At 44.4% G+C, this 368,211-nt stretch carries 372 protein-coding genes, 21 tRNA genes, 2 rRNA genes, 3 pseudogenes, 2 riboswitches and 1 other annotated feature (1 of these 401 only partly in view); of the genes and pseudogenes, 327 read left to right on the top strand and 71 right to left on the bottom strand.

The genetic code is table 11. The features are described 5' to 3' along the window. The 22 genes from M3191_RS06910 to M3191_RS06805 all read left to right on the top strand — a co-directional run. Window positions 1-126, top strand: a 23S ribosomal RNA gene (locus tag M3191_RS06910); the annotation flags it as partial. 162 nt (window positions 127-288) lie between these two features. After that, a 5S ribosomal RNA gene (gene rrf / locus M3191_RS06905) occupies window positions 289-404 on the top strand. Between the two features lie 154 nt (window positions 405-558). After that, window positions 559-634, top strand: a tRNA-Val gene (locus tag M3191_RS06900). Between the two features lie 21 nt (window positions 635-655). Next, window positions 656-731 (top strand) — tRNA-Thr (locus tag M3191_RS06895). Window positions 732-737: 6 nt separating this feature from the next. Continuing rightward, window positions 738-813: transfer RNA gene (locus M3191_RS06890), tRNA-Lys, on the top strand. A gap of 28 nt (window positions 814-841) precedes the next feature. Beyond that, window positions 842-923 (top strand) — tRNA-Leu (locus tag M3191_RS06885). An 8-nt stretch (window positions 924-931) separates the two neighbouring features. Then, window positions 932-1,006, top strand: a tRNA-Gly gene (locus M3191_RS06880). Window positions 1,007-1,014: 8 nt separating this feature from the next. Beyond that, a tRNA-Leu gene (locus M3191_RS06875) sits at window positions 1,015-1,103 on the top strand. A gap of 16 nt (window positions 1,104-1,119) precedes the next feature. Beyond that, a tRNA-Arg gene (locus tag M3191_RS06870) sits at window positions 1,120-1,196 on the top strand. A gap of 15 nt (window positions 1,197-1,211) precedes the next feature. Next, window positions 1,212-1,288, top strand: a tRNA-Pro gene (locus tag M3191_RS06865). Window positions 1,289-1,296: 8 nt separating this feature from the next. Further along, a tRNA-Ala gene (locus M3191_RS06860) sits at window positions 1,297-1,372 on the top strand. Window positions 1,373-1,393: 21 nt separating this feature from the next. Beyond that, window positions 1,394-1,467: transfer RNA gene (locus M3191_RS06855), tRNA-Met, on the top strand. A gap of 7 nt (window positions 1,468-1,474) precedes the next feature. Further along, a tRNA-Ile gene (locus M3191_RS06850) sits at window positions 1,475-1,551 on the top strand. 19 nt (window positions 1,552-1,570) lie between these two features. Further along, a tRNA-Ser gene (locus tag M3191_RS06845) sits at window positions 1,571-1,663 on the top strand. A gap of 75 nt (window positions 1,664-1,738) precedes the next feature. After that, window positions 1,739-1,813 (top strand) — tRNA-Met (locus tag M3191_RS06840). Between the two features lie 3 nt (window positions 1,814-1,816). Next, window positions 1,817-1,892, top strand: a tRNA-Asp gene (locus M3191_RS06835). Between the two features lie 88 nt (window positions 1,893-1,980). After that, window positions 1,981-2,056 (top strand) — tRNA-Phe (locus tag M3191_RS06830). A gap of 6 nt (window positions 2,057-2,062) precedes the next feature. Beyond that, a tRNA-Gly gene (locus M3191_RS06825) sits at window positions 2,063-2,136 on the top strand. 1 nt (window position 2,137) lies between these two features. Further along, window positions 2,138-2,211 (top strand) — tRNA-Ile (locus M3191_RS06820). 6 nt (window positions 2,212-2,217) lie between these two features. Then, window positions 2,218-2,292: transfer RNA gene (locus M3191_RS06815), tRNA-Asn, on the top strand. 9 nt (window positions 2,293-2,301) lie between these two features. Beyond that, a tRNA-Ser gene (locus tag M3191_RS06810) sits at window positions 2,302-2,392 on the top strand. An 8-nt stretch (window positions 2,393-2,400) separates the two neighbouring features. Continuing rightward, window positions 2,401-2,472 (top strand) — tRNA-Glu (locus M3191_RS06805). Between the two features lie 479 nt (window positions 2,473-2,951). Here the strand turns inward: M3191_RS06805 and M3191_RS06800 are convergent. Both M3191_RS06800 and M3191_RS06795 read right to left on the bottom strand, forming a co-directional pair. After that, a complete protein-coding gene (locus tag M3191_RS06800) occupies window positions 2,952-3,701 on the bottom strand; it encodes a TraR/DksA C4-type zinc finger protein (RefSeq protein WP_251699270.1) in 750 nt (249 codons plus the stop codon). Between the two features lie 173 nt (window positions 3,702-3,874). Continuing rightward, a complete protein-coding gene (locus M3191_RS06795) occupies window positions 3,875-4,807 on the bottom strand; it encodes a 1,4-dihydroxy-2-naphthoate polyprenyltransferase (RefSeq protein ID WP_435368144.1) in 933 nt (310 codons plus the stop codon). A gap of 172 nt (window positions 4,808-4,979) precedes the next feature. On the opposite strand from M3191_RS06795, the gene M3191_RS06790 reads away from it, so the two are divergent. From M3191_RS06790 to M3191_RS06770, 5 genes are all read left to right on the top strand, one after another. Beyond that, the gene (locus tag M3191_RS06790) at window positions 4,980-6,365 is read left to right on the top strand and encodes an isochorismate synthase (protein ID WP_251699266.1); all 1,386 of its coding nucleotides are present in this window, start codon (window positions 4,980-4,982) and stop codon (window positions 6,363-6,365) included. After that, window positions 6,358-8,070, top strand: a complete 1,713-nt coding sequence (gene menD / locus M3191_RS06785) for a 2-succinyl-5-enolpyruvyl-6-hydroxy-3-cyclohexene-1-carboxylic-acid synthase (RefSeq protein WP_251699264.1) — start codon at window positions 6,358-6,360, stop codon at window positions 8,068-8,070. The genes M3191_RS06790 and menD overlap by 8 nt, the downstream gene beginning before the upstream one ends. Then, window positions 8,063-8,938, top strand: a complete 876-nt coding sequence (gene menH, locus M3191_RS06780; RefSeq protein WP_251699262.1) for a 2-succinyl-6-hydroxy-2,4-cyclohexadiene-1-carboxylate synthase — start codon at window positions 8,063-8,065, stop codon at window positions 8,936-8,938. Before menD ends, menH begins: the two co-directional genes overlap by 8 nt. Beyond that, window positions 8,904-9,722: a 1,4-dihydroxy-2-naphthoyl-CoA synthase gene (gene menB / locus M3191_RS06775; protein ID WP_251623560.1), complete on the top strand. Its 819-nt coding sequence runs from the start codon at window positions 8,904-8,906 to the stop codon at window positions 9,720-9,722. Before menH ends, menB begins: the two co-directional genes overlap by 35 nt. A 74-nt stretch (window positions 9,723-9,796) precedes the next feature. Then, the gene (locus tag M3191_RS06770) at window positions 9,797-11,242 is read left to right on the top strand and encodes an o-succinylbenzoate--CoA ligase (protein ID WP_251699260.1); all 1,446 of its coding nucleotides are present in this window, start codon (window positions 9,797-9,799) and stop codon (window positions 11,240-11,242) included. A gap of 47 nt (window positions 11,243-11,289) precedes the next feature. On the opposite strand, the gene M3191_RS06765 is transcribed toward M3191_RS06770, so the two are convergent. Both M3191_RS06765 and yidD read right to left on the bottom strand, forming a co-directional pair. After that, a complete protein-coding gene (locus tag M3191_RS06765; RefSeq protein WP_251699258.1) occupies window positions 11,290-12,261 on the bottom strand; it encodes a metal ABC transporter solute-binding protein, Zn/Mn family in 972 nt (323 codons plus the stop codon). 120 nt (window positions 12,262-12,381) lie between these two features. Then, window positions 12,382-12,612: a membrane protein insertion efficiency factor YidD gene (gene yidD, locus M3191_RS06760; protein ID WP_251699256.1), complete on the bottom strand. Its 231-nt coding sequence runs from the start codon at window positions 12,610-12,612 to the stop codon at window positions 12,382-12,384. 100 nt (window positions 12,613-12,712) lie between these two features. On the opposite strand from yidD, the gene M3191_RS06755 reads away from it, so the two are divergent. From M3191_RS06755 to M3191_RS06730, 6 genes are all read left to right on the top strand, one after another. After that, window positions 12,713-13,162, top strand: a complete 450-nt coding sequence (locus M3191_RS06755) for a Dps family protein (RefSeq protein ID WP_251699254.1) — start codon at window positions 12,713-12,715, stop codon at window positions 13,160-13,162. 62 nt (window positions 13,163-13,224) lie between these two features. Continuing rightward, on the top strand, window positions 13,225-13,404 hold the full coding sequence (locus M3191_RS06750; RefSeq protein WP_251699252.1) for a putative motility protein: 180 nt from the start codon (window positions 13,225-13,227) through the stop codon (window positions 13,402-13,404). Window positions 13,405-13,523: 119 nt separating this feature from the next. Beyond that, window positions 13,524-14,849 carry an NAD-dependent malic enzyme gene (locus tag M3191_RS06745; RefSeq protein ID WP_251699250.1) on the top strand — a complete coding sequence of 442 codons (1,326 nt, stop codon included), beginning with the start codon at window positions 13,524-13,526 and terminating at the stop codon, window positions 14,847-14,849. Between the two features lie 58 nt (window positions 14,850-14,907). Continuing rightward, on the top strand, window positions 14,908-15,267 hold the full coding sequence (locus M3191_RS06740; RefSeq protein ID WP_251699248.1) for a transposase: 360 nt from the start codon (window positions 14,908-14,910) through the stop codon (window positions 15,265-15,267). Window positions 15,268-15,358: 91 nt separating this feature from the next. Next, the gene (locus M3191_RS06735) at window positions 15,359-15,754 is read left to right on the top strand and encodes an NUDIX hydrolase (protein ID WP_251699247.1); all 396 of its coding nucleotides are present in this window, start codon (window positions 15,359-15,361) and stop codon (window positions 15,752-15,754) included. Next, window positions 15,744-16,538: an alpha/beta hydrolase family protein gene (locus M3191_RS06730; protein ID WP_251699245.1), complete on the top strand. Its 795-nt coding sequence runs from the start codon at window positions 15,744-15,746 to the stop codon at window positions 16,536-16,538. Before M3191_RS06735 ends, M3191_RS06730 begins: the two co-directional genes overlap by 11 nt. Window positions 16,539-17,230: 692 nt before the next feature. Here M3191_RS06730 and M3191_RS06725 read toward each other — a convergent pair. Then, entirely contained in the window at window positions 17,231-18,613 is a 1,383-nt protein-coding gene (locus M3191_RS06725; RefSeq protein ID WP_251699243.1) for an MFS transporter, read from the bottom strand. A 169-nt stretch (window positions 18,614-18,782) separates the two neighbouring features. Continuing rightward, window positions 18,783-20,369, bottom strand: coding sequence for a phosphoenolpyruvate carboxykinase (ATP) (gene pckA, locus M3191_RS06720; protein ID WP_251699241.1), 1,587 nt, complete (start codon window positions 20,367-20,369; stop codon window positions 18,783-18,785). A 172-nt stretch (window positions 20,370-20,541) separates the two neighbouring features. Then, a riboswitch (SAM riboswitch) is annotated at window positions 20,542-20,661 on the top strand. 188 nt (window positions 20,662-20,849) lie between these two features. Between pckA and metK the strand changes: the two genes are divergently transcribed. Continuing rightward, window positions 20,850-22,052 carry a methionine adenosyltransferase gene (metK, locus tag M3191_RS06715; RefSeq protein ID WP_251699239.1) on the top strand — a complete coding sequence of 401 codons (1,203 nt, stop codon included), beginning with the start codon at window positions 20,850-20,852 and terminating at the stop codon, window positions 22,050-22,052. Between the two features lie 382 nt (window positions 22,053-22,434). Here the strand turns inward: metK and M3191_RS06710 are convergent, their stop codons facing one another. Further along, a complete protein-coding gene (locus M3191_RS06710) occupies window positions 22,435-22,947 on the bottom strand; it encodes a gamma carbonic anhydrase (protein WP_251699237.1) in 513 nt (170 codons plus the stop codon). A gap of 81 nt (window positions 22,948-23,028) precedes the next feature. Between M3191_RS06710 and M3191_RS06705 the strand changes: the two genes are divergently transcribed. From M3191_RS06705 to nhaC, 9 genes and pseudogenes are all read left to right on the top strand, one after another. Further along, window positions 23,029-23,817 carry an alpha/beta hydrolase gene (locus M3191_RS06705; RefSeq protein WP_251695074.1) on the top strand — a complete coding sequence of 263 codons (789 nt, stop codon included), beginning with the start codon at window positions 23,029-23,031 and terminating at the stop codon, window positions 23,815-23,817. An 82-nt stretch (window positions 23,818-23,899) separates the two neighbouring features. Further along, a pseudogene (locus M3191_RS06700) lies at window positions 23,900-24,436 on the top strand (histidine phosphatase family protein); the annotation flags it as partial. Between the two features lie 93 nt (window positions 24,437-24,529). Beyond that, window positions 24,530-25,057, top strand: a complete 528-nt coding sequence (lepB, locus tag M3191_RS06695; protein ID WP_251623583.1) for a signal peptidase I — start codon at window positions 24,530-24,532, stop codon at window positions 25,055-25,057. Window positions 25,058-25,123: 66 nt separating this feature from the next. After that, window positions 25,124-25,309, top strand: a complete 186-nt coding sequence (locus M3191_RS06690) for a hypothetical protein (RefSeq protein WP_251699235.1) — start codon at window positions 25,124-25,126, stop codon at window positions 25,307-25,309. A gap of 114 nt (window positions 25,310-25,423) precedes the next feature. Further along, entirely contained in the window at window positions 25,424-27,574 is a 2,151-nt protein-coding gene (locus tag M3191_RS06685; RefSeq protein WP_251699233.1) for an ATP-dependent helicase, read from the top strand. Beyond that, window positions 27,571-27,948 (top strand): fluoride efflux transporter FluC, encoded by a 378-nt coding sequence (locus M3191_RS06680; protein WP_251699231.1) that lies wholly within the window; start codon window positions 27,571-27,573, stop codon window positions 27,946-27,948. Before M3191_RS06685 ends, M3191_RS06680 begins: the two co-directional genes overlap by 4 nt. Then, on the top strand, window positions 27,945-28,304 hold the full coding sequence (crcB, locus tag M3191_RS06675; RefSeq protein WP_251699229.1) for a fluoride efflux transporter CrcB: 360 nt from the start codon (window positions 27,945-27,947) through the stop codon (window positions 28,302-28,304). The genes M3191_RS06680 and crcB overlap by 4 nt, the downstream gene beginning before the upstream one ends. 73 nt (window positions 28,305-28,377) lie before the next feature. Next, window positions 28,378-30,444: a catalase gene (locus M3191_RS06670; RefSeq protein WP_251699227.1), complete on the top strand. Its 2,067-nt coding sequence runs from the start codon at window positions 28,378-28,380 to the stop codon at window positions 30,442-30,444. A gap of 380 nt (window positions 30,445-30,824) precedes the next feature. Next, window positions 30,825-32,204 (top strand): Na+/H+ antiporter NhaC, encoded by a 1,380-nt coding sequence (gene nhaC, locus M3191_RS06665; protein ID WP_251699225.1) that lies wholly within the window; start codon window positions 30,825-30,827, stop codon window positions 32,202-32,204. A 38-nt stretch (window positions 32,205-32,242) separates the two neighbouring features. Here nhaC and M3191_RS06660 read toward each other — a convergent pair whose 3' ends face one another. The 5 genes from M3191_RS06660 to M3191_RS06640 all read right to left on the bottom strand — a co-directional run bounded on the left by M3191_RS06660 (window position 32,243) and on the right by M3191_RS06640 (window position 36,132). Beyond that, a complete protein-coding gene (locus M3191_RS06660) occupies window positions 32,243-32,776 on the bottom strand; it encodes an isoprenylcysteine carboxyl methyltransferase family protein (protein WP_251699223.1) in 534 nt (177 codons plus the stop codon). Window positions 32,777-32,786: 10 nt separating this feature from the next. Continuing rightward, window positions 32,787-33,866 (bottom strand): type III polyketide synthase, encoded by a 1,080-nt coding sequence (locus M3191_RS06655; protein WP_251699220.1) that lies wholly within the window; start codon window positions 33,864-33,866, stop codon window positions 32,787-32,789. Window positions 33,867-34,016: 150 nt separating this feature from the next. Further along, entirely contained in the window at window positions 34,017-34,469 is a 453-nt protein-coding gene (locus M3191_RS06650; RefSeq protein ID WP_251627099.1) for a YaiI/YqxD family protein, read from the bottom strand. A 315-nt stretch (window positions 34,470-34,784) separates the two neighbouring features. Further along, window positions 34,785-35,816 carry a DUF4097 family beta strand repeat-containing protein gene (locus tag M3191_RS06645; RefSeq protein WP_251699218.1) on the bottom strand — a complete coding sequence of 344 codons (1,032 nt, stop codon included), beginning with the start codon at window positions 35,814-35,816 and terminating at the stop codon, window positions 34,785-34,787. Next, entirely contained in the window at window positions 35,809-36,132 is a 324-nt protein-coding gene (locus M3191_RS06640) for a PadR family transcriptional regulator (protein WP_251699216.1), read from the bottom strand. The genes M3191_RS06645 and M3191_RS06640 overlap by 8 nt, the downstream gene beginning before the upstream one ends. Window positions 36,133-36,308: 176 nt before the next feature. On the opposite strand from M3191_RS06640, the gene M3191_RS06635 reads away from it, so the two are divergent. The 3 genes from M3191_RS06635 (at window position 36,309) to M3191_RS06625 (ending at window position 38,381) form a co-directional block, all read left to right on the top strand. Continuing rightward, a complete protein-coding gene (locus M3191_RS06635) occupies window positions 36,309-36,764 on the top strand; it encodes a hypothetical protein (RefSeq protein WP_251699214.1) in 456 nt (151 codons plus the stop codon). Window positions 36,765-36,776: 12 nt separating this feature from the next. Further along, window positions 36,777-36,932: a hypothetical protein gene (locus M3191_RS06630; protein ID WP_251623609.1), complete on the top strand. Its 156-nt coding sequence runs from the start codon at window positions 36,777-36,779 to the stop codon at window positions 36,930-36,932. 72 nt (window positions 36,933-37,004) lie between these two features. Then, window positions 37,005-38,381, top strand: coding sequence for a leucyl aminopeptidase family protein (locus M3191_RS06625; RefSeq protein WP_251699212.1), 1,377 nt, complete (start codon window positions 37,005-37,007; stop codon window positions 38,379-38,381). Window positions 38,382-38,440: 59 nt separating this feature from the next. Here M3191_RS06625 and M3191_RS06620 read toward each other — a convergent pair whose 3' ends face one another. After that, on the bottom strand, window positions 38,441-38,650 hold the full coding sequence (locus M3191_RS06620; protein ID WP_251699209.1) for a hypothetical protein: 210 nt from the start codon (window positions 38,648-38,650) through the stop codon (window positions 38,441-38,443). 147 nt (window positions 38,651-38,797) lie between these two features. Between M3191_RS06620 and M3191_RS06615 the strand changes: the two genes are divergently transcribed. The 9 genes from M3191_RS06615 (at window position 38,798) to M3191_RS06575 (ending at window position 44,806) form a co-directional block, all read left to right on the top strand. Then, window positions 38,798-39,751, top strand: coding sequence for a phosphotransferase enzyme family protein (locus tag M3191_RS06615; RefSeq protein ID WP_435368143.1), 954 nt, complete (start codon window positions 38,798-38,800; stop codon window positions 39,749-39,751). Between the two features lie 41 nt (window positions 39,752-39,792). Beyond that, window positions 39,793-40,224, top strand: coding sequence for an NUDIX hydrolase (locus M3191_RS06610; RefSeq protein ID WP_251699207.1), 432 nt, complete (start codon window positions 39,793-39,795; stop codon window positions 40,222-40,224). Between the two features lie 126 nt (window positions 40,225-40,350). Continuing rightward, window positions 40,351-41,616 (top strand): serine hydrolase domain-containing protein, encoded by a 1,266-nt coding sequence (locus M3191_RS06605; protein ID WP_251699205.1) that lies wholly within the window; start codon window positions 40,351-40,353, stop codon window positions 41,614-41,616. Window positions 41,617-41,665: 49 nt separating this feature from the next. Continuing rightward, window positions 41,666-42,181 carry a GrpB family protein gene (locus M3191_RS06600; RefSeq protein ID WP_251699203.1) on the top strand — a complete coding sequence of 172 codons (516 nt, stop codon included), beginning with the start codon at window positions 41,666-41,668 and terminating at the stop codon, window positions 42,179-42,181. Window positions 42,182-42,218: 37 nt separating this feature from the next. After that, window positions 42,219-42,758, top strand: coding sequence for a GNAT family N-acetyltransferase (locus M3191_RS06595; protein WP_251699201.1), 540 nt, complete (start codon window positions 42,219-42,221; stop codon window positions 42,756-42,758). Window positions 42,759-42,816: 58 nt separating this feature from the next. After that, window positions 42,817-43,308: a GyrI-like domain-containing protein gene (locus M3191_RS06590; RefSeq protein WP_251699199.1), complete on the top strand. Its 492-nt coding sequence runs from the start codon at window positions 42,817-42,819 to the stop codon at window positions 43,306-43,308. Window positions 43,309-43,444: 136 nt separating this feature from the next. Continuing rightward, window positions 43,445-43,861, top strand: a complete 417-nt coding sequence (locus M3191_RS06585; protein ID WP_251699197.1) for a hypothetical protein — start codon at window positions 43,445-43,447, stop codon at window positions 43,859-43,861. A gap of 119 nt (window positions 43,862-43,980) precedes the next feature. Continuing rightward, window positions 43,981-44,448, top strand: coding sequence for a hypothetical protein (locus tag M3191_RS06580; RefSeq protein ID WP_251699196.1), 468 nt, complete (start codon window positions 43,981-43,983; stop codon window positions 44,446-44,448). Window positions 44,449-44,470: 22 nt separating this feature from the next. Next, a complete protein-coding gene (locus M3191_RS06575) occupies window positions 44,471-44,806 on the top strand; it encodes a MazG nucleotide pyrophosphohydrolase domain-containing protein (protein ID WP_251699195.1) in 336 nt (111 codons plus the stop codon). 72 nt (window positions 44,807-44,878) lie between these two features. Here the strand turns inward: M3191_RS06575 and M3191_RS06570 are convergent, their stop codons facing one another. From M3191_RS06570 to M3191_RS06555, 4 genes are read right to left on the bottom strand one after another with little or no spacing between them, the layout of a single operon-like run. Then, complete coding sequence (locus M3191_RS06570; protein ID WP_251699193.1) at window positions 44,879-45,445, bottom strand: SurA N-terminal domain-containing protein; 567 nt, start codon at window positions 45,443-45,445, stop codon at window positions 44,879-44,881. Window positions 45,446-45,481: 36 nt separating this feature from the next. Beyond that, a complete protein-coding gene (locus M3191_RS06565) occupies window positions 45,482-46,438 on the bottom strand; it encodes a TRM11 family SAM-dependent methyltransferase (RefSeq protein WP_251699191.1) in 957 nt (318 codons plus the stop codon). Next, window positions 46,435-46,998: a branched-chain amino acid aminotransferase gene (locus M3191_RS06560; protein WP_251699189.1), complete on the bottom strand. Its 564-nt coding sequence runs from the start codon at window positions 46,996-46,998 to the stop codon at window positions 46,435-46,437. The genes M3191_RS06565 and M3191_RS06560 overlap by 4 nt, the downstream gene beginning before the upstream one ends. 56 nt (window positions 46,999-47,054) lie before the next feature. Continuing rightward, on the bottom strand, window positions 47,055-47,957 hold the full coding sequence (locus tag M3191_RS06555; protein WP_251699188.1) for a cation diffusion facilitator family transporter: 903 nt from the start codon (window positions 47,955-47,957) through the stop codon (window positions 47,055-47,057). Window positions 47,958-48,235: 278 nt separating this feature from the next. Here M3191_RS06555 and argH point away from each other — a divergent pair, with 278 nt between their 5' ends. Then, window positions 48,236-49,564 carry an argininosuccinate lyase gene (gene argH / locus M3191_RS06550; protein ID WP_251699186.1) on the top strand — a complete coding sequence of 443 codons (1,329 nt, stop codon included), beginning with the start codon at window positions 48,236-48,238 and terminating at the stop codon, window positions 49,562-49,564. Between the two features lie 212 nt (window positions 49,565-49,776). On the opposite strand, the gene M3191_RS06545 is transcribed toward argH, so the two are convergent. The 4 genes from M3191_RS06545 to M3191_RS06530 form a co-directional block, all read right to left on the bottom strand. Then, on the bottom strand, window positions 49,777-51,339 hold the full coding sequence (locus tag M3191_RS06545) for a YndJ family protein (protein ID WP_251699184.1): 1,563 nt from the start codon (window positions 51,337-51,339) through the stop codon (window positions 49,777-49,779). Next, window positions 51,332-51,940 carry a DUF4166 domain-containing protein gene (locus M3191_RS06540; RefSeq protein ID WP_251699182.1) on the bottom strand — a complete coding sequence of 203 codons (609 nt, stop codon included), beginning with the start codon at window positions 51,938-51,940 and terminating at the stop codon, window positions 51,332-51,334. The genes M3191_RS06545 and M3191_RS06540 overlap by 8 nt, the downstream gene beginning before the upstream one ends. 8 nt (window positions 51,941-51,948) lie before the next feature. Continuing rightward, a complete protein-coding gene (locus M3191_RS06535; RefSeq protein WP_251699180.1) occupies window positions 51,949-52,851 on the bottom strand; it encodes a DoxX-like family protein in 903 nt (300 codons plus the stop codon). A gap of 174 nt (window positions 52,852-53,025) precedes the next feature. Next, a complete protein-coding gene (locus M3191_RS06530) occupies window positions 53,026-53,805 on the bottom strand; it encodes an enoyl-ACP reductase FabI (RefSeq protein ID WP_251699178.1) in 780 nt (259 codons plus the stop codon). A 199-nt stretch (window positions 53,806-54,004) separates the two neighbouring features. Between M3191_RS06530 and argC the strand changes: the two genes are divergently transcribed. The 7 genes from argC (at window position 54,005) to M3191_RS06495 (ending at window position 61,054) form a co-directional block, all read left to right on the top strand. After that, entirely contained in the window at window positions 54,005-55,039 is a 1,035-nt protein-coding gene (gene argC / locus M3191_RS06525; protein WP_251699176.1) for an N-acetyl-gamma-glutamyl-phosphate reductase, read from the top strand. A gap of 15 nt (window positions 55,040-55,054) precedes the next feature. Then, a complete protein-coding gene (gene argJ / locus M3191_RS06520) occupies window positions 55,055-56,281 on the top strand; it encodes a bifunctional ornithine acetyltransferase/N-acetylglutamate synthase (RefSeq protein ID WP_251699174.1) in 1,227 nt (408 codons plus the stop codon). Then, window positions 56,244-57,023: an acetylglutamate kinase gene (gene argB / locus M3191_RS06515; RefSeq protein ID WP_251699172.1), complete on the top strand. Its 780-nt coding sequence runs from the start codon at window positions 56,244-56,246 to the stop codon at window positions 57,021-57,023. The genes argJ and argB overlap by 38 nt, the downstream gene beginning before the upstream one ends. Then, window positions 57,020-58,165 carry an acetylornithine transaminase gene (locus M3191_RS06510; RefSeq protein WP_251699170.1) on the top strand — a complete coding sequence of 382 codons (1,146 nt, stop codon included), beginning with the start codon at window positions 57,020-57,022 and terminating at the stop codon, window positions 58,163-58,165. Before argB ends, M3191_RS06510 begins: the two co-directional genes overlap by 4 nt. Window positions 58,166-58,354: 189 nt before the next feature. Beyond that, window positions 58,355-59,578: a CynX/NimT family MFS transporter gene (locus tag M3191_RS06505; RefSeq protein WP_251699168.1), complete on the top strand. Its 1,224-nt coding sequence runs from the start codon at window positions 58,355-58,357 to the stop codon at window positions 59,576-59,578. Between the two features lie 63 nt (window positions 59,579-59,641). Next, the gene (locus tag M3191_RS06500) at window positions 59,642-60,604 is read left to right on the top strand and encodes a stalk domain-containing protein (RefSeq protein WP_251699166.1); all 963 of its coding nucleotides are present in this window, start codon (window positions 59,642-59,644) and stop codon (window positions 60,602-60,604) included. A gap of 159 nt (window positions 60,605-60,763) precedes the next feature. Further along, window positions 60,764-61,054, top strand: coding sequence for a hypothetical protein (locus M3191_RS06495; RefSeq protein WP_251695039.1), 291 nt, complete (start codon window positions 60,764-60,766; stop codon window positions 61,052-61,054). A 225-nt stretch (window positions 61,055-61,279) separates the two neighbouring features. Here the strand turns inward: M3191_RS06495 and nspC are convergent, their stop codons facing one another. The 6 genes from nspC to speD are packed head-to-tail and all read right to left on the bottom strand — an operon-like array spanning window position 61,280 to window position 67,632. Further along, on the bottom strand, window positions 61,280-62,416 hold the full coding sequence (gene nspC / locus M3191_RS06490; protein ID WP_435368146.1) for a carboxynorspermidine decarboxylase: 1,137 nt from the start codon (window positions 62,414-62,416) through the stop codon (window positions 61,280-61,282). 23 nt (window positions 62,417-62,439) lie between these two features. After that, a complete protein-coding gene (locus M3191_RS06485) occupies window positions 62,440-63,639 on the bottom strand; it encodes a saccharopine dehydrogenase family protein (RefSeq protein ID WP_251699162.1) in 1,200 nt (399 codons plus the stop codon). Window positions 63,640-63,653: 14 nt separating this feature from the next. Beyond that, window positions 63,654-64,511, bottom strand: coding sequence for an agmatinase (gene speB, locus M3191_RS06480; RefSeq protein ID WP_251699160.1), 858 nt, complete (start codon window positions 64,509-64,511; stop codon window positions 63,654-63,656). Continuing rightward, window positions 64,501-65,352: a polyamine aminopropyltransferase gene (gene speE, locus M3191_RS06475; protein ID WP_251699158.1), complete on the bottom strand. Its 852-nt coding sequence runs from the start codon at window positions 65,350-65,352 to the stop codon at window positions 64,501-64,503. Before speE ends, speB begins: the two co-directional genes overlap by 11 nt. Then, the gene (locus M3191_RS06470; RefSeq protein ID WP_251699157.1) at window positions 65,349-66,830 is read right to left on the bottom strand and encodes an aminotransferase class I/II-fold pyridoxal phosphate-dependent enzyme; all 1,482 of its coding nucleotides are present in this window, start codon (window positions 66,828-66,830) and stop codon (window positions 65,349-65,351) included. Before M3191_RS06470 ends, speE begins: the two co-directional genes overlap by 4 nt. Beyond that, window positions 66,820-67,632, bottom strand: a complete 813-nt coding sequence (gene speD / locus M3191_RS06465; RefSeq protein ID WP_251695032.1) for an adenosylmethionine decarboxylase — start codon at window positions 67,630-67,632, stop codon at window positions 66,820-66,822. The genes M3191_RS06470 and speD overlap by 11 nt, the downstream gene beginning before the upstream one ends. 344 nt (window positions 67,633-67,976) lie before the next feature. Here speD and M3191_RS06460 point away from each other — a divergent pair, with 344 nt between their 5' ends. The 12 genes from M3191_RS06460 (at window position 67,977) to nadX (ending at window position 81,260) form a co-directional block, all read left to right on the top strand. After that, window positions 67,977-68,399, top strand: coding sequence for a DUF1801 domain-containing protein (locus M3191_RS06460; protein ID WP_251699155.1), 423 nt, complete (start codon window positions 67,977-67,979; stop codon window positions 68,397-68,399). A gap of 111 nt (window positions 68,400-68,510) precedes the next feature. Continuing rightward, window positions 68,511-70,406: a PrkA family serine protein kinase gene (locus tag M3191_RS06455; RefSeq protein ID WP_251699153.1), complete on the top strand. Its 1,896-nt coding sequence runs from the start codon at window positions 68,511-68,513 to the stop codon at window positions 70,404-70,406. A 77-nt stretch (window positions 70,407-70,483) separates the two neighbouring features. Continuing rightward, window positions 70,484-71,641: a sporulation protein YhbH gene (gene yhbH / locus M3191_RS06450; RefSeq protein ID WP_251699151.1), complete on the top strand. Its 1,158-nt coding sequence runs from the start codon at window positions 70,484-70,486 to the stop codon at window positions 71,639-71,641. Next, on the top strand, window positions 71,638-73,041 hold the full coding sequence (locus M3191_RS06445; RefSeq protein WP_285853213.1) for a SpoVR family protein: 1,404 nt from the start codon (window positions 71,638-71,640) through the stop codon (window positions 73,039-73,041). The genes yhbH and M3191_RS06445 overlap by 4 nt, the downstream gene beginning before the upstream one ends. Before the next feature lie 298 nt (window positions 73,042-73,339). Beyond that, entirely contained in the window at window positions 73,340-73,849 is a 510-nt protein-coding gene (locus tag M3191_RS06440; protein ID WP_251699149.1) for a GNAT family N-acetyltransferase, read from the top strand. Window positions 73,850-74,020: 171 nt separating this feature from the next. Continuing rightward, entirely contained in the window at window positions 74,021-74,935 is a 915-nt protein-coding gene (locus tag M3191_RS06435) for an aminoglycoside phosphotransferase family protein (RefSeq protein WP_251699147.1), read from the top strand. A 55-nt stretch (window positions 74,936-74,990) separates the two neighbouring features. Then, window positions 74,991-75,209 carry a spore coat associated protein CotJA gene (locus M3191_RS06430; RefSeq protein WP_251699145.1) on the top strand — a complete coding sequence of 73 codons (219 nt, stop codon included), beginning with the start codon at window positions 74,991-74,993 and terminating at the stop codon, window positions 75,207-75,209. A 26-nt stretch (window positions 75,210-75,235) separates the two neighbouring features. Continuing rightward, complete coding sequence (locus tag M3191_RS06425) at window positions 75,236-75,472, top strand: spore coat protein CotJB (RefSeq protein WP_251699342.1); 237 nt, start codon at window positions 75,236-75,238, stop codon at window positions 75,470-75,472. A gap of 14 nt (window positions 75,473-75,486) precedes the next feature. Beyond that, on the top strand, window positions 75,487-76,056 hold the full coding sequence (locus tag M3191_RS06420; RefSeq protein WP_251699143.1) for a manganese catalase family protein: 570 nt from the start codon (window positions 75,487-75,489) through the stop codon (window positions 76,054-76,056). 147 nt (window positions 76,057-76,203) lie between these two features. Continuing rightward, a complete protein-coding gene (locus tag M3191_RS06415) occupies window positions 76,204-77,208 on the top strand; it encodes a YcjF family protein (protein ID WP_251699141.1) in 1,005 nt (334 codons plus the stop codon). 325 nt (window positions 77,209-77,533) lie between these two features. Continuing rightward, on the top strand, window positions 77,534-80,386 hold the full coding sequence (locus M3191_RS06410; protein ID WP_251699139.1) for an S-layer homology domain-containing protein: 2,853 nt from the start codon (window positions 77,534-77,536) through the stop codon (window positions 80,384-80,386). A gap of 22 nt (window positions 80,387-80,408) precedes the next feature. Continuing rightward, window positions 80,409-81,260 (top strand): aspartate dehydrogenase, encoded by an 852-nt coding sequence (gene nadX / locus M3191_RS06405; RefSeq protein ID WP_251699137.1) that lies wholly within the window; start codon window positions 80,409-80,411, stop codon window positions 81,258-81,260. 7 nt (window positions 81,261-81,267) lie between these two features. Here the strand turns inward: nadX and M3191_RS06400 are convergent, their stop codons facing one another. Further along, window positions 81,268-82,077 (bottom strand): DUF2935 domain-containing protein, encoded by an 810-nt coding sequence (locus M3191_RS06400; RefSeq protein WP_251699135.1) that lies wholly within the window; start codon window positions 82,075-82,077, stop codon window positions 81,268-81,270. Window positions 82,078-82,253: 176 nt separating this feature from the next. On the opposite strand from M3191_RS06400, the gene M3191_RS06395 reads away from it, so the two are divergent. Then, a complete protein-coding gene (locus tag M3191_RS06395) occupies window positions 82,254-83,165 on the top strand; it encodes a methyl-accepting chemotaxis protein (protein ID WP_251699133.1) in 912 nt (303 codons plus the stop codon). A gap of 129 nt (window positions 83,166-83,294) precedes the next feature. On the opposite strand, the gene ypfJ is transcribed toward M3191_RS06395, so the two are convergent. Further along, window positions 83,295-84,131 carry a KPN_02809 family neutral zinc metallopeptidase gene (gene ypfJ, locus M3191_RS06390; protein ID WP_251699131.1) on the bottom strand — a complete coding sequence of 279 codons (837 nt, stop codon included), beginning with the start codon at window positions 84,129-84,131 and terminating at the stop codon, window positions 83,295-83,297. A gap of 128 nt (window positions 84,132-84,259) precedes the next feature. Next, complete coding sequence (locus M3191_RS06385) at window positions 84,260-84,682, bottom strand: YusW family protein (RefSeq protein ID WP_251699129.1); 423 nt, start codon at window positions 84,680-84,682, stop codon at window positions 84,260-84,262. Window positions 84,683-84,806: 124 nt separating this feature from the next. Here M3191_RS06385 and M3191_RS06380 point away from each other — a divergent pair, with 124 nt between their 5' ends. The 25 genes and pseudogenes from M3191_RS06380 to M3191_RS06260 all read left to right on the top strand — a co-directional run bounded on the left by M3191_RS06380 (window position 84,807) and on the right by M3191_RS06260 (window position 100,600). Next, window positions 84,807-85,040 (top strand): hypothetical protein, encoded by a 234-nt coding sequence (locus tag M3191_RS06380; RefSeq protein WP_251699127.1) that lies wholly within the window; start codon window positions 84,807-84,809, stop codon window positions 85,038-85,040. Between the two features lie 172 nt (window positions 85,041-85,212). Continuing rightward, on the top strand, window positions 85,213-86,145 hold the full coding sequence (cyoE, locus tag M3191_RS06375) for a heme o synthase (RefSeq protein ID WP_251699124.1): 933 nt from the start codon (window positions 85,213-85,215) through the stop codon (window positions 86,143-86,145). Window positions 86,146-86,320: 175 nt separating this feature from the next. Continuing rightward, window positions 86,321-87,118, top strand: a complete 798-nt coding sequence (locus M3191_RS06370) for a basic amino acid ABC transporter substrate-binding protein (RefSeq protein WP_251699121.1) — start codon at window positions 86,321-86,323, stop codon at window positions 87,116-87,118. A 46-nt stretch (window positions 87,119-87,164) separates the two neighbouring features. Then, the gene (locus M3191_RS06365) at window positions 87,165-87,896 is read left to right on the top strand and encodes an amino acid ABC transporter permease (protein ID WP_251699118.1); all 732 of its coding nucleotides are present in this window, start codon (window positions 87,165-87,167) and stop codon (window positions 87,894-87,896) included. Beyond that, window positions 87,893-88,615, top strand: coding sequence for an amino acid ABC transporter ATP-binding protein (locus M3191_RS06360; RefSeq protein ID WP_251699116.1), 723 nt, complete (start codon window positions 87,893-87,895; stop codon window positions 88,613-88,615). The genes M3191_RS06365 and M3191_RS06360 overlap by 4 nt, the downstream gene beginning before the upstream one ends. A 79-nt stretch (window positions 88,616-88,694) precedes the next feature. After that, window positions 88,695-89,345 (top strand): SIMPL domain-containing protein, encoded by a 651-nt coding sequence (locus M3191_RS06355; protein ID WP_251699114.1) that lies wholly within the window; start codon window positions 88,695-88,697, stop codon window positions 89,343-89,345. A 111-nt stretch (window positions 89,346-89,456) separates the two neighbouring features. After that, window positions 89,457-89,906 (top strand): GNAT family N-acetyltransferase, encoded by a 450-nt coding sequence (locus tag M3191_RS06350; protein WP_251699112.1) that lies wholly within the window; start codon window positions 89,457-89,459, stop codon window positions 89,904-89,906. Between the two features lie 12 nt (window positions 89,907-89,918). After that, the gene (locus tag M3191_RS06345; RefSeq protein WP_251699110.1) at window positions 89,919-90,683 is read left to right on the top strand and encodes an alpha/beta fold hydrolase; all 765 of its coding nucleotides are present in this window, start codon (window positions 89,919-89,921) and stop codon (window positions 90,681-90,683) included. Between the two features lie 14 nt (window positions 90,684-90,697). Continuing rightward, the gene (locus M3191_RS06340; protein WP_251699108.1) at window positions 90,698-91,255 is read left to right on the top strand and encodes an NUDIX hydrolase; all 558 of its coding nucleotides are present in this window, start codon (window positions 90,698-90,700) and stop codon (window positions 91,253-91,255) included. Further along, window positions 91,252-91,794 (top strand): short-chain dehydrogenase, encoded by a 543-nt coding sequence (locus M3191_RS06335; protein ID WP_251699106.1) that lies wholly within the window; start codon window positions 91,252-91,254, stop codon window positions 91,792-91,794. The genes M3191_RS06340 and M3191_RS06335 overlap by 4 nt, the downstream gene beginning before the upstream one ends. A gap of 17 nt (window positions 91,795-91,811) precedes the next feature. Continuing rightward, window positions 91,812-92,366, top strand: a complete 555-nt coding sequence (locus M3191_RS06330; protein ID WP_251699104.1) for a DUF402 domain-containing protein — start codon at window positions 91,812-91,814, stop codon at window positions 92,364-92,366. 3 nt (window positions 92,367-92,369) lie between these two features. Then, a complete protein-coding gene (locus M3191_RS06325; RefSeq protein ID WP_251699102.1) occupies window positions 92,370-92,738 on the top strand; it encodes a hypothetical protein in 369 nt (122 codons plus the stop codon). A gap of 15 nt (window positions 92,739-92,753) precedes the next feature. Beyond that, window positions 92,754-93,233 (top strand): tetratricopeptide repeat protein, encoded by a 480-nt coding sequence (locus tag M3191_RS06320; RefSeq protein ID WP_251699099.1) that lies wholly within the window; start codon window positions 92,754-92,756, stop codon window positions 93,231-93,233. 28 nt (window positions 93,234-93,261) lie between these two features. Beyond that, window positions 93,262-93,567, top strand: a complete 306-nt coding sequence (locus tag M3191_RS06315) for a DUF2087 domain-containing protein (RefSeq protein WP_251699097.1) — start codon at window positions 93,262-93,264, stop codon at window positions 93,565-93,567. Further along, the gene (locus tag M3191_RS06310) at window positions 93,545-94,423 is read left to right on the top strand and encodes a hypothetical protein (protein ID WP_251699095.1); all 879 of its coding nucleotides are present in this window, start codon (window positions 93,545-93,547) and stop codon (window positions 94,421-94,423) included. The genes M3191_RS06315 and M3191_RS06310 overlap by 23 nt, the downstream gene beginning before the upstream one ends. 12 nt (window positions 94,424-94,435) lie before the next feature. After that, on the top strand, window positions 94,436-95,329 hold the full coding sequence (locus tag M3191_RS06305; RefSeq protein ID WP_251699093.1) for a GNAT family N-acetyltransferase: 894 nt from the start codon (window positions 94,436-94,438) through the stop codon (window positions 95,327-95,329). Continuing rightward, window positions 95,326-95,865, top strand: a complete 540-nt coding sequence (locus M3191_RS06300) for a nucleotidyltransferase family protein (RefSeq protein WP_251699091.1) — start codon at window positions 95,326-95,328, stop codon at window positions 95,863-95,865. The genes M3191_RS06305 and M3191_RS06300 overlap by 4 nt, the downstream gene beginning before the upstream one ends. A 48-nt stretch (window positions 95,866-95,913) precedes the next feature. Continuing rightward, entirely contained in the window at window positions 95,914-97,044 is a 1,131-nt protein-coding gene (dnaN, locus tag M3191_RS06295; protein WP_251699083.1) for a DNA polymerase III subunit beta, read from the top strand. A gap of 16 nt (window positions 97,045-97,060) precedes the next feature. Further along, window positions 97,061-97,537: an NUDIX hydrolase gene (locus tag M3191_RS06290; RefSeq protein WP_251699074.1), complete on the top strand. Its 477-nt coding sequence runs from the start codon at window positions 97,061-97,063 to the stop codon at window positions 97,535-97,537. Window positions 97,538-97,557: 20 nt separating this feature from the next. Next, a complete protein-coding gene (locus tag M3191_RS06285) occupies window positions 97,558-98,013 on the top strand; it encodes an SRPBCC family protein (protein WP_251699072.1) in 456 nt (151 codons plus the stop codon). Next, window positions 98,013-98,453 (top strand): annotated as a pseudogene (locus M3191_RS06280) (ASCH domain-containing protein); the annotation flags it as partial. The gene M3191_RS06285 and the pseudogene M3191_RS06280, both read left to right, overlap by 1 nt. 9 nt (window positions 98,454-98,462) lie before the next feature. Beyond that, entirely contained in the window at window positions 98,463-98,858 is a 396-nt protein-coding gene (locus M3191_RS06275) for a VOC family protein (RefSeq protein ID WP_251699340.1), read from the top strand. Between the two features lie 17 nt (window positions 98,859-98,875). Further along, complete coding sequence (locus tag M3191_RS06270) at window positions 98,876-99,334, top strand: NUDIX hydrolase (RefSeq protein ID WP_251699070.1); 459 nt, start codon at window positions 98,876-98,878, stop codon at window positions 99,332-99,334. Window positions 99,335-99,366: 32 nt separating this feature from the next. Further along, window positions 99,367-99,816, top strand: coding sequence for an HIT family protein (locus M3191_RS06265; RefSeq protein WP_251699068.1), 450 nt, complete (start codon window positions 99,367-99,369; stop codon window positions 99,814-99,816). Further along, a complete protein-coding gene (locus tag M3191_RS06260) occupies window positions 99,806-100,600 on the top strand; it encodes a protein phosphatase 2C domain-containing protein (protein ID WP_251699066.1) in 795 nt (264 codons plus the stop codon). Before M3191_RS06265 ends, M3191_RS06260 begins: the two co-directional genes overlap by 11 nt. Before the next feature lie 68 nt (window positions 100,601-100,668). On the opposite strand, the gene M3191_RS06255 is transcribed toward M3191_RS06260, so the two are convergent. Next, entirely contained in the window at window positions 100,669-100,983 is a 315-nt protein-coding gene (locus tag M3191_RS06255; RefSeq protein WP_251699064.1) for a DMT family transporter, read from the bottom strand. Then, window positions 100,983-101,324 (bottom strand): DMT family transporter, encoded by a 342-nt coding sequence (locus M3191_RS06250; protein WP_251699063.1) that lies wholly within the window; start codon window positions 101,322-101,324, stop codon window positions 100,983-100,985. Before M3191_RS06250 ends, M3191_RS06255 begins: the two co-directional genes overlap by 1 nt. A 72-nt stretch (window positions 101,325-101,396) precedes the next feature. After that, window positions 101,397-101,493, bottom strand: a riboswitch (guanidine-I (ykkC/yxkD leader). Window positions 101,494-101,742: 249 nt separating this feature from the next. Here M3191_RS06250 and M3191_RS06245 point away from each other — a divergent pair. Beyond that, window positions 101,743-104,913 (top strand): ATP-binding cassette domain-containing protein, encoded by a 3,171-nt coding sequence (locus M3191_RS06245; RefSeq protein WP_251699061.1) that lies wholly within the window; start codon window positions 101,743-101,745, stop codon window positions 104,911-104,913. A gap of 68 nt (window positions 104,914-104,981) precedes the next feature. Here M3191_RS06245 and M3191_RS06240 read toward each other — a convergent pair whose 3' ends face one another. After that, window positions 104,982-105,158 carry a YfhD family protein gene (locus M3191_RS06240; RefSeq protein ID WP_251699059.1) on the bottom strand — a complete coding sequence of 59 codons (177 nt, stop codon included), beginning with the start codon at window positions 105,156-105,158 and terminating at the stop codon, window positions 104,982-104,984. Window positions 105,159-105,274: 116 nt separating this feature from the next. On the opposite strand from M3191_RS06240, the gene M3191_RS06235 reads away from it, so the two are divergent. The 4 genes from M3191_RS06235 to M3191_RS06220 all read left to right on the top strand — a co-directional run bounded on the left by M3191_RS06235 (window position 105,275) and on the right by M3191_RS06220 (window position 107,736). Further along, the gene (locus M3191_RS06235; protein ID WP_251694999.1) at window positions 105,275-105,520 is read left to right on the top strand and encodes a PepSY domain-containing protein; all 246 of its coding nucleotides are present in this window, start codon (window positions 105,275-105,277) and stop codon (window positions 105,518-105,520) included. A gap of 91 nt (window positions 105,521-105,611) precedes the next feature. Continuing rightward, window positions 105,612-106,406: a VLRF1 family aeRF1-type release factor gene (locus M3191_RS06230; RefSeq protein ID WP_251699057.1), complete on the top strand. Its 795-nt coding sequence runs from the start codon at window positions 105,612-105,614 to the stop codon at window positions 106,404-106,406. Window positions 106,407-106,506: 100 nt separating this feature from the next. After that, window positions 106,507-107,217, top strand: coding sequence for a hypothetical protein (locus M3191_RS06225; protein ID WP_251699054.1), 711 nt, complete (start codon window positions 106,507-106,509; stop codon window positions 107,215-107,217). Between the two features lie 114 nt (window positions 107,218-107,331). Further along, on the top strand, window positions 107,332-107,736 hold the full coding sequence (locus M3191_RS06220) for a DUF4870 domain-containing protein (RefSeq protein ID WP_251699052.1): 405 nt from the start codon (window positions 107,332-107,334) through the stop codon (window positions 107,734-107,736). 50 nt (window positions 107,737-107,786) lie between these two features. Here M3191_RS06220 and M3191_RS06215 read toward each other — a convergent pair whose 3' ends face one another. After that, window positions 107,787-108,044: a DUF4190 domain-containing protein gene (locus tag M3191_RS06215; protein WP_251699050.1), complete on the bottom strand. Its 258-nt coding sequence runs from the start codon at window positions 108,042-108,044 to the stop codon at window positions 107,787-107,789. A gap of 161 nt (window positions 108,045-108,205) precedes the next feature. Here M3191_RS06215 and M3191_RS06210 point away from each other — a divergent pair, with 161 nt between their 5' ends. Then, window positions 108,206-109,996: a S9 family peptidase gene (locus tag M3191_RS06210; RefSeq protein WP_251699048.1), complete on the top strand. Its 1,791-nt coding sequence runs from the start codon at window positions 108,206-108,208 to the stop codon at window positions 109,994-109,996. A 193-nt stretch (window positions 109,997-110,189) separates the two neighbouring features. Here M3191_RS06210 and M3191_RS06205 read toward each other — a convergent pair whose 3' ends face one another. Both M3191_RS06205 and M3191_RS06200 read right to left on the bottom strand, forming a co-directional pair. Next, window positions 110,190-110,747, bottom strand: a complete 558-nt coding sequence (locus M3191_RS06205; RefSeq protein ID WP_251699046.1) for an SLOG family protein — start codon at window positions 110,745-110,747, stop codon at window positions 110,190-110,192. Further along, a complete protein-coding gene (locus tag M3191_RS06200; protein ID WP_251699044.1) occupies window positions 110,744-111,904 on the bottom strand; it encodes an acyl-CoA dehydrogenase family protein in 1,161 nt (386 codons plus the stop codon). The genes M3191_RS06205 and M3191_RS06200 overlap by 4 nt, the downstream gene beginning before the upstream one ends. A gap of 157 nt (window positions 111,905-112,061) precedes the next feature. Between M3191_RS06200 and M3191_RS06195 the strand changes: the two genes are divergently transcribed. The 9 genes from M3191_RS06195 to qoxD all read left to right on the top strand — a co-directional run bounded on the left by M3191_RS06195 (window position 112,062) and on the right by qoxD (window position 120,965). After that, window positions 112,062-112,475, top strand: coding sequence for a pyridoxamine 5'-phosphate oxidase family protein (locus M3191_RS06195; RefSeq protein ID WP_251699042.1), 414 nt, complete (start codon window positions 112,062-112,064; stop codon window positions 112,473-112,475). Window positions 112,476-112,861: 386 nt separating this feature from the next. Then, a complete protein-coding gene (locus M3191_RS06190) occupies window positions 112,862-114,181 on the top strand; it encodes a sodium-dependent transporter (RefSeq protein WP_251699040.1) in 1,320 nt (439 codons plus the stop codon). A gap of 315 nt (window positions 114,182-114,496) precedes the next feature. After that, window positions 114,497-114,844, top strand: coding sequence for an ArsR/SmtB family transcription factor (locus M3191_RS06185; RefSeq protein WP_251699038.1), 348 nt, complete (start codon window positions 114,497-114,499; stop codon window positions 114,842-114,844). A 12-nt stretch (window positions 114,845-114,856) separates the two neighbouring features. Next, window positions 114,857-116,152, top strand: a complete 1,296-nt coding sequence (locus tag M3191_RS06180) for an arsenic transporter (RefSeq protein ID WP_251699036.1) — start codon at window positions 114,857-114,859, stop codon at window positions 116,150-116,152. A gap of 24 nt (window positions 116,153-116,176) precedes the next feature. After that, a complete protein-coding gene (gene arsC, locus M3191_RS06175; protein WP_251699034.1) occupies window positions 116,177-116,596 on the top strand; it encodes an arsenate reductase (thioredoxin) in 420 nt (139 codons plus the stop codon). Between the two features lie 563 nt (window positions 116,597-117,159). Next, the gene (gene qoxA, locus M3191_RS06170; protein WP_251699033.1) at window positions 117,160-118,074 is read left to right on the top strand and encodes a cytochrome aa3 quinol oxidase subunit II; all 915 of its coding nucleotides are present in this window, start codon (window positions 117,160-117,162) and stop codon (window positions 118,072-118,074) included. A gap of 66 nt (window positions 118,075-118,140) precedes the next feature. After that, complete coding sequence (gene qoxB, locus M3191_RS06165) at window positions 118,141-120,099, top strand: cytochrome aa3 quinol oxidase subunit I (RefSeq protein WP_251699031.1); 1,959 nt, start codon at window positions 118,141-118,143, stop codon at window positions 120,097-120,099. Beyond that, window positions 120,086-120,682: a cytochrome aa3 quinol oxidase subunit III gene (gene qoxC / locus M3191_RS06160; protein WP_251699029.1), complete on the top strand. Its 597-nt coding sequence runs from the start codon at window positions 120,086-120,088 to the stop codon at window positions 120,680-120,682. Before qoxB ends, qoxC begins: the two co-directional genes overlap by 14 nt. Window position 120,683: 1 nt before the next feature. Further along, on the top strand, window positions 120,684-120,965 hold the full coding sequence (qoxD, locus tag M3191_RS06155; RefSeq protein WP_251623711.1) for a cytochrome aa3 quinol oxidase subunit IV: 282 nt from the start codon (window positions 120,684-120,686) through the stop codon (window positions 120,963-120,965). Between the two features lie 165 nt (window positions 120,966-121,130). On the opposite strand, the gene M3191_RS06150 is transcribed toward qoxD, so the two are convergent. From M3191_RS06150 to M3191_RS06135, 4 genes are all read right to left on the bottom strand, one after another. Further along, the gene (locus M3191_RS06150; RefSeq protein ID WP_251699027.1) at window positions 121,131-121,364 is read right to left on the bottom strand and encodes a hypothetical protein; all 234 of its coding nucleotides are present in this window, start codon (window positions 121,362-121,364) and stop codon (window positions 121,131-121,133) included. Between the two features lie 164 nt (window positions 121,365-121,528). Then, complete coding sequence (locus tag M3191_RS06145) at window positions 121,529-122,392, bottom strand: manganese catalase family protein (protein ID WP_251699025.1); 864 nt, start codon at window positions 122,390-122,392, stop codon at window positions 121,529-121,531. Window positions 122,393-122,585: 193 nt separating this feature from the next. Then, window positions 122,586-122,696: a YjcZ family sporulation protein gene (locus tag M3191_RS06140; RefSeq protein WP_251699023.1), complete on the bottom strand. Its 111-nt coding sequence runs from the start codon at window positions 122,694-122,696 to the stop codon at window positions 122,586-122,588. 400 nt (window positions 122,697-123,096) lie between these two features. Next, a tRNA-Val gene (locus tag M3191_RS06135) sits at window positions 123,097-123,169 on the bottom strand. A gap of 130 nt (window positions 123,170-123,299) precedes the next feature. Here M3191_RS06135 and M3191_RS06130 point away from each other — a divergent pair. After that, entirely contained in the window at window positions 123,300-124,145 is an 846-nt protein-coding gene (locus M3191_RS06130; protein WP_251699021.1) for a DNA-3-methyladenine glycosylase family protein, read from the top strand. A gap of 76 nt (window positions 124,146-124,221) precedes the next feature. On the opposite strand, the gene M3191_RS06125 is transcribed toward M3191_RS06130, so the two are convergent. Beyond that, complete coding sequence (locus M3191_RS06125; RefSeq protein ID WP_251694979.1) at window positions 124,222-124,380, bottom strand: hypothetical protein; 159 nt, start codon at window positions 124,378-124,380, stop codon at window positions 124,222-124,224. Window positions 124,381-124,697: 317 nt separating this feature from the next. On the opposite strand from M3191_RS06125, the gene M3191_RS06120 reads away from it, so the two are divergent. Then, entirely contained in the window at window positions 124,698-126,083 is a 1,386-nt protein-coding gene (locus M3191_RS06120; protein WP_251699019.1) for an aldehyde dehydrogenase, read from the top strand. 75 nt (window positions 126,084-126,158) lie between these two features. Here the strand turns inward: M3191_RS06120 and M3191_RS06115 are convergent, their stop codons facing one another. After that, window positions 126,159-127,769 carry a two-component system sensor histidine kinase NtrB gene (locus M3191_RS06115; protein ID WP_251699017.1) on the bottom strand — a complete coding sequence of 537 codons (1,611 nt, stop codon included), beginning with the start codon at window positions 127,767-127,769 and terminating at the stop codon, window positions 126,159-126,161. A 96-nt stretch (window positions 127,770-127,865) separates the two neighbouring features. Between M3191_RS06115 and M3191_RS06110 the strand changes: the two genes are divergently transcribed. The 6 genes from M3191_RS06110 to M3191_RS06085 all read left to right on the top strand — a co-directional run bounded on the left by M3191_RS06110 (window position 127,866) and on the right by M3191_RS06085 (window position 138,036). Continuing rightward, window positions 127,866-128,915: a M42 family metallopeptidase gene (locus tag M3191_RS06110; RefSeq protein WP_251699014.1), complete on the top strand. Its 1,050-nt coding sequence runs from the start codon at window positions 127,866-127,868 to the stop codon at window positions 128,913-128,915. A 24-nt stretch (window positions 128,916-128,939) separates the two neighbouring features. Further along, the gene (locus tag M3191_RS06105) at window positions 128,940-130,430 is read left to right on the top strand and encodes a UDP-N-acetylmuramoyl-L-alanyl-D-glutamate--2,6-diaminopimelate ligase (protein WP_251699012.1); all 1,491 of its coding nucleotides are present in this window, start codon (window positions 128,940-128,942) and stop codon (window positions 130,428-130,430) included. 135 nt (window positions 130,431-130,565) lie between these two features. Next, entirely contained in the window at window positions 130,566-132,140 is a 1,575-nt protein-coding gene (locus M3191_RS06100) for a peptide chain release factor 3 (RefSeq protein ID WP_251699010.1), read from the top strand. Between the two features lie 305 nt (window positions 132,141-132,445). After that, the gene (locus M3191_RS06095; protein WP_251699008.1) at window positions 132,446-135,511 is read left to right on the top strand and encodes an efflux RND transporter permease subunit; all 3,066 of its coding nucleotides are present in this window, start codon (window positions 132,446-132,448) and stop codon (window positions 135,509-135,511) included. 296 nt (window positions 135,512-135,807) lie between these two features. After that, a complete protein-coding gene (locus M3191_RS06090; protein ID WP_251699006.1) occupies window positions 135,808-136,560 on the top strand; it encodes a TerC family protein in 753 nt (250 codons plus the stop codon). Window positions 136,561-136,686: 126 nt separating this feature from the next. Further along, window positions 136,687-138,036 carry a TrkH family potassium uptake protein gene (locus tag M3191_RS06085; protein ID WP_251699004.1) on the top strand — a complete coding sequence of 450 codons (1,350 nt, stop codon included), beginning with the start codon at window positions 136,687-136,689 and terminating at the stop codon, window positions 138,034-138,036. A gap of 49 nt (window positions 138,037-138,085) precedes the next feature. On the opposite strand, the gene M3191_RS06080 is transcribed toward M3191_RS06085, so the two are convergent. Further along, on the bottom strand, window positions 138,086-139,843 hold the full coding sequence (locus tag M3191_RS06080) for a B12-binding domain-containing radical SAM protein (RefSeq protein ID WP_251699002.1): 1,758 nt from the start codon (window positions 139,841-139,843) through the stop codon (window positions 138,086-138,088). A gap of 203 nt (window positions 139,844-140,046) precedes the next feature. Here M3191_RS06080 and M3191_RS06075 point away from each other — a divergent pair, with 203 nt between their 5' ends. Then, entirely contained in the window at window positions 140,047-141,477 is a 1,431-nt protein-coding gene (locus M3191_RS06075; RefSeq protein ID WP_251698999.1) for an ATP-binding protein, read from the top strand. Window positions 141,478-141,561: 84 nt separating this feature from the next. Next, window positions 141,562-142,002: a MarR family winged helix-turn-helix transcriptional regulator gene (locus M3191_RS06070; protein WP_251698997.1), complete on the top strand. Its 441-nt coding sequence runs from the start codon at window positions 141,562-141,564 to the stop codon at window positions 142,000-142,002. Between the two features lie 63 nt (window positions 142,003-142,065). On the opposite strand, the gene M3191_RS06065 is transcribed toward M3191_RS06070, so the two are convergent. After that, complete coding sequence (locus M3191_RS06065) at window positions 142,066-142,704, bottom strand: hypothetical protein (RefSeq protein WP_251698995.1); 639 nt, start codon at window positions 142,702-142,704, stop codon at window positions 142,066-142,068. Window positions 142,705-142,753: 49 nt separating this feature from the next. Next, complete coding sequence (locus M3191_RS06060) at window positions 142,754-142,942, bottom strand: YkvS family protein (protein WP_251623739.1); 189 nt, start codon at window positions 142,940-142,942, stop codon at window positions 142,754-142,756. A 237-nt stretch (window positions 142,943-143,179) separates the two neighbouring features. On the opposite strand from M3191_RS06060, the gene M3191_RS06055 reads away from it, so the two are divergent. From M3191_RS06055 to M3191_RS06035, 5 genes are all read left to right on the top strand, one after another. Further along, on the top strand, window positions 143,180-143,359 hold the full coding sequence (locus M3191_RS06055) for an aspartyl-phosphate phosphatase Spo0E family protein (protein WP_251698993.1): 180 nt from the start codon (window positions 143,180-143,182) through the stop codon (window positions 143,357-143,359). Window positions 143,360-143,375: 16 nt separating this feature from the next. Beyond that, complete coding sequence (locus M3191_RS06050; RefSeq protein WP_251698991.1) at window positions 143,376-144,311, top strand: AAA family ATPase; 936 nt, start codon at window positions 143,376-143,378, stop codon at window positions 144,309-144,311. Continuing rightward, on the top strand, window positions 144,311-145,519 hold the full coding sequence (locus M3191_RS06045) for a DUF58 domain-containing protein (RefSeq protein ID WP_251698990.1): 1,209 nt from the start codon (window positions 144,311-144,313) through the stop codon (window positions 145,517-145,519). The genes M3191_RS06050 and M3191_RS06045 overlap by 1 nt, the downstream gene beginning before the upstream one ends. Next, window positions 145,462-146,706 (top strand): hypothetical protein, encoded by a 1,245-nt coding sequence (locus tag M3191_RS06040; protein WP_251698988.1) that lies wholly within the window; start codon window positions 145,462-145,464, stop codon window positions 146,704-146,706. Before M3191_RS06045 ends, M3191_RS06040 begins: the two co-directional genes overlap by 58 nt. 147 nt (window positions 146,707-146,853) lie before the next feature. Continuing rightward, window positions 146,854-147,726, top strand: a complete 873-nt coding sequence (locus tag M3191_RS06035) for an NAD(P)-dependent oxidoreductase (RefSeq protein ID WP_251698986.1) — start codon at window positions 146,854-146,856, stop codon at window positions 147,724-147,726. Window positions 147,727-147,810: 84 nt separating this feature from the next. Here M3191_RS06035 and M3191_RS06030 read toward each other — a convergent pair whose 3' ends face one another. Then, window positions 147,811-148,272, bottom strand: a complete 462-nt coding sequence (locus M3191_RS06030) for a YkyB family protein (protein ID WP_251698984.1) — start codon at window positions 148,270-148,272, stop codon at window positions 147,811-147,813. Window positions 148,273-148,491: 219 nt separating this feature from the next. Here M3191_RS06030 and M3191_RS06025 point away from each other — a divergent pair, with 219 nt between their 5' ends. The 14 genes from M3191_RS06025 (at window position 148,492) to M3191_RS05960 (ending at window position 166,435) form a co-directional block, all read left to right on the top strand. Further along, window positions 148,492-150,198 carry a putative bifunctional diguanylate cyclase/phosphodiesterase gene (locus M3191_RS06025; protein ID WP_251698983.1) on the top strand — a complete coding sequence of 569 codons (1,707 nt, stop codon included), beginning with the start codon at window positions 148,492-148,494 and terminating at the stop codon, window positions 150,196-150,198. 135 nt (window positions 150,199-150,333) lie between these two features. Next, the gene (fadH, locus tag M3191_RS06020; RefSeq protein WP_251698981.1) at window positions 150,334-151,092 is read left to right on the top strand and encodes a 2,4-dienoyl-CoA reductase; all 759 of its coding nucleotides are present in this window, start codon (window positions 150,334-150,336) and stop codon (window positions 151,090-151,092) included. A gap of 92 nt (window positions 151,093-151,184) precedes the next feature. Beyond that, the gene (locus M3191_RS06015) at window positions 151,185-151,421 is read left to right on the top strand and encodes a hypothetical protein (RefSeq protein WP_251698979.1); all 237 of its coding nucleotides are present in this window, start codon (window positions 151,185-151,187) and stop codon (window positions 151,419-151,421) included. A 117-nt stretch (window positions 151,422-151,538) separates the two neighbouring features. Then, a complete protein-coding gene (gene cbpB / locus M3191_RS06010) occupies window positions 151,539-151,976 on the top strand; it encodes a cyclic-di-AMP-binding protein CbpB (protein WP_251698977.1) in 438 nt (145 codons plus the stop codon). An 87-nt stretch (window positions 151,977-152,063) separates the two neighbouring features. Beyond that, window positions 152,064-153,551 carry an MDR family MFS transporter gene (locus M3191_RS06005; protein ID WP_251698975.1) on the top strand — a complete coding sequence of 496 codons (1,488 nt, stop codon included), beginning with the start codon at window positions 152,064-152,066 and terminating at the stop codon, window positions 153,549-153,551. After that, the gene (locus M3191_RS06000; protein WP_251698973.1) at window positions 153,538-154,428 is read left to right on the top strand and encodes a LysR family transcriptional regulator; all 891 of its coding nucleotides are present in this window, start codon (window positions 153,538-153,540) and stop codon (window positions 154,426-154,428) included. The genes M3191_RS06005 and M3191_RS06000 overlap by 14 nt, the downstream gene beginning before the upstream one ends. Window positions 154,429-154,508: 80 nt before the next feature. After that, window positions 154,509-156,926 carry a hypothetical protein gene (locus M3191_RS05995; RefSeq protein WP_251698971.1) on the top strand — a complete coding sequence of 806 codons (2,418 nt, stop codon included), beginning with the start codon at window positions 154,509-154,511 and terminating at the stop codon, window positions 156,924-156,926. Then, entirely contained in the window at window positions 156,923-157,852 is a 930-nt protein-coding gene (locus tag M3191_RS05990) for an ABC transporter ATP-binding protein (protein WP_251698969.1), read from the top strand. Before M3191_RS05995 ends, M3191_RS05990 begins: the two co-directional genes overlap by 4 nt. Next, window positions 157,849-158,700 (top strand): ABC transporter permease, encoded by an 852-nt coding sequence (locus M3191_RS05985; RefSeq protein WP_251699338.1) that lies wholly within the window; start codon window positions 157,849-157,851, stop codon window positions 158,698-158,700. Before M3191_RS05990 ends, M3191_RS05985 begins: the two co-directional genes overlap by 4 nt. 13 nt (window positions 158,701-158,713) lie before the next feature. Further along, on the top strand, window positions 158,714-160,186 hold the full coding sequence (locus M3191_RS05980; protein WP_251698967.1) for a hypothetical protein: 1,473 nt from the start codon (window positions 158,714-158,716) through the stop codon (window positions 160,184-160,186). 22 nt (window positions 160,187-160,208) lie between these two features. Beyond that, the gene (locus tag M3191_RS05975; RefSeq protein WP_251698965.1) at window positions 160,209-161,201 is read left to right on the top strand and encodes an AAA family ATPase; all 993 of its coding nucleotides are present in this window, start codon (window positions 160,209-160,211) and stop codon (window positions 161,199-161,201) included. Next, entirely contained in the window at window positions 161,201-162,073 is an 873-nt protein-coding gene (locus tag M3191_RS05970) for a DUF58 domain-containing protein (RefSeq protein WP_251698963.1), read from the top strand. The genes M3191_RS05975 and M3191_RS05970 overlap by 1 nt, the downstream gene beginning before the upstream one ends. Window positions 162,074-162,087: 14 nt before the next feature. Beyond that, window positions 162,088-163,854 (top strand): vWA domain-containing protein, encoded by a 1,767-nt coding sequence (locus M3191_RS05965; RefSeq protein ID WP_251698961.1) that lies wholly within the window; start codon window positions 162,088-162,090, stop codon window positions 163,852-163,854. Then, entirely contained in the window at window positions 163,838-166,435 is a 2,598-nt protein-coding gene (locus M3191_RS05960; RefSeq protein WP_251698959.1) for a VWA domain-containing protein, read from the top strand. Before M3191_RS05965 ends, M3191_RS05960 begins: the two co-directional genes overlap by 17 nt. A 328-nt stretch (window positions 166,436-166,763) precedes the next feature. Here M3191_RS05960 and M3191_RS05955 read toward each other — a convergent pair. The 8 genes and pseudogenes from M3191_RS05955 to M3191_RS05920 all read right to left on the bottom strand — a co-directional run. Continuing rightward, window positions 166,764-166,970, bottom strand: a pseudogene (locus M3191_RS05955) (transposase); the annotation flags it as partial. A 378-nt stretch (window positions 166,971-167,348) separates the two neighbouring features. Next, window positions 167,349-168,548, bottom strand: coding sequence for an MFS transporter (locus M3191_RS05950; protein ID WP_285853210.1), 1,200 nt, complete (start codon window positions 168,546-168,548; stop codon window positions 167,349-167,351). Between the two features lie 137 nt (window positions 168,549-168,685). Next, window positions 168,686-169,756, bottom strand: a complete 1,071-nt coding sequence (locus M3191_RS05945) for an ABC transporter substrate-binding protein (protein WP_251698957.1) — start codon at window positions 169,754-169,756, stop codon at window positions 168,686-168,688. Next, the gene (locus M3191_RS05940) at window positions 169,753-170,553 is read right to left on the bottom strand and encodes an ABC transporter permease (RefSeq protein WP_251698955.1); all 801 of its coding nucleotides are present in this window, start codon (window positions 170,551-170,553) and stop codon (window positions 169,753-169,755) included. Before M3191_RS05940 ends, M3191_RS05945 begins: the two co-directional genes overlap by 4 nt. After that, complete coding sequence (locus tag M3191_RS05935; RefSeq protein ID WP_251698953.1) at window positions 170,537-171,361, bottom strand: ABC transporter permease; 825 nt, start codon at window positions 171,359-171,361, stop codon at window positions 170,537-170,539. The genes M3191_RS05940 and M3191_RS05935 overlap by 17 nt, the downstream gene beginning before the upstream one ends. Next, window positions 171,354-172,457, bottom strand: coding sequence for an ABC transporter ATP-binding protein (locus M3191_RS05930; RefSeq protein WP_251698951.1), 1,104 nt, complete (start codon window positions 172,455-172,457; stop codon window positions 171,354-171,356). Before M3191_RS05930 ends, M3191_RS05935 begins: the two co-directional genes overlap by 8 nt. A 16-nt stretch (window positions 172,458-172,473) precedes the next feature. Beyond that, window positions 172,474-173,016, bottom strand: coding sequence for a helix-turn-helix domain-containing protein (locus M3191_RS05925; protein WP_251698950.1), 543 nt, complete (start codon window positions 173,014-173,016; stop codon window positions 172,474-172,476). Between the two features lie 154 nt (window positions 173,017-173,170). Then, window positions 173,171-174,631, bottom strand: coding sequence for a hypothetical protein (locus M3191_RS05920; protein WP_251698948.1), 1,461 nt, complete (start codon window positions 174,629-174,631; stop codon window positions 173,171-173,173). A 147-nt stretch (window positions 174,632-174,778) separates the two neighbouring features. Here M3191_RS05920 and M3191_RS05915 point away from each other — a divergent pair, with 147 nt between their 5' ends. After that, window positions 174,779-175,228, top strand: coding sequence for a TlpA family protein disulfide reductase (locus M3191_RS05915; protein WP_251698946.1), 450 nt, complete (start codon window positions 174,779-174,781; stop codon window positions 175,226-175,228). A 91-nt stretch (window positions 175,229-175,319) separates the two neighbouring features. Beyond that, window positions 175,320-175,979: a potassium channel family protein gene (locus M3191_RS05910; RefSeq protein ID WP_251698944.1), complete on the top strand. Its 660-nt coding sequence runs from the start codon at window positions 175,320-175,322 to the stop codon at window positions 175,977-175,979. Window positions 175,980-176,045: 66 nt separating this feature from the next. On the opposite strand, the gene rnjA is transcribed toward M3191_RS05910, so the two are convergent. The 3 genes from rnjA to def (M3191_RS05895) all read right to left on the bottom strand — a co-directional run bounded on the left by rnjA (window position 176,046) and on the right by def (M3191_RS05895) (window position 178,768). Continuing rightward, window positions 176,046-177,713, bottom strand: coding sequence for a ribonuclease J1 (gene rnjA / locus M3191_RS05905; protein ID WP_251698942.1), 1,668 nt, complete (start codon window positions 177,711-177,713; stop codon window positions 176,046-176,048). 5 nt (window positions 177,714-177,718) lie between these two features. Further along, on the bottom strand, window positions 177,719-177,928 hold the full coding sequence (locus M3191_RS05900; protein WP_251698940.1) for a DNA-dependent RNA polymerase subunit epsilon: 210 nt from the start codon (window positions 177,926-177,928) through the stop codon (window positions 177,719-177,721). A gap of 282 nt (window positions 177,929-178,210) precedes the next feature. After that, window positions 178,211-178,768: a peptide deformylase gene (gene def, locus M3191_RS05895; RefSeq protein WP_251698937.1), complete on the bottom strand. Its 558-nt coding sequence runs from the start codon at window positions 178,766-178,768 to the stop codon at window positions 178,211-178,213. A gap of 136 nt (window positions 178,769-178,904) precedes the next feature. Here def (M3191_RS05895) and M3191_RS05890 point away from each other — a divergent pair, with 136 nt between their 5' ends. The 8 genes from M3191_RS05890 (at window position 178,905) to M3191_RS05855 (ending at window position 186,949) form a co-directional block, all read left to right on the top strand. Continuing rightward, the gene (locus tag M3191_RS05890; RefSeq protein ID WP_251698935.1) at window positions 178,905-179,546 is read left to right on the top strand and encodes a YkyA family protein; all 642 of its coding nucleotides are present in this window, start codon (window positions 178,905-178,907) and stop codon (window positions 179,544-179,546) included. Window positions 179,547-179,796: 250 nt separating this feature from the next. Further along, window positions 179,797-180,912, top strand: a complete 1,116-nt coding sequence (gene pdhA, locus M3191_RS05885) for a pyruvate dehydrogenase (acetyl-transferring) E1 component subunit alpha (protein WP_251698933.1) — start codon at window positions 179,797-179,799, stop codon at window positions 180,910-180,912. A gap of 3 nt (window positions 180,913-180,915) precedes the next feature. Continuing rightward, window positions 180,916-181,893, top strand: coding sequence for an alpha-ketoacid dehydrogenase subunit beta (locus M3191_RS05880; RefSeq protein ID WP_251698931.1), 978 nt, complete (start codon window positions 180,916-180,918; stop codon window positions 181,891-181,893). Window positions 181,894-181,932: 39 nt separating this feature from the next. Further along, complete coding sequence (locus tag M3191_RS05875; RefSeq protein ID WP_251698929.1) at window positions 181,933-183,279, top strand: dihydrolipoamide acetyltransferase family protein; 1,347 nt, start codon at window positions 181,933-181,935, stop codon at window positions 183,277-183,279. A 4-nt stretch (window positions 183,280-183,283) separates the two neighbouring features. Beyond that, window positions 183,284-184,696, top strand: a complete 1,413-nt coding sequence (lpdA, locus tag M3191_RS05870; RefSeq protein WP_251698927.1) for a dihydrolipoyl dehydrogenase — start codon at window positions 183,284-183,286, stop codon at window positions 184,694-184,696. 135 nt (window positions 184,697-184,831) lie between these two features. Continuing rightward, complete coding sequence (locus M3191_RS05865; RefSeq protein WP_251698925.1) at window positions 184,832-185,686, top strand: polysaccharide deacetylase family protein; 855 nt, start codon at window positions 184,832-184,834, stop codon at window positions 185,684-185,686. Window positions 185,687-185,702: 16 nt separating this feature from the next. Continuing rightward, window positions 185,703-186,659, top strand: coding sequence for an NAD(P)H-dependent flavin oxidoreductase (locus tag M3191_RS05860; protein ID WP_251698923.1), 957 nt, complete (start codon window positions 185,703-185,705; stop codon window positions 186,657-186,659). 17 nt (window positions 186,660-186,676) lie between these two features. After that, entirely contained in the window at window positions 186,677-186,949 is a 273-nt protein-coding gene (locus tag M3191_RS05855) for a UPF0223 family protein (RefSeq protein WP_251698920.1), read from the top strand. A gap of 37 nt (window positions 186,950-186,986) precedes the next feature. On the opposite strand, the gene M3191_RS05850 is transcribed toward M3191_RS05855, so the two are convergent. Beyond that, window positions 186,987-187,613 carry a YktB family protein gene (locus tag M3191_RS05850; RefSeq protein ID WP_251698918.1) on the bottom strand — a complete coding sequence of 209 codons (627 nt, stop codon included), beginning with the start codon at window positions 187,611-187,613 and terminating at the stop codon, window positions 186,987-186,989. Between the two features lie 159 nt (window positions 187,614-187,772). On the opposite strand from M3191_RS05850, the gene M3191_RS05845 reads away from it, so the two are divergent. Next, window positions 187,773-187,970: a hypothetical protein gene (locus M3191_RS05845; protein WP_060205169.1), complete on the top strand. Its 198-nt coding sequence runs from the start codon at window positions 187,773-187,775 to the stop codon at window positions 187,968-187,970. A 138-nt stretch (window positions 187,971-188,108) separates the two neighbouring features. Next, window positions 188,109-188,900, top strand: a complete 792-nt coding sequence (locus M3191_RS05840; protein ID WP_251698917.1) for an inositol monophosphatase family protein — start codon at window positions 188,109-188,111, stop codon at window positions 188,898-188,900. Between the two features lie 40 nt (window positions 188,901-188,940). Here the strand turns inward: M3191_RS05840 and M3191_RS05835 are convergent, their stop codons facing one another. Next, entirely contained in the window at window positions 188,941-189,126 is a 186-nt protein-coding gene (locus M3191_RS05835) for a YlaF family protein (RefSeq protein ID WP_251699333.1), read from the bottom strand. A 97-nt stretch (window positions 189,127-189,223) separates the two neighbouring features. Between M3191_RS05835 and typA the strand changes: the two genes are divergently transcribed. Continuing rightward, entirely contained in the window at window positions 189,224-191,065 is a 1,842-nt protein-coding gene (gene typA, locus M3191_RS05830) for a translational GTPase TypA (protein WP_251694927.1), read from the top strand. Between the two features lie 67 nt (window positions 191,066-191,132). Continuing rightward, a complete protein-coding gene (locus M3191_RS05825) occupies window positions 191,133-191,465 on the top strand; it encodes a YlaH-like family protein (RefSeq protein ID WP_251698916.1) in 333 nt (110 codons plus the stop codon). Between the two features lie 175 nt (window positions 191,466-191,640). Here M3191_RS05825 and M3191_RS05820 read toward each other — a convergent pair whose 3' ends face one another. Together M3191_RS05820 and M3191_RS05815 are read right to left on the bottom strand one after the other, a co-directional pair. Continuing rightward, a complete protein-coding gene (locus M3191_RS05820) occupies window positions 191,641-191,844 on the bottom strand; it encodes a YlaI family protein (protein WP_251623814.1) in 204 nt (67 codons plus the stop codon). Between the two features lie 32 nt (window positions 191,845-191,876). Further along, window positions 191,877-192,377: a peptidyl-prolyl cis-trans isomerase gene (locus M3191_RS05815; RefSeq protein WP_251698913.1), complete on the bottom strand. Its 501-nt coding sequence runs from the start codon at window positions 192,375-192,377 to the stop codon at window positions 191,877-191,879. A 191-nt stretch (window positions 192,378-192,568) separates the two neighbouring features. Here M3191_RS05815 and M3191_RS05810 point away from each other — a divergent pair, with 191 nt between their 5' ends. The 3 genes from M3191_RS05810 to pyc are packed head-to-tail and all read left to right on the top strand — an operon-like array spanning window position 192,569 to window position 197,538. Continuing rightward, on the top strand, window positions 192,569-192,850 hold the full coding sequence (locus M3191_RS05810) for a YlaN family protein (RefSeq protein WP_251698911.1): 282 nt from the start codon (window positions 192,569-192,571) through the stop codon (window positions 192,848-192,850). A 58-nt stretch (window positions 192,851-192,908) separates the two neighbouring features. Further along, window positions 192,909-194,075, top strand: a complete 1,167-nt coding sequence (locus M3191_RS05805; RefSeq protein WP_251698909.1) for an FtsW/RodA/SpoVE family cell cycle protein — start codon at window positions 192,909-192,911, stop codon at window positions 194,073-194,075. A gap of 25 nt (window positions 194,076-194,100) precedes the next feature. Continuing rightward, window positions 194,101-197,538, top strand: a complete 3,438-nt coding sequence (pyc, locus tag M3191_RS05800) for a pyruvate carboxylase (RefSeq protein ID WP_251699331.1) — start codon at window positions 194,101-194,103, stop codon at window positions 197,536-197,538. A 52-nt stretch (window positions 197,539-197,590) separates the two neighbouring features. Here the strand turns inward: pyc and M3191_RS05795 are convergent, their stop codons facing one another. Continuing rightward, a complete protein-coding gene (locus tag M3191_RS05795) occupies window positions 197,591-198,496 on the bottom strand; it encodes a COX15/CtaA family protein (RefSeq protein ID WP_285853207.1) in 906 nt (301 codons plus the stop codon). 323 nt (window positions 198,497-198,819) lie between these two features. On the opposite strand from M3191_RS05795, the gene cyoE (M3191_RS05790) reads away from it, so the two are divergent. From cyoE (M3191_RS05790) to ctaG, 6 genes are all read left to right on the top strand, one after another. Next, window positions 198,820-199,737, top strand: a complete 918-nt coding sequence (gene cyoE / locus M3191_RS05790) for a heme o synthase (protein WP_251698907.1) — start codon at window positions 198,820-198,822, stop codon at window positions 199,735-199,737. Window positions 199,738-199,835: 98 nt separating this feature from the next. Next, window positions 199,836-200,900 carry a cytochrome c oxidase subunit II gene (coxB, locus tag M3191_RS05785; RefSeq protein ID WP_251698905.1) on the top strand — a complete coding sequence of 355 codons (1,065 nt, stop codon included), beginning with the start codon at window positions 199,836-199,838 and terminating at the stop codon, window positions 200,898-200,900. A 33-nt stretch (window positions 200,901-200,933) separates the two neighbouring features. Continuing rightward, window positions 200,934-202,808 (top strand): cytochrome c oxidase subunit I, encoded by a 1,875-nt coding sequence (locus M3191_RS05780; protein ID WP_251698903.1) that lies wholly within the window; start codon window positions 200,934-200,936, stop codon window positions 202,806-202,808. Next, window positions 202,808-203,434 (top strand): cytochrome (ubi)quinol oxidase subunit III, encoded by a 627-nt coding sequence (locus tag M3191_RS05775; RefSeq protein ID WP_251694919.1) that lies wholly within the window; start codon window positions 202,808-202,810, stop codon window positions 203,432-203,434. Before M3191_RS05780 ends, M3191_RS05775 begins: the two co-directional genes overlap by 1 nt. A 1-nt stretch (window position 203,435) precedes the next feature. After that, window positions 203,436-203,783 carry a cytochrome C oxidase subunit IV family protein gene (locus M3191_RS05770; protein ID WP_251694918.1) on the top strand — a complete coding sequence of 116 codons (348 nt, stop codon included), beginning with the start codon at window positions 203,436-203,438 and terminating at the stop codon, window positions 203,781-203,783. A gap of 177 nt (window positions 203,784-203,960) precedes the next feature. Further along, complete coding sequence (ctaG, locus tag M3191_RS05765) at window positions 203,961-204,875, top strand: cytochrome c oxidase assembly factor CtaG (protein WP_251699327.1); 915 nt, start codon at window positions 203,961-203,963, stop codon at window positions 204,873-204,875. A 59-nt stretch (window positions 204,876-204,934) separates the two neighbouring features. Here the strand turns inward: ctaG and ytvI are convergent, their stop codons facing one another. Continuing rightward, window positions 204,935-205,993, bottom strand: coding sequence for a sporulation integral membrane protein YtvI (gene ytvI / locus M3191_RS05760; protein ID WP_251698894.1), 1,059 nt, complete (start codon window positions 205,991-205,993; stop codon window positions 204,935-204,937). 112 nt (window positions 205,994-206,105) lie between these two features. Then, window positions 206,106-206,471 (bottom strand): YugN family protein, encoded by a 366-nt coding sequence (locus M3191_RS05755; RefSeq protein ID WP_251694915.1) that lies wholly within the window; start codon window positions 206,469-206,471, stop codon window positions 206,106-206,108. A 280-nt stretch (window positions 206,472-206,751) separates the two neighbouring features. Between M3191_RS05755 and M3191_RS05750 the strand changes: the two genes are divergently transcribed. Then, window positions 206,752-207,837 (top strand): CAP domain-containing protein, encoded by a 1,086-nt coding sequence (locus M3191_RS05750; protein ID WP_251698893.1) that lies wholly within the window; start codon window positions 206,752-206,754, stop codon window positions 207,835-207,837. Between the two features lies 1 nt (window position 207,838). Here M3191_RS05750 and M3191_RS05745 read toward each other — a convergent pair whose 3' ends face one another. Continuing rightward, on the bottom strand, window positions 207,839-208,570 hold the full coding sequence (locus M3191_RS05745; protein WP_285853206.1) for an aspartate kinase: 732 nt from the start codon (window positions 208,568-208,570) through the stop codon (window positions 207,839-207,841). A 151-nt stretch (window positions 208,571-208,721) separates the two neighbouring features. On the opposite strand from M3191_RS05745, the gene M3191_RS05740 reads away from it, so the two are divergent. Next, the gene (locus tag M3191_RS05740) at window positions 208,722-210,095 is read left to right on the top strand and encodes a Mur ligase family protein (protein ID WP_251698889.1); all 1,374 of its coding nucleotides are present in this window, start codon (window positions 208,722-208,724) and stop codon (window positions 210,093-210,095) included. 72 nt (window positions 210,096-210,167) lie between these two features. Then, complete coding sequence (locus M3191_RS05735) at window positions 210,168-210,611, top strand: YlbF family regulator (RefSeq protein ID WP_251698887.1); 444 nt, start codon at window positions 210,168-210,170, stop codon at window positions 210,609-210,611. A 169-nt stretch (window positions 210,612-210,780) separates the two neighbouring features. On the opposite strand, the gene M3191_RS05730 is transcribed toward M3191_RS05735, so the two are convergent. Beyond that, complete coding sequence (locus M3191_RS05730) at window positions 210,781-211,686, bottom strand: glycerophosphodiester phosphodiesterase family protein (RefSeq protein ID WP_251698885.1); 906 nt, start codon at window positions 211,684-211,686, stop codon at window positions 210,781-210,783. Window positions 211,687-211,988: 302 nt separating this feature from the next. Here M3191_RS05730 and M3191_RS05725 point away from each other — a divergent pair, with 302 nt between their 5' ends. Beyond that, entirely contained in the window at window positions 211,989-212,261 is a 273-nt protein-coding gene (locus M3191_RS05725; RefSeq protein WP_251698883.1) for a YlbG family protein, read from the top strand. Window positions 212,262-212,277: 16 nt separating this feature from the next. On the opposite strand, the gene M3191_RS05720 is transcribed toward M3191_RS05725, so the two are convergent. Beyond that, window positions 212,278-212,670 (bottom strand): DUF7147 family protein, encoded by a 393-nt coding sequence (locus M3191_RS05720; protein ID WP_251698881.1) that lies wholly within the window; start codon window positions 212,668-212,670, stop codon window positions 212,278-212,280. 89 nt (window positions 212,671-212,759) lie between these two features. Here M3191_RS05720 and M3191_RS05715 point away from each other — a divergent pair, with 89 nt between their 5' ends. The 3 genes from M3191_RS05715 to coaD are packed head-to-tail and all read left to right on the top strand — an operon-like array spanning window position 212,760 to window position 215,213. Then, window positions 212,760-214,178 (top strand): hypothetical protein, encoded by a 1,419-nt coding sequence (locus tag M3191_RS05715; RefSeq protein ID WP_251698879.1) that lies wholly within the window; start codon window positions 212,760-212,762, stop codon window positions 214,176-214,178. Further along, complete coding sequence (gene rsmD, locus M3191_RS05710) at window positions 214,175-214,720, top strand: 16S rRNA (guanine(966)-N(2))-methyltransferase RsmD (RefSeq protein WP_251698876.1); 546 nt, start codon at window positions 214,175-214,177, stop codon at window positions 214,718-214,720. Before M3191_RS05715 ends, rsmD begins: the two co-directional genes overlap by 4 nt. A gap of 10 nt (window positions 214,721-214,730) precedes the next feature. Next, entirely contained in the window at window positions 214,731-215,213 is a 483-nt protein-coding gene (coaD, locus tag M3191_RS05705; RefSeq protein WP_251698873.1) for a pantetheine-phosphate adenylyltransferase, read from the top strand. 47 nt (window positions 215,214-215,260) lie between these two features. Here the strand turns inward: coaD and M3191_RS05700 are convergent, their stop codons facing one another. Further along, entirely contained in the window at window positions 215,261-216,193 is a 933-nt protein-coding gene (locus tag M3191_RS05700; RefSeq protein ID WP_251698871.1) for a hypothetical protein, read from the bottom strand. Between the two features lie 199 nt (window positions 216,194-216,392). Here M3191_RS05700 and M3191_RS05695 point away from each other — a divergent pair, with 199 nt between their 5' ends. Next, the gene (locus M3191_RS05695; RefSeq protein WP_251698869.1) at window positions 216,393-217,439 is read left to right on the top strand and encodes a SepM family pheromone-processing serine protease; all 1,047 of its coding nucleotides are present in this window, start codon (window positions 216,393-216,395) and stop codon (window positions 217,437-217,439) included. On the opposite strand, the gene M3191_RS05690 is transcribed toward M3191_RS05695, so the two are convergent. Next, a complete protein-coding gene (locus M3191_RS05690) occupies window positions 217,412-218,656 on the bottom strand; it encodes a nucleotidyltransferase (RefSeq protein WP_251698867.1) in 1,245 nt (414 codons plus the stop codon). The two genes, M3191_RS05695 and M3191_RS05690, sit on opposite strands and share 28 nt — an antisense overlap. A 127-nt stretch (window positions 218,657-218,783) precedes the next feature. Here M3191_RS05690 and M3191_RS05685 point away from each other — a divergent pair, with 127 nt between their 5' ends. The 43 genes from M3191_RS05685 (at window position 218,784) to pyrE (ending at window position 260,768) form a co-directional block, all read left to right on the top strand. Then, window positions 218,784-219,314 (top strand): YceD family protein, encoded by a 531-nt coding sequence (locus M3191_RS05685; RefSeq protein ID WP_251698865.1) that lies wholly within the window; start codon window positions 218,784-218,786, stop codon window positions 219,312-219,314. 23 nt (window positions 219,315-219,337) lie between these two features. Further along, on the top strand, window positions 219,338-219,511 hold the full coding sequence (gene rpmF, locus M3191_RS05680; protein WP_251698863.1) for a 50S ribosomal protein L32: 174 nt from the start codon (window positions 219,338-219,340) through the stop codon (window positions 219,509-219,511). Between the two features lie 369 nt (window positions 219,512-219,880). Continuing rightward, entirely contained in the window at window positions 219,881-220,639 is a 759-nt protein-coding gene (locus M3191_RS05675; protein WP_251698861.1) for an enoyl-CoA hydratase/isomerase family protein, read from the top strand. 279 nt (window positions 220,640-220,918) lie between these two features. Next, on the top strand, window positions 220,919-222,280 hold the full coding sequence (locus tag M3191_RS05670; protein WP_251698859.1) for an acetyl-CoA carboxylase biotin carboxylase subunit: 1,362 nt from the start codon (window positions 220,919-220,921) through the stop codon (window positions 222,278-222,280). Beyond that, window positions 222,277-222,492 (top strand): biotin/lipoyl-binding carrier protein, encoded by a 216-nt coding sequence (locus M3191_RS05665; protein ID WP_251698857.1) that lies wholly within the window; start codon window positions 222,277-222,279, stop codon window positions 222,490-222,492. The genes M3191_RS05670 and M3191_RS05665 overlap by 4 nt, the downstream gene beginning before the upstream one ends. 70 nt (window positions 222,493-222,562) lie before the next feature. Further along, the gene (locus M3191_RS05660) at window positions 222,563-224,104 is read left to right on the top strand and encodes an acyl-CoA carboxylase subunit beta (protein ID WP_251699325.1); all 1,542 of its coding nucleotides are present in this window, start codon (window positions 222,563-222,565) and stop codon (window positions 224,102-224,104) included. 65 nt (window positions 224,105-224,169) lie between these two features. Next, on the top strand, window positions 224,170-225,060 hold the full coding sequence (locus M3191_RS05655; protein WP_251698855.1) for a 2-dehydropantoate 2-reductase: 891 nt from the start codon (window positions 224,170-224,172) through the stop codon (window positions 225,058-225,060). Window positions 225,061-225,066: 6 nt separating this feature from the next. Beyond that, a complete protein-coding gene (locus M3191_RS05650; protein ID WP_251698853.1) occupies window positions 225,067-225,459 on the top strand; it encodes a DUF3397 family protein in 393 nt (130 codons plus the stop codon). A 93-nt stretch (window positions 225,460-225,552) separates the two neighbouring features. After that, on the top strand, window positions 225,553-227,160 hold the full coding sequence (gene bshC / locus M3191_RS05645; protein WP_251698851.1) for a bacillithiol biosynthesis cysteine-adding enzyme BshC: 1,608 nt from the start codon (window positions 225,553-225,555) through the stop codon (window positions 227,158-227,160). Between the two features lie 202 nt (window positions 227,161-227,362). After that, the gene (gene mraZ, locus M3191_RS05640; protein WP_251698849.1) at window positions 227,363-227,794 is read left to right on the top strand and encodes a division/cell wall cluster transcriptional repressor MraZ; all 432 of its coding nucleotides are present in this window, start codon (window positions 227,363-227,365) and stop codon (window positions 227,792-227,794) included. Between the two features lie 69 nt (window positions 227,795-227,863). After that, window positions 227,864-228,796, top strand: coding sequence for a 16S rRNA (cytosine(1402)-N(4))-methyltransferase RsmH (gene rsmH / locus M3191_RS05635; RefSeq protein WP_251698847.1), 933 nt, complete (start codon window positions 227,864-227,866; stop codon window positions 228,794-228,796). Between the two features lie 15 nt (window positions 228,797-228,811). Further along, entirely contained in the window at window positions 228,812-229,192 is a 381-nt protein-coding gene (gene ftsL, locus M3191_RS05630) for a cell division protein FtsL (protein ID WP_251698845.1), read from the top strand. 35 nt (window positions 229,193-229,227) lie between these two features. Next, window positions 229,228-231,429 (top strand): penicillin-binding protein, encoded by a 2,202-nt coding sequence (locus tag M3191_RS05625; RefSeq protein ID WP_251698843.1) that lies wholly within the window; start codon window positions 229,228-229,230, stop codon window positions 231,427-231,429. A 74-nt stretch (window positions 231,430-231,503) separates the two neighbouring features. After that, complete coding sequence (locus tag M3191_RS05620) at window positions 231,504-233,402, top strand: peptidoglycan D,D-transpeptidase FtsI family protein (RefSeq protein ID WP_435368142.1); 1,899 nt, start codon at window positions 231,504-231,506, stop codon at window positions 233,400-233,402. Between the two features lie 80 nt (window positions 233,403-233,482). After that, window positions 233,483-234,457 (top strand): phospho-N-acetylmuramoyl-pentapeptide-transferase, encoded by a 975-nt coding sequence (gene mraY, locus M3191_RS05615; protein WP_251698841.1) that lies wholly within the window; start codon window positions 233,483-233,485, stop codon window positions 234,455-234,457. Continuing rightward, complete coding sequence (gene murD, locus M3191_RS05610) at window positions 234,458-235,807, top strand: UDP-N-acetylmuramoyl-L-alanine--D-glutamate ligase (protein ID WP_251698839.1); 1,350 nt, start codon at window positions 234,458-234,460, stop codon at window positions 235,805-235,807. It abuts the gene before it with no gap. A 36-nt stretch (window positions 235,808-235,843) separates the two neighbouring features. Then, window positions 235,844-236,935 carry a putative lipid II flippase FtsW gene (gene ftsW / locus M3191_RS05605; RefSeq protein WP_251698837.1) on the top strand — a complete coding sequence of 364 codons (1,092 nt, stop codon included), beginning with the start codon at window positions 235,844-235,846 and terminating at the stop codon, window positions 236,933-236,935. A 14-nt stretch (window positions 236,936-236,949) separates the two neighbouring features. After that, window positions 236,950-237,744, top strand: coding sequence for a cell division protein FtsQ/DivIB (locus M3191_RS05600; RefSeq protein WP_251698835.1), 795 nt, complete (start codon window positions 236,950-236,952; stop codon window positions 237,742-237,744). Next, on the top strand, window positions 237,719-238,444 hold the full coding sequence (locus M3191_RS05595; RefSeq protein ID WP_251698833.1) for a DUF881 domain-containing protein: 726 nt from the start codon (window positions 237,719-237,721) through the stop codon (window positions 238,442-238,444). Before M3191_RS05600 ends, M3191_RS05595 begins: the two co-directional genes overlap by 26 nt. A 26-nt stretch (window positions 238,445-238,470) precedes the next feature. Further along, on the top strand, window positions 238,471-239,190 hold the full coding sequence (locus M3191_RS05590; RefSeq protein ID WP_251698831.1) for a DUF881 domain-containing protein: 720 nt from the start codon (window positions 238,471-238,473) through the stop codon (window positions 239,188-239,190). Window positions 239,191-239,192: 2 nt separating this feature from the next. Further along, a complete protein-coding gene (locus M3191_RS05585; RefSeq protein WP_251694883.1) occupies window positions 239,193-239,564 on the top strand; it encodes a small basic family protein in 372 nt (123 codons plus the stop codon). A 94-nt stretch (window positions 239,565-239,658) separates the two neighbouring features. Then, window positions 239,659-240,942, top strand: a complete 1,284-nt coding sequence (gene ftsA / locus M3191_RS05580; protein WP_251698829.1) for a cell division protein FtsA — start codon at window positions 239,659-239,661, stop codon at window positions 240,940-240,942. A gap of 41 nt (window positions 240,943-240,983) precedes the next feature. After that, window positions 240,984-242,150, top strand: coding sequence for a cell division protein FtsZ (ftsZ, locus tag M3191_RS05575; protein ID WP_251698827.1), 1,167 nt, complete (start codon window positions 240,984-240,986; stop codon window positions 242,148-242,150). Window positions 242,151-242,342: 192 nt separating this feature from the next. Then, entirely contained in the window at window positions 242,343-243,203 is an 861-nt protein-coding gene (locus M3191_RS05570; RefSeq protein WP_251698825.1) for a sigma-E processing peptidase SpoIIGA, read from the top strand. Beyond that, window positions 243,187-243,900 carry an RNA polymerase sporulation sigma factor SigE gene (sigE, locus tag M3191_RS05565; RefSeq protein WP_251698823.1) on the top strand — a complete coding sequence of 238 codons (714 nt, stop codon included), beginning with the start codon at window positions 243,187-243,189 and terminating at the stop codon, window positions 243,898-243,900. Before M3191_RS05570 ends, sigE begins: the two co-directional genes overlap by 17 nt. Before the next feature lie 93 nt (window positions 243,901-243,993). Then, window positions 243,994-244,776, top strand: coding sequence for an RNA polymerase sporulation sigma factor SigG (gene sigG / locus M3191_RS05560; protein WP_251698821.1), 783 nt, complete (start codon window positions 243,994-243,996; stop codon window positions 244,774-244,776). 743 nt (window positions 244,777-245,519) lie between these two features. Next, window positions 245,520-245,762, top strand: coding sequence for a PRC-barrel domain-containing protein (locus tag M3191_RS05555; protein WP_251698819.1), 243 nt, complete (start codon window positions 245,520-245,522; stop codon window positions 245,760-245,762). Between the two features lie 71 nt (window positions 245,763-245,833). Next, the gene (locus M3191_RS05550; protein WP_251699321.1) at window positions 245,834-246,529 is read left to right on the top strand and encodes a YggS family pyridoxal phosphate-dependent enzyme; all 696 of its coding nucleotides are present in this window, start codon (window positions 245,834-245,836) and stop codon (window positions 246,527-246,529) included. Further along, on the top strand, window positions 246,526-246,978 hold the full coding sequence (locus tag M3191_RS05545; RefSeq protein ID WP_251698817.1) for a cell division protein SepF: 453 nt from the start codon (window positions 246,526-246,528) through the stop codon (window positions 246,976-246,978). The genes M3191_RS05550 and M3191_RS05545 overlap by 4 nt, the downstream gene beginning before the upstream one ends. Window positions 246,979-246,997: 19 nt before the next feature. Continuing rightward, window positions 246,998-247,294, top strand: a complete 297-nt coding sequence (locus M3191_RS05540; protein WP_251698815.1) for a YggT family protein — start codon at window positions 246,998-247,000, stop codon at window positions 247,292-247,294. A 37-nt stretch (window positions 247,295-247,331) separates the two neighbouring features. After that, a complete protein-coding gene (locus tag M3191_RS05535) occupies window positions 247,332-248,108 on the top strand; it encodes an RNA-binding protein (RefSeq protein ID WP_251698813.1) in 777 nt (258 codons plus the stop codon). Window positions 248,109-248,202: 94 nt separating this feature from the next. Further along, on the top strand, window positions 248,203-248,709 hold the full coding sequence (locus M3191_RS05530) for a DivIVA domain-containing protein (RefSeq protein ID WP_251698811.1): 507 nt from the start codon (window positions 248,203-248,205) through the stop codon (window positions 248,707-248,709). A 56-nt stretch (window positions 248,710-248,765) separates the two neighbouring features. Next, window positions 248,766-248,980 (top strand) — a binding site (T-box leader). 39 nt (window positions 248,981-249,019) lie between these two features. After that, window positions 249,020-251,782 (top strand): isoleucine--tRNA ligase, encoded by a 2,763-nt coding sequence (ileS, locus tag M3191_RS05525; RefSeq protein ID WP_251698809.1) that lies wholly within the window; start codon window positions 249,020-249,022, stop codon window positions 251,780-251,782. A gap of 144 nt (window positions 251,783-251,926) precedes the next feature. Continuing rightward, the gene (gene lspA / locus M3191_RS05520) at window positions 251,927-252,403 is read left to right on the top strand and encodes a signal peptidase II (RefSeq protein ID WP_285853203.1); all 477 of its coding nucleotides are present in this window, start codon (window positions 251,927-251,929) and stop codon (window positions 252,401-252,403) included. Further along, window positions 252,403-253,317, top strand: coding sequence for an RluA family pseudouridine synthase (locus tag M3191_RS05515; protein WP_251698806.1), 915 nt, complete (start codon window positions 252,403-252,405; stop codon window positions 253,315-253,317). The genes lspA and M3191_RS05515 overlap by 1 nt, the downstream gene beginning before the upstream one ends. A gap of 225 nt (window positions 253,318-253,542) precedes the next feature. Then, window positions 253,543-254,085 (top strand): bifunctional pyr operon transcriptional regulator/uracil phosphoribosyltransferase PyrR, encoded by a 543-nt coding sequence (gene pyrR / locus M3191_RS05510; RefSeq protein ID WP_251698804.1) that lies wholly within the window; start codon window positions 253,543-253,545, stop codon window positions 254,083-254,085. A gap of 29 nt (window positions 254,086-254,114) precedes the next feature. Next, complete coding sequence (locus M3191_RS05505) at window positions 254,115-255,410, top strand: solute carrier family 23 protein (RefSeq protein WP_435368141.1); 1,296 nt, start codon at window positions 254,115-254,117, stop codon at window positions 255,408-255,410. A gap of 150 nt (window positions 255,411-255,560) precedes the next feature. Further along, window positions 255,561-256,475 carry an aspartate carbamoyltransferase catalytic subunit gene (locus tag M3191_RS05500; RefSeq protein ID WP_251698799.1) on the top strand — a complete coding sequence of 305 codons (915 nt, stop codon included), beginning with the start codon at window positions 255,561-255,563 and terminating at the stop codon, window positions 256,473-256,475. Then, on the top strand, window positions 256,442-257,749 hold the full coding sequence (locus M3191_RS05495; protein ID WP_251698797.1) for a dihydroorotase: 1,308 nt from the start codon (window positions 256,442-256,444) through the stop codon (window positions 257,747-257,749). Before M3191_RS05500 ends, M3191_RS05495 begins: the two co-directional genes overlap by 34 nt. After that, the gene (locus M3191_RS05490; protein WP_251698794.1) at window positions 257,746-258,522 is read left to right on the top strand and encodes a dihydroorotate dehydrogenase electron transfer subunit; all 777 of its coding nucleotides are present in this window, start codon (window positions 257,746-257,748) and stop codon (window positions 258,520-258,522) included. Before M3191_RS05495 ends, M3191_RS05490 begins: the two co-directional genes overlap by 4 nt. After that, window positions 258,519-259,433 carry a dihydroorotate dehydrogenase gene (locus M3191_RS05485; protein WP_251698792.1) on the top strand — a complete coding sequence of 305 codons (915 nt, stop codon included), beginning with the start codon at window positions 258,519-258,521 and terminating at the stop codon, window positions 259,431-259,433. Before M3191_RS05490 ends, M3191_RS05485 begins: the two co-directional genes overlap by 4 nt. Beyond that, complete coding sequence (pyrF, locus tag M3191_RS05480) at window positions 259,430-260,149, top strand: orotidine-5'-phosphate decarboxylase (protein WP_251698790.1); 720 nt, start codon at window positions 259,430-259,432, stop codon at window positions 260,147-260,149. The genes M3191_RS05485 and pyrF overlap by 4 nt, the downstream gene beginning before the upstream one ends. Next, the gene (gene pyrE, locus M3191_RS05475) at window positions 260,142-260,768 is read left to right on the top strand and encodes an orotate phosphoribosyltransferase (RefSeq protein ID WP_251698788.1); all 627 of its coding nucleotides are present in this window, start codon (window positions 260,142-260,144) and stop codon (window positions 260,766-260,768) included. The genes pyrF and pyrE overlap by 8 nt, the downstream gene beginning before the upstream one ends. A gap of 131 nt (window positions 260,769-260,899) precedes the next feature. On the opposite strand, the gene M3191_RS05470 is transcribed toward pyrE, so the two are convergent. Continuing rightward, window positions 260,900-262,591, bottom strand: coding sequence for an Rqc2 family fibronectin-binding protein (locus tag M3191_RS05470; RefSeq protein WP_251698786.1), 1,692 nt, complete (start codon window positions 262,589-262,591; stop codon window positions 260,900-260,902). 131 nt (window positions 262,592-262,722) lie between these two features. Here M3191_RS05470 and gmk point away from each other — a divergent pair, with 131 nt between their 5' ends. The 13 genes from gmk to spoVM all read left to right on the top strand — a co-directional run bounded on the left by gmk (window position 262,723) and on the right by spoVM (window position 275,352). Continuing rightward, complete coding sequence (gene gmk / locus M3191_RS05465) at window positions 262,723-263,340, top strand: guanylate kinase (protein WP_251698784.1); 618 nt, start codon at window positions 262,723-262,725, stop codon at window positions 263,338-263,340. 3 nt (window positions 263,341-263,343) lie between these two features. After that, the gene (gene rpoZ / locus M3191_RS05460) at window positions 263,344-263,568 is read left to right on the top strand and encodes a DNA-directed RNA polymerase subunit omega (RefSeq protein ID WP_251698782.1); all 225 of its coding nucleotides are present in this window, start codon (window positions 263,344-263,346) and stop codon (window positions 263,566-263,568) included. 159 nt (window positions 263,569-263,727) lie between these two features. Next, window positions 263,728-264,945 (top strand): bifunctional phosphopantothenoylcysteine decarboxylase/phosphopantothenate--cysteine ligase CoaBC, encoded by a 1,218-nt coding sequence (gene coaBC, locus M3191_RS05455; RefSeq protein ID WP_251699317.1) that lies wholly within the window; start codon window positions 263,728-263,730, stop codon window positions 264,943-264,945. Next, window positions 264,935-267,346: a primosomal protein N' gene (gene priA / locus M3191_RS05450; protein WP_251698779.1), complete on the top strand. Its 2,412-nt coding sequence runs from the start codon at window positions 264,935-264,937 to the stop codon at window positions 267,344-267,346. The genes coaBC and priA overlap by 11 nt, the downstream gene beginning before the upstream one ends. Before the next feature lie 33 nt (window positions 267,347-267,379). Beyond that, entirely contained in the window at window positions 267,380-267,877 is a 498-nt protein-coding gene (gene def / locus M3191_RS05445) for a peptide deformylase (protein WP_251698777.1), read from the top strand. After that, a complete protein-coding gene (gene fmt, locus M3191_RS05440) occupies window positions 267,874-268,815 on the top strand; it encodes a methionyl-tRNA formyltransferase (protein ID WP_251698775.1) in 942 nt (313 codons plus the stop codon). The genes def (M3191_RS05445) and fmt overlap by 4 nt, the downstream gene beginning before the upstream one ends. Beyond that, on the top strand, window positions 268,812-270,167 hold the full coding sequence (gene rsmB, locus M3191_RS05435) for a 16S rRNA (cytosine(967)-C(5))-methyltransferase RsmB (RefSeq protein ID WP_251698773.1): 1,356 nt from the start codon (window positions 268,812-268,814) through the stop codon (window positions 270,165-270,167). The genes fmt and rsmB overlap by 4 nt, the downstream gene beginning before the upstream one ends. Window positions 270,168-270,237: 70 nt before the next feature. Further along, complete coding sequence (locus M3191_RS05430; RefSeq protein ID WP_251698771.1) at window positions 270,238-270,999, top strand: Stp1/IreP family PP2C-type Ser/Thr phosphatase; 762 nt, start codon at window positions 270,238-270,240, stop codon at window positions 270,997-270,999. Beyond that, window positions 270,996-272,969 carry a Stk1 family PASTA domain-containing Ser/Thr kinase gene (gene pknB, locus M3191_RS05425; RefSeq protein ID WP_251698769.1) on the top strand — a complete coding sequence of 658 codons (1,974 nt, stop codon included), beginning with the start codon at window positions 270,996-270,998 and terminating at the stop codon, window positions 272,967-272,969. The genes M3191_RS05430 and pknB overlap by 4 nt, the downstream gene beginning before the upstream one ends. Before the next feature lie 14 nt (window positions 272,970-272,983). Then, a complete protein-coding gene (gene rsgA, locus M3191_RS05420) occupies window positions 272,984-273,868 on the top strand; it encodes a ribosome small subunit-dependent GTPase A (protein ID WP_251698767.1) in 885 nt (294 codons plus the stop codon). A 2-nt stretch (window positions 273,869-273,870) separates the two neighbouring features. Next, on the top strand, window positions 273,871-274,536 hold the full coding sequence (gene rpe / locus M3191_RS05415; protein ID WP_251698765.1) for a ribulose-phosphate 3-epimerase: 666 nt from the start codon (window positions 273,871-273,873) through the stop codon (window positions 274,534-274,536). Further along, the gene (locus tag M3191_RS05410; RefSeq protein WP_251698763.1) at window positions 274,536-275,189 is read left to right on the top strand and encodes a thiamine diphosphokinase; all 654 of its coding nucleotides are present in this window, start codon (window positions 274,536-274,538) and stop codon (window positions 275,187-275,189) included. Before rpe ends, M3191_RS05410 begins: the two co-directional genes overlap by 1 nt. A 13-nt stretch (window positions 275,190-275,202) precedes the next feature. Further along, window positions 275,203-275,352: a stage V sporulation protein SpoVM gene (spoVM, locus tag M3191_RS18660; RefSeq protein WP_353056510.1), complete on the top strand. Its 150-nt coding sequence runs from the start codon at window positions 275,203-275,205 to the stop codon at window positions 275,350-275,352. A gap of 62 nt (window positions 275,353-275,414) precedes the next feature. Here the strand turns inward: spoVM and rpmB are convergent, their stop codons facing one another. Next, window positions 275,415-275,603 (bottom strand): 50S ribosomal protein L28, encoded by a 189-nt coding sequence (gene rpmB / locus M3191_RS05405; RefSeq protein ID WP_251623931.1) that lies wholly within the window; start codon window positions 275,601-275,603, stop codon window positions 275,415-275,417. A 207-nt stretch (window positions 275,604-275,810) separates the two neighbouring features. On the opposite strand from rpmB, the gene M3191_RS05400 reads away from it, so the two are divergent. From M3191_RS05400 to M3191_RS04930, 95 genes are all read left to right on the top strand, one after another. After that, on the top strand, window positions 275,811-276,170 hold the full coding sequence (locus tag M3191_RS05400; RefSeq protein ID WP_251627161.1) for an Asp23/Gls24 family envelope stress response protein: 360 nt from the start codon (window positions 275,811-275,813) through the stop codon (window positions 276,168-276,170). A gap of 21 nt (window positions 276,171-276,191) precedes the next feature. Beyond that, complete coding sequence (locus tag M3191_RS05395; RefSeq protein ID WP_251698761.1) at window positions 276,192-277,850, top strand: DAK2 domain-containing protein; 1,659 nt, start codon at window positions 276,192-276,194, stop codon at window positions 277,848-277,850. A gap of 114 nt (window positions 277,851-277,964) precedes the next feature. Then, window positions 277,965-278,627, top strand: coding sequence for an L-serine ammonia-lyase, iron-sulfur-dependent subunit beta (sdaAB, locus tag M3191_RS05390; protein WP_251698759.1), 663 nt, complete (start codon window positions 277,965-277,967; stop codon window positions 278,625-278,627). Between the two features lie 14 nt (window positions 278,628-278,641). After that, on the top strand, window positions 278,642-279,550 hold the full coding sequence (gene sdaAA, locus M3191_RS05385; protein WP_251698757.1) for an L-serine ammonia-lyase, iron-sulfur-dependent, subunit alpha: 909 nt from the start codon (window positions 278,642-278,644) through the stop codon (window positions 279,548-279,550). Next, the gene (gene recG / locus M3191_RS05380; RefSeq protein WP_251698755.1) at window positions 279,531-281,579 is read left to right on the top strand and encodes an ATP-dependent DNA helicase RecG; all 2,049 of its coding nucleotides are present in this window, start codon (window positions 279,531-279,533) and stop codon (window positions 281,577-281,579) included. The genes sdaAA and recG overlap by 20 nt, the downstream gene beginning before the upstream one ends. 150 nt (window positions 281,580-281,729) lie before the next feature. Beyond that, window positions 281,730-282,311, top strand: a complete 582-nt coding sequence (fapR, locus tag M3191_RS05375; protein WP_251698753.1) for a transcription factor FapR — start codon at window positions 281,730-281,732, stop codon at window positions 282,309-282,311. Beyond that, window positions 282,311-283,303: a phosphate acyltransferase PlsX gene (gene plsX, locus M3191_RS05370; RefSeq protein ID WP_251698751.1), complete on the top strand. Its 993-nt coding sequence runs from the start codon at window positions 282,311-282,313 to the stop codon at window positions 283,301-283,303. The genes fapR and plsX overlap by 1 nt, the downstream gene beginning before the upstream one ends. After that, entirely contained in the window at window positions 283,300-284,235 is a 936-nt protein-coding gene (gene fabD, locus M3191_RS05365) for an ACP S-malonyltransferase (RefSeq protein WP_251698749.1), read from the top strand. The genes plsX and fabD overlap by 4 nt, the downstream gene beginning before the upstream one ends. Beyond that, the gene (gene fabG, locus M3191_RS05360) at window positions 284,235-284,981 is read left to right on the top strand and encodes a 3-oxoacyl-[acyl-carrier-protein] reductase (RefSeq protein WP_251698747.1); all 747 of its coding nucleotides are present in this window, start codon (window positions 284,235-284,237) and stop codon (window positions 284,979-284,981) included. The genes fabD and fabG overlap by 1 nt, the downstream gene beginning before the upstream one ends. A gap of 155 nt (window positions 284,982-285,136) precedes the next feature. Continuing rightward, window positions 285,137-285,373: an acyl carrier protein gene (locus M3191_RS05355; RefSeq protein ID WP_251699315.1), complete on the top strand. Its 237-nt coding sequence runs from the start codon at window positions 285,137-285,139 to the stop codon at window positions 285,371-285,373. Between the two features lie 170 nt (window positions 285,374-285,543). Beyond that, complete coding sequence (rnc, locus tag M3191_RS05350; RefSeq protein WP_251698745.1) at window positions 285,544-286,311, top strand: ribonuclease III; 768 nt, start codon at window positions 285,544-285,546, stop codon at window positions 286,309-286,311. A gap of 2 nt (window positions 286,312-286,313) precedes the next feature. After that, window positions 286,314-289,871 carry a chromosome segregation protein SMC gene (gene smc / locus M3191_RS05345; RefSeq protein ID WP_251698743.1) on the top strand — a complete coding sequence of 1,186 codons (3,558 nt, stop codon included), beginning with the start codon at window positions 286,314-286,316 and terminating at the stop codon, window positions 289,869-289,871. A 34-nt stretch (window positions 289,872-289,905) separates the two neighbouring features. Then, window positions 289,906-290,895, top strand: coding sequence for a signal recognition particle-docking protein FtsY (ftsY, locus tag M3191_RS05340; RefSeq protein WP_251698741.1), 990 nt, complete (start codon window positions 289,906-289,908; stop codon window positions 290,893-290,895). Window positions 290,896-291,098: 203 nt separating this feature from the next. After that, on the top strand, window positions 291,099-291,431 hold the full coding sequence (locus M3191_RS05335; RefSeq protein WP_251698739.1) for a putative DNA-binding protein: 333 nt from the start codon (window positions 291,099-291,101) through the stop codon (window positions 291,429-291,431). Between the two features lie 12 nt (window positions 291,432-291,443). Beyond that, window positions 291,444-292,799 carry a signal recognition particle protein gene (gene ffh / locus M3191_RS05330; RefSeq protein WP_251698738.1) on the top strand — a complete coding sequence of 452 codons (1,356 nt, stop codon included), beginning with the start codon at window positions 291,444-291,446 and terminating at the stop codon, window positions 292,797-292,799. Window positions 292,800-292,911: 112 nt separating this feature from the next. Beyond that, window positions 292,912-293,184 (top strand): 30S ribosomal protein S16, encoded by a 273-nt coding sequence (gene rpsP / locus M3191_RS05325; RefSeq protein WP_060209070.1) that lies wholly within the window; start codon window positions 292,912-292,914, stop codon window positions 293,182-293,184. Between the two features lie 15 nt (window positions 293,185-293,199). Continuing rightward, entirely contained in the window at window positions 293,200-293,433 is a 234-nt protein-coding gene (locus M3191_RS05320) for a KH domain-containing protein (RefSeq protein ID WP_251623949.1), read from the top strand. A 156-nt stretch (window positions 293,434-293,589) separates the two neighbouring features. Continuing rightward, complete coding sequence (gene rimM / locus M3191_RS05315) at window positions 293,590-294,105, top strand: ribosome maturation factor RimM (RefSeq protein WP_251698736.1); 516 nt, start codon at window positions 293,590-293,592, stop codon at window positions 294,103-294,105. Beyond that, window positions 294,105-294,845, top strand: a complete 741-nt coding sequence (trmD, locus tag M3191_RS05310; RefSeq protein WP_251699313.1) for a tRNA (guanosine(37)-N1)-methyltransferase TrmD — start codon at window positions 294,105-294,107, stop codon at window positions 294,843-294,845. Before rimM ends, trmD begins: the two co-directional genes overlap by 1 nt. Window positions 294,846-294,973: 128 nt before the next feature. Further along, a complete protein-coding gene (gene rplS / locus M3191_RS05305; protein WP_251623953.1) occupies window positions 294,974-295,318 on the top strand; it encodes a 50S ribosomal protein L19 in 345 nt (114 codons plus the stop codon). A gap of 133 nt (window positions 295,319-295,451) precedes the next feature. Continuing rightward, window positions 295,452-296,009, top strand: coding sequence for a signal peptidase I (gene lepB, locus M3191_RS05300; RefSeq protein WP_251698733.1), 558 nt, complete (start codon window positions 295,452-295,454; stop codon window positions 296,007-296,009). A 17-nt stretch (window positions 296,010-296,026) separates the two neighbouring features. Next, complete coding sequence (gene ylqF, locus M3191_RS05295) at window positions 296,027-296,905, top strand: ribosome biogenesis GTPase YlqF (RefSeq protein WP_251698731.1); 879 nt, start codon at window positions 296,027-296,029, stop codon at window positions 296,903-296,905. A gap of 251 nt (window positions 296,906-297,156) precedes the next feature. Further along, entirely contained in the window at window positions 297,157-297,927 is a 771-nt protein-coding gene (locus tag M3191_RS05290; protein WP_251698729.1) for a ribonuclease HII, read from the top strand. 6 nt (window positions 297,928-297,933) lie between these two features. Next, window positions 297,934-299,724, top strand: a complete 1,791-nt coding sequence (locus M3191_RS05285; protein ID WP_251698727.1) for a hypothetical protein — start codon at window positions 297,934-297,936, stop codon at window positions 299,722-299,724. Further along, the gene (locus tag M3191_RS05280; RefSeq protein WP_251698725.1) at window positions 299,721-300,020 is read left to right on the top strand and encodes an EscU/YscU/HrcU family type III secretion system export apparatus switch protein; all 300 of its coding nucleotides are present in this window, start codon (window positions 299,721-299,723) and stop codon (window positions 300,018-300,020) included. Before M3191_RS05285 ends, M3191_RS05280 begins: the two co-directional genes overlap by 4 nt. A gap of 127 nt (window positions 300,021-300,147) precedes the next feature. Next, window positions 300,148-301,308 carry an ADP-forming succinate--CoA ligase subunit beta gene (gene sucC, locus M3191_RS05275; RefSeq protein ID WP_251698723.1) on the top strand — a complete coding sequence of 387 codons (1,161 nt, stop codon included), beginning with the start codon at window positions 300,148-300,150 and terminating at the stop codon, window positions 301,306-301,308. 18 nt (window positions 301,309-301,326) lie between these two features. Further along, window positions 301,327-302,229, top strand: coding sequence for a succinate--CoA ligase subunit alpha (gene sucD / locus M3191_RS05270; protein WP_251698721.1), 903 nt, complete (start codon window positions 301,327-301,329; stop codon window positions 302,227-302,229). A 70-nt stretch (window positions 302,230-302,299) separates the two neighbouring features. Beyond that, the gene (gene dprA / locus M3191_RS05265; RefSeq protein ID WP_251698719.1) at window positions 302,300-303,184 is read left to right on the top strand and encodes a DNA-processing protein DprA; all 885 of its coding nucleotides are present in this window, start codon (window positions 302,300-302,302) and stop codon (window positions 303,182-303,184) included. A gap of 171 nt (window positions 303,185-303,355) precedes the next feature. Beyond that, the gene (gene topA / locus M3191_RS05260) at window positions 303,356-305,431 is read left to right on the top strand and encodes a type I DNA topoisomerase (RefSeq protein WP_251698718.1); all 2,076 of its coding nucleotides are present in this window, start codon (window positions 303,356-303,358) and stop codon (window positions 305,429-305,431) included. A gap of 311 nt (window positions 305,432-305,742) precedes the next feature. Then, on the top strand, window positions 305,743-306,660 hold the full coding sequence (gene xerC / locus M3191_RS05255) for a tyrosine recombinase XerC (RefSeq protein WP_435368140.1): 918 nt from the start codon (window positions 305,743-305,745) through the stop codon (window positions 306,658-306,660). A gap of 12 nt (window positions 306,661-306,672) precedes the next feature. Next, a complete protein-coding gene (hslV, locus tag M3191_RS05250) occupies window positions 306,673-307,215 on the top strand; it encodes an ATP-dependent protease subunit HslV (RefSeq protein ID WP_251698713.1) in 543 nt (180 codons plus the stop codon). Then, window positions 307,212-308,615, top strand: coding sequence for an ATP-dependent protease ATPase subunit HslU (hslU, locus tag M3191_RS05245; RefSeq protein WP_251698711.1), 1,404 nt, complete (start codon window positions 307,212-307,214; stop codon window positions 308,613-308,615). The genes hslV and hslU overlap by 4 nt, the downstream gene beginning before the upstream one ends. 83 nt (window positions 308,616-308,698) lie before the next feature. Further along, window positions 308,699-309,475 carry a GTP-sensing pleiotropic transcriptional regulator CodY gene (codY, locus tag M3191_RS05240; RefSeq protein WP_251698709.1) on the top strand — a complete coding sequence of 259 codons (777 nt, stop codon included), beginning with the start codon at window positions 308,699-308,701 and terminating at the stop codon, window positions 309,473-309,475. Between the two features lie 297 nt (window positions 309,476-309,772). Next, window positions 309,773-310,165 (top strand): flagellar basal body rod protein FlgB, encoded by a 393-nt coding sequence (gene flgB / locus M3191_RS05235; protein WP_251698707.1) that lies wholly within the window; start codon window positions 309,773-309,775, stop codon window positions 310,163-310,165. Window positions 310,166-310,167: 2 nt separating this feature from the next. Beyond that, window positions 310,168-310,629 (top strand): flagellar basal body rod protein FlgC, encoded by a 462-nt coding sequence (gene flgC, locus M3191_RS05230; RefSeq protein ID WP_251698705.1) that lies wholly within the window; start codon window positions 310,168-310,170, stop codon window positions 310,627-310,629. A gap of 25 nt (window positions 310,630-310,654) precedes the next feature. After that, window positions 310,655-310,963 (top strand): flagellar hook-basal body complex protein FliE, encoded by a 309-nt coding sequence (gene fliE / locus M3191_RS05225; protein ID WP_435368139.1) that lies wholly within the window; start codon window positions 310,655-310,657, stop codon window positions 310,961-310,963. Window positions 310,964-311,011: 48 nt separating this feature from the next. After that, entirely contained in the window at window positions 311,012-312,589 is a 1,578-nt protein-coding gene (gene fliF, locus M3191_RS05220) for a flagellar basal-body MS-ring/collar protein FliF (RefSeq protein ID WP_251698703.1), read from the top strand. Between the two features lie 15 nt (window positions 312,590-312,604). Then, window positions 312,605-313,618, top strand: coding sequence for a flagellar motor switch protein FliG (fliG, locus tag M3191_RS05215; RefSeq protein ID WP_251698702.1), 1,014 nt, complete (start codon window positions 312,605-312,607; stop codon window positions 313,616-313,618). Further along, window positions 313,602-314,381: a flagellar assembly protein FliH gene (fliH, locus tag M3191_RS05210; RefSeq protein ID WP_251698700.1), complete on the top strand. Its 780-nt coding sequence runs from the start codon at window positions 313,602-313,604 to the stop codon at window positions 314,379-314,381. The genes fliG and fliH overlap by 17 nt, the downstream gene beginning before the upstream one ends. A 2-nt stretch (window positions 314,382-314,383) precedes the next feature. Beyond that, window positions 314,384-315,715: a flagellar protein export ATPase FliI gene (gene fliI, locus M3191_RS05205; RefSeq protein WP_251698699.1), complete on the top strand. Its 1,332-nt coding sequence runs from the start codon at window positions 314,384-314,386 to the stop codon at window positions 315,713-315,715. Then, complete coding sequence (gene fliJ / locus M3191_RS05200) at window positions 315,712-316,164, top strand: flagellar export protein FliJ (protein WP_251698697.1); 453 nt, start codon at window positions 315,712-315,714, stop codon at window positions 316,162-316,164. Before fliI ends, fliJ begins: the two co-directional genes overlap by 4 nt. A gap of 1 nt (window position 316,165) precedes the next feature. Continuing rightward, window positions 316,166-316,771, top strand: a complete 606-nt coding sequence (locus M3191_RS05195) for a MotE family protein (RefSeq protein WP_251698695.1) — start codon at window positions 316,166-316,168, stop codon at window positions 316,769-316,771. A 44-nt stretch (window positions 316,772-316,815) separates the two neighbouring features. Further along, window positions 316,816-318,066, top strand: coding sequence for a flagellar hook-length control protein FliK (locus M3191_RS18655; protein WP_251698693.1), 1,251 nt, complete (start codon window positions 316,816-316,818; stop codon window positions 318,064-318,066). A 3-nt stretch (window positions 318,067-318,069) separates the two neighbouring features. Next, window positions 318,070-318,717, top strand: a complete 648-nt coding sequence (gene flgD, locus M3191_RS05185; RefSeq protein WP_251698691.1) for a flagellar hook assembly protein FlgD — start codon at window positions 318,070-318,072, stop codon at window positions 318,715-318,717. 18 nt (window positions 318,718-318,735) lie between these two features. Further along, window positions 318,736-319,116, top strand: a complete 381-nt coding sequence (locus M3191_RS05180) for a TIGR02530 family flagellar biosynthesis protein (protein ID WP_251698689.1) — start codon at window positions 318,736-318,738, stop codon at window positions 319,114-319,116. 88 nt (window positions 319,117-319,204) lie between these two features. After that, window positions 319,205-320,113, top strand: a complete 909-nt coding sequence (gene flgG, locus M3191_RS05175; RefSeq protein ID WP_251698687.1) for a flagellar basal body rod protein FlgG — start codon at window positions 319,205-319,207, stop codon at window positions 320,111-320,113. A 379-nt stretch (window positions 320,114-320,492) separates the two neighbouring features. Next, window positions 320,493-320,714, top strand: a complete 222-nt coding sequence (locus M3191_RS05170; protein ID WP_251699309.1) for a flagellar FlbD family protein — start codon at window positions 320,493-320,495, stop codon at window positions 320,712-320,714. Beyond that, window positions 320,704-321,129, top strand: coding sequence for a flagellar basal body-associated protein FliL (fliL, locus tag M3191_RS05165; protein WP_251698685.1), 426 nt, complete (start codon window positions 320,704-320,706; stop codon window positions 321,127-321,129). Before M3191_RS05170 ends, fliL begins: the two co-directional genes overlap by 11 nt. Window positions 321,130-321,167: 38 nt before the next feature. After that, window positions 321,168-322,166, top strand: a complete 999-nt coding sequence (gene fliM / locus M3191_RS05160) for a flagellar motor switch protein FliM (RefSeq protein WP_251698683.1) — start codon at window positions 321,168-321,170, stop codon at window positions 322,164-322,166. Further along, window positions 322,159-323,388, top strand: a complete 1,230-nt coding sequence (gene fliY / locus M3191_RS05155; RefSeq protein ID WP_251698681.1) for a flagellar motor switch phosphatase FliY — start codon at window positions 322,159-322,161, stop codon at window positions 323,386-323,388. The genes fliM and fliY overlap by 8 nt, the downstream gene beginning before the upstream one ends. Window positions 323,389-323,407: 19 nt before the next feature. Then, complete coding sequence (locus M3191_RS05150) at window positions 323,408-323,770, top strand: response regulator (protein WP_251623996.1); 363 nt, start codon at window positions 323,408-323,410, stop codon at window positions 323,768-323,770. Between the two features lie 3 nt (window positions 323,771-323,773). After that, window positions 323,774-324,469 carry a flagellar biosynthetic protein FliO gene (locus tag M3191_RS05145; RefSeq protein WP_251698679.1) on the top strand — a complete coding sequence of 232 codons (696 nt, stop codon included), beginning with the start codon at window positions 323,774-323,776 and terminating at the stop codon, window positions 324,467-324,469. Continuing rightward, the gene (gene fliP, locus M3191_RS05140; RefSeq protein WP_251694808.1) at window positions 324,462-325,127 is read left to right on the top strand and encodes a flagellar type III secretion system pore protein FliP; all 666 of its coding nucleotides are present in this window, start codon (window positions 324,462-324,464) and stop codon (window positions 325,125-325,127) included. The genes M3191_RS05145 and fliP overlap by 8 nt, the downstream gene beginning before the upstream one ends. Window positions 325,128-325,201: 74 nt before the next feature. Beyond that, entirely contained in the window at window positions 325,202-325,471 is a 270-nt protein-coding gene (gene fliQ / locus M3191_RS05135; protein WP_251698677.1) for a flagellar biosynthesis protein FliQ, read from the top strand. 4 nt (window positions 325,472-325,475) lie between these two features. After that, window positions 325,476-326,252, top strand: a complete 777-nt coding sequence (gene fliR, locus M3191_RS05130) for a flagellar biosynthetic protein FliR (protein WP_251698674.1) — start codon at window positions 325,476-325,478, stop codon at window positions 326,250-326,252. Window positions 326,253-326,255: 3 nt separating this feature from the next. Further along, complete coding sequence (gene flhB, locus M3191_RS05125; RefSeq protein WP_251698672.1) at window positions 326,256-327,335, top strand: flagellar biosynthesis protein FlhB; 1,080 nt, start codon at window positions 326,256-326,258, stop codon at window positions 327,333-327,335. A gap of 68 nt (window positions 327,336-327,403) precedes the next feature. Beyond that, the gene (gene flhA / locus M3191_RS05120) at window positions 327,404-329,434 is read left to right on the top strand and encodes a flagellar biosynthesis protein FlhA (protein WP_251698670.1); all 2,031 of its coding nucleotides are present in this window, start codon (window positions 327,404-327,406) and stop codon (window positions 329,432-329,434) included. Then, window positions 329,434-330,546 carry a flagellar biosynthesis protein FlhF gene (gene flhF, locus M3191_RS05115; RefSeq protein WP_251698668.1) on the top strand — a complete coding sequence of 371 codons (1,113 nt, stop codon included), beginning with the start codon at window positions 329,434-329,436 and terminating at the stop codon, window positions 330,544-330,546. Before flhA ends, flhF begins: the two co-directional genes overlap by 1 nt. Then, window positions 330,539-331,402: a MinD/ParA family protein gene (locus M3191_RS05110; RefSeq protein ID WP_251698666.1), complete on the top strand. Its 864-nt coding sequence runs from the start codon at window positions 330,539-330,541 to the stop codon at window positions 331,400-331,402. Before flhF ends, M3191_RS05110 begins: the two co-directional genes overlap by 8 nt. Beyond that, window positions 331,395-332,537: a protein-glutamate methylesterase/protein-glutamine glutaminase gene (locus tag M3191_RS05105; RefSeq protein ID WP_353056508.1), complete on the top strand. Its 1,143-nt coding sequence runs from the start codon at window positions 331,395-331,397 to the stop codon at window positions 332,535-332,537. Before M3191_RS05110 ends, M3191_RS05105 begins: the two co-directional genes overlap by 8 nt. Window positions 332,538-332,549: 12 nt before the next feature. After that, window positions 332,550-334,595, top strand: a complete 2,046-nt coding sequence (locus M3191_RS05100; RefSeq protein WP_251698664.1) for a chemotaxis protein CheA — start codon at window positions 332,550-332,552, stop codon at window positions 334,593-334,595. Window positions 334,596-334,620: 25 nt separating this feature from the next. Beyond that, a complete protein-coding gene (locus M3191_RS05095) occupies window positions 334,621-335,082 on the top strand; it encodes a chemotaxis protein CheW (protein WP_251699305.1) in 462 nt (153 codons plus the stop codon). Further along, window positions 335,072-335,704: a chemotaxis protein CheC gene (locus tag M3191_RS05090; RefSeq protein WP_251698663.1), complete on the top strand. Its 633-nt coding sequence runs from the start codon at window positions 335,072-335,074 to the stop codon at window positions 335,702-335,704. Before M3191_RS05095 ends, M3191_RS05090 begins: the two co-directional genes overlap by 11 nt. 1 nt (window position 335,705) lies before the next feature. Next, on the top strand, window positions 335,706-336,200 hold the full coding sequence (locus M3191_RS05085; RefSeq protein ID WP_251698661.1) for a chemotaxis protein CheD: 495 nt from the start codon (window positions 335,706-335,708) through the stop codon (window positions 336,198-336,200). A 134-nt stretch (window positions 336,201-336,334) separates the two neighbouring features. After that, window positions 336,335-337,117, top strand: a complete 783-nt coding sequence (locus M3191_RS05080; RefSeq protein WP_251698659.1) for a FliA/WhiG family RNA polymerase sigma factor — start codon at window positions 336,335-336,337, stop codon at window positions 337,115-337,117. Continuing rightward, complete coding sequence (locus M3191_RS05075; RefSeq protein WP_251698657.1) at window positions 337,114-337,416, top strand: RNA polymerase subunit sigma; 303 nt, start codon at window positions 337,114-337,116, stop codon at window positions 337,414-337,416. The genes M3191_RS05080 and M3191_RS05075 overlap by 4 nt, the downstream gene beginning before the upstream one ends. A 5-nt stretch (window positions 337,417-337,421) precedes the next feature. Further along, window positions 337,422-337,940 carry a hypothetical protein gene (locus M3191_RS05070; protein WP_251698655.1) on the top strand — a complete coding sequence of 173 codons (519 nt, stop codon included), beginning with the start codon at window positions 337,422-337,424 and terminating at the stop codon, window positions 337,938-337,940. Between the two features lie 139 nt (window positions 337,941-338,079). Continuing rightward, the gene (gene rpsB, locus M3191_RS05065) at window positions 338,080-338,811 is read left to right on the top strand and encodes a 30S ribosomal protein S2 (protein ID WP_251624024.1); all 732 of its coding nucleotides are present in this window, start codon (window positions 338,080-338,082) and stop codon (window positions 338,809-338,811) included. A 91-nt stretch (window positions 338,812-338,902) separates the two neighbouring features. After that, window positions 338,903-339,787 carry a translation elongation factor Ts gene (gene tsf / locus M3191_RS05060; RefSeq protein ID WP_251698653.1) on the top strand — a complete coding sequence of 295 codons (885 nt, stop codon included), beginning with the start codon at window positions 338,903-338,905 and terminating at the stop codon, window positions 339,785-339,787. Between the two features lie 77 nt (window positions 339,788-339,864). Next, window positions 339,865-340,590 (top strand): UMP kinase, encoded by a 726-nt coding sequence (pyrH, locus tag M3191_RS05055; RefSeq protein ID WP_251624027.1) that lies wholly within the window; start codon window positions 339,865-339,867, stop codon window positions 340,588-340,590. Further along, the gene (gene frr / locus M3191_RS05050) at window positions 340,591-341,148 is read left to right on the top strand and encodes a ribosome recycling factor (RefSeq protein ID WP_251698650.1); all 558 of its coding nucleotides are present in this window, start codon (window positions 340,591-340,593) and stop codon (window positions 341,146-341,148) included. A 222-nt stretch (window positions 341,149-341,370) separates the two neighbouring features. Next, window positions 341,371-342,165 (top strand): isoprenyl transferase, encoded by a 795-nt coding sequence (locus tag M3191_RS05045; protein ID WP_251698648.1) that lies wholly within the window; start codon window positions 341,371-341,373, stop codon window positions 342,163-342,165. Next, window positions 342,162-342,956, top strand: coding sequence for a phosphatidate cytidylyltransferase (locus M3191_RS05040; RefSeq protein WP_251698646.1), 795 nt, complete (start codon window positions 342,162-342,164; stop codon window positions 342,954-342,956). Before M3191_RS05045 ends, M3191_RS05040 begins: the two co-directional genes overlap by 4 nt. Window positions 342,957-342,978: 22 nt before the next feature. Continuing rightward, window positions 342,979-344,127, top strand: a complete 1,149-nt coding sequence (locus M3191_RS05035; protein ID WP_251698644.1) for a 1-deoxy-D-xylulose-5-phosphate reductoisomerase — start codon at window positions 342,979-342,981, stop codon at window positions 344,125-344,127. Window positions 344,128-344,171: 44 nt separating this feature from the next. Beyond that, complete coding sequence (gene rseP, locus M3191_RS05030) at window positions 344,172-345,431, top strand: RIP metalloprotease RseP (RefSeq protein WP_251698643.1); 1,260 nt, start codon at window positions 344,172-344,174, stop codon at window positions 345,429-345,431. A 37-nt stretch (window positions 345,432-345,468) separates the two neighbouring features. Continuing rightward, complete coding sequence (locus M3191_RS05025) at window positions 345,469-347,169, top strand: proline--tRNA ligase (protein ID WP_251698640.1); 1,701 nt, start codon at window positions 345,469-345,471, stop codon at window positions 347,167-347,169. Window positions 347,170-347,244: 75 nt separating this feature from the next. Then, the gene (locus M3191_RS05020; protein ID WP_251698638.1) at window positions 347,245-351,561 is read left to right on the top strand and encodes a PolC-type DNA polymerase III; all 4,317 of its coding nucleotides are present in this window, start codon (window positions 347,245-347,247) and stop codon (window positions 351,559-351,561) included. Between the two features lie 305 nt (window positions 351,562-351,866). Next, on the top strand, window positions 351,867-352,343 hold the full coding sequence (gene rimP, locus M3191_RS05015) for a ribosome maturation factor RimP (RefSeq protein ID WP_251698636.1): 477 nt from the start codon (window positions 351,867-351,869) through the stop codon (window positions 352,341-352,343). A gap of 22 nt (window positions 352,344-352,365) precedes the next feature. Continuing rightward, the gene (nusA, locus tag M3191_RS05010) at window positions 352,366-353,577 is read left to right on the top strand and encodes a transcription termination factor NusA (protein ID WP_251698634.1); all 1,212 of its coding nucleotides are present in this window, start codon (window positions 352,366-352,368) and stop codon (window positions 353,575-353,577) included. Between the two features lie 28 nt (window positions 353,578-353,605). After that, window positions 353,606-353,884 (top strand): RNase P modulator RnpM, encoded by a 279-nt coding sequence (rnpM, locus tag M3191_RS05005; protein WP_251698632.1) that lies wholly within the window; start codon window positions 353,606-353,608, stop codon window positions 353,882-353,884. Further along, on the top strand, window positions 353,881-354,255 hold the full coding sequence (locus M3191_RS05000; RefSeq protein WP_251624043.1) for a YlxQ family RNA-binding protein: 375 nt from the start codon (window positions 353,881-353,883) through the stop codon (window positions 354,253-354,255). The genes rnpM and M3191_RS05000 overlap by 4 nt, the downstream gene beginning before the upstream one ends. Then, complete coding sequence (infB, locus tag M3191_RS04995; RefSeq protein WP_251698629.1) at window positions 354,203-356,818, top strand: translation initiation factor IF-2; 2,616 nt, start codon at window positions 354,203-354,205, stop codon at window positions 356,816-356,818. Before M3191_RS05000 ends, infB begins: the two co-directional genes overlap by 53 nt. Beyond that, window positions 356,815-357,093, top strand: a complete 279-nt coding sequence (locus tag M3191_RS04990) for a DUF503 domain-containing protein (RefSeq protein ID WP_251694781.1) — start codon at window positions 356,815-356,817, stop codon at window positions 357,091-357,093. The genes infB and M3191_RS04990 overlap by 4 nt, the downstream gene beginning before the upstream one ends. 23 nt (window positions 357,094-357,116) lie before the next feature. Then, window positions 357,117-357,464: a 30S ribosome-binding factor RbfA gene (rbfA, locus tag M3191_RS04985; protein WP_251698627.1), complete on the top strand. Its 348-nt coding sequence runs from the start codon at window positions 357,117-357,119 to the stop codon at window positions 357,462-357,464. An 82-nt stretch (window positions 357,465-357,546) separates the two neighbouring features. Continuing rightward, window positions 357,547-358,458 carry a tRNA pseudouridine(55) synthase TruB gene (truB, locus tag M3191_RS04980; protein WP_251698625.1) on the top strand — a complete coding sequence of 304 codons (912 nt, stop codon included), beginning with the start codon at window positions 357,547-357,549 and terminating at the stop codon, window positions 358,456-358,458. Between the two features lie 11 nt (window positions 358,459-358,469). Then, entirely contained in the window at window positions 358,470-359,417 is a 948-nt protein-coding gene (locus M3191_RS04975) for a bifunctional riboflavin kinase/FAD synthetase (protein WP_251698623.1), read from the top strand. Between the two features lie 290 nt (window positions 359,418-359,707). Next, window positions 359,708-359,977 (top strand): 30S ribosomal protein S15, encoded by a 270-nt coding sequence (rpsO, locus tag M3191_RS04970; protein WP_251624051.1) that lies wholly within the window; start codon window positions 359,708-359,710, stop codon window positions 359,975-359,977. A 142-nt stretch (window positions 359,978-360,119) separates the two neighbouring features. Beyond that, window positions 360,120-362,243: a polyribonucleotide nucleotidyltransferase gene (pnp, locus tag M3191_RS04965; RefSeq protein ID WP_251698621.1), complete on the top strand. Its 2,124-nt coding sequence runs from the start codon at window positions 360,120-360,122 to the stop codon at window positions 362,241-362,243. A gap of 85 nt (window positions 362,244-362,328) precedes the next feature. Continuing rightward, window positions 362,329-363,558 (top strand): M16 family metallopeptidase, encoded by a 1,230-nt coding sequence (locus M3191_RS04960; RefSeq protein ID WP_251698619.1) that lies wholly within the window; start codon window positions 362,329-362,331, stop codon window positions 363,556-363,558. Between the two features lie 81 nt (window positions 363,559-363,639). Beyond that, window positions 363,640-363,915, top strand: coding sequence for a YlmC/YmxH family sporulation protein (locus M3191_RS04955; RefSeq protein ID WP_251698617.1), 276 nt, complete (start codon window positions 363,640-363,642; stop codon window positions 363,913-363,915). After that, the gene (locus M3191_RS04950; RefSeq protein ID WP_251698615.1) at window positions 363,902-364,681 is read left to right on the top strand and encodes a hypothetical protein; all 780 of its coding nucleotides are present in this window, start codon (window positions 363,902-363,904) and stop codon (window positions 364,679-364,681) included. The genes M3191_RS04955 and M3191_RS04950 overlap by 14 nt, the downstream gene beginning before the upstream one ends. Before the next feature lie 12 nt (window positions 364,682-364,693). Beyond that, the gene (locus M3191_RS04945) at window positions 364,694-365,278 is read left to right on the top strand and encodes a dipicolinate synthase subunit B (RefSeq protein ID WP_251698613.1); all 585 of its coding nucleotides are present in this window, start codon (window positions 364,694-364,696) and stop codon (window positions 365,276-365,278) included. 174 nt (window positions 365,279-365,452) lie between these two features. Further along, entirely contained in the window at window positions 365,453-366,487 is a 1,035-nt protein-coding gene (locus M3191_RS04940) for an aspartate-semialdehyde dehydrogenase (RefSeq protein WP_251698612.1), read from the top strand. 85 nt (window positions 366,488-366,572) lie between these two features. Then, the gene (dapA, locus tag M3191_RS04935; protein WP_251698602.1) at window positions 366,573-367,463 is read left to right on the top strand and encodes a 4-hydroxy-tetrahydrodipicolinate synthase; all 891 of its coding nucleotides are present in this window, start codon (window positions 366,573-366,575) and stop codon (window positions 367,461-367,463) included. A 245-nt stretch (window positions 367,464-367,708) separates the two neighbouring features. Then, on the top strand, window positions 367,709-368,211 hold the start of the coding sequence (locus tag M3191_RS04930) for a ribonuclease J (RefSeq protein WP_251698600.1). Its footprint extends 1,165 nt past the window's final position; only the first 503 of its 1,668 coding nucleotides appear in the window; the start codon lies at window positions 367,709-367,711; its stop codon lies off the right edge, out of view.

The raw sequence follows: 368,211 nt of genomic DNA, 5'->3' as shown, positions 1-368,211 counted from the left end.
CAAGATGAGATTTCCCATTACGCAAGTAAGTAAGATCCCTCAAAGAAGATGAGGTGGATAGGTCCGGGGTGGAAGCGTGGCGACACGTGCAGCTGACGGATACTAATCGATCGAGGACTTAACCTTATAGTTACTTAAGTACGGTTGAACTTGAAGTTCAGCAATAATGTCTGTTTTATCCGGTTTTGAACGAATAAGCATCGTTCAAATAAGTTTCTTTAAAAAAAGACTTGTAAATATCATCAGAGTTGGTATAATCAATATTGTCTTCATTGACAGGCGATATAGTCTGGTGACGATGGCGAAGAGGTCACACCCGTTCCCATACCGAACACGGAAGTTAAGCTCTTCAGCGCCGATGGTAGTAGGGGGCTTCCCCCTGTGAGAGTAGGACGTCGCCGGGCCAACCAAATCATTACATAGTAAGCAGACAACGATAAAAATGTACAAGCTACATAATCGGTCGAGTGAAGCTGACGTAGTAGTGAGAAGTTTATTGCAGATCTTGGTATAAAGCGAGAGAAGCAAGAAGGTTGCAGAATAACCCGATTCAAAAACGGAGGATTAGCTCAGCTGGGAGAGCACCTGCCTTACAAGCAGGGGGTCGGCGGTTCGAACCCGTCATCCTCCACCATATATACAAAAATAATGAATTGCCGGTGTAGCTCAGTTGGTAGAGCAACTGACTTGTAATCAGTAGGTCGTGGGTTCGACTCCTATCGCCGGCACCACTTTTTGAGCCATTAGCTCAGTTGGTAGAGCATCTGACTTTTAATCAGAGGGTCGCAGGTTCGAATCCTGCATGGCTCACCATTTCTTGACTCTGTCTTGATCTGAATATGCGGGTGTGGTGGAACTGGCAGACACGCTAGACTTAGGATCTAGTGCCGTAAGGCGTGGGGGTTCGACTCCCTTCACCCGCACTTTCAATGCGGAAGTAGTTCAGTGGTAGAATACGACCTTGCCAAGGTCGGGGTCGCGGGTTCGAATCCCGTCTTCCGCTCCATATCTTTTGCCGGGGTGGCGGAACTGGCAGACGCACAGGACTTAAAATCCTGCGGTAGGTGACTACCGTACCGGTTCGATTCCGGTTCTCGGCACCAAACAAATATATATATTGCGCCCGTAGCTCAATTGGATAGAGCGTCTGACTACGGATCAGAAGGTTGTGGATTCGAATTCTTCCGGGCGCGCCATTACTTTACAAATATCGGGAAGTAGCTCAGCTTGGTAGAGCACTTGGTTTGGGACCAAGGGGTCGCAGGTTCGAATCCTGTCTTCCCGACCACTTCTTATGGGGCCTTAGCTCAGCTGGGAGAGCGCCTGCCTTGCACGCAGGAGGTCAGCGGTTCGATCCCGCTAGGCTCCACCAATTTACTTTAATACTTTTCCTGGCGGCGTAGCTCAGCTGGCTAGAGCGTACGGTTCATACCCGTAAGGTCGGGGGTTCGATCCCCTCTGCCGCCATCCTAAAGGACCTTTAGCTCAGTTGGTTAGAGCAGACGGCTCATAACCGTCCGGTCGCAGGTTCGAGTCCTGCAAGGTCCACCACTATTTGAATAGTCATTACGGAGGAATACCCAAGCCTGGCTGAAGGGATCGGTCTTGAAAACCGACAGGGGTGTTAAAGCCCGCGGGGGTTCGAATCCCTCTTCCTCCGCCATATCTTTAAAACAGCAATAGTGGTACCTAGGACAACTGAATATGTAGGATTTGAATTTCCTACAACTATTATTATCGCGGGGTGGAGCAGTGGCAGCTCGTCGGGCTCATAACCCGAAGGTCGCAGGTTCAAATCCTGCCCCCGCAACCAAATGGTCCCGTGGTGTAGCGGTTAACATGCCTGCCTGTCACGCAGGAGATCGCCGGTTCGATCCCGGTCGGGACCGCCATTTTCTTTGATTACATATTAGTTACGATTTGATGATTGCGAATTTCTAAGTGATTCAACAGAAATTATCAGCTATCCAAGTCAAATGTGGCTCAGTAGCTCAGTCGGTAGAGCAAAGGACTGAAAATCCTTGTGTCGGCGGTTCGATTCCGTCCTGAGCCACCATTCTTTGCGGGTGTAGTTTAGTGGTAAAACCTCAGCCTTCCAAGCTGATGATGAGGGTTCGATTCCCTTCACCCGCTCCATGGGCCTATAGCTCAGCTGGTTAGAGCGCACGCCTGATAAGCGTGAGGTCGGTGGTTCGAGTCCACTTAGGCCCATCATATTCCGCAGTAGCTCAGTGGTAGAGCAATCGGCTGTTAACCGATCGGTCGTAGGTTCGAGTCCTACCTGCGGAGCCAATTTTATACGGGGAAGTACTCAAGTGGCTCAAGAGGCGCCCCTGCTAAGGGCGTAGATCGCGAAAGCGGTGCGAGGGTTCGAATCCCTCCTTCTCCGCCATATTCTTTGGCCCCTTGGTCAAGCGGTTAAGACACCGCCCTTTCACGGCGGTAACACGGGTTCGAATCCCGTAGGGGTCATACTAGTAAGCAAGTGTAGAAGAGAATTATTTTCTTCTACACTTGCTTTTTATTTTGATTAGAGAACCCTTGCTGTATAGGATTAGAAGCGCATAAATGTTAAGAGCTGCGCATAAATGCAGTTAAAAATCCATAAACGGCAAGTTTGACGCATATTAGCAGTTATAGACGCATATTAGCAGTAATAGACGCATAAACTTCAGTTAAGACGCATAATCACCAGTAAACACGTATAACTCCGTAAAAGCACGTGTAAAATGCTTTATGCGTGCTTCTTTGGATTTATGCGCCGTTAACTAGATTTATGCGTATGTAATATGATTTATGCTCACTTTCACGACTTTATGCGTTATTCTAAGCGTTTATGCGTGAATATAAGAATTTATGAGCATTTCCCAATGTAAAAGCAGAAAATTTTTAAAAAGGACTGTTGCAGGAAGTCGATGATCGTCGACATCCTGTAACAGCCCTCGTTTTCTTTATTTATCGCCTGTATAGCTGTCCCTCAGATGATACGGGATGTCCCCGAGTGGAGATTCCAACCCTTCATCATCTAATTTATCTTCATATTCCTCTGATATCTCCGATCTTACAAATCCTCTTGTTTCGCCTGTGATATCTGTACTGATGAATTCCTCCACTTCTTCCACCGCGCCGTCCAATATTTTATCATCATAAAGAGTATTATAGTCATCATGATCTCCTATAAAATCGGAAGGTGTTTCCGAAGTCCCCGATTTAGCGATTTCTTGAAAGCTGTCTTCACTGTCTCTCTCATTGCTTTCCCTTCCAGTGCGATCTCTTCTATCCGCGAAGGTGTTAGGATTGGCCATAATTAGAATATCCTCTTCCGATGGTCGATCGTTCGGAATATCCCTCTCAGGCGTATGATCTATACAGTAAGTCGTATAGGGAAGTGCCTCCAGCCTTTCAAAGGGAATTTCTGTTTTACATACTTCACAATATCCATATGTTCCATTTGTTAAAGCATTCAAAGCATGCTCGACTTTATCTGATTCGTCTCCTGCATGGACATGCAGGGCTAGGTCCTTTTCTCTTTCAAAAAGTTCAGTTCCCATGTCTCCCGGGTGATTATCATAAGTTGATAACTCTCCGACTTCTTCCCGGGCAGAATCTCTAATGTCGGTTGTACTTTCCGTTTTCTGCAATTGTGATTTCATTTCAAGCAAACTTTCTTTTAGTTCTGCTTTTTGTTCATTCGTTAACATGATCAGCACATCCTTTTATGTTAGTTGCATTAGTATGGTCATAGCCCGATGACTTCATAGCAATGAAAGCATTGTACCTTTCAATTCCTTTTGAATCGATGAACTAAACATGGAAGACAAATACAGACAAAAAAATGGACTTGCCAATTAACTGTGCAAGTCCATCAAAGTAATTATAGATAATGTCCAATCAGGATGCCGATCCCTAATAATAAACCGAATAACGTATTTGTGACTGCTGTGTTCTTCATGGCAGGCATAACCTGCAATGGCAGCAGATATGTGCGGAAGGTGGCAATCGCATTTATCGGTTTACGAACACTAAGAAATACGAGCAATGCCCACGGGGTGAGATAACCTAACGCAATAAGTATGATTATCCAGCAATAAGAAATGATAAAGAATGATGCAAGGATGTTAATTGCATTGGATCTTCCGACTAGAATGGCTAACGTCTTCCTGCCGCCTTCTTTATCACCTTCCAGGTCGCGAATGTTGTTTGCCATCATGATAGCGGCAACGAGAAGCATGCTTGGAATGGAAATGAGCACTGCATCTGTCGTTACTGCGCCCGTTTGAATATAGAAGGCAATCAGAATCAACAGCATTCCCATGACCACACCTGAAACCAGCTCTCCAAAAGGTGTGTAGGCGATCGGCAACGGTCCGCCGGTATACAAATAACCGATCAGCATCGAGATTCCACCAACCAGGGCTAGCATCCAGGAAGTCTCCATGCAGATATAAATCCCGATGAGAACTGAAACTGCATATAACGCTAGAGCAATGAGCAATACCGTTATCGGCTGTACGCCATTCCGCACGATTGTCCCGCCGATGCCAACTGAGTTTTCATTGTCCAATCCGCGTTTGAAATCGTAATATTCATTGAACATATTGGTAGCCATCTGAATGAAGAGGCTTGCAATCAGCATGGCGAAAAATAACGGGAAATGTAGTTTTCCGTGAGTTAAAGCAATCATCGTCCCTAGAAAAACCGGAGCGAAAGCCGCAGTCAGAGTATGTGGTCTCGTAAGCTGCCACCATATTCGCCATCCGGAATCAGCTTTAATAGTATGTTGCAATGTATTCTCTCCTATCCTCATGTTTCCGATATCCATTGTACTCCAAAACGGCTGAAAGAGGTATCCTTGTTTGCATTATCTATGCGAGGATGACGATATTCCGGTATAATGGAAGTAAGGAATTCATTCTTCGATAAAAAATAATAAGTGTTTCATTGTAAGATAATGGTTTGAAGATAAAGGAGAGAAAATGATGGGTCACAAGATGACGGATGTTCGTGAAATGCAAAAAGTGATGATATCTCCGAGTACTCGCTTCTTCACGGAAACTGTCGAAGTCGGAAGGATATCACCTTTGTCTTTTTTTGAAGCAGGCGCTTCACAATACAAAGACAGTCGGTTCTATTGGCAAAACGCTGATAAGACTTTAACGATTGTCGGGATTGGACAAGCTTATACGTTGGCAACCGGGAAAACCAGCGGCCGTTATAAAGACATATCAGAGCAATGGAAACAGCTTTGCTCCATTCTTATAAAAGAGGAAAAAGATATTGATCCAGTCCTCTTTGGAGGATTTTCATTTGATGAGGAAAACAGAAAGGAATCGGAGTGGGATGATTTCCCGTCCGGTTATTTCGTTGTGCCTTCTTTCCAATTGAAAATCGAGGAAGGAAAGACTCTCGTTTCCATCAATATGATTACGAATCGTAAAGAAGCCGCCTTGGACTTTGAAAGGCTTCGGGAAGAGCGTGACAAACTGATCCATATCGCACAGGTCGAGGAGTTTGACTTTGCCAATCAAAATAAGGTCATCGCAACGACAGAGCGGGGCAAGGAGCAGTATTTGAAAGCCGTAGACAATGCCACCGAATCAATACAGAAAGGCAAGGCGGACAAAGTTGTCATCGCCCGGGCACTTGAACTTCAATTTGAGCAGGAAGTAAATAGCGTCAAGGCATTGCATGCGATTACGAATGAACAGCAGGAGAGCTATCATTTCGGCCTTCAGATAGGGAAGTCGCTATTCTTTGGTGCGACGCCTGAACGTCTAATTGAAATTAAGAAAGGGAAAGCCTATTCGGCATGTGTAGCCGGATCGATCCGTCGCGGAAAATCGGCACAGGAAGACCGGGAACTTGGTGAAGCGCTATTGGGTGATCGAAAGAACCGTGAAGAGCATCAGCATGTCGTCAGCATGATCTCGAACATCTTTAATAAATACTGCAGCGAAGTGCACATTCCGAAAACGCCAAAATTAATGAAGATCAGGGATATCCAACATCTGTATACATCTGTTGAAGGGTCTCTCGGAGAGGAGAACGATATCTTCTCATTCGTAGAAGCATTGCACCCAACGCCGGCATTGGGAGGAGTCCCAACAGATGTCGCATTGGAAATCATTCGGCTCGAGGAAGAAATGGATAGAGGGTATTATGCTGCACCAATCGGTTGGACAGATGCTGCAGGCAACGGAGAATTTGCAGTTGCCATCCGTTCCGGTTTACTCAATTCGGATCGGGCGTATTTGTACGCGGGCGGAGGAATCGTTGCGGATTCCGTTCCCGAACTGGAATATGACGAGACGTGGGTGAAATTCAGACCGGTATTGCGGGCGCTAGGGGGAAAGTTGAATGGATGAACAACGAGTGTTGACAGACCATGTTTTACGAATGACAGATACGTTGCTGCAGGCTGGCGTGAAAGAGGCGGTAATAAGTCCGGGTTCCCGTTCAACGCCTCTCGCTTATGCTTTTGCTGCATCAGATAAATTGGAGACATTTATGCAAGTGGATGAAAGGTCAGCAGCGTATTTTGCACTCGGCTTAGCGAAGGCATCCGGCAGACCCGTTGTCCTTCTATGCACATCGGGAACGGCAGCGTCAAACTACCACCCTGCAATCACTGAGGCATTCTACGCCCGCATCCCGCTCATAGTCCTAACGGCAGATCGGCCGCATGAACTGAGGGGGGTAGGCGCGCCACAAGCGATCGATCAATTGAATATGTACGGCAAGCATGTGAAATTCAGTGTCGACCTTCCACTCGCGGAGGACAGTGAAGAGCTGGATTGGTTTTTGGAAAGGCATGTCAATCGTGCCGTTTCTGTTGCGATGACCAAACCGATGGGACCGATCCATTTGAACATTCCATTGCGGGAGCCTTTACTGATCGATTTCGACAGAAAACCGAAGGCATCGACTTTCGCTGAAAGGATCCATGGCGATATTGCCCTTTCAAGTACCCAGAAACAATCGCTGGCCGCTCTTTTTTCGAAGACTGAAAAAGGACTGATCATCGCTGGGGAGTTGCCTATTGGATTTGATAAGGAAGCATTCTGGAATTTTGCACGGCGATTGCAGTGGCCTGTGTTATGTGATCCTTTATCCAATTTGAGATCTGAAGTGCCTGAAGACTGCAGGCCACTATGTATCGCTCATTATGACGCCCTGTTGAAAAGTGAAACATTCCAGTCGGAGGCGGTGCCTGACACGGTCATCCGTTTCGGCGCACAGCCGGTTTCGAAGCCATTGTCTTTATTTTTGAAAAAACATCGGCCGGAAGTATTCGCAGCTGTGGATGAATCACCGGAATTCCGGGATTCGCTCGGTGTAGTTACGCATCACCTGCAGTCATCTCCAGAGGCGGTTTATGACGTGCCAGGACAGCAGGAAACGACCGTCTACAGTGAGACTTGGGCTTCAGCGGATGAATTCGCCGAGACGGCTACGAGACGGTATGAAGGCATTGCAGGAGATGAAGGTGTCATTGTGAAAACTTTATTCGACATGCTTCCGGATGGCAGTGATGTAATAAGCGGCAGCAGCATGCCAATCCGTGATGTGGACACATTTTTCTGCAAGACTGAGAAAGATATAACCGTTTTATCCAATAGGGGAACAAACGGCATTGATGGCGTTGTCTCTACGGCGTTCGGCATCGAAGCGGCACGGAAACGACCTACGTATCTGCTAATTGGCGATTTGTCCTTTTTACACGATGTAAATGGATTGATCGTATCGAGGTTCCATAAGACGAATTTAACGATCATCATTTTGAATAACGACGGCGGAGGCATTTTTTCTTATCTTCCCCAAGCAGGCGTAGCCAACCATTTTGAAGAATTATTCGGGACACCTACAGGTTTGACATTCGAACATATCGGCGCCATGTATGACACGCAATACGCAGCCATACATACAGTTGAAGAGTTCAAGGCTGAAATGCAAAAAGAAAAGACGAAAGACGTCCGAATCATTGAAGTGTTCACAAGCAGGCCGGTGAATGTAAAGGCCCATCGAGCTTATTGGGCAGACATCATTGAAGGGCTTGAAGGAAATGATTGACCTTCAAGTCCCGGTGCGTGGGCTTTCAATCCATGTCGAGATGGAAGGGGATCCTCATTTGCCCGCTATCGTCTTTCTACACGGTTTTACAGGAACTGCCTCCACTTGGAATGAAGTTCGTAGAGAATTCAAAGGGAAGTATCGGACGATTGCCATAGATTTGACAGGGCACGGAAAAACTAGCATCCCGGATAAACCCAAGCGCTATTCAATGGAGGAGCAGGTTGAAGATCTGGAAGCCCTATTTGAGTATTTGAAATTGGATTCCGTTTATTTGGTAGGCTACTCGATGGGCGGACGCATTTCACTGGCGTACACAATCAATTACCCCGAACGGGTGAAGGCTTTGATCCTTGAAAGCTCGTCTCCGGGCTTGTGGGAAGAACAAGACAGAGCCGCACGGAAGGCGGCGGACAAGTTGCTGGCAAGTAAGATAATTGAGGAAGGCATAACTTCTTTTGTCGATAAATGGGAGAACATCCCCCTGTTTGATTCCCAAAAAAGTCTTCCTGCAGAAAAAAGGAAAGCGATTAGGAAGGAAAGACTACAGCAAAACGAAATCGGATTGGCCAACAGTCTGTTAGGGATCGGAACGGGCAGCCAGGAATCCTATTGGAAAGCCCTTCATTCGATGCCAAATCTTGTTTTTCTTATAACAGGTGAATTGGATGCGAAATTTGTAGCAATTGCCCGGGAAATGAACTTACTTTCTCCTACTTGGCGACATGCTGTCGTTCCGGGGGCGGGACATGCAATTCACGTGGAAAAACCACGATTGTTTGCTACAATGGTTATGGAGTATTTGCAAGATCTATATTTGGAGGAGGAAGAAAATGACACGTCAATGGGAAACGATCCGTACATATGAAGATATCAAATATGAGAAGTACAACGGCATTGCAAAAGTGACGATCAACCGTCCGGAAGTGCGCAATGCATTCCGCCCTAAAACTGTAATGGAGCTGATCGATGCGTTTTCTCGTGCGCGAGATGACGAAAGTATCGGCGTCATCATTTTGACAGGAGAAGGCGAGAAAGCATTTTGTTCAGGCGGTGACCAATCCGTACGCGGTCATGGAGGATATGTCGGGGATGACGAAATTCCACGCTTGAATGTCCTTGACCTGCAAAGATTGATACGTGTCATTCCGAAGCCAGTAGTCGCAATGGTTGCAGGATATGCAATCGGCGGCGGGCATGTATTGCATGTCGTATGTGATTTGACGATTGCAGCAGATAATGCTCGTTTCGGACAAACAGGACCGAAAGTCGGTTCATTTGACGCTGGATATGGATCGGGTTATTTGGCTCGTATCATCGGTCATAAGAAAGCAAGGGAAATATGGTATCTATGTCGCCAATACGATGCACAACAAGCATTGGATATGGGCCTCGTCAATACAGTTGTCCCTTATGAGCAATTGGAAGACGAAACAGTTCAATGGTGTGAAGAGATGCTCGCAATGAGCCCTACTGCGCTCCGTTTCATCAAAGCGGCAATGAATGCCGATACGGACGGACTAGCTGGTCTTCAACAATTGGCTGGAGATGCAACATTGCTTTACTACACAACGGAAGAAGCGAAAGAGGGACGCGACGCATTCAAAGAGAAGCGTAAGCCTGACTTCGGACAATTCCCACGTTTCCCTTAATATTGTTAGCATAGTAAATTATCCAAGCTGCCTGTTCACGTAGGCAGCTTTTCTATTCGAGAGATGGTGAGTATATGATTCCGAATTGGTTATTGCAAAGGGCGTATTTGACACCCGATAGGATGGCTCTCTCCTTTGGGGAGAAACAGTGGACATTCAGGCAACTCTCGGAAAAGGCGGCTACTATTGCCAGGAAATTACGTTGGAATGGTCTTAACGAAGGGGACCGGATTGCCTTGTTGGGCCGATCGACACCCGAGATGGTTTTTGTCATCCATGGATGTCTGTTGGCGGGACTCGAAATCGTCATGATGAACAGCAGGCTATCCTCAAAAGAAATTTCATGGCAATTGAAAGATTGCGGTGCTTCGACTTTGATAGCCGATGATGAATTTATTGATCATATCAGAGAGGTCAGCACTTCTAAGCTCTTATTTTCCGCAATTAAAATAAGTGAGGCGAAACCTGTCACGTTTACGGAAATGTGGGAACCGTCAAGGACGATTACAATCATGTATACGTCAGGGACGACAGGCTTTCCGAAAGGTGTCCGACAGACGGCTGGCAACCATACGTCGAGTGCATTATCCTCCGTATTGAATTTAGGATTGTCGGAGGATGACATTTGGCTTTGTACGATGCCTTTGTTCCATATTAGCGGGTTCTCCATACTGGCAAGATCCGTCATCTACGGAATGGGCGTACGGTTGTATGAAAAATTCGACGCTGAATCGATTGTAGAGGAAATTGAAAAGGGGACTGCTACAAGAATCTCCGTTGTGGCGACAGGGCTGCATAGGATTCTGGATGAATTTGAGAAAAATGGGTCGGTTGCTCATCCTTCATTTCAGTCGATGTTAGCCGGCGGTGGTCCAGTTCCGGATGAATACTTGCGTCGAGCCGCGCATTATAATTTGCCTGTTCTGCAAACATATGGAATGACGGAAACGAGTTCCCAAACTGCAACACTTTCATCTGAGGATGCCTTACGGAAGTCCGGCTCTGCAGGCAAGCCTTTATTCTTCAATCGAATCACGATCAGAGATGCCGAACAACCTGGAGAGTTTGGCGAGGTGCTCGTTATGGGGCCTCACGTTACACCGGGGTATATCGGGCATGCATCCGACAGGGAGCCGTTGGAAGACGGCTGGCTGCCGACGGGGGATATCGGCTATATCGATGAAGAAGGCTATTTATTCATTGTCGATAGACGATCAGATCTGATCATTTCCGGTGGTGAAAATATATATCCTGCTGAAATTGAAAATGTACTTATGTCGCATCCAGAAGTAAAAGAAGCAGGTGTATGCGGAGTAGATCACCCTGAATGGGGCAGCGTGCCAGTCGCTTTCATTGTAGGCGACGAACATCTGACAGAGCTGAATTTGGAAAGGTATTGTAACCAACAGCTTGGCAGATATAAAGTTCCAAGAGCATTCCACTTTGTAGACGAGCTGCCGCGCAATGCATCTAACAAATTGCTTCGCCGTGAACTTAGAGAATGGGCTTTGGGCAAATAAAAAAGTAGGATTGAGATTCCTCCTGGGATTCCAATCCTACTTTTGCATTAGTTACTAAGCGCTTTTTCAAGCACTTTGAGGTTTCGTTCCATCAACGTAAAGTATGTTTCATTATTTTTAATATCCTCTTGTGTGAGGACTCCTAAATTATGAATCATCAAAGATTCTGCGCCAATTTCCCTTCTGATGACTTCAGTCAACTTCGATGAAACATTTTGTTCGAACAAAATATAGTTCACATTTTTCTCTTTTGCCTCTTCGACAATCGTAGCAAGCTGCTTTTGGGACGGTTCGCTTTGTGAATTCAATCCGGCAATCGCCACTTGATGTAAACCATATTCATCCGCAATGTAGCCGAACGCAGCATGTGATACGAAGAAGGTCTTTGCACTGGAGTTTTTCGCCATTTCCTTAAATCGCTCATCCAATTCCATTAAATCATCTTCCAAAAGATCGAAATTCTTTTCGAATGCTTCTTGCTGATCGGGCATATTTGAAATGAGCGCTTCTTTTATAGAGGTAGCGAGTTCGATGCTTAACTTTGGAGAAATCCACACATGGGGGTCGAATTGGCCATGGTCATGCCCGTCATGTCCTTCTTCGTCATTCTCATCAAGTCCCTCTTCATCATGCCCTGCTTCCAGTTGATCTTCCGAAATGGCTTCCCCAGTAGCTACGAATTCCACTTGTTCGTTCTTCAATGTCTTTTGGGCATTTTCCACGAACCCTTCAAGCCCAAGTCCTATGTAAAAGAACAGGTCCGCATCGGAGAGCGCAATCATGTCCTTCTGTGTCGGATCGAATGAATGCTCATCCGCTCCTGCAGGGTAGATGGACGTAACATTAACAAAATCCCCGCCGATCCGCTCCGTAAAATATTGTAGGGGATATACCGTCGTAAAGACGGTCAACTTCCCATCATTGCCGGTCTCTGTCTTGCTTTTATCATTCTTGTTCCCACAAGCACTAATGATTAACATCATGATGAGTGCGAGAAGAACGAGTGACTTCTTTTTCATAAGTAAATCCTCCGCTAACTTAATAGTAATGATTACGATTTGAATGCTTTTTAATAATACAAGATATGAACAGTTTCCGCAACTTACAAGTAAAAAAAACCGGCCTAGGCCGGGAAAAGTTCATTTTTTTATATCGTTTTTATCAGGAACCGGATCAAAGCCACCTTCATGGAAAGGATGGCATTTAGAAATTCGGCGAATTGTTAGCCACGTCCCTTTTAGTGCGCCATGTTTTTGTAGCGCCTCAACTCCGTAATGCGAGCATGTAGGGTAAAACCGGCATGATGGCGGGGTGAGTGGAGAGATGATTTTTTGATATATCTTTATAATACCGATCAGTATAGATTTCAATGTAAGAACTCCTTGCTTCCTCTTATATGTTTAGTTTATTGGTTCCAGTGGTAAATTAACAGAGAGAAGCATTATAAAAAAGTTGAAGAGGGGTTTTTTTATGTCCAAGGAATTAATGGAAGAACTGAATGTACAAGTATCCACATGGTCAGTCATGTATGCGAAATTGCATAATTATCATTGGTATGTAAAAGGGAAGCAGTTTTTCACGCTCCATGCGAAATTTGAAGAGCTTTACAATGAAGCGACAGCACATATGGATGAAATCGCCGAAAGAATCTTGACGCTTGGAGGAAATCCGACGGCGACATTAAAAGAGCATTTGGAGCAATCAGTCGTAAAAGAGGCAAAAGGTGATGAAAAAGCCGAGGATATGGTTAAGACAATAGCCGATGATTTCGATAAAATTATGAAGTCCTTGAAAAAAGGAATGGAAGCTGCCGCTGAAGACGGCGATGATATGACGGAAGATATATTGAATGCGACGTATCAAAGTATCGAAAAGCACCAATGGATGTTGAACGCATTCCTTGGTGAAGACAATAAATGATGACTTGTTCTTGAATCATCGGTTTTTATTCCGATAATAGCATTGTAAAGGAGGAATGGTTTATGGACATGAACTCCATTATGGCAAGTCAATTGAGAAGTTTGCAATCTACTGTTCAATTGAGTGTCATGAACAAGGCATTATCGGTGAATGCAAATGCAGTGACGGATATGCTGCAAAGTATGCAGGACCAACCAGCAGCCCATCCTTATAAAGGCTCCGCTGTCGATATGAAAGCATGAAGAATTGAGTGTGGATTTCCTGTTGTCCTAGGAAATCCGCACTTTATTTTTGTTGACTCCTCTTATTATGTGTAAAATGGGGTACGGGAAGTATAGGGATCATAATAGGAGGCGACATCATGTCACATATCCAATTCATACGGAATTTAATTATTGAAACGCCATCGAAACCTGGAAATTTTGCAAAGGTGGCTTTAGCCATCGGTGAATTGAAGGGTGATATTGGAGATATCCAAACAATCAAAGTTGGCACGTTATCGACAATAAGGGATGTTTCCGTTCAGTGCACGAGCGAGGAGCAGTTGGAGCAAATTGTAGAAGCCATCAATGCAATCGGAGACGGAATTCAAGTACATGCTGTAACAGATGATGTTTTGCACGCACATGAAGGCGGCAAGATTGCGATGAAGAGCAGGGTGGAAGTCCGTTCCTTGGGAGATCTCCGTAGAATTTATACGCCAGGAGTCGCTAATGTATGTAAAGTGATTCAAAACGATCCGGTGCAGGCAGATTATTTCACTGGCATTTCAAACACGGTCGCCATTGTGACGGACGGGACGGCAATTTTAGGTCTTGGAAATATTGGTCCTGTCGCAGGAATGCCTGTCATGGAAGGAAAGGCGGTCCTGTTCGATCAATTCGCAGGTATCAGCGGAATTCCGATATTACTTAACACGAGCGATCCTGATGAGGTTGTGGAAACCGTCAAGCATATCCACCAAAGCTTCGGAGGGATTCTATTGGAGGATATCGGGTCGCCGCATTGTTTCGAAATTGAAGAGCGTCTAAAAGCGGAACTACCTATTCCGGTCATGCATGACGACCAACACGGAACAGCTGTCGTCACGCTTGCTTCAGCACTTTCGGCATGCCGACAATCGGGAGTGGAATTGTCTCAATCCGTCGTCGGCCAAATTGGATTGGGTGCGGCGGGCCTTGCAATTAGCAGGATGTTCATGGCATATGGTGTGAAGGAAATGCGCGGAGTTGATCCGAATCCTGAAGCCATTGAAAGACTGAAACAGCATGGCGGAACCGCTTTGGAATCAGTCGAAGAGATTATGCAAACTTGTGATATTGTTATTGCAACGACTGGCGTGCAAGGGTTGATCAAACCCGAAATGGTCCGTAAAGGTCAAATTATTTTGGCGCTGTCCAATCCGAATTCGGAAATTGATCCAGAAGCTGCGCTAGAAGCAGGAGCTGCATTTGCCGCGGATGGCAGGCAAGTGAATAATATACTAGGTTTTCCTGGAATTTTCAGAGGGGCTTTAAATGCGCATGCGGAAGAGATCACATATCCGATGCTCATCGCTGCTGCGCTCGCAATTCTGGATAGTACGAAACCGGGTGACCTCGTTCCACATCCACTGGATCCAGCAGTGCATGAAAATGTTGCGAACGCTGTGGAACGCGTCGCAAATGAAAAGGTAAGTTCTATCTGAAATGCTGTATCGTTTGTCCAAAGTGATCCATACTACGACAAAAAAGGATGGGTCACTTATGGAAAACGACAAAGTCAGAATGTACGTATCAATCGCCAATCAACAAATCTACCCACATAAATATGCTTCACCTTGGGAATACGAGTTGGAGATGAGCCGGGAGTTTCTGCCGGTTTTCCAACAACTTTTCAGTCAGATGGATCGACTGGAATTCCGCAACTTCCTGCGATCCCATTTGCCATACATCCCTTATCATTATGATCGGGACAATCATGATGTCGATCGCAGGACGATGATGCTCTATGCATTGATCCATGAATTTACGGATGTTGAAACGAAGAAGTTCATTGAACAGCTGCCGTATTTTGCAAAAGGCAGGCCATTGATCACCTCGGCTCCCGTTCAACCATCCAATTGAGCGAGAAAGGACGTGAAGTCAAATAGCAACTACATTTATGGATTTACGAGGAGCACAAGTTGAGCTGACTTTCGGGGAGAATCGCATAGGCATGGAAGCTAGACATGTGCTCGTTGTATTGAAGCATGAAGGGAGATGGCTCGTTACTCGCCACTCCATCCGCGGTATCGAATTCCCCGGCGGCAAGGCGGAAAACGGCGAAACGATTTCCGAAGCCGCAATTCGAGAAACGATTGAAGAAACAGGCGTGACAATTACGGATCTTGTCAAATTTGCCGAGTACGTCGTCATGAGCAATGTGACTTTTTGCAAGGCTGTATTTACAGGGAAAGTTTCCAGCATTGATGAAAATCCAGAGTTATTCGAAACGGAAGGCGCATTGTGGATGACCGATGAAGAATTGGCAAATTGCAATGAGCTGAGTTTCCATATGAAAGATGCCGGAATGGTAAAAATCCGAAAGTGGGTGGATGCATATGTTTCCTAACGGGGCGATTTTCCACCGGAGAGCGTATCCATCGCCGAATCCAAGTATCCGTCTTGAAGAAATAACGTATTGGTCGGATGGGCTGAAGGTGAAGGGTTTGCTTGCTGAACCGATAAGTGGAGGCAACTATGAAGGGATCATCTATTTGCGCGGAGGCATGCAGCATATCGGCATGGTCCGTCCTGCCCGGATTGCCCAGTTCGCTTCCCAAGGTTTTGTCGTATTTGCTCCTTATTACCGTGGCAACAGGGGCGGTGAAGGGCGTGATGAGTTCGCAGGGGACGATCGCCAAGATGCGGTCTATGCAGTTGAAGTGTTGAAGCAGAGTCCGAAGTTGAACAAGGATCGGATCCATCTTTATGCTTTCTCCCGTGGCGGCATCATGGCACTATGGACAGCGATTTTACGCGAGGATATCACGTCTGTTGTGACTTGGGCTGGTGTCTCGGATGTCATCTTTACATATAATGAACGCGAGGATATGCGCCGTATGATGAAGCGTGTCATCGGCGGCACTCCGAATAACATGCCTGAAGCATATCGTGAACGGACGGCATTATTCAGAGTGGATGAAATCAATGCGCCTGTTTTGATTATCCACGGCATGAAGGATGAAAATGTTTCGTTTGAACAGGCGATATTGCTTGAGGATGCATTGCGTGAGAAGGAGAAGCAGTACGAAACCTGGTATTTCCCCGACTATACCCATTACTTCCCGACCGCGCATAATGCGCAGATTGTACGGGATTTATGTGATTGGATGAGACGGCAAGGGAATGAATAAAATCAATAAAAAAACAACCGTAAATGGTTGTTTCAGACTGTAGACAAACACCAGAGATTTTAGGGTTTGCCTACAGTCTTTTTCGTTTTAATATTGTGTTAAAACTAGAAAAGTTGATTTCCGCTGCGGTCGGACGCTTTCCGCGGGCACGGCTTCAATCTCCTCGTCACTTCGTGTCTGCGGGGCTTTCAGCTCGCGCTGTTCCCGCCGGAGTCGCCGACCTCCGCTCCAATCAATGGTATTTCCTTAGCGTGTCTACAAAGTTTCGTAACAGGATAATTTCACTAGAGCACATATGGCCTTGCGGAAATAACAAATATCCGTCAGGTCTATTTGTCATACTCACTTCTCTAATATAGTGGCACCTGTTGCTTGTAGTGCAGGCGCCGACTCCTGCGGGAATAGCATGAGCCTTGAGACCCCGCAGGGCGCATGCCTTTCGCGACCGAGGAGGCTCAAGCCATGCCCCGCGGAAAGCGTGCGCCGGAACGGAAAGCAACAGCCTGTTGACATGAATAGCATCTCAAATTAAAGAAATCAGTAAAACACTTGACTACAGGTAAGAAAGCGTCCGCCCTTAACGGAAATCAACGTCGTGTAGTCTAACGTTTGTTCATTAATGCGTCTAATAAGACAAAAGGGATTAAAATCAATTTGATTTCAATCCCTTTTAGAAGCAACCGTAATGGTTGTTAAGCTTTGCGTTTACTGGCATCATTTGGAACAAGGAAGATAATTGATAACAATGCAATCACTGCGAAAATGACGTTGGCAATGATACCTCCGGTTGCTGCTGCATGTACCCCGCTATTTTCTGAAATCACCGCATATACAGTAGCTGAAATTGCGACTCCAAAAGCTCCACCGAGTGAACTTGCCATTTTATAAATTCCTGAAGCGGCACCTATTTTTTCATCCGGTGCATTCGAGACGGCAGTGTCGGTGGAAGGGGTCGCATAAATTCCTAACCCAAATCCGAACACAGCAAAACCTAAAAATACTACGACAGTATAGGCGAGATCCGGTAAAAACGTGAGACCCATCACACCAACACCGATGAGTGTAAATATAGTACCCCAAACCATTGGTTTTTTCGCACCGACTTTTTGAAGAATCTTTTCACCGACGCGAATCATGGAAAGTACGACAACCAGATAACCGATGGAAAGCATACCCGATTGGAAGGATGTAAATCCTCGTCCTTGTTGTACATACGTATTTGCAACGACAAGCGTTCCAGCCACAGCATTGAGCAAGAAGTTTGAAATAGTTGCCCCTGTATAAGGCATGTTTTTAAATAATTTAAAATCGATTAATGCGTTCTCCTTGCCATTCTCAACTTTAATGAAAGCAAATGCGCCAATAACTGCAACGGCTAACAAAACAATCGTAATCCAGTTAGTCCAACCAAGTTCATCACCTTGTGTAATGAAAATATTCAAAGCTAACATTGTGATGATAAATACAATCAGGCCGCTAACATCAAACTTGGAGTTACCGGTTTGTTTTGCTTTACTCTCAGGAGTGTCTTTAAGTAACCACAAGGCAAGAATTGCAAAAATGATGGAGAAAATGAAAATCCATTTCCATCCCAAATATGTTGCAACAGCTCCGCCAAATAATGAACAGACACCAGAACCACCCCAAGAACCGATTGACCAGTAACTTAGTGCCCGTTGACGTTCTGCCCCTTCAAAATAATCTTTCATCAAGGCAATCGTTGAAGGCATAATACACGCAGCTGATAAACCTTGAATGATCCGGCCAATAATGAGTAAGAATGCCCCATTTGCAAGAACTAGACAAAGGGAACCAATGATACTTAGAATAAGACCTAAGTTTGTTATTTTCTTCCGCCCGACTTTATCAGCAAGACCACCTGCCGCCACAATGAAAATTCCTGAAAAAAGTGCAGTTAAACTAATTGCAATGTTTACGGTCCCGGAGGAAATGCCTAAATCGTTCTGAACTGCAGGAACAACGTTCACCATTGATTGTGCAAATAACCAGAATGTCAATACACCAAATACTATTCCTATAATCAACTTATTTGTACCTTTATAAGCAGTTGTCATATTTTACTCTCCCTTTTTAAAATCACTCAATTTATTGTCTGCAGAATTAGTGTTTCTATGCGAAATTATATTTGAGCAAACTTTATGGGAGAAAATGAATTGCATGCCGAAAGATAAAAACGATCCAGGTGCAAAAATAGCACCTGGATCGTTACTTTTTCTATAATGATTAGGCAATTGGTCCGCCTTTTTGAGTGATTTCTTCAGAAACATGACCGAATTTCGTGAAGTTCTCACGGAATAGATCAGCCAATTCTTTCGCTTTTTGATCATAAGCCGCTGGATCGCTCCATGCATTGCGAGGGTTCAATACTTCAGTCGGTACACCGGCAATGACTTTAGGCATTGCTAGACCGAAAACTGCATTCATCTCGAATTCTGTATTGTTCAATTCGCCAGCAAGCGCTGCGCGGACCATAGTGCGGGTATGCTTCAATGCCATACGCTGACCTACACCGTAAACTCCGCCAGTCCAACCTGTGTTGACGAGGAATACTTGAGCATCATGTTCGTCGATTTTCTTCCCTAGCATTTCTGCGTAGACCGTTGCAGGCAACGGAAGGAAAGGGGCGCCAAAGCATGTAGAGAATGTTGCTTCCGGTGAAGTGACGCCGCGCTCAGTTCCTGCAAGTTTCGACGTGAAACCGCTCAGGAAGTGATACATTGCTTGTTCCTTCGTCAATTTAGAGATTGGAGGCAAAACACCGAATGCATCTGCAGTCAAGAAGATGATCGTCTTAGGGTGTCCCGCAGCAGATGGCACTGCAATATTATCAATATAATTGATTGGGTACGCTGCACGCGTATTTTCAGTCAATGAATTATCGTCATAATCCGGCTTGCGCGTCTTTTCATTCAAGACGACGTTTTCCAAAACGGAACCGAAACGAATCGCTCCGTAAATTTCAGGCTCCTTCTCTTGTGACAGATTAATCGTTTTTGCATAGCAGCCGCCTTCGATATTGAAGACGCCAGTTTCGGACCAGCCGTGCTCATCATCACCGATCAGCTTGCGGTCAGCATCTGCGGAAAGCGTCGTTTTTCCTGTGCCGGAAAGGCCGAAGAACAAAGCGACATCCCCTTCTTCGCCAACGTTAGCTGAGCAGTGCATTGGAAGGATGCCTCGCTCAGGAAGCAAGTAGTTCATGACGGAGAAAATGGATTTTTTCATTTCTCCCGCATATTCCGTACCGCCGATCAACACAATGCGCTTTTCAAGTGATACAATGATGAAGGTTTCGGATTTCGTTCCGTCAACTGTAGGATCCGCTTTGAACGTTGGAGCAGCAATAACTGTGAATTGTGCTTCATGGGTTTTCAACTCTTCTGCAGTAGGGCGGATGAAGAGATTATGGACAAATAGGTTTTGCCATGCAAATTCGTTAATGACTTGAATGGATAGCTGAGATGCTTTATCAGCCCCTGCAAAGCCTTTGAATACGAAGAGTTCTTCCTTCGCTTTCAAGTGTTTAAGAACTTTCTTATATAATGAATCAAAGATTTCAGATGAGATTGGGCGGTTCACTTTGCCCCAGTCGATTTTGTCTTTTGAAGAGTCTTCTTCGACAATATATTTGTCCTGAGGGGAACGACCTGTATACTTTCCTGTCTCGGCAGTAAGGGCGCCGTCTGCGGAAAGTTTCGCTTCTCCACGGGAAGTAGCTTTTTCAACCAGTTCCGCCACTGAAGGCTGTATGTTTACGTTGTTGCCTGAAAGTAACTCGTGTAATCCGTTTTCAATTTTAGCTGAAATCATTTTTTGGTACCGTCCTTTGCATGTAATCCCATTAGATGGGTATCATCACATTTCGTAAATAGTATAACACATTTAGAATAATAATCTATACTAATGAAAAACTCAAGTACATATGTCTAAAAATGTTTGACAAAGTGCAGACTTTTTCGTAGGATTGTTTATTGAACGGATACTCTTATCCCGAGCTGGCGGAGGGACAGGCCCTATGAAGCCCGGCAACCTGCGTGGACCATTAGTGGCCGCGAGAAGGTGCCAAACCTGGAGCAAGGTTGAATTCCTTGGACGATAAGAGTGAAAGGTGCTGCTATTGAAATTATGCCTTTCCTCATGTGTATTTACGTGAGAGAAGGGCTTTTTTATTGATTTTCTATAAAGCCCTTAATCCTTGTGTATGTTGACGTCGACTCTCTAGGCGCTGAACTTACTGGGACAATTAGAGTACCGTATCAATATTTGCAAGACGTTAAGGAGGAAACCACAATGACAAATCGCCGATTATTCACTTCTGAGTCGGTAACAGAAGGACATCCGGACAAAATGTGCGATCAGATTTCTGATGCCATTTTGGACGCTATCTTAGAGGAAGACCCGAATGCACGCGTAGCCTGTGAAACTACGATTACTACAGGACTCGTACTCGTCATCGGGGAAATCACGACAACAACGTATGTAGACATCCCGAAAGTTGTACGGGACACAGTTAAGGAGATCGGCTATACTCGAGCGAAATTCGGTTTCGACTGGGAGACATCATCTGTATTGACTTCCATCGATGAGCAATCTTCTGATATTGCTGCGAGCGTTGACCAGGCACTGGAAGCACGTGAAGGGACAATGAGTGATGAAGAGCTTGAAGCGATCGGAGCGGGTGACCAAGGGCTGATGTTCGGTTACGCTTGTAATGAAACGCCTGAGCTAATGCCGATGCCAATCAGTTTATCCCACAAGCTTTCACGCAGACTTGCGCAAGTGAGAAAAGATGACACACTTGATTATTTGCGTCCTGACGGAAAAACACAAGTGACGGTGGAATATGATGAGGATAATAAACCGATGCGGATTGACACAATTGTCATTTCCACTCAACACCACCCTGATATCACTTTGGAACAAATTCAAAATGACATTAAGGAACACGTTATTTATCCAGTCGTCCCTTCCGAGCTTTTGGATGGAGAGACAAAATACTTCATCAACCCATCTGGACGTTTTGTTATCGGCGGACCACAAGGGGATGCCGGATTGACGGGTAGGAAGATCATCGTTGATACATATGGCGGCTATGCGCGTCATGGCGGTGGTGCATTCTCCGGAAAAGATGCGACAAAAGTCGACCGTTCAGCATCCTATGCTGCACGTTATGTAGCGAAGAACATCGTTGCTGCTGGTCTCGCAGATCGTTGTGAAGTCCAACTTGCATATGCAATCGGTGTTGCAAAACCGGTTTCGATTTCCATCGATACATTCGGCACAGGCAAAGTCGAGGAAAGCAAGCTTGTGGAAATCGTGCGCGAGCTGTTCGATCTACGCCCGGCAGGCATTATTAAAATGCTCGACCTGCGCCGTCCAATTTATAAGCAGACTGCGGCATACGGACATTTCGGACGTACCGACGTTGAACTTCCTTGGGAGCAGACGGACAAAGCGGCTGAATTGCTTGAGAAAGCTGGACTGACTGTTTGATGTAAAAGTGTGGAAGCAAAGGAGAAATCCTGGCTTCCTTTTTTTATTGTGGAATGAGAAGTTTTTGGGGAGAACGAGAACTATTTACCGTGGACTGAGAAGTTATTGGCGGAAAACGAGAACTCTTTCGCGAAGAACGAGAAGTTACCGGGGAAAAACGAGAACTCAGAGAATGGTGGATACAAAGGGAACCTAACCAGATTCATAGCGTTTATAATATAACAAGAAAAGTGAGGCAGGCGATTCCAAAATGGCGTTCAGCTTATTATTAATTGTGGCTCTCATAGGGATAGTGGCTTTTGTTGCGTTAGTGAGTATCATCATCTTAGTAGTGTCTAAAAATAAATAAAGGTGCCGCTCGACATCGAGCAGCACCCGCTTTTTATTTCTGCATCTCCTTGTAAATCCGTCCTTTTTCAACATAGCTGTTCAAGATGCGTTCCATATCTGCACGGTCATCGTCATTCAATTCGCGGACCACTTTTGCGGGTGAACCGAGAGCGAGGCAGCCAGGCGGAACTTTCTTGCCGGGCGGGACAAGGCTGCCCGCGCCGATGAACGCTCCCTCACCGATTTCCGCACCATCCAAAATGATCGAGCCCATTCCGATAAGCGCACCTTTACGTACGACACAACTATGTAAGAGTGCCTTATGGCCAACTGTCACGTCGTCCTCAATTACTAACGTCTTACCAGGGCTTTGATGCAAACAGCTTAAATCTTGGATGCTGACCCGTTCACCGATTATCGTCGGGGCGACATCTCCCCTAATGACGGTATTGAACCAGATGGAACTGTCTGCCCCGATTGTTACATCGCCCGTAATTGTCACATAATCCGCGATATAGACAGATGGATCGATTTGCGGCGTCTTTCCGTTGTATGAATAAATCATGAAACGTCTCCTCTTTTCTTAAAATCATGTATAATTTATCGTAACATAAAATTTTCATTTACATAAAGGGGAGGTGAGTCCATGTGGAAATGGGAAGCGGAAGGACAGCCGAAAGCAGTGATTGTGATTGTCCATAATGCTTACGAACATCATCGCAGGTATGCGTGGCTCATTCAAAAGCTGCGGAACGGCGGTTTCCATGTCGTAACAAGCGACTTGCCGGGGCATGGTTCTGAAAGCGGAAGAAGAACCCATGATGAACCGTTCGAGTCGTATGTGGACCATGTGAAGAAAATGATCGACATTGCGCTAGAGGATAATTTGCCGTTATTCGTGCTTGGCCACGGACTTGGCGCCACGATTGTCATGCATATCCTGCAACGTGAAAAGCTGGAGTGCGCAGGCTTTGTGTTCAGCTCCCCTTGGCTCTCCTTGAAGCACCAGCCCTCCAAGTTTTCAGGAGTGCTGACGAAGCTTTCAAGTTCCATGAAATTGAATCATGACATTACAATTGAATTACTGACGCAGAACTATGACATGTACATAGAGTTCCAGAACGATCGGGATTATAGCTCCGCGATCGTCGCGTCTTGGTATCGTGAGCTGCATGCTATGATGAAATCGATCATATATCATGAAGAAAGTATTTTCGATACACCTGTCCTGATTCACACGGGAGAACATGATAAAATCACTGATACTTCATTTGCAAAAAGATGGCTGTTGAACCAGCATCTATCGGAATTTCAATACAAGGAATGGAAAAGACTGTACCATGATCTTTATCAAGAACCTGAGAGAGAGGAAGTATATTTGTACATTGAATCATTCATGAACAATGTCCTTCGCTCACTCGGTTATATTGTTTGAATCACAAACACTTAGGGGAGTGGTTATTTTGACGGTTATCGGGTTTGTCAGGCACGGCGTTACGGCGTAGAATAAGGAAGGAAGAGCGCAAGGCAATTCGGACGTGCCTTTGGACGATGAAGGAATCGAAATGGCGAAGAGTGTGGCCGAAAGATTGTCCAAGGAGCAGTGGGATGTCATTTACACAAGCCATTTAATCAGAGCAAAGAAGACGGCAGAAATTATTGCGGAACAAATGCCTGATGTTGAGCTTGTGGAGGATGCCCGATTACGTGAATTCAGCGGTGGGCTAATTGAGGGGACGACCGAGGCGGAGCGCATCGAGAAGTGGGGGAAGGATTGGAAAGAACAGGACATGGGCTTTGAACCGCATGAATCCATCGTTTCCCGCGGAATGGAATCCATTGCGGACATCAAAAACAAGCATGCAGGCCAACGGGTATTGGTCGTCAGCCATGGTGGATTAATCAAAAGGCTTTTAAATGAGCTGATTACGGATACGAAATATGAAACGCATCTGGACAACACCTCACTGACAATCGTCGAACTGAATGACGACAAAAATCTTTGCCAACTATTCAACTGCACTGCCCATTTGCAACAGAAGGTTGAGTCTTAATCAAAGCACATCAGGTTCTTTGAAAATAAACCATTCATACCTTCACTGGTCTATACTATATACTATATAAATAGTGAAATCGGGGGCTTTCATATGAAAAAAGAAACCACTACTGAAATCTTGTCTTGGATAAAAGCCATTGTAGTCGCTTGCGTACTCGTATTCGCGATCAGGCACTTCCTATTTTCACCGGTCATTGTATCCGGTCAATCGATGGAGCCGACATTCGAATCGGAAAACCGAGTCATCATTTCAAAAATCCACAAGCTTGATCATTTTGATTTGGTCGTCTTCCATGCACCGGGTTCGCAGGAGGATTATATTAAACGGGTGATCGGCTTGCCGGGTGACACGGTTGTCATGAAGGACGACAAGCTCTTCATCAACGGAAAAGAGTATGAAGAAAACTATATTCAAGAGAATAAGGAAAGACTTTTCGAGGATCAAAAATTAACGGAGGACTTTGAAGTTACCGTCCCGGATGGGCAGCTTTTTGTATTGGGTGATAATCGCAGGAACAGCACCGATAGCCGCATAATTGGCTGTATCGATCAAGATTCTGTTGTCGGCAAGGTCGGCTTCAGATTTTATCCACTCAACTCAATCGGCATTCCAAAGTAAATGATGAGTAACACTCCTTCTTTCGGGTATTCCTATATATAGACTACCTATAAAGGAGCGATGACAATGTCCAAAGAAAATATGAAAAAAGAAACCGGCAACAAAGAACATACGAACAGGGCCCAATTGGCGGGAACCGAGTATACTGATGAACAACGGCATACGAACGAAGTCGCCTCCACAGCTTATCAAGGCAGCAAGAAGGAAAAAGTGGATATTCAAAACGATAAACTAGAATCAGGCGGCTTTTAGTCAACAACCTCTGCGAAAATGCAGAGGTTGTTTCTTTTTCAAGGACATCGGCTCTACAAAAAAGCGCTCGTATGGTAAATTAAGTTCATCGTAAGAAGAAGGAGTACGTATGCAATGACTGATTTTTTTACAAGAAAAAAGAATGAACTACAAATAGAATTAAACGAAATACAAAAAAATGCCGTTTTGCAGACGGAAGGTCCGCTGCTGTTATTAGCATGTCCCGGATCGGGGAAAACAACAACAATGATCATGCGGATCGGCTATCTGATCGAGGAGAAAAATGTTAACCCGAATCGCATCAAAGCAATCACATTCAGCCGGGCATCAGCACGGGATATGACAGAGCGCTTTCAACGTTTTTTCCCGCAGTATCCTCCAGTCGATTTCTCGACCATTCATAGCCTCGCATTCACAATCACACGCATGTACTTGCAAAAGACAGGCGTCGCATTCGAATTGATTGAAGGCGGCGGGAAAGGGAAACAGGTGCTCACAAAAACGGCTTTGCTAAAACGCCTCTACAAAGAAGCGCTTCGGGAAGACGGCACGGAAGAGGAAATGGCCTCGTTATCAACATTCATCAGTTATTTGAAAAACAGGATGATTCCTTTCAACGAGTGGGATCAGGTAGAGGCACCGTTTGAGAAGGCGGGCAACATCGCATTGAGCTATGAACAATTCAAATCGAAGACGGAAGGGCATCTCCTCCTCGATTTTGATGATATGTTGTCCATCGCGGAACAGGCGCTGCGTATGGATGAACAACTTGCCGAACAGTTCCGCTCGCGATACGACTATATTTTGACAGATGAGAGCCAGGACACATCGCTCGTTCAACATCGGATAGTCGAACATCTCGTTGCACACCACGGCAATCTTTGCGTCGTGGCGGATGACGATCAATCCATCTACACATGGCGCGGAGCGGATCCCGCTTATTTACTGAACTTCAAACTAGTATACCCGGATGCAAAATTGCTCAGGATGGAACAGAATTACCGCTCCTCCAAAGAGATAGTTGATACGGCCGCCCAATTCATTACTCGCAATAAGCAAAGATATATAAAAGAGATGCGGACGGAAAATAAAGAGTCGGGACCGATTGTCATAAAACAATTCGAAGACCCGAAACGGCTTCTGGAGTATGTCACATATGAATTATTGGATGAGCAGAATCTTGAGGAAGTCGCTATTTTATTCAGGAACAATTCTTCTTCCACTATGTATGTCAACGAACTGCATAGAAGAGGGATCCCTTTCTATATGAAAGATGCGGATGATCGATTCTTTTCCCATTGGGTTGTAGAAGATATTTTAAATTTCATGCGCCTCAGCTTCAATACGGAACGAAAGGATATCTTCGCGAAAGTCGCCATGAAAATGAAACTGTTCATTTCACGCGATATGTTGTCGAAGTTCATGAATCAAACGACATCTGGAAATGTTTTTGAGGCATTTGTCCAAACTGTCCAATTGAAAGGCAGTCAAATCGAAAAATTGGATACTTGCATTGATGTCTATAAACGGATCCCTGACATGCGTCCAGTCCAAATAATCCGAATGATCCGATATGAGCTCGAATATGAAGAAGCTTTAAAAAGCCGGGCAGCAAAATTCGGGTACCGGATCGATCATCTTCTCGGCATCCTTGACACACTCGAAGGCATCGCCTCCCAAGTGCGAACGATGGTCGAATTTGCGAATCGTTTGAAGGATTTGGAACAAGCTGTCCAACAGGCAAGATTCAATCCCCCTGAAAATGCCTTGACATTGTCTACATTTCATAGTGCCAAAGGATTGGAATTCAGGCGCGTGTTTATGATCGATTTAGTGAAAGGCATCATTCCTTCCGAAGAGGATGAATTGGACCCACTGATGCTGGAAGAGGCAAGACGATTGTTTTATGTCGGAATGACACGGGCAAAAGAACGATTGGAATTGCTCTCTTACCGGGAGGCGAATGGGAAGACCAAAGAGGATTCGAGATTTCTGAATGAAGTGCGGGGAATCTTGATGAAACCCGAAGAACGGAAATCGGAGAAATTGAAGAAAGCCGATTTGTCGACACTGCCAGATCCAGATGGCATTAGTGATAGAACTGTATTATCTGTAGGGATGCACGTCATGCACCGCGTGTTTGGAAGAGGGGTCATCAAAGGAATCGGCGAGGAGAATATCCGAATTCAATTCGGAGAGACTGAAAAGCAGCTATTGCTTGAGACTATTTTATCTCGCCGTTTATTGAAAGAGGTTGAGTTATGAAACAAGCCCTTTTTGTCGGCATTGCAGGAGCGATCGGAGCGATTTGCCGAATAGGGATCGGACGGCTGCTCGAAGGGTCATCGGAATTTCCAATTGGGACATTGACTGCCAATCTGCTAGGGACATTCATTCTTTGTCTTCTCGGGGCGGGGGTCATTCACCGGCTGACTGCTGATCAGAAACTTCAGACTGCGATAACGACTGGATTTTTAGGTTCCTTTACAACATTTTCCGCGTTCAGCATGGAAACGGTCAGTCTTTTTCAAAATGGACAATTGGTGCTATCCATCATGTATTTCAGCAGCAGCATTATAGGAGGACTTGTCGTAGGAATCATCGGCTTACGGATTGGGAACAGGATGGTGAGCGAATGACAGCAGCTGAAGCGTTTGCCGTCGGGGCAGGGGGATTCATCGGAGCAGTTCTGCGGTATTTCATTTCGACACGGATGAACAAAGAGAAAAGAATTCCGATGGGGACATTTGCTGTCAATTTGGTTGGCTCTTTGCTGATCGGTCTTATTTTCGGCTTTGAATTGCCAAAGCTTTGGACAGTCTTTCTTGTATCTGGCTTGGTCGGTGCCCTTACGACTTTTTCAACGCTCATGAAAGAATTGATTCAGTTATGGAGGAGCGGTCAAAGAAAAGAAGCGATTTTCTATAGTATTTGGACATTCGGGTTCGGGACCCTTCTAGCTTATGTGGGATTTGTAATTGGACAATTGTGCTAATTTGCTGTTTGTTTGGGGAAGCTCTTGACGGGAATAGAGTAGGAGACTACTAAAACCGAATGGAGGAAATGAAATGGATAGAAACCATTCAGTAGACGCCAACAGCAAGGACAAACAATTGGAACATTATCGATCACTCGACAAAGGGAAGAAAATGACGACGAATCAAGGGTTGAAAATCTCGGAGGATGAACATTCATTAAAAGCCGGATACCGGGGACCGACCCTTATGGAAGACTTCCATTTCCGTGAGAAGATGACTCATTTCGACCATGAGAGAATTCCCGAGCGGGTCGTCCATGCAAGAGGTTATGCAGCCCATGGGGAGTTCGAATTATATGAGTCGATGAAAAAATATACGAAAGCAGCTTTCTTACAGGAACCAGGTTCGAAGACTCCCGTTTTCACACGGTTTTCAACAGTTGCAGGAAGCCGCGGATCCGGTGAGACGGTGCGGGATGTCCGTGGATTCGCCGTAAAGTTTTATACGGAAGAAGGGAATTATGACCTCGTCGGAAATAACATCCCCGTGTTTTTCATCCAGGACGCGATTAAATTCCCGGACCTTATTCACGCTGTCAAGCCTGAGCCGCATAATGAAATGCCGCAAGCCGCTTCCGCGCACGACACGTTTTGGGACTTCGTTGCAAACAATCAGGAATCAGCACATATGATCATGTGGCATATGTCCGACCGAACGATTCCGAGAAGCTTCAGGATGATGGAAGGCTTCGGAGTGCATACGTTCCGTTTCGTCAATGAAGAGGGAATTGCGCATTTTGTGAAATTCCACTGGAAGCCGAAACTCGGTGTGCATTCTTTAGTTTGGGATGAGGCCCAGAAGATCAACGGTAAAGATCCCGACTTCCATCGGAGAGACTTATGGGAAGCGATTGAAAGAGGAGATTTCGTCGAGTTTGAATTGGGCGTTCAGCTTATCGAAGAGAAAGATGAATTCATGTTCGACTTCGATATTTTAGATCCGACGAAGATATGGCCAGAAGAGCAAGTGCCCGTCAAAATCATCGGTAAGATGACATTGAACCGGAATGTGGATAATGTGTTTGCGGAAACCGAGCAAGTGGCGTTTCATCCAGGGAATGTCGTGCCGGGCATCGACTTCACGAACGACCCATTATTGCAAGGGCGATTATTTTCGTATACAGATACACAGCTGATCAGATTGGGAGGACCGAATTTCCACGAGCTCCCGATCAATCGTCCGGTATGTCCATTCCATAATAACCAACGTGATGGATATGGCAGGCAGACGATCAATGTCGGCCAAGTGAGTTACCATAAAAATTCATTGGCGGACAATACGCCTTCAGTATCTTCAGAAGAGGAAGGCGGCTATGCCCATTATCAAGAAAAAGTCGAGGGACGAAAAATACAGGCGCGCAGTGAATCTTTCAAGGATCATTTTTCACAGGCGAAGCTTTTCTGGAACAGTATGTCACTTACCGAGAAAAAGCATATCGTGGATGCCTTCAGCTTCGAAGTCGGCAAGGTGAAGAGCATGAGTGTCAGACAGCAAGTCGTCGATATGTTTGCGAATGTGGATGTCGGGTTGGCAACGGCAGTAGCTGAAGCTGTTGGAGCGAAATTCCCGACAGATGCTAAAGAATCACCTGTCACGGAATCTTCTCCTGCATTAAGTCAAATGACGACAACTAAGCTGCCGAACACCCGCAAAGTGGCAATCCTGATCGGAAGCGGGTTCGATGGGGATGAAGTCGAATCGCTCGTCTCATCGTGCTTGAAGGCGGGAATGAATGTCGACCTTGTCGGAGAGAAATTCGGAGTCCTATACGGTGAAGATGAGTTGGCGGTCGATATTGATGAAACGTTCTTGACTGTCCATCCGACATTATATGATGCGATTTATGTCGTTGGTGGCGAAGCGGATAATATGAAGAAATTCACAATGGATATTGCTGATTTCATCAATGAGGCTTATAAGCATTACAAGACGATCGGCATTGCTTCCACAGGAAAATTATTTTTCGAGGCGTCAAATGCGGAAGTGGGACCGGGCATCATTATAAACGAGGATACCGGTGCATTTGGGGATGAATTTGTCAATGCCGTCGCCGCACATCGCCATTGGAACCGTAAAGTGTACGGCTGGGAAGAATAGGATTGTTGAGTTGCCATACCTGTCTATACAACGGGTATGGCAACTTTTTTGATGATAATATGAAAATCGGACTGATGGACTGTTGACTTATCCGGCAAGCCTGGTAATATACTAACATAATCATTCATTTGAACCGAATAATAACGGAGAGTCGACATAGTAATCCTGTTGTGGGCAGTAAAGAGAGACTGAATGGATAGTGCAAATTCAGGCAGCAGCAGGCATGAAGTACAACGACAGTTTTTCTCCGATTGAAATGAAGTGGACGGCGGGTTTTCCTGTCGTCAATCAGGGTGGTATCGCGGAGAACTCCTTCGTCCCTTATCCAAGGGATGGAAGGGGTTTTTTGTGTTTATGCTAGATACTAGGAGGAGTTCAATATGTTTCATATAAAAGCGATCCATTCGCCAAAAATTTGGGAATCGGCCCTGCTCGTTTTCGGCATCGTGGCGATGATCAGTGTCAGTATAATAATATTTGATTCCGTTCCTCATTTACCGATCCTATTTTCGATTTTATTATTAATCGGATACGGACTTTTGAGAGGGATCTCTTTCCGTAAACTTGAGAAGGGATTGGTGGAAGGGGCTGGAGCCGGCATGGGTGCGGTCTTCCTCTTTTTCTTCATCGGCATTCTCATCAGCAGCTGGATGATGAGCGGGACGATTCCTTCGTTGATTTACGCAGGGTTCCATTTAATAACCCCTACATTCTTTTTTGCGATCGTCTTCGCCGTCACAGCCATCGTCGGCATCTCGGTTGGCAGCTCCCTGACAACAGTGGCGACGGTCGGCGTAGCGTTCATCGGAATGGCGAGTGTACTTGAACTGTCGCTGCCGATTGCGGCGGGCGCCATCGTTTCAGGGGCGTTCTTCGGTGATAAAATGTCGCCGTTGTCTGACACGACGAACCTCGCGTCATCAATCGTAGGAGTCGATCTGTTCGAGCATATCCGCAACATGGGATGGACGACGGTGCCCGCATTCATCTTGTCATTTGTCTTGTTTGGAGTGATATCACCGGACGTGACGACAGGGGAGTTTGATAAAATTACAATGTTCCAGGAAACGTTGCTGGAAACCGGGATGATCCATTGGTATACAGTCATTCCGCTAGTCGCTTTATTTATTTTGACGATGTTGAAGGTGCCTGCATTCCTAACATTGGCGATCAGTTCCGCAGTAGCAGTCGTTCTATCGTTTCTCCATCAAAGCATCGGATTTTCCCAAGTGCTTGGGGTCCTGTTTAGCGGATACGTCTCTACAACGGGAGTCGAGGACGTTGATGCATTGCTGACGCGAGGCGGCATGGAGAGCATGATGTTCACAGTCGCTTTAGTGTTATTGGCGTTAAGCATGGGAGGTTTGCTGTTCACGTTAGGGATTGTCCAAAGTTTGTTGGCGCAGGTTGAAATGTTGTTGAAAAAAGCGTCTTCAGTCATCATGGCTTCCGCAATGACAGCGATCGGCATCAATGTATTGATCGGCGAACAGTATTTATCTATTTTATTGACAGGGCAGGCGTTCCGGACCCAATACGAGAAGGTCGGCCTTGCAAATAAAAACTTGAGTCGCGTCATGGAAGATGCGGGGACGGTTGTCAATCCGCTCGTTCCGTGGAGCGTATGCGGCATCTTCATAACGAAAGTGTTAGGCGTTTCGACAGTCGACTATTTACCTTTCGCATTCTTCTGCCTGTTATCGCCGATATTGACGATTCTCTTCGGGTATATGGGAAAGACGTTGACACGCACGACATGATAAAAAGAAACACCGAGGGCGCAATCCTCGGTGTTTTGTCATTTATTCAACTGAAATTCCTCGGTGTAATTCGTCGCTTTCCGAAGCGCTTGTTCTTCCGCCGGAATCCGGACAGACATCATCCAAATATTGAGGAGTGAGAAGACGACCGCGGTAATAAATGCATTGAATAATAACGGCAATACTAGCAGCTCCGTGGCGACGATAATGTAATTCGGATGACGGAGCCATTTATAAGGTCCTTTCCGCACAACCTTCGCATTCGGAAGGACAATGATTTTTGTGTTCCAGTACTTTCCTAATGAAGCGAGGCACCAAATCCTCAATAGTTGCACCGTCGAAAATACTGTCAACCATATCGGCCATATTGCGGAAATCTGGCGTTGGAAATAGAAAACCTCCGATATGAGTGCGATAAAAAAGAATACGTGCATGGCTACCATAAATGGATAATGGGATGCGCCCGCTTCGAAGGCCCCTTGGTCTTTCATCCATTTTTCGTTTCGCTTCGCAATGAACAATTCAATGATCCTCTGCAAGATGATGATAGATAGGACAATACCGGTAATCATTCGCGACACCTCACTCCCATTTCAACAATAGCAATTCACCGCAAAATCCTGGGCCTAGCGCAGCCATCAATCCATAATCGCCTGCCGCCGGTTCAGATTCCATGAATTGCTTGAGTACGTAGAGGACTGTAGGAGAGGACATATTGCCGTGATTCCTTAGAACGTCCCTTGAAATATCGGTTTTCGAACTGTCGAATCCCAACGAATCCTCGTATGCCGTCAACACTTTTTTGCCGCCAGGATGCGCGACGAAATGGGTGATATCATTTTTACTAAGGTTGTTTGAATCGAGGAGTTCATGCACGAACGGCCCAAGCCAATTGGTAATGATGGATGGAATGCTTTTCGAGAAGATGACATATAAGCCATTGTTTTTAATGTCCCACCCCATGACATCTTCGGAATCGGGCATCCACTTTGAAGTGGTGCCGATGATGGAGGGCACCGGAATGTTCGCAGCAATTTCGGATTGATTCCCCGAAATGAGTGCGCATGCGACGCCATCAGAGAACAAGGACACCCCGACTAGATTGCTCTTCGAATAGTCGTCCTTTTGAAACGTCAAACTGCAGAGCTCGATGGACAGGACCAATACGTTCGCTTTCGGGAAGGCTTTGCAATATTCGAACGCGCGGCTCACACCCGCCGCCCCGCCAGCGCAGCCTAATCCCCAAATCGGGATCCGCTTTACATCGTCGCGGAAAGGCAGCCTGTTCATAATGCGGGCATCTATGCTCGGCGTAGCGATACCAGTGCTTGAAATGAAGAAAATGGCGTCGATTTCCGAAATGTCGACGGCTCTACTCAACGTACTGGATTCCTGGAGACACGCTTGTACAGCCTGGACGCCGAAATCGATAGCGTGGCGGATGTATAAATCATTACGCTCTTCAAAATCATGGGCTTGGCCATACCACTCTAGTGGCATGCAAACGTCCCGCCTCTCGATATCGCCGTTTTGAAAGACTTTCAAGAGCCGTTCTATGTCCTTGAATTCACGGCTGAATAGAGAGCGGGTCAACTCAACAGCTTCCTCCTGCTTCACCTCATGGGGAGGGAGGATGGTGCTGACAGACAGAATTTTTGGCATGTATAGACCTCCAATATTCTTTATCAATCTGTTACCTAGAAAGTTAGTTACTAAACATTGTCACTGTTGATAGATGGAAAATGGAATAGCATTTACAGTAGTTTATGAAGGTGGGGAAACGAATATGAAAGCCCGGCTTACGTGCGGGCTTCAATCGGTCGGAGAAAGTAGTAGTTTGCACAAACTGCGGAAGTTCAATTTGAATTTTTCATTGCTTTCTTTCGATCGCTTCTTAGGGCCGCGAAGGCGTCCTCCCGCCATCCTGATTTTCTGTGCAGCATGTCGGGCGTATAATAGCTGATCGATATTTTCATTTGTATACAATCTGCCATTCTGATCAATCGGATGACCTTGCTTCGCCAACACCATGGCGGCTAATCCATAATCCTGGGTAACGACAATATCCCCTTTTTGAACTTTATTGACTAGAACGAAGTCGACAGCGTCCGCCCCTTTGGAAACGATAATCGTCTCCGCCCCTTCACGATGCATTTCATGCGCTGTATCACAAATAAGTGTGCAAGGCAGATTGAATTGCTTTGCAATAGAGATTGTTTCATTGATTACTGGACAGCCATCTGCATCCACAAAAATCATCATGATTGTCTTGACCTCTTTTCAATTGGTATGTAAGCGATTTTTATTATCATACTATATATGAATAGATGCCTCACTATATCATATTCATTCGTTTTCTTTTCATTCAATAAGGTATGTGAATGGAAATAGAGGGCGAAAGATCGCCCTCTGTATTTGTTTTTGATTAGTTTTCGGTTGGATTCGAATCGTTATCTATTGAATATGGAAAGTTATCTATTGAATAACCTGAGTTATCTATTGGATAGAGAAGGTTATCTATTGAATCGCCGGAGTTATCTATCGAATCCGTTTAATTATCACCAAAAAGGGACTAAGGAATCATCTAACAGTTATTCTACCGTTATCCGATTTCAGTCGGATCTGGTGCAATTCCTCGCCGAAGCGGCTGCGTGAATTCCGCTCGCCGTAAATATCGATTCGTCCGTGCCCGGTTTTCGCTAGGATGGTCGCATTCGTCGCCTTGTGCGTCGTCGCAATTTCAATGCTTCCATTATCGGTCTGGAAATCGATGTTGCGATCTAAATTTTCACCCGCAAGAACGATTCGGCCATTGTCCGTAATTGCTGTCAGCTCTCCATCGACTTGGTCGAACTCTATGCGTCCATTATCAGATTCGGCATAGATCGATTCTGCTTCGACATGTCTCATCGTCACCCGGCCGTTATCGGTTTTTGCCTTCAAGCGGTCTGCTTGCACTTTCGAAATTTCAATGCGACCGTTATCTGTCTCCGCTTCGAGCGATGTCGCTGCTAGTTCTGCCAATTCAATGCGTCCGTTATCTGTGCGGCACTCGATTTGTTTCCCAATCAGTTTTTCGGCTTGGATCTTTCCGTTATCCGATTTCATGGAGATGGATTGATACAACTTCTTTGGAATGAACACGTTCAATGCCACACCCTTCGTATTGAAATTGAATAAGAATAACCAGTGCGCTTTGTTTTTCAATTTGATCCTAAGTGTATCTCCGAGAACTTCCGCGGTCAGCTCCAGTTTTTCTTTCGGCCCTGTCAGCTCGATTCTCGATTCTGCCGTGTCAGAAGGGAGGACGGTAAGGGAGCCATGCTGGACTTCGATATCCACCTTTGTAAAACTATCATCCTGGATCGTGATCACTTCACTCGTTGGACTTGCATTACTATCAGCTGCTTCTGCAAATGGATAGGCTTCCAACAGCTCAGCTGCGATCTTTGCGGGCGAGCCAAGGGATGCTGCAATTTCCTCTTCCACTTTCCCATCATCGCGTCCATTCAAGAAGTATTCACGGATATCCTGGAGAATATCGTTTCTTTCTTCTGCAGGCAAACGTTTCAAAGCTTGTTCCAGCTCACTAATAAATCGGTTTTCAGTCATGGCGAACGCCCTCCTCAATCAAAGTATTAACCCCTTCAGTAAAACTGCGCCATTCATCCAATTGTTCGTGCAAATAGTCCCGCCCTACATCTGTCAGTTTGTAATACTTGCGGGGAGGTCCTTCCGTCGATTCCTGAAGGTAAGTCGTGAAATAACCTTCTTTCGTCAGGCGCCGCAACAACGGATAGACAGAGCCTTCGGAAATGGAAATCTGGTCCGAAATCTTCTGGACAAGTTCATAGCCGTATCGATCCTGTTTATCCAAAAGAACGAGGACACATAAATTCAAAACACCTTTTTTGAATTGGATATTCATACATCATTCTCCCTTACGGTATTGTTCATTGAGCAATACTGATTTATCAAACATACTGATTGGGTATAATATAGCACACGGTATTATTCATTGCAAGGTACTGTGGAAAAATAATTTTATCCGAAACTTTTTCATTGACCGCACGTATAAGAGGTATGAAGTAGGAGGTGCACAACATGTTCGGAAGAAAAAAGTCGAAAACAGAAGAAGCAAGGACAACTTATTTCAGCGTCGGCATCATTTCGGTCAATGAACTGGACGACGACCTGTATGAAACGTGGACAGACGAATTGATGGATGCAGCTGAGAATGTAGGATCTACGACTTCTTTATTGCAGGCCGATTGGGATGAAGAGCAATTAAAGATTCTTACTAACCGATTTCCGGAAGTGGAAATGAACGAAACATTTTTTATGATAAATGAAATCATCCATGAAGATATTGAAAAGGAAATCAAATTGCTCGAGCAAAAGCATAAATGGAAGAAGTTCTTTAATACGATTCCGCTGACGGATTATATTGATGCGGAGGATCGTGTAGTGTTGGACGTTAGCAAAACGCTATTCTGTACAAATGATGTTCAGGAGGCAGCGGGATTTCTTAAAAATCAGGCTGGACAGGTAGTCAATTAAGGAGGAAACGTAATGGAAGGAAGTTATTTCGTTGGATGGGGAACGCTTGCCTTGATTAATGCGGGGATTGCACAAGGGAAAAATAGGAGCGGGCTGAATTGGTTTTTCCTATCATTGCTGTTAGGTCCGTTTGCAACATTCTGCCTCGTCATTGCTGATAAGAGATAACTTTTTCAAAAATGCTGACGTATGGTAAACTATTTCTGTACTCGAAATAAATAGGTGTAGGGGGAATTGGTAATGGCAGAAGTGAAGATCATCTTTGCAAAGGATGAATTGATTAGCGGGAACGAAGCGCGAAAAAATTTCGTGGAGCAGCAAAAGGCAGGCCATTGTTCAGTCTTGTTCGACGACACGCAGTATGTTGTCATCAAGGAAGCCAAAAAGGCGAATTTAGAAAAGGTACGTTCAACAGCAGGGAACATTGCACGTGACTTGGCAGCGCAGAAAGTGGAAAAGGCGACTGTGCAAGAAGGCGTCTTAGGGAATGTTTTCTCTGGCTTGGACAAAGAGGAAGTCTACACAGCATTCGCGGAAGGGTGGGATCTCGGTTCCTATCAATTCTTGCCTTATAAATCAGAGACAGAGAGTTTCAATACAGAACTTCAAGTCGATGGAAACGACATGCAAGCAGCTGTTCAATCAGGACAAATCCGTGCAGCAGCAACCGCTTTTTCACGTGACTTGATGAATGAATTATCGGACGTCCTGAACCCTGAAACGTATCCTGAAGTATTGAAGCAAAAGTTCAAAGGGAAAGACGTCGAAGTAACTGTTCACGGCAAAGAGCAGCTTGAAGAAATGGAAATGAATGGCCTTCTGACAGTTTGCCGAGGCAGTAAATACAACCCATCATTTGTGGAAATCCGCTATGAAGGGGATTCTTCAAAACCACTAGTAGCCCTTGTAGGGAAAGGGGTTACATTCGATACAGGCGGAATCAGTTTGAAAAGCGGCAAGGATTTGAGCGATATGCGTATGGATATGGGCGGTTCTGCGGCAGTCGCAGGAGCAATGCAGCTGCTCGTCGATTCGCAAGCGAAAGTGAATGTCGTCGCTTTGATTCCAATGGTTGAAAACACACCGGATGCAAATTCCGTATTCCCTGGTGAAGTGATCCGTTATAAAAACGGCAAAACAGTCCAAGTGGGGAATACTGACGCGGAAGGTCGTCTAATCTTGGCAGACGCTTTAATTCGTGCAGGTGAATTAAATGCAGAATACATCGTTGATATCGCAACGTTGACTGGTGCAATCGTTAATGCACTTGGCTCTGAAATCGGCGGAGTTTTTGGCGATGAAGAATTATCTTTTATTATGAAAAAAGTAGGGGATCAAAACGGCGATTTCGTCTGGCCGATGCCATTGGTTGAAGCATACGACAAGTCCTTGGCAAGCGATTATGCAGATATGAACAATATCAGTTCATTGAACTTTGCGGGCTCAATCACTGCCGGTCTTTTCCTACGCCGCTTCGTGCCGGAAAACAGCAAATGGCTGCACGTCGACATGGCGGGCATGATGAGCAAATCAAGCGCCAAAGGCTATTATGCTAAATCGGCAACAGGCTACGGTGCTAGGCTATTGGCTGACTACACGGTGGAAATTTCGAAGTAAAATAGAAGAATGAAGAGGGAGTTATCCAGAATATCGTCTTGATAGCTCTCTTTTTTGATTCAGAAGGTTCTAGCGCCCAAAACGGTGCATCGCGCGTCCAAAGCAAGCTGTCCCTCGTCCAAAGTAAGGCATCGCGCGTCCAAAGCAAGCTGTCCCGCGTCCAAAGAGAGGCATGGCGCGTCCAAAGCAAGCTGTCCCTCGTCCAAAGTGAGGCATGGCGCGTCCAAAGCAAGCTGTCCCGCGTCCAAAGCAAGGTGTTGTGCGCCCAAAGCCGGCCATTCTACAGCTTTATTCTTTTGTCAGTCCGATCTGATTAGTATGTTTGTTATAAAATTTTGACTTTAAATTTAAATTATAGTGTAATGTGTTAAGAGTATAAGGAAATATCTGTTTTTTTAAGGGAGCTGATCTTTCAAATGATGAACAATGGGGATTCGACACAATTACTTAAAATACTCAACGAATTATACCCAGTAGAGTTACTAACAGCTCAACCAGTAACAAATGAGATGTTTCGATGTACTGCCAAACAAGGCGTTTACTTTGCCAGAATTACCAATTACAAGTCTTATGATGAACAGCTTGAAGAAGTTATGTATACAAACTTCCTGAATAAAGAAGGGTTGGCGGTATCGCCAGCAATTTTTTCACTGAGACGGAACTTAGTAGAAAAAATAACACTTGGCAACAAAGAATTGCTATCCGTTCTATACAGAGCAACGTCTGGTATCCATTTACCTAGAGAACAGTGGAATGCCGATGTATTAAAAGAATTAGGTCGGCAAATCGGCAGACTGCATCGTTTTTCGAAGAAATTTGAAGAAATCCATCCGGTTACGTATATCAATGATTGGCATGACAATGAGGAATACGCTTTTCTCAAATATATCCCTGAAGAAGAAAGTGCAATTAGAGAGACTGCACAAGATGTCCTATCGACGATTCGAAGGTTGCCAAAAAATCGCTCGAACTACGGGTTGTTACACGGAGATTTGTGGTTAGAAAACGTATTGGTTGATGAAAATTCGAAATTGTCACTGGTTGATTTTCAGGACTGTGAAAAAAACTTTTACATTTTTGATTTAGCAGTTCCAATCTACAGCGCAATCGAGTATTCGTTTGTGGGGGGCGGCAACATAGTCGATTATGGACGAGACGTCGCAAAAGCGGTTATTGACGGATACCAAGAGGAGAATGACCTTCCTGCTGAAATGCTTGAACACCTTCCATTGTTCATTAAACTAAAGGAAGTTTTCGAATACAGCATGATGCATATGTACTGGAATAAAGAAAAGCTAACAGAAGAGCAGATTCGAATCATGAACCATTATAGGATGAGGATTGAACGAAATCATTCGCTTCTAGATTAACATGACTGGAAAGCTAGCTTACAAAATAGGGGGAAAAGACTTTGGGACAAAACACAACAAATGTTTACACACCACCTAAACATTTTATTTCTGCTGCAACGATTGTACTCAATGATCAAAATGAAATCCTTTTAATTAAAGGTCCTCAGAGAGGCTGGGAAATGCCAGGAGGAATCGTTGAGGAAGGCGAGTCTTTGAAAGATGCTGCAATTAGAGAAACCAAAGAGGAGTCAGGTATGGATATTGAAGTTATTAAATTCTGCGGAATATTTCAGAATGTAAACAAGTCAATTTGTAATACACTGTTTTTGGCAAAGCCGATAGGAGGCAAATTAACAACTTCCTCAGAAAGTTTAGAAGTAGGGTTCTTTCCAATCGAACAAGCCCTTGAGATAGTAACTGTGGGGAACTTCAGGCAACGAATAGAGTACTGTCTTGATAACAGTATTCATCCATTTTATGTGGAATTTTAATTCTGCTAAAATATCGTTACTGGAAGGCGCTATACATTGGGTTTTATCCAAACGAATTAGAGATATTAAATTGAACTGGTGGAATCAGCTAGATATGTCTATTACTTTTTTATGGAGTGTGACCCTATGCAAGAACTACAATCCAGACTAGAAACTTATATTAATAAATATCTAGACTGGTGGGATTTTTACGGTGTTATTCAAGTGACCAATAAAGGGGAAGTACTATTTAAAAATGCATATGGCTTTGCAAATATCGAGTTTGACATAAAAAATGATATGAACTCGCGCTTCTCCATCGCCTCTATGTCAAAACAGTTTACGGCCTTTGCAATTATGCTTCTCTATGATGAAAAAATGCTGGATATCGATAAACCCGCAAATTCCTACCTCCCTTATGATATGCAGACTGATGAGTCAATTACTGTTCATCATTTATTGACGCACACCTCAGGATTACATAATTTCACGAACTTTGAAGAAGATTTTTTTGGCGGTTATAACAGAATGAATTACTCAATAGACTATTTTTTCCGGAATTATATTAATAAAAAGCCTACAACTCCGGCAGGTACAGGATTTAATTATAATAACTCCAACTATAATTTGCTTGCGTGGATTATTGAAAATGTTTCAGGAGAATCATACGTTGAATTTCTTAGAAACCACCTATTTCTGCCTTTACAAATGATGAATAGTGATGTTGATGATGGCTGTAAACCTATTAAAAACCGCTCATCAAATTACGTAAAAGATTTTAATAAAACCGTAAAATGCCCGTATTTTAACGAGAAATTCAGTATCGGCGCAGGTGCTATCGTTTCAAACTGTGAGGATCTGTATAAGTGGTATACATGTTTGCGAGATCGGAAACTACTTTCCGAGGAAGCGTATGCAAGATTCTTTAGCGTGAACCAAAATAATTACTGTTATGGCCTGGAGCATCATCATGTTTACGGCACAGACAAGTATTCCCATGGAGGGGATCACCTGGGGATCAGTACATATATGCAGAACTTTTTCGATGAGGATATTTGCATCATCATTCTTTCCAATAATGAAGCGATAAATCAGTACAAACTTGGAAATTCTATATCAGATATTCTCCATCATGTTGATGTAGCTGCCCCGACAAAACACCAAGAGATTCAAATCAAAGAAAGTCAGCTTGAAAAGTATTGTGGAACATACCTGAAAGATAAGATTGAAGTAGAGTTCATTAATGGAAGATTATACTTTACGAGATTTGCCGGAAATCTACACATTGAAATCTACCCAGTGGGTGAAGGGAAATTTGTTCGAAGATATTATGATCAAATCGCCCCCTATAGAATTGCGGAGAATGAAAACGGCAAGATATCGTTTTTCGGATATTTTAAAGAATCTTTCTGAAGCAGGGTTTTGACATACTGAAATTAGGAGTTTGAGAGGAGGAATGATTTTGAAAATCAAGCTGGCGGAGTACGATGAAAATTGGATTCAGATGTTCAATGATGAAGTCCTATTGTTGAGAGGCATATTCGGGGAGGAAATAATCAAATTTGAACATTTTGGCAGTACCGCTGTTCCAGGTATGAAGGCAAAGCCAGTCATAGATATGATGTGTCTCGTGAAAGACATTAAGAAAATCGATACGTTTAATGATCAGATACATTCGCTTGGATATGACGTTGCTGGTGAATGGGGGATTGAAGGGCGTCGGTTATTTCGCAAGGGCGGAGATAATAGATCCCATCACATTCATGTTTATCAGCATGACAACTTCCATATTCAACGACATCTGATATTGCGAGATTATTTAAGAGCTCACCCTGACGAAGCAGCACGATATACTTCCTTAAAAGAAGAGTTAGCTCAAAGATATGATGATACAGCTTTATACAGCAAAGCTAAAAAGCCTTATGTAGAGGAACTGGAACTGCGTGCATTGAATTGGTTTGAAAGTCTAGGACCATAACGATTTCGGCGATATATAGTCAACGGGGGAAATTTTAATGAAGAATAACCTAAGAAGTGAAAGAGTCATTTTAAGAGAGATGGAAGAAAACGATTGGATAGATGTTCACAAATATGCTTCGCAAGAAAAGGTTTGTCAATATCAGCCTTGGGGACCCAACTCAGAGCAAGAATCCAAGGATTTTGTTAAGCAAGTTCTCAGAGATGCAAGGAAGGAACCGAGAAGCCGATTTGTCTTTGCAGTAATTGTTAAGGAAAGCAGGGAAATGGTTGGTGCGGGAGAGATAAATATTAGAGACTTTAGCAATAGAGTTGGCGAGATAGCATACATAATGAATCCTCAATACTGGGGGAAGGGATTAGCGACAGAAGTAGCGAAACTATTAATTGCACATGGTTTTAGTGATTTACATCTCCATCGTATTTTTGCAACTTGTGACCCGAGAAATATTGGTTCATTAAAAGTCTTAGAAAAGGTGGGAATGTTAAAGGAAGGTAAACTGCGTGAGGATTTATTAATAAAAGACGGTTGGCGTGATTCGTTATTATACAGCATATTAGAGCAAGAGTGGGATTAGTTTTTTGTGAATTCAAATTAAAAGAGAAAGAGAAAATATATTACAAAGGAGATTTATGATGAAAAACTTCGATTATGAAATAGTAGAGATCCCTGCGTATCGGGGAATCGGACTAAAATGGGATGGTCCATACACAGAAGTTAATACTTTAAAAGAACTTATTGTTAGCATGAGCAGTAGAGTAGGAGTGTTAGACTATGTAATCAATCCAAAAGTCCAATTAGGGCTGTCCTATCACCTAAGGCCTGATGGGTTTGTACATTATTCTATATATGAAGTTAGCGTAGAACAACAACTCCCCGATGGCATGGTCGAATTAAATGTACCAGCGATGACTTACTTAATTACACATCATAAAAAAGATCAAGATATCGGCCAAACTTATGACAATATCTATCAATGGCTGAAGGAAAGTGACTATGAGCCATTTAGGGAGCCTGATGTGGAATATTTCGATCGTTTACCGATAAAACACGAAAGATACCCGAATGATCGCGATGTCAAAAATCCACATTTTGATATCTTAATTCCCATCAGCAAAAGAACATAAATTCATTAATCTGTTGTTCAATAATTGGGTGCTGTGACAGGATGGAAATAAGGCCTCTCCAGAACAATAGGCCATATTAAGGAATAAAAAGACTTCTGATATAGGAGAATACGAAAGTATAAGGGGGAGTATATAGATGATTAAGCTAAGATTATTTTTGATGTTATCTTTCGCAATTTTCCTAACCTTCCTAACCGGATGTAGCGGGGAAAATAATACAGCTAGAGAACCGAGTAGTCCCCTAAATACTACTTCCTTAATGAAACAATATGCACTCCAAGATAATTATAAACAGTTTGAAACCTTAATGCTGGATGGATACGATGAGAAAAGTATAACTGAACTGTACGAAACTGTGAGGCAAGCAGCAACAAAGAGTGCAGATATAAAGAGCTTTACGTTAGTCACATTTGATAATGGCAAAACGTTGCTTGTATATCTAACACCTATAGCCTCCGAGAATGGAGAAGTGTTAATTCAAGACGTTATTGAAATTCCAACCAATATTGCAGCGTATATTGAGGAAGAGTTAAATAGAAAGTATGAAGAGTAAAATGTAATTCATTAATAATGTTCAGAGGAAAGTGTATCCGTAATAGAAAAAGGATTATTATAATTAACCAAAATGCAGTAAGCTTTTTGGAAAGCTGAAGTGAAAAGAGTGGTGATTAGGTGAAGAGGGTAGGGCTAGCAGTTTTTGTTATTTCATTGTTTATAGTTTCAATAGAATTTGTATCGACGGTTTTTGGTTCAGATAAAACTGAAGCAGAAACACTAATTCAAAAGTCTATCGACTATACGAAATCTCATAAATGGGATGAATATGTGGGGCTCTTCAATTTTGACCCTGAAGTTAGTGAGCATTTATTATCGTTTTTAAAAGACGGTGAGGATCAGAGAAAGCAGGACGGAATTCATGGTATTCAAGATATAAAAGTAGTGAGTATGGAATTGACAAGTGACCCGGAGTTTATCTCAAAAGGTGACTATGTGTATGATGTGCTGTTAGATATGAAAGTTCTAAATCCTTCAGAATTTCATATAAACGGAGTTTCCCGTCATATTTATGTTCTGAATAGGATAGGCGATGACCTGAAAATAGAGACTGTATATTTGGGTACAATGTATGAGCATAAATAATAAAGTATTGTGAGGACTACTTATGGATCAATTAACATTTCAAGCATACCAAAGTTATCTAACATTAAAATACAAAGAAGGTCGGACTTCATCAGGATTATTTATGAAATTAGTTGAAGAAATAGGGGAAGTAGCAGAGGTTTTAAACCAGATAGAGGGTCGAAAATCAGTTTCATCAGATACTTCCCTGGAACGTGAGTTAGTTGATGTAATACACTACGCGCTAGCTATCGCAAGTATAAATCAAATTGATTTGTCAATAGCAATTTTAGAAAAAGACAAGCAAGCCGCAGTTAAATATAATCAAACCCCCAATTTGGAAGAGTTTTTAGCCCAGCAAAATGCTCCGATTAAATGATATCCCAAAAGAAAAACTGAAAGGCAATGATTCCATATTGCCTTTCAGTAGATTGCTAAAGAGATTACAGTACTACTTAATAAACTTCTCGATCTCATCCTTATGCTCTTTCACTAACTCATCCAATGCCGCATTTGCTTTTTTATTAAAGTCTTCCATATCAAAGTCTTTATCATCCACCGTCGGTTCGCCTAATACACTATCGACGTAGGCTTGCAGATATACACCTGTTTCCTGATTTGCTGCGGCATGCTTTTTAAAAAACTCTTTTGGCTCCATTCCGAGTTTTTTAGCTTGCGACTCATAAAATCTACGGGTATCCTTTGCAGTTTTAGAATTATCATCTTCCGGGGGATAAAAATATTCAATTGAGTCAATGGACGCCTGAATTTCCTGAAGTTTTTCAGACACATCAAGATTCATTCTTTTCACTTCTTGTTCCGCTAATTTTGCCTTAATGGTTCCATCCAAATAGTCGGAGACTTTATCATCCGAGTATAAAAACCGCAGTTCACCGACTGTAATTTCTTCCCCTCTTACAATGGCTGCCACATCTTCATCATCATACTTAGAAATAGAATTACAACCGGCTAGCATTATCAAACAACTAAGAAACATAACACTCGCAAATCTTTTCATTCATCCCACCCCTTTGTTTACATGAACACTCCTCATTCATTCACAAACAACAATTTGCCGCTCGAACGTCCCCTTTTTCGCAACACAGCGATCAACAATCGTGAAGCCTGCTTCAGTAATCATATGATCCATTGGTTCAATCGTGACAACAACCAGTCTCGAAGTAATTCGTCTAGCGTCTTTTAAAATTTCCTGTTGTCCTTCAGCGGTGATGTGCGTGAAGAGATTATACGGCATGTCAATAATCGCAGCATCATATGTATCCGTCACATCGGAAATAGGGCCGATGACAACTTCCCCCTCCAACCCGAAGTGGGCGAGGTTCTTCCTGGAGCCGAGACAGACGAGAGGGTTGATGTCCCTGCCGACAATGTCAATGCCCATGGAGCGCGCTTCGACCAAGACAGTGCCGATTCCGCAGCAAGGATCGATCGCCCGGATCCCTTCCGGATGCGGTACGGCGATGTTTGCGACAGCCCGGGCAACGCGTGTACTCAGCGCAGTGGAATACATATGAGGCTTTTGCATATGAAACCGCCAGATCGGCTCGCTTTCCACTAAAATGCCGAAATACCATACCTCATCCAGTGAGACGATTCCGAAATTGACCTTCGGCTCCAGTAAATCCGCCTCCCCTTGGATCACTTCACCGATCTTCCGCTCAATACTGCGCCGCTCCGGATGATGGAGTTTTACAGTTGTATCAAGGGTAATCGAATTAAGGCAAGTCACTTTGAATGTCTTATGGGTGACAAATTCAGATGCCTGCTCGATTAGTTCGTCCAAGTTGTTACCGGAGAATAGTACTTCAAGTCGCTCCTTCATGAAAGGGCTCCTGCTCGGATCAATCTTTACACTGCTCTTAATAACATTCGATGGCCCGTCAAAACCAAAAAAGGCCCTCATTTCCAACCGGCATAAATCATGTTCGTCTGTTTGCCTTACATATGTGTAGATAAATTCCTTGTTTTCAACTTCAAATGCATGTTTCAATTTGCCGCCTCGATCCCTTCAAGCAAATTGAAGATGAATCGATAGGCGAGGTCCATTGCATCTTTTATTGCCATATCCTTTTGGAATCCGTCCAGTTGGTCGAGAGGAATATTTACATCCCAAAGACCGTCCTTGTCTGAGAACATTGCGCTATACGTTTTCAAGCCGACATTTGCATCCAAATAGTCCTTTAAGAAACCGCCCCATTTTTTCTGGACTTTCAAACCGAACAGGACAGTGAACGTCCTGAAGACATCATCCATTTCAATAGCGATACCATCGATACCGATCGTTTCGAATGCATCTGATTCAACATACAAGAATTCCTCGGCATTTTTGAAGAAATAAGAGACAGGCTCTTGCATGAATGAATCCTGTTCTTCTTTGAGCACATCTTCTGTCTCTTTCAAGCATCTTTCAATGACTGGAAAGCTCCATTCTTTATTTTCAACATCACTGTTTTCAGTAAGTAAACCTTGTTTAACAGCGTACTCTCTTTCAATCGGGAACAATGAAGTTCCGTCTTGAGCGACTAATTTAGCGATTTTATCTTTCAACATGGAAGACACTCCTTTTCATTCACAAGTATACATCACTTCATAACTCTTATGCCGGGTTATTCATCCGGATACCAAGGATTCAAATGGATGAGCACTTCATCCACATCCTCATGTTCATTGATGATTAAATTTCGAATTGTACTCGAAATGTCATGGCCTTCCTGGATCGTCAGCGTTCCGGAAATGCCGATCCGTAAATCGACAAGTACATAATGCCCGTGCTCGCGCGCACGTAGTCTGTCAATTCTTCTCACTTCAGGGACCGTACGGATCAACGCTGCAAATTCCCTGAGCCGCTCTTCGGACACGTTTTTTTCCATCAGGATGTCCATCGAATCTTTCCCTATCTCATAAGCAAGTCTGAGAACAAGCACAGAGACGATTACCCCTGCAAAAGGGTCTCCGTATAACAGGAAAGGGATATGATAAGCGTCGCCGATCAATGCCAAGCCGATACCGACAACAGCTGCGAGCGATGCATAGACATCTGCCAAATGGTCATACGCCGTAGCAATCAATCCTTTACTGTTCACTTTCTTGCCAATGCGCATCGTGTAGATATAGAGGGCCTGCTTCCAGATTAGGGATATGATAGCTGTGAGTAAGGCGATGACACTCGCTTTCGCCGGCTCCTCAAAAAAAGCTTTGACAGCTTCGTATCCGATATAAATGGCTGCAATTCCTAAAATGATCGCAACAATGCCAGACCCAATGACTTCAGCTTTCCCATGTCCATATGGATGGTCATCATCCGCCGGTCGCTGCGAGAAACGCATGGACGTCAATGCGGCAGCTGATGCGACCACGTCTCCTGCATTATGGAAGCCGTCCGCCAGCAATACGGGACTGTTGAACAGGACCCCAACGAGAATTTTCAAGACCGTTAAAACAATATTACTCATCAAGCTGATCCAAATCGCAAATACGGAAGCGACGGAATGGTTCTGGTTAGTTGTCATTAATCTGGCCTCCAAGCATATTTTCCCTGGGGAAACAAAAACCCTTGACATATTGTTGTCAAGGGTTGGGCAAAATATAATCTATTGTTGCTTTATCTATAAGTACCATGGTCATCACTCTTTTTTTGTCAGTGAACCAAGCATAGCACTAACCAGTGATGCGGGCAAGGAATGGGACATAGGTTGGTCGACCTGTATAGGATTTCATTGCAATTGCTAGATTGGTTTATTATAATACAATAAAATGAATAAAAATACATATGAGAGGTTGATACGATATGAAACTTTGGGGAGGCCGTTTCACAAGCCGCGCTGATGAAATTATGGAGCAGTTCAATACTTCATTGCCAGTAGACTATAGATTGTATAAAGAAGATATTACAGGGAGTCTCGCGCATGTCACGATGCTCGTCCATACTGATCTGTTGACACCCGAAGAAGGGGATTTGCTCGTTCAAGGCCTGGAATCCATCTTGCATGATATCGACAACGGCGAACTTCTCATCGAAGGCGATTACGAAGATATCCATTCATTCGTGGAGATGCAGTTAACGGAAAGGATCGGTGAAACAGGAAAGAAACTGCATACAGCACGCAGCAGGAACGACCAAGTGGCGGTCGATATGCGCCTGTATGCAAAAAATAAAGCGGTTGAAGTGATGGATGGCTTGCAGACTCTCATCGATTCCTTGCATGCGAAAGCTGCAGCAAATAACGTCATCATGCCTGGATATACACATTTGCAGCGAGCACAAGTCGTCACATTCGGCCATCATTTAGGAGCCTATGAGCAAATGTTCAAGCGTGATAAAAAACGTGTCGGCAATGCGCTGGACCTATTGGATGAAAACCCGTTAGGCTGCGGGGCGCTTGCCGGGACGACCCATAATATCGACAGAAACGTAACGACGACACTATTAGGCTTTTCGAAGCCGGTCGATAATTTTCTCGACGGTGTGAGCGACCGGGATTATATGCTGGAACTCATGTCAGACTTCTCCATTATCATGATGCACTTGAGCCGTTTAAGCGAAGAGCTGATTTTATGGAGCAGCCAGGAATTTAAATTTATCTCGATGGCGGATGCGTACTCCACTGGCAGCAGCATCATGCCGCAGAAAAAGAATCCTGACGCTGCGGAGTTGATTCGTGGTAAAACCGGAAGAGTATACGGATCCTTATTCGCTTTATTAACGACATTGAAAGGATTGCCGCTGACGTATAACAAAGACATGCAGGAGGATAAAGAGCAATTTTTCGACGCGTTGGATACAGTCCTTGATTGCATGGAAATCATGTCTAAGATGATCGACACATTGACGGTGAATGCAGACAATATGAAAGCGGCCATCAAAGCCGGCTTCCTGAATGCAACGGAAGTGGCTGATTACTTGGTAGCGAAAGGAACTCCTTTCCGCGACGCCCATGAAATCGTTGGGAAAATCATCATTTATTGCGAAGCGGAGAAGAAAGCGATTGAAGATTTGACTGTGCAGGAGCTTGCTAAGTTCAGTGAGAAAATCGAAGATGACATTTACGACTATATCGACTATGAAAATATTTTGACGAAGGGGAATAAGGGGATAATGAGGGAAGTCGGCGAGTAAGCGAATACGCCGGGAAAGCCGTTCGCTCATAAAAGTGGGTTTCGCGCTCATGAATCTAGTTTGACGCTCATAAATTCCATTCCGCGCTCATAAACAATGGCCGCGCGCTCATAAATCCGAATCCGCGCTCATAATCAGCCATCCTGCGCTCAACAACAGCAGTTCCGCGCTCATAACAACCGAAAGCCAGAGGGGATTTCCTCTGGCTTTTCTCATTCCTTGTGAATTCTATAATGAATCGTCAAAAACGGTATCGAAAAAATCCACATTTCATGCCTAGCGGTCAGCGAGCCGTCTCCTTCTTCGCGGACAACGAAATCTTCCTCTAGCGGCAGACTAAAATACTTTCCTAATTTCGTTGTCAAATAAATACCCGCGTCTGAATCAGGACAAGTTTTCCTGCTCGTCAGTTGCAAGTCATCTCCATGTTCGATCATCTCCAAGACGCCTGTCATCGTGGAACAAGGGAGCGGCAATGCGATATTCATGAAATTCCGTCCTTCATTCGTTTGATGAGAGGAATATAGAGCAACGAATGCATATTGTTCATCCACCTTCCGAATCCAAGCGCGGACATCCTTCCGTCCATCGATGCCATCATATATCGTTAGAATATCGCCTGTCATTTCAACCTCATTCCGATGGAGCGGCAAATTGATCTGCTCCGTTCTCCGGCTTATGAATGAATAAAGAAAGGCAAACGGCTTAAACCAGGCATGCCAATGGACAGTGGAGAACAGGCGGTAATCGATCGTGTTTTCGTAAAAATCCAGGATACGAGGCGAAACCTTGTTTATTCCATAAAGATTCATGTTATCAACAAGTCCTCGATGCTTACCGGGATCACCAAGATGTTCGATACGCTGTTTTCCTTTTACTCTACTAATCGGGAAATTTGGTTCTTCATAAACGGAAGAGGGAACGCACAACGCCCATCCAACAATGCCGAATAGCGCAAAGACAATGCAATTCAAGACGCCATGGAAGCGAAGCATGAAGTCAATCGTAATGGAAGTGAGACCGAAACCATTTCCTAGTACGTAAAGGAGCGAGAACACTATTGTGAGACCGAGCGACGTGAATGAAGTGACGATGAGCCATTTTTGCATACGGGTCGGAAAGCGCGTACGCCATGCAATTGCGATTAATCCAGCCAATCCGACGATGTAAAGGAGTACAGAAAACAACTCAATCCATCTTGAAAAGGTAATGCCGATTGCGACGACCATCGGTGCTGCCAATAATAGTCCTGTAAAAAACGAATAGAAATTCGGCTTATACAGCCTTCCCAGAAGTCCAATGAAAATAGGCAATAATAATGCGGAGTAATGGAAATGAATGCCGGTCAGCCAAGTTAATAATGGGGTAAAGCCCGTGTCAATATCCGCTATATAGGCAAAATACCAACCGCCGCCGAGTGCTATGTACATCATCCCTAGATCAATTGAAAACTCCTCGATATTTGTGAATCCGCGGCGCAAAAACCGGGTCAGTCCATACAATGCAATGATAACTGTGAACGCCAAATAGATGATGGCAGGAATCGCGGACCATTCAGGTGAAAATAGTTGGATGATGGCAATCGATATATAGGCTGGAATCGCAAAATAAGAATAGAAACTCGAAAACCAATCCCCACGCTTCATTACAAAACGAAGAGCTATCGGTACATAAACGATTTGCGCAACTGTCAGCAATAAAAATGGCCACGGCTCCTTACTGAAAACAGCGATGATCATAAATAATAGAAAGTGGATAAGCACGAATTTACGCATCTTGCACAAACTCCCCTTCATAGGAAAAGACATGACCAATCAGCGGATTCCGTACGTTTACGTTTATACGATAAACCGCGGCCGCTTCATCATAACATTCCGTCACCGTCGCTAAACCTTGCAAGGACTTTGGCAAAGGCAACTCTACTTTGCCGAGGACGAGGCGTTGATTCAAAGAATGGATCGTCAGCGAACCATCATCCGAAACGTCGAACGCCAAATCGGAATAGACTAGTGGCGGCTCCCCGAGATAATCTTTTATGACAAGGCGTTTTTCATCCAAGCTCATCAACGCATTGAAATAGCGCTTTGTCGAACCGAAATGAAAGATGCGCTCCCAATGGATTTGACTTTCGCCATTGGAGCCAGGAAAGGCTGTGTTTTTAATTGAAAATGGAACGTTTTTTCCTCGTTCCAGGAATAGCAGTTTCCAGTTGACACCAATCTTAAAAAGGGGATATAGCCACTTCGGACCGCCTTTGATTTCTCTCATTGTGCCTGAAGCTTCAAAAACACTGCCATCGGGAAGGTCATATCGCTTTTGCAGCATCGGATGCAGCAGTTTGAAATTTTCTCCGAGAACCGATCTATAAATCGACACTTGTACATTCACCTTTTCCTTTTGCAACTTTTTGCTGTAGGGACGTCCTCACTCGTACAATAACCGATAAGAGATAGAACAAACAATGACAGATTGAATGTCACCGGGTTGAAGGGGTGCATAGCCGCATCAGGCGCAGCAATGAGCGCTGCAACGGTGAGTAAAGGAAAGACTGCTAGCTGCAAGGCGAATAAGTGCTTTCTCTTTTGATAAATGAGCCAAAGAATACCTAACAGCACCTCAGCGACGCCAATGCCGATCATCATTGCAGTTAGTTTTGATTCCTCTAAGGGTAATGCGCTTGCCAACATCCGTCTCTCCTCAGGATGGTTTCCGATGATTTTTGGAAGTATTCCATGATAAATCCATATGAAAGAAAACAGTATGGCAAGTCCATATGTCGAGAAAAAGCGGAAGTATTGGGAACGGGGAGCTTCCCCTTTCTCAAGCCATCTTTTCAACACATCGAAACTGAGGGCGGTGCCCCATCCGATGATTGGGTGGAAGATGAATGCATCAAACGCTTTGCCGAATGAACCGAAATTTGGATCATAATCATATTGCGTCAAAAACGTTGTCCCTTCTTGCCGGGGCTCATATTTCCAGTATCCTTTTCCTTCTTTGATTGGCGAAAGCCATTGATCAGTTCCGAAATGAAGAGAGGAAGACCGCGTGCCATCTCCTTTATTGAAAGTCCCTATACTTTTCCCCCAGCCTGCAACGGTGAATAGGGGAGTGACGCTCCGTTTATACGTGAACTTCTGCGGCTCGCCATCTTTTTTTGGCAAATAGGTGATGGAGGAGAACCTCAGATCCCACTGCGAATGCAAGTCCGGATCTTGAGAAGCATTCCATACATTATCTATATTTGAATCAATCTCTATTTCAACGTAAATAGGCTTTTTTTTCATACAATTTCACCTCATAGCCATGACGATTTTAGAAAAGATAGGTTGCTGAACTGGAGTACGAAAAGTTATCGATCATTTCCCGGAAGTTATTGTCATTTTAGGACTAATGGCCCGCCAGTTTCCAACGCTTCCAACCTCACAACACAAAAAAAAGGAGCCGCTAAGCTCCTTTTCTCATCCCATAATATTGTAGCCACCATCGACGTAAATGATTTCGCCGGTTACACCGCTTGAAAGATCGCTTAACATCGCAATCGACATCTTCGCGACTTCCTCATTTGTAATATTGCGTCTCAACGGAGCTTTTTCTTCGATTTGCCCCAAAATCGTGTTGAAGGAAGGAACGCCTTTCGCGGAAAGGGTACGTACAGCGCCTGCTGAAATCGCATTGACGCGGATCGCTTCTTTCCCCAAATCATTAGCCAAATATTTGACGGATGCTTCAAGCGCCGCTTTTGCTACACCCATGACATTATATCCGTCAAGGACCCGTTCTGCACCTAAATAGCTCATTGTGATGATCGAGCCGCCTTCCGTCATGAATCGACGGGCTTCCCTTGCCGTGGCGACGAGGGAATAAGCGCTTGAATCTTGTGCGAATGCATAGCCGCTCCTTGATGTTTCGACAAAATCATTGCGTAAATCTTCTGCATGAGCAAATGCGATCGAGTGGACAATTCCGTGGATTGTTCCGAGAGTTTCACCGATCAATGTAAATGCATGTTGAATACTTTCATCTTCATTCACATCACATTGAACAATCATCTTCGGTTCCAGTCCATTGCTTTCCAATGCTTTTTCGAGCTTGGCAAGGGAACGTTCTTTACGGTACGTGAAAATAACATTCGCCCCAACTTCAAAAAGGGACTTCGCTACACCCCATGCAATGCTTCGCTCGTTTGCAACACCCATAACGACAATATTCTTTCCTTTAAGCTTCAATAAATCTTCCATAGTGGCCTCCTCAATCGGTAGAAAACTATCACCTAATATTAGTACCTGATAATAACAATAGTATAGCATATTCTCCTTTAATTCAAAACTCCAATGATAAAGCCGGGAATAAAAAATTAGTACAAAATTTATAATAATACAGTTGACTTTATATTTATGCATACGTATACTAATCCTAATGATAAAAGGGGTGGGGAACATGAAGATAGGAATCATCGGAGCTACCGGGTATGGCGGGCTTGAATTGATTAGATTGCTGCACAATCATCCGGAAGTGGAACAAATCGATTTATTCACGTCATCTGATGAAGGGACATCGTTTTCCGCCAAATTTCCACACGTCACGAACTTGTATGATCAGCCTCTTCTGAAAATCGATCATGCACAATTGAAGAATTATGATGTCCTGTTTGCGAGTACACCGGCGGGAGTGACGAGCCATTTACTGCCACCGCTCATCGGAAATGGACCTAAATTGATAGATTTGTCCGGAGACTTCCGTTTGAAAGATACAGCGGAGTATGAGCAATGGTATAAGAAAACTCCTGCACCAGCTGAAGCGGTCGAGCTAAGCGCCTACGGATTGACGGAATGGAATTACGGAATGATTAAAAACGCACAGCTCATTGCGAACCCGGGCTGCTATCCGACTGCAGTGCTACTTTCTTTACTGCCGTTACTTAAAGAGAGACTGATAGATCCCTCGGCACTTATCATCGATGCGAAAAGTGGCGTGTCAGGAGCCGGGAATACACCGGGGCCGATGACGCATTTCAGTGAAACAAATGAAAACTTTTCGATCTATAAAATACATGAGCACCAGCATATTCCCGAAATTGAACAAGGGATTGCCCAGTTTAGTAATCAAAAAGTTCCAGTGACGTTCACAACACATCTCGTTCCGATGACGAGGGGGATAATGGCTACGAGCTATGCACCCGTGAATGCGGGCGTCACGGAAGAACAGCTTGTCAACTGTTTGAAAGATACTTATGAGGGCCGGCCCTTTGTGAGGATCATGAATGAATCGAAGAAATTTTGTACGAAGCAAGTGGCCGGTTCAAACTTCTGTGATATTCACGTGAAAGTGGATCCGAGGACGAACAGGGCAACAATCGTCTCGGTCATCGACAACTTGGTGAAAGGCGCTGCCGGGCAGGCAGTGCAAAATATGAATGTGCAATTCGGTTTGGATGAAACGGCAGGATTGACACAAGTTCCATTATTCATTTAAAGAGGAGGAATTGGTATGGTGGTAGCTGTTCAACAATTGAAACCCGTATCAGGCAAAAATATAGCAACACCTAAAGGGTTTAAAGCGGTCGGCATCCATTGCGGACTGAAGCATAAGAAATATGATTTGGCGGTATTGCTCAGCGACGTCCCAGCGAGTGTGGCGGGTGTTTTTACAACGAACGCCATCCAGGCAGCCCCTCTAGTAGTGACGAAGGAAGTTGTGCACAAAAACGGAAAGATGCAGGCGGTCATCGTCAATTCTGGCAATGCGAATGCATGCACCGGGAAACAGGGCATGATCGATGCGCTCATGATGCAGGAGAAGACGGCCGAGCAATTCGGCATCGCTCCGGACTTGGTAGGAGTGGCATCAACAGGCGTCATCGGCGAGAAATTGAATATGGAACCTTTGTTGAAAGGGATCGAACAGCTGAAGCCGACAAACACGCTTGAAGGATCCATTCAGTTTTCTCAAGCGATCTTGACGACGGATACGGTCACGAAGAACACTGCTTATCGAACAGAAGTGGATGGCAAAGAAGTCATCATTGCGGGAACAGCGAAAGGTTCAGGGATGATTGAACCGAATATGGCAACGATGCTCGGCTTCATTACGACGGATGCGAAAATTGACTCTGTCCATTTACAGGAAGCATTGAAGTCTGTAACTGATGTGACATTCAATTCGATTACGGTCGATGGGGATACTTCAACGAACGATATGGTCCTTGTTCTGGCGAATGGCATGGCGGAAAATCAACCATTATCTCCTGCCCATCCTGACTGGGACTCCTTCATCCAAACGTTGCATGCAGTCGCACAAGACCTTGCAAAAATGATTGCAAAGGATGGGGAAGGGGCGACAAAACTCATCGAAGTGGAAGTGGAAGGAGCTGTGACAGACGCAGAAGCGAGGAAAATCGCGAAGACGGTCGTTGGGTCTCCTCTCGTTAAAACAGCAGTGTTCGGTTGCGACGCGAACTGGGGAAGGGTCATTGCAGCGGTCGGGTATAGCGGTGCGTCCGTCGATCCTCTAGGAATTACAATCAAGATTGGTGACACGCCAGTCGTGAAGGACGGCGAACCGGTCATCTTCTCGGAAGAGCAGCTGCTACATTACTTAAAACAGCCTGAAGTGAAGATCTACGTCGGGTTGAATAAAGGAAATGGCCACGGAATAGCATGGGGGTGCGATTTGACATATGACTACGTCCAAATCAATGCTTCTTACCGATCGTAAACGGATTGTCATTAAGCTCGGAGGCAGTATGCTCGAAGGGTTGCAAAGCGGTTTTTTTACTAAATTCCACGAAATGAAAAGTGCGGGCTACGAAATTGTCATCGTCCATGGAGGCGGGCCTTCCATTAATACAGCGTTACAGAAGAATGCGATTGCGTCGAACATCGACAATGGCATTCGGGTCACGTGCGATCAATCCATCGCCATCGTGAGAGATGTCTTGATCGGTGAAGTGAATCCATCACTCGTCCATCAGTTGAATCGTGAAGGCATCGATGCGATCGGACTGAGCGGATTTGACGGGAAACTCTTGACGTGTACATTGCTCAATAAAGAACGATATGGCTTTGTCGGTGACATACAGCATGTGAATGACCGTCTGCTAGAAAAATTACTAGCCGCTGGAATTGTCCCGGTCGTCTCTTGTATCGGTGCGACGGAATGCGGTAAACCGCTCAATATAAATGCGGATACAGTTGCTAGCAAAGTTGCGTTAGCGATCGGCGCGGCAAGCCTCCTGTTTGTGACGGATACACCTGGAATAAAGATCGGAAATGAAATTCAATCAACCGTCTCCCCAAGTGATATCGCGAACTGGATTGAGGCTGGGGATATATACGGCGGAATGATCCCGAAAGTGAATGCTGCAATCGATTGCTTGGATGCCGGCGTGCCATCCGTCCAAATTGCAGATCAGCATTTGGCAGGCACAACAATCGGAGTTGAGGAGGTCTTCATTTGAGTACGTTATTCAATAATTATGCACGGCGACCGGTGCATCTTGTAAAAGGCGAGGGAACTGTCGTGGAAGATGCAGACGGAAAAAAATACCTTGATTTTACTAGCGGCATAGCTGTCGTCTCACTTGGCCATGCCCACCCTGCAATCGTCAATGCGATTCAAGTTCAAAGTGAAAAGCTGTGGCATGTATCGAATTTATTCGAAAGCCCGGAGCAGGAAAAGCTCGCTGCTTCGTTAATAAAAGACACACACTTCGCTCATGCTTTCTTCTGCAATAGCGGAGCGGAGGCGAATGAAGCGGCCATCAAGCTAGCAAGGAAGCATACGGGGAAATCGACGATTATCACTTTCGACCAATCGTTCCATGGTCGTACATTCGGAGCAATGGCGGCGACGGGCCAGGATAAAATCAAGCAAGGGTTCGGCCCGATGCTAGATACGTTCAAGACGGTGCCGTTCAATGACCCGGGAGCTTTGGAAGCGGTTATCGGTGATGATGTGGCGGCGATTATGCTTGAAGTGATTCAAGGGGAAGGTGGAATCCACGCAGTAACTCCCGAGTTCGCTACTGTTATTTCTGACATTTGCAAGTCGAAGGGGATTTTATGCATTGTCGATGAAGTACAGACCGGCATCGGAAGAACTGGCACACGCTACGCCTACGAGCAGTCAGGTTTAAAACCCGACATTATGACACTAGCCAAAGGATTGGGCGGAGGCTTCCCAATCGGGGCGATGCTCGGCACAGCTGAACTATTCGATTCATTCGGACCGGGGACGCATGGCACCACATTCGGAGGGAACCCGCTCGCTGTCGCAGTTGCGCAGACAGTAGTGGATCACGTTTTCGAGGAAGGATTTTTGAAGGAAGTCAATGAAAAGTCAAATGCCTTGATTCGGAAATTGAAGGTGAGCCTGTCGCCTGATCAATATGACATTCGGGGGCAAGGTTTGCTTATCGGCATCGATTGCAAGGAAGACGTTGCCCCTTTCATCCGCCAAGCGGAAGAAGCAGGACTGCTCGTCGTGCAAGCAGGTACGGATGTAATTCGCTTGCTGCCTCCATTGACTGTGACTGAAGAGGAAATCGATCAGGCAGTCGACGTATTGACATCAATATTGCTCGTGCCGACAACAATATAAAAAATACAAACGGATCTCATGGATAAGGGAGATCCGTTTTTACATGTGAATTTATGTGAATTGCATACTCCTAAAATGAGCAAAACTCACCATAACTCGCGGAAAACCTTTCCCCAACACCTTCTCTTTAGAAAGATCTCCCATTATGATATGCTCGAATGGCATTTATAACGAAAGGAAGGCGACGAAATGAAGCTTGAAGGAAATCAAGCCTACACTAAGAAACTAAGCTTTGAGAAGAAAACATTGTTATTGATTATCGGCATCATTTTCATTGCTTCAACGTTACGTTCACCTTTGACGTCCGTTGGCCCAATTATCGGTCCGATACGGGATGGGCTGGGAATGTCGAATGTACTGGCGGGCTTAGTGACGACAATCCCTCTTTTGGCGTTCGCCTTCATATCGCCAATAGCTCCTAAACTATCGAAGAGATTCGGTATGGAGTTGACTCTATTCATCTCTCTATGTTTATTGACGGTCGGCATTTTAATCCGATCGGCTGGATCCATATTGTTTTTAGTCGCTGGGACATTCCTTATCGGTGTCGCTATCGCATTCGGGAATGTATTGTTGCCTGCCTTGTTGAAATTAAGCTTTCCATTACATATTGGGTTAATGACGGGAATCTACTCGGTCGCCATGAACATATCAGCGACAACGGCTTCGGGCATCAGCGCACCGATTGTACTCAATACACAATTCGGTTGGCAAGGTGCATTAGGGATATGGGCTGCCTTGTCCGCGCTAGCGTTGCTATTATGGATACCTCAGCTGAAAAACAGAGTATCCTTACAAACGCAAACTGAAAAAGCATCTATAGAGAAGTCACCTATCTTATGGCGCTCACCGATTGCTTGGGCGGTAACGTTTTTCATGGGGCTGCAGTCGTTGCTATTTTATTGTACAGCTGCATGGCTGCCTGAAATACTCATATCTGAGGGCATGACGGCCGAGAAAGCGGGCTGGATGTTTTCCCTTTTACAATTATCACAGTTGCCAATGACATTCATTATACCGATACTCGCAGGCAGATTGAAGGATCAGCGGATGATCGTAGTCGCCGTAGCGGCTTTATATTTGATTGGCTATGGCGGCGTTCTCGCAGGGGGATTATCGTTGACTCCATTATGGATGATTGCAATCGGGATTGCCGGCGGTGCTTCCTTTGGACTCGCGATGATGTTTTTCACACTGCGGACGGAGACCCATACAGAGGCCGCGGAATTATCGGGCATGGCCCAATCTTCAGGCTATCTGCTTGCAGCTATCGGACCTGTGCTATTTGGGTTTCTTCATGATGCGACTGGTTCTTGGAAAAGTCCGTTGTTGATTTTTATGATAGCATCACTGCTCTTCCTCATTTTTGGATTGAAAGCCGGACGAGATGAAAAGGTGACTGTATTAAAGTAATGTAACTTTTACCAATACACTCCGTCTGATTCATTGAATAACCGAATTAAGGAGAGAGAAATTATGAAAAAAATTGGAGCAGTTGCATTAACCGCATTATTGGCAGGAAGCGCGTGGACACCCTTTGCAGTTAAGGCGAACGAGGACGTGATTCAAATGGATAAAGAAGAAGTGAAGGATGCTTCGGAGTATGTGAGAGCGACAGGGGTTATTACGAATATCGAGGACAGGGATAACGATCTGATGGTAACTGTCGAAAATGAACAAGATCTTATCACGATTTTCCGCATTCAAGACAAAACGCTTCTATTCAATAGCGGTACAACTAATGAAATGAAATCTACCGACTTGAAAAAGGAAATGAAAGTGGAAGCGTATTACGATAAAAACAAGCCGATGATATTGATTTATCCAGCACAAATCACTCCTGAACTATTTATCGTCATGGATGAAACAAAACCGGGCAGCGTCAAAGTCGGTAAATTCGATGCAGATTTCCTCAGCTTGGATAAAGAATTGAAGCTGAACATTGGGAAAGAAACGACTATCCTTAACCAACAAGGCGAAAAAGTTAGTAAGGCTGAGTTGAAAGGCAAGGAATTGGTCGTGTTTTATTCAATTACGACAAGAAGCTTGCCGCCACAAACGCCTCCTACTAAAATTATTGCACTTGACCCATTGACCGATGAGGGCACGGGCGAAGGAGTCGAGGAAACTTCTGAAACTCCGGAGATTCCAGAATCCGTAAGTGACATAATTGAAAGCGACCATTACATGAAAGACGGCGTGAAGATGATTCCGTTGCGCAAAGTTGCGGAAGAGCTCGGTTATTATGTGCTCTCCCAGTCAAAAATCAATGGAGCACTTCTCACAAAAGGGAATGTCTCTTTAACCATCACTCGCGGTGAGAAAATGTACGGCTACAATAAAAGCCTCCAACAATTCGCCATTGCGCCTGAGTTGATCGGCGGCAATAAAACATACGTGTCTGAAGACATTCTTGAATTGTTGCTTAGCAACGATTAATAACGACATAGCCCGGAGCTGCTTACGATAGCGGAATTCCGGGCTGTTTTTTGTTCAAACGAGAGGGTGACCTATAAGTGTACACACTTCTTTGACAGTCTTCTCATACAATGAGATAGGATGGGGAATGTCACTCACACTTAGAAGGAAGTGTTTGAGTTGTATAAAAAAAATAATAATGGAAATCAAAATCCTGCGTATACACTAAATGATTTATTAAAAGGGAAAGACTTAGAAATCATTGCAGCATCACTTCTATTATTAGGCAAGCTAAGAGTGGATTCTGTCATACTTTTCCGTAATAGCCCAACTGTTACGGTGACATTACTCGGTGCTTTCCAAGATGAAGCGAAAAATGGTAATAAAATGGCTGATTTCTTAAGTGAAAATGGAGATATTACAATCGATGAGATTTTTGAAGGCATTCAAAGTCGTATGAATAGAGGATAGGGGAGATAAGAATGGTCGGCAACACGACAGGTAACAATACGACCGGTTTTTCAGGGACTTCATTCATAAACATAGTCATTCTAATTATTTTATTGTTATTAGTCATCTTTGGTTCTGCTGATTTAAGCAAACTCACTGGTGCACCTTAATGGTGAAAAAACGAGTATCAACAGCATAGTAAAAGGGCTGCCAGACTTAATTTCAAGTCATGGGCAACCCTTTATTTTATGACAAACGTTCTTTGAAATCCTCATAACCAAATTCCTTGATGACTTTCGGACCGTCTGCAACTGTATTCAATACGATGGCAGGCAATTCCATGCCATTGAATGTGTTGTTCTTCACCATGGAATAGTGGGCCATGTCACAGAAGACAAGCCTATCGCCGGCCGTTAAAGGCTTATCGAATGAGTAATCTCCGATGACATCCCCCGCGAGGCAGGTAGGTCCGCCAAACCGGTACGTGATCGTTTTCTCATTCGGCAGTCCCGCACCGACAATCTCAGGACGGTATGGCATTTCCAGAACGTCCGGCATATGGCAGGAAGCCGAAGTATCCAAAATGGCAAGCGGCATTCCGTTATGCAACGTATCCAACACAGTCGTAACGAGGAAGCCTGTGTTCAATGCGATAGCTTCGCCGGGTTCCAAATACACATCTAGTCCATATTTCTCCTTCATGAAAAGAATCGATTCGACTAGTGTCTCAATGTCGTAATCAGGACGGGTAATATGATGACCGCCGCCGAAATTGATCCATTTCATATCTTTCAAATACTCGCCGAACTTTTCATCAACGACTTGAATCGTACGGGCAAGCGTGTCGGAATTCTGTTCGCACATCGTATGGAAATGCAAGCCACTGATCCCTTCCAACTCATCCGGTTCAAAATTTTCTAGCGTTACGCCGAATCGGGAGAAAGTGAAGCATGGATTATACATATCCACATCAATTTCCGAGTACTCGGGATTGATCCGAATGCCGCATTCGATCGGTTTTGGATAGTTTTTCACTTGATCCCTGAAGCGTCTCCATTGGTCAAACGAGTTGAACACAAGATGATCGGAGTACGATAGGATCTCCTCGAAATCAGATTCTGTGAATGCAGGGGAGTACGTATGGACTTCTTTCCCCATCTCTTCATATCCTAATTTTGCTTCCAATAAGCCGCTTGACGTCACGCCATTCAAATACTGGCCGATGAGCGGATAGACGGAGAACATTGAAAACCCTTTTTGGGCCAATAGAATTTTGCAGCCTGTCCGGTCAATGATCGACTTTAGCAGTTCCAAGTTTTTAATTAGTAGCCCTTCATCGACTACATACGACGGGGAGGGGACTGCGTGTGGATCGAAATTCAACTTCATTTGTTGCTTGCCTCCTATCAATCGATCAGCTCTGGGTTGAAATCTTCCTGCCAAGGCAGACCGTATTCGTTCAATGCTTCCATAAATGGATCCGGATTGAACTCTTCGACATTATAAACGCCAGGTTTTTTCCATTCGCCTTTCAGCAATAGCATCGCGCCAATCATCGCTGGAACGCCCGTTGTGTAAGAAACAGCTTGGGAACCTACTTCGCGGTAGCACTCCTCGTGGTCGGATACGTTATAGACGTAATACGTCTTCTCTTCGCCATCTTTCGTTCCTTGGAAAATACAGCCGATATTCGTTTTACCTTTTGTGCGGGGTCCTAGGGAAGCAGGGTCAGGAAGAACCGCCTTCAGGAATTGTAAAGGCACGATTTGCTGACCTTCGAATTCGATTGGTTCAATCGATGTCATGCCGACATTTTCAAGCACTTTCAAATGCGTCAAGTATTTTTCAGAGAATGTCATCCAGAAACGGATTTTCTTGATGCCTTTAATGTTTTGTGCAAGTGACTCCAACTCTTCGTGATAGAGAAGGTATACATCTTTCGGACCGATTTCAGGCAGATCGTATACGCGTTTTTCGGATAGTGGCGGAGTTTCGATGAACTCGCCGTTTTCCCAGTAGCGGCCGTTAGCTGTGATTTCACGGATGTTAATTTCCGGATTGAAGTTCGTTGCGAATGGATAGCCGTGGTCTCCGGCATTTGCATCCACAATATCGATCGTGTGGATTTCGTCGAAATAATGCTTTTGCGCATAAGCGGAGAAAACGCCTGTGACGCCTGGATCGAAGCCGCAGCCTAGGATTGCAGTTAGGCCTGCTTGTTCGAACCTCTCGCGATAAGCCCATTGCCATTTATATTCGAATTTCGCCGTATCGAGAGGCTCATAGTTCGCTGTATCCAAGTAGTGGACGCCCGTTGCTAGGCACGCATCCATGATTGTCAAGTCTTGGTATGGCAATGCGACGTTGATGACGATGTCCGGTTTGAAGCTGTTGATCAGTTCAACCAATTCTTCGACATTGTCCGCGTCTACTTGAGCTGTCTGGATTTTTGTGCGACCGCCGTCTAGTTTTTCCTTCAACGCATCACATTTCGATTTTGTACGGCTCGCGATGCAAATTTCTTCAAACACGTCAGGTACTTGTACACATTTATGCACAACAACACTTGCTACTCCACCTGCTCCGATGATTAACGCTTTACCCAATCAAAACACCCCTTTTAATTTTGTTTAGTTACTGCCAATAAAAGTTCGCGCAGCACTTTACAAGCTACTGCAGTAGAAACACCACTTTGATCATAAATCGGCGATAGCTCATTGACATCGCAGCCTACAATATTGAGGTCGCTCACTGTCAAAATGGCTTGTAATAATTCCATGAAACTGACTCCGCCAGCTTCGGGAGTTCCAGTACCAGGGAAGACGGAAGGATCTAACACATCTAAATCGATCGTCAAATATACCGGTTTCCCTTGTAATCTATTAACGATATCTTCCAGTCCATTAAAATTGAACTTATTTGTGAAGACATGGTCCTTGCCCCATTGGAACTCGCTGCGGTCTCCGGAGCGGATGCCGAATTGGAAGATCCGATCATCACCGACGATATCCCATACACGGTGGATAACCGTCGCATGCGATAGTTTCTCGTCGAGGTAATGGTCACGCAAATCCGCATGGGCATCGAATTGGATAATATGCAAATCAGGGTATTGTTCCGCGACGGCACGGACCGATCCGAGCGTCACTAAATGTTCCCCACCGATCATGCAAGGGATTTTGCCATCTTGCACGACTTTCCGTGTGTATTCTTCGATTTGGCCTAACGCTCTTTCTGTATTCCCGAAGCTTAACTCAAGGTCTCCGCCGTCATAAACGGGGATATCTTCCAAATCTTTATCCTGATAAGGACTATATGTCTCGATTCCGAATGATTCACCGCGCATCACCTTGCTTGCGAATCTTGTACCCGGGCGGAATGACGTTGTCGAATCAAAAGGGGCGCCGAATACGACGATGCCTGATTCGTCATATTCATTGTCACATCCAATGAATGTTTCAATATTTTTATTCAACATCTTTCAATTGCTCCTTTACGTAGTTCGGCAAGGCAAATGAGCCGACGTGGATATCGGTGTTGTAATACTTTGTTTCCAAGCCGAGCTGATTCCAAGCATCTGCATCCAAATCTTTGATCGGATCATATTTTTTGGAGGCGAAACCGAACAGCCAATGACCCGAAGGATATGTCGGAATATGCAATTGGTACACTTCGCATACGGGGAAGAACCCGATGATCCGCTTATGTGCCCGCTGCATGCCTAACGCGTCTTCTTCATAGAAAGGGCTTTCGTGTTGATTGACAAGAATGCCTTCATCGTTCAATGCCTTATAGCAGTTGCCGTAAAATTCCCTTGTGAACAAGCCTTCTCCCGGTCCGAATGGATCCGTCGAGTCGACGATGATCAAATCATATTCATCATTTCGGGAACGGACAAATTTCAAGCCGTCTTCGAAATGAAGATGAACGCGGGGATCATCGAGTTTGCTAGCGGTTTGGGGGATGAATTCCCGGCATACGTCAACGACCATTTCGTCGATTTCAACCATGTCAATATGCTCGATCGAATCATACTTCGTCAGTTCCCGGATTGTGCCGCCATCTCCGGCTCCGATGACGAGCACTTTCTTAATGCCGGGATTCGTTGCCATCGGAACGTGGGTGATCATGTCGTGATAAATGAATTCATCCTTCTCAGTTACCATGACGTAGCCGTCCAATGTGAGAACTCGGCCGAATTCAGCTGTTTCAAAAACATCGATTTTCTGGAACTCGCTTTTCCCGGTATATAGGTGCTCAATGACTCTCATCGAAAATTGGACGTCCGGCGAATGGTTTTCCCTATACCATAAATTCATTGCTCAGCCTCCTTCAAAACGTTGATATGCTCGATTTTGCTATCTTCCGTACCTGTCATGAAGCTGCCCTTGTCCTTGCAATATTGGATGTATTGCAAAATCTCGGGAGTGATCCGTTCACCCGGAGCCAAAATCGGTATGCCGGGCGGGTAGGCCATGACGAATTCGCTAGCAATGCGGCCGGCGCTGTCGTTTATAGGAAGCGTCTCCTTCGGTGCGTAAAACGCTTTTTGAGGCGTATAGACGACTTGAGGAGTTATATATTCATGATCGAACAAGCCGCCTTTGTCCTTGCTGTAGCGTCTCTTGATTTCAGCGAGTGCCGAGACGAGCCGTTCGAGATCCAATCGGCGGTCTCCGACTGATATGTACGCCAAGATGTTGCCGATGTCCCCGAACTCGATTTGGATGTCATATTCATCCCGCAGAATGTCATACACTTCGACACCTGCCAATCCTAGCTCAAGTGTATGGACGGAAAGCTTTGTTGTGTCGAAATCAAAAATTGTATCGCCGTTCTTCAACTCATCCGAAAAAGCGTAGTAACCGCTAATCTTATTGATTTCCTCGCGGGTATACTGTGCCATTTCTCCGACTTTCCGGAAGATCTCCTGCCCATTCAAAGCGAGATTTTTCCGTGAAATGTCAAGGGAGGAGAGGAGCAGATACGAGCCGCTCGTCGTTTGCGTTAGATTGATAATTTGTCTTGTGTATCCTTCGCTCACTTCATTATTAATCAACAACAATGAGCTTTGGGTCAATGAACCGCCCGATTTATGCATGCTCACTGAAGCCATATCGGCGCCCACAGACATCGCGGAAGCAGGCAGGTCGTCACTGAAATAAAAATGCGTTCCATGCGCCTCGTCAACGAGAACGAGCATTCCGTGGCGATGGGCAAGATCAGTAATCGCCTGCATATTCGAACAGATACCGTAATACGTCGGGTTGTTTATAAGGATCGCTTTAGCATCAGGATGCTCGAGGATCGCCCTCTCCACATCCTTCACCGCCATTCCCAAAGGAATTCCGAGTTCATTGTTCACGCCCGGATTGACATAGACAGGAATGGCACCGCTCAGGATGAGTGCATTGATGGCGCTGCGGTGCACATTTCGGGGCATGATGATCTTTTCGCCCGCCTTGCATGCCGTCATGACCATCGCTTGTACAGCGGAAGTCGTCCCGTTCACCATGAAAAAGGCGTGCTTCGCTCCGAAAGCTTCTGCTGCAAGCTCCTCAGCTTCCCGGATGACGGAAACGGGGTGAATCAGATTATCCAACGGCTTCATAGAATTGACATCCACCGTCATGCAATTTTCACCTAAAAAAGCGGTCAGCTCCTCGTTTCCTCTGCCACGTTTATGGCCGGGGACATCGAAAGGAACGACCCGCATCTTTTTGTAATTGTTTAGAGCCTCCATAATTGGGGCTTTCTGTTGTGAAAGAATGTCCAACACCGTCCTCTCACTCTTCATATATATTGGAACCGCTGAAAATTTCAATCATCTCTTTACGTAGGTTGTTTGTGATATTCAGCCTTTCTTTCGGAGGTATTTCATACACATCCGTATTGAAAAGGTAATTTTGTAAATTGATGTCCTTGATCAGCAGCTTTGTATGAAAGATATTTGATTGATATACATTAACATCGATGGCGTCATACTTCTGCAACGTCTCACTGTCGATATAATCCTGGATCGACGTCATTTTATGGTCCATAAATAATTTCTTCCCTTTATCATCACGGGTAAAACCGCGTACGCGATAATCCGTCGTGATAATATCAGAGTCGAAGCTGCCAATCAGATAATCCAGTGCGTTCAAAGGGGAAATTTCACCACAAGTCGATACTTCGATATCGACACGGAACGTGGCGATCGAATTATCCGGGTGATATTCAGGATACGTATGGACGGTGACATGGCTTTTATCCAAATGGCCAACAACCGAATCCCGGGTCTTCAAAATATCGATTTCTCCGCGGTTGCACGATTCATCGATCACAGCGACAGGGAGTGTCTCCTCCGTAATAAGGATGGTGACACTTGCACCTTGTGGATCATAGTCCTGTTTACTAACGTTCAATACATGGGCTCCAACGATCTCGGTCACATCATAAAGAATGTTCGTCAACCGTTCCGAATTGTATTGCTCATCGATGTAGGCAATATAATCTTTTTGTTCCCGCTCACTTTTTGCATAGCTCACATCATAGATGTTGAAGCTAAGTGTTTTGGTGAGGTTGTTAAAGCCGTATAACTTCAGCTTATTTTCCAACCCGAATATCCCTCCTTTATTCGACAAAATCGACAAAATCCAGCTCCGGGCGCTAGCCACTCGGGTCATAAGTCAAAGCGGCTATGTGGCAAAAAGCGCCACTTCGCCTCTTCGTCTTATGCCTGTCGCGGCTGAGCAAGCGCCCTCCGCTTTATAGAAAATCATTTTAATTATAGAGTAAAAAACTTCCTAGTCAAGACAATTTATTTCCGCTTTGCTCTCCGTTTAAACAACCTATATAGTAGTAGGTAAATGAAGGGATTGCTATGCTTTTAACGTTAGTCTATGTTCGGTGTAATATCAAGCATTTGAATCATTCAGACTTATGGGAGGGGGATAAAACAATGTACGAGCTGAAAACGAAGGAAACGGACGCCAGTGTCATTGAATTCATCGAAGCGGTGGATAGTCCGAAAAAGCGGGAGGACGCCTATCGATTATTGGACATCTTCACGGAGACGGCGGGCTATGAGGCAAAGATGTGGGGACCGAGCATCATTGGCTTCGGGTCGTATCATTATGTCTATAATACGGGCCATGAAGGGGATGCGCCGCTCGTCGGCTTTTCACCTCGCAAAGCGAAGACCAGCCTCTATTTCGCTCCAGGTGATTCGGAACGTGAAGCGCTGTTAGCCAAATTCGGGAAGCATACATCAGGTAAAGCATGTGTGTACATTAATAAAGTGGACGATATCGACATCGAAGTTTTACAGCAGCTCATCAAACAATCCATTGCATTTCTAAGAAAAACATATCCGGAAAACTGACGCAAGCGGCTAAACGAGCATATTCGTTTAGCCGCTTGTTTTATATGTCTCATTTTACTGAGCCTCCTCGCATACAATGATTGAAACCAGGCCCTGAATGGAGGGAAATGAATGGATATTTTACGTAAGCTAGAACATTTCCGTGTAGAAGAAAGCAAGCTTAAGTGGGAAGGCACCTTTGCCGATTATTTAGGCATCTTACAGGAACGTAAAGAAGTTGCACAAACGGCACATTCGAGAGTGTATGAAATGATCAAAAGCCATGGCCAAACGAAAGAACACGGGTATACAAAATTCCGCTTTTTCGAAAATGAGATTTTCGGTCTCGAAGATACGGTCGAGCGGCTAGTCAATGAATATTTCCATCCTGCAGCAAAACGGCTCGATGTGCGAAAAAGGATCTTATTGCTTATGGGTCCCGTCAGCGGAGGGAAATCCACTCTCGTCACCTTGTTGAAACGTGGATTGGAACAATATTCGAGGACGGATGAAGGTGCGGTATATGCTATTAAGGGATGTCCGATGCATGAAGACCCATTGCATTTGATTCCGGAATATTTACGAGATGATTTCTATGAGGAGTTTGGAATCCGGATTGAAGGAAGCCTGTCCCCGTTGAATACGATGCGCCTTGAAACTGAATACGGCGGGCGGATTGAAGATGTACTCGTTGAACGAATCTTCTTTTCGGAAGACAAACGGGTGGGCATCGGAACATTCACCCCATCCGACCCAAAATCCCAGGATATCGCCGATTTGACCGGGAGCATCGACTTTTCGACAATTGCCCAATACGGCTCCGAATCAGATCCCCGCGCTTATCGTTTTGACGGGGAGTTGAACAAGGCAAACCGCGGAATGATGGAATTTCAGGAGATGCTCAAGCTCGATGAAAAATTCCTCTGGCACCTTTTGTCGCTGACGCAAGAAGGGAACTTCAAAGCAGGCAGATTTGCATTGATCAGTGCGGATGAATTGATCGTCGCCCATACGAATGAAACCGAATATCGGGCTTTCATTTCCAATAAGAAGAATGAAGCGCTGCATTCCCGGATCATTGTCATGCCGATCCCTTATAACTTGAAAGTGAGTCAGGAAGAAAAAATCTACGAAAAGATGATAAGCGAAAGTGATATGGCCCATGTGCATATTGCTCCACATGCCCTTAGGGTTGCTGCTATCTTCTCCGTCCTCACGCGTTTGAAAATATCGAAAAAACAAGGAATCGATATTGTGAAGAAGATGCGATTGTATGACGGTGAAAATGTGGAAGGATTTAACTCAGTGGATCTGGAAGAGCTGAAAAAAGAGTTTCCGAATGAAGGCATGGACGGCATCGACCCGAGATATGTCATTAACCGGATCTCGTCGGCAATCATCCGAAAAGAAGTGGATGCCATCAATGCACTCGATGTGCTGCGTTCCTTAAAAGAAGGATTGGATCAGCATGCATCCATTTCAAAGGACGACAAAGAGGAATATTTGAATTATATATCGATTGCCCGCAAGGAATTTGATGAAATTGCGAAGAAAGAAGTGCAGAAGGCATTCGTCTATTCGTACGAAGAATCTGCACGGACGTTGATGGATAACTATTTGGATAACGTTGAAGCCTATTGCAATAAGCACAAAATGAAAGATCCCCTCACCGGCGAAGAGATGAATCCGGATGAAAAGCTTATGCGTTCCATTGAAGAGCAAATCGGAATCTCAGAGAATGCGAAAAGGGCTTTCCGAGAAGAAATCCTCATCCGGATTTCCGCATACGCAAGGAAAGGCAAGCGATTTGATTACAAATCCCACGAAAGGCTGCGGGAGGCGATTCAGAAGAAGCTGTTCGCGGACTTGAAGGATGTTGTCAAAATCACAACTTCATCGGCGACTCCTGACGAAAATCATTTGAAGAAAATCAATGAGGTCGTAGCAAGGCTTATTGATGAATATGGATATAATTCAATCTCTGCCAATGAATTGCTACGGTACGTCGGCAGCCTGTTGAACCGATAAGAAAATCCTCCCATATCAAAAACCGCCATTCGTTGCATATACTAAAAAAATGAGTGGACTGGAGTAGGTGAATAGAAATGCATGAAGAGCAGAGCGAATCATTTGTCGTCTCCCAGGAAAACTGGTCGCTTCACCGAAAAGGATATCAGGATCAGAAACGACATTCGGATAAAGTGAAGAAAGCAATCCACAGTAATCTGCCCGAATTGATCAGTGAAGAAAGCATCGTCATGTCGGATGGCAGGGACGTCATTAAAATACCGATCCGTTCTTTGGATGAATACAAAATCCGTTATAACCATAATAAATCCAAGCATGTCGGCCAAGGCGGCGGAGATAGTCAAGTGGGAGACGTAGTTGCAAGCGATGGCAGTCAGAGTGCAGGAAAAGGCAAACAGGCGGGCGATCAGCCAGGCCAGGATTATTATGAAGCGGAAGTGTCGCTCGCCGAAATCGAAGAGACATTATTCAAAGAGCTTGAATTGCCGAATCTCGAAAAAAGGGAACAAGCGGAAATTACAGAAGAAGACATTCAGTTCAATGACATCAGGAAGAAAGGGCTCATCGGGAACATTGATAAAAAGCGGACGATCATCGCAGCGTTCAAACGTAATGCCATGGAAGGCCATGCTGAAATTATGCCGATCTACAATGATGATCTCCGTTTCAAGACGTGGGATGAAGTCGTTAAGCCTCAATCGAAGGCAGTCGTGCTCATGATGATGGATACGAGCGCTTCTATGGGAAGTTTTGAGAAATACATGGCGAGAAGCTTTTATTTCTGGATGACAAAATTCTTACGGACAAAATACGAAAAAGTGGATATAGAATTCATCGCCCATCATACGATTGCGAAAGTCGTTTCGGAAATGGATTTTTTCTCGAAAGGGGAGAGCGGAGGCACGATTTGTTCGACAGCCTATGAAAAAGCGCTCGATCTCATAGCCAAGAAGTATCATCCTTCCCGCTATAATATCTACCCCTTCCATTTTTCAGATGGAGAAAATATGTCATCGGATAACGGAAAATGCTTTTCATTAGTAGAGGAACTCATGGCAGTTTCGAATATGTTCGGCTACGGGGAAGTGAATGCACATAGCCGATATTCAACTTTGATGAATACGTATCAAAAAATCGAAGATCCGAAATTCCGGCATTATGTACTAAAGGAAAACAAGGATGTGTACTATGCTTTGAAAAAGTTCTTCCATAAACGCCTGGAGGGATCCGTATGACGGAGCACAAGGCGCTCCAATTTGCAGTAGAAGAAATTACGGAGATTGCGAAAGGGTTCGGGTTGGATTTTTATCCGATGCGCTATGAAATCTGTCCAGCGGATATCATTTATACATTTGGCGCTTATGGAATGCCGACACGTTTCTCACATTGGAGCTTCGGTAAACAGTTCCATAAGATGAAGCTTCAATATGATTTAGGGCTCAGTCAAATATACGAACTCGTCATCAACTCCAATCCTTGTTACGCTTTTCTATTGGAAACCAATACGTTGATACAGAACAAATTGATCATTGCCCACGTTCTGGCACATTGCGATTTCTTCAAAAACAACTCCCGCTTTTCGAATACGAGGCGGGACATGGTCGAAAGCATGACGGCAACCGCCGAACGGATTGCCGAATATGAAAAGGTTTATGGGAATGAAGAGGTAGAACGTTTCTTGGACGCGGTGCTCGCCATCCAGGAGCATGTCGACCCCTCCCTTGTCCGATGGCGTCATGGAAATGAAGAGGTGGAGCAGGTAGAAGATGTGCCTTTTATCCGGAAAACGGTTTATGATGATTTATGGGAAATGGATCATAAGAAGCTGAAGCCGCCAGCGGAAACAAAGCGGAAAAAGACGCCTGCATCCCCGGAGAAGGATTTATTGTTGTTCCTCTTGGAAAATAGTCGGGAATTGGAAGAATGGCAACGAGATATATTGACAATGATCCGTGAAGAAATGCTTTACTTCTGGCCGCAAATGGAAACGAAGATCATGAATGAAGGATGGGCGACATATTGGCATCAGCGGATTTTACGGGAGATGGATCTGACGGCCGACGAAACGATTGAGTTTGCAAAGTTGAATGCGAATGTCATCCAGCCGTCCAGAACGTCCATCAATCCGTATTATTTAGGCTTGAAAATCTTTGAAGACATCGAACGGCGATATGATCATCCAACGGAAGAGATGATTGAGTTAGGGGTGAAGCCCGGGTCAGGCCGGGAGAAAATGTTTGAAGTGAGAGAGATGGACTCCGACATTTCCTTCATCCGCAACTATTTAACGAAAGAACTCGTACAAAAAGAAGATTTATATATCTTCGAGAAAAAAGGAAGCCATTATAAAATTTCAGATAAGGAATATCGAAGCGTGCAAGACCGTCTCATTGCACAGCGGGTGAACGGGGGCTTTCCTTACCTAGTCGTCCATGACGGGGATTACGTTCGCAACGGAGAGCTCTACTTAGTGCATAAATACGAAGAAACCGAGCTGGATGTACCGTATTTGGAACACGTCCTCCCGTATATCCACCAACTATGGGGACGCATCGTGCATTTGGAGACGTATGTGGATAATAAACAAGTCGTGTTTTCATACGATGGAAAGAAAGTACACAGGAGATTTGCCTAGGAAATGACGTGCCGCCGCATTGCGATGTGGCGGTTTTTTGGTTTGTTCGTGGTGGGCCTAAGGTCACAAAATGACAATAAAACTCGGGAAATGAACGATATATGTTGGGAAATGATCGATAAGTGCCTCTCATTGATCGATAACTATCGGGAAATGATTGATATCTCACGGGAAATGATCGATAAATTTTTTACGGGCAATGAAAAAAGTCGAATCTGCATTTCTTTTCTGAAAATCAATTCTATTATTTCGCTATTTACTGTAAACTTGAAAGAAAGAATAGAGTGGGGGAATGAATATGAGAATTAGAGAAGCCGTGCCAGGCGATGAGGATGGTATAGCACGAGTTCATGTGGACAGCTGGAGGACAACTTACAAGGGTATTGTTTCCGATTCCGTTCTTCGGGATTTATCATACGAGCAGCGTGCCGAAAATTGGCGTAGGGGAATTGGGAAAAGCGCTTTATTTGTTGCTGAGGATGAAAGCGGTAAGATAGTCGGCTTCGCAACGGGGGGCAAAGAACGAACAGGTAACTATGATGTAGATGGGGAGTTATATGCAATTTATTTATTGCAAGAAGTGCAAGGACAGGGGATTGGTAAGAAGTTGACGCATACAATTGTACAAAATCTGAAAGAACAAGGATTTTACTCCATGCTTGTATGGGTGCTTGAACGTAATCCATCAAAAGCATTCTATGAATCACTTGGCGGACAAGCTATAGATCATGCAATGATTGACATTGGGGGAGAAGAATTCAAGGAGATTGCATATTACTGGGGAAATATCGAAACGATTGAGGGATAAGGCCATGGTTCTTCATACAAAGGTTATCTCGTTTTTAAGCAAAGAGAAGGTACGTGTTTCTAATGAATACTAGACAAGTTCAAAGCACAGATGCAAGCCAGCTAGTTCAGCTCGTCAACGGTCAATATGCAGATGAATATTATATGGCTAAATTAATTTAGGGGAAATTGTATGGACATACCTATTTCATTCCAAGAGAAAATCAGGAACAGTTTCGGGAAACCAGGGAAAGAATGGCTTCAATCACTAGAGGTCAATGTTAATCACATGGCGGAAGTCTGGGGATTAACACTGGAAAGCCCGGTCACGAATCTTTCTTATAACTACGTCATTCACGTAATCGACGAAAACAATAACCCGTACATCTTAAAAATGGGCTTGCCAGGCTTTGATTTTGAGAATGAAATCCGCACATTGCAGCTCTACAGTGGCAAAGGATGTGCGAAACTGTTGAAAGCCGACGTCGAACGAGGAGCCATGCTGCTCGAAAGCCTTCAACCCGGGACGATGCTTTGTACGGAAACAGATGAAACAGTCGTCATTCAACAGTTCTGCCGCGTTTGGAAACAGATCCGTAAACCATTGCCGAAAGACACCGACTTTCCAACTATCCTTCACTGGGCAAGCGCCTTCTCGAAATATCAAAGTAATTACCCTAAGAACGATGGGCCAATTCCAAATGAATGGGTTGCGATGTCGGCTAAGTTTCTAGAGGAAATACAGCAGACCACAATGGAAATCGGACTGCTGCATGGCGATTTGCATCATGAAAACATCTTGTTTTCGAACGAGAGAGGTTGGCTTGCGATTGATCCGAAAGGCGTTGCCGGTGACCCCTACTTCGACGCAGTTTCCTTCATGGTTAATCATCTCTTCACAAAGCCTAATCCGGAAAATTTGTTGAGGCTAAGAGTCAATCTGATAAGTGAACTTTTGCAAATGAATTGCGAAAAGCTTTTGAAAGCTGCAATTTCAATGTCCACTTTATATGCTTGCTGGGCGGTGGAAGATCATGATCCCTATTGGAAAGAAACCTATCAATGCGCGAAATGGTTCAATAAGTTTTTAATTGAAAATGATATGTAGGCAATAGAATCATTTCTCATCCTCTCGCATAACATAGCGTGAGGAGTGATGAGATTTGGAACGACCGTCATATCGGGGAAGCTTCGAACCATACATTTCCCCACTTGACCCGTGTCCGCCCATTAGGGTGAAGAAGTTTGTATTGCCACCTCAACTGTTCATGGATTTCCAACCGCCAGGACTTCCGCAGTACACACCTGAGCAGGCGCTCCGCCAAGGAACTCTTTGGCCGATCCTTGCCGATGGATTCTCTCGCGAGGAGGGTATTTCGTGAATCCTTTCGAAGAAGAGCGTCAACTGATGCAGCTCGTGCAGGAAGCTGATTTTGTTGTAGTTGAACTGACACTATACACGAATACACACCCAAACGATGAAGATGCATTGGACCAATGGAGGGTAGCCATTAAAGAAGCTGCCCGACTTAGGCGCCAATATGAAAGTAGATACGGACCCCTTTCGCTCCACTCCATTCCTTCTGAGGAGGCAATAGAAGCAGGCTGGCGTTGGAATCAACCACCATGGCCATGGCAACGGTGAAAGGGGGAGGCTGAATGTGGGTCTATGAGAAAAAGCTTTTATATCCTGTTGAAGTGACTACATGCAATCCGAAATTGGCGAGATATCTTATGGAGCAATACGGAGGAGCTGACGGCGAGCTGGCTGCTGCTTTGCGCTATATGAATCAGCGGTATACTGTTCCTGACAAAGTGATCGGTGTTTTGAATGATATTGCCACTGAAGAGTTCTCGCACCTGGAAATGTTGGCAACAATGATTTATAAGTTGACGAAGGATGCGACGCCTCAACAATTGGAAGAAGCGGGTTTAGGACCGCATTTCGCAAATCACGGCCATGCGCTATTCTATGAAAATGCGAATGGCGTCCCATTTACAACGACATACATCCAAGCAAAAGGCGATCCGATCGCCGATTTATATGAAGATATCGCCGCAGAAGAAAAAGCGCGTGCCACATATCAATGGCTCATTGACCTTTCAGATGATCCGGGGTTGAACGATGCACTGAAATTCCTACGGGAAAGGGAAAATGTCCATTCCTTGCGTTTCCGGGAATCTGTCCAGATTTTAATGGATGAAAGAGATCGGAAAAAAATATTCTAGAAATAAAACCTGTACCTCCAACGAGGTGCAGGTTTTTGCATGCTAATTAAACGGATAGGGTAATGATTAAGAAACTGAATCCTATTCCAATACTATCCGTATGAATAGGAAGAGGCCATTACTAAATGAAAGAAGAAGGTGATTAAGATGAATCAACAATGGATGTCAGACGAGGAATTCGACAAAATATTTGAAGAAAAGTCATCGGAAATCAATGAGCAATTGGAAAGTGAAATCCTGATTGCCATGATCGGTGATGTGAATGCCGGGAAATCATCGACTATCAATCGTCTCATGGGAGATGACGTAGCGCAGGTAGGTGCGAAACCGGGTGAAACCCAGGAAATCAAGAAGTTTTCATATAAGGATAAAATCATCTTTGTCGACACTCCTGGTCTGGATGACATTTACAGTGAACATTCAGAGGAAACGATGAAGTTTTATAAGCAGGCGGATCTAATTTTGTTTTTCCTGAATGCAGCGGGGACGGTTTTATCCGAAACGGAACTCAAATCATTAAAAAGAATTGCCAAGGTGAATAACGATCTGATCCTCGTGTTGAATAAAATCGATGCAGCCGAAGACATACCAAGCCTCGTAAAATATGTCCAGGATCATACCGGCTATGAATATCCGGTCACGCCGATTTCTTCTCGGACAGGGGAAAATATCGGGATGCTGCAGAAAGAAGTTCTTTCATTATTAGAAGTCAAAAAAAAAGACATTCTAATGGCAGCAAACATGGCCGATAAGTCTGCCATTGCAAATCGTTGGATTTTAGCAGCAGGAGCTTCCGCCGCAACAATCGGTGCCATTCCGATTCCGGGATCGGACTTCGTTCCTTTGACCGCCTTGCAAGTCAGTCTCATGCTAAAGCTTTCAACATTGTATGGGAAACCGATAACGAAGGACAATGCAAAAGAATTGATCATCGCAACAATTGTCGGAAATATAGGTAAGACGGTTTTCAGGCAAATTGTGAAATTTGTTCCCGGTGCTGGTATGGTGGCCGGTGCAAGTGTCGCAGGCGGAATGACCATCGCATTAGGACATGCCATCAAGTATGCGCATGAAAATGATATAGAACTGACGCCTAAGGCATTAAAGCCGATTTATCAAATGTTTTTGAAAAAAACGACCAGAAAACAATGAAGACAATAATAACTAAAGCAACAATTATAACTTATTGAAAACATTTTTAATCTAGCAGTAAATCAGAGAGGATAAAGCAGGGAAAAATGGATTGGGAAACCCAACCAACTGTATATAAGTACGGCATTCTTGCCTTTCTAAAAAAAAATTTAGTTGGGTAAAACCCCTATAAATCAAGCGTTAGAATGCTAATCTGGTACTATACCCAATTAATACCTCTATCATTTTATAAAAATATGATTAATAATGTTAGTCGAGGGTATACATATATGGGATGCAATGCTCTCAAAAGTATTAGAAACATCTCAGAGGAGGAAATATATTTATGGGTAACAACCAACCAAAAAAATATCGTAATTTCATGATCGGTGCAGCTTCAGCAGCATTGGTCGCAACAGCAGTCGCACCAGTGGCTAGCGCGGCAGATTTTTCCGACGTGAAAGGGAATACGCATGAACCAGCTATCAAAGCATTGGTAGAAGCAGGAGTCATCAACGGCTATCCCGACGGTACATTCCAACCAAATAAAACATTGACTCGTTCTGATGTTGTAAAAATGATGGGTAAATGGCTAGTATCACTAGACTATAAAGTTCCAGCAGATTACAAGACAAACCCACGTTTCAAAGATCTTACATCTAAATCGAATGACGAACTCCTTAAATACGCTGCACTAGTAAAAGACCATGGCGTATTTAACGGTTATGCGGATGGCACACTTGGCGCAGGACTGGACATCACACGTGAAAACATGGCGATCGTTCTTGTCAGAGCTTATGACGCTATTCATAAAACAGATCTAGTAACTCTAGTAAAAGAAACAGAATTCAACAAAGATGTAACGGACCTTGCGAAAGCAAAAGCAGAAGCTCGTCCATACATCGATGTACTAGACTACTTCGATATCACGAACCCGGTTGCACCGCAATTCAACCCTAAAAACACAACAACACGCGGTCAATTCGCTTCATTCCTCTACAAAACTTCTAACGTAAACGTAGAAGATGTAGAAGACACAGAAGCACCAAAACTAGTTTACACTGGCGAAAAAACTCTTAACGTTGAATACGGTAAAGAATTTACAGCTCCAGTTGTAACTGCTACTGACAACGTTGACGAAGAAATCGAAGTCACTTCAGTTATCACTAACGAAGCTGGCGAAAGACTAACTGCTATCGACACTAAAGTTCCTGGAACTTACAAAGTGACGTACAGCGCAGTTGACGCAGCTGGTAATAGTGCTGAGGATGTTGTTGTTACTGTTGTAGTTGCAAAACCAGCTACTCCAGCAGTTGAAGCAGTAACTGCATTGAATGCTACACAAGTTCAAGTGAAATTCAATACAGAAGTCGATAAAACTGAAGCTCAAAAAGTTGAGAATTACAAAATCAATTCTACTACACCAGATACTGCTGTTTTGGCTTCAGACAACAAGACTGTACTATTAACATTCACGCAAGCATCTGCAGTACAAGTGGATAATGGAGTTATCACAGTTGAACCTATTTCAACGCTTGCTGATAAAAAAGTTAAAACAACTAAATTGGCACAAGTATTTTCATATAAAGATGAGGTTGCTCCACTAATTGATTCTGTTGAAGCAATTACTAGCGGCAATACTGCATCTACAGTGACAATTAAAGCTTCTGAACCACTAAAAGCTACAATTGGTCTTGTAAAAGTGAATGGTCAATACGTAACCGCTAACTTCAATAACACGGATACAGCAGTAGTTTCCGGATTGGCACTTGAGGTAGGCAAGACTCATACCGTTGAATTAATCAATATTGAAGATTTGGCGGGTAACAAAACGGTAACTACTTCTAAGGATTTCACTGTGAATGTTGATGCTGAAGCTCCTGCTGTCAGCCTATCTGCTAAAAGTGAAAAAGAGATTCTCGTTACATTCAGCAAGAAAATGGATGCAAAGTCAGTAGTAGATTCCTTAGTAAATGGTTCAGTTAAAAATGAAGCATTAGCTGATGTTACAACAGGCAAGGTTTCAATTGTAGAAGGTAGTAACAATACTCAATTTGTTATTCCAGTAAACGAAACTATTTTTGGTAGCAATGCTAGCAGGACATTTACAGTAGTAATTCCAGAAACTATTAAAGATTCGCTTGGGAATAAGATTACAGCTTCGACACCAAAAGTTACTCTTGTAAAAGATACTGTCAAGCCAGTAGCAACTGGTTACAAAGTTGTGAAAGATGACAAAGGCTTGGTATCTGCAATTGAGGTAAATTTCAATGAGGGTCTCAAAGCGGCAGGAGAGGGATCTATCTCAGCACCTTCCATTGTTAGCGAAAATGGTGTATTGGCTAACGATCTATTAGGCGGATTTACATCTCAAAAAGTTGAAGCTGGTGATACAAAGGTTGTTTTCAAAGCGAAAACACCTGCAGTAGTTACTGGAAAATACAACTTTACAATTGCTCAGGGCAGTGCATTCGATTTGGCTGAGACAGCAAACAGCTCCGATGCTATTACTTATACTATCGACTTCGGTCAAGTGGAAGTTAAACCGACATTTGACGTTGCATCAGCTGAAGGAAAAGACAACGTTATTACAGTTACATTTAATGAGCAAGTTAAAGGTGGCGCGGTTGCAAACTCTGCAACTGATGTGAATAATTACACATTAGGTGGAAAACCACTTCCTGCTAATACAACTATTACATTAGACTCCGCACAAAAAGTCGCCACAATTACATTGCCAGTGGATTCAGTAAAAGAAGCTGATAAAGCAGCTGTTTTCACAGTAGCTAATATCGCTTCAACAGATGGCAAAACATTGAACACTTATAAAGGCACTGTAGAAATTATAGACAATACTGCGCCAGTTTTACAAAGTGCTAGAGTCATTAACAATAAAACTATTGAATTGACATATAGCGAAGCTGTTACGGTTTCAACAGAGGATGTATTTGATGCATTTGAAGTTATTGAAGGAACTACAGCAAAAACACTTGCTGCTGGCGAATTGAAGGCTAATTCTGTTTCTGGATTTGATAATAAAGTAACTATTACACTTGTAAAAAAATCTGGAGAAGTTGAAGAGACGTTCGATATTTCTAAAGTATTGACTGTTAAGACGAATAAATCAACAAATATTGTCGATAAAGCTGTGAAACCTAATGCTCAAAAAGCGGGTATTTCTGTTACTGTAGCAAAATAAAAAATGATTTTACTGGAACCCCTTGGCCCACGCCAAGGGGTTTTCCTGTATACTAACCATCAAAGCGAAAGGACTGATTCCAATCAAAATAGGTCTAATCGGTAAAGGAAACCTAGGTACATACCTTCTCAAAACAATAAACAAAGAACAACTCCTACCAAACGCCAAGATCACCGCAATTTTGGATGAACGAGAGAAAGCTAGAAATGAGCTGCCTTCATTAGCCGCGGAATACGGATGCAAAGCATTCCATGACATCCACTCATTCCTGCAATCCGACATCGATATCGTAGTCGAATGTTCCACCATTGAATCAGCCAAAAAATATGCGCTCGAAACGGTTAAACAGAAAGATCTACTGTTAATCAGCATCGGAGCTTTCGCTGACCCTTCCTTTGGCAATCTAGTAGAGCAGGTAGCTAAATCTAGTGGACGCCGAATCTACTTGCCGTCCGGTGCGATTGGCGGCTTGGATTTAATAAAGGCTGCCAAATTAGATGGACTATTGGATTCCGTCACTCTGACGACCCGAAAGCCTGCCCATTCGTTAACAGCTGACCGAATTACTGCGGAGCAAACGTTGTTTGAAGGCCCTGCCCGTGACGCGATTCAACAATTCCCTAAAAATGCGAATGTCGCAATCGTGTTGTCGTTGGCGGGCATTGGTGTCGAGAAGACACGTGTACGAATTATTGCCGATCCGAATGTAACGCAAAACATTCACCATATCCATGCAAGTGGGGCTTTCGGCGAGTTCGATATGACAATTAAAAATAACCCGTCTCCGGACAATCCGAAGACGAGCCATATTACGGGAGCGAGTATTTTAGCCGCGCTTGCGGACATTGATAGTGCAGTAGTAGTGGGTTCATAGTGGCTTACTACCCCTGCACTCTTTCCTTTGCGGGATTGCAATTTGGGTCGGGAGTACCTGCCGACTCTGCGAGTTTCATTAAATAATAGCATTCCTCGCGCGCCATATGGTCTGCCATGAGAGGAGTAAGAACGCCTAGCGTCTCTTTTTTCAGACCCATCTCTTCAAGTTCACCTAAAAACGTTTTAAAAATCGCCATTTCCAAGTACACGTCGTTATGGAATTTATCAAGGGCAGGGAATTTCGCAACATTTGTCCGTAAAAACCCTGTCATTTCAATGGCCTTCAAATAAAATGCTTCCCAATCCTTCATGAACTTCCTGCTTTTCTTCTTTAATTGTTTTTCCACGCGGTCCAAATTCGCGTCAATCGCTCCGGCATGACCGGCTGCATCAAGCAACCATAGCAAATCATGGTGTAGCGGGTGAACGGTAGGAGGGGACTCGCCTTTTTCCAAATAAGAAAAAATACGAATCGCTTCTTCAACTTCGTTAACCATATGATTGACGAAAGGAGGGGGCAATGTAATTTTAATGTTGCCGACCAATTGTTCCTTAATAATGGCCAATTTCAATTCCCGTATCGCTTCACTTTCCGTTTTTGAAAGGCTTACTAACGACAACAATTCATCCTCACTCAACGTTTGCTTCGAGCGGTCCAATAGTTTATCGAACCGTTCTATGAAAGCTGCGGCAGTGTCAATCCAATCAGTTTGCCCTGGGGCTAGTGAATCGTGAATAAAGCGGCTATGGTCCCCTAAAATTTGAAGCCAAAACTGTAATTCATTCGATGCCTGTTGCTGAAAAGAATTATCCAAAACTTCACCTCCTGGTATACTACTTACCATTCTATGAAGGAAAAATTATTATAGAATGCCATGATTACAATTATCCAGGGTATTCCACTTTATCGCCAACTATGGTTAAATAGTAATAGGTTCTGATTTTCCGAATTATAGAGAAGAGTCAGTTTGTTGAGTTGGAGGGGGATAAAATGGTGAAACAGGTGGTTGAACTAGTAACGGACGATCATGTCGTGAAGGCTCTTGAGAAGAATCTTGCGATTATCCGATATGATTTGGACCATAAAATTGCGTACGTGAACGATATTTTTGCAAATGCAATGGGGTATTCGAAAGATGAAATGATCGGTGTCCGCCATGACGATCTTTGTTTTGATGAGTATGTGAGGAGTGCTGCGTATGCCAAGTTCTGGCGGGAGTTGCTGCGTGGCATCAGTCAACATGGGAAAATTGAAATGAAGGATAAGAGTGGCGATAAAGTATGGCTTGAAGCAACGTATATGCCGGTATTCAGCCACGACGGCAGGAGGGTCATCAGCATCTCCAAAGTTGCATCTAATATTACGAAACGGCAAACTTCCATCACGTCTGTTGTCGAAGAGCTGAGACAGATGGCGGAAGGACTGACAGAACGAGCAGATATCGGGATGGAGCGGAGCAAGGAGTTATTAGTGATCATCGAAGATATCGCAGCGCTCTCCCATGATAATACGAAAACACTTGGAAATTTGCAGTTGCATGCCGAAAGCATCCAACACATTGTAAAGACGATTCGGGAAATTGCAGCTCAAACGAATTTGCTCGCTTTGAATGCGGCAATTGAAGCAGCGCGGGCGGGGGAGCATGGAAGAGGCTTCGATGTCGTTGCGAAAGAGGTTCGTAAATTGTCCGCTAATGTGGAGAAATCGATTGTAGAAGTCCGTGAAGGTGTGGAAGCGATCACGACGGAAATCAAGAACATTTCCAAGGGGACGGCTTTGGCACAGGAAAACGTGGACCGTTGTCAGCAGCGGATTGAAGTTGCGATGGACGATTTCCTGGCGATTGCTTCGTCTGCGGCTGAATTGGACAATCAGTCGAGGAAAGTCTCGAGTATCGTGTGAGGCAAAAATAACAGGTGAGGGAGAATCACTCCTTCACCTGTTATTTCGTTTATTCACATAAGGGCTCATTTAACGCTGAAAGGGCTCATTCTTTTCGCTCCAAGGTCCATTCTTTCGAACAACTTCGTATCAAAGATTCCCAGCGCCAAATGTATCTCCCTCTTTCAAATTGCCCGCCTCAAATCCTCGATAAAACCAGTTCTTCCGCTGTTCGGAAGTTCCGTGTGTGAAGCTTTCCGGCACTACATAGCCGCGGGCACGTTTCTGGATCGTATCATCCCCGACTGCACTTGCCGCGTTCAGAGCTTCCTCCAGATCACCTTTCTCGAGGACGCCCATTCCTTGTGCATGGTGCGCCCAGACACCTGCGAGATAATCCGCTTGTAGTTCCAACCGTACGGAGTATTTATTGTACTCTTCCTCGCTGACTTGACTGCGTATTCTCGCCATTTCGTCGGTGATGCCCAACAGCTTTTGGACGTGATGCCCGACTTCATGTGCCACAACATAGGCCATCGCGAAATCACCGGGTGCTTTGAACTGTGTCTGTAGGTCGTCATAAAAACTCAGATCGATATACAATTTCTCGTCAGCCGGACAATAGAATGGTCCGACAGCTGCGCCGGCCATTCCGCATGCCGACTGGACACTTCCTGAATAGAGCACAAGAATCGGTTCACGATAAACCATCCCTTCCTTCTCAAATACCTCTGTCCACACATCTTCCGTATCCGCCAAAACGACTGAAACGAATTCAGCCAGTTCCTTATCCTGTTCTGTTTCAACATATTCGGTATTCGAAGGGGATGTCGTCATGTTGTTAAGGATATCACCAGGGTCGCCGCCTAGGAACATGACGATGAGCAACATAACAATGCCGCCGATACCGCCGCCGACGAGCGTTTTTCCTCCCATCCCTCTCCGGTCTTCCACATTTCTGCTGCCTCTTCTACCTTTCCATTCCATTTAAATTGCCTCCTTGAAAAACGTCGATGAAAATGCAAGTGGTTACCATATGCTTTACCCCATTTCATTGACTTATAGGCCGACATAAAAAAGATATCGAAAGCCTTTCGGGATCCGATATCCTTACGTTATTTGGAGAACATGATCTCTTTGCTGTCATATCCTTTGAATTTCACTTCCAACCGTATCATTTTATACTCTTTGAATCCGAAAGCTTCCGCAGCGCTTTTGATTATTTCCGTCTCTTCAGATTCAGGGTCAGGTTGCATTTTTTCGAACGCTTCCATTATTTTTTTCAACGCCTTTTTGCCATGCAAAGCGACTTCTTCTTTTTTATTAGTGTATTCTGCTTCGGATCTTTCCTTTTTTTCACTAAAACTTGCGGTCAGCGCCTCTTGCTCTTCATTCGTATCGATGGTAACAGTAAATGAGGTGATGCCATATGTATCGACGACGTCGCTCGCTTCAGTCTTTGGAACAAGATTTTGATTGCTGCATCCACTCATTACAATGAAACAACATGCCAAAATAATAGAAGTCAATTTCTTCATATCCGATCATTCATCCTTTCGCTTCCACTATTTCTAACATAACCGGCAATCCAGCCAGATATACTATGGTAGGATGGAATGGAACCAATATTGCTATATAGAGAACATAAGTGGAGTGAGACGTATGGAGACAGAAAAACAGATGTCATTGAAAGATTGGATTTTAACGTTGGTACTTGTATGTTTGCCGATTGTCGGGCTTGTCATGCTCATTATATGGGCGACGGATAAGCAAGATCCACGGAATACATTTTCAATAGCATACTTAATTGTTATGGGAAGTATCTTTGCTCTCATCCTATTAATGTATATTTTCATTTTCATTTTTATATTATTCATTGGCATTATGGCTTCCTAACCGGGGGCCTCTTTTTAATTCGCCGGCAGTTTTGAATAAATTGTGTCAAACTATAAAGGAATTCTTTGAAATTCCAAAGAAAAAACCGTAAACCTTTAATTTATTGCAAATGAAATGATATGATGGAAGGGATGAAACTTTGCAGAAATACCTCTGAGGAGCGTATATAGATATGACTAAAGATATTGAAATTACTTATACTGAAAACGGCACGATCATAGATGAAGAAAGATCGAGCACTATAATTGCGGACTTGAAATCGCTTTTTAAAGCGCCTGTTTTGCTTGCCAATGCACTGCCCGTGTTTGTCGGCTTTTGGCTTGCCCTTCATTTCACGGGAGATTCCCTGCTTGCGAACAGCAAATTGTTTTGGCTGACAATTATCGGGAGCACGATATTAATGGGTGGGGCGCTTGTCCTGAACAACTGGTATGACGTAGATATCGACACAGTTATGAAAAGGACTCAAAAACGTCCGACTGTAACGGGAAACATCTCCTTGAAGACCGTGTTGGGAATCGGCTTATCCTTGTCGGCGATAGGAATGGTCATGCTGATGTTTACAACGATGGAGGCGGCGATTTACGCATTCATCGGCTGGTTCACCTACGTGGTTATGTACACGATGTGGACAAAGCGTAAATACACTTTGAATACAGTCATTGGAAGCATTTCGGGCGCAGTGACGCCGATGATCGGATGGGCCGCAATTGCACCATCATGGCATATCGTTCCGATCTTGCTTTTCATCATTTTATTCATCTGGCAAATGCCTCATACATTTGCAATCGCGATGAGGAAGTACAATGAATACAAAGCGGCCAACGTAGCAATGCTTCCGGTCGTTCGCGGGTTCAAAATGACGAAGCGTCAAATGTTTGTATACATTGCCTGCTTGCTTCCGTTGCCGTTTTACCTAGGATCACTTGGAATGGTATTTATCGTGCTAGCTACGATATTGAATGTTGGTTTCTTGATTGTCTCCATACGTGGATTTTTTACGAAAGACGATGATAGATGGGCATATGTTATGTTCATGTACTCCGTCAATTATATTGCGATTTTATTTTTACTAATGGTAGCTGTCACGCTGCCTAGTTTCTAAATAGGAAACTGCTCCGTTTGTCGAAAGTTGACAAACGGGGCAGTTTTTTGTTTTGTCTATTCAGTCTAGATAACCAATTGGAAATATTCAGTTGTGAATGAAAGCGTCATCGTTTATAATCAAGTAAAGTATCAATTAATTCTGCAAATTAATAGAAACTATAGGGGGAGTCATTATGGGGAAATCAGTTAAACGTTTGATGATAGGCATCGCATTAGTGTGCACGTCCATTTTTCTAATCGGATGCGGTGCGGAATCTTCTAAAACGAGCGGATCAGGCGGGGATGATACAAGTGGAAAACGGAAATTGGTCGTCGGAACGGACGCAACGTATGCACCGATGGAGTTTATGGATGAAAAGGGAAATATCGTCGGAATTGATATCGATATTGTAAATGCCATCGCAGAAGCTGCCGGTTTTGAAGTTGAATATAAAAACTACGGCTGGGATCCATTGTTTCCTGCAGTAGATAATGGTGAAGTGGATTTTGCAGTGTCTTCCATTACGATTACTGAGGAGAGAGAAAAGTCCTTTGACTTCTCCGATCCATATTTCGTTGCCAATCAATTGATTCTAGTACCTGAAGATTCGGATGTCGAGTCATTTGATGATTTAGCCGATAAGCGGGTTTCGGTACAAATCAGTACGACTGGTCATAAAGTTGTTCAAGATCTATTAGGGAAAACTAGTTCGAAAATCGTTGCTGCTGAAACAATGCCACTTGCGATCACTGAAATGGTCAATGGCAATGCAGATGCATCAGTTGGCGATAATGCAGTAATCATTGAATATCAAACACAAAACCCGAATGTTAAATTAAAAACGGTTGAAGATGACAGCTTTGAAAAAGAGTATTACGGACTTATGGTAAAAAAAGGAAACCAAGAAATCCTTGATTTATTGAATGATGGAATTGAAAAAATCAAAGCAAATGGGAAGTTGAAAGAAATTACTGACCAAGATGTGGAATAATTGATTGCTTAACGCAACAACTATACCCATCTTGGAGGTGATGAACATGGAGTTTTTAGGTTTACGTATTGATATGTTTGAAAGCATTTGGAGTTACCGGGAGCTTTTTATACGGGGGCTTTGGGTAACTCTCGCCTTGACTGCTGTAGGTTATATAGGAGGATTCCTATTAGGATTGGCTGTAGGCATAGGGAAATTATCGAAACGGAAGTGGATTTACTATCCTGCGAAAATATATGTTGATTTTTTCCGTGGAACTCCATTATTAGTTCAAATACTATTGATCCATACTGCACTAATTCCTAGTATATTTGGGCATTCCTTAGGATTTTTTGTGTCAGGGTCGGTAGCACTTATGCTTAACAGTGCTGCGTATAACGCAGAAATCATCCGTGCTGGAATCCAATCGCTCGACAAAGGGCAGATGGAGGCAGCTCGTTCGCTAGGCATGCCACATAACACTGCTATGAAATTAATCATACTTCCACAAGCGTTCAGAAGGATGATTCCACCGCTCGGCAACGAACTGATTGCTCTGCTGAAAGATTCTTCTCTTGTTACCGTCATTGCAGCGACTGATTTGCTATATGCAGGTAAAGTAGTTGCAGGGGCAAATCTCAGATTTTGGGAGCCCTATTTAACTGTTGCTATACTTTATCTTATTTTGACATTCATCTGTGGAAGACTCATCACATACGTCGAAAACCGGTTCAGCAATAGCTATGTCCCATCCCCAAGAAAAATGAAGCGTTTGGCAGCGGGAGGGAGAACTCGATGATTAAAGTACGGAATTTGCATAAGTCGTTCGGACAATTGGAAGTACTTAGGGGCATTGACTACGACATTAAAGAAAAGGAAGTCATCTGTGTCATTGGACCGAGTGGTTCAGGAAAAAGTACATTTTTGAGGTGCATCAACCTTCTTGAGGAGATTACTGCGGGCGAAGTGTATATAGATGGTGTGAAAATCAATGACCCGGCAACGGATATTAATGATATACGGCGGGAAGTCGGAATGGTCTTCCAGCAATTTAACCTTTTTCCTCATATGCGTGTCATCGATAATATAACGATTTCACCGATTAAGATTCGAAAAATGAGCCAACAAGATGCGGAAGCCTTAGCCCGGCAACTTCTGGAAAAGGTAGGGCTTTCCGATAAAGCAAACGCCTACCCCGAACAATTATCAGGCGGGCAAATGCAACGTGTAGCCATCGCAAGGGCGCTTGCGATGAAGCCGAAGGTTATGTTGTTCGATGAGCCAACTTCTGCACTGGATCCTGAAATGGTGAAGGAAGTTCTGGATGTCATGAAACGGCTTGCCATGGAAGGGATGACGATGGTCGTTGTCACTCATGAAATGGGTTTTGCGAAAGAAATGGGAGATCGGGTGTTGTTCCTAGATCAAGGCTTGCTAGTCGAAGAAGGTACGCCCGATGAAATCTTTTCGAATCCAAAACATGAAAGGACAAGAGCATTCTTTAGTAAAATTTTATAAATTGCAGGCATCTATGGCTCGGTATGTCATAGATGCCTTTTTGCATACAATTAACAGAAGAGAAGGGAGGAGGGAACCAATGATCTATCCGTATATGCATCACCAAGTGAATCGCGCTTCGAGGAAAATTATTGTGATTGGCAATGGGGAAGTTGCAGTTGAACCAGACATAGCCACGGTCCAATTGGAAGTCGTCACGGAGAATGAACAATTAAGTGCAGCGCAACAGGAAAATGCCACTGCTATGAATAACGTCATTCAATCTCTTTTACGCTTAGGTGTTCCTCGAGAAAATATCCAAACAGTTTCATACACGATTTTTCCGAAATACGATTATGTGAATGGCGAACAGGTCTTCAGAGGATATGAAGTTACCAATGCAATCTCCATAAAGATTACTGAGATTCAACAAGTGGGAAGTATTATTGATACAGCAGTGGAAAACGGGGCGAATCGGGTTTCGAACATACAATTCAGTGTGGAGGACACCGAACGCTATAAGCAGGAAGCGATCGTCCGAGCTCTACGGAATGCACAAATGAAAGCCCGGACAATTGCAACCGCTTTGCAATTGCCAGTTGAGCCACAACCGGTAAAAATAGTTGAAGAACAACAGGCCGGACAGCCGGTTCCGTTTCAAACGTTTGCGAAATCCGAACAAACGACTACCCCGATACAGAGCGGACAAATTATTATTAGCTCAACGGTAAGAGTTGAGTTTCAATATTGACGGAAAAGCCGAATCCGGTGAAGGGATTTCGGCTATTCTTTTAAGTTTGCAGGTATTTCTAACATTTTGTTGAATTTACTATATATAACGAAAATTAAGGGGGAGAAGCAAATGGAATACTTGGTAGAACGGGTAGAAGACTTGGATTCATTGGATATTACAGAACTTGTACAAGAAAGTGAAACGGAAGGCTATCGTTTCGTCACCCGCCTTCTGAATGAATTTGAGGATGGTATCAATACTTTCAATAAGCCAGGGGAAGTGTTGTATTGTGTTAAAAACAATGCAGGCTCCGTAGTTGCCATTGGCGGCATCAATCAATCACCTTTTTCACGAGATATCGATGAAGGACGTTTACGAAGATTTTACGTACTTAATGAAGTACGACGGAATGGCGTCGGTACGTTATTGCTGCAATCCATCATTGATCATGCGAAACAACATTTCAAAGAAATTACGGTTCGTACAGATTCAGCGAAGGCTGATGCATTCTATCGTGCGGGCGGTTTTTCATTCGACGACTCCGCTTCTGAAACGACGCATATTTTACGGTTCAGTTAGGAGGTAATCGAATTGCATGAAGATTATATGGAACATGGCAATAAAGAAGGTCCGCTCCTCGTGTTCATTCACGGGGGCGGTGTAGGGGGATGGGTTTGGGATAAGCAAATTGCGTATTTCAGAGAGTACCATTGTTTAGTTCCCACATTGCAAGGACATGGGAGTAGGAGTAAAGAAATCTCCTTTTCTATTCTTGAAAATGCGCTCGAAATAATTCAGTTAATCGAACAGAAGAAAGGTAAGAAAGATGTACATATTATCGGTTTTTCAATAGGGGCTCAAATCTGTTTGGAAATCGTCAGTCTTGCACCAACTCTAATTAGTTCCGCAATGATTAACAGTGCGGTTGTCATTCCAATGAAGTACATGATCCCCTTCCTTGCCCCAACGATAAAAATGACTTTTCCATTGATTAAAAACATGACGTTTGCAAAAGCTCAAGCGAAACAACTGTATTTGGATGGCGAGTATTTCGAGAAATATTATGAAGAAAGCCTGCAAATGAAGTCCTCCACGCTTATTAATATTCTCAAGGAAAATATGTCGTACTCACTTCCTGCCCACTTTTCGAAAAGCACTGCCCGAGTATTAGTAACTGCCGGAGAAAAAGAGAAAGGACTTGTGAAAAAGTCCGTTTGGGAAATCGTTATGGGGAATGAACATTTTGAATATTTATTCGTCCAAGATATTGGGCACGGTTTTCCGGTAGCTAAACCGGAATTGTTCAATCAGATATTGGAAGAATGGATTGTGTGTCAAAAAGTACATAAGTTGTAGTGGAGGGAAAACAGTTGGGGAAATGGAAAGTATTGAACAGCGAATATAAATATAAATCGCCGTTCGGAAATTTGAGGAACGACACTTGTCAAATGCATGACGGAACGGTTATTGAAAATTATTACGTGAATGAGTATGCCGATTGGGTGAACGCAATCGTATTGACGGAAGATGAAGAAATCGTTCTTGTACAGCAATATCGCCATCCTGGAAACGATTTTTATTTAGAAATACCTGCAGGGAAAGTTGAGGAAGGCGAAACGCATGAGGATGCGGTTCGACGTGAAGTACGTGAAGAGACTGGATATGTTTCGGAGCAAGAGCTGATTCCTTTAGGGGAGTTCATGGTCAATCCCGCCACACAGACGAATAAGGTCATAACTTTTTTAATACTGGGCGCAAAACGAACACATGAACAAGAATTGGATGCGACAGAAGTTCTGGAAGTAAAACATTTCCCTTTCGATAGAATGGGAGAAAAGATCCGGGACAAGGAGATCACTCAGTTGTTTACAGTCGCAGCTTACCATTTGGCTAAAGAATTCATTAGAAATGGAAGATATGTAGATTGAATGAGAAACATAATCACGCACTCGTCATTGGTGGAACAGGTATGCTCGCGGGTGTATCCATCTTCTTAGCAAAGGAAGGGTATTCAGTTTCTGTCATTGGTCGAACAGATACAAAGTTTAAACGATTGAAAGCAGATAGTCCTCCTGATTCGATTTTTCCAATCCAAGTTGACTATCACTCAGATGATCTATACACAGAAGTCGAAGAAGCGATTGCCGAACGAGGACCATTTGATTTGATTGTAAGCTGGACACCTAATTACCGAGCGCTTGAACAGATATGCGAAATGAATGATCAAGCGACATCGTTCCGCCTCATTCATGTAAAAGGAAGTCGGCGCTATTTTGAAGATGAGGAAATCCATACCACTACAAATTGCACATATGAAAAAGTGTTCTTAGGCTTTGTTATCGAAGGGGAAACATCCAGATGGCTGACAAATGATGAAATTTCAAACGGTGTCATTCAACAAATAATGAGTATGGGTGATAAAAGAATTGTCGGCCAGCTCATACCCTATAGCGCAAGGCCCAGGTAGAACGGAGAGTGTAGCAAATGCTAAAACGTAAATATGGCAGTCGGTATGATTGGAAGCGGATTGTGGAGAGGAGGTACGCAGAAAAATATCTTGCTACGTCACAATTCACTGGATATGTAACTCTGCTTGAAATGAATAATGTAGCTGCGCCTCTCTATAAGACATATAAGGGAAGGGAAATCTGCATCGCGGATAAGGGGTACAGTTGGCTGCAGCATTTTCCGGATGGAAAGCATTTTTCCGTGACGACGGTTTTTGATTCAAACAGACAAGTTGTCCAATGGTATATCGATATTTGCAGAGAGAATGGCTATTGTCTCACGAATGGTCCATGGATGGATGATTTGTTTTTGGATCTGATCGTACTGCCAACTGGGGAAATAATAGAGAAAGATATTGACGAATTAGAAGAAGCGCTCAACAGCGAAGTCATATCAGAGGCTGGATTTGCACTTGCGTGGACTGAGTTTGATCGGATTAAAAAGTTGGTAGCTGAAAACAGCTTCTATCTTCTTGAAATATCAAAAGTTCACTTCGATGATATTTCTACTAGCAATGCATTGGAGGGCTAAGTATTGAACCGACTTTTGCTCATAACCATTTTTGTATTTCTTAGCCTAACTGGCTGCTCCAGCATACAAGAGGCCTACAAGGGAAATCCGACACCGAAGGATTTTCTATCTCATGACAATGCCGATATTTTTATGTATGAAGGAATTGTTTATTCCAATGTTGAAGGAGTCGAATGGGTGCTCGAGTTGGATTATACAATTGGTGAGCAGGTACTGGAGATAAAAAAACAGAAAAAGAAGGCTTACGGCTTCCGAAATGGAACTGCAAATAAGCTTCCTATTGGTACCGTTATCTATGAGACAAATACACCAGTCTATATTGTAATTATTAATGGTGAGGAAATTCCTTATTTAGCAATGATTGAAGGATAAGAAAGGGAATGAAAGATGGAGAAACTTAACAAAGCTATTTTAATGAGAAATGAAGGAAAACTCACTGAATCGAATGAAATTCTCACGGCAATGGCAAAAGATGATCCGAAAAGTGCCGAAATCAACTACCAATGTGCATGGAGTTTTGACATTCTAGGAAAGGAAGCGAAAGCTGTCCCTTATTATGAAAAAGCGCTTCAATTAGGATTAAATGATGAAGATGCTTTAGGTGCAACTATTGGACTTGGAAGTTCATACCGAACATTGGGGAAATTTATAAAGTCAAAGGTTGTCTTCGAAAGCGGACTTTCGCGCTTTCCCGAAAACAATGCATTGAAAACGTTCTATGCAATGACCTTATATAACGTAGGAGAACATGTAAAAGCAATGGAGATTCTGCTCACTTGCCTTGTCCAAACTTCAAACGATCCTGACATCAAGTCTTATGAAAGAGCGATTGGTTTCTATGCGGACAAGCTTGATAAGACATGGTAGAGATATTCAAATAAAAGGAATGATTACATTGGAAGAGAGATTTCAAGTTACAGAGATAGAACGAGAAAAAGTGTTGAGAAATTATTTTAGAAAAGGATTGGATGGTCCGCTCGATACATTTCCAAGCAAAAACAAAAGAAAGTACATCATTGCCCAAGAAATAATTAATCGATTTGAAGTTGGAATAGTTTATTTGGAAAAAGAAATAAACGCGATTCTTAAAGAGATTCATCCTGATTTTGCGACCATTCGACGTTTTTTCATCGACTATGGCTTCATGAATCGTAGCGATGATGGGAAGGAGTATTGGATTGGAAATAAGGAAGCTAGATAAAAGTAATCAGGACGTATTGAACAAACTTAACACATTCATCGACAAAGTATTTTTGGATAATAATGATTTGAAGGCACTGTTGAAGAGTAGCATTACCGCCAAACTCCATATAGATATTTATTCTGTACAAAAAGACGAAGAAATACTTGCTGCAGCTTCTACCCATAAATCTTATTGGCACCCAAATTGTATATATGTCCAACTTGTTTATAACCTGGATGGAGTAGATGAACTAGCTCTTCAATCCATGATTACTGAACTGGAAAATAAATATGAACAACCTTTGTTTTTCCTTCTGGACGACAGATTTTCACAGGTAAAGGAACTATTAACCCGAAATCAGTTTAGGATGATTAGAAAAACGGAGATTATACATATCGAGCCGACTTTACCAAAAGGTAAAACAGTGCAGGATGAACGAATTCTATCGATTAGAGAAATACGTAAGAATGAAGCAAGAATTGCTAGTTTTGTTCAGTTATGTAAAAAGACGTATACAGAAACACATACCGACAACCCTGTTGCGAACTTGCCGATTGAGAGCTGGAGGCATGCTGCTATGGATGGTTTGAAGGAAGAGCATAGCTATGTCATGGTAGACGAATTAAAAGTAACCGGCTTCTGTCTTATGTATGAGTACGATGAGAAAGTTTGGGAGTTGGGGTGGATAGGTGTGGATGATCTTTCACGAATCGCCGATTTGGATAAGTTGATTCATAAACAAATTGAGGATGCCGTAAAGCTCGGTATTTCATTCATCGAAAAAGAAGTGGATTCCACTTGTCCATACTCGCTCCATGTTTGTAAGTCTGTTGAGTATGGAGTGGCGGAAACATTATATGCCTATTTGAAATGAGGGGAAAACAGGATGAACATCGTAATAGAATCACCAAGAAATAGTAAAGATCTGGCCGCGTTCCTTGCGGAAATGAATACACAAAAGAGCCAACATATCGGTTATTGCGGGGATTCAAAAGAGGAAATATATGATACGATCACTAGCGATTTCTCGGACTTGGAATTGGCAAAATCTTTTATGGTCGCTTACGAGAAGGAAGACATTGTAGGTGCTATCGGACTGGATACCGATTTGGAAGACAGGACTGCGGAAGTATGGGGCCCTTTTGTAAGTGAGGCATTTATACAAACTAATCTTGTCAATGAACTGTGGGAGAAAGTGATTGCCCTCTCAGCGTCGCAAGTGGATCAGTATAACTTTTTCTTGAACCGTGAAAACGTGCATGCAACAGAATTCTCCATTTTACAAGGGGGAAAATCGACAGGGCAACATACAGTTCTTGTCGCCAAGAAGAGTGAAAGAGTACGAGTCGTTGAGGAAGGAGTAATAGGATACAATTCCGCTTATGAAGAAAGCTTTGCAGAATTACATGGACAAGCTTTTCCTTCGACATATTATAGCGCACAAACAATTCTCGGACGATTAAGTAAACAAAATCAATTGTTCATCGCGACTAGTGAGGACCAATTGACTGGCTATGTCTACATTGAAGCTGATCCTCGCCATGGCGAAGGCTATATCGAATACATTGCTGTTTCGGATCGATTCCGTAGACAAGGGATTGGTAAAAAGCTGTTGAGTTTTGCGTTGGATCAACTGTTTAGATATGAGGAAATTGAGGATATTTCATTATGTGTTGAAAACGGAAACGAGAAAGCAATAAAACTTTATCAAGCTGTCGGATTCAGAGTGAAATATGAATTGATTCATGTAAAAATCGACAAAGAGGCAGTCGTATTATGATTTATGCCGAGAAGGATGTCCTCCGCTGGGTTTCTGAAGACGAGTGGATGATGGGTATTTTACGGAGTGCACAGTCTTTGAATTTACCCGATTGGTGGGTATGTGCGGGTTTCGTTCGATCGAAAATCTGGGACGTGCTTCATGAATTCAATGAAAGAACACTTTTGCCAGATATTGATGTAATTTATTTTGATGAATCAAATGTAAATGAAGCAATAGAAAAACACTATGAAAATAGATTAAAACAGCGTCATCCTGGTATTCCATGGTCTGTGAAAAACCAAGCCAGAATGCATACTGTGAACAATGATTTTCCCTATTCGTCATCCACCGAAGCAATAGCCAAGTTCCCTGAAACAGCCACTGCAATAGGCGTGAAACTCGATGAAGACGAAAGGGTAGTGCTGACTGCACCGCATGGAATTGAAGATGTCGTCAACTTCCACATAAGGCCAACGCCATACTTTAGTGAAACAGAAGAGCAGATGGAATATTATCATCACCGAGTTCGAAAGAAGAATTGGCAGTCGGTATAGCATAAGGTTGAACTATTACAAATGGAAAAGTAGTAAGGGGAGTATTCCATGAAATTCACTATAAAGAATTCATTGTTTACAGCAATCGTGTCAGAGCTACATAAAATATGTTCGAGTAAAAGTCTGCTTCCAATCCTGTCTGGAATTAAAATCGAAGCAACGCTAGACGGGATAGTGCTAACAGGTGGCAATTCGGAATTATTCATTGAAAAGAAAATCCCGTATCACATAAATGAGGAAACAGTCGTTGAAGTTCATGAAGTAGGAAGTGTAGTCGTATTGTCCAAGCACTTTTTGAACCTCTTAAAGAAAATGCCAGACGACATCGAGATATCGTCTAGCAATATGGAATCAATACTCATCAGGTCCGGTGATATTGTAACGAGACTGAATGGATTACCTGCAGCCGATTATCCAAAACTGCCGGAGATCAAAATCCTTCACTATGGTGATGTTGCTATTACTTCATTAAAAGAAGTGATCAAGCAGACGATATTTGCTGTCTCTAAAAGTGAAACGAAGCCGGTGCTTACAGGTGTTGAGATGAGGTTTGAAAAGAACAAACTTATTTGCACCGCAACTGACTCCCACCGCCTATCGCGAAAAGAGATACCAATCACTTTTACCGAAGGAGTTCATTCAATCGTTGTTCCAAGTAAAAGCTTGATTGAAATTCTACAGTTGAAAGAATCCAGCCTTGCCACAGTACATATTTCGATAGCGAATAATATGATTGTGTTTTCCACAGAAAACACGGTTTTGTATTCCGTATTAATTGAAGGGAACTATCCGAACACCCAATCATTAATCCCGACAGATTTTGTGACACAGATCACGATGAAAACGAAAACATTGATAGCAGGGATAGACCGTGCTTGCGTTTTCTCCGAAGAATGGAAGCATAACAATGTACACTTGGCTCTGATCGACAATGGTATTTTAAAAATATCAACAAACTCGGCAGGAATCGGAGTGATTGAAGAGCAACAAAGAATTAGCAATTTGGATGGAGTACCGACTATTGATATGACTTTCGACGGTCGGTTTTTTCTTGAAGCCATAAAAGGGATACAGGAAGAACAGGTGACAATCAGTTTTTGTGGAGTGATGAAACCGGCGGTCATTCAGCCGGAAAAAGATGCATCATATATGCAATTGATTTCACCGCTGCGAACATAATACAGGGGGCTTGGACATGGGCTATATTGAAGAATTGCGGAAGTTAGTTGGACACCGGCCATTGATATTCGTCGGTTCGGTTGTAATTGTTATTGATGAAGAGGGTCGGTTATTGCTGCAACAGCGGAAGTTTCCGGAGGGAGCTTGGGGAATTCCAGGCGGGCTAATGGAATTAGGTGAGTCTACGGAGGACGTGGCGAGGCGTGAACTTTTTGAGGAGACTAGACTGCAAGTGGATGAACTGAAATTGATCAATGTTTACTCTGGCCCTGAACATTTTATTCGAGCAGCAAACGGGGATGAATTTTATGTCGTGACAACCGCTTATTATGCAGAAAATGCAATAGGGGATTTAGTGGTCGATCAGGTTGAGTCCATTACATTTAACTATTTTCATCCTCATGAGTTGCCCCACACCATCGTTACAAGTCATAAGGACATATTGGATGAATTTTTATCAAAGCATTATTCATTTATGACTGCAGTTAACTAAAGTATAAAGGAGATGTATGAATGAAGCAGTGGACGAAGGAAATTGTGATTAATGCGCCGATTGATCATGTTTGGAAGTACCTTGACGGCTCGCTGGAAAACATGCAAAAGATTATGCCGCAAGTTGTTTCGAATGAACCCGTCACCGTTACTGAAGGAATGGTTGGGAGTATTTATTTGCAGAAATACAAAGAAGGTAAGCGAGTCATGGAGTATGAAGTCGAAACACTCGATTATTTAGATACGCCAAATGAAAAAAAGATGAAAGTCGGCTTTACTCTTGGTGGGATGTTTGAAATAACGGCGGGATATGAGCTGGTAAAGTTGGATGATGATAAAACTAGATTTATTTACACAACATCCAACAGGCCGCTGAAATGGTTTGTAAAGTTGCTTTTGCTATTTGGCAATGATAAAGTCGTTGTCGATTTTGTTGAACGAGTGAAAAATGTTGCTGAAAATGAGGAGGGTAAGTAATGAACCAAGCTGCAACGGAATATTGGAATCATTTTTGGGGAGATAAAGAACGTCCTGCATTAGTCAGTGCATGGAAGTTCGGCGAAGCGGCGGATGAGCTAGCCCAATCGGTAATTGAAGGAAAGAAGACGGCGACTTGTTCAGCGCATGTATTATATGCACTGGAGAATGAACCAATGCCGGTAATTGAGGAATACAGTATTATCCTGAATAGCCGAGAAGAGCCTGTCGCAATTATTAAAACGATAGATGTATCCGTCATGCCGATGAATGAAGTGACGGAAGAGTTTGCTTTGGCGGAAGGTGATGGGTCGTACCGGAATTGGAGGGAGATCCATGAACGCTACTTCAAAAGAGAACTGGACAAAGTTGGACTGGAGTTCACCGATGATTTACTGCTTGTCTGTGAACGATTTGAGTTAGTAGACGTAAATGATAAGAGCGGACGAATGAATAGTAGACTACTAAGGGTTGGGACCTCGTATATTCCTGTGTCTAATGTTGAACGGGCTGCTGAGTGGTATGTAGACAAGCTGGATGCTGAATTAACTTATCAGGACGAAGACAAGGTGATCATGAATTTGGCTAATCAAAGTTTCTTTCTCGTTATGGCGAAAGAAAATGAGACGGCCAACTTTTTAGATGCATATGGGAATGAGCGGTTTTCTCTAACATTTGAAGTTGATGGGGAAGAGTCTTTAAAAATGCTGCATGAAGAATTACTGGGACGTGATGTGAAGGTCGGAGAAATTGAAAAACGGGGACATGCAGGTATCAATTTTGTGTTTTCGGATGTAGACGGGAATCAATTTGATGTGTGGAGTGAATTGAGTCCAACTTATTAAAGGAATAGATAGCGGCTATGGGGTATATTAGCGAATTGCGAGAACTAGTCGGATCTCGACCACTCATAATGGTAGGGGCGAATGTAATAGTAGTTAATTCAGAGAATCAAATCCTTTTACAACTACGGACGGATAATAACTGTTGGGGGTTGCCGGGGGGCTCAATGGATCTTGGAGAATCCTTGGAAGACGTGGCAAAGCGAGAGCTCTATGAGGAAACGAATCTAATTGCAAACGAGCTATCATTTTTCAATGTCTATTCCGGTAAGGAGTTTTATTATCATTATCCACATGGCGATGAAGTATATAACGTTGTAGCCACATATATTTGTGATAAATATAATGGTGAATTAATGGCGGAGAAAAATGAAGTATCGTTTTTGCAATTCTTTTCGATATATGATTTACCTAGTAATATAAGCCCGCCCGATTTGCCGATTCTCACTGAATATATTCAGATCCAGAGGGTGCAATAGAGTGCTTAGTTATGATAATGGGGGATAAGAAAATGGAATGTTTCATTTGCAAAAAACACCTGGGAGAATTACAAACGGATGGTATCACAATCTATGAAGATGATTTCGTATTCGTTGGCCATATTGATAATAATGGAGAACCCGGTTATTTGGGACATCTACTAATTGATCTGAAAAGGCATGTCCCGACACTTGGTGATATGACGGAAGAGGAAGCAGTTGTCTTTGGGCGTATGATGGCACGAGTAAGCAAGGCACTTATGGTGACTGAAGGGGCGGAGCACATTTACTCTCTCGTCTCCGGAAATTCTGTCCCTCACTTGCATATGCATATCGTTCCACGCTATCCAGGCACTCCTGAGCAATATTGGGGCCCGATGTCGGTCCGGGACTGGTCCGATGCACCAATAGGGGGGAATCATGAAATAATCGCGCTGTGTGAACGGGTGCGCTCGTGCTTGGAGAAAACCAATGCGCAATAGGTTTTCTTGGGTTGGTAGTGAAAAGGATTTTATCGACGAGAAAAATGTTTGCTCGATTGATCGTGTGGCGGTCGGACGGTTTGGTGGAAATTCTTCCGCTGGACAGTATAAGAACGAAGATGGCTGCATTGTTTGGGTAGGAGAGAACTGGGAATTTGCAGCGATTTTAGATGCGCATTACAGTGCTGAGAGTGCCGAACTGATCATCCGTACATTGGATGAGTTTCAACATGAGCTTATAAGATTGATAGCTAAGCCGGGATTTCACGATTTGCAAGAAAAACTTCTATCCATCTTCCAAAGTGACAAATTTCTTGATCAATGCAAGAAGGTTAAAGGAGAGACGGCTTGTCTGATCTGTATTCGAAAAGATAACTATCTATGGTGGTTTTCTGTCGGAGATTGCGTAGTGTACGTTTTTCATCCTGATTTCATTGCGCTCAACCAATTTCAATTGAATCAGAGGCAGTTCTATGAGTGGATTGGTCAAGTGAATACGTTCGATAAAGCCGTGCCATGCTTCTCTTCAGGAATTCGGGAATTAAGGAAAGGTGTAAATCGCATCTTCATGACGACGGATGGCTTACTTGAATGTCCGGGGGAGCCCTTTTTGAATCCAATTGATTTAGTCAAGAAATTGGATGGGGAACAACTTGAAGACGCCTTTTCTTTAATTCTGACTAAAATTGAAAAGAATAATGTAAGAGACAGCACGACTATGATTGGTTGGACAGTTAATATCTCGCAGCAAGGTAGCATTCCAAGCGATGGTGTTGAAAATTAATAAGCTATATAATAAAAGCCGAATTTCTTTAGTACCTAAGAAATTAGGCTTTTATTGGATATTTTGCTCTATGATACAAGTTTAAGACCAACGGCTGCACCTAACACCATGCCTATAAAAACAAGTCGTTTCCAGTCTCTTGCTTCCCCGAAAAATATCATTCCTAAAATCGCTCCACCAGATGCGCCAATTCCTGTCCAAATTGCGTAAGCTGTACCCATCGGAAGTGTTTTCATTGAATAGGCTAGAAAGATAAAACTTGCTCCAAACCCGGCAATCAATAGAGCCAATGTTTGCCAACTCCGGTCCTTATGCAATTTATTTATCATGACAACACCAAACATTTCAAACAAGCCCGCCAGGATTAATGAAATCCATGCCATTATGATTCATCTCCTTCCTGAACATTGTCCACTGTAACCAGTTTTAAGCCTATGACGCCTGCTAATAAAACTACGATCAATAATACTTTTTCTACCTTAAATGGTTCCCCGAAAATAAGAATTTCGGAAAACACAGTTCCTGCTGTACCGAGACCAACAAAAATGGCATATACCGTTCCAACGGGGAGCTTCCGACCTGCCATGATCATAAGATAGAAGCTAATCAAAATGGCGATAGCTGTTCCTACCCAAGTCCAAAAGTCATTTGCGTGTTTTAAACCGATCACCCAAAAAACTTCAAAGAAAGCGGCAATATAAACTTTTATCCATTCTTTATTCATTTAAAAGAACCTCCAGTATAATAATTGTTACCAAAAGCAAAAAAAAAGCCTGGGAGATAACTGATAAACAGTTTCTCCCAGGCTTTTATCCTTCCGTGACACAGCTGAGCTGTGAGTTTTCTCTCGGACCAGGCCAACATCTAGTTGCGGAACCCTAGAAAACATTTTATTTATACTTTTCCTTAAGATTATACGTAAAATATTGAAATAGTCAAGGTTCCAACTCTGGGCAGGTAGCAACAAAAATATGAATCAATCAATACGGCGGACTGCTTGTTTTAATTGTAAACATAGATTTTCAGAGCTGGATATAGTATGGCACATAGTATCAGATTCGGTTATGCTTGGTTTACAAGTTTTGTATTGAAGTCTAAAACAGTTGGCAATAGTAAAGGTAATGAATGGAAAGGGTGGCAAGATGAAAATAAATCAATTAATCGCGAATAATATTAAACGATTAGATGCAGATCTTCCGGAAGATAAATCGTTAGGCATTGCAGGATTATCCGGATCTGGAAAAACAACGTTCAGTCAAACAATTGGAGAAGAATCGAAGAAGCGACTTGTCTCCTTATTGCCAAAGGCCGAATATCAGTATTTATTCCCAAATATTATGGAAACGAATTTCAGTGCAATCAAAATGGAAGAGATGCCTCTAGTGCTGTTTCTCGGAAGATCATCCATTTCTTCAAATCCACGTTCAACGATCGGTACACATACTGGCGTTTTTACGGAAATCCGTTCCTGTCTTGCTGATAAATTTAATCTTTCACCGGAAACATTTTCATTCAATAATGAATTAGGCTGGTGTCCCAAATGTAAAGGACGCGGAAGTACGAGTAATGTCGAATGTAAAACATGTGGCGGCAAACGGTATAATAAAGAAGTTGAGCAATATACAATTGAATTATTTAATCAACCACATACAATATCAGATATTAATAACTTGAGCGTTGAAAACATTCTCTCTCTAGCCGAGGAATTACATATTAGTGAAGCGAAACAACTGATCCTCGAAAACATTATCAATATGAATATTGGATACTTAACGATAAATCGGATTATGGGTACATTGTCTGGCGGTGAATTAACACGTCTATACTTGGCTGAGTTCATGGCAGCAAGCGAAAATACCGTTATTATCATTGACGAAATATCAGTCGGTCTTGACCGCCAAACGCTAGTGAAAATCTTAGAACAGATTAAGAAATTGGGCTATAAAAATCAAATTTGGCTCATCGATCATTCTGACACTGTGCTCGATATAACGGATGATCAATTATTCTTTGGACCGGGCAGTGGTAAATATGGCGGAAAAATTGTAGAAGAATCACCTCGTCCACAACCTGTTTTTCAGGAGTTGAATGAGGAAAAACCTACGGAAACTTATGTATTTAAAGATCTTTACTGCCGTAATATTCAAATGGCTGAATTTGAGATTCCGAAAAATAGACTAGTGACGGTCACTGGTGAGTCTGGCTGCGGTAAATCTACACTTATTAATGAATGTGTAGCGAAAGATTTTGTAAAGCGATATCCGAAAGATAAATTGGTCGTGGTAGGGCAAGACAGGAACCAATCGATTACGAGCAGGTCGACTGTTGCAACGTTTCTTGATATTAAACAGAAACTCAACAAGTACAGTGACGAAATTGATGATATTTTCGAACGGTCGATTGAAGATATTATTGATGAACTGCCAAATGAAGACATCGCGCATAAACGTTTGAGCTTATTGATCAAACTCGGACTCGGTTATTTGACGTTGGAAAGAAAGACACAGACGTTATCGACTGGTGAGTTTCAATGTGTTCACTTAGTTTCGGAGCTGTTTGCCAACTCAAGAAAACCGCATACGCTATTTATCTTTGACGAGCCATCAAAAGGTTTATCCCAAAACATTTTAAACCAATTCATTGATAGCATTAGACTGATTCTGCAAGATGAAACCGTTTCAATCATCATGATTGAACATAATGAATATATGATGGAAAGCTCGGATTACATCGTGGATTTTGGGAAGAGAAAGAGTGAGCCTGTTACGCATTTAGATGTTGTTAGTCATAATGACCATTACAAGAATAAAAACAAGGAAGATATTGAGCTGCCGTCGCATATTTCATCTACTCTTAAACAGCAAAAGGGCATCTCTTATTTAACAGAAAATAATATCGCCTATTTTAAAAACGCAGAGAACATCTATAAAGGCGGCATTCTAAAAAGCTTGTCATCAATGGCTCGGTTGATTTACGGTGAATATGAATCAGAACAAATCGCACCTGTCATAGCCATTGATCTTGAAAGACATTTATATAGCCAATATAGTTTTCTCTATGAGTTGGGCGGTCTCATCAATCATATCGTGGCTACGCATCCGACGAATAAAGATACGAGAAGCTTCGACTTCTATAATAAAGACAATCATTGTCCATCATGTTCGGGGCGCTTGCAGATTGAAGTATTTGATAAAGATCTTGTCATACAAGACAAACACGTTCCATTCTGGGATGGTTTACTCCATCCGGATGTAATGGAAGTGCTAAAGTTTTATAAATACGAAAAGCTGGAATTTCTGTTTGAGGAAATTAAGAATGAGTTAGGTCATGACCTGACGAAGAGCTACAATGAGATGTCAGATAAAGAAAAGCATACATTTTGGTACGGATATTTTGAGAAGTCGTTTTATGATAGGGAAGGCAAGACACGGCGAACCTGGGTTGGCTTTAATACGATTCTTGGGATGTATATGGTCGTATCAAAATCTGAGATTAAAGAGCAACTGAAGGCTTCAAAAGAAATGATTACATGTCCAATATGTGAAGGGACAGTATTAAATCATCATAAACCGCTTACATTTGGAGGCATGGATATTCGTGAAATAATTAGACATCCGATCAAGGAAGTATTGAAAGTTGTAGGAGAGTTGCCTGTCCTCATCAAATTGAAGTCGATTGTAGGCGGCGACATGATTTTGACTGAAGATGTCTCCTTGCTGCCACGAGAAACCCAAGTCGCTCTGAAAATTTTCGAATTGGAACAGGCAAGCTTTACTGGTTATGAAATGGTATTGCAAAATGTATTGCCATTTTGGGAAACAATCAAAGGCAATATCGAATCGATCAGCAGCAATAACAAAGTGACAATCTGTGATTTCCCAAATGTGAAGGAAACAAGAGAAACGATCATCGATAAGTATTTCACAAATGGTAAATATAAAAGACTGACCTATATCTATGAAGCGTTCGGTTACAAAAAGTTAATTACCCAAATAAATAAAATCAGGAAGGCGAATCCATGTCCTTTCTGTAAAGGTAAAAAAGTGATTTCAGAAGATAATCTGCACGATGGCGTTTTTAAATTAACGATTCCTTGTGTAAGCTGCCATGCAACTGGCATCAATGAGGAAGGTCTTAGTGAAGTCGTCGAGGGAACAGACGTACAAACATGGCTTTTAGGCAAGGTAAGTGATGTATTGGATGAAAGCCTATATACAGAAGCTGTTGCAGACATCCCCATTTTTAATCGTATCCGCGAGTTAGATAAACGGGATATGATGGCGGTTTATGAATGCCTGGAACAAAATAATTAATTTTACTTCGATCAATAAAAATGACGCCCCTACACCAGACTATCTGGTGTAGGGGTATTCTGTTACGATCACAATTTTTTCTTCTTTTTAGCCTTTCGCAGCTCTGCGAATTCCTTGGCAATCTCCTCAGTCATATCACCGGGTTTAATTTTCTGGTTTTTAGGTGTCTGAGGTAAGGAACTGGTATTATTTCCACCTGTCTTATTATTATGGTTATCTCTTCCCACAATGATCGCTCCTTTCAATTTGACATCCTATATACTATGGCTTTCCGACTTTGTTTTATGCCGGAAAGGGCACATTTTACATCCCATTGAATATGCTGAACATGATCGCCAATAATGACTTGGAGGCAAGATGAATGAATAACATGACTAATGGTTATTGGGAAGGACATTGGCAAAATCCTAGGTATCGCAGCATTTCATTGGATCAAGCAATTGATATCGCTTTAAAACGTGTGCCGGGTGAGGTCGTCAAGGCTGAATTGGATTTCGATGATGGAGTATTGCTCTATGAAATCGACATCCGTACAAATCAAGGACTCAAATACGAAGTGAAAGTAGATGCAGTATCTGGGCAGGTCCTGAGGGTGAAATTGGATTAATTCAAGCTGATGTATTACCGAACCTCCCGTTTTAGATCGGAATGGATAGGGTATGTTAAATAACAGCATACTAGGAGGAGGTTCGGGATATATGTCACTTAGTGAAGAACTGCAAAAACTGAAGGAATTTAAATGTGATTCCCGTTGTGTGTTGAGTGTGTACTTGAATACGAACCCTGCAGATCCGGAACAGCAAAATGGAGCATGGAAAATCCATCTGAAAAACGGTTTGAAGCGAATTCTCGAGTATTTGGAAGCTTCCCAAGATGAAAAAGAGATCAAAGCGTTTAAAAAACTGAAAGAAAAAGTGACGAAGGAAATTGAAAATAATCAAAACGACTTGAATAAAGGGGTCGTTATTTTTGCGTCTCTAGATCCGGAATTATGGTCCGTCCATTATGTGCAAGTGCAAGTGAAGACGAGCTTCCACTGGGAAGACCATCCTGTAGTTGAAGAAATGGAGTATATGTTAAAGGCCTATCCTGAGGCAGGCATCGTCTTGACGAGCTTTGGAGATGTGCGAATTTTAGATACAGCGATGGGCTTTGTTAATGACGAGAAAACGTATGAATTCGACTCGGGTCTTGAAGTGTGGAAAGAACAACAAAGCGTGCGCTCATCTTTGCAACGCGGGTCTGGAGGAGGCCAAAGCGATGGCCTTGATGATCGTCTAAGAGAAAACCTTGAACGCTTTTACAAAGAACTTGGCGTAACTGTTGAAAAGATGAGGAAAGAGCGTAACTGGAAGGAATTATACGTAGTCGGCGAAGCGGAACTGGCAAACTCATTTGCGAAAACGCTACGAACCAAGCCGAACAATTGTATTTATAAAAACCTGAACAACGTCGAATCGAAAAAAGTGCTCCATCAAGTATTTGAAAAATAATATCATTCTCAAGCCGTTCCTTTCAGAGGGACGGTTTTTTTCGTACAGTTACATATGAATGAACATATCATAGAGAAAACGATTGATGGGAGGTTGAACTATGGGTTTGTTTTTTAATAAAAAGAGCCATTCAGATCTATATAAAGGCGATAATATTGCCGAACGGAACCAGTCCATTTATCGAACTGACTCCTTATCAGAGGCGATGATAGAACAGAAGAGATCATTCGACATGATGAATGAAAAATACGGCGAAATGGAAAAGCAACTACAGAAACAAAGAAGGGTCCAATCCGATCGATGGAAAACGACAGGAATCCGGTTCGAAGAAATACTGGATCATCAATCGCAGCAACGCCAGTTTGAACAGGAAGCGATTGGGACATTGGAACGTTTGGATCGAAAACATATAGAGCTTCAAAAACTGCTCGAAAGCAAGAGGAAGATGAATGAAGATCTCGTTGAACAAATCAATATGCTGTCCCATTCTAACGCGGAAATTGCAGAACGGTTAGAGAAATTTGATATCGATCAAGAGAAGCTTCTAACAAAAATGGATGCACAACTTGAAAAACAAGATCAATTCTCCCACTCATTGGAAGAGCAACAGGCATTACAGACTCAATTGGCGGAGCGGATTGAACAGCATGAAGGGTTGATTGATAAAATGATAAGGCAAATGGATTTTCTTAAATCGGTCATTTTTGAGCGGACGCATTTCATTGCGGAGAAAATCGACAAAAGCTACCAGCTCACGACAACCTATATAAGTAATTTGAAAGGAAAATCCAATCATACTGAATCGAACTGAATTAACTAAATTCCTCTTTCCCCTTGCGGCAGTTTGTATGAATAAAGGGCCTGCCTACAACAGGCATCATTCTAACACCTGTTCAATATAATAAAGGGGAGAGGGGGACGGAAAATGAATGAAAAAGACAAGGAAAGACTAGCTGCAAATGAGCAAGCATCGGAAGAGGCCAAGCTGCAAGTTAAAGCGGAAGGAGATAAAACATCAATCGGACTAACAGAGAATGTGGGAGGGCTTCTCTGTTACATCTTTATTATTGGCCTTATTTTTCTTTTCATGGAAAAAGAAAACCGGTACATCCGATTCCATGCCTTGCAATCCGTTTTTACGGCGATTGCCATCTTCCTGATTAGCATCATATTGGGATTCATTCCAGTATTCGGAGCTATTGCAAGCCTGCTGTTAAGCCCGCTCGCATTCGCACTGATGATCTTTATGATGTATCAAGCTTATCAAGGGAACTATTATAAGCTTCCGTTCATTGGGGATTTGGTAGAGAATCAATTGGAAAAGCCATGATTAAAAAGCCGCTCCGAAAAAGTTACCCGGCGCGGCATTTTTGCATTCACTTAATAGCCCGACCCACCCAAAAGAATGATGAATATCCAAAAGAAGACTTTCATTCCCAGTGTGATGCACCCTAATACGATGCCCGCAACCGCCATCCCTTTGCCATTTTGCATTTTATTCCCCGAGACGCCGAAGATGATAGCTAGGATGCCCAATAGATAAGGAATGATAGGAATCAGGTTTAACACGACTCCCAAAATCCCCAAAACAAGTGCGCTGATTGCCATGCCATTTTGTTGCTGGTGTTCATTTTCCATCATTTTCACCCCCACTAAGACAGCGTATGCAATAGGGGATGCAGATTTGAAGTAATTAGAGAAATATTCAAAGAAGAGTGTGAAATGACATTCTTTCATAAGTCTAGAAATGTTATACTGTAATGTAGGTGGTAAGAGAATAGTAGTCTAGGAGGAGAAACATGATACCTTTTGCAAAACCGACAGTGGAGCAATTTTTCCGGACGTATACGATTACGAATTTCGCTGTGAACAACGATGAAACGAAGCTCATTTTCAATTCGAATCTGAATGGCAAGATGAATTTATGGGCAATGGATTTGCCAGGCACGTACCCTTATTTATTCGCCCATCGGGATGAATCATGCAATTTCATTAAATTCGATTCGGACAACCGGTACGTTCTAACGGGATATGATAATGATGGGGATGAAAACTATCAAATCTATTCGGTGCCATTTGAAGGGGGCTTGCCGCAACCGTTAATTACTGGAGAATCGAATGAGAAGTTCTACTTCAGTCATTTAAGCGATGACGGGAAACGGCTTTATTATGTGACGTCCATGGATAATCCGATGTACTTGAATACACATATGCGGAACTTGGAAACTGGCATAGACACGTTATTGCATCTGGGAGAGACTTCGACCACGGAGCTTGCCGCGGTTTCGGATGATGAAAAGGCATTCGTCTATTCACAGGCCTTCGCAAACACATATGTCGTCAGCTTTGTAAAAATTGGTGAGGACACATTCAATTTAACGCCGGATGCTTCAAAAGTGCATGTCGCGGGTGATCCAGTGTTCACAGATGACAACACGATTTATTTTGTGACAGATTATGAAAGTGACTTTACCTACATTGCCAAGTTTGATTTGACTACAAAATCCTTTTCGAAAGTGTTGGAAGTGGAAGGGGAAAGCGTACAGACAATCAAATTCAATAAGGAAAATGGGGAATTTTATTTCATCACTTCTAAAGGTGTTGAAGATAAATTATATAGATACCATCTTAAGAATGGAAAGCTTGAAGAGAGCACATTGCCTGTCGATGTAATTGAACAGGTTCGATTTGCCAAGTCAGGAAATCTGTATATCTTAGGTCGCAGTGCGACAGTTCCTCATAACATTTTCAAATCAACTGACGGACAAGCGTGGGATCAGTTGACGGATAATAGGGTGTTAGGTGTCAGCCAGGAGGGGATGGTGGAACCTGATATCGTTTCATATGTATCATTCGACGGTTTGGAAATTGAGGCCCTTTTATTTAAGGCAAAAGAGGAGAATGCAAATGGCTACACGATCTTCTGGCCGCATGGAGGTCCTCAGTCGTCCGAACGCAAAATGTTCCGTTCGATGTTCCAATGCTTCTTAAATAGGGGCTATAACATTTTTGCGCCGAACTTCCGGGGAAGTACAGGATATGGTTCGGAGTTCACGAAAATGGTTGAACAGGACTGGGGAGAGGGACCACGCCTCGACTGTCTTGCAGGAATCGAGTGGCTCTTCGATAATGGCATCACAGATCGTGACCGTCTATTCCTTGTCGGGGGCAGCTATGGTGGCTATATGGCATTGCTGCTGCACGGAAGACATGCCGAGTTCTTCAAAGCGGTTGTGGACATTTTTGGCGTATCCGATTTATTCACATTCGTCAATTCCGTTCCGCCTCACTGGAAGCCGATCATGGAGCGCTGGTTAGGAGATCCGGAGCGTGATAAGGAGCGGTTCATCAAAGATTCACCTGTCACGTATCTGGACGGAATGGTAAAGCCGATGTTGGTCATTCAAGGCGCGAAGGACCCGCGCGTAGTGAAAGAGGAATCCGACCAGATCGTTGCGAAGTTGACAGAGCTTGGCCGCGATGTCGAATATCTCGTGTTGGATGATGAAGGACATGGCTTCTCGAAGAAGGAAAATGAAATTAAAGTATACAGCCAGATGCTGGAGTTTTTGGAGAAACATCAGAAGTGATTTACAGAAAAGCTGTCCGCAGTCGGTTGACTGACGGACAGCTTTTACTATGGAGAGGGAAGTGTAGAATTAAAATAACCTAATATACGAGTGATCATAAATCACTGCAAGTGATCATAAATCGCTGCGAGTGATCATAAAGCGTTGCAAGTGATCATAAAGCGTTGCAAGTGAACATAAACCAGAAAAGTGTTTAATCCCAATCCCTTCTCTGCAAATCCTCAGCGACAAGCTGTAAATCATCAGCAGATATCGTCAGCACTTCATAATCGCTCGTTTCCGCAAATTTCAACGCCATCTTCTTCATGAATTTCGGTGAGCCATCATTCTCCTCATCGTATACGATTAAGATCCCATCCGAATTCCGAAGTAAGAACTTATCCCTTTCGATGAATTGCCAAGGCGCTTCGTAAGGGCGTTTCGTTAAACTGACGGAGTAATCCGCATGAGCAAGGATGAATTGATACGCTTCCTTTTTCGCCTCGTTCCAATTCTTCTCCTGTTCCTGAAAGGGAGTAATAATCGCGAACTTCAAGTCCGGATACGTGTCTTGTAAGTCGATCACCGTTTCAGCAGCCCATGTCTCAACTCCTGGCTGTCCGCTGACGATTATCCATTCCAGGCCACTATCAAGTAGGGGAGTCAATCGGTTTTTCAACGCCTTTTTTATGATGCCAATGCCCGGATGCTTATCATTGAAGATACCTAACTCATGTGCTTTATAGCCTGTAATGACAAGTCTTTTGATCATTTATTCATACCTTCAATCGCGGATTGCGCCAACTTTGAAATGACCATATCATCCATTGGTGGATTATGTAATCCAGCGCGGACATCCCGATAATAGCGTTGCAATGGATTGGACAGCTCCAAGCTTTTCGCACCGACGAGACGCATCGCTTGATCGACAATACTAATGGCCGCATTAGTCACGATGTGCTTCGCTGCGCCTAATTCCTGATTCATTGACTTGCGCCGTTCCGGGTTATCGTATGCGGCTGCTACACTGTATAAAAAATGCCTCGCTTTCATCAAATCCAAATCGATCTGTCCGATATGACTTTGTACATTGGGCAATTCCGAAATCGTCCCTGCAATGCTATTCGGACTATATTCGACAGCAAACTTCACTGCATAATCACGTGCTGCCTGCGCGATTCCTAAATAGCAGGCAGGTATATGAAGAAGCCAGCCGTTCAATTTGTCTCCGCGTCGACCTTTACTGAACTCAACGAAATCCTCCTCATTGACTCTTACATTATCCAAAACGAGATCATGACTTTCCGTACCACGCATCCCAACCATATTCCAGGTCTCTTTGATGGATACGCCTTCACATGATTGATCTACGAGGAAAAAGCCGATTCCTTCACGTTCTTCTACCCAGGCAGAAACGAGGGAATGCGTGAGAACAGGCGACATGGAAGTGAAGTTTTTCTGACCGTTAATGACCCAATGCCCATCCTTCTTGACTGCCTTCGTTTGGGGTCGACCACCGCGAGTCGGGCTGCCGGTTTGCGCTTCACTTGCCGCACGGTTCACTAGAGCTCCGTTCAAAACTTCCTTTGCAAACCGTTCCAAATTCTTCTTCTCCCATAGCTCATTCGCATAAAGGTCGCCGACAACGCCTTGATGCCAACCGATGGATAAACCGGTTGCTCCATCAAAGGAAGCGATCGTCTCCTGCATCAATATCATGTCGGTCACGGTCATTCCACCTCCGCCATATTCCTTAGGAAGTGCGAGGGTTGTATAGCCCATTCCAACAAGCGATTGTATATTTTCTTTAGGGAATTTAGCAAGTCGGTCCGTCTGTTCAGCCGAGTTTCGAAATTGTTGTTCAAGTTTACTTAATTTATCCATCCAATCCCTTTGCAAATCCGTTGTGATGAAAAGCTCCTTTGCCATTTAGACACATCCTTTATTGACATTGTCATTAATGTCTATTATACGTGACACATGATAGTTTGTTGGGAAAATTGATTTGATAGGTTTATGGCCGAATGTTTAGTTTCTCCTCGTTTTAGGAACAGTTAAGAGAGACAATAAATGAGGAGTGATTGAAATGGATGCGAAAAAAACCGCTCGTAAAATCCTGGATGAAAGCTATGTCGGAACGATGGCGACTGTCCAACAGGGCAAGCCTTTCAGCAGGTATATGACATTTTTCACCGAGGATTTTACGCTCTATACGGCAACTTCAAAAAAGACCGATAAAGTGGATGAACTTGAGCAGAATCCGAATACGCATATTTTGATCGGCTATGATGGGGAAGGTTTTGGGGACGAGTACCTTGAAATTATGGGAACCGTAACGATTTCCGACGAGGAAAGCATGAAAAAGAAAGTCTGGAATGAGCATATGGAGCCATATTTCACTGGACCTGAAGATCCGGACCTTGTCATCTTGAAAGTAACCCCTGATTCCATGCGTCTCATGAATAAAAAGGGAGAAGACCCCCAAGATATTCAATTTTAAAAAGATGAATCCCTTGCCAATATTCGGCAAGGGTTTTGTCTTCAATCATTCAATTTCCAGATTGCATAATTCAACAGGTAATTAAGACCGATTTGCAATTCAGAAATGGGCATTGCCTTTGTAACCTCATAGCTAAGCTCCTTTTTCTTCTCTCCCCGGTACTTTGCGAGTCCCATCAAACCGTTTTATGATCCATCTGGCTAATTACTATAAAAAGTTCCATTATACCACTTCCTGTTACAGTACATAGTTCCCTTTGCCTATATAATAAAACAAAATAACAGACGGCAGTATGCGGAATAATAAAAAAAGTATTGATTGTATTCATGATACGGTATAATGATACAAAATTCAGTGGTGACACTAGGAACGAAGTGAGTGATTGAATGAAACAACGTGAGCAATGGACATCGAAAATCGGATTTGTATTGGCGGCGGCCGGAAGCGCAATCGGACTGGGCGCTATTTGGAAGTTTCCTTATATGGCAGGCACGAACGGCGGAAGTGTTTTTGTATTGCTATTCATTATTTGTACACTGGCGATCGGATTGCCAATATTGTTGGCTGAATTTGTAATCGGGAGAAGGGGACAGAAAGATGCTGTCACTTCATTAAAGAAGCTGGCACCAGGTAAGCCGTGGTTTTTAATTGGATGGATGGGGTTACTCAGTTCTTTCATCCTGTTATCATTTTACAGCGTAGTAGGTGGGTGGATCCTATCCTATTTGGCAAGAGCATTATTGTTTAATCTTGATGTTGCCGATTATGGAGGACTCTTTAATACGATTATAGCGAATCCTGGTGAAGTGCTCATTGCACAGGCAGTGTTCATGATTTTGACTATATGGATTGTCCAGAGTGGAATTAAGGGCGGAATAGAGCGTGCGAGCCGGTGGATGATGCCTTTGCTTTTCATTTTCTTCATCATCTTGGCGATTCGTTCTTTGACATTAGAAGGGGCAATGGAAGGCGTCCGTTTTCTATTCGTGCCGGATTGGTCGTATTTGACCGGAAAAACATTATTGCTTGCACTTGGACAGGCATTCTTTTCGTTAAGCGTGGGAGTTACAGCGATGATGACGTACGCGTCCTATTTGCCGAAAGAGGAGCGTCTTGGCCAATCCGCTTTCAATGTGTCGATTTTGAATATTTTCATCTCGCTGCTCGCGGGCATTGTCATTTTTCCGGCCGTATTTGCACTCGGGCAATCTCCGGCAGAAGGGCCAGGATTGATCTTTGTCGTATTGCCGGCAATCTTCAATGAAATCCCGTTTGGTGGATTCTTCTTGATTTTGTTCTTTATTTTATTATTATTCGCGACGTTGACATCATCCATCTCCATGTTGGAAATTGTTGTTTCAACGGGGATAAGAGAGAATCTTGAACGAAGACGGACGGCGGCTTGGGTATTTGGATTATTGATATTCATCGTCGGAATTCCAAGCGCGTTATCTTTCGGTGTATTATCCGATGTAAAACTGCCCGGGGGAACTTTCTTCGACTTTGCAGATATCCTAACAAGCCGAATTGGATTACCGATAGGAGCCTTTCTCATTTCCTACTTTGCCGGCCATGTGTTGACAACGATGGAAACCAATGATGAGCTGCGAATGAACCCTTTCATGAATCATGCATGGAAGTTTATCGTACGCTTCATCGCACCGCTTGCCATCATCATTATTTTTATCGCATCATTTATAGGATAAAACCCTTAAAAGCATCTCTTCGTACTGGAGAATGCTTTTTTCTTTTGGGGAGAATTATTCTTTTGGTGTAAATAGTATAAAAGTAAACAGGTGATGGGGAAAGCTTATGGGGGAGAATGGATATAAGCCGAAATTGTATGACCGATCGTTTCCTATTGAGGTATTCTACCTCGAAGAAAATGCAGAGGAAGAAGTCGTAGAAATTCTAATACCAATGCAATGATTACAAAACCGGCTATCTTTTAAGGTTGCCGGTTTTTTACACTTGTATATATAAGCATATAATTATATGATACTGACGAGGAGTGATGATAAATGAAAACAACAGAGTCGATTGATTTACAAAAAGCATCGCAAATATTTAAGCTTCTCGGGGATAAAACGAGGCTGACGATGATGAAATTGCTTGAATCACATGATTGCTGTGTGTGTGAATTTGTCGCAATCTTTAAGATGAGTCAGCCGGCGATAAGTCAACATCTACGTAAATTAAGGGATATCGAATTGGTGAAAGAAGAACGTAGGGGACAGTGGATCTTTTATTCAATCAATCAGGAACACGAAGATTATCCATTGATTTCTAGCGTCCTTAAACACTTGCCAGATCAAGGAAGTTCCATTGAAAAGTTGGAGGCGCAAGGATTACGTATTTGTTGTGAATAAGGAGGAAGTCATTTGTATTTAGTAATAACTGCGTCACTGATTTTTATCTTTACGCTCATTTTTGTTATTTGGCAGCCTCGAAACCTTTCGATTGGATGGTCTGCATGTGCTGGGGCAATTATTGCATTGCTGTTTGGTGTTGTTGACTTCGGGGATGTGCTCGATGTTACGGGCATTGTTTGGAATGCAACACTCGCTTTCATTGCAATCATCATCATCTCTTTAATACTCGATGAAATCGGATTTTTTGAATGGTCTGCCTTACATATGGCTCGGCTAGCCAAGGGGAGCGGGCTGTGCATGTTCATTTATGTCAGCCTTCTTGGTGCAATTGTAGCGGCTTTGTTTGCGAACGATGGTGCGGCACTCATCTTGACGCCGATAGTTTTAGCGATGGTTCGGAATTTGAAGTTCAGCGATAAAATGATATTCCCATTTATCATTGCAAGCGGATTTATCGCAGATACGACATCATTACCTTTAGTTGTGAGCAACTTGGTCAATATTGTTTCAGCCGACTTTTTCGGCATCGGTTTTGCCGAATATGCTTCAAGGATGATTGTTCCGAACTTATTTTCATTAGTCGCGAGCATTCTTGTCTTGTATTTGTTTTTCAGAAAGAGTATTCCTGGAAAGTATGATGTCGCCGAATTGAAAGAGCCGAAACAAGCAATCAAAGACCACAGGATGTTCCGGCTTTCTTGGGGAGTCCTCGGCATATTACTCGTCGGTTACTTCTCAAGTGAATTCATTGGACTTCCGGTGTCTTTTATCGCAGGAATAGTAGCCATCTTCTTCTTAGTCATGGCAAAGAGAAGCCCAGCAGTTCACACGAAACAAGTGTTGAAAGGGGCACCTTGGGCGATCGTTTTCTTCTCAATCGGCATGTATGTTGTTGTCTACGGGTTGAAAAATGCCGGTTTGACAAGTGTCTTGGCGAATGTCATTCAACTGGCCGCTGACCAAGGTCTCTTTGCCGCTACGATAACAATGGGCTTCATAGCAGCATTTTTATCATCCATCATGAACAATATGCCGACAGTCATGATTGATGCACTCGCAATAGCTGAAACGAATACGACAGGAACGATTCGGGAAGCGCTTATCTACGCGAACGTCATCGGGTCGGATTTAGGCCCTAAAATTACGCCGATCGGTTCACTCGCAACGTTGCTATGGCTGCATGTCCTTTCACAAAAAGGAGTAAAAATCGGGTGGGGGACTTATTTTAAAGTCGGAATCATTCTGACGATCCCTACACTTTTCATCACCCTAGTCGGATTGTACGTATGGTTATTGATTATCTAATATTGGAAAAGGAAGTGTGTAAACATGGAGAAAAAAACTATTTACTTCCTTTGTACCGGCAACTCTTGTCGTAGCCAGATGGCTGAAGGATGGGGAAAAAAGATCCTCGGTGAGGAATGGGATGTTATTAGCGCCGGGATTGAAGCGCACGGTGTCAATCCGAACGCCATAAAAGCGATGAATGAAGTAGGAATCGACATTTCGGGTCAAACGTCAGATCTTATTGATATGCACATACTGAACAATGCTGATTTCATCGTCACGCTATGCGGTGATGCCGATGACAATTGCCCTGTGACGCCTCCTCAGACAAAACGTGCTCACTGGGGGTTCGAAGATCCGGCAAAAGCGACGGGAACGGAAGAGGAAAAATGGGCATTCTTCCAGCGGGTACGGGATGAAATCGGACAGAGAATTGAACAATTTAACGAAACAGATGAATGAATATGTTTGGTTTATTTTTCAAATAAATTCAGTTTTTATCAGCACATGATAACCTTTCCACTAGAAAGTCATCTATTATTTTTACCATCTTAAAACTTCACAAAAACTGTATAAACATAGGAAGAACATTTGCCCTAATTGGGCAAGGTTCTTCCTATTTTTGTTATAAAATGCTTGATGAAGAAAAGGTGTGAAAATCTGTTCGTCCCTTTTATCGATAGGGAAATGACAAGTTGGAAAGCTCCAATCAAATTACTATGAAAATAATAACATCTTAAGTTGGTAATAAAATGCAATAAGCTTATTTCAATAGTGTATTTTAATATTTATTAATAAAATATGTCCAAACGATATTAAGAGTGTGACAGTTATATAGATGTTTATTGAAAGGTTTGTGACAGTATTCTTCTTTTTTTAGTGAAGTTTTTGTGAAGTGTACACCTGCTGATTGTTTTTGGCGATTTATTATATTAAGATAAGCACCTAGCTCAAAGAACTGCTAAATTACTATAATTTCAAATGCTGTTTCTATAGCTTATAGAACACAAGAAAGGGGTACTTCCATGAAAAGGAAATTGACGCTTTTAAGTCTGGTTATCGGTATTCTTGCCGTGTTGGCAGGTTGTGAACCGGTAATGGTCCTGGATCCGAAAGGACCTCAAGCTGAAACAATATCCAATGTTATTTGGATTTCGATTGCGACGATGGCGATTGTTGTCATTGCTGTTTTCGCTCTGTTGGTGTATGTGATTGTGAAATATAGAGCTTCGAAACAAGATGAGGATTATGAACCTCCGCATATCGAAGGCAATCCGATTGTTGAGTCGATAATTGTCGGGATACCGATAATTATCATCATCTTCCTATCTATCGTCACAGTAAGGTCCACTTATGAAGTGGAGGCGACACCAAAAGGATATGAAGATCAGAAACCATTGGTCGTTTACGCTTCTTCCTCTGACTGGAAATGGCATTTCAGTTATCCGGAAGAAAATATTGAGACGGTGAATTATCTATATATCCCGACCGACCGAGCATTGGAATTTAGACTTTACTCATACGGTCCGATTACTAGCTTCTGGATTCCGCAGCTTGGCGGACAGAAGTATGCAATGTCGGATATGATCACCACATTACATTTAGCAGCTGATGTTCCTGGAGAATATATGGGGAGAAATGCAAACTTCAGCGGGAAAGGCTTCGCCGAAAACATCTTCCATGTAGAGGCAATGCCAGCAGACGAGTTCGATAAATGGGTCGAGGAAGTGAGAGCGACTGCCGAGCCTTTAACAGAAGACAAGTTTGCTGAGTTGCTGGAACCGGGTCATCTTGGTCAAATGACGTTCAGTGGAACTCATTTGGAATTCTTGCCACCGCCTGAAGGTCACAATCATGGAACAAAGCACTCCCATGAGGGAGAACATGACACAGATGACGCACACGGCGATGTAGATACGGATCATTCGGCACACAAATAAATCTACTAGAATTCTCTTTATAGTTAATTTGCCACGAAATAAATTTTCGGAAGGAGTACAACAAGTATGGATTACTTTGATCGATTCGCCATACCTCATCCTAGCCCTGCAATTTACGCATCTATGGTTGCCATCGGTCTAACCGTTATTGCGATTTTAATAGGCTTAACATATTTTAAAAAATGGAGTTATTTATGGCGCGAGTGGTTGACAACTGTTGATCATAAGCGTATCGGCATCATGTATATCATTGCTGCATTGCTCATGCTATTCCGGGGCGGTGTTGATGCGTTGATGATGCGGGCGCAAACTGCCGTGCCTGACAACAAATTGTTGGATGCACAACATTACAATGAAGTATTTACGACCCATGGAGTAGTAATGATTATCTTCATGGCGATGCCATTCATTTATGCGCTAATGAACTTCGTTGTACCTTTACAAATCGGGGCGCGCGATGTAGCGTTTCCACGTTTGAATGCACTTAGTTTCTGGTTGTTCTTTATGGGTGCAATGTTATTCAATATCTCATTCGTTATCGGGGGTTCTCCTGATGCTGGTTGGACTTCGTATTTCCCGCTTGCAGGGAATGACTTCAGTCAATCCGTCGGAACGAATTATTATTTGATGTCGATTCAAATAGCCGGTATTGGTACATTGATCTCGGGTATTAACTTCGTTACGACAATCTTTAAGATGAGAGCACCTGGTATGAAATTGATGAAAATGCCAATGTTCACTTGGACTGCTTTAATCACGAACGCGATTGTAGTTTTCGCATTCCCAGTCCTTACAGTTACACTTTTGTTGGGAACGATGGACCGTCTATTCGGCACCCATATCTTCTCGATGACTAATGGCGGAATGGATATGCTTTGGGCGAACCTGTTCTGGGTTTGGGGACATCCGGAAGTATATATCCTCATTTTGCCGGCATTCGGTATATATAGTGAAATCATTTCCACGTTTTCACGCCGTAATCTTTACGGGTATACATCGATGGTCGCTTCAATTGTGATTATTTCCTTCTTCTCATTCTTAGTCTGGACTCACCACTTCTATACAATGGGGCAAGGACCTCTAACCAATAGTATCTTCTCCATTACAACAATGGCGATTGCGATTCCAACGGGAATTAAGATATTCAACTGGCTGTTGACAATGCGGAAAGGGAAAATTGAATTTACAGTTCCGATGTTGTATTCAGTAGGGTTCATCCCGATCTTCACAATCGGCGGGGTGACAGGAGTCATGCTCGGTATGGCGAGTGCCGATTATCAATACCATAATACGATGTTCTTGGTTGCGCATTTCCATTACACAATCATTCCGGGTGTCGTATTCGCGATGCTGGCCGGTCTTACGTACTGGTGGCCGAAAATGTTCGGCTTCATGCTCAATGAACGAATCGGAAAATGGGCATTCTGGTTTATCGCAATCGGCTTTAACGTCACATTCTTCCCAATGTTCTTCACTGGATTGGATGGGCAAGCGCGCCGGATGTACACGTACTCTGAAGCATCTGGATATGGTCCATTGAACATGCTTTCCTTTGTGGGAGCAGTTGGTCTGGCGATCGGCTTTGCATTAATCGTCTATAACGTCTATTACAGCACGCGGCATTCTTCACGAAATATCGGTTCAGATCCGTGGGATGCCCGTACACTTGAATGGGCGACACAGACTCCTGTTCAATCGTACAACTTTGCTCGGACACCGCATGTCGATTCCATCGAAGCATTCTGGGATTATAAGAAAAAAGGTCAGCCTTTATTCAAAGGAAGCATTGAAAAGATTCATATGCCGAATAACAGCGGAGTGCCATTTATCATGAGTTGCATCTTCTTTGTTTGGGGCTTCTCATTCATATTCAGTATGTGGATTCCGGCGATTATTACGACCATTGCAATCTTTGCATGCATGGCTCACCGATCATTTGAAAAAGACGACGGTTATTACATTCCTGTCGAAGAAATAGAAGCAACAGAAAAAGATAGCGAGGTGTTAGCTGATGAAAACCGATAACTCGCTTCCGCTCGAATATGGTACAGAACAGAATAAGTTGAACATATTAGGTTTCTGGATTTTCCTGGGGGCTGAAGTGATGTTGTTTGCGACGCTTTTTGCAACCTATTTTACATTGGAACATCGTACGGGAAGCGGACCGGCTGGCGCAGAGATTTTCGAAATAACGCCGGTGCTCATTGAAACGATTTTACTGTTAACAAGTAGTTTTACAATCGGTCTTGGCGTTCATGCCATGCGGCTCGGTAGAAAAAATGCAATGATGACGTTCTTTGCCGTCACATTACTCCTCGGACTGGCATTCTTGGGCGTCGAAATTTATGAGTTCACACATTATGTCCATGTTGGCGCAGGCCTTCAAGTGAGTGCATTCACAGGCATCCTTTTGACGACATTAGGGACGCACGGTGCGCACGTGACAGTCGGTCTCTTCTGGGGACTATTCATTATCATGCAAGTGAAAAAACGTGGGTTGACGCCAGAGACGGCCAATAAATCATTCATCTTCTCACTATACTGGCATTTCTTAGATGTTGTCTGGATCTTCATCTTCAGCTTCATCTACTTGAAAGGAATGATGTAACATGAGCGAATTATTCCCGCGTAAACAAGTTATGGGATTTGTCTTTTCGTTAGTTCTGACTGCTGCAGCTTTAACGGTCTACTTCTTGGATGTGTCATTTGCGGTAGGGATGACGATTCTTTTGGCTACGGCCTTCATTCAGGCTGCCGTTCAACTTGTCGGCTTTATGCATGCAGGCGAGTCGGAAGACAAAGTGGCGATTTACGCAAATATTTATTACGGAATCGCTATCGCGCTCGTCACCATCTTCGGAACGTTGTTAATATTGGTATGGGATATGTAATAGAACAAAAGCGAAGGGTGCCTGCTTAGATGCGATAGGCATAAGACAACCCTGCGAAGAGGCGTTCTTTGCCTCGCAGCAGGGATGGCTTATGACCCGAGCATCTGGCGCCCGGAGTCTAGACGTAAAATGAAAGGAGCGCCTCTATGGGCGCTCCTTTCATTTTTATTGAATGCTGCGCATCCCTTTTTCCGTCTTTTCGAGCATTTCTTCCGTTGCGACAAAGAAGACCCCCATCAGGAAAATGAAAATAGCTCCCATCACAGTTCCAATTCCGATGCCGGTGATTGCGCTGTAATCGCTTACAAAGAAACCGTATAAGAAAATGGAGATTCCGATTGCTAGCACTGTAAGACCTACAATCTTAACGGCATTTAACATCTTAAATTTGGATTCCATTACCAACACCCCTTTTCTATATTATTTACCTTGTTCACAAAGTTGTCAAACTTTTTTCGGATATTGTTTTTTAATCAAGGTGAGTGGCTATAGGTGTGCTAAGTTCTGAACCTGGCACACCCATTACATCGGACTTTTTTGTAAGCTCAAGCAGTAAGGATTAGTTAACAGATGTTTGGAGGTCCCAAATGCATGCCTCTATCCATGATGACGGAGGGAGGAGTGTCATGTATATACGGTGGGGCTGGGCGAAGGGTTGGTATCTTTCCGAATGGTACTGGATTTTCAATGTATTGAAAGACTCCCTCGCCGTCTATGCTTGGTCCGTGTGCCCAACGACCTTCGGCGCTTTCATTCCCCCGCGAAAAGTTGAATAGAGTATAAGAAACTTGCCGCTTCTCCAATTCTTTCGGGAATGTGCTTGGTACGACTACGTTCTCTTTTGCTTCTAATTCATGTATAGCCGCAAGCCATTGGTTTTGGTGCATCGTATCCCTGGCGATCAGCCAAGAAAGCATGTCTTTGACCCCTCGGTCATTGGTTGCCTCGTATAGCCTGACAGCTTGTAGTCGCCCTTGCGACTCGGCATTGAGGTTTGCCCTGAAATCAGCAAGAAGATTACCGCTAGCGATGATATAGTCAGCCGTCCATCTGTTTCCGACACTGTCAGCCGGCATGGCGCCTAAGCCTGAAACGATTGCATGCTGCGGATTCATTCCTCCTAAAATCGCGCCGATAATTGGATCCTTCGCGGCGGCTTCTAAATCCCCGACAGGCGCGCCGTCTAAAAGTCTGGCAATCATCGTGGCCAACATTTCGATATGAGCCAATTCTTCCGTTCCGGTATCCATCAATAAATCTTTGTATTTCCCATTGCCCCGAACACTCCACCCTTGGAACAAATATTGCAATGCAACGGATATCTCTCCAAATTGTCCTCCTAAAATCTCCTGCAGCTGCTTCGCAAACAAAGGATCCGGCCTTTCTGGCTTGGAACGGAATTGCAATTCCTTTATATGATAGAACACATCCATACCTCCTGTTTTTCTGCCTACTCTTCTTCAAGTTAGTGTATTAATCTGTCAGTGACTTTGACACAATTAAACAAGTGACAGGCCGCGGAAGAGAGAATAAAAAAACAGACCCTCGGCTCAAGCCGAGGGTCTGTATTGTGAGGTAGTTTTCTTGTTGAAGGGCAGAGGCTTGAGTCGAATGCTGAACTTAATATCCGCCACCGTAGAAGGCGGCACCTACAATAATTAAGAGAATGAACAGAACGACGATTAACGCAAAGCTGCTGCCATATCCATACCCACCTGTACCTGAACCCATAGAACCACCTCCCTCGTGAATTGTAATACAGTATATGAAGTGGTTTTGCGGTGAATTGGACAGATATCAGGTGACGGGATGAATTAGGGATGGAAAAAAACGATTTCTGGGGATTGTTGAAAGGAGTTCGGAATAGCGCATGTCAGAGATGGAAAGCGCTTGTGGAAAGTATTCGTTAGAGAGGGGGGTTATCAAAGAGCATTTTAATATTGTAGTAAAAGAAGAAACGTCAGATTAACCACTGATATTTTTTTGTTGATAATCAGGAAGCTAGTCGTGTACTTAAGTCGTTAGGAATAGTAGTAGTAAAAAAACAGACCCTAGGCATCCGGCCTAATAGGTCTGTTTATACGGGATCAACCGTTGTTCCGACGGTTGTCCCAATAGGTTTGGCACCTAATGATTCCGACTGGGCTCGAACCAGCGACCTCTACCCTGTCAAGGTAGCGCTCTCCCAGCTGAGCTACGGAATCGGGAGAAAGTGTTGCTTGCTTACTGCACATTTATTATTATAGCTTGTTTTCCATAGAAGTCAACACTTTTTCTAAAAGTTTTTTTAAAGCACGAAAAAAAGGTAGAATATGAAGAAAAGAGGTGATGATCATGGATGCACAATTTTCGATTCCGTTCGCATACGACTTTGATAGAGCACTGGAACGACTAGCGGGGGATCCTGTGAACGCTGTGGACCTTACGAAACGCGAAATCCGCATTCCGATGGAGGAAGGGAATATCGTCAGCCTATATGGCTTAGGTTCGATAGAGTCTCCATCCTTCCTATTGAAAAATGCGATGAATACAAAGCAGGTTGATCAGCTTATGTCCGTATTTCATTTTGACCGTCCGTTGGATGAAATTGCAGATCATTTTATCGATACGGATCTTGAAAAGCTCTTCAAGGATCATGCTGGTACGCCTCTCATCCAAAGTTTTTCACTTTATGGTACGTTAATGAAAAACATCATTCACCAGCAGTTGAATTTGGCTTTTTCTCATGTGTTAACAATGCGATTTGTAGAATCTTTTGGTTCTTACCAGGATGGAGTGTGGAGATATCCGAATCCAGAAACAATTGCTGCGCTCGATGTGGAGGATTTGCGAAAGCTTCAATTCAGTGGCCGGAAAGCGGAATATGTAATCGGATTGTCTAGATCGATAGTGGATGGCAAGTTGGATTTATCGAAGTTTACTCGGATGGATGATGATGAAGTGATTAAAGAGATGGTCAAGCATCGCGGAGTTGGTCCGTGGACTGCCCAAAACTTCCTCATGTTCGGGCTAGGGCGGCCGAATTTGTTTCCTGTCGCTGACATCGGTCTACAAAATGCATTACAACACTTATGGAATCTAGACCGTAAGTCGACTGTTGATGAAATGCTTGTCCATTTTCCGTCGTGGTCACCATATTTAAGTTATGCTGCGTTATATTTGTGGAGAAGCATAGAATAACAAGGAGCATAAACTTACCTGGAGCAGGGCATAAAAAAGCTTCCCGTCAATCGGGAAGCATGTCAATTAGTGTTAATTAATGTGTATGGTTTTGGTTAGTATCATGATCCATTTCATGTTTTGGGTCAAAGTAGAGGAAAGTTTCATTATCCAGGTCTGTGACGCGCTCCTTGTTGAGACCTAATGAAAGATTCCCCTCAAAAATTGTTTCCCACCAAGTTTCTGTTGTTGTCATGTTCATTTCCTCCGTTTCATTCAGTATTGGTTTGTGGCTATGTGATATGTCTTTACCCGTGAATGAGAGGGACTGAAACGCGTACTACCGAAAAGGAATCATTAGACCTATTGCTTGCCAATCGGATAAACAAGCCTTTTTTCATTGGCGATATAGGTTGTTACACTCAAATTCCGGGTGCAAATTAATGAATTAAGTAATCATAGTATATGTTGGCGTTCAATTCCCCAAACTGCGTAATTGGTCGGAATTTGACGAAGTGAATTCAGTTCTTTTGCTATATTGACAATATGATTTGTTGAAGGAGCGGGGTATTTGTGGAATTTTCTCGAGATATCGAATCGAAAATCGCATTTCAGCGAAACTTTTATGATTCCGGAGCTACAAAAAATGTGGAATTCAGGTTAGGCATGTTGGGTCGTTTACAAAAAGCGATCGTTCAAAAGGAAGAAGAGATTTTTGAAGCGTTGCAGAAAGACTTAGGGAAAAGCCAGTTTGAATCGTATGTGACGGAAGTTGGATTCGTATTATCTAGCATTTCATTCATGATGAAACATTTGAAGGAATGGATGGAGCCTGAGTCTGTGAAGACGCCAGTACATCTGCAACCGGCAAAAAGTTTTATCGTTCGGGAACCATATGGATCCGTGTTGATTATTGGACCTTTCAACTACCCTTTTCAGTTAATCATGGATCCGTTAGTGGGTGCTATTGCTGCAGGAAACTGTGCGGTCGTCAAACCATCTGAAGCGACTATCCATACAGCTAACATCATAAATGACATCTTGACGGGAATTTTTCCTCAAGACTATGTACAAGTCGTCGAAGGCGGTATCGAGGAAACTTCCGCACTGATCCATGCACCTTTTGATTATATATTTTTCACCGGCAGTGCTGCTGTCGGGAAGATTGTCATGAAGGCAGCGGCGGAACGTTTGACGCCGGTCACGTTGGAGTTGGGAGGGAAAAGTCCTGTTATCGTTGATCAGACTGCTAACTTGAAGAGGGCTGCGGAACGGATTGTGTGGGGCAAATTCGTGAATAACGGACAAACTTGTGTAGCCCCTGACTATGTTCTCGTCCATGAAACGGTGAAGATGAAACTAGTAGAGGAACTCATTAACTGCATACACGACTTCTATGGAGAAGACAGCGCGAAAAGTAAGGATTATGGAAGGATCGTCAATGCAAAGCATTTTGATCGACTAGCCGAAATAATCAATAAGGAAAAGAGCCATGTCGTCATTGGTGGAAAATTTGACCGAGATGACCTATATGTGAGTCCGACTCTATTGGATGGAGTTTCATGGGACGGGCCAGCGATGGAGGATGAAATATTTGGTCCTGTTCTTCCAATATTGTCCTATCGGAATTTAGGGGAGGCTATTCAACGTATCCGCCAACTACCCAAACCTTTAGCAGCCTATCTTTTCTCTGAGAACGAACAGGCGCAGGATTATTTCTTGGAACAACTTCCGTTTGGCGGAGGCTGCATTAACGATACCATTTCCCACGTCGGCAATATCCATCTGCCTTTTGGTGGAGTCGGTGCATCCGGCATGAATGCCTATCATGGAAAGGCAAGCTATGACCTATTCACTCATTCGAAATCCATATTGAAGAAAAGTACAAAAGTGTCGGTACGACTTGGATATCCGCCATATGGAAAAAAACTAGCGATTGTAAAGTCTCTACTCCGCTAATACTAGAAAGCAACGTGCGAAGGAATGTACAGGCTTTTCCTTCGCACGTTTTCAGTATGGTGAAAATACGGGTTATTACTCCGCAAGCGTAGCAAGCCCTATACTTTTATTAAGTGAATAAATGGGAAAAGTCACGGTCAATTCAGTGCCCTTTTTTCGAAGTTCATTGAAATCAATTTTCCCGCCATGATCCAACACTATTTTTTTCGTAATAACGAGCCCAAGTCCCGTAGCTCCGTCCTTCGTCGTAAAGAACGGTATAAACAATTGTTTGAACGTCTCCTGATCCATCCCATGGCCGTTATCGGTCAATGTAATGGAAATAGTATGATTAACAATTGAATTATAAAATGAGATGGTACCACCATCCTGTACTGCCTCCAGAGAATTTTTCATGAGATTGATGAATACCTGTTTTAAACTTTCTTCATTCCCGAAAACAGTTGACGGATACTCCGCTAAAAACAGCGAGCAATTAATTTGGCGCATTTTCAGCTCCTCTGCAAAAAGGTCAATCACTCCTATAATCGCATTTTCTACGTCAATTTCCTTCCGTTGCTTAATATTAGGTTTGGATAAAATCAAGAATTCATTCGCGATTAAATTGATCCTTTCAATTTCATTTTCCATTATTTCCGTATACGTTCGATAAGGATTATCGGGATCTTCATTCATCAATTGGACAAATCCATTTACTGAAGTCATCGGGTTCCGTACTTCATGGGCGACAGTCGCAGCAATTTCACCAATTGCATTCAGTTTAATCGCTTCAATCTTCAGGCGCTCTGCTTGAATTTTTTCCGTTATATCACGAGTGATCAGGGATAATGCTACGATTTCCTTATTTTTATCATAGATTGGTGCCATGGTCGTTTCTGCTTCAAATACAGTTCCGTTCTTGCGAAGCTCTTTTGACCGGATGTTTGTAAAGCTCCTTCCTTGCAGTAGATATCGCTGGCGCTCTGCCTTTCCTACGAATTCCGATGGGGGTGTCAACTGAATGGACTTGCCGATGCACTCCTCTCTTTTCCACCCGTATACCTCTTCAAATGCGGGATTGACGGCAAGCAGCTTTTGATCAAGACTGAACACTGCAATCGCATCTTGCGCATGTTCGAAAAACAAATCCAAGTAACCGTCCTTCGAGGAAAGAGTCATACTCATCACTTCTTTTTCAATGAGCAGCTTTTTCATTTGCGGACCGATTTTCACTGTAATGAAGAAGAGTAGCACCATGACGAGAATGAATAAGAAACTGAAGTGGATTATTATTTTTGCATCTCTAACTGGGTAGAAGTATGGGCCTAGAATCCTCAATAATACGATTAATTCGACAGCAGTTAAAACCAGCATGGCGATGAGTAAGTATTTGTCGCTAAAGATGAGAGATATAATAATAGGGAAAAACAAAAAGAACAGATAGGGAAAGTCTGCGTTGACAAACAGCAAGGAAAGAATGTAAAAATTGCTTCCGACAATGATTAGCCAACTAATTATTTTTTGGTTCGGATTTCCAAAATGCAGAAAACCAAAAAGGCTGAGGTTGAATAGAGCACAAGCTGCAATAGGCAATACATATAACGGTTGGTCAAAAAAAGGTGATGCGATTAGTTGAAGGAGAACGATTAAACCGAAAGAAATGATGAGACATTTATTTTTAGATTGAAGGGAGTGACCGTTTTCCATTGATGCACCTCGGAAAGTAGTAGTATTATAAGTATCATACAACATTTGTTTTATATTGGAAACAGAAGTTTCAGAAAAAGAAATGAGGGATGAGAGATGCATCAATTTAATGAGTCAAGAACAATTGAGTTATTGAAAAGACTGGTGGAAACACCAAGTCCGTCTGGCTTCACTGAAAGAGTAATGCAAGTCATCATTGACGAACTTGGGGAGATCGGAGTCCCGTTTACACGGACGAATAAAGGGGCTGTTATCGCAACTTTGGAAGGGAAGGACGATTCACGCCACCGGCTGTTGACCGCCCATACGGATACGCTTGGAGCGATGGTGAAGGAAATCAAAAGCAATGGCAGGCTGAAATTGACTATGATTGGCGGGTTTAACTGGAATGCGGTGGAAGGTGAGTATTGCCATATACATACTGCCTCCGGCAAAGAAGTCCGCGGGACGATTTTGATGCGTCAGACGACAGTCCATGTCTACCGTAATTCAGGAAGTGCAGAAAGAAATGCCGACAATATCGAAGTGCGGATCGATGAGAAAGTGACGAATGCCGCCGAAACGAGGGCGCTTGGCATTGAAGTGGGAGATTTTGTTTCATTCGATCCGAGATTTGAAGTGACGCCAACCGGTTTTGTCAAATCAAGACATCTCGATGATAAAGCAAGTACTGCACTTCTGTTGGAATTGATTCGTTCATTGAAGGAAAACGGAACGGAACTTCCGAATACGACTCACTTCTACATTTCGAACAATGAAGAAATTGGTTATGGCGGGAATTCAAATATCCCGAACGAAACCGTGGAGTATATTGCTGTCGATATGGGAGCGATCGGAGATGGACAAACTTCCGATGAGTACACTGTTTCGATATGTGCGAAAGATTCAAGCGGGCCTTACCATTATGCGCTGACGAGGCACTTGACGACTCTTTGTGAAAAAGGGAGTGTCCCGTATAAGCTTGATATTTACCCTTATTATGGATCGGATGCATCTGCTGCAATCCGAGCGGGCTTCGATGTTAGACATGCACTGTTCGGTCCGGGAATTGAATCTTCCCATGCGCTGGAGAGGACTCATGTCGACTCCTTGAAAGCGACAGCACAATTATTGCATGCTTATGTAGTATCCGAAATGATGAACTAATAATTGTTGGAAGGTGGACTCGGTATGGAGACCCATTATTTATTTTCAAGTTTGCCGATCAAGAGAGTAGAAGGGGTTTTACCCGATATAGTAACGGATATTGCAGTCGATTCACGTTCCGTCAATGCGGGGGGTGTATTTGTCTGTATAAAAGGGTTCACTGTGGATGGACATGCATTCGTTCACAAAGCGATTGACAATGGGGCAAGAGTGGTCGTGGCGTCCAGTCCTGTCGAAGCCGATTTGGACAAAGTGGCAGTCGTCTATGTGGAAGACACGTCAAGAGCGATCTCTTTGCTTGCACCCCGCTTCTTGAACTATCCTTCCAAGCGGATGACGATGGTCGGCGTGACGGGAACGAACGGCAAAACGAGCATCGGCAATATGCTCCATTCCGTATTGCAATATGCTGGTGAAAAATCTGCAGTAACAGGTACAATCGGCTTCAATTTGGACGGTATTTTATTTGAAACTGAAAATACGACAGCGGATGTGCTGACGACACAGCAAATGATCAAGCAAGCGGCTGATGCAGGATGTTCCACGATGACGATGGAAGTTTCGTCTCATGGACTTGTCGAAGGAAGACTGGCGGGCACCGAATTTGATATTGCGATTTTCACAAATTTATCGCATGACCATTTGGATTTCCATGGAACGATGGAGAATTACGGAAATGCAAAAGGGCTTTTATTTGCGCAGCTTGGACAAGATCTTGCGCAGTCGAAGTGTGGCGTTGTCAATGTGGATGACCCTTGGGGAGAGCGAATGAAGGAAATGACCTCATTCCCCGTATTTACGTACGGACTTTACAATGATGCGGATTTCCGTGCAACGGACGTCAAGATGACAGTCGACAGCACTTCATTCCACTTGGATTCGCCGGTTGGAGGCTTCGACGTCACGATGGCGCTCATTGGAGAATTCAATGTTTATAATGCTCTAGCAGTTATTGCAGCCTTATATGCAAAGGGCCTTGAGATGGATGTGATCCTCGAAGGGCTTGCAGTTATTCCTTCTGCAAAAGGCAGGATGGAGAAAGTCGATACGGAGTTGCCGTTGACCATTTATGTCGATTACGCACACTCCCCCGATGCAATCGAGAAGGCGATTCAAGCAGTGCTTCCTTATAAAGATGCTGGGAGCAAATTGATATTCGTCATCGGGACAGGCGGCAACAGGGATCGGATTAAACGTCCGATCATGGCTGAGAAGGCATCGATCGCTGACTATGTCGTGCTGACAACGGATGATCCGCGTGATGAAGCTTATGAAACAATCTTGTCAGAGCTAGAAGCGGGCATGCAACACGATCAATACGCGTGCATCGGCGATCGTGAGGAAGCAGTCAGGCATGCTATCTCGGTCGCTGAAAAAGGGGATATTATCATCTTTGCCGGAAAAGGGCATGAGGACTATCAAATTGTCGGCAGAGAAAAACTTCCCCATTCCGATGCAGAGATCGCATTGGATGAGGCGGAGAAGAAGTTCGGCAGAGGTTATATAGAGAAATAGGAAGATGAAGAGCTGTCAATTGAGATAGCTCTTTTCCTTTTAGTAAAAGACTTTGCGCTATGGAGAAAAAATTGTTGAAAATGACTTGCAATCTGTCTATGCTTAGAAAAGTGGAAAAGAAGGAGTTCAGACAAAATGGAAAAACCTATACATGAAGAGATTGCATCACGGCGCACGTTTGCAATCATTTCCCACCCGGATGCCGGGAAAACGACGATGACGGAAAAACTGCTCTATTTCGGCGGTGCCATCCGTGACGCAGGTACCGTAAAAGGAAAGAAAACAGGAAAATATGCAACATCAGACTGGATGGAAATTGAAAAGCAACGTGGAATTTCAGTAACTTCTTCCGTGCTGCAATTCGATTACGACGGCAAGCGTGTCAATATTCTCGATACACCTGGACACGAAGACTTTAGTGAAGACACATACCGAACATTAATGGCGGTCGATGCCGCTGTCATGATGGTCGATTCGGCAAAAGGAATCGAACCTCAGACGATTAAACTGTTTAAAGTATGCCGGATGAGAGGCATTCCAATCTTCACGTTCATGAACAAAATGGACCGCCAAGGGAAAGAGCCTCTCGAACTGATGGAAGAGTTGGAAGAGGTACTCGAAATCGAATCATACGCGATGAATTACCCGATCGGCATGGGCAAGGAGTTTATCGGTGTTTATGACCGATACAACAATCGTATAGAGCAGGCACGTGTCGAAGGGGATAGCCATTTCCTTCCTTTGAATGAAGAAGGGGAGCTGGCAGTCGAGCATCCGATGACGGAAACTTCTTATTACAAGCAGGCGCTTGAAGACGTTCTGCTTTTGAATGAAGCCGGCAATGAGTTCGACGTGGAAAGGGTCGCCAAGGGGGAGTTAACACCCGTGTTTTTCGGAAGTGCCTTGACGAATTTCGGAGTGCAGACATTTTTGGAGACATTCCTTCAGTTTGCACCACCTCCTCAGCCGAGGAAAACGAAGGACGACCAGCTTATCGATCCGAATTCAGAGGAGTTCTCAGGGTTCATTTTTAAAATCCAGGCGAATATGAATCCAGCTCACCGTGACCGCATCGCTTTTGTCCGGATTGTATCGGGCGGATTCGAAAGGGGAATGTCGGTCACAGTCCCACGAATTTCAAAAACGATTAAATTATCACAGACAACACAATTTCTGGCTGATGACCGCGAAACGGTGAATGAGGCGGTTGCAGGCGACATCATCGGCTTGTATGATACGGGGAATTACCAAATCGGCGACACTGTTGTCGGAGGGAAGTCGAATTTCCTGTTCGAAGCGCTGCCGCAGTTCACGCCTGAGCTGTTCGTTCGTGTCACAGCGAAAAACGTCATGAAGTCGAAGCATTTCCATAAGGGAATCCTTCAGTTGGTCCAAGAAGGCGCAATCCAATATTACAAAACATTGCATACAGAAGAAGTTTTATTGGGCGCCGTCGGTCAACTTCAATTCGAAGTATTCGAGCATCGTATGAAAAACGAATACAATGTTGATGTCCACATGGAGCATATCGGCTCCAAGGTCGCTCGCTGGATTGAAAATGAAAGCGATGTGAAAGAGTCGATGACGGGGCAACGTTCCATGCTCGTGAAGGATCGTTATGATAATTTGGTCTTCTTATTTGAAAATGAATTTGCACTTCGTTGGTTCGGTGATAAATTCCCGGACATCCGACTGTACAGTTTGCTATAATTTATTAGTTAAGCCGGGGGACTTGGTCTCTCCGGTTTTTCTATTGTTCGATGCACTGTTTTTGAGCGGGTCAAAGGTCACGAAATGACGATAAAACTTGGGAAATGATCGATAACTTCCGGGAAATGATCGATATCTCCTCCGAAATGATCGATATATCCCCGGAATTGATCGATAACTCCCCGGAAATGATCGATAAAATTTCCGATTATGTTTACCCGCGGATTATTTAGTTCACGATTGATGTTACTGTCATCTTTCAATATGATAGTAGTAAGCGCTTTGCAGACGAAAGGGATGTGCAAATGAAAATCAGTAACTTTTCCATAAAACGGCCTGTCTTTACGATTGTGACAATGTTTTTAGTCATCATCCTAGGGGCAGTTTCCTTTTTCAAAATTCCAGTGACACTCATTCCCGAGTTGAACCCACCGGTAGCAGTCGTTGTCACCAATTATCCGGGTGCCTCTTCCACGGAAGTGAGTGAGAAACTGACAAAACCCCTTGAGGCAAGCTTGTCGACTGCCCCCGGCTTGAAATCAATGCAGTCGTCGTCACAGGAAGGTGCAAACTTCATTCTGCTCATGTTTGACTGGGCTACAAAAATCGACGATGTGCAACTGGACATTATGCAACGAATCGACCAAGTGCCAGTACCTGAAGGCGCCAATGCCCCAAGGTTCATGAAATTTGACCCTGCACAATTTCCGGTCCTCCAGTTATCGCTTCGAACGAACTCAGAAGAAGCGGATATACGGGATATCGCCGAGCGTCTGGAAACGGAGCTGCGCAGGACGAAAGGGGTCGCCAGCGTAACCGTTACAGGTAAATTGGTGGAAGAGGTCCAAGTCATTCTGGATCAGAAAAAACTTGAGAATTTTGGACTTGTCCAATCAGACATAGTACAAGCAATCCAGGCGAACAATGTATCGATGCCAGGGGAGCCGATTGAAACGAATGGCGGAAAGCAACTGACGACAAGAATCATCAGTTCATTGACGACCATCACCGATATTAGAGAAGTCACGGTAGGCATTAATCCGATGACCGGAGGAAAGGTGAAAGTGAAAGACATTGCGGATGTTGCAATGTTAGAAGCGAAAGCAACTTCCGAAACGAGGGCGAATGATCAGCAGGCTGTCCTCATGTCGGTGCTGCAGGAATCAGGTGCAAATACGGCAACGGTGTCTACAGCTTTCAAGAATGCGTTGGATCGTTTGCTTGCCCAAGAGGAATACAAAGGTGTCGAGGCGGATGTTCTGTTCGACCAAGGTGATTATGTGAAACTTGCCGTCGGAAATATCGGCCAATCGCTTTTGCTTGGCGGACTATTTGCGATGATCGTTCTGTTTTTATTCCTTAGGGGAATTAAAAGCCCGATCATTATCGGCATTGCTATCCCTTATTCTGTCATCGTTACATTCGTACTCATGTTTTTCGCTGACTTCTCGCTCAACATTATGACGCTTGGCGCCTTGGCGCTTGGAATCGGGATGTTAGTAGATAATTCGATTGTTGTCATCGAAAATATCGAACGCCATATTGCGATGGGGAAAGACCGTACAGAAGCTGCAAGGGATGGTGCGAAGGAAATCAGCGGAGCGATTACAGCATCAACGTTGACAACGCTCGCCGTCTTTGTGCCCGTCATTTTCATCAGTGGCTTGATCGGGCAAATCTTCACGGAATTCGCGTTGACGATTTCATTTAGCCTGTTTGCGTCCCTTGTCGTCGCATTGACGGTCGTACCGATGTTGGCGAGTCGGATGCTTACTAAGCCCAAGAAGAATATCGAAGCGAGAAGGCGCCGTTCGAAGACGTTGAACAGGTTTGAACGATCTGTCAAATGGTCGCTTCGCCATCGCACCCTCGTTTTAATTATGACGCTCGCCCTGCTAGTAGTTAGCGGCTTCGGCTTATTCAAGGTCGGCACGGAATTCCTGCCACCAACGGATGAGGGGTTCTTCAGCATATCCATTAAGATGCCGAATGGAGCATCACTGTCATCTACAAATGATGTAGTGAGAAAGATTGAGACTAGGTTGAAAGAGGAAAAAGATATTGCTGTTTACGTCAGCCTTATCGGAGGGACGCAGCAAAGCATGGCGCAAGGAGGCTCTGAATCGGATCGAGCGGAAATGTACGTCAAACTCGCACCTCTAGAGGAGAGGAATCGTTCGGTATTCGAGTTTGTCGATGATGTTCAACCCGATGTGCTTGATCTCATAGGTGAAGATGCAAACGTCAGCTTTGAAATGCAGACGGCAGCTGGATCGAGTCCGAATACATTATCCTTTACGTTGAAAGATACGAATGAAGCGAGATTGAACGAAGCGGTAGCTAAGCTTGATGAAGAGCTGCGGAAAATGGATTCGGTACTGGAAATATCCAATAATCTTCAAGATACAGTCGAGGAAATCCATATTGAAGTAGACCGTGAAAAGGCATCCGACCTTGGATTGGCCCCTTATCAAATAGCTCAAACCGTAAACTCGATTACACGCGGTCAAGCTGCTTCACAATTTGTCGATAAAAAAGAAAATGTTGTCTCGGTCATCGTCCAATATGATGAAAAGTATCGGAATAGCATTGATAAATTGAAGCAAATCAAGTTGAGGGCTCCATCGGGAGCTTTCATCCCGCTGAAGGATGTCGCATCGATTTCCATTGCAGAGGGACCGGTTTCCATCCAACGGGTTGACCAAGCTCACTCCGTCTCCTTCAATGTAAAGTATGAGTCGTCATTGTCTTTAGGGGATATGACCGATAAAGTGAATGGAATTGTGAAAGAAATCGATCTGCCGGAAGAGACGGAAATGTCTTATGGGGGGGATCGGGAACTGTTCGAGAGTGCGATTGATGATATGCTAATGGCTATCGTTCTCGCCGTAGTTCTAGTCTATATCGTCATGGCTGCTCAATTCGAGTCATTCAAGTACCCATTCGTCATCATGTTCTCTGTGCCGCTGATGGTGATTGGGGTGGCGTTGGGATTATTCGCCACCAATACGCCAATCAGTGTGACTGCAGTCATCGGCATTCTCGTCCTCGTCGGTATAGTCGTCAACAACGGAATTGTTCTCGTCGACTATATCAACCAACGGAAAGAGGCTGGAATGTCTTCCTATGACGCCATCAACGCCTCGGTAAGGGACCGTGTACGGCCTATCCTGATGACCGCCTTAACGACAATCCTAGGGTTGTTGCCATTGGCGCTCGGCATCGGCGAAGGGACGGAAATGAACCAGCCGATGGGGATCGCTGTCATCGGAGGGTTGATCAGCTCTACATTCCTTACGCTGTATATTGTTCCAATCATCTATAGTTTGTTCGACCGGCAAACGCGAAAACGTGCGGTTGAGATTGAATAGATGTAAATATCCGGAGATGCATTTCTCCGGATTTTTTATTTATTCTTCGCGAATAAATTGTGTCCAGATATCTTTGATGGTATAATTTCTTAGTAAACACTCAACAACCAAATATTTCTTTTGACAGTTGTCAAAGGGGAGTAGCTATAGGGCAACCTATTTCATAGTCGTCAATACATGGCAAGTGCCATCGGTTATGATAGCAGATATTCAGTTAAAAATTTCTGACTTAGCGAGACCTTTGCCTTTTATTAGGTGAGGGTTTTTTTATTTGGAGAAATAAGGAGGAAATCAAATTGGAAGCAATTTTATTGGAATACGCATGGGTACTTGTTGTATTGATTGCACTTGAAGGGTTACTGGCAGCTGATAATGCTGTGGTAATGGCTGTCATGGTGAAGCATCTTCCGAAAGTGCAACAGAAAAAGGCATTGTTCTATGGCTTGCTTGGAGCATTTGTCTTCCGTTTTGCTGCATTGTTCATGATTACGTTTTTAGTGAACATTTGGCAAATACAGGCGCTCGGAGCTGCATATCTCTTATTCATAGCTATCAAAAGCTTAGTAGATAGAGGGAAAGATGACCATGATGATTCGAAAAAACAGCGTAAGCAATCCGGTTTTTGGATGACGGTTTTCAAGGTCGAGCTAGCAGATATTGCATTTGCCCTTGACTCGATGCTTGCTGCAGTCGCACTGGCGGTCACTTTGCCGGAGCTTGGTGATTTTCATGTTGGTGGAATTAACGGTGGCCAATTCGTCGTAATGCTTCTAGGTGGAATCATCGGCTTGGTTATTATCCGTTTTGCCGCTAGACAGTTCGTCGTGCTATTGGAGAAATTTCCTTCCCTTGAAACAGCCGCGTTCCTTATTGTCGGCTGGGTGGGAGTCAAATTGGTCGTAATGACATTGTCACATCCTAAGCTGCAAATTATTGATGAGGCATTCCCGCATTCGACAATCTGGAAATCGATTTTCTGGGGTGTACTTTTAGCAATTGCTGTTGGTGGTTATTTGACAGCGATGGCTAGAAATCGAAAAAAAGTATAATTGAAGCGGCCGGTACATGGTAGAATGTACCGGCCGAATATTTTTTGTAGCGGTTTTCTTTCCTTTTCAGCAGAAGTTCACTAAAATGAAAAGACGATTCCCTCTTTTTAGAAAGGTTCTGATGGCATGAAACTCACAAGGGAAAGTCTGCATAGATTCACACCCGCTCAAGTTATCGTCTTTTATTATTTCTTGGCGATCGGATTTTCCTTCCTGTTGTTGAATTTGCCAGGCGTTTATTTGCCAGGCGTTGAAGTCAGCTTCATAGATAGTTTATTCACTGCGGTAAGTGCTGTGAGTGTGACAGGCTTAACGCCGATTAGCATAGGAGGCACCTATTCCGTCTTCGGGTTATGCATGCTTATGCTCGTCCTGCAATTAGGTGGAATCGGCATCATGTCGATCGGTACATTTTTCTGGCTATTGGTCAAAAAGCGAATCGGCTTGCGTGAACGTCAACTCATCATGGCCGACCATAACCAATACTCCCTAGCCGGAGTCGTCGGACTCATTAATCAGATTGTCCGGATCATTTTTTTGATTGAGATTACAGGCGGCATCATTTTGACATTGTATATTAAGCGGTATTACGACACGTTCAGCGAAGCTTTGCTGAATGGGATGTTCATGTCGGTTTCAGCGACGACCAATGCCGGTTTTGATATTACTGGATCATCGTTGCATCCTTATTTCGGTGATTACTTCGTACAAACAGTCACGATGATTCTCATAATCCTCGGTGCAATCGGTTTTCCGGTACTCATAGAAGTGAAAAGCTTTTTCTCGAAGAAAGTGCCGAATTTCCGTTTTTCGCTCTTTACAAAAATTACAACCGTTACGTTCGGGCTATTGCTCGTATGGGGGGCGTTGCTCATTTATATTTTGGAGTCCTTCCACTCCTTTAAAGGGCTCGCATGGCATGAAAAGATATTTGCCTCATTGTTTCACTCTGTGTCTTCGCGTTCAGCAGGATTGACAACATATGACATTACACAATTCAGTGAAGCAACGGATATTTTCATTTCATCACTTATGTTCATAGGGGCTTCCCCCAGTTCGGTAGGTGGGGGAATCCGGACGACGACATTCGCCATCGCGCTTCTATTTCTGATCAATTTTGCACGCGGCAATAACGTCATTAACATTTTCCGACGGGAAATCAAACTTATAGACGTCTACCGTTCTTATGCAGTTATCCTGCTCGCCGCAATGATGGTTATGACGGCGTTGCTAATTTTGCTAATTACCGAAAAGGATATTCCTGTCGTCGCACTCCTCTTTGAAATCACTTCTGCATTTGGTACGTGCGGCATGTCGCTCGGAATTACATCCGACCTGTCGGTGATTGGTAAATTAATTATCATGGTCCTCATGTTCATTGGACGGGTAGGTCTCATTTCGTTCCTGTATACATTAGGTGGAAAGACGAATAAAAAACCGTACTCATATCCAAAAGAACGCGTCATCATCGGATGAAAATAGCATCTTTCCTCGCAGTATAGAAGAGGAAAGATGCTTTTTATGTTTAGAGAACTGTTTTCTCTGTTGTTTTCTCAATAAAATGAAATTGCGGATTTTGTCCTTTACAGAAAAACGTGACAAGATAGCCTTCTTCTTTCGCAGAACCTTCTTCATATGCCTCTGACGGCCGGATGGAGACAGGAGTGATGAATGTATGCTTCCGGATATTCCTTTCGGTAAGCCGTGTAGGCGTTGAAACAGTGCTCAGCAGGACTTTATCATTCAGCACCGATCGTTCGATTGCTGTCAGTGTTTCAGGCTCCATCTCTTCACGCCACCAAATGTGTCGTGGTTGGAAAGTATGATGCGCCAAATAATCGATTTTCATTAAACTAGTAACGATGCTCATGTCCACATGTCCATACTCAAGGAGGAACTCCTCCAATCTTGTGTACAAGTCCTGCAGCTGATGGCCAATCCTTGACCAGCCCTTCGTTTCCCAAAACGTACCGAATTGCTGGAAGAAGTCGAACGGCGTTTCAAACACTTCCGATACGAGATACTCAACCGTACGCGGCATGCGATTGTCATTCCAATACTTTTCAAGTACATCCTCGGTCTGTTTAATCCGTAAGATATCATCAAATGTCAGGACGTTATTGGATAAGATTTCATAGGGAGCTTCGTCGATATACGTATAACCGAATTGTTCCGCCTGGATACGCAAGCCAGTCCCTCTTAATAGCTTGAGGAAACCTAGTTGGAGTTCTTCAGGACGCATGGCAAATACATCGTTGAATGTATCTCTGAATGAATCATAATCCTCTTCCGGCAACCCGGCGATTAAATCGAGATGCTGCGCAATCTTTCCGCCATCTTTCACCATAGTGACAGTTCTGGACAGCTTTTCAAAGTTTTGTCTTCGTTGTACTAGTTCATTCGTCAAATCATTTGTCGACTGCACTCCGATTTCAAAGCGGAAGAGCCCGGCAGGAGCATTCTCGTTCAAGAAGTTGATGACTTCCGGTCGCATAATGTCGCCGGTTATTTCAAACTGGAAAACTGTGCCCGGCAAATGTTCATCAATAAGGAATTGAAACATTTCCATGGCATAGCTCCGGCTGATATTAAACGTTCGGTCTACGAATTTGATTGTCTTGGCGCCATTTTTCATCAAATATCGGATGTCGTTCTTCACTGAATCCCGATTGAAATAACGGACGCCGACTTCGATGGATGATAAACAGAATTGGCAAGAGAACGGGCAGCCCCTGCTCGTCTCAATATATGTCACCCGGTTGCCCAGATGAGGAATATCTTCAGGGAATCTGAAAGGGGAGGGCAGCTCTCGTAAGTCCAGTTTCGGTCCGGGAGCGGAAGATTTCAGCTTTCCGTCCTCTAAATAAGCGACTCCTGGCACTTCTTTGAGACTGATTTTCCCCGCATGGTAATCGAGCAGCTGTTTAAAACTCCTTTCACCTTCGCCAAGGACGATAAAATCGATTTCAGGGACCTCTTCCAACCATTTGTCGAAGTCATACGTCACTTCAGGCCCCCCGGCTACAATGACTAGCTCCGGATTTGTTTTTTTGAGAATCCGGATTACCTTGATCGACTCCTCAATATTCCATATGTACAAACTGAATCCGACAATAGTTGGTTTTTTTTGATAAATGTCTGATACAATATTTAAAACGGGATCTTTTATTGTATATTCCGCCAATATAGGTTCGTATTCCGGCATTGCGTATGATTTCAAATACCGGATAGCGAGATTTGTGTGAATATATTTTGCATTTAATGTTGTGAGAACTATGTTCATATGCTTGCTCCTTTGATATAATTCTAATTACCGATAGATTAGACACCTATTTTAGTCATTAACTACTATTTTATTACGATAGACAATATGAAATAATCAGAATTAAAGATACTTTACTTAACTGAAGTTCTAAAATATGCTTCTATTCGCATGAAATCTTGTCGTTTCACATACTGTTTGGTAATAGGCACAGGAGGTATCAAATGAGTGATTTCGATAGTACTTTAAAAAGCTTGTCATTCCTGTTGGATGACAGTTTTCGACCGAGCTTGGTTTTACATGTAAATGGGGATATTTACTATGAAAATGAGCCATTTAAAATGCACTTCGACATAACGGGCAAAAGGAATATCAGTGAAATCATAGATTCGACATCTCTGTGTGAATGGACAGGATTTTCAGAAAGGGCAAGTACATCCGAACAGATATTGATGGAAAAATTGTCTGTTACATTATGTTTCGATGAAATCGTACCGAGTGAATTGCAATTATTCTATATTCCTGACATGAAAAAAATCATTGCAAAGTTTGATTTCCAGGAACCTTGCAAAATTCCTTCTTTAAAAACGTATTTCAACGCGTTCAGACAATCATCCGATTTTTTGCTATTGGTCGATCAAGACGGAAAAATCCGTGATGTGAATGAAGTACACAGCGTGTTTATCAATCAAACACGTAAAGAGTTGGTTGGTCAAAGTATTGGCAACGTCCTTTCCATAATAGATCCTGAAAATGATGAGTCCGTTCATGATCTTCTTGAAAAGGTGAAAGTTCAAGGCTTTGTCGAGTCAATTAAAACGTACCAAAGGTCAGCAGAAGATACAAGATACTATCATATTACAACCTACTACGATAAAGAAACAAATATATTTATTTTCCAAATGTCAGATTCCACGGAAAAAGAGAATCTGCAGGTGCAGTTGGCCCATTCAGGATCATTATCCGCCGTCGGACAAATCGCTGCAAGCATTGCTCATGAAATAAGGAATCCGATCACTACTTTGAAAGGATTCACACAGTTGCTGAAAGTATCGGCTACAGACGATTCCATCCGCTATATTTCCGTAATCGAAGATGAAATAGAAAGAATGGAAACCATTCTTGGGGAGATGCTCGTCTTGTCAAAGCCGTCTGAAAAGAAGAAAGCCGTCTTCTCTTTGGAAGTATTGGTCGGAGATATGGTTTCAATACTGTTGCCTAAAGCGGTCATGGATGGAATCGAAGTTGCCCAGTCGGCGGAACTTAGCAGCAACCCACACATTTTCGGCGATCCGGATAAGATGAAGCAGGTTCTTTTAAATTTATTTAAAAATGCTCTGGAGTCGATGCAGGTCGGGGGGAAGCTTGCCGTTCACCTCTCGGAATCCGACGGAAAACTGATCCTCTCCATAACGGATACGGGAAAAGGGATGACTCGCCATCAAGTGAGCCAAGTGTTCATGCCTTTCTTCAGCTCTAAGCCGGGCGGAACAGGCTTAGGACTGCCTTTTGTTCTCAAAACAGTCGAAGATCACGGTGGGACGATTGCCGTCGATAGTCAAATCGATGTAGGTACAAAATTCATATTGACCTTCCCTAAGGCAAAAGAAGGTGCTTCGTATCCTTTGAACAGCAAGCAGTCCATCGTCTCTTGAATCGATTCGTTTTGACACAATCGTCTATTTGTCGATATAATAGTGTCGAGACGCTGACAGGAAAACAAAAGGTGGATCCGAACTATGTCAAATGATACAGAACGTGCATTGAAATTATTCATCGTCCTTTCCAGGGCAAGCAAGGTTGTCTTGGAAGAGGCGAATAAACTGATAGAAACCTATAAGCTGAATCCAACAGAGTTTGCCGTCCTGGAACTTTTATACCACAAAGGAAGGCAGCCCATTCAAAAGATCGGACAGAAAATCCTGCTTAGCAGTGGATCCATGACGTATGTCGTAGATAAGCTTGAAAAGAAAGGGCTTATTGAACGTGTGTATTGCACCGAAGACAAACGGATTACGTATATGTCCATTACAGCTGCAGGCAAGGAATTGATCGAAGAGATTTTTCCGTCCCATGAAGAGAAGATCAATGAATTGATGTCCGCACTTTCGAAAACGGAGCAGGACACCGCAATCGAACTCCTGAGAAAACTAGGCTTATCCATTAAGAACCTTTCATGATTTCATGCATAGAATACGCCGAACAGGCATAACCTGTTCGGCGTTTGTCATTCTACTATCAAATTATTGTATTGTCTGTCCCATATTCAAGAAATCAGTTTTGTATTCTTCATCTGGATTATCGAATAGAGTAAGTCTCACGACCATATCATCCTTTTCAAAAACGACTCCCGTGACAGGTCCCGTTTCTGTATCCACTTTGAATGCTTTTGCATTCTTGATGCCCTTATCCTCTACATCCGTATAAACGTCCGTCAATTCTTCAGGCTCTGCTCCATTGCTCGCGGCTTTCAATACCTCTTGCATATTTTCCGTGAAGTAATCATATGCTCCCTCTTCGGCAGGTTGAGTTTCAATGCGCATAAAAGCTTCTGGATTCTCATCTGCAAACAAGCTATCCCGTCCAGGTTCTTCACTAGTTAACGTATAGCCGGGCAATACTTCCATGGCATATGATTGGGCATCGCTTTCAGTAAGCACAGCATCGGCCATATTAGCAGCGGATTCCCCAGCACTATTATTTGTGGAACCAGATCCGGCATCGGTTGACGTTCCATCTGTCGAGCTGCCGTTTGTCTCATCTACCACTTGTCCCGGTTCATCCGTTTGGGCTTCATTTTGATCCGCATTATCAGTGCCGCAAGCTGTAAGGAGAATCGCGGCTGCAAATCCTGTGCATACTATTTTCCAATTGAATTTCATTGAAGATCACTCCTATTCATTTATTGGACGTCGTACAACGTAAAATGTTTCATTCATCACTGCCGTGGATGATTGTATAGCGTTTATGATTAACAACAGTTTTTTCCTCCATTTGCAGTTCATCGAAATTTTCCATATATGTCAAATCGACGATTACGGAGTTCTCATTCACTTTCTCCACAATTCCTTGCAAGCCATCTTTAAACTCTATAATATTTCCCACTTCTGCGATTTTCATAATCAAACAGCTCCTTAAACAGATTATCTTTTATAGTTTGCCTTAAAAAGTCCGTGACGTAAAGTATTTCATTCAAAAAATGTGTTTTCATTTATTGTGCAGAAACTATGGGTAGTAGAACTTCGTGTTAATTGAAGTTTCATTCTATTGTAAAATATCGCAAATTGAGTTACCTGTTTTCTGTAAAATCGTGTATAATTGGTAGTTAGGTATATCTACACTCGGGAGGTATTGCGCATGAAACATTTATTGGAAGCTCAAATTGAGACGACGCGCAAGGAATTGATTACTGTAGCGGGCAAAGAAGGCTTATCTTCAATAGAAACATTACTGATTAGCGAAATGCTCGATAGGTTGATCAATGAGTATAATTCCCTGGAAGAGATGCCTGGACTAATAGAATGGATAGAACAATAGAAAGGGTGGGATATTAATGGTAACAATTAAGGACTTCCGAAATGAACTGAACCAAGCGGTAATTGGCAGAGAGAAAGAATTTGATCTAATGCTTATCGCACTTTTGCAACAGGGACATGTTTTGCTTGAGAGTGTTCCGGGTTCTGGAAAAACAATGATGGCCAAAAGCTTTGCTAACGCTTTTAAAGGGGATTTTAAGCGTGTGCAATTTACTCCGGATGTATTGCCATCGGATGTGACTGGCATCCGCTATTTTAATCCCCAGTCGCAGGAATTTATCCTGAAGGCCGGCCCGGTCTCGACAAACATATTATTGGCGGATGAAATAAATAGGGCGACCCCCCGGACACAATCAAGCCTTTTAGAGTCGATGGAAGAAAGGCAAGTGACAATTGACGGTGAAACGCTTTCCTTGCCGACGCCGTTCATGGTCATTGCGACACAGAATCCAATTGAATCGCAGCAAGGGACATTTCCTTTGCCGGCGGCCCAACTGGATCGATTTTTATTCAAGTTGAACATCGATTATCCATCGTTTGAAGAGGAGCACGATATACTGCGGCAATACGGCAAGAACCCTGGACAGATCAGGACGAATGCTATCATCGATGCGGGGACGGTCAGAACATGGTCTGCTGATGCCGCAGAAGTGACAGTCCATACAGATGTCGAAAAGTATATATTGAAAATCGTACGTGCAACGAGAGAGCATCCTTTCCTGGAGCTTGGCTTAAGTTCCCGTGCGGCTCTTGCAATTCTTCAGGCTGCCAGGACGAAAGCATATATAGAAGGCAGGGATTACGTCACTCCGGATGATGTCAAATACATCCTTCCACCAGCCGCATTACACCGGATGGAACTTTCGACGGAAGGGGTATTGACAAAGACGATCGAAGAAGTGCTTCAAGAAATCATGAATTCCATTACAGCACCACTTGAGGCGACAGTCTAATGAAGTGGATACGCTATGAACATGGGTTCAGATCGATTCACCAAGGGATGGCGATCACTGGAGTTTTCTTCATTTTTGCCTTCATTTATTTGCAAATTTGGCTTGCCGCATGTTTTGCAGCAGTATTTGCAATGCTCGCCTTCCAGAATATTTATTTTTCGAAGGTTGGACAGCACCTCTCAGTTACATTTAGAGCAAAGCAGAAACGGATTCTGATTGGCGAAAGGGAAGAGCTCGTCTTAGAGTTCGAAAATGGAACAGTACCAATTTGGAATGGGACGTTGACTATTTCCTTGGAAGACGCGGTTGCGCCAAGTTCGGATAACAAGAGACACTACAGCGGAATATATGATTTAACAGTCCCTTTTGCAATAGGCGGGAATAAAAAAGTGGAAATCCGTATCCCCCTGGAAGGAAAAAAGAGGGGCTTGTCTAGAGTGACAAGGGTTATGTTGGAAATCCCGCATTTATTCGGAGACGGATTTGTCCATATGGAACTAAATGAACCGATATATTATCAAAGTTTAGTGTACCCTAGGGTGACATCGCTTGGCAGGGAATTAAAATCATCACCTTATAAACCGGGCGAAACCGAACAGAAGCAATCACTATTCCAGGATGAATTCCAACCGATCGGCACAAGGGATTACATTCCGACAGATCGTTTTGATCAGATCCATTGGACAGCAAGTGCCCGGATGCAGAAGCTGCAAACAAAGGAATTTCTGCCTGTCAGCTCGCAAAGTGTCGTTTTAATGATGAACGCGATTGAAAAGGAAAGAGGCTTTTTGGACTTTGAAAAAAAGGTGGAGCGCCTCGTTTCGTATGCGGATTACTGCATGAAGAATGATATTCCTTATTCAGTAGCGATTAATATTCGAAGTTTTGGAGCAAAACCTTATTTGCTGCTGCCAAGTGGATCGGGTAAAGTTCAATTCCAAAAAGTGATGGTCATGCTTGCGAAAATATCGGATAAACATGCAAAACTGCCTTTCGAAGAAATGCTTCGGCATATGGAAAGTCATGGGCAGCTTCCGCAGACCGTCGTTTTGATCACTCATGAAAATGACCGTGTCAAAGCTCTTGCAAAACAATGGATTAAACGCTATGAAGTCATCTTGGACAATTCTCATGAAAGGAATGAAAGGATTTGGGACAATCAACATATGAAAAAGACCGGAACCGATTCAACTTATCTGAACGCCTAATTGTCGAAATGTTCCTCCTATCCTATCTATTCATTTTCTTTTTAGGGGAAACCGGTTCCATCATGCCTTATGTATGGCTGTTCATATCAATCATCGGAGGAATCATTTCCTTTTTCCTGTTTTATAATCGGGACTATTCGCTTGGATACGGCGCAGGTTTGGCACTGGTTGTTACGGCCCCGATTCTTCTTTTCAATGCGCCGCTGATGAATATGCTAATTTTCTTTGTTTATGTATTGTGGAGAATCCAAGCGAATTTCAATGGATCCAGAATTCAAGGGTGGCCATTTTTAACTGTAAACACACTTGTTTTTGTCTTTCTGTTTTTCCTGGCACGATTGCTTTTCGCCTATTATAGTCCTGAAGTTCTAATGAGACAACAGATTATCCTGTTCCTCGTTACCTCCTTCCTTTATTTTTTCATACGGATGATTTCAGTTACCGTTAACAGCAGGCAATTAGGCAATTTCAAGGTGAGGGAAGCGGGCAGGGTTTTCGGTTATATTATCGCATTGGGGTCACTTGTATATGTTGTCGTCTTATTTGCTTTAGACCCTGTGAGAAGAGGTATGATTAGTGTAGCAGGCTTTCTCTTCGGAGGAGTGCTGACCCTTTTCGGAAAATCGATGGAGCCTATCATTGAGTATTTCAAATCAGGCGGAGAAAAGTTCATCGAAGAAAATTTGGTGGAACCCGAGAGCGGATTCATTGACTTTGAATTGCAGGGGGAATTGGAGACTTATGGTGCCTCATCTTCCATATTCGAATACACTTCATTGGCAGTAGCATTTCTCATTCTCATTATTATCGCTATTCTTCTCATGAAGCGAAAAGGGAAGAAACGTGATGTGGAAAAACTTGAAAATTACTCCTTCTCCTTTAAAGGTAGAAAAGTAAAACCTGAAGAGCAACGTCAGTTGTTGTATGACTACTCATCTGCACGGGATGAAGTGCGGGAGTCCTTCCTCCAATTCGAGAAAGAAGCGCAAAAAAACAATTTCAGCCGCATGCATGGGGAAACAGTGAAAGAGTGGTTCTCAAGGATGGGTTGGAAGCAGAATGATTTGATTTTATCGATTTATAATGATGTCCGTTACGGTTCACGCACCCCTTCGGAAACGGAGCATTCAACATTCATCCAAGAGATTGAACACATTAAAAAAACTTTTTTTGAAAAAGATGTTTAAGAAGTTTTGAAACGGGGGACATTATAATTGAACACAGCAACATTCTCATTTCCCCCTTTTGAGGACAGACCCTTTACAGGATCTGTCCTCCTTTTTTTGTCCTAAACGCTTATAATGAATATTGTGAACAAAAATGGAGGGGTAAACATGGGGAAAAAGAAGATTGCATTTATCGGAACAGGGGTCATGGGCAGCAGCATCGTTAAGCATTTATTGAATGCAGACTACGAAGTGACAGTATTCACCCGCACAAAGGAAAAAGCGGAAGCGCTCATTGGGCATGGCGCACAATGGGCTGAAACTGCGGGACAAGCGACTGCAACCGCTGATGTCGTTTTGACGATGGTCGGCTATCCATCCGATGTAGAGGAGGTCTATTATTCTGCGGATGGGATAATAGCGAATGCCAGAGAAGGAATGGTTCTCATCGACATGACGACATCCAGTCCTGCATTAGCAAAACGGATTGCTGCTGAAGCTGAAGAGAAAGGGATATCTTCAATTGACGCACCAGTTTCCGGTGGGGATGTCGGCGCACAAAACGGGACACTCTCCATTATGTGCGGAGGGACTGAACAGACGTTCAAAGAAGTTCTTCCTCTCTTGCAAGTGTTCGGAAAGGAGATTGTCTATCAAGGGGAAGCTGGCGCCGGCCAACATACGAAAATGTGCAACCAGATCGCCATTGCGACTAATATGATCGGCGTATGCGAAGCGCTTGTATATGGAAAGGAAGCTGGACTCGACGCTGAGACGGTCCTTCAATCGATTTCATCAGGCGCTGCTGGATCATGGTCACTTTCGAACTTGGCGCCACGGATGATTAAAGGGGATTTCGAACCGGGTTTTTACGTAAAGCATTTCCTGAAGGACATCGATATCGCCTTGGCGGAAGCGGAACAGATGAACTTGCCTTTACCAGGACTGCAATTGGCGAAGGAAATGTACAGAGAGCTTTTGGAAGAAGGATATGGTGAAAAAGGAACGCAGGTTTTATACAAACAATATAGTCGCGTGTGAACGCATGTTGTCTTACGTGCTTAGCAAGTAAAAAAGGGCTGTTCCAGCAAATCAAACTTACTGATTGCTGAAGCGGCCCGTTTTTTATTTTCCATCCAAATAGGATGATCTGAACGATTGTGTATTGGATACTTTAGGACGTTTCGGAATGAACGTTTTTTTCTTGGCATTCGTCGGTGCTTTTTGCTCCCCGAGAAAATCGATCAATAATTCCTTAGCAGTTTTTAAATTCATTCGCTCTTGTGGATTACGGAAAGTTTGGTCTTGTGCGCCTAAATGGGGAAGGGACGTGAAATCGTCTTTTTCCGGTAAGGTATGAAAGAGGAAATCGCTGCACTTTACGAGCACAGTGGAGCTTTGCTGGCTAAGCTGAGGATTGTCGACAAAATGCAAGCCGATTTTTTTTGCGTCGCCCGACTGCAACAGCCGTTGAATCGCTTTGTTTTTTAATGAATAAAGTTCACGATTGTTCGTTGCTGTTTTCGCATGCCTGTTTACAGTATAAATGGCAATGGCGAGTTGACGCACCGTTTCTTCTTTTTTCAATTGATTCCCCCTCTTTACGATATAATTCCATTCAACCTTATCATACTGCTTCTCAAAACTTTTTCAAAGCAATTTGAATAAGAAAACCGAAATTTTCGCGAACGGCTATTTTTTTGTCGAATATAAAGGTATACTTGTAAAATATAGTAGAAAAATCTGTTTCGGCGTCTATAAACAACATTATTGTACATAGGAGCAGCGACATGCATGGAGGCATTCATGGACAGTAACAGACTGCAAGATGAATTGATGTTGGAACGCAACTCAAGATTGGAATTTGAACATAAGTACAAATCTGTCATCGATCATAACTTGGACCCGATTATTACTATTAATTTAAGTGGACGTATTTCATACGCGAATATCGCTGTCCATAAAGCGTTCGGCTACCGATTAAAAGAATTGACGGGTCGTGCAATCATCGATTTGATCGGCGAAGAGAAGAACAATGAGTTTAACGACTTTCTATCACGTGCGTTTTCCGGTGAGTCAATTGAAATGGAAGGAATCAAGTTCTTTCATAAGCGGGGCAAATATCTATCGGCATACGTCAAGACGATCCCAGTTGCTATACGCGGGGATATAAAGGAAATCCATTTAATTTTGAGGGATACTTCCTTTCATCTAAAAAACAATGAGAGATTATTATTCCTTTCCTATCATGATCAATTGACGGGTTTATGGAACAGGCGTGCATTGAAAGAACACTTCGATGCTGACGCTGATTATGCCTTTCGATGTGATGAACAGCTCTCCTTAATCCAATTGGATTTGGATCGCTTCAATACAATCAATGATTCAATCGGTAGAAACGGTGCTGACGAAATCCTGAAGATGATTGCTGACCGCATTAAACTAGTTATTCCTAAGGCGGGAAAGCTATATAGAAATGGTGGGGATGAATATATCATCCTCCTACAAAACCACTCCATCGAAAAAACGGAGAAACTTACACAGAAGATCATGAGTGATTTCACGAAACCATTCTATTTTAATCGACAGGAATATTTCATTTCGTCCTCAATCGGCATTTCGGTTTATCCTGAAGATGGAACGGAGCTGGAGGAGCTGCTTCAGAAAGCCGAGCAAGCTGTTCGGTTCGTTAAAGAGCGGGGTCGTTCCCATTATCGTTTTTACCGTGAAGAGATGAATACGGCTTTCACTGATACGGCATTGATGGAAGCTCATTTGCGCCGAGCAATCGAGTTCAATGAGCTGGAACTCCACTATCAGCCGCAAGTGAATTTGAAGACGGGTGAAATTGACAGCTTCGAAGCGCTGTTAAGATGGAATAATCGGAAGTTCGGTTTCGTTTCACCGGCCGAATTCATTCCGTTGGCAGAGGAATCGGGTCTGATCCATTCAATCGGTGATTGGGTGTTGGAAGTTGTATGTGCCCAGTTGAAGGAATGGCAAGATAAGCAGTTCCGACCTGTCCGAATTGCGGTCAATATATCACCTAAGCAATTTCAAATCGGTGCATTTGCTGAGAAAGCAAAACAAATCATTGAGAAGCATGGGATCCATCCCTCTTCATTCGAAGTGGAAATTACTGAGTCTGCCCTGATGAATATGAAAGATACGCTTTCAACCTTGCAGAAATTGAAGGAAATCGGTGTGACCATTTCAGTCGATGACTTCGGGACAGGCTACTCTTCACTTAGCTATTTAAAGCAATATCCAATTGATATTATAAAAATCGATCGCTCGTTTATCAAAGACATTGAATTGGATGAAAAGAACGAGGCGATTGCCAAAACAATCATTAATCTCGCCCACAACCTAGGCATGCAAGTCATTGCAGAAGGTGTAGAGAAGGATTTGCAGGCGGAAATTTTAAAAGAGGCAGATTGCCATAAGGCACAAGGATATTTATTCAGCAAAGCGGTCCCGGCCTCGGAAATCGCGGAAAGGTATTTTGCGTAAGGTGAGAGAAGACTTTCTTCTGACAAAGGCATTCGCCTGTCAGAAGAAAGTCTTTTTTATATGTAGTAGTCGGCCGATAGAAAGCTATGTTACAATTATGAGTGAATATTCATTCATAGGAAGTGGGGGATTTACATGTTTACTGACAAAGTGATTATCGTAACAGGCGGATCAAGCGGTATGGGGAAATATATGGCGAAGAAATTTGCCGATGAAGGCGCTCACGTCATCATCACAGGACGGGATGAAGACAGATTGGATGAAGCGCGGAAAGAAATCGGGGAACGTGCACACACTTATCAAATGGACGTGCGCAATATTGAAAACGTACAAGGCATGGTGGAGTTTGCGGACGGAAAGTTTGGGAGAATCGATGGGCTCGTTAACAATGCTGCTGGAAACTTTCTCGTTCATGCCGAAGAACTTTCACCTAATGGCTGGAAAGCCGTCATTGACATCGTGTTGAACGGAACCTTCTATTGTACAAGTGCAGTCGGCAATTATTGGATCAAAAAAGGGCAAAAAGGGGCTATTTTGAACATGCTTGCAACATATGCATGGGATGCGGGTCCGGGAGTCGTCCATTCGGCTGCTGCAAAGGCTGGCGTCATGTCATTGACTCGCACTCTAGCTGTAGAATGGGGACGGAAATTCGGATTCAGGGTGAATGGGATTGCTCCAGGACCGATTGAGCGCACAGGTGGAGCGGAACGCTTATTCCAATCCGAGGATGCGGTGAAACGAACGATCAATTCAGTCCCATTAGGACGTGTAGGCAAACCGGAAGAAATTGCGGAACTAGCCGCTTTCATCATGTCCGACAAAGCCTCCTACATGAACGGCGAAATCGTCACACTCGATGGAGGACAGTGGTTGAATCAATATCCTTTCTAAATTAGAAAGCATCCATCAATATTCTTCAGTATCATTCTCCCTAACTTGCACAACCTAATTCCAATTCGTGCATAGGGAGGGAACTATCGATTATGGCTATATGGATTATTCCGTTAGGGATTGTCTTTGTTATTATCGGCGTCATCGGATGGAAAGCCGTCAGTAAATGGGATGCAATAGCTGCAACTTCGTTTGATCCGCAGGACCATAGAATAGAGGAAGCGGTGGAAGACCATCCGTTCTCATTAAACCCGATCATCTGGGTCATCGGAGTGGCAGCGCTCTTCATACTGTTTGTCATTTTCTTTTACTGGGCCTCTTCCATATAGGAAGAGGTTTTCTAATGGAACAATTTTCATAATTCGATGGGATGTTCACTGACTCTTATGGTATGATAGGGTTGTAGAATTGTTATGAAAGCTTATGATCAGAAGGAGCGATTTTTAATGATTTCTGTAAATAACAGGGATTTTCTTCAGGTGCCGATTGCCGATTATTTGATTCCTGCTGAAAAAGTGGCATGCGTGCAAGTCGGCAACAATGCTGAACACGCCCTTCTCGTCCTGACGAAAACCGGTTATTCTGCAATACCTGTCATTGATGTAAAGAGCCATCTAAAGGGACTTCTAGGGATTGGGATGATCACAGACTCAATATTGGGATTGGAACGGATCGAATATGAAAAGCTGGCAGATCTGAAAGTAGATCAGATTATGCAAACTGACATCCCAGCTATTAAAACAACTGATAAATTCCAAAAAGGATTGGATTTACTCATTAATCACACATTCCTATGTGTCACTGAAGAAGACGGCACATTTGCGGGTATACTTACAAGAAGAGTCATGTTGAAAGAATTCAAAAAATATCTTTACATGAAGTAATTTTCCCAAGGATTTTTCCTTGAATAGAAGGCTCCAATAGGGGCCTTTTCTTATTTATCGGCTTTTTTGGTGGAAAGGGGATTGTAAATGAAATTACATAAAAAGACCAATCGTCCGCTCGTCCTCATATCTGTTATGTTGGCGATGTTTGTCGGTGCTGTTGAGGCGACGATCGTTTCAACGGCGATGCCTGCCATTGCAGGCGAGCTTGGAGGCTTCTCGAGATATAGTTGGATTTTTTCCGCCTATTTGCTTATGAGTACCGTTACCGTCCTTATTTATGGAAAGTTAGCCGATCTATTCGGTCGAAAACCGATATTCTTCGTAGGTTTATCGATTTTCCTATTCGGTTCCATTCTTTGCGGATTCGCCACATCGATGGAAATGCTCATTATTTTCAGATTGATCCAAGGCTTGGGAGCAGGGGCTGTTATGCCGATAGCGACAACCATCGTCGGGGATATATATTCCACTGAGGAACGGGCTAAAATCCAAGGGTATTTATCGAGTGTGTGGGGCATATCGGCAGTGTCAGGCCCGGTAATTGGAGGTTTGATTGTCCAATACTGGGATTGGAAATATGTTTTTTGGGTCAATGTACCGCTAGGTTTATTGGCAATGGTGGGAATTTACTTCTTCCTTCAAGAACCGGCTACCGAGAGAAAAGTGGCAATTGATATAAAGGGAGCCGCGTTATTGACGACTTCACTATCGATCATCCTATTTTGGCTTGTTGAAGGCGGACAATCCTTTGGAAGGTCATCGTCGACAAGCCTTCTCCTTATTATTTTAGGCGCCGGGCTCTTTACATTGTTCATTTGGACCGAAAGGAAGGCAGAAGATCCGATGATGCCTTTTGCCATTTGGAAGAACCCCGTTATTCTGTATGCCAATCTTGTTTCATTGACTACGGGTGTAATTCTGATTGGTGTGTCCTCGTACCTGCCCACCTACGTAACTGGCGTCATGGAACAGTCTGCTATGATTGCAGGGTTCACATTGACCGCCATGTCGATTGGTTGGCCAATTGCATCTTCCATTGCTGGCCATTTGTTGATCAAGTTCGGCACGTTCAATGTTTCCTTTGCGGGTGGCATCTCACTTGTAATAGGTTCACTCATGTTTGTTTGGATGACGGGCGAATCGGGTCCTTTATGGGCAGCATGTTCAAGCTTTTTCGTAGGTATCGGAATGGGCTTGACGAGCACATCCTTCATCGTAACGATCCAAGGGGCTGTCAGCCGTGAACAAAGGGGATCGGCAACTGCGGCGAATATGTTTATGCGGAATTTCGGAAATACGATTGGCGCGGCTATTTTTGGCGCAGTATTGAATGGATCATTGATGTCGACGTTCCGAGGGAAAAATCTCGATTATGAAGTGAATGATATTAATCTTTTATTGACTGAAGAGTCAAGGTCGACAGTATCCGCTTCAAAGATGAATATTTTACAGCAAGCGCTGGATGGGTCTTTGCAATGGGTGTATGTGGCTGTACTTGTTTTTGCTGTTATTAGCCTGCTGCTCATATTGCGGATACCGAGGGGAAAGGTGGTTCTTCATGACGACAACTGAGCTGGAAATCATTAAAGCCTTGGCGGAAGAAGGCAATATGCGCAAGGCGGCTGAACGGCTTTTTCTATCTCAGCCAGCCTTGTCCCAACGCCTGCAGACGATAGAGAAAGATTGGGGAACGATGCTGTTTATCCGTTCTCAAAAAGGGTTGGAGCCGACTCCGGCAGGTGAGCTTGTAATTGCTTTCGCAAAGGAGACGATCCAGAAAAAAGAGGAAACCGCGGAGATGATCGCATCTTTGGCGGATAAAGTACACGGTACCCTTAAAATCGCCTGCGCTTCCATCGTTGGGCAAACATGGCTGCCACAAGTGTTGAAAGAATTTGTCAGCATGTATCCGGATGCGAAAATTTCCTTGATGACGGGCTGGAGCTCGGAAATTGTGAAAGCACTCTATGAAGGGGAAGCCCATGTCGGGATCGTGCGAGGACAGGTGGATTGGAAAAGTAGGAAGACCTATTTGTTCAGGGACCGCCTCTATTTGGTTGATCAAGAGATTACATCGATTAATGAATTGGTAGAAACAAAGCGGCCGTTCATTCAGTTTAAAAGCGACTCCAATTATTACATGGAAATTCAACGGTGGTGGCAGCGTCATTTTTCACAGTATCCGAGAAGGCAAATTACCGTCGATCAGATTGAAACATGCAAGCAGTTGGCATTGAATGGAATCGGTTATGCAATTTTGCCTTCCATCACGCTGACGGGAGACGAAACAGTGAATAAAATCCCTTTACTGAATAGCGAGGAAGAATTTGAATTGACGAGGGATACTTGGTTGATCGGCTATGATTCCACTTTTGAACTGAAGCAAGTGAGCGCCTTTATGGAAGTCCTTGATGCACATGCCGAAAAGTTAAGAAAAGAATTGAAGTAAAAGGAACTTTCCTAATTTTGCTACGTACTAATTAAAGAAGGTATACAGAATATTGGCGGTGTCCAATTGGGGGTTGCAATATGTGGAAGAAACAGTGGGGAATCATACTCGCCATAATAGTTTTTTGCTTATTTGTGCCGGAAATCCATGCATCCGCTGCACCTGAACTAAAAGTTAAGGTGACTGCGGGATTTGATGGAAAAGCGAAATACGGCAAAGGTGCTCCGATTACGGTCGAAATCGAAAATAACGGAGCAACCGCATTCACCGGCGATATGGTCATAGATACACAGCAGTCATATGAATCCGGCGTCGGTGAAGTATTTCCACTGGATATCCAGGCGGGAGAAACGAAAACCGTTACATTCATCAATCAAAAAATGTTCGATTTCAATATGTATGGAATGAATGCGAAATCCATCTACTTTTACGAAGGTGGATGGAAAAAAGGCAAGGAGATCGACCATAAAGGAAGCCAGCAAATCACAGTTGCGATGTATCACGACGATACGAAAATCATGACTGCTTTCACCGACAACATCGACCGTTTGTCCGCTTTGAAGGGGATGCGCTTAACCAACTTTCCTAACACTCAAATGATTGATGCTTCTAAAATCGCAGCGTTGAAGCTGCCGGAAGAAGCGGCTGGATGGGGACCGACGGATATGATTATCGTGGACGAATATCCCATAGCAGACATGTCAGCAGTTGAGCAGGAAGCGATTCTAAACTGGGTCCGCTCGGGCGGCATCATCATTTTCGGCGGTTCAGATCATCTTGCGGCGGAGTCTGGTATATTTGCAGAGCATTTGCCATTGACGCTCAACGGAAAGAAGACAATCGACCCGGAAGCTTTCAATGAATGGACGTCCAGAGAAGATTTTGATAAGGAAATCACTATAGCTTCAGCCACTTTAAATCCTGATTCGAAAGTTGTTTTTTCCAAAGAAGCGGACATTCTGGCCGCTTCAAAACCCCTTGGCAAAGGGCTTGTTATGCAAACGGCGTTTTCTATAGGGGATGAGCCTTTTTCAAAAATGCATGGAGCTGCAGCAGTGTGGAAAACTTTGCTCGATACGGCAAGTCAAGCAGCGACTGCAGGCGGCATGATGCCGTATTATAACGATCCGATGGAATCATTGCGGTGGACTATAGGGAATTCGAATGAACTATTTCCATCCTTTAAAGTTTCTGCACCATTTCTTTTCGGTGTGATCATCTTCTATATTATTATCATCATTCCGGTCTTGTATATCGTTTTAAAGAGGAAAGACAAGCGAGAACATGCCTGGTGGATTATTCCGGCGATATCCGTTGGCGTCTCCGTTTTCATTTTCGCGTATGGGGCGCGTGATCGGATCGGGCAGGCACAACTCCAGCAAACTTCCATATTCGATGTGGAGCAGGACGGAAGATTGACCGGCTATTTCGTTGAATCGATCTTGACGAACAAAGCAGACGATTTTATTTTTTCAGCACCGAAAGAAACGGCAATGTCTACCTACACTCCCTACTCCATGGGGCTGTTCGGACCTTCTTCAATGGGGGCCAATTCGCATAAGCGGGCGATTCTTGAGAGGAATGCTTCCGGTTCGAATTTGCATCTTCGTGGAATCGGCTATTGGGATGTTGCGACAGTTTACGGGCAAACAGTATTAGAAGAAGTCGGAAATTTCGATATTAATTTGACGGTGAAAGACAAACAGCTGACAGGTGAAATTACAAACAATTTCCCGTTTCCAGTGAACGACATTGCTATTTGGTCTGGAACGAGTAGAATAAAAATTGGTGATCTGGGTCCTGGCGAAACAATGAAGGTTAATGAAACGTTGAAGACCTCGACATTGGTTCGAAAACGTTCTTCCAACTCGATGCATATGGGGCAAATGCCTGCATCGACCGATGATCTGACGAAAATGAGAAAAGACAGTCTAATAACATTCTCAGGTGAGTTCATGAGCAATAATCCGAAGCCGGCGCTCATTGGCTATACGGACACAAAACTCGTACCAATTGAACTCGTAAAAACAAAGGCGGCGACTGATTCGTTAACATTGCTATCGCAGTCGTTCGCACCGAAAGTCGAGTTTAGCGGAAGCTTTACAGTAGACCCTGAAATGATGACGATGAATCTCATTTCTGAGGCAAATAACATACAGGCCCATCCTGTCGGGTATGCGGCGAATACGTATTATTTTGATGAAGATACGTATATCCAAACGTGGCAAGTGCCCGAGGATCTAGTGCAAAAAGTATCTGTCTGGAAATCAATGGACATTTCGAAAATACAAAGGCAGTTATACACTTTACAAATCTGGAATGTCAAAACACAAACGTATGATGCACTTGAATCCGAAAGGAAATTGACATTGGATTCAATTGATGACTATATAACGGCGAATGGAAAAGTGACATTCAGGATGGAGTTCATTAATAAGCAACACGGCAATGAAGGGCAACCGCCTACTATCCAGTTGCATGGCGAGGTGAAGAAATGATTGAGATTAAAGGTTTGACGAAGAAATATGGTCAATTCACTGCCCTTGATGATTTGAATTTAACATTAGACGAAGGAACTGTCTTCGGATTTGTCGGTGCCAATGGCGCCGGAAAATCCACGACATTCCTCATCGTTTCCACGTTGTTGCAGCCGACTTCAGGCGATGTGATTATTAACGGGGTAAGCGTGCGGGAAAAACCTGCTGACATTCGTAAACTGATCGGCTATATGCCCGATTTTTTTGGGGTGTATGATCAGTTGAAGGCTGATGAATACCTTGATTTTTATGGCGCCAGCTACGGAATTCCGGAAGAAGATAGGAAGAAACTTATTCCGCAGTTGTTGGAATTAGTGAATCTTTCACATAAAAGAGATTCATATGTCGACCTACTATCCCGGGGGATGAAGCAAAGATTATGTTTGGCCAGATGCCTCATCCACGATCCGAAAGTGCTCATTTTGGATGAACCGGCATCTGGGTTGGATCCACGGGCACGAATTGAAATGCGCGACATTTTAAAAACGTTAAAAGGCATGGGGAAGACGATTTTAATATCTTCGCATATTTTGCCTGAATTGGCGGAGATGTGTGATGAAATCGGTGTCATTGACAATGGCAAACTGATAGCCCATGGTTCTGTTGCAGAAATACAGAAAAAGCTGCAAGGCGAAAAAATGATAACCGTCCGTTTGGCGGCGCAATCCGCGGAAGCTATCTCATTTTTTGAAGAACAGCCTTTTGTCACTTCAATTGAAAAACTCGAAGGAGATGAAGGAGTTTCCTTCATCTATAGAGGTGAGGAAGCGGAGCAGATTGATATGCTGAAACAGGCAATTCTCAACGATCTGCCGATTCTCTCCTTCATGGAGCATGTTACGAACTTGGAAGATGTCTTTATGGAAATAACGAAAGGGGCCGACTGAAGATGAATTTTACTAATCCGGTTCTTTTTAAAGAGTTGAAGCTCAGATTCCGGTCATTCAAAGGTTTCAATGGGATTCTCTTCTTTCTGTTGGCAATGTGCATCTTTGTCTTCGGTTATATTTTTCTGACGGTCAATTTGACGGGAACTTCCTATTTCAAGCCAAGTCAAAGCTTTGTCTTATTCGCCTTTCTCTCCTATATCCAGCTGGGGCTTGTATTGTTTACAGCCCCTGGATTGACGGCTGGTTCAATCAGTTCGGAAAGGGAGAAACAGACGTTGCCCATTTTATTGACGACATCGCAAAGCTCTTTTCAGATCATTTCCGGTAAGATGCTTTCTTCGGTGGCTTTTCTACTGATGCTCATTGTAGCAGGACTTCCGGTTTACAGTTTGGTCTTCTTATTTGGTGGAATCTCACCAGGGGATTTCGTGAAGATCTTCCTGTTCCTATTTGTTACATTACTTGCTATTGGCAGCATTGGCGTCATGTTCTCAACTTTAATTCGAAGAACAGTTGTTTCCATGATTGCAACTTACGGTATGATGCTTTTCTTGTCAGTAGTGACAGGTTTTCTATTCATTATCGTTATTCAAATGAAAGCATTTAACCATATGGGGACCCCGGTGACATCGCCTTCTTACCTAGGACAGTTTTTAGCTTCCATTAATCCGGCGGTATTATTCGCGACATTCCTATCGCCTGAATTAAATCGGTCGATCACCGAAATGACAAAGATCAATTTTCCGATCTGGGCAGGCTATTTGATTTTTTACGGAATCGTTACTGCATTAGCTCTGTTTATCGCTGTGAAAAAACTACGTGTTAATATGAAACGATTAAAATGATGGGGTGAAGCAGATGGAAGGGAAAACAGCATTACATCGGTATGTCGGAAAAGCTCTCGCATCATTGCGCCTCGAGCGATCTGTCCATATGCTGCAAACAGGGCTGTTCATGACCGCTTTGTTGTTCACATTGTTCCTTGCCGCTTCCCGATTGTTCATATTGCCTCATTATGAATGGATTGCCTTTTGGATCGCCGTCATTGCTCTAAGTGCATCGCTCGTCGTATTATTTCTGAAAAACGTGCGCCGAGACGAGGCAGTTTGGAAGCTGGACCAATATGTACCGGATAATTTACTCGTCACCGCTTTAGATGATCGCGTTCAGCATTCAGACTATGCGCAAGCGATTGTGCAGCGGGCGGAAAGCGCGATGGGGATTGCTTATCCGCAATTTACGAAACGTAATAAAAGATATCTGAATGGAAAAATGCTGACAGGATTTCTAATTATGCTCACATGTTCCTTCCTCTTACTCATTTTTCCTTCCGAGGCACAACAAGAAGCGAAAGCGGTTGCCAAGGAAAAGGAAATTATCGAGGAACTGAAGAAGGAAGTAACGGATTTGATGAAGAAGGAAAAAGATCCTGAACAGAAAAAAGAGTTAGCAGAACTTGCGGAGAAACTGGAAGAGACAAAAACGGCCGAAGATATATTAAGAGAATTGGTTAAGAAGCAAAAAGAGTTTAAGTTGAAAGAACAAAGATTGACCGACAAGAAGAATGCTTCTAAAGACAGTTTGAGTGAGTCCGAGGAAAAGGAACTCGAAGAACTTAAATCGATTGTTGACCAACTCGCACAGCAAGCAGGGAAAGCACAAAGTGCATTGAATAAAATCGGCAAAGCCCCTTCGTTGCCGGCTTTGGCTAGTGCCGGGAATCCCCCAGCAACTAGCAATGGTCAAGTTGGTTCTAACGCAAAGCCCGGTACTGGTCAGTCCCAAGGCGGCGGAGGCAGCCAAGGCCAAGGTCAAGGTGAGGGCGAAGGTCAAGGCCAGGGCGAAGGTCAAGGCCAGGGCGAAGGTCAAGGTCAGGGTGAAGGTCAAGGCCAGGGCCAGGGCGAAGGTCAAGGCCAGGGCCAGGGCGAAGGTCAAGGCCAGGGCGAAGGTCAAGGCCAGGGTGAAGGTCAAGGTCAGGGCGAAGGTCAAGGTCAGGGCGAAGGTCAAGGTCAAGGTCAAGGCCAAGGTCAGGGCCAAGGCCAAGGACAAGGGTCAGGAGCAGGAACTGGCAAAGGTGGACGCGACCTACTTTCAATTCCGTCCGATAGAATGGGAAATTCCAATGATCCATCTATTGTAGGCGGTAAGCTTGGAGAAGGAGAGTTCATCGAAGAAAATGAACGCGATGGCCTTGTTGAAAGAGGAACATTACGGCCGTATCAAGAAGTAATCGGAAGCTATAAAGACGCCTATTTAAAAGGCTCGGATAAAATGAACCTCCCTGCCGATTTACAGCGGGTCCTTTCCGATTACTTTTCATCAATCGAATGACTAATGGATGGGAGTTGTACAAATGTCGTTTTCACCAGAACAATTTGAAGAAATGAGCACACGGCTTGCAGAAGTACGGGAGGAAATCGGGAAATTCATTGTAGGACAACACGAAGCAGTCGAATTCTCGATCTATTCCATTTTAGCGGATGGGCATGCCTTGTTGGAGGGGCTGCCCGGCTTAGGAAAGACGATGCTGATCCGGACGATATCGGAAGTTTTGGATCTGTCTTTTTCCCGTATTCAATTTACACCGGATCTCATGCCGGCCGATATTACAGGGACGAGCATTTTGGAACGGAATCCGGAAGGGGTTCAACGTTTTGTCTTCAAAGAAGGACCGATATTCAGCCAGATGGTATTGGCGGATGAGATCAACCGTGCCACGCCGAAGACACAAAGTGCTTTACTCGAAGCGATGGGTGAAAAAACCGTGACTGTCCTTGGCGAAACCCGGAAGATGTCAAGGCCATTCTTCGTCCTAGCCACGCAGAATCCGATTGAGATGGAAGGGACATATCCGCTGCCGGAAGCGCAAATGGACCGATTTTTATGCAAGATTCTTCTTCCTTATCCCGCAAAGGAAGAATTGAAGGAAATTATGCTGAGGACAACCGGGCCGAAAACAGTAGCCATCAAAAAAGTGATGGATACAGAGACAATTATTCTAGCACAAGAAATGGCGAAATCGGTTGTCATCGCTGACGAAATGATGGATTATGCGGTCGATCTAGTATCAGCGACGCATCATCGAACGGATGCCGAAGATGATTGGAATCAATATGTCCAATATGGAAGCGGTCCTCGTGGGCTGCAATCCATTATCCGTCTGGCTAAGGCAAGGGCACTTATGGCGGGACGTTTCCATGTATCGATTGCGGATATAAAAACAGTTGCCAAACCGGCGTTGAGACACCGTATCCTCATCAATTATGAAGGGGAAGCGGAAGGGATCGATGTTGATAAGCTTATCGATCGTTTACTGGAGGACATTCGTCAAGGAGCGCAAGTCTGATGAGAGAGGACCTCTTCCCCGACCGATTGTCCAAACGATTAGGTGCGTTATCCATAATCTCCAGATCAAGACGGTTGGGACATCATAAAGGGACACATCGTTCCAGTAAGACGGGAACATCATTGGATTTTTCGGATTTCAGGGAATATCACCCGGGAGATGATTTGCGCCATATTGACTGGAATGTGTTTGCTCGTACCGATAAACCGTTCATCAAGCAATTTTTGGATGAACAAGAAATGCGGGTACATATACTACTCGATTCCACCAAATCAATGGGCACTGATGGAAAGTGGGATTTTGCAAGGCAATTGGCAATCGGATTAGGGCACATCGCGCTAAAGAGCGGAGACACCGTTTCATTTTCCTCATGGTCTACCAACCGGAATTATTTCTTCCGGAAAAAAGGTGCATTGCATAGGGCTTCATTCTCAAAATACGTATCACAATTGCAAGATCCGGTTACCGAAGGAGATTTTGCCGATCAAGTGGTGAAGCACGTCCCGAAAGCGATGACTGTCCTCTTCATAATTACTGATGGATTAGAGCGGTTGGATAAATGGGAGCGGCTGTTCAGAAGATTACCCGGTGTTTGCAAGGACATCCGGATACTTACAGTCCACTCACCGGTGGAGGAGCTTCCCGCTTATGAAGGGGATGTCCGCTTTGTTGATGTGGAAAACGGATCCGTCATCGAAGTGTCGATGAATCAAAGGATTGTCAAAGAGTATAAAGAGAAGAAAATGAAACATGAAGCAGAGCTGACCGCATTGGCGAGAAAATATGGAATCCAGATTTTACGCACGGAAGTGTCGGAAGGCGTCATGGATAGTTTTACAAAAAAGATGAGGCATGCCGGATGGTTGCGATGAAAGGGGGCGGCTAAGTGGGGTTCGATCAAATCAGTAATTTATGGACAGCCATTTTTCCGTTGGCCGTCCTGCTTTATTATTTTTTCCGAAAAAAGTACGTAACGACGACGATTTCGTCCACTTTGTTTTGGGAAAGATCCATGAGGGAGACAAAGGTTTCTCCATACTTGAAAAATTTACAACGGAATGCCTTATTTTATTTGCAGATGGCGGCATTATTGCTATTGCTGTTCATCTTGCTCCGTCCCTTTTTGCCGAAGGAAACTGTCATAGATGGTCATACGGTGTTTGTCGTTGACACTTCCGCGACCATGGCTGCCGTTGACGGTGACCGTTCCTTATTGGAAAAGAGTAAAGTAAAGATGCGTGCCATTGCCGAAGAGCGTAAGGGTGAATTATTCTCCATTATTACAACGGGGAAGGAACCTTCCCTATTGCTGCGGGAGGAGAATGATGAACGCAACGTCCTGGACGCGATTGACGGGATCGAGGTGGCTTATGAATATGAGCAGCTGGGACGATCCCTTGAATTTGTTAGATCCATCGCCCAACAAGCTGGAGCGGATGTCCATATTTTCACCGATTATCTCGACCGTTCACTCTTCATGGATAGTGAAAGCAGCATTACATGGACAATCCATAATAATGAAAATCGAATAAACAATATTGCCATCGGTAAATTCGGTGCGATACATACATCAGATGGGACAGAGGCCATTGTCAAGCTGTTAAATCAAACAGAGTCTAAACAGACCGGCAAGGTGTTTGTTAATGATGGGTTGACGGGCGCTAGATTGGCTGAACAGGATTTTTCCGTTGAAAAAGAGGCGGACACCCTTCTTTCATTCAAAGAGTTGCCAATGTTGCAAGCGTTCCATGTTCATATGGAAGTGGAAGACGACTATGCCGTTGATAATGATGCATTTATCGTCATCGGCAGTGAATCCTCGGAAGTGATTGTCGACAATCAATTGCATGAATTGGTCAAAAAAGCGTTTGAAGCGATTGGGCTCACAGTCAGTTCAGGATCCATCAATGAAATGACATCGGCAAGAGACCATTCAATGATTGTTACGAACGAGACTTCTTTTTTGGAGGAAGGGTCAGAGCCGATCTTGTTGATTGGCAGGAATGATGCAACGACAGAACCGGTTTCAGGCGTGGTAGAGTCGTCCAATGATGCATTGTTCTCAATCGCTCCGATTGACGATGTGTATGTAAGTGCGCTTTACCCTCCATTCGAAGGGTTTTCGACGTTAGCTGCCATCGATGGCAAACCGTTCATCCAGCGATCACCAAGAGGCGATATTATTATCTTGACGGATATCGGTTTGACCGATTGGCCGCTGCACCCATCATTCCCGCTGTTCTTTTGGAGTTCGATGGAAATGCTTCGATCTGGAAGTGATATTGCCGGAACATTCACCCCGAATGAAAGAAAAGCTTTATTGACCGGAAGTGGATCGGAAGGGATAGAGGTTTTTACAATCAATGATAAGTATGTTGCAACATATCCGGCAGGTGGAAACTTTGTAGCCCCAGCAAAACCAGGAATTTATAAACTGATGGAAAGTGGGGCTGAGCGGTACTTATCCGTACAGTTGGAGCCGGATGAGAAATCGGTTGCCTTCGGATCCAGTTATAAACTTGGTGCCGGTCCTGCAGGTGATGGAGATAGAGAAGAAGGTAAACAAATGATCGGGTGGCTATTCCTTATACCAGTCCTCCTTCTTTTAGTAATAGAGTGGGAGGTGCAGAGACGTCGTGGATATCCGAATTGAGGAGCCATTATGGCTTTTGTTGCTTGTACCGATAACCATTTACATGGCGTATGCTTGGAAGTCTTCAAATATGCGTTTCGCTCAGAAGGGGACAATCCTATATGCTTTAAGAAGCCTAGTAATCCTCTGCATCGTATTCGCCCTCACTGTTCCTTACGTACTGTTGCCAGATGACGAGGAGCAGATCATATTCGTTGTCGATCGATCCGTTTCGGTGGAAGAGGCAGGTCAAGCTGCCGAACAATGGATTTCGGAAAGTTTGAAGGAGAGAAAAGCGAATCAATCCGTTGGTATTTATTCATTTGCAGGAACGTTTCGGACGGACAGCCGGTTAACAGCTGCTGAATTGGAAATGCCGAAGTTGGATCCGATTGATTCGAATGGTGCAACGAATATTGCAAACGCGGTTGACTTATCCGCTGCAGTGGCTAAAGCGGGCTTAGCGACGAGAATCGTTCTATTGTCCGATGGGTTAGAAACGGAAGGGGCAATCGAGGAACTGTTGCCGAAATATGAGAATAGCCATGTTCAAATCGACACGGTCGTGTTAAGGCGATCGAATGACGCAGATGCTTCCATCTCATTATTCGAGACTCCACGAACTGCTTTTGAGGGCGAGAGGCAATTGTTGCGCATAGAGGTTGAGTCATCCACCGAGACGGTTGGCCAGTTGTTGGTCTATTTAAATGACGAAGAAATCATTAGTGAAACGGTAACCCTGGATGAAGGAGCGAACCAATTTGCATTTCATCATGAAGCGAGGGGGACAGGCCTGCTTAAGTATGAGGCAAAGCTGATTGTACCTGAGGATGGACTTCTTGAAAATAATCGGATGCTTTCTGTCACAATGCTTCAGCAATCTCCAAGAGTGCTTGTCGTGGATACTGAGAGGAGCCCTTCCGTCATACCGTCGCTTCTTGATCGGAACGCGATGGACGTTGACGTAATGGATGCTGAAAAATTACCGGAATCATTGTCCGGTTATTTAGGATACAGTGCAATCATTTTTGATAATGTACCTGGTCATCTCGTCGGGGAACATAAGATGACTGTCATCGAGCAGGCCGTCAAAAGCTTCGGGACAGGATTCATGATGGTCGGAGGCGATGAAAGCTATGGGTTGGGCGGCTATTTCAAGTCGCCGATCGAGCGTTTATTGCCTGTGGAAATGGAAGTGAAAGGGAAGGAGCAGCTTCCGTCACTTGGACTTGTCATTGCGATGGACCGTTCCGGAAGTATGTCAGGATCGAAAATCGTCATCGCGAGGGAGGCGGCGGCGAGGGCGGTGGAGCTGCTTCGGAATGATGATACGTTCGGCTTCACGGCGTTTGACCATGAGCTCTGGGAAGTCATTCCGGTGGGTCCTTTACGGGATAAGCAAGAAGCGATGGACCAGATCTTGTCCATTCCTGCAGCCGGTGGTACAGATATTTTCCCTTCAGTCGCAAAAGCCTATGAAGATTTGTCCGATCTGAAGCTTCAACGGAAGCATATCATCCTGTTGACGGATGGCCAATCATCCATGCCCCCTGACTATGAGGACATTATTGCGGAAGGCAAAAAAACGAATGTCACGTTATCGACCGTGGCAATCGGAACCGACGCTGACAGTGTGCTGCTCGAAGAATTGGCTGAACTCGGCGGAGGCCGATTTTACAACGCAGTGGATGAGTCAACGGTTCCAGCAATATTGACACGGGAAACATCCATGCTGACGAGGACGTATATCGAGGATGATCCATTCTATGTTTCGCTTAGCAATGTCCCGGAATGGACATCCATCTTTGCGGAAGGCGTCCCGCAGATGAACGCCTATATCGCGACGACTCCGAAGGGAACTGCGACAATTGTTGCAGAAAGCCCGAAGGAGGATCCCGTTATTGCGGAATGGATGTACGGATTGGGTCGCACGGTTGCGTTCACATCCGATTCCACGGGGAAGTGGTCAGGTGACTTGGCAAGATGGGAAGGCTATTCGGGCTTCTGGAACACTGCTGTCGCTCGATTGCTGCCATCCTATGAAGAAGTACCATATCTGATCACCCATGACCGGGGCGGCACGTATACAATCACCGACAGTTCACGGAAGTCGGCGTTTTTAGACGTCGTAATTGTGGATGAGCAGGGGATAGAAGTGCCTTTCCAGTCGGAACCTTTGGCACCTGGGAAAGTCAGGGTTACACTGGACGCTGAACCCGGCCTTGTGTTCTTCGGCATTTCTGATGATAAGGGTGGATTGTTCGAAGCGGGAGTTTCAGTCCCGTACAGTGCGGAATACAAACCATCAGAACCAAATATTGCATTACTCGAGAAAATCGCCGACCGGACTGGCGGGGAACACTACGAAGATCCAACGCAAGTGTTCCGCCCACATCCGTTTAAGAGCGGAGATCGGAAACCGATTGCAGATTGGCTCATTCTGACGGCAATGATTTTGTTTTTCATTGACATTACACTGCGCCGTTTCGGAATGTTTTCCGGTTTGCTTGACCGGAAAGAGAAGTTTGAAGTGAATGAGGCTCCTCCAGTTAAACAAGAAGACCACGTGACGGAATTATTAAAAGCGAAAAAGAAGCGTTAAAAAACCTAATCTTCCATTTGGAAGCAAAGGTGCAGAATATAGACAAAAGGGATGGAAATAGAATTGATTCCCATCCCTTTTGTCTTTTTAGAAGCATTGATGCAAAAACGTTAGACTGACGCGACGTCGATTTCCGTTCCGGGCGGACGCTTTCCGGGGGGCTTGCCCTCAGCCTCCTCGTCGCTTTGCTCCTGCGGGGTCTTCACGCTGCGCTGATCCCCCAGGAGTCGCCGCCCTGCACTCCAATCAACTGGATGTCCTTGAGGGTATCGGAATCATTCAAGCAACGCTATCAGTCGGCATCCTTCCATGTCCAACTGGCAAGCTTCTAAAGATTGATGCCAGCAAAATTCAGCATCGCCTGCATGGATATTTTTTTAATTCCCCTGAGTGTTGTCCAACACATGCCATACTTTTCTTTTGCATTGGCAAAGACGCGTTCGGTCGTTTCTTTGCGTTTACTGTATATTTCTATGATTTCATGGCAGTGACGCAAGTTCTCAGCTACATTCAAGTAATCTTGCCAGATTTGACGTTAAATCTTCCTTTGGTAATCATTTTACAAGATTGGACGGATTTTTTGTATATTTATAGCTTGTGTTTACTAGTTGCTTGAAGTGAAAGGCGCCGACTCCTGGGGGATTAGCGAACGCCGTTACGAAGAACGGCGTTTGCGAGCACAAGCACAGCGTTGCGAGCAGAAAGTCCGGGATGCCTTAATTTCTGCAAAAGGCGCAGAAATACGGCAAATCGAACCCTTCGCTGTTCGATTGGCTCACCGCCCGCCCCCCGGAAAGCGTGCGCCTGGAACGGAAAGCAACGTTTCAAGGGACATCTCAAATTATTCAACTACAGAAAAGGGGCTATCACAGAAAGTCAGTTTTCACCGACTTTCTGGAAAGCCCCTTTTCGTTTATGTTCTCGTCGAAGCGAGGAGAAGTGTGTTCTTTCTGGACCAGACAGTCGCAATTCCGAAACAGATGAGGAGGATGGCGGTGCCGAGGAAATAAGGGAATGTAATATTGATATCAAAAATGGATCCGGCAAGCGCGGGGCCGACCATATTCCCTAAACTCATATAAGCATTCATCATCCCTGCCGCATACCCTTGCTCCTCACCGGCAAGCTTCGATACGAGTGTATTGACCGCTGGCCGAAGCAGGGAAGTTGCCGTCGAGAAGATCGTTGCGACAAAAAGGATTGTCCAAAATAAATCGACGAATAGAATGGCCATCATTGAAACAGCTGCTACGACCAAGTTGAAAAGAATCACACGCATTTCCCCGAATCTTTTAAACAGCGGATTGATGACGAAAGTCTGCACAATAACACCTACAAAACCTCCGACCGTAATCAATACCGCAATTTGAGAAGGGGTATATCCATACTTATGGTCGACATACAAGGAAATCGTCGATTGGAAATTCGCGAGCCCGAAGGAAAAGACGAACATGACAATCAACATGACGAAATAAGGCGTTGTTGTCGACTTTTTCAATTGTTTAAAGAGATTTTCCTGCTTCACTGCTACCTTGTCGGCTGAAACGACTGGCGCGGGATTAGGTAAAATGAAAATCGAAAGAATGGCTGCAAATATTGCAGCCCCCGCTGCGAAATAAAACGGGAAAAACAGACTGATCTTCGATAGGAATCCACCGATCCCAGGTCCGATCATGAAGCCGAGTGACATGGAAGCTCCTAGCAATCCCATACCCCTGCCTCGTCCTTCCAATGTAGTGATATCCGCAACAAACGCCATCATCGGTGGGATGATGAACGCTGCTCCCATACCGGAAAAGAACCGGGCTGCAAATAGCATCCATAGTTCAGTCGATAAACTGAACGCAAATTGGGCTGAACCATAAATGAACAAACCAAGTATGATGATTTTCTTTCTTCCATGCCGGTCTGATAAATCCCCTGATATCGGTGAAAAGATGAATTGCGCGAATGAAAAGATTGCGATCAGGAATCCGAGCACTTTTCCGGCAACGCCGAATGTGCCTAAAAACTCAGGCATGATTGGGATAATAAGACCGATGCCCGCCATAGCTATGAACATATTAAACATCAAAATGTATAACGCCAAATTATTTGTTTGCTTCTCAACCAAAGGCAACCAGCCCCTCTATCTATTTCGTGTTATTGAAACATCTTACCATAAAAACACAATAACACTTAATGGAAAGGCCTACTCACGTAAACGGATAACGCCCTTAAACAATATTGCAGTTTAAGGGCGTTACCGAATCACTTCATATCCATTTTGAATTCTAAGAAAAGCTCATTATAAACACCTAATAATTCAAGTCCTAAATTTTTATACACTTCCAAGTGGGATCTCGTCTCTACGTCAGGATAAAAACGTTCATCTTCGACAACTTCCGGATCCATCAAGTCAAGCGCAGATAAATTTGGCGTAGAGTAGCCAACATAATCGGCATTTTGAGCTGCAACTTCAGGGTCTAACATGAAGTTGATGAAAGCATGCGCTCCGTCAATGTTTTTTGCGGTTTTCGGAATGACGATATTGTCGAACCATAAATTCGATCCTTCCTCTGGAACAACATAATCGATATCCTCATTTTCATACATCATATCAGCTGCCTGTCCTGACCATGTCAATGAGACGGCAGCTTCACTATTGACCATAAGCTGAGTGACTTCATCACCGATGACCGCTTTTACATTCGGGCTTAACATCTTCAGTTTATCCGTGGCTTCCCGAAGCTCTCCTAGGTCGGTCGAGTTTAGGGAGTAGCCCAATGAATTCAGTCCCATGCCGATTGTTTCTCTAGCACTATCGACAAGTATGACGCGTTGCTTCAAGGAAGGGTCCCATAGGTCATCCCAGCTTTCGAACGTTTGCCCCTCGAGTAACGTCGGATTATAGGCGATTCCTACTGTTCCCCAGAAGTAAGGGACCGAAAACTGGTTGCCCGGATCGAAAGGCAGATCCAGGAAATATGGATCGATATGTTTGATATTCGGGATTTTACTGTAGTCGATCGGAAGCAGAAGATTCTTTTCCTTCATCATCTCAATCATATATTCAGATGGAACGGAAATATCGTATGCCGTGCCGCCTTGTTCGATCTTACTCATCATCCCTTCATTCGAATCGAATGTTTCATAAATGACTTTTATGCCTGTCTCCTCTTCGAATTGCTTGATAAGATCCGGATCGATATATTCTCCCCAATTATAAACAGTTATCGTGCCTGTGCCCGATTTGCTCCCTTTGTTCAACTCGGCATTGATGAATAGCAATATGCCGGATACGATAAGAATCAGGATTGCTGATTGGATAATCGATTTCATTTCTTCACCCCCGTGAGAGGCATCTTCGTTTTGCGGTTAATTGCATAGTAACCGATGACTAAAGCGACTGTAACGATAAAGATGAGTCCTGATAGGGCATTGATCGTCAAACTGATGCCTGTTCTTGCCATTGAGTAAATTTCAACAGACAATGTAGAGAATCCATTGCCCGTTACGAAAAACGTTACAGCAAAGTCATCAAGCGAATACGTCAAAGCGAGGAAGAATCCAGCAAAGATCCCCGGTTTTATGAATGGAAGGATGACCCTTGTCATAACATCCTTCCTGGACGCACCAAGATCGAGTGCTGCATCTATCAATGAAGTATTCATCTCGGATAGCTTTGGCAATACCATAATGACAACAATTGGAATACTGAAGGCAATATGGGAAATCAGTACAGAAGCAAATCCGAGCTTCACACCGATCATCGTAAATAGAATCAGGAATGATGCGCCGATGATGACGTCAGGGCTTACCATCAAAATATTATTCAAGGAAAGCACTGCATTTCTCATTTTTTTATTTCGCATGAAATAAATTGCCAATGCACCAATCACGCCGATTGTCGTCGATAATAACGCGGACAGCAGGGCGATGATGATTGTATTGAGGACGATGATAATCAACCGTTTATCCTCAAATACTGCCGCATAATGCTCCCATGTGAATTCTTCGAAATTGGACATGCCGCCGCCCGAGTTGAAGGAGTAGAAAATCAGATAGAAGATCGGGGCATACAGGATAATGAAGACAATCGCTAAATACAGTTTAGGAAGTTTACCTAGCCTTTCCATTGTCCGACGCCCCCTTTTCTTTACCTTTTGTGACGAGCATGATGATGAACATGAAGACGATGAGGAATACGGCGATCGTCGAGCCCATTCCCCAGTTTTGCGTCACTAGGAATTGCTGTTCAATGGCTGTTCCTAACGTGATGATTTTATTTCCAGCAATAAGCCTTGTAATCATGAACAATGACAAGGCAGGAATGAAGACGACTTGAATGCCTGATTTCACTCCATTTGTTGTCAATGGCCATATGACTCTTCTGAAGGTTGTCCAAGAGTCAGCACCGAGATCGCGTGACGCATCGATCAATGCAGGATTCAATTTATCGAGTGCATTGAATATCGGCAAAATCATGAACGGAATGAAAATGTAGACCGATACGAATACGAAGCTGAAGTCGGTGAACAGGATTTGCTGCTTGCCAATACCGACAGCTTCCAAAAATGCATTCAACGGTCCGTATAGCCCCATCAAACCGATGAAGGCGTAAGTCTTCAGTAAAAGGTTGATCCACGAAGGGATGATGATGAGCAGAAGCCAGAGCTGCTTATGCTTCGTCTTCGTGATCAAGTACGCCGTCGGATAGGCGATCAGCAATGAAAAGAGCGTAATGAGGAATGCATACCAAAACGAGCTGATCGTCAATTTTAGATAAACGGAAGTGAAGAAGTTACGGTAATTTGCCAGCGTGAAGTTGCCCGCCAAGTCGAAAAACGAATAATAGACGATCAATGCAATCGGTGCCAAGACGAACAATAGGATCCACGCTGTATAAGGGATCGAGTAAATTGAGCGCAGGCGGGACTTATTCATCGGCGTTCACTCCGTAGGATTCAAGCCTTGCATCGTAATCTTCCTCAGATTCGTTCAACCGCATGACGTGAATGTCTTCAGGGTCGAAATCAAGACCGATTTTCTCGCCGACTTCCGCTTTCTTCGTGGAATGGACAAGCCATTCATTGCCGTCCTGATCGTATGTCGAAAGTTCATAATGCACTCCTCGGAACAATTGTGTATCTACTGTCACATTCAATTTCCCTTTATCGACAGTCGTGATTTCCAAATCTTCCGGGCGAAGGACGATGTCGACTTTCTCATTGGGCTGAAGCCCCGCATCCGCACAGTTGAATCGTTTTCCTGTAAACTCGACGACGTAATCCTCAATCATCATCCCGGGAACAATATTCGATTCACCAATGAAGTCTGCGACGAAGCGGTTGATCGGTTCATCATAGATGTCGAGAGGGGTGCCGGATTGTTGGATAGCACCCATATTCATGACGAAGATTTCATCGGACATGGCGAGCGCTTCCTCCTGATCGTGCGTAACGAAGACAAATGTCTTGCCGAGACGCTGCTGCAGCTCCCTTAGTTCGTACTGCATTTCAGACCGAAGCTTCAAATCGAGAGCGGATAGTGGCTCATCGAGCAGAATCACTTCGGGGTCATTGACGATGGCACGTGCAATCGCAACCCTTTGCCGTTGCCCACCGGACATTTCCGTAATTTCTCGATTTTCGTAGCCTGCCAAGTTGACGAATTTCAATGCTTCTTTCACCCTTGTATCGATTTCGTCCTTTTTCACTTTTTTGATGCGTAACCCGAATGCGATATTTTCATAGACATTCAAGTGGGGGAATAGGGCATAGTCCTGAAAGACTGTATTTACTTGACGTTCATTTGCCGGGACATTGTTGATCTTTTTTCCATTAAAATGAATGGAGCCTGCCGTCGGCTCGATAAAACCTGCTATCAAGCGAAGAATTGTCGTCTTCCCACAACCGGAAGGGCCTAATAGTGTATAAAATTTTCCACGTTCTAATTCAAATGAGACCTTATCCAGTACTGTTGTCCCGTCGCCGTATTTTTTCACGACATTATCAAAACGAATAATTGGCTGATTTGTCATTTTGGTATTTCCCCCTTCATAAATAAGATTCAGTCGCTACAAGGAGCAACTCACTCGGGCCATCGTTGGCATTCGATATTCGATGATGATCAGACGCTTCATAATAGACCGAATCTCCCTCTACAGCTGTGAAAGTCCTGCTACCTAGCTCGATTTCCACTTTACCCAAAAGGACATAGATGAATGTTTCGGCAAGTGAGGGTTCAAAACGTTTGAATTCTCCATTCCTCGAGAATGTGATAAAGATCGGTTCCATTTCGTTTTCATTCGAACGTGGAACGAGCCAGCGGATGCTATACTTTAATTCATCATTGACGTAAGTGGTTTGATCGGCTGGCGAGAAGACGACTTTCATGTTTTTCTTCGGTTCATCAAAAAATTCCTTCGGTGTTGTGCCTAGCACTTCCAAGAGGGAAAATAGCGTTTCGATGGAAGGGGAGGTGAGTTCCCGCTCCAATTGAGAGATGTACCCTTTCGTCAGGTCGGTTCTCTCTCCCAATTCCTCCTGGGTAAGCCCTTTTTTTAAGCGAAGACTTTTAATTTTACTCCCGATATGCATGAACGTCAATTCCTTCCTTGGATCATGGAGTTTAGTATTACTGTACTTTCTGTTTACTAGAAACCTACTTCATTATACAAAATACTAGTTGGAAATCAAGATGTTTAGTAAAAATGCCGAAATCCATTTTCAGGATTCCGGCAAGGTACTGTATCTATTGGTCAAGCATGTCAAGTTTATTCCGGCGCCGCCTTCGCAAATACATTTTGCCGAAAGTGGAAATGATCAAATAAGCCGACAATCCGATGCCAGTAACGGCAGTAATTAACGAAATCCATTCGAAGACCGTGTAGGAGGGATATTCCTTCCAACCAGAAGGAGCCTCCCAGTCAGGAATGACAAGGTTCATACCATAAATTCCAGATATGACTGTAAATATCGTCAACACGAATAGAAGCATATTTAATCGACCGGCTTGGTTATTTTCCTGGCTCTTATATAATTCCTGCAAAGTATTGCTCACTTCATTGAAAAGGGGATCGATGAGAAAGGTTTTTCTGAACATCTCCGCCAATTCCTTGCCTTCCGACCGGGTGCTGATTTCTTTGAAGTAATAGGACGATGAAAATACACTGATGAGCTGAATGAGCGACCTGACGTAATACTCGTCCTTCTTCCAGTCGATTTCACTGTATTCAAATGAGACGCGTAATAGCATGATTTTATAGAAGTAATGAAGCAGCAAATTATAATAGTGAGTTCCCATGAATTGGGATAATTCATTCATCAATTCATCTGCCGGCCGATTGGTTACGACAGAATAGCCATGCTCAGTCGCTATCATATACATGTGTGGAGCCCAACGGTCATGCAGCGAATGCGATAAGGAACGCCGGATGTAGTCAGGGTTCGTTGCTGAAATGAAAGGAACTCCGTCGGGTCTTCTGCCATTCAAGTTGCCTATTCGATACAGTTGATCTTCTGAGATGGATGCACCAGTTTCCGCGATGAGGAAAGATGAAACAAACATCCTTTCATCCTCAAAATAGGGAAGTGAGCCAAAATGACCTTTCAATTTCTTATCGTGTAACACTGCCTTTTCCATAAAAGGGCATAAATATCCGAATAAGTAATCACGGATGGTGAACGTTTGTCTTGTTTCAGGGATGATGATCATTGCACCCTTGCTTTCCTTCAGATTCGGTTCAATTGCCCGAAAATGTTGAATGAAATCAAGGACGTCGCTTAAGTCCGCGGGTATATCCTGCATATTAACACGCAACGCTAGGAACGCGATTCCGAACGGACCGAGAATGACATCGATGCTCCTTATTTGAAACTCATGCCGTTCATCCCTTATCTGCATGATATGATCTATTTTGATAACTGAAGTGTACCGGTGGAATCCTTTTTTATCAGGCGACCCGGGGAAAAGTTTATGTTCGATATATGGATAGAAGTATTGTTCGAGTTCTTTGCCAACAACTTCAATTCCATAGCCATACATTTCGGTCTCATGGTCGGCATCTTCATCAATATGAAAATAAGTGTATCCATTCGATTCCAAGCTATCGATTGTTTCCTGTCTTTTCAGCTGATCAAATCCAAATGGTAGAAGGAATGACATATGGGAGCGAATTATATTCAGTTTTTCCACATTCTGTTGTATTGGCATTGCATTGCCTACCTTCAGTCGTTTTTGATAACAAGTCACTTACTATAGCATTTCCTTAGTCAATGCGGGACTAAACATTTCATTCCGGATTCGAATCTTTCGGCATAGAATAAGCTGTGAGATTTTTTATCCGGAGGAGGATAAGTAATGAAATTGCATGAGCAGATGCCTGAGTTGTATGGTGCAACGACTTGGCTGAATGGGCGGTGTGAAAGAGAGGACCTCATTGGTGAAAAACCGACACTCATCCATTTTTGGTCCATCAGCTGTCGTGCATGCAAAGAAGATATGCCATATTTAACCGGTCTTCAAAACCGATATAAAGATCGGCTGAATATGATCGCTGTGCATATGCCTCGATCGGAAGAAGATAGGAACTTGCAACAAATCAAAAAAGTTGCAGCGCAGCACGGTATGACTCAATCGATTTTTGTTGACGATAATTTAAAGTTGACCGAGGCGTTCGGCAATCAATTTGTCCCAGCTTATTATATTTTTGATAAAGTGGGGCGTCTGCGCCATTTCCAAACAGATAGAAGTGGAATGAACATGCTGAAAAAACGCATTGACCGGTTATTGAATGAAATGAGGAGATGAGGCGGCCGACAGTAAGGTCGTCTTTTCTTTTTCCTGTGAAAATTATGTGATACACTAATTTCATCCATGAATCGGATTGGAGCGGGATCGTATGAAAAAGGAATTTGTCGTCATTGGACTGGGACGATTTGGGGGAAGCATCGTTAATGAGCTAGTGGAATTGGATGCAGATGTCATGGCGATCGATATTTCGCCTGATCGGGTCGATGAGTTTGCACAGATTGCGACAACAGCAGTGGCGGCCGATACGACTGATGAATCTGCACTCAGGTCACTCGGGATCCGGAATTTTGAGCATGTCGTCGTAGCGATCGGGGAAAATATTCAAGCGAGCATTTTGACAACGCTCATCCTGAAAGAGATTGGCGTTAAAAGAATCACTGTTAAGGCGCAGAATGATTACCATGCGAAGGTTCTTCGAAAAATCGGCGCAGATCAAGTCGTACACCCGGAACGGGATATGGGGAAGCGGATTGCGAACAATTTGGTTTCCAATAATATTTTAGATTACTTAGAGCTGTCCGATGAATATTCGATTGCTGAGATTCGCGCGAATGAGAAACTAGCCGGTTCTACGCTGATCGATCTCGATATCCGGGCAAAGTACGGTGTTAACATTGTTGCGATTAAGCGTGATGCACAAATCTTAGTATCGCCGCAAGCGATTGAAGAAATTCAGTTGAATGACATTTTGATTGTTATTGGATCCGATTTGGATATCCATAGATTTGAAAAGAAGGCCCTTCATTGATGAAGGGTATTTTTTTGCAAAAAAATACCCTCAAGTCTATTGAATACTTGAGGGGCGTTATTACAATCACACTTCCATGACAACCGGGAGTACCATCGGTCTGCGTTTTGTCTGATCATATAAGTAAGGTGATAGTATATCAATGATATCGCTTTTCAATGAACCTGCATCTGCAGAAGAGTTTGCGAGTTTCTTATTCAATTCCTTTGAAAGGAGATGCTGCGCTTCGCTGATCATCATTCCGGATTCTCTCATATACACAAATCCGCGTGAGATGATATCAGGTCCCGAAACGACTTTGTTGCGCTTTTTGTCGACAGTCGCAACAACGATAACCAATCCGTCTTCCGACAGGATTTTACGGTCTCGCAATACGACACTTCCGATATCGCCGATGCCGCTGCCGTCGATGTACACGTCTCCTGAAGGGACTTTTCCGGCAATGCGTGCTGTATCTTCCGTCAAAGCGAGCACATCACCGTTGCTCATGATGAAGACGTTGTCCGGTTCGACGTCGCAACCGATGGCAAGCTCTTTGTGCATCTTCAACATGCGGTATTCGCCGTGGATCGGCATAAAATATTTCGGTTTAATTAAGCGGAGCATTAGTTTCTGCTCTTCTTGTGAGCCGTGGCCCGATGTATGGATGTTATTCAGTGCGCCGTGAATGACTTCTGCGCCGGCACGGAACAAAGCATTGATCGTTTTATTGACACTCAACGTATTACCAGGAATCGGCGAAGACGAAAAGATGACCGTATCGCCTGGTTGGATCTGCACTTGACGGTGTGTTCCGTTTGCGATGCGGGATAGTGCAGCCATCGGTTCTCCTTGGCTTCCCGTACAAAGGATCATCACTTCGCTGGCAGGCAGCCGATTGAGGGACTGGGTGTCTACGAATAACTCTTTTGGTGCGTTAATATACCCAAGTTCACGTCCAATCGTGATGGCATTATCCATGCTTCGGCCGAATACAGCAATTTTCCGGCCATATCGTACAGCCGCTTCAATTACTTGCTGCAGCCTATGAATATTGGAGGCGAATGTCGCAAAAATGATCCTTCCATCGACTTTCCGGAAGATTTCATTTAAGCTATCGCCGACTTTCCTCTCTGACATCGTGAAGTTCGGAACTTCCGCATTTGTACTGTCGGATAGGAGACAAAGTACTCCATCGCTACCGAATTTAGCCATCTTCGCAAGGTTTGCGGGTTCGCCGACTGGTGTGAAATCAAATTTGAAGTCACCGGTATGGACGATGTTGCCTGATGGCGTTTTGACGACGACACCGAAAGCATCGGGAATACTATGGGTTGTCCTGAAGAAGGAGACAGATGTCTTCCTGAATTTGAATACGTCTTCTTCCTTGAACTCAATCATTTTCGTCGTTCTGAGAAGGCCGTGTTCGTCAAGCTTGTTACGGAGCAGCCCGAGAGCCAATTTACTACCATAGACCGGGATGTTAATTTTGCGAAGCAAATAGGGAATCCCGCCGATATGGTCCTCGTGACCGTGCGTAATGAATAGGCCTTTTATTTTTTCGATATTCCGTTCCAAATAGGTATAGTCCGGAATGACATAATCAATTCCAAGTAAATCGTCCTCAGGGAATTTGATGCCTGCATCGATGAGGATGAGTTCATCCTGAAATTGTACACAATATGTGTTTTTACCGATTTCTCCAAGTCCGCCTAGGGCGAAAACGGCAGTTTCATTATTCTTTATTAGTTTCATATTTCTCAGACCTGCTCTAGCTCAAAATGAGGAGATGATTGCTCATATTTGAGGTGTTGGCCTTCCAGCAGCTGAATTAGTTCAATATTGTACTCCCGGTTCTTTAACTTTTCGCGGACGGATTTTTCAGAATCGGCTTCAATGTACAGTTGTTTTGTGTTTTCACGTATTGGCACTTGTGTTGCTTTTTCTTGGTAATAGACTTTGTAAATCATGATAAACTCTCCTTTTTACGTTCATTTGAATCTTTCTCTTCATCTTAGCATGTCAGTTGTTTAAAATAAACTATGATGATCTTCTTCATCTATATGTGACAGCAAATCAGATGAAAAGAAAAGCCCGCCAATTGTGTTGGCGGGCGTATGTCTATGCGATCGTCTTTTTGCCGAGTATGCCATTGAGCCGTTTTAACAGTTGACGTTTGAGGCGCTTGTACATGGGCATATCACTCCTTAAGGACATTATACAGGAGTTCGAAATTTCTGTCAAGTTTCGAATTATTCTCTTTCAAAAGGAGTGGCGTCCGGGATTACTCTGAATGGGGCCGAAGGATCGATATGATCGTAGAACATGACGCCATTCAAATGATCCAGTTCGTGTTGGAAGGCTATGGAGGGAAGTCCTTTAAGCCTCATTTTGAATTCCTTGCCTTCCGGATCGAATGCTTTCACAGTTATCCTCGCATACCTAGGAACGAAACCGGCGACATCACGGTCCACAGAAAGACAGCCTTCACCAGATGTCAAATAAGTTCTTTCTACTGAATGGCTGACGATTTTAGGATTGACAGCGACTATACTGAGCGGTTTCTTTCCATCCTCTTCGATATGCAAAGCGAAGATCCTTTTTGAAGCATTCACTTGCGGGGCTGCAAGGCCAATTCCTGGACGCAGGCCGTAGCGTTCACAAATTTCATCGTCTTGACTGTTTATGACATATTCGAGTAAATCGTTACAAAGTTTTTTTTCATCCGCCGCCAAAGGAAATGTCAGTTCCTCAGCAACTTTACGGAGTGCCGGATGGCCTTCGCGAATAATATCTTCCATTAATATCATTACGTATTCTTCCTTTCAATAAACCATGCTGTATTCCTATTATAAGCCAACGGGGAAAATAGGGTAAAGGTTTTTGTGCAAGCTTGAAAAGCATTATGGATACAGTTATAGTGAAACTCAGATTGGAGGAAATTCGATGAATAAAAAACTTGTAAGCTTAGTTGCTATGGGCATATTAGTATTATCCGGCTGCAGTATCGGGCAGTCGACTGAAGAGCAGCTTTCTGAAACTTTGTCGAAAATGAATGAATCCGAAACTGAATACCGTGACACACAAAGCAAATTGACCGAACTTGAAAAAACTGAACAGAAGACTTTTGCCGAAACGATGGAGTTGACGAAAGAAGACCTAGACAAACTGCGTTCCAAAATTGATGAATTGGAAAGTCTGTTAGATGATCGTCTTGCCCATCTTGATAAAGAGGAGACAGCCATAAAAAAAGCGGAAGAATATGTCGGAGAACTTGACGCGATCGCAGATAAGGCATCCGATTCCGAAAGTGTTCAAATTTTGAAATTGAAAGAAGCCGCATTGAAGCGATACGCTCTTCATTCTAATTTTATCGATGAATATAGAAAGCTTGCTTCTATTCAAAGAGAATTTTATGGCATGCTCTCTTCTGAGGATGTTAAATTGGAAGACTTGAAACTGAAGGTGGAAGAGGTGAACGGACAAAACGGAATCGTTCAAAATGCCATCTCGGAATTCAATGAAGCGACGAAAGAAGTTAATTCTCTAAAAGAAGATGTGTTTTCAAGTTTAGAACAAGAACAATAAAGGAAATGGGTAAAGTGGAGACGAATGCGACTCCACTTTTTATTATTGTTCGTCTATTATAATACAGGTAGTATATTGTAGTAGTACAGTATCTGTATTTGCTATAATTCGGAATACGCAATCTTTCCGTAACGCTAAGGACAACAGTGATTGACCTACTAGTCCTCTTTAAGTATACTGATTAGTGAAGACGGTTGTATCATTATTAGAAACACTTAAAAATAATACAGATATAAAGGAGAGGTGCCGCATGGCTGCAAAACAAGCAAAGCAGTTCGACCCGGTGAAAACGCTTCATTCGATTGAAGAACAGTTTGAAATGTTCCAGATCTTGAACGAAGAAGGCGAGATTGTGAATAAAGACGCGGATCCGAATTTGTCTGATGACCAATTGACAGAATTGATGACGCGGATGGTTTATACAAGAATTTTGGATCAGCGTTCTATTTCCTTGAACCGCCAAGGAAGGCTTGGATTCTATGCACCGACAGCAGGTCAGGAAGCATCACAACTCGCATCCCACTTTGCGCTTGAAAAGGAAGATTTCATTTTGCCGGGCTATCGTGATGTCCCGCAACTCATATTCCACGGTTTACCATTACATATGGCGTTCTTATGGTCCCGAGGACATTATTTAGGAAGCGCGTTTCCTGAAGGGTTGAATGTGTTATTTCCGCAAATCATCATCGGCGCACAATATATTCAAGCTGCAGGTGTCGCTCTCGGCTTCCAAAAACGTGGAATTAAAGCAGTGGCAATGACGTATACGGGTGACGGCGGTACTTCACAAGGTGATTTCTATGAAGGGATCAACTTTGCAGGAGCATATCGTTCGCCTGCGATTTTCGTTATTCAAAACAACCAATATGCGATTTCCACTCCTCGTGAAATGCAGACAGCTGCGAAAACGCTTGCTCAAAAAGGTATTGCGGCTGGGATTCCGAGCATTCTTGTTGATGGAATGGATGCGCTTGCTGTATACGCCGCGACGCGCGATGCAAGGGAACGTGCCGTTAATGGAGAAGGTCCAACACTGATTGAAACAATGTGCTACCGCTACGGTCCACATACGATGGCAGGAGATGATCCTACCCGTTACCGTACATCTGACACAGATACCGAATGGGAAAAACGTGATCCTCTCATCCGATTCCGTAAATACCTTGAAGGTAAAGGCATTTGGAATGAAGAGAAGGAAAACGAAGTAATCGAGCGTGCGAAAGAGGATATTAAAGAGGCCATTAAAAAGGCGGATGCTGCACCAAAACAAAAAGTGACCGATTTTATGAAAATAATGTACAAAGGCGATATGCCATCCAATTTGCAAGAGCAATTTGAACTGTATACAGAGAAGGAGTCGAAGTAACCGATGGCACAAATGACGATGATTCAAGCGATTACCGATGCAATGCGTTCGGAGCTTAAAAATGATGAAAACGTCCTCGTCTTCGGTGAAGACGTTGGGGTGAACGGCGGTGTTTTCCGCGCAACTGAAGGTTTGCAAAAAGAATTTGGAGAAGAACGCGTTTTTGATACGCCTTTGGCGGAATCGGGGATTGGCGGTCTAGCGGTCGGTTTGACGCTTACGGGCTTCCGTCCGGTTATGGAAATCCAGTTTTTCGGGTTCCTCTTTGAAGTAATTGACTCTATCAGCGGCCAGTTGGCACGTCAATCTTTCCGTACAGGCGGAAGATTTAACGCACCTGTAACGATACGTTCTCCATTCGGCGGCGGTGTTGCAACACCTGAAATGCATGCAGACAGCTTTGAAGGAATCGTTGCATCTCAACCAGGTTTGACTGTAGTCATCCCTTCTACACCATATGACGCAAAAGGGCTTTTAATCTCAGCGATCCGCGATGAGAACCCGGTCGTATTCTTGGAGCATATGAAGCTTTACCGTTCATTCAGGCAGGAAGTTCCTGAAGAAGCATATACGATTCCTTTAGGAAAAGCTGATGTGAAGCGTGAAGGAACAGACCTTTCGATTATTACGTATGGTGCAATGGTGCACGAAAGTTTGAAAGCTGCGGAAGCGCTTGAAAAAGAAGGCCATTCAGTAGAAGTTGTCGACTTGCGTACAGTTCAACCGTTGGACATTGAGACAATCATTGCTTCGGTTGAAAAGACTAATCGGGCAATCGTCGTTCAGGAAGCACAAAAGCAAGCGGGAATCGCTGCAAATGTAGTTTCCGAAATAACGGAACGGGCAATCTTGAGCCTGGAAGCACCAGTTTTGCGTGTAACAGCTCCTGATACGGTTTATCCGTTTGCTCAAGGTGAAAACGCTTGGCTGCCGGACGCGAAAGATATTATTGAAACAGCTAAGAAAGTATTAACATTCTGATTCGGAGCCTGGCTCTGATACTAAGAAAGGGTGAATCTTGTGGCATATGAATTCCGTTTACCTGATATCGGGGAAGGGATCCACGAAGGTGAAGTCGTAAAGTGGTTTGTCGCGAAAGGCGATAAAATCAACGAAGATGACACTCTTCTAGAAATCCAAAACGATAAAGCGGTGGTGGAAATCCCATCCCCTGTAACGGGTACAGTTGAAGATATTCTCGTTAAAGAAGGAAAAGTCGCTGTAGTCGGTGACGTCTTAATCCGTTTTGACGCTCCAGGATATGAAAGCCAAAGCGCAGAGGAAGAAGGCACAGAAGAGACTGAAGCTCAAGTCCAGGCGACTGCGGAAGCAGGACAGGAAATTGATAAAAAAGAACAGCAGAAAGACCAGCCTGAACCGAGCCAAGCTGCACCTGCCGCACAAGGGCAAACAGGCGATGCGCCTTCCCAACGTGTCATTGCCATGCCATCTGTCCGCAAGTTCGCAAGGGAGCAGGAAGTTGATATCCGTCAAGTGCAAGGGTCAGGAAAAAATGGCCGTGTCTTGAAAGACGATATAGAAGCATTCTTAAGCGGCGGTCAACAGCAGACAGCTGAAGTTGCTGAAGAGACTCAGACAGCCGTTGTTGAGCAAGCGCAAGAAAAAGCAGCGAAACCTGCAACTCCTATCGCATTGGAAGGGGACTTCCCTGAAACGCGAGAGAAAATGTCGGGAATCCGGAAGGCGATTGCCAAGGCGATGGTAAATTCCAAGCATACAGCACCACATGTGACGCTCTTAGATGAAATCGACGTTACTGAACTTGTTGCGCATCGCAAGAAATTCAAAGAGATCGCAGCTGAAAAAGATATTAAGCTCACGTACCTTCCATATGTCGTGAAGGCGCTTGTATCCACATTGCGTGAATTCCCTCAATTGAACACATCTCTTGATGATGAAAAAGAGGAAATCGTTCAAAAGCATTACTATAACATCGGTATTGCTGCAGATACGGACCGTGGATTACTTGTTCCAGTCATCAAGCATGCAGATCGCAAATCGATTTTTGCTATTTCCGGGGAAATCAGCCAACTCGCTGAAAAAGCGCGGGATGGCAAATTAAGCCCTGCTGAAATGAAGGGCGCATCTTGCTCGATCACAAACATCGGCTCGGCAGGTGGACAATGGTTCACACCGATCATCAACCATCCGGAAGTTGCAATTCTCGGAATCGGCCGCATTTCTGAAAAGCCGATAGTAAAAAATGGTGAAATTGTTGCCGCACCTATGTTAGCATTATCTTTGGTATTCGATCATCGGGTGATTGATGGTGTTACAGGACAGCAGGCTCTGAACCACATTAAGAAATTGCTCGGTAATCCAGAACTTTTATTAATGGAGGCGTAAGCATATGGTAGTAGGAGACTTTCCAATCGAAGTGGATACACTTGTTGTAGGATCAGGTCCCGGAGGATATGTTGCGGCAATCCGCGCAGCTCAGTTAGGACAGAAAGTCACGATCGTCGAGAAGGGGGATCTTGGCGGAGTATGCCTGAACGTAGGTTGCATTCCTTCAAAAGCCCTTATTTCAGTAGGGCATCGTTACGCATCCGCAAAGAATTCTGATGACATGGGAATCACTGCGACTGATGTTAAGCTTGATTTTTCAAAAGCGCAAGCATTCAAAAACGGCGTTGTCAAAAAATTGACAGGCGGCGTTGAAGGATTGCTAAAAGGAAATAAAGTGGAAGTGGTCAAAGGCGAAGCGTACTTCGTTGATGCGAACACGGCGAAAGTGATGGATGAGACATCTTCCCAGACGTATAAGTTTAAAAACGCAATAATCGCGACTGGTTCACGTCCGGTTGAAATCCCTTCATTCAAGTATACGAAACGTGTCATCAATTCTACAGGGGCGCTTAACTTGGATGAAGTTCCTGGGCACTTAGTCGTCATCGGCGGCGGTTACATCGGAACGGAACTTGGTTCAGCGTATGCTAACCTCGGTTCCAAAGTGACGATTATCGAAGGAGCCGATGACATACTTGCCGGCTTCGAAAAACAAATGACGCAAATCGTTAAAAAAGGCTTGAAGAAAAAAGGCGTTGAAATCGTGGTGAAAGCATCTGCTAAAGGTGTTGAAGAATCCGACACAGGCGTTGTTGTTACGTATGAAGCAAAAGGTGAAGAGAAAAAGGTCGAAGCGGACTATGTTCTTGTAACTGTCGGTCGCCGTCCGAACACAGATGAAATCGGTCTTGAAGAAATGGGCGTTAAATTCCTTGAGCGCGGTCTGATCGATGTGGACAAGCAGTGCCGTACAAGTGTTCCAAACATCTATGCAATCGGTGACATCGTTTCCGGACCACAACTTGCGCATAAAGCTTCATATGAAGCGAAAGTTGCTGCGGAAGCGATTTCTGGCGAGAAATCAGAAGTCGACTATATGGCAATCCCTGCTGTCTGCTTCACTGATCCTGAACTTGCAACTGTCGGATTGAATGAACAACAAGCAAAAGACGAAGGGTATGAAGTTGTTGCAGGCAAATTCCCGTTTGCTGCAAATGGTCGGGCGCTTGCGCTTAACGCAACTGACGGATTCGTCAAACTTGTATCACGCAAAGAAGACGGTCTTCTACTAGGCGCGCAAATCGTCGGTGAAAATGCATCCGACATGATCGCGGAGCTTGGTCTTGCAATCGAGGCAGGTATGACGTTGGAAGATATTGCAATGACAATCCACGCACACCCGACACTCGGTGAGATTTCCATGGAAGCTGCGGAAGTGGCTCTAGGTAAACCGATTCATATGATTACTAAATAAGTATTGATAGAGTGATAGCGTCTGAGGGCAGGAAAAGCCTCTCAGACGCTTTTCCAATTCTCGCATCGTTTGAAGGTGCATTCCAAATCGTGATAGGATGAAAACAATCAATTGGAGGATAAGGGGGAGGATACGATGAAGAAGAGTTTGCTATACATATCGATTTTCTTCATGTTGCTATTGGCATCATGCAACGAAGAAGCAAAACCGGAAAACAGGAAACAGGATGAACAATCAGCACAAGTGAAAGGGAATGCAGAAGAGGTCAAATCGGATGAAGAACAACTAAAAATAGATGTGGATGCCGAATCGGAAGAGGAAGCTCAACCGGTTGAACAAATCCCGCAATACGAACTGAATCCGAAAACATTCTCCATTCAGCCTATCGGAGATGCGAATCCGAGAGTTGTACTTCTGACAATCGATGATGCACCCGACAAAAGGGCGCTTGACATGGCAAAAACTTTAAAAAAACTAGACGCTCCCGCCATCTTCTTTATCAATGGCCACTTTATCGCAACGGATGATAAGAAAGTGATCTTAAAAGAAATTCATGATATGGGATTCACTATTGGAAATCATACGAAGACACATGCGAATTTGAAAACGTTATCCGAGGAAGAGCAAAGGGAAGAAATCATTTCTGTCAATGACCTGGTCGAAGAAGTTACTGGTGAACGTCCGCGGTTTTTCCGAGCTCCGTTCGGCGCGAATACTGATTTCAGCAACACTCTTGCTTTAGATGAAGGGATGCTAGTAATGAACTGGACATATGGCTACGATTTTGAGAGAGAGTATATGACGAAGGAGAAAATTGCGGATATTATGGTGAATACGGAACTTCTCCGTCACGGCTCCAACTTGCTCATGCATGATAGGGATTGGACTGCTGATGCATTGGAGGAAATCGTAAACGGTTTAAGGGGGAAAGGCTACGAATTTGTCGATCCGAATCTCATTAAAGGGTTGGATGATGAACAACAGGGATAGTAAGGGGGAGAACATCATGGAATGGAATACAAGAGTCACGGAATTGTTGGGGATTAAATATCCGATCATTCAAGGGGGATTGGCCTATCTTGCCTATGCGGAGCTGGCTGCAGCAGTTTCAGAAGCAGGAGGACTTGGTCAGATTACAGCAATGAGCTTGGATTCGCCGGAAGCTTTGCGCTCAGAAATCAGAAAGGTAAGGGAGCTGACAGCAAAGCCTTTCGGTGTGAATTTTGCAATCGGCCAACACGGACGGCCATATGAGTATATGCTGGACGTCGCTTTGGAAGAGAAGGTAAAGGTCCTCTCGGTAACAGGCGGAAATCCGTCGCCTTTCTTTGATTATATCGGAGGTGCAGATGTGAAGAAGCTCGTATTGGTCGCCGCCAAAAGACAAGCGGTCAAGGCCGAGTCGCTCGGTGCGGATGCAGTAATGGTTGTCGGGCAGGAGGGAGGCGGCCATTTGGGTCGTGATGATATCGGCACCATGGTGTTAGTTCCCCAAGTTGTCGATGCAGTGAATATTCCTGTTATTGCTTCCGGCGGCATTGGAGATGGAAGAGGCTGGATGGCGGCGCATGCATTGGGAGCAGAAGGGATTGAAATGGGTACACGATTCATAGCGACAAATGAATGTGTCCATGCTTCAATAGAGTACAAACAAGCCCTCCTTCAAACAGAGGAAACGGGTACCGTCGTCATTAAACGTTCACTTGGCGCACCGGCAAGAGCGCTCGCGGGAAGCTGGACAGAAAAGATTTTACGTATGGAAGCGGAAAATGCTGATTATGATAAGCTGAAGGACTATATTAGCGGTGGCGCCAATCGTCGATTCATCCACAACGGAGATGAGCAAAGTGGCTTCGGGTGGGCCGGACAGGTTGCTGGCATGATTGATGATATTCCTACTGTAGCGGACTTGATCGGCCGCATGGTAGAGCAGGCTGAAGATATTAGGAGTAAATGGTCATAAGGAAGGGTGCGATAGGATTGGATTATAATTATCCTCTCAGTCATCATTGGTCGACTGAAGAAATCATTGACGTAGTAGCGTTTTTTCAAGCAGTGGAAAAAGCGTACGAAAAGCAAATTGCGAGGGGGGAATTCATGGATGCCTATAAGGCGTTCAAGAAAGTAGTCCCTTCAATGGCGGAAGAAAAGACGATCTTCAAGGAGTTCGAAGAAGCGAGCGGCTTTAACAGCTACCGTATTGTTAAAAAGGCAAAAGAAGGCCGTGACGGGGATTCCTTAACAGGTAAATGACAGGTGGCGGATGCATAACTATGCATCCACCCTCTTCTTACTTTCCAATGACAATGTCGTAAATAGGAAAAAGCTGATCAATTGTTTCTTCCGCAAGATCGAAGAACTCCTCTTGCGAAAGTTCTGTCGCTGTGTTGCGAGAAAGATGCCTACCTATGATAAATTCCGCTTTTTTAACAGTTTGCAGCCTATCCAACAAGTTTTCAATGCCTTTCATCCCGATTTCCTCCACATTGAAGGCTTCTGGCTTCATATGATCGCCTGAAATGACAAAGTCATCCGGCAGAGAAGTAATCATAGAAGCATTCTTGCTAAGTCTTTCCGCAATTCCCTTTTTATCGGGATTTTCGTAAATGACTGCTAAAATGATGAAAAGATGGGTTTTCCATAACCCAATCTGGAAGTGGGGCAGCGCCTTATATCCACGCTTCGCAGGTGCAAATGCGACCCAACTGTCGTTCGGCGGATTGACAGTTCTCCTCGCATGCCTTGCAACATGCGGGTAGAACTCGCCCGTCCCGCGGGAAGACAAATATGTAGAAATTTGTTCGCCGATCACTTCAAACTTCGGTTGAATCTTAGTTTGAAGCGCCTGCATTCTATGTTCCAATCCCTCGATGGAAAAGACATTAAAATCATCCGTTGTCCAAAAACCTTGCGTCAATTTAATCCCTCCATTTCAATATCCACGTTTATCGTAACAGAAAATGGGGAACAATCTTATACAAGAAGGCTTATAACTAACCAAAGCAACTCGGACAGCATAAGTTAGAAGTAAGTAAATGCATCGTTGAAGAAAATTACATTCAAAGGGGTGTTAGTAATGAAACAAGTTGTCCACATTATCCGTAAAGCCGAAATCGAAAAGGAGTATGTTAAGCTTCTGCATCTTGAATTGGATTATGAACTGGCCACACTATATGATGCAGTGCAAGAGAATGACTCCAAGCAAGTCGAGAAAAGCAAAACGAGACTCACTGAAATACATGGTGAGCTGGAGACTTTCAATGCTTTTGCATAACAAAAAGTCAGTGAACCGAATTAGGCACCTGCACTGAAACTCTTCATCCTGGGGAGACAGTGTATAGGTGCCTTTTTGTTTGGGAATAGGCAGTATGCTATAATAAACTAACATGCATGTAGATGATGAGGTGTTGACATGAATTGGGGAGCTATTGACCGGTATGCAAAATCGTTAATGAAAGAAGCTGGGCATAAAATAAGGATTTCGTTTTTTAGTACGATCGATGTCGACTCGAAAGCAGAAGCGAATGACCTTGTGACCAATATTGACCGCGAAATAGAACAGTTTTTCATAAACCGGATTAAAAAGGATTTCCCTGATCACAGGATTTTAGGGGAAGAGGGCTTTGGTGACGAAATCGAGTCGTTGGAAGGAATCATCTGGATGCTTGATCCGATTGACGGCACAACAAATTTCATCCACCAGAAAAGGAATTTTGCGATTTCCCTTGGTATTTATGCCGATGGTATCGGAATGCTCGGCTATGTGTATGATGTGATGAATGACGATTTTTATCACGCAGTTAAAGACGAAGGTGCGTACTTCAACGATGAAAGGCTTCCGGTGCTAGAGAACACACTGCTTGCTGAAGCGGTCATCGGTGTGAATGCAAGCTGGGTTGCACCGAACCGGAAAATTGAAAATGGACCGATTGTGGAAATGGTGCAAAATTGCAGGGGGACGAGGTCGTATGGCTCGGCAGCTATTGAACTTGCCTATGTTTCATCAGGCAGGATCGATGCGTATCTGTCTTTGCGACTATCTCCATGGGACATTGCTGGAGGCATGATCATTGCTCAGGAAGTTGGGGCGGTCACGACGAATTTAAAAGGTGAACAACCGCATTTGCTCGGGCAAGACACGTTCATTGTTGCAAGGCCGGGTCTGCACGATGAAATACTAAGGAATTATATTAAACTTAAATAAAAAAAAGGGCTGCCCTATTGCAGTCCCTCTCATTATTTACTCAAAGTATGCCTTGTTCCCGCATTCTTTTCTTTGTTTTGAAACCATTACCCATGATGAAAATAAGAGCGATTGCGGCGACTATAGCAACGGGGATACTACGCATACCGATTGCAATGCCGATACCGCTCATTGCTGCGACCGCGGCAAGGGAATATAAGACGAAAACCCATTTAATATCCTTCAACATGAAACATCTCCCGAATAAAAATGTTTTTTAATATTGTTCTTATGTGCTATAATAACACAGTTAATCATCTGATAATAGATAACGGAGTGAAAACATGACAAATCATCGTAATGATTTACGTAATATAGCGATTATTGCCCACGTAGACCACGGAAAAACAACGTTAGTCGATCAACTTTTGAAGCAATCCGGAATTTTTCGGTCGAATGAACATGTAGAAGAGCGTGCCATGGACTCGGGTGACATTGAACGTGAACGTGGTATTACCATCCTGGCAAAAAACACAGCAATTGAATATAAAGACACGAAAATCAATATTCTTGATACACCTGGACATGCTGATTTTGGAGGGGAAGTTGAGCGGATCCTTAAGATGGTTGATGGTGTCGTGCTAGTCGTCGACTCCTATGAGGGATGTATGCCGCAAACCCGATTCGTATTGAAAAAAGCATTGGAATCGAATTTGAAACCAATTGTTGTTGTTAATAAAATTGACCGTGATTTTGCGCGTCCCGAAGAAGTAGTCGATGAAGTGCTCGAATTATTTATAGAATTGGATGCAAATGATGAACAACTTGAATTCCCGGTTGTCTATGCTTCTGGTTTCAATGGAACAGCAAGTCTTTCACCGGACCCTGCCGAACAGGAAGATACATTGCGCGTGCTATATGACGCGATTGTTGAACAAATTCCTGCCCCTGTCGATAACCGTGAAGAACCGTTACAGTTCCAAGTATCATTACTCGATTACAGTGATTATGTAGGTCGTATTGGTATTGGACGAGTGTTTAGAGGTACGATGAAAGTAGGCCAGCAAGTAACGGTCATAAAACGTGACGGATCAACAAAAAATTTCCGTGTGACGAAGATGTATGGATTCCTTGGGTTGAAGAGAATTGAAATCCAAGAAGCTTATGCAGGAGATTTGATAGCTGTTTCTGGGATGGAAGATATTGATGTCGGTGAAACAGTTTGCCCGATTGATCATCCTGAGGCGTTGCCGGCAATTCATATCGATGAGCCGACACTGCAAATGACATTCCTAGTCAATAATAGTCCTTTTGCCGGAAAAGAAGGCAAGTGGGTGACAGCGAGAAAAGTTGAAGAGCGACTTGAACAGCAATTGCAGACTGACGTTTCATTACGTGTTGAACCGACGGATTCTCCGGATGCGTGGGTCGTATCGGGACGTGGGGAGCTTCATCTTTCAATCTTGATTGAAAATATGCGTCGTGAAGGATTCGAACTTCAAGTATCGAAACCTGCAGTTATTATCAGGACGATTGATGGTGTACGTTCAGAGCCCGTCGAACGCGTACAGATTGATGTTCCGGAAGAATATACAGGTTCAATAATAGAATCGATCGGTGAGCGTAAAGGCGAAATGCAAGATATGATCAATAACGGAAATGGACAAGTCCGTTTGATTTTCTTAGTACCTGCACGTGGTTTGATCGGCTATTCGACAGAATTCCTTTCACTTACACGAGGGTACGGAATCATTAACCATACGTTTGATTCCTACAAACCTGTAGCGCAAGGCAGAGTCGGCGGCCGTCGACATGGAGTGCTTGTATCGATGGAAACGGGAACAGTGACCGGTTATAGTATAATGCAGTTGGAAGATCGCGGTGTCATGTTTGTCGAAGCAGGTACGGAAATTTACGCAGGTATGGTAGTCGGTGAAAACAACCGGGATACGGACTTGACAATCAATCTGACGAAAGCCAAACAAGCGACGAATGTCCGATCTGCGACGAAAGATCAGACAGTGACATCGAAAAAACCGCGGATACTTTCATTGGAAGAAGCTTTGCAATATGTCGGCGATGATGAGTATTGTGAAGTGACTCCACAGTCAATTCGTCTACGGAAGAAAATTCTTGATAAAAATGAACGTGAACGTGCACAAAAGAAGAAAAAACTCGGTGAGTGATTTTTACTGACTAAAAGTAGTGAAAAAGAATGCGTACAATCGCTTTGTTTAGAAGGGAATGTGCTACATGAATGGTACTATCGGGGATGCAGATACAATTGAAGCCATGTCTCCAGTCGTTCGGATGATTTATGAGCTGACATCGTCCTCAGTAACTGGGATTTTGTTGTTCGCAGTTGTTTTCATCCTTTCCGCCATTGTTTACAAGTTAGGTTTTGCTCGGAAAATCAAATTTTGGCAAAATGTAGTTGTTTACAGTTTCCTCTTTTTAGGATGTATCATCTTGACATTTTTCGCCATATTCCTTCCAATTGTGGAAGGCCTTATCGTTGCGGCACTCATTTTGATCATCTATAGGCTCCGTAGAATGAATGAACATAAAGAAAACTCCACCGTTTGACGGGTGGAGTTTTCTTATTGTCGTCTAGTCTCCGGGCGCTAGCTGCTCGGGTCATAAGGCAAAGCTACTGCGTGGCAAAGACCATTGCTCCCAACGCTTCGCTTTTGCTCGCAAAAGCCGTTCTACGTGACGGCTTTGCCTGTCGCAGCTGAGCAAGCGCCCTTCGCTTTTGTTGTTAGAAATTCTCTTCTGCGGAATGTGAGCTGCGGTGGAAAATGAATTTTCCGGTGGAGAGTCTAACGTTTGTTTGCTCTGTAATCCGCTCGCTGCACTTTTCACACATATACGTATTGATCGGATGATTCCTCAATTTCTTCGCGAGAGGGGCATCATCTATAAGCTGTCCGATTTCATCGCAAAGGACACATTTGACTCGCATAACCTCAGCTCCTTTGAATAAGGTCCAATGTGTCAGTCGATAACGATGGCAGTGACTTTTCGTAAAGGCCGTTCGATATTCGAACCATCCTTCAACAGCAGATGGGCTGGCCCGTCTACCGTCAATGGCTTACCATCCTGGCTGAATTTAAATAGGAAATTGCCAATTTCTGATACAGGATAAGTTTCTTCAGTTCCATCTAATGTCAAAAAAGTGATAGTTTTTGCGTTTGTAGAAGGGACCGCATTTTTAACAAAATGATCGAGTGAAATGCCGAATGTACCAGTCACCATCTTCTGTCTGTCGAACTTCTTTTCAGTTTTCAATGTTGGCGGGAAAGTGGCACCTTCCATGATTTCACGGGACCAATGCTTGCCCATGCTTCTCTTATACTCTTCTTCTTCATCTCTTTCGATAAACTCTTCCGTGAAAAAAGTAGTTAAGTCGACTTTACGATCATCGAAGATCCAAACTGTCGGATCGAGGGTGATCACATGTTTTACATTGCCTTTTATTGTAATGATCGATTCCAAATGAATAGCCTCCTACAACACTAAATGAGCGTTTACATATAGTTCATAGTATAACGCTTCTGATTGAAAGTGGAAAGCCATTGAATTTAGACATCTTGTCCATAAGGGAAACACTTGCAATTTACCTTCTTGAAAGATACAATTTATTCATAATCACCACGCAGGGATAATAGGTGAATGGGGGCGTCCTCATGGATATTGAATTACAGGAAACCTATCAGGAAAAAGCTTTGAAACAGCTCCAAGCTGATGCGGATAAAATTGCACAACTCATAAAAGTACAGATGGATCATTTGACGATGCCTCAGTGCCCACTATACGAGGAAGTGTTGGACACACAAATGTACGGCCTATCCAAGGAGATAGACTTCGCTGTCAGACTTGGCTTGATTGAACGTGAGAAAGGGAAGGAAATCCTTTCGGTGCTTGAAAAAGAGATGAATGTCTTGCACGAGTTATATACAAAAAAATAAACGAAAGACTCAAACTCATCATAGGTTTGAGTTTTTTATTTAAGATGAGGGAAATCTGATGGGAAAATACTTTAAAAAAATGATACGGAACTTCGATTATCCATTGTTCACTGTATATCTCGTACTCTGTCTATTTGGACTCGTGATGATCTACAGCTCGAGCATGGTCTGGGCGGTCAACCGATATGGTTATGAACCCGATCACTATTACAAAAGACAATTGTTGAATTTGGCAATTGCAATTCCTGCTTTCCTACTTGCCTCTTTCTTTCCTTTTCAAAATTATAAGCGAAAAAAAATAATGATCTTTTCGACCGGCTTCATGTTCCTCCTTCTTATTCTTGTCCATTTTATTGGTTACGGAGGAGATGTCGGTTCTCAAAGTTGGATCAAATTACCCAAATTCGGCAGTATTCAGCCTTCTGAAGTTGCGAAGCTTGTCATTATTGTCTATTTTGCTAGTGTATTTGCAAAAAAATATGAATCGGGCACACTTGATTCCATTAATAAATCAATATTGCCGCCGGTTGTTATACTAATTTTAGCGATCGGCTCGATCATGATGGAAACCGATATTGGGACGTCTTTCATTATTATTTTAACTGCTATTTCTGTCATTGCTGCGAGCGGGATAAAATTGAGGGCGTTCTCGAAACTAAGCGGCGTTTTATTTCTTGCCATGATTCCTGTTGCAGGTATACTGTACTTGTTTCGGGATACGATCTTTACGGATGGTCGGAAGGGGCGGATTCTAGCCTTTTTGAATCCGTTTGATTATCTGCAAGGATCAGGCTATCAAATTGCAAATGGATATATAGCAATCGGAACCGGAGGGGTCAAAGGTCTCGGTCTAGGAAACTCCATTCAAAAAATGGGCTATTTGCCGGAACCACAAACGGATGTAATCATGGCTGTCATTTCGGAAGAGACCGGAATTTTCGGTACGATAATTGTCATCGGAGGGTTAGGGTTCATCGTATTGCGAGCTCTATACATTGCGATGCATACGAAAGATCCACAAGCGCGTATGCTTGCAGCGGGAATCGGAAGTGTCATCGGAATCCAAACATTCGTCAATATAGGTGGTTTAACTGGACTAATTCCACTTACCGGAGTCCCACTGCCTTTTATTAGTTATGGCGGAACTTCAATGATTCTGTTATCTTTGACTTTAGGAATATTGATGAATGTGTCAATGTTCGTGAAATATCAAAAGAACAAATAGAAAAGGAAGTGCTTTCATGGTGGAAATGGGTCAGATTAAGAAAATCCTCGTAGCAAACCGTGGTGAGATCGCTATTCGTATTTTTCGTGCGTGCACCGAGCTGGAGATACCGACTGTCGGGATTTATTCGGCAGAAGATCGGGGATCTTTCCACCGTTACAAAGCAGATGAGTCCTATTTAGTCGGGGAAGGCAAGAAGCCCATCGACGCATATTTGGATATCGAAGGCATCATCAAGATTGCCAAATCATCTGGTGCGAATGCTATCCATCCTGGATACGGCTTCCTAGCAGAAAACGAGGAGTTTGCCCGCAGGCTTGAAGAAGAGGGCATCATCTTCATCGGACCTACGTCTAAGCATCTAGATATGTTCGGAGATAAGGTGAAGGCGAGGGAACAAGCCATCAAGGCGGGAATTCCTGTTATTCCCGGATCGGATGGACCTGTCTCCACAGTTGCTGAAGTTTCTTCATTTGGCGATGAATACGGGTATCCGATCATCATCAAAGCCTCGTTAGGCGGCGGCGGCAGGGGAATGCGGATTGTAAATTCCGCAGATGAGGTGTTTGAGGCATTTGAACGCGCGAGATCTGAAGCAAAATCGGCGTTTGGATCGGATGAAGTGTACGTAGAAAAATATATTAAGAAGCCAAAACATATTGAAGTTCAAATCTTGGGTGATACATACGGTAATGTCGTGCATCTGTATGAGCGGGATTGCTCGATTCAACGCCGTCACCAGAAAGTTGTAGAGATTGCACCGTCGATTTCCCTTGATGACGAACTGCGCATTGAAATTTGTGAAGCCGCTGTCAAGCTGGCGAAGAACATTTCGTATATCAACGCGGGGACAGTTGAATTCCTCGTAGCAGATGGAAGTTTTTATTTTATCGAAGTGAATCCGCGCATTCAAGTGGAGCATACAATTACCGAAATGGTGACAGGAATCGATATCGTCCATACGCAGATCCATATTGCGAATGGCGGGAATCTCCATGAAGGGGAAGCAGCGATACCCCATCAGGAAGACATTCCGTTGTTCGGTTTCGCAATCCAATCTAGGGTGACGACGGAAGATCCGTTAAATGACTTCATGCCTGACACTGGCAAGCTGATGGTTTACCGGTCGGGAGGGGGCTTCGGTGTCCGCCTCGATGCAGGGAACGGCTTCCAGGGGGCTGTTATCACGCCTTACTATGATTCCCTGCTCGTCAAAGTTTCGACATGGGGAACATCTTTCAGGGATGCAGCTGCAAAAATGGATCGGAACTTGCAGGAATTTCGGATCAGGGGAATCAAAACAAATATCCCATTCCTTGAGAACGTCGTTCGTCATGAAAGCTTCCTGACAGGCAATTATGATACGAGCTTCATCGATACGACACCTGAATTATTCGAATTTCCGGTTAGGAAAGACCGCGGTACAAAAATCTTGAACTACTTAGGAAATGTAACCGTCAACGGGTTTCCAGGAATAGAAAAACAGTCGAAACCGTTATTCCATTCGCCAAGAAAACCTGCTGTAGACCTTCTTGCACCTCCTGCTGCAGGTACGAAGCAGATACTGAATGAAAGAGGACCTGAAGGACTGATTCAATGGATAAAGGATCAGGATAACGTCCTGCTTACAGATACGACGTTCCGTGATGCTCACCAATCATTGCTTGCAACCCGCGTCCGGACTTCGGATATTACAAACATCGCGGCTGAATCAGCAAGGTTGCTGCCGGATCTGTTCTCGTTCGAGATGTGGGGAGGGGCAACTTTTGACGTTGCGTACCGGTTCCTGAAAGAAGATCCATGGGAACGTCTCATGAAGCTACGCGAGCAAATTCCGAACGTGTTATTCCAAATGCTTTTCCGTGGGGCAAATGCGGTCGGATATTCGAATTATCCTGATAATGTCATTCGGGAATTTGTCAAAACAGCAGCCGAATCAGGCATTGACGTATTCCGGATATTCGACAGTCTGAACTGGATTAAAGGAATGGAAGTGGCAATCGACGAGACCCGACAGGCAGGGAAAGTGGCGGAGGCTGCGCTTTGCTACACAGGGGACATCCTGGATGATTCCAGAGCGAAATATACAGTCGCATACTACAAGGAAATGGCGAAGGAGCTGGAAGCGGCGGGCGCACATATTCTCGCTTTGAAGGATATGGCTGGTCTCTTGAAGCCTGAAGCTGCATATCGTCTTATTTCCGAATTGAAGGCGACTGTTGATATACCTATTCATCTGCATTCCCATGATACGAGCGGTAATGGCATCTATATGTACGCAAAAGCGGTTGAAGCCGGAGTGGACATCGTCGATACGGCACTCGGCTCAATGGCCGGCTTGACGTCACAACCATCTGCAAGCTCCTTATACTATGCATTGCAATATGGAAAACGTCAGGTGAAGGCGGATGTCAGTGCCTTGGAATCGTTATCCTACTACTGGGAAGATGTCAGGAAGTATTACCAGAACTTCGAAAGCGGCATGGTTAGCCCGCATTCCGAGGTATATGTACATGAGATGCCGGGCGGCCAATATTCTAACTTGCAGCAGCAGGCCAAGGCGGTCGGTCTCGGAGAAAGATGGGAAGAAGTCAAAGAGATGTATTCGCGCGTCAATATGCTTTTCGGAGACGTCGTAAAAGTGACCCCATCCTCCAAGGTAGTAGGAGATATGGCATTATTCATGGTGCAAAACGAATTGAATGAAGAAACCGTCATCTCACGCGGACAATCCATCGACTTCCCGGAATCGGTTATCGAGTTTTTCGAAGGCTATATCGGCCAGCCATATGGTGGATTTCCGAAAGAATTGCAGCAGGTCGTTCTGAAGGGGAGAGCGCCGATCACTGTTCGTCCAGGGGAACTTCTGGAGGATGTGGATTTTGAAGCGCTCCTGTTGAAGACTGAAGAGCTTCTAGGACACCCTTCCACGATGAAAGATGCTCTCGCTTATGCACTCTATCCAAAAGTGTTCGAAGAATATTCCGTAATGAAAAAGGAATTCGGGAACATTTCCGTCATCAATACACCGGAATTCCTTTACGGGATGAGGCTAGGCCAGGAAATTGAAGTGGAAATCGAAAGAGGGAAGACACTTATCATCAAGCTTGTTTCTATCGGTGAACCACAGACGGATGGCACGCGCATCATTTACTTCGAGTTGAACGGCCAGCCAAGGGAAGTCATCATACAAGACATCAATGTGGAATCGGATGTCGCCCGCAAACAAAAAGCGGATCCTTCAAATGACTCACATATTGCGGCAACTATGCCGGGAACTGTCTTGAAAGTGGCGGTTTCAAAAGGAGCCAAAGTCCGAAGAGGAGAACATCTGCTTATTACAGAAGCAATGAAGATGGAAACGACAATCCAAGCTCCATTTGATGGAACTGTCAAAGAGATCCTTGTCTCCCCAGGCGACGCCATCTCAACGGGCGACCTCCTGCTAGAGCTAGAACATTAATGAATGAAAAAAGCACCCGCTTGGAGTTACAGGCGGGTGCTTTATTTATTTTCTACTGCCTGCTTCTCGAAACAAGAAGCACCATATAAGTTAATAAGCCGAACAGGAGAATCACGAACAACGAGTGGGCCAAAGCTAAATAGAGATTCAGTCGTGTCAAAATGACAGCTCCACCCGCCAACACCTGCAATGACACCAGAGTGAATGCGGTGATCCATCCCCAATAAATGACTCGCTGATTCTTATAATGGCGGATTGCATGGAACGCAATAATCCCAAGCCAGATGAAAATCACGGCGGCAGCAGTCCGATGACTCATCTGGACCCATTCCCAAAAGTTGCCCGGCAAGGAGAAGTCCCCATTCCTGCACATCGGCCAATCCGTACAACTCAATTCGGATTCGGTATGACGCACAAGCGCTCCGGTGTAAACGACAATATAGGAATAGATGGTAACACCGATCGTATGGAATCTGAGCGTCTTCCCAATTGCCAGCTTGTCCGCGTCAAATTTCTGATCAACTTCAAAGACTAGCAATGTTAGAAGTAAAACAGATGCAAAGGAAATGAGCGAGATGCCGAAATGAAGTGCAAGGATGAAATCTCCTTGTCCCCAAAGAACTTGTGCCGCTCCAATCAATGCCTGCAAAATAAGGAAGAAAATCGCCAAAAAGGACAGCAGTTTTGTCTCCCTTTTATGTCCGATAGCTTTCCACGACCAAATCGCCAAGATGACGATCAATATACCGACCGATCCAGTAACGACGCGATGCGAAAATTCAATCAGGACTTCCGGTGTAATTTCATCCGGAATCAATTGACCGTTACACCCTGGCCAATGCCTCCCACATCCCATTCCGCTGTCTGTCTTCGTAACAAGAGCCCCGCCCAGCAGAATTAAAAGCATTCCGATTGTGGACGCGACTCCGAACCATTTTAAATATCTATTAAATCGCAAACAAGACACCTTCTTTAAGAAATGATGACCATTATGAAAAGAGGCCCCGTTTGTTGATGATAGCGAAAAACAGGTCAAAAAACAACGCATAATGGTCAAATAGGTCCTCGACTAGCCCTATTTCACAAATTGTTCATAAAATAGACCCTTTAACTTCACAAAAGGTATACGGAAATGATTTACTATAGATAGGGCAAAACAATTATAACGACAGTATACTTCCTATATTGGGGCAATTTCGGGTTATGTATAGAAATTATTGCCGGAATTCGATATAGTTAAGTATAGTGGTCCTTGCCGATATCTATGAAAGGAGGATACATATGTCAAACGGTCGAGCGATTTCTTCATCCGTTACGCCGGATATCGAATCGACTTCCATATTGAAGGATTTTTTAGCACTTATTAAAATTGGTATCGTAAATTCAAACTTGATTACTGCTTTTACTGGTTTGTTTCTCGCATTCCAATTTACAGGAAAAAGTTTCATCAGCAATCTTGATTTGTTACTGTATGGACTTTTCGGTACCGGATTGATTATCGCAGGCTCGGCGGCTTTGAACAATCTCATTGATCGGGATATCGATCCCATAATGACAAGGACAAAGTCTCGTCCAACGGTCACCGGTAGATTTAAAGCACCGGCTGTCTTGGCACTGGCGTTCACTTTCATTGCATTGGGCGAAGTGATGTTATTCGCTGCGTCACCGGCGGCAGGACTATGGGGACTTGCAGGTGTGTTCAGCTATGTTGTACTCTATTCAATGTGGTCGAAAAGAAAGCATGTCAGCAATACGGTTGTAGGCAGCATCTCTGGAGCCATACCGCCATTAATCGGTTGGGCCGCGGTCGAACCGACACTAGGCATGGGTGCATGGGCGCTGTTCTTAATCATGTTTGCATGGCAACCGCCGCATTTTTATGCGTTGGCGATGCGCAGGACGGAAGAATACCGGGCAGCCGGAATTCCGATGCTTCCAGTCGTAAAAGGCTTTGAACGGACGAAGAAGTCGATTTTAGGGTGGGTTCTTCTTTTGTTCCCATTGCCGTTCCTTCTTATGGAACTTGGAATCGGATTCATTGTGCTGGCAACAGCCCTGAATATAGGGTGGTTGTATTTTTCGATTAAAGGATTCAAAGCGAAGGATGATTTGAAGTGGGCGACATCCATGTTCATCTTCTCCTTGAACTACATGACTATCCTTTTTGTCGCAATGATCATTTTTTCGATATTCATCTAACCGTTGGAATTCTTTCTTTTGACAGGAATTCATTATAGAGAGGTCAACAGTCCTCATTGAAGAAAATATTTTTTTAGAAAGAGAGGTATTAGTTAACGATGATGAAAGGACTCAAAAAGTGGCGTCTCTTTTCTCTCTTGGCTGTACTGACAGTTTTCCTTGCAGGGTGTGGACAAGAAGAACTCTCAACTCTACTGCCTGCTGGACAAGTCGGTCAAGACCAGTTCAACTTGCTATTATTGTCGTCAGCAATCATGTTGTTCGTCATTCTCGTTGTTGTAGTAATTTACTTAATTGCGATAGTGCGTTTCAGACGTTCTAAATTAGGTGAAGACCATATTCCTGAACAAGTTGAAGGCAGTCATAAGCTTGAGCTTGTATGGACGATCATCCCGATTCTATTGGTCTTGCTACTAGCTGTCCCTACTGTATACTACACATACAAACTTGGGGATGTTTCTGCGATGGGCGCTGTGGATGACGATGGAAATCCTGAAAACCTAGTCGTTGATGTAACTGCGAAACTTTACTGGTGGGAGTTTGAATATCCTGACCTTGGTATTGTAACTGCACAGGAACTGGTAGTACCGATGGATGAAAAGGTTTACTTCAACTTGCTTGCTGCAGATGTGAAACACTCCTTCTGGATTCCGGCAGTAGGTGGGAAACTTGATACGAACGTAGAAAACGTCAACAAATTCTATCTGGTGTTCGAAAAAGACTCCAAGAATTTGAAGGATGGCGTATTCTATGGTAAATGTGCTGAGCTGTGCGGTCCTTCCCATGCTTTGATGGATTTCAAAGTGAAAACGATGCCTCGTGCAGAATTTGATCAATGGGTAACGGCAATGCAAGCGACAGGTGAAAATCAAGTAGTTGCCAACCCGGCTGGTGAAGAAATATTCCAGCAAAGCTGTATTGGATGTCATGCGACTTCCGGTGTTGGTGAGACGGGAGCAGTTGGACCGAACTTGGCAACATTTGGCGATCGTAACCGAGTAGCTGGTTTCATGGATCATACAAAAGAAGATCTTATCGATTGGATCAAATATCCACAGAAACATAAACCGGGCAATAAGATGCCAGGGTTCGACGGTCAGCTTTCCGATTCGGAATTGGATGACTTGGCAGAATACTTAATGGGATTATCTGTTGAAAAATAATCTTTTTGTGATTTTGAAGAGGAGGTAAACAAAGTGAGTTCAGTTGCTCAAAAAAAGGGTTTTGGCGCAACGCTATGGGACTGGCTGACAACAGTCGACCATAAGAAGATCGGAATCCTTTACTTCCTTGGTGGCGGATTCTTCTTCGTAGTCGGCGGTATTGAAGCGATGCTGATTCGATGGCAGCTTCATAAGCCGAACAACGATTTCGTCAGTGCGGGACTGTTCAATGATTTGATCACGATGCACGGAACGACGATGATTTTCCTAGCGGCCATGCCTATATTATTCGGATTTATGAACGCAATAGTACCTCTGCAAATCGGGGCACGTGACGTTGCGTTCCCATTCATTAACTCCTTAGGGTTCTGGATGTTCTTCTTCGGGGGGCTATTCCTGAATCTTTCATGGTTCTTCCAGCAAGTTCCTGATGCAGGATGGACATCGTATGCATCTCTATCCATTGCATCAGAAGGCCATGGCGTTGATTTTTATGCGATCGGTTTGCAAATTGCCGGAGGCGGTACGCTGATGGCAGGGATTAACTTCCTTGTCACCATCATCAACATGCGTGCGCCAGGTATGACGTACATGCGTATGCCGTTGTTCACATGGACAACATTCGTGGCGTCTGCAATGATCCTATTCGCATTCCCTCCATTGACTGTCGGTCTATTCTTCCTGACATTTGACCGCATGTTCGGTGGGAACTTCTTCGATCATACAATGGGTGGTAACACAATTATCTGGGAGCATATTTTCTGGATTTTTGGTCACCCTGAAGTTTACATTCTTATTTTGCCTGCTTTCGGTATTTTCTCTGAGATCTTCTCGACATTCTCACGGAAGCGACTCTTCGGATACCCATCAATGGTCTTCGCGACTGTGTTGATCGGATTCCTTGGATTCATGGTTTGGGCCCACCATATGTTTACAGTTGGTCTTGGACCGACAGCGAACGCAATCTTTGCTGTAGCAACGATGGCAATCGCTGTTCCGACAGGGGTTAAAATCTTTAACTGGCTCTTGACGATGTGGGGCGGAAGCATCAGGGTTACGACACCTATGCTATACGCGCTCGGTTTCATCCCTTCTTTCGTAATGGGTGGGGTGACGGGTGTCATGCAAGGTGCGGCTCCGCTTGACTATCAATTGCACGATTCCTATTTCATCGTAGCTCACTTCCACTACGTAATCGTAGGTGGGGTTGTTCTTGGAATATTGGCTGCAACACATTATTGGTGGCCAAAAATGTTCGGTACACTGCTTGATGAAGCACTTGGAAAAGTAACATTCTGGTTCTTCTTCATTGGTTTCCATATGACATTCCTTATCCAGCACTGGCTCGGATTCTGGGGAATGCCACGCCGTGTTTGGACATTTATGGACGGTCAAGGATGGAACTCAGCGAACTTGATCAGTACGATTGGTGCTTTCTTAATGGCGATTGGTGTAATCGTACTTGTATATAACGTCATCATCACCTCTGTTAAGAATGTTAAAGTTGCAAACGATCCTTGGGGAGACGGCCGTACGCTTGAATGGGCAATCGAATCTCCGCCGATCTATTATAACTTCCCAGCAACTCCGCTTGTCCGTGGTCTTGATACTGTATGGATCGAGAAGATGGAAGGGAACGAAACAGGTCTTACACCAGCCGAACCGATTAAAGACATTCATATGCCTAACGGTTCGATCATCCCAATTCTTATGTCATTCGGTCTATTCATCGCCGGATTCGGAGCAATGTTCCGTACTGAAGAATCATGGGGGCTGCCTGTCCTTATATTCGGTCTACTATGGACGTTCGTTGCAATGGCAGCACGTTCGTTGCAAGATGACACGGGCTACTATGTTAAAAAAGATGAGATTCTCCGTGATTTAAAACGCAAAGGGGGTCAAAAATAATGGATTTGAATAAAAAATTCACTCCTGAAACTTGGCCCGACCATCCGGAAAGAGCGACACTTGAAGCGAAAAACAAATTTGTCGGCTTCTGGTTGTTCCTTGGAGGAGAGACAATCCTCTTCGCTACGTTGTTCGCCACATACATTGCGTTGAAGAACTCCGGGCCAAGCGGTTTTGGTTTCTCGACTCAAGAGCTTTATGAATTACCACTTGTTTTTGTCATGACGATGCTATTATTGACATCTTCATTGACGAGTGTGTTCGCCATGTACCATCTGCGTAACTACAATTTCAAGAAAATGCAGCTTTGGCTTGCTATTACTGCATTTTTAGGACTTGGGTTCCTCATGCTTGAAGTATATGAGTTCACGCACTATGTTAAGCTTGGCTTCACATACAACAACAGTGCTTTCAGTTCCGCTTTCTATACGCTAGTCGGAACGCACGGTTTCCACGTGGCTGTTGGCCTTGTGTGGATTACATTGTTGATTTTCCGTAATGCGAAACGCGGTCTGAATCTTTACAACGCAACGAAGTACTATACGTTCTCATTGTACTGGCACTTCATCGACGTCGTTTGGGTATTCATCTTCACTGTAGTCTACTTGATGGGAGTGATAGGTTAAGATGGCAGACGTTCAAGTTTATAAACGTACACCTGCAGAGCAACAGCTCGCACAACGTCGTTCTAAAAAAGCCATGCGAGATCAAGTAATGATGTTTTCGCTTATGATCTTCCTGACACTTGTCTCGTTTTCCATGGTTGTTGCATATGAAGCTGGCGTTGCAGGATTCTCGAAGTATTTAATCATTCCGATGGTTATGCTGTTTGCAGCTGTCCAAGTCGGATTGCAACTGTACTATTTCATGCATATGAGTGAAAAAGGACATGGCATTCCTCAAATGTTCATGTACACAGGAGCTCTTTTAGGCTTCCTCATCCCTTTAACATTCGTAACAATTGTTTGGTGGTAATTAATAAGAAAGAGCCTGTGGATTCATTCCACAGGCTCTTTTATATATAATGCTGGTTTTGTGTCCATTCGACACATTCCCTCCAAAAATGTGGGAATGTCAAAGTTCGTTCATTGTGTTCAGGCCCTGTTCGTTTTATAATAGAACAAGACATATTTAAAGGAGCGATGGCAAATGATGCCTTTAAGCATATTCGGATTTCGCGCATTATGGAGTCCTTATTTTTTCTTATCGATCGTACTACTCATTGTAGTATATTTTCTGTTGACCAAAAAGTGGAGGCATTGGTTCGAGGGGAGTGAACCCGTAACCAAAAGGGAGATCAGCTATTTTCTCGCTTCGATGATCTTGCTATATATCTTGAAAGGCTCACCACTCGATCTTCTTGGTCATATACTGTTCTCTGTCCATATGACGCAAATGGCGCTTCTATTATTGGTGGTAGCTCCTTTTTTAATCATCGGTATCCCGCACTTCATTTGGAAAAAAGTCCTTAGCATTAAAGTTATCGATAAAATCGTTAGACTCTTCACGAAACCGGTGATGAGCCTAATGGTGTTCACGGTCATGTTCTCATTAAATCACTATCCGATGGTACTGGATTTCATTAAATTGGATGTATATTTACACGCCATTTTCTCGATTACTTTATTCATATCGGCAATTTTCCTGTGGTGGCCGCTCCTGAACACGTTGGAAGATCATCCGCAACTTCATGGATTGAAGAAGATCGGTTATGTCATATTGAGCGCTATATTGATTACGCCGGCCTGTTCGTTGATTATCTTTGTTGATGTACCCGTCTACAATACGTACAGCAGCGGAGAAGCTTGGCTGCAAGCGATGGCCCTTTGTGTTCCTGCGGGTACGCTTGCAGGCCTATCCATCTCAGGACCCGAGTTATTTACAAATATGCCGACATTGTATGATCAGCAATTGGGCGGCATTATTATGAAAGTTATCCAAGAGATTATCTACGTTGTCGTTATCGGTAAGATTTTTATTAAATGGTACCGTGAAGAACAGTTAAACGCAGATGAGATTACGAAGAAGGATCTGTTGGAAAGACAGAGCATGACAATGCATGGCTGATCCTAATCGATTACTAATGAAAAACCGGCGAGGAAATTAATCCTTGCCGGTTTTTATGTTCATATTTTGAAATTCAGCTTAATGATTCCTGCTTCGCGAGCTGTGTTGAATAGAATTACAATCATTGGACCGATAAAGAAACCGAGTACACCGAAAAGTTTCAAGCCGATAAACATGCCGATCAACGTCGGGAGGGGGGATAAGCCGATCTGATTTCCCATCACCTTTGGTTCAACAGTCCTTCGGATAATCAATAGAATCGCAGCCAAAACGGCCAACTTTGTCCCCATACCAATATCTCCGCTTACGAATTGATATAATGACCAAGGAGCGAGTATGATAATAGAACCTAAAATCGGGATGACATCAATGACCCAAATGACAATGGACATGATCAATGCATATTTCGGTGCAATGATCAGCAGTCCGATGAATGCCACAGCAAGTATGATGAAGCTGACGAGCAATTGTGCTTTCATAAAGCCGAAAATGACCGAATTCAATTTAACTGTCATGTAACGGACTTTTTTTGCTGTCTCGTCTGTAAGATGTTTGAACACCATTTTTTTTAAATCGGGCAATTCAAGCATGAAAAGGAATAGCGCAATCATATAAACGATTAAGCTCACTAAGAAATTCGGAATTTCAGATGCCAGTGCAACGATTTTATCGGAATTGAACAGCTCCAATAGCGACTTCCGGAAGGAATCCAAAATATCATTGAACCCGTCTTGCGCTGATCTGACGACATCATCAGGAAGTCCCGAAGTATACACAAATAGTTTACTTTGAAAATCAATCCACACTCCTGAAAGCTTATTTAAATAATCGGGAGCATCTTTCGTGAATTGTATAAGTCTACCTATCAATGAAGTAACCGTATAATAGATACTGATTGCAAGAATTGCCAAAATGAAAATGAAGACGGATATGACGGATACTTTGCGTTTCCATTTAAACTTTGTTTCGGTCAGTTTAACTAATGGCTCGAAGAGGAGAGCCGTTAGAAGGGCTAAAATAATCGGTATGGAAATAGGGAGAATAAAAATAAAAAGCAATATGCTAATGATAAGCAACGCGAATAACATAATATTCCTTTTTGTAAGCCAACGGGACAACGGTCATTCCTCCAAATTGTTCATTGCTCTCAGTATAACCAAAATTCTGATGAATGAATAGGTAAAAAAAAGCCGCAGAACGATAAGTTCCCCGACTTTCACTACGATTTGCTTATTTTGTTATAATATATGGTTTCAAATCTTCAAGGACTGCTTTTAGAGTTGTTTCACAATCTTTCACAAGTCCTGCAGGGAAATGCTCGCCCTCGCCATATTCTACACCATGTGGATAATAATGCTTGCCAATTACAGGCTTTTTCAGATGCATGATGGCATCACGAGTGTCAACGTCTCCGTCAGGAGTGAATCCGAATACACGCAAGTAGTAAGTGCCTTCCTTGATTACGTATTTCTTATCATATGTCACACGCTCATAATCCCATTGTCCAGCTCGTACAAGATCGTGTTTCAGCATGATTTCGTCTAGTAGTGACAATTCGGCAACAATGCCTTCAATCCCTGTATTTTCAATATACATCGTTCAAGTCCTCCTTCATGATCATCCAGTCGAATGCCTATACTTATTTATCATAGAACAAATCCAAGTTAGTTGCAATGACAACATTGTGTCATAAAAGCTTCACTCAAAACCTTTTGCAGTTTTTCATCTTAGCAATGGAAAGGTAAATTCATTCGAAGTGGAGGATTCCTTTTGCACTTGAAATCCGCTGTAGTTGACTTATACTCAATTTAATAGTATTAATCAAGAATTGAAGATTTTCTTGAGTTTTATTTATTTTGAAAGGTGGCGAGAAGACTTGAAAGTATTATGGAAGATTGTATTATTACTAGTTGTCCTTCTCGCGCTATTTTATTTGATGGGGAGCAGGGTTCAGGAAAATGAACCATTGGAGTCTCCAGTTAAACATGGGACTGCAATTCCGGCTCCCGATAAGGAATTTGTTGAAATGACTGCTGGTCCGAAGCGACCTGAAACGGGGCTGTCCACATTTGTCGGAAAACCTTCGGAAAAACTGGTTAAAGAAATGGGCGAACCCGATAGGATTGAACCTTCCGCTTACGGTTATGATTGGTGGATCTATTCCAATGATGTTCGAATGATGGCAGGAGTTGGTGAGGGAATTGTCAATCAGGTTTTCAGTGCGGATACTGGTTCAGATCTATCGCCAATCGTGGTTGGGCAGAATATTAATGAAGTGTTCCGCTTTTCGATCATTGAGTCTGAAGTTAATGTGATATTGAATGAAAATATTTATACGTTCACATTGAATAGTCAGGATTTGAAGGACAGAATCCTGCTTAAATATGAGAACTTATATGCGCAGGTATATGTAGATGCCGAAGACGAGATTATTGAAAGTGTCCGATTCATCGATCCGAAGACGCTCGTCATCCATCAGCCGTATGACATGGAATTCATGGGCGAACTGGTTACAGCCAACAGACCGTCCTCGACTGTTCAAATGGAAGTTGACCGTTCGATGGAAAGGCAAATATTTGAATTGACGAATATCTATCGTGAGCGTCATGGTGTGGGCTTGCTGAATAATGATTATTGGCTTTCATTACTTGCCCAGAACCATAGCAAGGATATGGCGATTGAAAATTACTTTTCGCATGAGTCACCGTCTGCAGGAAACTTGTCGGAGCGATTGAAGAGTTTTGAAATTGAACATAAAAAAGCCGGGGAGAATATCGCCGCCAATTACGTGGATGCTATCGAAGCTGTCCATGGTTGGCTGAATTCTCCCGCGCATCGTAGTGTATTGCTTGATTCGGAGGCAACTGATATAGGCACTGGGGCATACGGAAAGTATTACACGCAAGTTCTCGTGAAATCCGACAAGAAAGAAAACCTGAAACCGGGTTATATGCAAAAGTGATTTACGGTATGATCCAAGTCCCTTTTTCATCGGAAGCGATGCCTCTTACATAAAGAGGTATCGCTTTTTTCATTGCGTAAATGGCCGCACGTTTTTGAATAACTGGATGATCTGTTTCCAAGAGCGGCAACAATTGATGGATGCTCATATCATCCAATTTTTTGGCGTTTTTCCCGAATCGTGGATCACTCGTCATGACTCCGGGGACATCTTTGAAAAACTCAACATGTGATGCTCGCAATGCACCGCCTAGCGCAATCGCAGTCAAATCGCTGCCCCCTCTGCCGATTGTCATCACTTGGCCAAATTCATTGATTCCTTGAAAACCCGGGATGATGACACAACCGGATTCCCGTAAGCTGTCAACGATCATTGTAGGATCGATATCGCTGATCGTTCCATCCCCAAAATCGCCGGACGTCCAAATTCCTGCCTGAATTCCATGTAATATCCTGTTCGGGATGCCCGCCTCTTCGAGTTCGGCTGACATGATAGCGGATGCGATCAGCTCTCCGCAGGAAGCAGCAAGATCACTCGCCGCTTTTGAATAACTGAATGCGTCAGTAAGTCGTAATAACCGATCTGTGGAGTATGGTTCATCTCCTCTTCCAATTGCTGAAACGACCACAACGACATTTTGATGGTTTTCTAATCCGGATTTTATGTGGCCGATGCAAATTTTTCGTGTTTGTTTGTCTTTCATGGCCACTCCGCCAAATTTTTGAACTATCATTCAAGCTCCCAACTTTCTTCGTGTCGTTCGTTGCATTTCCTTCATACGATAAAGTATGGTTCGCTCTCAATATATTCGCTATTCATGAAAATTGTTCGGGAAGGGGAGGGGGCTTCTGTTACTATCTGAGATTCTGAAAGACTGGCCCTGTATGGTTTCGGGAAGTGTCGGTGTGCCGGTTTGCGGCATTACAGAGAGGTCTGGAAATGTGAAGGAAGGATTCATTTTCGTCGCGAGGAAAGGTGCTCGAGATGATGGGGTTTTACACGTCCAAGAAGCGATTGAACGGGGTGCTGTAGCAATCGTCTTAGATCGCAATGAAAAAACGACTTACGGTGACATCGAGGAAATCACGCTAATCACAGTTCCGGATGGGCGAAAGTTCATATCGCATGCCAGTGCCAAACTTGCTGGGAATCCGTCCGAATCACTGAAGATTATTGCGGTGACAGGGACGAATGGTAAGACGACGGTTACGCATTTCATCGGCCAATTATTGACGATGCTCGGTGAGCAAACAGCAGTCATCGGGACGACCGGAATCTACATGAACGGTAGGAAAGTCATTCTTGATGTTCCGGAAATGACAACATTACAAGCGGAGTTTCTTCATCCACTGTTGAAGAGATGCTTGGAAGCGGGCATGAAATATATAGTTATGGAAGCTTCTTCCCTAGGGCTATCCACATTTAGATTGGATCATTGCAAGATTGATATCGGAGTCTTCCTGAATATTGGGGTTGATCATTATGAAGAGCATGGCAGCAAGGAAGCCTATCTAGCTGCAAAAAGACGACTTGCGACGATGGCAAGGAATCTTGTTGTCAATGGAGATGATCAGCAATGTATAAGGCTAGTTGAAAACGCAGACAGGCCGGTCCATTTTTTCAATGAGCTGATGGTCGCGGGAAGGATGATTCCTTGCAACTTATATCCAACCAGTTTGCCGGGTAAGCATAATCGATTGAATGCCCTAGCCGCTGTTACTGTCATGCACATACTCGACTGGGACCCTTCTGAGACATTACCGCTTTGTGACAAGCTTGTATTACCGGAGGGGCGGTTGCAATGCCTGCGGGAAAGGGAAGTGAATGTCTACATCGATTATGCACACACGCCAGATGCCCTTCAAACTGTATTAACTTCCCTCAACGAGGAGTCTACAGGCGAATTGATCACCGTTTTCGGCTGCGGAGGGAATCGTGATCGAGGAAAGCGGCCACTAATGGGGAAAGTAGCTACAAGATATTCAACGAAGGTTTTTATTACTACAGATAATCCGAGGAATGAAGAACCGTCTTTCATAATAGAAGAGATTCTGGCTGGAATTAGCTGTGAAGAGGAAAAAGTCATTGTCGAGATTGATCGGAGAGCGGCAATCGAAAAAGCGATACGGTATGCCAAAGCGGGAGATGTCGTTTTGATTGCTGGGAAAGGACATGAGAGAACCCAACAGATCGGGCAGGAACTTCTCACATTTTCGGATTATGAAGTCGCGGAGGCTGCACTGCGTAAGAAGAATTAATAAAACAGGTCAGAATGCATGCACAAGGTACGCTTTTTTTGGTATGATTAGTTGGAATGGAGGGATAGCACTATGATTATGACAGATGAATGGATGTCAATCATTGAGCAATCAGAAACACTCTCCGACATGTTGCTTTCTTCTGAAATCGTCGAAGAATACAGAAGAGCGAATCATGCCGTTTATTCCGACAAAACGTTGGCAAAAACGATCTATGATTTTACCAATATGAAGGAGCGTTACGAAGAAGTGCAGCGTTTCGGCAGATACCATCCTGACTATAAGACAGTCATGAAAGATATACGTATTCAAAAAAGGGAATTAGATATGAATGAGCAAGTCGCCGCTTTGCGTCTTGCGGAGAATGATGTGCAAAGACTGTTGAATGAAGTCAGTGCAATCATTGCAGGAGCGGTATCCGATTCCATCAAAGTGCCGGCCGGGGATAGTTTTTTTGTAGATACATCTTGCGGGGGCGGATGCGGCACGGGAGGAAGTTGTTCTTGCTCAGCGTGACTTAAGGAAATCAATTTAGGTTGCCTTAATTTCTGCAAAGTACGCAGAAATACGGCAAATCGAACCCTTCGCTGTTCGATTGGCAGCTGTTCCTGCTCAGCTTAGGCAGACAGTTCATGCATCAATAAAATAAAAACGGTTGTCTGTCATGAACAGGCAACCGTTTTTATTATGAATTTTGTTGGATGACTTCCATTGCAAGCGCCGGCTTATCAGTAATGAAGCCAGCAGCTCCGGCGACAAGGAGTTTTGCAATTGTCTCCTTGTCACTGACATTAGTATAGTAAACTGCAACATTCAAATTAGATAGAAAACTGATGAAGCTTTCTGTATTCATTGGAAATGGACCCATTTTTTCAGTAATGCAGAACAGGTCGGCACGTGGATTGTATAAATGTCCGAATTTGCTTGAAAAGGATGCATATGCTTTTTTCACTTCATCATTTCCCGCTCCGATGGCCACTTTATTTTGCGCATAAAGATTGAATCGGTCCGTCTGCTCGTCAAACGCGCTCATGACAATCACGCGCTCCTCTGATCCAGTTTCCTCTAAAAGGCGCCATAGCTTGGAAGGCATGAGACTGCCTTCGTATGTATCCGGCGAGTCCTTCAGATTAATAGCTATCAGCATATGAGGATAGGCAGTCAGCAGTTCGCGTAAACTGATGACCTTCTCTCCTCTGCCACGAAAAGGAAATTGGCCGTCCTCATCTTCGAACATATAGCCTGCATCAGCTTTTTTCAATTCATCTATTGTATAATCGGAAATCTTGCCGGAAAAATCGGTTGTCCGATCTGCAGTTTCATCATGGAAGAGTACGATTTCTTCGTCTTTAGTCAGTCGGATGTCGACAGCGAATCCGTGGACTCCGAGCTCTGCTGAATTTGAAAACGCTGCCATCGTATGCTCAGGAGTACTTGTCATTCCTCCGCGATGCGAAAGGACGACAGGATCCTTGAACTCAAGTGCTTCCTTCCGGGGGCGGGGTTGGGGCTTGGCAACTACTTTGGATGCAGCCCAAGCGGCTACTCCGGCAGCTCCTACTGTGAGAGCCACTTTCGTTTTTCTTCCCATTTTAGTATCCTCCTCTTCTCTCAATCAATTACGCCTCGGCGTAATTGCGTCCAGATTTTGAATTGCGCTTGAGGGCGACAGGATGTCGGTCATGCAGTCGTTGCGACAGGACGTCGCGCACTTAGACTGCCTTCCATAACTCCCTTCAAAATCTGTGACATCCGCCGGAGGCTGACTTGCGAAAGCAAGTATTCTTGTCCTTTCCTCATTATAATGGAAAAAACGGAAGATGTCAGCAATGTTCGGTTGCAGCCCATTTCTCTACTATGGTATTGTATGGGGTAGGAAAAGAGGGGAAAACCATGATAGATCGACAAGGGATAATTGTATATCTCCATCATTTGAAACAGGCCAAATCGTTACGCAAGTTCGGCCATGTCCGTTACATTTCCAGAAAAATGAAATACGTAGTCATATATTGTGATCAAGTGGACGTTGATGATACAATCCGTAAACTTGAGCGCCTTCCGTCTGTTAAGAAGGTATTGCCATCCTATCGTCCATTCGTTAAAACGGAATATGAAAACGCAAAACCAGACAAGGCGAAGGAATACGATTATAAAATAGGCCTTTAATCATAACGGACTTCGCTTATTGTAAAGGCGGGACGAGATGATTAAGACGCAGTATTCCTGTTATATACTGATAGAACAATCTGGTGTCGGCAAATTCGGAAGAATGCTTCAGTCCGATGAAGATCGGTTCCTGTCCTTGCTGCAAGGAAGTATCCTCGAAGAGTAGCCGTCTCTTTGATTTGGAATCATCTTTTTCCGAAATGCCTTCCCTGCATATGTATATCGGCATGAAATTACTGTTCCGGGCTGGGCGGAATGCTGCTGCCAAGGAAATCGCCTGTCCGTCCTTGGTTTTTGAAGAGAAAATGAAGGTTCTAAGAAGCCGGCGTTGATTCGTCTCCATCAGTTCCATCAGTTCGTAGACGTCTCCATACCCTTCACCTAATTCAATAAAATACTGTTGTAACATGAACGACACTACCTTTCTCCACTCGGAATATAGTTCATCTTATCATTTTTCACTCGCTTTAAACATCCCTTGCAATTGAGGTGCAGCAATTGAAGATCATACTCCGCATAGTCGGCCTATTAGTCATAATGAATTCCGTTTTACTCTATATGCATTATAGTCAATTGACAGATGCAAGCGGGACGCCGGCTCAGGATTCACGGTACATCCAGGAAATAGAAGTGATCAACAGGACGGACGCTCTTTTCGTCAGGCATCATTTTCATAACTTAGACGGTGGACGTCATGAGATCATTTTGCCGGCGGAAAGCCGGAACGCTTCCTGTTATTTGGAAGTTGAAACTTCTTGTGCGAGAATCAATGAAAACGCAACTGCGGTCTTGGAAGGGAAGGAGAGCCGGCAATCCATTTCCTACGAAATCCCGAAGGCCGAAAAAATGGGAAGTAGAAAGCTTTTCAGAGAACCATTCGCCTCTTTACGAAATGCGAGACCGGATTCTACTATTCTACATGTTACAGATGAGAGTGGAATCGGCGGCATGTGGGTCAGCGGACTGGAATTGATCGGATCTGAAAAAATGGTCATGGTCGATTATTCATTGTTCAAAGGAAATGGCAAGGTCACTGATCTTTATTGGCAACAGAAGGAATTGCCCCAAACATACGATGGAGCACGGCTTTCTATTTTCGGCGACTCCATCGATACTGCTATAGCGGATCAATTAAATAGCGCTTTAGTGGATATGAATGCCGGACATTTGGCCGTCTTGTTGGATCCGAAAGGGAAACCCCTTCAAACGTCAAGGTTTTTAATTACACAGCTAGAGCCGACGGAACTATCCGACTTGGTTTTGGACAAGGGTATACGTTCGCAGTTCGCCATTTCTGACAAGGAGCAACTCGTAGCCGGATTAGCCGCATCTATAGCCATTGATGCACCGGCTGGTACAAGAGGGGCCAAAAAGGCATTCGAGGTACTGAAGCATTCTTTGTCAGCAGGTCAATATGAACGATTGAAGTCCCGTTTGGCGGAGAAGCAAGGTGAGCGCTTGGATGCAGCCGAGTTGGATAAATTGATCGGCGAAGTTTGCGGATGGAAAACCTCTTTCGTACAAAAGAACACGATGGGAGACTACCCGTTCATTTTGGAAGATACACGGATGATTACGATGAACGGAGAAGCCCAAGAAGACATTCATGCCGTAATTATGGACAAGAAGACGTTGTATCCGGCAAATAAGGTTTTGACAAGGAACGGCTATTCACTATCGGCGAATGAAAGTTCCATCTATGTTGAAAGTGCAACGGAGAATTTCAGATTCTCGTTACGGGATCCTTTCTATGTCTTGAACGGAAAAAGATATGAAATGCGTGAGAAGCCTTTTGTACTCATCGATACTGAGTATTATTTTGAGGAAGATGCATTAAGGCGTCTATTCCATCTATCTATACAAAAAAACGAAGAGACAATCATCGTCAAGTCTATGACAGGAGGGGAATCGAAATGAGGGTCGTATCCGGATCCAGAAAAGGGACACCATTAAAATCATTGCCTGGCAATTTGACGAGACCGACTTCCGATAAGGTGAAAGAATCCCTTTTCAATATAATCGGTCCTTATTTTGACGGAGGAATCGCTGTGGAGCTATTTGGAGGCAGTGGCTCCCTTTCCATCGAATCATTGTCCAGAGGAGCAGACCAAGCTTACATTTTCGAAAAAAATCCAAAGGCCTGCTCCATCATCCGTGACAACGTGGAAAAATGCAGATTCACCGACCAAGTACATATTAGTAGAAATGATGCAAGAAATGCTATTCGGGCATTGCCGGCCGATATTCAAATTGATTTGCTGTTTATTGACCCGCCGTATGCCGAAACAAAATTCTATGATTTGGCGGAGAGAATCGCACAGGCTGGCATGTTATCCGAAAGGGCCATAATCATTTGCGAACATGAGAAGCAATTGACGCTGCCGGATGCCTATCAGGAGTTTCAAAAGACGAAAAATCCGATCTACGGAAACAGCGCGATTTCCATCTATATGAAATGAGGGAGCATAAATGACAAAAATAGCAGTTGTGCCTGGCAGCTTCGATCCGATTACGAATGGACATCTGGATATTATCGAGCGTGCGGCCAAAGTGTTTCCAGAAGTGAGAGTGGCTGTCATGAATAATTCATCCAAAAATCCTTTATTCACAGTGGATGAAAGGATAGATCTAATCAGTGCCGTCACATCTAAATTCCCGAATGTCATCATCGAGTCTTCATCAGGTCTTCTTATCGATTATGCCCGTAAGGCGGGGGCTTCCGTCATCGTTCGTGGGTTGCGTGCGATATCCGATTTCGAATATGAAATGCAGATCACATCCATGAATCGAATGTTGGATGAAAGCATTGAAACATTTTTCGTCATGACGAAAAATCAATATTCATTTCTCAGTTCGAGTATTGTTAAAGAGGTTGCTCGGTATGGAGGAGATATATCAGCCCTCGTACCCTCCGTTGTTGAAAAGGCATTGCGTGAAAAGTACATAGATTAATAAGGTTATGGAAGGGTTATGACATATATTTTTGTCATAACCATTTTTCATAATATGATATATAAAATGATGGGCACAGTAATGACACTCCATATTCTACTGAGGAAATATGGGATTAGGGGAATATCAGCAGTTTTCGCAATGACGAATACTTGCATGTGGATACTTAAGCCATTCAGTGAAATGATTGCGGCGATTAAAAAAGGGAATACTGGATTCGTAAAAAAATGATCGGTTGCAGATTGGACACCTGAAGTCATTTCAAATAACGCCAGCAGGAATGTTTTTGTTATTCCCAAATCGATAGTGAAGGCCTTCGATATGGCAGTCGTCAATACATTTCCAAGGGCGGAAAAAAAGATTACGGTAGTGGCGACAAGAATGATGACCGTAGAGCTTTCTTTTATCGACTCCAAAAAAGGAGAACCTGCACGTTTTTTCGGCAATGGCAGTTGTGAAGAATCCACTTCTTGCCGCCCCTTTTTCATGGCTGCGAGCGTAAATAATAAAAAAAGGATATTGGCAATATGAATAGCAGCTAAAAGTTTCCATCCAGATGTTGTATTGCCAAACAGCTCAGTTCCTACAAAACCGAGTATGAACATGGGGCCAGGTGCATGACAGGCGGCTAGCAAGTAGCCACTTTCACGTCTGCTCAACTCCCCGATTTTGACCATCTCCGTGACAGTAACCGCTCCGACTGGAAATCCACCGAATGAACCGAGGACATACGCCTTCATATACCGTTTCCAATTTTTCTTTGACGGATTTTTTACTGGAACTTTCAATAGCCACTGCGTCAAAATGATATAGGGCAGCAAATAAGGCAGCAACGCATGTACAAATAATTGTGCACCGGCTTCGGCCCCGTCATGTGCGATGCCGGGCTGTAAAATGAAGAGGATGATTAATCCCCAAATGACCCCGATGCTGATCATATCTTTATTTGTTGCAGTGTATCTGAGACGTAATTCATTCATGTGCCTCCTTCAGCGATTGTAGATGCAAAACGTTGTCGTTTTTTCTTTATACTGGATATTTTCGGTGGTACACTAGTAACCAGCCGACTTTTCTTGTCTAGTTTCGGACGCTAGCTGCTCAACTATGTGCAAACGTCCTTAGCTTTTCTTGTTATATATATGTCCCATCTGTACAGGCTATTAATGGAGGTGTGTGGGTATGAAGATGAAAAGGGTTGGATTGTATGCCGTCGCATTGCTTTTTCTTTTGTTTTTATTCATTTATCCTCTAGATGCATACATATCGAAACCGGGTGGAGCTTATGATTTGGAGCCAATTGTAGAAGTCGAGGGCGGTGACAAGGATGATGTGGGTACATTCAGCCTAATGACCATTTCGATAGGGAAAGCGACCCCTTTTTCCTACGTTGCCTCAAAATTTTCCGACCGGATGAAGGTATTGCCCATCAACAAAGTGAGAAGGGAAGGGGAGAATGACAAGGAATATAACATACGTCAGAAAAAACTTATGTCAGATTCCCAATTCAACGCGATTACGGTCGCATTCAGCAAAGCCGATATTCCAGTCGACATTACGTATGATGGTGTATTTGTCGTATCGGTCCTGAAAGGCGGCGCGGCCGATGGCAAGCTTCAAACGGGAGATAAAATTCGATTTGTCGATGGCAGGCAGTTAAGTGAGTCCGGACAATTCGCATCATCGATTTCCAGAAAAAGCGAAGGCGATAAAGTGATGGTCACCATCGAACGGGATGAGAAGATGATGGATGTTGAAATCTTTCTACGTGAGATCCCGAAATCCGAAGGCCGAATCGGTTTAGGTATCGAATTCCAGGAAGACCGTGAACTGTCAACTGATCCTAAAGTGGATATCCACACAGCCGATATTGGCGGACCGTCCGCAGGGCTTATGTTCACTTTGGAAATTATGAATCAGTTGCTGGATGAGGATTTAACGAAAGGGTACAACATCGCTGGTACCGGTGAGATGTTATCCGATGGCACTGTCGGTCGGATAGGCGGTGCCGATTTCAAGATCATGGCGGCTGACCGTGAGGGAGTGGAAATCTTCTTTGCGCCAAACGATTATTTGCCGGATGAAGTTCGGGAGAAGAATCGAGGCATCATGACCAACTATGAGGAAGCCGTTAAAACGGCAGAAAAAATAGGTACGAAAATGAAGATCGTACCTGTAACCACGATAGATGACGCCTTGGATTATTTGAAAAACTTGAAAGAGAAGTGATCTTCCATAATCGGAGATATTTGATAATCCAAGCCGATTGTGGAAACAACACCCGTCCCTTTTCCTAGAGCTAAAGCATAAATATTGGATGCGTTGATGTCCATGTCCAATGAAGGATCGGAGAATGATGCGACTTTGCTTATAAGGGGCAAAAGGAGTTCCTTTTTCCGTTCGTTTAAGTAGGACCGTCCTTCATTGGTCATCCCTAGCAACCGCAAATAAGTAGGCTTTTCCATTTCAGCACGACTTATTTTCGTGAAGCCGGTCAGTATATGTGTCAGCATCCGTTGTATCCTTGTCCACGTATAGCGCTTTGACTTCACTGCATCCATGAATGATTGAAATGAATCCTGTGATTGTGCCGCGCGGAAGATGAGATTTTCGATTCCTTCCGAAACATCGGCAATAGTACGTAGCCGGGAAGGTCCCTCCCGTAAAATCACGAAACGAAGGAATGGGTAAAAGCTCTCCCAGTTACCGAATACCATTCTTTCCGACTGCCATTCATGCAACAGTTGTTTTGTGACAGTCGGAATGAAATCAGAAACTTCATCAAGCTTTTCCGAGCCGAAGAACGATTTCCGGATGCCAGTCGCACTTGCGATTTTTTGACTTTCCAATGAATCATCATGATAGCCGGCTCCCATCCGTCTGATCGTCACGGCTTTCATTGATGACCCGATTGACTCTGCGGCTTCCATATAATGAAACCCTAAAATATTATTCGGCATAGACAAGTCGGCAACAGGAAGTGAAGGTTGTCCTGCAATAATTGTCTCGTACGCTTGATTCAACGCCATCGGATAGCTAACACCTTCAGCAATCGCTTTTTTTACAGCTGTTTCATATTCATCGGTATGACGGTCAATCAGCTGTAAGCTATTGTGGAAAGGCTCTATAGTGCCATCTTCACTTCCGAAACAAAAAGCGCTGCATCCAACCGCGTCAAGCAGCTCGATGGCCCCTTGCGCAAATACAGGGGCGTTTCCTGTTGCAAATCGGTAAGGAAGCTCGAATACGATGTCAACACCGGATGCGAGCGCCATCTTCGTACGCGTCCATTTATCGACAAAAGCCGGTTCACCCCTTTGCAGGAAATTGCCGCTCATGACTGCAATGATGACATCCGCGCCCGTTTCCAATTTGGCTTGCTGTGCATGGTAGACATGTCCATTATGCAAAGGATTATATTCAACGACGATGCCTGTAGCTTTCAATATGTCCACCCCTTCGGTATAATCTAATTGAATTATACGTTGTCGAGATTTAGGTGACAAGAAAATATCTTGACATCCCTTTTTATCCATTATATAATCAACAGTGTTGTCTTGAGGTGATATAGACGTGAAATGGTCAATTCATCAACTACAGAAATACAGACAAGGAGCATTGCCGCTTGACGAAGCGGTCAACCTTGACTCCGTCAAAAAACGGAATCCGGAGATCCGGGATATTAAGCCTGTCCACGTAACGGGAAGCTGTATAATCGGTTCGAAAAAGCTGACTTGCCATTTCCACCTTGAAGGTGTGATGACATTGCCTTGTTCACGAACATGGGAAGATGTCGAATTTCCATTTTCGGTGGAAACAGACGAGCAGTTCAGTTGGGACGAAGCCACACTTGCTACGGATGATAATATTCACCCGGTAATCGGAGAAATTATCGATCCTACCCCCATTTTTGAAGAGTTGATTCTTCTGGAAGTGCCTTTACAGATTTTCAGCGAAAACGCTGCCGATATGAAAAGCGCCGAGGGTAAAGGGTGGTCTTACACGACCAATGAAGAACATGAAGAGCGGCTCCGAGAAGAGAAGAAGAAAGTTGATCCGCGTTTAGCGGGGTTAGCTGATTTTTTCAATTCGGACAAGGAATAGACGAAACTAAGGAGGTGCCTCAAATGGCAGTACCAAAAAGAAGAACTTCAAAAACATCTAAAAGACTTCGTCGTACGCATATTAAGCTACAAGTTCCAGGCATGACAACTTGTGACAATTGCGGCGATATGAAACTTGCGCACCGCATTTGCAAATCTTGCGGTCATTACAAAGGTAAAGACGTAGTAGGGGAATAATATTCTCTGCTTAAAGACCACCGTGAGGCCATGGCTCCGGTGGTTTTTTTATATATACAAAAGCGGAGGGCGGCGTTAAGCCTCGACAGGCATAAGGCGAATCTGCGAAACGGCGGTCTTTGCCGTGCAGCAGAGTTGACTTATGACCCGAGAGGGTGCCGCCTGGAGCTAGACGATACAAAAGCGGAGAGTGGTCGCAATCTGATGCGTCAAAGGTCCCGAAATGACGATAACTTTTGAGAAGTGACCGATAACTACTCTGAAATGACCGATAACTCGATGATCTTGATCGAAAACTCTCGGGAAATGACCGATATCCGTCAGGAAGTGATCGATATCATTCATCCAACTACATAAGGAGGGATTTGCATGTCCTATAAAATTGAAATCACTGATGGAATCGCCACTTTCATTATCAATCGTCCGGAGATGAGAAATGCAATTAATGGCGCAGTCATGGACGGTCTCGAAACCTTTTTAACAAAAGTAGAAACTGAAAACAGCATAGCGTACGCAGTCATAACAGGAGAAGGCGACCGAGCGTTCTGTTCAGGCGGCGACCTGTCGGAATTCCACGGATTCCGCACGGCAGACGAAGCTTATCCGATGCTGAGCAGGATGGCAGGATTATTATATAGACTGTCGACATTACCGCTTCCCGTAATAGCAATCGTCAACGGGGCAGCTGTCGGTGGAGGTTGTGAAATTGCGACTGCATGCGATTACAGACTCGTCTCTGTAAACGCAAAGGCAGGATTCATTCAAGGAACACTCGCCATAACAAGCGGATGGGGCGGCGCATCGCAACTGTTTGTCAAAATGAACAATCATGCTGCCACGCTGAAATTATTATCTGAAGCGAAAGTACATACAGCACAACAATTGCATTCAATCGGATTGGCTACAGAAGTTTACGATGGGAATTCACAAGTTGCATTAGAAAAATTCATTGCCGACATGGATAAAATACACCCTTCCGTCCATAAAGCATATAAAAACTTAGCAATCACGAACTGGAAGAAGAGTGGACTTGAAGAACGTATGCTTCAAGAAGCCGCCCAATGTGCTCAGCTTTGGGAAAGCGATGCACATCACGAAGCTGTGGAAAACTTCCTGAATAAAAAATAAGAAACCAAATATAGTGCTGGCAATTAGGGTTGGAGCGAAAGGCGGCGACTCCTGGGGGATTAGCGGGACAGGTGAGACCCTGGACGAAGCGGAGCGAAGGAAGCGGCTCACTGCCCGCCCCCCGGAAAGCGTCCGCCTGAAGTGGAAATCCGTTACATATGGAGCATCCAAGATCAGATAATGATAGGAATTCAGATAAATAGTTGAAAACGGTTTCATTCATCGTATAAACTAGTAATGGGGAGAAATTAAAACAATGCAACTAAGGGGGATGCCTATATGAATAAGATACTTATTGCGAATCGTGGGGAAATCGCATTGAGGATCATGAAGACATGCAAGCGGCTCGGCATCAAGACTGTAGCTGTGCATTCGGAAGCCGATGAACATATGCCGTTTGTGAAATACGCAGACGAAGCCTATGTGATCGGACCGGGTCCTGTAGTGCAGTCCTATTTGAAAGCGGATGACATTATCGATATCGCATTAAAAGTGGGAGCGGATGCCATTCATCCAGGCTATGGGCTACTGTCCGAAAACGCTGCATTCGCCCGCAAAGTAAGCGATGCAGGCTTGACATTCATCGGCCCCGACGCTGAAACGATTGAATTGATGGGTGATAAAATCGCCTCGCGAGTGAAGATGAAAGCCGCTGGTGTACCAGTTGTTCCAGGAACCGATGAAGGAGTCGCTTCTTTGGAAGACGCGATAAAAGCTGCAGACATGATCGGCTATCCAATCATGTTGAAAGCGAGTGCGGGCGGTGGGGGCATTGGGATGGTACGTTGTGAAAGTGAGCAAGCGCTCAGTCAACATTTTCAATCAATCAAAACCCGTGCGAAATCGTATTTCGGAGATGATGTTGTTTTTCTTGAAAAGTTCGTCGAGAATGCTCGTCATATCGAAGTGCAGATATTCGGTGATGACAAAGGGAACATCGTCCATCTGTTCGAACGGAATTGTTCCGTGCAAAGGCGCAACCAGAAGGTGATCGAAGAATCTCCTTCCCCGTCATTGTCAAAAGAAGTGGGAAAGCGGCTGTATGAAGCTGCTGTTGCTGCCGGGAAAGCCGTCAACTATCGGAACGCGGGAACTGTGGAATTTATTTTATCCGAAAACGATGATTTTTATTTCCTTGAAATGAACACCCGATTACAAGTGGAACATCCAGTAACTGAAGAAGTGACCGGCTATGACCTAGTTGAATGGCAAATCGAAGTCGCGCGAGGCAATGAATTGCCTGTCAAGGATCAGCAATTGATTAAAAGTTCGGGCCATGCGATTGAATTCCGTATTTACGCGGAAAGTCCCACAACGTTCATGCCCTCTCCAGGAACCATCCGTAAAATGGACTGGAATGATTCAGCCAATGTACGCGTCGATTCAGGCTATGAAGAGGGCGGAAGTATTACGCCGTTCTATGACCCGATGATTGCTAAAGTGATTGTCCATGCAGAAGGTCGACAAGAAGCAATAAAAAAAGCGGAACAATTCTTCACTTCCTTTACAATTGAAGGGATTAAAACGAATATTCCACTCTTTCAAAAGTTCATAGGATCAAAAGAATTCGACCAGGGCAATTATAATACGAACGTTTTAACGGAATGGTTACAAACCAAAAAGGAGGAAGTGGAAAAATGACACAAGTAAAAGCTGCAATGGCAGGTACAGTATTTACAGTGAACGTTGCTGAAGGTGAGGAAGTACAGGCGGGCCAAGTGATCATCGTCCTTGAATCGATGAAAATGGAGATTCCGGTAGAAACAGAAATTGGAGGCAAAGTGACATCGGTCAATGTCCAAGTCGGCGATTTCGTGAATGAAGAAGATGTACTTGCGGTTATCGGGGAATAAGGACAGCTGGTTCTACAAATCGGCAGCCTGAAGGGTGAATGTGATCGGGAGGGGAAGAACAATGACGAACATGACAGAGCAGACAGTTTATAATGAAAAACTGAATGAAAGACTTGAGAAAGTGTTGTCGGGAGGTCATCCGAAATATCACGAAAAATTGAAGGAGCAGAACAAGCTATTTGTACGCGATCGACTCAAGCTCCTTTTCGACGATGGTAAGTATATGGAGGATGGCCGCTTCGCAAACTGTGAAGCTGACGATTTGCCAGCGGACGGCGTCGTTACCGCCATGGGGCAAGTGAATGGGCAAACTGTTTGTGTCATGGCGAATGATTCAACGGTGAAAGCCGGTTCTTGGGGATCAAGGACGGTTGAGAAAATTATCCGTATCCAAGAGATTGCCGAAAAGAATAGAGTTCCGATGTTGTATCTTGTCGATTCTGCAGGGGCTCGTATTACGGATCAACTTGAAATGTTCCCGAATCGTAGGGGGGCGGGAAGGATCTTCCATAACCAAGTGAGGCTATCAGGCTTCATTCCTCAAATCTGCCTATTGTTCGGGCCTTCGGCGGCTGGGGGGGCGTACATCCCTGCATTTTGCGATATTGTCATCATGGTGGAGGGGAATGCTTCCATGTATTTGGGATCCCCGCGGATGGCGGAAAAAGTGATCGGCGAGAAAGTGACGTTGGAGGAGATGGGCGGAGCGAGAATGCATTGTTCCGTTAGCGGATGCGGTGATGTCCTTGTTGAAAGCGAAGAGCAAGCAATCAGTGAAGCACGTCGCTATCTAGGCTTTTTCCCGGCTAATTTCACCGAGAAACCTTCCGTTATAGATGCAGTCGCGGCCAAGACGGGAAGATCACTCGAAGAAATCATCCCCGAAAACCAAAATGCGCCGTTCGATATGTATGAAGCAATCAATGCGTTAATCGATGCGGACAGTTTCTTTGATATTAAGAAACTATTCGCTCCGGAACTTATTACCGGGCTAGCGCGTATTGAAGGTCAACCTGTTGGAATCGTCGCAAACCAACCGAAAGTGAAAGGGGGCGTCCTGTTCGTCGACTCGGCGGATAAGGCGGCCAAATTCATTACGTTATGCGATGCATTCTCAATTCCGCTTCTGTTTTTAGCGGATGTCCCCGGCTTCATGATCGGTACCAAAGTAGAACGAGATGGCATTATCCGTCACGGTGCTAAATTGATCATGGCAATGAGCTCGGCTACGGTCCCTAAAATATCCGTTGTTGTCCGGAAAGCTTATGGTGCTGGACTTTATGCAATGGCGGGTCCCGCATTTGAACCAGATGTTTGCATCGCGTTGCCGACAGCGCAAATTGCAGTGATGGGACCTGAAGCTGCGGTCAATGCGGTTTATTCGAATAAAATTGAAGCGATTGAGGATCCGAAAGAGAAAATTGCTTTTGTGCAGGCGAAACATAAAGAATATAAAGAGGAAATCGATATTTACAAGATGGCTTCCGAGCTGATAATTGATGAAATCATCGCGCCTTCAGACTTGCGGAGTGTGCTTGCCGACCGATTCCGTTTTTATTCGACAAAAGAACTTCCGTTGCCACCTAAAAAACATCCCGTGTATCCTGTATAATCGAATATAAGGTAGAATAAGGGCGCCTTTTCCGAAGGTCGCCCTTTTTAAAAAGGGGGATTTGCATGGACGTTGTGATCGCTGGAGCGGGTTCTATCGGTTTGCTAATAGGCTCTTATTTGGCGGAAGCGGGTTTGAAGGTCGTGTTTTTTGTAAGGAGGGAAGAGCAGGCGGCTCTCATCAGGCAACAAGGAATCAGGCGTATCAATGGTGATCGGTCAGAAATAGTATTGGAAGTGGATGCGCAAACAGATGTCGGGAAACTGCCGGAGCATGCCCCTTGGATAATCTCGACGAAATATGAAGGGATAGCGCCAGTCGTAGAGGTGATTCTCGATAGAAATGTAAAGAATCCGGTGATGTTCGTTCAAAATGGGTATGGTCATTTCGATTTTATCCGTGGGACTTCAATGCCTAACGTATTTTTTGCGGCTGTCGAGCATGGCGCAGGCAGATTGGATGATCGGACTGTTTCCCACAATGGGATAGGAACTATAAACATAGCTCCTTACCGAGGTGATGAGACGGGTTTTGATTTCCTGCAATCTGTTAGCTCGGCTGTATTTCCAGTGGCATATGCGAAGGATGCACATCATATCATTTTGCGGAAAGTGCTGATCAATTGCATGATCAATCCGTTGACGGCGATTCTAATAGTGAGGAACGGTGATCTAGTCGTAAATCCTAATGCCAAAATACTTTTTGATCAGTTGTATGAGGAAATTATGGCTGCTTTTCCGGAAATGAAAAGTGACTTGCCGAAAACTGCTGTGGAAGAAATATGTAAAAGAACAGAGAAGAACAGATCATCAATGTTGACGGATCGGGAGAATGGGAATCCAATGGAGATAGAGACAGTGGTATCATCTGTCCTTCATATGGGTGAACGCCGTGGCGTACGCTTGCCGCTATTGGCTACTCTTGAGAAATTACTGCTAGCGATAGATAGGAGCTGATTGTCGATGGTGAATGTCCTTCTATCGATTCTAACGGGGATCATTGTTGTATTTCCATTTGTCATTACAGTCGTCTTCCTGATCTTTATGAAGCGAATGGGGAAAGCGCCTGCTGCGGTCATTGGTAAAGCTGCGGATTTTACAACCCCTTTTTTATTTTTGTCAGTATATATCACTTCAATGACCATCTTTGGTAAAGGGACGGGTTTCTATATTACTTCCATCGCAATTCTCATCGCCATTTTCCTTGCTGTTGTTGAAAGGGTGAAGGTTAAGGAGTTTGAAATAGGACGTGTTTTGCAGAAAACATGGAGATTGTTTTTTCTATTGCTCTCACTTTCCTATGTCATTCTACTTGTAATCGGTATTACCTTTAAAATACTGGAATATGTAAAATGATAGGAATTTCATTCATGTGGCAAGCGTATATTTTTCATTCCGATGAATTTGAATGATATACTCTGTTCAAACCAGTAAAAAGGGGCATCAATGATGGAAATCAAGTCAATGGTATTGGATAATCAAAATAAGGTAATGCAATTCTACAATCATGACGAACAATTCATACATAATTTTTTTGACTATAGAAATGAAAGCCGATCTTACCCTGACAGGCTAAAGGAGCTATCCGGCCGTCCGTTCCACAGGAAAGAACTTTCTTCTGTCATCCGTTCCTTCATGGAGCCATTCGGTATTTCGCAGAAAGCTTCAGCACATCTCGATGAGCTTTCCGAAAACGGAGTCGTTATCATCGGCGGCCAGCAAGCAGGTATTTTGACGGGACCTCTGTACTCCGTCCATAAAGCGATTACGGTCATCCTGCTCGCTGAGCAAAAAAGGAAAGAGCTTGCCGTTCCTGTCATACCTGTATTCTGGGTTGCTGGCGAGGATCATGATCTGAATGAAATCAATCACGTCTTTACGGAAAATTCTCAAGGGATAACGAAGCATAAATATCCGGAGAAATTCATCCTGAAATTGATGGCATCCGACGCAACCTATTCCCAAAAGGAAATGACAGCATTTATAGAAGATGTTTTCCGTCAGTTCGGCGAAACGGAGCATACGAAGCCATTGATGAAGGAAGTGTTGACCGCAGTCGAAAAGGAAGAGACATTCACAGGGTTTTTCGTCAGACTGATGAATGGACTTTTCCATGAACAAGGACTGTTGTTCATTGACTCGGCGTATAAACCGTTGCGTGAAATCGAAAAAAGCCATTTCGCCCAATTCGTATCGGAATCCGATGAACTCGCTAGATTGGTCGTCGAGAAAGAAGCACAGTTCTCAGGACTGGGACTCGGTAAACCGATTGAAGCTGAAGAGGATGCCGCGCACCTGTTTTATGTGCATGAAACTGGACGAGTCCTTTTATCGAAAAAGGATGGATGGTTTATCAACGACAGCACAGGCATCCGATTCACAAACGAGGAAATGTTGAGGATCGCTGTCGAACAACCCTGGCTGTTAAGCAATAATGTCGTAACACGTCCTGTCATGCAAGACCTTGTCTTCCCAGTTCTCGCTTTCGTTGGCGGGCCTGGTGAAATTGCCTACTGGGCTTTATTGAAAGAGGCTTTCCAACTTTTCGGAATCCGGATGCCGATCATTGTTCCACGTGTTTCAATGACATTGGTATCCAAGCGCGCGAAACAGGCAATGGAGTCAATTTCATTAACGATGGAAGGCGTACTTGCCGGAAAAGTCTTCAACGTTCGGGAGCGGTACATCGATTCGTTGCAAAATGAACGGTTTGAAAGACTGCTTGCAGAAACGGAGATGCAATTGAAAGGGAAATATGAAGAACTGACAGAAGGTTCAACTGCAGCGATGCGTCAGCTACTTGAGAAGAATTTAAAATTCCATGAAAAACAATTGGATTATCTAAGGAAGAAGGCAGAAGAGGAGCTATTGATCCAACACCAAACAGCTCTCCGCAAATATAGCATCCTTGAGAATGAGCTGTTGCCGGACGGATCACTGCAAGAGCGAATCTTCACGCCTTATCTCTTCATGAATCAGTATGGTCCAGATTTGGTACAAGATTTGCTTCGCCAACAGATCAAAATGGATGGAACCCATCAGATCATCTATTTATAAGTAATGAAACAACGCCGATGCAGGCATTTCCAGACTGCATCGGCGTTGTTTATGCGTTTATGACGCTTGTATTCTATGTTTGAATGCAAGCTATATCTCAATGAAACAAGTACTATATACACATTTTATAATGAAAATAGTTTTTGAGTGGAGGAATGTGGAGGGATGTGGTACATTAAAATCATATAGTGGGGTGAAGAGTATGTTCATGGGCGAATATCAGCACACTGTAGATGCAAAAGGCCGTTTGATCGTCCCGTCAAAATTCAGGGAATATCTGATGGATGGCTTTGTGCTGACTCGTGGATTGGATAACTGCCTCTTCGGTTACCCTATGGAGGAATGGAAACGGCTAGAGGAAAAATTGAAGGCGTTGCCTGTTACGAAGAAAGATGCCCGTGCATTTGCCCGGTTCTTCTTCTCAGGGGCCACTGAAGTCGAAATAGACAAGCAGGGCCGTGTCAATATTCCATCCTCATTATTGGACTTTGCGAAAGTTGAAAAAGACTGTGTCGTTATCGGAGTTTCGAGCCGAATTGAAATCTGGTCGAAATCTTCCTGGGATTCCTATTACGATGAGTCGGAGCAATCGTTCAACGAAATTGCAGAGAACATTATCGATTTTGACTTTTAAAACCAAAAGCGGAAGCGCCTAGGCGATGGAGCTAGATGCTAAAACACTAAAAGAAAGAAGGCGGTTTCAATGTTCGATCATACAACTGTATTGCTTCACGAAGCCGTCGACGGGCTAAATATTAAACCGGACGGTATTTACGTCGATTGTACGCTTGGCGGTGCCGGTCACAGTTTAGAGATCGTGAAGAAGCTGTCGGCGAATGGCAGACTGATCTGCTTTGATCAGGATACGACAGCGATTGATGCTGCAAAAGTGAAATTAAACGATTATTTGGAGCAAGTCACATTCATCCACTCCAATTTCCGGAATTTGAAAGACGAACTGTCAAAGATAGACGTGCATAAAGTGGACGGGATCCTATATGACCTCGGTGTGTCCTCACCGCAGTTGGATACGCCGGAACGAGGGTTCAGCTACAATCATGATGCAATACTCGATATGCGCATGAACACAGAGGCGGCGTTGACTGCCTATGAAGTGGTCAATGAATGGCGATACGAAGATTTAGTGCGCATCTTTTTCAGATATGGTGAAGAGAAGTTTTCCAAAGGGGTCGCCCGAAAGATCGAAGAAGCGCGGAAAAATGCACCGATCAAGACGACAGGCGAGCTTGCAGAGTTGATCAAAGAAGGAATCCCTGCTGCTGCTCGCAGAACAGGTGGACATCCGGCGAAAAGGGTTTTCCAGGCAATACGGATAGCAGTGAATGATGAGTTGGGGGCAGCGGAGGATTCATTAACCGATGCTTTGACTGTAATGAATCCTGGTGGACGCATTTGTGTCATCACTTTCCATTCACTGGAAGACAGACTTTGCAAGACAATCTTCAAAGAAGCGTCATCCATGCCGGAACTGCCGCCGAATTTACCGATCGTTCCAGAAGGAATGGATCCCGAATTCAAATTGGTGACGAGGAAGCCGATCCTTCCAAGTACAGATGAAATTGAAGTGAATAAAAGGTCCAGATCTGCAAAACTGCGGATCGTAGAGAAAAAATAAAGGGGGAAACTGTTAATGGCATTGGAACAGAGAAGCTTTCAAATGAATACGGTCCATGAGGTACATGCACCACAATCACCAAAGACACATGAAACACAACAGCCGGCGAGGCGTTCACGAAAACTTTTCTCAACAGGAGAAAAATTTCTGTTCGTGCTGTTCGCGGCAGTTCTCGTGCTTTTCTCTACAATGATTTTGCATACGCAAGCCCAAATCAATGAAACGAACAAGGAAGTGCAATTAATCAACAAGGAAATAGACGAAACGAGAAAACAAAATACAGAATTGTCCATACAAGTGAGCGAGAAATCTACATACGAAGTTATTTGGAATAAAGCGAAGGAGCTCGGCTTGAACCTGAATGAGAAAAACGTAAAGGTCGTGCCTGGACGATGAAAAAGAAGTTTCGATTTCAATGGGGAGCCTTCCTGATGTTTCTGGTTTTTGGAGGGCTCTTTTTTCTTTTGTTCGGAAGATTGTTGAGCATACAAATTACGGGACAGGCCGAAGGAAGACAAATGGCGGCCATGGCGGAAGCCAAATATGCGCGAGAGTCGATCCTGAAAGCTGAAAGAGGAAAAATCATCGACCGGAACGGTGAAATGATCGCTTCCGATACGCTCAGCTACCGGTTGATTGCAATTTTGAGTGAAAAAGCGACTGAAAAAGGTGCGAAAAAAAAGAGGCATGTCACTGATTTTGAAAAGGCTGCCGATTTGTTAAGCAGGTTCATCCCGATGGAAAAAGAAAAGATGATTGAAATCAGGGATGCAGCAATAAAAAGGAATACGGATACGTATCAGATCGAATTTGGAAAAGCAGGACGGGATATTAGCCATGAAACGATGCTTGCCATTAAAAAGGCCGCTGAAAAAGAGGGCGTTACAGGACTGCAGTTCATTGAAGATAAGAAGCGTTTTTATCCGAACGGCGATTTTGCATCGTATTTGATCGGATTTGCGATGAGAGAAGAAGATGAGAACAAGAAAGTTTCGACGGTCGGTAAAATGGGCCTTGAACAGACTTATAACAAGGAGCTTACCGGTACGGACGGAAAAGTGGATTATAAGACCGATATTTGGGGATTCATCTTACCGAAATCCGAGAAGAAGATTGTAGCTGCAAAAGACGGACTGACAATTCAACTGACAATCGATAAAACAATCCAAAATTTCGTCGAGGATGCATTGAATCAAGTTGAAGAGAAATATTCACCTAAAAAAATGCTTGTCATCGTTACTAACCCGAAAACCGGAGAAATCTACGCAATGAGCCAGCGACCATCTTTTCATCCAGCGACTCGAGAGGGACTGACGGAAAACTGGCTGAACGAAGCTATCCAGAACACATTTGAACCGGGCTCGACGATGAAGATCTTTACATTAGCCGCGGCAATTGAGGAGAATAAATGGGATCCTTCTGCTGAATACCAGTCTGGACAATATACGATTTATGATAGGACGATTCGTGACGTCAATCGGACCGGTTGGGGAAGAATCACATACTTGGAAGGGTTCCAGAGGTCATCGAACGTTTCAATGGCCTATTTATTAGAAAGAATGGGCGACCGGACATTCATCGAATACTTACGTGGGTTCGGCTTTGGTGAAAAGGTCGGAATCGATTTGCCGCATGAGGTTCCGGGCATCATTTTGGACATCAATCCGAGTGAGAGGCTGACAACTTCTTATGGACAAGGATCCACTGTAACTCCGATCCAGATGATTCAGGCTGCGACAGCCATTGCAAATGACGGTAAAATGATGAAACCGTATGTTATTGATAAAATTATCGACCCGAATACGGGAAAAGTGGTGGAAGAACATAAAGAGGAAGAACGGAAATCTCCTATTTCAGCGGAAACTGCCAAGAAAACGCGTGAGGTTTTAGCTTCTACAGTCACATCCGATGTCGGTACTGGCCGGAAGTTTGCGCTTTCTGGCTACTCAGTCGGCGGCAAGACAGGAACCGCGGAAATTCCGAAGACGGATGGCAGAGGGTATCTGGCCGGGGACGGCAATTATCTATATTCTTTCCTCGGAATGGCACCTATCGACGATCCGCAGTTGTTGACGTATGTACTCGTCCAGCAGCCGAAGCTTGAAGCAGGCCAATACGGCTCGGATCCGGTCGCAGAGTTATTCACGTCCATAATGGAAAGCAGTTTGAAGTATATGAATATACTCCCTGAAAATAGTGAAACATCTTTGACGAAGTCATTGTCGGACCATATTGGAGAAGCTTCGGATGCTTCGATTGCAAACCTTGAACGACAAGGTTTTTCACCGGTATTGATCGGTGAGGGAGGCAAGGTGAAAAGCCAATATCCCGAAAAGGGAACGAGGTTGAGTGAAGGTTCTATTGTGCTCCTTGAAACTGAAGGGGACACCACTCTTCCAAATTTTTCTGGGTGGTCGAAAAAAATGGCGTTATCATTTAAAATGTTATCTGGGCTTGATATCCGGTTGAACGGCGATGGATATGTGACAGAGCAAAGTCTATCCGCGGGTGCCGTCATCAGCAAAGATGATCCTGTAGTGCTCCAGCTTAAATCACCGGAAGATTCACATAAACGAATCGAACAGAATGAAGAGGCAGAGGATGAAGAAGTGGAAGAGATAATTGGCGGATGATGTATAGCTATCCCCGCCCTTTCATAGGTTGATAGAAAAACGAAAGGTGTGGGGCTCTGCGTAAATATGCCGATTTGCAATCGAAGAAACGGTTGCGGGCAGTTTTCATCATTTTCCTCATTTCCATATCCATGGTTATAGCAAAGCTCTTCCACGTTCAAATCATTAAACATGAATGGTTGAAAGCGCGCGCGGAAGAGAATTGGGATCGGGAAATCCCTTTTGGAGCGATCCGAGGTGAAATTCAAGATCGCAATGGTCAGTTGATTGTTGGGAACAAACTGGCTCCGACGCTTTATTTTATGCCCTCCCAAAACAAGGAACCGGAAAAGGCAGCAGGGTTATTGGCGGACATATTGCAAGTTGACAAAGAAAAACTGCTTGAGAAGATGACGAAGAAAACGTATATGAACAAGCTAGCGCCTGAAGGGAAAAACATTACCCAGGAACAGGCGACGGAAATTTCGAAGTTGCAAATTGATGGCTTGTATACAGGAGTAGATTTCGTCAGGAACTATCCATATGGTGAAATGCTTTCCAGGCTGATCGGATTTACTGGATTTGATGGAACAGGCCTTGCAGGCATCGAATATGCATACGATGAGATTTTGCAAGGTACTGGAGACAAAATACGTCTCTATACAGATGCGAAAGCGATTCCGCTTCCACACGTCGATGATGGGTTCCAGACAGGTGAGAATGGAGCTACCTTGGAACTGACAATTGATATTGAAATGCAGAAAGTCATGGAACGCGAATTGACACAAGCGATGGAAAAACTCGATGCCGCCCAAGCGATTGGAATTATAATGAATCCGAAAACGGGCGAAATCCTATCATTGGTTTCCATGCCTACTTTCCATCCAGCCGAATACCAGGAAACAGACCAGGCAATCTATAATCGGAACTTGCCGGTTTGGATGACGTTTGAACCGGGGTCAACATTCAAGATCGTAACGCTTGCGGCAGGCCTTGAAGAGAAAGTTATTGACCTCCATCATGATCATTTTAATGACACTGGCTCCACGAGGATTGCAAATGCAACGTTAAGATGTTGGAAACGGTCGGGGCATGGGCACCAGTCATTTTTGGAGGTTGTCGAGAATTCCTGTAATCCTGGCTTCATAGAGATCGGCCAGCGATTGGGGCCTGAGAAACTCGACCGTTATATCCGCGATTTCGGTTTTGGCGAAACGACAGGTTCAGGCATTGCGGGCGAAGCGAAAGGAATCCTTTTCTCAAAAGCGGCATTTGGCCCGATAGAACAAGCAACAACCGCATTCGGCCAAGGGATTTCCGTAACACCGATCCAACAAGTACAGGCGGTGGCTGCCGCAATTAACGGCGGATATTTGTATCGACCGTATATTGTAAAGGAAATAAAGAATGATAAGGGTGAAACGTTGAAAACGTTTGAACCCGAAATGAAACGCCGCGTCGTCAGTGAGGAAACTTCCGCCCAAGTGAGAGCAGCATTGGAATCGGTTGTTGCAAACGGCTCGGGTCGAAACGCATTCAATGATGGCCTCCGCGTCGGCGGGAAGACAGGGACTGCTCAGAAGGTCGTAGATGGCAGATACAGTGATGGCGATTATATCGTTTCATTCGTTGGATTCGCACCGGCAGATGATCCCGAATTACTTGTCTACGTTGCGGTTGATAGCCCGAAAAACTCGATTCAATTTGGAGGCGTCATTGCAGCGCCGATCGTCGGCAGGATCATAGAAGAGATTGCACCGCTTGCTGGCATCGAAAAAAGGGAAGGTCAAATTGAAAAGGAATACCGATGGGGCGACGCAATCACACATCGTGTTCCTGATTTGACAGGCATGACAAAAGGAATGGTCGCCCGCCAGCTTCACACGTATCGTATAGAGTGGCATGGCGAAGGCGACGTTATTAAATACCAAATGCCCGTCCCGGATTCCTTGATGACGGTGGACGATGTTATTCATGTTTATACAGAAGAATAGAAAAACTCAAGGCGCGTACAAAGTGCCTTGAGCTGCGTTAAATACAATTACAGTTTCAAAACAAGTAAGGAGAACATATTATGACACTCGTCACGACAATAACGGTTATTACCGTAGCATTTCTACTAACAGCATTAATCGGGACTGCAATCATACCATTGCTCAGAAGGTTAAAATTCGGTCAGAGCATAAGGGAAGAGGGTCCCGAAGCACATAAGAAAAAAGCGGGCACGCCTACAATGGGCGGCCTTATTTTCCTGAGCTCCATTATCATTACGATGATTGTCCTCTCATACATATATGAAGATGTACTGACTACACAGTCCATTGTACTGATGATTGTGCTTGCCGGCTTCGGTGTCATCGGATTTTTTGACGATTTTATCATCGTCGTCATGAAAAGGAATTTGGGATTGACATCCATCCAAAAACTTATTGGCCAAATCATTATTGCAGTTATCGCTTTTTTCCTATTGAAAATGGGTCCATTTGAAACGACAGTTGTACTGCCGTTCACGAATTTTTCAGTGGACCTCGGTATTTTCTACGTCGCCTTCCTCATTTTCTGGCTCGTCGGGTTTTCGAATGCTGTCAACTTATCGGATGGTCTAGACGGGCTTGTTGCAGGCACTTCAACAATTGCTTTTGCCGCATTTGGCGTACTTGGACTTGTGTATGAGCAATATGATATCGCGACGTTCGCATTTGTTGTATCTGGTGCGATGCTCGGCTTCCTATTGTTCAATATGAAACCAGCAAAAGTGTTTATGGGAGATACAGGTTCTTTGGCTCTCGGCGGGGCGATTGCAATGCTATCGATCCTAGTGAAGCAGGAACTATTGCTCCTTGTCATAGGAATCGTTTATGTCATTGAAACATTATCGGTAATGATTCAAGTGACAAGCTTTAAGTTGACCGGAAAAAGGGTATTTAAAATGAGCCCTATCCATCATCATTTTGAATTGTCCGGTTGGTCGGAATGGAAAATCGTTCTTGTTTTTTGGGGAGTGGCACTCATTGCCGCGATGATACCCGTATTGTGGGAGGTGATGTAAATGGGAAAGCGAAATAAGTTCAAAGGCAAGAAAGTCCTTGTGCTTGGCCTTGCCAAAAGCGGCCATGCTGCAGCTGATCTCTTACATTCACTTGGAGCGTTCGTAGTAGTCAACGATTCCTCTCCAGAGAGCGGAAGCGAAGAAGCAAAAGCGCTGCGGTCAAAAGGGATTGTAGTCATCTGTGGCGGACATCCGGAAGATATATTGGATCATGACTTTGATATTATCGTAAAAAATCCAGGCATCCCCTATCACAATTCAGTCATTCAGCAGGCGGAACAGAAAGGGATTCCAATCTGGACTGAAATCGAACTTTCTTATTTGGTAAGTGAAGCACCAATCATCGCCATCACTGGATCGAATGGTAAGACGACAACGACAACACTTCTTTATCATATTTTGAATATCGGAGGCAAAAAACCTTTGATTGCTGGGAATATCGGAACTGTAGCGTGCACAGTCGCACAAAATGCCGCACCCGATGAAGTGATTGTCATGGAGGTATCCTCTTTCCAGTTGGCAGGAACGGAAAACTTCCGTCCGAAGATCTCCGTCTGGACAAATTTATACGATGCACATCTTGATTATCATGGAACACCGGAAGAATATGCCTTAGCCAAGTCGAAGGTTACAGCTAATCAGACCGAAGAGGATTTCTTTATTTATAATGCTGATCAACCTGAAATGAGGCCGTATGTCGAACGGTCTGCAGCCCGGAAAATCCCTTTTTCCTTACAAGGGAAACATGCAGAGGGGATATCTGCGGATGATGAGCTGATCTACTGGCAAGGTGAACCGTTTGTGAAAAGGTCGATCATCAAATTGCTTGGCCAGCATAACTTGGAAAATATTTTAGCCGCAACGGCTTCTGCCATTCTTATGGATTGTGACAAAGAAACAATAGAAAATGTGCTAAGTTCTTTCACGGGAGTCCGTCACCGCATGCAGTTTGTGAAGGAATTGAAGGGCAGAACATTCTACAATGATTCGAAAGCGACAAACACATTGGCGACCAAAAGCGCCTTATCTTCCTTCAAATCGCCCGTTGTATTAATTGCTGGAGGTCTGGATAGGGGGCATTCATTCGAGGAGCTGAGACCTTATATGGGCAGGGTGAAGGCGGTACTTGCACTAGGCGAAACTGCCGATAGGCTCATCGATTTTGCATCATCATGCGGCGTTCAACATGCGTTGAAAGCTGACTCGATGGAAAATGCTGTGCAAGAAGCATTTGCAATATCACTTGAGGGTGATCAAATCCTACTGTCTCCCGCTTGTGCAAGTTGGGATCAATACCCGAGTTTTGAAGAACGTGGAGATGCATTTATAGAAGCTGTCATGAAGCTTTAAGTCAGCCGTTCAACATTTGACCAATAAGACGGAAGGATGCGTTCACTGGATCGGAAATTAAAAGCTGCCTTCGTCATTTCGGCAGTATCGTTGTCATTGATAGGATTGGTTTTTGTCCATTCGGCAGGCTCATATTGGGGGCAAGTGCACTATGCAGATTCATCCCCCTTCATCGTTAAGCAAGGGATTTACATGGCAGTGTCTTTAGTTGTAGCATTTATGTTGATGAAAGGACCATGGACATCCAGTGAGTCTTTCTGGACCGCCTTTTATTACATAACGATCCTCTTGTTAGTTGCAGTTATGATTCCGGGCATCGGTGCAGTAAGGAATGGATCCCAGAGCTGGATTGCCCTCGGTCCGTTCAGCATCCAGCCTGCGGAATTCGTTAAAGTGGCACTCATTGGAAAGCTTGCTTGCAATATGAAACAGTCTGCTGGGAAGAGGCCGTTCAGACTAAGCCATTTTGTTCTCATTTTACTGCCGGCCGCTTTAATCATGCTTCAGCCTGATTTGGGTTCTGCAGTGATCATGATTGTCTCGGCGTTCGTCATTCTGTTTTTGGCGGGATATCCGCTGTCGTTTTTCGGTATACTCGGCTTTGCAGGTATCGGGGCGTTCGTTGCTCTAATTGCAGCTGCACCTTATCGATTGGAGCGTATAAAATCGTATATCGATCCTTGGAACGATCCGCTCGGAGCAGGTTTTCAAGGAATTCAGTCGTTGTTCGCGATTGCACCGGGAGGATTGTTCGGACATGGCTATGGAAACAGCAGGCAGAAATATTTGTATTTACCCGAGCCGCAAAATGACTTCATCTTTTCAATCATTGCAGAAGAGACAGGGTTTATCGGAGCGACATTCATTCTCGTCCTCTTCTCCATACTCCTTTTATCCGCATTTGGAATTGCAATTCGGACGCATGATTATAAATCATTTTTAATGACCGCAGGCATGGCTTCGATGATCATCTTTCAAACATTCCTGAATGTCGGGGTCGTCTCAGGATTGCTGCCGGTCACAGGTGTGACATTGCCGTTCATCAGTTATGGCGGCTCATCATTACTGACGACATGGATGGCGGCGGGGACCATTTTACATTTCGCTTTTTATAAACAACGAAGTTGAAGGGGGGGCGGAACATGGATAAAGTGATAGACATCGAAGAGCGCATTCCTTCCATGAGGGAAAAACGGAGAAGAAAGACGAATAAGAAGTTTTTATTCATCATTGCCGTTTTCTGTATCGCCCTTCTTATACTTTTATACTTCCAATCTCCACTTAGTAAGGTTGGGGAAGTAAGAATTAAAGGGGCAGCCCTGCAAAATGCCCACTATTATTATGAAAAAAGCGGGATTTTAGAAGGGACTTCATTTTGGGGATTTAAAGCGAAAGACGTAGAAGAAGAACTTTCAAAACTGGAAGGCGTCAGTAGTGTTGCCGTCACAAGAAAATGGATGAGGGATATCGATATTTCAATTGAAGAATGGAAAACCGTCGCTTATATGGAGAGTGCAGGGGAATATAGTCTATTGCTCGAAAACGGCGCGCTTTTCCCAAGTGATGGTAATTATCCGAACGTGCCGATTTTGAACCATGTGGACAACCCTGAACTTCGAAAAAGACTGACAAATCAATTGCTGAAAATGGATAAAAATGTTCTCCAATTGATTTCCGAAATCATCTATACTGGGACAGAGGAGAATCCTGATACAATTGTTGCGTATATGGATGATGGATATGAAGTTCATGCCATTCTTCAGACGTTTGCGGAGAAGATGGAATATTATCCGGATATCATTTCCCAACTGGGAGGGCTTGAAAAAGGGATTGTCAATATGGAGGTCGGCATTTTCTTTACACCATTCAGTAAAGTTTACGGAAATGATGGTGTAGAAGAAGGGGAAGGTGATGAAGTTGGCGAAGAAAATGAGTGAGGATTACAAAACTAGAGGAAGATACATATTATACTCTTTCGTCTTTCTCATACTCGGTTTCATCTTCGCATTCTCCTATCGTACATTAGGGAAGGATAGCGGCCAATCCGCCCAATCCCCTGCATTTCAACAGGAAGAGCAGTATCGGGAAGAGTTGATCGTTCAAAAGGAGCGGAATAAGGAACTTGCGGATGAGATAAATGCGAAGCAAGATGAAATCCGGGACTTTGAGCAATCCTTTTCAGAGAATGAAGACAACCATACCGTGCTCGTTGAGGAAGCAAAAGATCTACGGTTGCTTCTAGGCGTCATTCCGGCTTCCGGTCCGGGAGTGCGTATTACATTAAAGGACGGCGATTATGATCCTGTCGAACAGAATCCCAATGATTACATCGTCCATGAAAGCCATGTGCTCCGTGTTGTAAATGAATTGAAGATTTCTGGTGCTCAAGGGATTGCTATTAATGGACAGCGTATTTCAGCCAATTCATATATCAAATGCACAGGGCCAGTTATCACGATTGACGGCAGGACGCTTCCGGCTCCCTTCGTCATTGAAGCTGTAGGCGATTCTGAAATCTTGTCGGCGGCTTTGAATTTGGGTGGTGGAGTGATTGATGGATTGGTGTATGACAATATAGTCGTTACATTGGAGCAGATGAAAGACATCAAGCTTCCCGCTTTACGGGATGAGGCATGAGTAAACAGGTAGAGGGAGGGTGTTCGTTGAAAAAAGCTATCAATTGGAAATTCACAATTGTCCTCCTGCTAATCGGGTTTATGATTGCTGTCCAATATAATACGATGGAACATCCTAAGGAACGTGATACGAGGGATATTTGGGCAATTCGCCAGGAGTTGGCGGAAGAAAAGAAAATCCATTCAGAGCTTCTTACTGAAATCCGTGATTTGGATAGAACAATCTCCTCATATAGGACGTTAAGTGAATCTAGCACGGGACAGGCTTTGAAGGATACAGTGGACAAGCTGCATAAAAAAGCGGGTACAACAGATATTTCGGGTCCCGGCTTTACGATCGAAGTTCGCCCCTCTGTAGAGAGCGTAGCATATGGAATACCAATCACGAGTATTTCATCCGATCTACTGACCCGTTTCGTCAACGAGGTGAACCGATTTAAGGGTATCCATATGGAAGTAGACGGTAAGCGATATACGATGATGAGCTCGATTCGGGTCATCAATGGCGCGACCACTGTAAATGGGTTGAATGTCTCGACCCCGCCCTTTACGATAAAGATCATTTCTCCTACGATGTCCGATAGCGAAAAGCTTTATAATTATTTGTTAGCATCATCCATCCATGACGATTTTTATCTTGATAATCTCGTGTTGGAAATCCATCAACCGGAAAGGGACATTACTATCCGGGGATATCCCGACAAATTCAAAAATCTTTATTTGAAAGAACTTCCGAAAGGGGAATGACAATGTGGTTGCCACTGCTCGGATTACTTCTAGGAATTTCGCTGGGCCTGTTAACGGATTTACAGATCCCGCAAATTTACAGCAACTATTTGTCCATCGCCGTGTTAGCTGCACTAGATACGCTTTTCGGGGGGATACGTGCTCATCTTCAACAGATTTATGATGATAAGGTGTTCATTTCCGGGTTTTTCTTCAATATCGCACTTGCGGCCGGTTTGGCATTCCTCGGAGTGCATCTCGGTGTGGATTTATATTTGGCTGCCGTATTCGCATTCGGAGTGAGGCTATTCCAGAATATCGCTGTCATACGAAGGATTTTGCTGACGAAATGGTCAGATCGAAGCAAGGTTTCTGAAACAAAAGTTCAGGAATGAAAGGAATTGATCGTCGGATGGAGAAAATATTTAGACAATACGACTCTAATACAATAGAATGTAAGATAAGGACTGTAATGGGAGGTGCCGGGAATTGAGTCAATCTACAATTTATGTATCACTTGATATAGGATCTTCGTCAGTCAAAGTGCTGATCGGCGAAGTGGATGGCGGATCCCTCCATGTAATCGGGGTAGGTAACGTCCAATCGGCAGGCATTCGTAAAGGGACGATTATCGACATCGATGCGACTGTCCAATCCATCCGTAAAGCGGTGGAGCAGGCTGAACGAATGACAGGCATGCAAATCCGGGACGTCATTCTTGGCATCCCTTCCAATGGCGTGCTGCTCCAAGACGTAAAAGGCGTTGTAGCCGTCAATTCGGAGAACAGGGAAATTACGGATGACGACCTTGATCGGGTTATGAAATCTGCACAAGTCATGTCGGTTCCTCCTGAGAGGGAAATCGTCAATATCATACCCAAACAATTCATTGTGGATGATTATGATGAAATAAAGGATCCAAGAGGAATGATCGGCGTCCGTCTTGAAATGGATGGTACTCTTATTACGACTTCCAAAACGTTAGTTCACAATATTTTGCGATGCGTCGAGCGGGCAGGCCTCGTAATTCGTGAAATTTATTTACAGCCGCTCGCAGCCGGGCAGTTTGCCTTGACAGAAGATGAAATGAACCATGGCACGGCATTTATCGATATCGGCGGAGGTTCAACGACAATCGCAATCTTTGGCGATAACCGCTTTATTTCAACAGCTGTCATTCCGGTTGGTGGGGACCATATTACAAAGGATCTGTCGATCATTCTGAAGACACCTACTGAGCAAGCGAGAAAAATCAAACATCAATATGGACATGCCTTTTACGATGACGCATCAGATGATGAACTTTTTGAAGTCCCTGTCATTGGTGCCGATTCGAAAGATCAATATAGTCAAAGATACATATCGGAGATCATAGGTGTCCGATTGGAAGAATTATTCGACTTGGTTCTTGAAGAGCTGTACCGTATGGGTATCCATGATTTGCCGGGCGGTGTCGTCTTGACTGGAGGAACGACGAAGCTCGATGGGATTTTGCAACTTGCAAGACATGTATTGAGAACGAGGGTACGAATCCATACTCCTGAATATATTGGGGTTCGTGAACCGATGTATTCGACTGCTGTAGGACTTATCCGTTATGCTAGTATGGAAGATAGCTATTTTGGAATAGCGGCTGAATCGCAAACTGCTGCCACACATAGCGAGATGGATTACCCATCTTCCAGTAAGAAAAAGATCGCTGTCCAACCAAAAGAGAAAAGGACAAGCTTCATGAACAAAACCAAGAGATTTTTTGATGGATTTTTTGAGTGACTGATCTAAATGTGGTCATATAGGGATTAGGAGGAGAGAGCATGCTGGATTTTGATACAAATGTCGATGCACTCGCAGTCATTAAGGTGATTGGAGTCGGTGGAGGCGGAAATAACGCGGTTAATCGCATGATTGAACATGGAGTGCAAGGTGTTGAATTCATTGCAGTGAATACGGATGCGCAGGCGCTTAATTTATCCGAAGCTGGAGTGAAATTGCAAATTGGAGCCAAATTGACCCGCGGACTTGGTGCGGGGGCAAATCCTGATGTAGGGAAAAAAGCGGCTGAAGAAAGCCGTGAACAAATAGAAGAGGCGCTTCGCGGCGCTGATATGGTGTTCGTAACTGCCGGTATGGGTGGAGGTACAGGAACAGGTGCTGCACCAGTGATCGCTCAAGTGGCAAAGGATCTTGGAGCGCTCACGGTAGGTGTTGTTACACGTCCATTCACTTTCGAAGGAAGAAAACGCCAAACGCAAGCTATCGGTGGAATCGCGGCGATGAAAGAATCGGTAGACACGCTGATCGTCATTCCAAACGATAAATTGTTGGAGATTGTCGATAAAAATACGCCGATGCTTGAAGCATTCCGTGAAGCTGACAATGTATTACGTCAAGGGGTACAAGGGATTTCAGACTTGATCGCTGTACCTGGACTTATCAACTTGGACTTTGCAGACGTGAAAACGATCATGTCCAATAAAGGTTCTGCACTTATGGGAATCGGTATGTCAACAGGTGAAAACCGCGCTGCAGAAGCTGCGAAGAAAGCCATTTCAAGCCCACTTCTCGAAACTTCGATTGACGGAGCTAAAGGTGTCTTAATGAATATTACAGGCGGGTCTAACCTAAGCTTGTTTGAAGTTCAAGAAGCAGCAGATATTGTAGCTTCCGCTTCCGATGAAGATGTGAATATGATTTTCGGATCTGTCATCAATGATGGCTTGAAGGATGAAATTCTCGTTACAGTCATCGCGACAGGTTTCAGTGAAGAGCAATTGAGTCCATCAAAGCCTTCAAGAAGCCCAGGATTCGGTGCAGCACGTCAACGTGAACGTGAACCTCAATCTATGCAACAACCATCACATACGCGACGAGAAGAACCGCAACAGCATTTCCAACAGCCTGAGCCGGCAAGACAGCAGCAAGGCCATCAGCAAGATGACGCGTTGGACATTCCGACATTCTTACGCAATCGCAGAAGATAATAAATAATAGAAGCTCTCCGGCAGTCCAATTGGGACATGCTGGAGAGCTTTTTTATTTTGGCAGTCCGCTGCAACACAACGTAAGCCTCACACATCCGCTATTCATGTCGAATATTTACTATAAATTATCCCTTGTTCCGACAAACATTGCGGTCACGAGATGTTATCCTTACGTACAAGGAGGGCAGGCTGATGTATGGAGAACTCATTATCGGCATTAACATGGTCTTCAATTATGCGATTTTGTCCTTTGCGAACCGAATGGTCAAGGCACAAGCTACTAGGCCACGTTTAGTGCTCGCTTCATTGGCTGGCGCATTGCCTGTTGTGGTTTTCCCTGATTCCTGGATTGCCATCTTCGTGGCTTTCGGTGTAATGATTGTCTGTGCATTCGGGATATCAATTAGCTCCATCGGCAACCCAGCAGTCATCGTACTGATTGGTGCGCTTTTTGCGGGTGGGGCGCTCACGGTTTTCACGGATAAGTTCATGTTTTCGGATTCGAAATCAACGGTTTTCATTAGTGCACTGTTAGCTTATGTTTTCCTGTATTTATTTAAGACCAAATGGTTGGATGTTAGAGTGGCCCGCCAACTGTCCTCCTATTCTGTCGAGTCGGTGTTGTCCATTTGGAACGAAACGATTTCAATTCCAAGTTTCATCGATACCGGCAATCGGTGTACGGAACCACTCACAGGTGATCCGGTGCATTTTGTTTCATTCAAATCCGTGGAACGCTTTATGCCAGAGGAGTTGAAAGAACCGTTGCTTACATGGAAAACTGAAGAAATGCCCCAACTTTCAACTTTCCCGAAACGTTTCCAAAAAAGTTTGCGATTGATTCGTCTCCAAACTGTCCAAGGTGCTTCCTGGGCGGTCGGTTTTAAGTTCGACAGATGGATCGTCGGAGAAGGGAGTGAGCTGCCAGTAGGCTATATCGTCTTTACCAAGCAGGATAACCGGTATCCGGAAGGGGCAGGAGCCATTATGCACGCCTCGGCATTGGAATCCATTACAACCGAAAGGGGAACGAGTCATGTTGCAGGGACTTAAAAAATGGTTGGCGATTGTCAAGAGCTTCTTCACAAGAAAAAAAAGCGGTACGTATTACATCGGTGGCCATGAATCGCTTCCAAAGCCATTAACACGGGATGAAGAGGCAGTTGCGATCCGGGCTTTCATGGAAGGGGACATGGATGCCAGGGATACACTCATTGAAAAGAACCTTAGGCTTGTTGTTTACATTGCCCGTCGTTTTGATAACACGAATACACATATTGAAGATTTAATTAGCATCGGGACAATCGGACTTATAAAAGCGATCGAAACATTTAAGAGCGATCGCAATATTAAACTGGCGACATATGCTTCAAGATGCATTGAAAATGAAATTCTTATGCATTTAAGAAAAACGAACAGAACCCGGTCGGAAATTTCATTTGATGAACCGTTAAATTCCGATGCGGATGGAAATGAGCTTTTGTTATCTGATATTCTGGGGACAGATGAGCATATTATCATCGACGACGTTGAAAAAAAATTAGAACGGCAACATATGATTGAGGCGATCAGCACTTTGGATGAACGGGAGAAATATATAATGGAATGCCGTTTCGGGTTGACAGGAAGACTCGAAATGACGCAAAAGGAAGTTGCAGAACTACTTGGCATTTCCCAATCATATATATCCCGTCTTGAAAAGAAAATCATCTCGGATCTACGTGACAGACTGAATCACCCTATTGCCTGATGGTTGAAATTGGCGAATTGGATTTCGCATATTCCGCAAAACAGAGGACAAACTATTTTTTACAGTCATCTACAGAATGCGGAGGAAAAGCGAATGATGCGTACAAGAGTTGAAATCTGTGGTATCGATACGTCCAATTTGCCCTTACTGACGAATGAAGTGATGAAAGAAACGTTTATCCGGCTTCAAAGTGGTGACGAATCGGCAAGAGAAGAGCTTGTAATCGGAAATTTGCGGTTAGTTTTAAGTCTTGTTCAGAGGTTTGCTTATAGGGGGGAGCAAGCAGACGATCTATTCCAGGTTGGTTGCATCGGATTATTGAAATCCATTGACAATTTTGATTTGAAACATAATGTCCGGTTTTCAACATATGCCGTCCCGATGATCATCGGTGAGATCAAAAGACATTTGAGAGACCATCATGCTATTAGGGTATCCAGATCGCTCAGGGATATAGCTTATAAAGCAATTAGGGCAAAGGAACAATTTGTGAATGATCATCAGAAGGAACCTAGAATATCGGATCTTGCAGAAGCGACGGGCATTCCCGAAGATGATATTTTATTTGCATTGGATGCAATACAAGATCCGATGTCCCTTCATGAACCGATGAATGGTGACGGTGGAGATCCGGTTTATATTATGGATCAATTGCAGGATAAGAAGGTGTCGGAAGAACGTTGGTTGACGTACGTGTCGGTGAAGGAGACTGTGTCGGGCATGACGGAAAGGCAGCAGCTCATTCTTTCCAAGCGATTCTACTTAGGGCAGACACAAACCGAAATTGCAAAAGAACTAGGCATTTCCCAAGCCCAAATTTCTAGACTCGAGAAAAATGCGATGCAAATTATTAGAGATGGCATGGAGAATAAATAATCAATAACAAAGGGACTGTCTAGAATTCAGTGAAAACTGACTCTGGTGGTCCCTTTACTATTGATTTTCGCTCCAGGCGGACGCTTTCCTAGGGGCGGCTTTAGTCTCCTCACTTCGCTTCGCTCCGTTGCGGGGTCTTCAGCTCGCGCTGATCCCGCAGGAAAAGCCGTAACGAAGAACGGCTTTTGCGAACAAAAGCGAAGCGTTGAGAGCATATCTCTGCACTTCTTCGCCTTACGATCCAATCAACAAACCTACTTGAAATAAATGATCATCGATTAATTTTTAAAATGATTTTTAATGAATAATGATTCCCTAATGATAACCTGTACGGGTTAAGTTATGGCAGTACCAGGTAATGTCGCTGTCGAATAATCCCCTGAGTCGCATTTATTCAATAAAGCGTACTGTATTATTATGAATTAACAAAGCTCTATAATAATATAACTCCACTATAGGACGGTTTTTATGAATTAGTGGTATTTGTTGCTTGTAGTGCAGGCGCTCGACTCCTGCGAAAGCCGTTACGTAGAACGGCTTTTGCGACCAAAAGCGAAGCGTTGGGAGCAGGGCGAGGATGCCTCAATTTCTGCAAAAAACGCAGAAATACGGCAAATCGAACCCTTCGCTGTTCGATTGGCTCAAGCCATGCCCGCGGAAAGCGAGCGCCGGAACGGAAAGCAACAATAGTAGTGCGTTTTTTTTGGTGGTTGCGCATAGGCTGTAAAAAGGGAGGAATGGCTATGCGTTTTTCGGAACTGCAGAAAAAAGAAGTGATTGAAGTGAAAAAGGGCTCGTTCCTAGGATTTGTGCAGGACGCGACAATTGATATGAAAAACGGTAAAATTGACGTGCTGCAAATTGGTGGAGCAGAAAGATCCCTATTCTTAGAATCGAAAATGAAGGATTTGAAACAAATTAAGTATGACGACGTCCTTACAATTGGAAAAGATATTGTATTAGTGGGCAAAAAGACTGATAAATGAAGACTTATCATTGATATGTGTCCAGTCAATTGATACAATAAAGCAAAGTAAGCAGAAAGACAGTGATTTTATTGGACACACTTGAACAGCGTATGAAAAAAATAGAACAAGAAATTCAAGCAGCATGTGACCGCTCAGGAAGGAAACGTCAAGACATAACAGTTGTGGCGGTAACAAAGCAAGTATCTGCAACGAGGGCACGCGAAGTCATCGAACTCGGTATTACGGAGCTTGGCGAAAATCGGCCGGAAGGACTTCTTGCAAAGCAGGAAAGCTTACAATCCGAGAAGCTCGACTGGCACTTCATCGGTAATGTGCAAAGCAGGAAAGTGAAGGATATTATCGACCAAGTCGATTTTCTTCATTCACTGGATCGGCTTAGCATTGCAAAAGAGATTCAAAAACGTGCATCAGCTACGGTCGACTGCTTCGTACAAGTGAATGTATCCGGGGAAGAGTCCAAGTCAGGGCTGCAACCTGACGACTTGGAGGAATTCGTCCTTCAATTGGCCGTATATGATAAGATCCGTGTTGTAGGCTTGATGACGATGGCTCCATTCACGGAGGATGAAGAATGGATTCGAACAACTTTCCGTTCGTTGCGAGACCTTCGTGACCAAATTGCCGTGAAAGAACTGGATCATGCACCATGCACACTATTATCCATGGGAATGTCAAATGATTATGCCGTTGCTATTGAAGAAGGTGCAACTCACGTTAGAATCGGAACCGCATTAGTCGGAACGGAGAGCGAGGGAGACGAATGAGCATAAAAAGACGATTTGAGAAATGGTTCTATCTTGATGAAGAAGAGGAATTCCAGCAAGAGCAGCCTGTCCGGCAGCAACAACAGCCCGTACAAGAGCAACAGCCGAGAAGGGCGGTTGCGCGGAAGCCGCAAGTTGCGGAAACACCACAGCAACCAGGAACGGTCGTCAGCTTGCAGAGCATCCAGAAATCTTCGAAAGTTATTCTTTTTGAACCTCGTGTCTACGCAGAAGCACAAGACATTTCAGAGCATTTAAAGAATAAAAGAGCCGTTGTCGTCAACTTGCAGAGAATTGAGCGTGATCAAGGGATCCGCATCGTCGATTTTCTGAGCGGAACCGTCTACGCACTTGGCGGAGATATTCAACGGATCGGCACTGACATTTTTTTATGCGTGCCAGAGAACGTAGAAGTGGCTGGTACCATTTCGGATTTTTTTGAAAGATAGGATTGGATGAGGTGTACAGATGGGACTAATAGACATAATTAACTTACTTTTTTCGATTATAATACGGGCAATAGATATATACTCGATACTCCTCATCATTTATATATTGATGTCATGGGTGCCTGCATCACGTGAGACGAAATTCGGCATTTTCTTGGGGAAGATCACTGAACCTTATTTAGGTTTTTTCCGCAAGTTCATCCCGCCGCTAGGAATGATCGATATTTCACCGATCGTCGCAATATTCGTTTTGAATTACTTGATTTCGAGCGGGATACGAGAAGTATATCGCTTGATCATAGCCTCACTCATGTGAGGTTTTTTCTATAAGGTTCGCTAAGGAGACGTTCAACATGGATTCGATCATACAACATTTCAGAAAAGAAGAGCAGCCGTTCATTGAAACGGTAGTCGGGTGGACGAGGGAAGTAGAGGATACATACTCTCCGAAGCTCACAGGCTTTCTCGATCCGAGGCAAATCTTCATTTTGAACGCCATCGTCAGAAACACTGGTCTGCAATTTGGGGTCCATGGCGCATTCCCAGAGCCGGAAAGACAACGGGCATTGATTTACCCGGATTATTACGAACCGGAAGACGATGATTTCCAGGTGTCTATTTTTACGGTAAGGTATCCAGCGAAATTCATGACGCTTGAGCACAAAGATATATTAGGTTCCATTATGGCTCTGGGCATCGACCGTTCAAAGTTCGGAGATATCCGTTTAGAGGGAGATGTCGCCCAATTCGCCGTCGCAGAGGAAATGAAGGATTATCTAATCGCCAATTTGACGTCAATCGGCAAATCCAAGGTGCGAGTGGAAGAGCTTGGTTCTTCCGATGAACTAATTGTACTGGCAGAATCATGGAAAGAAGAGCTCCACACGATCAGCTCACTGCGCCTTGACTCGATTGTCGCTTCATTAGTGAATTGTCCGCGTCAAAAAGCGGTCTCGCTCATCCAGAATGATAAAGTGAAAGTGAATCATGTCGTCCGCGATCAGCAAGCTTTCGAAGTGAATGAATCAGACATCCTTTCAATCAGGGGATCAGGCCGTTTTAAAATCATGTCGATAGAAGGACGGACGCGAAAAGACAAAATACGGTTGTTGATTGGTAGGTTAGAATGATTTTTCAGACAACCGGTGGAAAAACTGGTGTTTTATCTGCTGAGGGCATGTATAATAGGGAATAGAAGATTTACTTGAAAGGGAGGAACAACAGATGGCATTGTCACCACTTGATATACATAATAAAGAATTCAGCCGCGGCTTCCGCGGATACGATGAAGATGAAGTGAACGAATTTCTTGAACAGATCATGAAGGATTATGAAAATGTGCTGGAAGAGAATAAAATGTTAAAAAACAGCTTGAATGATACGAAAGATAAAATATCCCATTTCAACTCAATCGAAGAGACTTTGCAGAAATCGATATTAATCGCCCAGGAAGCAGCCGAAGATGTTCGACGGAACTCTAAACAGGAATCGAAATTGATTGTTAAAGAGGCGGAGAAGAATGCTGACCGTATCGTGAATGAAGCATTGTCGCGAGCCCGGAAAATCGCAATGGAAATTGAGGACCTGAAAAAACAATCGAAAGTGTTCAGAAACCGTTTCCGTATGTTGATTGAAGCGCAACTCGATATGATCAAGACAGATGACTGGGAAAAACTACTTGAATACGAGCCGGACACAGAACACTTGGAATCCGCTGCGGATGTGGAATGACACGGAAGCTTGACATTCTATTCCCTTCACACATATAATAATGACATTATAAGCAGGAACAGGCGTTGAAAGAGAGAGTACTTTCCGATATTCAAGAATAGCGAGCCAGGGGCGGTGGGAGCCTGGCCTGAAACGGGAACGAAAATCACTCCAGAGCCGGATTGACGAAAATCGATCCCGGATGCACCCCGTTATGGTGTTCTGAGAGGCAGTATGGTATATTCGTGCTGCAACTAGGGTGGTAACGCGAGAATAATCCCTCGTCCCTTTATTAGGGACGGGGTTTTTTATATTTAAAGGAGGAAATAATATGGATTACAAAGACACATTGCTCATGCCGAAAACAGAATTTCCAATGCGCGGCAACTTGCCGAACAAAGAACCTGATATGCAATCAAAATGGGAAGACATGAACATTTATGAAAAAGTGCAAAAGCGTACAGAAGGACGGCCTTTCTTCGTTCTTCACGACGGACCGCCATACGCAAACGGCGACCTGCACATGGGCCACGCACTCAACAAGGTCCTCAAAGACATGATCGTTCGCCATAAATCGATGACAGGCTTCCATGCACCTTATGTACCAGGTTGGGATACGCACGGTCTTCCGATCGAGCAGGCTCTCGTCAATAAAGGTGTCAACCGCAAAGAGCACTCTGTTGCTGAATTCCGGAAAATGTGTGAGGAGTATGCATACAGCCAAATCGATAGCCAGCGTTCACAATTCAAACGGATTGGTGTACGCGGCAATTGGGATAATCCATACATCACATTGAAGCCTGAATTTGAAGCTAGACAAATTCAAGTGTTCGGCGAGATGGCTAAAAAAGGTTATATTTACAAAGGCCTTAAGCCTGTCTACTGGTCGCCTTCAAGTGAGTCGGCGCTTGCCGAGGCTGAAATTGAATATAAGGATAAAAAATCGCCTTCCATCTACGTGGCGTTTCCGATCAAGGACGGTCTCGGTGTTGTCGATGAGGATGTCCGTATCGTCATCTGGACGACTACTCCTTGGACAATTCCTGCAAACCTCGGAATTTCGGTTCACCCTGAATTCACTTACGCTATCGTCAATGTGGGTGGAAATAAGTTCCTCTTGGCGAAAGATCTCGTCGAGTTTGTTGCGAAAGAGATCGGTTGGGAATCATATGAAGTTGTTACTGAGTTAAAAGGTTCGGATCTGGATCGGGTAGTTGCGCAGCACCCATTATACGATCGTGATTCTCTTGTCATGCTAGGGGAGCATGTAACTGCCGAAGCAGGTACTGGCTGTGTCCATACAGCTCCTGGTCATGGGGAAGACGACTTTTACGTTTCAAAGCAATATGGAATTGAAGCTTTGTCTCCAATCAATGACCGAGGCGTCATGACAGATGAGGCTCCAGGCTTTGAAGGATTATTCTACGAAGATGCAAATAAAGAAGTCACGAAAAGATTGGATGAAGAAGGAGCTCTACTGAAGCTTTCATTCATCACTCACTCCTATCCGCATGATTGGCGTACGAAGAAACCGGTCATTTTCCGTGCAACCGCTCAGTGGTTTGCGTCCATCGAATCATTCCGTAGTGAATTGCTTGAAGCAATCCGAAATACGAAGTTCACTCCTTCATGGGGAGAAACACGATTGTACAATATGGTGCGCGACCGTGGTGACTGGTGTATTTCACGCCAACGTGTTTGGGGAGTTCCGATTCCTGTATTCTACGCGGAAAACGGAGAAGCTATCCTTACCGATGAGACGATTGCGCATGTTGCAAAGCTATTCAGAGAACACGGTTCAAATATCTGGTTTGAAAGGGAAGCGAAAGACCTGCTTCCGGAAGGCTTCGAGCATGAAGGCAGCCCGAACGGTCAATTCTCAAAAGAGACGGATATTATGGACGTCTGGTTCGATTCAGGTTCTACACATCAAGGCGTGCTAGTGGAAAGGGACGACCTCGTCTATCCTGCAGACTTGTATTTGGAAGGTTCCGATCAATATCGCGGTTGGTTCAACTCCTCGTTGACGACAAGTGTAGCCATTAATGGAATCGCTCCGTACAAAGGGTTATTGAGCCACGGGTTCACATTGGACGGCGAAGGTCGCAAGATGAGTAAATCGCTTGGCAACGTCATAGTACCTTCAAAAGTGATGAATCAACTTGGTGCCGATATCCTTCGTCTATGGGTTTCTTCCGTCGATTATACTGCTGATGTACGTGTATCCGATTCGAATTTCAAACAAGTGTCAGAAGTATACCGTAAGATCCGTAATACGCTCCGCTTTCTACACGGGAACGTGGCAGATTTCAATCCGACAGCTGACCGTGTAGCGTTTGAAGATATGCGTCCAATCGACCAATACGTTTATGCGAAGCTTCAGGATCTGATCAAAGACGTTCTTGACGCTTATGAGAAATACGAGTTTGCAGGCGTATATCACGCAGTGAATAATTTCTGTACAGGTGAATTAAGCTCGTTCTATCTTGATATTGCAAAAGACGTCGTCTATATCGAAGGCGTTGATCATCCACACCGTCGTGCAATGCAGACAGTCATGTACGATTCACTCCTTGCTCTGTTGAAGCTATTGACGCCAATTATCCCTCATACGACGGATGAGCTTTGGGCATATCTTGAGCATGTAGAAGAGGAAAGCGTTCAACTTACAGACATGCCGCAAGCAGTAGATCTTGGAGAGAAAGCGAACACGCTTCGCGAACGTTTCAGCAAATTGATGCTCGTACGTGATGATGTATTGAAGGCGCTTGAAGAAGCTAGAAACGCAAAAGTGATAGGTAAATCGCTCGAGGCGAAAATTACGGTCGCATTGCCGGAAAAGATGGCAGGCATCTTAACAGCGAACGATATCGACTTTGCCCAATTCTTCATCGTTTCCAAATTCGAGGAAAGCGACGAAGGCAAAATGCGGGAAGATGCACTTAAACTTGACGCTGCTACAGTCCTTGTAGAAAAAGCGGACGGGGAAAAGTGCGATCGCTGCTGGACGATTTCTGAAACTGTAGGAACTGACGCAGAACACCCAGAGCTCTGCTCGCGTTGTGCTGGCGTCGTGAAAAAATACTATTCATGAATTTTTTGGTAAAGGCTGTTTGCAACCGTGGCTATTCCATAGTTGCAGCAGTCTTTTTCTTATCCACTGAATACACGCTAATTTCATAAATAAGATGACTTTGTGGTAAAATGAAGCAGATACTGTTGGACGGGGGTTTTTGGATTGATTCTATATTATGGATTGGCACTATTGCTAATATTGCTTGATCAACTGACAAAATGGCTTGTCGTACAGAACATGAACCTCGGGGAGCGGATCCCGATAGCTGAACCTTATTTGGCATTCCTGTCACACCGTAATAAAGGAGCCGCATGGGGAATGCTAGAAGGGCAGATGTGGTTATTTTATATTGTCACGATACTAGTTGTAGGTGGGATCATTTATTTTTTCCACAAGGAAGCGAAAGGCAGCAAATTACTAAGTATCAGCCTGATGTTTTTATTAGGCGGAGCGATTGGAAATTTCATCGATCGATTATGGCGGAAGGAAGTTGTTGATTTCATTGATGTCCTCATCCCTGTCATCAATTATGACTTTCCGATCTTCAACGTAGCGGATGCTGCATTGACAGTAGGGGTCGTCCTAATTATTCTTCACGTAATAATTGATGAAAAAAAGAACAAGAAAAAGGTGACATAATGGAACCGTTTGAAATTGTAATAACAGAAGAACATGGAAGTGGCAGAATCGATAAAGTCCTATCGGATATTAACCCTGATTGGTCCCGCACACAAATCCAGCAATGGGTGAAGGATGGGGCAGTACTTGTAAATGATGGTACGGTAAAACAGAACTACAAAGTGAAAATCGGGGATGTCATCGAGGTGACAGAGCCTGAACCCGTAGAACTGGATATAGTTGCGGAAGACCTCAATTTAGAAATTGTCTATGAGGATGCAGATGTGCTTGTTGTAAATAAGCCGCGCGGTATGGTTGTCCACCCTGCGCCCGGGCATGCTACGGGCACATTAGTGAATGGCTTGATGCACCAAGTTAAAGATCTTTCTGGGATAAACGGCGTCATGCGCCCCGGAATTGTCCACAGAATTGACAAAGACACTTCAGGTTTGCTGATGGTCGCCAAAAATGATCAGGCACATGTATCGCTCGTCGATCAGCTTGTCGATAAATCCGTGACTCGTATTTACACGGCGCTCGTTCACGGTCATATTCCTCATGATCAAGGAACGATTGACGCTCCCATTGGAAGGGATCAGAAAGATCGTCAAAGTATGACGGTTACGGATAAGGGAAAACACGCCATCACCCACTTCAAAGTGTTGGAACGTTTTGGTGATTTTACGTTGGTGGAATGCCGTCTGGAAACCGGAAGGACACATCAAATACGTGTGCATATGAAGTATATCGGCTATCCGCTTGCAGGGGATCCGAAATATGGGCCGAAGAAGACAATCGACTTTAATGGACAAGCATTGCACGCCGGCACGATCGGCTTCAAACACCCGCGAACCGGTGAATATTTGGAGTTTACCCAACCTTTGCCAGAAGAGTTCGAAGCATTGATTGAAAAAATGCGTGCTAAAAATAATTGACAAAGTGAAATTGGGCAACTATACTAATCAATGAAATGAATAGCGATACCTTTAAGATCAGTCCAGAGAGGCTGGGAAGGTTGCACGGAAGTACGGTAGGATAGTTGCGCGCTATTCTTCGGTACGCTTCTTTCTGCACCTGTACCCTCCTGTCATCTGGCAGGAGGTTTTTTGTATTGCAAAAGCGTAGGGCTCTTGATGAGATGTTAAAAAGGAGGAATTATGATGACGGAAAAAGCAATCATTCTAGACGAACAGGCAATATCACGTGCGGTGACAAGAATCGCCTACGAAATTATCGAAAAGAACAAAGGGATTGACGGATGCATCCTTGTCGGCATTAAAACAAGAGGTGCTGTACTTGCGAAACGGCTATCTGAAAGAATTAAACAAATTGAAGGAAGACCAATCTTGACGGGTGAGCTGGATATAACTCTGTATAGAGATGATCTTCAACATAAACATGGAAACCATGAACCTCTTGTTCATCAAGTCGACATCGAGCACGATGTCACTGAAAAGAAAGTGATACTTGTGGATGATGTTCTCTACACTGGTAGAACTGTAAGAGCGGCGATGGATGCAGTCATCGATTTAGGAAGACCGTCAGCAATCCAGCTTGCAGTCCTCGTTGACCGAGGACATCGCGAATTACCAATTCGTCCGGATTTTGTCGGTAAAAACATTCCGACTTCTAGTGAGGAACGAGTAGTTGTCAACGTCTTTGAAGAGGATGGGTCAGACGGAGTAATAATTCATTCAAAATAAAGAAAAATCCGGATAGGAACAGGTGAGAAATGATGAATGACAACAAGGTAATAGACGTACTCGACAAGCCGGCTCCAATAAGATGGCTCGCCCTCAGTGTCCAGCATATGTTTGCAATGTTCGGAGCAACGATCCTTGTACCGCAATTAGTCGGCTTAAGCCCAGCAATCGCCTTGCTCACGAGCGGACTTGCGACGCTCATCTTCGTCCTTGTCACGCGGTTCAAAGTTCCCGCCTATTTAGGTTCATCGTTCGCTTTTATTGCACCGATCCTTGCGGCTACAGAATCAGGAGGCATTGGAAGCGCGATGATTGGAAGCATGTTTGTCGCCCTTGTATATGCACTCGTATCGTTGTTGATATGGACGACGGGTTCCGGCTGGATTATGAAATTCCTCCCGCCAGTCGTAGTTGGGCCGGTTATTATGGTAATCGGATTAGCGTTGGCACCGACGGCAGTGAGCATGGCGAGTACGATACAAGTGGACGGCGTGGCGCAATACAATCTCCTGCATTTCTCGGCGGCACTTGTTACATTGGCAACTGCGATCATCTGCCTCATGTTCTTTAGAGGAGTAGTCAGCTTGATGCCTGTTCTGATCGGAATAATCGTCGGTTACATATACTCGGCAGCAATAGGAATATTGGATTTTACAAAAGTACATGAAGCAGCTTGGATTGCACTACCGGAATTCCTGATCCCCGGAATAGATTATGAATTTGTCGTAACTCCGACATTGCTGGCAATCATGGTTCCAATATCAATTGTTACAATATCAGAGCATATCGGTCACCAATTAGTACTCGGACGAGTCGTCAACAAAGATTTTATCAGAGACCCTGGTTTGAACCGGTCGCTCTTAGGTGACGGGTTGGGAACACTCCTGAGTGGGCTCCTTGGTGGCCCGCCGAAAACGACTTACGGTGAAAACATCGGAGTGATGGCAATCACACGTGTCTATAGCGTCTATGTCATTATTGGCGCTGCAGTATTCGCCATTTGTTTCTCATTCATCGGCAAGCTGATGGCGATTATAGCAACAATCCCTCAAGCGGTGCTTGGCGGAATCTCCATATTGCTTTTTGGAATCATCGCTTCATCAGGTTTGAGGATGCTCGTCGATCACAAAGTGGATTTTGGGCAGCAACGCAATCTCGTCATTGCCTCAGTCATTCTCGTCATTGGCATCGGCGGCGCCTCCATCCATTTCAGTGAAACATTCCAAGTCGGAGGAATGGCGCTTGCTGCAATCGTCGGTGTGCTCCTGAACATGATTTTACCAGGTAGGTCAAATGATAACTTGGCAGATAATCCAACAGAATAGGAAGACCTTTTAAAATTGTACTGTGAGACAAGGAAAGGTTCAGTTGACTAGTAGTCATTCAAACGGATGACGATTGTTTAGTCATGCCCACTGGCCTTTCCATTTAACGGAAAGGCCATTTTTTATCCAAAACGGAAGGGGATTTTCTATATGAAAAACCTATTATCAATGAAAGATCTAACAATCGATGAAATTTCAGCTATTTTGGATCGTGCGGCAATGTTAAAAAGGTATGGTATCCGCGCATTACCTCAAAAATATATGGTTAGCAATCTATTCTTTGAGCCGAGCACTCGAACAAAAATGAGTTTTGAAGTGGCGGAGCGGAAATTGGGTCTTGAAACGATTCCTTTTGAAGCCGGTTCTTCAAGTGCGGTAAAGGGAGAGACGTTGTACGACACGCTTCGCACACTTGAAGAAATCGGGTTGGATGCAGTTGTCATCAGACATCCTGAAGAGCGCTATTATGAAGACCTCGTTGGAAAGATGAATATGGCAATTATCAACGGCGGAGACGGTTCAGGACAACATCCAACACAATCCTTGCTTGATTTGTTCACGATAAAAGAAACACTCGGCGGTTTCAAAGGGCTCAATGTGCTCATCGCCGGTGACATTTCCCATAGTAGAGTTGCAAAGTCGAATGCGGATGCACTTACGATGCTTGGTGCGAATGTGAAATTTCTATGCCCCCCTGAGTGGGCAGGTGATTTTCCATACGTGAGTGACTGGGATGAAGTGGTCTACACAAGCGATGTGGTCATGCTTCTAAGGGTCCAGCATGAAAGGCATGACGGCAAAATGAGATTCACAAAGGACGAATACCACACAAAATACGGACTGACAGTTGAACGGGAAAGGGAAATGAAACCTGGATCGATCATCATGCATCCTGCACCGGTCAACCGGGACGTGGAAATAGCAGGAAGCCTTGTCGAATGCAACCGATCAATGATTTACAAGCAAGTGGAAAATGGCGTCTATATACGAGCAGCTATCTTAGAAACGATTTTACAGAAGGAGGAATTGGCATGGGAAAGATCATCAAGAGTGCATATGTTTTAAATGAAATAGGTGAAAAGGTTTTAACAGATGTCCGGATTGCCGGAGGGAAGATAACCGAGATCGGAACCGATTTACATGCAGGCGAATCCGAGGTCATTGACGGCAACGGACTTCTGTTGGCGCCGGGGTTCATCGATGTCCATGTCCATCTGCGGGAACCAGGCGGAGAGCATAAAGAAACGATTGAAACAGGGACGCTTGCGGCAGCTAAAGGCGGTTACACGACGATTTGCGCAATGCCGAATACGAGACCTGTACCTGACACGAAGGAAAACTTGTCACTCGTAAATAACTTGATTGCTGAAAAAGCGCATATTCGAGTCCTTCCTTACGCTTCCATCACAATTAGGGAAGCCGGAAAAGAACGGACGAATTTAAAAGAATTGAAGGAGACCGGAGCTTTCGCATTCACAGATGACGGCGTCGGTGTCCAACAAGCGGGCATGATGTATGAAGCGATGCAAGATGCAGCTGAGATTGGAATGCCGATTGTGGCTCATTGCGAAGACAATACTCTGATATATGGAGGAGCGATGCACGAAGGAAAGAAGAACAAGGAGCTTGGACTCCCGGGCATCCCGTCAATCGCTGAATCAGTCCATATCGCGCGCGATATACTGCTTGCTGAAGAAGCTGGCGCACATTATCACGTCTGCCACGTCAGTACGAAAGAATCTGTGCGGGTCATCCGCGATGCGAAGAAAGCCGGAATCCACGTAACTGCAGAAGTGAGCCCGCATCATCTGATCTTGTCAGAGGATGATATTCCTGGAGACGATGCTGATTGGAAAATGAACCCGCCACTTCGCGGAATGGACGATCTGCATGCATTGCAAGAAGGGTTGATGGATGGCACGCTTGATTTCATCGCAACCGATCACGCACCGCATACAGCAGAGGAGAAAAATGCCGGTTTTGCAAAAGCGCCGTTCGGAATTACAGGATTTGAAACAGCTTTCCCTCTTCTATACACGCACTTCGTAAAAGAAGGAAAATGGACGTTGAAGCAATTGATTGATTGGATGACTGAAAAGCCCTCAGACGTTTTCGGTCTTCCTTATGGGAGAATTGAAGTCGGAGCCCAAGCAGATCTAGTCCTCATTGATTTAGATAAAGAACAGATAATTGATCGGAATACGTTTTTATCGAAAGGAAAAAACACTCCATTTGATGGCTGGAAGTGTGTTGGCTGGCCAGTGAAGACAATCTACGAAGGCAATATTGTCTGGCAGGATCAAATGGATGTGATGCCAAAACAGCAGGTGATACTATGATCATCCAAGATAGGATGAGAGTGACGGGGCAAAGGGAAATTGCTAAGAATATATTTGAAATGAAACTTACTGGAAAGCTGGTTGGGGAAATCAATTCCCCTGGCCAGTTTGTCCATATCCGGGTATCGGATTCATTCGAACCTTTGTTAAGAAGACCAATTTCCATCGCTTCCATCGATAATAAAGCAAACGAGATGACGATCATTTATCGCGCTGAAGGTCGCGGCACTCAATTGCTATCGATGAAGAAGGAAGGCGATATGGTCGACGTACTCGGTCCGCTGGGCAATGGCTTTCCGGTTGGTGAAACACCCCCTGGAGAAACTGCGATACTTATTGGCGGAGGTATCGGGGTGCCGCCTTTATACGAATTGTCGAAGCAACTGACTGCTAAAGGAGTTAATTGCATCCATGTGCTTGGCTACCAAACAGCAGATGTGTCCTTTTATGAAGAGGAATTCACGAGACTGGGTGAGACGTATATCGCAACGGTGGATGGAACAAAAGGAAGGGCAGGTTTTGTGACAGATGTGATGGAAACGATCGGAGACGGATTCACGACATACTATAGCTGCGGACCGATGCCGATGCTGAATGCGGTTCAAACAGCTTACATCGGCAAAAAAGGTTTTCTTTCATTCGAACAGCGGATGGGATGCGGAATAGGAGCTTGCTTTGCATGTGTTTGTGAAACGACTGAGAAAACGGATAAGGAGTATATCAAGGTTTGTTCGGATGGACCAGTATTTCCAGCAGGGGTGGTGTCGATATGAATAGATTGGCAGTGGAATTGCCTGGTTTGCAGTTGAAAAATCCGATCATGCCGGCATCTGGTTGCTTTGGATTTGGCAAGGAATATGGGAATCTGTATGACTTATCAATGTTAGGCGCCATTATGATCAAAGCGACGACTCTTGATAAAAGGTTTGGCAATCCGACACCACGAGTAGCAGAAACGGCTTCAGGCATGTTGAACGCCATCGGCTTGCAGAATCCCGGTTTGCAAGGCGTCATGGAAAATGAACTGCCTTGGCTGGAACAGTATGATGTTCCAATCATTGCGAATGTCGCAGGAACAGAAACTGCCGATTACGTTGAAGTGGCAAAAACAATCTCCACGGCTCCCAATGTGAAGGCATTGGAATTGAATATTTCTTGCCCCAACGTCAAATGCGGCGGCATCACTTTTGGCACGGATCCACAGCAAGCACATGATCTGACGGCGGCAGTTAAAGAAGTGTCCGAAGTGCCGGTGTATGTAAAGCTGTCACCAAATGTCACGGATATCAAAGAAATTGCAAAAGCGGTCGAGGCTGGCGGTGCTGACGGCATTACGATGATCAATACGCTAGTCGGAATGAGGCTCGATCAAAAGACGGGAAGACCTGTTATTGCTAATATAACAGGCGGTTTATCGGGACCAGCTGTAAAGCCGGTCGCCATCAAAATGGTGTACGAAGTGAGTCAAGTCGTACAGATCCCGATTATCGGCATGGGCGGCGTTTCAGAAACAGCAGATGTCATTGATTTTTTATCTGCAGGCGCAAGTGCGGTCGCTGTAGGGACGGCGAATTTCGTAGATCCGTTCATTTGTCCAAAAATCATTGAAGAGCTTCCCTCTATATTGGATGAGCTTGGTGTCGAACATATTTCTGAGCTTGTAGGAAGGAGCCACCGGTTATGAAAACCTCCCCAATCATTGCGCTAGACTTTGATTCATCAAAAAAGGTATTTGATTTTCTGCAACCATTCGAAAGCGATATCAATGTAAAAGTCGGCATGCAGCTTTATTACAAAGAGGGCCCTGCAATCATTTCGAAATTGAAAGAGAGTGGGTTCGATATATTCCTAGACTTGAAATTGCATGACATCCCAAATACAGTCATGTCCGCGATGGAAGTGCTGGCGAGTTTAGGAGTAGATTTGGTGAACGTTCATGCTGCCGGCGGAAAGTCAATGATGGAAGCTGCATTGGAAGGGCTTGATAAAGGCACTCCGTCAGGTATGAAACGTCCTTCGATCATCGGTGTCACTCAATTGACGTCTACAGATGAGCGGCAAGTAAGGGAAGAACAGCTTATCCAAAGTTCTCTTCAAGAATCCGTCCTTCATTACGCAAAGCTTACAAAGGATGCTGGATTAGATGGAGTCGTTTGTTCAGTACAAGAGGCGGCAAGCATTTCTGAAGTTTGCGGACGGGAATTCCTGAGAGTCACCCCTGGCATCCGTCTTCCTGCAAGCGGAACGCATGACCAGAAAAGGATTGCAATGCCTGAAGAAGCAAGGCAGGAAGGATCGACTCATATCGTAGTCGGAAGGGCGATTACAGGCGCATCGGATCCACGTGCAGCATACGAACAAATTAACGCAAAATGGAAAGGGGAAGAGTGGATTGGGTAAAAAGGAAATCGCGGAAATTCTATTGAATGTCGGGGCAGTGGAACTGAGTCCTGAGGATCCATTCACATGGGCATCAGGAATAAAGTCGCCAATTTATTGTGATAACCGATTGACGATGTCTGATCCAGTGGGACGAAAACAGATTGCGGAAGGTCTCGCGGGGTTAATTAAAACATATTATCCCCAAACAACGCTTATTGCGGGAACGGCAACTGCCGGTATTCCACATGCGGCCTGGGTCGCTGATAGTTTAGGCTTACCGATGGTGTATATCCGTTCAAAAGCGAAGGGGCATGGTCGAAGCCGTCAAATCGAGGGGAAAGTGAAGCCTGAGGATAAAGCAGTCATCATTGAAGACTTGATTTCCACGGGAGGAAGCAGTTTGAATGCTGTTGAAGCGTTGCAATCTGAAGGGATCGAAGTTGCAGGGGTTGTCTCCATTTTTACATATGAGCTGGAAAGCGCGGATCAAGCATTCACAGATGCAGGTTTAACCTATAAGAGTTTGACGGATTTCGGAGCACTTGCAGAGGCAGCCCGTGAAAGCGGCACGATATCGAACGAGTCAATGGATGGCCTTCTTGAGTGGCATACGAATTTAAAAGCTGGGTTGCTGTAAAGTTATTATCTACGCAGCTTTCCTGAAGGGCAAAATCGGACCGATGCTTTGTAGTACGTTGATTGAATAAAAAATTTGTTATTGGTAAATAAAAAGGATTGCCATCTTGAGTTGTGATGGCAATCCTTTTATTACTTCCTCAACTTCCTAACAACATCCTCATCAGGTGTGACAAACAACGTCTTCTGCTCAAAATAAATAACAAATCCAGGTTTTGAACCATTTGGTTTCTTAACATGACGGATTTCCGTAAAATCTACTGGTACAGACGACGAACCCCTTGCCTTACTGAAATAAGCCGAAAGAATTGCCGCCTCTTCAATCGTCTGTTCATCCGGATTTGAATCATGGATGACAACGTGCGATCCCGGAATGTCCTTCGTATGAAGCCATACATGATCCCTTGCCGCAATCTTGAACGTCAAATAATCATTTTGCTTGTTATTCTTACCGACCGAGATCGGAATGCCGGAAGTTGATATATATGACTCAGGTGATGGCTTTTTTGGCTTCTGCTTTTTCTTGCCTCTTCTTGCGCGCATCAGTCCCAATTCCGCCAATTCCTCACGAATTTCATCGATATCCTCAGGAGACGCTTGCATGACCTGCTGTTTAATCATCTCAAAATAATCGATGTCTTCTTTCGCTTTCTCCAACTGTTCCGCAATCATGATCAACGCATTTTTCGCCTTCGTGTAGCGGGAATAAAAACGCTGCGCATTTTCAATCGGCGTCTTCCTCGGATCAAGCGGAATCGTCACAGTCGTTCCTTCCTCATAGTAATTGTCGACGACTGCTTCTGTATCCCCTTTATTTATCGCGTAGCTATTGGCAGTGAGCAGTTCGCCGTATAGCTGGAACGTATCCAGTTTCTCGGCCGCATTCTGCTCTTTTTCCAACTTGTTCATCTTCAATTTCAATTTGGCGATTTCATTATCAAGCCAGCGCTCCAAATCAGCCGCCTGGGATTTCACCCGCTCCCGTTCTGCCCGAGCGAAATAGACCTTGTCTAGCAGTTCGCCGAGTGTAGTAAACGTCGCGACCGTTCGATCCGCATATGTCAACGTAGTTGCCGAAAAAATGCTTTTCGCACCGGCTTCAGCGATCGTAGGTGTTTGCGTTCCCCCTTTGAATGAAGAAAGGAAATCCTTGTACACGTGATAAGCATCTTTATCAGCTGCTTCTTTCAATCGGTACAAAAGTTCCTCTCCATGAATTGGAGAAAAACCGGAAAGTTTGCCGACTACCTGTTTGGCATTCTCCCATTCTGGCAATAATGCTAGGAACTCCGTTTCATCTAAATCAAAAGGATCCAATTTCTCTTGGGGAGGTGCGGGAACATATGGCTGTCCCGGCATAACCGTCCGGTAACTGTTCACGGAAGGTGGCAGATGCTTCATGCTGTCGATGATCATATTCCGCTCCGGATCAATTAACAGCATATTACTATGCCTACCCATAATTTCCACGATCAATCGGCGGTGTATATCATCACCGATTTCATTTTTCGCCCGGATATCAAATGAGATGATTCGATCATTCCCAGATTGCTGAATTGATTGGATCATGCCGCCTTCGAGATGCTTCCTCAATACCATGCAGAACATCGGTGGCTCAGAGGGATTAGCAATCGCTTCATCAGTCAATTGAACGCGGGAATATGATGGATGAGTTGAAATTAGAAGTTTAAAATTGCTTCTTCCTGCCCGAACCATCAAAACAACTTCCTGAGTGTTCGGCTGATGTATTTTTGAAATTCGTCCGTCTTTAATTTGTTGCAGCTCTTGCGTAATCGCTGCGGTGAATAAACCGTCAAATGCCATAATAATTCCTCTTTCAAACGTTTTGTACCATTTTAGCACTCTCTGGGTTCGATATGTTATAATATGAGAAGATTGTTTGCTATGATGAATGGAACAATAGAAGGTAGAGAATACATAAGAAGAGGGATTGCATGTACAAACAACGTGGATTGTTGATTGTCCTGTCCGGACCATCCGGTGTCGGAAAAGGGACGGTCAGAAAAGAGCTATTTCAACAACCTGACACGAACTATGAATATTCGATATCGATGACGACGAGAAGCCCCCGAGAAGGCGAACAGGACGGCGTCGATTACTTTTTCAAGTCGCGCAACGAGTTCGAGCAATTGATAAATGAAGGAAAATTATTGGAGTACGCCGAGTATGTAGGCAATTATTATGGCACCCCTCTGGATTATGTGAACGAAACGCTTGACGCCGGAAGGGATGTATTCCTTGAAATTGAAGTTGTCGGTGCGGCCCAAGTCCGTAAATTAGTTCCCGACGGATTATTCATCTTCCTTGCTCCGCCGAGTTTGTCCGAGCTTGAAGATCGTTTGATCGGTAGAGGGACGGAGCAGGCCGATGTCATTGCAAGCAGAGTGTTGAAAGCGCGTGAAGAGCTGGAAATGATGAACTTGTATGACTATGTAGTTGAAAATGATGAAGTGTCGAAGGCATGCGATCGCATCAATGCCATCGTGACGGCTGAACATTGCCGACGGGAACGTGTTGAAAAAAGATACTTACTTATGTTGGAAGGGGATTAAATTATGTTATATCCATCAGTTGACTCGTTAAAGGGTAAAATCGATTCAAAATACACACTTGTGACACTTGCCGCCAAGCGAGCCCGTGAAATGCAGGAGAGCAAGAATATGCTGCTGCCATCCTACACTTCATATAAGAATGTAGGGAAAGCGTTGGAAGAGATTTCCACGGGTGCACTATCAAAACAAGTTCAAGACGCTTCGATTATATACGAAGACGAAGTATGATCAACGCTTACTAAGTTGATGCATTTGAATAGGTCTGCATACTCCCTTAGAAACAGAATTTCTTTGGGAGTTTGTCATTTTTAATTAGCGTTTTTTGGAAGTGGAAAAGTCCTAATATGGACAAATTGTCATACACGTAGAAGTAGAGAAAGGGTGGGGCTGTTGGTAACTAAAAAAATACTTGTCTGTGTGACTGGTGGAATTGCCGTTTATAAGGCGGTCGCACTTGTAAGCAAACTAACGCAAGCAGGGGCAGAAGTGAAAGTGATGATGACTGCTTCGGCAATGGAATTCGTAACACCGCTTTCTTTTCAGGCTTTGTCACGGAATGATGTTTACTTTGACACCTTTGATGAAAAAGACTCAAGAGTCATTGCTCATATTGATTTGGCTGATTGGGCGGATCTTGTCATCGTTGCGCCTGCAACTGCAAATGTAATCGGCAAGCTTGCGAATGGCATTGCGGATAACATGGTCACGACAACCCTTCTCGCGACGACTGCGGAAGTTTGGATTGCACCGGCAATGAATGTACATATGTATGAAAACAAGTCGGTCATCCGCAACATCGGACAGCTCCATGAGGACGGGTACCGTTTCATTGAACCTTCAGAAGGATTTTTAGCTTGCGGCTATGTCGGTAAAGGCAGACTCGAGGAGCCTGAAAATATTGTTCAACTGATCAAGGAGAGATTTTCGCAACCTGAAACTCTGCCTCTTGCAGGGAAAAAGGTTGTTGTTACGGCGGGACCGACCCGGGAACGGATTGACCCTGTGCGTTATATTTCGAATTTTTCGAGCGGCAAGATGGGATATGCCCTAGCGGAAGCTGCTGTATCGTTAGGGGCCGAGACAATATTGGTTTCAGGTCCTGTCGGGTTGCCAAAGCCCGCTGGCGTCCAACTCATCAACGTTGAAAGTGCACTACAAATGCTAGACGCTGTGCTAACTAAATTCGACGATGCAGATATGGTTATTAAATCGGCAGCAGTTGCAGATTATCGCCCAAAAGAGCAATTTACACAAAAGATGAAGAAGCAGGATGGCGATTCATCCATTGAACTCGAACGTACAACCGATATTCTCAAGACGCTCGGGGAAAGAAAAACGGGACAAGTACTTGTCGGATTTGCGGCAGAGACGAATGATGCAATCGAGTATGGCATGAAAAAGCTGTCCAATAAAAACTTGGACTATATCATTGTAAATGATGTGACAGATCCCGATGGCGGCTTCGGCAACGATACGAATGTTGTCACATTACTATCAAGAAAGGGGAAGACATATCCTTTTGAAGCAATGCATAAAAAAGAACTGGCACAAGTGCTCTTAAGGACGATTCTGGAATTGGAGAGTGACGTCGTAAATGATAGCTGAAGTCATCGTCGATGTATCGGCGTATCCAATCGATCGTCCCTTTGACTACGCAGTGCCCCGACATTTGGAAACGGTGATCGAATGCGGGTCCCGTGTTAAAGTCCCATTCGGACCGAGGAAAGTGATCGGCTATGTCACTGGCCTGAAATCAGAAAGTGATCTCGAAGAGCATAAGTTGAAGAAAATTGACGAACTGATCGACTTGGATCCTGTTCTTTCTCAGGAGCTGTTGGGCTTGGCTAAAAAGGTGGCGAGAGAAACACTGTCCTATGAAATCGATGCTCTGCAAGTGATGCTGCCTGCAGCGATGCGTGCGAAATACGAGAAATTCATCATAATTGAAAGGCCAGATGAAATCGATGATGCGAGGGTTTTATCAGTATTAAATGGACGTACCCGCATTCCTTTGAAGCAGGTTACTGATTCCGCTCTATTGAAGTTGGTCAAAGATTATTCGGAAAAAGGGATCGTTTCCGTCGACACGGCGATTAGCCAGCAAACGGGAGTGAAAAAAATACGTGTAATCCATATTGGGGATTCAGAAACATTATCCGAATTACTGCTCACCATACATCCGAATGCGAAGAAACAAGCAGAATTGATCAGGTGGATGTTACATCATGCAGGGAAGTCGGTAGAGGCTGCGAAACTGATGAATGAATCTGGCATCCAAAACCCGGTTCTCAAAGCCGTCATTGAAAAAGGCGGTGCAACAGAAGCGTATGTCGAAACGTATCGTGAGCCGGATGCCCCGAAACTTCTGGATACTCCTAAACCCCTTCTGCTGACAGAGGAACAGGAAACCGCACTCGAGAAAGTGAAAGCGGCCGCAGATTCGGGTAATGCTGAAACATTCCTGTTGCATGGCATAACGGGTAGCGGAAAAACCGAAGTCTATTTGCAAGCGATTAAACACGTACTGGATAAGGGGAAGGAAGCGATCGTCCTCGTTCCTGAGATTTCGTTGACGCCGCAAATGACTGCCCGCTTCCAAGAACGGTTTGGCGAACTGGTTGCAGTCATGCATAGCGGATTGTCGGCAGGTGAGAAATATGATGAATGGCGAAAAATCCACCGACGGGAAGTGAAGGTTGTCGTCGGGGCAAGATCTGCGATTTTCGCTCCATTTGAAAACATAGGAATTATCATCCTGGATGAAGAGCACGAATCGACTTATAAACAGGAGGATACGCCGCGGTACCATGCGAGGGACGTTGCCATCTGGCGTTCAGAGTATTTCGGTTGCCCCGTCATCCTTGGCAGCGCGACACCTTCTCTAGAATCGTATGCGCGAGCATCGAAAGGAGTCTATACTCTTTTGGAGCTATCCAAGAGGGCAAAGAACCAACCGTTGCCAACTGTCACGGTCGTCGATATGAGAGAGGAATTAAAGGAAGGAAACCGATCGATGTTTTCTGTGCAATTGGCGGAGGCCATCCGACTTCGCTTGGAGAAGAATGAGCAAACGGTCCTTTTCCTCAATAAAAGAGGATTCTCTTCATTCGTATTGTGCAGGGATTGCGGGACGGTCGTCCAATGTCCGAACTGCGACATTTCATTGACCTATCATCGTGCAAATGAAAGCTTGAAATGCCATTATTGCGGTCATGAGGAACAAGTTCCGCTCGTTTGTCCGGAATGTGAAAGTGAGCATATCCGGTTTTTCGGAACAGGCACACAAAAGGCCGAAGAAGAAATTTCAAAGCTATTCCCAGAAGCGCGAGTGCTGCGGATGGATGTAGACACAACACGGCAAAAGGGAGCACACGAACGCATACTGCGCCAATTCAGCGAAGGAAAGGCGGATATCCTGCTTGGCACCCAGATGATTGCTAAAGGGCTCGACTTCCCGAATATTACCTTAGTCGGAGTGCTTGCTGCGGATACGACTTTGCATTTGGCGGATTTCCGAGCAGCGGAAAAAACATTCCAATTGATGACGCAAGTTAGTGGACGGGCCGGTAGGCATGAATTGGCCGGTGAAGTCTTCATTCAGACATACTCACCGGAACATTATGCGATTGAACTCGCAAAGACCCAGCATTATGAGCCGTTTTACAATCTGGAGATGTCGGCACGCAAACAATATGGGTATCCTCCTTTCTTTTTCATAACGCTTGTACAGTTTTCACATGAGGATTTGTTAAAAGTTGCAGATTTTGCGGAAAAGGGGACGCGCTATTTGAAAAGTTCGTTGTCGCCTGACACCGTCATCATCGGACCTGCGGCAGCTGCAATAAGTCGTGTGAACAATAGATATCGGTACCAATGTTTGATAAAATACAAAAAAGAGCCGAAGTTGATTGAAACGCTTCAGCAATTGATCAGAATGTATCGGACGAGCTGGATGAAGGAAGGTCTGCTCATGTCAGTGGATGTAGATCCGACTTCAATTTTTTAATCAGTACGGACGAGTTGGAAAAGAGGAATTGAATTGGCAATACTTGAAATCGTAAAAAACCCTTCAACAATGCTGACACAGCGTTGTATGGAAGTGGAGAAATTTGATGGAAAACTGGCTAAGCTGCTAGATGATATGTACGACACAATGATCGATGCGGATGGTATAGGACTTGCGGCTCCTCAAGTAGGGGAATTGGTCCGGGTCGCCATCGTCGATATGGGCGAAGGGGACCAAGTGATTGAAATGGTCAACCCTGTCGTCACGGCAATCGGAGGGTCTGTCGTAGAAGTTGAAGGCTGCTTAAGCTTCCCGGGTCTGTACGGTGAAGTGGAACGACCATTTTTCGTCCGTATAGAAGCACAGGAACGGGACGGTTCTTTGTACGAGCTGGAAGCGGAAGATTATGAAGCACGGGCCATACTGCATGAAATCGATCATTTGGATGGCGTGTTATTCGATTCGAAAATAACAAGGATTGTTGACCCAGAGGAATTTGAAGAGGTAGATGGGGAGGATGAAATAGAATGACAAAAATTGTATTCATGGGGACTCCCGACTTCTCAGTTCCTGTCTTGACAATGCTGCACGAGGAAGGGTACGACATCATCGCAGTCGTCACCCAGCCCGATCGACCCGTTGGAAGAAAGAGGATATTGACACCTCCGCCAGTAAAGGAAGAGGCTCTCCGACTTGGTTTGCCGGTCTTGCAGCCGGAAAAACTGAGAACTTCCGAAGAACTTGCGGAACTTATTCAGATGAAGCCGGATTTGATCGTCACCGCTGCATATGGACAAATCTTGCCGAAAAACCTGCTTGATGCTCCACGACTCGGTTGCATCAATGTCCATGCTTCATTGCTGCCGAAATACCGGGGAGGCGCGCCGATTCACCAAGCAGTCATTGATGGTGAGACCGAAACGGGAGTAACGATCATGTATATGGTGGAGAAGCTCGATGCGGGAGATATCATCTCACAGATAACTGTACCAATTACTGAGGAAGACAATACCGGAATCCTTTTTGAGAAATTATCCGTGGCCGGCACAAAATTATTGAAAGAGACATTGCCATCCATCATTGACGGATCGAATGAACGGATTCCCCAAGATGAGAAACACGTTTCATTTGCAGGCAATATTACCCGTGAACAGGAAAGAATCGACTGGTCTAAAGCCGGTACAGCTATCTTCAATCAAATACGCGGGCTCTATCCATGGCCGGGAGCCTATTCCGTATTTCAAGAAGAGAACGTTAAGATATGGATGGCGGACAAATCCGAAATTAATAGTGAGGCCCTTCCTGGAACGATACTAAAATTGTTGAAGGACAGGATCATCGTCAAAACAGGCGACGAAACATCCATTGCCATCACTGAGCTGCAACCAGCTGGAAAAAAACGATTGTCGGCAGAAGAATTCCTAAATGGCATTGGAGCCAAGTGGAGTGAAGGGGATAAATTTGAATGACAAATGCCAAAAAGAGGATTTGGAACGGCAATGTCCGCGATGCGGCATTATCGATATTGATGGAAATAAATCAGAATCAGGCTTACAGCAATCTTCTGCTCAACCGGACGATCAAGAAATATGATATCGATCCGAAGGACAGGGGTTTATTGACTGAACTGACGTATGGCACTTTGCAGCATAGATTGACATTGGATTACTACTTGGAGCCTTTCGTCAAAGGGAAATTAGATCCATGGGTACGGGAATTACTGCGATTGTCACTTTATCAAATAGTCTACTTGACGAAGATCCCTCCGCATGCAGTCGTCCATGAAGCGGTGGAAATCGCCAAAAGAAGAGGGCATAAAGGCATCTCGGCAACTGTTAACGGAATTTTACGATCCGTATTACGAAAAGGCGTCCGCCCGATCGAGGACATCAAGGACGATGTCGAAAGGATGTCGGTTGAAACAAGTCATCCTGCATGGTTGATTGAGCGTTGGGTTAAGCAGTTCGGCAAAGAGGAAGCTTTGGCGATGGCTCATGAAAACAATCATCCAGCCCGCATGACTGCGAGGGTCAATTCATTGAAAGCGACAGTCGAAGAAGCGATCACAGCGCTCGCTAAGGAAGGTATTGAAGCATCCAGGGGCGAAGTGATTTCCGGGAGCATCCAAGTATCCAGCGGGAGCTTGGCAAATACGGAAGCATTCGCGGAAGGTTTATTGACCATCCAAGACGAAAGCTCCATGTTGCCTGTTCTGGCTCTTGACGTGAAGCCTGATATGAAGGTGTTGGACATGTGTGCTGCTCCAGGCGGAAAGACGACCTTCATTGCAGAAAAGATGAATGATACAGGCGAAATCTATGCACATGATTTGCATGAACACAAACTATCATTAATTGAGTCGAATGCTAACCGTCTCGGCATACAATCCATCATCACGAAAAGCGGGGATAGCCGTGAGCTGGAGTCCATTTACGGTCCTGCCTCATTTGACCGCATCCTTGTCGATGCGCCTTGCAGTGGTCTCGGAGTCATCCGTCGCAAGCCTGAGATAAAATACAATAAGACCGAGCAGGATTTGAAAAGTTTGACCGAGATTCAGGAGCAGCTGCTTGCTACTGCCTACCGGTTACTAAAAGATGATGGCATTATCGTCTATAGCACGTGCACCATAGAGTACGATGAAAATGAAGGGATGGTCCGCCGTTTCCTGGATACACATCCAGATATGACGCTGTCTACGCTCAATTCACTTGCAGACATTGACTCATTGGCAATCAAAGACGATCTGCTTCAAGTGATGCCGCAGCACTTTGGAAGCGATGGGTTTTTTGTCGCTGCTTTTCACAAAAAGATGAAGTAAGTAATGACCAGCGACGGACATCTAGCAGGGGAATTTGGAAATTGGTGTCTTTGATAAAAGGGGGGGACGAGTGTTGCGATTCGAAGTAGTGACAGACATTGGGAAAAAGCGGACAGTGAATGAGGACAGCGCAGCGGTCTTTGCAATTCAAGACGGGCCGACGCTCGCAGTTGTCGCGGATGGCATGGGTGGTCATCGGGGCGGAGACTATGCAAGTTCGACAGCGGTAAGGATTCTTGGCGAACAATTCGTGAAAGTGGATAGCGCTGCAACTATGGACGAGGAAGATTGGAAAGAATGGCTTCAGGAGACGGTCATGCATGTAAACCGCACTCTATATGATGTTGCTGAAAACGACAAAGAGTACAAGGGTATGGGAACTACATTAGATGCAGTGCTCATTCATGGGGATAAAGGCATTGTCACTCACGTCGGGGATAGCCGGGTGTATACGATAAACCGGAATGAAATCTCGCAAATTACGAAGGATCATTCCTTCGTAAATATATTGCTGGATTCTGGGGAAATTACCGAAGAGGAAGCGGCAAAACATCCCCAGAGGAATTGGATAATGAAGGCTGTAGGATCCGAGAAAACAATCATGCCCGACTTCTATCAAATTAAATTTGACGGACAGACATACTTGTTGATCTGTACGGATGGCTTAAGCAATAAAGTCGACAACGCACGGATTCAGAAAATCGTCACTGCGGATGGAGATTTGCATGACAAGGCGGTTAAATTGGTCGAGTTGGCGAACGAATTGGGCGGAGAAGATAATATTTCCGTCATATTGGCTAGCCCTTCCACATCGGAGGTGAGCCCACAATGATCGGTGAACGAATCGGCGGCCGTTACGAAGTACTTAAAGGAATCGGAGAAGGCGGCATGTCGAAAGTCTATTTGGCTCACGACATCATTTTGGACCGCGATGTAGCCATTAAAGTCTTGAACTATGATTTCGCAAATGAGCAGGATCTTAAAAAGAGATTCCAGCGGGAGGCCCTATCTGCCACGAGCTTGACCCATCCACATATCGTCAATATTTTTGACGTCGGCGAAGATGAAGAACTTCATTACCTCGTTATGGAATATATCGAAGGCCAAACACTCAAGAAGTTCATTCAAATGAATGGCCCTTTACAAGTTCATCAAGCAGTCAAAATCATGAGGCAGCTCGTCTCGGCGATTGCCAATGCCCATCACAACGGGATTGTCCATCGGGATATAAAACCTCAGAATATCTTAATGGACGCTGAAGGCAATGTGAAAATAACCGATTTCGGAATTGCCATGGCGTTAAGCGCAACGGCACATACAAAAACGAATTCCGTTATCGGAACGGTCCATTATTTATCACCTGAACAGGCGAGAGGCGGCATGGCAACGAAGAAGTCGGATATTTATTCGTTGGGGATTGTCTTCTATGAACTATTGACAGGTGAACTGCCTTTTTCTGCAGAAACAGCAGTTGCAATCGCTTTGAAACACTTGCAGGAAGAGACGCCTTCTGTACGCCTATCGTTTCCCGGCATTCCGCAAAGCGTCGAAAATGTCATTTTAAAAGCGACAGCGAAGGATGCTACATACAGATACCAGTCGGCGGAGGAGATGTATGAAGATCTGCTCACCGTATTATCACCTGAGAGGCAGCATGAAGAGAAATTCACCATCCCTTTCGATGATGACCGGACGCGTGTCATTCCGATCATTGCAGATACATCAAAAGCGGACCACTCAGAAAAGACCAAAATCTTGAATCCTGTCATTCCTGACCCTTTGCCGCTTCAGCAGAAGAAGAAGAAGAAAAGAAAGAAATGGCCGATCATCGTAGGCCTCTCCGCTTTGCTGTTGGCGATTGCGGTCCTCCTGTTCTTTTATTGGCCGACCTTATTCGGTCCAAAAACTGCCCTGATACCAGAGGTGGTCGGATTGGAGGAAGCGGAAGCGATTTCGCTATTGGAGGAAAACGGCTTTGTTGTTGAAGATAAGATTGAGGATTATTCGGATGAATATCCCGCCGGACAAGTATTCCGGATTGATCCAGAGGCAAATAAAAAACGGGAAATCGGATCTGCTATCATCGTATACGTTAGCACCGGAAAGGAAACGACTGAGCTGACCAATTATGTCGATAGGGATTATGAAGAAATTGTAGAGTTCCTACAAGATAGGGGATTTGGGAAAATTCGTCCAGAATGGGTTCACAATGATGCACCGAAAGGGCAGATCCTGAAGCAGACGCCCGAAGCCGGCGAAAAGGTAGTACCGGAAGAAACTGAAATCGTGTTTACAGTCAGTTTAGGGAAAGAAATGAAAACACTTGCTGATCTAACGAATTATACCGAGAATGAATTGAAGGATTATGCTGATAAGTCCCACTTCAATATTCGAATCGTTAATAGGATTGAATCTGATAGTGTGAAGGAAGGTCATGTCATTTCACAAAAACCTTCTGCGAACGCTGAACTTGAAAAAGGCGCGACAGTTGACGTAGTCATTTCAAAGGGCAAGGAGAAGCCCCCGGTTAAGTATTTTGTGGACACGGTTACAATTCAATATGAACCATCGACTGTTGAAGACGATGAGGAAGATACGGACCCTGAACCGCAAACGATTAAAATCTATATTCAGGACAGCAAACATTCGATGACGGATCCGGTTGCCGAATTTACGATAACGGAAGATGTGAAAAGAGAGATTACCGTTGAACTTGAAGAAGGTCAGCGTGGAGGATACAAAATTCTTAGAGACTCTTCAATCATTGCGGAAAAGACGTTCAATTATAATGATGCTGAATAAGAAAGAGGGATTGGATGCCGGAAGGACAAATTAGAAAAGCAATCAGCGGTTTTTATTATGTCAAGGTGAATGATGGAGAAATTATCCAATGCAAAGGCCGTGGGGTTTTTAAAATTAGGGGTATATCGCCCCTTGTCGGCGACTTTGTCACGATTGTGCGTGAAGGCGATAATGATGCAACCATCACAGAAGTTCAGAAACGGGAAAATGAGCTGGTCAGACCTCCAATTGCAAATGTCGACCAGGCATTGCTCGTATTTTCGATTGTGGAACCCGATTTCAGCTACCATCTATTGGATAGGTTCCTCGCTGTCATCGAATCAGTAGGCATAAAACCGGTTATCTGCCTGACGAAGAAAGACGTCGCAGGGGATGAGGAGCTACATCATGCAGAAACTGCCGCTGACTACTACCGCGGAATTGGCTACGATGTCATCGCTACTTTTATCGGAGATCCAGACCTGTTCCTTTTGCTTCAACCATATTTAGAAGGAAAGACAACGGTTCTTGCCGGTCAGTCCGGCGTCGGGAAATCGACATTGCTCAACACGTTGATTCCTGAACTATCTTTGAAGACCGGCGAAATTTCGGAAGCGCTTGGCAGGGGCAAGCATACGACCCGCCATGTAGAGCTCTTGGAAGTCGCAGGCGGACTCGTAGCTGACACGCCAGGCTTCAGCTCACTTGATTTCGATCATATCGAGAGAGATGAGTTACGTGATACTTTCGTTGAAATGGAAAACGTGGCGCATGAATGCAAATTCAGGGGATGCTTGCATTTGAAGGAGCCTGGCTGCGCAGTTAAACAGAAAGTGGGGACCGGGGAAATCCTTCAATCCCGCTACTCTAATTATTTGCAATTTCTGCAAGAGATTACTGACCGAAAGCCGAGGTATTGAAAATGATTAAAATTGCACCGTCCATATTAGCTGCGGACTTTTCGAAGTTGGCAGATGAAGTGAGAGAAGTTGAGAAAGCTGGAGCTGAACTGATTCATATTGATGTAATGGATGGCCATTTCGTTCCGAACATTACGATGGGACCGATTGTTGTGGAAGCGTTGCGGCCAGTTACGGATCTTCCGCTCGATGTCCATCTCATGATTGAGAACCCTGATGCATATATTGAACAGTTCGCGAAAGCGGGAGCGGATTATATTACTGTCCATGTGGAAGCGTGCCGACATTTGCATCGCACCATTCAGCTGATTCGTTCTTTCGGAGTGAAGCCGGGTGTCGTACTGAACCCGCATACGCCGGTAGAGCATATCGTCCATATCCTTGAAGATATCGACATGGTATTATTCATGACGGTCAATCCGGGATTCGGGGGACAGAAGTTCATCCATTCCGTACTTCCGAAAGTGAAGCAATTGTCCGATCTGATCAAGGAAAGAGGATTGTCAATCGATATCGAAATCGATGGCGGCATCAATGAGGAAACGATCATCCCTTGCGTTGAGGCGGGCGCCAATATATTTGTCGCTGGCTCGGCCGTTTATAATGCGGAAGATCGTACGGAAGCACTGCAAAGGATTAAAGCCGCTGGGGAAAGCGTACTGAATTGATGGATAGGATTATCATCTGTGCAGGCGGGCCCATCGGGGAGTTGCCCGACCTGTCCGCTTACGAGGCGGAAGGGACAATTTTCATCGGCGTAGACCGCGGGGCAATTCATTTATTGGATCAAGGGATTGTTCCCGAAGAAGCAATCGGAGATTTTGATTCAGTGAGTGAAGAGGAGTATAGCAGAATAAAAGAATCTGTGGAACGGGTCTATCCCTTCCAGACAGAAAAAGACGAAACGGACACGGAACTGGCTGTAGATCGTGCCATTTCCTATCGTCCGGGAGAAGTGGTTTTGACCGGTGTCACTGGAGACAGGTTGGATCATTTCGAATCGGCATTGCATTTATTATATCGGATGCAGATTGAACATAAAGAAGTTTCATTCCGCATCCGCAACGCTCTTAATGAACTTTCATTACTTCGTCCTGGAGTCCATCGGGTGAAAAGGGCTGCCCAGTTCCCTTATATTTCATTTTTCCCCTTTGGCAGTTCTGTAGAAGGCCTGACATTGACCGGCTTCAAGTATGAGACGGTTAATGAAAGGATGGATATGGGCATGACGAAATTTACGAGCAACGAACCAATTTCAGAAGTTTGTACTATCTCATTCCGACAGGGCATATGCTTAATGGTAAGAAGTTCAGATTCCTGAAAGGAGAAGGGAATTGCGAGTTTATACATTTACGATGCCGAAGTTTCTAAGTAGCTTTGTACGAAAATGCATGGTCGTCTTCCAAAAAGAAGATAAGGTCAAACCCCAAGCTACTGCAAGCCAGCGAAACAAAAAACGGAAAAAAGAAAAAACGTCAGGCTGAACTTACCGGCCTGGCGTTTTATTTCTTTTTGTCTTATAGTAATCGGAACGCGGATAAAGATATTATACTCTTTGCACTTTACCTGATTTGAGCGCTCTCGCAGATACCCAAACACGTTTCGGTTTACCGTTTACAAGAATACGGACTTTTTGAAGATTAGCTCCCCAAGTACGTCTGTTGGCATTCATTGCGTGTGAACGGGCATTCCCCGTACGTGCTTTGCGGCCAGTAACTACACATTCTTTAGCCATTTTTATGACCTCCTCGCTAATATTGATTAAGCGATTCACTATCTAATTCGCATACCATAATACTTTATCACAGGAAATAAAGGCATGCAACCTTTTTCACTGATGCTTTCAAGTGAAAATCCTTTACAACAGTTACTACGCTTTTATATTGTTATCGTGTATAGTACAATGGGGTTAGTTATTATGGATGCGGGAGGGGAAGCTTTCATGTCAATCGAGATGAAAAACGATTACGGTACGATAGATATTACGAATGACGTCATTGCCCAAGTGGTGGGAGAGGCGGCAATCGAATGCTACGGAATTGTCGGCATGGCTTCGCGTCATCAAATCCGGGATGGACTTACAGACATCCTTGGAAAAGAGAACTATGCAAAAGGAGTCATTGTTAGAAATATCGGAGACGAAACACATATCGATATGTATGTCATTATCGGATATGGAACAAAAATCTCCGAGGTCGCATACCAAGTGCAATCCAAAGTGATGTATACATTGAAAAAGACCTTATCGTTAACAGTGGATTCAGTGAATATATTTGTTCAAGGAGTTCGGGTGACGAACTGATAGAAGGAGGAAAACATTTCAATGAATTTTATTGATGGTGTGAAATTTGCCGACATGGTGAGGATGGGTGCGCATCACCTTCATCAGAATGCAGACTATGTCGATTCACTTAACGTGTTTCCTGTTCCTGACGGGGACACAGGGACAAATATGAATTTATCCATGACGTCCGGGGCAAAGGAAACGGAAGCGAATGTGTCTGCTCATTTGGGCAAGACCGCCCAGGCATTGTCTAAAGGCCTATTGATGGGAGCACGCGGGAACTCCGGGGTCATCCTATCCCAATTGTTCCGTGGTTTTGGCAAGGCTGTGGAAGAGGAAGAGAAGTTGGATAGCAAGAAGTTCGCAAATGCACTGGAATATGGGGTGCAGACGGCTTATAAAGCAGTCATGAAGCCTGTTGAAGGCACGATTCTTACTGTTGCCAAAGATGCAGCGAGCAAAGGTGTTGAAGTGGCGAAGTCGACTACAGACATCATCAAAGTGATGGAGGCAATCGTTGAAGAGTCGAAAGCTTCTTTGAAACGGACTCCAGATCTGCTTCCCGTCTTGAAGGAAGTTGGTGTCGTCGATAGTGGCGGACAAGGCCTTGTTTATGTATATGAAGGTTTTTTGGCATGTCTGAAAGGGGAAGAGCTTCCTGAACGGACGAATATGGATCTGATGGAGGATCTAGTCAACGCTGAGCATCATCGTGGAGTACAAGGGTTCATGAATACTGAAGATATCGTATACGGCTATTGTACAGAATTCATGGTGAAATTTGAGGATAAAAAAGTGAAGAAGCATCCTTTCGAGGAAGGCGATTTCCGCCAGGACCTCAGTAAGTTCGGGGATTCATTACTTGTCATTTCAGATGAGGAAATTGCGAAAGTACATATTCATACTGAAGAGCCGGGAGATGCATTGAATTATGCGCAACAATACGGTTCCCTCATAAACATCAAAATCGAAAACATGCGTCAGCAGCATATTGATATTGTCGGAGATAGCCATTCGATAAAAAAGGCGGAGACAGCTTCACATCCTTACGCAATTGTGACAGTGGCAATGGGGACAGGAATTGCTGACTTGCTGAAGAGCATCGGAGCTTCTGCTGTCATTGAAGGCGGACAGACGATGAATCCATCAACCGAAGATATCGTGAAGGCTATCAAGGACGTGGGCGCCGAGCGGGTCATCATCTTGCCGAACAATAAAAATATCATCATGGCGGCAAAACAGGCAGCAGAAGTGATTGGCATCGAAGCAGCTGTCGTCGAAACGAAATCCGTTCCGGAAGGGCTAGCGGCAATTCTCGCATTCAATCCTGAAGCTGAAGTGGCGGATAATGAAAAGAGCATGTCCAAAGCGGCGGTTGGAGTGAAAACTGGTCAAGTCACTTATTCGATCCGGGATACATCCATAGATGGCATCGATATTAAAAAAGATGATTTTATGGGACTTGCAGGCAGTAAAATTGTTATCTCCAACCCGTCTTTAGGAGACGTAATGAAGACGTTGCTTGAATCACTTATCGATGAAGATGATGAAATCGTCACAATCATCTATGGCGAGGATGTAACCGAGCAAGAAGCTGCTGAAATTGCAGAATACGTGGAATCCACATATGATCATACAGAAGTCGAATTGTACAATGGGAAACAACCGCTTTATCCTTATATCCTTTCCGTGGAATAATACGGAAAATCGACGGCATGCCTTTTGGGGCATGCCGATTTTCTATTTTGTCTTTACTTGAAATCTGCGGTAAAATGAAGAAAGCGTTTGCTTCTCAATAAGGGGGTAGTTTAAATGAAATATAGATCTGTCTTTGAAATTATCGGTCCCGTCATGATCGGGCCTTCATCTTCGCACACCGCTGGAGCTGCTCGAATTGGACGAGTCGCCCGTGATTTGTTTGGGCGTCAGCCGGAGTGGGCGAGAATCCATCTCTATGGGTCTTTTGCAGAAACATATAAAGGGCATGGGACGGACGTTGCGATTATCGGGGGTCTGTTGGATTACGACACGTTTGATGAAAGAATAAAAACGGCTTTCGAAGATGCCGCAGCACTGGGCATGACCTTCGAGTTCATTCCCGAAGAGGAAGAGGCCGATCATCCAAATACAGCAAAAATTGTTCTCGGCGACAGTCAAGGGGAAATAGAGCTTGTCGGGATTTCAATCGGCGGTGGCACAATGGAAGTCACTGAGTTGAATGGCTTTCCACTTCGCTTATCGGGGCATTTCCCGGCGCTCCTCGTCGTACATGACGATCGCTCTGGCGTCATCGCGAATGTTTCCAACGCAATCGCTTCGCAAGGCATGAACATTGCCCATATGGAAGTAGGCCGGAAAGAAAAAGGGAAAATGGCTCTTATGGTCATTGAAGTCGACCAGATGTTTGATGAAACACTCATTAATGAATTGAAATCATTGCCGAATGTTACGCAAGTTTCAACATTGGCGAACTGAGGAGGGAAATAGTAATGGAAGTTCTATTCGGTACTGTAAAAGAATTAGTAGCACTCGCAGAAGCACAAAATAAGCCGATTTCGGAAATTATGATTGAACAGGAAATGCAAATGACGAGACGTTCACGTGAAGAGATTGTCGCTCAAATGGAAAACAATCTTTCCGTCATGGAAAGCGCTGTCGAGCAAGGGTTGCAAGGCGTAAAATCGACTTCCGGTTTGACAGGCGGCGATGCTGTCCTTATTCAAAACTATATTAAATCCGGAAAATCACTTTCGGGGGACCTTATTTTGGATGCTGTCAGTAAAGCGGTCGCGACGAACGAAGTAAACGCAGCAATGGGAATGATCTGTGCAACTCCTACTGCAGGGGCTGCCGGAATTGTACCAGGAACACTTTTCGCAGTGAAGGACAAATTGAACCCGACGAGAGAGCAGATGGTGAATTACTTGTTTACATCGGGCGCTTTCGGCTTTGTCGTGGCAAATAACGCATCCATCTCTGGTGCGGCAGGAGGATGCCAGGCGGAAACTGGTTCAGCCGCTTCGATGGCTGCCGCTGCGATCGTGGAAATGGCTGGAGGGACTCCTCAGCAAAGTGCAGAGGCTTTTTCAATCGTCATGAAAAACATGCTTGGACTTGTATGCGATCCGGTGGCAGGTCTAGTGGAAGTGCCATGTGTGAAGCGTAATGCGATGGGAGCTGCAAAAGCCCTAGTCGGAGCGGATATGGCTCTTGCAGGGGTAGTAAGCAGGATTCCGACTGATGAAGTAATTGAAGCGATGCATAGAATCGGACAGTCAATGCCTTCCGCTTTAAGGGAAACCGCAAAAGGGGGCTTAGCTGCCACTCCTACTGGAAAGGCACTCGAAGCCGAGATTTTCGGAAAGGACAAAACGTCTCGTGACACCGTCAATTCTTGACCCTGTCACAACGCTGAAAGGCGTCGGCAAGGCATCTGCAGAACAGCTTCAAAAACTTGGCATTGAAACGATTGAAGAGTTAATCAATACATTTCCGTACCGCCATGAAGACTTCAGATTGAAAAATTTAGCTGAAACGCCGCATAATGAACGGGTCACCATTGAAGGAAGGGTCGAAAGTGAGCCTTCCGTTCTTTTTTTAGGGAGAAATAAATCACGACTCCAATTACGGTTGCTGGCCGGAAATCATCTCGTTAAAGCGGTTTTCTTCAATCAACATTACTTGAAAGACCGAATTTCAATCGGAATGATTGTTACGGTGACCGGCAAATGGGATCGTGGCAGGCAAGTGATCAATGTGAGCAACTTCAGTCAGGGGCCGAAAACAGATCAAGCTGATTTTGAACCTGTCTATAGTTTGAAAAACGTCATGCACCAAAAGACGTTCCGCAAATATATGAGACAGGCACTGGATTTGTGCAGCGGTGAAATTGCCGAAGTTCTTCCGGATTCATTGCGGGAAGCTTATTTGTTGCCGTCGGTCGGAGAAGCACTGGAAATGGTTCATTTTCCAAAATCGCCGAATGACGTGAAACAGGCACGTAGACGCTTTGTCTATGAGGAGCTCTTGAAATTCCAATTGAAAATGATCGGTATGAAAAAAATCCGTAAAGAAACCGAAAAAGGAACTCCGATTCATTATGATCTGGATCGTATCAAGGAGTTCATTACTTCATTGCCTTTCGAGCTGACGAATGCACAAAAAAAGGTTGTCAATGAGCTATGTGCCGAATTGAAAAGCCCGATGAGGATGAATCGGCTGCTGCAAGGGGATGTAGGTTCCGGAAAGACGGTCGTAGCTGCTATTGCCCTATTTGCGGCGATTACGGGTGGGTTTCAAGGTGCGCTTATGGCGCCGACGGAAATTCTTGCGGAACAGCATGCCGATTCCCTATCATCATGGCTTGAGCCGTTTGGAGTGAATGTCGCCTTCCTCTCCGGATCCACGAAAGGGAAAGCGAGAAGGATCATCATTGAGAAATTGCAAAGCGGAGAAATCGATCTGCTGATCGGGACGCATGCGTTGATCCAGCCGGACGTCGGTTTTGCGAAATTGGGACTCGTCATAACGGATGAACAGCATCGTTTCGGTGTGGAACAACGGCGCGTGTTAAGGGAGAAAGGTCTTAATCCCGACGTGCTTTTTATGACGGCGACTCCGATTCCGCGGACATTGGCGATTACCGCCTTCGGGGAAATGGATGTCTCCATCCTTGATGAAATGCCGGCGGGACGAAAAAAAGTTGAGACCTTTTGGCTTAAAGAAGAATCCTTATTGCCAGTATTACGAAAGATGGAGAAGGAACTGCAGGCCGGGAGACAGTCATATGTCATTTGTCCTCTCATTGAGGAATCAGATAAGATCGATGTTCAAAATGCCGTCGATGTCCATTCCCAGCTCACCCACCATTTTGCTGGGCGGTACACAGTCGGCCTCATGCACGGTAGACTTCATTCCGATGAGAAAGATGCCATCATGAGGGACTTCAGTGAGGGGAAAATCGATTGCCTTGTTTCGACAACCGTCGTTGAAGTCGGCGTGAACGTGCCGAATGCGACCTTCATGCTCATTTATGACGCCACCCGTTTCGGACTCGCCCAACTTCACCAATTAAGGGGGAGGGTCGGCAGGGGGGCGGACCAATCGTATTGCGTACTTCTTGCCGATCCGAAGAACGAGGAAGGGAAGGAACGGATGCAGTCCATGACAGAGACGAACGACGGATTCATATTAGCTGAAAAGGATCTTGAGCTGAGAGGCGCGGGCGACTTCTTCGGCAAGAAGCAAAGCGGAATGCCTGAATTCAAGATGGCTGATCTTGTGCATGACTACCGCGCGCTGGAAACTGCGCGTCAAGATGCTGAGAAGATGCTGGCATCGGATGATTTCTGGTCCTCTCCGGAGTATAAATTCTTGAGAGAAGACTTGGAGCAATCAGGCGCGCTATCACATGAACGCATAGACTAAAAACATAATTGAACAACAGGTCAAGAAATGGAGTGTTTTTTCTTTGCCTGTTGTTTGTTTTATTTCAACCAATGTTTTGTAGAAATCAATGAGGAACTATGATAATATACTGGTATTAGTACCAAGTGCTAATCCGGAAGGGTGAATCGAGTGAGAGTGCCAAAAAGGGAGAGGCAGCGCCAGCTTGAAATAAGCCTCGAACAAAATCCTTTTCTGACAGACGAAGAATTATCCAAACAATTTAAAGTAAGCGTTCAGACGATACGATTAGACCGCTTGGAATGTGGAATTCCGGAATTGCGTGAGCGATTGAAAACGGTAGCCGCACGAACGATGGAAGCAGAAGTGAAATCCCTACAGTCCGATGAAATAATTGGTGAAATCGTTGACATTGTGCTAGATAAAAGGGCGGTCTCTATATTCGATGTAACGGACGATCATGTCTTCCGAAGGAGTGGCATAGCGCGGGGCCACCATTTATTTGCACAGGCAAATTCATTGGCGGTTGCAGTTCTCGACGATGATCTTGCGTTGACTGTCACATCGGACCTCCATTTCCTGAAGCCCGTCAGATCAGGTGATCGGGTCATTGCACGTGCCATCGTTGATAAAGAGCGTTCAAATAATAAACGGACTTTTGTCGATGTCATCTCCACCGTCGAAAACGAGACGGTTTTCACCGGTGAATTCCAGATGTATCAAACTACGGACCACAGCGGGAGGGAAATATGATGATCATTGCATTGGATGGAATGGGTGGAGATCATGCACCTGGTGAAATTATTGAAGGCGCGCTTCTGAGCCTATCTGAATTTGAAGATATACATATACATATTTATGGAAATGAAGAAAAGATGGCGCCGTATTTGAAAGAACATGGACGCTTGAAAGTAATTCATTGTACAGAGAAAATTGAAGCGGATGATGAGCCGGTCCGTGCAATCCGAAGGAAGAAAGATGCCTCCATGGTGAGGATGGCGCAAGCTGTGAAAGACGGCGAAGCCGATGCATGCGTCTCTGCCGGGAATACAGGAGCGCTAATGGCAGCCGGGCTATTCATCGTAGGACGGATCGAAGGCATCGATCGCCCGGCGTTATCCCCGACCTTGCCGACAATCGATGGACAAGGTTTTGTCTTCTTGGATGTCGGCGCAAATTCTGACGCAAAGCCTACTCATTTGCAGCAATATGCAATTATGGGAAGCATTTATGCGGAAAAGGTGCGCGGCGTTCAAAAGCCCCGCGTCGGACTTTTGAATATCGGCACCGAAGAAGGCAAAGGGAACGAACTGACGAAAGCTGCATACGAACTTCTTTCAGAAGTGCCTATTCATTTTATCGGAAACGTTGAGTCGAGAGACATTTTAAGTGGTGCGGCGGATGTCATTGTGACGGATGGATTTACAGGGAATATGGTGCTGAAGACGATAGAAGGGACAGCAGCCGGTTTCTTTTCGATGCTGAAAGAAGTATATGGCGCCTCGTTGAAGTCAAAGCTTTCAGCGGCATTAGTGAAAGATGACCTTCGCGGATTGAAAAAGAAAATGGATTATACCGAGTATGGCGGAGCAGGATTATTCGGGTTGAATTCCCCAGTCATCAAGGCACACGGTTCCTCAAATGCCAATGCTATTTATAATGCGATTAGACAAGCGAGGACAATGGTCGAATTCAATGTGTGCGGAACAATTAGAGAGACGGTAGGAAAGGTGGAGGCGGAATGACGAAAATAGCATTTATTTTCCCGGGACAAGGTTCTCAGTCTGTCGGAATGGGAGCAGAACTATTCAATAGTGGCGGGAATTTCCTGGAACAAGCGGATGAAGTATTGCAGTTCGGCTTAAGCCGTTTGATTACAGAAGGTCCCCAAGAGGAACTGACATTGACATATAATGCACAGCCCGCACTGTTGACAGTCGGCGCCATGATCGCTTCAAGGCTTGTTGTGGAAGGCATAACTCCTGACTATACTGCTGGACATAGTCTTGGTGAGTATACTGCCCTCGTCGCTTCAGGTGTCCTTTCATTTGAAGACGGTGTGTCGGTTGTCCATAAACGCGGCCTTTTCATGAATGATGCGGTTCCTGCCGGAGAAGGGGCGATGGCCGCCATTCTTGGACTGGATAGCGATAAGCTTCTAGAAGTGACGGATGCGATTACAGCTAGTGGCGATGCGGTCCAACCGGCCAATTTGAACTGTCCTGGACAAATTGTCATATCGGGAACGAAAGCAGGCGTCGAGAAAGCTTGTGTTGAGCTTAAGGAAGCGGGAGCGAAAAGAGCGATTCCACTTGATGTGAGCGGACCATTCCACTCTTCCCTTATGAAGCCAGCAGCGGAACGTCTGAAAAATGCGTTGGATGAAGTAGGAATGAAGGATGCTTCCATCCCGGTCGTTGCAAATGTAAACGCTAAAACGGTTTCCGATCATGAGGAAATCAAGCAGCTCCTTGTGGAACAATTATATTCTCCGGTTCGTTGGGAAGACTCCGTTCGTGAATTGATCAACCTTGGCGTTACACATTTCATTGAATGCGGCCCTGGAAAAGTGCTCAGCGGCCTTGTAAAGAAAATAGATAGATCTGTTACAGTGCTTCCTGTCTATGACGAAGAGACACTGCAAGCGGCCATTGATGCAGCGAAAGGGTGGGAATGATGGGTAGATTTGAAGGGAAATCGGCGATCGTTACAGGTGCTTCAAGAGGAATTGGACGCGAGATTGCAATTTTGCTAGGAAAAGAAGGCGCTCGTGTAGCGGTCAACTATAGCGGCAGCAAAGAAAAAGCGGAAGAAGTCGTTGAATTGATCAAACAATCCGGCGGAGATGCTTTTGCCATCCAAGCGAACGTTTCGGATGCCGAACAAGTGAAAGAAATGATTGATGAGACATTGAAAACGTTTGGTTCTATTGATATGCTCGTAAATAATGCAGGAATTACGCGTGATAACTTGTTGATGCGTATGAAGGAAGACGAATGGGATGATGTTATTAACATCAATTTAAAAGGTGTGTTCCTCTGTACGAAAGCTGTGACACGCCAAATGATGAAACAGCGTGCCGGGAAAATCGTCAACCTTGCATCTATCGTCGGCGTCATCGGCAATCCGGGACAAGCAAATTATGTCGCTGCAAAAGCAGGTGTGATTGGCTTGACGAAGACTACCGCGAGAGAACTTGCGACAAGGAATATTACTGTGAACGCAGTAGCACCAGGTTTCATTACAACAGATATGACTGAAGCTCTTCCAGAGGAAGTAAAAGCACAAATGTTGGGCTCCATTCCTTTGGGTAAGCTAGGATCAGCTGAAGATGTCGCAGGCGCAGTAGCGTTCCTACTATCCGACGATGCAAACTATATTACCGGACAAACCATCAATGTTGATGGCGGTATGGTGATGTAATGGACCTACGCTTATCTTAGTGTCCAGCTGCGGGTGGCAGCTGCTCGGGTCATAAGCCAGTCATGCTGTGCGGCAAAGAGCGCCGCTTCGCATGCCCGTCTTATGCCTGTCGCAGCTAAACGCCACCCTCCGCATTTCAGTGAGAGGAGGTGACTATAGTGTCAGTACTTGAACGTGTAACGAAAGTAGTTGTCGACCGACTTGGTGTCGATGAAAGCGAAGTAAAACCTGAAGCTTCTTTCAAAGACGATCTCGGCGCAGACTCTTTGGATGTCGTTGAGCTAGTTATGGAACTAGAAGATGAATTCGATATGGAAATTTCAGATGACGATGCTGAAAAGATCGGAACTGTTGGTGATGCAGTGAAGTATATCGAAGAAAAAGTGAAATAATTCTATTAGCATTCCGAAAATGGGCACGTATATTTATAACGTAATTCCCTTGAGATGCTTTCAACCTTTCATAAGATACGAAAGGGATGAAAGTATCTCTTTTCGGTTTTGCATGTACGGCGCGAACAATGTAAAATTAGATGGACTACGAAGTGAAAGGCAGAATCTTGATGACTAACAAACGGAATGTAAAAAGTAAATATCCAACAGTTCCACTTCCAAGCGAGGTACGGAAAAAATTTGAAGACTTGCAAGGACGCCTAGACATCCATTTTAAAGACGAAACGCTTCTTTATAATGCATTCACCCATTCGTCCTACGTCAACGAACACCGTCGGAAAAATTTCACGGATAATGAAAGGCTTGAATTCCTTGGAGATGCCGTTCTGGAGCTCGGTGTTTCCCGATTCCTATACGCGACTGAACCGAATATGAGCGAAGGCGAGTTGACGAAACTGCGGGCAGCCATCGTATGTGAGCCATCACTGGTCAAATTTTCGAATGAACTGCACTTCGGTGATTTCATCTTGCTTGGCAAAGGCGAGGAGCAGACCGGCGGAAGATTGCGTCCGGCATTGCTTGCAGACGTATTCGAAGCGTATATCGGCGCGTTGTTTTTGGATCAGGGAATGGAACCGGTCACCAAATTCCTTGAAAAGGTTGTATTCCCGAAAATCGGGGACGGTGCTTTTTCGCATGTGATGGATTATAAAAGCCGCTTGCAGGAAATCGTCCAACAGACGAACAGTGGCAGCTTGAATTATGAAATTGTCGAAGAGAAGGGTCCTGCGCATGCGAAAAAGTTTGTCACCGTCGTAAGATTAGAAAATCGTGAACTTGGTACCGGAATCGGAAGGTCTAAAAAAGAAGCCGAGCAGGAAGCGGCCCGTCAAGCCATCCAAGTATTAAAAGGAAATGAGGCCGAAGGGGAGAACTGATTGTGTTTCTAAAAAGAGTTGAAATTATTGGGTTCAAATCATTTGCCGATAGGATCGGCATCGATTTCGTCCCGGGCGTAACAGCCATAGTAGGACCGAACGGCAGCGGGAAAAGTAATATAACCGATGCAATCCGATGGGTGCTCGGTGAACAATCCGCCAAATCCCTTCGTGGTGCAAAGATGGAGGATGTCATATTCGCAGGCAGCGATTCCCGCAAGCCGCTGAATTTTGCGGAAGTGACACTGATTCTGGATAACACGAACGGACTCTTCCCGCTCGATTACACGGAAATCAGTGTCAGCCGCCGGGTCTTCCGTTCGGGAGAAAGCAATTACTTATTGAACGGGCAACAATGCCGTTTGAAGGATATTAATGATGTCTTCATGGATTCCGGATTAGGAAAGGAAGCATTCTCAATTATATCCCAAGGGCGTGTCGACGAAATCCTGAACAGTCGGCCGGAAGATAGGAGAAGTATTTTCGATGAGGCCGCAGGTGTGTTGAAATATAAAACACGCAAAAGGAAAGCGGAACATAAGCTTTTCGAAACAGAGGACAATTTGGATCGTGTCCTCGATATCCTCAAAGAGCTAGATTCAAGAATCGGTCCGCTTGAAAAGAACGCGGAAGCGGCAGAAAGACATCAGGTACTTTCTTCAGAAATCAGGGAAGCCGATGTCCGTCTTCTGAATTTTGATGGAGCGAAATTACGTGATGAAATCATTGTGAAAACTGAGCTGATCGAAGAAAAAAGGTTGCATCGCGAACAATTGGTGGCAGAGATCGCCAAAGTTGAACAAGAATCAAATGCGTACAAGATTCGTTTAGCGCAAACTGACCGAAATATTGAATCGCTCCAAAAGCAGTTGGTGGAAATTAGTGCTGAAGCTGAAAAGTGGGAAGGTCGCCGGCTATTATCGCTTGAAAAGCAGAAGAATTCGGAGCAACAGTTAAATAGGATCCGACAAGAGTTGGCTGATGCGCAAAAGAGTAAAGAAGATCTTGTTGTCAAATTGGCCGCGGCGAAAGAGAAATTGGCCATTACAGGATCTTCCTTGGACAAAATTAATTCGGAAATGAATGAAATTGCCCAAATCCTGAAAAGGTCGGCAAAAGAGACCGAAGAGGAAATTGATGAACTGAAGTCATCCTATATTGAAATGCTGAACGAAGAAGCGACGATCCGGAATGATTTGAAGCATATTGAAGAACGGATGCAAGGGGAAAAGACTTCGACAGTCCGTATATCGGAACAAACTTCCTTGTTAAAGAGCAAGCTTCAAGAGTTGCACGGAAAAAGGTCTATCCAAACTGCCGAGCTTTCTTCCCTGTTGGAAAAAAGGGAGAAAGCGGAGTCGGCATTTATAAAATCTGAAAAACTCTACCGCGAGGCTGAAGAAGAACTGGGAATTCAGCAGCAATTCATGCAAAATGCGATAAACAAACAGTCCGAAATGCAAGGGCGATTGCGTGCGCTTCAAAGTTTGGAAGCGGATTTTTCAGGATTCTATTCAGGAGTCAGAGCCGTACTCATAGCGGCAAAAGAAGGCAAGTTGCGTGGTGTCGATGGGGCTGTTGCGGAACTCATTACTGTAGATGACCCATATATTAAAGCGATTGAAACAGCTTTGGGCGGCGCGATGCAGCATATCATCACATCGACGGAATCAGAAGCTCGGAATGCGATCGGCTATTTGAAACAGAGAAATGCCGGTCGTGCGACGTTTTTGCCGCGTGACGTTATAAAATCTAGGAAACTTCCGATTGCGTCACTCCGTATTGTGGAACAACATCCAGAGTTTGTCGGAACGGCCGACCAGCTTGTGAAGACAGATTCCGCCTTTTCAATCATCACTGAAAATCTTCTTGGCATGACTATCGTTGCAAAAACGCTGGCCGGAGCTTCCGCAATTGCCAAGATGCTAGCATATAAATTCCGTATAGTAACACTTGACGGAGATATCGTGAATGCCGGTGGTTCCCTTACCGGGGGTGGAGCGAAAGGGCAGTCGACCGTATTTTCAAGAAAAGCGGAGTTGGAGACGTTAAGTGCACAACTTTCAAAAATGACTGCTTCCATCGAGATTGCAAACAGCAAAATCGGTGATTCGAAAATGTCCGTCGCCCAGCATATGCATGACACGGAAAAATATCGTCAACTACGGGATTCCGTAAGGCAGGAAATGGTTTCAAAAGAATCAGCTCTACGTGAACTGGATTTGGAAATCAGGGCGATCGAATCTGAAATCTCGTTAGCCGAAAGAGGGATCGCCGGCTCGGAAAACGTGGGCGCGGAACTATCGAACAGGAAAAATGCATTGCTTGAAAGACATGAATGGATCAGATCCTCACTGGATTCCACTCAAAAAGAAGTTGAAACACTTGAGCGGTTGGCTGCGAATCGACGGAACGAGGAAGCGGCATTGATGACCAAAAATAGTGAACTTCGTGAACAGGCGGCCATCCTACGGGAACAGAAAGGACATCAACAGATAACAATTTCGGATATGGAGCAAACACTGAGTCGACTGGAGCAGAGAATGTCTGCCCTGGAAGTCGATCGTGATATTTACACCGAACATGAATTGGGCATCGATCTAACGCCGGAGGAAATCGCGGCTCATATAGAAAGGTCCACGAAGGACAAATCCACGATTGAACAATCCCTGTCTGATGAACGAAACAGTAGGAGTCAAATTGCATCTGCCCTCGAAAAGCAGGCGGAATTATTAAAATGTATTCGCCTTGATGAAGGGAAGGCGGTTTCATCTTTAAATGAAATCAATGTTGCCGTTTCACGTCTTGAAGTGAAATACGAATCTATCACAGATCGCCTTTTGGATGAATATGGACTTTATCCTGATTTCGAAGCGGGCAGCGATTTTGATGTGGAAGCAACAAGAAGTAGGGTAGACGAATTAAAGAGCGAAATCGAGTCGCTCGGATCCGTCAATCCGAGTGCAATCCAGGAATTTAAAGAAGTGTCTGAGCGCCATGCGTTTTTAACTGAACAACGGAACGATTTACTGGAAGCGAAAAGCACACTCAATGAAGCGATGTCCGAAATGGACCGTGAAATGGAAATGCGATTCGGTACGACATTCAATGCGGTAAGAAATCGATTCCATGTCGTTTTTAAAGAAATGTTCGGCGGCGGGGATGCGGATTTGATCCTTACACAGCCTGACAACTTGCTGGAAACGGGGGTTGAAATCGTCGCAAGGCCTCCAGGTAAAAAATTGCAGAACTTAAGCTTGTTATCCGGCGGTGAGAGGGCGCTCACGGCGATTACATTGCTGTTTTCAATCATCGAAGTGCGGCCTGTTCCATTCTGCATTTTGGATGAAGTCGAAGCAGCGCTCGACGAAGCGAATGTCATCCGTTACAGTAAGTATTTGAAGAAGTTTTCGGATAACACCCAATTCATCGTCATTACCCATCGGAAGGGGACGATGGAAGGGGCAGATGTTTTGTATGGGATTACAATGCAGGAGTCGGGAGTATCGAAGCTGATTTCCGTGAAGCTCTCCGAAGTTCCCGCTGAAGTGTTGGGGTAATCATTGATAGTACTAGGAAAAAGGAGAGAGTCGATTGGCTTTTTTTAAGAAACTGAAAGAAAAAATTACAGGCTCAAATGAAACGGTAACCGAAAAATTCAAGGACGGTCTATCGAAGACGAGGAATTCATTCACCTCTAAAGTGAATGACCTTGTAGCACGTTTCCGTGAAGTCGATGAGGAGTTTTTCGAAGAGCTCGAGGAACTGCTATTGCAGGCGGATGTAGGCGTCGAAACGGTCATGGAACTTGTCGATCAATTACGATGGGAAGTTCAAAGGAAAAATATCAAAAACACCGAAGGCATCCAATCGGTCATTTCCGAAAAACTCGTGGAAATATATAAGGCTGGGGAAGAACTGGACCCCGATTTGAATATGCAAGATGATTTGACTGTCATTTTGATGGTAGGTGTCAACGGAGTAGGAAAGACGACGACAATCGGGAAGCTTGCAGCACGTCTCAAAGAAGAAGGAAAGACTGTCATGCTTGCGGCCGGAGATACATTCCGAGCAGGAGCGATCGATCAGCTAGTCGTTTGGGGCGAGCGTGTCGGAGTCGAAGTGATCAGACAATCGGAAGGATCCGACCCTGCTGCTGTCATGTATGACGCAATCCATGCTGCGAAAAGTCGAAAGGTGGATGTATTGATCTGCGATACTGCCGGCAGATTGCAAAACAAAGTGAACTTGATGAACGAACTTGAAAAAGTCCATCGTGTAATCGGCAAGGAAATCGAAGGGGCTCCACATGAGGTCCTTCTTGCACTTGATGCCACGACAGGGCAGAATGCATTGATCCAGGCGCAGACGTTCAAAGAAGCGACGAATGTCACTGGAATCGTCCTCACGAAGCTCGACGGTACTGCGAAAGGCGGAATTGTTTTAGCAATCCGCAATAAACTTAATATACCGGTCAAATTTGTCGGTCTTGGAGAAGGTATGGATGACCTGCAACCATTCGATCCGGAAAAATATGTTTACGGACTCTTTGCAGATGGACTTGAAAAAGAAGCTGAAGAATGATTTCTCCTTCTCTACAGTCGAGCTTTGGAAGGCAACTGCTCGGGTCACTTCGGTCATGAGGATAAAGGCAAAAAGCGCCTTTATCTCCTGACCTCCAGTGCCTGTCGCAGTTAAACGCCTTCCTCCGCATCCTTGTGCATCAAGTAAATTTACTTGACAGTTCAATTCCGGCATACTAAGATTAGCAGAGGGGGCGAAGCGCTATGCTTGAAAAAACGACACGCGTCAACTTCCTCTATGATTTCTATCAGACACTGTTGACCGAAAAACAACGGATTTACATGCAGCTCTATTACCTCGACGACCTGTCCCTCGGTGAAATTGCCGACGAATACGGAGTTTCGAGACAAGCTGTCTACGACAATGTCCGAAGAACAGAAGCTATGCTGGAAGACTACGAAGAAAAATTGAAGCTTTTCTCCAAATTCCGGAACCGGATGGAGATTATCGAGAAGCTTGAACAGCTTGTTCTCGGAAATGATGAAGCATCCAAGGAAGTACGGATGCTGTTGAACGCATTGAAAGATCATGAATAGGGGGTTCTATGCATGGCATTTGAAGGTTTGGCCCAGCGCCTGCAAGGGACGCTTCAGAAAATAAAGGGCAAAGGAAAGATCAGTGAAGCCGACGTTAAGGAAATGATGCGCGAAGTCCGATTTGCGCTTATCGAAGCCGACGTCAATTTGAAAGTCGTAAAAGAATTCGTCAAGACTGTCAGTGAGCGGGCTGTTGGCCAGGACGTCATGAAGAGCTTGACACCCGGCCAACAGGTCGTGAAAATCGTTAAGGACGAATTGACGAACTTGATGGGCGGAGAGCAGAATCCAATCCAATTCGCAAGGAAATCACCGACAGTCATCATGATGGTCGGCTTGCAAGGGGCGGGAAAAACGACAACGACGGGCAAGCTCGCGACAGTACTTCGTAAACGCCATAATAAGAAGCCCCTTCTTGTGGCGGCGGATGTTTATCGTCCAGCAGCGATCCAGCAATTGGAGACACTCGGAAAACAATTGACGATGCCGGTCTTCTCGTTGGGCACGGATGTCTCGCCGGTTGAAATTGCACGCCAAGCGATTGCAGAAGCAGAAAAGGAACACCACGACGTCGTAATCATCGATACGGCGGGACGTTTGCATGTCGATGAAAATCTAATGCAGGAATTGAAGGACATCCGGGAATTAAGCAAACCGGATGAAGTGTTCCTCGTTGTCGATGCGATGACCGGGCAAGACGCTGTCAATGTAGCGAAGTCGTTTGACGAAGCAATCGGCATTACAGGAGTCGTCCTAACGAAGTTGGACGGTGATACACGCGGAGGTGCTGCATTATCGATCCGATCCGTTACCCAGAAACCGATTAAATTCGTCGGAATGGGTGAAAAGATGGACGCCTTGGAACCTTTCCATCCTGAGCGGATGGCCTCTCGTATATTAGGGATGGGCGACGTTATGTCACTTATTGAAAAGGCGCAGGAGAATGTCGATGAAGAGAAGGCGAAAGAGCTTGAACAAAAATTCCGCACGCAAACTTTCACGCTCGACGACTTTTTGGATCAGCTCCAGCAAGTGAAGAAGATGGGTCCTTTGGACGAGATTTTGAAAATGATGCCTGGAATGAATAAAATTAAAGGGCTTGAAAACGCCCAAGTAGATGAAAGCCAAATGGGTCGCGTTGAAGCGGTCATCCAATCGATGACAACGGCAGAACGCACGACACCTGAAATCATCAATGCTAGCAGGCGTAAGAGGATTGCGAAAGGTTCAGGTACTTCAATTCAGGAAGTGAACCGTCTATTAAAGCAATTTGAAGATATGAAGAAGATGGTCAAGCAGATGACCAACATGCAGCAAAAGGGTAAAAAGAAGATGAAAATGCCTGGATTTGACTCTTTATTCAGGTGAAAACGCTGAACTTCAGCGTAATTTTAAGGTGTTAAGAAAAAACACTTTACAAACATGAAAAACCTTGATAATATACTATCTTGTGTGAAACTATTCGGAGGTGCAAGAAAAAATGTCAGTAAAAATTCGTCTTAAACGTATGGGAGCAAAGAAAACTCCTTTCTATCGTATTGTTGTAGCAGATTCACGTTCACCACGTGATGGCCGTCAAATCGAAACAGTAGGTACTTACAACCCGCTTACAAAACCTGCTGAAGTGAAAATCGATGAAGAATTGGCTCTTAAATGGCTTCAAAACGGTGCTAAACCTTCTGATACAGTTCGTAACCTGTTCTCAGAACAAGGCATCATGGAGAAATTCCACAACGCTAAATACGGTAAATAATCAGGAGGGGTGGACATGAAGCAGCTGATTGAAACGATTGTCAAACCTTTGGTCGATCATCCCGGAGATGTTCAGGTCGACAAAGATGAGCAACATCATCGTGTCACTTACAAACTTTCCGTTAATCCCGAGGATATGGGGAAAGTGATCGGAAAGCAGGGGCGTGTCGCCAAGGCGATACGAACTATTGTTTATTCAGCAGCAGGAAGTCGCCACGGTAAGAAAGTTTACCTTGATATCATCGAATGATGGAAATCAGTCTTGGACAACAGGTTTACGCGGATAGGCTCATGCCGTCCCCGAGAAACCAACACAAAAAAGGAGGGAGCTCATGTTCCTTCCTTTTTTGTCTACTTAAGCTTAAGGAATGCATCCATGTTCCTAATGAAAAGGAAGGTGTATTGTATGCAATGGTTCAACGTTGGTAAAATTGTCAACACACATGGAATACAAGGGGAAGTGCGAGTCATCTCGCGTACTGATTTCCCGGATGAAAGATATGCAGTTGGAAATGAACTTTCTTTATTCATGCCGAATGAAAAAAAACCGATTAAATTGATTGTAGCAAGCCACCGCCGCCATAAGAACTTCGACCTCCTCACTTTTGAAGGCCATATAAATATCAATGATGTTGAGAAATATCGGGACGGTTTATTGAAAGTGTCCGAAAAGCAACTTGGTGATCTTGAAGAAGGGGAGTTTTACTACCATGAAATCATCGGATGCACTGTTTATACGGATGTGGGAGAAGAGCTCGGTGAAGTGACGGATATACTGGCGACAGGCGCCAATGATGTATGGACCGTCACACCGAAGACTGGAAAACCGCATTACATCCCTTATATCGAAGATGTCGTCAAAGAAATTGATATTGAGAAGAAACAAATTATTATCGAGCCGATGGAAGGTCTACTGTCATGATGAAAATAGATGTTCTCTCGTTATTTCCCGAAATGTTCGAAGGAGTTCTCCACTCCTCCATCATGAAGAAGGCACAGGAGAACGAAGCCGTTTCTTTCAAAGTAACGGATTTCAGGGACTTCTCCGGAAATAAGCATCATAAAGTGGACGACTATCCATATGGCGGTGGCGCAGGGATGGTGTTGAAGCCCGAACCGCTCTTTGCGGCGGTCGAATCACTCGCCCTCGATACGTCGAAGAAACCGCGAGTTATCCTCATGTGCCCACAAGGGGCCAGATTCAATCAGAAAAAGGCCGAGGAGCTTTCCAAGGAAGAACATCTAGTCTTCCTCTGCGGGCATTACGAAGGCTATGACGAACGCATTCGAGAACATCTCGTTACAGATGAGATATCCCTCGGCGACTTCGTTCTGACAGGCGGGGAGATTGCATCCATGGCAATCATCGACAGCGTCGTCAGACTCTTGCCGAATGTTTTGGGCAATACAGATTCCCCTGTCCACGATTCATTCTCGACAGGACTCCTCGAGCATCCTCAATACACAAGACCTGCCGATTTCAATGGCATGAAAGTCCCTGACGTCCTATTATCAGGAAACCACGGCGAAATCGACAAATGGCGCCAAGAACAATCACTAAGACGCACATTCGAACGCAGAAGAGACCTACTGGAAGACGCTCCACTAACAGAACATCAACAGAAGTATCTGGAAAGACTTTTAAAAGAAGAAAATAAATGATGCGTCTTGCACGCAGCGGCCTTTTATGATAATATCTACTATGTACTTCTATGGGGAGTACATACTGACTGGTGTTCCGCTGCAAACGCAACAAATGCAAGAGCATCTGTGGATAAGGAGAGAAAAACATGCAAAACATTATTGCAGAAGTAACAAAAGACCAACTTCGTTCAGACCATCCTGATTTCCGTCCTGGGGACACTGTCCGCTTGCACGTGAAAATCGTTGAGGGCACGCGCGAGCGTATCCAGCTCTTCGAAGGAGTTGTCATCAAGCGTCGTGGAGGCGGAATCAGTGAAACTTTCACAGTCCGTAAAATCTCCAACGGTGTAGGTGTTGAACGTACATTCCCTGTACACACACCGAAAATCGCTAAACTTGAAGTTACTCGTCGCGGTAAAGTACGTCGTGCGAAATTGTACTACCTTCGCAACCTACGCGGAAAAGCTGCACGTATCAAAGAAATTCGATAAAATTCAAACAGCGGGGATTGCATCTCCGCTGTTTCCTATTCATGAGGAGACCAAAGAGTTGGTCTCCTTTCTTTTTGCCTCAAAAATGAATAGACTGTACAATAAGGATAGTGACTTGGCGGGAGGTTTTGTGATGAAAGAAGAGAAGAAGAAAAATGAAACTTGGGAATGGATCAAAGCGCTTTTAATTGCGTTTGGACTGGCAGCAATCATTCGTATATTTTTATTCACACCGATTGTTGTAGATGGCATTTCAATGATGCCCACACTTGAACACGGCGATAAAATGATTGTCAATAAAATCGGTTACACACTCGGAAAACCAGAACGTTTTGATATCGTCGTCTTCCATGCGCCAGAAAAGAAGGATTATATCAAGAGAGTCATCGGTCTCCCGGGAGATAAAGTGGAATATAAGGACGATGTTCTATACATTAACGATCAACCATACGAGGAAGCATATCTTGATCAATATAAAGACGAAATTACCGAAGGAACGTTGACCGAAGATTTCACGCTGGAAGAGAAAATTGGAATGCAGACGGTCCCTGATGGCCATGTCTTCGTTATGGGTGACAACCGCCGCAAAAGTAAAGATTCCAGACATATCGGAGCAGTGCCGATCGATGAAATCATAGGAAGCACAAAATTCATATTCTGGCCGATCAGTGATTTCGGCAAGGTGGACTGAAGGAAGGGGATGAAACAATGACCATACAATGGTTTCCGGGCCATATGGCCAAAGCTAGACGTGAAGTGACGGAACAATTGAAACTCGTCGACATCGTATTCGAGCTGATCGATGCCCGATTGCCCCTTTCATCGAGAAACCCGATGATTGATGAGGTCATCCAGCAAAAACCGAGGCTGCTCATTTTGAATAAGATGGACCTAGCTGACGAGAAGGAAACGGAGCGTTGGATCAGACACTTCGAATCGGAAGGTATGCGTGCAGTCGCAATTAATTCCTTTGAAGGGAAAGGGCTGCAGACCGTAACAAAGGCAGCAAAGGAAATATTGGCTCCGAAAATTGAACGCTTGAAAAAGAGGGGCATTCGACCAGGGGCGATCCGCGCCATGATTGTCGGAATCCCCAACGTCGGGAAGTCGACGCTTATCAACCGACTCGCAAAGAAAAATATTGCAAAAACAGGCAACAAACCGGGTGTCACGAAAGCACAGCAATGGATCAAATTCGAGAAGGAACTGGAATTGCTTGATACGCCAGGAATCCTTTGGCCGAAATTTGAAGACCAAGCAGTAGGCTATAAACTTGCGTTGACAGGTGCAATAAAGGATACGATTGTCAATATGGAAAACCTGGCAGTCTACGGACTCCGCTTTCTGGAGGAGCATTATCCGGAGCGGCTTGAAAAGCGTTATGGCATCACCTCTGTAGGTGAGGACATACAAAAGGTCTTTGATGTTATCGGGGAGTCCAGAAAGGCGTATACACAAGGCGGCGAAATCGATTATGACAAAGTGGCTGAACTGATTGTCCAAGACATCCGCAGCGAGCTGCTTGGCAAGCTGACTTTCGATTTCACATCGGATTTATCAAAACAGGTCGATGAAGTCACGGAGTAATTCCGTGGCAATCGGCCTTTTCTTATTGAATAGCAATCACAATCAGGAATACTGTCCGATATAAAAAGAGAATGTATTGTCTGGTGCTTTATCGAGGATTGAAGTGAAAGGCGGCGACTCCTGCGGGAAAAGCACGAGCTGAAAGCCCCGCAGGAACGAAGTGACGAGGAGATTGAAGCCGTGCCCGCGGAAAGCGTCCGCCTGTAGCGTAAATCCGTTTATATAGCTTATACATAATAGAAGGTGAAAAGATGAAAACAATCAAAGAAATAGCAGAAATGCTGCAACAAACTTCCGATCCAGAACCGTGGATGAATAAATTAGAAGACGATCATCGCGCAGGCGTCAAAACAGAACTGCGAAAATGGTATCGCAATTACGAAAAGAAACAGCAATTGGAACAAATGCTGCAAGAAAAAATCAGCTTCGACAACAGTTTTAAAACATATGATGGGGCACTCGTCGCAGGTGTAGATGAAGCTGGACGTGGCCCATTGGCAGGACCTGTCGTCTGTGCGGCAGTCATATTGCCCGAAGAAGCAACCGTTCTGACAGGGCTCAATGATTCTAAAAAGCTATCCATTCAAGAAAGAGATCGATTAGCTGCCATTATTAAAGAAGTCGCAATCAGCTATTCAGTACATATTCAGTCAGCGGACAGAATCGATGAAATGAACATTTATGCCGCAACTCGGGAATCTATGGAAAAGGCAGTAAGCGCTTTAGAAACCCGTCCGGAAATCGTCTTGGCGGATGCCATGAAGCTTCAAGTCGGCTGCAGATCTGAATCCATCATCAAAGGGGATGCTCAAAGTCTTGCCATAGCTGCAGCCTCCATCCTCGCAAAGACGACGAGGGATCAATTGATGAATCGTATTCACGAAGAGTTCCCGATGTACAACTTCAACAAGAACGTCGGCTACGGCACTGCAGATCATGTAGAAGCCCTCCATCTCCACGGACCGTGCCACCACCATAGAAAAACGTTCGAGCCTGTCAAATCGATTTTAGAAGGAAGGTGACCTGGGATGAACAATCCATCGATTCCCCGCTTGAGCAACCAGTCCATCCCTGTATCTCAGCTGCCGTTGACCATGCGGGAAGGACAGATGTTCCACGGGCACATAAAACAGCTTTACCCGGGACAGATGGCCGAAGTGCAAATCGGGGGCCAAAAATTGATGGCCAAACTGGAAGTGCCCATGAAGGCGGGCGACGCCTATTATTTTCAAGTGAAATCGGTCACTCCTGAACTGCAAATTCAAGTCGTATCTGGCCCTTTACAAGCAACGGAAGGACAAGCGAAGCAAATAACCAACTTGATAGACTCGATGCAAATTCCCAAATCACCGGAAATGGTTACAGTACTGAATCATTTTTTGAAGGAGAGACTTCCTGTTTCCAAGGATATCTTGCTGAAAGCTGCAGATCTATTGAAAACCGTCCCGCCATCGGTTCAAAGCGACGCTCTTGATTCCATCCGGAAATTGGTGGAATTGAAACTGCCGCTAAATGAGTTCGATTTCCAATCACTTTTAGGGGTGGAGAAAAAGGAAGGCTTGCACGATGGCTTGACTGCTTTACGAAATGTGTTGCTTACTGATAAAGACATACCAACGCAATCAAAGGAAAAAATCCTTGCGACGATTGGTGATGCAAGCCGGATAACTTTTTCTGCTGCGGAAAAAGCGTTAGTAAGCGGGGCCGTTCTAAAATTGCTGGACGAAAGTATGCCCCGTGAGGAGCGGTTCCAAGTATTGCAAATGCTTAAGAGCTCGGGAATCATGCCGCCAAGCACGACACTTGCCAATTTACAAACAGTAATGGATACGAACATGGCGGAGCGGGTGGCGGGAGCAGGACAAATGAAAGAGTTGATTCAAAACGACCCTGTCCTACAACAGTCTACTAAGTTGCAGCTGATCGGCTTACTGGAGGAAATAGAACTTAATCGATCGGTCGAAACGAGGAACTATCAAGCTGGTGAACAAGCCGGCAAAATCATGCGTCTAGTTGCGGAACATATCCAATCTATGCCATTCACGGATGAAGAATCCTCAGCTATCTTCAAGTTAGTACTGCCTGATGATGCTCGCGCGAGAATTCCGGAATTGTACCGTACGGTGGAGCAATCCCCGTTGCCAGTGGCAAAGGAGTTAATGCAAGGAGCTCAAACGGTAGTTGAACAAGCGATTGATGGCAAGGTGATAAAAGAAGTCATGCAAAGCCTTTTCAGATCCCTCGGTTTCAATTATGAAGCGGGACTGCTAAGCGGAAATCAGGATATCGCAAAGACGATGGACATGTTGAAACCTCAATTGGTGGCGCTGTTGCATGACAGCGCAGTATCTCCCGCATTGCGCGATGCGGCAGAGACAATAATTGCGAGAATGAATGGCTCCATCATTCAGTCCGGTGACACGGGCGTGAACCAACAGATTGTCATGCAGCTGCCTCTGGAATTCCTCGGAAAACGGGTCGATGCAACGATTCAATGGAATGGGAGAAAGAAGGCGGATGGCAAGATCGATGCGGATTTCGCCCGAATCCTGTTTTACTTGGAACTGGAATCGATCGACAAGACGGTTGTCGATATGCAAGTTCAAAATCGGATCGTCGCAATAACTGTTTTCAACGAAAACGTTCAATTACGAGAAATTGGCGGGCTTTTGCAATTGAAATTGAGAGATGGCCTCGAATCGGTAGATTATAGATTGTCAGGAGTCACCTTTAAACAATTTGAAGCAGAGGGAAACAGGGAAACGAAAAAACGGAATGATTGGATGTCGGAACAGGGTGGAGTGGACTTCAGGATATGACAGAACAGAAACATACCCGTAAAGAGGCGATTGCGCTTTCCTATGATCCGAATGCAGGGGATGCCCCGAAGGTTGTCGCCAAAGGAAAAGGGAAGATTGCAGAAAATATCTTGGAGAAGGCGAAAGAACACGATGTTCCGGTACAGGAAGATCCGACACTTGTGGAATTGCTAGGGCAGCTAGAAGTGGATGAAACGATTCCGGAACAACTATATCAAGCAGTGGCAGAAGTGTTTGCATATATCTACCAAGTGGACCGGGAGCATGGTTCACGGAAGAATAATAGGATTAAATGACGGAAACTATCAAAAGATATCAAAAAATGCTTATATGGCAACAACAAGTGTGGACATTATTTTACATCTTTACTACAATGGATACGGCAGTAAATTATGAGCTACAAGTTCGAATGGAGGATGTAAGATGAATATCCATGAATATCAAGGAAAGCAGCTGCTCAGAGATTATGGCGTTGCTGTTTCAAATGGTCGGGTAGCTTTTTCTCCCGATGAAGCTGTAAAGGCGGCAAAAGAACTCGGTACGGACGTAATCGTAGTTAAGGCGCAAATCCATGCTGGCGGGCGTGGTAAAGCAGGTGGCGTTAAGATCGCCAAAAATCTTGACGAAGTGCGCGAGTATGCAAAGGAGCTTCTTGGTAAAACTCTTGTAACCCATCAAACAGGCCCTGAAGGAAAAGAAGTTAAACGACTTCTTGTCGAAGAAGGATCAGATATCAAAAAAGAATATTATTTGGGTCTTGTACTCGACCGCGCTACGGATCGCGTTACTCTTATGGGGTCTGAAGAAGGCGGAATGGACATTGAGGAAGTCGCTGAAGAGACTCCTGAAAAGATCTTCAAAGAAGTCATTGATCCAGTCGTCGGCCTTACAGGGTTCCAAGCGCGCCGCATGGCATTCAATATGAACATCCCTACACATCTTGTGAACAAAGCTGCGAAATTCATGCTAGGACTCTACCAAGTATTTGACGAAAAAGATGCATCAATCGTTGAAATCAATCCACTTGTCGTTACAGGCGATGACAATGTACTGGCATTGGATGCAAAATTCAATTTCGATGACAACGCATTATACCGTCATAAAGATATTGTCGAATTACGCGATTTCGATGAGGAAGATCCGAAAGAAATCGAAGCTTCCAAGTACGACCTTAGCTACATATCCCTAGATGGCAACATCGGCTGCATGGTTAACGGTGCAGGTCTTGCGATGGCGACGATGGATACAATCAATTACTACGGCGGATCACCGGCCAACTTCCTTGACGTTGGGGGCGGCGCTACAGCTGAAAAAGTTACGGAAGCATTCAAAATCATCCTCTCTGACGAGCATGTCAAAGGAATCTTCGTCAATATTTTCGGAGGCATCATGAAATGTGACGTAATCGCAGAAGGTGTTATTATGGCTGCGAAAGAAGTCGGTCTTGAAGTGCCGCTTGTTGTGCGTTTAGAAGGTACGAACGTTGACAAAGGCAAAGCGCTATTGAACGAATCAGGCTTGAATATCATCGCTGCTGACACAATGGCGGACGGTGCACAAAAGATTGTTGAACTCGTAGGCTAAGAAAGGCAGGGACAAACGATGGCAATTTATATTAATAAAGATACAAAAGTGATTGTACAAGGAATTACAGGCTCAACAGCACTTTTCCATACGAAGCAGATGCTAGAGTATGGCACGAAAATCGTCGGCGGTGTAACACCGGGCAAAGGCGGAACGGAAGTTGAAGGAGTACCTGTCTTCAATACAGTTGAAGAAGCTGTAAAAGCTACAGGTGCCAATGTATCTGTCATTTACGTTCCGGCTCCGTTTGCAGCAGATGCGATTCTGGAAGCTGTCGATGCGGAATTGGATATGGCCATCTGTATTACAGAACATATCCCGGTTCTTGACATGGTGAAAGTGAAGCGCTACATGGAAGGCAAGAAAACACGTCTTGTCGGACCGAACTGCCCGGGTGTCATTACATCCGATGAGTGTAAGATCGGTATCATGCCAGGCTACATCCATACGAAAGGCCATGTTGGCGTCGTATCCCGCTCTGGAACATTGACGTACGAAGCTGTACATCAGCTTTCACAAGCAGGCATCGGTCAGACAACTGCTGTCGGTATCGGTGGCGACCCTGTAAACGGCACAAACTTCATCGACGTACTAAAAGAATTCAACGAAGACCCAGAAACATACGCGGTCGTCATGATCGGTGAAATCGGCGGTACAGCTGAAGAAGAAGCTGCTGAATGGGTGAAAGCGAACATGACAAAACCTGTTGTCGGCTTCATCGGCGGACAAACAGCACCAGAAGGAAAGCGTATGGGGCATGCTGGCGCAATTATTTCCGGTGGTAAAGGAACAGCTGCAGAGAAAATCAAAGCACTTAACGCTGCTGGAGTTGAAACAGCTGACACACCTTCCGTAATCGGAGAAACATTGATCAAAGTAATTAAAGAAAAAGGTCTTTACGAAAAATGTAAAACGCATTGAGGAACAGTACGGCATGCAGGATAACTGCATGCTGTTCTTTTGCATATCCGGAATCTGAAGGAGGAATCTTGTGGTACTCACAGACGTCGACCGAAAGTTGCTTGCCTTGCATTATATCTACCCCGTCCCATTTAACAAAGTAGCGGAAATCTTGAAGATGGACCCCGATCTTCGTCATCTGTTCAATTATCAAACTGACGAACTGGCGAGACTGCTGAAACTCCCCAAAGCAAAAGCAGTCCAACTGAATGAACAGTTGAAACGGCATGAACAAACTCCTTTCCCCCTTCTTTATCAACGAGAGAAAATCATCCCTATTCCAATTACGAATCCGGCGTATCCGAAGCCGTTGAAATGGCTGGTCGACCCTCCAACAGTCCTCTATGTTAAAGGTGATCCAACGATATTGGATGCTTCTATGAAAGTGGCAATCATCGGTTCCAGAAAAGCCACCAACTATTCTAAGGAAGCGCTTTCATTCGTCGTTCCGCCGCTTGTCTATCGTGGAGCGGTCATCGTTTCCGGCCTCGCTAAAGGGGCGGATACAATGGCACATGAGTCTGCCATTCAATTTGGAGGAAAGACGATTGCGGTACTTGGACACGGTTTATTCCATCTGTACCCTCATGAAAACAAAGAGCTTGCAAGATTGCTTGTTGAACGCCACTTACTGCTAACGGAATATCCACCTTATATGAGGCCGGCGAGATGGACATTTCCAATGAGAAACAGGATTATCAGCGGATTGTCGGAGTCTGTCATTATCACTGAATCTGAGGAAAAGAGCGGAACAATGAGCACCGTGGATCACGCGCTTGAGCACGGGAAGGCTGTTTACGCGGTTCCCGGGCCGATTACCTCTGCTTTATCCCTCGGGCCGAATAAATTGATTGAACAAGGTGCAAAGCCTATTTGGAACGGCTTTCAAGTGCTTGAAAGCTGCTCTGTTCTATGACGGGTAAAACATTCCTTTTACTGAAAAGGTTGATTTTAATTCGAATCTGTTATACATTTTGCAACAGATATCCTTTTACATCCGGAATCACCAAGATCCGGAATGGGCAGGAATAAGAGACAGCCCTGCGAATGTGCAGTAAGGGAACCTCTATGAGGAGGAACATGATAAATGGCAGATTATTTAGTAATTGTAGAATCGCCCGCCAAGGCGAAAACTATTGAACGCTACTTAGGCAAGAAGTATAAGGTTCGTGCTTCCATCGGGCATTTGCGGGATTTGCCTCGCAGTCAGATGGGCGTGGACACTGAAAACAATTATGAACCGAAATACATCACGATTCGCGGGAAAGGCCCTATATTGCAAGAGTTGAAAAAAGACGCTAAAAAAGCGAAGAAAATCTTCCTCGCGGCTGACCCCGACAGGGAAGGAGAAGCAATTGCATGGCATTTGGCACACCAATTAGGTGTGGATATCAACTCGGATTGCCGCGTCGTGTTCAATGAAATTACAAAAGATGCGATTAAGGAATCTTTCAAAGTTCCACGTCCGATAGATATGAACCGGGTCGATGCCCAACAGGCAAGAAGGATATTGGATAGACTCGTAGGCTATAACATTAGCCCGATCCTTTGGAAGAAAGTGAAGAAGGGATTGTCCGCCGGACGTGTGCAATCGGTCGCATTGCGATTGATCATTGACCGGGAGAATGAAATAAAGGCATTCATCCCTGAAGAATACTGGAGCATCAGCGGAAAGTTCAGTAAAGATGGCAAAACATTCGAGGCTTCCTTCTACGGTGATGCGCAGAAGAAAATGAAGCTGGAAAACAAAAAGCAAGTCGATGAAGTCCTTTCGAAAATGTCTGGCGATGAATTCGAGATTGCCAATGTTGTCAAGAAGGAGAGGAGAAGGAATCCAGCTCCTCCATTCACAACATCCTCCTTGCAACAGGAAGCTGCACGCAAATTGAATTTCAGGGCAAGAAAAACAATGATGCTTGCCCAACAGCTCTATGAAGGGATCAATACCGGCAAAGAGGGCATCGTGGGTCTCATTACGTATATGAGAACGGACTCAACACGAATATCAGAAAGTGCAAAAGGAGAAGCCGTCTCCTTCATCGAAACGATGTTCGGCAAGGAGTACATCGCTACGTCCAAGGCAAAGGCGAAAGAATCAGCCAACACGCAAGATGCACATGAAGCTGTTCGACCGACCTCGGTCATGAGGCCGCCTGAAGCGATGAAACAGTATTTATCACGCGATCAGCACAGACTCTACAAATTGATCTGGGAACGCTTCGTGGCTAGCCAGATGGCGCCTGCAGTGCTTGACACGGTCACGGCGGATCTGATGAATGGCGATGTAAAATTCAGGGCGACAGGCTCAGAAGTGAAATTCCCGGGCTTTATGAAGGTTTATATCGAAGGGGAAGACGATCAGGAAGAGGAAAAGGACCGCATTCTGCCTCCGCTTGAAAAAGGGGAGCGAGTGAAAGGGAGCGAAATCGATCCGAAGCAGCATTTCACGCAGCCACCTCCGAGGTTTTCGGAAGCGCGTCTTGTAAAAACACTCGAGGAACTTGGAATAGGCCGGCCGTCAACTTATGCGCCGACGTTGGACACAATTCAAAAACGGGGCTACGTAACGCTGGACGCCAAACGGTTCGTTCCGACTGAGCTTGGCGAGATCGTCCACCAAGCGGTGAATCAATACTTCCCTGATATCATTAACATCAAGTTCACTGCCGATATGGAGAAGAACCTCGATGATGTTGAGGATGGAGAAATTGAGTGGAAGCAAGTCATAGATGAATTTTATAAAGAATTCGAGAAGCACGTTAAAGTTGCCGATGAAGAGATGGAAAAAATCGAAATTAAAGATGAGCCTGCCGGTGAGGATTGCGAGAAGTGCGGTTCTCCGATGGTATTTAAAATGGGCCGATATGGGAAATTCATGGCTTGCTCAAACTTCCCTGATTGCAGAAACACAAAAGCAATCATCAAACCGATTGGAGTCACCTGCCCGTCATGTAAAGAAGGGCAAGTTGTCGAGAGGAAGAGCAAAACGAAAAGGATTTTCTACGGCTGTGATCGATATCCTGAATGTGAATATGTATCATGGGATAAACCGATTGCCAGACCGTGTCCGAAATGTCAAAACACATTAGTCGAAAAAAGGCTTAAAAAAGGTGTGCAAATCCAATGTACGGAATGTGATTATAAAGAGGATGCACAAGAATAAAGGCCGGAGACGTTTGAGCAAGTGAGAGCTGCACATGTCGGAAAAAATCCGCATTGTGCAGCTTTTTAATGTGTACATCGCCTAAAAATTGAACAAACTGTGTCTAAAAATACAGCAGATGTCAGACAACCTAAGACGATTATGTTGCCGGAACAATATAGTTTACGTTATAGTGAATCGTGGATGACTTTTGAATTTCCGAATTAGTTCTCCTATTCGATCAATAGTGAAAACCGAGCAGGTCAAAAAAAGAAAAAATAACCACTATTCAAACATGTTCCAATTTTGTTATAATTGACAGAGTGATTCATATGGGGGTGAAACACTTGCAACGAAATAGTCCAAAGGCTGTTCTTGACGAATACATATCCTATATTAGCCTCGAAAAGAACTATTCATCCCGGACAGTTTCGGAATATAGCAATGATATTCGCGAGTTCCTCTCCTTTTTATCCCAAGAAGGAATTTCTGAGCTAGACAATGTCGAATATCCCGAAGCAAGATTGTATATAACAACTTTGTATGACAAAGGTTTCGCAAGGAAAACGATTTCAAGAAAGATTTCATCGATTCGTTCTTTTTATAAGTTTGGCAATGCTCGATTCGGGATAAATGATAATGCATTCCGTTTATTGCACCATCCAAAGAAGGAAGAGCGGCTTCCGGCTTTTTTTTATGAAAAGGAATTGGAATCACTCTTTGAAACATGTGCTGGTGAAGATCCGAAATCATTACGCAATAGCGCGCTTCTAGAACTGCTTTATGCCACCGGAATCCGGGTTAGTGAGCTGACATCCATCGAATTAGGCGATATCGATAATTCTCTCGGCATCGTCAAAGTAATGGGCAAAGGCAGGAAAGAGCGTTACGTCCCATTCGGCAGCTTTGCTCAGGATGCTCTTGAATCCTATATGGATAAAAGTCGTCCTATGCTTATGAAGAAGAAAAGTCATCATTCGTTGTTTGTCAATTTGCGTGGTGACCCGATTACTGACAGAGGCGTACGTCATGTACTGAATGCAATGATGGAAAAGGCATCAATCCCCGGTAGGATATATCCGCATATGATCCGTCATTCCTTTGCGACGCATTTACTATCAAATGGTGCAGACATGCGAACGGTACAGGAATTGCTTGGTCATAGTCATTTATCTTCGACTCAGGTATATACGCATATCACGAAAGAGCATCTGCGGAAAACGTATATGAAAACACATCCGCGGGCTTAGGAGGATGAGCTAATGGAATTTCATTCTACAACAATCTTTGCCATCCGGCACAAAGGTGTTTGTGCGATGTCGGGTGACGGGCAAGTGACAATGGGAGAATCCGTTGTCATGAAAAATACTGCTAAAAAGGTGAGAAGGCTTTTTGGCGGTAAAATAATTGCAGGATTTGCAGGGTCTGTCGCTGATGCTTTCACCCTCTTTGAGTTATTCGAAGGCAAGCTCGGCGAATTCAATGGCAATTTGGAACGCGCCTCTGTGGAATTGGCGAAAGAGTGGCGGGGTGATCGCATCTTAAGGAAGCTGGAGGCGATGCTGCTCGTCGCTGACAAAGACAAGCTTCTGCTCGTTTCAGGAACCGGTGAAGTAATTGAGCCGGATGATGGCGTGCTTGCAATCGGATCAGGTGGAAATTATGCATTGGCGGCCGGTCGTGCTCTAAAGAAATATAGCGGTGATACACTCGACGCCGAGCAAATTGCCAAGGCTGCACTTGAGACTGCTGCAGAAATATGTGTCTACACAAATGATCGGATAATTGTGGAGGTACTCAAATGAATAAGAAGCAGGAATTGACCCCGCGGGAGCTTACTGCTTACCTGGATCGGTATATTGTAGGACAGGATGCTGCAAAGAAGGCAGTTTCCGTCGCCATCCGAAACAGGTATAGAAGAAGCCTTTTGACTGATGAGGAAAAAAGGGAAATTATCCCTAAGAACATTTTAATGATCGGACCGACAGGCGTCGGGAAGACGGAAATAGCTAGAAGGATAGCTCGGCTCGTTAACGCCCCGTTCGTTAAAGTGGAAGCGACGAAATTCACGGAAGTCGGATATGTAGGAAGAGATGTCGAATCGATGGTAAGGGACTTGACCGAGTCGGCCGTCCGCATCGTCCGGGAGGAAATGCGGGAGTCCGTTAAAGGTCAGGCGGAAAAGCTTGCTGAAGAACGACTCGTCGAATTGCTCGTTCCGGAAAAAAAGCGCAAAGTCAATATGCAGAACCCTTTTGAAATGCTATTTGGACAAAAGGACGATGAGGATGAGAAGAATCCTGAGGAAGCGGATGATATGAGCCGGAAACGGTCAGAAATCGCCCGTCGTCTAGCCGCTGGTGAATTAGAGGATCAATCGATTACTGTCGAGGTTTCCTCCCAGCAGCCTTCCATGTTTGATGCACTCCAAGGTTCGGGAATGGAGCAAATGGGTGCAAGCATGCAGGATGCTTTATCTTCCTTAATGCCCAAAAAGATGACGAAACGCACAATGAAAGTGAAGGACGCAAGAAAAATCCTTCAAGCCGAAGAAGCGGATAAATTGATCGATCATGACGAGATCGCGAGAAGGTCTGTTGAACTCACTGAGCAATCCGGCATCATCTTCATCGACGAAATGGATAAGATCGCAAGCCGCGGCAACGGTGGCGGGTCATCTGCTGATGTATCAAGGGAAGGCGTCCAAAGGGACATACTTCCGATCGTAGAAGGCTCGACAGTAACAACCAAATATGGCCCGGTAAAAACGGACTTCGTACTTTTCATCGCTGCAGGTGCATTCCATATGTCGAAGCCTTCGGATATCATTCCGGAACTCCAAGGCCGTTTTCCGATTCGAGTGGAACTTGAAAAGCTCACGAAAGAAGACTTTGTCCGAATCTTAAAAGAACCTGACTTTTCATTGATTAAGCAGTACGAGAAATTATTGGCGACGGAAAATGTCGAAATTGAGTTTTCGGAAGATGCCATCGAAAGGGTGGCGGAAATTGCGTTCGATGTGAATGATAATACAGAAAACATCGGCGCAAGAAGGCTGCACACGATATTGGAAAAATTGCTCGAAGAGTTGTCGTATGAAGCTGCGGAAATCGGACCATCTTCGATCAAGATAACTGTGGCATATGTCGATGAAAAGTTGAAGGATATCGTAAAAAACAAAGATTTGTCACATTTTATCTTATAGTGAAACGTTTTAGTTTAATTAATGATTGAAAAGCTTTAGAATATTCTTAAACCCATAAGGAACTATTAGGAGGAAAAATAATCATGTCTTTATTAACAAAAACAAGAAACATCAACGCAATGCTTCAAGAAACTGCTGGAAAACCTGTAAACTTCAAAGAAATGGCTGAGAAATTAAGCGTAGTCATCGAATGCAATGCATTCATCGTCAGCAGAAAAGGAAAACTGCTTGGCCTTGAAATCCACCATCAAATTGACAATGAACGTATGAAGCAAATGTTCCAGGAGCGTAAATTCCCTGAAGAATACACGCAAAAACTTTTTGAAGTGAATGAAACGTCTTCGAATATTGATGTATACAGTGATTACTCGGTCTTCCCTGAAGAGGAGCGCGAACTATTCAAGGAAGGTTTGACGACTGTCGTTCCAATCATCGGCGGCGGCGAACGTCTTGGAACACTTATCCTTGCACGTCTGAAAGAGAAATTTACTGAAGATGACCTTATTCTTGCTGAGTACGGCGCAACAGTTGTCGGTATGGAAATTCTACGTGAGAAATCCGAGGAAATTGAAATCGAAGCTCGCAGCAAAGCTGTCGTTCAAATGGCTATCAATTCATTGTCTTACAGTGAACACGAAGCGATTGAACATATCTTTAAAGAGCTGAATGGCAATGAAGGCTTACTTGTAGCATCCAAAATTGCAGACCGTGTCGGGATTACACGATCAGTTATAGTCAATGCTTTGCGTAAACTTGAAAGTGCTGGTGTTATCGAATCCCGTTCACTTGGTATGAAAGGAACATACATTAAAGTGTTGAACAACAAATTCCTTGAAGAGCTTGAAAATCAAAAAAATTAATAAATTATAACACTCCGGGTGAACTTTCCGGAGTGTTATTTTTTTGTGAAGAACTTGAAGGAGAAAGAATTACGGAGTACTACGATACTTCCGGGTTACGCTATTAGTCATAAGCACTATAAACTGGGTGTGTGCACTGATTTAAAAGGGTCGTTTCGACCTAATCTATTTTGATTAATATGATGGACAAAGTTCGCCAAAATCCGATACAATAAGATATGTGTTTTAATTGTAAGTTTACTAGAAAAGATTATTCCTCATATATAACTATTAAACAAGTAGAGGTGAGATAGATTAATGAACATTTATGGATCAACAATTTCACTGTTGGAGCAAGGTTTGAACTTTTCTTCTACAAAAGGAAAAGTTATTTCGCAAAATATTGCAAATGTCGACACGCCGAATTACAAGTCGAAACATGTCAACTTTAAACAAATGATGCAGGAAGCCCAGAGTAAACCGATTAATTCATATCGGACGGATGTACTCCATTTTGACTTCTCTTCGAAAGTTTCGAATTCGGGTATAGCCAAATATGCCGATTATAATTATCGGCAAGATGGCAATGGGGTGGATATGGACAAGGAACAGGCAGATCTGGCGGCAAACCAGATTTACTATAATGCATTAGTCGATCGTCTGAACAGCAAATTCAACTCCCTTCAAAATGTCATTAAAGGAGGCAGATAACAATGTCTATATTCCATAGCCTGAACACTTCCGCCTCGGCCCTCACTGCTCAGCGGCTAAGGATGGATGTTATCTCGTCCAATATGGCGAATATTGAAACAACGCGGGGGAAGATGGTAAACGGCGAGTGGCAGCCGTATCGCCGCAAAACTGTCAGCTTCCAACCGATGGAAGGACGATTCTCTACGATGTTGCAATCAGCAATGGGAAGCCGCGATAGAGGAGCGGCGGGGCACGGGGTGACAGTTTCCCGCATACAGGAAGATAGGGAAACTCCGTTCAAGCTTGTCTATGATCCAAGCCATCCTGATGCTAATGACGAAGGATATGTTCAAATGCCGAATGTGGACCCGTTAAGAGAAATGATTGACCTTATGTCCGCGACAAGATCCTATGAAGCGAATGTGACGGTGTTGAACGCAAACAAAGCGATGTTGATGAAAGCACTTGAAATAGGGAAATAATGACCAGGAATGGAGGAGATGACTAATGCCTATACAATCTATCCAAGGCGCAGTAAGCATGCCGGGACTATTGAAAATCAACGATAGTCTCAAGCCGACGCCGTTTGAATCGCAGAAAAACTTCGGTGCTTTTTTGAAGGAAGCCATTCAGGAAGTGAACGTCAAACAAGTCGAATCAGATAAAATGACCCAAAAACTTGTGTTAGGGGAAGACGTAGATTTGCATAACGTCATGATCACCGCTCAAAAAGCCTCTATCGCATTGAGTGCGACGATGGAAGTGCGAAACAAGGTCATCGAAGCGTACCAGGAAATTATTCGGATGCCTGTCTAATCCGTATAACTCAAACTATAGATTATGTTAGCAGACCGGGGGATCAGAATGAAAGAAAGATTGACGAAAATTGGAACTGACTTGAAGCAGTTCTGGTCGAGTCGCACAAAACGACAAAAAACAACATATATCGGGTCCGCGGCTGCTATTATTGTTCTTGCTGCATTCTTGACTTACTTCCTGTCAAAGACGGAATTTGTCCCTCTATACAGTGACGTCTCGCGCGCGGAAATCGGGAGGATCAAGGAAGAGCTTGATGTACAGGGCATCCCGAGCCAAATTGCACCCGGTGGCACTTCGATCCTCGTTCCGAAAGAACGGGTCGATGACCTCCTTGTCACCCTTGCTGCGGAAGGGTACCCAAATACGGGAACTATCGATTATTCGTTCTTCTCACAGAACGCCGGTTTTGGAACGACAGACAATGAATTCAACATGATCAAGCTTGCTTCTATGCAAACCGAGTTGGCGAATCTTATTAAAGGGATCCAAGGGGTGCAGGATGCAAATGTAATGCTCACATTGCCGACACAAAGCGTCTTTTTGAATGAAACTGTACAAAGTGCAAGTGCTGCAATCATGTTGAAGACGGAGCCTGGACATCAGTTTACGGAACCTCAAATAACCGCCTTATATAATTTAGTATCAAAAAGTTTACCGAATTTATCTACAGACGATATCGTTATCATGAACCAGTATTCCGAGTACTTCGATTTGAAATCATCCGATCATTCAATTGGAACGAATGTTGTTAATCAAATGGATATGAAAAAGAACATTGAACGCGATCTCCAACGAAAAGTGCAGATGATGCTTGGCACGATGTTGGGACAGGATAAGGTCGTTGTCTCCGTAACGACAGACATTGACTTCAAACAGGAGAACAGACAAGAAAATCTTGTTGATCGCATAGATGAGGATCTTGATAGCCTTGCAATCAGTGTCCAAAGGATCACAGAGTCATTCTCAGGGGAGGGTGCTGTTGCCGGTGGCGTTCCTGAAGGCGAAGATCCTACAGATAACCGGACTAGCTTTGTCGGGGGCAACAACGCTAACGGCGATTATGAGCGCTTGGAAGAGACAATTAACAATGAAGTGAACCGTATCAGGAAGGATATCGTAGAAAGCCCTTATAAAATTCGCGATATCGGTATTCAAGTTATGATGGAACCATCCGACGGGAATAACGTGGAAGGTGACATTAGGAATATTCTAGAGACGATTATCAGTACTTCCATTGATAAAACCTACTTGCCGGCAGAACTTCCAGGAGATTACTGGGAAAGCAAAATTGCGATCACTACTCAAAACTTTAATGGCAAGCTCGTTACCGTACCTCAATCTTCAAAAGGTGCAATCCCTTGGTGGGTATATGCAATTGGTGCAGCTTTACTAGCAGTCATTGCCATCTTGGTCGTTGCTTACTTCCGCAAACGCAGACAGGAAAACGAATTGGAAGAAGCGATGATACTCGAAGAGCAGCGGGAAGCGTTGCAGGTAGACGATATCAATATGGAACAAAACGAAACAGAAGCGACCCTTCGCAGAAAGCAACTTGAAAAGATGGCGAAGGATAAGCCTGAAGAATTTGCCAAGTTGCTGAGAACATGGATTGCCGAAGAGTGACGGAGGGATGAACCAGTGGTAAAGAAGGATAAAGGAATGACGGGTAAGCAAAAAGCTGCACTTCTGCTCATATCTCTCGGTCCGGATGTTTCGGCAGCCGTCTATAAGCATTTAACAGAAGAGGAGATCGAACGGTTAACGCTTGAAATTTCCGGTGTAAAGAAAGTAGACTCCAACGTCAAGGAGGAAATTATCGAGGAGTTTCATAATATTGCACTTGCGCAGGATTATATATCACAAGGCGGAATCGGTTATGCGAAAACCGTATTGGAACAAGCGCTTGGTAAAGAACACGCACAAGCAATCATTAATCGCCTGACTTCATCTTTACAAGTGAGACCTTTCGATTTTGCAAGAAGGGCAGAGCCTGGTCAAATTCTGAATTTCATTCAAAATGAACATCCGCAGACGATTGCATTGATTTTGTCTTACCTAGAAGCGGAACAGGCAGGCATGATTCTGTCCTCCCTTCCACAGGAAATGCAAGCGGATATCGCAAAACGGATAGCTACGATGGATTCCACTTCCCCCGAAGTCATCAGCGAAATCGAAGCTGTTTTGGAGAGGAAGCTATCTTCCACAGTCACACAGGATTTCACGGAGACAGGCGGGGTCGATGCGGTTGTACAAGTGTTGAACGGAGTCGACAGAGCTACCGAAAAGACCATTTTGGATGCGCTCGAAATCCAAGATCCGGAGCTTGCGGAGGAAATTCGGAAAAGGATGTTCGTTTTCGAAGACATTGTCACATTGGATAATCGTTCGATTCAGCGCATTGTCCGTGAGTGTGAAAATGAGGATCTTATCTTGTCGATGAAGGTGTCCAGTGGAGAAGTGAGGGATATCCTCTTTAAAAATATGTCACAACGGATGGCCGAATCATTCCAGGAAGAATTGGAAGTCATGGGGCCAGTTCGTTTGCGGGATGTTGAAGAGGCACAGGCACGAATCGTATCTATTATCCGAAGATTGGAAGATTCAGGCGAGATCATCATAGCCCGCGGTGGAGGGGATGACATCATTGTCTAACATTTTTCGTTCTTCCCGGACGATATCTGAAGAAGGCAACGTCAAGGAAATAACAATCCGTAATTTGCATATGCCGAAGATTGACGGAAAAGAGGAATTGATTTCAAAAGAATCCCTCATTTTAGAACGTGACCGGATATTGAAAGATGCGAGACGGCAAATCGAGCTGGAAAAAGCCGATGCGGAACATATGAGGCAAATGGCACAAGAGGATATTTCCGCTATGCAAGCAGCATGGGAGCAGGAGAAGACGGCGTTGCAGCAACAAGCCTATGAAGAGGGGTTTCAAGTCGGATACGAAGAAGGCAGGAGCAAGTCAATATCCGATATGAGCGAGTCTTTGAAAGCGGCAAATGAAGTCACTGTACATTCGAAGGAAAATGCACTGAAATACTTGGAAGAACAAGAAAGAATCATATTGGAAATTGCGATGAGGACGGCGGAGCGTATTCTTGGGAAGACGTTAGAAGAGGATGGGGATGCTTTCCTATCAATTGTGAAAAGAGGATTGAAGGAAGCGAGGGAAATGAAGGAGATCAAACTATATGTATCGGTCTTCCAATTTGAACTTGTCTCGTCCAACCGGGCTGAACTTGCTTCCATCTTCCCGCCTGATGTCCCTTTCCTTATTTTTGCAAATGACGACTTCAATACGAACGATTGTATTATCGAAACGAACCAGGGCCGTATAGTTGTCAGCGTCGATGAACAATTGAACGAGCTCAAAGAGAAACTCGTTGAACTGTTGGAGAGTGGTGACTAACGATGAAAAAAGCGAAGGAACTGTTGGAAGTCATTCCGAAAATGAATTCATTTCCAAAGTTTGGACGCGTCGTACGGGTAGTCGGCCTGATGATTGAATCACAAGGACCTGAAAGCTCAGTCGGGGATGTATGCCGCATTCACCTAAATAATGGAGGCAAAGAAGACTCTGTCATTTTGGCCGAAGTCGTTGGCTTCAGAGAAGAAATTGTCATCCTGATGCCGTATTCGAGTATCACTGACATATCGAGCGGCTGCCTTGTCGAATGCACCGGGAAGCCGCTTGAGGTGAAAATCGGAATGAACCTGATCGGAAAAGTCCTTGATTCCATGGGAAACCCGATTGACGGCAGTCCTCTTCCGAAAGGTTTGTCAACAGTGCGTACGGAACAGGATCCGCCGAATGTAATGACGAGAATGCCCATCAGTGAAAAACTCGCTGTCGGTGTCAAAGCGATTGACGGGATGTTGACCGTCGGAAATGGCCAAAGGGTCGGGATTTTCGCGGGGTCGGGCGTTGGAAAAAGCACTTTGCTCGGGATGATTGCAAGAAATACAACGGCTGATTTGAATGTTATTGGTCTGATCGGAGAACGTGGTCGTGAAGTCCGGGAGTTCATCGAGCGGGATTTAGGTCCCGATGGATTAAGCAAGACAATCGTTGTTGCAGCAACTTCCGACCAGCCTGCCTTAATGAGAATTAAAGGAGCCTTCACAGCTACGGCGATTGCAGAGTATTTCCGGGATAAAGGATTGAACGTCATGCTCATGATGGATTCCGTCACCCGAGTCGCCATGGCGCAAAGGGAAATCGGGCTTGCGGTAGGAGAGCCCCCAGCAACGCGCGGCTACACGCCATCTGTATTCTCGATTTTACCAAAGCTTTTGGAACGGACCGGAACAAACGATGTCGGCGCGATTACGGCATTTTACACAGTGCTTGTTGATGGCGATGACATGAACGAGCCTATTGCCGACGCGGTGCGAGGTATACTTGATGGCCATATTGTCTTGGATAGGACACTTGCCAACAAAGGGCAATATCCAGCCATTAATGTCTTGAAAAGCGTAAGCCGTCTCATGAATCATATTGCTAGTCCGGAACATGTCAGAGCAGCCGAAAAGCTTCGGGAATTGTATTACACATATGACAAGTCGGAAGATCTAATCAATATCGGAGCGTATAAGCGTGGCACTTCAAGGGAAATCGATGAAGCCATCGAATACGAGGCGCATATCACCAACTTTTTGAAGCAGAGTTATCAAGAGAATGTGAAGATGGAAGACAGCATCGAAGAATTGATATCGCTTGCTCCAGGAGGAGGTACACGATGAAACCTTATGAATACCGATTTGAAAAGGTGCTCAATTACCGGGAACAGGTGAAAACGGAGACCGAGATAGAATTCAAGAAAGCAGTCGAATCTTTCGAAACGGTCGCAACCGAATTATATGAAGTATTGAAACGGAAGGAAGACGTCATTGCCGAACATCAGGAAAAAATGACGACAGGCTTTTCCATCAATGAAATCCATCACTATGCCAGATTTATCGATAGCCTCGATAAACGGATCGAGGGCCTGCAGCAATCAGTCTTTAAAGCCCGTTCCAAAATGAATTGGTTTGAAGAGAAGTTGCTGGAGAAGACAATCGAAGTGAAAAAGTTTGAAAAGATGAAGGAAAAAGATAAAGAACATTATCGTACTGAAGTGGAACAAGCGGAAGCAAGTTTGTTGGATGAATTATCAACATTGAAGTTCCATCGAAGAGAAACAGGGTGGTAATTTGGCAAGGAACTCAAAACTGCAAACTGACGAGAAGATCGTTGAAAAGAAGAAAGGCACCCGCCTCTTCCAGGAAGTGTTGCTATGGACTCTCATTCCGCTTCTTTTCACGACGATGGTGCTATTGATCATCGCATATGTCGCTGATGTGAACGTTTTTGACAAAGCGAAGGAATGGACACAATCCCTTCCATTCACAGCAGAAAAGCAGGTTGATGATGAAAAAGGCAGCGACTTGATCATCGAAGAGCGTGTCGTCGAATTGCAGGCGAAAATCCAAGAGAAGGAAGCCGAACTGTTCAAACTCCAAGAAGATCTTGCGAAATCAGCAGACGAAAAAAAGTCTTTGCTGGATGAACAAAAAAGCTTGTTGGCTCAAATTGAAGCGTTGAAAACGGAGAAAGATGATTATAAACGCGACATGAAAGAAATCATTTCAACATTCGAGAAAATGTCGGCAAAGTCAGCAGCCCCCGTCATCACGAAAATGAGCGATGCGGAAGCAATCCAATTACTTAGCAACCTAAAACCTGAAGTTCTCGCACCGATATTAGAAAAGATGTCGCCTGAAGATGCCGCAAAGTACACAAGTCTCATGACAAAGTAAGCGGAAGCTGAAGGTGGCATTTATTGAGAGGAGGTGAAAAGAGAGTGAACATTGTAGCATTGCAAACGAGGATAGGCATAAATCAAGTTTCAACAAACAAAATGCAAAACGGCGGTCCGGCCAATTCCAAGTTCGGAGCGGTATTCGCCGGCGTTACTTCAAAAACGCCTAAAGCGAAGAGTCCGACTAACGGAGAAATTCCAATCGAATCGATTCCAAATCTATTTAATGCTACAACTGTTGAAGGTTTGGAAAGTGCTGTACAAGCGATTCAAGGTAACGAGCATGTTGCTTTTGGAAGCAGCGGAAGCTTAGAAGAAGTAGCAAATTGGTTGTCGATCAATCCTGAAGAAATGCTCAAAAAGCTTCAACAATTGTTGGAAGAAGCCGGCATATCTAAAGGCGAAACTGAGGAATTGAACATCTCCGCCGATATGTGGACATTGTTGAACATGATCGATGAAGCTGGAATCCGTTTTTTCGAAAATTTGAATGAGGAACTTCAAAATCCTGGAACAAAGAATGAGGCTACCCAACTTCTATCCTTACTAAAAACGATAGAATTGTTGGCTCCGAAATCAGATATGGATTTATGGATGGAGCAAAAGGTCGATAGTTTTCGCCATATGATGACAGCGGCTGCTGGTCATTTCGAACAGAGGATGGAAACAGCAGGGAAGCAGGAACAATTGCCATTCTTGAATCAAAAAACCGATTTTAGAATCGTCCTTGAAACGAATTCTTCAACATCCGCAAATGCAGAAGGATCTGGGCAGAAACAAGCTGATACAACACCGCAATCTGGTGCTGTACATGCAACTTCAACAATAGTTAAAGCAGAAATGCCTATACAGCAAGCTGAACCGAATCCAACAAATCGAAGCGAAACACTACTCAGGGAAATGCAGGCGTTAATGAAAAGGTCCAACTTCGGACAAGTTGGCGGAACTAATCGGATGCTCATCAAGTTATATCCTGAACATCTCGGCCAAATCCGTATCGAGCTGCTTGAAACGAATGGAGTCATGACAGCAAGGATTCTTGCATCAACGGCACTTGCCAAAGGAATGCTTGATAGTCAGTTGCATCAACTGAAACACGCATTTAATCAGCAGAACTTGCAAGTTGACCGCGTTGACATAGCCCAGACAATCCAAGAATCGCAGAGAAATGAACGTGAACAATCGTTTAATGAACAATTCAAACGTGAGCAACAGACGGATGATAACAAAAAGAACCAATCATCGGAAGAAGAGCTTTCGTTTGAAGAACATATGATTGAACTGGAGGTGTAGTGAATGATAGATGGACAAAAACCGATTACGGAATCAATGTTTCTTATAAATAAACAACGGGACCAACGGCAAACAGGTCCTGAAACGATGGGCAAGGATGCATTCATGAAAATCCTTATTGCACAGCTGCAAAACCAGGATCCGACAAACCCGATGAAAGATAATGAATTCATCGCACAGATGGCACAGTTTTCATCATTAGAACAAACAATGAACTTGGCAAGCGCATTTGAAAAGTTCGCTGAGGCACAAAACCAATCTCAATTGATTCAATACAATCAATTCGTCGGAAAGAATGTTCGTTGGCACGAAATGACCGAAATGAAGGACGAAGCAGGCAAACCGATCGTCAATGAAGGGACAGGTATTATCCAATCCGCGAAATTCGTAAACGGATCTGTCGTCTTTACAATGGCGGACGGAAAAGAACTCACACCCGGCAATATTTCTGAAGTGCTAGCAGACTCAGGAAATACGAATAGTTTAGTTGAAGCCAGTCTTTTAATCGGGAAAATAGTCGGCTATATGAATGGAGAAGAAGAAAAATCAGGTCTAGTCGTATCCGTTTCCAATAAGGAAGGAAAACTCCAATATATATTGGACGACGGTACAAGAATCGATGGCGATTCATTCACATCCATCAGTCAATAACAAAAAAGGAGCGAGTGTATGGACAAGTTAAACATCCACCACGTTCCATCGCAGCCACTCATCCGCCATGGACAACCTTTGAAAACACCGCCACAGCCGAAACAGTCATTTATCGAACAGCTGAACAAGGCGATCCAGCCGCAGGAATTAAAAATCAGCAAACACGCAAATGACAGACTGAAGGAACGGAACATTCATATTTCAGAAACTGAATGGGCGCACATCACAGACAAGGTGAATGAAGCAAAAGTGAAGGGAATCAAAGAATCGCTTGTACTGATGGATCAAGCAGCACTGATCATCAGCGCAAAAAATTCCACAGTCATTACAGCGATGGATCGCAAGGAAGCGAAAGACCAATTATTCACAAACATCGACGGCACAATCGTGCTCAGCTAACACCGGCAGGACCTCAGACAGAGGATGCCAACGTACTGCCGACTGACAGAGGCAAGTACACTCACAATCCGAGAGGGGAAAAATTAATATGTTACGATCAATGTACTCAGGAATCTCAGGCCTACGAAACTTCCAAACTAAATTGGATGTCATCGGGAATAATATAGCGAATGTTAATACTTATGGGTTTAAAAAAGGACGAGTCATTTTTAAGGATTTGATATCGCAAACGGTGGCGGGAGCTTCAGGTGGAAACAACACACTTGGTGGGGTCAATCCTAAGCAAGTAGGTTTAGGATCCCAAATCTCAGCAATTGATACTATTCATACTGGTGGATCTACACAATTCACAGGAAACATACTGGACTTAGCGATTTCAGGAGATGGATTTTTCCAAGTAGCGGAAGGTCCAAAACAAGGAGGAGCTCCTACCGGTTTTAATGATATCTCCTATACAAGAGCAGGAAACTTCTACATGGATAATCAAGGGTACTTAGTTGATTCAAGTGGAAAATACTTGGTTGGTGTTGCAGGTGTACCTACAAATGAAGAGTATCCAACTGCGGGAACTCTAACTTATGATACGGAAGATAGAGTAAACGAAACAGAAACTATACAATATCAACCTATTGTCGTTCCGACGACAGCCCAATCAATGTCTATTAGCCAAGATGGCACGGTTACATTTGTTGATGCTGAAGGAACATTAAGATGGGCAGGTCAACTTGAAATAGCTAAGTTTCCTAATCCAGCCGGCTTGCAAAAGGTGGGAGGTAATTACTTCCAAAGCACTGCTAACTCTGGAACGCCTGTTAAAAATGTTGCAACAACTGCTGGTCTAGGTTCCATTGAATCCGGCTTCCTAGAAATGTCCAACGTCGATCTTGCTGAAGAGTTCACTGAAATGATCGTCGCACAACGTGGTTTCCAAGCAAACACACGTATCATCACAACATCGGACGAAATCCTTCAAGAACTTGTTAATTTGAAACGATAAATATTGACTTTACTTTATATTTAAAAGTCATATAACCTTTATGTTGCCGTAGTTGCTTGAAGTGAAAGCGCGAGACTCCTGCGGGAATAGCATGAGCCTTGAGACCCCGCAGGTAGCGAAGCGGACGAGGAGGCTCAAGCCATGCCCGCGGAAAGCGAGTGCTGAAACGGAAAGCAACGGCCTAGTTTGGAGGTTAGATTCTTTTTATGCGCTTTTAGAAGCATTTATGCTTCTCCACAAACATTTATGAGCTTTTAAAAAGAATTATGCGCGTCTATTGCGATTTATGCGTAATAAATCGAGTTTATGCGTGAATAAACAACTTTATGCGTTTATAGCAAAGGAGGGTCGGGCCGGCCCAGTGCCCGGCCCCTTACATATGATCAAAGTAACTCGCCTCAATGGCAAAGCGTTCATGTTGAACGCACTATACATAGAAACCGTCGAATCATTTCCAGACACAACAATCACACTGACAACCGGCACCAAATACGTCGTCCTGGACCCGATCGACGAAGTCAATCGACGTATCGTCAACTTCTATCAATCGGTCCAACTCTTATCGAATCCGCATATCCGAGGTGAAGAAAATGAAAAATAAAGCTATAACCATCGCATTAATCATTGTAGTAACCTTGACGCTTGTCGGAATCATCGGTCTCTTCCTCACACTTCAATTAAAAGGGGATTCCGCGGATAAAGAGCCGACGATTGATGAAATCCTTGAAGCGTCCGTCGATGTACCAGAAATCATGACAAACTTATCTGGCCGTCAATTTATCCGCATTTCATTAAAAATCCAAACGACGAACAAAAAAGCCGCTGCAGAACTGGCGAAGAGGGATTTCCAAGTCCAAAACATCGTCATCCAGGAGTTGTCTGAAATGACTTCAAAGGATTTCGATGGAAAAGTAGGTAAGCAGGCATTCGAGGATTCCATCAAATCACAATTGAATCCCCTCATGCAAAATGGTGAAATCGAAAAAGTGTACATCGTTTCGTACATAATCCAATAACAAAAGAATTGACATATACTATGCCGGGAGGTGGCCTTATGCCGGGAGATATTTTATCCCAAAATGAAATTGATGCTTTGTTATCAGCATTATCGACAGGTGAAATGTCAGCGGAAGAGATGCAGAAGGAAGATGAGACCCGGAAGGTCAAAGTATATGATTTCAAACGTGCCCTCCGCTTCTCAAAAGATCAAATCCGTAGCCTGACAAGGATCCATGAAAACTTTGCCAGATTATTGACGACATATTATTCCGCGCAGTTGCGCACGTATATCCAAATTAACGTCGCATCGGTCGATCAAATCCCCTTTGAGGAGTTCATCCGGTCCATGCCGAATATGACATTGCTCAATATTTTCGAGGTGCCGCCGCTTGAAGGAAACATCATCATGGAAGTCAATCCGAACGTCGCCTATTCGATGCTTGATCGATTGATGGGCGGCGTGGGGAAAGGCCCTGGAAAAGCGGATAATATGACCGAAATCGAAACGAAGATATTGACAAACCTTTTCGAACGGTCATTTGATAACTTACGCGAGGCTTGGTCGGGAATCATTGAAATCGATCCGTTCCTATCAGAAATGGAAGTGAACCCGCAATTCCTTCAAATGATTTCACCGAATGAAACGGTAGTCGTTATTTCGTTCAACATCGCCATCGGGGAATCCAGCGGCATGATCAACATATGCATCCCGCATGTCGTCCTCGAGCCGATTGTCCCGAATTTATCGGTTCGTTATTGGATGCAGACCAATAAAAAGGAACCGACGCCCGAACAAAGCATCATTTTGGAAAAGCGGTTGAAGCAAGCAAGTTTGCCGCTTACATCTGAACTAGGAAAAGGTTCGATGTCGGTTGAGGATTTCTTGTATCTTCAAGTGGGGGATGTCATTTCCCTTGACCGGAAAATCGAAGACCCTCTCATTGTCAAAGTGGGAGACATACCAAAATTCACAGCACAGCCAGGTCATCTTCGAAACAGGATGGCTGTACAAATAATCGATATATTGAACGGAGGGGATGAAGATGATGAGTGATAACGTGCTTTCACAGGAAGAAATCGAAGCGTTGCTGCGTGGAGAACCAATCCGTACGGAAGAAACAGCAACATCGTCCTCTGAACATCAGAATTTAGACGCCCAATTAAGTGAAATGGAAAAAGATGCATTAGGGGAAGTCGGGAATATTTCCTTCGGAAGCTCTGCAACAGCCCTCTCCTCATTGCTTGGGCAGAAAGTGGAAATCACTACTCCCGAAATCTCTGTAGTGGACCGCAGTATGCTGGAACAAGAATTCGTTCATCCATATGTTGCAATCCAAGTGGAATATACGGAAGGGTTGAATGGCACGAATCTCCTCGTCATTAAACAAAGTGATGCCGCAATCATTGCTGATCTTATGTTGGGCGGGGATGGAATGGCTCCAAATGAAGAATTAAATGATATCCATCTCAGTGCTGTACAGGAAGCGATGAATCAAATGATGGGCTCGGCCGCTACGTCGATGTCCACCGTACTCAATAAGAGAGTCGATATCTCCCCTCCATCTATAGACTTAATGAATATGGAAGATGAGGAAAGCATCGATAAGATTCCGAAGGATGAAATGATGATTAAAGTTTCATTCGAGTTGAAAGTCGGAAACTTAATCGATTCAAACATTATGCAATTGTTCCCGCTTCAATTCGGAAAAAACCTTGTTGCGTCGCTTATGGACATGGGCGCACAGGAGGAAGCTGCTGTTACATTGGAATCGCCGGCCAGAACGGCTCTATCCAACGAACAAAAACCGCGCCAACCTGAAAATCCGCAAGAGGACCATTCAGGTAATAATTATGGGAAAAGTGCATCTCAATCGATAGCCTCCCCTGCTTATGAACAGCCTAATTATGAACAGCCGGTTCAGCAACGGATGCCTCAAAGGCGGCAACAACCACCAGTACACGTACAGGAAGCGCGTTTTGCGAACTTTGAAGGTCCGTCCTTAAATCAAACCGAAACGAACAACTTGAATATGTTGTTGGATATCCCTTTACAGGTGACTGTGGAACTAGGAAGGACGAAACGGTCGGTTAAAGAAATCCTTGAAATGTCCAGCGGTTCCATCATTGAATTGGATAAATTGGCAGGGGAACCGGTCGATATTTTGGTAAATAACCGCCATATCGCCAAGGGGGAAGTCGTCGTTATTGATGAGAACTTCGGTGTGCGGATAACGGATATTTTGAGCCAGACGGAACGATTGAATAATTTAAGATAAGATCCGGGAGGTCATGAGAATGGGTAAACGTATTTTAATAGTGGATGATGCAGCTTTCATGCGCATGATGATTAAGGATATTTTGACAAAGAACAATTTTGAAGTGGTCGGTGAAGCTGCCGATGGTGCGCAAGCTGTTGAAAAGTATATGGAGTTGAAGCCGGATCTAGTAACGATGGATATTACGATGCCTGAAATGGACGGGATTGCGGCGTTGAAAGCCATTAAAGAAAAGGACCCGTCAGCAACAATCATTATGTGCTCGGCAATGGGACAACAAGCGATGGTCATCGATGCAATTCAAGCTGGGGCAAAAGACTTCATTGTGAAGCCGTTCCAAGCTGATCGTGTTGTTGAAGCAATCCAAAAAGCAATAGGTTGACTTATGAATTTATCAGTTTTGCAAAAGTTTTCATCGGTTTTCCTACTGGTAATCGTCCTAATCAGCTCTCTCCCTACCGTGACACAGGCAGACGACAGTCCTACTAAATCTGTATCTGATTGGTACGGAAAGGATAAGGACAATGGAGAAGAAATTACAAATGTAATTGAGGAAGACGAGCCAGCTGCCGACCGCACGCAAGACGGGGCAGCTGTCGGCTTGTCTTGGTGGGATTATGTAAAGACGCTTTTGGCGTTGCTCTTTGTAGCCGGAATTCTTCTCGCGCTATTAAAATTCATTAACCGGAAGAACCGAATGTTTGGCCAACATCGATTAATGAAAAATGTCGGGGGTATCTCGTTAGGACAGCAGAAATCCATCCAATTGGTCGTTATCGGAGAATCTTATTATCTAATAGGCGTTGGTGACGAAGTAAGGCTTCTTAAAGAGATTACAGACCCGAAAGAGATCGCGTCATTGGAAAGTTATCTCGATACTGATGATGGGCTTACTACTCCGCCGGGCGCATTGAATAAATTACTGACGATGCTTCCTCTAGGCAAAGGGGATTCATCGGAAGAAAGCGAGCAACCCGCAGATTTTAAGAAGATGTTCACTTCCAGACTTGATGAATTGAAGGCGGAGAGGAAAAAGCATTTGAACCGATTGGCAGAAAAGGAGAGCAGAGAAGATGAATGATTTCGTCCAGTTTTTTTCGGACAGCAACCCAACTAATGTATCGACATCCATCAAGATGCTTCTCCTTCTAACAGTCCTATCACTAGCGCCGGCAATCCTCATTCTTATGACGTCATTCGCAAGGATTGTCATTGTTTTGTCTTTTGTCAGGACTGCACTGGCAACGCAGCAAATGCCGCCAAACCAGGTTATTGTCGGGCTTGCTCTGTTTTTGACCTTCTTTGTCATGGCGCCTACTTTCCAACAGGTGAATGAAACAGCCCTGACACCTCTATTTGCTGAAGAAATTACTCTCGAGGAGGCATATGAACAGGCAAGTTTGCCATTCAAAGAGTTCATGAGCAAACACACACGGCAGAAAGATTTGGAGTTGTTTTTACGATACAACCAAGCGGAGCGTCCTGAAACGTTGGAAGACATTCCATTGACAATGTTAGTGCCGGCTTTCGCTTTAAGTGAGATTAAGACCGCGTTCCAAATGGGCTTCATGATTTTCATCCCATTTCTTGTCATTGACATGATTGTTGCAAGTATTCTCATGTCTATGGGGATGATGATGTTGCCGCCGGTTATGATTTCTTTGCCATTTAAGATTCTGTTATTCGTCCTAGTCGATGGATGGTATCTTATCGTAAAGTCTTTATTGCAAAGTTTTTAGCTAGGAAGTAAAGAACGAAACCTGTCATCTCCCTTTCGGAAATCGGCAAATTAACAGTTTAGGAGTGATAAGTAATGACAGGCGAAGTAGTCATAGCGATAGCTGAACGGGCGGTGTGGGTCATTTTATTAACTTCCGGTCCGCTGTTGATTGTTGCATTGGTTTCCGGCTTGGTCGTCAGTATTTTCCAGGCGACGACACAAATCCAGGAGCAGACGTTGGCTTTTGTGCCGAAAATCATCGCCGTCCTTGTCGCACTTATCTTTTTCGGTCCTTGGATGTTGGCCAGGGTGACGGCGTTCGCGACAGATATTTTCGACAATCTAATTCGGTATATAGGGTGATGGAATGGAAGAACTGATTCCTTCCTTGGCTGCGTACTTGCTCATATTGACAAGAGTGACCGCCTTTATCGTAACTGTCCCTCTGTTTTCCTACCGCGCGATCCCGACGACGCATAGGATCATCTTTGCCGCATTATTGGCTTGGATGATGGTGTATACAATCGACGCCCCGGGAATTGAAATTGATGCCACATACATACTCCTAGTAATAAAAGAAGCTATTACCGGCATCTTCATCGGTATTATCGCCTATATCGTCATGTCGGCAATCCAGATTGCCGGTGGCTTTATCGATTTCCAGATGGGATTTGCCATTGCAAACGTCATCGACCCGCAAACAGGTGCACAGTCGCCGCTCCTAGGTCAATTTTTCAATGTGCTCGCCATTTTGCTGTTGCTGACATTGAATGGCCATCATATGCTCCTTGACGGAATTTTTTACAGTTACCGCTTCATACCGATTGATATGCTTTGGCCTGCATTTGGTGATGAACGGCTCATCGAATTCGTAATCCGGACATTTGCCACGACGTTCGCCATTGCATTCCAAATGTCCGTACCAATTGTAGCTACATTATTTCTTGTTGACTTGGCTTTAGGGATAACAGCGAGGACGGTTCCTCAACTGAATATATTCGTTGTCGGATTTCCCATTAAAATCGGTGTCAGTTTCCTCGTCCTTGTAACGATGTTCACGGTCATGATTGCGATGATGAGAAAATTGTTTGAAGTGATGATGTCGGCGATGAGGGACTTGATGATCATCTTAGGAGGTGGCTGACGGATGCTACGTTTAGATTTACAGTTCTTTGCAGGCGAAAAGACAGAAAAGGCCACTCCTAAGAAACGACTCGACTCCAGAAAGAAGGGACAGGTGTTAAAGAGCCAGGATGTTACAACTGCAGTTGTCCTTCTCTTCGTATTCCTGTTCCTTTTTTTCGCTGCCGGCTTTATGCGTGATCGATTTTTTGTGTTCTTTACACATTCATTTACAGAATCCATTTCAATAAAGGCATTGGACATCGACCAAACGATGATTCTTTACATAAATATGATTGTTCAAATGGCATATATCCTCCTGCCGATTATGGCCGTTGCGGTCATTGGGGGCATAGTAGGAAACCTGATGCAATTCGGGTTGCTGTTTACAGCAGAGCCTTTAAAATTCGACTTAAAGAAGATAGATCCGATTAAAGGGTTGAAAAGGATATTCTCCATTCGTGCAATCGTTGAATTATTGAAGTCTTTGTTGAAAATATCTTTTATCGGTTCAGTGACGACATTCCTTCTCATGACGAACATCGAAAAAGTGTTAGGTTTGGCTTTCAAAACGCCCTATGACACATTGGTGACGGTCGGGCAATTGGTCGCTTTAATGGGCATCATCGCTTCATTCGTCCTGTTATTCATTTCCGTATTGGACTATTTTTATCAAAAGTTTGATTACGAGAAAAACTTGCGGATGTCCAAGCAGGATATTAAGGATGAATATAAAAATACGGAAGGCGATCCGATCATCAAGTCGCGCATCAAACAGCGCCAAAGGGAAATGGCGATGCGAAGGATGATGCAGGAGGTGCCGCAGGCGGATGTCGTCATCACAAATCCGACCCACTTTGCAATTGCACTGAAATACGATGATGAAAAGATGGACGCGCCCGTCGTCATTGCAAAGGGGGCAGACTTCGTCGCACAAAAGATCAAGCTGATTGCGAAGGAGCATAATATTGTCATGGTGGAAAATCGTCCATTGGCAAGGTCACTGTACGACGATGTAGAGATCGGGGATCGTATTCCCGATCAGTTCTTTAAGACAGTCGCGGAAATATTGGCATATGTTTATCGCATACAACGGAAAATATGACTTGCTGATGCAAGTTAAGACTCCGGACGCAATCATTGATATATATATTTAGAGAAAGAGGGGATGGCATGCAGTTCAGAGATATCGGAGTGTTGGCAGCGGTCATTATGATTGTTGCCATGCTCGTCATCCCATTACCGCCTTGGCTTTTAAGCTTTTTGATCATTATTAATATAACACTTGCATTAATGGTCCTTTTGACATCGATGAATATGCAGGAAGCGTTGCAATTTTCGATATTTCCTTCGTTGCTATTATTGCTGACGCTATTCCGTCTAGGTTTGAACGTTTCAACAACCCGTGCAATTCTATCACAAGGGGATGCAGGCGGAGTTGTCGACACATTCGGTACATTTGTAACCGGCGGAAATATCATCGTCGGTCTTGTCGTCTTTGTCATTTTGATCATCATCCAGTTCATCGTCATCACGAAGGGGTCTGAGCGGGTTTCTGAAGTGGCCGCCCGCTTTACGCTCGATGCGATGCCGGGTAAGCAGATGAGTATCGACGCCGATTTGAACGCAGGAATGATTTCTGAGACAGAAGCAAGGATGCGCCGTGAGAAAGTGAGCAATGAAGCCGATTTCTATGGTGCGATGGATGGAGCAACGAAATTTGTTAAAGGAGATGCGATTGCCGGAATCATTATCGTCATCATCAACCTTCTCGTAGGGATGATCATCGGTGTTGCGCAGATGGACTTGCCATTTGCCGAGGCTGCGACCAAATTCTCCAAATTGACCGTTGGCGATGGGATCGTTTCCCAAATACCGGCTTTGCTCATCTCCACCGCGACAGGGATTGTCGTAACGCGTGCAGCATCCGAAGGAAATCTTGGTACGGATATAACAAGACAGCTTTTAGGCCAGCCCAAGCTTCTCTACGTTGCAGCTGCAACAGTTTTCCTTCTTGGACTGTTTACACCAATCAATGACATCCTTACGATTCCGATTGCAGCACTTCTTGTGTTAGGTGCCGTCACGATGTCTCGAAAACCTGAGGAAGATCCTGCGGAATTGCTTGAAATGGAAGAAGAAGTTGAAACGGAAGGGATGAAGAGCCCGGAAAATGTGGTCAACCTGTTGAATGTCGATCCGATCGAGTTCGAATTCGGCTACGGGCTCATCCCTCTGGTCGACGCCCAGCAAGGCGGGGATCTACTGGACAGGGTCGTTATGATCAGAAGGCAGCTTGCACTTGAATTGGGGCTCGTCATTCCGGTCGTCCGGATCCGGGACAATATCCAGTTGCAACCGAATGAGTATCGCATCAAGATCAAGGGAAATGAATTGGCAAGAGGTGAATTGCTTCTTGATCACTATCTTGCGATGAGTCCAGGGGGCGATGATTCGATTGTTGGAATTGACACGATTGAGCCATCATTCGGCCTTCCTGCAAAGTGGATTACTGAAGACGTCAAAGAGGATGCCGAAATAATGGGTTATACGGTCGTCGATCCGCCAAGCGTCGTCTCGACCCATCTCACTGAAGTGATTCGTGCGAATGCAGCCGACCTGATTGGGCGCCAAGAAACGAAACAGCTCGTCGATCATGTCCGGGAGACGTATCCAATCTTGGTCGATGAACTTACACCAACGCCTCTCTCCATAGGTGAAATCCAAAAAGTATTGGCTAAGTTATTGAATGAAAATGTCTCAATCCGCAACTTGCCTATCATTTTTGAGACGCTTGCCGATTATTCGAAGTATTCATCGGATATCGATTTATTGACGGAATATGTACGGCAATCTCTTGCAAGACAAATCACCGGGCAATATTCAACCGGGGTCGATGCGCTGAAAGTATTGACCGTATCAGGGAAAGTCGAGAAATTGATCGCGGATCATATACAGCAGACCGAGCAAGGCAATTATTTGTCGATTGACCCATCCCATTCCCAAGAAATACTGGAATCGATTGCTAGAGAGGTCGAGAGGGTGGCGCTGATGGACCAGTCACCTGTCATTCTCTGCTCGCCGGCAATCAGAATGTATTTAAGGCAAATTACGGAGCGGTACTTCCCGCAAATACCTGTTTTATCTTACAATGAGCTTGAAGCTTCAATTGAAGTCCAAAGTGTCGGGGTGGTGGATATCTGATGAAGATGAAGAAATATACAGCCGAGACGATGGTGGAGGCGATGAAGAAGGTGAGAGCCGATTTCGGGGATGAAGCTGTCATCCTCAGCTCAAATGTCGTCACCTCCAAAGGGTTTCTCGGCTTTTTTCAAAAGAAGTCGGTTGAAGTCGTCGCCGGTTTCGATGAACCTTCCTTTACGCCGGCAACAACCTCATTCATACCGAAACCGGCTGCCGAGTTTGTAGATCTGAAGCAGGAAGCAGAAATAAGGAAAGAAATGAATGAAATGAAAAGACTGCTTCAGGAAATGAAACAGTCCGCTTCATTCGCTAATTTCCCGGATGAGCTGAAGCCGTTGCTCACTTTTTTAGAAAGACAGGAGTTGTCGGAAGAGCTGACCCTCCAAATTGGAAATGAAATCTTTACGATGATGAAAAAGAAAAAGACGGATTTTTCAAAAGAGGAACAAGTGGAATTAGCGAAGACGTTCTTAACGAAAGAATTCTCGGACTTGCCTTTTGGCGGCATTTCAACTACCAAAAAATATATTAATGTCCTTGGCCCAACCGGGGTCGGGAAGACGACAACGATTGCTAAAATTGCGGCCAGGGCCCTTTTGGAAGATAAAAAGAAGATTGGCTTCATAACGACTGACACTTATCGAATTGCTGCAATTGAACAATTGCGCACGTATGCGAATCTATTGCAGGCGCCAGTTGAAATCGCCTATAACAGCAAAGACTTTGCAGAAGCCATTAGGAAAATGCAAGATCTTGACTTGATCTTCATCGATACAGCCGGCCGTAACTATAAAGAAATTAAATTTGTAGATGATTTGAAGCGTCTGATCGATTTCTCGCTGGACATGGAATCATTCCTTGTCTTATCTGTGACATCGAAGGAAGAGGACATGAGGACAATCATCGACAAGTTCACTTCCTTTCCGATCAAGAAATTCATCTTTACGAAAGTGGATGAAACGGGATCGATTGGTCCTATGTTCAATCTAATGAAACAATACGGCTTTGGCACCGCTTATTACACGGATGGACAGGAAGTGCCGGAAGATTTAACTGAAGCAGATGTCGATAGAATGCTTACATTGTTATTGGCAGGTGCTGAACATGCGTGACCAAGCAGAAGCACTTCGAATGAAGATGTTGAAAGCCCAGGGCGGATTGGCCAAATCCATTGCAGTTGTCAGTGGGAAAGGTGGGGTGGGCAAGTCGAACTTCTCGACGAACTTCGCCCATTCTTTAAGACTGAAAGGAAAGAAAGTCATTGTCGTCGATATGGATATCGGCATGGGCAACATTCATATTTTACTTGATGTAGCTCCGCAACATAGTTTGAAAGATTATTTGACCGGCCAACAACGATTGGAAAATGTTATAAATGCAGATGAGGATGGACTTACATTCATATCAGGTGGATCGGGATTGGATTCTGTACTCGATTGGTCCGAGGATATGTTTGAACGATTGCTTGCTGCTTTCGAACACCTTCAAAAAGAGTATGACTTCATCCTTTTTGATATGGGGGCAGGTGCGACGCAACGTTCCATCGAACTGATCATTGCGGTGGATGAAGTGATCGTCATTTCCACGACAGAACCCACTTCAATAACAGATGCCTATTCGATGATGAAGTTCATCTGTCTACGGGACCCGGATAAGAAATTCAGCATCGTCAGTAATCGGGTGTCAAAACTCGATGACGGCAATGAAGCGGTGACACGATTGCAATATGCGATGAGGAAATTCCTTGATAAAGACACATCCATTTTAGGTTGTTTACCGGAAGACGCTGCTGTCCATAAAGCGGTGGATGCACAAAAACCATTTATATTGCTCTTTCCCAATGCTCTTATTTCAAAGCGAATGGCAGCAATAGCCGGCGAATTTGTCAAAGGGGATCAAGCTGATGAAAAACAAGAAACCGGGTTTCTTCAAAAGTTGAAGGGGATTTTCTTGAAAGGGCGTGAATGATTTGGGATTTGGCACTGTGAAAAGAGTGCTTGTCGTCGATGATTCCGCGTTTATGCGAAAATTGATAACAGACATGCTTGCCAAGCATCCGCAGCTTGAAGTAGTAGGAATAGCACGTAACGGAAAAGATGCTGTTGCTAAAGCAGTTGAACTACAACCGGATGTCATCACGATGGATATTGAAATGCCGATCATGAACGGTCTTGAGGCTTTGAGACAAATCATGGAACAGCAGCCTACCCCTGTTGTCATGCTGTCAAACACGACTGAACTAGGAGCGGAAAACACGATGATTGCAATGGATTATGGTGCCGTGGACTTTGTCGCCAAGCCCGGCGGACCTATTTCACTTAATTTACATGAAATAGAACAGGAAATTGTCGGGAAAGTAGTTGCAGCTGCAAAAGTCAGAATTTCCAATCTCCTAAAACAACCATTAACACGAGCCGAGAACCAAATGAAGAACGAATATCCTCTCTTTGACAAGAGAACAGGGTCATCTGATTCAATAATCTCTCAAATAGATTCATTACACGCTAAAAAAATTCACAAAGGAATGGAGACTTTAGTTATAATAGGCACATCGACAGGGGGGCCACGGGCACTGCAAGAAGTGCTTACACGACTGCCATCTGATCTAAACGCCCCGATTTTGGTCGTTCAGCATATGCCGCCGGGATTTACAAAATCATTGGCCCAGCGATTGGACGGCTTAAGTGACATTAGGGTGAAGGAAGCCGAGGATGGAGAAGCTCTTTTGAAAGGTGTTGCCTATATTGCACCTGGCGGAAAACATTTGAAATTCGAAAGATGCCCGGGTGGCTTTTGTGTCAGGCTCGACGCCATGGATCCACCCCGAACAGGGCATAGGCCATCTGTAGACATACTGTTGGAGTCTGCTGCAACCATACAGGGACTGCAATATGTAACGGCCATCATGACGGGAATGGGGCAAGATGGTACGGAAGGGATGAAACAACTGAAATCGGCTTGTTATACGATTACACTTGCAGAATCCGAAAAGACGTCTGTCGTCTATGGAATGCCGAAAGCGATTAAAGAAGCCGGTCTCGCCGATCGTATTGTTGATGTGCAGGACATTGCGGCAGCAATTACGGAAATCTTACATTCTTGAGGGGGCGTCATGATGGATACAAATCAATACCTTGAAATGTTTCTCGAAGAAAGTAAAGAACATCTTCAAGCTTGTAATGAACAGTTATTGGAACTGGAGAAAAATCCGGACGATCTGGCGATTGTCAATGAAATATTCCGTTCAGCGCATACGTTGAAAGGGATGTCCGCAACGATGGGATACGAAGATATCGCTGACTTGACACATGAAATGGAAAATGTTCTGGATGCTATCCGGAACTCGAAAATCAGTGTTTCGACCGAAATCCTCGACATCGTTTTTAGTGCTGTCGACTATTTGGAAGAAATGGTGATGGATATAGAAGAGGGCGGTACAGGGAAAAAGGATGTACAAGAACTTGTTACTGCATTGAACCGTGTAGAGACTGGCCAATCAGCCATTGTTGCTCCTGTAATGGAGACGGCTGCCTCCACTTTGGCGGTCGAGCCGCTGAAACGAGATACTTCAGCCCTCCACTACGATGATTATGAACTGACGGTGATTGGTCAATCGCAGGAACAAGGTTTCCATGCATATGAAATATCCGTTACACTGCGTGAAGACTGTTTGCTTAAGGCGGCGAGAGTGTTCATGGTTTTCGAGATCCTTGAAAAATCAGGAGAAATCGTCAAGACAAAACCTTCCGTTGAACATTTGGAAAATGAGGATTTTGATGAAGTATTCACCATAGTTCTGATTTCTAAAGAAGAAGCAAGTTCACTAGAGGCAAAAGTGATGAAGGTTTCAGAAGTGGATCAGGTCGATATCCATCCGGTTATGGACGCATCCCTGACTACCGGACAGTTGCCTGCTGAGCCTGAGGCCGTTTCCGTGGCCACAACCGCTAAGGAAACTGGGAAAGAAATTGCTGTTCCTCAAAAAGGACGCCGAGCAACGAATGCACATAATGCGAACAAGACAATCCGTGTCAATATTGACCGGTTGGACATTCTTATGAATCTCTTCGAAGAGCTGGTCATTGACAGGGGACGTTTGAAATCGATTGCAAGTGAATTACATAATCCCGATTTGAATGAAACTGTCGAGCGGATGATCCGGGTTTCAGGAGATCTTCAAAATATCATCCTGAACATGCGCATGATTCCAGTAGAGACTGTATTCAATCGCTTCCCGAAAATGGTGCGTCAACTGGCACGCGATCTCGAAAAGAAGATTAATCTTGAAATCATAGGAGCCGAAACTGAATTGGACCGAACGGTTATCGATGAAATCGGGGATCCCCTCGTCCATTTGATCCGGAATGCATTGGATCACGGAATTGAGAGTCCTGCTGAACGACTCGCGAAAGGCAAGCGTGAAGAAGGTACTGTCACATTGAGGGCATATCATTCCGGCAATCATGTATTCATTGAACTGGAAGATGACGGGGCAGGCATCAACAAGGAACGGGTTCTGCAAGAGGCGCTTGCAAGAGGCGTTGTTACTGAAGAAATAGCAGCCAAGCTGACGGATCGGCAGATTGCTGAACTCGTTATGGCATCCGGATTTTCCACCGCGGAAAAAATTACCGATGTATCGGGCCGAGGAGTCGGTCTGGATGTCGTAAAGAGCACAATTGAATCACTTGGCGGTCACATTACAATCGATTCAAAGGAAGGGCAAGGCTCTCTTTTCCAAGTGCAACTGCCATTAACGTTATCCATTATTTCGGTAATGCTCGTCAACTTGGATAAAGATATTTATGCAATCCCGCTCTCCTCGATCATCGAAACTGCTATCATTCAAACTTCCGACATCTTGAATGCGCATAACCAGAAAGTGATTGATTTCAGAGGGAGCATCGTTCCGCTCGTCAACTTAAAAGGGATTTTCGAGATGGATGGTGCACGGGAGAAGGAAGAATTCCAATCTGTAGTCATCGTCCGTAAAGGTGAAAGAATGGCTGGACTCGTCGTAGATTCGTTTATCGGGCAGCAGGAGATCGTATTGAAATCACTTGGTAATTATCTTCAGAACGTATTCGCTATTTCCGGCGCTACAATATTGGGGAACGGACAAGTTGCGCTTATCGTGGATTGCAATGCATTGATCAAGTAGGCTGGAGGGGATTGCAGTGGCTGAAATAAGTGGAAGTACTAAAGAAATCAAAGTGATCGTATTCCAGTTGATGGATAAGGAATATGCCGTTGGAGTCGACGTTGTTGAGTCGATCGAGAAGCTCATATCGATTACAAGAGTTCCGAAAATACCTTCCTATATAAAAGGCGTCATCAACTTACGAGGGGTCGTCACTCCGATTATCGATCTGCGCGAGCGTTTTGGCATGGAAGTGAAGGCTATTGATGACACTAGTAGGATCATTATTGTTTCATTGGAAGAATTTGAAGTGGGACTTATCGTTGATTCTGCAAACGATGTGATCGATATTCCGGTCAATTCCATTGAACCTCAGCCTGAAGTCGTAGGATCGATTGAATCGGAGTTCATTTCAGGTGTTGCCAAAGTGGATAAGCGCTTATTGGTCATGTTGAATCTTGAAAAAGTGCTTGATCCTGTGAAAAGAGTGACCACGGATGAAATCTGATTACAAGATTACAGATATGCATCTTGACGTGCTGAAGGAAATTGGCAATATTGGGGCAGCCCATGCAGCAACTTCCCTTTCCCAATTGCTCGGCAGGAAAATTGAAATGCATGTTCCGAAAGTTTCACTCGTCTCATTCGATGAAATGTTTGATTTGGCAGGCGGAGCCGAACGAATTGTGGCAGGCATCTACCTGAGAGTTCAAGGGGACCTATCAGGCAGCATGTTCTTTGTGCTGCCGATTGATTCCGCAAACCAGCTCATCCGTAGATTGATCGGCGACAAAGAATTCAACTTCTATAAATCGCCGATTCCGGAGATGGGAATTTCGGCAATGCAGGAGCTTGGAAATATCTTATCAGGTTCTTATTTGTCTGCATTATCGGATTTCACAGCGTTGAAAGTCCATCCGACAGTTCCATCATTGAGTGTAGATATGGTTGGAGCCATTGTCAGTTTCGGTCTTATAGAAGTTTCGCATTATAGCGATGAGGTCATCGTCATCGATACGCGCATTGAAGAGCAAGGCGATGACGGAAATTCAAGTGTGGATGGGTATTTCTTCCTGTTCCCCGACCCCAAATCATATATAACGATTTTCCGGTCGTTAGGTGTGCTGTAAGATGAGCGAAATGAAATCAGTGGTAAGGGTCGGTATCGCCGATATGAATTTGGTGCATGCGCCAAATTCCATCAGGACATCAGGTTTAGGGTCATGCGTCGGAGTCGTGCTCTATGACGAATCGAAGAAGATTGCAGGACTTCTTCATGTCATGCTTCCGGATTCGAGTTTGGGAAGGTCGGACCGTTTGAATGCGGCAAAGTTTGCGGACACCGGCATCTATTCATTAATGGAATTGTTGAAAGCGGAAGGGGTTCGCCCGTTATCCTTAAAGGCCAAGATTGCGGGAGGCTCCCAAATGTTTCAATTCGGCTCCAGTGATTCCATCCGCATCGGTCCACGGAATGTCGAAGCTGTCAAAAAGGAGCTTGCGCGACTTTCCATTCCGATCATAGCGGAAGACACGGGCGGTTCCAGTGGGCGGACTATCGAGTTCGACCCGATGACTAGCGTATTGAGCATCCGAACAGTCAATTTGGGGACTAAAGAAATTTAATGCGATTTTAAAGAGAATAGATGCAGCAAGGCGACTGAACGATTCAGTCGCCATTTTTTGCCGGAATTTGCTATAATAGAAATCATACAATTTCTTTATTTTTATCGGAAACATCATGGAAAGTGAGGGATTCGATGTCCAAAGAGGGTCTGACAGAAGAAGATGCATGTTGGAAACTATGGTTGAATGATCGGGATCCCGATGCCGGCGATAAACTTGTCAGGAAGTATACGCCACTCGTAAATTACCATGTACAGCGAATCGGCTCAGGGCTTCCACGCAATGTTTCACGGGATGAAATCATGAGCCTGGGACTTCAAGGGCTATTCGATGCTTTGACGAAATTCGATCCGGGTAGGGACTTGAAGTTTGATACGTATGCTTCCTTCAGAATCCGTGGATCGATCATCGACGGTTTGCGGAAGGAAGACTGGCTGCCGCGTTCTTCCCGCGAGAGATCGAAAAGGCTTGAGGAAGAGATCTCGAAACTGGAGCAGAAACTGCAGCGCCATGCAACGCATGAAGAGATAGCGGACCATCTTGGGGTTTCAGTTGATGAAGTCTATCAGACTGTTCAGGAACACTATTTTTCGAATGTTCTATCCATGGATGAGCGTATGAATGATGATGAAGAGGAAGGACACAAATCCTTTATTATAAAAGATGAGCATGAACGTACTCCCGAACATCAGATTATCATGGGAGAGCTTGTCAGTGATTTGGCATTGAAAATAAAAGAACTCAATCATAACGAACAATTTGTTTTGAATCTGTTTTATACAGATGAAATGACGTTGACCGAAATTGGGGAAATCCTTAACTTGTCAACATCAAGAATTTCGCAAATCCATTCAAAAGCACTTTTCAAACTACGTAAATTACTGTTGCCGGAAATTGTCGATGGAGGAATTTTATGAGCCTGAAAGGAATCGAACTCCAAATAGCCATCCCTAAAACGTTTGAGGCGGGAAAGATGGCAGAACAAAAACAGCAGCAATCACAACTTAACCAGGACCAGGCACAGCTTCAAACTGAAAGAGAGACATTGAAGAACAGGGAAAGTGTCCGTCATTCCGAGAAGTATGCCAAAGCGGATAAAGACGCAAAAGGGAGAAGTCAGGACCATGAACGGAATGAAAAGGAACATCAACATAATGAAGAAGGAAAGAAGACCACGCATCCTTACAAAGGTTCGTTTGTCGACTTTACAGGATAACTAGCATGCAAACCGTATTTTTATTATTTTTATTCATTTTGCAAATGATCAGCTTTTATTTCATGGCGTTGCTTTACATGAAAATATCAAAATTCAACAACTTGGAAAAGAAGCAACATAAACTGATGGCGGAAATGGACGATGCGATCGTTGCATACTTGTCCGAACTGAAAGAGGAAAATGATCGACTCATCAATATCATCGAGAAGCAGCAGGAAGACAGGAGTCTCCAGGAAACTGCGCGTGAGGATCGGCCAATAGATGATTCCATCAAGTCATCGGAGAAAAAGACAATTCCCATAAAGACGCCGGGTTATCCAATGAAAGCCGCGTTGAAATCCTATAAGACGGCGCCTGCTTTGAACAAGGATAGCTTGGCCTCACAGGTAACCGAAGAATTTGAATTGGATCCTCGGACGCTTGCGATCCGCATGCATGATAACGGAAAGCCGATCGAGGAAATTGCAAAAAGGCTTGGCAAAGGGAAAACGGAAGTGGAATTGCTTCTTAAATTCAGGAAGTGAGTTGCAATCGGATGACCAGTATGTTATATTATCATATGGTGTTACTACACACGTATGTGGATGATGGGAAATGGTGCCGACAGGTCGTCCCATCGCATGATATATACGGAGGAATATAACCAAATTGGAGGAAAAACAAATGTCAGTAATCTCAATGAAACAACTGCTTGAAGCAGGTGTACATTTCGGACACCAAACTCGTCGTTGGAACCCGAAAATGAAAAAGTATATTTTCGTGGAGCGTAACGGAATATACATCATCGATCTTCAAAAGACGGTGAAAAAACTTGAAGAAGCTTATGACTTCATGCGTCAAGTAGGTGCAGATGGCGGAAAAGTTCTTTTCGTTGGAACTAAGAAGCAAGCACAAGATGCAATCAAAGAAGAAGCAGAGCGCGCAGGTATGTACTACATCAACCAACGTTGGCTTGGTGGTACTCTTACAAACTTCGGTACGATCCAAAAACGTGTTGCACGTATGAAAAAGATCGAAACGATGGAAGAGGACGGTACATTTGATGTACTTCCTAAGAAAGAAGTTTCTGAACTACGAAAAGAACACGATCGTCTTGTGAAATTCCTTGGCGGTATCCGTGATATGAAATCATTGCCAGACGTCATCTTCGTTGTTGACCCTCGTAAAGAGCGCATCGCTGTGGCAGAAGCAATCAAATTGAACATTCCACTCGTCGGTATTGTTGACACGAACTGTGATCCGGACGAAATCGACTATGTCATTCCTGCGAATGACGATGCAATCCGTGCGGTTCGTCTACTTACTAGCAAAATGGCAGATGCATTAATCGAATCAAGACAAGGCGCTGATGAAGAAGTATCTGAAGAAGCGACTGAAACAGCAGCTGCAGAGTAATAGTAGTAATAGAACAGACGATAAGCGGCCAACCCCTTATCGTCTTTTTTAAAGGTGTCGACTCAAATCACTCATACAGGAGGAACTAACAATGGCAATTACAGCACAAATGGTAAAAGAACTGCGCGAAAAAACAGGCGCAGGTATGATGGACTGCAAAAAAGCACTTACTGAAGTAAATGGTGATATGGACGCGGCGGTAGACTTCCTTCGTGAAAAAGGTCTATCAAGCGCAGCTAAAAAAGCTGACCGCATCGCTGCTGAAGGTACAACAGACATCATCGTGAACGGTAACGACGCTGTCATTTTCGAAGTGAACGCTGAAACGGACTTCGTTGCGAAAAACGAAGCGTTCCAAGCTCTTGTAAAAGAACTTGGCGAACACCTTTTAGCAACAAAACCGGCAACAGTCGAAGAAGCATCCGAATCGAAAATGGAAAACGGCCTTTCAGTTGCTGACCATATTTCCAATGCAGTTGCTAAAATCGGTGAGAAAATCACTCTTCGCCGTTTTGAATTGAAAACAAAAACAGACAACGATGCTTTCGGTCCTTATCTTCATATGGGCGGCCGCATTGCAGTGCTTATAATCCTTGAAGGTACTACTGATTCCGATGCTGCTAAAGACGTTGCAATGCACATCGCAGCTATGAACCCACAATACATTTCACGTGATGAGGTTTCAGAAGACGAAGTAGAGCGCGAGCGTAAAGTCCTTACTGAACAAGCGTTGAATGAAGGCAAACCGGAAAACATCGTTGCGAAAATGGTTGAAGGACGTCTTGGAAAATACTTCGAAGATATTTGTGTTCTTGACCAAGCGTTCGTTAAAAACTCCGATCAAAAAGTGCGTGATTTCGTTAAATCGACTGGCGGAACTTTGAAAGAATTCGTTCGTTATGCTGTCGGTGAAGGAATTGAAAAACGCGAAGACAACTTTGCTGATGAAGTCATGAGCCAAGTAAAAGGCAACTGATCAGATAAAAGATCAATTAGGGGACACAACCTTGTGTTCCCTATTTTTCGAGAAAACACAGTAGACGGAGGGTACATATGGGCGTCCCAAAATATAAAAGAATTGTTTTGAAGCTTAGCGGCGAGGCACTTGCAGGTGAAAAAGGCTATGGTCTATCACCGGAAATCATCAAGACAGTCGCAGTACAAGTGAAAGAAGTAGTTGACCTTGGTGTGGAAGTTGCAGTCGTAGTTGGTGGAGGAAACATATGGCGAGGTAAAATAGGCAGCGAGATGGGCATGGACCGGACAACTGCAGATTATATGGGAATGCTTGCCACGGTCATGAATTCATTGGCTCTTCAAGACGCTCTTGAAAAGTTAGACGTAGAAACACGTGTATCGTCATCGATCGATATGAGGCAAGTGGCTGAGCCGTATATCCGTAGGAAAGCGATCCGCCATCTTGAGAAAAAGCGTGTCGTCATTTTTGCCGCGGGAACAGGGAATCCTTATTTCTCAACGGACACAACAGCTGCTCTTAGAGCGGCGGAAATCGAAGCGGACGTCATCTTGATGGCGAAAAACAATGTTGACGGCGTCTATTCAGCAGATCCATTAAAAGATGAGACCGCGGTGAAATATACGGAATTGACGTACTTGGAAGTAATCAGCCAAGGCCTTGAAGTCATGGATTCAACTGCTTCAACCCTATGTATGGACAATGATATCCCTCTCGTAGTATTCTCAATTATGGATAATGGAAATATTAAAAAGGCTGTACTCGGTGAACCAATCGGTACGGTTGTGAGGAGGAATGGGTAAATGCCGAAAGCGGTAATGGATCAAACGAAGGAAAGAATGGACAAAGCGATCGGGTCTTTCACAAGACAGCTTGCTTCCATCCGGGCAGGACGTGCAAATGCTTCATTGCTTGATCGGATTTCAGTACTTTATTACGGAGCTCCGACTCCGTTGAACCAAATGGCAGGCATCTCAGTGCCAGAGGCGAGACTGATGGTCATCCAGCCGTATGATAAGACGACTTTAGGTGATATTGAAAAGGCGATATTGAAATCGGATATCGGTATCACTCCTTCCAATGATGGATCGGTCATCCGTTTGGCAGTCCCTGCTTTAACGGAAGAGCGACGCAAGGAATTGGTGAAGGAAGTCAAAAAAGAAGCTGAAGACTCCAAAATTGCAATCCGCAACGTACGCCGGGATGCTAATGACGAGTTGAAAAAGCTTGAAAAGGATGGGGAAATCACAGAGGACGAACTACGGCGTGAAGGTGAAGAAATCCAGAAGTTGACTGATTCCTATATCGTTAAAATCGATGAGCTTGCGAAAGATAAAGAAAATGAAATTATGGAAATCTGATCGAAGAACTTTCTATACACTGGGGCGTCCTACTTTCAGGACGTCTTTTTTTCTGGTCGTATTTCATTCGCTTTCCAGAATGATAAATAATTCACTACACAACAAGCATAATCTAAAAGACCACAATCATTATTTTTCAACTGTTTTAAATGAAATTTATCGGCCGATTTGATACGATAGACTAGGTACTTGCTCAAATAGCAGGCGAGTGGAGGAAACGGAATGCTAGATAAACTGTTACGGAAAAAAACTGTAGAGAACCAACCATCAATTTCCGACAGGCTTACGAAAGTCAAAAGTAGAACAATCCCTTCACACGTCGCCATCATAATGGATGGAAACGGCAGATGGGCAAGACGACGCAGTTTACCGCGGATTGCCGGCCATCATGAAGGCATGAAGACCGTCCGGAAAATCACCCGGATTGCAAATGAAATTGGCATCAACGTCTTGACATTGTACGCTTTTTCGACTGAAAACTGGAAGCGGCCTAAAATGGAAATCGACTTTTTGATGAAACTGCCCGGTGAATTCCTGACAACGTACTTGCCTGAACTGATCGAACAGAACGTAAGGGTTGAAATGATCGGGAATTTCGATGCCCTTCCGCCACATACGAAAGAGGCAATCGTAAAAGCGATAGAGGCCACTTCCAGCAATGATGGACTTGTCCTGAATTTCGCAATGAATTACGGCAGCCGTCTGGAAATGGTGGAAGCAGTGAAAGAAATCGCCAAAATGGCTGTCGACAACAAAATAACAGTCAATGAGATTGACGAATCATTGATCGGTTCACATCTCATGACATCACACTTACCCGAACCTGATTTGCTCATCAGGACGAGTGGGGAAGTACGATTGTCGAATTTCATGCTTTGGCAGCTAGCTTATTCGGAATTTTCCTTTACAGAGGTTCTCTGGCCGGACTTCGATGAGTCGTGCATGTTAAGTGCAATCGAAGAATTCCAAATGCGCAATCGAAGATTTGGAAGTGTGGAAGGGGATAAAGGAGTTTGAAACAGAGAATTATTACAGCGATCGCCGCATTGGCCATATTTTTCCCGCTTGTCATCATCGGTGGGCTCCCATTTACAATCGCCATTTATATTATTGCTTCAATCGGATTATACGAATTGCTGCGCATGAAAGATATTCGGATTTTTTCTTTCGAAGGCATTACCGTCTGGATTGCACTCGCCATTTTATTACTGCCATCAAAATGGACTGTTGAAGTAGAACAGTGGATCGGGTATTCCAAAATTGAAATGATGTTTGCACTCATTCTTATTTTATTGATTTATACAGTCATCTCTAAAAACAGATTTACATTCGATCATGCAGCGTTTACAGCATTCAGTGCATTATACGTAGGCATAGGATTTTATTATTTGATCGAAACACGGTTTTACGGGTTTGAGTATGTTTTTTATGCACTTCTAGTAATTTGGACAACAGACTCAGGTGCATACTTTATTGGCAGGAAGATCGGTAAACGGAAACTATGGCCGGATATCTCTCCGAATAAGACAGTTGAAGGGTTTCTCGGAGGTATCGTATTTGCCGTATTGTTTGCTTGCGTGTTCCAAATCTTTTATCCGTTGGCGCCTTCTATCTTGATGTTGATCATTGTTACAATCATCGCTTCGATTGTAGGACAGTTGGGTGATTTGGTAGAGTCAGCGTTGAAGAGGCATTTCAATGTGAAGGATTCCGGGAATCTTTTGCCGGGACATGGAGGAATTCTTGATCGTTTCGATAGTCTCCTTTTCGTGTTGCCGCTCATTCATTTTTTACATCTAGTCGGTTGATGGAAGGGAAGATATTCATATTATGACAAAGAAAATAAGTCTGCTCGGTGCCACGGGGTCTATTGGCACACAGACTCTCGATATTATTCAATCAAACAAAGAGCAGTTTAAACTCGTATCTTTTTCAGCCGGGTTGAATATACCGAAAGTAAGGGAAATTACGGCGCAATTCCGACCGGAGATAGTATCTGTCATGCGAGAGGAAGATGCAGTTGCATTGCAATCGGAATTTCCGGAAACGCGTTTCGTGCATGGCAAGGAAGGGCTCGTTGCCGTAGCGGCGCAGACCGGCGCGGACATGCTCGTCAATGCTGTCATCGGGAGCGTTGGTCTGGAACCGACTATGGAAGCCATTCGGCAAGGCATCACTATCGCCATTTCAAACAAAGAGACGCTCGTCGCGGCTGGAGATATTGTCATGGAAGAAGCCCGAAAGAGGAACGTCGCACTTCTACCTGTTGACAGTGAGCATTCAGCACTTTTCCAATCCTTGAATGGCGAGAATCCGAAAAGGGTTTCCCGGCTTATTCTGACAGCTTCCGGCGGGAGTTTCAGAGATCTCTCAAGGGATCAATTGCAAGGCGTTACAGTACAGCAGGCGTTGGCTCATCCGAATTGGTCCATGGGCAATAAGTTGACGATCGATTCCGCTACAATGATGAACAAAGGACTTGAAGTGATTGAAGCTCATCATTTATTCAATATGCCATATGACAGGATCGAATGCCTATTGCACAAAGAAAGCATCATCCATTCCATGGTTGAATTCGAAGATACAAGTGTCATGGCTCAGCTCGGCTCCCCTGACATGCGGGTGCCGATCCAGTATGCAATGACGTATCCGGATCGAATTCCGATGCAAAACGCCAAGCCGCTCCGTCTAGAGGAAATTGGAACACTCCATTTTGAAAAGATGGACTTCAAACGTTTCAAAGCACTAGCCCTCGCCTATGAGGCAGGCAGGCAAGGCGGAACGACGCCGACAGTAATGAATGCCGCAAATGAAGTTGCGGTCCAACTGTTCATGCAAGGCAGAATTCCTTTCCTGCAAATTGAGGAAATCGTTGAACAGATGATGGACAATCATCAATCGATTTCATCTCCGGATTTGGAAGCGATTTTAGAAACCGATTCAATCACCCGCAAAATGGTGTATGATATGGTGAAATAAGTATTTCATAAATCGGCCGGTGGGGCCAGTTAAGGTGGTTTTTAATGGAAACCGTTATAGCTTTTATTATCATATTCGGCTCTCTTGTCTTTTTTCATGAATTAGGGCATTTCCTTTTCGCGAAAAAAGCCGGCATCATGGTACGTGAATTTGCAATTGGTTTTGGGCCGAAAATACTTGCCATCCGCAAAAAAGAGACTCTTTATACGATCCGAATCCTTCCGTTTGGCGGTTATGTAAGAATGGCTGGCGAGGATTTCGACACTATCGAATTACAACCCGGATACCGGGTAGGCGTCATTCTGAATAGTGACGATAAAATCGAAAAGATCTATTTAAACCGTGATGTATCCAATCCGAATGTCTTGTTTTTGGAAACGGAATCCGCAGACTTAAGTAAAGAACTTTTCATTGAAGGATATGATGAAGACGGAAGTCTTGTAAAATATGGAATTTCCCGGAATGCTGTCATCTATGAAAAAGGGCAGGAGACGCTCATTGCGCCTTATGATCGCCAATTCGATTCGAAGTCCTTGGGAAGCAGGGCGATGGCTATTTTTGCCGGTCCCTTATTCAATTTCATCCTCGCGTTTTTCATCTTCTTGGCGATCGGTCTTCTTCATGGAATCCCGACAAACGAGCCTATTATTAAAGAAGTTGTCACTGATAGTCCTGCTTATGCAGCTGGTATGGAAGCAGGAGACTTCGTTAAGGAAGTGGACGGACAACCGATTGAAAGTTGGCAGGAATTCACTGCAACAATCCAGGAAAATCCCGGTAACAATCTTCAATTGAAGGTGGAAAGAGCCGGTGAAATGGTGACATTGGCGGTCGTTCCTGAGAAAGTTGTCAAAGATGGAAATGAATTCGGACAGATTGGTGTCATGTATGAAAGTCCAGTTGAAAAGAGTGCGTTGAAAGCATTCGCCTTTGGTGCGGAGCAAACGTTTAGCTGGATGAAAAGGATATTCGAACTTCTCGGTATGCTCGTCACCGGCAAATTTACAATTGACGCACTAAGCGGACCTGTCGGCATTTACAAAGCGACAGAGGAGGTCGCTCAATGGGGTGTGTTTTCCCTTATGAACTGGGCCGCCGTGTTAAGCATCAACCTGGGAATCATGAATCTGTTGCCGCTGCCTGCATTGGACGGCGGAAGATTGCTCTTCTTCCTATTTGAAGGAGTCCGAGGGAAACCCATCGATAAACAGAAAGAGGGTATGGTCCATTTTGTTGGCATCATGTTACTGATGGTTCTCATGCTCGTTGTCACCTGGAATGACATACAACGATTCTTTTTTTAAAATATAGCCCAATAAAGAAATTCGAGGTGAAATCTTCATGAAACAATCACGGACATTCATCCCGACTATGCGTGAAATACCGACGGATGCCGATATCATTTCCCATCAACTTCTGCTCCGGGCAGGATATATCCGCCAACATATGAGTGGTGTTTATTCTTTCCTTCCGCTTGCGAAAAAAGTGATACGGAAGATTGAGAACATCATACGGGAGGAGATGGAGGCGATTGATGCTGTTGAAATATTCATGCCGACGTTGCAGCCGTCCGAACTTTGGGAAGAGTCAGGGCGATGGTCTTCGTACGGAGCTGAACTTTTCAGGCTGAAAGATCGACATGATCGTCAATTGGCTTTAGGCCCAACTCATGAAGAAGTGGTTACATCTCTAATTCGGGATGAAGTGAAATCCTATAAAAAACTGCCGCTGACGGTCTTTCAGATCCAGACGAAGTTCAGGGACGAAAAACGACCGCGGTTCGGACTGCTTCGCGGCAGGGAATTCATCATGAAGGATGCATATTCATTCCATTCAACAAAAGAAAGTCTAGAAGAGAAGTACAATGAAATGATGCAGGCATACTCGAATATCTTTTCGAGACTCGGTTTGGATTTCCGGGCTGTCATTGCTGATGGCGGATCAATCGGTGGCGATGGAACGCATGAGTACATGGCATTGTCCGATATCGGAGAAGATACGATCGCTTACAGCGACGCTTCCTCATATGCCGCAAATATTGAAATGGCCGAAGTCACTACCGAATATGTAAAATCCACAGAAACGTTGAAAGAGCTTGTGAAGGTAGATACGCCAGGAAAGAGAACGATTGCAGAAGTGGCGGAGTTCTTAAATGTAGATCCTTCTAAAGTGATAAAAACGCTCCTCTTCAAAGTGGATGAAAGGCTAGTTGTCGTTCTGTCACGCGGTGATGATGACATCAACGAAATCAAGTTGAAAAATGCATTGCAAGCAAAGGATATCAACCTTGCTACTGAAAACGAGATTGAGGAAATGCTTTCTTGCAAAGCTGGTTCCATAGGTCCTGTCAAACTTCCTCTAGACTTGAAAGTGTATGCCGATTTTGCGGTCGAAAAGGTCGTAAATGGCGTTTGTGGGGCAAATGAAGATGGATACCACTTGATGAATGTTAATCCTGAGCGTGATTTTGCTATTGAACGTTATTTAGATCTAAGATACATCAGGGAAGGGGATCCTTCACCGGACGGTATTGGAACGATCCGATTTGCCAAAGGAATTGAACTTGGCCACATCTTTAAATTAGGAACTGCTTATAGCGCACCGATGAAAGCGACGTACCTCGATGAAAACGGCAAGGCCCAACCTTATATCATGGGGTGCTATGGCATTGGCGTTTCAAGGATCTTGGCTGCAGTCGCTGAGCAGCATAATGATGCAAATGGGTTGAAATGGCCGAAGCATATTTCCCCGTATGATATTCACCTCGTAACGATCAATATGAAGGATGAAGCGCAATCAAAACTGTCGGATGAGCTTTATCATCTGCTGAAATCATACCGATATGAAATTTTACATGACGACCGTGACGTGCGACCGGGTGTGAAGTTCACGGATTCAGATCTTATCGGATTGCCAGTTCGTTTGACAATCGGCAAGAAAGCGCAGGAAGGGATCATTGAAGTGAAATTCAGGAGCACAGGCGAAACCGTCGAGTGGCAAAAAGAAGAAGTTACTGAAAAGCTGCAAGCCTTTTTTGGTTGAAAAATAAATGGTAGGGAGGGGAGGCCGGAAACCGGTACTTCCCTTCTTTTCACTGTACGAAGCGGGGGGATACATATGGATGCGAAATTGAAGTTGCTGACATTGTTGCAACAAATCGGTATGGCAGATGATCAAACTATTGTACATTTCGAACACGGAACATTAGAACGGGTCGATATTCACCGTAAATCTAGAATGTGGCAATTTAATGTGGAGCTTGAAAAAACATTGCCCGTCCAAGTCTTTCAGTTATTCCAACAAAGGATGACAGAAGCCTTTACGTCCATCGCCGCAGTACGCATTCAAATTACTGTGCGGACGAAAGAAGGGGATCCAGAACTGATCGTCGGCTATTGGCCATTTGTCTTGCAGGAAATGCGGGATATGTCGCCGCCGATCCGCGAGAGGCTTGCCGGACAAAAGCCAGTACTCGTTGGCGAGAAAATGACATTGACTTGCGTAAATGATTTTGAACAACAAACGATGAAAAATAAATATGGCCGTATAATCGCAGAGGTTTATGAATCTTTCGGTTTTCCATCCATGGCAATCGAATTCACGATTTCTGAGGAAGCGGAAAATAATGAAGCAGAAATACTTGCTTTCATGGCGCAAAAACAAGCGGAAGAAGAAGCGTATGCCAAGAATGCCCTAGCCAACCTTCAAAAGATGGAAGCAATGAAGAAAGAGAACGGGGATTTCGGGAACAGACCATTTGTTTTGGGAGTCCCGATCAAACCGGATGAACCAATCATCGGCATCCAGGAAATACAGGATGAAGAAAGACGCCTAACAATCGAAGGTTACGTTTTCGATGCGGAGGTTAGGGAATTGAGAAGCGGCCGATCATTGCTCACAATAAAAGTGACGGATTACACAGATTCCATTCTTGTGAAAATGTTTTCTAGGGATAACGAAGATGCAGAGCTCATGAAAACGTTGAAAAAAGGTGCATGGGTACGTGCGAGGGGCAGCATCCAGAACGATACATTCGTTCGCGATCTTATCATGATGGCCCAGGACATCATGGAAGTCACTCCAGTCATCAGAAAGGACAGCGCACCTGAAGACCGGAAACGGATTGAATTGCATGCGCATACGACAATGAGTCAAATGGATGCAGTAACATCGGCATCGGCATTAGTCGCTCAGGCTGCGAAATGGGGGCATCCTGCAGTTGCAATTACCGATCATGCAAATGTCCAATCGTTTCCTGAAGCTTATTCTGCGGGCAAGAAGCATGGCATAAAAGTGTTGTTCGGATTAGAAGCGAACTTAGTGGATGATGGTGTGCCGATTGTCTTTGACGAGCAGCATCGAGAGCTCGAAAACGATACATTTGTCGTATTTGATGTGGAGACGACAGGTCTATCCGCGGTGTATGACACAATCATCGAGTTGGCTGCAGTCAAAGTCGTAAATGGTGAGCTTAAGGAAACATTTGAAAGGTTCGCGAACCCCCATCATCCCTTATCTTCCACAACGATTGAACTTACTGGCATAACAGATGATATGGTGAAAGACGCTCCTGAAGTATCGGAAGTCATAAAGGATTTCAAGGAGTTCATCGGGGATGCAATCCTTGTCGCTCATAACGCATCATTTGATATGGGCTTCTTTTACGAAGCGAGCAAAAAAGCAGGTCTTCATGACAAGAACTATCCTGTCATTGATACACTCGAATTGGCACGTTTTCTCTATCCGGAAATGCGGAATCACAGATTGAACACCTTGGCGAAGAAATTCGATATTGAACTGACGCAGCATCACCGCGCGATTTATGATACCGAAGCTACAGCCTATCTGTTCATCCGGCTTATGAAAGAGGCAGCAACGGAAAAAGGAATCGAATACTTGGATGACTTCAATAAACATATTGGGGAAGGGGATGCCTACAAACGTTCAAGGCCATCTCACTGCACTTTGCTTGCAACGGATGACGAAGGCTTGAAGAATTTATTCAAACTCGTCTCCATTTCCCATATGAGCTACTTTTACAGAGTACCGCGCATTCCTCGTTCTTTATTAATGAAATACCGCAAGGGACTCCTAGTGGGTTCGGGCTGCGACAAAGGTGAAGTCTTCGAGGGCTTAATGCAGAAATCAATGGAAGAGGTTGAGGAAATCGCAGGCTTCTATGACTACCTGGAGCTGCATCCGAAACCTGCCTATTCCCATTTAATTGAATTGGAATTGATCAGGGACGAATGGAATCTTGAAGATATAATGCGAAAGATGATCAAGCTTGGGAAAAAGGTGGGGCTTCCCGTATGTGCTACGGGGAATGTCCACTATATTGACGAGACGGACGCGACGTATCGTCAAGTTCTTGTCCGATCCCAAGGCGGAGCAAATCCGATGAACCGTCACTCATTGCCTGAAGTCCATTTCCGGACGACTGATGAAATGCTTGAGCACTTCTCATTTTTGGGCAAGGAAGTCGCTGAAGAAATTGTCATCGATAATCCGCAGGCAGTGGCCGACCGTATCGGAGATGTGAAAGTGATCAAAGATGATTTGTATACACCGACGATCGTAGGTGCGGACGATGATGTTCGGGAATTGACCTATTCGACGGCACGCCATATTTACGGTGAGCAATTGCCTGAGATAATCGAAGCGCGAATCGAGAAAGAATTGAAATCAATCATCGACAACGGCTTCGCGGTCATTTATCTCATATCACATAAGCTCGTCAAGAAATCATTGGATGATGGATATCTCGTCGGCTCCCGTGGGTCGGTCGGCTCCTCCCTCGTCGCAACGATGATGGAAATCACTGAAGTGAATCCGATGCCCCCGCATTACGTATGCCCATCTTGCAAGCTATCGGAGTTCTTCGATGATGGTTCTGTCGGATCCGGATTCGACTTGCCGGACAAAGCGTGCCCGTCATGCGGGGCGATGTTCAGAAAAGACGGACAGGACATCCCGTTTGAAACATTCCTTGGTTTCAATGGAGATAAAGTACCGGACATCGATTTGAACTTCAGTGGAGAATACCAGGCACATGCACATAATTATACAAAAGAGCTTTTCGGAGAAGACTATGTGTATCGTGCGGGAACAATCGGAACTGTTGCCGAAAAGACGGCATACGGCTATGTCAGGGGTTATATGAATGATAATAACCTTCATTTGCGCGGCGCGGAAATTGACCGGCTCGTGCAAGGCTGTACAGGCGTTAAACGGAATACAGGGCAGCATCCGGGCGGAATCATCGTCGTCCCGGATAATATGGAGATTTTCGACTTCACGCCGATCCAATTCCCGGCAGACGATGCCGGGTCAAGTTGGCGTACAACGCATTTCGACTTCCATTCAATCGATAATAATCTTTTGAAGCTGGATATTCTGGGACATGATGATCCGACGATGATCAAAATGCTTGAGGACCTGTCAGGCATCGATCCGAAGACGATTCCGCCTGATGATGAAGGGGTCATGGCGCTGTTCAGCGGGACATCCTCATTAGGGGTCACGGAAGAGCAGATCGATTGCAAAACGGGGACTTTAGGTGTTCCGGAATTCGGTACGCGCTTCGTAAGGCAGATGCTTGAGGAAACAAAACCATCCACATTTTCGGAGCTAATCCAGATTTCCGGGCTTTCCCACGGAACCGACGTGTGGCTTGGCAATGCCCAAGAGCTGATTCAAAATAAGATCTGCCAATTGTCCGATGTAATCGGCTGCCGTGATGATATTATGGTCTACTTGATTTACCAAGGGCTAGAGCCTGCGATGGCATTCAAGATAATGGAATCAGTGCGGAAAGGGAAAGGGCTGACACCTGAATTTGAAGAGGCAATGAAGGCGAACCAAGTTCCCGGCTGGTATATCGATTCCTGTAAAAAGATCAAATACATGTTCCCGAAGGCGCACGCCGCCGCGTATGTTCTCATGGCACTTCGCATTGCTTATTTCAAAGTTCACCATCCGATCATGTATTACGCAGCGTATTTCACTGTCCGTGCGACCGATTACGATCTAGCGACAATGACGAAAGGCAATGCTTCCATCCGGGCGAAAATCAAAGAAATCAATGATAAAGGCTTAGAAGCATCGCCGAAAGAAAAGAACTTGCTCACAGTATTGGAGATTTCATTGGAAATGTGCGAGCGTGGCTTTTCATTCGCTAAACCGGATCTATATAAATCCGACGCCACGGAATTTCTTATCGATGGCAATCAGTTGATACCGCCTTTCGACGCAATTCCATCCCTAGGGACGAACGTTGCCAAAGCGATTGTCGAAGCTCGTAAGGATGGCATCTTCTTATCGAAGGAAGATCTGCAGCAACGGGGGAGAGTTTCGAAAACGGTCATTGAATATATGGATTCATTAGGCTGTCTGGAAGGCATGCCTGACTCGAACCAACTTTCCCTTTTTTGACTCAATTGGCAACGGCAAGCATGTGACATCGTCTATACTCGTCTAGACTCCGGGCGCCAGAGGCTCGGGTCATAAGTCAAAGATGCTCTGTGGCAAAAAAACGCCACGGCGCATCTTCGCCTTATGCCTGTCGCCTCTAGGCAGGCGCCCTTCGCTTTTGCAGATTGTTTGCATTGACACCTAGCAGATGGTACAATTGGAGCAACTTTTGCTATATGTCTTGCGAAAAAAGAGTGGGATTTCCCGCTCTTTTCTGTTGTTTATTCGTATAAGACAAGTTTCAATCAAATTTCGGGAGGGTTATGATGAGTAAAATTACAGAGGAAGTTGAAACGCTCGTCAGTCCGATAGTGAATGACCTTAAGTTGGAATTAGTTGATGTTGAATTTGTAAAGGAAGGAAGGGACTGGTTTTTACGGGTTTATATCGATACGCCGGAAGGGAATATCGATATTGAACAGTGTGCACTCGTCAGCGAAAGGCTGAGCGAAGAACTGGACCGTACTGATCCCATCCCCCAAAACTATTTCCTTGAGGTTTCCTCACCCGGCGCCGAACGTCCGCTCAAAAAAGAAGAGGACTTCGTAAAAGCGGTCGGGCAATATGTATTCATTAAAACGTATGAACCGATCAACGGCATGAAAGAGTTTGAAGGATACTTGCTTTCCTACGGTCCTGATGCTGCAGAAGTTGAAATCCGCATCAAGACACGAAAATTGCAAGTCGTCATCGACAAGGAAAAAATCGCATTTGCACGACTAGCAATCGATTTTTCCGCATAATTGAATATAGGAGTGATTAATTATGAGTAGTGATCTACTCGATGCATTGACAGCCCTTGAAAAGCAGAAAGGTATTTCAAGGGATGTCATTGTTGAAGCAATTGAGGCGGCACTTGTTACCGCATATAAAAGAAACTTCAACCAGGCGCAAAACGTGCGCGTCGATTTGAATTTGGAAAAAGGGACGATGAAAGTATATTCCCGTAAAGATGTCGTGGAAGAAGTGGAAGATGAGAGACTTCAAATCGCACTAGAAGACGCGTTAGCCATCAACCCAGCCTATGAACTCGGAGATATCGTCGAAGAAGAAGTGACGCCACGTGACTTCGGCCGAATTGCAGCACAAACCGCCAAGCAAGTTGTTACGCAGCGTGTTCGTGAAGCTGAACGTGGTCTGATCTACGATGAGTATGTAGATCGGGAAGACGATATCGTCAATGGGATCGTTGAGCGCCTGGACGCAAGGAATCTATATGTAGGGCTTGGGAAAGTGGAGGCCGTGCTGCCTTCGAGCGAACAGATCACTACAGAGTCCTACAAGCCTCATGACCGCATCAAGGTGTATATTACAAAAGTTGAGCGCACTTCGAGAGGACCTCAAGTTTTTGTTTCCCGTACGCATCCAGGACTTCTGCGTCGGCTGTTTGAAATGGAAGTTCCGGAAATCTATGATGGAACAGTTGAAATCAAATCGATTGCCCGTGAGGCGGGAGACCGATCGAAAATTTCAGTCCATACGAACAATGAGGAAGTCGATCCAGTTGGTTCCTGCGTAGGGTCCAGAGGGGCACGCGTCCAATCCATCTCAAATGAATTGAACGGGGAAAAGGTCGATATCGTAGAATGGTCCGAGGATCCTGTCATCTTTGTCGCGAATGCATTGAGCCCATCCAAAGTGTTGGACGTGCAAGTGAATGAAGAAGACAGATCCACAACGGTCGTAGTGCCAGACTACCAGTTATCGCTGGCAATTGGGAAACGTGGACAGAATGCCCGTTTGGCCGCTAAGTTGACTGGATGGAAAATCGACATCAAAAGTGAAACGGATGCTCGTGAGCTAGGCATCTATCCACCTGCCTCCGATCAATCTGGCGGAGCACGGCTATTTGAAGACGATGTATATGCCGTTACCGAAAATGGAAATGATGAATATGAAGAGGATCCGTATTTAGATAATGAACCGGATGATGAATCCGATCTCGAAACAATCGATTTATATTCAGAAACCGACTAAGACAATTGAGTTGAAAGGATGATTGCCCATGACAAGCAAAAAGAAAATACCTTTGCGTAAATGTGCGGCGACAGGCGAGATGTTGCCAAAGAAGGAAATGATCCGCATAGTCCGCACAAAAGAAGGTGAAGTTTCGGTCGATCTGACAGGCAAAAAATCAGGACGTGGTACATATGTATCAAAAACTGAAAAGGCTGTTGAAACTGCTAGACGCAATAGATCGATTGAAAGCCAGCTTGGAACATCGGTGCCTGAGGAAGTCTATGATAATCTTCTGCATGCAATCCGTCGTGAGGCATTGAAATGAATCCTACAGCAATCTTTCAATTGTTAGGAATGGCTGCGAGGGCCCGGAAACTGATTACCGGCGAAGAGCTGGTCGTCAAAGAAGTGCGATCGGGCAATGCACGCTTAGTCATCGTTTCTGAAGATGCTTCAAAAAACACACAGAAAAAAGTGAATGATAAATGTAATTTTTACAACGTTGAGAAGCATGTGTTTGGGAGCCGGGAAGCTCTCGGCCATGCAATCGGGAAAGAGTCGCGGGTCGTACTCGCGTTAACGGATGCCGGCTTTGCCGGAAAATTATCCGGGCTCCTCAACGAATATAACCGGGGGTGGGCTAATGACGAAGATACGTGTACACGAATACGCGAAACAAGTGAATCGGACGAGTAAAGAAATCATCGAAGAGCTTGGAAAAATAAATGTGAATGTAACGAACCATATGTCGATGCTTGATAGAGAGGCGACATCAAAATTGGATCAACGTTTCGGTAAAGGCGGTTCTACTCCATCCGACAAGCCTCGAAGTGGACAAAACGACCGGAAGCCAGTTTCAAATGCATCACGTCCAGCAGGCAATAGCCAGGATAACAAGCAACAAAGCGACCAACGTCAAGGACAAGGTGCACAAGGCAGCCAACGTCCAGGACAAGGCGCACAAGGTGGCAACCGACCGGCACAAGGAGGCCAACGTCAAGGGCAAGGCGCTCAAGGCGGCAACCGTCCGGCATCACAAGGCGGCCAACGTCAAGGGCAAGGCACTCAAGGCGGCAACCGTCCGGCATCACAAGGCGGCCAACGTCAAGGGCAAGGCGCTCAAAGCGGCAACCGTCCTGCATCACAAGGCGGCCAACGTCAAGGGCAAGGCGCTCAAAGCGGCAACCGTCCGGCAACACAAGGCGGCCAACGCCCGGGACAAGGCGCTCAAGGCGGCAATCGTCCTGCATCACAAGGCGGCCAACGCACTGGCCAAGGAACGCAAACAGGCAACCGTCCGGCATCACAAGGCGGCCAACGTCAAGGGCAAGGTACTCAAGGCGGCAATCGTCCGGCGACTCAGGGCGGCCAACGACCTGGACAAGGGGCTCAAGGCGGGAATCGTCCGGCTGGACGCGGCGGAAGACCACCTGCACGCGGCATTAACCAAGGGCGCAGAAGACATCGTCCGGCAGCAATGCCGAAAGTGGAAAAGCCATTGCCGGAAAAAATCACATTCTATGAATCGCTTACAGTCGGTGAACTCGCGAACAAACTTGGCAGGGAACCATCGGAAATCATCAAAAAGCTATTTATGCTTGGCGTCATGGCGACGATCAACCAAGAGTTGGATAAAGATGCTATCGAGCTGATTTGTGCGGAATATGAAGTGGAAGTGGAAGAGGAAATCCGCATCGATGTGACGGATCTTGAAATTTACTTCGAGGAACCTGAAGAGACTGAAGCGGAATTGACTGAGCGTCCTCCAGTCGTAACAATCATGGGTCACGTTGACCACGGTAAAACAACGCTTCTCGATTCAATCCGTGATACGAAAGTGACACAAGGGGAAGCTGGCGGCATCACGCAGCATATCGGCGCATATCAAATAAACGCAGATGGCAAGAAGATCACGTTCCTGGATACGCCTGGCCACGCAGCATTTACAACAATGCGGGCGCGTGGAGCAAAAGTGACAGACATTACGATTCTTGTCGTCGCAGCAGATGACGGTGTCATGCCTCAAACAGTTGAAGCGATCAACCATGCGAAAGCGGCTGAAGTGCCAATCATCGTAGCTGTAAACAAGATGGATAAACCGACTGCGAACCCTGACCGAGTCATGCAGGAGCTGACAGAACATGGCTTATTGGCTGAAGCATGGGGCGGGGATACAATCTTCGTACCGATTTCAGCATTAAAAGGCGAAGGAATCGACCAGCTCTTAGAAATGGTCTTGTTGGTGGCGGAAGTGGCGGAATTGAAAGCAAGCAAGAATATCCGTGCAAAAGGTTCTGTCATCGAAGCACAATTGGACCGTGGAAAAGGTTCGGTCGCAACGCTTCTCGTCCAGGATGGAACACTCCGTGTAGGTGATCCGATCGTCGTTGGAAACACATTCGGAAAAGTACGTGCGATGATCAATGACCTTGGCCGCCGGGTGAAGGAAGCAGGTCCATCTACGCCGGTTGAAATTACAGGCCTTAGCGATGTACCGCAAGCGGGCGACCGTTTTGTCGTCTTTGAAGACGAAAAGACAGCCCGTCAAATTGCCGAATCACGCGCAGGCGACGCATTGCAGGAGCAACGCGGCGAGAAAACACGTGTGACGCTCGATAACCTATTCGATCAGATGAAACAAGGGGAAATGAAGGAATTGAACCTTATCGTCAAAGCTGACGTTCAAGGAACAGTCGAAGCGATGGCAGCTTCCCTTATGAAGATCGAAGTTGAAGGTGTCAATGTCCGCATCATCCATACTGGAGCAGGCGCCATCAATGAATCGGATATTTCCCTAGCGGCAGCATCCAATGCAATCGTCATCGGTTTCAACGTCCGTCCGGATGTCAATGCTAAACGTGCAGCTGAAGCGGAAGGCGTCGATATCCGATTGCACCGTGTCATATACAAAGTGATCGAGGAAATCGAATCTGCGATGAAAGGATTATTAGATCCTGAATACGAGGAAAAAGTAATCGGCCAAGCAGAAGTACGGGAAACATTCAAAGTTTCGAAAATCGGAACCATTGCAGGAAGTTATGTGACGGAAGGCAAACTTACACGGGATGCTGGCGTCCGTGTCCTCCGGGATAATATCGTGATCTTTGAAGGCGAACTCGACACTTTGAAGAGGTTCAAGGACGATGTGAAAGAAGTCGCTAGAGGCTATGAGTGCGGAATAACCGTGAAAAACTTCAATGATATTAAAGAGGGCGACATCTTTGAAGCATTCGTCATGGAGGAAATCAAACGGGCATGATCGTCTATGCGGAATGCACATTCTTCATCCCTGACGTCCATTCATTGAAAGGCAAACGATCCGTCTTGAAAAGAATGACAGATCGTGTGAAAAATGAATTCAACGTTTCCATCGCCGAAATCGATCATCAAGACTTATGGCAAAGAACTACAATCGCTCTCGTTTCGGTCGCGTCTTTAAAAGACGCTGCCGAAGGGGAGACGAGAAGAGCCATCCGTTTTTTGGAATCGAATCCGGAATGGGAAATGACAGAAATGATACTTGACTACTATTGATAACGGAATCGGGGTGACCATCCATGTCTATGCGTGCGAATCGTGTTGCTGAACAGATGAAGAAAGAGTTAGGTGGAATCATCGGCCAAAAATTGAAAGACCCTCGCGTCGGCTTCGTCACTGTGACGGACGTTGAAGTGACTGGTGATCTTCAACAGGCGACCATTTTCATTTCAGTACTTGGTAATGAAGCGGAAAAAGAGGCGACTCTTGCCGGCCTGACGAAGGCAAAAGGGTTTATCCGTACCGAAATCGGGCAGCGGATCAGACTCAGGAAGACACCGGAAATCGAATTTGCATTTGATGATTCTGTCGAATACGGAAATCGTATCGAATCACTGCTTCGTCAAGTGAACAGCGAAGAAGAATGAATGATTGGAGGAAGTCGGCGTCCAAATGGACTTTCCGGCTTCCTCCATTTTGCTTACTAAAGTTAAAATGAGGAGGATGTATATGGATGGGATTCTACCTTTATGGAAACAAAAAGGTATGACTTCACATGATTGCGTATTTAAGCTCAGAAAAATCTTAGGCATGAAAAGAATTGGGCATACCGGGACACTTGATCCGAACGTGGAAGGCGTACTGCCAATATGTCTTGGACAGGCTACAAAAGTTGCGGAATACATCACTGATTCAGGTAAAGAGTATATTGCCACCGTCTCGATTGGCACCTCAACTGAAACGGAAGATGCAGATGGCGCGATTGTCTCGGCCGATGATTCCTATAAAAAAATCAGTCGGGAAGCCGTTCTTCAAGTACTTGAGCAGCTTACCGGCGAAATTGTTCAAATACCACCAATGTATTCCGCTGTAAAAGTGAATGGCAAAAGGCTGTATGAATACGCCAGAAAAGGAATTGAAGTTGCAAGACCCGAACGAACTGTACATATATACGAAATCGAATTGCTGGATGACCGGGAGTCGTTCGAAGGGGAAGAGATCCAGTTCGTGATCCGGATTGCATGTGGAAAAGGAACATATATCAGAACATTATCCGTACAAATCGGAGAGAAGCTTGGGTACCCCGCACATATGGCAACTTTGGTCCGTACGGCTTCCGGAAACTTCCGTCAAGATGATTGTTTGACACTTGAGGAAGTGGCAGAGAAGAGAGGTCAAAACACTCTTGGACAACAAATCCGGCCGCTTGAAGAGGCACTTGGCGAGTTTGAACTTGTCGAAATCGATGATGAATTATATGGTAAGATAATAAACGGACAAGTGTTACCGCAGCATCCTTCACTAGCAGATAGAGAGGCTATCGTTTTTACGAAATCGGAAAAGGCGATTGCCATCTATTGCAAGCATCCGACTAAAGAAGGATTGATGAAACCTGATAAGATGTTTCCATTCAATCAGTAGGGGAGATTCTCATGGAAATTTACCATTTGCATTATCCATCTCAAACAACTATCGACGACAGAGGCCCTTTTTCGCTTGCCATCGGTTTTTTCGACGGGCTGCATAAAGGACATCAAACAGTGATAAAAGAAGCGAAAGCCAAAGCGGAACAATTAGGAATCCGCTCGGCCGTCATGACGTTCGACCCTCATCCATCACATCTGTTTGGCAAGGGTAGAGAAAAGGTCGGTTACATTACCAAATATCCCGAAAAATCACGCCTCTTGGAAGAAATGGGAATTGATGCACTTTTCATCGTTGCATTTGACTGGGACCTTGCTTCCCTTTCACCGGAGCGATTCATTGAAATTTTTATTAAAGGCCTAGGGATCAAGCATGTCACCGCCGGCTTCGACTTCACATTCGGCTCGAAAGGTTCTGGCACGATGGAACAGATGGCTTCGCTTTCTAATGAAGAATACGGAACGACGGTCATCGGAAAAGTAACGGATTCTGAAGATAAGATCTCATCAACACGGATTCGTAAGCTTCTTTCCGAAGGGGGCGTTGAGAAGACCGCTTCATTGCTTGGAAGACCGTTCAGAACGGTCGGAACTGTCATCGACGGCGAAAAGAGAGGCAGGCTGCTCGGCTTTCCGACGGCAAACGTATCCATTGACGAAGATACAATCCTGCCTGCAAACGGGGTTTACGCTGTCCTATTCTCCATTGACGGACAATCATATAAAGGCGTATGCAATGTCGGGGTGAAACCTACCTTCCACGACCCCACTAAAGTGAAAACAAGCGTAGAAGTCCACGTGCTTGATTTTAATTCCGACTTGTACGGAAAAGAAGCAGCAGTAGACTGGATCGCCCGCATTCGCCCAGAGAAGAGATTCGGTTCAGTTGACGAACTGATTGAACAAATAGGGAAGGACAAGGAAACCGCTAAGCATTTACTGAACATGATGAACTAATAAAAAGTGATTCTAGCTACTTGGAGTGTAGGGCGGCGACTCCTGGGGGATTAGCATGAGCTGAAGACCCCGCAACGAAGCGGAGCGAAGTGAGGAGGCTGAAGCCATGCCCCCCGGAAAGCGTCCGCCCGAAACGGAAAGTAGCGATTCATAATGGACTTCTTTGTTGCATCCATAATCCGCTCATGTTATGATAAATCAGTGCAACAGCACTAACCTTTCCTTGGCAATTCGAATCACCAACGTTTGCTCGGGATTTGGGGATATTTCATTATTAGGAGGTGAAAAGGATGGCTATTACACAAGAACGTAAACATGAATTGATCAACGAATTCAAAACTCATGAAAACGATACTGGATCTGCTAATGTACAGATCGCTATCCTTACTGAAGAGATCAACAATTTGAACGCTCACTTGAGCACTCATAAAAAAGACCACCACTCACGTCGTGGACTTTTAAAAATGATCGGTCGTCGTCGTAAGTTGCTTAAATACCTACGCGAAACTGAAGTTCAAAGTTACCGTGATCTTATTGCTAAGCTCGGCCTACGCCGTTAATAAGATGTATACGAAAAGCGGGCCTTGCCCGCTTTTTTTTATTGAATGATATTTTTCGCATATGTCCTTCTTTTTTGATACACTACTACGTAATACATACTTCGTATGCTATCCATGTTTGAAATTAGAGAGGGGTACCATAATGACAGAACAAAAAAAGGTTTATTCATTTGAATGGGCTGGGAGACCGTTAACAATTGAAACGGGCCAGCTTGCGAAACAAGCGAACGGCGCTGTGCTTATCAGATACGGAGATACAACAGTCCTATCTACAGCGACCGCTTCGAAGAAACCGAAACCGCTTGATTTCTTCCCGCTGACAGTTAATTATGAGGAAAGACTATATGCTGTAGGGAAAATCCCTGGTGGATTCATCAAACGTGAAGGACGTCCTTCAGAGAAGGCTGTATTAACAAGCCGTCTCATTGACCGCCCGATCCGCCCGTTGTTCGCGGATGGATTCCGAAATGACGTGCAAGTCATTTCTCTCGTTATGTCAGTCGATCAGAATTGTTCTTCCGAAATGGCAGCCATGCTCGGATCATCACTCGCATTGTCGATTTCCGACATTCCTTTTGAAGGACCGATTGCAGGCGTGCAAGTCGGCCGCATCGATGGACAATTCATCGTGAATCCGACTCCTGAGCAATTGGAAATGAGTGAACTTGACCTTGTAGTCGCTGGAACAAAAGATGCCATCAACATGGTTGAAGCCGGCGCGAAGGAAGTTGCCGAGGATATCATTCTCGAAGCGATCATGTTCGGTCACGAACAGATCATCCAGCTGGTTGAACTCCAAGAGAAGATCATTGCTGAAGTAGGCAAGGAAAAGATGGAAATCACTTTATTCCAACTTGACGAAGAGCTGTTGGCTGAAGTGAAGAATAAGTGTGAGAACGATCTGATCAGCGCAATCCAGACTGAAGAGAAGCACGCACGCGAAGAAGCGATTAACGCTGTGAAAAATGAAGTGATGGACCACTATACTAATGTAGAGTCGGACGAAGAGACGATGAAGCAAGTGAAAAATATATTGGATCATCTTGTGAAAGAAGAAGTCCGCCGACTCATCACTGACGAAAAAGTCCGTCCTGATGGCCGTGGTTTGGATGAAATCCGTCCACTATCCACTGAAGTAGGCATTTTGCCTCGTACACATGGTTCTGGTTTGTTCACACGTGGACAAACTCAGGCGCTAAGCGTTTGTACATTAGGAGCTCTCGGTGAAGTTCAAATTATCGACGGTCTCGGACTTGAAGAGTCGAAGCGATTCATGCATCACTACAACTTCCCGAACTTCAGCGTAGGGGAAACAGGCCCGATCCGTGGACCAGGCCGTCGTGAAATCGGTCACGGCGCTTTAGGTGAACGTGCACTTGAGGCAATCATTCCTGACGAGAAGGAATTCCCATACACGATCCGTCTTGTAGCGGAAGTATTAGAGTCGAATGGTTCATCCTCCCAAGCATCAATCTGTGCCTCTACAATGGCGATGATGGATGCCGGCATCCCGATCAAAGCTCCAGTAGCGGGAATCGCAATGGGACTTGTGAAAAAAGGGGACAACTATTCCGTCCTTTCCGATATCCAAGGGATGGAAGACCATCTCGGCGATATGGACTTCAAAGTGGCTGGAACTGAAAAAGGAATTACAGCTTTGCAAATGGATATTAAAATCGAAGGACTATCCCGTCAAATTTTAGAAGAGTCATTAACTCAAGCGAAAATCGGACGGATGCACATCCTTGAACATATGATATCGACAATTTCCACGCCGCGTGAAGAACTATCACAATATGCTCCGAAGATCATCATGATCCGTATCAATCCTGACAAGATCCGTGATGTCATCGGACCTGGCGGAAAAGTGATCAATAAAATCATTGAGGAAACGAATGTTAAAATCGACACTGAACAAGATGGAACGATTTACATCTCTTCTCCTGATTCAAACATGAATGAAAAAGCGAAGGCGATGATTGAAAACATCGTACGTGAAGCAAAAGTCGGAGAGTATCATTTAGGTAAAGTGAAACGGATTGAGAAATTCGGTGCATTCCTAGAGATCTTCCCTGGTAAAGATGGACTTCTCCATATTTCTGAAATTCAGGAAGAGCGTACGAAGGCTGTTGAGGATGTATTGAAGATGGGCGATGAACTACTTGTAAAAGTCATCGAGATCGACAATCAAGGTCGTGTAAACCTTTCCCGCAAAGTCGTTTTGAAAGAAGAGAAAGAAGCGGCTGAAAAAGGGAAGAGCGAATAACTGATTAGCATACTATAATGGAAAGCCCCTCTTTACGATGGTGTGAAGATGGAGGCTTTTTATTCTTTTAAACGGGGGTAAAAAATTGATACAAAAAGAAATCAGCCATAACGGCATTAGAATCATCCATGAAAAAATGCCTTATGTTCGCTCATTGGCAATCGGCCTATTTGTAAAGGCCGGTTCCATCAATGAGACGGAAAAGGAATGGGGGCTCTCCCACTTTATCGAACATATGCTTTTCAAAGGAACGAAAACGCGCACCGCAAAAATGATAGCGGAACAATTCGACGGGATGGGCGGGGATATAAACGCTTACACGTCCAAAGAGATGACTTGCTATTATACAACGGTGCTTGATCATCATGCGGAAGAAGCGCTGACAATTTTGGCGGACATGTTTTTTAATTCGCGGTTTGACGAAATAGACATGCAAAGAGAGAAATCCGTCATCTTGGATGAAATTGCATCAGTGGAAGATACACCCGATGATGATGTCGATGAACGTCTTTGGTCTGTCATGTATCCGAAGCATCCGATAGGAAGATCTATCGGCGGAGTAAAGGAAACGATTGAACAATTTAATAAGGGAATGATCGAGCGTTATATCTCAAAGCATTACACTGCTGATAATATCGTCATTTCTATTGCTGGAAATTATGATGATAAATTAATCGGTTTCATCGAAAGCCTGTTCAGCTCATACGCAGCTGGCGGGAATCTGAAAGAAACGAATGAAGATTCCTATCCTGTTTTCCATAGCGGAAACACAACAAAATATAAAGAAATTGAACAGGCGCATATTTGCATCGGTTACCCCGGCTTGGCCCTTTCTGATGACAGACTCCATGATCTGATTCTGCTGGATAGCATTGTCGGTGGCACGATGTCGTCGCGGATGTTCCAAAAGATTCGGGAGGAGAAAGGGCTTGCTTATTCTGTGTTCTCCTATTATTCATCCTACTTGGCAACGGGCTCATTCGTCATTTACGGGGGTACCGGACCCGAACATTTGGAGGAGATGGTGTCGACGATGGATCAGCTCATTGGTGAAATCGTATCGGATGGGGTTACGGAGAAGGAATTGCATAATGCGAAAGAGCAATTGAAAGGCAGCTTCCTGCTTGGCCTTGAAAGTTCGGAATCGAGAATGCACCGGAATGGAAAGAACGAACTGATTTTATCAGAGCATAAGTCAATTGAGGAAGTTGTCGAACTGATCGATAATGTGCAGCTAGACAATGTCAATAAGATTGCATGTGAAACGTTTGCCCGTGAGCGTGCGATTTCAATCATCGCTCCCAAAAAACGGTGAAAGAATCGAATTGTAGAAATATGCAGCTTTGCCTCCCCTGAATCATATGATAAGTCAGGACAATTAGAAGGGGGCAAGGAAATGCTGCTATCTGAAATGGCGCAGAAAGAGCTTATTCAAGTAGAGGAAGGAATCCGCTATGGATTTCTTGCGGATACGGATCTAATCTTCAATCGAAAAACGGGAGCGATCATAGGCTTCGAAGTGAAAAAGAAATTTGGACGATTTCCATTCCGCAACAAAGAGCAAGAGACTTCGGAATTCATACCATGGAGTGAAATCGTATTGATTGGAGAACATCGAATCCTATTTGGAAAAACATATAGTATGGGGGAATTTGACATTGACGATAATTGACGGAAAGTGGCTGTTCATTGGAACGGACCTCAGATTATCTGAATGCAGCCGAATAATGGGAGAGAAAGGCTTCGATGTGTTCCACTATGATGGAAACAGTTATTCAGAACAGTTAGCCGGCATCCTTGATGAAATTACTCCCGATCATATCGTTTTTCCGATTCTGCAAATGGAAGACACCATTCCAGTGGACAAAATTAATAAATCTGCAATTCTTTATCCGGGAGTAGCCGCTAGTGATTGGCTCGCTCCTTTTTCGGAAGCAGGCTTCACTATCCGGCCGTATTTGAAAGAAGTGGAATTCGTCTGGGAAAATGCAGTTTTGACGGCAGAGGGATTTTTGCTTGAATACTACCCTTCAGCAAAACGACGTATTTCAGGTGAACACTTCTATATCGCCGGGTTCGGCAAAGTCGCAAAAATGACTGCAGCGGTCCTGGCATCGCTTGGAGCCTCTATAACCATAGTAGCGCGTTCCCCGGAGCAGCTTGGCGAAGCAGCTGCAATCGGCTACCAAACAATGCACTTGCCGACCGGGTCGGTTGATGTAAAAGGTATTCTCATAAATACGATACCCGCGAAATGGTTGCAAGTCGATGCAGATTCAACATTGCGCATTTATGATTTAGCATCTGCGCCCGGTTGCCTAAAGGGCAATTCCCCTGATGAATACTATACAATACACCTCGGATTGCCGGGAAAACACTTTCCGGTGGACGCAGCTAAGGCTTTGTCCGAAGCTTTGCTGAGGATGAATAGTAGATGAAAGGGGAAAAAAATGCTACAGGGGAAAAGAATCGGCCTTGGAATTACGGCCTCCCATTGTACGTATGACCAAATATTACCCGTCATTAGCAATTTGCAAGAAAACGGGGCGACTGTCGTTCCTGTCATTACACATTCCGTGCTCACTGCAGCGACACGGTTCGGTACAGGCGAGGAATGGATCGCAAGAATTGAAGAAGCAACAGGCGAAAAAGTCATCTCCACAATAGTAGGAGCTGAGCCATTCGGTCCAAGTTCCCCGGTCGATTGCATGATCATTGCGCCGATGACTGGAAATTCGATCAGCAAATTCGCTAATGCCGCTACAGATTCACCTGTATTGATGGCGGCGAAAGCCACGTTACGAAATGGCAGCCCTGTGCTGCTCGGCATTTCAACTAATGACGCATTAGGATTGAATGGACCAAACATCATGAAGTTATTAAACATGAAGAATGTATATTTCATTCCATTCGGTCAAGATGATCCTTTCAAAAAGCCGAACTCATTAATCTCCGATTTTACATTACTGGTCCCAGCTACGGCGGCCGCCCTCGAACACCGGCAACTACAACCACTGTTAATTATTCATAAATAAAAGTAAAGTTACAAAGCAGAAAAATTCATAATATGATATACTTTCTCCAATGAACTCTTATAGGGCGCAGGGTAGGGTTTTATTGATGCACAAGACGAAGATTTCTTCATTTGTATCAATAAACAATATACTGTATATATATCCGTCGGTCCTTAAAATGAAAGGGAGATTGAGATGAATAGAGAAAACTTGAATGTGGCAATCGTTGGAGCAACTGGAGCAGTGGGAACAAAAATTCTAGAAAAACTTTTAGAACGGAATTTCCCTGCAAGATCGATTAAATTGCTAGCTTCGAAGCGTTCGGCAGGAATGGAAATTGCTGTCGGCGGTCAAACATATATTGTTGAAGAAACGGTTCCTGAATCTTTTGAGGGCGTCGACATTGCATTTTTCAGTGCGGGAGGTTCCATCTCCCAAAAGTTTGCGCACGAAGCGGTGAAACGCGGTGCGGTCGTCATTGATAATACAAGCGCATTCAGGATGGATGAAAACATTCCACTCGTCGTACCTGAAGTGAATCCACATACATTGAAAAACCATACAGGGATCATTGCGAACCCAAACTGTTCCACGATTCAAATGGTTGCAGCGCTTCAGCCGGTCAAAGAGAAATTTGGCCTCAACCGAATCATCGTATCAACGTATCAAGCAGTTTCAGGAGCGGGTGCTGAAGCGATTGATGAACTAGACCAGCAGAGTACGCAATTTGCGGACCGTGCAAACATTAAAGCGGAATTGCTCCCAAGCGCTTCTGCAGAGCGCCATTATCCGATCGCGTTCAACGCCATTCCACAAATCGATGTTTTCGATGAATCGGGGTACACTTTAGAGGAACTGAAAATGATGAACGAAACGAAAAAAATATTTGGCGATCAGCAGATGGCTGTCACTGCCACGTGCGTCCGGTTGCCTGTCGTCACAGGACATTCGGAATCGGTATATATCGAAACGGATGATGAAAATGCCACTGTTGCCGATATCCGTTCTGCGATGGAAAATGCACCGGGTGTTATCGTCCAGGATGACCCATCTTCACAATTGTATCCGATGCCGTTATTCGCTGAAGGGAAAGATGAGATTTTCGTCGGCCGCATCCGCAAAGATCCGAAATACCCTGCCGGCTTCCATATGTGGATCGTTTCAGATAACTTGTTGAAAGGCGCGGCGCTGAATTCGGTTCAAATCGCTGAGGAATTGATTAAAAATTGATTGAAACGGTTGGTCCACGCCAATAGCAGGCTTGGGAGACCGAAGCATTTGCTTCACCATAAAGCCATGAAAAGGAATGGTCAGATTGGAACTTGGACAAATAGGCACAGCGATGGTCACTCCTTTTTCTAAGTCTGGAGCAATCGATTTTGACTTGACGGAACAGCTGATCGAGCATTTGATCGCGACGGGGACGGATTCCTTAATCGTCTGTGGTACTACGGGGGAATCACCCACGTTAAATCATCAAGAGAAATCGGAACTGTTCAAATATGCAATTGAAATCGTCGGAAAAAGGATTCCCGTCATTGCAGGTACTGGAACCTTCAATACCGCGGAAACAATCAAACTGACAAAACAGGCAGATGAGCTTGGTGCAGACGGAATCATGCTAGTGACCCCCTATTACAATAAGCCTGACCAAAAAGGGATTGTCACGCATTTTACCCATATTGCAAAAGAGACGGACCTGCCTATTCTTCTCTATAACATTCCCGGCAGAGCCGCGGTCAATATGGAGGCGGAAACCGTCATTGAATTATCGAAAATAAAAAATATCCGGGCTGTCAAGGAAGCTAGCGGCAGCCTCGATCAAATGTCCGATATCATATCTGGAACGGATAAAGGGTTCAAAGTTTACAGTGGAGACGATGCATTGACTTTGCCGTTATTATCCATAGGCGGAGATGGAGTCATTTCAGTCGCTTCCCATCTCGTAGGTGCCGAAATGCAGCAAATGATCAATGCATTCAAAGCTGGTGATACGGCAAAGGCTGCAATGATGCACAGAACATTGTTGCCATTATTCCATGCCGTATTTTCCGCACCGAATCCCGTCCCTGTCAAATATGCCCTTAACAAGATGGGGATTGAGACGGGCGGCGTCCGAATGCCGTTGACCGCTTTCGGAAAAGACTCCGCCGCCTTCGACGAAGTATGGAATAAATTCAAAAAAAACGAGCATGTTTTTCAATAAATTAAAGCCGGTAGCAATCACCGGCTTTTTTTGTTTGTGTAGTAGGGTCATTCTCACGTATAATGAAACTTAGTCGTTGTGGACGGGTTTTCATTAAACAAGAAACAACAGTTATCATTGAAAATGGACAGTTGGAATTTCACTTAGAAGTATAGGCGACGATAAAAAACACGCCAGAAAAACATACATAGACGGTTCATGATCCAACACCAGTCTTTTTCAAACAATGTATAGGAGGAAACAATGTGGCAAAAACAAAAAATGAAGTTATTAAAGTAATTCCGTTAGGAGGGGTCGGGGAAATCGGAAAAGCGATGTACGTCATCGAAATCGACGACGAGCTCTTTATCGTCGACGCGGGACTCATGTTCCCCGAAGGCGAAATGCTCGGTATTGACATCGTTATACCAGACCTGACATACATCGAGGAAAACAAAGATCGGGTAAAAGGTATCTTCTTGACGCATGGACATGAAGATGCGATCGGATCCATCGCCTATCTCCTACAAAAAGTGCAGGCTCCAGTATACGGTTCCAAACTGACGCTCGCGCTCGCCAAAGAGCATTTGAAAGATATGCCCGCACCCGCAGGAGTGAAATTCTTTGAAGTGACGAATAAAAGCAGGATGAATTTCAAAAAGACGTATGTGACATTCTTCCATACGACTCATAGCATTCCTGACTCCCTTGGCATCGTCTTCCATACGAGTGAAGGCGCAATCGTCCATACAGGAGAATTCAAATTCGA

The organism is Sporosarcina luteola, from assembly GCF_023715535.1.
Classification (GTDB): domain Bacteria; phylum Bacillota; class Bacilli; order Bacillales_A; family Planococcaceae; genus Sporosarcina; species Sporosarcina luteola_B.
Note: the sequence above shows the minus strand (reverse complement) of the source record. Positions and strands in the feature narration are given on the sequence as shown.

Coding starts and splice junctions, on each gene's coding strand:
- fliM (WP_251698683.1), top strand. CDS start 321,168: ATGCCGGGAGATATTTTATCCCAAAATGAAATTGATGCTTTGTTATCA.
- M3191_RS06530 (WP_251699178.1), bottom strand. CDS start 53,805: ATGGAAGATTTATTGAAGCTTAAAGGAAAGAATATTGTCGTTATGGGT.
- fliQ (WP_251698677.1), top strand. CDS start 325,202: ATGACAGGCGAAGTAGTCATAGCGATAGCTGAACGGGCGGTGTGGGTC.
- M3191_RS05280 (WP_251698725.1), top strand. CDS start 299,721: ATGACAGAACAGAAACATACCCGTAAAGAGGCGATTGCGCTTTCCTAT.
- M3191_RS05660 (WP_251699325.1), top strand. CDS start 222,563: ATGACAGAGCAGACAGTTTATAATGAAAAACTGAATGAAAGACTTGAG.
- speB (WP_251699160.1), bottom strand. CDS start 64,511: ATGTTGAATAAAAATATTGAAACATTCATTGGATGTGACAATGAATAT.
- M3191_RS06425 (WP_251699342.1), top strand. CDS start 75,236: ATGCAGCTCGTGCAGGAAGCTGATTTTGTTGTAGTTGAACTGACACTA.
- M3191_RS05535 (WP_251698813.1), top strand. CDS start 247,332: ATGGATTCGATCATACAACATTTCAGAAAAGAAGAGCAGCCGTTCATT.
- sdaAA (WP_251698757.1), top strand. CDS start 278,642: ATGGAAGTTCTATTCGGTACTGTAAAAGAATTAGTAGCACTCGCAGAA.
- trmD (WP_251699313.1), top strand. CDS start 294,105: ATGAAAATAGATGTTCTCTCGTTATTTCCCGAAATGTTCGAAGGAGTT.
- topA (WP_251698718.1), top strand. CDS start 303,356: ATGGCAGATTATTTAGTAATTGTAGAATCGCCCGCCAAGGCGAAAACT.
- cyoE (WP_251699124.1), top strand. CDS start 85,213: ATGACTAAAGATATTGAAATTACTTATACTGAAAACGGCACGATCATA.
- M3191_RS04990 (WP_251694781.1), top strand. CDS start 356,815: ATGATCGTCTATGCGGAATGCACATTCTTCATCCCTGACGTCCATTCA.
- speE (WP_251699158.1), bottom strand. CDS start 65,352: ATGAATTTATGGTATAGGGAAAACCATTCGCCGGACGTCCAATTTTCG.
- crcB (WP_251699229.1), top strand. CDS start 27,945: ATGACAGCAGCTGAAGCGTTTGCCGTCGGGGCAGGGGGATTCATCGGA.
- M3191_RS06220 (WP_251699052.1), top strand. CDS start 107,332: ATGAATGAAAAAGACAAGGAAAGACTAGCTGCAAATGAGCAAGCATCG.
- M3191_RS05945 (WP_251698957.1), bottom strand. CDS start 169,756: ATGAAATCGATTATCCAATCAGCAATCCTGATTCTTATCGTATCCGGC.
- M3191_RS05410 (WP_251698763.1), top strand. CDS start 274,536: ATGGATAGGATTATCATCTGTGCAGGCGGGCCCATCGGGGAGTTGCCC.
- M3191_RS06605 (WP_251699205.1), top strand. CDS start 40,351: ATGCAAGAACTACAATCCAGACTAGAAACTTATATTAATAAATATCTA.
- ctaG (WP_251699327.1), top strand. CDS start 203,961: ATGCCTTTAAGCATATTCGGATTTCGCGCATTATGGAGTCCTTATTTT.
- dnaN (WP_251699083.1), top strand. CDS start 95,914: ATGAAATTCACTATAAAGAATTCATTGTTTACAGCAATCGTGTCAGAG.
- M3191_RS06055 (WP_251698993.1), top strand. CDS start 143,180: ATGAAACATTTATTGGAAGCTCAAATTGAGACGACGCGCAAGGAATTG.
- M3191_RS05530 (WP_251698811.1), top strand. CDS start 248,203: ATGGCATTGTCACCACTTGATATACATAATAAAGAATTCAGCCGCGGC.
- M3191_RS05490 (WP_251698794.1), top strand. CDS start 257,746: ATGATCATCCAAGATAGGATGAGAGTGACGGGGCAAAGGGAAATTGCT.
- M3191_RS06735 (WP_251699247.1), top strand. CDS start 15,359: ATGGAAGCTAGACATGTGCTCGTTGTATTGAAGCATGAAGGGAGATGG.
- M3191_RS06000 (WP_251698973.1), top strand. CDS start 153,538: ATGACGACAACTGAGCTGGAAATCATTAAAGCCTTGGCGGAAGAAGGC.
- M3191_RS06085 (WP_251699004.1), top strand. CDS start 136,687: ATGAAACTCACAAGGGAAAGTCTGCATAGATTCACACCCGCTCAAGTT.
- qoxB (WP_251699031.1), top strand. CDS start 118,141: ATGGATTACTTTGATCGATTCGCCATACCTCATCCTAGCCCTGCAATT.
- M3191_RS05080 (WP_251698659.1), top strand. CDS start 336,335: ATGTCCAAAGAGGGTCTGACAGAAGAAGATGCATGTTGGAAACTATGG.
- M3191_RS06095 (WP_251699008.1), top strand. CDS start 132,446: ATGAAAATCAGTAACTTTTCCATAAAACGGCCTGTCTTTACGATTGTG.
- ylqF (WP_251698731.1), top strand. CDS start 296,027: ATGACCATACAATGGTTTCCGGGCCATATGGCCAAAGCTAGACGTGAA.
- M3191_RS06025 (WP_251698983.1), top strand. CDS start 148,492: ATGGACAGTAACAGACTGCAAGATGAATTGATGTTGGAACGCAACTCA.
- M3191_RS05675 (WP_251698861.1), top strand. CDS start 219,881: ATGTCCTATAAAATTGAAATCACTGATGGAATCGCCACTTTCATTATC.
- argC (WP_251699176.1), top strand. CDS start 54,005: ATGAAGATAGGAATCATCGGAGCTACCGGGTATGGCGGGCTTGAATTG.
- M3191_RS06670 (WP_251699227.1), top strand. CDS start 28,378: ATGGATAGAAACCATTCAGTAGACGCCAACAGCAAGGACAAACAATTG.
- M3191_RS06070 (WP_251698997.1), top strand. CDS start 141,562: ATGTCAAATGATACAGAACGTGCATTGAAATTATTCATCGTCCTTTCC.
- M3191_RS06350 (WP_251699112.1), top strand. CDS start 89,457: ATGGAATACTTGGTAGAACGGGTAGAAGACTTGGATTCATTGGATATT.
- pyrF (WP_251698790.1), top strand. CDS start 259,430: ATGAAAACCTCCCCAATCATTGCGCTAGACTTTGATTCATCAAAAAAG.
- rnc (WP_251698745.1), top strand. CDS start 285,544: ATGACTAACAAACGGAATGTAAAAAGTAAATATCCAACAGTTCCACTT.
- M3191_RS05100 (WP_251698664.1), top strand. CDS start 332,550: ATGGATACAAATCAATACCTTGAAATGTTTCTCGAAGAAAGTAAAGAA.
- fliF (WP_251698703.1), top strand. CDS start 311,012: ATGAAAGAAAGATTGACGAAAATTGGAACTGACTTGAAGCAGTTCTGG.
- M3191_RS06115 (WP_251699017.1), bottom strand. CDS start 127,769: ATGGAAAACGGTCACTCCCTTCAATCTAAAAATAAATGTCTCATCATT.
- ypfJ (WP_251699131.1), bottom strand. CDS start 84,131: ATGGAATGGAAAGGTAGAAGAGGCAGCAGAAATGTGGAAGACCGGAGA.
- M3191_RS06545 (WP_251699184.1), bottom strand. CDS start 51,339: ATGCGTAAATTCGTGCTTATCCACTTTCTATTATTTATGATCATCGCT.
- M3191_RS06705 (WP_251695074.1), top strand. CDS start 23,029: ATGTGGAAATGGGAAGCGGAAGGACAGCCGAAAGCAGTGATTGTGATT.
- M3191_RS05150 (WP_251623996.1), top strand. CDS start 323,408: ATGGGTAAACGTATTTTAATAGTGGATGATGCAGCTTTCATGCGCATG.
- M3191_RS06360 (WP_251699116.1), top strand. CDS start 87,893: ATGATTAAAGTACGGAATTTGCATAAGTCGTTCGGACAATTGGAAGTA.
- M3191_RS05725 (WP_251698883.1), top strand. CDS start 211,989: ATGATAGATCGACAAGGGATAATTGTATATCTCCATCATTTGAAACAG.
- M3191_RS05775 (WP_251694919.1), top strand. CDS start 202,808: ATGGATTTGAATAAAAAATTCACTCCTGAAACTTGGCCCGACCATCCG.
- M3191_RS06445 (WP_285853213.1), top strand. CDS start 71,638: ATGACGGAGCACAAGGCGCTCCAATTTGCAGTAGAAGAAATTACGGAG.
- menB (WP_251623560.1), top strand. CDS start 8,904: ATGACACGTCAATGGGAAACGATCCGTACATATGAAGATATCAAATAT.
- M3191_RS05625 (WP_251698843.1), top strand. CDS start 229,228: ATGTTTCTGGTTTTTGGAGGGCTCTTTTTTCTTTTGTTCGGAAGATTG.
- M3191_RS04955 (WP_251698617.1), top strand. CDS start 363,640: ATGCTGCTATCTGAAATGGCGCAGAAAGAGCTTATTCAAGTAGAGGAA.
- M3191_RS05070 (WP_251698655.1), top strand. CDS start 337,422: ATGCAAACCGTATTTTTATTATTTTTATTCATTTTGCAAATGATCAGC.
- pyrH (WP_251624027.1), top strand. CDS start 339,865: ATGGGCGTCCCAAAATATAAAAGAATTGTTTTGAAGCTTAGCGGCGAG.
- M3191_RS06125 (WP_251694979.1), bottom strand. CDS start 124,380: ATGACAACAACAGAAACTTGGTGGGAAACAATTTTTGAGGGGAATCTT.
- pdhA (WP_251698933.1), top strand. CDS start 179,797: ATGGCTGCAAAACAAGCAAAGCAGTTCGACCCGGTGAAAACGCTTCAT.
- M3191_RS05770 (WP_251694918.1), top strand. CDS start 203,436: ATGGCAGACGTTCAAGTTTATAAACGTACACCTGCAGAGCAACAGCTC.
- M3191_RS05335 (WP_251698739.1), top strand. CDS start 291,099: ATGCTTGAAAAAACGACACGCGTCAACTTCCTCTATGATTTCTATCAG.
- rsmB (WP_251698773.1), top strand. CDS start 268,812: ATGACAAATGCCAAAAAGAGGATTTGGAACGGCAATGTCCGCGATGCG.
- M3191_RS05665 (WP_251698857.1), top strand. CDS start 222,277: ATGACACAAGTAAAAGCTGCAATGGCAGGTACAGTATTTACAGTGAAC.
- M3191_RS05025 (WP_251698640.1), top strand. CDS start 345,469: ATGAAACAATCACGGACATTCATCCCGACTATGCGTGAAATACCGACG.
- M3191_RS06205 (WP_251699046.1), bottom strand. CDS start 110,747: ATGATCAAAAGACTTGTCATTACAGGCTATAAAGCACATGAGTTAGGT.
- M3191_RS06285 (WP_251699072.1), top strand. CDS start 97,558: ATGAAGCAGTGGACGAAGGAAATTGTGATTAATGCGCCGATTGATCAT.
- M3191_RS06500 (WP_251699166.1), top strand. CDS start 59,642: ATGAAAAAAATTGGAGCAGTTGCATTAACCGCATTATTGGCAGGAAGC.
- M3191_RS06355 (WP_251699114.1), top strand. CDS start 88,695: ATGATCTATCCGTATATGCATCACCAAGTGAATCGCGCTTCGAGGAAA.
- fliI (WP_251698699.1), top strand. CDS start 314,384: ATGAAAAAAGCGAAGGAACTGTTGGAAGTCATTCCGAAAATGAATTCA.
- M3191_RS06015 (WP_251698979.1), top strand. CDS start 151,185: ATGGCTATATGGATTATTCCGTTAGGGATTGTCTTTGTTATTATCGGC.
- fliY (WP_251698681.1), top strand. CDS start 322,159: ATGAGTGATAACGTGCTTTCACAGGAAGAAATCGAAGCGTTGCTGCGT.
- ftsZ (WP_251698827.1), top strand. CDS start 240,984: ATGCTGGATTTTGATACAAATGTCGATGCACTCGCAGTCATTAAGGTG.
- M3191_RS05000 (WP_251624043.1), top strand. CDS start 353,881: ATGAATCCTACAGCAATCTTTCAATTGTTAGGAATGGCTGCGAGGGCC.
- M3191_RS05650 (WP_251698853.1), top strand. CDS start 225,067: ATGGTGAATGTCCTTCTATCGATTCTAACGGGGATCATTGTTGTATTT.
- M3191_RS06330 (WP_251699104.1), top strand. CDS start 91,812: ATGCTAAAACGTAAATATGGCAGTCGGTATGATTGGAAGCGGATTGTG.
- fabG (WP_251698747.1), top strand. CDS start 284,235: ATGGGTAGATTTGAAGGGAAATCGGCGATCGTTACAGGTGCTTCAAGA.
- M3191_RS06570 (WP_251699193.1), bottom strand. CDS start 45,445: ATGAAAAGATTTGCGAGTGTTATGTTTCTTAGTTGTTTGATAATGCTA.
- M3191_RS06660 (WP_251699223.1), bottom strand. CDS start 32,776: ATGATTACCGGTATTGTCCTATCTATCATCATCTTGCAGAGGATCATT.
- rplS (WP_251623953.1), top strand. CDS start 294,974: ATGCAAAACATTATTGCAGAAGTAACAAAAGACCAACTTCGTTCAGAC.
- sdaAB (WP_251698759.1), top strand. CDS start 277,965: ATGAAATATAGATCTGTCTTTGAAATTATCGGTCCCGTCATGATCGGG.
- M3191_RS06255 (WP_251699064.1), bottom strand. CDS start 100,983: ATGGCATGGATTTCATTAATCCTGGCGGGCTTGTTTGAAATGTTTGGT.
- M3191_RS06470 (WP_251699157.1), bottom strand. CDS start 66,830: ATGAAGAGTGAGAGGACGGTGTTGGACATTCTTTCACAACAGAAAGCC.
- M3191_RS05285 (WP_251698727.1), top strand. CDS start 297,934: ATGAACAATCCATCGATTCCCCGCTTGAGCAACCAGTCCATCCCTGTA.
- sucD (WP_251698721.1), top strand. CDS start 301,327: ATGGCAATTTATATTAATAAAGATACAAAAGTGATTGTACAAGGAATT.
- M3191_RS04940 (WP_251698612.1), top strand. CDS start 365,453: ATGAATAGAGAAAACTTGAATGTGGCAATCGTTGGAGCAACTGGAGCA.
- M3191_RS06395 (WP_251699133.1), top strand. CDS start 82,254: ATGGTGAAACAGGTGGTTGAACTAGTAACGGACGATCATGTCGTGAAG.
- M3191_RS05075 (WP_251698657.1), top strand. CDS start 337,114: ATGAGCCTGAAAGGAATCGAACTCCAAATAGCCATCCCTAAAACGTTT.
- mraY (WP_251698841.1), top strand. CDS start 233,483: ATGACACTCGTCACGACAATAACGGTTATTACCGTAGCATTTCTACTA.
- M3191_RS06130 (WP_251699021.1), top strand. CDS start 123,300: ATGGATGCACAATTTTCGATTCCGTTCGCATACGACTTTGATAGAGCA.
- M3191_RS05910 (WP_251698944.1), top strand. CDS start 175,320: ATGAAAAAGGAATTTGTCGTCATTGGACTGGGACGATTTGGGGGAAGC.
- M3191_RS06365 (WP_251699118.1), top strand. CDS start 87,165: ATGGAGTTTTTAGGTTTACGTATTGATATGTTTGAAAGCATTTGGAGT.
- M3191_RS05035 (WP_251698644.1), top strand. CDS start 342,979: ATGACAAAGAAAATAAGTCTGCTCGGTGCCACGGGGTCTATTGGCACA.
- pknB (WP_251698769.1), top strand. CDS start 270,996: ATGATCGGTGAACGAATCGGCGGCCGTTACGAAGTACTTAAAGGAATC.
- murD (WP_251698839.1), top strand. CDS start 234,458: ATGGGAAAGCGAAATAAGTTCAAAGGCAAGAAAGTCCTTGTGCTTGGC.
- M3191_RS05890 (WP_251698935.1), top strand. CDS start 178,905: ATGAATAAAAAACTTGTAAGCTTAGTTGCTATGGGCATATTAGTATTA.
- M3191_RS06065 (WP_251698995.1), bottom strand. CDS start 142,704: ATGAAATTCAATTGGAAAATAGTATGCACAGGATTTGCAGCCGCGATT.
- coxB (WP_251698905.1), top strand. CDS start 199,836: ATGATGAAAGGACTCAAAAAGTGGCGTCTCTTTTCTCTCTTGGCTGTA.
- M3191_RS06200 (WP_251699044.1), bottom strand. CDS start 111,904: ATGGCAAAGGAGCTTTTCATCACAACGGATTTGCAAAGGGATTGGATG.
- M3191_RS06250 (WP_251699063.1), bottom strand. CDS start 101,324: ATGAATAAAGAATGGATAAAAGTTTATATTGCCGCTTTCTTTGAAGTT.
- fmt (WP_251698775.1), top strand. CDS start 267,874: ATGACAAAAATTGTATTCATGGGGACTCCCGACTTCTCAGTTCCTGTC.
- M3191_RS06245 (WP_251699061.1), top strand. CDS start 101,743: ATGAAAATAAATCAATTAATCGCGAATAATATTAAACGATTAGATGCA.
- M3191_RS06105 (WP_251699012.1), top strand. CDS start 128,940: ATGGAGACCCATTATTTATTTTCAAGTTTGCCGATCAAGAGAGTAGAA.
- M3191_RS05110 (WP_251698666.1), top strand. CDS start 330,539: ATGCGTGACCAAGCAGAAGCACTTCGAATGAAGATGTTGAAAGCCCAG.
- M3191_RS06270 (WP_251699070.1), top strand. CDS start 98,876: ATGGGGTATATTAGCGAATTGCGAGAACTAGTCGGATCTCGACCACTC.
- M3191_RS05545 (WP_251698817.1), top strand. CDS start 246,526: ATGAGCATAAAAAGACGATTTGAGAAATGGTTCTATCTTGATGAAGAA.
- hslU (WP_251698711.1), top strand. CDS start 307,212: ATGAATAAGAAGCAGGAATTGACCCCGCGGGAGCTTACTGCTTACCTG.
- M3191_RS05805 (WP_251698909.1), top strand. CDS start 192,909: ATGGGAAAATACTTTAAAAAAATGATACGGAACTTCGATTATCCATTG.
- M3191_RS06555 (WP_251699188.1), bottom strand. CDS start 47,957: ATGACAACTAACCAGAACCATTCCGTCGCTTCCGTATTTGCGATTTGG.
- rpsB (WP_251624024.1), top strand. CDS start 338,080: ATGTCAGTAATCTCAATGAAACAACTGCTTGAAGCAGGTGTACATTTC.
- M3191_RS06380 (WP_251699127.1), top strand. CDS start 84,807: ATGGAGACAGAAAAACAGATGTCATTGAAAGATTGGATTTTAACGTTG.
- M3191_RS05975 (WP_251698965.1), top strand. CDS start 160,209: ATGTCGTTTTCACCAGAACAATTTGAAGAAATGAGCACACGGCTTGCA.
- M3191_RS05840 (WP_251698917.1), top strand. CDS start 188,109: ATGAATTGGGGAGCTATTGACCGGTATGCAAAATCGTTAATGAAAGAA.
- M3191_RS05720 (WP_251698881.1), bottom strand. CDS start 212,670: ATGTTACAACAGTATTTTATTGAATTAGGTGAAGGGTATGGAGACGTC.
- M3191_RS06755 (WP_251699254.1), top strand. CDS start 12,713: ATGTCCAAGGAATTAATGGAAGAACTGAATGTACAAGTATCCACATGG.
- M3191_RS06215 (WP_251699050.1), bottom strand. CDS start 108,044: ATGGAAAATGAACACCAGCAACAAAATGGCATGGCAATCAGCGCACTT.
- yhbH (WP_251699151.1), top strand. CDS start 70,484: ATGCATGAAGAGCAGAGCGAATCATTTGTCGTCTCCCAGGAAAACTGG.
- fabD (WP_251698749.1), top strand. CDS start 283,300: ATGACGAAAATAGCATTTATTTTCCCGGGACAAGGTTCTCAGTCTGTC.
- M3191_RS05170 (WP_251699309.1), top strand. CDS start 320,493: ATGATCAAAGTAACTCGCCTCAATGGCAAAGCGTTCATGTTGAACGCA.
- M3191_RS05515 (WP_251698806.1), top strand. CDS start 252,403: ATGGAACCGTTTGAAATTGTAATAACAGAAGAACATGGAAGTGGCAGA.
- frr (WP_251698650.1), top strand. CDS start 340,591: ATGCCGAAAGCGGTAATGGATCAAACGAAGGAAAGAATGGACAAAGCG.
- M3191_RS06640 (WP_251699216.1), bottom strand. CDS start 36,132: ATGAATATCCAATTCAAAAAAGGTGTTTTGAATTTATGTGTCCTCGTT.
- M3191_RS05395 (WP_251698761.1), top strand. CDS start 276,192: ATGAATTTTATTGATGGTGTGAAATTTGCCGACATGGTGAGGATGGGT.
- flhB (WP_251698672.1), top strand. CDS start 326,256: ATGCTACGTTTAGATTTACAGTTCTTTGCAGGCGAAAAGACAGAAAAG.
- M3191_RS06655 (WP_251699220.1), bottom strand. CDS start 33,866: ATGCCAAAAATTCTGTCTGTCAGCACCATCCTCCCTCCCCATGAGGTG.
- M3191_RS06100 (WP_251699010.1), top strand. CDS start 130,566: ATGGAAAAACCTATACATGAAGAGATTGCATCACGGCGCACGTTTGCA.
- M3191_RS04975 (WP_251698623.1), top strand. CDS start 358,470: ATGGAAATTTACCATTTGCATTATCCATCTCAAACAACTATCGACGAC.
- ffh (WP_251698738.1), top strand. CDS start 291,444: ATGGCATTTGAAGGTTTGGCCCAGCGCCTGCAAGGGACGCTTCAGAAA.
- M3191_RS05880 (WP_251698931.1), top strand. CDS start 180,916: ATGGCACAAATGACGATGATTCAAGCGATTACCGATGCAATGCGTTCG.
- coaD (WP_251698873.1), top strand. CDS start 214,731: ATGACAAAAATAGCAGTTGTGCCTGGCAGCTTCGATCCGATTACGAAT.
- rseP (WP_251698643.1), top strand. CDS start 344,172: ATGGAAACCGTTATAGCTTTTATTATCATATTCGGCTCTCTTGTCTTT.
- ftsW (WP_251698837.1), top strand. CDS start 235,844: ATGCGTTCACTGGATCGGAAATTAAAAGCTGCCTTCGTCATTTCGGCA.
- flgC (WP_251698705.1), top strand. CDS start 310,168: ATGTCTATATTCCATAGCCTGAACACTTCCGCCTCGGCCCTCACTGCT.
- flgB (WP_251698707.1), top strand. CDS start 309,773: ATGAACATTTATGGATCAACAATTTCACTGTTGGAGCAAGGTTTGAAC.
- rimM (WP_251698736.1), top strand. CDS start 293,590: ATGCAATGGTTCAACGTTGGTAAAATTGTCAACACACATGGAATACAA.
- argH (WP_251699186.1), top strand. CDS start 48,236: ATGAAACTTTGGGGAGGCCGTTTCACAAGCCGCGCTGATGAAATTATG.
- lpdA (WP_251698927.1), top strand. CDS start 183,284: ATGGTAGTAGGAGACTTTCCAATCGAAGTGGATACACTTGTTGTAGGA.
- sucC (WP_251698723.1), top strand. CDS start 300,148: ATGAATATCCATGAATATCAAGGAAAGCAGCTGCTCAGAGATTATGGC.
- plsX (WP_251698751.1), top strand. CDS start 282,311: ATGATCATTGCATTGGATGGAATGGGTGGAGATCATGCACCTGGTGAA.
- flgD (WP_251698691.1), top strand. CDS start 318,070: ATGATAGATGGACAAAAACCGATTACGGAATCAATGTTTCTTATAAAT.
- M3191_RS05090 (WP_251698663.1), top strand. CDS start 335,072: ATGAAATCTGATTACAAGATTACAGATATGCATCTTGACGTGCTGAAG.
- pnp (WP_251698621.1), top strand. CDS start 360,120: ATGACAGAACAAAAAAAGGTTTATTCATTTGAATGGGCTGGGAGACCG.
- M3191_RS06385 (WP_251699129.1), bottom strand. CDS start 84,682: ATGAAGAAATTGACTTCTATTATTTTGGCATGTTGTTTCATTGTAATG.
- M3191_RS06765 (WP_251699258.1), bottom strand. CDS start 12,261: ATGAAAAAGAAGTCACTCGTTCTTCTCGCACTCATCATGATGTTAATC.
- tsf (WP_251698653.1), top strand. CDS start 338,903: ATGGCAATTACAGCACAAATGGTAAAAGAACTGCGCGAAAAAACAGGC.
- rsgA (WP_251698767.1), top strand. CDS start 272,984: ATGCCGGAAGGACAAATTAGAAAAGCAATCAGCGGTTTTTATTATGTC.
- nhaC (WP_251699225.1), top strand. CDS start 30,825: ATGTTTCATATAAAAGCGATCCATTCGCCAAAAATTTGGGAATCGGCC.
- M3191_RS05935 (WP_251698953.1), bottom strand. CDS start 171,361: ATGAATAAGTCCCGCCTGCGCTCAATTTACTCGATCCCTTATACAGCG.
- M3191_RS06535 (WP_251699180.1), bottom strand. CDS start 52,851: ATGAAAAAAAAGCCTATTTACGTTGAAATAGAGATTGATTCAAATATA.
- M3191_RS06745 (WP_251699250.1), top strand. CDS start 13,524: ATGTCACATATCCAATTCATACGGAATTTAATTATTGAAACGCCATCG.
- M3191_RS05980 (WP_251698967.1), top strand. CDS start 158,714: ATGGAAGGGAAAACAGCATTACATCGGTATGTCGGAAAAGCTCTCGCA.
- metK (WP_251699239.1), top strand. CDS start 20,850: ATGACAAATCGCCGATTATTCACTTCTGAGTCGGTAACAGAAGGACAT.
- sigE (WP_251698823.1), top strand. CDS start 243,187: ATGTTGCAGGGACTTAAAAAATGGTTGGCGATTGTCAAGAGCTTCTTC.
- M3191_RS05320 (WP_251623949.1), top strand. CDS start 293,200: ATGAAGCAGCTGATTGAAACGATTGTCAAACCTTTGGTCGATCATCCC.
- M3191_RS06795 (WP_435368144.1), bottom strand. CDS start 4,807: ATGAGGATAGGAGAGAATACATTGCAACATACTATTAAAGCTGATTCC.
- M3191_RS06630 (WP_251623609.1), top strand. CDS start 36,777: ATGGAAGGAAGTTATTTCGTTGGATGGGGAACGCTTGCCTTGATTAAT.
- M3191_RS05930 (WP_251698951.1), bottom strand. CDS start 172,457: ATGACAAATCAGCCAATTATTCGTTTTGATAATGTCGTGAAAAAATAC.
- def (WP_251698937.1), bottom strand. CDS start 178,768: ATGATATTAATGGAAGATATTATTCGCGAAGGCCATCCGGCACTCCGT.
- typA (WP_251694927.1), top strand. CDS start 189,224: ATGACAAATCATCGTAATGATTTACGTAATATAGCGATTATTGCCCAC.
- M3191_RS06195 (WP_251699042.1), top strand. CDS start 112,062: ATGGATGCGAAAAAAACCGCTCGTAAAATCCTGGATGAAAGCTATGTC.
- M3191_RS05825 (WP_251698916.1), top strand. CDS start 191,133: ATGAATGGTACTATCGGGGATGCAGATACAATTGAAGCCATGTCTCCA.
- M3191_RS05595 (WP_251698833.1), top strand. CDS start 237,719: ATGAAGTTGGCGAAGAAAATGAGTGAGGATTACAAAACTAGAGGAAGA.
- M3191_RS06185 (WP_251699038.1), top strand. CDS start 114,497: ATGAAAACAACAGAGTCGATTGATTTACAAAAAGCATCGCAAATATTT.
- cyoE (WP_251698907.1), top strand. CDS start 198,820: ATGTCAAACGGTCGAGCGATTTCTTCATCCGTTACGCCGGATATCGAA.
- M3191_RS06035 (WP_251698986.1), top strand. CDS start 146,854: ATGGGGAAAAAGAAGATTGCATTTATCGGAACAGGGGTCATGGGCAGC.
- M3191_RS05500 (WP_251698799.1), top strand. CDS start 255,561: ATGAAAAACCTATTATCAATGAAAGATCTAACAATCGATGAAATTTCA.
- M3191_RS05180 (WP_251698689.1), top strand. CDS start 318,736: ATGGACAAGTTAAACATCCACCACGTTCCATCGCAGCCACTCATCCGC.
- rpsP (WP_060209070.1), top strand. CDS start 292,912: ATGTCAGTAAAAATTCGTCTTAAACGTATGGGAGCAAAGAAAACTCCT.
- M3191_RS05290 (WP_251698729.1), top strand. CDS start 297,157: ATGAAAACAATCAAAGAAATAGCAGAAATGCTGCAACAAACTTCCGAT.
- M3191_RS06265 (WP_251699068.1), top strand. CDS start 99,367: ATGGAATGTTTCATTTGCAAAAAACACCTGGGAGAATTACAAACGGAT.
- mraZ (WP_251698849.1), top strand. CDS start 227,363: ATGTTCATGGGCGAATATCAGCACACTGTAGATGCAAAAGGCCGTTTG.
- rnpM (WP_251698632.1), top strand. CDS start 353,606: ATGACAAGCAAAAAGAAAATACCTTTGCGTAAATGTGCGGCGACAGGC.
- hslV (WP_251698713.1), top strand. CDS start 306,673: ATGGAATTTCATTCTACAACAATCTTTGCCATCCGGCACAAAGGTGTT.
- M3191_RS05495 (WP_251698797.1), top strand. CDS start 256,442: ATGGGAAAGATCATCAAGAGTGCATATGTTTTAAATGAAATAGGTGAA.
- M3191_RS05145 (WP_251698679.1), top strand. CDS start 323,774: ATGAATTTATCAGTTTTGCAAAAGTTTTCATCGGTTTTCCTACTGGTA.
- M3191_RS05820 (WP_251623814.1), bottom strand. CDS start 191,844: ATGCGAGTCAAATGTGTCCTTTGCGATGAAATCGGACAGCTTATAGAT.
- rpoZ (WP_251698782.1), top strand. CDS start 263,344: ATGTTATATCCATCAGTTGACTCGTTAAAGGGTAAAATCGATTCAAAA.
- fliH (WP_251698700.1), top strand. CDS start 313,602: ATGACATCATTGTCTAACATTTTTCGTTCTTCCCGGACGATATCTGAA.
- pyc (WP_251699331.1), top strand. CDS start 194,101: ATGGGTCAGATTAAGAAAATCCTCGTAGCAAACCGTGGTGAGATCGCT.
- M3191_RS06730 (WP_251699245.1), top strand. CDS start 15,744: ATGTTTCCTAACGGGGCGATTTTCCACCGGAGAGCGTATCCATCGCCG.
- M3191_RS05700 (WP_251698871.1), bottom strand. CDS start 216,193: ATGAATGAATTACGTCTCAGATACACTGCAACAAATAAAGATATGATC.
- M3191_RS06300 (WP_251699091.1), top strand. CDS start 95,326: ATGATTTATGCCGAGAAGGATGTCCTCCGCTGGGTTTCTGAAGACGAG.
- M3191_RS06230 (WP_251699057.1), top strand. CDS start 105,612: ATGTCACTTAGTGAAGAACTGCAAAAACTGAAGGAATTTAAATGTGAT.
- M3191_RS05085 (WP_251698661.1), top strand. CDS start 335,706: ATGAGCGAAATGAAATCAGTGGTAAGGGTCGGTATCGCCGATATGAAT.
- infB (WP_251698629.1), top strand. CDS start 354,203: ATGACGAAGATACGTGTACACGAATACGCGAAACAAGTGAATCGGACG.
- M3191_RS06235 (WP_251694999.1), top strand. CDS start 105,275: ATGAATAACATGACTAATGGTTATTGGGAAGGACATTGGCAAAATCCT.
- M3191_RS05865 (WP_251698925.1), top strand. CDS start 184,832: ATGAAGAAGAGTTTGCTATACATATCGATTTTCTTCATGTTGCTATTG.
- M3191_RS06150 (WP_251699027.1), bottom strand. CDS start 121,364: ATGGAATCCAAATTTAAGATGTTAAATGCCGTTAAGATTGTAGGTCTT.
- M3191_RS06410 (WP_251699139.1), top strand. CDS start 77,534: ATGGGTAACAACCAACCAAAAAAATATCGTAATTTCATGATCGGTGCA.
- M3191_RS05990 (WP_251698969.1), top strand. CDS start 156,923: ATGATTGAGATTAAAGGTTTGACGAAGAAATATGGTCAATTCACTGCC.
- M3191_RS05655 (WP_251698855.1), top strand. CDS start 224,170: ATGGACGTTGTGATCGCTGGAGCGGGTTCTATCGGTTTGCTAATAGGC.
- M3191_RS06045 (WP_251698990.1), top strand. CDS start 144,311: ATGAAGTGGATACGCTATGAACATGGGTTCAGATCGATTCACCAAGGG.
- M3191_RS05735 (WP_251698887.1), top strand. CDS start 210,168: ATGATTATGACAGATGAATGGATGTCAATCATTGAGCAATCAGAAACA.
- M3191_RS06005 (WP_251698975.1), top strand. CDS start 152,064: ATGAAATTACATAAAAAGACCAATCGTCCGCTCGTCCTCATATCTGTT.
- M3191_RS06415 (WP_251699141.1), top strand. CDS start 76,204: ATGAATCAACAATGGATGTCAGACGAGGAATTCGACAAAATATTTGAA.
- flgG (WP_251698687.1), top strand. CDS start 319,205: ATGTTACGATCAATGTACTCAGGAATCTCAGGCCTACGAAACTTCCAA.
- M3191_RS06190 (WP_251699040.1), top strand. CDS start 112,862: ATGAAACAACGTGAGCAATGGACATCGAAAATCGGATTTGTATTGGCG.
- rimP (WP_251698636.1), top strand. CDS start 351,867: ATGAGTAAAATTACAGAGGAAGTTGAAACGCTCGTCAGTCCGATAGTG.
- M3191_RS06460 (WP_251699155.1), top strand. CDS start 67,977: ATGTACGAGCTGAAAACGAAGGAAACGGACGCCAGTGTCATTGAATTC.
- M3191_RS05920 (WP_251698948.1), bottom strand. CDS start 174,631: ATGCCAATACAACAGAATGTGGAAAAACTGAATATAATTCGCTCCCAT.
- fliL (WP_251698685.1), top strand. CDS start 320,704: ATGAAAAATAAAGCTATAACCATCGCATTAATCATTGTAGTAACCTTG.
- M3191_RS06210 (WP_251699048.1), top strand. CDS start 108,206: ATGATACCTTTTGCAAAACCGACAGTGGAGCAATTTTTCCGGACGTAT.
- M3191_RS05570 (WP_251698825.1), top strand. CDS start 242,343: ATGTATGGAGAACTCATTATCGGCATTAACATGGTCTTCAATTATGCG.
- M3191_RS06320 (WP_251699099.1), top strand. CDS start 92,754: ATGGAGAAACTTAACAAAGCTATTTTAATGAGAAATGAAGGAAAACTC.
- rsmD (WP_251698876.1), top strand. CDS start 214,175: ATGAGGGTCGTATCCGGATCCAGAAAAGGGACACCATTAAAATCATTG.
- pyrR (WP_251698804.1), top strand. CDS start 253,543: ATGACGGAAAAAGCAATCATTCTAGACGAACAGGCAATATCACGTGCG.
- M3191_RS05505 (WP_435368141.1), top strand. CDS start 254,115: ATGATGAATGACAACAAGGTAATAGACGTACTCGACAAGCCGGCTCCA.
- qoxD (WP_251623711.1), top strand. CDS start 120,684: ATGAGCGAATTATTCCCGCGTAAACAAGTTATGGGATTTGTCTTTTCG.
- M3191_RS06585 (WP_251699197.1), top strand. CDS start 43,445: ATGATTAAGCTAAGATTATTTTTGATGTTATCTTTCGCAATTTTCCTA.
- argJ (WP_251699174.1), top strand. CDS start 55,055: ATGGTGGTAGCTGTTCAACAATTGAAACCCGTATCAGGCAAAAATATA.
- M3191_RS06740 (WP_251699248.1), top strand. CDS start 14,908: ATGGAAAACGACAAAGTCAGAATGTACGTATCAATCGCCAATCAACAA.
- M3191_RS05540 (WP_251698815.1), top strand. CDS start 246,998: ATGGGACTAATAGACATAATTAACTTACTTTTTTCGATTATAATACGG.
- nusA (WP_251698634.1), top strand. CDS start 352,366: ATGAGTAGTGATCTACTCGATGCATTGACAGCCCTTGAAAAGCAGAAA.
- M3191_RS05970 (WP_251698963.1), top strand. CDS start 161,201: ATGAGAGAGGACCTCTTCCCCGACCGATTGTCCAAACGATTAGGTGCG.
- ileS (WP_251698809.1), top strand. CDS start 249,020: ATGGATTACAAAGACACATTGCTCATGCCGAAAACAGAATTTCCAATG.
- M3191_RS06750 (WP_251699252.1), top strand. CDS start 13,225: ATGGACATGAACTCCATTATGGCAAGTCAATTGAGAAGTTTGCAATCT.
- M3191_RS05020 (WP_251698638.1), top strand. CDS start 347,245: ATGGATGCGAAATTGAAGTTGCTGACATTGTTGCAACAAATCGGTATG.
- M3191_RS05730 (WP_251698885.1), bottom strand. CDS start 211,686: ATGGGAAGAAAAACGAAAGTGGCTCTCACAGTAGGAGCTGCCGGAGTA.
- rpmF (WP_251698863.1), top strand. CDS start 219,338: ATGGCAGTACCAAAAAGAAGAACTTCAAAAACATCTAAAAGACTTCGT.
- M3191_RS06110 (WP_251699014.1), top strand. CDS start 127,866: ATGCATCAATTTAATGAGTCAAGAACAATTGAGTTATTGAAAAGACTG.
- xerC (WP_435368140.1), top strand. CDS start 305,743: ATGGGGGTGAAACACTTGCAACGAAATAGTCCAAAGGCTGTTCTTGAC.
- truB (WP_251698625.1), top strand. CDS start 357,547: ATGGATGGGATTCTACCTTTATGGAAACAAAAAGGTATGACTTCACAT.
- M3191_RS05900 (WP_251698940.1), bottom strand. CDS start 177,928: ATGATTTACAAAGTCTATTACCAAGAAAAAGCAACACAAGTGCCAATA.
- M3191_RS05940 (WP_251698955.1), bottom strand. CDS start 170,553: ATGGAAAGGCTAGGTAAACTTCCTAAACTGTATTTAGCGATTGTCTTC.
- M3191_RS05755 (WP_251694915.1), bottom strand. CDS start 206,471: ATGTATATTGAAAATACAGGGATTGAAGGCATTGTTGCCGAATTGTCA.
- M3191_RS05925 (WP_251698950.1), bottom strand. CDS start 173,016: ATGCATATCGGGAGTAAAATTAAAAGTCTTCGCTTAAAAAAAGGGCTT.
- M3191_RS05915 (WP_251698946.1), top strand. CDS start 174,779: ATGAAATTGCATGAGCAGATGCCTGAGTTGTATGGTGCAACGACTTGG.
- rpe (WP_251698765.1), top strand. CDS start 273,871: ATGATTAAAATTGCACCGTCCATATTAGCTGCGGACTTTTCGAAGTTG.
- sigG (WP_251698821.1), top strand. CDS start 243,994: ATGATGCGTACAAGAGTTGAAATCTGTGGTATCGATACGTCCAATTTG.
- M3191_RS06590 (WP_251699199.1), top strand. CDS start 42,817: ATGAAAAACTTCGATTATGAAATAGTAGAGATCCCTGCGTATCGGGGA.
- arsC (WP_251699034.1), top strand. CDS start 116,177: ATGGAGAAAAAAACTATTTACTTCCTTTGTACCGGCAACTCTTGTCGT.
- menD (WP_251699264.1), top strand. CDS start 6,358: ATGGATGAACAACGAGTGTTGACAGACCATGTTTTACGAATGACAGAT.
- cbpB (WP_251698977.1), top strand. CDS start 151,539: ATGATTTCTGTAAATAACAGGGATTTTCTTCAGGTGCCGATTGCCGAT.
- M3191_RS06685 (WP_251699233.1), top strand. CDS start 25,424: ATGACTGATTTTTTTACAAGAAAAAAGAATGAACTACAAATAGAATTA.
- M3191_RS05845 (WP_060205169.1), top strand. CDS start 187,773: ATGAAACAAGTTGTCCACATTATCCGTAAAGCCGAAATCGAAAAGGAG.
- M3191_RS06710 (WP_251699237.1), bottom strand. CDS start 22,947: ATGATTTATTCATACAACGGAAAGACGCCGCAAATCGATCCATCTGTC.
- M3191_RS06790 (WP_251699266.1), top strand. CDS start 4,980: ATGGGTCACAAGATGACGGATGTTCGTGAAATGCAAAAAGTGATGATA.
- M3191_RS06595 (WP_251699201.1), top strand. CDS start 42,219: ATGAAGAATAACCTAAGAAGTGAAAGAGTCATTTTAAGAGAGATGGAA.
- M3191_RS05745 (WP_285853206.1), bottom strand. CDS start 208,570: ATGATAGTTCAAAAATTTGGCGGAGTGGCCATGAAAGACAAACAAACA.
- fliR (WP_251698674.1), top strand. CDS start 325,476: ATGGAAGAACTGATTCCTTCCTTGGCTGCGTACTTGCTCATATTGACA.
- M3191_RS06455 (WP_251699153.1), top strand. CDS start 68,511: ATGGATATTTTACGTAAGCTAGAACATTTCCGTGTAGAAGAAAGCAAG.
- M3191_RS04945 (WP_251698613.1), top strand. CDS start 364,694: ATGCTACAGGGGAAAAGAATCGGCCTTGGAATTACGGCCTCCCATTGT.
- gmk (WP_251698784.1), top strand. CDS start 262,723: ATGTACAAACAACGTGGATTGTTGATTGTCCTGTCCGGACCATCCGGT.
- priA (WP_251698779.1), top strand. CDS start 264,935: ATGATAGCTGAAGTCATCGTCGATGTATCGGCGTATCCAATCGATCGT.
- M3191_RS05400 (WP_251627161.1), top strand. CDS start 275,811: ATGTCAATCGAGATGAAAAACGATTACGGTACGATAGATATTACGAAT.
- M3191_RS05600 (WP_251698835.1), top strand. CDS start 236,950: ATGGATAAAGTGATAGACATCGAAGAGCGCATTCCTTCCATGAGGGAA.
- M3191_RS05555 (WP_251698819.1), top strand. CDS start 245,520: ATGCGTTTTTCGGAACTGCAGAAAAAAGAAGTGATTGAAGTGAAAAAG.
- qoxA (WP_251699033.1), top strand. CDS start 117,160: ATGAAAAGGAAATTGACGCTTTTAAGTCTGGTTATCGGTATTCTTGCC.
- M3191_RS06690 (WP_251699235.1), top strand. CDS start 25,124: ATGTCCAAAGAAAATATGAAAAAAGAAACCGGCAACAAAGAACATACG.
- M3191_RS06575 (WP_251699195.1), top strand. CDS start 44,471: ATGGATCAATTAACATTTCAAGCATACCAAAGTTATCTAACATTAAAA.
- pckA (WP_251699241.1), bottom strand. CDS start 20,369: ATGATTTCAGCTAAAATTGAAAACGGATTACACGAGTTACTTTCAGGC.
- M3191_RS06635 (WP_251699214.1), top strand. CDS start 36,309: ATGTTCGGAAGAAAAAAGTCGAAAACAGAAGAAGCAAGGACAACTTAT.
- M3191_RS06435 (WP_251699147.1), top strand. CDS start 74,021: ATGGACATACCTATTTCATTCCAAGAGAAAATCAGGAACAGTTTCGGG.
- M3191_RS06260 (WP_251699066.1), top strand. CDS start 99,806: ATGCGCAATAGGTTTTCTTGGGTTGGTAGTGAAAAGGATTTTATCGAC.
- rbfA (WP_251698627.1), top strand. CDS start 357,117: ATGTCTATGCGTGCGAATCGTGTTGCTGAACAGATGAAGAAAGAGTTA.
- M3191_RS06275 (WP_251699340.1), top strand. CDS start 98,463: ATGAATAGTAGACTACTAAGGGTTGGGACCTCGTATATTCCTGTGTCT.
- M3191_RS06305 (WP_251699093.1), top strand. CDS start 94,436: ATGAACATCGTAATAGAATCACCAAGAAATAGTAAAGATCTGGCCGCG.
- M3191_RS06440 (WP_251699149.1), top strand. CDS start 73,340: ATGAGAATTAGAGAAGCCGTGCCAGGCGATGAGGATGGTATAGCACGA.
- M3191_RS06770 (WP_251699260.1), top strand. CDS start 9,797: ATGATTCCGAATTGGTTATTGCAAAGGGCGTATTTGACACCCGATAGG.
- M3191_RS05470 (WP_251698786.1), bottom strand. CDS start 262,591: ATGGCATTTGACGGTTTATTCACCGCAGCGATTACGCAAGAGCTGCAA.
- lepB (WP_251698733.1), top strand. CDS start 295,452: ATGAAAGAAGAGAAGAAGAAAAATGAAACTTGGGAATGGATCAAAGCG.
- rpsO (WP_251624051.1), top strand. CDS start 359,708: ATGGCTATTACACAAGAACGTAAACATGAATTGATCAACGAATTCAAA.
- fliP (WP_251694808.1), top strand. CDS start 324,462: ATGAATGATTTCGTCCAGTTTTTTTCGGACAGCAACCCAACTAATGTA.
- lepB (WP_251623583.1), top strand. CDS start 24,530: ATGAAAAAAGAAACCACTACTGAAATCTTGTCTTGGATAAAAGCCATT.
- ftsL (WP_251698845.1), top strand. CDS start 228,812: ATGGCATTGGAACAGAGAAGCTTTCAAATGAATACGGTCCATGAGGTA.
- M3191_RS06140 (WP_251699023.1), bottom strand. CDS start 122,696: ATGGGTTCAGGTACAGGTGGGTATGGATATGGCAGCAGCTTTGCGTTA.
- fliE (WP_435368139.1), top strand. CDS start 310,655: ATGCCTATACAATCTATCCAAGGCGCAGTAAGCATGCCGGGACTATTG.
- M3191_RS06370 (WP_251699121.1), top strand. CDS start 86,321: ATGGGGAAATCAGTTAAACGTTTGATGATAGGCATCGCATTAGTGTGC.
- M3191_RS06800 (WP_251699270.1), bottom strand. CDS start 3,701: ATGTTAACGAATGAACAAAAAGCAGAACTAAAAGAAAGTTTGCTTGAA.
- M3191_RS06505 (WP_251699168.1), top strand. CDS start 58,355: ATGAAGCTTGAAGGAAATCAAGCCTACACTAAGAAACTAAGCTTTGAG.
- M3191_RS06560 (WP_251699189.1), bottom strand. CDS start 46,998: ATGTTGAAAGATAAAATCGCTAAATTAGTCGCTCAAGACGGAACTTCA.
- fadH (WP_251698981.1), top strand. CDS start 150,334: ATGTTTACTGACAAAGTGATTATCGTAACAGGCGGATCAAGCGGTATG.
- M3191_RS05670 (WP_251698859.1), top strand. CDS start 220,919: ATGAATAAGATACTTATTGCGAATCGTGGGGAAATCGCATTGAGGATC.
- bshC (WP_251698851.1), top strand. CDS start 225,553: ATGGAAATCAAGTCAATGGTATTGGATAATCAAAATAAGGTAATGCAA.
- M3191_RS05045 (WP_251698648.1), top strand. CDS start 341,371: ATGCTAGATAAACTGTTACGGAAAAAAACTGTAGAGAACCAACCATCA.
- M3191_RS05695 (WP_251698869.1), top strand. CDS start 216,393: ATGAAGATGAAAAGGGTTGGATTGTATGCCGTCGCATTGCTTTTTCTT.
- M3191_RS06420 (WP_251699143.1), top strand. CDS start 75,487: ATGTGGGTCTATGAGAAAAAGCTTTTATATCCTGTTGAAGTGACTACA.
- menH (WP_251699262.1), top strand. CDS start 8,063: ATGATTGACCTTCAAGTCCCGGTGCGTGGGCTTTCAATCCATGTCGAG.
- rnjA (WP_251698942.1), bottom strand. CDS start 177,713: ATGAAACTAATAAAGAATAATGAAACTGCCGTTTTCGCCCTAGGCGGA.
- M3191_RS06645 (WP_251699218.1), bottom strand. CDS start 35,816: ATGACTGAAAACCGATTTATTAGTGAGCTGGAACAAGCTTTGAAACGT.
- M3191_RS05810 (WP_251698911.1), top strand. CDS start 192,569: ATGGATATTGAATTACAGGAAACCTATCAGGAAAAAGCTTTGAAACAG.
- M3191_RS06725 (WP_251699243.1), bottom strand. CDS start 18,613: ATGACAACTGCTTATAAAGGTACAAATAAGTTGATTATAGGAATAGTA.
- M3191_RS05485 (WP_251698792.1), top strand. CDS start 258,519: ATGAATAGATTGGCAGTGGAATTGCCTGGTTTGCAGTTGAAAAATCCG.
- flhA (WP_251698670.1), top strand. CDS start 327,404: ATGCAGTTCAGAGATATCGGAGTGTTGGCAGCGGTCATTATGATTGTT.
- M3191_RS06625 (WP_251699212.1), top strand. CDS start 37,005: ATGGCAGAAGTGAAGATCATCTTTGCAAAGGATGAATTGATTAGCGGG.
- M3191_RS06080 (WP_251699002.1), bottom strand. CDS start 139,843: ATGAACATAGTTCTCACAACATTAAATGCAAAATATATTCACACAAAT.
- M3191_RS06075 (WP_251698999.1), top strand. CDS start 140,047: ATGAGTGATTTCGATAGTACTTTAAAAAGCTTGTCATTCCTGTTGGAT.
- M3191_RS06060 (WP_251623739.1), bottom strand. CDS start 142,942: ATGAAAATCGCAGAAGTGGGAAATATTATAGAGTTTAAAGATGGCTTG.
- qoxC (WP_251699029.1), top strand. CDS start 120,086: ATGAAAACCGATAACTCGCTTCCGCTCGAATATGGTACAGAACAGAAT.
- M3191_RS06680 (WP_251699231.1), top strand. CDS start 27,571: ATGAAACAAGCCCTTTTTGTCGGCATTGCAGGAGCGATCGGAGCGATT.
- argB (WP_251699172.1), top strand. CDS start 56,244: ATGACTACGTCCAAATCAATGCTTCTTACCGATCGTAAACGGATTGTC.
- M3191_RS06050 (WP_251698991.1), top strand. CDS start 143,376: ATGGTAACAATTAAGGACTTCCGAAATGAACTGAACCAAGCGGTAATT.
- M3191_RS06290 (WP_251699074.1), top strand. CDS start 97,061: ATGGGCTATATTGAAGAATTGCGGAAGTTAGTTGGACACCGGCCATTG.
- M3191_RS05995 (WP_251698971.1), top strand. CDS start 154,509: ATGTGGAAGAAACAGTGGGGAATCATACTCGCCATAATAGTTTTTTGC.
- fliJ (WP_251698697.1), top strand. CDS start 315,712: ATGAAACCTTATGAATACCGATTTGAAAAGGTGCTCAATTACCGGGAA.
- rsmH (WP_251698847.1), top strand. CDS start 227,864: ATGTTCGATCATACAACTGTATTGCTTCACGAAGCCGTCGACGGGCTA.
- M3191_RS05860 (WP_251698923.1), top strand. CDS start 185,703: ATGGAATGGAATACAAGAGTCACGGAATTGTTGGGGATTAAATATCCG.
- M3191_RS05740 (WP_251698889.1), top strand. CDS start 208,722: ATGGTTTCGGGAAGTGTCGGTGTGCCGGTTTGCGGCATTACAGAGAGG.
- codY (WP_251698709.1), top strand. CDS start 308,699: ATGTCTTTATTAACAAAAACAAGAAACATCAACGCAATGCTTCAAGAA.
- rpmB (WP_251623931.1), bottom strand. CDS start 275,603: ATGGCTAAAGAATGTGTAGTTACTGGCCGCAAAGCACGTACGGGGAAT.
- M3191_RS06615 (WP_435368143.1), top strand. CDS start 38,798: ATGATGAACAATGGGGATTCGACACAATTACTTAAAATACTCAACGAA.
- M3191_RS05585 (WP_251694883.1), top strand. CDS start 239,193: ATGTGGTTGCCACTGCTCGGATTACTTCTAGGAATTTCGCTGGGCCTG.
- flhF (WP_251698668.1), top strand. CDS start 329,434: ATGAAGATGAAGAAATATACAGCCGAGACGATGGTGGAGGCGATGAAG.
- M3191_RS06225 (WP_251699054.1), top strand. CDS start 106,507: ATGGGTTTGTTTTTTAATAAAAAGAGCCATTCAGATCTATATAAAGGC.